Source organism: Corynebacterium sp. KPL1824, assembly GCF_000478095.1.
Taxonomy (GTDB): domain Bacteria; phylum Actinomycetota; class Actinomycetes; order Mycobacteriales; family Mycobacteriaceae; genus Corynebacterium; species Corynebacterium accolens.
Window position 1 is genome coordinate 285,978 of the sequence record NZ_KI515749.1, and the last position, 431,224, is coordinate 717,201.

The window sequence follows — 431,224 nt, forward strand, 5'->3', positions numbered from 1 at the left end:
TGGACTCGGAGTCTAGGGACTTTGTGGACGCGGAGTCTCCCCGCTTTTTGGACGCGGAGTCTCCCCGCTTTTTGGACGGGGAGTCCACGGAGTTTTTGTACTGGTGCTAGCTTGGCTTCTTCCGGCGGCTTGGCCGTGGCCCAGAGAGGTTGGGTTTTAGCTCTGGGGGTTGTCGGTGCCACATGCCGACAACGTGGTTTATGTTGATTTGACCGCCGGGTGGACGCTGATTCAGTTGGATCGGTAGCGGAAATGAAAACAGTTTCTCACCGTCGTGATCAGTAAAAAATTCCACATAGTCATCGGCTACGCTGCTGTAGATGGCTCGATTTTTGAAGCGCAGCCCGACGTAGAGGCCGTGCCCCATAACGCGTACCACCCCGCTTTTGTTGATCCACAGCTTGTCCGGGATAGGCCAGAATGCATTTACACCGGTAGAGCTTGGCATTACGGTTGAGGAATCGGCATGGGGTGTATCTTGCTGGATCGCCTGAGTGTCGTTACTTGGTGCCCTGTCTGAAGCTGCAACTTCAGGCAGGGCATTATCTGTCGCGACCACTGTGTCGGCTGCTAAAGCATCTGCCTGGTTGTCGGGGTGAATCCGGTGATATTGTTTCGCGATTTTTGTCCATAAAACATCTGGGTCAATCGGCTGCGTCGGTGGCTGGGCATGCGAGATAATCTCCCAGGCTTGGGCTGGGGTGATGTGCATCTTGCCCCTGAGAAGTCCTTGGTGGCGACGGCGTGTGTTGTAGAAGTTGCGGTAGTCGACAATCAGCTGTTGGACCTGCGCCAGCGTCGTCGGGGTACGAGCATCCAAAACCTGGTCATGGTTTGGTGCGATCGCTCGTCTTTGCCTTGCGTCGTGGGAGCAAAGCCCGCACTTGATTGAACTCCCAGGCTGGCGAGCCAGCGTTCGGTTTGCGACAGCCGGCCGCGATGGTAGGTGGCAAAGGCATCACCGTTGTCAGAGAGGACTTCTTGGAAAAGTCCGTAAGCATCAATGGCTCCACTTAGCGTGATGCGGGCATCGGTGCCGTTTTCTGGAGTTCCAAAAGCTTGGGAGCCGACGTCGAAGCGGCTGGCATCGTCGACGACTTGGTAGATAGTCACTTGCGTGTGAGGCACATCGAAGAGTCTGTAGGCAAACGCATCGATCTGCCACAGTTCATTGACTTCGCCCCTGGCAAAGTGCCTGTAGGACTTACGCGGTCGTTTACGTGCATTGATGTCAGCGACGCCAGCCTCGTGCAACCATTGTGCGATTAAAGCTCGTGACGGTGGTTGGTCGTAGCCGAGTTCGTCGAGGAAGAAGTAGAAGATTGACCATGGGCCGCAGTCTTGGCCGCGGGCTTTTAACGTACCGCGAGCTTGCAGGACCTGTTGTCGAATCTTGTCATCGTAGACCCGTCGCGGGTTCAGCGGTGCCGTGCTGTCGGGCACGATGCCAGCCCGCCCGCGTTCGGCGATACGTGCTTTGATGTTGTAGTACGTCTGCTTCGATACGCCGATGTTCTTGCAGAACTGCTGGACCGTGATGCCCTCACGGATGGGGTCGAAATCCGCTATCTTCTTGCGGAGAGTAATGGGAATTGCCATCCCCACATTGTCAAGAAGCCAGAGTCCAAAAAGTCACTAGACATCCTGTCCATAAACTTCCTGGACTCCGCGTCAAAAAACTAACTGGACTCCGCGTCCAAAAAGTCAATGGACTCCGAGTCCAAAAAGTCACTAGACATCACAGTACTAGTTTTAAAGCTCGCTAATTGGGGTACGGTGTGGCAACACGCGCGGGCGCTTACCCGCGATGTCGGTTGCGTCCTTTAGTGTGGTGTATCTGTAACTGACGGTGAGGGTCTGATGGATGCATGAGGCGACCACCGTAGTACCTTTCGAATGAGAGTGGGTGTGGGAACCTAACCCGCATGAGGAGGGGCCCGACCCCCGACGTGTCCACTTTCCGGGGGTCGGGCCCACATTCTGGGCGCAGGTATGCGCCAACCTGGCCAATCGTGGGGTCAAAGACGTCTTTATCGTCTGCTGTGACGGGCTGAAAGGCCTGCCAGAGGCAGTTGAGGCAACCTGGCCGAACTCTATGGTGCAAACCTGTATCGTGCACCTGATTCGCGCCGCTAACCGGTGGGTAGCCTACGGGGATCGCCGGGGCGTATCAGCCGCGTTGAAAAAGATTTACACTGCCACGGACGAGCCCACAGCACAGGTTGCTTTAGACGAATTTGAAGCCTCCGAGCTGGGTGAGAAATATCCCCGCTCAGTCAAGGTCTGGCAGGATGCGTGGGCGCGTTTCGTACCGTTTCTGCAGTTCCCACCAGCAGCCAGAAAGGTAATCTATACGACGAACTCCATTGAGTCGTTCAACAATGAGCTGCGTAAAGCTACCCGCAACAGGGTGCAGTTCACCAACGATGAATCAGCGATAAAGACGCTGTGGTTGATGATCTGCAACATCGAAGACAAACGAGCCGCAAAGAGGGCAAAGCAAGGCAAACGAGTCTCAGCGACAGCCGGCAGACTCATGGAAGGAGCCCGAGTTTCCGGCTGGAAACAAGCCATTAACCAAATGGCCGTGGCCTACCCCGACAGCTTCGACAAATACCTATAAACCTACCCCCACACACAAACAACTTGACACCCTCCGAACAAGCAAGCATTGATAGATGCAGGTCTGCACTACATTTTGTCGGTGAAACCCCACCGTGCCTGAGGTGATTGAAACCTGGCGGCGGGAAATCCCTGGTGAAGCCTACGCCCACGGCCAGATCTGGACACAAGCCTCGGCAAGCGATGCGCGCAAACACACAACCCCGAATACGGTGACCCACTTCCAGTACTCCTATGATCGGGCCAGACGCGGCCTGCGCGGAATCAAAGAGCAAGTCGCAAAAGCCAAACGCGCTGTTGACGGCGAAATCGCCATTAAGCGCAACCGCTATTTCGATCTTTCCACCCCGAACAAGAAGGTCAACTACGCTCTCGCTGCCAAACACCGAGCCCTAGCCGGAATTAAAGGCTATGAAACCGACCTGACCGCTCTTCCCGCCCAGGAGGTTATCGGGCATTACCGCAGGCTATTCCACATTGAAAATGTCGTATCGGATGTCGAAATCAGACCTGAAAGCACGCCTAATCTATGCGAGGAAACAAAACTCGATCACAGCACATCTCAATATTGTGATGGCAGCACTAGCCGTGACCCACCTGATGGAGACCCGCAGTGGTCACTTCATCAAACGCCTCGTGAGAACACTCAAGAAATACCGCAGCTTTCAACTCGTCGTTGGCGGCGAAACCATTCACGCCGCCGTACCATTCCCGCCCGACCTCACGGCCACCATCCAAGTAATCACCGGCCGCGAACTTCCGCACAAAATTGGCCTAAGTCAGGTTAGAAGGGAATCAGCACACCGTCTCGTGGGATTCGTGCTCTGGGTGCTCAATCTGGATGGTGGAGTGCTCGATACCGTGTTCGCGCAGGGCCTGCTGGGCGGCATCCAACAGCGGGCCGGTGCCGACGGTGCCGTCGCGCACGATATGCACGGTCGTGAGCACGTTCACGCCGTCCAGGCTCCACAGGTGCAGGTCGTGGATGTCAGCAACGCCCTCGACCTGCCGCAGCGCGGGCTCGATCGCACTGGCGTCGAAGTCCGCCGGGACTTGCTCGAGCAGCACGCTCGTCGAAAGCCGCATGAGCTGCCAGGCGCGCGGCAGCACCATCGCCGCGATCGCTAGGGAGGCGATCACGTCCGCCGCCACAAACCCCGTGGTCAGTACCACGATGCCGGCCACGATTACTGCGACAGAGCCGAGCATATCCACTAACACGTGCAAGAACGCGCCCTCCACGTTGATCGAGGATTTGCGGTGCCGGTGCAGAACCCACGCCGATAGCGCATTCGCCACCAGGCCGATCACCGCGATGATCAGCATCGTTTTTCCCTGCACTTCGGCCGGGCTCTGCAGGCGGCGCACCGCCTCGACGACAATCCACACCGAGATCGCCAGCACCATCACTGCGTTCGCCAGTGCAGCAAGCACCTCCACTCGTCGGTAGCCGTACGTGGCCTGAGCCGATGCTTGTCGGCGCCCAACCAACACCGCTGACACCGCGATGATCAACCCCGCAGCGTCGGAAAGCATGTGCATCGCATCCGCCATCAGCGCCATCGAACCCGCCAACCAGCCGCCGATCAGCTCCGCGAAGAAGACGGTGCCGGTAATGCCTAGCGCAATCAAGAGTGCGCGCAGCGGCGTGCTGGAGTGATCGTGGTCGTGGTGCTCGTGTGCCATGCACTCAGCCTATCCCCGTCGACGCTTATTGACAATTAAATGCAAATGGATGGCGGTAAGCGCAGCCACTGAGGCCAAGTCGGCCTGCTTTAGGTCATTGTGCAGTTGTCCTTTGAATGTGTAGAGAAGCTGAAACATGAACAACCAAAAAGTAGTGGGGTTGGGGTTGCCCGCAAATCGTGGACACGTAGTCAAGCTACCTAGTGGTTAGGCAGCTATTTCTTTTCTGCTGGTGGTTAGGCTGGTGTGGTTTTCGAAATCGACGGGGCTGACCATCCCGAGAGCGGAATGCCGGCGCCGACGGTTGTAGACCACTTCAATCCAGTAGGCAACGGCCTGACGCGCAGCATCGCGGGTGGCCCAGCGCTTCCGGTCGTAGAACTCGGTTTTCAGCGTCGACCAGAACGACTCGGCCATCGCGTTATCGAAGCACACCCCGGTACGCCCTACAGATTGAGCAATGCCCAGGTTGCGGCACACCTCCCAGAGCTTCTCGCTGGTAAATTGCGTCCCCCGGTCAGCGTGAAACACCAGCCCGTCAGGAACGTCACCACGCAGCGTATGTGCCATCCGTAGGGCCTTTTCGACCAGGGAAGTATCTTGCACGCTATCCATAGCCCAGCCCAGCACCCTGCGGGAATGACCATCGCGGACCGCACATAAGTACAACCAGCCCTCGCCAGTGCGCAGGTAAGTAATATCTGACATCCACACCCGGTTAAGTTCACCGGTATCAAACATGCGCTTGACCAGGTCAGGAAGACTTGACTTACGCTTAGATTGAATCGTTGTCACCGGCACAAAAGCACGCGGTGAAATCCCTTCAATGCCCATCAGACGCATCCGCTTGGCCACAGTCTTGCGATTCACACTGATCTGGTAGCGCTCGGCGAGTTCTGCGGTAATCCGCGGGGCACCATAGACCTCATCGGAGTCTTTCCAGATCTGATGAATTTTACGATCAACATCATCGTAAAAAGATATCCGATCATCTTTACCGGATAAGCGTTGCTGCTGCATATGGGCCCATTTGTAGTATCCAGACCGAGACACCTTCAACAAGCGTGCCATGCGCTTGATACTGAAATTCGCCTTCTCCTGCTGCATCAATTCGAACTTTTCTGATCGCGTTGCTGTGCGGCGAAGAAGGCTGTCGCTTTTGACAAAAACTCGTTATCCATCTTGGCTTCTGCCAGCTCACGACGCAGACGAGCATTCTCAGCACGAAGATCCGCCTCGCTTAACCCATCAGAGGACCCTCGGCGTTGACGCTCATTTTTTACCCATCGGCCTAAAAGGCCAGGTGCGACACCAATTTCTTTGGCTACATGAGCAATTGGGCGCTGCGATTCGATTACCAGGTTCGCGGCTTCACGTCGATACTCAGGTGTGTATTTCTGGCGTTGTTGACTCACAATGAACATCCTCTCTTACGGACACAAGATCCGCACTAATCGGGTGTCCACTAAACGAGGGTAACCTCACGCAGATGAGTCCATTCCCACTGGTTATTGAGTGTTCGGCGTTCCTTTGGCACGGGTGTTTTCTCGTTGAGGAATGTTTTGAATACCTGACCGAAGTCGTGCAGACGTAGCGTCCACTCCCGTGCCTGTTCGAGTGTGGTGACACGGGTTAGTTTCAGCGCCAGTGCGTAGATGGTTTTGCCGGCGTCGGTGCGCGGCCGTGAGGTGGTGTAGCGGCGGATGACGCGTTGCGCATGGACGAGACAACGCTGAATCATCGCGTTTGGCCAGCAGGCTTTAATCGCGGTGAGTGCGCCTTGTCCGACGTCGATGACGACGCAGAGCGGCTCGGCGATTTTGCGAAGAAGCTGCGTGTATGCGTGGACAGTTTCGTGTTTGGTCCAGTGCCAAGCAATGACGTGGTGGCGTCGATGAAGATCTGCTCGTAGACGCGCTGCGGGGCACCGTCGTTGGGGACGTCGATGAGCCAAAACGGTTCAATCGGCGATCAAGTGTCCAACGACTCACCCTTTGTTGCCCGGCGAGTTCAGACAACGTCACTGTGGAGGTGACATAGGAGATGAAGGCTTTAAAGTCGCAGGCCTGAGTGAGATCGGTGCGGGTTCGTGTCGTGGAGCTGCCGCAGTTCGGGTCTTTGCACCGCCACCTGGTTGTGCCTTTGGATGTGGTTCCGTTTTTCTTCATTTGCCCAGCACATACCGGGCATCGTGGTCTGTTTTTACTCACCCGGAAAGCACACCAGAGAGTGTCTGATGGTTTGTGTGTGGGTACCTAACCTGCATGAGGAGATGGATCAGAATGACTACTGTGGCGAGACGAGATCCGGCTGATAAGGCCAAGATTGATGCGATTGAAAAGAAGCTGCTTGCTAATCCTGACATCGCGAAGCTGATTGATGACCTAGGCAGGTCGACAATGGATGCCAATGACTTGGTTCGCGGCATGTTGTAGGCCTCGATTACCAGGGGACTCAACGCGGAAATGGATGCCCATTTGGGCTACGAGTCTGGCGACAGGAGCGCTAAAGCTGCTGCTGGGACAGACAATTACCGCAACGGGTCGTATCCAAAGACCGTGGATTCTAACTATGGGCCATTAACCGTTGATGTCCCGAGGGATCGGGCTGGTACATTCTTGCCGACTATGGTTCCTAAAGGTTCTAGGCGCTTGACTGATGTTGATGACATGATCGTCAGCTTGTATGCCGGTGGGATGACAATTAGGGACATCCAGCACCATATGGCAACGGCGATGCGGGTTGATATTTCCCATGAGACGATTTCCGCAGTCACCGATGCTGTCCTCGATGAGGTCATGGTCTGGCAAAACCGCCAGTTAGATGAGTTCTACCCCGTGGTTTTTCTGGATGCGCTGCGCATTAAAGTCCGGGATGGTGGCCGGGTGGTCAATAAGTCCGCGTACATGGCTATCGGCGTGGATCTCGACGGTATCAAGCATATTTTGGGGTTGTGGATTGCCAAAGAAGAAGGCGCTTCATTTTGGGCGCAGGTATGCGCCAACTTTTCTAACCGTGGGGTCAAGGACGTCTTTATCGTCTGCTGTGACGGGCTTAAAGGCCTGCCAGAGGCAGTTGAGGCAACTTGGCCGAACTCTATGGTGCAAACCTGTATCGTGTACCTGATTCGCGCCGCTAACCGGTGGGTAGCCTATGGGGATCGCTGGGGCGTATCGGCCGCGTTGAAAAAGATTTACACTGCCACGGACGAGCCCACAGCACAGGTTGCTTTAGACGAATTTGAAGCCTCCGAGCTGGGTGAGAAATATCCCCGCTCAGTCAAGGTCTGGCAGGATGCATGGGATAGATTCGTGCCATTTTTGCAGTTCCCGCCAGCAGCAAGGAAGGTCATCTATACGACGAATTCCATTGAGTCGTTTAACAACCAGCTGCGTAAAGCTACCCGCAACAGGGTGCAGTTCACCAACGATGAATCAGCGATAAAGACGCTGTGGTTGATGATCTGCAATATCGAAGACAAACGAGCTGCCAAGAGGGCGAAGCAGGGAAAACGAGTCTCAGCGACAGCCGGCAGACTCATGGAAGGAGCCCGAGTTTCCGGCTGGAAACAAGCCATTAACCAAATGGCCGTGGCCTACCCCGACAGCTTCGACAAATACCTATAAACCCAGCCCCACACACAAACAACTTGACACGCTCTGAGCTGACTTACTGGGCAGCTAAGCACGATACTGTCGAGGCGTTCATCCCACCGGGAATGCCCTGGCATAACGGGTTTGTGGAGTTCTTCCACAACCGGCTACGTGACGAGCTGTGAGAGGACGAGATATTCGACTACCCCCGCCCATGCGTCGCGTTGCCTGCGACTGTGGTCACAGCGCTATAATACCTATTATCCTCATTCGAGCCTAGGGTTTATCCCGTCGACTGAGTACGCTAACCAATGGTACCAAACCCAGGAAGGCACTCAAACCGCCCGGTCCTAAAACCGGCCCGGACCATATAGTCACTGAGCCGAGATTAATGGCATAGTACCTGGAGCACATCATGTTCACATTACTGCATCAATAAATCCTGTTTGACACTCCGCGAGTTGCGGCGGGTCAAGAGGTTGACCCGTGAGAATTACCCATTCCGGAAATCCGGCGCTGGGTTCATGCTGCGCGCATGAGCTTTCAGTCGCGGGTGCCAAACATTGAGAGACACGATGCAGGATTATAATACTTCTGATCAAAAATTTTGGACCATCGTACGCAAGAACCATCCTGACTATCTACGGTGGTTCTTCGCTGATACAGCAAGCGCCTTGGGGGCATCCCTCGTAGCTATCCCTATTTCACTTGCGAGCTACTACCTCACTGGGAGCTTAAGTCAAGCGGGAGTGATTGGCGCCGCAAGCTCGGCGGGATCGATGATCATGACGATCCCAGCCGGCATGATCATCGATCGTTTTAACAAGAAGAAGTTACTTTTCTTCTATGGGCTGAGCCAAATTGGCATCTGGTCAACCTTCTCGTTACTGCTTTACTTGGGCAAATTCACTTTCATGCTTTTGTTCTTCTTTAGCCTGTTTGCAGGAATGATTACAGGCACCTTCGGAGGCCTAACCAACGCCATTTTGAGATTCATCATTCCTGAGAATTTGCTTGTTCAAGCGCAAGGCCGTAACCAAACTCGAGACAACATTATCTGGATGGTCGGACTACCTTTAGGCGGCTTTCTCTACGGTCTAGCCCCAGTTATTCCCTTTATCGTACAAACTTTGTGTGGGTTGGGTCCGCTTTATGCTTCAAGAACCATCAGTATGGACCTGGGGAGGTCAAGTAGTGAACAACAGTATTCGTTTCGAGAGTTCTGGTCCGATAGCAAATATTCTTTGACTTGGATTTGGAAATATCCGATGCTCCGAACAATCTTCAGCATCGATATTTTCTCCAACTTCGCCAATTTTTTCCTCATCGCGTCCGTTGACCTATGGCTGGCATACCTCAAAGTTGATGGTTGGATAATCGGCCTCACCTCAGCCATGTTCGCCCTTGGAATGATTGTTGGAGGACTTCTTCAAGACCGCCTCATCAAGCAATTTCCAGGAAGAAACATCATCCGAGTAACGATGTTTTGGGAGCTACTGTGGTATCTGTTCCTTCTTATATTTTCTCAGTATTGGCCACTTATTGCAGTTGCAGCATTTTTCATCGTAGTTCCCTCCATTGCCTGCAACTCATACTCCGGGGGAGTGCTTGCGTTATCAGCACCTCCCGAAAAAATAGAAAAATGCTCGGCAGGAGCGCGTCTGATGATGGGGTTGCTACCAATCATCGCGTCCGCCAGCGCGGGTGCAATTCTCGCCGCAATGGGTTTTCAGGCAAGCATGGCGCTATGTGCTCTGTGCTCGGTTATCTCCTGTTTGATAGCGGCAATTTCAGTCCTGCGCACACTACCTAAGGCATCCGAGTTCAATTTGCTCCCCGTATGCGAGTAAGTCTCAAGGTCATCTACCAAGAGGGTCTCTGATGGTTTGTGTGTGGGTTCCCAACCTGCCTGAGGGGATGGACCAAGATGACTACTGTGGCAGGACGAGAATTAAGCTCATAAGACCAAGATCGATGCGATTGAAAAGAAGCTGCTTGCTCACCCTGAAATCGCAAAACTGATTGATCACCTAGGAACGGTTGCATCTCCTTCCGTCGCACGGTGAGGCCGGGAAAGTGGGTGCACTCTTCTGTGGTCGGCGGGAGAGTGGGGCGGCAATATTGGCCGGGGGTAATAACGGCATTTATAAGACACAGGGCATGCAAACTGTTGATACAGCAACCTCCCAGACTTCTATTGTAGAAAAAGAGAGTCGTTATAAATATGGGTCGTGGTGGAAAACACTGCGTCTCATCACATTGTGAAGGAGAGTGCTAGGTGAGCTCATCATCGCGCATCGTCGGGCTGGATATGGCCCGTTCACTTGCCATTATTGGCATGATTATTTTGCACATGGCCTCGTTGGTATGGAGTACCAAGGTCATTTTGTCGGGTCTTCCGGCCGCCCTATTTGCCATTATCGCCGGAGTGACGATGATGCTCATTGGCAAGAACTATTCCATGCAGACGCTGTTGCGGCTAATCGCTCGCGGCGCCATCATTACGCTTATCGGATTGGCGCTATTGCCAGTCGGTGGGCAAATTCAGGTCGTGCTTATTGCCATGGGTATCACCATGATGGTGGTGTCCTGGGTGCCACCGCTGAATGTGTGGTGGAAGCTGGCACTGTTCTTCGTCGCGGCCATTGCCTCGACCGTGCACTACGCGCCTTTTACCTTGCCGCAGGTCTACCCACTGCTGGCATGGATCGCGTACTTCCTTGCCGGCATGCTGCTGTTCGAGGTCTACATCCGCCCAGGTAGCTACCGCACGGCGCTGCAGTGGATCGTCACCGCCTCCAGTGCTGTGATTGCCGCCGTCGGTACCTACTTCCGCTTCGAGCCGGATATTCCCAGCTGGCTGCGCTTTACCGGCCACACCGGCGTCGCGGGCGAAATCCTGCTCTCCGTTGCAGTGGCCGCCGTAGTGCTGCACCTGTGCCTGCTCATTGGCAGCGCGGTACCCAAGCTCGTCTACCCCTTGGCCGCAATGGGCACGATGTCCCTGACCGTTTATGTCTTGCACGTGCTCTCCGCTTATTACTGGCAAAGCCACATCTCACTGCACAAAACCGCGTGGGCGTGGGCATTTATTGGCCTATTCCTCGTACTCGCCACCATCTGGCGGAAATTCCTGGGCCAAGGCCCCCTTGAAAAGGCCGTCTCCTCCGCCGTTAAACTCGCCGTTCCTGCTGGAAAGAAGGACTAACATGTCGCGTAAAATTGCTACCGCTTTGACCACCGCTGGTATCATCGGGATGTTGGCGGCCCCCGCCAGCGCCCTTGAGCACGGCGAACCCGCCCCCGATAACGCCGAGTCCCAGACCGTCGCCGCGCTCAAGATGGGCCGCATAGGCAACTTCGGCGACTGCACCGGCACGCTCGTGGATAGGCAGTGGGTGCTTACCGCCCGCCACTGCCTGCAGTCCGTCAATAACGAAGGCACCCAGGCCCGCTTGGGAGGCAAGGTCTATGACGCGGATTCGTGGGCGCTATCCCCGCTTTCCGATGCCGGACTGCTCCACCTCACCGAGCCCGTCACCGATATCAAACCGGCCAAGATCTCTACCGATATTCCAGAGACCGGCGACCTTGGCACCCTATATGGTTGGAGTAGCAGCTCCTCCATGGCGCGCAAAGGCCAGCTGCCGATGGCAGAGATGAAGGTCTCCGAAATCCTGGGCGGCGGGCCAAGCGATGACGCCGCACAGAAGCCGGGCGCCGACAAGGAAGCCCCGGAAGGCTACGAGTCCGTGCCCGCTGAAGAAGCCATGCCGGGCCTCAAGATGCCGGGCGGCTCCAAGCCGGATGCAGACGTGAAGGTCCCTGAAGGCTACGAATCCGTGCCGGCCGAAGAGGCCATGCCCGGCCTCAAGATGCCGGGATCTGGTTCGGGATCGGATAAGCCCAAGGTGGTCTCGCCGGGTGCCACCAAGCCGGGCGCCGAGCAGCCGCAGATTGTCAAGCCTGACGGCAACGGTGGGGAAGTAATGCAGCCTGGCCAAGGCGGCATGGCCCCGATGATCAGCAGCCCGATCCTCGACGTCCACTCCACCGGTAATGCTGGTATGCAGGGCGGCGACTCTGGCGGACCGTTCTTCGTGGACGGAAAACTCGCGGGCCTAGCTACCGCGGGTACCTCGAATGCGGACCCGGAACTTCCCTCTCCAAGCGCGGCAATCACCACCCTCGCCGGCACCAAGGAGTGGGCAGAGGGCGTAATGAGCGGCAAGGATAAAGACGCCATCTTGACCGCCGAGAACACGCCCGAGCCAGCCCAAGTTCCGCAAACCAGCGGGGATCACCCGTGGATCTACTTCACCGTAGCCGTAATCGGCCTTATCGGTGCCGCGGCAGCCGCGCGCACCTTCGCCGCCGGCGCAGGCAGCGGTGCCGCCCGCAACAAGCGCCGCTAAAAGATCTCGATGCGCCCGCCCAAGGATTCGGTCTGGCGCAGCTGCGCCACCCACTTCGGCCCGCCGGGGTGCAGGCGCAGCACGGGGCGGGAAGAGATCTTGACCGGGGAGACCGATTCCTTGCGGGCGCCCGACCTGGCATCGATGCGGGTGTGGGCGCGGTAGCCGGCATCGGTAAGCTCGGCGATGGAAGGCTCGGGGGCGGCGAGTTTCTCCCGGGCATCGTGAAGCAGCTCCAGCGCCTCGTCCAAAGCCTCTACGAGGGCGGGGGCATTGGTCTCGCACATTTGCTGCACGAGGTCAGGGCGGGTGCCCGCCACCCGGGTCGCATCCTTAAAGGACCCAGCGGCCAAGGACTGCGCCAAAATGCCGCCATTATCGCCGACCATGGCGAGCGTTTCCGCAAAAACGTGCGGCAGGTGCGAAATGCGGGCGACCGCCGCATCGTGGTTGGCCACGCGAATGGGGACCGCCTCCGCATGCACCATCTGGGTCATGCGCACGACATCGGTGAAAGTCTCAATCCATTTCTTGGGGATTTTTCCCCCGCTCGCCTCACACTCGGCGGCGTAATCGTAGGTAATGCCCCACGCGGCGCGGCGGAAAAGCCCCGTCTGGGAGTGATCCCACCCAGATTTCGAGGTACCCGCCATGGGGTGCCCTCCCACGTAGCGATCCTCCATGCCGCGGTCACAAACCTGCTGGCGCACGGGGGTTTTCACGGAGACTACATCCGTGATGCCGCAGCTAGGGGCGTGTTCCTGAATGGCATCCAAGACGCTGCCCACCGCGGTCATGGGAACGGCGATCACAATGAGCGCCTCTTCAACCTCGGCGCGGTTAAGCACCGCGGGCAAGTCATCATTGACGTCAAACCCCTGCTTGACTGCGGTGCGGGCGGCGGACGTCGAGTGGTTGTATCCAAATACGTCGTGGTTATAGCCCGCGAGATCGCGCAGCAAGGAACCACCGATGAGGCCGAGGCCGATAATGCAGATGGGGCGTTGAACATCTTGAGAACTCACGGTGACAATTGTGGCACAACACGACTAATCTCACGAGGTATGAGCAACGAAAATTACTCTTTCGCGGTTACCGTCGCCCGCAACGAGGGACAATGGGCCGTGCGCAGCTTCGATGATGACTTTGAGGACCCGCAAACCTCCATCACCGCGGTGCGCTCCCTGCGCTCCGAAGGCGCGGCTTTCGCCCTTCTCTGCGTCGAGGACGCCTACTTCATTGCCGTGCGGCCCGTGCCCGGCGGGGTGAAAATGCTAATTTCGGACGCCACCTACGGCGTTGACGATGACTTTGCCGCGGACTTCATGGAGCTCAATGACTATGAGATTCCAGACGTGGACCCGGAAGAGGCCGAACCCTACGGCGAGGGCGACTTCGATATCTTCGCTGACCTGGGCCTATCCGAGGATCAGGTGGGCTATATCATCGACGATGAGGACGATTGGCCCTCCGATATGCTCCTGCGCATTGCCGGCGACCTGGGCTTTGGGGATGAGCTAGAAGACGTCATTGATAACGCCTAAGCCCCTGCAGCGCGCGCAGGAACGCATGCAGCGCGCCCTCGCGGTGGCGCGCCAAACCCCCGCCGGCGACGTGCCGGTTGGGGCGGTGCTTTATGATGCTACCGGCCGCGAGCTCGCCACCGGCGTCAACCGCCGCGAGCAATTGCGCGATCCCACCGCCCACGCCGAGATCGAGGCCATCCGCCAGGCGGTGCGCATCCACGGCGATGGTTGGCGCCTGATCGGCTGCGAGCTCGTGGTCACCTTGGAGCCCTGTGCCATGTGTGCCGGCGCCCTGCAAGCCGCGCGGATAAGCTCACTGGTGTTTGGCGCCTTTGAGCCGAAGACGGGTGCGTGCGGCTCGCTTGTCGATGTCCTGCGTGCCCCCACTGCCCCCTTTACCCCACAGGTTCGCGGCGGCGTGCTTGAAGAGGACTGCGTGGCGTTGCTAGAAAAATTCTTCACCACTTTGCGCGAAAAGTGGGTATAGTGGCTGTCACACTGTAAGCGACTCATTTAAGGAGAGAGAAAATGGGCGATTTGGAAAACAAGAAGGACGACCTCGCAGGCAAGGCAAAGGAAGCTTTCGGCGAGGCAACCGGTAACGAAGACGTAGCCAACGAGGGCAAGGCCGATCAGGTCGCTTCCGAGGCTAAGGACAAGCTGTCCGATGCTGCTGACAGCATCAAGGACAAGGCCAACGACATCATCGGTGGCCTGAAGAAGGACTAATTTTATAGTCCCTTCCTAGCGAAATCGCTGCGCTGGCTTAGTGCCGGCGCGGCGATTTTGTTGCATCGGGGGTCCTCCCGTAATCTGGAACGCGGTGGCGTGTCCGAGCGGCCGAAGGTGATCGCCTCGAAAGCGATTGTTGGGTAACCCCCAACCGCGGGTTCAAATCCCGCCGCCACCGCGCAAGGCCCCGACCTGTTAATGCAGGTCGGGGCCTATTTTTGTTTTCTGCGGCAGGGGAGCTTGGGTCTTTGGGTAATTTAAGCATCCTGCTTTGCGTGTGCGGCCCGCGAGCGGCGGCGCTGCACGGTAGGGAGGAACCATGTTGCAGTAGCTGCGATGACAGCCATGGTGCCCGCGCTCCACATGAGGTACTTCACGGGGGTAAACCACCACGCCAAGGCCGCGATTACTGCGATGATTGCCCACACTGCGGGGACGAGGAGACTGGGCTGTTCGGCCCACGGTTCCCGGGGGAACCGGCTGCGCGCCTCTGTGCGGATGCGGCGCGGGGCCTTTTGGGATAGGGCGAAGGAGCAGGCGACCACAAAGGCCAAGCCGATGCCAGCGATGAGCAGGCTTCCGCTCACGCCGCCAAACATGAATACGCCGACGGAAAGCGCTAAGGAGAAGCGTTCGCCGATTGTGAGAGGGAAGCTCTGAGTGGGATCGACATCGGGGTAGATGCTGGTGAAGATGTCTCGGTGGGGGTAGTTCTGCATTGTTTTCTTATTGGGGGTAGTTATTGACAGCTGAAAGAAAATCGGTCAGGATATGCTTACCTAAGTAAGCGTAGCCTATACATTCTTTTAGCGAGAAACAAGGTTCTCAACATGATTCGTAAACTGTGGAGGTCGGCGTTCGGCGTCATTGTCGCGGCGTTCCTCATGGCGGGATTCGCCCCGCTTCTATCTTCTACTCCGGTTGCCCACGCAGACGAGGCCTGCACATGGAATTGGGGCCTCAAGCAGTCATTCCGCAGCTACATCAAGGGAAATATTGCCCGCGGTGGTTGGGGTGCCAATGGCATTGGTTTTAAGGGGGACGAAACGGGCGATGGTGCGTTCGTCTTTACCGCGGGAAAGCCTGATGTCTCTGGTGGAAACGTCACGATTCCATTCAATGGCACGCTGAGCTTTACCGGCCATGAAGGGGTCCTGGACATGACGATGTCGGACTTCAAGGTCAAGGCGTCTGGTAACCAGGCAAAGATCTCCGTGGACTATGTTTCCTACGAATTGAACCGGCAAGACTATAGCCGCGGTAAACAAATCAAAGGCGATGACGAAGTGATCGCCACCATCAATCTGGATAATCCGGTAAAAGACGGAGCTGAAAAGGTAGATTTGGCCGGCTCAACATCCCTGACCTCCGGTGGCGTCAAACTTTTCACTGGATTCTACAAAGAGGGTGAAGTCCTCGATCCGTCCTCCGGGACCATTGCGCTAGATGGTTCTTGCTCTGGCGGCTCTGGTTCCGGTGGCGGTTCGAAGCGCCCATTGACCTCTATCACGGGTTCCTTCACGGGCTTTAATAAGGAAGCCATGGACATCCTGTCTGAGACCAATGACACGATGAACGGTATTACCACGTTTATGGGCAATACCCAGGCATTCCTTGATGAGCTGGAGTCTTTCAATAACCGTGGTGAGTCGAACTCGAATTCGGGTGGCTCTGCTTCGGGTACGTCGAACTCCACTGGAGGAAACTCGGCTTCTACTAACTCTGCATCGGGAAATTCGTTACCGAGTAACTCCGGTTCGGGCGGAAGCGGCGGTGCTTCAGGAACTGGGAAAGCAGCGGGATCGGGTCCTGCGCACTCTGGATCCGCTAACTCCGGCGCCTTGGGCTCAGGTAATTCGGGCGCGGGTGCATCCGGCGGCGACGGTGCCGTCTGTGAAGCTACTGGTGTCACCCAAGCTACAGCACAGTGGGGCGTAAAGAAGTCCTTCCAGTCCTATATCACCGGCTCTATTGCGCAAGGCCGATGGGATCTATCTGGCGTGGGATATGAAAATGGTCGTTTCCAATTCACGGGTAATTCCGGTGCTGTAAAAGACAATGCAGGCTCCGTGCAATATGGCGGAAGCATCCAGTTCACCGGCCACCACGGCAAGCTGGATCTGAACATTGCCAACCTGGAAATCACCTTCAACGGTAACTCTGGTGAACTTATTGGTGATGTGCGTTCTTCCAATATGGAAGGCGAAAAGAAGGACTTCGGACGCACTGTCATTGGCAGCTTGGACTTTAGTTCCCTCGATATTGGCTCCGATGCTGTATCTGGTGAAGCTGCAGTATCGCTTTCCGAGACCGGTTCTCACGCTTTCGCCGAATTTTATGAGCCGGGCACCCAGATGGATCCGTTGAGCTTCCACGCCACCTTGGGCGGAAGCGCTGATTGCGGCGCCGTATCCGGTGGCGGCGGTGCTAGTTCCGGCTCTGGATCCAGTGGCTCCAGCGGGGGAGGAAACGGAAAGAGCGGCACTGGTTCCAAGGGAGGTGTCAACGCGGGAGCTGTGGACCAGGCGCTTGCTGGTGATTCCTCGCAGGGATACGAGGACGGTTCGAACAAGTTCAAGGTCAAATCCGCGACGTCTCCCAGCGGAAACATGGATAACCCGATCACCTATCTACTGCTGTTCATCGTTGGATTGATCATCGCCGGTGGTTCCACCAGCCGCCTTGTCATGAACAACTCTTAGAAGGATTGCCGTGAAACTCGTTCTTCGTTTCCTCGTACCACTCCTGTGCATCTTTAGTCTTACTGCGTGTGGTGTACAGGGAAGTTACACAGATCAGCTACCGGATCCCGCCGATCTCTCGGATCCCAGGTCTTTTGAAGGCGTGAGCGACGTCAAAGACTTTGACGATATCGAGCCGGTTACTGGCAAGGCGCAGCCGGCGCTTCCGGTAGAGCTTACCGATGCCGATGGCTATGACGTCACCGTCACCGATGCCTCGCGCATCCTTGCGTTAGATATCTATGGTACCTACACCAAGACGCTGAGCGGATTGGGTTTGGCAGATAATATCGTCGGTCGTACAGTCTCTTCCACTGAGCCCAACTTGGCGGATCTCCCAGTGGTGACTGAAGGCGGTCACAACATCAACGTGGAAGCGGTATTGGAGCTCAATCCAACTCTTCTTATCGTGGATCACTCCATTGGCCCGCGTGATGCCATTGATCAAATCCGCGCGGCGGGCATTACCACTGTGGTCATGGAACCTGAGCGCACCATTGATTCCGTAGGTGAGGACATCACCACGCTTGGCGATGCCCTCGGTCTGCCCGACGAAGCACGCGAACTAGCCGATCGATCCAACAAGGAAATCGACGAGGCAAAGGAAGCCATCAAGGAATTAGTTCCTGATGACCCGATGCGTATGGCGTTCCTTTACGCACGCGGAAACGGCGGTGTCTTTTTCATTATGGGCGACGGCACCGGGGCCAAGGATCTTATTGAAGGCATCGGTGGCGTGGATCTGGCTGAGGAAAACAATCTTTCTTATGCAGAACCCGCCAATGCGGAGGCGCTGGCGCGCATCAACCCAGAGGTCATCATCATGATGACCAATGGCCTTGAGTCCACCGGTGGAATTGATGGCTTGTTAGAACGCCCAGGCGTCGCCCAGACCACCGCCGGGCAAAAGAAACGCATCGTTACTATCCCGGACGGCCAATCGTTGGCATTTGGTCCCATGACTGGTCAGACGCTGGTGAAGCTAGCAAAGGCTGTGTATGACCCCGACAATGAGTAAGGATACGGACACCTTTGCGCGCCGACGTACTCAGCGCACCTGGGTATTCATCCTGCTGGGGATCCTCACCGTTCTTGCGGCGCTCATCTCCGTTGTGCTGGGACAATATTATGTACCGCTGTCTGATCTCTTTCCCATTCTGGCAGCCGGGCACGCGCAGGATTCCTTGACCGCAAGCGTGGTGTGGGACATCCGCCTGCCGCGCTTGGTCTTGGGCCTTGTGGTGGGCGCAGCCTTGGGCGTTGCCGGCACGCTGATGCAGGCGGTATTCGCCAATCCCCTGGCAGAACCTTCCATTATCGGCGTTACCTCCGGTGCGGGCGTTGGCGCTGCGGTAGTCATCGTCTTTAATATCGAGTTCTTCGGTACCTTTACCGTTCCCGCCGCAGCCTTCCTGACCGCGCTGCTGGTTACCTTCATTATCTATCAGCTGGCGCGGTACAACGGACGCGTGGCCGTGGTGCACCTGATTCTCACCGGCATCGCCATCAATGCGGTATGCAACGCGATCATTTCCTTCATGGTGTATTTGGCGCCCACCGCCAACCGTGAGGCGATCATTTTCTGGCAGATGGGTTCCCTTAACGGTTCGCAGTGGAAACACGTGTGGGCGGTACTTCCCATCGTAGTGATAGGCCTCGCAGTGGCTCTGCGGTTGGGTAAGCAGCTGGACGTCCTCGCTCTCGGTGAGCGCGCTGCCGCGCACACCGGTGTCAACGTGCCGAGGCTGCGCATCGTGGCGATCGTGGCATCGGCAGTGCTGACCGCCGCGGCCGTTTCCTTCGCCGGCCTCATTGGCTTTGTGGGGCTAATCGTTCCCCACTTGTTGCGCAGCATCGTCGGCCCAGAAAATCGCATCTTGCTGCCTGCTTCTGCTCTGGGTGGTGCTGTCCTCATTGGCTTCGCTGACGTGGCAGCGCGCACGATGATTCCTTTTGCGGATCTTCCCATCGGCATTTTCACCGCACTCGTGGGCGGGCCAACGTTCTTCATCTTGTTACGCCGCATGATGCGCAAAGGAGTGCACTGATGATAAACGTCAAAGACTTATCCGTTCGCATGGGGGAGCACACCCTCGTGGATCAGGTGTCCTTTACCGCCCAAGTGGGCGAAGTTACTGGGCTTATCGGTCCGAACGGTGCCGGCAAATCCACGGTACTTGCCGCCGTGGCCGGAGACATTGATTATTCGGGCGAGATCACTGTGGGCGGGCTATCGCCTAAGGCACCAGCGCGAGAACTCGCGCGGACGCGGGCGGTGATGCTCCAAGACGTCTCGGTATCCTTCGAGTTCCTAGTCCGCGATGTCGTTGCAATGGGACGCCGCCCATGGGAAGGAACTGCCTGCGCAGACCTTGATGATGAATTTATTGACGCTGCTCTCAATGCCGCCGGTGTCGTGCACCTAGCGGGCCGAGACATCAGCACGTTGTCTGGCGGTGAACGTGCCCGCGTAGCCTTTGCGCGCGTGCTCGCCCAAAATACCCCAGTCATCTTGCTTGACGAGCCCACAGCCGCCCTAGACATCCGCCACCAGGAGCAACTATTGGGCTCAGTGAAAGCCCTTGCCCGCGAGGCCGGTGTTGCCGTTCTCGTGGTGCTCCATGACCTCAACGCGGCGGCAGCCTATTGCGATCATGTCGTGTGCCTGTCGTGCGGGGGACTAGCAGCCCAAGGGCGCGTAGACGAGGTATTTACCGGTCGCACTTTGTCTCAGGTATATGACTGGCCTATTTCCGTCGACGGGCTGCGGGTACATCCACAACGTGCCACGCCCGCAATCAACCCACTCTTCTCACATCATTTGGAGGACTTCCATGTTTAAAAGAATCTTGGTCACCGCCCTTGCGGCGACAGCGCTGACCGTGCCGCATGCTTCTGCGGAAGAAACATGCACCATCGAATCCGGCTCCTTAAATTGGGGCATCAAACACTCGTGGCGCAGCTACATCAAAGGCCCTATTGCCCAAGGTGACTGGACTACTACTGGCTCGGTTCAGGAAAACGGCGAGCCTGACAGTAAAGACTTCACCTTTGGATTTGATGTCGATCCTGAAAAATCGACGGTCACGGTAGATGAGCAGGGCAACGTGACCGCTTCTGAAATCAGGACCAAGGACTCTTCGATTACCTTCACCGGCCACCATGATGCGCTGTACTCCAATGTTAAGAGTCCTTTTGTAAAAACAACTGGGGATGAGGTTCGTCTAGGTAGTGGCTACGAAGCCTATTACGTCGAAGGCAAGCATATGACGCAGTACACTAAGGACGATCAAACCGAAGCCAATAAGCGTACTGGAGAAGGAGCATTTGCTCACGGTAAGGGACAATGGAAGAAGGAAGGTAACACGCTCACCCTCTCCACCACTGATACTTTCTACGAGCGGCAACCAGGCACGACAGACAAAAAGGCCGAAGGCGTAGATGTACTCTTCATGGGAATTTATGGGCCTAAATATAGCCCCAAGGTTGATGAAGCTCAGCTGACCCTCAACGTTTCCCCTGATTGTGGTCAGAAGAAGAGTCCAGAGCCAGAGGATCAGCATAACCCGGAGGCCCCAGAAGCTCCGCAGGGCGAGGCGCCATCGAACAGTGAGGAAACGACCCAGAACGAGCCGGCTCCACAGCCACCGGCGACCTCGCAGGACCAGGCACCATCGAAGAGTGAGGAAACGACCCAGAACGAGCCGGCACCGCAGCCACCAGCGACCTCGCAGAGCCAAGCACCTTCGAAGAAGCCAGAAACCCCAAAGCATACAGAGTCTTCAGAGACTAAGAAGCCAGAATCCGATAAACCGGCGAATGAAGCTCCCGAAAAAGGGAAAGATCAGGGGGCCGCAGGTGAAGATTCTACCTTTGGGTCTAAGTTCGCCAAGGTCTGGAACTACATCTTGGGTGTGGTGACTATCGGTAGCATGTTCGCCATCTTGGGGCAGGCCTTTATAAAGTCTGGAGCCCTAGATAGTGTCCGTGCTCTTCTCCATCGATGAAAGTAACGGCCAATCGCTAAAAGCCTAAGCGATGCGCGCGGCATCGGCAGTAAGTCCGGTGTCGCGCTTCTTTTTTGTGGTAGTGCGCCACTCGTGACGCAGACGGTGGGTGGGAGGTAGTCCTTTCGGTTGATTTTTCTTCCCAGTCTTGTAATTAAGGGTTGCCTAACCTTAAATTGAATCTAGAACTTAGGTAAGCGTTACTTTGGAGGAAGTCAGTGACTGTTACTCTCAATAAGCCATTGTCTGCAGCGCTGCGCGAGGCAACTGCGCACGCTCACGAAAATGCAGAAGGCTCTGCGTTTATGCAGCGCCTCATGTCGGGACAGTTGAGCAGGGCGGCTGCAGCCGACCTGACCGGCCAGTTGTGGTTTGTCTATGAGTCGTTGGAGCGTGCCGTCCGCAGCGTGGCGCACACTCCGATCGGCAGCGCGGTGGCCGATCCACGTCTCGAACGGCGCTACGCACTGGAGGCGGACTTGGCGGCTCTGGTTGGTGGTGATTGGCGTGAAAAGATCCGAATCTTGCCAGCTACTGCCGCCTATGTTGCGCGTTTGGAGGAGGTGTCCGGAAGCGCGGTAGAGGTCGTGGCCCATCACTATGTCCGTTACCTCGGGGATGTCTCCGGGGGGCAGGTCATTGCTGCGCGCTTAGGTGCACTCTATGACATTGAATCGGATGCGCTGAACTTCTATGACTTCACTGCCATTGGCAAGATTCCCCCGTATCGCAAGGGGTATCGCGAGCGTCTAGATGGCCTTTCGCTGACCGCAGGGGAACGGGAGGCCTTGCTGTCTGAGGCGCAGCGGGCGTTTGCTTTCAACTCGGGAATTTTCGCAGAACTAGATAAGCGTCACTGATTTACTTTTTCTAATCAATTAACTAAAGTAAGCCTTGCCTAATATTGATAGGTAAGGCTTCACCACTGCTCTCAAGAGGAGAATCTCATGAAAACAACATCTGTTATCGCAGCCGGTGCGGTTGCACTCGGCACCTTTACGGTCCCTATGGCCACCGCAGCTGAGGCTCCGGCTGATGGTTCCACCGAGATCGCCGCTGTGGAATCCGGCCAACTGAATTGGCCGATCAAAGAATCTTTCATTCATCACTTGGGTACCCCGTTTGCTAAAGGTGTCATTACCCCGGCTGAAGGCGCAGAAAAGGTGGGCAAGGATTTCACCTTCCCCGTCGATGTAGCCGAGACCACCCTAGACGCCGATGGCAACGGAACAATTGGTACCAAGGGGTCTGTGCACCTTCAGGGCTATCCAGGGCTGGGGCCTAACGGTTCCTACGGTATGGACTTGATGTTTTCGGATATTAAGGTGGAAGTAAAAGGCCAAGATGCCACCATTACCGCGGACTATAAGCTTACCGGTGCTTCCGGCCCATTTAAGGACCAGCCTGTCGACCAATCCGGGGATGATGCTGCTATCTCTACCTTCAAGCTCTCCGAGCCTTTGGTGCCAGAGACTGGCAAGAGCTACGCCACGACCGATGCCCCGACCTCGTTTACCCAGACTGGCTCTGACATCTTCTTGGGCAAGTACCCGGTGGGGCAGCCACTAGATGATGCCGACACGGATTTCACCGTGGCATTCGAGGGTGCTTCCGCGAGCGATAAGCCGTCTGGCCAGGTGCCCCCAGAAAACAAGCCCTCCGAACAAAATCCTGCGGCCGATGGTTCTTCTCTAGGAAGCTCCTCCCTCGGCAAGCTGGATGGGGCTATTGCTGCCATTCTCGAGCGAGTGAAGAAAATCGGTTCTGCCTTTTCTAATCTGGTTCTTCCCGGCTTGAACCTGGCAAAGTACGTTTAAGTAGGAAGAAATCTTATAACTGGGTACCGTCCCAGCACCTTATCGTGGCCCCCGACCTAGTCTTCGACTATATCGGGGCCACGAATTTTTTGCGCAGGGAGGGGCACCCTGCCGCCTTGGCATCGTCTGTGAATACTGGCTGCAAGCCGGCTAGGTAATAGGGAATACCGGACATGGCCATTACACTAGGGCGAAGTTCAATCAGTCCGACTACGCGAATGCGAAGGTACAACTTCCCGTGGCTAAACTCCTTTACCGGCTAGGGCGCTGGTCTTTCCTTAATAAATGGAAGGTCATCGTTGCGTGGGTGGTGCTGCTTGCCGCCGTTGGTGGTGCCGCCGCCATGCTAATGAAGCCGATGACTAGCGAGTTCGCTATCAAAGGCACCCCGTCCATCGATGCCACTTACAAGACGATGGACCTCTTCCCGGAGGGCGGCAATCCCGCCAACTCGCCGTCGGTGAACTTGGTATTCAAGGCCCCGGAGGGCCAAAAGCTTTCGGATTCCGCCAACGACAAGGCCATCGACGCGGTCATTTCCCACCTCGAGGATAACCTGGAGATGGGCGATACCATGCGCTTTGGCAACCCCCTTGAGGTCTCGCCGCGGCTGCAGGACGAGGTCATCCACCAGTTCACGGAGATGGGGCTGCCGGAATCATCCGCGCGTGCCGATGCCGATAACCTCGCCATGGTCAACGAAGACGAGACCATTGCCTATACCACCTTCAACTTCGATGCCGAATCGCCCTATAGCGTGGAGCAGGCCGATAAGGACATCGTGACGGAAGCGATGGATATTGGCAGGCAGCAGGGGCTTACCGTTGAGGCCGGCGGTGCCGGGTTTGGCGATGAGATTCGGGTCAATTCCACCTCCGAGGTCATCGGCCTGGGCGTGGCCTTCCTCGTGCTCATCTTTACCTTCGGTTCCCTGGTCGCCTCCGGAATGCCGTTGATTTCGGCCGTCATCGGGGTTGGCCTGGGCGCATGCGGCATGATGATTACCACGCACTGGATCGAGCTCAACAACATGACGCCGGTGCTGGCCATCATGATTGGCCTGGCGGTGGGCATCGACTATGCGCTGTTTATCCTGTCCCGCTACCGCGCCGAGCGGGCCCGCATGTCCGCCCCAGAGGCCGCCGGTATGGCGGCAGGAACGGCGGGCTCTTCCGTGGTCTTCGCCGGCACCACCGTCTTTACCGCGCTTTTTGCCCTGCTCATTGCGCGCATCGAATTCCTCACCGCCATGGGGCTTTCCGCCGCGGCCACCGTGGCCATCGCCGTCCTGGTCTCCCTCACGCTCATCCCCGCGATGCTCGGACTTTTGGGGGACAAGGCATTTGCCGGCCGCATCCCCGGCGTGGCCGGCAATTCTTCCCGCAAGGGCAAGGCGCGCCGCGGCCCGACCATGGGCAATCGCTGGGTACGGCTGGTACAAAAGGTGCCCGGCTTGGCGATGGCCCTCGTCGTCCTCTCCCTCGGCGCCATGACCGCCCCCGTGCTCCACATGGATTTGGCGCTGCCTGCCGATACCACCTCAAATCCCGATACCACCCAGCGCAAGGCCGCCGACCTGCTGGCCGAGGGCTTCGGCCCCGGCATCAACGGGCCGTTCCTCGCGGTTGTCGATGCCCACACCATCAACGCCGATTCCGCCGCACTCGCCCCATTGGTGGCGGCCCAGAGCGGAAATGACGACGCCGAAGAAGGCACCGGCGAGGCGCCCGCTGACTCGCCCGGCGATGCAGCCGGCCCTGCACCTGAGCCCGCGCCCAACGAAGCGCCCGACCAGCCAGCCGAGCACCCGGCAGAACACCCCGCGGATCAGCCAGCAGATCAACCCGGCGAACAGCCAGCGGAGCCGGAAATCGCGCCCGTCGCAGAGGTCGAGGACAAGGAAGCAGCTGCTGCGCCGAAGAGCGCCGAGGACAAGGCGGCGCTGGCGTCCTTCCTCTATACCGCGGATCAATTAAAGACGCTCGGCGGGGTAAAGCACGCGCAAATCGTTTCGCTCAGCGATGATCAGCGCGCGGCACAAATCATGGTGACCCCGGAAACCTCGCCGACGGAAGCGGCAACCATTGATGTCGCGCACGCGCTGCGCTCTGCTACCAAGCAGATCGAAGGCACCACCGGCACCGAAGTTGGCCTGACGGGTCTGACCGCCGTGCAGCTGGACATCACCGAGCGCCTGCGCGATGCCATGGCGCCGTACCTCAGCATCGTCGTGGGGCTGGCGATCGTGCTGCTGCTCGTCGTCTTCCGCTCCCTCCTGGTGCCGCTGGTGGCGGGCTTGGGCTTCCTGCTTTCGGTTGGCGGCGCGTTCGGCCTGACGGTGCTGGTATGGCAAGACGGCCTGTGGGGCCTCGTCCCGGGCCCTGGCCCGCTGCTATCGTTCATGCCGATCTTCCTCATCGGCGTGACCTTCGGCCTGGCCATGGATTACCAGGTCTTCCTAGTCACCCGCATGCGCGAGCACATCGCGCGGCATCCGAAGGGCACGTCGGGGCCCTATAATGCCGTCGACGAGGCCACCATCACCGGCTTTACCCAGGGCGCGCGCGTGGTGACGGCCGCGGCCATCATCATGATTTCGGTCTTCGTGGCCTTTATCAATCAGCCGCTGCCGTTCATCCAGATCTTCGGCTTTGCCTTGGCGGCGGGCGTGCTTTTCGATGCCTTCTTTGTCCGCATGACCCTCGTCCCGGCCTCCATGTTCCTCATGGGCCGCGCTACGTGGTGGATGCCCAAGTGGCTGGATAAGATTCTGCCCACCGTAGACATCGAAGGCACCGCGCTTGAGGAAGAATGGGAAGCACAACACGGCCAGAAGGCCAGGGAAGTAGAGGAAGAAAAGGAATGAAGGACTTAAGTTTCGACATCGATAAGCGCCTGCCCGAAGGCCCCGGCAAGCATGGCCGCAGTGGTGTTATCCACACCCCGCACGGCGATATCGCCACCCCGGCGTTTATCCCAGTGGCGACCAAGGCCACGGTAAAGACACTGACGCCGGAGCAGATTCGCGCCACCGGAACGCAGGCAATTTTATCCAATGCCTATCACCTCTACCTCCAGCCGGGCCACGATATCGTGGACGAGGCCGGCGGCGTGGCGAAATTCGAGAACTGGCACGGGCCGACCTACACCGATTCCGGCGGATTCCAAGTGATGTCTTTGGGCGTGGGCTTTAAAAAGGTCATCGCCATGGACCTGGCGGATCTCACCGAAAAGGATATTCGCGCCGCGAAAAGGGAGCGCATGGCCAAGGTGGATGAGGAAGGCGTGGATTTCCGCTCGATTATCGATGGCTCCAAGCACCGCTTTACGCCCGAAAAGTCCATGCAGATTCAGCACGGGCTGGGCGCGGATATCATGTTCGCCTTCGACGAGCTGACCACGCTCATTGATTCGCGCACCTACCAGGAGGAATCCGTCGCCCGCACGCACCGGTGGGCGCAGCGGTGCCTGGAGGAACACGATCGGCTCACCCGCGAGCGCTACCACCGCCCAAAGCAATCGCTGTGGGGCGTGGTGCAGGGAGCGCAATACGAGGACCTGCGCCGCCAGGCCACCCGCGGGCTCTTGGATTTGGATCGCGCCGCGCGAGAGAAGGGCCGGCGCGGATTCGGTGGCTTTGGCATCGGCGGTGCGCTGGAAAAGCAGAACCTCGGCACCATCGTGGGCTGGGTGTGCGATGAACTACCGGACGATAAACCGCGCCACCTGCTCGGCATCTCCGAACCGGATGACATCTTTACCGCGGTCGAAGCCGGCGCCGATACCTTCGATTGCGTCGCGCCGACCCGCCTGGCTCGCCGCGGTGGCGTCTACACGCTTGATGGCCGCCTTAACCTCACCAATGCGCGGTTCAAGCGGGATTTCAAGGGCATCGACGAGGAATTCGGCGGCTACGTGACGGAGAACTACTCGCGCGCCTACCTGCACCACCTGCTCAAGGCGAAGGAATTTTTGGCCGGTACGTTGTGCACCATCCACAACGTGGAATTCATGGTGCGGTTAGTAGATAATATCCGCGCAGCGATCAACGGCGGCTACTACGAGGACTACCGCGATGAGTTCCTAGGCCGCTACTACGCGGCGTCGAAGGCGCGGTAATCCTCGCGCTTTTTCACCAGCTTGATAACCGTGGAGGTAATGGGCAAGAGGACGACCTCAATCAGCGTCTTCCACACAAAGCCCACCACCACGTAGTTGATGAACCCGCTCGTGGTGTCGATGCCGATGACGGGCGCGGCAATGGCGCAAAACAGCAAGGTATCACCAAACTCACCCACCACGGTGGAGGCAATTAGCCGGGAGAAAAGGCCCTTTTCGCCGGTGCGCTTTTTCATCGCGGTTAGCGTCCACGCGTTGAGCAGCTGGCCCACTAGGTAGCCGGCCAGGGAGGCCAAAACGATCCGCGGCACCAAGCCGAGCGTGGCGGCGAAGGCCTCCTGGCCCTCATAGAAATCCGCCGCCGGCAGCCAGATGGCGATATAGAAACACACTACGGCCAGCAGCGCCATCGCAAAGCCGATGTAGATGGCGCGCCGGGTGGACTTGAAGCCATAGCATTCGGACAAAACGTCGCCGACGATATAGGCCAGCGGGAAGAGGAAGAAGGCACCATCGGTTACAAGCGGCCCGAGCTGGACGCCCTTGGTGGCGTTGATATTAGAAATCAAAAACGTCACCACGAAGATCGTGACTAGCCAGGGATAAAGAGTGGAATGGACGGGGATAAAGCGCACTTGAGAGGAGGGGGATTTTTCCATGCCCACTATTGTGCCAAACCGTATGCTGGGATTATGAATTCCGCGACCACCGGGGCGGGCCGCTACGCCCCGAGCCCTTCCGGCGATCTGCACTTTGGCAACCTCCGCACGGCGCTTCTCGCTTGGCTCTACGCGCGCTCGACGGGGCGCAGGTTTGTGGTGCGGGTGGAGGACATCGACAAGCAGCGCTCCTCCCGCGCGGCGGCCGAGCGCCAGCTCGCGGACCTTGCGGCCCTGGGGCTGGAGTGGGATGGCGAGGTCATCTACCAGCAGGATCGCGATGCCGCCTATGCCGCGGCGCTCCAGAAGCTGCCGGTCTACGAGTGCTACTGCTCGCGCAAGGATATCCGCGAAGCCTCCCGCGCTCCGCACGCCATTCCGGGCCAGTACCCGGGCACCTGCCGTGCGCTTTCCGATGCCCAACGTGCCACCAAACGCGCCCAGCTCGCCGCCGATAACCGCCAGCCGGCGCTGCGCCTGCGCGCCGATGTCTCCAGCTTCACCATCCACGACGCCCTGCACGGCGATTTCACCGGCGAAGTTGATGATTTCATCCTGCGCCGCGGCGGGCAGGACGGCGGCTGGGCCTATAACCTGGCGGTGGTTGTGGATGATGCCTACCAGGGCATCGACCAGGTGGTCCGCGGCGACGATCTCTTATCCTCCGCCCCGCGCCAGGCTTATCTTGCTTCCTTATTGGGGATTGCACCGCCGACCTACGTGCACGTGCCGCTGGTTCTGAATGCTGCGGGCAAGCGCCTGGCTAAGCGCGATGGCGCGGTGACGATGCGGGAGATGGGGGAGATGGGGGAGCCGAGGGGCATCGTCAAGCAGCTGGCGCAGTCTTTGGGCTATGAGGCGGAGACCGCCGCCGAGCTCCTCGCGCAATTCCAGCCGGAGGAATTGAGCCGCGAGCCGTATATTTGGCGCGCGTAATACTATCGAGCCCATGGAAGTTTTATTGGTTCTCATCGGGCTCATGCTGCTGACCGTCTTCGTCGTTGCGATCGGCGATAGGGTCGGGCTGCCCTGGCCCGCGCTGCTGACGATTATTACCGCCTGCGCCGTTTTCGTGCCGGGGCTGCCGCAATTCGACATCCCCACCGAGCTCATCCTTCCCATCTTTTTGCCGCCGCTGCTGTGGGCGCTGGCGCGGCGCACGTCCTGGGGCGTGATTCGCGGGCAGTGGGTGACCATCCTGAGCCTGTCCGTGCTGCTTGTCGTCGCCACCACCCTGGCCGTGGGCGCGACCGCCTACGCATTCCTGCCGGGGATTAGCATCGCCGCCGCCATCCTCATCGGCGCGGCCATCGCCCCGCCGGACCCCGTGGCCGTGGACGCGGTGGCCGAGCCCGCCGGCATCCCGCGCCGCATCATCACCACCTTGCAAACGGAGGGGCTATTTAATGATGCCGCCTCCATCGTCGCCTTCCACCTCGCGCTCGCCGCCGTGACCCAGGGCGGGGATATTTCCTTTGGCAGCGGCGTGCTGAGCTTCCTTTATTCGTCCGTCGTCGCGCTTGCCATTGGCTGGCTCATCGGGCGGCTGACGGCGCTGTTTATTACACACGTCCACGATGTGGTCGCGCGCAATGCTTTGACCTGGGTGGTTCCTTTTGCCACCTTCCTCGTGGCCGAGGAGCTGGAGGCCTCTGGTGTTATCGCCGTGGTCATCGCCGCCGTCGAGCTCAACTCGCGCGCTGATATCCAGGCCGAGGACCGGCTTTCCGGCCAGTCTTTCTGGGAGACCATGGAGCTGCTGTTTACCGGTGTCGCCTTTGGCCTTATCGGGCTGACGGTTAATACCGCCATCGCGGAGGTCGGCTCGGATTTGTGGCACTCCGTCATGGTCGGCGTGATCCTTTCGCTGGTGGCCTTCGTGGTGCGTTTTGTGTGGATGTTCTTCTACTACCGCCTCAACGTCTCGCGCGGGCGCCCGCACGTTGCCCCGCTGCGGATGCAGGAGGTGCTGCTGATGACCTGGTCCGGCATGCGCGGCCTGGTGACCTTGGCGCTGGTTTTGTCCATTCCCACCGGCGTCTTCGCCTTCCACCACGAGCTGGCCGTTATCGCCCTGACCGTCCTGCTGGTCACCATGGTGCTGCCCGGCCTGCTGCTGCCGTGGTTGATGCGGCAGCTCGATCTCACCGAGGCTTCGCAGGCCGCCAACGATAAGATGCGCGCCGCGGTGGTTTCGCGGGCGCGCGCCGCCAGCATCGATGCGCTATCGCAATTCCGCCCGGAAGACGATGCCACCGGTGAGGCCGAAACGGTCGATCCGGAGATTTCCGCCAACGTCATCCAGTGGTTTGAGGACCGCCTGGGCGATGGCGAAAACCCCGCCGAGAATAACGACGAGCGCAAGCAGCGCGCCGAGGAGGCCCGCCGCGTCGCGCTGGAGGCCCGCCGCACCGCGCTCAACGCCGCCCAGAGCGAGCTCCTAGCCCTGCGCAAGGATCGGGCCTTCAATCCGGCCATCGTGGATGAGATACTGGAAGAGATCGACCGCATGGTCATCGGCACTAAGCACCGGGAGATTTAGCCCATGGATCCACAACACTATGCCGAGCTCGAGGACGCGATGGACTACCTCTACGATTTCCTCGATGAGGACTTAGCGGACCGCGTGCGCGCCGAGCGCGAGTTCGTTCCGGCGGGCTTAGAAAGCTTGCTTGCCGATGACTCCCTCGACGACTACGTCTGGCTCTGGATCAAGGATTCCGGGCCGAATGGCTTCCGGCAGTACCTGCGCGATGGCGGTTATTCCGAGGCCGAGGTGCGCCAGACCTTTGCCTGGGCGCGCAGCGAGTGGGGCATGAATACCCCACCGCATATCGCGTGGCTTAAAGAGGACGGCTACGAGCCGCCGCGCATCGATTAGGCCAGGCGGTACGGCCCCGCCTTGCGCACCGCCGCATCGATGACCTCCGGATCCACCGTGACGGACTCGGAGTGCTTGATGACGACATCCGCAGTGGCCTCCCCGGTCATCTCGAAGGTGGCTTGGCCCATTCCCGTATCGGCAAAGATGCCGTAGAGCTTTTGCAGGCACTTGCGCACGTCGTTGTCGTTGCGGACGCCTTCGATGGCGATGCGGGTTTCGGTGACGGAAGATTTATCAGTCATAGAAACAGATTCTAATCCTTCGGTGCTAGATGCGGCCGTTGAAGGCCTGGAGCGCGGAATCCTCGCGGGTGCCGCCGCGGCCATCGCCGTAGTCGGCGTAATCACCAATCCAGGCAATCCGCGATACCCACTTCACGGCCTTATACCCGTGGTTCGACTCCACGCGGGCGCGCACTGGGGCGCCCAAGTGCAGATCGATGTCCTGGTCATTGCGAGAGATTGCCAAGATCGACTGATCCTCCATCGCCGTTTCGACATCGAAGGCCGCGTAGAAAGGCTCGCGCGGGCGGTTATCGTACATCTTTTGCGCCAAGCCATAGGACTCGATGAGCACGTAGTTGGCGCCTTCGGGGCGGGGGCAGAGTAGCTCGAGGACATCGGCAAGCTTGGGCCCTCCCCACTTGGAGGTCGCCGACCACCCCTGCATGCAGGTATGCGTGGCGATGTAGGACGTCTGCGGCAGCTCCCGCAACTGCTCAAGGGTGACGGTCTTTTCGGTGCCGTTGACATCATCAGCCACGGTAATGGCGTAATCCTGCCAGCCATTGCGCTTGTACTCGGTCCACTCAGGGGACTCCTTCTCCGTCGGCGGCAGGCCGTTGGTCCAGTGGAAGGAGGAAATGGGCATCGGCGAGTCCTTGGTCTCCTTGGGCTTGCGCGGGTGGAAGTGATTCAGCGAAAGCTTGCGGCCGATTTCGGTGAACGAGACCAAGAAATTATGCGCCCGGGCGCGGTCTGCCAAGGTCCAGTAGGACAGGGCAATCCAGAAGATGATGACCGCCACGATGGTGATGACCACGGTGGTAAAGGCCTGCATGTAGCGCTCGGTGGAGACGTCGCCGAAGACGATGTGGACCATGTTGTGCTCGCGGTGCACGAAGAAGACCAGCACCACGTGGACCAGGATGAACGCGGACATTAAGACCATGCCGATAAAGTGCAGCGACCGCGCGCCCTGGTGCCCGCCCAACATCTTCACGAACCACGGGAAGCGCACGCGGATGGCCGGCGACATGCCCAGACCGGTCACCATCATGAAGGGCGCGACGATGAAGATGACGAAGGCGTAGGCAAGCTGCTGGAGGGCATCGTAGGGCGTGAAGTGCTCGATGCCGGGGGCGCTGAGGCTGATATAGACCTTGAAGGTATCCCAGGCCTCCGGGATGATGTCCCAGGACGTGGGGATGAGGCGCTGCCACAGGCCAGTGGCAAAGAGCAGCACGACATATACCAGGCCATTGAGGACCCACAGCATGACCGAAAGGCCATGCCAGTGGCGGCCGAGGCCCACGTTTTCGCGGCCCGGCAGGGTCACCAGCGGCGACCACGAAAGCTCGTCCATCAAAGAGGTATACACGCCCTCTTCCTTGGGCAGCTTGCGCTTGGTAAATCGCAGCCATTCGGTGCCAGGGGCGCAGTCATTGCGCCACCACAGGCGCGGCATGGAAGAAAGCATTTCCAGCCCAGAGCGCAAGAGCATGCCGATGAGTACAAAGTTGATGAGGTGCGTCGCGCGAAGCCACAAAGGAAAATCGGGGTTTTCGCCGAGAGCCAAGACATAGTCCATGGGGAGAGCGTCCTAGTGAGATAATTTATGGGGAAAGGAACTATCTCTATTTTGACGGGTTTTCACGGATTAAACAAGCAGGCTGTAGATATGTGAAAATCCCGACTCTTTCGAGCCGGGATTTCCAGTGGCGGAGGATGTGGGATTTGAACCCACGAGGGGCGTGAACCCCGCACGCGTTCCAGGCGTGTGACATAGGCCGCTAGTCGAATCCTCCGAGAAGAAACATTAGCAGCCGTGGCAATTAGAATGCCAATCGCCTGGTCAGTACCGATTTTTGGGCAATTATTGGGTTTCGGTAGGGCAGGACCCGGCGCTCACCGAACTGCTGCCGCTTGCCGATGCCCCCACAGCCTTCCGCCTCGCCCCAAGCGATGTCGGGCGGCGGTGTATTTGGCTTATGCGGGCCGTGGGCGTTAAGGTAAAGACAGGATTCCGCGTGGCGTCCATCCTCTGAACTCCCCCAGGGCAGGAATGCAGCAAGGGTCAGGAGGCTCTGACGGGTGCGCGGGGTCCCTTTTTTGTGCAGGGTGCGTTAGTATTGGTGGCTAAACGTCGCACCACACTATGGAAGGTAAGACATACTAATGTCGCTTCTCACTCTGGAATCGTCCGCCTTGGCAGAACTTGCCGCGAAAGTCCGCGAAGAATATGCGGGACTGAAGGCAAAGGGCCTCAAGCTGGATTTGACCCGTGGCAAGCCATCGAAGGCGCAGCTCGATCTCTCCAACGCGCTGTTATCGCTGCCGGGTGAGGGAAACTACACCGATTCTGAAGGCGCTGACCTGCGCAACTACGGCAACCTGAAGGGCGTGAAGAAGCTGCGTGAGCTGTGGGGCGAGTTAATCAATATTGACCCAGAGCTCTTGCTGGCCGGCGATAGCTCCTCGCTCAACATCATGTTCGACCTCATTTCTTGGTCCTATATCTTCGGCACCAATGATTCGCCGCACCCGTGGAGCGAGGAAGAAACCGTCAAGTGGATCTGCCCGGTTCCCGGCTATGACCGGCACTTTGCCATCACGGAGCTCTTCGGCTTTGAGCTGGTGACTGTGCCGATGGAAGACGACGGCCCAGATGTCGAGGCCATCGCTAAGCTCGCCCAGGACCCACAGGTCAAGGGCATGTGGCTCATCCCCATGTTCTCCAACCCCACCGGCGTACTCATCTCGGAGGAAAAGACCCGCCGCCTGGCAGAAATGGACACCGCGGCGCCCGATTTCCGCATCGTGTGGGATAACGCCTATGCAGTACACACGCTGACAGAGGAGTTTCCGGAAGTCTTGCCGGTGCTGGACATCGCCAAGCAGGGCGGGCACCCCAACCGCTTCTGGGCCATGTCCTCGAGCTCCAAGGTCACCTTCGCGGGCTCTGGCGTGAGCTTTTTCGGGTCCTCGGCGGAGAACCTTGATTGGTACCTGGCGAACGCGGGCATCCGCGGTATTGGGCCCAACAAGATTAACCAGTTCGCCCACGCCGAGTTCTTCGGCTCCGCGGACGGCGTGCGCGAGCTGATGCGCCGCCACGCCGAGCTGCTGGCGCCGAAGTTTGCCGCCGCGCGTCGCATCTTGGACGAGCGCCTGGGCGAGTACGGCGTGGCGGAATGGACCGACCCAGCGGGCGGCTACTTCATTTCCATGGACGTCGTCGATGGCACCGCTACCCGCGTGTGGGAACTGGCCAAGGACGCCGGCATCGTGCTCACCAAGGCGGGCGCGGCCTACCCGCACGGCCGCGATGAGAATGACCGCAATATCCGCCTTGCGGTGTCGCTGCCGCCGCAGGAGGAAATCGAGGAAGCCATCGACGGCGTTGCCACCTGCGTGCTCCTGGCGGCCATCGAAAAGGCGGAGGGCTAAAATCAACGCCGACGAATCCGCCGTGTGGCTCAGCGAGGTCATCCCGGCTCCCCTGGAGTTCCGGTACGTCGACGGGCGCAGGCTGGGTTTAGCCACGCTTGCCGATGCCCAATCCCTCGCCCTCACCACCACCTTCAACGACGTCGATACCGGCCTGCGCAGCGATGCCGAAGGCCTAGATGTGCGCTGCGAATTGGTCACGGTGGCGCGCGTGGGCCAGCCCGAAGTCGCCGCCGCCGTGGGGGCTGCGGCCGCGAAGCTAGAGAAGGCGGGCGGCCTCTTGCCCGCGCAGCCCGGCGTCTTGCTGCCGTCGCTTTTAGATCTCCCTGGCGAGCAGACCGTGCACCACGGGCTGCTCATCGCCCCGTACCTCTGGGGCGGGCAGACGCCGCAGTACCGCGAGGATGACCGCCTGACGCTCGTGCTGCAGTTGGTCATGCTGACGGATGCGGAATATGCGTTTGGGGTGGAAGAGGGCGTCGGCAAGCTGCAAGAGGCTGTGGCCGAGCAGGGCATTGACCTGCTGGACTGGTCGCGCGAGGGTTAGCCGGTAAACTGGCTAACCGTGGCTTTATACCGGAAATACCGTCCAGCAACGTTTGCCGAGGTCGTGGGGCAAGAGCAGGTCACCACGCCGCTATCTGCCGCCCTCGACGCGGGGCGCATCAACCACGCCTACCTCTTTTCCGGCCCGCGCGGCTGCGGTAAGACGTCTTCGGCGCGGATTATGGCCCGGTCGCTCAACTGCGAGCACGGGCCCACCTCGACGCCGTGCGGCAAGTGCGATTCGTGCGTGTCGCTCGCGCCCGGCGGTCCGGGCAACCTGGACGTGACGGAGCTCGACGCCGCCTCGCACAATGGCGTGGAGGACATGCGCGAGCTGCGCGACCGCGCCTACTATGCGCCGGCGGAATCGCGCTATCGCATCTTCATCATCGACGAAGCGCATATGATTTCCCCGTCCGGTGCCAATGCGCTGCTCAAGGTGGTTGAAGAGCCGCCGGAGCACGTGATTTTCATCTTTGCGACGACGGAGCCGGAAAAGATCATCGGCACCATTCGCTCCCGGACGCACCACTATCCCTTCCGCTTGCTTACCCCGCCCGCGATGAAGGGGCTGCTGCAAAGGACCGTCGCCTCTGAGGGCGTGCAGGTTGAAGACGCCGTCTATCCCATGGTCATCGAGGCCGGCGGTGGCTCCCCGCGCGATACCTTGTCGCTGTTGGACCAGCTTTTGGCCGGTGCGGGCCCCGATGGCTTGACCTATGACCTCGCGCGCCCGCTGCTGGGGGTTACGGACGTCACGCTTCTCGATGACACCATCGCTACCCTCGCCGAAAACGACAAGGCCGGCCTCTTCGCGCAGATCGACAGCGTCATCGAGGCTGGCCACGACCCGCGCCGCTTCGCCGTGGATCTGCTCGACCGCTTGCGCGACCTGATGATCCTGCAGGCCGTGCCGGACGCCATCGATGCCGGCCTGGTTTCCGCGCCTACCGACCGCGCCGAGGTGCTCACCGCCCAAGCGCAGCGTTTTTCCGGCCCGCAGTTGACTTATCTTGCCTCCACCGTCAATGACCGCATCAGCGATCTGACCGGGGCCACCTCGCCGCGTCTGCTGCTCGAAATCATGTGCGCACACCTGCTCATCGGTACCTCGTCCGGCGCGGCGCCGGGTGCAGCTCTGGGCGCCGCGAGCCAGCCAGGCCAATTGCCTCAGGCCGCCCAACCCAGCGGCGCCCCGCAATCCGCACAGGCAAGCCAGCCCAACCAGGCCGGCCAAGGGGCACAATCGGCGCAGGCAGCGCAAGCAGGACAGCCAGGACAATCGGGCCAGGCGGCACCCTCTGCGGGAAACGGCCCCGCCTTTTCGGGTGCCCAAGACCCGCAGTCGGCAGCGGCCGCCATCATCGCGCGGCGCCGCGCAAAGTCCCAGGCCCAGCAAAACCAGCCTGCTCCGGGCTCCACCGCACCGGCGGAGCCACAGCAACGACAAAACCAGGCCGCCACGGGCCCTACTGGCTCAGAGGTGCCTGCACAACAATCAAATCAAGCGGCCGCTGGCACCGAGGCACAGTCGGGGCAAGCAACATCACCGTCACCATCGTCTCAACCGGAGGCAACGGCGCAGCAATCGCGTGGCGAGCATGAGGGTCCTGCGCAGTCGGCGCAGGCCACCCCGGCTGAGCAGTCTGCGCAGCCAGCACCGGCGGCGCAACATGAACAGCCAGCGCAAACGGAGTCGACAGGGGCTGAGAATCAGGGACGATCTGAGTTGTCCCAAGAACAACCGAGCGCGGAGCATGCGCAATCGGCGCAGGCTGATTGGGCTGGGCGGCCTGAGCAGCAGTCCACGGATTCGCAGTCTAGCGATGTGCCTGAAAAGGACGCTTCGCCTGCTGGAGCAGGCGACGACGTAAAAACTGACGTCGGCGCGGATCCATGGGGCCAGGAGCGCCAGGTTCCGCAGAATGCGCCAGCCCGCGGCAACGGCCAGGCGGAGCCGCTGGAGAAGCCGGTGCCGGCGGCGCCCGCGCAGTCGGAGGGGCAGCAACAAGCCCAGGCAGAACAACCGCAGGCGCAAGGGGCATCGGCAAGCGGCGATGACGGTGACTTGGTGGAGGCAGTGAAGCGGAAATGGGTGGAGCTGAGGGGGAGCGTCGGCAAGCGTAATAAGGTCGCCGAAATCATGCTTGCCGAAGCCCGCGTGCTCGGGTTCCGCGATAATACGCTGACGCTGGGGCATACCACCGGTGCGCTGGCAGAACGCATCAATGCGCCGGCGAATAATTCCGTTATCGTGGACGTGCTGCGGGAGGAATTCCAGCGCGATATTGAGGTCAATTGCGTGGTGGGCACGGACCCGAAGACCGCCGGTTTCGATGCGCCGCGGGCCCCGCAAGCTAAACCCGAATGGAACCCCAACGCGCCCGAACGCGAGCCCAGCGATGACAAGGAGGCGGAGAGTAAGCCCGGGTGGCGCTCGCGCATCGCCAAGGCAAGCGAGGTGGCGAAGCAGCGCGATGAGGAATTCGCGCGCACGCCGCAATTTAGCAACGGGGTGCCGCTGCCGCCTGAGCCGGAGGGCCCCGCGGACGAGCCGCCGCCGGAAGAACCGCCGGCCTATACCCGCGATGACGAAGAACGCGACATGGTCGAAGCCGCGCAGTCCGCAGGCGAAATGGACCACCGCAGCGCCACCGAGGTGGCGATGGAGCTCGTGGAAAAGGAACTAGGCGCTCGCCGTGTCTAGGACTGTGGCACGGTAGACTCGGGCGGTAGCAAAGCTATTGAGAAAGGACGAAAGCTATGGCTGAACAAGATTCCACCCCACAACCCAACGACATGAATGACCTCATCGCGCAGGCCGCGCAGGTGCAGGCCGAGCTGCAGAAGGCGCAGGAAGAAATCCTGGCCACCAACGTTGAGGGCAGCGCGGGCAATGGTCTGGTTAAGGTGACCATGACCGGTGGCGCCGAGCTGGTAGACCTGCAGATTGATAAGTCCGTGGTTGACCCGGAGGACATCGATACGCTGCAGGACCTGGTGATGGGCGCGTTTAAGGATGCCCACGCCGCTGCGGGCAAGCTGGCACAGGAAAAGATTGGTCCCCTCTCGCAGGGCATGGGCGGCCAGGGCGGACCGTCGATGGATGACATGTTCGGCGGCAATTTCTAGCTGGGCGATATTCTAAAAAGGCCGTTGTCCCGATAGTGGGGCCGCGGCCTTGACGTAATTTTGGGAGTTGTGGTGTTTGAAGGACCTCTGCAGGACCTCATTGATGAGTTTTCGCGCCTGCCGGGCATCGGCCCGAAGTCGGCGCAGCGTATCGCGTTTCATGTGTTGCACATGGAACCGGAGGATATCGAGCGCCTGCAAAATGCCTTAGGCGGGGTGCGCGACGGCGTTACTTTCTGCCGCATCTGTTGCAATATTTCGCGCGAGGATGTGTGCCGGATTTGCATCAATTCGCAGCGCGACGCCTCGACCATTTGTGTTGTGGAGGAGCCGAAGGACATCCAGGTCATCGAGCGCACGGGTGAGTACGAGGGCCGCTACCACGTCCTCGGCGGTGCGCTGGACCCGCTGGCCAATGTTGGGCCGAAGGATTTGAATATTTCCACGCTCCTCCAGCGCTTGGGTGGGGTGCTGCCGGATAGGGAGTTGGCGGATTCCACGCCGGAGGCCCCGCTTTACGACGACACCCCCACCATCCACGAGGTCATCCTCGCCACCGATCCAAATACGGAGGGCGAGGCCACCGCGGCGTACCTGGTGCGGTTATTGCGGGACTTTCCCGATTTAAAGATCACCAGATTGGCCTCCGGCATGCCGCTCGGAGGCGATTTGGAGTTCGTGGACGAGCTCACTTTGTCCCGTGCGCTTTCGGGGCGCTTGACCATTTAGGAGTCCGCAGCACCGACCGCGGTGCCGCTCTGTTTCTTGGGGTTTAGGGCACGTCGGTGGTTGGCCCGCGTGGCGCCCGGCCGGTGAAGACTGGGGGAGGCGCATTCGGCTCAGGCGGCGAAGCCGAATGTGACGGTGCAGCGGAACCCGGCGGGTGGGCTGGGCGGTCCGCGTGGCGGGGATGCGGCGGCAGCCAGGCGATGCGCCCGTTGACGCGCGCCATCCGCCCGCGCCCCGGAAGGCCGTTGATGGAATTGTGGTACGGGCACAAGAGGCACATATTCGCCGGATGGGTGTGGCCACCGCGGGCATATTCGAAGATGTGGTGGGCTTGGCATTCGGCGGCGGGGCGCCTGCAAGAGGGCCAGGCGCAGCGCGCGCCTTCGGCCTCGAGCATGCGGCGCTGCTTGGCGGAGGCGTGGCGGGCGCGGTAGAGGTTGACGGGGCCTTCCTCGGGGTGGATGAGGGTGAAAAGCCCGGCGCCGGCGAGCGTGCGGCGGATAAGGTCGGCGCCGGTGATGGTGGCGCCGTTGGTCATGGCGAGGCGGACTTCGGAGCCCTCGCCGCGCATGATCTTCAGGTAATCCGGCAGCTCGATGATGACATTGGTGGTCACGCTGGCCGGCGCGACGGCGCGGGAACCGGTGAGCCAGGCGAGGGGATCGCCCTTCGCGGTGGCCCAGATATCGGCCATTTCGGCGGCGGGGCCGGTAAAGCTCAGCGTGGTTTTCTCGCCGTGCAGGATGCGGCGCCCGCCGTCTTCGCGCTCGGGCGGCGGGGCGATGTCGCGTAGCAGGCGGGTGGCGGCGCGGGACACTTCGGCGGTGGTCCCGGCGGTGGCGCACAGCGTTTCGCGGAAGCGCCAGCGCTCGGTGGGATTCTTCACCCGCCGGGAGCGGCGCGCGATGAGCGCGAGCGTGTCCAGGCTGTGCTGGTTGCGGCGCGCGGCGGCTAGGGCGCGGCGTTGATAGCGCGAGTGGCTGGTGGGAGCGAGGAAAGCCTCGGCGGTGCGGCGCAGCTCGCGCGCTTGGTCCGCAGGCAGGGGCAGGTCAGCGGCAGCGTAGGCCTCTTCAATCAGGTCTACGCCGCGCTTGGTGATGTCCCCCAGCTGCTCCAATAACGTCATACCCCGCAGCCTAGGGTTGGGGACTGGGAGCTACAAGGCGGCCGAGCCCGGCCTGTGGATAACTTGGCTCAAATCGGCCCTTTTGGGTCGTGAGGGCCGAGAATTGGCGAAGTTATCCACAGGTTTAGCGCTGGGAGCGCGGCGGCTCGGCGGCGTTGAAGCGCTCGGTGCGCAGGCGGTCGACCGCGGGGATGTCCAGCGGATCGAGATCGGCGAGCGGGACACCCATGGCTTGGGCGAGGAGCAGATCCGCGAGCTGCGGGTTCCGGGCAAGCGCCGGGCCGTGCATATAGGTGGCGATGACGCTGCCCTGCACGGCGCCTTCGTAGGTGCGCTGGGTGGAGCCATCGGCAAGATCTTCGGTGGCGGCCCGGTCGGCGTTGCCGTTACCGCGGGTGAGGGTTCCCAGCGGTTGGGCGGACGGGCCGAGGATGGTCGCGCCCAAGTGATTTTCGAAGCCGGTGAGCGGCTCGGTGAGATCTGCGGTCACGCCGGCGCCGGTAGGGGCGGAAGAAACCTCGCCGATGGCGCGGTCTTGCATGCCGGCGGTGGTGGCATCGATAAGCCCGACGCCGTCGATAATGCGTCCGGAGGCGCGGAAGGACTCGCCCAGGACCTGCAAGCCGGCGCAGATGGCCAAGATGGGGCGGCCGGACGTGGCGGCGCGGGTCAGCCCGCCATCGGCAATGAGGTGTTCTGCGGCAAGAATCTGCGCGGTGTCTTCGCCGCCGCCGATGGTATAAATATCCAGCGTCTCGGGCACGGGTTCGCCAAGCCGGATGGGGTGAATCTCGGCGTCGAGGCCGCGCATGCGGGCGCGTTGGCGCAGGACGAGGGCGTTGCCGTCATCGCCGTAGGTACCGAGGACATCGGGAAGCACTAGGCCGATATTAAGCATTATTAGCCTCCTTGGACAGGGCCTTTTTCAGATCGCGGAAGGCGGTGTAATTGGCAAGGACCTCGATGCGGCCCTCGGGGCAGGCGGCGAGCGCATCCATGGGATCCGGGATGAGCTCGTGGGTGATATCCGCGTAGACGAGGCGGACGGCAAGGTCGGTGCCGCGCTCGCCGGCGGCCTTGACGCTGAGACCGTTAAAGCCCTCGAATTTTACGTCCCAGAGCCAGGACATGTCGATGCCATCGGCAACCTGCCCGTTCGTGGCGATGACCAGCCCATCGGCGCTGCGGTCCACCATGGACAGGGCCTCTTGCCAGCCGGCGGGGTTCTTGGCCAGCAGCAGGCGAATCTCGCGGCCCTTCCAGTGGATGGTGGAATACCGGCCGGCGACGTCATCGATGCTTTCTGCCGCGGCAATTGCGCGGTCCAAGTCCACGCCGAAGCCCTCGACTGCCGCAGCGATGGCCTGCGCCGCGTTACCGCGATTGGCGCGGCCCGGCAGCGCCAGGTTGAGCGGGCGCTTTGCGGTGGGGGTGATGACGCCATGCTTATCGATGCCCCACGTCGGCTGCGGGCGGCGGAACTCGCGGCCATCGGCAAGCGGCTTGACCGCGTACCAGTCATCCTCGGTGCGCACGACGTGGCCGCCGGTGCGCGGGCAGGTGACGGAATCGCCGAGCCAGCCGGCGCCGGCGGAGACCCAAATGATGTTCTTGGCGTCATAGGCCACCGAGGTCATGAGCACGTCATCGCAATTGGCGATGACCAGCATGTCCGGGTGGGCCTCCACGGCGCCGCGGAGGGCGCGTTCGATCTTGTTGATCTCGCCGACACGGTCGAGCTGATCGCGGGTGAGGTTGAGCAGGACGAGCGCCTGCGGGGTGAGGTTATCGGCGACGTGCGGCACGTGCAGCTCGTCGACCTCGAGGACCAGGTGCGAGGCGTCCTTGCCCGCCATGAGCGCGGAGATGATGCCGGCGTCCATGTTATCGCCGCCGTCGTTGGTGGCGACCTGGTGCTCGGCGCGGACCGCGGCGGCGAGCATACGGGTAGTGGTGGACTTGCCGTTGGTGCCGGTGACCAGCACGGCCGGGCGCCCGCCGCCCAGGTTGGTCATGATGGAGGGATCAATGGCATTGGCGATAAGGCCGCCGATCATTCCGCCGGCGCCCCGGCCGGTGGCGCGGGAAGCGGTGGTGGCCAGCTTCGCGGCGGATGTCGCGGCGGTGGTGCGCAACTTCTTCAAGGCACCCGGGACTGAAAAACTCATGCCCCCTAGGGTAGTCGGGGAAGCGGCCTAGGCGTTGTTCTTGGGCGCCGAGCCGCCAGAATTTCGCCGCCCCCGGCCGCGCCCGCCGCGCCTGCGCCGCCGCTTCTGGCTCTTGCTCTGGTTATTTCCGCCGCTTTTTTGCGGGGGTTGGCGCCGCGCAGTGGTGGTGGGGTCTTCGATGCGGGTGAGGGCATCGAGAAACGCGGCATCAGACATCAGCGGGATGCCCTTGCGCTGGGCGTGCATGGCCTTGCCCACGAGATCCGTGGTGACGTTGCACACGACAAGCGATGCCTCGCGGGTGAGCTTCTCTGAATAGTTCAGCTCCTCGCGCATGAGGGCGGAGATAATCGTATCCGGGTCCTCCAGGATTTCGGGGGCCACGACGATTTCCATGCCGCGGCGCAGTTCCTTGCCGGGCTCGTACTTGCCGGGGTTGTGGTGCTGCACGGGGGCTTCGGCGGCATCGACGCGCACGTGCGAGCGCTGCAGGCCAAAGCGGTCGGCGCGGACATCGTCTGGGGCATAGCTGCGCACCGGGCCGCGTTGTTGGTGCTGGTAGAGCTGGATGAGCAGCTCCGTCTCCTCGCGCGAGGTCTCCTGCTCCGGGCGGCGGGCGCGTTCCACCGTTGCCTTGGGATCGGCAGCCAGGCCATTTTGCTTAGCGACGCCCCTCAGCCGCACATCATTCGACCGCACCCCCTGCGCATACGAGGTGGCCAAGGTGTCGATGATGCGCACCGGGGCGGGCATGTGGCCCACCTTTTGGCGGCGCCGCTTGCCCTTATTGCGCCCGCGGTTGCGCGCGCGGTTTTGGCGGGCGGCGGTCATCATGGCGCGGCGGGCCTCGGCGACGATAAAGCCCCAGGTATAGGGGATATCGTGGACGACGAGGGTGCGGCCATCGATAAGCTTATCCAGCGATTTGAGGATCCTGCTAAAAGCAGGGGCCTGCTCGATATCCGCGACGGTCAGCCCGTGGAGGTGGTGCGGGCCGGCGTCGATATCCGGCTTGAGCACGGCGTGGAAGCGCTGGCCAATATCGCCGGCATTATCGAAGGCCACCGCATCGATGGTGACTATGCGCCCGGTCGAGGGGTGGATGCCCGTGGTCTGCAGCGTGAGGGCCACGTAGGGGTGCTTGGTGACGGTCTCGGCTTTTTCCGGCTGCTTTTGCGCGGCGTTGTCCGCGCTGGATGCGGAGGTTGATCCGGTTGATTCGGTCGGGGCAGACGAAGCGGTTGGGCCGGCTGGAGTTTTCGGCGTTGCAGGACCGCCGGAGGGACGGACGGCGCGACGCGGCCGAGGCCGGCGCGGGCCTGGTTTGGCCATACCTGTGCTGTTGGGGACGCTGGTGCTGGATTCGCTTTGGGAGTTGGGGCCCGGCTTGCGCTGCTGTGCCGCAGCTTTGGTCTCCGGCTGGGCAGGGTTGGTGGAGTCGGCTGCGGAGTGAGGGGACGCCTGGGCGTGGGTCCTAGCCGCATGCTGGGACGCCATGGTCGCCGGCGAAGGAGCCTGCGGCGACCGTGGGGAGGGGCCAGGTGTGTTATTCATCAACCTAAGTCTAGTATCCCGGAATTCCTGTGGCGGGACAGGGCGCGCCGGGCCTTTTCGTTGCCTAATCCGGTTTAGTGGACACTAAACCGCGACGATGAATACGGTCACCAGCGCCACGACGGCGACTAGGGCTATGGCCGTGACCCACCACCCGGTGTGGCGCGTGGGCTCCGGGGTGGCGGTGACGGCGCGAAAGCTGCTGGTTTCGAAGGTCTCGGTCGCCGCCTGCGTGGTCGGGGTGGCCACGGCCACCGAGTCCTCGTTGGAGGCGGGAAGCGGGTCGCCGGCGTAGATGCTCAGCACACGATCGTTGCCGCGCGGGGCGTGGTAGGCGTGGGCGAGGATGGGGGCATCGGCAAGCGGGGGCAGCGAGGGACCCGGGGACAGTGTGGTGAGGAATTTAGGGCCGAAGAAGACGTCGACGGCGTTGGCGGAGGGCACGAGGTTGACCAGCACGTGCATCCGGGCCTGGGCCGGGATGTCGAGATCCGCGGGGAGATCGGTGATATCGATGGGCGGGGCGTAACCCAGCATCGTATAGGGGCCGCCGGGCGGATTATTCGCTGGCAGGCAGAGCCCGGGGCGGGGAAGCAGGAGGGTGACGTGGCCATCGGCATGCGGCTGGGCCGTGGCGGCCGGGGTGAGACCGGCGCGAAAAAGCAGGTCGATCTCGGGGTATTCCGCGCGGTCCGCGGCGCTAATGGTGCCTATCTGTTCTTGGGTTTCCACGCTTAAACCGCCCTCCTGGCCGGGAGCCAGGGTGACGGTAAATTCCTCCGTGCCCTTCACCGATGCGCCGTGAATGGGCAAGGCCTGCACCGCGCCGAGGCCGCGGTGGGGGATGAGGTAGGTAGAAGAAGGCATAGTCGATCTTCTACCATGCTCGGCTGCGTCCGCGTTAGGCCAACGCGCGGTTTACTGCGGAGGTAATCGCGTTGATGGAGGCGCGGGTCGTGGAAGCGGCGATGCCCGCGCCCCAGACCTTGTTCTGGTTGACGTCGGCGGCAATGTAGCAGGCGGCCTCGGCATCATCGCCGGCCGAGCGCGATTGCTGGGAGTAATCGATGACATCGAAGTCGATGCCCAAGGACTCCAGCGCATTGGCGTAGGCGGCGATGGGGCCGTTGCCGGTGCCGGTGACCTCGGATTCCTTGCCGTTGTAGGTCACGGTGGCGGTGACGGTGGCATCGGTATCTTCGGCGGAAATATTGTCGATCTCAAACGATTCCAGCTGCAGCGGGGTGGTGCGGTCCAGGAATTCGGTGGCGAAGATGTCCCACATATTCTTGGAATTGACCTCGCCGCCTTCGGTATCGGTGATTTCCTGCACGACGGTGGAAAACTCCGCCTGCATGGCGCGCGGCATATTGATGCCGTGGTCGGTCTTCATGATGTAGGCGACGCCACCCTTGCCGGACTGGGAGTTGACGCGGATAACGGCCTGGTAATCGCGGCCCACGTCCTTCGGGTCGATGGGCAGGTAAGGAACCTCCCAGATGGCATCGCGCAGCTCTTCCCAGCTGACGTCGGTGGAATTGGCCTCCGGGCGCACCGTTGCGGCCAGCGCGTCCAGGCCCTTATTGATGGCATCCTGGTGCGAGCCAGAGAACGCGGTAAAGACCAGTTCACCGCCGTAGGGGTGGCGCTCGGGAACGCGCAGCTGGTTGCAATATTCCACGGTCTCGCGGATCTTGGGCAGATCGGTGAAGTCGATCTGGGGGTCAACGCCCTGGGTGAGCATGTTCAGGCCCAAGGTCACCAGGTCCACGTTGCCGGTGCGTTCGCCATTGCCAAACAGGCAACCCTCGATGCGGTCGGCGCCGGCCATATAGCCCAGCTCGGCGGCGGCAACGCCCTCGCCGCGGTCATTGTGGGGGTGCAGCGAAATCAAGATGGAATCGCGCCGGGCCAGGTTGCGGTCCATCCACTCGATGGAATCGGCGTAGACATTCGGCGAAATCATCTCCACCGTGGACGGCAGATTGATGATCATCGGGTTCTCGGGGCTCGGATCCATGATGGCGACCACGTCATCGCAGACCTCGCGGGCGAAATCCAGCTCGGTGCCGGTAAAGGACTCAGGGGAGTACTCCCAGCGCCAGTTGGTATCGGGGTAGTCGGCGGCGATGGATTTGATGAGCTCGGCGGCATCGGTAGCCAGCTTCTTGATGGCCGGCTTGTCCTTGCGGAAGACCACGCGGCGCTGCAGCTTCGAGGTGGAGTTATAAAAGTGCACGATGACGTTCTTGGCGCCGGCGCAGGCCTCGAAGGTGCGGCGGATCAGGTGCTCGCGGGCCTGGACTAGGACCTGGATCGTGACGTCCTCTGGAATCTTATCGCCCTCGATGATTTCGCGGACGAAGTTGAAGTCCGTCTGGGAGGCGGACGGGAAGCCCACCTCAATTTCCTTGTAGCCCATCTGCACCAGCAGGTCGAACATGCGGTGCTTGCGCTCGGGGCTCATGGGATCGATCAGCGCTTGGTTGCCATCGCGCAGGTCCACGGCGCACCACTGCGGGGCGTGGGTGATCTTCTTGCTCGGCCAGGTGCGGTCCGGCAGGTCGATGTCCTCGACCTCTACGGCGAAGGGCTGGTAGCGCTCGAACGGCATGGAGGAGCCGCGCTGCTTATTCCAGGCGGGTTGTCCCTCGCGGGGAGGGCCTGCAGGGGTGGTGATTTCGCGGGGTGCGCTGATGAAGGAATCGTTGGGAGACATGGGGTGCGGTGTCCTTAATGTGTTTGGTGTCGGGAAGTGCGACGGCCAGCTGGGCTAAGGATTGCCAGACTCCGCGACGGGGCGCTGGCCGTAGGTTTAGGCCGAAATCCCGCCGCGGCAGATAAGGAGTAGGTCGTTCCGCAATGTCATACCGGTCACACTACAGAGAATCTCACTGTGTGGCAACATATTTCATTCAGCGGGACGCGCGGGCCCGTGGCGTACCATGCTAGTGTGCCTATCGCTCCTACCACCCGCCGCCCCACGGTGACGTCCACGCTGCGCTGCTGGTTTTATGCCGCGCTCGTGGCGGTTGTAGGCACGGCGATTCGCCTCAGCGTGCTCGCGGCGATGGCCGCGGCGCAGGGCGATTCGCTGTGGGGGCTGCTGAATAAATGGGACGCCAACTACTACGTCGAGATCGCCCGCGCGGGCTATGGCGGCGCGGGCGGTGCGCCGGTGGAAGAAACCACCCTCGCCTTCTTTCCCGGCTTCCCGCTGGTGGTGCGGATAGTCAGCAACCTGCTGGGCACGGATGTTGCGGGCACAGCGATAGTCCTCAATCTCTTTTTCACCATTGCCTTGGCGGCGGGTGTTATGGCGCTGGCCCGGCAGATGGGCATGGACACGCGCGGCCAGGTGCTCGGCGCGACGGTGGTCACCAGCGCGCCTATGAGCATCGTTTTTTCCATGCCCTATACGGAGGCGCTCTTCGGCGCGCTCGCGATCTGGTCCGTTGTGATGCTGCATGGTAAGCGTTGGATCGCGGCCGGGGTGCTGACTTTTCTTGCCGCCTTCGTCCGTCTGACTGCGGTGGATCTCATTGTGGTCTTCGCACTCATGGTGCTCTGCAAGGCGCGGCGCACCTGGTGGGCCTGGCTCAGCGTGGCGGTATCGGCGTTGCCCGTGGCCGGCTATATCTGGTGGGCGAATCGCCATTTATCCGGCGCCGGTGGGTATTTTGGTTTGCAGGAAAAACACTGGAATTCCGGATTCGACGGCGGCCGCGCGACGGTGTCCTGGGTGGCGGAGACGCTTTCTAGCGCCACGAATGGTGGCTACCTGCTCAGCGCCGCGGTGATCATCGCCGCCCCCATCTGCCTGCTGGCTGCCTGGGGGCGCCTCCCGCTGCCGGCCTGGCTATTTGCTGCGGTGCTGATGGCCAATGTGCTGCTTTCCGATGGCATCATGCATTCTCGCCCACGCCTCTTACTGCCCGCAGTGGTGGTCATGGTGCCGTGGGTGGGCAAGAAGGGGGCATCGGCAAGCGTGGCCGTAGGCGCCTGGGTGCTCTTCGGCGCCTGGTTTTCGGCCTATATGCTGGCCGTATTCGAGTGGGCCATCTAGCTGCGCTGGCTGACCGGGTTGCGCGACAAAATGATGGTCGCGGCGATCATGACGCCGAGCGCGGCCACCATGACAAGCCAGCCGGCGGTGGAATCGATGAGGAATTTCTCGCCCAAGACCATATAGCCCAAGCCGAAGGCGACGATGGGCTCGAAGATGGTCATGGCCGGCAGCGACTGCGCCAGCGGGCCGGCGTTAAAGGAGTATTGCTGCACGACGGTGCCGGTCAGGGCGAGGCCGATGAGGCCGTAGAACTGCCAGCTGCCCACCAAGACGCTCAAGCCCTCGTGGGTGAAGATGTCCACCACGGCCTTAGAGAGCAGCGCGACGAAGCCATAGATGACGCCGCAGGCAGTGCCCAGGGCAAGCGGGCGCTGCTCGCGGAATTTATGGCCGGCCACGCCCAACGCGACCAGGGTGGCCAGGCCCAATAGCAGCGCGGGCCACCACTGGCTCCACTCGGGCCGGGGATTGCCGGCAACGGGGCGGCCGTAGACCACCATCACGCCGACCGCTACCGTGAGCGCAATGGACCAGAACGTCTCGTGCACGGGCATGGGGCGCTTGGCATACCAGGCCGAAAGCGGCAGGGTAAACATGAGCGAGAGCACCAAAATGGGCTGGACCACCAGCAAGGTACCAAAGCCCAGGGCGACGACTTGGAGGCCGTAGGCGAGTATGGCCGCGCCGGTGCCGACCCACCACAGTGGGTTGGTCATGGCGGAGCGCATGACTGAATCGTCTGCTTCAAGGGCGATGCGGTGGCGAACGACCGTGCCCCAAGCAACCGTAAGCGCGGAGGCGAGCGCGAAGAATACGGCCAGGAAGTTGCTTAACACCCGCTCAACGCTAGTAAAAAAGTGACGGAGATGCATTTTGCTTAGCGATGCCGCCCCCGCTCCGCCGCCTCGCGTACGCACGGGGGTGGGTGTGAATAAAATAAAAGTATTGTTTCGGAATTATGATGAGGTGTAGCGCCTTGCGGGGTAGCATAGGAATTTGACTAGTGTCCGACAGGTATTTCTGTGGCGCGCCTGCGCCCAGGAGTGCCTTTTAAAACGAAAGGTGGCAACCACACCGTGGCCCTGATCGTTCAAAAATACGGCGGCTCCTCCCTCGAATCCGCAGATCGCATCCGCGCGGTAGCGGAGCGGATTGTGGCCACTAAAAAGCAGGGCAATGATGTCGTCGTGGTGTGTTCTGCAATGGGGGATACCACCGATGAACTTCTTGACCTTGCAGCGCAAGTCAATCCCGTTCCCCCGCAGCGCGAAATGGATATGCTCCTTACCGCGGGCGAGCGCATCTCCAATGCGCTAGTGGCCATGGCGGTGGAGTCCCTGGGTGCGAAGGCCCAGTCCTTTACCGGCTCCCAGGCGGGCGTGCTGACGACCGAACGCCATGGCAATGCGCGCATCGTTGACGTTACCCCCGGCCGCCTGACTGAGGCCCTAGAGGATGGACAGATCTGCATCGTGGCCGGCTTCCAGGGCGTGAATAAGGACTCGCGCGATGTGACCACCCTGGGCCGCGGCGGGTCCGATACCACTGCGGTCGCCCTGGCCGCGGCGCTGAAGGCGGATGTGTGCGAGATTTACTCCGATGTCGATGGCGTCTATACCGCCGATCCGCGCATTGTTCCGGATGCGCAAAAGCTAGAAAAGCTCTCTTTTGAAGAGATGCTGGAAATGGCCGCCGTAGGATCCAAGATTCTGGTCCTGCGCAGCGTGGAATACGCTCGCGCTTTCAATGTTCCGTTGCGAGTTCGCTCGTCTTATTCAAATGACCCCGGCACGTTGGTGACCGGCTCGATGGAGGATATCCCCGTGGAAGAAGCAGTACTTACTGGTGTAGCAACTGATAAATCCGAGGCGAAGGTAACCGTGCTGGGCATCCCAGATCGCCCGGGCGAGGCCGCGAAGCTATTCCGCGTCATCGCCGATGCGGAGATCAATATTGACATGGTGCTGCAAAACGTCTCCTCCTTGGAGGACGGCACCACCGATATCACCTTCACCTGCCCGCGCGCCGATGGCCCCCGCGCGATGGAACTATTGAGCAAGCTGCAGTCCGAGGGTGGCTGGTCCAATGTGCTTTACGATGACCAGGTGGGCAAGGTCTCCCTCGTCGGCGCCGGCATGAAGTCCCACCCCGGCGTGACGGCGGACTTTACCGAGGCCCTGCGCGATGTGGGAGTGAACATGGAGCTTATTTCCACCTCCGAAATCCGCATCTCCATGCTGACCCGCGAGGCGGACCTAGAGAAGGCGGCGCGCGCCCTGCACGATAAATTCCAGCTCGGCGGCGAGGAAGAAGCCACCGTCTATGCTGGAACCGGACGCTAAACCAGAACAAATAAAGAGGAAGACAATGACTACCGTTGCAGTCGTCGGCGCTACCGGCCAGGTCGGCCGCGTGATGCGCTCCATTTTGGAAGAACGCAATTTCCCGGCGGATAAGGTGCGCTTTTTCGCCTCCGCCCGCTCGGCCGGCACCGAGCTGGAATTCCGCGGCGAGCAGATCGAAGTGGAGGACTTGGCCGAGGTCACCGAAGAGTCCGTGGCCGATGTCGATATCGCGGTATTTTCCGCGGGCGGTTCCACCTCTGAGAAGTGGGCCCCGGTCTTCGCCGCCGCGGGCGCTACCGTGGTGGATAATTCTTCGGCCTACCGCAAGGACCCAGAGGTCCCGCTCGTGGTATCGGAGGTAAACCCCGAGGAGGCGAAGAACCCGCCGAAGGGCATCATCGCCAACCCGAACTGCACCACCATGGCCGCCATGCCGGTGCTGAAGGTGCTGCACGATGCCGCCGGGCTTAACAAGCTGCACGTATCGTCCTACCAGGCGGTATCCGGATCCGGCCTGGCGGGCGTGCAGACACTCGCCGCGCAGGTCTACAGCGTGGGCGATCACAACGTAAACCTGGTCCACGATGGTTCTGCGCTCGATGATGAGGACCTGGGGCCTTTTGTTGCGCCCATCGCTTATAACGCCCTGCCCTTTGCCGGCAACCTCGTCGATGACGGCAGCAATGAGACCAACGAGGAGCAGAAGCTGCGCAACGAATCCCGCAAGATTCTCGGCCTGCCGGACCTCAAGGTCGCCGGCACCTGCGTGCGCATTCCCGTCTTTACCGGCCACACCCTGACCATCCACGCGGAGTTCGACAAGCCCATCACCCCGGAGCAGGCCACCGAGCTTCTGGGCGATGCCCCAGGCGTGACGCTTGCCGATGTCCCCACCCCCCTCGCCGCCGCCGGCAAGGACGATTCCTTGGTCGGGCGCATCCGCCAGGATCAGACGGTAGATGACAACAAGGGTCTCGTGCTCGTCGTCTCCGGCGATAACCTGCGCAAGGGCGCAGCGCTTAATACCATTCAGATCGCAGAACTGTTGGTATAGGCCCGCAAGGCACCACCGCGCCGGGCAGAGCTGCGAAGCCTTGCCCGGCGCTTTGCAATATGAAAAATCGGCTCCTCGCTTCCCACCGCGGGAAGGAGGAGCCGAATTACGTTTTGCTTCGCTAAGGCTTAGTCCTTAGCCTTCGTCTTTCTTGCCAAAGTCCAAGTCACTATCAACGGAAGGTACTTCCGGCTTCGTGTGCTGGACGTAGGTGACGGAAGGCGCAGGCTCTGAACGGTCGTAGTCGAGCTCATCGTCCTCTTCGAGCTCCTCGTGGATATCCTCGGCGAGGTGATCGATGAATTCTTGCGTGTGCATATTGGAGGCTGCGGCTAGCATGCGCAGCTCGCGCTCGTTCTTCTTGGTAAAGCGCTCGCGCGGGTCCAGCTTGCGGGCGACGAGATCGTGGGCGCGCATGCGGCGATCGGATTCATCGGCAAGCATGCCGCGGTTCTTAATGCGGTTATAAACCATCACGACAATCATCAGCAGGCCAAGGTAACCCAGGATGGGGTAGACGTTGCTGACCAGGGACTGGAAGCCGATGAAGGACAGGATGAAGCCGATGATGCAGGATGCGGCGTATACGGGGTAGAAGCGCTTCGGGTTATTGCGGGTCAGGCGCTTGCCCAGGGCGTAGAACATACCGATGGCTGTGTTAAAGACCATGCCGTAGATGACGAAGGTCATCAAGATGCCGAGAACCGGGTGGATGCCGGTAATCAGCTTCAGCACCGGCATGTCCTCGCCGTTGACGTCCTTGGCCTCGAAGAAGAGGGCGAAGACGAGCAGGGCCAGCAGGATGAGGTAAAGGAAACCACCGATGAGGCCACCGATGCCCACGGCGCGGTTATCTAGGAAGTTACCGCCGATGACGATGGACATGGACACGGCCGTCATGACGTTCAGGCCGGTGTAGTTCAGGGCGGAGAGCCACCAGTTAGGCAGCGAGGTATTGACGTTATCGATGGCCCAGGTATTCAGGGATGCGAAGTCCACATCGGCCGTAAGGATGGTGTAGCCGGTGGCCAGTACCACGAAGACGATGATGAACGGGGTGATGGTACCGATGACGCGGGTGACGCGGTCCACATCCATAAGGCCCACCAGCAGCACGAGGATCAGCATGACGGTGCCGCCGACCCACACGGGGATGCTGGGGAATTGCTGGTTGATATTGGAGCCACCACCGGCGAACATGACGAAGCCGATGGAAAACAGCGTAATCAGCGTGGACCAGTCCAAGATCTTGGCGGTGACTGGTGAAGCGATCTTGTTGTAGACAGCGGTGTGTTCCACCGCCTGGAAATAGGAGCCCAGCTGCAGGATGGACACGCCGGTGACCATCATGAGGGCGGCGGCGAGGGCGATGCCCCACAGGCCCCATTCACCGAAAGCTACGAAGTACTGCATGGCTTCTTGGCCCGAGGCAAAGCCTGCGCCCACCACGACGCCAATAAACGCCATGGAAATTCCGACTGCGCGTTTAATCATGAGGGGAGAAACTCTCTTACTCACACTCGCCGGGCCCGGCTTTGGGAACGCGCGGGCCCGGATCGACGGTCGATTTATCACGTGTGTGTATCTAATAGAATCACATTTCACCCGTTACTTCACAGCTGAAATCGTGTCACTTTAGTATTTTTCTACCCCGACCTCAGGCCGCATGCGCCCGCTGCGCTGCCCTAAGTACCTGCACTTTGATAAGTATTGCGGCGAAAGTATGCGTCTAGGTGGTCGAACATTCGGGGGTATTAATTTGCGCCCTCGATGAGGTCCTTGCGGGCGCGCGCCACGCGGGAGCGGATGGTGCCAACGCGCACCCCGGCGATCTTGGCCGCTTCCTCATAGGTATAGCCCAGTACCTGGGTGAGGATGAGGGCTTCGCGGCGGTCGGCGGGGAGGGCATCGATAAGCGCCCGGGCATCGATCCAATCGCTCCAGGAGCCGGAGTTTTCCGCGGCGGAGCTCATGGCGTCCTCGTATTGCGTGGCGGACTTGCGGGGCCGGGCCATGTCGTGGCGGATATTATCCACCCAGACGCGCCGGGCCAGCGAGAGCAACCAGGTGCGCGCGGAAGAGCGGGCGGCAAAGCGCGGCAAGGCGCCGATGACGCGCAGGTAGGTCTCTTGGGTGAGGTCGTCGGCGATTTCGGGGCCACCCAGGTGGGCGAGCAGGCGCCAGACGTCATCCTGGGTGGCCTTGATGAACTCCGTAAGCGCTGCTCGGTCGCCGCGCCCAGCCCGGAGGGCGAGCTCGGTGACGCGGGCGTCGTCTGCTGCGGAGTGGTGTGTCACCTGAATGAATCTACCAGTAGCACCTGGATTTCTTATCCAAGGTTGCGGTGGCTGGGACACGGGCAAGCAACACGTGCGCGCGCAAGGTAGCGCAGCGCCGTTAAACGTAGTAAACTATGGGTTGTCCGTGATTGATAATTGACCCCAAATTATCGACTGATTGCCAGGAGGCAAAGACATACCATGACTAATTCCACCGCTGATGACATCTTGAACAAGGGACAGCGTCCCGCAGGTAAGGGCACCACGACCCGCCCGTCCGGCCAACCCGTGCCGTCCGAAAACACGTCCGTGACCGCCGGCCCCCAGGGCCCGGTCGCGCTCAACGATATTCACCTCATTGAAAAGCTCGCCCACTTCAACCGCGAGCGCGTGCCTGAGCGTACCCCGCACGCCAAGGGCCACGGCGCCTTCGGTGAGCTGCACATCACCGAAGACGTGTCCGCCTACACCAAGGCCAAGGTCTTCCAGAAGGGCACCGTCACCCCGATGATGGGCCGTTTTTCCACCGTCGCCGGCGAGCAGGGCTCCCCGGATACCTGGCGCGACGTGCACGGCTTTGCCCTGCGCTTCTACACCGAAGACGGCAACTTCGACATTGTGGGCAATAACACCCCGGTATTCTTCCTGCGCGATGGCATGAAGTTCCCGGACTTCATCCACTCCCAAAAGCGCCTGGGTGCTAATGGCCTGCGCGATGCCGATATGCAGTGGGATTTCTGGACCCGCAACCCGGAATCCGCTCACCAGGTGACCTACCTGATGGGTGACCGCGGCACCCCGAAGACCACCCGCCACCAAAATGGCTACGGTTCCCACACCTTCCAATGGGTCAACGAAGACGGCGAGGCCTTCTGGGTCAAGTACCACTTCATCTCCCGCCAGGGCGTAGAGAACTTCACCGATGAAGAGGCCACCGTGGAAGCCGGTAAGAACCCGGATAGCCACCGCGCGGACCTCTACAACGCCATCGAAGAGGGCAACTACCCCATCTGGGACGTCAAGGTGCAGATCATGCCGCTTGCTGAGGCTGAAGACTACCGCTTCAACCCCTTCGATCTGACCAAGGTCTGGTCCAAGAAGGATTACCCATTGCACGATGTGGGCTACTTCGAGCTCAACCGCAACCCGCGCAATTTCTTTGCCCAGATTGAGCAGGTTGCACTCGATCCCTCCAATATCGTGCCGGGCGTTGGCCTGTCCCCGGATAAGATGCTCCAGGCCCGCGTCTTTGCCTATGCTGACCAGCAGCGCTACCGCATCGGGCCGAACTACAAGCAGCTGCCGGTCAACCAGCCGCGCAATGCGGAGAAGGTCAATACCTACGAGCACGAGGGCCCCATGCAGTATTTTTACAATGCTCCAGAGGATCCGGTGTACTCGCCCAACCGCCATGCTAAGGGTGCGGGCGTGCTTGACGATGCCTCCGTAAACAACCGCGAGGACCTCGAGACCACCACTGCGGCAGACTTCTATGTGAACCCGGATCCTCACGGCCAGGACTTGGTCCGCGCACCGTATGTGCGCCACGCGGAAGACGATGACTTTGTGCAGGCCCGCGACCTGTACGAAAACGTCTACGACGACGCCGCCAAGGAGCGCCTGGTCACCAATATCACCAACGCGATGGCCGGCGTCTCCGAAGAAACCGAAGAGCGCGTGTACCAGTACTGGACCAACGTCCACCCGGACTTGGGTCAGCGCGTGCGCGAGGTCTTCGCTGAAAAGAAGTAGCCCGCCGCTGCGCTTGTACTGCTTCTTAGAGGCATAAAACACAGGCCGCCTTCGACCATCTGCTGTCAGTTGGGGCAGTTGGCCGAAGGTGGCTTTTGTGGTTTTTCTACGCTGGGCTAGTTGCAGCGGCGCATATCGTCTGCAACGAATTGAGGCGCGCCCTGGTTAAGCCATTTATCCACGTCATAGCACGGCTCGCTCATCCCCGAGGTGGCTTGGCCAATCGGGCGGATGACCGTCCATGCGCCATCGACAAAGTGGGCCCATACGAGCCAATCTGTTTGGTTTTGACCAAAGTGTGCCCAAGTGCCATCGCAATCGAGCACCACAATATTGCTCATATCGGGGGCTAGGGGAGCAAAGGATGCTGGTGAGCAATCGCCCTTTGCTTGCTTGGCAGTAGTGGTGACCGTGACCTCTTGCGGGATGGGCTGCTGCGCGTGCGTCTGTGCGGGCGAGGTTGCTGGGGCATCGGATGTAGTAGCCGTCGTTGGCTCCGGAGAGCTCGTAGCGCTGGAGCTGGACTGCGCCACGGCATCGGAAAATTGGGGCTCGCTAGGGTTGGCGGAGTTATCGGCATCATCGGCGCAGGACACCAGTGCCATGCTCAGCGGAAACGCGGCCGCGCAGGCTAGCGTGCGGGAGAGAACGGATTTTCGGGGGACAGGCATGTCTTAATAGTAGATTCTCTTTGTTATGCGCGGGGATCGGCGCGCCTGCAGAAAGGGAATGACCTGCAGCGATAGGTTACTAGCATGACCAAAAGCCTTGCCTCGACCGCGTCTACTGCGTCCGCGAGTTCCTCGCGGTGGCGCACGCTCTTATTGCTCGTATTGCTCGCCGTGCCGCTTATCGTTGGTACCGCAGTGGCGACCTGGTCGCAGTGGGAACCGGCGCACGCGTGGTCGAGCGCCGCGCAGCCTTATGGCGCACCGCAGGCGAATTCGGCATCGCCAGAGCTCAAGGAAGCTGCCGAGGCAGCCAGCCGCGCCCAAGCGCAGGCCAGCATCTTGAAATCCGGCGCGGACCGATTGAACAAAGGCACCAGCGAGTTGGATAAGGGCGCGGGCGAGCTAGGAGAGGGCGTCGAAAAGCTCGCTGGCGGTTCGCAAGAGCTGGTGGCGGGGCTGAACCAGCTGCAGTCGGGGACGAATACCCTCGGCGGAGGGGCGACGGAGCTGGCCAATACCGTTGGCGGGGCCGTCGACCAGGTCGTTGGCCTGGGAGCCGTCCAAGGCCAAATCCTGGAGGCCATCGATGGCACGGTGCGCGATTTGGAGGGAAATGATTCCAAGGAAGCGAAGCAAGTGCGCTCGCAACTGGGGGATCTGCGCAAGCAGGTGGAAAACTTCCGCCTCGATGAATCCCTGACCGGGGAGCTGAAGAAGTTGAAGGATGGCTCGCGCGATCTGTCCAACCAGCTGGCGGTAAGCGGCTATGCCTACCACGACGGCATCAACCAGGCCGTGGCTGGTGCGCAGCAGCTCAACCAGTCCATCGTGGAGCTTAATAGCCGCGTGGATGAGGCACTCGATGGGGTGGGCAAGCTTGACGATGGCGCCGGCAAGCTCACCGGCATGGCAGAACAAAACCAATCGAACCTGGGCGAGGTGCAGCGCTCGTTGCCTCCCGCACACGTGGCGGCGGACGAGGATGCGCGCCAGCTGAGCCCGGTCATCGCCTTGCTCATTTCCGCGCTCGTCCTGCTGGCCGGATCCGCCGCCGGTGTGGCGTGGAAACTGGGATTCCGCCCGTGGTTGATGGTCCTCGGCGGCTCGCTGGCAGCGGTGGCCATCGGGGAGATCCTGCTTTACGTCCTGTCCATCGGCATTACTCCCATCGCCGCCGTGGCCGCCGGCGGGGCGCTCTTCCTGGGTGCGCTGTCCTCCGCGCTTATCGTGCGCGGCCTGCTCGAACTGTGCGGCATGACCGTGGGGTCCATCCTCGCTGCGCTCTTTGGCATTGGGCAGACCGCGTTGGTGGGCTGGCTGTGGAAATCCGCGGCCATCGCCGGGGTGGACAAGGTATGGCAGGTAGTGGCCAACCTTTTGCCGCTGAACTGGACGACGGCCGCCGTGACCGTGGCTGGCAACGACGGGGAGGCCGTGGTGATGTGGACGGGCCTTGGCGTCTTGGGCGCTATCACTCTGGTGGGCCTGAGTGCAGTGAAATGGCTCGTTCCTGTCAAAAAGATTCAAAAATCCGGCGCTAAAGTATGAAAATTTATACTTAAATAGACAAAAGCTTGTATAAAGCTGGCAATATTTGCCAGCGCTATGGCTGGAATACGATAAGTGTTATTCTTACTAGTGCTCACACCGCCTACTTAGGGGGTAGGCGAGCGGCTTGCGCCGTTGTGAGTGATAGGGAATAGGGACGACGCGGTGCTGTAGGGGCGCCGCGTCGTTTCCCGTTTTTTACCCAAAGCTATATATCCACGGTGGGTGAGGGTTGTTTTATGCGCCCACCGGCAGGAATGTGCGCTACCACACAGTAATGTTTAACATTAGCCATACGTCTTTTGGCTAATGGCGTGCGCCATACGGGCGCCAGTGACATTTAAAGGAGCGCAATGCAGACCTCCCTCGGGCTGACCCTGATGGGATTGGCCATCATCTTTGTAACGGTGGGCATCCTCATCCGCGGCCGCGTTAATCCCATCATTCCCATGACCTTGGTACCCGTCATCGGCGCTGTGATAGCCGGCTTCGGCATAGAAGATATCGCGGATTTCTTTGGCGAAGGCTTAAGCTCTGTCATCAACGTCGTGGTGATGTTCATTTTCGCCATCATTTTCTTTGGCATCCTGCAGGACGTGGGGCTTTTTACCCCGGTGATCCGCAGCCTCATCAAGGCGACCCGCGGCAATGTCATGGCCGTGACTATAGGCACGGCCGCCATCGGCATCGTGGCGCACCTCGATGGTTCCGGTTCCACGACCTTCCTTATTACGATTCCCGCATTGCTGCCGCTGTACCGGGCGCTGCACATGTCGCGCTATGTCCTCATTACCATCGTGGCCCTGGCCGCCTCGGTGATGAATATGGTCCCGTGGGGCGGGCCGCTGGGGCGCGCCGGTGCGGTGGTTGAGCAAGACCCCAACGATATCTGGCTGCACCTATTGCCCATCCAGGGTGTGGCGGTGGTCCTCATCTTCGCCATCGCAGCCCTATTGGGGTGGCGCGAAAAGCGCCGCTTGGCCAAGCTGCAGGAAAGCGGCGAAATCAAGGGCGCCATCTCCGTGGACGTGAATTCCTTGGCGGATGATTTTTCCGCCAAGCAGGCCGAAGAACAGCAGAAACTCGGGTTCAGGTACCGGAAATCACGGTGGGTTACTATCGCGAATGTCGTCGTCGCCTTGGCCGTGCTTGCCGCCCTGCTTTCGGGCTTGTTGCCACCGGCGCCCGCGTTCCTCATTGCCACCACCATTGCCTTGGTAGTGAACTTCGACGGTGCGATGGAGCAGGGCGATGCCTTGCGGCGCCACGCCCCCAACGCCTTGTCCATGGCCGGAGTGATCATCGCGGCCGCGATGTTCTTGGGCGTGCTCAATGAGACTAAGATGCTGGAAGAAATCGCGCTGAGCCTGGTGAATATCCTGCCGGAAAGTGTGGCGCCGTACCTGCACGTCATCGTGGGATTCTTTGGGGTTCCGCTGGATCTGTTGACCTCCACGGATGCGTATTACTTCTCGGTACTGCCCATTGTCCAGGGCACGGTGGAGTCCTTCGGCGTCAGCGGTATGGGCGCTGCGAGCGCACTTATCATCGGCAACGTGGTGGGAACCTTCGTCTCCCCATTTTCGCCAGCGCTGTGGTTGGCGTTGGGACTGGCGGACGGCCAGATGGGCAAGTACCTCAAGATAGCTTTCCCAATCGCATGGATATTTTCCATCTTTCTCGTTGCCATAGCATTCTTTACCGGAATGCTGACCTAAGAAGCGGTGGTCCTAGAATGCAAGGCGAAGGGTCTTTTGCGAAACCACCCGCCCACCTGCACCATCGGTTTCCGTAGTCGGTTCCGTTGGGAAACGCAGTTTGAAGTGTTCCAGATTTTGTCATCTACTCAAACGGAATAAAACCTAGGAGACTTCAGCCTGAAGAAGAAACCCGCCTTCACAGACGAAGGCGGGTTTGAAGATTTTGTCGGTGGTTATGCTTCATTCATGGGGGCCAACGTACAGAACTCTAATATTGTCAGGTCCCCAGTAGCACCAGTAAATCCTCCATGCTTGGGGAGTGTGATTCTCTACATAAGAGATATAGATGGTCTCACCATTATTGGCCGTCTTACCCTTCATGGTATGCGTGTTAAGGCTTGGGTATGAAGGGCCTGGGGCTTCCAAGAACCCAATTGCTTTCTTGACCTTTTTCCTCTTGTCGGGATACTTGGCTAGCGCTTTCTTAAGGTCTTCTGCGGCGGATAGGGCAAACTGGATCTTGAAGCGTGGCATTTCTTCTTGCTGGTCAGTTAGAGTTCAAAATCCACAAATCGGCCGTCTGCGTAATCTTCCAAGCTATCTCGGAATACGCGAAGGGCATCGGGGTTCGAGTAAAGAAGCTCGATATCTTGGTTCATGTCTTCTTTCGCAACGTGGGTTACGCGACCTGCAGAGTCCGAAAATGCCAGCATCTTCCCGCAATCAGCCGCGTTCTTGTGAAGCGTGTTGCTCATGCTGCGTCCTTTCTGTGTTCAACCCGTCCAGTTTAAATCCGGTTGGGTTTCCCGTTGGTTGTCTCCGTCGGGCTGCTGTCCATGTTCTCATAAAGTGTGACAGCGGTGCACTTGCTTGAGGCTGTGTGCGCTCTGAGCTTGTGGTTCTGGCTCGGGTGTCTAGAATATCGAAAGAAAGGAACCCCAAACAGGGGGTGATCTTATCCCGTCCCTACATTCATCAGGTCTGGGTATCAAGGTCGGTGAACGCAGAAGCCAATGTTATGTTCATCCCACCTTTGAGTATTGTGCCATTTTCTTCATTTGTCCTGTACAAATAGGGTATCGTGGTCGGTTAGTGGGCATCGGAAAATTCAACCAACGCACTGCATACCACATGCCGGTGCCATTCCGATGGATTGAACAAACAGCAGGACCGAATAAGCCACAACAGTTTATTCAGCTCCTATTTAGACAAGCTAACCAAGGCTTACGCTGAAACCCAGACACACTTTTTGCTATTTAACCCGAAAAAGCCCGCAGTTTCCTGCGGGCTGCTGTCGGGATAACAGGATTTGAACCTGCGACCTCTTCGTCCCGAACGAAGCGCGCTACCAACCTGCGCCATATCCCGGTCACTGCTTAAAAGCAGTACTGAGATACTTTAACGCACGGTGAATGAGATCGGCAAAACGGCAGGTCTAGTCCACCTCAGTGATCCGCAGCAGGGTGGCTGAGGGGCGGCAGAATAAACGCACCGGGGCGAATTTGGAGGTGCCCAGGCCATTGGAGACGTGCATCTTCATCGGGCCGAAATCATGCAGGCCTTGGGCGCGCGGGCGGTCGATGCCGCAGTTGGTCACGATGGCGCGCGACCCAGGCAGGCACACCTGCCCACCGTGGGTATGGCCGGAGAGGGAAAGCTGATAGCCATCGGCGGCGAATTTTTCGAGCACGCGCGGCTCGGGGGCGTGGAGGAGCGCGAGCGAGAGATCGGCATCCTCGTGGGGCGGCCCGGCGATTTCGGAATAATCGTCCAAGTCGTGGTGCGGATCGTCCACACCGGCCACGGCGAGGCGAACATTGCCCACCTTGAACTCGTGGCGGGCTTGGTTGCCGTCGTACCAGCCGTGCTCCACGAAGGCCGCGCGCATGCCGCGCCAGGGCAGCTCAACGTAGGAAGGCTCGCGCTTTTTGCCCAGCAGGTACTTGAAGGGGTTCACCGGGCGGGGTGCCCAATAATCATTGGTGCCGAATACGAAGACGCCGGGCCGGGCGAGCAGCGGGCCGAGCGCGCGCAGGGTATCGGGCACGGCCTGCTTATCGGAAAGGTTATCGCCGGTATTGACCACGAGGTCTGGATCCAGCGCATCGAGGGCAGAGACCCAATCGATCTTGGTCTGTTGCCCCGGGATCATGTGCAGGTCAGAAATATGCAGCAGGCGGAACTCTTCTTCGCCGCGCAGGGTGCCTTTGGGCAGGAGCGGAAGAGTATATTCCTTGAGCTCGAATTTGTTGAGCTCGCTAAAGCCCCAAGCAGCAACACCTAGGCCGGCGGCGACGCCGCCAAGAATCCGTTGAAGTTTCACAGCTTCTACACTACCTGCCTTAAATGGACGTATATTGAAAGGCATGAGCGAGCTAAAAGATACTATCCGAGCAGATCTGAAAACGTCGATGAAGGCCAAGGAAAAGCAGCGCACCAGCGCCATTCGCGCGCTGCTCGCGGCAATCCAGGCCGAGGAAACTACCGGCTCCCGCCACGAGCTGGAGGATGAAGACATCCTCAAGGTCATCGCGCGCGAGATTAAAAAGCGCCGCGAGTCCGCGGAGGTCTATGAAGAAAACGGCCGCCCGGAATTGGCAGAGGCTGAGCTTGTCGATGTCCCCTTTTTCGAGGCCTACCAGCCGCGCCAGCTCGATGACGCGGAGCTTAAGGCCTTGGTAGAAGAGGCAATTGCTGAGGTAGAAAAGGAAAACGGTGAAGCACCCACCATGAAGCAGATGGGTGCGGTTATGAAGGTGGCCAACGCAAAAGCCGCCGGCCAGGCCGACGGCAAGCGCCTTTCCGCAGAGGTAAAAGGCCAGCTGAATTAAGCTTTAGCGGCCGAGGAGGCTGCGGATATCGTTGCGGAAGTTATCGATATCTTCTTGGCGGATTCCAAAGTCCTCAGGACTGAGGTTGAAATCGCCGGCACCATGTCCTCCCTCGTTGCTCACACCGGTAGTGTTCGCGCTGCCGGTGTTATTTTGTGCGCCGGTGGCATTCGCACTGCCGACGCCGCTGGAGGGGGATTGGGTGGCAGGGGAGCCATCGGAAAGCTGCAGCGTAATCTCCGCACCTTCCTTCTTGCCGTCCTTGCCGGTAATCGCGCGCACCACGCGGCCGTAGGGGACGTCCCCGCCGACGACGCGGGAGGTCTTTACCACGTAGCCGCGGGCCTCAAGGGCGCTGCGGGCTTGGGACTCGCTTTGCCCGCGTACGCTGTCGAGCAGCTTATCCCCGGTGGTGCCGTCATCGTATTTCTTATTGTAATTGGGCAGCCCGCTCTGGGTAGCCCGCGGCAGCTGCGAAGCCATGGTGAAAAATGTCTGCGCGGGCTCCAAACCACCAAAGAGGTTGCCGGCGCCGGTGCACTGGCGCACGGGTGAGGTACACAGCGGCTGGGTATCGGTGCCGTCGTTATAAATATAAGGAGCGGCGGCGAGCCCGTCGTTGAATCCCAAAAAAGCCGAGGACTGGTTGGACTCGGTGGTGCCGGTCTTGGCGGCGATGGGGGAGCTAAAACCGGCGGCCTGGGCGGCGTCCTTGGCGGTGCCCTGCGTGGCATCTTCAGACAGCGCATTGGACAGGGCGTGGGCCACGTCTTGGTCTACTGCCTGCTCGCACGGGGTGTCCTTGAGGTAGACCTCGTTGCCGTTTTTATCCAGGACCTTGTCAATGGGGTTGGGCTCGCACCACCGGCCATTGGAGGCAATGGTGGCGCCCACATTGGATAGCTCCAGCGGATTGACCGGGGTGGGGCCCAGGGTAAAGGAACCGGAATTGGCGTCCTTCGTGCGCTGGGCAATGGAGGTGTCCTTATCAAAGGTGCCCTTGTCGCCGTAGGAGCGCAGGCCAAGGCGCACCGCCATATCCACGATGGGCGCCACGCCAACCTGCTCGGTGAGCTTGATAAACGGCGTATTGGGCGAGTGCGCCAGCGCCTCGTGCAGCGACATTGTGGCCTTATAATTGCCCGCGTTCTCCACGCAGTAGCGGTTGGCGGGGCAGTTATCGGCGCCGCCGTGGCCAAGGCCTTCGGCCTCGTAGCGGGTGGGCACATCAACCGTATTCTTAATGCCGTAGCCAGCCTCGATGGCAGCCGCGGCGGTAAAGGTCTTAAAGACAGAACCGGCACCATTGCCCACCAAGGAGTTGGGCTGGGGCAGGAGGGTCTCATTATTGTCCTGGTCCAGCCCGTACGCGCGGGAGGAGACCATGGCCAAGACCTTGCGGTCCGACGTGCCCGGCTCGATAACGTCCATGACCTCGGCTACGCCTTGGGCATCCGGGTTGGTATGCGATTGCACCGCGGATAGCGCTGTATCCTGCACCTGCGGATCCAGCGTGGTCTTTACGGTATATCCACCGTGGGCGAGCTGGTCTTGGTCAATGCCCTTTTCCTCGAGGTACTGCAGCACAAAGTCGCAGAAAAAGCCGCGATCACCTGCGCCGATGCAGCCATTGTCTAGGGTATTGGGCTGCTTGCCGACGCCCAATTCCTCCCCCTTATACTCATCCGCATCCGCCTGCTCCAGGTAGCCGTTATCCACCATGGATTGGAGCACGACGTTGCGGCGGTCAAGCACCTCTTCTTCATTGGTATAGGGGTTGAGGCGCTCCGAGGACTGCACCATGCCCGCGAGCATCGCCGCCTGCGGCACCGTGAGATCTGCGGCATGGCTATCAAAATAGGTCCGCGCGGCGGCCTCCACGCCGTAGGCATGGTTACCAAAGGAGACCAGGTTGAGGTAGTTGGTGAGGATTTCCTTCTTATCCAATTCCTCATTCATCTGGGTTGCCATGCGCATTTCGCGCAGCTTGCGGGTGGCGGACTGCTCGGTCGCCGCGGCCCGTTCTTCATCGGTCTGCGCGGAGACCAACAGGAGGTAGTTCTTGACGTACTGCTGGTCAATGGTGGACGCACCCTGGGAGACCCCGCCGGAGGTGAGGTTGGTCCACAGGGCGCGGAAATTGCCTTGGAGATCGACGCCGCCGTGTTCGTAGAAGCGCTCATCCTCAATGGAGACGATGGCGTTTTTCATCGCGTCCGAAATCTCATCGCCACTTACGGGGTGGCGGCGTTGGCTATAGACATAGGCCATATCTTTGCCCGAGGCGTCTTGCACCGTGGTGACGCCGGGGATATTGCCCGCTGTTAGATCTTGCAGGTCCGATTGCATGGTCTGGTTGGTGCGGGCGATCGCCACGCCGGAAATGCCCGCAAAGGGGGCGAGCGCGAGCGCGATGAGCGCGGCTACCAAGACCGTGGACAGGGCTATCTTGGACAAAGATTTGAAGACAGTCACCCCCAATACCCTACGTGGTCTGCCTAGCAATGGGGAAGGTGACCTGCACCCCCTAAAGTGTGACCTCGTAGACAATCTCGCGTTCTAGTGAATAGACTCAGGCCTCGGTACATAGTATTCCGTCTGGGAAGGAGAACACTCACCCATGACCGTTCGAGTGAAGACTGCGGGAATGTCCAATACAGCCCGAAATCCCGAGCGTGGTGAGTGGGTCACTCAAGCAAAGTGCCGCAATGAGGACCCAGACGCATTATTCGTGCGCGGCGCTGAACAGCGCAAAGCCGCCGTCATTTGCCGCCACTGCCCGGTATTAACGGAATGCCGGGCGGATGCCCTTGATAACCGTGTGGAATTTGGCGTGTGGGGCGGGTTGACCGAGCGCCAGCGCCGCGCGCTGCTGCGCAAGAACCCTCACATCACAGACTGGGCCAATTACCTGGCTAAGGGCGGCGAACTCGTCGGCATTTAAGGCGGTCAGAGGGGTAATTGCCCGCCCGCCAGCGGTGACGCTCCGGAATAGGGGCGGCATAAGTCGTATTAAATCGCTAGAATGAAACCCATGACTAAATGGGAATACGCAACCGCACCAGTACTGACCCACGCCACCAAGCAGATCCTTGACTCTTGGGGCGAAGATAGATGGGAATTGGTCTCCATCACCCCTGGCCCGAACCCGGAGAACGTGGTGGCCTACTTCAAGCGCGAGGTGGCAGAGTAAATGAGCTTTTCCGCTCGCTTGAAAGAGCTAGGGGTGGAACTGCCGGGCGTCGCTAAGCCGCTGGCTTCTTATGTGCCAGCGCTGCGCGTGGGCAATCAGGTATGGACTTCTGGCCAGCTTCCCCTGGTGGAAGGCTCCCTGCCGGTGACCGGCAAGGTGGGCGCTGAGGTCACCACGGAACAGGCCCAAGAACAGGCCCGCACCGCCGTGCTCAATGCCTTGGCCGCTGTCGATGCAGAGATCGGGCTGGACAATATCTCCCGCGTGATCAAGCTCGTTGGCTTCGTGGCGTCGGATCCCGGCTACGAGGATCAGCCAGCGGTGGTCAACGGGGCATCGGATTTCATTGGGGAGGTATTCGGCGAAGCTGGCACGCACGCTCGTTCTGCAGTCGGCGTTGCGGCCTTGCCAAAGAACGCCCCGGTGGAGATCGAATTGATCGTAGAGATCGCTGAGTGATCGGATAGGCTGGTAGGCATGGAGCACCCCGCATATAGTCAATTGCGTCCCGTAAGCCAATCCGTTGGCGTAGTTCTTTGTGATAATCCCAGCTATACCGCCCTCGAGGGCACGAATACCTGGATTATTAGTGCCGCTGAAGACTCCCGGTCGATCGTCGTGGACCCGGGGCCGGAGGATGAAGGCCACCTCAACGTTGTGCATCGTCATGCTGGTGAGGTGGCTTTAATTCTGCTTACCCACCGCCACGATGACCACGCCTCTGGCGCGCAGCGGCTCCGGCAGATGACTGGCGCGCCCATTCGCGCCTTCGATCCCAGCTATTGCAATGGCGCGGAGGCGTTACAGAAGGGTGAGATCCTGACTTTGGAGGGCATCACCCCGCAGCTGGAGGTCCTGCACACGCCGGGCCACACCGCGGACTCCACGTCCTTCTTCGTGTGGAGCGGGGAGGTGGAAAATTCCCGGCTAGAGGGCATTATCACCGGCGATACCATCGCGGGGCGCCATACCGTTTTGCTTTCTGAAACCGACGGCGATTTGGCCGATTACCTGCACGCCTTGGACGTGCTGGAATCTCGCGGCAAGGATGTTCCGCTCTTCCCGGGCCATGGGCCGGATTTGGAGGATACCTCGCAGGTGGCGCGCAAATACATTGACCGCCGTCACTACCGCCTGGATCAGATCCGGGAGATCCGCTCCCGGCTGGGCGATGACGTGGATCTGACCACCCTGGTCAATGAAATGTATGACGATGTGGATCCGGTGCTGCGCCATGCCGCAGAGCAGTCCACGCGCACCGCGTTGAAGTACCTCGACGGCACCGATAACTAAAGTGCTGCGCGCCAGGCCGCCTGCTTAAAACACTTATTCCCTCCACCTTCGGTGCTATGCACGGGAGGATGGAGGGAATTTTTTGGTTTAGCGCGCGCGGCGGGCGAGGTGCTCGGTATCGACGATGAGCACGGACTTGCCCTCGAGGCGAATCCAGCCGCGGTGGGCGAAGGTAGCCAGGGCCTTGTTGACGGTCTCGCGGGAAGCGCCGACCAGCTGGGCAATCTCTTCCTGGGTGAGATCGTGGTTGACGCGCAGCGCGCTGCCTTCCTGGACGCCGAAGCGGTTAGCCAGTTGCAGCAGGGTCTTGGCAACGCGGCCGGGCACATCGGTGAAGATGAGGTCCGCAAGGTTGGCGTTGGTGCGGCGCAGGCGGCGGGCCAGCACGCGCAGCAGCTGCTGGGCGATGGCGGGGTGATCGCTAACCCACTTATCCAGCAGCTCGGAGTTCATGGTGGCGGCCTGGACCTCAGTCACGCAGACGGCGGACGAGGTGCGTGGGCCCGGATCGAAGATGGAGAGCTCGCCGAACATATCGGAAGGACCCATCACGGTCAGGAGATTTTCGCGGCCATCCGGGGCGTGGCGGGCGAGCTTAATCTTGCCGGAGGTGATGATATACAAACGGTCTCCGGGCTCGCCTTCATCGAAGATGGTGGTACCGCGCGGGAAGCGCACTGTCTCCATCTGCTCGAGAAGATTCTGCACTGCTACGGGATCAACGCCTTGGAAGATTCCGGCGCGGGAGAGGGTGTCCTGTACGCCTTCCACGTTTTACTCCTTGGATGTCGACTGCGATAAGTCACTAAAGTGCTTGGGCCACATCCTTTTGCGGGCTCCAGGGAGGCACGCTAATGCGGAACAAGCGGGGTCAATTTTTTAGCGTACCCCATTTTACAGTGCAGTTCGTCACTTTTGGGTACTGCCCCTTGTTTCGTTCACATAACAGAAATGGGATCACTTACGCCCCTAGCGTTACAGCCTGCGCGTTTTCTGCTAATCCGCGAAGACAATCGCTTCCAGTTTTTCCATGAGGAGGGCAAAAAGGGCGATGCCAAGCGGAACGAAAATAACAAGTGAAATCATGTATTCCCATCCTACTAAGCTTGGCGGCATGAGTTCATCACTGCCGGCCACCGCGGCCCCGAGCAAGAGAGCGCCCGTCATTAATGAACGATTGGCGCATGAACACCCCGATGCGCGGTGCGAGCTCGATTTTGATTCGCCCCTCCAGCTTTTGGTGGCCACGGTGCTTTCCGCGCAGTGCACTGATGCGCGCGTGAATTCGGTGACCCCTGAGCTGTTTCGCACCTATCCCACCGCGGCCGATTATGCGGCGGCTAGGCGGGAAGATTTGGAGGCGATCCTGCGGCCGTTGGGGTTTCAGCGGGCGAAGGCGGGGCATCTTATGGGCATCGGCGAGCGCCTCGTTTCTGAATTCGACGGTGAGGTGCCACAGACCGTAAAGGAATTGACCTCCCTGCCTGGGGTGGGCCGCAAGACGGCGCTGGTGGTGCTGGGCGATGCCTTCGGGATTCCCGGCCTTACCGTGGATACGCACTTTAGTCGCCTGATGCAGCGCCTGGAGCTGACGGGGGAGAAGACGCCGGTGAAGATAGAAAGGGACATCGCCAAGCTCATTGCAGAGGCCGAGTGGACGATGTTTTCCCACCGCGTCATTTTTCACGGCCGGCGGGTCTGCCATGCCCGGAACCCGGAGTGTGGGAATTGCGTGGTGCGGGATCTGTGCCCGGCTGCATTAAGCTAGCGGTATGAAAAAATACGTCTTCGGCACCGTCATTGCGGCCATTGTCATCGCTGTCCTCGTGGTGGTGGGGGTCATGCAGCTGCGTGGGGATGACACCGGCGCGGGTGAATCGGCGCAGGCCCCTGGCATGGAATCGGGCACGGCGGGCGACCAGGACGTGGCCGAGCGCCCAGATTGCCCCGCGGGGCCCATCGCCGGGGTGGATCTGGAATGCCTGGGCGGCGATGATGCCGGTGAGGGGGACAAGGCGGATGAGGGAATTACCATTGCCAACGTGTGGGCGTGGTGGTGCGAGCCGTGCCGCGCGGAATTGCCCTACTTGGACGAGGTGGCAGAATCCCACCCGGACTGGAAGGTCATTGGGGTGCACGCGGATAAAAACGCCGCCAACGGGGCCGCGTTCCTCAATGACGTGGGGGTAGACCTGCCGAGCTTCCAGGATCCGGATAATAGCTTCGCGGGCACGCTGGGCCTGCCGGGCGTGGTTCCCGTGACCGTGATCCTCCGCGATGGCGAAGTGATCAAACAGGCGGCCCAGCCGTTTACCTCTGCGGACGAGATTGAAAAGACGGTCAAGGAGGCGCTTGCCGGATGAGTAAAGTGTGGCCCGAATACACGCCCGAGTGGATAAAACCCGCGCTGGGCGTCGATACGAGTCAGGTGCAAGAGCTCATTGGTAAGCGGCAGGCCTCGCAGCTCAATGGCTCGGAGGAAGAAGTGCCGATCAAGCGGGAAGCCGCCGTGCTGATGCTACTGAGCGGGAACAGCGTGGAGGATGGCGAAATTTTGCTCACGCACCGCTCGCCGTCCATGCGCTCGCACTCCGGCCAGATTGCCTTCCCGGGCGGCCGGCGGGATCCGGGCGATACGTCGCTGGTTGATACCGCGCTACGGGAGGCATGGGAGGAAACCGACCTGCAGCGCCATACGGTCATGCCCTTAGAGCAGTGGGAGCAGCTGCACATTCGCGCCACGGGCAATCCGGTCAGCCCGATTTTGGCCCATTGGAAGCAACCGGGCGAGGTCTATCCCGCAAGCCCGGCGGAGACCGATGATGTGTTTTTCGTCCCGATTAGGGAGCTCATTGACCCCCGCAACCGCCTGCTGGTGGGATTTAAGCAGTGGCAAGGCCCGGCGTTTTATGCCAATGACTACGTGATTTGGGGCTTTACTGCCGGGGTGCTGGCAGCATTATTGGATCATTCTGGGTGGAGCGTACCGTGGGATAACAATTCGGTCATAGACCTGCGTGACACTCTCAAAAAGTCCCGCAATAATGAGAAGATGTCCTAATTGCCCGCGCGCTTGAGGCGCCGGGAGACGCACGAGATTTCGATAGAGAAAGAACCAAAGCCATGACTGCTGCGCTCATTGTTGACGGCCTGATTGTGCTTGCCGTGTTAGCAGCATTGCTCAGTGGTTGGCGCAATGGTGCGCTCGCCGCGGTGCTCTCCGCCATCGGCGTGGGCGCGGGCCTCGTGGTGGGCATCGCCGTAGCCCCCAGCGTATTGCGCACAGTGGACGAGCCTTCGCTGCGCCTGCTCCTGCTCGTGGGCATCCTGGTTTTGCTGGTGGGTATCGGGCAAATCATCGGTTCCTCCTTGGGCACGAGCGTGCGCGATCGCATGAAGGCGCGCAGCACCCAACGGGTAGATTCGCTATTCGGCGCGGTCTTCCAGTCCTTCATCGCGCTTATCGTCATCTGGATGATTTCCATTCCCGTGGCCACCAATCTGGGCGGTTCTGCGGGGCAGGGTCTGCGCGATTCCCGCATCCTGAGCAACCTCAATGCGGCCGCCCCGCCGCGCCTGGCTTCCCTTCCCAATGGCGTGGCGGCGTTGCTCAATGAATCGGGCCTTCCGCCCCTGGTTTCGCCGTGGGAGAAGTCCATCAGCGGCGAGGACGTCGAGGACCCGGCCCCAGACGTGCAGGACCCGGAGCTGGTGCGCAGCATTCGCCCATCCATCATTCACGTGCTTGGCGATGCCGAAGAGTGCTCCCGCCGCCTCTTGGGTTCCGGTTTTGTGGTGGCCGATGACTATGTGGTGACCAATGCCCACGTGGTGGCCGGCACCCAAACGGTGAGGTTGGATACGAAGCTAGGCCTGAAGGACGCCACGGTGGTCTACTACAACCCAGAGGTCGATATCGCCGTCTTGCGGGCGCCGGACCTGGGCATCCAACCCCTGCCGTGGGCGCAGCAGCCGGCCCAGACCGGCGACGATGCCATCGTCATGGGCTTCCCGCACTCCGGCCCCTTTAATGCGGAAATGGCCCGCGTGCGCGATCGCATCACCATCGCCGGGCCAGATATCTACTCCCAAGGCAGGGTAGAGCGCGATTCTTATACGGTGCGCGGCAATATCCAACAGGGCAATTCCGGCGGCCCCCTGGTCAATACCGCGGGCGAGGTCTTGGGCGTTATCTTCGGCGCCTCAGTAGACGATTCTGAGACCGGATACGCGCTGACCGCAGACGAGGTCATCGGCCACATTGGGGATGTCACCCAATTGCAGCGCCCGGTAGAAACCGGCGAGTGCGTGGCGCACTAGCTTTCGTATTAGATCCGCGTAGGGCAATCCGCCCTACGCGCCCCACGCGCCCTACGCGTCGAGCCAGCGGCGCAGCTCGTCGACGAACTCCTCGGGGGCCTCGAGGAAGGGCAGATTCTTGGCCCCTGGGATCGAGGTGGCGCTAAACCCCGCGCGGGCGCGCAGGGCCGCCCGCTGGATGACGGGGTTCCACAAGCGCTGTTGGGCGTGGATGAAAAGGACGGGGCGCTTGACGGCTAATTCGGACCAGTTCAAGGGCACCACGGCGGTGCGCATCCGGTGATTCCACAGGATCCCGCGGCGCACCTTGCCAATCTGGGAGGCGCGCAGGCGCAGGGCAAGGATGGACTCTAGGGTGGCATCGGCAAGCGCGGGCCCCGTATCCAAACTGAGCTCCTTGCGGTAGGCCCGGGGGCTGAGCAGCAGGGTATTCGCGCGGGTGACCTTGGGCAGGTGGCAGAGGAGGGAACGCAGGATCATCCACCCAAAATCCCAGGGGCGGGCGGCGATGGCGCGGCGGATATCAACCGGGTGCGCGGCCGAGACCGAAACCAAGCCGCGCACGCGATTGGGGCGCTCGGCGGCCAGGCACCACGCTACCGCGCCACCGGTATCGGCGCCGACGATATAGGCATCCTCGTGGCCCAAGGCCTGGATGAGGCCATCCAGATCCCCGACCAAGGTGCGGATATCCTGGCCGGGATCGATGGGCGGCTTATCGGACATGCCAAAGCCGCGCATATCCACCGCGGCGACGTGGTACCCGCACTGGGCGAGGGGCCCTATGACCTCCTGGAAATCGAACCAACCGCCAAAAGCGCCGTGAATAAAAACGACGAGGGGATCGGCGCTATCGCCCGCTATGGCCACGTGCAGGCGGATGCCCCGGGTGTGGACAAACTCGTGTGCAAAGGGTCCTTCCAGCTCAACCGTGGAGGGGGGAAGTGGTGCTAAGGCCATGGAGGGCAAGGCGCCTTTCTATGTGTACAGAAAATCCGCCCCAGGAAAGGCTGAGGCGGATCTAATGGTGCGTGCGGTTTAGGTATACAGGCCGTGAGTATCCTTCCGGTCCAGCGACTTCTGCGCCTTGCCCGGAATCAGGTTCTTGAGTTCCTTGGTGGAATCTATGGTCTTCTGCGGCGCCTTGACCTTCTTGACGTTCTTGACACCGAGCAGGGCGAGGGCGCCGGCAGCCACGATCATCACGAGGAAGACGATCAAGAAGGCAGCCCAGCGCTCTAGCCAGAGCGCGAGGAGCTCAGCGAGGAAGAAGAAAAAGAAGAAGGAGCTGTACAGCGCGATGGTGCCGGCTGCGCCGAAGAAGCCGGCACCGATGCCGCCCTTCTTGGCGGACTGCGCCAGCTCCGTCTTGGCCAGCTCTACCTCAGAGCGCACGAGCTGGGACATCTGCTCGGTGGCATTGGAGACCAACTTGCCGATGGAGGTTTCGGAGGACGATGCATCAACATCGCTCAAAGGAATCGAATTAACCTTTGGTGCGAATTGATCGGTGCCGTCAGTAAATAATCCATCGTTGCTCACGATTAATTCTCCTCGTTTTCATCTAAACCTTGTAACGGCCCCAATGATAATAGATACAGCGCGGTTTTACGGTGCCACGCCAAAAGGTAGGGGCCTTCGGGGCTCGGGGCGTCTAGGGCTATCCTAATGTATATGCCAGAAAATGACCCGTTATCCCCGCTATTTCGCATCTCGGGGGTGAAAGAAGGTGCGGAAAAGGCTGCAGCGGCCATCGCGCGCGCCCACCGCAGGCCGGCCGGGCTGCGCAGGTATGAGGTCATCTCCGCGGAGTCCTTGATGCGCGGGGCGCGCGCCAGCGTGGCCTTGGATGGGCACGCCATCCCCCCGCATCCTGGCCCGGGCGATGTGGAAAGCGGGCCGCTCGCCGGCGCGGTCAGCGCGTATTCCGTGGTAGCCCCTGAGGTGGTAGATTCCACCGTCCGCTCCTTTGCCCGCGCGCCGCTGCAAGTGCTTGCACGCATCGACGTCGCTGCCGGCGGCAACGGGATTCCCAGCGGCGATAGCGCGCGCTTGCAGGGCTTGGCGCGCCTGATTGCGCAGGGGAGCGGCCCGGCATTCCGCGATCTCTTGCCGAGCGTCGTGCACGCAGAAATCGCGGCAGGCGAATTCTTTGGCCCGCGCAGCGGCGTGGTGGCGCGGGTTGCGGCCCGCCTTGCCGCCATACATACCGGCTTCGATCCCCGCGGGTTTGCCGTGCCGGAGGTGTATTTCCATCGCCATTCCACGGCCTACCGCGAGTGTCGCGCAAACTACCGCGACAGCCCCGGTGAGGTGGTGCTTTTTCACCTCTCCGCCTGGGAGGTAGGCGGCAAGGAAGCTGACGCTATTGCCCGCGCGGCCTAACCGTACGCTCGTACCCGGTGGGTGGTGAACATCCATTCGGTGCAGGTCAGCGCCGTGCAGGTAGATAATTTTTCTTAGCTGTTGTGATCGGGTAATGAACGTGTCATAATAAGCGATGCAAGGCCCCGATATACAGTGTGGCCTGCCCCGGCTCGCCCCCCGAGGCCGGGTTACTGACGGCCCGCGCGCACCCCCCGATGCGCGGGCCGTCACCTATATCTACGGTTATCCACAAGACTTTGTTGAAAGTGCAACTAACCGAGCGCTAAGTGGTAGCTTTCTCGCTTTTATCCACAGGCGGGAAGTCACGTCTCTAGTGCTGGTGGCACGGGTGCTTCAGGCTAGGGGCATGAATACAGCACAGTCTCGCTCCACCATCGTCGTTGCCATAGGCGAAGAAGCCTTGCGCGCCGAGGCGGTCCACGCTGCCGCCGCAACCAGCCACGAGGTCATTACGGTGACCGATCCCCGCGATATCCCGCGCAGCCTTCCCGGGGCCTATACGGTCTTGGTTGATGCGCTCATGGCGCGCGTTATCGCCTCTGCCCAAGCCGCACAGGCCACGCCCGCCCCGGTGCTTTTCCTCGCCGCGGACCCAGGGCCCATCGATTATGAGGCAGCGCTTGCCTGCCATGCGGATCGCGCCTTTATTATCCCCGCGGAGATTAAGGACTTGCTGGCGGCAATCGCCCAGGCCGCGCACCCGCCAGAAGATCGCCCCGGTAGCGCCACCATCGCGGTGGTGGGCGCCAGCGGCGGGGTAGGAACCTCCACCTTTGCCGCGGCGCTGGCACGCTCCCACTGCACGGCGGAAGAACAGGCGCGGGCGCTGCTTATCGATGCCACTGCGCACTCCGGCGGCCTCGATCTCCTCCTCGGCGTGGAAGCTTTGCCAGGCGCTCGCTGGCCAGAGCTCAATATTGGCGATGGCAGCATCGATGCCGCCGATCTCTACCGCGCCTTGCCTTCTACCGCCGATGGCATAGCGGTGTTATCCGCAGCGCGCAGTACGGTCAAAGACACCTTCATGCTAGATGCCACGCTCTTGGCGGCGGCGACGTCCGCGGCGCACGCGGGCGAGGGCCTATGCGTTGTGGATTGCACGGCGGACGATATCCCGGCTGCCTGCACGCACGTGGTTTTGGTGGTGGCCGCGGAGGTGCGCTCGGCAGCGGCGGCCGCACAACTCATCCTGCGCCTGGATGAGGCGCGGCGCGACATCGTGGTGGTCCTGCGCCAACGGCAGTGGGCGGCTCTCAGCGCTCCAGAGGTAGAAGACATCATCCACCACCGGGTCAGCGCCCAATTGCCCACCGTGCGCGGGCTCACCCGCAGCATCGAGATCGGTGGGCTACCGGCTCGGCTTCCCGTAGCGCTTGCTAAGACCGCCCGTGCGGTGCGCGAGGAGGTAGGGGCATGAGCGCGGCGATGGATAGTTCGGCCGAAACCATGGAAAAGACCATGGAGAAGATGCAGCGCGTCATTGCCGCCGAGCCGGATCTGGTGCACGACGCCCCTAGCTTGGCCCGGCGAATCCGCGAGGAAGCAGGGGTTATCAGTGACGTCGCCGTGGTGGATCTGCTCCGGCGCCTGCGCCAGGACGCCACCGGCATGGGGCCACTGGATGCCTTATTGTCCCGGCAGGGCGTCACCGATGTCGTGGTCAACGGACCCGAAGACGTCTTTATGGACCGCGGTGAGGGATTAGAGCGCAGCGATATCACCTTTCGCAACGATGGGGAGGTGCGCCAGCTCGCCTCCCGCCTGGCCGGGGCCTCGGGCACGCGGCTTGATGATGCCCAGCCTTTTGCCGATGGCCGCGTCACGCGCCCCGATGGCGTGGTGCTCCGCGTGCATGCACTTTTAAGCCCACCCGCAGTGGGCGGGACGTGCATTAGCCTGCGCGTATTGCGGCAGGCGCAGACCACCTTGCCGCAGTTGGTGGCCAATGGCACCGTGCCGGAAGACATCGGCCAACTGCTTGCCGCGATGGTGGACAAGCGGGTGTCCTTCCTCGTTATTGGCGGAACCGGTTCCGGCAAGACGACGCTGCTCTCGGCGCTTTTAGGGACCGTATCCGAGCGCGAGCGCATCGTGGTCATCGAAGATACGGCGGAGCTATCACCCCACCACCCGCATTGCGTGAGCATCGTCTCGCGCCGGGCAAACGCTGAAGGTAGCGGGGAAATCACCATGGCGCAATTGCTGCGGCAGGCGCTGCGCATGCGCCCGGACCGCATCGTCGTCGGTGAAATTCGCGGCCCAGAGGTAGTCGATCTGCTCGCTGCACTGAATACGGGCCACGATGGCGGAGCGGGTACCTTGCACGCCAATTCCCTCTTTGAGGTACCCGCCCGCATGGAGGCCCTCGGCGCGCTCGGCGGCCTGGACCGCAGCGCCCTGCACTCGCAATTGGCGGCCGCCGTCAGCGTGGTTCTCACCATGGAGCGCACGCCACACGGACGGCGCCTGGCCCATATCGGCGTCTTAGAAGGCAATCCGGTCACCCCGCGCATCATCTGGAGCGCAACCGAGGGGCCCGCGCCCGGCTTTGCGGAATTCTCCGCTTCCCTGTTGGAGGAACAGCGCGAAGAAGAAGGGGGTCAGGCGGATGCTTAGCTTCTTATTGCTCGCCGCAGCCCTCTTGCTGTCTGCGCCCTCGAGCGCGGCCCGCATCGCCGGAAAGGGAAGGCGGATAAAGGCCAGCTCCCTGGTCATATTGGGCGCCGTATTCTGCGGCAGCTTGGTCTTCTTCTCGGTCGGGCGGATAAGCATTGCGGTCGCGGCAGCGATCATCGCTTGGTGCGTGTCGTGGTATATCAAGGACATCATGGCTGCCCGTACGCGTCGGCGCGGCCGCGAGGCCCTGGCCGGATACTTCGGGGTCGTCACCGCTGACCTGCGCGCCGGGGCGACCCTCGCAAGCGCGCTATCGCGCGGGGCGGAGTCCCTGCCCTCGACGACGTCGCGGGATATGAGCGCGGCCTTAGAATCCACCGCTACCGCGGCGGCGCGCGGTGCGCCCCCACACGTGGCGCTCTCAGGAGCCCATGCGGATGCGGAACTTACCCGGTTGGGCCACCTGCTCGAATTATCCACCCAGCACGGCATCGCGGTGGCCAGCCTCTTTGAGCAGGCCCAAAGCCGGATGGATGCGCTGCGCCGCCATCACCAATCCACAGCGGCCGGGCTGCAGGGACCCCAAGCTACGGCCACGGTCTTGGCGTGTCTTCCCATTGCGGGCATCGCCATGGGCGGGGCGATGGGGGCCAATTCGCTGGGCTTCTTGCTCGGCGGGGGATTAGGGGGAATCCTACTGGTCATCGGGGTGGGGCTTGCCTGCGGCGGCTTTGCTTGGTCCCGCGTCATTATCAGGAAGGCGGCACCATGATGGCCTTTATCTGCTTAGCGCTGGCCGTACTCGTTGGGCTGCCGGCCACCAAGGGGCGGCTGGGACCTGCTACGGCACAGAACGCAGCGCAACACACGGCGAAGACCCCGCGCGCCGGCCCAAGAAAGCGCGATGGCGCAACAGTGCGCGGGGGATTGATGAGCAAACTCCAGCCCTCTACCACCGTGGATCCACTCCTCGTGGCCGGGGATATCGAGCTTTTCGCAGCTTGCCTGAGTGCGGGCCTGACGGTGCATGCGGCTGCTACGGCAGTTGCGCGCACGGCAGAGGCCGATACCCAGCACCTGTGGGAGACGGTATCCGCGCTCCTAGGAGTTGGCGTGCCCACGGAATCTGCATGGGACCACATGAAGGGCCATGCGGGATTAGAGGACGTGGCGGGGCTTGTCATCTTATCGGGCCAGTCCGGCGCCACCATAGCCGCCGGATGCACGCGAATCTGTACTTCTTTGCGCGCCGAAGCATCTGCTCACGCTACGGCTAAAGCAGAGCGCGCAGGAGTATTCATTGCCCTCCCGCTGGCGGTGTGCTTCCTGCCAGCATTCATCGTTCTAGGCCTCGCGCCCGTAGTGATCAGCTTGGGCGCACAGCTTTTCTAGATGCACCATTTTTCACTTCTACTCAACCACCACACCTTTTAAGAAAGGACTCTCCATTATGTCTGCACTATTTATTAAGTACTCCCAGCTCACCCGCGCCCTCGTCCGCAACGATGAGGGGATGAGCACCATTGAATACGCCATGGGATCGCTTGCGGCTGCGGCACTTGCCGGCGTGCTGTACATGGTCATTAACGGCGGCGGCGTGGTCGATGCCATCGAGGGAATTATCACCGATGCGCTATCGAATACCCCGAGCTAACCGGGCGCACTAGAACACAAGAAAGGAGGAATCATGCGCACGGTAGTCGATGACGATGGTTCCGTGACCATCGAAGCCGCCCTGGCATTAAGCTCCCTCGTCCTCGTGGCGGCGGGCATCATCGGTGCGATCGCGACGATGGCGTCCTATATCGCGGCGGTGGATATGGCGGGCGCGGCGGCTAGGTCGCACGCCATCGGCGTCGAGTACCAACCGGCCCGCGAGGATGCCCGGGTGAGCGTGCGGGAAAGCGCGGGGCTTATTCGGGCATCGGTAAGCGTCGATGCTCCCATCGGCACCATGAGCGCGGAGGCGGTCTTTCCCGCGGAGGTGGCTGGCAATGACTAGCAGGCTCCGCGGTGAGGACGGGTACGCCACCATCGCCGCCACCGGAATCATCGTCGCCATCATCAGCTTATTGCTGGTCATCGCGGCGGTGGGGTCTCGCGTGACCGCGCGCCACGAAGCGCAGGTAGCCGCGGACCTTGCCGCCGTGGCCGGCGCGTGGGCCTTGGCCACCGGCAAGGATGCGTGTGCGGCCGCAGAAAGCACCGCGCGGGAAAACGGCGCGAGCCTCGAGGAATGCACCGACAACGCACCCGATATCATCGCCGTGGCTGCGGTGCGCGGCCAGAGCGCCACGGCCAAGGCGGGCCCTGTTTAAACCGCGGCCTCCTGCGTCATGGTGACGAGCGCGCCGAGCAGCTTGATGGCACCGTCCTTGCTTAGTGGGTTATTGCCATTGCCGCACTTGGGCGATTGCACGCACGATGGGCACCCGGCCTCGCAGGGGCAGGAGCGCACCGCCTCAAAGGTGGCCGCGATCCACTCGGGGAAGCGGCGGAAGCCCTCTTCGGCAAACCCGGCGCCGCCGGGGTGGCCGTCGTAGACAAAGACGGTGGGAAGCTGCGTATCCGCGTGCAATGCGGTGGATACGCCACCGATATCCCAGCGGTCGCAGGTGGCGATAAGCGGCAACAGCCCAATGGCGGCGTGTTCCGCCGCATGCAGGGTACCGGGAATATCGGCAGCGGTAATGCCCATCGCTGAAAGCGCCAACGGGTCGATGGTATAAGCCACGGCGCGGGTGATAAGCCGCTGTTCGGGGAGATCGAGGGGGATATCGTCGCCGATGGTGCCATCGGCAAGCCGCACCTGGTAGCCGGTGACGCGGTCGGTGACCTCGACCTCCACGTCCGCCACCCACAGGCCCGGGGAATAATTGACCAGGTTATCGGCCTCGCGCACGATGCGAATATCCGTAGTAGAGCGCGGGGTGGTCGAATACTCGGGGGTCTCCGGGCGGGCGAGCGCCACATAATCGGATAGGATGAGCTCCTCGATGACAAAACTTTCGCCCTGGTGCAGGTAGACCGCGCCGGGGTGGACCTGGCTGGTCGCGCGCGCTGCATCGATGGTGCCCAATAGCCGGCCATCTGAGGCATCCACGATCATGACCTCCTCGCCCGCCCCGCCGCGCAGCGATACTGCCGAGTGGGCGGTTTCCGGGGAAAGCTCTTCCGCGCTGGAAGCGGGAATGGGCACGGCAAACCACCCGCGCTCGCGGCGGCGCACGAGGCCCTGCTCCGCAAGCTGGTGGATGACCTCGCTGGCACCCCACTCAGCAATGGTGGCATCATCCAGCGGTTTTTCCACCGCCGCGCAGTAGATATGGCCAAAGAGGATATAGGGGTTCGTGGGGTTAAAGACGCTCGCTTCCACTGGTTTTCCCAGTAGCGCATCGGGGTGGTGCACCAGGTAGGTATCCATGGGGTCATCGCGGGCGACAAGCACCACGAGCGAGCCTTGCCCGCGGCGGCCCGCGCGCCCGGCCTGCTGCCAAAAACTAGCCACCGTGCCCGGAAAACCAGCGGTGACCACGGCATCGAGCCCGCCGACGTCGATGCCCAGTTCCAGGGCGGAGGTGGTGGCGACGCCTAAGAGAGAGGCATCGTCAAGCGCCTGCTCCAACCGGCGGCGGTCCTCGGCCAGGTAGCCGGCGCGGTAGGCGGCGATGCGCTGCGCGAAATCCGGCCGGCCCAAACTGCCGGAAAGGGTCTCGGCGGCTACCATCGCCACGACCTCGGCGGAGCGGCGGGAGCGCACAAAGGTCATGGTCCGGGCACCTTCCGCGATGAAGGTTGCCATCATCTCGGCGGCCTCCGTGATGGCCGCGCGCCGCACGGGGGCGCCGTGCTCGCCCTCTGCGCCCTCCAAGAACCCAGGCTCCCAGAGCGCGACCGTGCGCGCGCCGGTGGGGGCGGAATCCTCAGTAATCGCGTGCGCCGGGCGGCCGGTGAGGCGCTCGGCATGCCGCGCCGGGTCATTCATGGTTGCGGAGGCATAAATGATGGTGGGCTGCGATCCATAATGCCGGCACAGCCGGAGCAGGCGGCGCACCACCAGGGCCACATTGGCGCCGAAAACGCCCCGGTAGGAGTGGCATTCATCGATGACGATGAACTCCAGGTGGCGCAGCACCCGCGCCCACCGCGCGTGCGCGGCCAGCATGGACATGTGCACCATATCGGGATTGGAAAACACCAGGCGCGAATGATCGCGCACGCCCGCCCGCGACTCCTGGGGCGTATCGCCGTCATAGGGCGCGGGTACCACGTTCTTGAGCTCCGGAATCCCGCGGCACAGCTCGAGCGCGGATTGCAGCTGGTCCGATCCCAGGGCCTTGGTGGGGGTGAGGTAGAGCGCGCACGCGGTCTGATCCTCCGCCAGCCGGGTGAGGATGGGCAGCTGGTAGCCCAAGGATTTGCCGGACGAGGTGCCGGTGGAAATTACGGCGTCGCGGCCCTGCCACGCGCATTCGGCGAGCTCGGCTTGGTGCGCATAGAGCTTGCCGATGCCCCCATCCATCACCTCCTCCTTCAACCCCGGCAGCACCCACTCCGGCCAATCGGCGTAGCGCGCCCGCTTTGCCGGGAGCGTGGTGTGAAACGTCAGGGTGGACTCAGAAAGGCGCCGCTGGATGAGTTCTAGGAGCTCTTCACCAATGGGGTTATCACCAGCCGGGTGAGACAATTTTTACCCCCTTGTGAGTTAAATCTATCGCTTTGGCGTGGAACGTGTCACACTGTTGACAGGCCAATGTTGTCTTGGTGCGGTTTTATACTTCACGGTACTGCTCGAGGACCCATTTACCGAATAACTACCGGCGCGGCAATCCGCGCTACCTCTTTAAGAAAAGGAACTCAGTTCACCATGACACAAGGAACCGTTAAGTGGTTTAACTCCGAAAAGGGATACGGCTTCATCGAGCGCGAGGACGGCGGTGGAGACATCTTCGTGCACTACTCCGAGATTCAGGGCAGCGGTTTCCGCACCTTGGAAGAAAACCAGAAGGTCAGCTTCGAGGTTGGATCCGGCCCGAAGGGCGACCAGGCGCAGGCCGTTTCCATCCTCTAAACCCCAGGGGGTTTAGAGCCCCAGGGGGTTAGAGTCGTAGGGCGTTTCGGCGTAGCCGCGGCGGGTATCCCACCACTCCATGATGCTGTTTTGGGCCTTTTGCAGTCCCAAGCCGATGAAGATGGCGGCGATAATGCTGATGACCATCGCAAATAGTGGGGTATCGGAGAACGCCATGCCGCCCACATAACCAATGGCCAAAGCCTGGAATACCCAGAGCATCACGCCAATGGTGTCGAAGAAGAGGAAGACCGGCCAGGGAAAGCGCATTGACCCCAGCAAAATGGTCATAAAGAGCCTGGCTGAGGGGATAAAGCGGGCAATGATAATGGCCGCGCCGCCGCCGCGGCGCACATTGCGTTTTACCCAGGAGAGGGCCTCGTAGGCCTTCGTTCCTTTTTGAATGCGGTTAAGCAGCGGCATGAACCGCGTGCCCAGCAAAAAGCACAGGTTATCGCCCAACATGGCTGCTACCAGCGCCACAAAGAACATGGTGGGCAGGTGCGGAAATCCCTGCGAACCGGACCAAGCGCCGACCATATTCAGCGGGATTTCAGAGGGGAGCACTGGAAAGAAACAGTCCCCGAAAATGAGCAGGCCCACGATGGGATAAACCCACTCCGTGCCCATGATGGCTTCAATCCACATGGTTACTGTGTCAACCATCTAATCCTCCACGGGGTGTGTTGTGGGTGTGCTATCGTCCCCAACAATGCTTTCACAGCTGCTGGACTTTCTAAAAAGGTCAGTATAGACCGGTTCGGTGGGGGTGCGAAGTGCCCCCTACACAGCCTTTTGGTGTTACCGAGTATATGGTGCGAAGAACGGTATAAACCACCTGTGTACGCTAGGGGCGATTGCTGAAAGCGCACAAATTTTAATGTTCGCATCATCGAAAGGGATGAAGTCGAAGTGGCAGAAGCGGCCGAGCCGGGCAAAACTTTAGTGATTGTGGAGTCGGCAACTAAGGCGAAAAAGATCCAGCCGTACCTGGGAGATAACTACATCGTGGAGGCCTCCGTGGGCCATATCCGCGATCTCCCGCGGGGCGCTGCCGACGTGCCGGCGAAGTTCAAGAAGGAATCTTGGGCCCGCTTGGGTGTTAACCCGGAAGATGACTTCGCCCCGCTTTACGTCGTTAGCCCGGATAAGAAGAAAAAGGTCGCTGACCTTAAATCCAAGCTGAAGCAGTGCGATAGCCTCTTGCTGGCAACAGACCCGGACCGCGAGGGCGAGGCCATTGCTTGGCACCTGTTAGAGGTCTTAAAGCCCAAGGTGCCGGTGCGCCGCATGGTCTTTAATGAGATCACCAAGTCCGCCATCTTGGAGGCGGCGGAAAACACCCGCGACTTGGACTATGACCTTATTGATGCCCAAGAAACCCGCCGCATCCTCGACCGCCTCTATGGCTACGAAGTCTCCCCGGTGCTGTGGAAGAAGGTCATGCCGCGCCTTTCGGCCGGGCGCGTGCAGTCGGTGGCCACGCGGGTCATCGTCGAGCGCGAGCGCGAACGTATGGCGTTTATCTCCGCCGATTACTGGGATTTGCTCGCCACCTTGGACGCGGGGGCGGGCAGTGGCGAGGGCCCGTCGGCCTTTGACGCGCGCCTGACCGCGGTCAATGGCAAGCGCGTGGCTGTGGGCCGCGATTTCGACGATCGCGGAAATGTGAAGACCAAGGACGTCATCGTCATCACCCAGCCGCAGGCGGAGGCCCTGGAAAAGGCCCTGCAGGGCGCGGGCATGACAGTAGCCGGGGTAGAGCACAAGCCCTATACCCGCAAGCCTTATGCGCCGTTTATGACTTCGACGCTGCAGCAGGAGGCGGGCCGGCGCCTGCACTTTACCTCTGAACGCACGATGCGCATTGCACAGCGCCTTTACGAAAACGGCCACATTACGTATATGCGTACGGACTCCTCTTCGCTGTCCAAACAGGGCTTGAACGCCGCGCGTAGCTCCGCTACCAGCATTTATGGCGAAGAATACGTCTCGGATTCCCCGCGCGTTTATGACCGCCGCGTCAAAAACTCGCAGGAGGCGCACGAGGCGATCCGCCCCGCCGGCGAGTCCTTTGCCACCCCAGGCCAGCTGTCTAGCCAGCTGGATGCGGAGGAATTTAAGCTTTATGACCTGATTTGGAAGCGCACCGTGGCCTCGCAGATGGCCGATGCCAAGGGCACCTCCATGAAGGTGGCGGTCGCCGGCACCGCGACCACGGATAATGGCGCCTATGATGTCGAGTTCTCTGCAACCGGCCGCACCATTACCTTCCCGGGTTTCTTGAAGGCTTACGGCGCCGACGAGGATACGAGCAAGAAGAGCGAGAACCGCCTGCCGCACCTGGAGCAAGGCCGCGATCTGAAGGCCGAAGAGGTCTCGGCAGAAGGCCACTCCACCAACCCGCCGGCGCGCTATACCGAAGCCAGCCTGGTGAAAAAGATGGAAGACTTGGGCATCGGGCGCCCGTCGACGTATGCCTCTATCATCAAGACCATCCAGGACCGCGGCTACGTGGTCTCGCGCGGCAACGCCCTGGTTCCCTCTTGGGTAGCCTTCGCCGTGGTGGGCCTCTTGGAGGAAAACTTCACCGAGCTGGTGGATTATGACTTCACCTCGTCCATGGAAGATGAGCTGGACTCGATTGCCACCGGCACGGAGGATGGCACGGACTGGCTCAACGGCTTTTACTTTGGCAACGCTGAGGCCAACGAGCACAAGGCGGCCTCCATTGCGCGGCATGGCGGGCTGAAATCGCTTATCGATGTCAACCTCGAGGCCATCGATGCCCGCAAGGTCAACTCGCTCAAGCTCTATACCGATTCGGAGGGCCGCGAGGTCTTCGTGCGCGTCGGCCGCTACGGGCCCTATATCGAGCGCGCGATCGGCACCAACGAGGACGGCAGCGTGGAATACCAGCGCGCCAACCTCTCGGAGACGGTGACCCCGGATGGGCTGAATGAACAGCTGGCGGAAAAGCTCTTTGCTACCTCGCAGGGCGGGCGCCAGCTGGGCGAAAACCCTGAAAACGGCCGCATGGTGGTGGCTAAGGAAGGCCGCTTTGGCCCCTATGTCACCGAGGTCGTGCGCGATGATGAGCGGGAAAAGGCCGAGGCGGAGGCCTTGGAGATCGTCGCGAAGGAGCGCGCCGAAGAGGATAAACAGCGCGCCGAGGAAGGCAAGCGCGCCAAGAATTGGGAGACCAAGACAGCCGCGAAGCAAAAGGAAAAGCGCATCAATGACTACATTGATGAGAAGCTGAAGCCGGGCACGGCCTCGCTTTTTAGCTCGATGGAGCCGCTGACCGTCACGCTGGAACAGGCCCTTGAGCTGCTGTCCCTGCCGCGCGAGGTGGGCGTGGACGACGGGGAGATGATCACCGCCCAAAACGGCCGCTACGGCCCGTACTTGAAGAAGGGCACGGATTCGCGCTCGCTGGCTAAGGAAGAGCAGATCTTTAGCATCACCCTGGATGAGGCCCGCCGCATCTATGCGGAGCCGAAGCGTCGTGGCCGCGCGGCCGCACAGCCGCCGCTGAAGCAGCTCGGCGATAATGACGTTTCGGGCAAGCCTATGACCGTTAAGGATGGCCGCTTCGGCCCGTACGTTACGGACGGCACCACCAATGCGTCCCTGCGCCGCGGCGACGATCCGGAGCAGCTTACCGATGCCCGCGCCAACGAGCTCCTCTCCGAGCGCCGCGCCAAAGAGGCCTCTGGGGAGACGAAGAAGAAGTCCACGAAGAAGTCTTCTAAGAAGAGCACAAAGAAGTCGACCAAGAAATCGACGAAGAAGGCAACAAAGAAGTCCAGCAAGAAGGCCACTAAGAAGGGCACGAAGAAGGCGGCTAAGAAATCCAGCTCGAAGCCTTCGCCCGGCACGAAGAACGTGGTTAAAGCCGGCTCGCGGAAGAAATAAGCGCGGAAATAAGTAAGGTGGCGGGCATGAATGATTTTCTTGCCCGCACCGAGGAAGGCACCGCGGCCTTAACCCGCGCGGTGTCTGAAACTTTTGCCGATGTCACCGACCCAGCCCGGCGCACGCCGCAGGGCTGGCGGCGTTTTGCGTACCTAGCGCTAGGCGAGTCCACGGTGTGGGCCCGCCTCTTTGGCTGGAAGAAGGCCCATGTCGCCACGAGCGCGCCGCTTCTGCCGCTATTGGCAGCGGAGGCGCAGGACCCTACCCTGAGCCCCGCCCTGCTGGCCGGCGCGGTGGGGCAGGCGGAAAAGTCGCGCCGCTTGCAGCACCCCTCTTTCCTTGGGGTAGTCGGCGTAACCGCTAGCCACGCGGCGTATTCGTGGGCGCTTTATCGGCGCGGCGCGCGCAACGATGCCCGCGGGTGGGGCCTGCGCGCCATGGCGTGGGCGGCGGCGCTCCTCGCCACGCGCAAGCAGCCCACCCGGACCGCGGTAGCGGTGGGCGGCGCGGCGGTGCTGACCACCTCGGCGCTGGCGGGCGATCCGCGCCTGCGCACCGATGCGACGAAGGGCTTGAGCCACGGCGCCAATCTCTTGGTAGCGGCGGAGGGCCTGACGGCACTGCGGGCGCGACTGTCTTTTGCTGAGTCTCAGCAGAAGACGCGGATACTGAAGAAAAATAAGAAACAAGCCAAGCCCACGAAGGTGGCCCGGGCGGTGGGCACGGCGGAGGCCGGCGCCTTTGCCTTGGGGCACTTCCTGCTAGTCGATGCCCTGACTAGGTAAGATCCTGACTAGGTAAGGTCCTGACTGGGTACGCTCCGCTCCGGCTGCATGCTCGGCCCATAAGATAGCCGGCGGTGCACCACCTCGAAGGGCCCGCGCAGGCCCAGCGCTTCGAGCACGCAGGCACTAATTACGGTCACCAGCCACACGCCGCAGGCGAGGGCGGCTTGGCCGAAGGCCCCTAAGTCGTGGCCGTAGTCCAGCGTGAAGGGGTGCACGATAAGGAAAAACAGTATCGACTGGCCTACATAACCACTCATGGATCGCTTGCCCAGCGCGACGAAGGGCCACAAGAAGGCGGGCACGGAGGCACCGGTTGCTAGGCGCTCTTGCACGGGCTGCAAGATGAGGGCGAGCCCGGCAAGGATTCCCGGCCCGGTTAGCACGCCGAGGGTGGAATTGGCGCTACTGGCGGCGTTCGCCCAGCGCTCATCAATGACCCCGAGGGTGCCCAAGGACCACAGCGTGCCAATGACCAGCGTTACGGCCGCGGCGATGGCCACCCAGCGCAGGAGTTGGGGGCGGTGAGAGGGGACATCGGCAAGCACGCCCTCGCGCGCCCACACAAAGCCCACCAGCATGACCGGCAGGTACATCAGCACGATGAGCGGGGCGGAGATGATCTGCGCGCCCAGGGTGAGAAGCTGGCTGAGCAGCAGGTCACCGTAGGAATTTACCGTGCCAATGGCATCGACGGGGATATCGAGCCCGCCGTCAATCGCGGAGAAAATAAACGTGGCGATGCCGAGCACCGTCAGCACCCCGAGCGCGATATGAGAAATCTTGCGCAGCGTAGAATTGTGCAGCGTGAGCAGCAGGGCAATGACTATGCCCGCTATGCCGTAGACAAACATGATATCGCCCCAAAACAGCAGCACCATGTGCACCGCGCCCAACAGCGCGAGGAAGCCATAGCGCTTGGCGATGACCCTCCTTGCCTCCCCCAGCGGAAATCCCCGCCGCCACAGGCTCATCGCAATAAGCCCCACGCCGAAGCCCAGCAGGGTCGAAAACATGGGTAGGCCGCGGTTGTGCACGAAGAAAGCGCCGAAGACGACGGCGATTTTATCCAGCACGCTGTCATTGAGGATGCCGCCGAAATACGTGCCCGGGCGATCCTCGGTGATGATCCACGCGGTGGTCATATTCGCTATCGCGATTCCTAAAAGCGCCATTCCGCGCGCCGCGTCGGGCACGATGAGGCGGGTGCTTGCCATTAGATTTCGCACCTTTCTGCCAGGCTGGCGCGGATGGGGCGCGCCAACTGGGTCATGCGGCGGCGCCCGCGCAGCTCGATGGATTTCATGACGGTCCAGCGGGCCTGTTCGGCCTCGTTGGCGGTCTTTAATGTAGCAGCATTGGTCAGGACCTGGCCGGGGGTGTCCTTGGCCATTTCGGTCAGGCGGGCGGCCTCGTTGACGGCATCGCCGATGACAGTGTACTCGAAGCGATCCGCGCCGCCGATGTGCCCTGCCACCACGTGGCCAGAGGCGACGCCGATGCCGGCCTGCAGCTCGAGCCCGCGCAATTCCCCGCGCAGCTCGCGGGCGGCCTGCAGCGCCATCGAAGTCGAGTCGTACACGTTGAGCGGCGCGCCAAAGACGGCGAGGGCGGCATCGCCTTGGAACTTGTTGATGATGCCCTTATTGCGGTGCACTACGGTCACGACGTGCTCGAAGAATTTATTGAGCTCCGTGACCACTTCTTCGGGCGAGTGGTTGACCGCGAAGGTGGTGGAACCGATGACATCGATGAACAGCACCGCGACCTTCCGGTCCTCGCCGCCCAATTCGGGGCGCTCATCAAGGGCGCGCTGGGCCACCTCGGTGCCCACGTAGCGGCCGAAGATATCGCGGACGCGCTGGCGCTCGCGCAGACCGCGCATCATCTCATTAAATCCTGCCTGCAGGACGCCGAGCTCGGATCCATCGTAGATATCGACCTCGGCATCGGACTCGCCGCGGCGCACGCGGTTAATCGCATCCTGCAGCTCCACGATGGGATCGACCACGCTCATGATGGCGAAGCTGGTGCCGATAAACCCAGTAGCCAGCGCGGTGAGTGCCAGCGCCACGATGGCTGGGATGATCTCGCTGGCATCGCCGGAGAAGAGCCCGGTGTGCTGCCCCAGCAGCACCAACACGATGCCGAGCAGCGGCACACCGGAGGTCATCAGCCAGGTGGAAAACAGGCGATATTTGATGGGTGGTTCGACTGTGGAATCTTCAAAGCGGCGGGCGACGGCTTGCGCGGCGACGGGACGCACGAGGCGCTCTGCCTGCAGGTAGGTCAAGATGATGACCACCAGGCCCGCCAGGGTGGTGGAGATGCCCACGACGAGCCCGAGCCGCCCGGATTGCCCGCTGGAGATTGCCACCGTCAAGATGATGCCGATGAGCCAGACCGCGGCCGCGACCAGGGATTGGTACACGGGGATGCGCAGCACGAGGGTGCGCACCATATTTGGATCGTGTGCATCAGGATTGCGCTGCCAGTCCAGCACGGGGCGGAAGAGCAGTAGGGTGGCGGCGATGCCGATGATGACGGCAAAGATGAGGTAGACCGCCGCCACTCCCTTCAGGTTGGGCAGCTCGGCGGCAAAGTCCTCGATTTCCGGCATGGGCAGGAAATAGAGGATGAAGGTCATGATCGCGATGGCGCCGATGAGATTGGCGCCCAAGACCAAGGCAGCGTATACCGGCCATTGGGTTCCCATAAGCCAACGAGCGCCACGCAATAGTCTGTTCATAACTACTTACTGTAGTAAGACCAGTAGGCTAGAGCGAGTGAATACGGGAAGCGTTGCGCAACGATTGGCAGATACCCCAGGTGTGGCCCGCACTATCTTGGGTGCCGCGCGGGCGGCGCGGGGGATGCCGGGGGCAGATCCGCGGGCGATGAGCCATTCCTGGCTCTTTACCGGCCCTCCTGGTTCCGGGCGTTCCTTGGCCGCAATCGATTTCGCGGCCGCGCTCATGTGCACCGATCCAGAGGAGCCGGGCTGCGGAAAATGCGAGGCCTGCCGCGCCGTGCTGGGTACTAAGCAGCACACGGACCTGGTCTTGGTGGATCCGCAGGAGGTCATTATCCCGGTGGATACGGTGCGCGAGGTCATTGGGCGCGCCGCGAGCCTGCCCACGGTTGCCCCGTGGCGCGTCGTGATCTTCAATAACGCGGATCGCCTCAACAATAACGGCGCCAACGCGCTGCTCAAGACGGTGGAGGAGCCGCCGGAGCGCACTGTGATTATCATGTGCGCGCCTTCCGATGCCCCTGAGGACTTCTCCCAAACCCTTCGCTCGCGCTGCCGGCACCTGTACATTCCCTCGCCGTCGGTGGAGAATATCGTTTCCCAGTTGGTGAGCGAAGGCGCCTCGGATCACGATGCCCGCCTCGCCGCCGTGACTTCCCTGCGCCACGTGGGCAGGGCGCGCCACTTGGTGGCGGATCCGACGGTGCAAAAACGCCGGGCAGTGGCCATCAACCTGGCCGAGGACATCTTCCATGAATCCCAGGGCTTTCAGGCGGTGACCTCGCTTCTTAAGCTGGTGGATGCGGATGCGAAGGAATCGCACAAGGAGGAAGAAGAAGCGGAGCTGGCCAAGCTGGAAAATACCTTTGGCGTTGGGGCGAAGGGCAAGGGCGCGGCGAAGGCGCAGCGCGATGCCCGCTCCGCCATCAAGGACTTACAGGAACAGCACAAGAAGCGGGCGAAGCGACGGGTCATCGATAACCTCGATTTGGTGCTCGTCGATCTCTCCGGAATTTACCGCGACGCGCTGATGACAAAGGTGGGCGCGCAGGTGGAGATGACCCACCCGGATTTCGCGGGGCTATCTGGCGAGCTGGCGCAGCGGGTAAGCGAGGCGGGCCTCTTGGAGTGCCAGTCCGCCATTTCTTATTGCCGCGAGCAGCTGACCCAGAACGTGGGCACGCAGATTGCTTTCGACGGCTTGGTGGGCAGGCTGCGGCGGGCCTGCCTCTAGCGCTGGGGCTGTCTAGTACCGGGACTGTCGCTAGTATCGGGCCGGAGTTTAACACCGGCCCGTCAAAAACCAGGCCTGAGCCCCGATTTCTTTTCCGCGCCACCCCTGCGATAGAATCGCCAGTGCTGCTTTAAGCAGCGCGCCGCCTTAGCTCAGTCGGTAGAGCATTTCACTCGTAATGAAAAGGTCGCGAGTTCGATTCTCGCAGGCGGCTCCATTTTTATATGTGCGGGGTTCTTCCTTAATATAAACTCTCCTTCAATAGAAGCAGGCCATATGGCCTCGATGAGGGAAGGAACGAGACACTGCTTATTGCTACCGTCGCAGCAGAAATCCTCTTTTGGGCGTGCCTTATTCTGGGCGGTGTTCTCCGATACATCGTCAAGGCCCCAAGAATTGGACTGGCATTCTTTATCGCTACGCCAATTATTGACATAGTCTTGTTAATTTTCTCATTTTTCACTCTGCATACTGACGGCGAAGCGGGATTCATGCACGGTTTCGCAGCTTTTTATATCGCATTTTCGCTGGTCTTTGGCGGCGACATCATACGCGCAGTTGATCGGAAACTCAGCGGGAAGTCGAAAACCGAGTCTGGGAATCAGTCCGATAATAATGTAAGAAAATCCGTATATGCCAGTGCGGTGACGGCTGCGATCCTTATAGTTAGCATCGCGGTGGTAGGGCTAAACGGCAGCTTCTGGTTGATTTATTGGCTTATTGCCGTGCTCTTTACCCCACCGATGTGGTGGGGCATTGAAAAACTTAGTCGCCGTGCTTAAGCAGGCGCGGAACCACCTTTCCGGTGGCATTGCGTGGCAGCTTGGATAGGAAGTGCACGTCGCGGGGCACAGAGTGCTCGGCGAGCTTATCGTGCACCCAGGCGCGGATGGCATCGGCAGTCAGAGCGCGGCCGGCGGCATCGGCAGTGGGCACTGCCCAGACGGCGATGCGGCTGAAGGTCTCGCTATCCTCCACGCCACCCGCGTGCACTTCATCGATGCCGGGCATGGCCTCGAGTATCTCGGTCACGGACTGGGGGTGGACATTCTCGCCACCCACGATGATCATGTCATCGGCCCGACCCACGACGTGGAGGAAGCCCTGCTTGTCGATGTACCCAAGATCGCCGATCGACAACAACCCATCGACCCGATTGAGCTTGAGCTTGGGGTTGGTATAGCCGGTCATGGCGGTGGAATTGGTGAGGTAGATTTCGCCCACCTCGCCGCGGGGGACGGGGTGACCCTCCTTATCGAGGATGCGCAGTTTGGTGCCATTGGCCACCTTGCCCACTACGTCGGGGTTTTCTGCGACCTGTTCCATCGTGGCCGTTGAGGCAAGCGCCAGCTCCGTGGAACCATAAACATTGCAGAGGATGGGGCCGAAGCGCGCATTGGTGTCCTTGACCACCTGCGGGGTAAGGGCATTGCCGGCAGAGGCGATGAAGTTCAGGCTCGAGGTATCGAAGGCGCCCTCGGGATCGTGATCCACCAAGCGCTTGAAAAAGATGGGGGAGGAGAGCATGCCGTCGAGGCGGTAGCGTTGGACATCATCAAGCACCTGCTCCGGCTCAAAAATGCGGCGGGTGACGATGGTATTGCGTAGCCCCAAGGCAATATTGATGCAGGCCCACCCCCAGGTGTGGAAGATGGAGGCCGTCATCTGCACGCGCTGATCGGCGCGCCACGGGATATTGCCCACGATGGAGGCGAGGACAACCGGCAAGGTCGGCTCGGGACGGACGATGCCCTTGGGGATGCCGGTGGTGCCGGAGGACATCAGCACGATGGGGCCGTGCTTGGGAAAGGCGGGCAGCGCGATATCCAGGGGATTCTTCACGATCTTATCGAGCGTGGGTAGATCGCTTGCCCCCGTATCGTGGGCGATAATGACCGGGATATCGAGGTTGGGATCGACGCGGTCGATGAATTCATCATCGATGACCAGGACATTAATGCCATTTTCTTCGATGCAGCCGGCCAACTGCTCTGGGGAAGAACCGACATTGAGTAGGTAGATCCCGGCACCAGCGTAGCCCTTGGCACCGAGCGGGATGATGATGCCGCGGCCGTTGCGGGCCATGACGCCGAGCCGGATTTCCGGCAGCTCCAGGGACTCTAGGTAGCGGGCGAAATTCTGCGCGTGGGATCGCAGCTGGCGGTAGGTGAGGGTGCCGTCGTCATCGATAAGCGCGAGGCGATCGGGGCAGGTCAAATAGGCCTGCTCGATTTCACGCGCCGTGGTGAAGCGGTAGCGCGCGAGGTTGGGCAGGAGCTTGATCTGCCCGCTCAGCCCGCCTTGCCGGGTAATCAGCCCCGATTTGAAGAGGGCAGGGAAGAACTGGCTGAGCGCGGACGCATGGAAGGAAACATCAGACAATTTCATGAAAGAGATAACTCCGAAAAGGCGAAGATAACAAAAATATAACTACGATCGATATCGTTAGAAGGAAAGATGATGTTGCTTCTAACTCGAAAAATGTTACTGGAGTGACTAATCTACACTTAAGTTACAAGGTTTGAAGAAAAGGTCCCTCAATGAAATCCCTAAAACTCAAGGCATTTTCGGTCGTCGCTTCCGCGATCGCGGTGGTGGGCGTGGCGGTAGCGGCGCCGCAGGCTAGCGCGGCAGAGCGCAATCTCGTTTCCTTCGGCGACTCGGTCATGGCGGATCCGAATGGCGGGGAATACTTGAAGGACCGCTTCAATCCAACGCGGGTAATCGGAGAAAACTGCCCCACCTCCTTCAACTATGCGAAGCGGGCCGGCGCCAAGATGGGCCTGCCGGTCCGCGATTTTTCCTGCTCTGGTGCGGTGTCGATGTCGAACGGCCCGCAGATTTGGCAGCAGGTTGATGCCGCCATCGGATCGGGCGCGCTGACCCCGGATACGGCGCGCGTGCTGATTACCACCGGCTTTAATGACACCTATAACCACCGCGATCTGAATATGGATCAGATTCGCCGGGAATTTACGGATCGCACCGCCCCGCAGATTGAGCGGATCAAGCACGCCGCGCCGAATGCCCGCATCCAGATCGTGGGCTACCCCACCATCGGTTCGGGGCCGCACTACTGCCTCGTCCACGTTGGCCCGACGCCGCTGGATTCGACCTTCCTACCCATGGTTCAAGACTACGAAAACAAGGCGCAGTGGATGCAGGTTGATTTGGCGGCCCGCACCGGCGTGCAGTTTTTGGATATGAAGCCATCGACCCGCAATAACGGCATGTGCGCTAATGCGAATGACCGCATGTGGGCAGGTCTCGTGGACTTTACGGCGGGCGCGGGTAACTTGCCTATCCACATGAACCAGCGTGGTCACGAGCACGCGGCCAATGTGATTGCGGCTTCCTAGCAACTATTTTCATTACCGCGGCCATATTGAAAATGTAGGTATGGTTGTGGACATGACTGTAAAAGCTGTTATTGCCCGCTCTAAGGGCGCGGAAGTTGAGACCGTAAATATCGTCGTTCCCGATCCCGGCCCCAATGACGTCATCGTGCGGGTGCAGGCTTGCGGTGTATGCCACACCGACTTGGCCTACCGCGATGGTGACATCGAGGATGCCTTCCCCTTCCTGCTGGGCCACGAGGCGGCAGGCGTGGTGGAGACCGTAGGTTCTGCGGTTACCCACGTGGAGGAAGGCGATTTCGTCGTCCTGAACTGGCGCGCAGTGTGCGGCGAGTGCCGCGCTTGCAAGAAGGGCGAGCCCAAGTACTGCTTTAATACCCACAACGCGTCCGCTCGCATGACACTCGCGGACGATGATCCGGACGCCGGCACCGAGCTCACGCCTGCGCTGGGCATCGGTTCCTTCGCAGAGAAGACCCTGGTCCACGAGGGCCAGTGCACGAAGGTCGATGACATGGACCCCGCAGCTGCCGGTCTACTGGGCTGCGGCATCATGGCCGGCTTGGGCGCTTCCGTCAATACCGGCGATATCCAGCTGGGCGAGTCCGTAGCCATCTTCGGTTGCGGCGGCGTCGGCGTGGCGGCGATTGCCGGTGCGAAGCTGGCGGGTGCGGCGAAGATCATCGCCGTAGACATCGACGAGTCGAAGCTGGAGACCGCGCGCGAGTTCGGCGCCACCGACACCATTTGCTCGAAGGGCATGTCGGAGCAGGAGGTCATCGATGCGGTGCGCGATCTCACCGGCGGCTTCGGCACGGACGTTTCCATCGACGCGGTGGGCATCCAGCCGACGTGGCGCCAGGCCTTCTACTCCCGCGATCATGCCGGCCGCATGGTGATGGTGGGCGTGCCTAACCTGACCGACCACGTGGACATCCCGGCCATCGACCTTTACGGCCGCGGCGGTTCCATCAAGCCGGCTTGGTACGGCGACTGCTTGCCGGAGCGCGACTTCCCCGCATACGTTGCCCTGCACAAGGCCGGCAACTTCCCGCTGGATAAGTTCGTTTCTGAGCGCATCGCGCTTGACGATGTCGAGTCTGCCTTCCAAACTATGAAGGACGGCAAGGTACTACGTTCGGTGGTGGAATTTTAATGCAGATTGAAAGCACGGTAACTTCTGGCAAGTTCCGCTTGGATGGCGGCGAATGGGACGTGGACAATAACGTCTACGTGCTAGGCGATGCCTCCAGCGTCTACATCGTCGACCCCTCCCACGATCTCGATGCCGTGGCAGAGCTGGTGGGCGACCGCAAGGTCGAGGGCATCATCCTGACCCACGGCCACAACGATCACTGCGAGCTCGCGCCGGAGGCGGCGAAGCGCTTCGATGCGGATGTCTACATGCACCCGGACGATGACATGCTCTGGCGAGAGGCGAATGGCGATGCCCACTACATCGACCTAGCCGATAACGGACAGTTCGACATCAACGGCGAAAAGATCACCGTCTACCACACCCCGGGCCACTCGCCGGGCTGCGTCGTCCTCTACGTCGATGGCACGCTGCTGTCTGGCGATACCCTGTTCAACGGTGGCCCTGGCGCGACGGGGCGCAAGTACTCGGATTTCGATGTCATCATCGAATCCCTGCGCAACGTCGTCTTCAACCTGCCGGAAGATACGAAGGTCTTGCCGGGCCACGGCGATGCCACGACGGTGGGAGCGGAAGCGGCGCGCATCGACGAGTACATCGAGCGCGGCTACTAATAATCGCGCAAGTACTCTCCGTAGCCGGATTTGAGGAGGGGCTGGGCTAGCGCTTCCAGCTCTGCCTGGGAGATGAATCCGGCTTCGCAGGCCGCCACCTCGGGGGAACCGATGATGATGCCCGTCCTCTTCTGCATCACCTCTACGTAGGCGGCGGCCTCGCTCATGGAATCGACGGTGCCGGTATCCAACCACACGCTGCCGCGATGGAGGCGCTGCACACTCAGCGCGCCGCGGCGCAGGTAGGCCTCGTTGATGGAGGTAATCTCGAGCTCCCCGCGATCGCTTGGCGTGATGGACTTAGCGATATCGATGACCGAGTTATCGTAGAAATACAGCCCGACGACGGCATGATTAGACCGCGGTTCCGACGGCTTTTCTTCAATGCTGAGCGCTTGGCCGGCTTGGTCGAATTCGACGACGCCGTAGCGCTGCGGATCCGATACCTCATAGGCGAAGATGATGCCGCCTTCTGGATTGCGGCACTGGCTTAGTTCCCCGCCGAAGCCGTGGAAGATATTATCGCCGAGGACCAGCGCAACGCTGTCATCACCAATGAAATCCTCCCCAATCAAAAAGGCTTGCGCCAATCCTTCTGGGCGGGCCTGCACGGCGTAATCGATCATCAGCCCGAGCTGGGATCCATCCCCGAAGAGCCTTTGAAACGCCCCGGCGTCCTCTGGGGTAGTGATGATGAGGATCTCCCGAATGCCCGCCTGGATGAGCGTGGTCAACGGGTAGTAGATCATCGGCTTGTCATAGATGGGCATGAGCTGCTTAGAGATGCCCTTAGTAATGGGATAAAGCCGCGTTCCGGATCCACCGGCGAGGATTATGCCTTTCATCGCTACTCCTCGCTGGCCTCGGCGGTTTCGGTAGTTTCGGCGGCGCTGGGGTGGCTCGGGTTGCTGGTATCGCCAGTAGCACTGGGTTCGCTCGGATACAACGCGAGATACAAGGCGAGGGCGGCCCGCCAATTCTGCGGGGAAAAGCCCGTGGCCTCGATTTTATCTAGGGCAAGCGTTGATTCTTTGGGCCGTGGTGCTTCGGGACCAGCGATTTCCCGATACTGTTCGGTGCTTACCGGCGTGACCTCTGATGGGTCGTGGCCCAAGCCGATGAATACGGACATCGCCATTTCATCGCGCCCGACGGTATCGCCGGAATTCGAGATATTATAAATCCCGTATTCGGGCTGGGTGCGCAGGAGATGCGCGATGCCCTTGGCCAAATCCTCAGCGAAGGTGGGGCGTCCGCGCTGGTCATGAATGACCTTTGGCTCCTTATCCGCTTCGGCGAGGCGGCGCATGGTGGCGATGAAGTTTGGGCCATCGCCAAATACCCACGAGGTGCGCACAACATAATGCTGCGGTGCGGTTTGCGCGGCGGTTTCGCCAGCGGCCTTCGACGCCCCGTAGGCGGAAAGGGGCGAGGGAATCTCGTCTTCGGTATGCAGATCCTTAGAACCATCGAAAATATAGTCGCTGGATACGTGCACGAAGGTCAGCTGGTTTTCGGCAGCGATGCGGGCGAGCTTGGCCGGCGCTTCGGCGTTGACGGCCCAGGCGGCGGCGCGATCCTCCTCGGCACCATTGACGTCGTTGTAGGCGGCGCAGTTGATGATGGCCTCGTATTGCTTCCACTGGCGCTGCGGGGGATTGGTGATGTCGAACTCCGCATGGGTGCAGAACTCGGCATTCTTGAGAACACGCTTCAGCGCACGGCCGAGCTGGCCATTCGCACCGGTAACGAGGATTTTGCGGGGTGGCATGGGGGTGACGTCGGCAAGCGCAGGCAGGTGCTTATCCTTTTCTGATACCTCACGCGGTTCGAGGGGCCACTCCACGGCGTCGAGGTTGATTCCGGTATAGCGCGCCTCGGGGGACCAGTGCTCGTTGACTAGGTAAGAATAGGAAGTTTCCTCGAGAGCCTGGAAGCCATTGGCAACCCCGCGCGGTACAAATACGGCAGTCTCCGGCCCCACTTCATGGGTGACGATTTCCCCGAAGGTTTCGGATCCGTCGCGGAGATCGCACCACGCGCCAAAGATCTTGCCGTTCGCGACGGAGACGAGCTTGTCCCAGGGCTCGGCGTGCAGCCCGCGCGTGGCACCGGTGCGGTTATAAGAAATATTATTTTGCACCGGCTGGAACGAAGCCAATTCTGGTGCGGCCTCGCTAAGTTTCTCGCGCTGCCAGTTTTCCTTGAACCAACCGCGGTTATCTCCGTGTACGTCCAGCTCGATGATGCGTAGGCCTTCAATGGCGGTGTTGTGTACCTGCATAATTACTGTCCTTGCTCTTTATAGCGGGCTTCTACAGATTCCTTTTGGGAGCGCCACCACGTTTCGTTATCGCGGTACCAGGCGATGGTATTTTCCAAGCCCGCCCGGATATCGGTGAAGCGGGGCCGCCAATCCAATTCGCGGCGCAGCTTGGTAGCGTCCATGGCATAGCGCTGGTCATGGCCGGGGCGGTCCGCCACGTGCTCGTACAGGGCCCGACCTTCCTGGGTATGCCCCATGAGTTCGCAGATTATCTCGATGATGCGCTTATTATCGATGTCCGGCTGGTCAGCGCCGATATTATACGTTTCACCGATCCGCCCCTCTTCGATGATTTTTAGCACCGCCGCGTTGTGATCGTCGACGTGGATCCAGTCACGAACCTGCTCGCCCGTGCCGTAGAGCTTGGGGGTATGCCCGGAGAGGATATTGGTGATTTGGCGCGGGATGAATTTTTCGATGTGTTGGTAAGGCCCGTAATTATTTGAGCAATTAGAAATGGTGGCGCGCAGGCCAAAGGATCGGACCCATGCCCGCACGAGGTGATCGGAGCTCGCCTTGGTGGCCGAATAAGGGCTGGAGGGCGCATAGGCGGTATCCTCCGTGAAGTTGGTATCCGCCCCAATTTCTAAGTCCCCGAAGACCTCATCGGTAGAAACGTGGTGAAAGCGGACATCGTATGTCCGGCACGCCTCTAGAAGGGTATAGGTGCCCACCACATTGGTGTGGATAAACGGGGAGGGATCCCGCAGGGAATTATCATTATGGGACTCGGCGGCGAAGTGCACTACGATATCCGCCTTAGCGACGAGCGGATTCACCACCGTAGCATCCGCGATATCGCCCTCCACTAATTCCACATCGAGCCCCGCAAGGTTATCCCGGTTGCCGGCATAGGTCAGCTTATCTAAGACGGTGATGCGGGTATCTGGGCGAACCTTGGCCATGAGGCGCACGAAATTGGCACCGATGAAGCCGGCGCCGCCAGTAACGAGCATGGTGTGCATGAGTCTCCAGTGTAGGGCAGTCCGTACAAGCGCTGCGCGTGGACAGCCCCAAAACGCTTGTACACGCACTTCTAGGCCGCACGACATGATCGTACGGCCTGAAGGCACGGTAGAGAGTGGGTGGTAGGGCATGCTCACGCTGCGCCGGGAGGCGGCGGAGAAGGTGGTGAGTCCGGAGCCGAAGGCTGCGGCGAATCGCCCGGGGAACTGGGTGGTGAATCCACCGGTTCATGAGGCTGAGCAGGCGGGTCGGCGAGCTTGCGCGCCGGGGCTTGCTCTGCCGCAGGGGAGTCATTGAGCTCCACCGAGGGCGAAAGCCCGCCGGTATGCGCTGAGCGGTAACCTACACGGCCCGTTTCCGGGTCTCTTTCCGCATGCCCCATGCCATTGCGGCCATCGCGGTTATCGTTATTGTCCACGTGGTGCCGGCGGCAGAGCAGGGTGAGGTTCCGGAGGTCTGTAGCTCCCCCGTGGGACCACGCCTGCAGGTGGTGGACATCGCAGTCTTGCCACGGCCGGTTGCAGTCCGGGTGGGTGCACACGATTTCACTGGCGGCGAGCGCTAACTTTTGCCATAGCGAAGCGGTGCGCTTGGTGCGCCCGAGCTCGAGTGGGAAGCCCTTGTCATCAACGGCGCAGAAAAAGTCGTGCTGCGCGGCGCCCAAGCGGAGAAGATCGAGCGGGGATAGGTCGATTCCCACGCTCGTGGTGAAGCGGGTATCGCTGTTCATCGCTTGTAGCTCTTCAAGGGTAGTGGCGACGAAGAAGGAGCCGAGGCCGTCCGACTTCTTTTGGCCTGAGGATAAGTAGCTTCCCAGTGCTGCGGTCAACTGATCCGCCATGCGCTGGGCATAGGTGCGGGTATCGTCTTCGGGACTCAGGCTCTCGCTGCCCTTATTCTTGGCAGGGGCGAAAGCGCTGGCCAGGACGGCGGCGGCAGAGGCATCGAGGTAGCCGGAAATGTGCACGCCACCGTCTGCATCTTGGTTAGAAATGCTGAAGCGGCGCTTGCGGGTGGCCGCGTGCGGATCGCGCTTCCCAGAGGGATCGACGGCGTGCTTATTTGCTTTGCGGATAGCGTGCCGTAGCCAATCGCGCAGGGACTCATAGGAGCGACGCTTGGCTTCCTCTAGAGCCTTATTGCGCAGCTCCCGCGGCCCAGGGACCGCGAACTTATTGAGGTTGCGCAGCTCCCGTTCGATGAGGTTGAGGACGCGTTCCGGGATGGGGTCTTCCTCGAAGAGCTTCTTGCGGCGCTGTTCTTCCGCGCGGCGCTCACGTTCGGCGCGGCGGCGCGCTTCCTCCTCGGCTTTCTTTTGCGCGGCCGCGTCTGCCTCGTCGTCTGCTGGCGGGGGAGTAGGTTCAGGATCCTCGATGGGTACAAAGAGGTTCTTGCCGTTGCGCAGGCGTGCGGCGGCTTCGGACTCCGTGAGGCCAAGGCGGGCGACTAAGTAGTCCTTAGCCTTAGAAGAGCCGACCCGCCTGCCGGCATCATCGCGCTCTGCAATAAAGGCAAAGGCGGCATCGATGGTGGATTTATAGCCCAGCGCCCGCTCTAAGTGTTCGAAATTGGGGTGGAGCAATTCGAAGGAGAGATCGTCCGGATTCTGCATAAGGTTGCGCAGGCGCGTAAGCCCCGCAGCCACATCAGAAATGGCTGTATTGATTTCCGTATGCTTGGCAGTTTCCATGGTTCCTCCTCCTTCCTGTTTCGCTTTCATGTTCTATTCTATGTCAATAAAACACCAGCGCAACCGCAAGAAAGGAATTGGTCAATAGACTGTACATTCCCCAACCAAACGGGCCCAGACGTAACCAAACGCAAGCAACCCCCGCCAAACAGCGCCCGAAAACCACTAATCCGGAAACTTAGGCAACGCTGTTTCATCGAGCCATGCGGCAACGGTGGCATCGAAAAGAGTGGCGTTTGGCGCCGCCTCCCGGAAGGCCGAGAGAAGATCTGCGGGCTCGACCACGGAGTGCTGATGCTGGGTGAGATAGGAGGAGAGGGTGGGGAAGAAGGCATCGCCAAGCAGCCGGTGAATGGCGTGTACCGCGAGGGCCCCGCGCTTGTACACGCGGTCATCGAACATATCGCGCGCGCCGGGATCAGAAACCTTGATGTCTTGGCGCTTGCGCATCAGAACTTGGTAATGCGAGCGCGCCGCCTCGCGCGCGGAGGACGCACCCTTGTGCTCACCCCACAACCACTCGCTGTAGCAGGCAAAACCCTCATTGAGCCAAATATCCGTCCACGCAGAAAGGCCGACGGAATTGCCGAACCACTGGTGGGAAAGCTCGTGCGCGATGAGCCGCTCGAAGGCGTGATCGCCCTTCACATGGTTGGAACCGAAAATGGACAAGCCTTGGGCCTCGAGGGGAATCTCCAGCTCATCCTCGGTAATGATGACCTGATAGGCGGGGAACGGATAAGGCCCGTAGATAGAGGAGAAGAAATCCACCATCTCCTGCTGCCGGGAAAACTCTTCGCGTACGCGCTCGCGCAAGAACGCCGGGGCCCACGCCTGGGTATTAGCCCCCAGCGAATACGAAGAAAACTCGCCTACCTGTACCGTTGCCAGGTATGTGGCCATGGGGTGGCGCGTGCGGTAGTGCCACCGGGTGGTGGAACCGCCGGCCTTGCGGGAGACCAATTCGCCATTGGAAATGACGGTAAAGGGGCTATCGGCGGTGATGATGATGTCATACGTCGCCTTTTCAGAAGGCGTGTCATCGCACGGGAACCAGCTGGGCGCGCCATTGGGCTGGCTGGCCACCAACGAGCCGGATTCGGTTTCCTCCCAGCCAATTTCACCCCATGTGGTGCGGATGGGGCGCGGGCTCCCGCCGTAGCGAATGTGCAGCTCAAACTCGGTTCCGGCAGGGATTTCGGAGGCAAAACGCAGGCGCAGCTTCCCGGAAGATTGGCGGAACTTAGCCACCCGAGGCGCGTGCTTGGCGGTCACGCGCCGCGCCACCATCGCCCCGCCAAGATCTAAGGTTAAGGAGGTCAGTCCCTCCACCGCGCGCACGCTCAAAATGGCCTCGCCCTGCAGCAGGTTAGGCTCCACGCGATAGTTCAAGTCCAGCGTGTAGTGGGTAACTTCAAATCCGAGGTTGAAGTCCACGCCAGTATAAGGATCAGTATGCGCACGCGAAAAGGCGGTAGGAAGCAATGTCATAATTGCACCCTACCGCCCGTTGCGCGCAGCCTAAATTTAGCTATTGAAGCCCCGCTCGAATACTGGCCAGGAATCCTTCAGATCCTGGTTCCAGTGTGGCCACGAGTGGGTTCCGGTATTGCGGAAGTTAAAGGTTGCTGGCACGCCAGCCTGGTCAAGCTTGGCCTTGAAGTTGTGGGTGCAGTAGTTCACCCCGGCCTCGATGGCGCCGCCTTCAACCTGCAGGGTAGCGGAGCCCTGCGCTGCCTGGAGCGGGTTGTAGCCCTTGGACTGGATGTAGGAAAATGTGTCTTCCTCGCTAGCCAGACCAGAGCCAGAGGACACGTACAGCTCGGTGCCGTGCAGCTTCTCGGCATTCATCATGGCGTCGTTATAGCGGTTGGTGGGAGAACCCAGCGGGCCCCACATCTGGTCCACGCTGCCGCCGCCGCGACCAACGGTCAGCTCTACGCCCTGGCGCTCAATGGGGTACGCGGTAGCCGCGCAACCAGCAAAGGAACCAACGGCGTCGTAGAAGCCCTGGTTGTGCTGCGCCAGCAGCAGGGAGGAGGTGGCGGACATGGACATGCCCGCGATGGCGCGGTGGTTATCGGCATTGATGTGCTTCTCGATGGCCCCCGGCAGCTCCTTGGTCAAGAAGGTCTCCCACTTCTGTGGCCCCTGGAGGAAGCCCGAATTCGGCTCAGAGATCCAGTCGGTGTAGTAGGAGAAAGCGCCGGCCTGTGGGACAACGACGTTGACGTCCTTCGAGTGGTAGAAGTCAACGGCATCAGAAAGCTTCAGCCAATCCATGTCCTGTTCCGCGCCGCCTGCACCGTTGAGCAGGTACACGGTCGGGCGGTTTTCATGCTGGGCGCGGACGACGGCCAAAGGAATCTTCCGGCCGTTCATCGCCGGCGAGGTTGCCTCGAGCTTTTCAACGCGCGCATCATCCTTGTACTTCTTGTACCAGGACTTACCCTCGATTTCCGGGGTAGGCTCCAGCGGGGAAATCGTGGACTGTGCGGCATCGCCCGCCACCTGCTGCGGGGTCAGCTCGGCCGCGCCTGCCACGGGGGCATAAGCCAAGCCCGTGCAAACCGCAGCTGCCGCGAGGACAGAATTGAGACGCTTCATGGTGCTTCTTTCCTGTAGGGAGTGGACTCGATAACTATACTTCGGCCGCGAAAAATCGGCATATTGAGGAAGTATATTCAGTGTTTAGCCATATAGATATCGCCATTTATAGTGCCCAATAAATGCCCGCCGGTAAAGACCTAGGCCGATTTGGGGCATGAGCGGGGGTAAGCGGTGCTCTATACGCCTGTACCTTTGTTAATAATAACAAACACTGTGACAATAGAGGTTTGTGTGTCATAATCTCCCAAGAAGTCGCGGCGCAGCTGTAACGCCAGCAGAAATGGCTGCGTTAGTGCTTTTAGTGTGAAAAGCTAAGCAGTGCGATTGTGCACGTGCGCTCCAACAAAAGAAAGAACCTCAATGAACGTTTTCGATACCGTCCTCGTTTCCATCAACGAATTCCTCGGCCCCTTCATCCACTCCGCGTTGGAGGCCTACTCCAAGCTGCTGGTTTCCTTTCACCTGATCTAAACCTGCGAAGCCTCAAGGGTCCTGCGGGGGTGCATCTGCTGCTTGCCGATGCCTCCCTTTGCAGGGCCCTTTCCTTCTTCTCACCGCCGCATGGGGTGGGGTGCCCCCAAGTGTGACCAATTACGCGACAATGAGGAGAAAGTTACGTATCCTGTAGGGCGTGACTAACGAACATTATGACGTAGTAGTACTCGGTGCGGGCCCTGGCGGCTACGTTGCCGCCATCCGCGCAGCTCAGCTTGGAAAGAAAGTCGCTGTTATTGAAAAGCAGTACTGGGGCGGAGTCTGCCTCAACGTAGGCTGTATTCCCTCCAAGTCGCTGCTGAAGAATGCAGAGGTTGCCCACACCTTCAACCACGAGGCGAAGGCTTTTGGCATCTCCGGCGATGTTTCCTTTGATTTCGGTGTGGCCCACAAGCGTTCCCGCAAGGTTTCTTCGGGCATCGTCAAGGGCGTTCACTACCTGATGAAGAAGAACAAGATCACCGAGATTAACGGTCTGGGTTCCTTCAAGCACGATAAGACCATTGAGATTACTGAGGGCGATGACGAAGGTAAGACCGTTACCTTTGATGACTGCATCATCGCTACCGGTTCCGTGGTCAAGTCCCTGCCTGGCGTTGAGCTCGGCGGCAATATCGTCTCCTATGAAGAGCAGATCCTGAACGAGGAAGCACCGAAGTCCATGGTCATCGTGGGCGCCGGCGCCATCGGCATGGAGTTTGCTTATGTGCTGGCCAACTACGGTGTGGACGTTACCATCGTGGAGTTTATGGACCGCGTCCTGCCGAATGAGGACAAGGACGTATCCAAGGAGATTGCTAAGCAGTACAAGAAGCTTGGCGTTAAGCTCCTGACGGGTTACAAGACCACCTCTGTGAAGGACAACGGCGACGATGTCACCGTTGAGGTCGAATCCAAGGATGGTTCCAAGCAGGACACCCTGACCGTGGATCGCGCCATGATCTCCATCGGCTTCGCTCCGCGCGTTGAGGGCTTTGGCCTTGAGAACACCGGCGTTGAGCTGACTGAGCGCGGTGCCATCGACATCGATGACCGCATGCGCACCAACGTTGACCACATTTACGCCATCGGTGACGTCACTGCGAAGCTGCAGCTCGCACACGTGGCAGAGGCACAGGGCGTTGTAGCGGCAGAAACCATTGCTGATGCAGAAACTCAGCTCTTGGGTGACTACAACAACATGCCGCGCGCTACCTTCTGCAACCCGCAGGTCGCTTCCTTTGGCTACACCGAAGAGGCAGCCAAGGAGAAGTTCCCGGATAAGGACATCAAGGTTGCTACCTTCCCGTTCTCCGCAAACGGTAAGGCCGCTGGCCTGAATGAGACCGCCGGCTTTGTCAAGCTTATTGCTGACGGCGAATTCGGCGAGCTCATCGGCGGACACATGGTGGGCTCCAACGTGTCGGAGCTCTTGCCTGAGCTGACCTTGGCACAGCGTTTCGACCTGACCACTGAGGAAATCGGCCGCAACGTACACACCCACCCGACCTTGTCTGAGGCCATGAAGGAAGCCGCCGAGGGCATCAGTGGCCACATGATCAACCTCTAAACAAGCCTCCCCTATACCGCATAACGGCACCGCAGCGTTCTCCAAGAAGGAGGACCGCGGTGCCGTTTCGCTGTGTGTGACTAAAAATTCCAGCTAGTAAGGCGCGACCGCCGAGCGGTGAATATCGATATTGATTGCCTCGTTGATGGGAGGGAAGGCGCGCTGCGAACAGTTTTCCCGGGCGCAGGTCCGGCACCCTGGACCGATGGGGGTGGCGGCGTGGAGATTGGTGAGGTCGAGGCCCTCCGCATAGACCGTGCGATCGGCGTGGCGGGCCTCGCAGCCCAGGCCAATGGCGAAGAGCTTATTGGTATCGCCGTAGCGCCCTTGGTGGTGCTGCACGGCGCGGGAAATCCACAGGTAGTTGCGCCCATCAGGCATCTGCGCCAGCTGACGCGAGATGACCCCCGGGCGGGTGAAGGTCTCATAGACATTCCAGAGCGGGCAGGTGCCGCCATTATTGGAAAAGTGCACGCCGGTGGCGGATTGCCGCTTGGACATATTGCCGGCGCGATCCACGCGCACGAAGGTAAACGGAACGCCGCGCAGATTATCGCGCTGCAGGGTGGAAAGCCGGGAGGCGACCGTCTCGTATCCCACGCCGAAGACTTGGCATAGGTACTCCACGTCGTAGCCGGCGCGCTCGGCCTCGCTGTGCATCATGGCATAGGGCATGAGCGTGGCGGCGGCGAAGTAGCTGGCTAGGCCGCGTTTGGCCAAGCTGCGGGAGGAATCAGAGGTAAAGGGCTCATCGGCCACGAGCGCGGAGATCTGGTCCTGGGCCTCGAGCAGGCCAAGCTCGGCGGCCATGCGGAAGGCGCGTTGGCCCTCGCTCAGGCGCGAGGCGAGCGTGAACTGCCCGCTCTCGCGGTCAAAGCGGTGCAGCGTGCCATCCATCTGCGCCGTCAGCTCGATATCTACGCCGTGTTCCTCGCGCAGCCGGTTCGCCAGCGCCTGCTCGGCATCGCGAATGCCGAATTGGGTGACCCGGAGGTCATCGGCAAGCGCCTCCGCATGATGGTCCAGTCCGTCCAGGTAATTTTGCCGGGCATAAAAGAAGTCGCGCACCTCATCGTGCGGCATGGATAGGGCAGCTGCGCTTTCCGATGTCCGCCTCGTATCCGTGGCCAGCGAGAGCTTATCGCGCACGTTGCGGTAGCGGCGGTGTACATCGACAAGCGTGCGGGCGACGGTGGGGTGGTTATATACCAGCTCCGATAGCTCCTGAAGCTCCACCGGGGAGGGGCAGAGCTCCTTGTCTTGGATGACGTCCTGGATCTCCGCGAGGAGACGGGAGTCATCATCGCGGGAGAAAAACGTGGCGTCGACGCCAAAGACCTCGGTAATGCGCAGCAGCACCGGCACGGTGAGCGGGCGGACATCGTGCTCAATCTGGTTGACGTAACTGGCGGAAAGGCCGAGGGTGCCAGCTAGGGAGGCTTGGCTGAGATCGCGTTCACGGCGAAGCTGGCGAAGGCGAGAGCCCACATACGTCTTACTCATGCGCCAAAGGTTACTAGTAGCGAGCGCGGCTGTGCATCTTTATGGCGAAAATTTTGTGAAGACTCTTCGCTACCTGGACACGCTGTTTGTGGGGTTTCATGCGAAAGTTTGACACATAAAGGGGTGGACTAATCACTTGCGCAACATGGAGTGGCGAAGCTCACAGTTTGGGCTACAAATATGAAACATCTGCATTGCGGAAATGAAGGTACCCAAGGTAACAGCGTTTTCGCATTCTTGTTCTCAGGCTACCCTTACCTAAAAGATCTCACCGCCTCGTCGCGCTTGCGAACCAGGAGCAATTGGCCGCTCGAAAATAACTAGTAACCAGCGGTTAAGCCCAGTTAAGGTAAGTACGACTATGGAGGTGTCATGACTTTAAGAAATCCGGACCGTGAGGCAATCGCTCACGGCCACATCACTAATGAACCAATTCGTCAGCAGCCCGGAACGCCATCGTGGGTACTGAAGCTCATCATGGCCGTTACCGGTTTGCTCTTTGCGCTTTTCGTCGTCGGCCACATGGCCGGCAACCTGAAGCTGTACATGCCGGCACACAACGGTGAGCCCGCCCTGGATGAGTACGGCGAGTTCCTGCGCTCTATGGGTGAACCGCTGCTGCCGCACGGCTCTGCCCTGTGGATCATCCGCATCGTGCTGATCGTGGCAATCCTTGCCCACATCTACGGTGCCTTTACCTTGGCTTCCCGCTCCAAGGCATCCCGCGGCAAGTTCAAGCGCACCAACCTGATGGGTGGCCTGGATTCCTTCGCCACCAAGTCCATGCTGGTAACTGGTATCGTGCTGCTGCTCTTCATCATCTTCCACTTGCTGGACCTCACCATGGGCGTACAGCCGATGGCCCCAGAGGGATTCGTTGAAGGCTCTGTTAAGGCCAATATGATCGAAACCTTTAGCCGTTGGCCGGTCACCATCTTCTACGTGCTGGCAATGTGCTGCCTCTTCCTGCACCTGACCCACGGCATCCGCCTCGCCGCATCTGACCTGGGTATAACCGGTGCAAAATGGCGTCAGACCTTCTTGGTCTTGGCCTACATCATCCCGGCCGTTGTATGCATCGGCAACATCGTTATGCCTTTGTCCGTTGCCCTGGGCTTGGTCAGCTAAAGGAGATAGGAACCCATGACTACTACTGAACTCAAGCGTGAACACCCCAACTTCTCGCACCCAAAGTCCATCGTTGAGGGCGTCTCCGCTGGTAATATCCTGGAATCCCAGGAACCGCACGGCGTGCCGATGAAGGATATGTGGGCTCACCACGTTGACCACATGAACCTGGTCTCCCCACTGAACCGCCGCAAGTTCGAGGTCCTCGTTGTAGGTACCGGCTTGTCCGCGGGTGCTGCTGCGGCAGCCCTTGGTGAATTGGGCTACGGCGTCAAGGTCTTTACCTACCACGACTCCCCGCGCCGCGCGCACTCCATTGCTGCGCAGGGTGGTGTCAACGCCTCCCGCGCCAAGAAGGTGGATAACGACTCCGCGTACCGCCACACCAAGGACACCGTAAAGGGCGGCGACTACCGCTGCCGCGAGTCTGACTGCTGGCGCCTGGCTAACGAGTCCGTTCGTGTTATCGACCACATGAACGCCATCGGCGCCCCGTTCGCCCGTGAATACGGCGGCACCTTGGCCACCCGTTCCTTCGGTGGTGTGCAGGTCTCCCGTACCTACTACACCCGTGGCCAAACAGGTCAGCAGCTGCAGCTGTCCACGACCTCTGCACTGTACCGTCAGATCGGCCTGGGCAATGTGGAGCTTTTTGCCCACAACGATATGCAGGACATCATCACCTACGAGGACAACGGCAAGAAGCGCGCGGGCGGCATCGTCACCCGCAACCTGATTACCGGTGAGCTCAAGGCCTTCACCGGCCACGCCGTCATCCTGGGTACCGGTGGTTACGGCAACGTCTACCACATGTCCACCCTGGCAAAGAACTCCAACGCCAGCGCCATGATGCGCGCTTATGACAAGGGCGCTTACCTGGCTTCCCCGGCGTTCGTGCAGTTCCACCCGACGGGCCTGCCAGTTAACTCCGATTGGCAGTCCAAGACCATTTTGATGTCGGAGTCCCTGCGTAACGACGGCCGCATCTGGTCCCCCAAGGAAGAGGGCGATGACCGCGACCCGAACACCATTCCGGAGGAAGAGCGCGATTACTTCTTGGAGCGCCGCTACCCGGCCTTCGGCAACCTGGTTCCCCGTGACGTTGCCTCCCGTGCAATTTCCCAGCAGATCAACAAGGGCCTGGGCGTTGGACCGCTGAAGAACTCGGTCTACCTTGACTTCCGCGACGCCATCGAGCGTCTGGGTAAGGATAAGATCCGCGAGCGTTACTCCAACCTCATTCAGATGTATGAAGAGGCCATTGGTGAGTCCGCGTACGAGACCCCCATGCGCATCGCTCCTACCTGCCACTTCACCATGGGCGGCCTGTGGACCGACTTCAACGAGATGACCTCTATTGACGGCCTCTTCGCCGCCGGTGAGTGCTCCTGGACCTACCACGGCGCTAACCGCCTGGGCGCTAACTCTCTGCTTTCGGCTTCTGTTGACGGCTGGTTCACCCTACCGTTTACTATCCCGAACTACTTGGCTGACCACCTCAACGAGGACAAGCTGGCCGAGGATTCCGCGGAGGCGCAGGAAGCCGTGCAGAAGTCCCAGGAGCGCATCGATAAGCTGATGCAGGTCCACGGCGATGACCCGCACGGTCCGTCCCACTACCACCGCCAGCTGGGTGACCTTCTGTACTTCGGCTGCGGCGTGTCCCGTAACATCGAGGACCTGAAGGACACCATCGAGAAGATCCGCGCGCTGCGCGATGACTTCTGGAAGAACGTCCGCATCCCTGGTGAGGCGAATGACATGAACCAAGTCCTGGAATACGGCCTGCGCGTTGCCGATTACCTGGACCTGGGTGAGCTCATGTGCATCGACGCCCTCGACCGCGATGAGTCCTGCGGCGCTCACTTCCGCGAAGATCACCTTTCTGAAGAAGGCGAAGCCGAGCGTGACGATGAAAACTGGTGCTTCGTTTCCGCCTGGGAGCCGGGCGCGAACAAGAACGAGTTCATCCGCCACGCAGAACCCCTGTACTTTGACTCGATCCCGCTGATGACAAGGAACTACAAGTAATGAAATTGACACTTGAGATCTGGCGTCAAGCCGGACCCACCCAGGAAGGTAAATTCGAAACCGTCCAGGTGGATGATGCCTCCGAGCAGATGTCCATTCTGGAGCTATTGGACCACGTCAACGAAGGCTATGTTGAGCGCGGCGAAGAACCGTTCGCTTTCGCTTCTGACTGCCGCGAGGGCATCTGCGGTACCTGTGGTTTGACCGTCAACGGTCGCCCACACGGCCCGGGCCAGAACACCCCTGCCTGCCAGCAGCGCCTGTTCAACTTCAACGATGGCGACACCATCCAGCTGGAGCCCTTCCGCTCCGCTGCGTACCCCGTCATTAAGGACATGGTGGTTGACCGCTCCGCACTGGACCACGTGATGGAGCAGGGCGGTTACGTATCCATGGATGCCGGCACCGCACCGGATGCCGATACCATGCACATCAACCACGAGACCGCCGAGTACTCGCTGGACCACGCCGCTTGCATTGGTTGCGGTGCCTGCGTTGCTGCCTGCCCGAACGGTGCGGCACACCTGTTCACCGGCGCCAAGCTGGTTCACTTGTCCATGATGCCGCTGGGTAAGGAAGAGCGCGGCAGCCGTGCCCGCAACATGGTTGCTGATTTGGAATCCAACTTCGGCCACTGCTCCCTCTACGGTGAGTGTGCCGATGTCTGCCCGGCTGGCGTCCCACTGACCGCAGTATCTGCCGTTACCCGCGAACGTGCACGTGCTGCTTTCCGTGGCAAGGACGACTAAGCTAGAGTTATTCCGTAGGAATACTAGGAACGAGAGAAAGACAGAAAGACTCCGCCATGAGCGATAACACCCACGTAGTTGCTGACTACCAGAGCGAAACGTATCCGGAGTTCTCCGGCAAGATTCAGGACAACTACATCGAAGGCTACGACCCAGTATCCTTCGCAGCTCCTCACTCTTCCCTTCTCCGCACCTCCACGTGGGTCGGCATGGGCTTGATCCTGTCTTGCCTGCCAGCAGCCGGCATCCTCATCTGGGGCCTCGGCGTGTGGGACACCCCGCTGGGCACCGCAGGTGAAGGCAACTACGGCCTGACCATCGCCATCGGCGTCATTTCCTTGGTTGTGGTGGCCATCGCAGCCGCCGGCACCATCCACTATGGACGCCGCTACTACCGCCAGTACCGCAAGGAAACCGGCCGAGTTAACTAAGGCGCACGCCTAGTTCAGGCAACGTCTCAGTTTCTGTACTGACTCTACACAACCCCCGCCTCTACCGCATATAAGCTCTGCAGGAGGCGGGGGTTGCTTGTATTTGAAGCAGATAGGGGTTAAGTAGCAAGAGGGGATGCGGACATTTTTAGGAATATTTAGAGTAGCAGCTTGCGTCGGCGTTGATTGATGCTTAATCTGCCGAACTCAAGCTTGATTCTTCGTTCGTTTTAGAAGTCGACATGGTTGCGTCCTTTAGTGTGGTGTAACGCTTGCTGATGGTGGGCCCCGGAAATAGTGGGGCGGTCACCGTCAGTTAACCTTTCGACTCAACTACCACATCTCACCGAAAGGCATATGACGATGACCGCTGCACCACATTCTATCGACCCGGCAACCTACTTGGATGATCTGCTCGCTCAAGCCTCCCCTGACTTGATGCGCCAGATGCTGCAAGGGTTTATCAACCAAATCCTCTCCGCCCAGGCCGACACCGTCTGCGGCGCCGAATACGGCGTTGCCTCCACCGAACGCGTCAACCACCGCAATGGGTACCGCCACCGCGACCTTGACACCCGTGTCGGCACGATCGATGTCGCAGTACCGAAACTGCGCCACGGCGCATTCTTCCCGGACTGGTTGTTAGAACGCCGCACGCGGGGCAGAACGGGCTTTATCGACCGTCATTGCAACCTGCTACCTCAAAGGGGTTTCCACCCGCAGAATGAACGACCTGGTAGCCACGTTGGGTATTGCCAACATGTCGAAATCCCAAGTTTCACGCATGTCAGAAGAACTCGACGAGATGGTCGCCGATTTCAAAAACCGTCCGCTCGATCCCGGCGGCTACGCCTACCTGTCCTGCGACGCGCTGACAATCAAAGTGCGCGAAGGCGGCCGTGTGGTCAAATGCTCAGTGCTGCTTGCCACTGGGGTCAACGCTGACGGGTATCGCGAGATGCTTGGCATGCATGTCGCCACCACGGAATCCAACGCGTCGTGGAAAGGCTTCTTCCAGGACTTAAAAGCCCGCGGACTTACCGGCGTATTCCTTATCACCAGTGATGCCCACGAAGGCATCCAGCACGCCATTTCCGAAGTGCTACCTGATGCGTCGTGGCAGCGCTGCCGCACCCATTTTGCGAAGAACCTTTACGAGAAGGTCCCGAAGACACAGTGGCCTATGGTCTCTGCAATGTTCCAGACGATCTTCCAACAACCTGACGCCACATCCACCTGGTCCCAAGCCCGTGAGGTAGTCGATCTACTAGAGCCGAAGTTCCCGCAAGTTGCGACCTATCTGGAGGAATCACTCGATGAAGTATTAGCGTTTACCGCAGCCCCGAAGTCGGTGTGGTCGAAGGTCTGGTCGAATAACCCCACAGAACGGTTAAACCGGGAGATCCGCCGGCGCACCGATGTTGTGGGCATCTTCTGGAACCGCGAATCCATCATCCGGCTTGTCGGTGCGGTCCTAGCCGAGCAACACGACGATTGGATCCAACAAAAACGCTACATGTCACTGACCGCACTCGAACACACCAGACACCTCATGCACCGCACAGGAGACGCCAATGGTGACCACAACCAGCTAACCACCTGACCTCAAACCCCGAACTTCATACCGAGCCGAAAGCACAAACGGCTACACCACTACACGGGACTTGACCGTTCTTAGATCACATCAGGAAATTGATGCGTTTACTTATGGGGTCGACGCCGCTCCAGGAGAAATAAAAACGAGTATGCATATGGCATGCTTTAAGACAAGGTGTAAATGACAATACCAATAATGGCAATGACTGCCATTATTATAGAAAAAGTAATCAACCTCTTATCGTATGGAAGTTCATAAACTGAAGGGGACACTTCCTTAGCTGCTGTCTTTACGCTCCCCAGCATGAGGGCTGTGAACAATAGAAATGTTAAAAGGTGAGCCCACCAAGGAACGGGATTGCTCCATGTTATGAAAACGTTAGCAGACGTGAAAATCCCTGCCATAAGGAGAGCGAGTGTGATGGGGCGCATGTTATTCCCGAAGGATGTTTTCACTCTGCCGTCGAGAGCAAATGAGGTGAGATTAGCCATGCTTAACATCCTACTGCAGTTGCTGCTGCCCCCGCCGCAATGGTGCAAGGGATTCCTGCGGCTCCAGCGGTTCCCGCTGAAGCGGGAATGCATACAAGGCCTTCAACTGCTGCCCCTACACCCCACTTGACCCATTTATTGTTGGTGCAGGCCCTTTCAGCAATCCCCGAAGATGACACGGGGACGATGGTCCCGTCCTTATCTTGGAAAAGCTTCATGTCTTTAGGTAGTTCTGCATCTACTGAAGCGACTAGATCGCCGTGTTTATTATGTACATTTACGGTTGCCCCGGAGAGTGTTACTTTATCTCCGCTTTGCAGGTGAGGCTTAAGCCCTACGCCGTCCATTGCATCAAATGATCTGCGTCCGTCCTTTGAGTCAAACGTCAAAGCATCTTTTTTCGTCTCTTGTTGTGCATGATTGCCAGTTGCGGCTTCGGCTTGAGCGGCAGTGGCTAGCCCTCCACTCGTCGCCAGCGCAAGCGCGATAGAGGCAAAGATTTTCTTAACGGACATTTTATAAAACCCTTTCCTGGTACGTGAGTGACTAAATTCGTCACCCTATCGATATGTGAAATTAGAGACTTTTTTATTTATTCATCAAACGTTCAAGCGGTCAAGCGAAAGGAGTGAAAATTAACCATATGTTTACAACACCCTCGATAGCTCACCGCATATTAATTAGGAAATCACCCTATAGACAAAGAGGTTACGAGAACGTTAATTGTGCATAAACTCTGAAATGTTGACTTGAAGTGTCCCAGGTTTTGTTCCGTTTGAGTAGATGGGAAAATCTGGAATATGCCGAGAAAATTTGACCAGGATGCGAAGGACCGTGTGGTCCGTCTCGTGGAGGACCGCATCGTGGCGGAAAATATGTCGATGCACCCCGCGTGCCAGGCAGTAGCTCCAAAGCTGGGGGTTTCATGGCACACGGCTCGTCAATGGACTTAAGCCTGCCCGCCGTGCGGGAAACATCTCAGAACCTGTGCCTGAAGATTTGGCTGCCGAAAACGCGAGGCTACGTCGTGAAAATCAAGAGCTACGCGATACTAATGAGTTGTTGAAGGCTGCCTCGGCTTTTTTCGCGTCGGAACTCGACCCGAAACGTTAAGAAATGATCCGGTTCATCGATGAAAACCGGAATCGTTTCACTGCCCGAGTTCATCTGCAAGACGTTGAAAAATAACCGGGCTGGTGGGTTTATCACCTCGCGTGGGTATCGCCAGTCCAAGGCTCGCGGGTTAAGTGCTCGTCGACTTCGTGATGCTGCGTTGGTTGAACGCATTAGTGCTGTTCATCGGGATAATTATGGTGTCTTAGGTGTGCGGAAAATGTGGCATGCTCTTCGCCGTGAAGGAATCGATATCGGTCGTGAACAAACCGCCCGACTGATGCGCCTGGCTGGCGTTTCTGGCAAAGGCAAAGGCGGATCACCGATTACAACCCGAAAAGCTAACGTGCCTGATTTGCGCCCGGACTTGGTCGAGCGTGAATTCAAAGCCCGGGGCCCGAATAAGCTGTGGGTGGCTGACATTACCTATGTACGGACACGAAAAGGATTCGTCTACACCGCGTTTGTCACCGACGTCTACTCCCGGCGGATCGTCGGGTGGGCGCTGTCAGATTCGATGCGGACCGAAGCTTTGCCGCTGCAAGCACTCAACCAAGCGATTGTGAGCGCTGAGGAAACAACAGGTCTCATTCACCATTCGGATCACGGATCGCAGTATGTCAGCGTTGTCTACAACGAGCGACTTACCCGGCACGGCATTACAGCTTCCACCGGAAGTGTTGGTGACTCCTATGATAATGCTCTGGCTGAAAACGTTAACGGCTCCTACAAGAACGAGCTAGTCCATACCCGCAGGTGGGATGACGTTGTAGAGGTAGAAATCGCGACGTTCGAGTGGGTGTCATGGTGGAACGAGACAAGGATCCACCAAAGCCTGGGATACCGAACCCCAGCCGAGGTGGAAACCGAGTTTTGGAAGCAGAACTTGCCACAGGCAATAATGGAAAACAAGGCAAATGCCTAGGAACAAAACTCGGGGCACTTCAGTGTCTCGCTTGATGGTTCCTCATCATTCCCCTGGACTACGGGTTCAAGACGGTGATAATGCCCATGGCGGAGCATCGGTCTCCGATCAGCCTGGAGGTCTGGTCCTATAAAACTCATTCTTCCTTCACTCTTGGTATAGTTTTTCGTAGGGATTGAAGGCCGACAGAAATCACAGCCACCCTCGATTCGAATGTACAAAGATACGTGAGTGACTATGTTAAAAGGAATCACCTACGCATCGCTGGGTATGTTAGCGGTCTCCTCCTCCCTGTGGGCCATGTACATGCAAGACAATGCATTTGTGATTATGAGCCTGCTTTTTGGACCAGTGGTCACTATATGGCAGATTCATCTCTATAAGGTGACGATTCCAAGCGCCGTTAATTTTATTGCGATAACCACTGGGATTGTGTCGGCTTTAGGTTTTGCAGTCCGGGATGATTTTTCAAATTTAACTAAAGCATTCTTAAGCTTTGGCACTGCTGGCGCATTGATCGCCTATGTTGGTTTCGCCGTTGTAGTGATTATTAATTCTCGCCTGAAGTGAAGGCCGTGGGAAGTTTTCAGCTCCTCAATCCCCACCTTTACCCAGCTGCCTAAAGGCTTAGGGGCGATACAAATCCTAATCAAACGATTTTAGCCAAGCCAGCTTTCTTGCCCCTTTGCAATGCCAACTAGTGTTATAGAGCGAAGCTCGAATGCACCTACGAACTCCAAGGAGAATTCATGACGCACCGCTCGGACGCAGAGCTCGATACGGCGAGGGAGCCGGCATCGTCAGGCACCGGTGTGCCGCAGGCCGGCAATCAGGAGGCGCGCCGGGCGGACCTGCGGCGGTGGAAAGCGATTGCGCTGTCGCTGCTTTTGCTGGCGGCGGTGATCTTTTTGGGGTGCTCGTGGTGGCAGGCATCGGAAAGCGGAGCGCCGGTGTGGGTGGGCTACGTGCGTGCGGCGGCGGAGGCTGGCATGGTCGGTGGCCTGGCGGACTGGTTTGCGGTGACTGCACTCTTCCGCCGGCCGATGGGCTTGCCTATCCCGCATACCGCGCTGATTCCAAATAATAAGGACCGCGTGGGCGATGCGTTGAAGGACTTTGTGGAGGAGAATTTCCTGACCGCGGATGCGCTGAGCGCTAAGGTGCGGGATGCGGAGCTGCCGCTGTGGTTGGCGCGCCAGGGGGCAGAACCCGGCAAGGCGGAGGAAGTCTCCGAATGGATTGGTCAGCGCGCCGCCAGCGTGGTGGAGGACCTCGACCCGGCTGAGGCGGAGCAGTTCATCCGCACCCAGGTCATGGACCGCCTGGCGGAGCCGGAGTGGGGGCCGCCATTGGGCCGGTTGCTGGAGGGCTATATCGCGGACGGCAAGGCGCGCCCGCTGGAGGATGACCTCATTGACTGGGCGCACAAGAAGATTCTTGGCATGGAATCGACGGTGGTCACGGCCATCGATGAGCGCATGCCCGGGTGGGCGCCGCGCTTTGCTCGCGAGATGGTGGGGGACAAGGTCTATAACGAGCTCGTCGAGTTCGCTGATGAGGTTCGCCGCGATGGCAACCACGAGGCCCGCCTGGCCATTCGCCGCAACTTGTCCAAGCTGGCTGCGGACTTGCAGTGGGATGCGGATATGCGCGAGCGCATCGACAGCATCAAACAGGAGATGCTCGCCTCTGATCAGGTCCAGCAGGCGCCGGCAGCGATGTGGCGCACGATTTCCACTACGCTAATTGATCAGTTCAATGACCCGGAATCCTTCCTGCGGCAGAAGATGACGGCCAAGGTGAAGGAATTGGCGCATCGGTTGCTCGAGGATTCCGAGTTTTTAGCCCAGGCCAATGATCTTGTGGACAAAGCCGCGCGCTACGCGGTGGAGAAGTTTGCCCCGGAAATCATCGCGATCATCCCGGAGACCATTAAGCGCTGGGATGCGCAGGAGGCCTCGCAAAATATCGAGCTGATGGTGGGCAAGGATCTGCAATTTATTCGCCTTAACGGCACTATCGTCGGCTCTCTGGCAGGCTTGGCCATATATGCTGTTAATCATCTCATTTTCGGCGCCTAATGCGCCGGAATAATTCATCACACGGAGGTTTTCATGACTGAGAAGAAGAAGCTTTTTGATTCCCTGAAGGAAGCTGGCGCGTCCGCGCTGAATACCGCCAAGGACTTCGGTGGCCGCCTGCAGGAAGAGCGCGAGAACCAGGGTGCGCAGGGGGCGGGCGCACAGGACCCACAGGGCGATAAGGACGGCATGCTGGATAAGGCCACCACTACCGCCAAGCAGTGGGGCGCGTCCATCAAGAAGGCCGCGGAAGAAACCCGCGACTCGGAGGCTTTCTCTGAGGCGAAGGACAAGTTCGCGGATGCGTACCAGGAAACCCGCGAGGGCGTGAAGGACGCGTATGGCTATGCCCAGGAGCGCGTGAACGAGAAGAAGAACGCGCCCAAGAACGGTAATTCCGCTGCGGCGGACAAGGACGATAATATTATCGATGGCGAAGTTATCGATACCGACGAACCCACGAATTAATCTGCATGTACGTTTTACTTGACATTGCCTATAAGTTTCCCATCTACTTCTTCCAGGCCCTGACCATTGCTGCCATCATCGGTGCTGTCCTCGCGGCATCTACGCGCGAGGACGCGTTTCGGGCCGGCGACCGCAAAGGTAAATGGGTATGGGTAGGCCTGCTTGCGGGCTCGGCGGTGGCGATGGCTACCGGCCTGCAATTTTTGGCGTGGATTGGCACGGTCATCACCGGCATCTACTGGTTTGACGTGCGCCCGCAGCTCAAGGCCATCATCAACGGCGACTACAGCTACTAAGCATGAAAAATCTCCTGCACGCTTCCGCCGCCGAGGTTAGGGAGCAGGCCACGGGGCAGCATGTTTTGGTCTCGCCGCACCACGTGACGGTGGCGGCTGCAGCAGAGCCGGCGGGCATTACCGCCGTGGCGGGCTATCCCACCGGCCGGCACCACACGCTCATCAAGGCCTCTGAGGCCCGCCTGGCCATCCAGTCCGGCGCGGACGAGGTCTGGGTCAGCGTGGACGCCACGCTTGCCGATGCCACCCCCATCCTCTCCGAGCTCGTAGCCATCCGCGAGGCTTGCCCGGACCCGGCCCGCGTGGGCCTCATCCTGCCGGAGGCGGAACCGGCACGGTCCCTCGCGGAAACCGCTGCCGCCCAGGCCGGTTTTCACAAGATTGTCATAGGAAAAGGCAGCGAGCTGTCCAGCTCGCTGCCCGTCGTAGAATTTCCCGCCGCCTAAGTCGCGCCCTAGGCCGCCACTCCCTAGGTCGGCGCTGTTAGGCGGCCTTCTTCTGCTCGCCGCTCTCGGCGGAGAAGTGGTCCATATCGTTCATCGGGACATCGGTGCCGGTGATGGTCAGCGTGAGCTTGCCATCGCCCACGTCCACGGATTCGACCTGCATGTCATTGGCAACGAGCTGCTCAGACATGCCGTCCTGCAAGGCATCAGAAATGGCGCTGGTGGCTTGCTCTGGCAGGGAGAGGCCAAAGATGGCGGCCTCGGTGGCATTGATCTCCAGCTTGCCGTCACGGGCGGTGGGCTTGAGCGAAAGGCTGGCCAAGCCGCCGCCGAATTTCACCTCCAGCTCGTCGCTTTGGTCATTCGCGGTGATTTCAGTGACCACCATATTTCCAATGGTTTCGCTGCCGGATTGGTCTGAGATTCCTTTTTGGAAGCTGGCCAGCAGATAGTCATCCGGAACGGTAGTGGTGGCGCGGAGGAAGCCGGCTACTGGGTTATCGGTATCCGTCGACATGTCTTCCACGTGGATTTCGGAGGCGGGTTGCCCCTTGATCTGCGATCCTTCGATCTGCAGGGTCGACGGCGTGGTCATATCCATTTGGGAAATCGAGCCGCGCATAAGCCCAAAGAGGAGGGGGCTGCCGCCAAAGCTTACCGAGGGATCCTCCGTGACCTCGATGCCTTCTTCTTTGGCGCTATTTTTAAACTCCTCGGTCATCTGATTACCAATGAACCAGCGCAGGCCAAACTCGGCGATGAGGATTAAAACAAGCAGCGCTACGAGGACGCCTACGACAATTTTCCACGCGAGCGATCCGCCCGATTTCTTTGCAGCCATGACTACCAGTGTGGCGCATGAGGCGGCCGGTGGCAATGTGTGCTGGATATTAGCGGGGCGCGATGCTCTCCCAGCTCACAGTGAGCGTATTATCGCGCAGCCGGCGGCGGGGAGGGTGGAGGTTGAAGGGGGCATCGGCAAGCAGGGCCTGCGCCATGCGCCACCGCACCCGCGGGCCGTGCGGGGCCCACCCGGCGGCGCGATCCCAAGCCCTATCGGCGGCCTGCAGGAGCTCGTGGATGGGCTCGCCGGGCACGTTGCGGTGGATGAGCACCTTGGGCAGGCGCTCGGCCACATCAGAGGGGCGGGCCACGTCGAAAGGATCCCATGCGAGCGTCAGCGTCTTCGGGCCATGCTGATCGAGCAGGATCCACGCCGCGCGTCGCCCCAGCTCATCGCAGGTGCCCTCCACAAAGAACCCGCCAGGTGCCAAGCGCGAGCACACCGTCTGCCAGGCCTCCGCAACCTGGTCCACGTCGTATTGGCGCAGGACATTAAAGGCGCGCACCACCTGCGGCCGGTAGCCCGCGAGCTCAAATCCGCCCAGCTCAAAGCGCACGCCATCGCGCGGCGGCAGCACCCTGTCCGGGTGGATTTCCAGCCCGCGCACATCCACGCGGGGATTGATGCGGCGCAGCCACCGCGCCCACTCCACGGTGGTGGTATGCGAGGCACCGTAACCCACGTCGAGCGCGAGCGGGGTGCGCACGTGGCGCAGCAGGGCCGAGATTTCCGGGTGCGCCATCATCCACCTATCGCAGCGCCTGAGCCGGTTGTAGTTGGTGGTGCCGCGGGTAATAACGCCAAAAGGCCGACCCGCTGCTGCGCTGGCGCGCAGGTTATGAGCGTGGTAGGCCATGGGAATCGGTGGATGCTAAGGCTGGGATGCCTTAGAGGTTTTCAGAAATCCACTGTTCGGTCAGCTTGCCCTCGTTATCAAAGAGCTCTGCGAGGGATTCGCCCACCTTCGGCTCGATGGCTGCGCCCATCATCGGGATCTTGACGGAGATCTCGTTGGTGTAGGTCAGCTTGGTCATCTCGCCCTCGCCGGCCAGGGAAATCTCGCCCTTGAAGTCCACCGGGGTGCCCTTGACGTCAGCGGTGTAATTGACGTCAGCGGCCTGGCCGTTGAGCTCGCCCACGGTGACCACGCGCTTGACCTTGAGGTCCTGCGAGACCATGGCGCGCACAGCCTCTGGCAAGAGGTTGGTCGGCAGGACCTCGTAGAGAGTTGCTACGTTATCGGAGAAATCGTGAACCTGGCCTGCCTCCGGGGAAAGATTTTCCACGATGTACTCCCAGTACCCCTGGGTAAGCAGCGCCTTGTGAACCATGTCGATAGGCTGATTGATGGTTACGGTGTTTTCACTACGAGTTGACATGCTTAACAGACTACCTTGGTATACGTGCTTGATAAATTTTTGACGCAACAACTCACAGCAATCGAAGGCGTAGACGTGGATCCCACGGCGAGCTTTGCCGATCTCACCACCTTGCGCGTGGGGGGAAAGCCACAGGTCACGTTGCGTTGTTCGCTGCCCGAAGCAGCGGTTGCGGCACTGCGGTACCTCGCGAAAGAAAAAGTTCCTTTCATCGTGGTCGGCGGCGGCTCCAACCTGCTGGTTTCTGATGGCGAGGTAGACGTAGTCGCCGTTGTCCTGGACTTTGCCGCGGTGGACATGGATACCCAGACCGGTCTCGTGCGCGCCCAAGCCGGCGCGGTATGGGACGAAGTCGTGGCGGAATCCGTGGCGCAGTCCCTGGGCGGAATCGAGTGCCTGTCCGGCATCCCCGGCACGGTGGGCGCGGTGCCCGTGCAAAACGTGGGCGCCTATGGCGCCGAGATTTCTGAGGTCTTGACCCGCGTGCGCTTGTATAACCTGCGCACTGATGCCGATGAGTGGGTTCCCGTCTCCGATCTCGATCTTGCCTACCGCTACTCCAACCTGAAATTTACCGGCCGCGCGGTGGTACTCGAGGTCGAATTGCAATTGACCACGGACGGGCTCTCTCGCCCCCTGCGCTTTGGGCAGCTTACCGATAACCCCGGCGAGCGCCGCCCCGTCGCCCAAGTCCGCGAGGAGGTCCTCGCCCTGCGCCGCGGCAAGGGCATGGTGCTCGATGCCGCCGACCACGACACCTGGTCCGCCGGCTCCTTCTTCACCAACCCCGTGGTCGAATCCAGCGTCGCCGACGCCATCCAGGACAAGGTGCGCGCCACGCTTGGCGATGCCCCCGCCGACCGCATGCCCCGCCACCCCGTCGCCGCACAGGGCGATACCTCCCCGCATGAGAAGCTCTCGGCCGCTTGGCTTATCGATAACGCCGGCTTTACAAAGGGCTACCCCGGCTCCGGCCCGGCAACGCTATCCACCAAGCACACCCTGGCGCTGACCAATCGCGGAAACGCGACCGCCGCCAATATCGTCGCCCTGGCCCGCACGATCCGCGATGGCGTCCGCGAGGCCTTCGGCGTCGAGCTCGTGCCCGAGCCCGTGTGGCTGGGCCTATCCATGGACGAGGACTAGGCTGCGCCTCTCGGCGCGGCGGGGCCGCAGCCGCTGTGGCCGCGCGGGTTTTAGGCCTGCGCGGACATAAAAACGTCCAAAACAACCGCGTTCTTCTCAAATTCGCCCTCATTTTTGGCGAAACGCGGTTGTTTTGGACGTAAGTGTCGCTTGCAGGCAGCACTGGCAGCGCGGGCAGCACGGGCAGGCAGCGCAAAGCCGCCCCGGCGCTGCGGCCCGGCGCAGTCTTAGGCAGCCATGACCTCGAGCCACTCCGGCTTGGCGTCCAAGAACTTGCGGGCCGCATCCTGTGCGCCCTTCAAGCTGTGGTGCGCGCCCCAACCGCACTGCTCTTCGTTGGCGGCGGGAACCTCGGTGGCGGAAAGGATATCGTTCAGCGCACCCTCAACGGCGCGCAGCAATTCATTCTGCTCCATGCCGTTGGTGATGGCGTAGAAGCCGGTGCGGCAGCCCATGGGAGCAAAGCCGATGAGCTTATCGGTGTAGTTGCGCATAAAGTTGGCCATCATGTGCTCCACGGAGTGCAGTGCCTCCGTGTCCAAGTGCTCCTTATTGGGCTGGCAGAAGCGCAGGTCATACTTGATAATCTCCACGCCGCCGCCCAAATCGGTGCGGTCAGCCACGCGGATATAAGGCGCGCTGACGAGGCGGTGGTCGAGCTCGAAGGACTTGACGTTAATCTTTTCTTGGTTCTGTTCAGTCATACTCCCCAGCCTAATCGCTGCGAGTGTCACTTCACAGAATAGATTCTTAGGCCGCATACGCTGCGTAACTATGAGTGCCTTGGACGATGCCCCCGCAACCGGCAGCAAGCAAGCCCGGAAGCAGACTGCCCAGCAACAAAAGATCGTGCCAAGCACCGTTACCACCCTGGTCACCGTGGAAAGCCCCGCCGCCGATGCCGATCCGTGGGCGCGCGGCAACCGCCTGCGCAAGGACAGCTGGGGCCTGGTAATGCGACGCGTGTGGGCTGATTTCTTCCACGATGCCTTAATGGACCGCGCCGCCGCGATGACCTACCTCACCCTCATGGCCTTCGCGCCCACTGTCCTGGCGGCATATTCCATTGCCACGCTGGTCTTTTCTTCGCGCCGGGGAGAGGTGGAGGCACTGACTGCGCAGTTCATCGATACGTACGTGCCCCGTTCTATGGCGGAGGAAGCCGGCACCATTGTCAGCTCCATTATCGGTTCTACGCGGGAGGACACGTTTGCACTGGTGGTCTCCGTCCTGATTTCACTCTTCGCCGCCTCGGCGTATGTGCGTGCCTTCTCGCGCACCGCCAATACTGTCTACGGCCGGGTGGAGGGACGCGGCACTATCCGCACATGGGCGTTGATGTGGGCCATTACCGTGGTCCTCGTCATTGGCGCGGTGGTGGTCCTGTGTGCCAATTTATTGCGCGATACCGTCGTGGACAGCGTCATCGAGCCTGTAGCACTCCGCCTAGGGCTGCATGGAACCGTGGACTTTTTCGGTGGCATTTTTATGCCGGTGTGGAATTGGCTGCGCTTTCCCATAACTGTCGTGGTGGCGCTGGCGCTTATTGCCGTGTGGTACCACTTTGCTCCGAACGTTCGGCCCAGCCGTTTTCGCTGGATCACCTTGGGCTCGGTGGTAGCGCTAGTGACGAACTTGGTGGTGTGGGGCGCATTTTCCCTCTACATCAAGTACCTGGCCGGGGTGAGCATTTACGGGGCATTCGGAACGGTCATGGCGGTATTTATGACCGTCTGGCTGTCCAATACGATGCTGATTTTGGGCATCAAGATCGATGCGGAGGTCCTGCGTGCCAAGGAGCTGCAACTTGGACTGCACGCAGAGCGCTATATTCAAGCCCCACCGCGCTCCGAATTCGCGGCGCAGCAGCAGGTGCGCGCGAAGAAGAAACTAGAAGAGCGCTCGGGGGCGCATCTTTGCCGATGCCGCCCGCGGCGAGGAATAGCCCCGCACCGGGACGTAGCCCGCGCCGGGAATCCACCGCTGCTGAGGATTAGTGTGAGGACACTGCTGCCACCAAGATGTCCTGCACCTGGCGGCGGCGCAGCTTGCCCAGCTGATCGGTGGGCAATTCCTCGCGCACCACGAAATGGCGCGGGACCTTATAGCGGGCCAAAAGGCCGCGGCAGTGCTCGCGCAGCGCCTCCGCGTCGAAGGCGGCGCCGGGGTGGAGTACCAGGCAGGCGGCGACGTCCTCGGAACCATCGGCACGCGGGATGCCGGCAACCGCAGCTTGGCTTATCGCGGGGTGGCTAAGCAGGGCGTGTTCCACCTCGCTGGGAAAGACGTTAAAACCACCGGTGATGATGACCTCTTTAATCCGGCCCACCAGCCGGAAATGGCCATCGGCCTCGCGCACCCCCATATCGCCGGTGCGCAGCCACTCGCCGTGGAATGCCTCCCGCGTGGCTGCGGGGTTGTCGAGGTAGCCCGCAAAAACCTGGGGCCCGCGGGCAAGGATCTCACCGGGCGTGCCATCGGGTTGGCTGCGGTCCAGGTCACCCGGATCCCCGATGCGCAGGTCGGTATCGGCAAGCGGCTTGCCGATGGTCCCCACGCGCCGACTCTCACCAAGCGGGTTAATGGTCAGCACGGGGGAGGCCTCCGTGAGCCCGTAGCCCTCGACGAGCATGCCGCCGGTGCGGTCTTGCCAGGGCTCGATGATGCGCGCCGGCAGCGATGCCGCCCCGGAAATGGCGTAGCGCACCCCGCCCAGGTCTGCGGCCTGCTCGGCGGCCTGTTCGGCGGCCGCCTCGGAGGCAGATTCCGCCGCCAGTTCATTCATGGCGCGCTCATAAATGGTGGGAACGCCCGGCATCCAGGTCGGCCGGCGCTGTGCCAAGGCGCCGACCACGGCCGCGGGGCGCGGGGCGGGCAGCAGGATGATCTCGGCGGCGCAGCGCACGGCGAGCAAGACGCTCATGGTCAATCCGTAAGAGTGGAACATCGGCAGCGTGGCAAGGAAGCGCTCGTGGCCCGGGCGCAGATCGGCTTGGGCTTCCAATTGGATGCAATTGGCGGCGAGGTTGCCGTGCGTGAGCACCACGCCCTTGGGCTGGCCGGTGGTGCCGGAGGTGTAGAGGATGAGGGCGGCATCGGCAAGCGCGGCCTGACGGTGGGGAACTGGGGCGCCGGAGAGGGGAAGGGGCGCCTCCAAAGACACGGGGATCACCGTGCTGGCCAGGCCATCGACCACGGCGGCAACCTGATCCCACACCAAGGCGATGCGGGCGCCGTGGTGGGCAAAGAGCGGGGCCAGCTCGTGGGCGGTGTACTGCGGGTTATGTTCGACTACGACCGCGCCCAGGCGCAGCACCGCGAAAAAGGCAATGAGGTGCTGCGGGGAGTTGGGCAAGACCAGCGCTACCCGGTCACCGGGGCGGATTCCCATCTCCCGCAGGGCGCCGGCGGCAGCGGCGATGCGGGTATCCAGCTCCGCGTAGCTCAGGGTCTCGCCGCCGAAAAAGGTGGCGGGACGGTGGGGGAAGCTGGCTACGGCGGTGGCGAGGAAATCCGTCAGCGTGGCGTCGTATTCGAGGTCTGACATGGTGGTTAATACTAAGCCTTCTGCTTGAGGAGATCGAGCAGATCCTGTTGCACCATGCGTCGGCGGATCTTGCCCAGCTGGTCCGAGGCCAGCTCCTCAAAGTGGTAGAAGGTGCGCGGAATCTTGTAGCCGGTCAGGCGCTCGCGGCAGAAGGACTTCAGGCCCTCTGGGTCCAGGACGGCGCCATCGCGCAGGATGACGCAGGCGACGACGTCCTCCGAGCCATCCTTGCGCGGGCGGCCCACCACGGCGACCTCCTTGACGTCTGGGTGCTTGCGCACCACTTCTTCTACCTCGGCCGGGTAGACGTTAAAGCCGCCGGTGATGATGATTTCCTTGATGCGGCTGACCAGGCGGACCCAGCCATCCTCATCCATGATGGCCATGTCACCGGTGCGGAACCAGCCGTTGTGGAAGGACTCCGCGGTGGCCTTTTCATTATTGAAGTAGCCCTGGAAGATCTGCGGACCGCGGGCCAGCATCTCGCCCGGCTCGCCATCTGGCTGGGTTTCATCGAGGTTATCCGGGTTGCCAATGCGCACCTCAACATCGGGGAAGGGCAGGCCCACATAGCCCGGGCGTCGATTGCCGTTCATAGGATTGCCGATGAGCACGGGGGAGGTCTCCGTCATGCCGAATCCCTCGACGAGCCGGCCGCCGGTCATGGATTCCCAGCGCTCCATCACATCAACCGGCAGGGTGGCGGCGCCGGAGAAGGCATTGCTGATGCCGGCGAGATCCACGCCCTTGTCCTCGGCGGCGTCCATGATCTTCTCGTACAGCGTGGGCACGCCCGGCAGCCAGGTGGGGGTGTGCTTTTTAATGATGTCCATGATGAGCGGCATCTGCGGGGACGGAATCAGGATGAGCTCGGCTCCGAAGTAGATGCTGAGCACGCACAGCGTGGTCATGCCGTAGGCGTGGAAGAGCGGCAAGGCAGCGAGGAAGCGCTGCTCGGTGGCGTCCATATTCGTCAGCCAGGCCTCGCCCTGCACGCAGTTGGCGATGAGATTGCCGTGCGATAGCAGCGCGCCCTTGGGCTTTCCGGTGGTGCCGGAGGTGTAGAGGATAAGCGCGATATCGTCCTGCGTAACCTGGGCAATCTCGAGGTCCTTGCCGTCGCCGCCGATGGCAGAACCGATAAGCGTGGACCAGGCCACGGTATTCGGGGCCGCACCGGTCAGCTGCTCGCGCTTGGCGGCCAGCGGTGGCAGGGGAATCCGCAGCGCGAGGCGCTTTAGTGGCGGCATCGCCTCGATCATATTGACGGACACGATGGTCTCTAGCGGGGTGGTGGCGCGCAGCTTATTCAGCGTCTGCGCCGTCTTATCCCAGGCGATGACCACGCGCGCGCCGTGGTCCTGGAACAGCCCCTCGAGCTCGTGGGCGGTGTAGAGGGGATTGTGCTCTACCGCGGTGGCTCCCAGCAGCTGGATGGCATAAAACGCCACCACGTGTTGGGGGCAGTTGGGCATGACGATGGCGACCCTATCGCCAGGCCGGATGCCAAAGGCCTTAAGGCCCGCGGCGGCTGCGCGCACCTGGGAGTCTAATTCCGCGTAGTTCTGCGTATTGCCGAAGAAGTAGGTAGCGGACTTATTCGCATTGATGCGGAGGTTATTGACGTAGTAGTCAACGATGGTTTTATCGCCGTAATCAAGCGTGGCGGGGGTCCAGTCACTGTAGTGCTTGACCCAGGCCCGGGATTCGTATGCGGACACGCGCTACCCTTTCGTTTGGTAAAGAAAAATATTACAAAGGGCGAGTATACCCAGAACGTGAGGAAATCCTCTAGTTTTCTTCGAGTGTCAGCAAAAAACGCTTGATATCCAGGCCGCCGGCATAGCCGCCGAGCGTTCCATCGCTGCGCAGCACACGGTGGCAGGGCCGAATAATCGGCAGGGGATTGGCGCCGCAGGCTGTACCGACCGCCCGGGTAGCAGCGGGACGACCCACAGCGGCGGCGAGCTCGCCATAGCTTGAGATCTCGCCGTAGCCAATGGTGTCCAACTGCGCGTGAATTTGGGCGCGAAATTCGGTCGTCGGCGCCGGGTTGAGCGGCAGGTCAAACTCGCGGCGGCACCCAGTGAAATACTCCGCGAGCTGCTCCTGCGCCGCATCTAGGATGTCTGCACCGCGCTTGTCGGTGCCCCCATCGTCCCCGCCGCTCACCTCGCCGCGAACCTTATTGGTTTCGCGGCGACCCAACTGGATCGCGACGAAGTCGACACGGGACAGTCCGTCTGCGTCTGCGGTGAGCAGCAGCGGGCCGATGGGGGTATCGATGGTGCGCAGCATGGTGGTTGTGAACTCTAGGTGTTTTAGGAGTTCTTCTCTGCTTCGAGGCGGTTGATGAGGTCTTCTTGTACCTCACGGCGGCGGATCTTGCCCATTTGGTCCTTGGCCAGTTCCTCAAAGTGGTAGAAGGTGCGCGGGACCTTGTAGCGGGTCAGGCGCTCGCGGCAGTAGTCCTTGAGGCCTTCGGGGTCGAGAGCGGCGCCATCGGCAAGATCGAGGCAGGCCACGACGTCTTCGGAGCCGTCCTCGCGCGGGCGGCCCACCACGGCGGCGTCGTCGACGCTGGGGTGCTCGCGCAGGATTTCTTCGACCTCGCCCGGGTAGACGTTGAAGCCGCCGGTGATGATGATTTCCTTGATGCGGCTGACCAGGCGGATGAAGCCGTCTTCTTCCATGATGCCCATATCACCGGTGTGGAACCAGTCGCCGTGGAAGGCGGCATCGGTGGCTTCCTGGTTATTGAGGTAGCCCTTGAAAATCTGCGGGCCGCGGGCCAGCACCTCGCCCTCAACGCCGTCTGGCTGGGTTTCATCCAGGTTATCGGGATTGGCGATGCGCACCTCGGTATCTGGGAAAGGAATGCCCACGTAGCCGGGGCGGCGGTCGGTGCTCATGGGGTTGCCCACGATAATCGGCGAGCACTCGGTAAGGCCGTAGCCTTCCACGAGCAGGCCGCCGGTGGCGTGCTCCCACTTATTGACGGTCTCAGAAGGCAGGGTGGACGCACCGGAGAAGGCCGCGCGCACGCCCTTGATGGGAACCTCTTGTTCCTCGGCGGCCTTGACGATGCGCTCGTACAAGGTAGGAACGCCCGGGACCCAGGTGGGGGTGTGCTTCTTCATCAACTGCATGATGAGCGGGATCTGCGGCACGGGGAGGATGACCAATTCGCCGCCGATGAGCTGGGCCAAGGTGACGTTCATGGTCAGGCCGTACGCGTGGAAGAAGGGTAGGGCGGCGAGCATGCGCTCAGGCTTATCGCCCAAGCCCGGGACCCATGCCTTGCCCTGCAGCAGGTTGGATACGAGGTTGCCGTGCGAAAGCATCGCGCCCTTGGGCGCACCGGTCGTACCGGAGGTGTACATCACCAGCGCGACGGTGTCCTTATCAATGTCCTCCGGCGTCTTAATATCGCTGCCGTTGCCACCGATGGCATCGCCAATCAGCGCCTCCCACGGCACGGTATTCGGCGCTGGGGCGGAAAGCTGCTCGCGCTTGGCCTTGAGCGGGGGAAGCGGCAGGCGCAGTGCGGCGCGCTGCAGGGTGGGCATGGCGTTGATCATGTTGATGGACACGACCGTTTCCAGGTTGGTGGTAGCCCGCAGCTTCTCCAGGGTGGGCGCGGCCTTGTCCCAGGCGATGGCGATGCGCGCGCCGTGATCCTGGAAAAGTCCCTCCAGCTCGTGGGCGGTATAGAGCGGATTGTGCAGCACAACCTGGGCACCGAGCTTCAAGATGGCATAAAAGGCCGCGATGTACTGCGGGCTATTGGGGGCGACGATGGCTACGCGGTCACCGGGGCGCACGCCGAAGGCCTTAAGGCCTGCTGCGGCGGCGCGCACTTGGCGGTCCAGCTCGGAATAGTTTTGGGTGCGTCCAAAGAAATACGTGGCTGACTTATCGCCATTGACCTCGAGGTTGTTGTCATACAGGTCCAACAGGGTGGTGGTGCCATAGTCGAGGCTATGCGGCGTCCACTCCGGGTAATACTGGAGCCATGCCTTTGATTCGTAAGCGGACAATGCGTGACCTTTCGGTAGCGTAGGTTGTTGGCAGGGGCCAGTATAGCGCCGCTAAGATGGGACAACATGCGCATCGCCATGATTTCTATGCATACCTCCCCCATTGAGCAGCCTGGCTCCGGGGATGCCGGCGGAATGAACGTCTACGTTTTAAATATTGCCTGCCAATTAGCCCAGCTTGGCGTGGAGGTGGACGTCTATACCCGCGCTACCCGCCCCAGCCACAAAGAAATCGTGGACGTGGCCCCCAACCTGCGGGTGATCAACATCGTGGCAGGCCCCTTTGAGGGGCTAGAAAAAGAAGATCTGCCCACCCAGCTCGCGGCCTTTTCCGGTGGAGTGGTGCAATTTGCCAAGTGGCAGGGCAAAAAATATGACCTCATTCATTCCCACTACTGGCTTTCTGGCCAGGTGGGGTGGCTGTTGCGCGATCTTTGGGGCATCCCCCTCGTCCACACCGCCCATACGTTGGCCGCGGTGAAAAACGCTTACCGCACCGCCGAGGACACCGTGGAATCAGAGGCGCGACGCATCTGCGAGCAGCAATTGGTGGATAATGCAGACCTCCTCGTGGTCAATACCGATCAGGAAGCCCGCGACTTGGCGGAGCATTACGATGCCGAGCGCGACATCATCCGCGTGGTCTCCCCGGGTGCGGACGTGGGGCTTTTTACCCCTGGTACCGACCGCAATACGGAGCGCTCCCGCCGCGAGCTGGGCATCCCGCTGCACACCAAGGTCATCGCCTTTGTGGGGCGCCTGCAAAAGTTCAAGGGACCCGAAGTCCTCATCCGCACCGCCGCCGAGCTCTGCCACCGCGAGCCCACCCGCGATTTTCGGGTGCTCATCTGCGGCGGGCCATCCGGGGCCAATGCCTCGCCGGAGGCGTATAGGGAATTGGCGCGGGAGTTGGGCGTTAAAAAGCGCGTGCGCTTTTTAGGCCCGCGCCCGCCTGAGGAGCTGGTGGGGGTGTACCGCGCCGCGGATATCGTGGCGGTGCCCAGCTACAACGAATCCTTTGGATTGGTGGCGCTCGAGGCACAGGCCTCTGGCACGCCGGTCGTCGCCGCGGCCGTGGGTGGGCTGCCCATCGCCGTCGTCGATGGTGAGACCGGGTTGCTGGTGCCGTCCCACGATCCGAAGGAATGGGCGGATTCCTTGACCCAGCTGCTGGACGATGACCCCCGGCGCATCGCCATGGGCGAGGCCGCCGTCGCGCACGCCGCGCGCTTTAGCTGGACCAACACGGCTCGCGAGCTGACGGAGATTTATGCCGAAGCCCAGCAGATTCCGGTGCCTGACTGCCACCAACGCCGCGCGATGGGAGACTAGCCTCACTGACGCGCCGGGCGGTTTCGTGGCATGCTGGAGGCATGACTAACGGAAAACTGATTCTTCTTCGCCACGGCCAATCCACCTGGAATGAATCCAACCAATTTACCGGTTGGGTCGATGTTGACCTGACAGAAAAGGGTGAGGCAGAGGCCAAGCGTGGCGGCGAGCTGCTCGCGCAAGAGGGCATCCTGCCCAACGTTCTGTACACCTCCTTGCTGCGCCGCGCCATCCGCACCGCCAATATCGCGCTGGATGCGGCCGACCGCCACTGGATCCCGGTCATCCGTGACTGGCGCCTTAACGAGCGTCACTACGGTGCGTTGCAGGGCCTGAACAAGGCCGAGACCAAGGAAGAATACGGCGAGGACCAGTTCATGGCATGGCGCCGTTCCTATGACACGCGCCCGCCCGAGCTTGCCGATGACGCCGAGTACTCCCAGGCCAACGACCCCCGCTACGCGGACTTGGACAAGGTCCCACAGACGGAGTGCCTGAAGGACGTTGTCGAGCGCTTCGTGCCCTACTTCGAGGAAGAGATTCTGCCGCGGGCTAAGAAGGGCGAGTCAGTCATGATCGCAGCGCACGGCAACTCCCTGCGCGCGTTGGTCAAGCACCTCGATGGTATTTCCGATGATGACATCGCCGGGCTGAATATCCCGACCGGCATCCCGCTGGTGTACGAGATTGCGGAGGATGGCTCCGTGGTCAACGAGGGCGGCACCTACCTGGACCCAGAGGCCGCCGAGGCCGGGGCCGCTGCCGTCGCCGCGCAGGGTGGCAAGTAACCCACTACTGCATATAAGTCCCCGGGGAGGTGCTCCCTGGGGACTTTCTAATGGTTAGGCTTAATGACGTGGAATTAATTTTTGTCTTTCTCGCGGGCGTGGTTGCCTGCGCGGTGGTGCTGCCATTAATTTCGCGGGTGCGCGAGCGCATGGCACGCCGCCAGCGCGCGAGCGATGCCCAGGCAAACCAGGTCACCACCGTGAGCCAAGGCCTGCATCTTGCGGTCCAAGGCTCGCCCACGGCGCTGACGGTGCTCGATAGGAACCAGGAAATCATCCTGTCCAATCCAGCGGCGCACGAGATGTCCGTGGTCCACGATCGCGCCGTCAACCCAGAGATCTGGAAGACCGCAGAGCAGGTCTTCGAGGATAAGGAAACCCGCACCGTGGACTTGGCCATCCCCAAGCGCCGCACCGGGCACCGCGTCACACAGGTCAAGGCCGTCATCAAGCCGCTGACGCTTAACGATGGCCGCTTCATCATCATCTACGGCACCGATGAGAGCGAAAACGTGCGCATGGAATCCGCGCGCCGTGACTTCGTGGCCAACGTCTCTCATGAGCTGAAAACCCCGGTGGGTGGCATCGCTCTGCTGGCCGAGGCCCTCCTCCAAGACCCCGAGGACCCGGAGCATGTGAAGTACTTCGGTACCAAGGTACAAAAAGAGGCCAACCGCATGGCGGATATGGTCAGCGAGCTCATTTCGCTCTCCAAGCTGCAGGGCGCCGAGGCACTGCCGGAGATGGAACCGCTTTTCGTGGACGATCTCATCGACGAGGCGATTTCGCGCAATCAGCTCGCCGCAGACGCGCGCTCCATCAGGCTGACCCAAGGTCCCTCCGAGGACGTGCAGGTCATGGGTGACCGCTCCCTCTTGGTAACCGCGCTGTCCAACCTCATTTCCAACGCGATCAATTATTCGCCAGAGGAATTGCCGGTCTCCGTCTCACAGAAGGTGGTGGGGGATGACGTCGTGCTGATCCGGGTAACGGACCGCGGCATCGGCATCCCGCCGGAGCATCAAAAGCGCGTCTTCGAGCGCTTTTTCCGCGTTGACCAAGCCCGGTCGCGGCAGACGGGAGGCACTGGCCTAGGATTAGCAATTGTCAAACACGTGGTGGCCAACCACGGGGGCAATATCAAGCTGTGGTCGCGGCCTGGCACGGGCTCTACTTTCACCATCGAGTTGCCCATATATAAGGAAGAGAAGCCAGCGCACGAGGCTGACTTGCAGGATAATGAAGACAGGGATTCCGTCGATGCGGCGGCTCCTGGGCTCCAGCGTGCGGTAGCACGCGTAGCAGCACGTCGAAAGGATAAAGCACAATGACCACTATTCTCATCGTGGAAGATGAAGAGTCGCTGGCCGATCCGCTGGCATTCTTGCTCCGCAAGGAAGGCTTCGAGCCGATTATCGCTCTCGATGGCCCATCCGCGCTGGAGAAATTCGCCGATAATGACATCGACATCATGCTGCTTGACCTCATGCTTCCCGGTATGTCCGGCACCGACGTGTGCAAGCAGCTGCGCGCTACCTCCTCCGTGCCGGTCATCATGGTCACCGCGCGCGACGCGGAAATCGATAAGGTCGTGGGACTCGAGCTGGGTGCGGATGATTACGTCACCAAACCGTATTCCTCCCGCGAGCTCATCGCCCGCATCCGCGCCGTGCTGCGCCGCGGCAACGATCAGGCCTCCAACGCGGACGCCGCAGAGGGCGCCGAGGCAGAAGACGAGCAGATCCTCTCCGGCGGCCGCGTGAAGATGGATGTGGAGCGCCACATCGTCACCGTGGCGGGCGAGCCGGTAGCGATGCCGCTCAAGGAGTTTGACCTGCTGGAATACCTCCTGCGCAACGCCGGGCGCGTGCTGACCCGCGGCCAGCTCATCGATCGCATCTGGGGTGCGGATTACGTGGGCGATACCAAAACGCTCGACGTGCATATCAAGCGCCTGCGTACCAAGATTGAGGAGCACCCCTCCCGCCCGAAGCACCTAGTAACGGTGCGCGGGTTGGGCTATAAATTCGAGCTCTAGTACCAGCCGGCCTTGATGCTGGCCGGGTGCTGGGTAAGCTGCACGCCGTGTTCGGCGGCTTCTGCGCGGGCCCGGCATTGTTGCGCCAAAATATCGTAGCTTTCGCGCCCCATGAGCGCGACGAGCTCGTCCTCGTGCGATTGCCACATCGGCAGCGGATTGGCGTGGCAGGCTCCATCGGTAGAGCAGTACCAATCAAAGTCTTCGCCGCCATTGCCCCAACCGCGGCGGTCATATTCGCCGATGGTGGTGCGCAAAATCTCCTGGCCATCGGGGCGTTCTTCATAATCCTCGTAGCGCCGCAGCGGCAGCTGCCAGCACACCTCCGGCTTGACCACGGTCAGTTCCTCGCCACTATCGACGGCCCATTGGTGCAGTGCGCAGCCGGTTCCCGTTTCCCAGCCGGTGCGGTTGGCAAAGATGCAGGCGCCATCCACGATGGGCGTTTTCAGCGCCGGTTCCGGTGCGCCGTCCTCGCCGTCGAGCTCATCCCATTCCAACCAGGGCTCTAGCTCATCGGTGTTTTCTTGCGCCAAGAACTCATCTACCCCCGCTGGCCGCAGCTGCCAGTAGCGCGCGGGCATGCGGGAGACGGCATCGTAAAGCTGGTCGCGGTCTTGTTCATCGGCCATATATGCACCGTGCACGCAGCAGCCCACATCGGGCTGGCTCTTATCGATGCCCCGGCAGGCCGACGTGCCAAATTGGCAGCTGTAGTGCGATTCCACCCACGTCAGATCGATGGAAAAGACGTGGTAAGGGTCGTTTGGGTTGGTAAATTCGAACCACTCCCGCGGAAAATCTGGGGCCTCTTCGCGCCCGGCTTTAATCGATGCCGCCGCCGGCGAGCTCGCGGGAAAACCTAGGTAAACGGTGTCAGATTTTGGGCGATTCACACCTAACCACGGTAGACCTACTACGCTATTAGTGTGCGATTAGGTGTATTAGACGTTGGAAGTAATACCGTCCACCTCGTTGCGGTCGATGCCGCAATGGGGGGACGGCCTACTCCGATGAGCGATTGGAAGACCCCACTCCGGCTGGTAGAGCAGCTGGATAAGAAGGGAAACATCCACGAAAAGGGCCTGAAAAAGCTCGTGTCCGCCGTGGGTGAGGCAAGTGAGCTGGGTGAGAAACTCGGGTGCGCCGAATTTATCGCCTTCGCGACCTCCGCGGTTCGCTCTGCCCCTAACTCTGAAGCAGTGCTCGATGAGGTGGAAAAGCAGACCGGCGTGCGCCTGCAGATCCTCTCGGGCGTGGAGGAAGCCCAGCTTACCTTCCTCGCTGCTCGCCGTTGGTACGGCTGGTCCGCCGGGCGCATCACCAACTTGGACATCGGCGGTGGCTCCCTAGAGCTATCCACCGGTACCGATGAACACCCTGACCTGGCTTTCTCGCTCGATCTGGGCGCAGGGCGGCTGACCCACAACTGGTTCGATACCGATCCGCCGGAGAAAAAGAAGGTCAGTGCGCTGCGCGATTTCATCGATGCGGAGCTCGAGGATGCCGTCACACAGATGAAGGCGATGGGTCCTGCCGGCCTGGCCGTGGGTACCTCGAAAACCTTCCGTACCCTCTCGCGCCTTACCGGCGCGGCACCCTCGTCTGCAGGGCCATACGTCAAGCGCACATTGACCGCGCCGGGCCTGCGCCAGTTGATTTCATTCATCACGCGCATGACTGCAGCAGACAGAGCGGACCTTGAGGGTGTAAGTTCGAACCGATCGCACCAAATCGTCGCCGGCGCTTTGGTTGCCGAGGCAAGCATGCGAGCTCTGGGAATTGAGAAGTTAGAAATCTGCCCATGGGCGCTGCGCGAAGGTGTTATTTTGCGCCGGACCGACAAGGGATTGGAATAGGAAGAGATCATGGCTGACGAAAAACAGTTGACCGTGGCCGAGCTGCTGGCTCGCAATAAGAAGGACCGCACGGATAAGGACGAGAAGACCTCTCGCCGCCGTCGGCGGAGCCTCGATGAGGGCGGCGTATCCGTTGCCGAGCTCACCGGCAGCCTGAAGAAGGTAAAGTCCACCCCGCCTGAGGCGAAGCACACCAGCGTCTCCATCGACGATGACGCCCCTGTCATCCGCGCGCCAAAGTCCAAGGACGAGCAGTCCGCGGGAAACAAGGCTGCGGAGTCTAAGACCTCGGAGTCCAAGCCTGCAGCGGGCAAGGCCGCTGCAGGTAAGCCAAGCGCGGAGAAGCCAGCCGCGGGCACGCAGGAAGGCTCGAAGCAGGGCGTGGGGCAGTCGGGCATCGGCAAGCCTGCGCAAAGCAAGCCATCCCAGCCCCAATCCGCTTCCCCTAAGCCGGCTGCTGAGAAGCCTTCCGCTGGTACCCCCACCGCGTTCCCGGCGCCGAAGCAGAACGGCAAGCCGAGCGGGCCTACCGCCTCTCCTAAGCCGGCAGCGGGGTCCGCCTCGCAGCCGACGGCCAAGCCTGCCCCCGCGCAGAAGGCTAATGCGCAGAAGACTAACACGCAGGAGGCAAAGAAACCTGCGCAGTCGGAGCCGGAGGCTAAGGCGGGTGCTCAGGACGCCGAGAAGAAGTCTTATCAGCCGTCCGCGGATGATACTGCGGTGATCCAGCGCATCGGCAAGTCGCAGTCCTCTCAGTCCTCGCAGGACAAGCGCAAGGACGCCGCTGACGGCGCCGAATCCAGCACCAAGGAAAAGGCAGGCGCAGCTGCTGGTGCCGCTGCAGCGACCGCAGCGGGAGCGAAGGATGCCAAGGACACGGGAACCAAGGCCAAGGCTGGCGCGCCTGCGCAGAAGTCTGCTGCGGCCGCGAAGAAGTCCGACGATACCGGCGAGCTGCCCCAGGTCCGGGACGAGGAAATCACCGAAGAGCACGAGAAGCTTAACCCCATGTCCATCCTCATCATGGTGGTTGTGGGCATCGTCTTGGCGATCATCATCTTCAAGGGCTTTGAAGTGCTGTGGGATAACTTCCCGCGCATCGTCGTGGCCATCCTGGCGCTCTGCGTCACCGCAATCATGGCTGGTGTCACGCATGCGCTGCGCACCGCCCGCGATGGCTTCTCCATGTTCCTTGCAGGCATTACCGGCCTGATATTGACCTTTGGGCCACTGCTTTTGGTCATGCTCTAAACCGGCCATCCGCTGAGAACCACCCGGCTGCTTCCCTCGTGGAGGTAGCCGGGTGTCGTTATTTTTGGCATGGTGGAGCCTATGACAAAGATTGCAATTTTAGGTGGAGGACAAATCGGTGAGGCTTTGACCTCGGGTCTTGTGGAATCGGACTTTAATGCTTCCGATATCACGGTGACTAACCGCACGGCCTCCCGCGGTGAAGAACTCAAGAGCAACTATGGCGTTAACGTCACGACGGATAACGCCGAGGCGGTGGACGGCGCGGACTATATCTTCGCGTCCGTCAAGCCTTACGCGATCTTGGACCTGCTGGGCGAGATTAACCCAGCCAAGGACGCCGTGGTGGTCTCTATGGCTGCTGGGCTGACGCTGGAGGCCCTGCAGGCCGCTGCGGGCGAGGGCGTGCCGGTTGTGCGCGTTATGCCCAATACGCCGATGCTGGTGCGCCGCGGCATGTGCACCTGCGCCGCCGGCGAGCACGTCACTGAGGCCCAGATGCAGGGCGTGACGGAGCTGCTCGAGGCCGTTGGTGAGGTTGCGGTCATTCCGGAGAAGAATATCGACGCCGCAACCGCCCTGGCTGGTTCCTCGCCGGCGTACTTCTTCCTCGTGGCAGAGGCGCTTGTCGATGCCGGCGTGCAGCTCGGCCTCCCCCGCGATATCGCCGAAAAGCTTGCCGCCCAGGCGGCTGCCGGCGCGGGCGATATGCTGGCCAACTCGGGCCGCTCGGCAACGCAGCTGCGCGCAGGCGTGACCTCGCCGGGCGGCACCACCGCCGCTGCCGTGCGCGAGCTGGAAGAGTCCGGCCTGCGTGGCGCCTTCTACCGCGCCGCCGAGGCCTGCTCCGATAAGGCCAAGGAACTGGGCTAGCGGCCCGCCTAGTGTGGCCAGTTCCCCGTGGTGGGGGTATAGTTACCTCACACCACGCGGGGGCCGTACGGGAGCCATGAGGCGGTTGTTACGCAGCGCTTTTGCCGGTGAACTGAACAACTACTGTGAAAAAATTTGGCACTTGGGTCGCATTAGTCACATGTTTCACGATAGGCTGGGACAAGCACGTGCGTGAAGTCCTGTGGGAGGGGAAGCCTACAGCGCGTAACGAGCTGAAGGGTTAGATAATTATGGCAAATGAAGAAAAAGGAACCTTTCTGACCATCGCGGAGGTCGCTGAAATCATGCGCGTCTCCAAGATGACTGTCTACCGTTTGGTTCACGCAGGCGAAATGCCGGCAGTCCGCGTCGGACGCTCTTTCCGCGTTCACGAGTCCGCCGTCAACGAGTACCTCGAGGCATCCGTTTACGGAGCGTAGGTTCTCGCGCCTTTCAAGCAGCGCCCACTTCTGTTGGCCACTCTTGGCCAGCGGTGGTGGGCGCTGTCTCGTTTTCCCGCGCGACGTCTTGCCGCGGGTTTCCATCGGGGCCACTTTTGGAGACACGCTGGGGACTAGGTAAGATGGATCGCATTCGTGTCGGCACGCCGTGATGGCCCGCATATGTGCGGCCAAGGTGGCAAAGAGTGCACCTTTGCCGTTTCAGGCGCCGGCAGGTTCACAGTACGTACTAAAAGAAAGTGAGGACGCCTGTTATGGGTTCTGTCATCAAGAAGCGCCGCAAGCGCATGTCCAAGAAGAAGCACCGCAAGATGCTGCGCCGCACCCGCGTGCAGCGTCGTAAGTTGGGTAAGTAAACCCAACAGCCTAGGAATCCTCCGCACCGTGCCTTAGCGCGGTGGCGGAGGATTTCTGGTTTTCGGGCCGAGCGTGGATTCTCGGTCGTTCTTCCGCTGCACATCTCCACATACGTTTGCTTGTTTTGAGCTGTAGAATCAATTCAACCCACAAAAGTTGGGCCATGCGATGCTTCATGTGCTTAGCATCTTGATTCAAGGGAGGTTCCCGAGTGGGGTCCTTAGCTGTCTTTGGTACGTATCTTTTAGCCATCGTTTTGATAGGCGATGCCGTGCTTTCTGTGAAGCCACCCAAGTTCATTAGTCGCTGCCTTAGAGGGGTCAATTTTCCTCAAGACTGGTGGTGGGCGCTTATCGGAATTAAGGCGCTGGCCGCGCTTGGCTTGATCGTCGGAGCCGTTTTGAATAACCCGTCGATTACAGCCACTGTCTCAGTCGGCGTACTTGGTTACTTTATTTTCGCCATCATCGCTCATATCAAGGCGAACTTCGTAGGTAAGGAGTTCTGGGTAAATTGTCTCGGGATGACTGCTCTTAGTGCGGTTGTTCTGGTGTTCAACGTCGCGGCGATAGGGTAGCAATAGCCACACCGAGGGGCTTGAGAAAGTAATGCGCTGAGTGCCCGTTGTGTGACGGCAGTGCTGGCTGTATTGCTACTTCCGGAAATAGCGCCAGCTGCCATAGGAGAAGGCGGCCGTGACAAGCGCTGGAAGGCCGTAGGTGCGGATGGCGCGGCGGATGGAGCGGTAGTCGCGGACGATCCAACCGCGCTCTTCTGCGATGTTGCGCAGTTTGCGGTCCGGGTTGATGGCCACGGGGGTGCCCACCATGGTGAGCATGGGCATGTCATTCGCGGAGTCGGAGTAGGCGGTGCACCGGTCCAGATCGAGGCCCTCGATGGTAGCGAGGGCGGCCACGGCGTGCTTCTTGCCCGGGCCGTGGAGGATATCGCCCACTAGGCGGCCGGTGAACTTGCCGTCTTCTACCTCCGCGACGGTGCCGAGGGCGCCGGTAAAGCCAAAGCGACGCGCCAAGACCTGGGCGAGCTGGACTGGGGTAGCGGTTACCAGCCACACCTGTTGGCCGGCGGCCAGGTGCATCTCAGCGAGCTGTGTGGTGCCGGGGTACGCGCGGCGGGCGAGGGAGGCTTCGACGATTTCCTCGCAGAGATCGATGAGCTCATCTACGCTGCGGCCTTTGACAAACTCTAGGGCCTGCGCGCGGCCGGCGGCGACGTCCTTTGCATTCTCCGCACCGGAGAGGCGGAATTTGAGCTGCTTCCAGGCAACCGGGAGTATCTCAGAGATGCGGATGTAGCGCCGGCGGGCGAGCCCAAAGCCGAATTCCACCAAGGAGGAACCCTGAACGAGGGTATTGTCCACGTCGAAAAAGGCGGCGGCACCCACATCGACGGGGACGTCCGGATCCTGGTCCGTGATGCGCGGGGAGCCTGCGGCGTCATAAGAGCCGGAGACGGAGGCGATGCCGGAGGCGAAGTCCTCGAGCTCGAGCCCGAATTCCTCTAAGGCGGCGGCAGCGGCCGCCTCACCTGCGGCGCGTTGTTCTTCCTCGCCCAAGGGGGCCAGCGCCTGGTTTTCTAAAAAGTTGCGCAGATTGCCGCGCGAGGCCGTCCAATTGGCCAAAAAGTCGCGGGGAGATTCGGGGAATCCGGGGGGAGGTATAGCGGACACGAGTGGAATAAACAGCTTTCGCAAACGCGGGGTGGACTAATATGTCCATAGTAAACGTTTCCACCGTCGGCGTCCTTATGAGGAGAATCCCGCCCCTATGTCCCAGCATCTAGTCGAGCTCATGGTGCGCCCCACCTGCGGTTCCTGTAAACGGGTAAAAGAGCAGATTACCCCCGTTATCCAGGCGGCCGGCGCCCAGCTGGAAGTGCGCAACGTGGAAGACAGCCGCGAGCTCGAGATGGAATTCGGTGACCGCGTTCCCGTTGTAGTGATAGACGGAGAAGAATTCGCCTGCTGGGAAGTCGATAACGAAGAGCTGGCTGCCGAGCTGCGCTGACGATTCGGGTTCCACGCCCATGCGGGGTAGTCTTTGGAACCATTGCGGTCAATCAAAAGGTTGAGGAGTGTGGAGCATGAGCGTGCTTGTTGTGGGAATGTCCCACCAATCGGCACCCGTGGCGTTGCTGGAAAAGTTGAGCATGGACGATGTGGTGCAGCATTCCGCCTGCGGGCAGTTGGTTGATGCCGAGTCCCTGACTGAGGCGATGATCATTTCCACGTGCAACCGCCTCGAGGTCTACACGGTGACCAATGCCTTCCACACCGGCGTGCAGGACGTCATCCGGGTGCTCAAGGAAGTCTCCCAGGTCGATGAGGAAGAGCTGCGCAATTACCTTTACGTGCGCTATGCCGATGCCGCCGCGGAACACCTCATGTCCGTTACCTCCGGCTTGGATTCAATGGTGGTGGGCGAGCAGCAGATCATCGGCCAGGTGCGTTCTGCCTACCAGTCCGCCTCCGAGCAGGGCACGGTCGGCCCGCGCATCCACGCCTTGGCGCAGTCCGCGCTGCGGGCCGGCAAGCGCGTGCACTCGGAAACGGAGATCGACAAGGCCGGCGTCTCGATGGTGACTTTCGCCTTTGACCAGGCGCTGCAGCGCCTCGATGCGGAGGATCTGCAGGGCAAGTCCGCGCTCGTGCTCGGCGCCGGGGCGATGGCCTCGCTTGCGGCCACCCATGCAGGCCGGCTGGGCATCGGCGAGCTGGTGATTGCCAACCGCACCCGCGAGCGCGCCGAGCGTCTTGCCGGCCACGCAGAAGAGGCCGGGGTGCGCACCCGCGTGGTGGACTTTCAGGACCGCGCCACCGCGCTTGCCGATGTCGACCTCGCCATCTCCGCCACCGGCGCCGAGGGGTTTACCATCACCGCCGGCGATATCCCGCCCGCGCACCCGCTGATGCTCATTGACCTCTCCCTCCCGCGCGATATCGATGACGAGGCAACGAAAATCGATGACGTGGACTTGGTGAACATCGAGCGCCTCAGCAAGTCCCTGTCCGCGGCCGCCACCGACGTCGCGGCCGGCACAAGCCCGCACGAGCAGGCCCGCACCATCGTGGACGAGGAGCTCGCCGCCTATACCTCCGCGCAGCGCGTGCGCGATGTGGCACCGGCTGTTAGCGCCCTGCACCGCCGCGCGGCGGACCTCGTGGAGTGCGAGGCGGCCCGCTTGCAGCAAAAGCACCCGGAGCTAGAGGGCAAGCAGCTTGCCGATGTCCAAGGCGCCCTCAAGCGCGTCGCCGACAAGCTGCTGCATGAACCGACGGTGCGGGCGAAGAAGCTGGCGGCATCGGATAGCAGCTTTAACAGCGAAAATGCCCTGCAGGAGCTTTTTGGCCTGCAGCTGGAAGGCTCCGGCGTTGCCGTTGCCGTCAATGAATTGCCCACGCTGAATAAGGAGGCGTAAATGTTCCAGATCGGTACCCGTGGCTCCAAGCTCGCCACCACCCAGGCAGGACACGTCCGCGATTGGCTTATCGATGCCGGATTCGATTCCGAACTCCACATCGTCACCACCGCAGGCGATACCAATATGGCCCCGGTCGAGCGCATCGGCGTGGGCGTATTCACCCAGGCGCTGCGCGAGGCGCTGTACCGCGGCGAATGCGATATCGCCGTGCACTCTTTCAAAGACCTGCCCACGGCCGAGGATGACCGCTTCCGCTTGGTTATCCCGCAGCGCCAGGACAGCCGCGAGGTGCTGGTCGCCCGCGATGGCATGACCCTGATGCAGCTGCCGGAGGGCGCGCGGGTGGGAACCTCGGCGCCGCGCCGCATCTCCCAGCTGGCCGCGCTGCGCCCGGACCTGGATATCCGCCCGCTGCGCGGCAATATCGATACCCGCATGTCCAAGGTGACCGACGGCGAACTCGATGCCGTGGTGCTGGCCTATGCCGGCCTGCTGCGCGGCGGCTACGAGGATCGGGCCAGCGATATTTTCGATCCAGAATTATTCATGCCCGCCCCCGCCCAGGGTGCGCTTGCCATCGAGGCCGTCGCCGGCACCGAGGCCGCCGCGGCGCTCGACGCTGTTGTCGATGAACAAGCCACCGCCGCAGCCCTCGCCGAGCGCGCCGTTCTCGCCCGCCTCGAGGCCGGCTGCACCGCGCCCGTGGCCGCCACGTCCCGCTGGAATGGTGATCAGCTCACGGTGCGCGGCGGCGTCTTTGCGCTGGATGGTTCCCGCCAATTGACCGCCACCGCCTCCGGCACCGCGGCGGACGCAGCGGAAGCGGCGGAGTTGGGCGCGCGGGTCTCTGATGAGCTATTCGCCCAAGGCGCGGCCGACCTGCTTGGTCAGTAATTTCTACTTTAAGCGCTAATAATTTAAGGTGTAGATACCATAGATCATTTTTTGCAATGATACCCGGCCCCCTTTAAGGGCATCCCAGGACGTCGCGCCTGGGATTTTGGCCGTTATGACCTTGATACCCACCGACGGCGCGGGGAGAAACACTGCAGGCGATCATGTCCGTGTGCGGTGCCGCGGGCCCAGATCTAGAAAAGAACTTTATGAGCAATGCTGTGTCAGACACCCAGTTGGGCAAGATCGTCTTCGTGGGCGCTGGTCCGGGAAACCCAGACCTGCTGACCGTCCGCGCCCGCGAAGTTCTGGCCAATAACGCTTTCGCCGTGGCCGATCCGCAGGTCATGCAGGGCGTGCGCGATGCCGTCGCCACCGCGCTGCCCGTCCCGCAAGAGCTGTTGGATGCCGCGGAAGAGGAATACGCGCAGATGTGCGCCGATGCCAAGGCCAAGGGCGCGCGCCGCAAGCCGCCCCGCCCGCCGGCACCGACCGCCGCGGTGCTCTATGCACCGGGCGAGGACATCGTCAGCCAGCTGCGCGAGTGCCTTGCCGAGGCCGATGGCGAGGACGTCATCCGCCTCGTGACCGGCAACCCGCTCAACCGCGAATCCATCAAAGCCGAGATCAACGCCGTGGCCTCCGCAGGCCTGGAATTCCAGGTCGTGCCGGGCATGTCCCTGCCCTCAACCGTGCCGTCTTTTGCCGGGCTGGCCCTGGGCTCGACGTACACGGAGGCTGATGTCACCGATGGTGCCGACTGGGACGCGCTCGCCAATGCCACCCAGCCCATCGTCTTGCAGGCCACCAAGGACGACCTCGCGGAGATTTCCACCGAGCTGCAGCAGCGCGGCATGCCGGCGGAAACCGAGGCCTTCGTGACCGTCCACGGCACCACGCGCCTGCAGCGCACGTACGAGACGACGCTGGGGACCATCGCCAAGCTGGACGCGGACCTGTCCGGCCCGCTGGTGGTCACGCTCGGCCGCAGCATCGATGACCGCACCAAGTACTCGTGGTGGGAAAACCGCCCTCTCTACGGCTGGCGTGTGCTGGTGCCGCGCACCAAGGAACAGGCCGGGCCCATGTCCGCGCGCCTAGCCGGCTACGGAGCCATTCCGCAGAACGTACCGACGATTTCCATCGAGCCGCCCCGCAACCCCGCGCAGATGGACCGCGCCATCAAGGGCATTGTCGAGGGCCGCTACAAGTGGATCGTCTTTACCTCCGTCAATGCCGTGACCGCCGTGTGGGATAAGATTTCCCAGCTCGGCCTGGACGCGCGCGATTTCGCCGGCGTGCACCTCGCCGCCGTGGGCACCAAGACCGCCGATGCCATCCGTGCCAAGGGCATGGTGCCGGAGCTTTTGCCGCACAAGAAGAAGCAAAACGCCGAGGGCCTGCTCGAGGTCTTTCCCAATTACGTCGAGGACATCGACGCCGTGAGCCGCGTCCTCCTGCCGCGCACCGATATCGCCGCCGATACGCTTGTCGATGGCCTCCAGGCCCTCCAGTGGGACGTCGATGACGTCGTGGCCTACCGTACCGTGCGCGCCGCCCCGCCCTCGGCAGAAATCCGCGACATGATCAAGACCGGCGGCTTCGACGCCGTGGCCTTTACCTCCGGTTCCACCGTGCGCAACTTGGTGGGCATCGCCGGCAAGCCGCACCAGCGGACGATCATCGCGTGCATCGGGCCATCGGCAAGCGCGGCCGCAGAAGAGCTGGGCCTGCGCGTCGATGTCGTGCCGGATGTTGCGGACGTGCCCGCGCTTGTCGATGCCCTCGCCAGCCACGTCGCCGCCCTCCGCGCTGCCGGTAACCTGCCCGCGCCCCGCAAGAAGCGTCGCGCGCGCAAGAAGACTACTAAGGTCGAGAAGGCGTAAGTTTTTAGTCTCGCTCTAAGGAGTACCCAATGAGCTCTTTTCCTGCCCGCCGCCCCCGCCGACTGCGCTCCACGCCGCAGATGCGCAACCTCGTCGCCGAAACCACGCTGCGCCCATCGGACTTAATTCTGCCGATGTTTATTGCAGACGGCCTCGATGAGCCGAATGAGATTTCCTCCATGCCCGGCGTGTACCAGCACACCTTTGACTCGCTGTGCCGCGCGACCGAAGAGGCCCTCGAGGCCGGCGTTACCTGCGTGGACCTGTTCGGCGTTCCGCTGGAAAAGGACAAGGACGCCACCGGCTCCGTGGCCTGGAACCCAGACGGCATTTTGAACCGCGGCATTTCCGCCCTGCGCGAGGAATTTGGCGATGACCTCATCATCATGGCCGATACCTGCCTCGACGAGTTCACCTCGCACGGGCACTGCGGCGTCCTCGATGACCAGGGCCGCGTGCTTAACGATGAATCCGTCCAGCTCTACCAAAAAATGGCCCGCTCCCAGGCCGAAGCCGGTGCGCAGATCATTTCGCCGTCTGGCATGATGGACGGCCAGGTTGCCGCCATCCGCGCCGATCTGGATGAGGCCGGGCGCGACGACGTCTCCATCATGGCCTACTCCGCGAAGTACGCCTCCGCCTTCTTCGGCCCCTTCCGCGAGGCCGTCGGCTCCTCCCTCGAGGGAGACCGCCGCACCTACCAGCAGGACCCGCGCAACTTCCGCGAATCCCTGCTGGAGGCCGAGCTCGATATCGAAGAAGGCGCCGACTTCGTGATGGTCAAGCCGGGCTTGCCGTATTTGGATGTCTTGTCCGCAATCGCGGAGACTTCCTCCGTGCCCGTCGCCGTGTACCAGGTCTCCGGCGAGTACGCGATGATCAAGGCGGGCGCCGCCAACGGCTGGGTCGATGGCGAGGCCATCATGCTCGAGTCGCTCACCGCCTTCAAGCGCGCCGGTGCCGACCAGATCCTGACGTACTTCGCCACCGAAGCCGCACGCCTGCTCAAGTAAAGGATTCTTGTGACACAGCCTTCTTCTCGTCCGACGCAGCAGCCCGCTTCGTCGCAGCCTGCTTCGCCGGAGCCGGGCGACCCGGGGCCGCAGCCGGGTGACCCGCGGCCACAGCACGGTCAACAGGAGCCGCAGCCGGGCGCTCCAGGGGCACAGCCCGGGGATCCGCGTGGCCAGCAGGGGCAACAACCCGGAACTCCGGGGCCGCAGCGCGATAAGCAGCGTGAGCCTCAACGAGAATCGCGGCCCAAGCCGCAGCCCGGCAAACCGCGCGGCCAGCAGGGGCCGCAGCCGGGCAAACCGCAGAACCAGCGAAACCAGCGTGGCAAGCTGGGGAACCCGAGCCCGAATCAAACTGGCGGCGGCAGGCAGGGCGGCAAGGACGCTCAGGGCGGTTCCAAGCGCCCCGAGACCGTGGTCTACATGTTGTGGCTATGGCTGGGCGTCGTCGTCGGCGAGACCGTCCACCAGATCCTCAACGTGGTGCTGACCCTGCTCAACCACGATGTGCTCATGGCGCAGGCCAAGCAGATGGTCGAAAGCGCCTCGGTTGGCGAGGACGGCGAAGAGGTATCGGATTCCTTTATTGAAATGGCCGCCTATGGATCGGTGGCGCTGTCGGCAGCCATTGCCATCGGCGTGCTGGTGCTGCTGCTGTTTTTGCTGAAGTCGCTGGCAGAGCCATCAAAGCGCGCGGGCACCTCGCGACGCATCTGGTTCGCCTTTTCCATTTACTTCGGTTTCCGCATCCTTCTGACCTTCATGGTCACGCCCGCGGGTGCCGACGTCCCCGACTGGCTCTTCGCTGCCGACGGCATGGTACAGATCTTGGTCGGCGTCGCCGCCGTATTGGGGCTCATCTTCTCCATTAAGCCCGACACCCTTGACTACACCGGCGAGCTCGAGCAAATGCGCGAGCTGGAAAAGGAACTCGAGCAGGCGCGCCGCGATAAAGAGCGTGAGAAGCGCGAAAAGCAGGAGGCCAAGGAGAAGGACGCCAAGCAAAAGGACTCCAAAGATAAAGTCGGCCGCAATCAGTCTCCGCGGAATTCCGCCTCCCAAAACAGGGGCGATGACGACAGGGTCAACCGATGACCAGCATGTTCCCCGGCCACGGCCGGCGCGATGATGACCAGAACGGCGGTTCTGCGGATAAGAATCATCGCCCAGGGCCTCGCGACTATAACCGCCCTGTGCAGCACACCACCCAGGATCAAGACTTGTCCGTGTGGCCGCGCCCGCTCCGGTGGGCGTATTGGGTACTCGTTGTCGCCGCCGTCATCATGCTGGTCAGCGGCATGGTCGGTATCTTCGGCGGAGGCGGCGAGCAGATAGAGCCCGCGGATTCGCACATCGCCGAGTTTGTGCGGTCGAACCGCCTATTTGTCTCAGTATTTAATATCATCGGCGCGATCATTCTGGCGCTGTTTTCCGCGCAACTCGCAAACGGATCGAAGTGGGCGCGTCGCATCATCTCCGTCGTCATCGCGATTGCCCTCTTTTTCAATATCGCGGCCCTGGCTCTTGGTATTGGTGGGCTCGGCCTGCTGATTATCGCCGTGACGCTGCTTATCGCGGTAGTTCTGCTCTTCCGGCCCCAGTCCAATCGGTTTATCGCCCACCGCAGCCTCCACGGGCGGGGCTGACGGGCGCTGATCGCAGGGCTAGCGCTCGCCTCACGCGAGGTTAGTGCGCAGCTGGCCTACGGCTGACGGACGCTGAACGCAGGGCTAGCGCGCAAGCCGAGGCGCCATTGACACGCATGAAGCGCGCGGGCAAAGGCGCGGCAAATTAGCCCCTGCTCCAACTTTTGATTCATAATGAGGGGTATGTCTCGACTTAACCGCGCCCCCATTATCGATGCCGCCCTCGGCCGCACCCCCTCCCGCCCGCCGGTGTGGTTGATGCGACAAGCTGGTCGCTCCCTGCCGGAGTACCGCGCCGCCCGCGAGGGCATCAGCATGCTGGACTCTTGCTTCATGCCGGAACTCCTGGCAGAAATCACCCTGCAGCCGGTGCGCCGCCACGACGTGGACGCGGCCATCCTCTTTTCCGATATCGTGGTCCCACTCAAGGCCGCCGGCGTCAACGTTGACATCGTGCCCGGCCGCGGGCCGGTGATGGAGAAGGCGGTGAGGGAGAAGGGGGACATCGGCAAGCTGCCTATTCTGGAAGCTGACGTGCCTGAAGTCGCCCAAGGCATTGCGGGAATCCTCGACGAGCTGACCGAGACCCAAGCGCTTATCGGTTTCGTCGGCGCGCCATTTACCCTGGCCAGCTACCTCATCGAGGGTGGGCCGTCCAAGAACCACGAGCGCACCAAGGCGCTCATGCACGCCGAGCCCGAGACGTGGCACATGCTCATGCGCCGGCTCGTGCCCACCATCATTAATTTCCTGCGGGTGCAAGTCGATGCCGGCATCGACGCCATGCAGCTTTTCGATTCCTGGGCCGGCTACCTCAACGAGCGCGACTACCGCGAGTTCGTGCTGCCCTATTCGCAGGAAATCCTGGCCAGCGTCGATATTCCGCGCATCCACTTCGGCGTGGGCACCGGGGAGCTGCTACAGGCGATGTCCGAAGCCGGCTCCGAGGTCATGGGCGTGGACTACCGCGTGGCCATGGACACCGCCGCGCAGCGCGTGAATTCGCGCGTGCTGCAGGGCAACCTCGACCCAGCGCTGCTTTTTGCCGGCGACGATGCCGTGCGCCACGCCGTGCGCACCATCCGCGGCGAGGTCGAGCGCGCCCAGCAGCGCGGCGATATCGACACCCATATCTGGAACCTTGGGCACGGGGTGCTTCCCACCACCGACGCGGAGGCCATCACCCGCGCCGTATCCATCATTCACGAGGAGGGCTAAATGCGTATTGCCATCATCGGTGCCGGCCTCGCCGGCCTAACCGCCGCCTACGAACTGCGCGAACACGATGTGGAGGTCTTTGAGGCTGCTGGGCGCATCGGCGGGAAACTGTATTCCGTGCCGTTTAATGACGGCCCCACCGACATGGGCGCCGAGGCTTTCCTCGCCCGTCGGCGCGATGCCGTGGAGTTCTTCCACTCCCTCGGCCTTGCCGGGAGTTTAGTTGACCCGTCAGGTTTGCGCTCGCTGGTCTACAGCGGGGAGCTCAAGGCCCTGCCGCAGGACGGGGTGATGGGCATTCCGTCGCATTCCGCGCCGGTTGCGCACCTGGTTTCGGAAGAGACGGCGCGGCGCATCGATAACGAGCAGCCCTTCGAGTGGACCGTGGGCGGCGACGTCTCGGTCGGTGAGTTGGTGCGTCAACAATACGGCGGCGACCTGGTGGACCGCGTGGTTTCCGCGCTGCTGGGCGGGGTGTACTCGTGCACCGCCGATGACCTAGGCCTGCGCGCCACCATCCCCACGCTTGCCGATGCCCTCGATTCCCTCGCCGCCTCCCGCCCCGTCACCCTTTCTGCGGCCGTGCGCTCCCTTGAGAAAGCCCGCGCGGATAACCCCAGCGGTTCCGGGCCCGTTTTCCAGACCTTCCGCGGGGGCTACGCCGAACTCTATGAGACCCTGGCGGAAAAATCCGGCGCGAAGATTTTCGTTGACACGTTCATTTCTGGCATCTCGCGCGAGGGCGATAAGTTCCGCCTCACCGGCGCGCCGGGCGATACCGCGACCTTCGACCGCGTGTTGGTAGCTACCCCGGCGCCGACCGCCGCGCGCCTTCTACCCAAGGTGGCTCCGGATGCGGCAACGCGGTTGAAGGGGGTGAAGCTGGCGGCATCGGCAGTCGTGGGCCTCAAATTCGAGTCCGATACCGATCCCTCCGGCACCTCGTTGCCACAAAACTCCGGCATCCTCGTCGCCACCGACCAAGATGACGTGCACGCAAAGGCATTCACGTTGTCATCGCGCAAGTGGCCGCACCTGGCAGAGCGCGGCGGGGCGCTGGTGCGCGCCTCGTTCGGCCGGTTCGGCGACGACGCCATCGTCCGCGCCGAAGAAGACGACCTCGTGGACTACGCCCTCGATGACCTGCAGCACCTGACTGGCTTCGACGGCCGCGCGGCTGGCGTTGCCGAAATCTTCACCCAGCGTTGGTTCGGTGGCCTGCCGCGCTTTGATGCCACCCACCTCGACACCGTAGCCGCCGTGCGCGATGCCTTGTCCCAATCCCCAGGCGTCGACGTCACGGGCGCCTGGGCCGGCGGCGTGGGCGTGCCTGCGGTCATCGCGGATGCGCGCGCTGCTGCCGCACGCATCTCTAGCAGCTAGCTCGCGTGGCTGGGACCCGCATCTAGCATCAGAAGCTGGCCTCGGCTGCAACTGGCGCCGGTCGCAGCTAGCGAAGTCGGTGGCTGGCGCTGCCGGTAGTTACGAATCGCCGGCGGTCCCGCACTTGAACCGCGACGCGGTCCGGAGCTGGAGCGAATCTGTTTTGGGCATGCCTAAACAGGCAGCAGGGCTACTGCTGCCTGAACAGGCGCTTGCGGCCGATTCCGCGCGTGCGGAAACCTGACATGCGCGCAGATAATTGGCATGTGCGAGGGCCTGACCCCTCGGCCGGGAATGCCGGTTGGGGCCTGGGCGCTAGGTTCCAGTGCTGGGAACCGGTGTTAGGAACCAGCGCTACGGGGCAGTGCCGAAAGTCCGTGCTGGGGGCCTATGCTAGGCGCTAGCACTAGGTTCCGACGCTGGGGCCGGGCACGGCATCGGCCCAGGGCGGTTGCCACACCACCCGCCCGCGTCTGCGGGCGAGGCGACCACGGCGAGGTGGGGCATTCGGGTCATCGTCGTTGACGCCGTTGTGATATGGGCAGCAGGCCGCAAGGTTGGCCATATTGGTATCGCCGCCGTGCTGCCAGGCTTCCAAGTGGTGGATTTGGCACTTATCCGCGGGATAGTTGCACCGCGGCCACGGGCAGACGGGGTTTTCGGCGGCGGCCATGAGCCGCTGCTTCTCGTTAGCCATGCGCTCGGTGCGGTAGAGGTTTACCGCGCCCTCGAAGGGATGCACAAGGGTGATAAGGCCGCGCTCGGAAAGGGCGCGCGCGACCAATTCGGCGCCGGTAAGCCGCGCACCATTGGTGAGTTGGATGGTGATTTCTTCGCCGTCACCGTCGATGATGCGGTCGAGCTCGTCGAGCGTGATGATCGCATTGGTCGTTACCGTCGGCCGCGGGGCGGCGGCGCCGGAGCCGGAGAAAAGCCCCGCGACGGAATCTAAAGGCGCATCCTCGTCCAAGTTGGATTCTAAGTCAGCGATGAGGGCAGACGGCCCGGTAATCGCGAGCGTCCACGGCGCCTCCTTGCGGCGTCGAATGCGCACGCCGGGACGCGGCGGGGTGGGCGGATTAATCTCGCGCAGCTTCTTGCGCGCGAGTTTTTCCATCTCATCGGTATCCGCAGCGGTGCGACACAGCTCGACGCGCAGCTGCCACGCCTGGCGCTTGGTCTTTGCGCGGGTGGCGTAGCGCTCAATGACCTCCAGCGTCGGCAGCGCGTGGGCGCGTTCGCGGGCGGCGGCTACCGCGCGGCGTTGTTGGCGGGGAAAGGAGGTGGGGGAGAAGAAGGCATCGGCAAGCGTGAGCAGTGTGCGCGCCGTCCGGTTCGGCGCACCGGCCGCGCGCAGCTCGCGGGCGGACATGCCTGTGCACCCGGCGACGATGTCGATGCCGGGCGCCAGGGCCGCGAGGTATGCCTGAAGTGCTGTCATACCCCGCAGCTTAAGGTGATAGCGCAACTAAAGCGCGGCGCGCGGGTGGGGCCTGTGGATAACTCGCCCGAAAAGCGCTAAAAAGCCGCGGTTCGTTGACGCGACATGTGAATAACTAGCCCTTATTGCGGAAAACGAAGATGGATGAGAAGTCCTGGTTCCCGTGGCCCATGTCCTGCATCTCAGCGAAACGCTCGATGGCAGCGGATACGGCGGGCAGGGGCTTATCGGAGGTCTTCTCCATGAGCTTGGCGTCCTTAGCCAGGGCGTCGACGGTGAAATCGCCGGGGTCGGTATTGCGCTCGCCGGTGATGAACGGGCCTTTCATATTGGACATGAACGACAGGCCGGTGATGTCGAGCATCTGCAGGATGACCTCGGAATCGAGCCCCTCGGATTCGCCGAGTTGCAGGGCTTCGAGCAGGCCTTCGGCGGTCACGGCTAGGGCAAGGTTGGCCAGCAGCTTGCCGATGGCCGCCGTCGCCGCCGTTTCCACCCCAATCAGCTTCTCTTCGCCGGCCCAGGCCTCGGCAAGGCCGAGGGCGACCTCGCGGCGGTCATCGTCAGGCGTGCCGACATAAACGCCCAGGTTGCCCTCGCGCGCCGGGCCCAGCGAGCCCACGACGGGGGAGTGGACGTAGGAGTCGACGGCGGCAGCGAACTCGCGGGCATCGTCAGGCGAAACCGTGGTGGTATCGATCCAGGTAACGCCCTCGGGGATGAGCTGCGGCTCGATAACGACCTCGCGGATCTGGTCGGGGCCGAAGAGAGAGGTGATGATGACCTCGGCGCCCTCGATGGCCGCGGCGGGGGTATCGGCGCGCGCCGCGCCCTCATCCACGAGCGGTTGCGCGCGCTCGGCGGTGCGGTTCCACACCGTCAGCTCGTGCTCAGATAGTAGGTGGCGGGCAAGCTCGGTGCCCATGCGTCCGGTTCCTAAAAATGCAATCTTCATACTTCCCCAGTGTGCCATCTCAGCGGGAATGCTGTTTTCTATGACGTATCACGGAACCTCAGGGAACGTTGGAGGGTTGCTGTGAATTCCACCGACATGCACAGTCAAACTTTTGTATGGCGCGCGAGTCGCTAGAATGACAGACATGCCTAATACTTCCCAGTCGCAACAGTGGTTCGAGCGTTCCTCCAAAGTGATCCCGGGCGGGGTGAACTCGCCGGTGCGCGCTTTCGGCTCCGTGGGCGGCCAGGCCCGCGTGATCGAGCGGGGCGAGGAATCGCGCCTGTGGGATGTCGACGGCAATGAGTACATCGACCTCGTGAGCTCTTATGGCCCGATGATTCACGGCAACGCGCACCCGGAAATCGTCGAGGCCGTGCAGCAGGCTGCCACCGGCGGGCTGAGCTTTGGCACGCCGACGGAGGGCGAGGCTCTGCTGGCGGAGGAAATCGTCAAGCGCACCGCGGCTGATAAAGTGCGCATGGTTAACTCCGGCACGGAGGCGACCATGTCGGCGGTGCGTTTGGCCCGCGGTTACACCGGCCGCGCGAAGGTGCTGAAGTTTGAAGGTTGCTACCACGGGCACGTGGATGCGCTGTTGGCATCGGCAGGCTCGGGCGTGGCGACGTTCGGCCTGCCGGACTCGCCGGGCGTGACGGGCGCGACGGCGAAGGACACCATCGTCGTTCCCTATAACGATCTGGATGCGGTGCGTGAGGCTTTCGCGGAGAACGAGGGCCAGATTGCCTGCATCATTGCGGAGGCCTCTGCCGGAAATATGGGCACCGTGGCCCCGAATGAGGGCTTCAACGCGGCGCTGAAGGAAATCGCGCATGCCGATGGCGCCCTGCTCATCCTCGACGAGGTCATGACCGGCTTCCGCACCTCGTACAAGGGCTGGTACGGCGTCGATGGCGTGGCGGCGGACCTGATGACCTTTGGCAAGGTGGTTTCCGGTGGCTTGCCGGCCGCGGCCTTTGGCGGTCGCGCCGAGGTCATGGACTACCTGGCACCGGATGGTCCGGTCTACCAGGCGGGCACCTTGTCCGGTAACCCTGTGGCGATGGCTTCGGGCCTGAAGTCGCTGCAGCTTGCCGATGAATCCCTCTACCCCCGCCTGCAAGAAAAGGCCGACCAGCTTGGCGCGATGATTTCCTCCGCGCTGGAGGCCGAGGGCGTGGCGCACCACATTCAGCGCGCGGCATCCATGTTCTCCATTCGCTTTGCAGAGGGCGAGGGCCGCAACTTCGCGGATATGCAAGCCGCGGAGAACTTCCGCTTTGCCCCGTTCTTCCACGCGTTGCTTGAAAACGGCATCTACGTGGCACCGAGCGCGTTCGAGACCTGGTTCGTCTCTGATGCTCTTGGCGATGCCGACTTCGAGCGCATCGATGCCGCCCTCAAGCCCGCCGCGAAGGCCGCGGCCGCAGCGCGTCCCGCACAATAAGTCCTGCGCAACAAGGCCTACTCAATAAGGAGAGACATGACACGCACCATCGTTCACCTCGTGCGCCATGGCGAGGTACACAACCCGGGCAAGATCCTGTACGGGCGCATCCCGGGCTACCACCTATCCTCGCGCGGGCATTCCATGGCCGCGCGGACGGCGGAAAGCTTCCGCGATCATGATGTGACCTATTTGGCGGCCTCGCCGCTGCAGCGCGCGCAGGAAACGGCGCGGCCGATTGCGCAGGTAACGGGGCTAAATGTGGACGTCGATAAGACGCTCATTGAGTCCGGCAACCAATTCGAGGGCCTGCGCACCAAGGGTTTGCGCTCGGCGCTGTGGAATCCGCGGCACTGGCCCAAGATGGTCAACCCGCTGGAGCCGTCGTGGGGCGAGGCGTATGAGGGCATCGCCGAGCGCATGCTCGGTGCGGTCGACCGCGCGCATACCGCGGCAGAAGGCCACGAGGCCGTGCTGGTGAGCCACCAGCTGCCCATCGTGATGGTGCAGCGCACGGTGCTGGGCCAGCGCCTGCCGCATGCGCCGTGGAATCGCGAGTGCGCGTTGGCCTCGGTAACCTCGCTGCTTTTTGAGGATAACCAGGTCACCGATATCTTCTACTCCTCGCCGGCGCAGGAGATTTAATGGCACGCACACGCACCCGTGCGGCAACGCGCGTTGTGGCAGCCGCGCTTTCTGCAACCGTCCTGACCTTGACCGCCTGTACGCAGGATGCCGAAAACGCCCAAAACGCGGTGGCCACCGGCGGCGAGTTCGAGTTCATCTCCCCGGGCGGGGAGCGGGAAATCCATTACGAGGAAGCCGATAGGAAACCGCTGCGCAGCTTCAGCGGCGCCGATGTCCGCGATACGGATAAGACCATTTCCTTGGATGACTACGAGGGCGAAGTCGTGGTCTTGAACTCTTGGGGCCAGTGGTGCGCGCCGTGCCGCGCCGAGGCCGATGACCTGCAGGCGGTGCACGCCGAGCTGCAAAAACGCGACCTGGGCACGGTCCTAGGCATCAATGTGCGCGACTATAACCCGCAGGTATCCAATGACTTCTTGGACGATAACGGCTTGGAGTACCCCTCCATCTATGACCCGCCGTTTAAGACGGCCGCGGCGCTCGGCGGCGTGCCTACGTCCGTGGTGCCGACCACGATCGTCTTGGATAAACAACACCGCCCGGCTACCGTTTTCTTGCGGTCCATCACCACCGATGACGTGATGGATGTTGTGGATAAGTTAGAAAAGGAATAAATGGATTACGCAGCAAATATCGGCGGCCAGTTTGCCGAAGCTGCCACCTCCGGCCCGTTGATCCTCGGCATCCTCGCCGCGGCTCTGGCGGGTCTTGTCAGCTTTGCCAGCCCCTGCGTCATCCCGCTGGTGCCCGGCTATATCTCTTACCTCGCCAGCGTGGTTGGCGGTGAGGTGAGCTATGACGAGAAGCTGGGGGTGGGCGTCGGCAAGCGCAGGCAATGGGCCGTCGTGCTGGCGGCAGCACTGTTCATTCTGGGCTTTACCGTGGTCTTTGTGCTGGCGACGGTCTCGGTCTTTGGCGCGATTTCCGCGCTCACGCTCAACGCCGATACGCTGATGCGCGTGGGCGGTGGCGTCACCATCTTGATGGGCGTGGTTTTCCTGGGCGCGATTCCGGCGCTGCAGAAAGACACCCGCCTGGCGCCGAAGCGCTGGACAACGTGGCTGGGCGCGCCGCTGTTGGGCGGCGTGTTTGCGCTGGGCTGGACGCCGTGCCTGGGACCCACGCTGGCGGCGATTGTGTCCATTTCCGCCGGCACCGAAGGCGTGACCGCCGCCCGCGGCGCCCTGCTTATCGTGGGCTATTGCCTGGGCCTTGGCCTGCCGTTCCTGCTGGTGGCGCTGGGGTCCGCGAGGGCGATGCGCACCATTTCGTGGGCCCGCAAGCATTCGCGCACCATTCAGATCATTGGCGGCGTGGCGATGATCCTCGTGGGCCTTGCTCTGGTTACCGGCCTGTGGGGCGAGTTTATTTCCTATATCCAGAAATGGACCGTGGACTACGGCGCAACCCTCATTTAGGAGAAACGTGAAATATATCCGCAAAGCCTGGCGCTGGCTTACCAGCATGCGCACTGCGCTGGCCCTGCTTTTCTTGCTGGCGCTCGCCGCCATCCCCGGCTCCCTCTTGCCGCAGCGCGATCTGAACGAGCAGAACGTGCAGGAGTTCATCGAATCCAATGGCACCGTAGCGGAAATCTACGATAAGCTGCAGCTTTTTGATGTCTTTTCCTCCGTCTGGTTCCAAGCCATCTTCTTACTGTTGGCGGTCTCGCTCATTGGCTGTATCATCCCGCGCTCCATCGATCACTACAAGGCGTGGCGCACACAACCCACGCGCGCGCCGAAGTACCTCCACCGCTTGCCGCTGAGCGCCGAGGGGCATTCGGATAAGAGCGAGGAAGAACTCAGCGCGGAGATCCACAAGCGCCTGAAAAGGTGGCGCGTGGCCGAGTACGCCCCGGAGAAGGATCGCGCCGGGGTGCACGCCTTTTCCGCTGAGCGCGGCTACGGCCGCGAGCTGGCCAACCTCATTTTCCACGTCGCGCTGGTGGCGATCCTGGTCACCGTGGCCGCCGGGCGCCTGGTCAACTACGAGGGCCAGGTCATCGTGGTGACGGAGTCCGGCTCGCAGGGCGGCAATACCTCGCTGGAGCAGTCCACGGAGTTTTGTAATACTTCTACCTCGAACTTTGACTCCTTCCGGGCAGGGCCGCTTTTCGATGGCACCGGGCTCCACCCCTTCTGCATGACCGCGCATGACTTCACCGCGAAGTACCTGCCCAATGGCCAGGCGGAGATGTTTACCTCCAATGTCTCTTATGCGGAAGGCGACGATATTTATAAGGATCCTTCCGAATGGAAGGACTACGAGCTCAAGGTCAACCACCCGCTGCGCCTGGCGCAAAACCGCGTCTACTTGCAGGGCCACGGCTATGCGCCGACGGTGACCGTGGAGTGGCCGGATGGTGAAAAGCGCACGCAGACCATCCAATTCCAGCCCACTGACACGACCTTCTTCCTGTCCTCGGGCGTGCTGCGCTTTGACCCGCCTGCGGGCATGTACCCGGATCTTTTCGAGCGCCGCCAAAACCAGCTGGCCATCCAGGGGCTTTTCGCCCCGACGGCCGAGTGGAGCGGTGAGAACGGCAAGCTTTTGCAGTCCTCCCACCCAGGCCTGAATGATCCGGCGCTGGCGGTCGATATCTACCGCGGTGATGCCGGCCTCGATACCGGCACTCCGCAGTCGCTCTTCTCGCTGGATTCAAGCCTCGTGCACTCGGGGCAGCTGCAGAAGATCGACCGCGTGAACCTGAGCCAGGGCGATGACGTCACGCTTGACGATGGCACCAAGATCACCTTCAACGGCGCCAATGAGTTTGCTAATTACCAGGTCTCCTATGACCCATTCCAGAAGTGGGTGCTGGCATCCGCGCTGATCATGTTGGTATCCCTGGTGGCCTCATTGATGATTAAGCGCCGCCGCGTCTATATTCGCCTGCGGCCGGATTCCGCCGACGGCACCACCATCGAGATGGGTGGTCTCGCCCGCACCGACCGCGCCGGCTGGTCCGAGGAATTCCACGAGCTGCACCGCGCGCTCTTGGAGCTTCCGGATCCAGATGAGGTGGAAGAAGACAAACTCTATACTGATGATTGATCCAACTATAGTTGGATCCCGCTGTGTGCATGAGTAAGGTATTCAGCATTATCCCGCACGTGTGAAGGCTAGGTGGACTCCCTTGCAGATCGATCAGAATCTGTCGAACTTCTCGGATCTCGCGGTGCAGACCGCATTCGTGGTGTACTGCGTCGCGCTATTTATGTCGCTGTTGTACTACGGCCGCATTCGCAGCCTCATCGAGGCGCGCCGCGTGGGCCGCTCGGAGGCGTCCAAGGTATTAGTCGGCGCAGGGGCCGAGGCTGGCGCCGCGGCCGGGACCGCCACCGGGGCTGGCACCGGCACAGACGCCGCCACTGGCACGGGCGCAGCAGCTGCCAGCACCGATTACGAGGCTGAGGCGTCGTCTGCGGCCGCCACCTCGAGCGAGGACAAAGTCGCGGAGAAGGAACGCAAGCTGGATAAGCTCGGCGGAATGACCACCTCGCTGATGTGGGTTGGCATTGCTTTGCACGCCGCGGCAATCGTCCTGCGCGGGCTGGCCACGGGCCGTTTCCCGTTTGGCAACCTCTACGAATACGTATTGATGGTGTGCTTCGGCGTGCTGCTGGTGGGAAATATCGCCATGCAGCGCAAGGAATGGCGCACGGTCTGGCCGTGGATCCTTACCCCGGTGCTGGCGCTGATGTTTTACGGTTCCACCAAGCTTTATGCGGATTCCGCACCGGTGGTGCCGGCGCTGCAATCGCACTGGCTGCCCATTCACGTCACGGTGGTGTCCTTGGGCGCGTCCATCGGCATCGTGTCCGGCATCGCCTCGCTTTTGAGCCTGTTGCGCCTGTGGCAGCCAAAGGACGCCGAACGCGGCTTCTTTGGCGCGCTGGCTTATCCGCTGCCGTCCGCGGCAAAGATTGACCGCCTGGCATACCGCTTGGGCGTTATCACCCTGCCCACCTTGGGCCTAGGCATCATCTTGGGCGCCATTTGGGCAGAATCCGCGTGGGGCCGGCCTTGGGGCTGGGACCCGAAGGAAACCGTGTCTTTTGCCACTTGGATCCTCTATGCGGCCTACCTGCACGCCCGTGCGACCCCGGCCTTCCGCAAGGCCGCGCCGTGGATCAACGTCCTAGCGATGGCGGTGATGGTATTCAACCTCTTCTTTATCAATATGGTGGTCTCCGGCCTACACTCCTATGCGGGGCTGAACTAAATGGCCACCAACCATAGCCCGCGCAATAAGCAGGGAAAGCCCGCCGGCGATAACGAGCTCATCCTGGGCTTGGGCGCGCAGATTGCGCAGCGGCGGCGGGAGTTGGGCATCGTCCAGCAGCAGCTTGCCGATGCCGCCCAAGTCTCCCGCTCCACCCTCCACACCATCGAACACGGTGGGGCAGGCGTGCGGTGGGAAAAGGTTACCGCCGTGGCAGAAGCGCTGGGACTTGAGATGCGGTTCGTGCCAAAGGATTAATCCTGGTTGTCGTCCTGGCCCTTTGAATCACCGTTGCCGTCGGCGTCGCGAGTGCGGCGCTGGCGGCGTTTTTCTTCCTCGGCCTCCTGCTTGCGGCGCTGCTTGAAGCGCTCCTTTTCCAGGTTCCACAGGAACTCCTCGTCATCATCGGGGCCCTTGATGGAACGCGGTTGTTCTTCAACCTGGCGGGACTTCCAGGATGATGGCCCAAAGGCCTTCCACACCAGGTAGGCGGCGAGGACAAAAAGCAGTAGGAGGATTAGTCGACCCATGCGGATTATTCTACCTGTACGGCGTACAATCGACCCCCATGACGCACAACCCTGAGCCACCAAAACCGGACCCCGAACTGCGCCGTCGCTCCCGCAAGGCGCTATGGAAATACGGGCTCGCGCGCGTGGTGCTTTTTATCGCGCTCACCGCGGTCATTGAGCTGCTGGCGGTAGCGATTGATTTCCCCATCCCCGTCCTCGTGGCAGCGCTCTTGGCGCTCTTTGTCGCCCTGCCGCTATCGATGCTGATTTTTAAAAATTGGCGCATCGAGGCCACACAGACGTTGGCGGAATACTCCGCGCAACGCAAGGCGCACAAGCGTTGGGTGCAGGCCGAATTGGAAGGCCGCGCGGAGGCCTAGGCGCAGAAGCTTAGCCTTGGACTAGACCAGGGCGACGGCGATGGCCTCGATCACGGCCCAGATGAGCATGGCGCGCCCGGTCAGCCCCAGCACGGGGATGAGCTCGGCTCCGGTGGCGCCGCGGTTGACGGTGCGTACCGCGCGGAGTGCAAACGGGAAGTAGACCAGGCCGGCCAGCGCGAGCCAGCTGCCGAAGGCAACCGCGATGGTGAGCACGAAGGGCAAGAGCAGCAGGCCGGTAAAGAGCAGGCGGGCGTTTTTAGTGCCCAGCCGCACCGCGAGGGTGATCTTGCCGGCCTCGGCATCGGAGGGAATATCGCGGATATTATTGACCAGGTTCACCCCGGAGCTCATGGCGCCGATGCCGATGGCCAGGGCTAGGCCAGTCCAGGAAATGCGGCCGGCTTGGGTAAATTCAGTGCCGAGCACGGCGACGAGGCCGAAGAATATAAAGACGGCGACCTCGCCCAGGCCGCGGTAGCCGTAGGGGTTCTTGCCGCCGGTATAAAACCACGCACCAGCGATGCACAGCGCACCGATGATAATGAGCCACCAGGCACCAGCGGCCAGAGACAGGATGATTCCGGCCAGGCCGGCGACGGCGAAGCAGCCAAAGGCGGCGTATTTCACGTGGCGCGGTTGTGCAAGCCCGCTGCCGGTCAGCCGCTGCGGACCGGTGCGGTCATCATCGGTGCCGCGGATGCCATCGGAATAGTCGTTGGCAAAGTTCACGCCGATGATTAGCGCCCACGCCACGATGAGTGCGAGCAGCGCGCGGCCGATATGCCCGCTATTAATGCCGAAGGCCGCGCCCGTACCTGCGATTACGGGTGCGAAGGCATTGGCCCACGTATGCGGGCGAGCGCCATTGATCCAATCCTGTGCGGTAGCGGAATAATTACCGGCTGATGAAGTCATAGCCACCATTGTGCCACTGCGTAGTGGGCGTACAGCAATCAGGAAGTCAGGGCCGGAGTCGAGGCTGGGGCCTGCGGTGGGGCTATGCGTTAAAGAGGGCGGCGACGGCCTGGCGGTCAACCTTGCCAGGACCGGTGGTGGGAAATTCCGCGAGGCGCTTTAGATCTTTTGGTAGCTGCCAGCGGGGGAGTTCGGCGTCTTCGAGGGCTTCGAAGATATCGCCAAGCTCGGCATTACCGGTATAGGCGGCCACGATGGCCTGGCCTAGACGCGGGTGCGGGATGCCGAGGACGCACGCCTCGTCAACCCCCGGCACCCGGAGGATCTCACGTTCCAAGACCTCTGGGTGCAGCTTCAACCCACCGGAGTCGATGACATTATCGAGGCGTCCGGTGACGGTGAGGATGCCATCTTCGATGACGCCGGCATCGGAAGTGGCAAACCACCCGTTTCCGGGAAATGCCTCGTGGCTTGGGGCATTGCGGTAGCCCCGCGCGATGGTGGGCCCGCCGAGTAAGATGCGGCCGTCCTGGACGCGGGCCGTCGTACCGGGCAGTGGGCAGCCATCGTAGACGCAGCCGCCGGCGGTCTCGGAGGAACCGTAGGTGGTGGTGATAGTGATGCCCTGGTCCGCGGCCGCGGCGTGCAGGCGCGGGTGGATGGCGGCACCGCCCACCAAGATGGCATCGAAACTCTGGAGCGCATCGATGCCCTCCTGCGAGTCCATGGCCTTGGCCAGCTGCAGCGGGGTGAGCGCAGTGTAGGTGCGGTCGCCAGTGCGGGAAAGCTCCGCGGCGGCGCGGGCGAAGGCAGAGATATTAAAGCCCGCGCTGAGATCGAGGCAGAGCGGATCCACCCCGGCCACAAGGGATCGGACGAGGACTTGGATGCCGGCGATATGGTGGGCGGGCATCGCCAAGAGCCATTGCCCAGGGCCACCGAGGACCTGGTGGGTGGCATCGGCGCTGGCCACCAGGTTGGCCGGCGTTAGCTGCGCGCCCTTTGGGGTGCCGGTGGACCCGGAGGTGGAGACCACGAGCGCGATGTCCTCTGCGATGGGCTCGCCGGCGCGTTGGGAATTGCGCAGGAGGGTGGCGCGGGTGGCATCGGCAAGCGGCAGCGGCAAAAAGCAGGACCTACCGGCAATGGCGGATTCGAGGTCCGGCAGGATGGCCGCGGGATCGTGCGGGTCGACGGGCAAGGGGGCGAGGATAGTCACGGCACTAGATCTTAAGGCCACAGCGGGACAAACCCCGGTTGCGGCCGGGGTGAGTCGATGCAGGAATCAGCGGTACGTGTCCTCCTGATCAAAGGGCCGCTCGTTATTGGCCTCGGCCTCTTTAATGCGGCGCAGCATCCACACGCGGGAGCCGAGAACGCCCGCGACGGCGAGGACCGCGAGCAGGATACAGAATGCGATGAGCACGGTGCGGGGCACTCCTTAGTAGTAGTAAGGGAACTCGTCCCAGTTGGGCTCGCGCTTGTCCAAGAAAGACTGCTTGCCCTCGACGGCCTCATCGGTCATATAGGCCAGGCGGGTGGCCTCGCCGGCGAAGACCTGCTGGCCCATCAGGCCATCATCGGTGAGGTTGAACGCGAATTTCAGCATGCGCTGGGCGGTGGGGGACTTCATGTTGATCTCCTGGCCCATGCGGATGGCGGCGTCCTCGAGCTCGCCGTGGTCTGCGACCTCATTGACCGCGCCCATCTCATACATGCGCTGGGCATCGTAGGTGCGGCCCAAAAAGAAGATCTCGCGGGCGAATTTCTGGCCCACCATCTTGGCCAGGTAGGCCGAGCCATAGCCCGCATCGAAGGATCCAACGTCCGCGTCCGTCTGCTTAAAGCGTGCCTCCTGGCGGGAGGCCACGGTCATGTCGCAGACCACGTGCAGCGAGTGCCCACCGCCGGCGGCCCATCCATTGACCACGGCGATAACCACCTTGGGCATGGTGCGGATGAGGCGCTGGACCTCCAGGATGTGCAGGCGGCCGCCTTCGACCTTGGCCCGGGCCTCATCGACGCTGGACTCATCCGCCGTGGCATCATCGTGGGCGTGCTCGGTGGCATAGCGATACCCCGAGCGCCCACGAATGCGCTGGTCACCGCCGGAACAAAACGCCCAACCCCCATCTTTTTGCGATGGGCCATTGCCGGTAAGCAAGATCGTGCCCACATCCGGCGTGCGGCGGGCGTGATCCAAGGTACGGTACAGCTCATCCACGGTGTGCGGCCGGAAGGCATTGCGCACCTCTGGCCTGTCGATGGCGATGCGCACGATGCCATTCTTGCGCCCGTCTGCCGCCAGGCGGTGATAGGTGACGTCCGTGAGATCCCCAAAGCCCTCAACCGGGCGCCACAATTCCTCGCGGAATGGATTATCGGTGCTGTATTTCTTCTGCTCGCTCATAGCGCCCAGCATAGTGGGCGCGAAAAAGTTTAGTCCCCATTCCCAACCCTCACCTCTACGCACTGCCCAGCATGCTGGTAATGATCGATACTCAATAACTGCGAGGGGTTACCCGCAATGTACCCGTGTACCCTGTGCCGGCGCGGTCATCAATACGGTGGGAAGACTCGAACTTCCTCAACCCTTTAACGCCAAAGGGTGCCTAGATGTCCTCGAATTTCCCCTCGAAGGCGGGGGCATACTCGCTGCAAGTGCGTAAAGGCTACCGCCACGCGCGCGGCGTGGCATGACTAAAGCTTCGCTATGAAGTTATCAGTTCCGTATTCCAGTTCAACTGCTGGATGCGGGTATCAAGCTCCCGGTACTGCTTGGACAGGTCATCGACCCGCTTGCGCAGCTCTGCTACCGGCAGCGTGGCCACGAATTTAATCTCCGCGCGGGAGTAGCGGTCTTGGCGCGCGCCCGCGGCCTGGGCGAGGTCGTGGTAGATGCGGCGGGTGCGCACGAGGCCATCGCGAAGCGCAAGTGCCTGCATCAAGTTCTTCTCGCCATCAAAATCGGTGGCCACGTTCGTGGCATTGATGGCCTGCACGAGCTTATCGATGCGCCCGGTAATGCCCTCCAACTCGCGCAAAAGCTCGGCCGGATCCTCGTCCGGGGTATCGCCCTCCTGCACGCGGACGACGGAGAGCAGGCGCTCGCGCAGCTCATTGAGCCGTTCCTGCGCCTGCGCGCGCTCTGCTAATGCTTCTGCCAGTAACATGGTTCCTCCTTCGGGGTAGGTAGGAACCAACGTAGCCGGGGTGGGGGCTGGGGTCAATGGTTTCTAAGGATGAAAGATGCTTTTATCCACTACTTATTAGATCTTTTTGGCTGGGGTTCAGTTCTCATTACCCCTGATAGACTTCGGTTCCCCTGTCCCCTAGGGGCGGTAAGTTTTTAGAGAAACAACCTCCCTGCAAAGCGGCTATGCCTGGAGAACATTGTGGTTGCTCGGCAGGGAATTCCTCACGTTAGCTCACTAGCTGCAGATAGTCGGTAATGAGGTAACGTCCGCGGCGTGCATAGTACTTCTTGTGGGGTGGGTTCCCACCCCTTGGCCCGAATACGACTGTTTCAAAACGTAGTGAAGAAAATCTTGGGCATCGGAGTCGTCAGCAAACCGTATCCTTTCCACAATGAGTGCATCGCTTCCATTTCTTTCAGTGTCCGATAGGCAAACGTCTTGCTGGTGGGTGAACGAAGTATACAATCTCAGTCAGGCTGGGAGGGGTGATTTCCAGCTTTCAAGCTGAGCGATGACGGTGGGAGCGTTGCGCACGAGAGTGGTTTTCCACGACAGGTTACCCTCTTTTTGAAGCCTTCCAATCAGGGCGATGGGATGAACCCCTAAGTGGCCGGCTTGTTCTTTAATCCAGGATGAGTGCACACGATCAGGAACCGCCGGTAAAGGGCTAGAGATCACGAGTTCGCTGGCCAGCTGGTCTGCCTCGGCTTCATTATTGGCACTGTCATCTGATAGGTCATCGAGGATGACCTCGCCATTATCGACAAGGTGACCCAATAATATGTGGGCTGTCTCATGCAGGATGGTAAATAGTATCTTATCGAGCCGTTTCCCTCGTCCCGATATGCCAATCACGGGGTGTCCGTCGATCATCATGGCGCAGCCGTCGAGTTTTGCTCCCGGAAAAGCCTCCACATAAACAAGTTTCACCCCCGCCTCGGCGAACAGAGTCTGGAACTCAGCAAACGCCTGCGGGTCACATGCTCTACTCGACAGCGTCCGGGCGAGGTCTTCTAGTGCCTTACGGGAGTAGGGGACAGCGTCGAGAACGCTGGCAGTTGCTCTAACGCAAGCCGCCCACGCTTCCTGCAAAACGGTGACATTTTCCTCGCGGTTACTACGGCGGGCGGCGAAGCTTATTCCCAAGGGATCTTCAAAGGATTTCTTGCCAAATAAGTTCAGCACCTCGCATGCCTGACTTTGTACGTCGGTGGCGGTGATGTATCCCCGCTTGACGAGCAGAGAGACGGGGGCTAACTCTCGTAACTGTGCGCGGGTTTTCACGGCGTTGAGGTTGTCCTGCGTACGGTCGTCCTGGGACTGCTTCCATAGCAGGTAGGAGTCCTGGACGTTAAGCCAGAATTCCGCGGAGGTGCCCAGGGCGGCGCCGATCTGGGCTGCGGATTCGCGCGTGATCTCCTTTTTTCCGGAAATAATCTCCGAGACAAACTGTGCCGGACGTCCGAGTACCTCGGCAAAGTCGGCCTGGGTCCAGTCGCGTGCGTCCAGCTCGTCAGCGAGGATCTCTCCGGCCGGGAATAGCTCCGCAGCAATTGAAGTATTCATGAGTTCACCTTCTCTCAGTGGTAATCCACCATTTCAATAACGATGACCACGCGGCCATCGCTGTTCGTTGCGAATTTGAGGATGAGCCGAAACTGCTTGTTCAGGCGGATCGAAGAGGTCCCGGCTCGGTCGCCTTTCAGTTGTTCCAGATGTAACGACCGCATGGCCCGCAGGTCGCGTTCATCCACGGCTCCCCTCAGGATTTGGATTTTTCTTGCGATATGCCTTGATGATGTCCGAACCCCATCGTTTGGGGATGTAGGAGGAATCCTCGGCCATTCGTTGAAGTTCGTCGTCCTCGAAGAGGATGCGCACCAAGTCCACCTCGTCCAGTTCACTAGTGCCGCGCCCATCTGACGTGACCCATCCTTCTCTACTTGTATAGGGCTAATCACCCCTCATGTGAAGTATAATATGTCAGATGTGCCGGTTCTGCAAGATGGGGACTAGGTGTGAAAGAGGGTCACCTCGCTGCAGCGAGGTGGCCCACCGGCAGGATAAGCCTTCCAGATCTAAGAAAAGCCGAACCCGAAGGTTCGGCTGGAGCATTCAACGCCGGAAACGAGCCGACGCTTACTGAGGTTCAATTCTCGAGATACAGCTTATCTGGTTATCTACTGGATTTGTTGACGCGATGAAAAATTTCCCCCTTTAGGGGTTAGTATAAAATGAATATACCGGGCTGTATGTGCTGAAGTGTTCTTACTTAGGCATGGGTAAGTAAGGCAGATAGTATGAATCCATGAACATTGATGACGTGCTCGACCGCGCCCACGTAGTCTCCCTCCCGCTGGCCGTGAAGTTTCGCGGCATCACCACGCGGGAGGCGTTGCTGATTGAAGGGCCTGCCGGTTGGGGTGAATTTGCGCCGTTCCTGGAATACGGGCCCGCGGAATCGGCCGCGTGGCTGCGCGCCGGGTTGGAAGCCGCTTACGAGGGTTTTCCTAAGCCCGTCCGCGAATGGGTAGAGGTCAATGCCACCATTCCCGCCGTTCCCGCCAGCGAGGTCCCGGCGATTGTGGATCGATATCCAGGCTGCCGGACGTTCAAGATCAAAGTGGCGGAGAAGGGCCAAACGCTTGCCGATGACATCGCGCGCGTCCACGCCGTCCGCGAACACGTGAGCGCCCGCGGCGTTATCCCGGTGCTGCGCGTGGATGCCAATGGCGGCTGGAGTGTGGCCGAAGCGGTAGAGGCTGCCCAGGCGCTCATGCCGCTGGACTATATGGAACAACCCTGCGCCAGCGCGGAAGAACTGGTGGAAGTGCGCAGGCAGCTCATGCGCAACGGGCTTTTTGTGCGCGTGGCCGCGGATGAATCCATTCGCAAGGTTGAGGATCCGTACCGCGTGGCGGATCTGCAGGCGGCCGATGTAGCGGTGGTCAAACCCGCGCCGCTGGGCGGGGTGCGCCGCGTCCTCGAGGTGGCACAGCACCTGCGCGAACGGCACATGGATATTACGGTGGCCTCGGCGCTGGATACTTCCATTGGCATCAATATGGGCTTGGCAGCGGTGGCGGCGTTGCCGCAAATCTATGATGACGAGGACATCGACGTCACCCCGGCCGCAGCGGGTCTGGCAACGGGCAGCCTTTTCGAAGAAGATGTCACCGCGCCGCGCCAGCTACGCGACGGCCACCTGTGCGCCGAGATCCTCGCCCCAGAACCGGACCGCCTGTCCGATCTAGCCGCGCCGGCCAACCGCCGCGAGTGGTGGTTCGAGCGCCTGCGGGAATCGTGGCAATTCCTGTAGTTGCTCCTAAAGCATAAGAAAAGCGCCTGGCACTTGCCAGGCGCTTTTATCTATCTAAACCTTAGACCAACTCGTGGGTGAGGTTGGCCGGGCGGGTGTAGGTATTAACAACCGGGGACCACTTGATGGCGTCGTCCACGATCTTTTGCAGGGTTTCCTGGTCGGCGTCGCCGTCGATGTCGACCTTAACGTTGACGTCGGAAACGCCTGGGCGCTTGTCCTCGCCCAAGTCACCAACGCCCCAGGTTGGGGAGAGGTCGATGTCGCCGACGATGTCGAGCTCCAGCTTGGTCAGGGTGACGCCGCGGTGCTGAGCGATGGCTTGGATGCCAACGTTGATGCAGGCGCCAAGACCGGCCTGGGCGACCTCGGTGGGGTTGGGCGCGGAGTCATCGCCAAGCAGCGGCAAAGGCTCGCCCACCTTGATGGTGTGGTCGCGCACGGTGGTGTTATTGCGGAAGAAACCGTCAGCCTCAGTGTGGGAGCGGACGTGCTTCTTGGCTCCCTCAGGGTTGTCGATGTTCTTCTGTGCTAGGTCGTTGAGCTTCTCGCCGTCAATGGGCTCGAGAGCGTCGCCTTCTTTGTGGTTCGGTGTGAGATCAGACATTAAATTGCTCCTTGTATCAGATGTTTATTAACTGATGGCGCCATGGTAACGCGAAGACAAATATAAATCTAGAACAAGGGGTCTATTTTGTAGAGAACGCCAGGTCTAGAGTGAATATAAATGTGTGCACCACATTTCCTGACCTGTGAATTTAGAAATTGACACCGTAGTGTGCCTAGCCTAGGTTCGTTCTGAACAAACCACTTGGTCTATCTTAGAAAGAACGCATGGTTCACAATCGGAAGCTGTCGCGACGGCAGATACTGCGCAGCGCAGTGGCAATGGGCGGGGTAGCAGTAGGCTCGCAGGTGCTATCCGCATGTTCCACGCCGCGGCAGGAGGACAAGCCCCAGTCTGGACAATCCGGGCAGGGCGAGGAAACCCTCACCATCGGATTCGTACCCATCGCGTGCGCGTCCCCGCTGGTCGCCGCCGACGGCCTGGGCGCCTTCGCAAAGCAGGGCCTCAACGTTGAGCTGCGTAAATTCGCGGGATGGGCAGACCTCTGGACCGCCTATGCCACCGGCGCCTTAGACGTGGCGCACATGCTCTCGCCCATGCCGCTGGCCATCGATGCCGGTGCCACCAATGCCTCCCGGCCTACCGAGTTGGCCTTTACACAAAACACCAATGGGCAGGCACTGACCTTGTCCACTTCCCACCTGGATACCGTGTCGCGGCCCGCGGACCTCGAGGGCATGGTGCTAGGCATCCCCTTTGAATACTCGGTGCATGCGCTCTTGCTGCGCGATTACCTCGTGGCCGGCGGAGTGGATCCGGTCTCTGATGTGGAACTGCGCCTCCTGCGCCCAGCCGATATGGTGGCACAACTTTCGGTAGGTACTATCGACGGCTTCATTGGCCCAGAGCCCTTCAACCAGCGCGCCCTAACTACCGGCTCAGGCCGCGCCTTTGTTCCCACCCGCCAGATGTGGGAAAACCACCCGTGCTGCTCGGTGGCCGTGGCAAAGGAAGTGGACCGGGGCGTGCGCGACCGCGTAGTCGCGGCGCTGCACGAAGGCGCGCAGTACGTCGATAACCCGCACCACGTCCACGATTCGGCCTCCATGCTGGCCAAGGAGAAGTACCTGAACCAGAAGGAAGAGCTGATCTCGCGGGCGTTGGCCGGAAATTACACCACCTGGGACGGCAAAGAACTGGTGGATCCACAGATGATTAAGTTCGGCGGCAGCACCTCTGCCACCGCAATTACGTGGATGGCCGCCCAAATGGCCCGCTGGGATCTGGGAGGAAAGGCAATGCCGATGGATGATCAAGCGCTCATAGACGTCACAAAATCCGTCTTGCCGCGCGAGGCCGATCTCACTACGGACCCAGTGGAAATCAACGGCCATACCTTCGATCCCCTGCACCCCACCGCCGGATACCAGCGTTAAGGACCCCCACGCTTATGACCACACTGAAAAATCACAGCGCTAGCACCAGCACCGCGCACTCCACTGGCACCCACACCGCAGCGCCCAATTCGCGCCGCACCGCCGGCCGCAAGAAGAAGCGCCGGGAGAGCCTGTGGAAGGCGATGGGCCTGGGTATAGCGCTTTTCATTGCCTTCATCGCTATCTGGCAGGCGGTCGCGGCTGCGGGCTGGCTTTCCGATATCGCCCCCACTCCCGCGCGCACCTGGGACAGGGCCGTGGAGATACTCTCTGATCCCTTCTACCGGGATGGGCCGGCCTCGGTGGGCATCTTTTGGCACATGGTGGCTTCCCTGCGCCGCGTGCTCATCGGCTTTGCCATCGCCATGGTGATAGCCATTCCGCTGGGCTTTTGGCTGGGATCTTCTGCTACCTTCCGCCGCGCGACGGATCCCTTTGTCCAGATCCTGCGCCCCGTGTCCCCGCTGGCGTGGCTGCCACTAGGCCTGGCACTGCTTCGCGATGCCGAAAATACCGCCGTCTTCGTCATCATCCTCTCCGCCTTGTGGCCGACGCTGCTCAATACCATCGAGGCGGTTCGCGGGATTCACCCCACGTATAAGAACCTGGCGGCCACGCTCGGCACGAACCGGATGCAGCAGCTCCTCTATATCGTCGGGCCGGCTGCGCTGCCGGGGATTATCACCGGCATGCGGCAATCGCTATCGACCGCTTGGTTGGTCATCGTGGCCGCGGAAATGCTCGTCGGCGGGCAGGGCGTCGGTTTCTTTGTCTGGAATATGTGGAACCGCCTCGATATTGACGCCATCGTTGTGGTCATCGTGCTTATCGGTGTTATCGGATTGGCCCTGGATTACCTCGTTGCTTCCCTGCAGAAAGTGGTGCGCTATGACTAATGCCCATATCGAATTTGCTGGTATTACCAAAAGCTACGGCCCAACCAAGATCATTGGGGATACCTCAGTTTCCATTGGGGAAGGCGAGTTCGTATCCCTGCTGGGGCCTTCGGGTTCCGGCAAGTCCACCATGCTGAATATGATCGCGGGCCTGGCATTCCCCTCTACCGGCGAGGTGCGCGCGAGAGGAGAGGCCGTGACCGGCCCAGGTCCTGACCGCGGCGTGGTATTTCAAAATCACGCGCTCCTGCCCTGGATGACGGCGCGCGGGAATATCGAATTCGGGCTGCGATCGGCCCGCCCGGAGCTATCGAAGGCAGAGCGCAGCAAGATTGCGCAGGACTTCCTCGACGAGGTCAGCTTGGGCCATGCGGCCGACCGGCGCCCGTCGCGGTTATCCGGAGGCATGCAGCAGCGCGTCGGTTTGGCGCGCGCCTTCGCCATCGGCTCGGATATCTTATTGCTCGATGAACCCTTCGGCGCATTGGATGCGCTTACCCGCCGCCAGCTGCAGTCGCTGTTGCTAAATGTGTGGGAAGAAAACCGCCGCACGGTGGTCATGGTCACCCACGACGTGGATGAGGCGGTATTGCTCTCGGATCGCATCTTGGTGATGTCGCCGGGGCCAGAGGCCACCATCATCGAGGACATTGAAGTGGGGTTGCCCCGCCCGCGCAGCGGCAGCGAAGACTCCGCGGTGGTGGAGCGGAAAAATGAGCTGCGCGAGCGGCTGCTCGGGCTGCTCGAAAACGGCTAGAGCGAGAGGATGTTCCTATATAGGTTGTCAACTTCGTGGGTGGGCTTGCTGGGGGTGTGTTGACTTTAGGTTGCTGCGGCGTTGAGTCTTTTGCCTTCTTTGCGTTTTCGTTCATAGAATTGCCGGGAACGCTCGTGGAATCTGATCGATGCAAAAGACGATTGCCATAGGGCGTTCTTTAATTTTTTGTTGCCAGCCCGATTGGGCGAATTCGGCATAAGGGCCTGACCCCCGAAATGTGGACACGTCGGGGGTAGCTATGCTGCTTTAGTTAGTGTAGCTGAAGTCTCGGCTTCAAAGACATCAGGAGCTACAAGATTGCACCAGGAGTGGCGCCTTCGGGTGTTGTAGCCCATGCACCACCGAAAGACTTCCTGGCGGCAGCTGATTGGACTTTCAAAGAGTTTCCTATCACGCAGTACTTCCCGCTTTAAGGTGGCGTTAAATGATTCTGCCAGGGCATTATCGGCACTCGTTCCAACCGCGCCCATGGACTGGCGTACACCTAACGATGAGCAGTAGTTTCTAAATGCTTGTGTGAAGTGTCCTAGGTTTTGTTCCGTTTGAGTAGATGGGAAAATCTGGAACGTGCCGAGAAAATTTGACCAGGATGCAAAGGATCGTGTGGTCCGTCTCGTGGAAGATCGCATCGTGGCGGAAAATATGTCGATGCACCCCGCGTGCCAGGCAGTAGCTCCAAAGCTGGGGGTTTCATGGCACACGGCTCGTCAATGGACTTAAGCCTGCCCGCCGTGCCGGGAGCATCCCAGAACCTGTGCCTGAAGATTTGGCCGCCGAAAACGCGAGGCTACGTCGTGAAAATCACCAGCTACGCGACACTAATGAGCTACTGAAGGCCGCGTCAGCTTTTTCGCGTCGGAACTCGACCCGAAACGTTAAGAAATGATCCGGTTCATCGATAAGTACCGGAATTATTTCTCTGTCGAGTTCATTTGTAAGACGTTGAAAAATAACCGGGCTGGTGGGTTCATCACCTCGCGTGGTTATCGCCAGTCCAAAGCCCGTGGGCTTAAGTGCTCGTCGCCTTCGCGACGGTTGTTCTAGTTGAACGCATTAGTGCTGTTCATCGGGATAATTACGCTGTCTACGGCGTGCGGAAAATGTGGCACGCGCTTGACCGTGACGGAATCGATATCGGTCGCGAACAAACTGCCCGCTTAATGCGCCTGGCTGGCGTTTCTGGCAAAGGCAAAGGCGGATCACCAATCATAACGCGTAAGCCTCAACGTGCCGGATCTGCGCCCGGACTTGGTCGAGCGTGAATTCAAAGCCCAAGGCCCGAACAAGCTGTGGGTGGCCGACATTACCTACGTGCGCACGAAGAAAGGCTTTGTGTATGCCGCGTTTGTCACCGACGTTTACTCCCGGCGGATCGTTGGGTGGGCGCTGTCAGATTCGATGCGGACCGAAGCTTTGCCGCTGCAAGCACTCAACCAAGCGATTGTGAGCGCGAGGGAAACAACAGGTCTCATTCACCATTCGGATCACGGATCGCAGTATGTCAGCGTTGTCTACAACCAGCGACTTGCCCAACACGGGATCACTGCTTCCACCGGAACTGTCGGCGACTCCTATGACAATGCTCTGGCTGAAAACGTTAACGGCTCCTACAAGAACGAGCTAGTCCATACCCGCAGGTGGAATGATGTTGTCGAGGTAGAAATTGCGACATTCGAGTGGGGTGTCATGGTGGAACGAGACAAGGCTCCACCAAAGCTTGGGATACCGAACCCCGGTCGAGGTCGAAACCGAGTTTTGGAAGCAGAACCCGCCACAGGCAATAATAGAAATCAAGGCAAGTGCCTAGGAACAAAACTCGGGGCACTTCATCGCTGCTCTCCGCCCAACTTTGCAACAACACCTATTAAGTTAACTTTACGGATTTTGAGGGTAAGGTTTTATGATCCAGTCCAATAAACCAGTTGTAGGGGCGGTTATCGTAGCCCTAGCTGTCCTATGGCAAGGAATCGGCACTGCGATAGTCGGAGCCCAAGTAGACCCAGAGCTATCTACTTTTACTACGTTTTCAGCGTTTCTTATCGCGGCGATTATCTCCACAGTGGTCTATTTAGCGTTTTATCGTAGAAAATACCGAGCTACGGAAACACCGCATCCCCCCATGAAAATGACAACTGCAGCAAGCCTCAATCTGTTTACTGCGGGCGCTTTCTGCTTATTCTATGTTTCCACTACTTTGATGCAGCCCACTGCAGCAAGTGTCATCGAAACAGGAGTCGGCCCTTTTATTGTCGCAGTAATAATGACTTGGTCGGCCAGAAGGCTCAGCAGTTCATTGGTGTCAACAACTGCAGTAGTGGTTCTGGCTCTATGTTTTTTCTTCCTAGGAACGGGAAGCAGTTCACCCCAGTCTTATCTGGGTTTCGCTCTAGCTGTAGGCGCAGGAATTTCTGCGGTAGGAGTGCTTTACTCCTCGCGCTGGGCTACTGAACAAGGGAACAGCGTTCTCACGATTGCAGCAGTGAGGTTTCACTTAGCTTGGATTATTAGCGGTCTCGTGGCTTTCTTTTCCGTGGAAGCGGAGATGCTTCGAGGCTCTACCCTGTCAATCGTCCTGCTATCGGTGATGTGCATTACTTTTCCTATCCTGCTCTTGCAGTGGGGAATTACCTTAGCGCCGCCTTTCATCTCGGCACTGATCATCGCGGCCCTTCCGGCCGTGGTGATGGCTACCGAGGTGGCATTGGGCTCTCAAGTCGAACCAATTCAGTTAACTTTGTTGATGCTCATTGTGGCAATAACCATAAGCCAAGCAATGTGGGGAACACGGAAAAATGAAAATATTAGTAGTTGATGATTCTTCAAGTGGCGCCGATCTGGTGGCAACCCTGCGCCAAAAAAAGGGACGTAGAGGTTGCTACTGCTAACCCGCCGTATGCCATCTCAGCTAACGAAGACGGGAGCATTTCCGATCCATGGGCCCTGGCCCTACTCCGGGAATGTAGCCAAGAAAAATTTGACCTTGTTGTGCCGGGAAGCGAATCAGGAGTATCCATAGCTGAGTGGGTTTCAGCTGAGTTAGGACGGTAGAGAGAAGATCTGGCACCGTCGCCATAAGCAAGGAATGATTGAAGTTGCTCACCAATATGGACTGCGTGCCCCAAGGTCTGTTACCCTATCCCCCGCTTCTGCACAAGACAGCCTTTATCTAGACCCGTCCCTGGTCAAGGATTGTGTTGTCAAGCCTGTGGGAAGCGGGGGCAGTGACCATGTCTATTTCTGCAAAACAGAACCCGAGACTCTTCAAGCGATTACTACCATTCAAAATTCTACGACTTTGCTAGGAGAAAAATCACCCTCCGTGGTTCTTCAGGAGTACGTAGACGGACCTCAATATTTTGTGAACACGGTGACAGCCGAAGGGCGTCATATTGTGACCGAAGTTTTCCGATACGGACTTACGGAGGAATCTGGAGCTCCCCACATATATTCAGCTATCACAGTAGGACCGGAGGACAACCACTATTCCGGTGCCGTAGAATATACCTTATCGCTCCTTGACGCTCTGGAAGTAAACTTCGGAGCCTCCCACGTGGAACTGAGGTGGTCTAAGGGGCAGTGGGTACTTATTGAATACAACGGTCGCTGTATGGGCCCCGAAGTACCCGACGAGGTCTATTTCCCGACTCGCGGTTTCAGCCAGATCAGCGTTCTCGCCACGATGCTAGTGGATGGTTTACAAGCTGCCGAACAGGAAGTACTCGCCGGAAATCTTGACGGGTGTGTCGCCTGGCTCATGCCTATCCCGCAGTCAAACGGTGTGCTTCAACAGTGCCACTGGGATCTTGTCCAAACTCGCCCGACCGTTCAGAGAATCTCGCGGCGACCAAAGATCGGCACTTATATCGATAACTCGAATCGCGTAACAACTGGTGCGTTTGGCATGGTTCTTCTTGGCTCTTCTGACCGTGCTGCTGTTGAGACCGATCTTCAATCTCTTGAGTCTTTCGACGCCCATGGTGATCTGTTTACTGTTGCCCCCGGAAAGGATGCGTGATGACGACCCGAATTGCTGTTATCGGCGCAGGGGTCGCTGCTGCAGCGGTCGCACGACGGGTATCTTCTACTTTCCCGCATATTGAACTCACTATCTTTGACGCGACACCTCCTCAGAAGCACCTTGCTTTTGGCCATGTTGATAAACGCTTGCTATGTAACACAAGTACTTCAGTAATGTCGCTGGATGTCGAGGAACCACATGATTTTGCGGAGTTCCTGGGATAGAATAAACAAGAGTCCAGTTCTGTATTCTCTTCAAGAAAAAAGTACGGATCTTACTTGCAACAGGCTCTACCCTCTGAGAGCGGCAGCTGCGATGGCCGTCTTCAGTACGTACTCGATTCGGTCATTTGTGTAGAAGATTCTGCAGCCCCTGTCCTCATTCATACTGCGCGTCACGGGCTCTTTAAAGCCGATTTCGTCATCATCACAGGTGGCCGAAAAACAGCACGGGTCCCTTCATCTTGCCAGTCATACCGTGATACGGTCCCAGTTTTCCCAGCCCCTAGGACCCCAGTTTTTCACACTGGCTAGAAAACCATCCCACTTCCCGCATCGGTATTTTAGGTACTGGCCTCTCTGCCGTGGACGCCGCACGATTAGCGTTATTTGAGGGGGTGGAGGCAGTTATGCTTAGCCCCAGCGGCCAGCTTCCCGGGGTACGTACTTCGCTTCAGTTAAACGCCCCAAAGGAAATGCCAGCAGAGGAGTTCCGTGCACACTCCCGCAGCGTAGAGGATTTTAGACAATACGCCATTCAGCACGCCACCTCCCTCGGCTGGTATCCGGGACGTCTTAGGGAGCCCCTCCCCAGGAATGGCACTGATCGTTTTCTGCTGGACTATGAATTAGCTGAAAATGGTTATTCTGTGTGGGAAAAAATGATCGGTCGCATGGTGGACCTAGCCAATCAGACCTGGTCACCTCTAAAAGTCTCCCTAAGGCAGACTCTCCTCAATGGGATATCAGATTGGATACATCGTTACGTGACCGCCATGCCTGTGCAAGGCGCGAAAAACCTACGAGAAGGTTTTCACGCAGGGAGCCTTGTCCTAGCTCGTGGCCAGGGATCAGGGGAACAAGCTCGAAACGCTGTGGACCTAAAAGATGCTTCGGGTAATTCTCACCGAGTCGAAGCGGTAGTTTGCGCCTGTGGCTATGAGGACCCCGGATGGATCAAATACAACAAAGGAATTTTCCCTGGTCAAATAAAGCCAAACGCTTCTCGCTGGGTCGGTGCCCCTTTAAATAATGGTTGGGGCACTGCGCAGGCCGGTAACAGAGTTCTATTTGCGGGGGAAGCAGCAGCACCGACCACCGCCATTCCAAGCTACGCCCGCACTTCAATCATGCAAGCCAATTTTGCCCTTGATTGGATTAACTCCCACGCATAGGTTGATGCCCCGGGGAGATCGGTCACATCCTCGGGGTGAAAACTGCCTATTAGCAGGCTCCGTGCCTTTCCCGAAAGACAAAGGTGCTGTTGCAAAGTTGGGGCAGTAGGAAGAGCGAGGTGAAATAATCACAGCCATGGGTATCTTCTCCGGTCGTCATTTCCCCGTGACATCATTCTGTGGGCAGTGCGGTGGTACTGCCGCTACGGGGTGAGCTACCGCGATCTGGAGGAAATGATGACCGAGCGGAGCGTGCCGGTCGATCACACCAGGATCTACCGCTGGGTCCAGAAATGCGCGCCTGAGCTGGACAAGCAAACACGGTGGTACCGGCAGGTACCTGACTGGCAAGCTAGTTCCTGGCGGGTGGATGAGACCTATGTCCGGGTCGGCGGCAGGTGGTGCTACCTCTATCGGGCGATCACCGCCGGTGGCCAAACCTTGGACTTTTACCTCTCTCCGAAGCGGAACGTGGCCGCAGCGAAGCGTTTCCTGGCCAAGGCCCTCAGATCCAATGCGTCAGCCGGGTACACCCTATTAATAAAACGGAAGACTCCGTGCTAAACGGAACTTACTGCGCTTTATTGGGTCAAGATCCGGATTCTCATTCCGAAATTATTGCCCCCCACATTGAGTGCTTAATAAGCAACCTCTTAAAAAGTGGAACACAATTACTGGACATTAGGGTACAGCGCGACAAACTGGAAACCGCTAGTAAGAAACGCGCAAAAGCTGCGAGGAGTGTCCGGCTGACTATCGCGGGTGTTTATTCAAGCAGAAGCGGAGATAGGTAGGTGGCTGACTATTCAGAGCGAGATGAAAGAGTTTGGAGTATTGAGGCAGACTATTAATCGCGCGTTAAAGGCAGCGGGGATCTCCCCTAGGGGACGCAGGCGAAAGCCGGACTAAACGTATCAGGACGTTATTCGAGGAGCTTGCTGTAGCGCGGGCGAGCTTTCATCACATGGATTAACAGTTCGTCCCCATCGGAGGCAACAACAACGACGGTTTCCAGCAGTCGAGCATGGGTATCAAAACCGAGGCGGAGTTCCCTCCACTGGCCAGGGTTATCATCAAGAGGCTCTATCCACAGCGGATAGGAAGCTGCATGGATTCCATCGGCTTCTGCGATACCGTGCTTAGTGGCAGATTTGGCTGCTTTCATGCCGCCGTGAGCGTGCTGATTGCTTGACGAACAAGCTCAGATCGGGTGAGATTCTTTTCCGTAGCTAGGCGATCTAGAGCGCAAAGTTCATCGACAGTGAGACGTACAGCAACGACCTGAGCAGGCTCCGCCCCGCGACCGGGGCGTCCGCGTCCGCGCTTTTTCAACACTTCTGGATCGTAGCCTTCTTCCGCTTCGGAAACCCACGTGTCGAGTTGATCTTGAGTGATGTTCACAGGCATGAAAATATCGTATAACGAAAATTGTTTACTGTCGATACATTCCGCATTAACACCCGGCGGGAATCAAACTCCCACAGGAGCGACGTAAGGGGGCAATCCCGGAGCAGGGGTCATGCCATAAGCAATATACGGTTCCCTGCCGCCAGGCAGTTAGATAAAACTCTTTAAGCGCTGTCTTGAAGCGTACTAGAGACAGAAGCCCATTACGTTGTTAGCAGTTCCGCCTGAAGGAGCCCAGGATTCGTACTCCTAGCCCCATGCTGGGGCAGGTTATGTTTAGCTGCGTTCCTTCTGCCTTGGGGCAGTGGAACTAGTCGCTGGCTTCGGTATGGCTTATTTTCGTCCCTGTCTGAAAATGATCCGGGGGGGGTGGTGCCGCCGAAAGCAGTGACATACTCCAGACTGCTAATAGGAACCTGACCCGCACAGAATGTGCGAGGTCTCAAAGTAATGTGGATGCCAGCGTGAAGTATGTCCGACCACCAGCGATGAAATAAGTCCCATACTCATTCAACTCGCTAGGAGGTCTGGCATGACCTACGACTATGTCATCGGCATGGATGTTGGCAAATACTTCCACCACGCTTGTGTCTTAGATATCGACGGCGCCCAGGTGCTATCTAAGCGCATCAACCAAAACGAAAAATCCCTGCGCACACTCTTTTCAAATTTCTACTCTGGTAACAACAAGGTCCTTGTCGTTGTTGACCAGCCAAATAACATTGGTCGACTAACTGTCGCGGTAGCCCAAGACCTTGGAATTGATGTGCGCTACCTTCCTGGTTTGGCTATGCGTCAACTCTCACGCATCCACGCTGGTAATGCCAAAACTGATATCCGGGACGCCTATATCATCGCCCACGCTGCAAAGAACCTTCCGGAATCCCTCCGCAGCGTCGACCGCGTCCAAGAAGCCTTCCTCCAATTGAAGGTCCTCAACGGTATCGACGAAGACCTAGCACGCTCCTACACCAGGCTCATCAACCAGATTCGAAGTGCGCTAGTAGGCTGCTACCCGCAATTCGAACAAGCCCTTCGCGGTCAGATAATCCACCGCAAGTGGGTTCTGCACCTACTTGCACGCTACGGCGGGCCCACCAAGATAAAACGCTTAGGTAAGGCCAAGGCAGCTGCCTTTGCTCGACGATATAAGGCACGCAAACCCGAACCTGTCCTCGATGCCATATTCGCTGCCATCTCTGAGCAAACAGTCACTATTGCAGGTGCACACTATGCCGAAATGGGCGTAGCAATGTCGGCGAAGGACGCGCTTTTAAAGCTCGAGCACCGCCAACAAATCGAGCAGGAAGTCATCAAGCTCATCAACGACATCCCCCACACTCAAATCCTGCTATCCATGCCGGGAATCGGACCAAAGACGGCAGCACAAATTCTCATGACCGCAGGCGACATGTCCGACTTTCCGTCAGTTGGGCGCCTAGCCTCTTACGCTGGTTTATCGCCCCGAACGAATCAATCCGGAACCTCGATCATGTCGAACTCACTGAACCGAGCCGGCAATAAAAAATTAAAGAACGCCCTATGGCAATCAGCTTTTGCATCCATCAGATTCCACGAGCGTTCCCGGCAATTCTATGAACGAAAGCGCCGTGAAGGCAAGCGACATAACGCCGCAGTAGTAGCACTAGCCTGCAGACGACTCAACGTCCTCTACGCCATGATGCGCAACCACGAGTGCTACCACGATCCCGCACCATCACAGGAAGACCTAGCAGCCTAGACACTAAGAGCAAAGATAGCCGACCGGGTAAAATCCCAGTCGGCTAGCTGTCATGCCCGAAAACAACACGGCCAAACAACCCCGGCTGAAAAATCAACCCCGGCTAATCCACCCGCGAGGTTGACAAACTATATAGGAACACCCCCTATTTGACGTGTTAAGTCTGATAAAAATCCGGTTCGCCTACTCGGATGAGTGACGAACCGGAGCGAATGTAATATTCTACTTATTTGAAAACAAAACTCGAAGGCCTTTTCCTTGGAGCTTTGGATTATCTTCCATTCGCTTTTTTAGACCAAGGGCATAGCCAATGCTGCCCCCAGCAAAAACTACAATTGCGATGATCCACAGTGGCATGAGGTTCTCCTTTTAGCAGTGGGTAGATACCCATGTCCAGAATACGGTTTCACCTGCAAATGCTAGTCCAGCAATCGCGGGGTTGACAGCTGCTAGAGCTAGTACTTTGCCCCAAGATGCAGCATGTCCTGCACCGACTAGGCCAACAACGTAAGGGCATACCTGTTCTTTGGAGATGCGCTCTTCCATGGAAGCCTGTAGGCCGGCGATCTGTTCTGGGCTTGCTTCATTAAGACGAGCTCGAAGTGCTTGTGCGCTTTCCTCTGCGGTGATTGTTTTGGCTGAACCGTCAGGGTAAGTAGTAGTCACTTCTCCGGTGTCATTATTGATGGTTGCGGTAACTTCACCGTATTCATCAACTGACAGTGTTTGAGTTGTGAGTCCATGAAGCTCGCCGCCGAGGAAAGCGGGAGTTTCGGCAGGATTTTGACTTACTGCACGTGTTTCTGTGAACGTTTGTGATGGTGGGGCTTGGACTGCCATCGCTGGTGTTTGAGCTGTCGACATAGATACAGCAATAAAAGCTGCCGCTAGGCCTTTCGCTACTTTATGCATTTTATACTCCTTGGGGAAAGATGATGTCGCTGTTTCCAGCACTTTTAGGATAGCGCGCTTTACACCTGGATACATAGATTAATGCCTATGTTAATTATCATAGTTTTGAAATTAATGAGTCAGGCTTGTGAAGAACAAGGTACACCCTATTGTTACGCCGGTTTGGGGCAGAATGTTTGCTGTAAAATAGGGCCACTTCGGCCATTGTTTTACACTTGCATAGTGGGATCTAGACTTTAGATTTGCAGAAAGTAGTGAGTGTGATGTCGGCGAGTAAAGATTCCGGTTCATGTGGGCAGCGGGTGGGCTATATCTATGTCTCGACGGGACCTGACCCCATTTGGTGGACACCTGATTGGGGTTGCCCGCAAATCGTGGACACGTAGTGGAGCTACCTAGCGGTTAGGCAGCGATTTTTTCTTCGTTTCTGGTTTGGGTGATGTGATTTTCGAAATCGACGGGGCTGACCATCCCGAGTGCGGAGTGCCGGCGCCGACGGTTGTAGACTACTTCAATCCAGTAGGCAACGGCCTTGCGTGCGGCATCACGGGTTGGCCAGCGCTTACGGTCGTAGAACTTAAGTTTTCAGCGTCGACCAGAACGACTCGGCCATCGCATTATCGAAACACACTCCGGTACGTCCCACAGACTGAGCAACCCCTAGGCTGCGGCACACCTCCCAGAGCTTCTCACTGGTGAATTGTGTCCCACGGTCGGCGTGAAACACCAGCCCGTCAGCAACGTCACCACGCAGCGTGTGCGCCATCCGCAGGGCCCGTTCGGCCAAACTTGTGTCTTGCACGCTATCCATAGCCCAGCCCAGTACCCTGCGGGAATGGTCGTCGCGGATCACGCACAAATACAACCAGCCTTCACCAGTGCGCTGGTAGGTAATGTCTGACATCCATACTCGATTGAGCTCGCCGGTATCAAACATGCGCTTTACCAGGTCAGGAAGACTCGACTTACGTTTAGATTGAATCGTTGTCGCTGGGACGAAGGCACGCGGTGACATCCCTTCAATTCCCATCAGGCGCATCCGCTTAGCCACAGTCTTGCGGTTAAGAACAATCTGGTAGCGCTCGGCGAGTTCTGCGGTGATTCGCGGGGCACCGTAGACCTCGTTGGAGTCTTTCCAGATCTGGTGAATCTTGCGGTCAACATCATTGTAAAATGCTGCACGATTATCTTCGCCGGATAGTCGTTGCTGCTGTGTATGGGTCCATTTGTAGTATCCAGACCGAGATACCTTCAAAAGGCGTGCCATGCGCTTGATACTGAAATTCGCCTTCTCCTGCTGCATTAATTCGAACTTTTCTGATCGCGTTGCTTTGCGGCGAAGAAGGCTGTCGCTTTTGACAAAAACTCGTTATCCATCTTGGCTTCTGCCAGCTCACGACGCAGACGAGCGTTCTCAGCACGAAGATCAGCCTCGCTTAGCCCATCAGAGGATCCTTAGGCGTTGACGCTCATTTTTCACCCATCGGCCTAAAAGGCCAGGTGCGAAACCAATTTCTTTCGCTACATGAGCAATCGGGCGTTCTGACTCGATTACCAGGTTCGCGGCTTCACGCCGGTACTCCGGCGTGTATTTCTGGCGTTGTTGACTCACAATGAACATCCTCTCTTACGGACACAAAATCCGCACTAATCGGGTGTCCACCACATGGGGGGTCAGGTCCGAACGCAGATAAACATAACCTGCCCCAGCATGGGGCTAGGAGTATGAATCCTGGGCTCCTCCGAACGGAACTGCTAACAGCGTAATGGGCAGGCGGTTGCCTGCCCCTCGCTGCTAGCTACGCTTGCCCCGCGAGGGCTACCTGGGCCGCGTGCACGGCGGCCTTATCGGCTTCCTGGATGAACCACGAATCCGTGCCGGGAATCGGCGGGGCCAGGGTGGTATCTGGGTACTCGGCGTGGGCGGGGATTCCTACGAGGTGTAGGCGCTCATCCACGGTGCCGTCGGCGTTGTGGACCTGGCGGGTATCGGGGTCCTCGGCAGGCGAGCCGGTAGGTACCTCGATGCCATCGCGCGCGGTTTCCGTAAATGCGCGCACACGCCCGGATTCCACGAGGGAGTGCATAAAGGAATCGTGCGGGGTGCGGCGGATATCGGGCTTGTGCACCCAGGCATCGAGAAGCGTCGTGCCCGGAATGCGCTTGCCGCCAGAGGCGCTGGAGCTGATGGTCCATTCGCCGGTGTCGGCATTCGTACCCAAGACGGGATTGCCGCCGACGAAGCTGACAATGCCGGCATCGACAAGCGCCAGCAATTGCTGCGTGCGGAAGGGCGGCGGGCCGGAGCATGTGGTCTGACCCAAGGAAATGGCCTTATCGAACATGTGGTGGCGCGACTCCAGGGTATAGCGGCCCTCGGCGCCCAGGACCTGGGTGGGTTTGCGGGAGAAACCGACCGACCACAAAGCGGCGCGCACCGGGCTATCCGGGCCCTTCTGGGCCTCTGCCAGGTCCTCGCACAGGCTCTGTGCGATGTGCTCGGTGAGCTCTTGTTGGCTGGAAAAGTCCTCCGTGAGCAGGTGCATCCAGCGCAGTAGGCTGAAATCCTTGGTGGTGTGGCGGTGAATGACCTCATCGAGCTGGGCCAGGCCGTTATAGGCCACACCAGCATCTACCGGGGTGGCATCGAGGTCAGTGATGATCTCCTCGCGGGAGGTGCGCAGGCTCTCCGGCTCGACGCGGGCGAGGGTATCGATATAGGCCTGGTAAGCATCGCGGGCGACCGCAGGCCACACCTCGGTGTCATAGTTAATGGAGCGCGCGCCCGTGCGGTGGGATAGCTCGGCGACTACCTTCTTCAAGCGCGGGATTTCCGCGGCCGGCGGCAGGGAGCCTTCATCGGATTGCGGTAGGAAGGGGTACCCGCGCCGGGAAGCAGCCGCAAAGGTGGGCTCGGTGCCGGTGGCCTCATAGCGCATGCCCCAAGGCTTGGAGGAATCCTCGACGAACTTCCCGCCGCGGCCCACGGTAGACAGGATGAGGATATCGAAAAAGCCCATGCCAAGCCCGCGCACGAGGACCTTTTCATTGTCCTTGATGGAGTCAACGCCCTGGTCAATGGGGTTATCTGCGCGGATCCAGCGCAGGCTGGGGTTTTCTTCCAAGGTCTTTAAGATCCACCGCTCGTTTTCGGTATAGCCCTGGTTCTGCCAGCCCGTGACCGCCAAGGTGGAGCCGGCCTCAACGGTGGTGTCGTTATTAAGGTGCAAAATATCCGCGCCATCGCGGGATTCAATATCCACCACGCGGGCGTGGTGTTGCTTGACCTCTACCCATTCCGGTACGTCCTGCAAGACGGAGTGGAAAACCCACAGGATGTAGTGACCGTAGAGAGCGCGCGGCAGATAGGATTCGGGGCGCAATTTCTCCAGCTCTGCACGGCCGAATTCCTCAAGCGCCTGTGGATCGAGCGGGTGGGTAGCGGCGTAATCGCGGGCGCCGGCGGGCACGTTGGCATCGCCAAGCGTCAGGCGGATCCACTCGTAGATGGTGGGGCCTTCAACCACTGGGGCCTCCACGGTGGAGCCGGGTTCAGAAAACAGCGTCATGCCGTGTGCGAAGGTATTCATGCACAGGTACTTGGGCTGGTTGATATCCCAAATCTTGCCGCCGCCGTGCTGGGCATCATCGATGAGATGAAGCGTCAGCTTTTCTGGCGGGTGAGACACAGTATTGAGTTGTGCCACGAGGCGCTCGAGGACGGAAATGCCGCGGGGGCCAAGTCCAATCAGCGCGATGGATGAAGTGTTATCGGTCAACGCGGAGCCCTACCTTCTAGCTTATAGACCAAGCGGAATCGTCATAATAGACAATGAAGTCTATCAGTTGGGGCGCTGGCTAAATATGCACCGCCTGTGGCTCGGTGGCGGCAGGGCGCGCTCGCCAGCCGGAACACTCCGGGCGGGCGTGAAATTAATTCTTGGCAGGCGGAGCGGTAGACAGATCGGTAGGCAATGCGCGGCGGGGGTGGCGGGCCGAAGCGTTGCCTTAGGAAGCTGGTGCGCGGGTAGGATTGTGGTCATGACAATCAAGGTTCGCGATGCCCACTTACACAACCTGCGCAACGTCGATGTGGATATGCCGCGCGGCCAACTCGTGGCGGTGACGGGAGTCTCCGGTTCCGGAAAGTCCTCCCTGGCCTTTGGCACCATCCACGGGGAAGGGCAGCGCCGCTACCTGGAATCGGTGGCGCCGTTTGCGCGCCGGCTCATTAGCTCCGCGGTGGACCCACAGGTAAGCCAGGTGGAGGGCTTGCCGCCCACGGTGGCGCTGCAGCAATCCACCTCTGGCGGCGGGGCGCGCTCCACGGTGGGCACGGTCTCCGCGCTATCTAATAGCGTGCGCTTATTGTACTCGCGCGCCGGGGATAACCCTGAGGGCCTTTACTCTGATGCCTTTTCCCCAAATACCCCAGAGGGCATGTGCCCGCAGTGCCAAGGCGCGGGCGTGGTGCACGAGCCCACCGAGCAATCGATGGTGCCCGATCCCACCTTGTCCATTGAGGAAGGCGCCATTAAGGCCTGGCCCGGTGCGTGGGCGGGCAAGAATTTTCACGATATCCTCATGAACTTGGGCTATGACCTGGATTCGCCCTGGCAAGACCTGCCGCAGGAAGATCGCGACTGGATCCTATTTACAGAAGAACGCCCCGTGGTTACCGTAAAACCGCTGCGCGGCGCGGACCAGATTCAGCGCAATTATGAGGGCACGTGGCGCTCGGTGGCCAGCTACCTCACCAAGACGCTGCAGGAGACCCAATCGGAATCGCTGCGCAAGCGCACGTTGTCCTTCATGGAATCCCGCGAGTGCGATACCTGCCACGGCCGGCGGTTGAACCCGCGGGCGCTCAAGGTGACGTATGCGGGAATGAGCATCGACAAGCTGGGCGCGCTGCCGCTGGACCAGGTCTATGAGGTGCTCAGCGCGCAGGAGCCGGAGGAGAATTCCGCGGAGGATCTACTGCTCAAGCAGGTCCTGCCGGCGCTTACCTCCGCCCTGGAGCTGGGGCTGGCGCACCTGAGCCTGGACCGGCCCACCCAGAGCCTCTCGGCGGGTGAATTGCAGCGCATCCGGCTCGCCGCCCAGCTGCGTTCCGGCCTCTTCGGCGTGGCGTATGTGCTGGACGAGCCGTCTGCTGGCCTGCACCCCGATGAGCGCGGGGCGGTGCTGGACATGTGCCGCCGGTTTATTGACGCCGGCAATTCGGTGCTGCTGGTAGAACACGATATGGATCTGGTGGCCCAGGCGGATTGGCTCGTGGACGTTGGCCCCTACGCCGGCGAGGGCGGCGGCAAGGTGGTCTATTCCGGTCCGGTCGAGGACTACGACGCCGATACCCCCACCGCCCGCGCCTTGGCGCAGCGTGAGCTCGCGCTTGCCGATGCCCCCCGTACCCCCTCCAACCACCTCCGCCTGCGCGGCATTTCCGCGCGCAGCATCGACGAGCTCGATGTGGACTTTGGGCTGGGGCAATTTACCGCTGTGGCTGGTGTTTCGGGCTCCGGTAAATCGACGCTGGTGAGCACCGTGCTGGCAGAAACCCTCAAGGAATCCGCCACCGCCGTGGCGGATGAGGATAAAGATGATGCAGACGAGGGCGGCCACGAGTTCTCGCTTGCCGGGGTAGAGGGCCTGGATAAGGTCTCCCGTCTGGTGCAGATTTCCCAAAAGCCCATTGGCCGCACCCCGCGGTCCACGCTGGCCACCTATACCGGCCTTTTCGATAACGTGCGCAAGCTCTTTGCCTCCACCCCGGAGGCCAAGGAGCGCAAGTGGACGGTCTCGCGCTTTTCCTACAACGTAAAGCAGGGCCAGTGCCCCACCTGTGGTGGCGCCGGAAAAATCGAGGTAGAGCTGGTCTTTTTGCCGGGTTCCTATACCACCTGCCCGCAATGCGGCGGTGCCCGCTTCAACGATGAGACCCTCGAGGTGACCTGGCACGGGCGCAGCATCGCAGAGGTGCTGGAGCTTACCGTGGATGAGGCCGCCGAGTTCTTTGCTGAGGAACCAAAGATCCATCGCGCCATCGCCACGCTGCAGGCCGTGGGCTTGGGCTACCTCCGCTTAGGACAAGGCGCGCCGGAGCTTTCCGGCGGTGAGGCGCAGCGCATCAAGCTCGCCACGGAGCTGCAGCGCTCCCGCAATTCGCGGCGCGGGCACACGGTCTACATGCTGGATGAGCCCACCACCGGCCTGCACCCGGCCGATATTGCCCTGCTCAATGCGGAGTTGCACAAGCTTGTCGATGCCGGGCATACCGTGATCGTCATCGAACACGATCTCAACGTTCTGGCGAGCGCGGACCGCATCATTGAGATGGGCCCTGGCGCCGGTGCAGACGGCGGGCAGATTATCGCCGATGCCACCCCAAGCCAGCTGGCCGCGGAAGATACCGCGACCGGTAGGGCGCTGCGGGCACGTCAGCGCCAGAGCTAGCATCCTCCCTGGTTCAACGCTGGCATCTGGGAGATTCCCTGGGAACTCACAGGAAAATGATGTACATCTGGTAGGCATGACAAATAATGGCTTTGGTGAAAACGGTTCCAATGGCCGAAAAGGCTCTCATAATGATGACCGCGGCACTGACGAGACCCGCCAGTGGTCTGGCCCGGCCGAGGATGCCACGCGCCAGATAGGCCGCGTTCCAGATAGCGCGGCCGGTGATGCCCGCAACCAGCGCCCGCAGCAGTATTTCCCGGGCGCGCAGCAGCCGCAGAATGAGACGCGGCAATTCGATGCAAGCGCCGACTACCAGCAGAATTACCAACAAAACTATCAGCAGCCCGGCGGGCAATATGGCCAGCAGCAGTACGGTCAGCAACAGTATGGCCAGCAACAATACGCCCAGCAGCAGTATGAGCCGGTGCCGTCGGACTATGACCCGGATCAGCGCGGTAGGGGAAAGAAAAACGGCGGGATGGCCGGGGTCTTTGCCGCCATCGCCGTGGTAGCCATCCTGGCAGCGGGCGCCCTGTTCTTCTTGTGGCGCAATGCCGCGAGCGATGCCGATAAGCCCGCGCCAGAACCGGTGACGGAAACCACGACCACGCAGGTGCCCACCACGGTGACCGAAACCGAGGATGCCGGTCCTGGCATTTCTGAGCGCTTGCGCAATCTGCCAAAGCTGCAAGACGAACTCCCAGAAGATATTCCTACCGAGCTGCCACCGGAAATCCAGGACCGCCTGGAAGAAGGCGATGACCTCGACGTGGAGCGCCTCTTGCGGGATCTCTTTGGCAATAGCGGCAACCAGCAGCAAGGCTAGGCAGCAGTAGCGGCGGTGCGGCGGCGCGGCACGGCAGGGTGCGGCGGGATTGCCGTTTGCCGATTCCCAGCCGCTGCGCCGCAGTAGGTAAAATCTGGCAGCATGAATGAATCGATGCAGCTGGCTGAACAGGTGGCCGCCCAATTGGCGCGCCACCTTACCGATGTGGTGCTGTGCCCGGGATCCCGCAACGCACCGCTGTCCCTTGCGCTCTTGGCGCGCGAGGATATCCGGGTGCATACGCGCATTGATGAGCGCGGCGCTGCGTTTACCGCCCTAGGCATGGCGCGCGTGCAGCACCGCCACGTCGGGGTGGTGATGACCTCCGGCACGGCCGTGGCCAATACGCTGCCCGCGATGGTTGAGGCGCACTATTCGCATACCCCGCTCGCCATTATTAGTGCGGACCGCCCAGAGCGGTTGATCGGCACTGGCGCCTCCCAAACCATCGTGCAAGACGGCATCTTTGGCGTCTATGCAGAAACCACCCAGGTCAATGAGCACAAAGATATCGCCTCCCTTGCGGAGCGGTTCGAGTGCGATCTCCAGGTGCACATCAATATCGCCTTTGACGCGCCGCTGGTAGGAGATAGCCTGCCGGAACGAGTCGGCGGCGATGGCACTCGCGCGGCCACCCCACGGTTTTATGACCACGGCGAGGTCGCTGTGGACTTGAGCAAAAATACCCTCGTCATCGCCGGCGATGAGGCCTGGGAGGTCGAGGGCTTAGAAGACGTACCGACCATCGCGGAGCCCTCCGCGCCGGGACCGTTCCACCCCGTGCACCCGGCCGCGGCGCACATTTTCCGCAAGGCGCAGGTCTCTGCGAATGACTACGTGGTCAATACCAAGGTTGAGCAGGTCATCGTGGTGGGCCACCCCACGCTGCACCGCGGCGTGCTCGCGCTGATGAATGACCCGGATATCGACCTGGTGGTGCTCTCGCGCACGGCGGACTTTACCAACCAGCGCGGGGATAACGCGCGCCTTGGCACCACCGTCAAGGTCACCGGGGAGCCAAGCCGCGAGTGGCTCAAGATTTGCGAGGGCGCGACCGACATGGCCAGCGAGGCCGTGCGCGCAACATTGGAGGAAGAAGAGCTCGGGTTTACCGGACTGCACGTAGCGGCGGCGGTAGGCGATACGCTTGCGGTCAATGACGCGGTGGTCCTCGGCGCCTCGAATCCGGTGCGCGATGCCTCCTTCATCGGTATGCCCTTTGACGGCGTGGATACCTACGCCCCGCGCGGGGTGGCCGGCATCGATGGCACAGTGTCCCAAGCCATTGGCGTCGCCCTGGCCACGCAATCGCTGGATCCCACCAATTGGCGCGCCCCACGCGTGATGGCCCTGGTAGGGGATGTGACATTCCTGCACGATGCCAATGGGCTGTTGATCCCGGAGGACCAGCCGCGGCCGGAGAACCTCACCATCGTGGTGGCCAATGACAATGGCGGCGGCATCTTCGAGACCCTGGAGCAAGGCGCGCCCGCGCTTCGCGATGCCTTCGAGCCGGCCTTTGGAACGCCGCATGGGGTGGGCATCGGCAAGCTGGCAGAAGCCTATGGTGCAGACTACCGCCTGGTGACCACCCCGCAGGAGCTGCTGGATACCCTGGCAGAGCTCAAGGAATACTCCACGGGCATTACCATCGTGGAAGCGCAGACCACCCGTGCCACGCGCCGGGCGCTGCAGGATAAGCTCACGCAGAAGGTGGGCCAGTAAGTGTCCCCGCGCTATAGGCCCGCGGTTTTTCGGCGCCGGCTGCACCAGCTCGTGCTGGCCGTCTATGTGGCGCTGATCGTGGGCTCGGTGGGCCTGGTGGTAGGGCCCTTCCTCAATGACCGCGCCATTTCCGCGCAGCCTAGCCGGGCCTTGGCAACGGTCAAGGACGTCGGCGCGCTGCGCACCACCGTGGATTTCCAAGATAGCGACGGGATCTATCATTCCCCGCGGCAAGGCTTGCTCTATCCCACGGACTTGGGTGAGGGCCAGCAGGTATGGGTGCAGTACGCCGAGGACAACCCGGATTTGGTGAAGGTAGAAGGCCGCGAGTGGACCTTGGCGGTCATACCGGCGCTATCCGTGGCGGTGGTGTCTACGCTTGCCGCCGTGGGGCTGTGGCGGCTTATTACCGTGACCACCCGCCGCGCTGAAAATCGCGTTGAAAATCGCGCTGAAAAATAATTTACCCAGATTTTTCATTGGATTCACCAAAGGCCAAGAAAAATAGGCCATTATGGTGGCATGCGAGTTGCAATCGTGGCCGAATCGTTCCTCCCCAATGTCAATGGCGTGACAAACTCGGTGCTGCGCGTTTTGGAGCACCTGCACGAAACCGGACACGACGCGATTGTCATCGCTCCCGGTGCCCGCGAGGGGCAAGAAGAAATCCCCGATTACTTGGGCTTTCCCATCTACCGCGTGCCCACCGTGCGCGTGCCGCTGGTGGATTCGCTGCCGGTGGGCGTGCCGACCACGGCCGTGGATGACGCGTTGCGGAAGTTCAAGCCCGATATTATCCACTTGGCTAGCCCATTCGTGCTGGGTGCGGCGGGCGCATTTTCGGCCCGCCAGCAGCGCATTCCGGCAGTGGCGCTTTACCAAACCGATGTCGCAGGCTTCGCCACCAAGTACCATGCCTCCGCCTTGGCCTACGCCGTGTGGGAGTGGCTGCGCACGATCCACAACTCTTGCCAGATGACCTTGGCGCCATCCTCGCTGACCATCCGGGATTTGGAAAAGCACCACATCAAGCACGTGCGCCACTGGGGCCGCGGCGTCAATGCCGAGCTTTTCCATCCCCAAAAGCGCTCTGCTAGCCTGCGCCGCAGCTGGGACCGGAGCGGAAAGAAAAACATCGTCGGCTTCGTCGGCCGCTTAGCCGCGGAAAAGGGCGTGCACCGGTTGTCCGCCCTCAATGGCCGCGAGGATATTCAGCTGGTTATTGTTGGTGACGGCCCAGAGCGCCCTCTGCTGGAGGCACAGCTTCCTAGTGCCGTGTTTACCGGCGCGCTCAGCGGTGAGGAGCTGGCGCAGGCCTATGCCTCGCTCGATGTTTTTGTGCACGCCGGCGAATTTGAAACCTTCTGCCAGTCCATCCAGGAGGCCCAGGCCTCTGGCGTGCCCACCATCGGCCCGCGGGCAGGCGGGCCCGTGGATCTTATCCAGGAAGGTTATAACGGCCTGCTCTTAGACGTGGATAGCTTTGTCGAGGACCTGCCCAATGCCGTCGATGCGCTTTTAAACCCAGAGATCCATGCGGAGTTGCGGGATAATGCTCGCGCCTCCATTTCCTCTAAGACGTGGACCGCGCTGTGCGAGCAGCTGGTGGGCTATTACGAAGAGGTGCTGGAAGATACCCGCCGGGTGCCGCTGACCATTTTGGGGCAGCGCCCGGAGCTGCCGCGGTGGGCGGCTCGTGTCCTCGGCGCACGCGTAGCCTAGACTAGGCATTTGTGTCTAAGGCAGATCTGGATAAAAAGCCCTTCGACGTCGCGCGCATGTTTGACGCCGTCGGCGAAAAATACGACCTCACCAATACCGTCTTGTCCTTTGGGCAGGACAAGCGCTGGCGCAAGCGTACCCGCGAGCGCCTTAACCTGCAGCCGGGGGAAAAGGTCCTCGACCTCGCGGCCGGGACCGCGGTGTCTACAGAAGAGCTGTCCAAATCCGGTGCGTGGTGCGTAGCCTGCGACTTTTCGCGCGGCATGCTCGCCGCCGGAAGCGAGCGCGACGTGCCCAAGGTGGCCGGCGATGGCATGAAACTGCCCTTTGCGGATAATACGTTTGACGCCGTCACCATTTCCTATGGCCTGCGCAATATCCACGATTACGAGCTGGGGCTGCGGGAAATGGCGCGCGTGACCAAACCGGGCGGGCGCCTGGCGGTGGCGGAATTTTCCACCCCCATCGTCCCGGTATTTGGCACCGTGTACAAGGAATACCTCATGCGCCTGCTGCCCCCAGTAGCGCGCGTGGTTTCCTCCAACCCGGATGCCTATATTTACCTCGCGGAATCCATCCGCGCTTGGCCTGGACAAGAGGAGCTGGCGGCGGCCATCAACCGCAATGGCTGGGCCAACGCGGGCTGGCAAAACCTCACCCTGGGCATCGTCGCCTTGCACTCGGCAACGAAGCCGCTTGCCGATGCCCCACAGTAAACCTCTTGCAGCCCTCCTAGACCGCCGCGGTGGAGGCCCACAGGGGCGTATCGCGCCGGACGGCCCCTACGGTGCGGCCGGCCGTGCGCCACAGGCGGGCGATAAGGTCGCGGTCCTCCTCCGTGATGAGGTTGCCCATGAGGCGGGCCGCCGCGGGCATCAGCAAGCGGCCCACCGGCCCGCGCAGCGCCAATGGCCCCGCCACGGGCAGGAATTGCGGGTAGGTCAACAGGCGGGCGGCCGTGCGCGCGAGCAGGAAGGATTCGCCGTAGTGCTCGCGCAGGGTGGCCGGCCACGCGAGGGTGAAATCCTTCGGGCCGAGCATGGCTACTGCGAGCGCTGCCGTCTCGAGGCCGTAGTCGATGCCCTCGCCGTTTAAGGGGTTGACGCAGGCGGCGGCATCGCCAATGAGCATCCAGTTGGCCCCCGCTACATCAGAGACCGCCCCACCCATGGGCAGCAGGGCAGAGGTGACGTGTTCGATGTCCCCAAGGCCCCACTCCGCGCGCTGCTGGGCGGCGTAGAACTCTAGCAACTTTTTGGTATTAATCTTGGCCGGCCGCTGCGCGGTCGATAGCGCGCCGACGCCGATATTGACCTGCCCTAGCTCTGCACCCAACGGGAAAATCCACCCGTAGCCGGGCTGGACTGCATCATCTTCATCTTTTAATTCCACGTGCGAGTGCATCCACGGCTCGGTTGCTTGAGGGGAGGCGGCATAGGAGCGCGCGGCGATGCCATAGACCTCGTCTCGGTGCCAGGTGCGGCCCAATTGCTTGCCAAAGGTAGAACGCACGCCATCGGCCACGATGAGCCATTTCGGCCGAATAATCTGCTCGCCGATGCGAAACGAGGTCACCCGGTTGCCCTCCATCACCGGGGCGCTTGCGGGGGTACCGGATATAAGCGTGGCACCTGCGGCGGTGGCAGCCTCTACCAGCTGCGCATCGAGCCTAAAGCGCGGCAGGGCAGTGCCCACCTGGGAAGGATAGGTTTGCGGCCACGGGGCGGTGACGTCTCCGCCGTAGCCGTGCAGCTTGAGCCCGCGGTTGCGGTAGGAGGCGTTAACGGTGATGCCAAGCTTGTCTAGCTGGTGCATTGCCCGTGGGGTGAGCCCATCGCCGCAGGTTTTATCGCGGGGGAAGGTGGCTGAATCAATGAGGACAGTCTCATAGCCTGCGCGGGCGGCGTGGATAGCCGCAGCACTTCCTGCGGGTCCTGCACCGATGATGGCGACTTCGACAGGGCGGGGGGAATCGATCTGTTCCGACATAGGGACTATCATTGCACTAGTTCAACCCCTCAAGTGTGTTAAGGGGGCTGGTTTGGACTACGGTAGATAAACGATTATCTCTGGCTTTTAATTGCAAGGAACGCTATTTAATGACTCACGGCCACTCGCATGCCACTCACGTGGATCTTGGTGATCCACAGCTTAATGAACGCATTGGCGCGGGCATGGAAGCAGTAGAAGAAAAGCTGCGCAGTGAAACTGACCGCGGCCAGGACTTCTTGAAGGACAAGGTAAGCCATCTGTCCAAGGCAGGTGGCAAGCGCTTTCGTCCGATGATGGCACTGCTTGCCTCTGAGTACGGCGCCAAACCGGGCTGTGAAGAGGTTATTAAGTCCGCCACCGTTGTGGAGATGGTGCACGTTGCCACCCTGTACCACGATGATGTGATGGATGAGGCGGACCGCCGCCGCGGCGTGGAATCCGCCAACTCTCGGTGGAATAACTCCGTAGCCATCCTTGCCGGCGATGCCCTCCTCGCACACGCCTCCCGCCTGATGAGCCAACTAGATACCCATACCGTAGGCCACTTCGCGGATACCTTTGAAGAGCTGGTGACCGGCCAGATGCGCGAGACCATCGGTGCCGGCGAAGCCAACCCCGTGGACCACTACATGGCCGTTATTCAGGAAAAGACCGCGGTGCTTATCGCCTCTGCCGGTTACCTCGGCGCGTACCACTCCGGCGCCTCGGCCGACCACGCTGCGGCCCTGTACCGCATTGGCGGTGCCATCGGCATGATCTTCCAGATCGTGGACGATGTCATCGATATCTTCTCCGATCCGAAAGACTCCGGAAAGACCCCGGGCACCGACCTGCGAGAGGGCGTGTTTACCCTCCCGGTCCTCTACGCCTTGGAGGAAGACGGCGAGGTGGGCGACCAGCTGCGTGAGCTGCTGACAGGCCCCCTAGAAACCGATGCTGAGGTCGAGCGTGCTATCGAGCTCCTGCGCCAGTCTGGCGGCCGTCAGAGGGCGCTAGAGGACATTAACGCCTACCTGCGCACCGTAGAAGAACAGCTTTCCGTACTGCCGGAAAATTCCGCTAGCCAAGCGCTGCGCCAGCTCGCGGATTACACCGTCCGCCGCGTGGGCTAGCTGCTTGTCGATGCCCCCTCCTACACACCCCATTTCTCCCTGCTGCGCTGGCGATTTGGAGGTAGGTGGGTGCTTCATAGTAAAGTACATACACGCACCACAGAGTGCATGCCAGGTTGCCCGAGCGGCCAAAGGGAGCGGACTGTAAATCCGCCGGCATTGCCTTCAGAAGTTCGAATCTTCTACCTGGCACAACATGGAGCCCCACAAGCTGAAGCTTGCGGGGCTTCGTGGCATATGCGACAAAAAGTGTGTCTTGGGGCTTAAAGGTGGGTTAAGGGTCAAAATGTGTGTCTGGCTCGGCGTGTCGCTTGGGCTAGATTTGGCCTTTTTGGATGCCGATTGAATGGGTGTAGTTGGTGTCGATAGCGTTGTCGTAGAGGGTTGGTCGTCCTGTTTCGTGGTCGGCTTGGTTCTCGTTGTGGGTCAGGGTTGGTACTTTGGCGAGTTGGTCCTGGCCCCAGTTGGACTGCCTGGCGATTTCTACGGGATCGTCGGGCAGTTCTGTTTTTAGATACAGCCATCACGCTTGCCGACGTTTTCTCGGCTCCGCTCACTACCATTGAGAACGGTGGGCACTTCCCGGGGAGTGACGGCTACCTCGAATTTCCGCAGTTGTGGCAGCACATTATGCAGTGGCTGCGCAGCCTATGAGCCCTCTGTCATGGCTTTAAGTGCGGCAACGTGCTGTGCATAGGCTCCTGTTCCAGTCTGAGTCAACGCGACCCAGACGGCGTCTTTCGCGCGCGTGGAGCCATATTCGCGGGTGCGGCTGATATAGCCGCTGTCCTCAAGATGTTTCAACTGCTTGGACAGCGTATCGGCGGGAAGCTCGGTGAGTTCTGCAAGCACGGCGTATTTCATCTGCCTGCCGTCGGTTGCGCCTGAATGGAACAGCGCGGCACAAATTTTAAGCCGATTGATGGGGTGGATGACCGGATCCAGCTTTGCTGGGCGTGGTGAAGAATCCTTAGACATTGACACCCTTTACAGCGGCGTTGCGGTTCTCATACAACATCCACGCGGTAGCTGCAGTGACTACCGCTCCGGAGAACACTATCCAGGGCCATGAATCCGGCGTCGGTGTTGTAGACATGATCATTGCACCGGGTAGCAATACTCGTGACCAGGTTGCGTGATCGTTGCTCGGACCCATATTTGGATCGAGGCGCACGAATGGGTTTGCAATCTTATCCTTGAGGAGATAGCCCAGAACGAACGTCGGTACAAGAACCGCGAGGCCGTACCACCATGACAGCTTGGTTAGCGCGAGACCGCCGCCGACGCCAAGCGCCACTATCGCCACCGCCCACCAGCTCTGTTTCCACGTGGTGCGCTTTTGAACGTCGTGAATGATCTTAAGGTCGTCGCTCATCGTTCTTCTCCCTAACGCCAACTTCCCTGGTTTGCAACTAAGGCAAGTGTAACACTCGCTGTGCATGCAAGTCTAATGCTTGCCAAGTATGCAAGTGAAGGACTGTGCATAGTGGGAATGTAGCTACGCTCGGGGGTCTAACGGGACTGGTGGTCTGCTACTGTGACATCTGGCCGACTTTTATTGACTGAGGCTCCGCAGGCCTTACATCGCCATCGGGTAGTGCCTTTGCTGGTTGTTCCATTGCGTTTGGTATCACCGCCGCAGTAGCAGCGTGGTCGGTTCTTTGGCATTGAGTCACCACACCACCGCCTACTACCACAGACTGGCAGCCACACTGGGGATTTACCGTGTTGAGGCCAGATATATGCTCCCAAAGCATATATTTCACGCTAACCTACAGGTCAGAACCTAAAAATCCCCGATCCCAGACACACTTTCTAACCCTTAACTCTTAAAGGTCAAAAGGGGATATTCCAGTTATGTCTTGCGCAGGACGATCGCAGACCTTATCATCCACCTGAGTTCATTCGTATTCCAGAATTCAGAAAGAGGTTTTTCCTTGAAGTTCGGAACTAAGCTTGCTGCTTCTATCGCACTAGCTTCTGTACTCGCACCAGCGCCAGTCGCTACATCCGCAGAAACTCCTCAGAACGAGGTTCAGCAGTCAACCAACATAGGGACGGGAAATGATGTCCTTAAGGAAAGGATTGCTAAGGCCCAGGAGGAGCAACAGGCACTTCTCGTAATCAATGACGCTAATGAGAGTGGATACTCCGCTGAAATAGTAAACGGCAATGTTCATAAAGAAGCAGACGCAGTAGTTGTAGAAAGCCCGAATGGCAAAGAAGAAGCTCTGCCCACTTCAAAGACTCTCACCACTGGAGAGAAAGTAGACATCGAATACTCGGTAGAGGGCAACCAGATCGCTGCAAAGTATTCAACGAATGTTGATCCAGAGTTGGTCGACGCAACCCTCATTCAGACTCGGTCTGCTGCTGGGTGTGCGGGGACCATCCTCGTGGGGATCGGAGGGACTACAGCAGCTGCAGTCGGGGTCGCCTCTGCACCGCTCACAGGCCCTATTGGGCCTACGCTGGCTGCAGCTACCATGGCAAGCGCATCTGGTTCTATCATAACAGCCGCTGACCAGTGCGGATAAATATAGGAAACACGAAAAAGTAAGGGGATAAAAATGGGCCTTGGACGTAGAATGCTGATCATTGCGTTGAGTACAAACGTTGCAATGATGTGCTTTGTGAGTGCTGTTCTAGAGATAGTTCTGCCGAATGATATACCGCAGTGGATCATCTTTGGAAATATTGTTGTATTCGTGGCATGTGTCTACTACACATACAAAGCAGTGACGGTATGGCCGGATAAAGATAAAGAGGAAATGGCCACGGGTAGGTGATTCCCAAATTTTGAAGCGTCCTGGGTTGAGTTCCGCTCCGTTTACGACCCTGTGTTGATGGGCTGAGTGAGATAGTATTCGGTTTCTACTTCTTGTGGGGTGGCGTAGTCCAAGGCCTTATGAATCCGCTGGGCCTGACCCCCGATGTGTCTACTTTCCGGGGGTCAGGCCCTAGTTTAGATTTCCCGTCTACTCAGAGGAAAAACCTGGGACACTTCAAACTTCAGTCTGGAATGATTACTGTCCGTCCTTGCTGCCCAGCCTTGGTAACCTCTACGGGTAGGCCATATAGGTGCTCAATTAGTTCTGAGGTGATTATGTCCACGGGATTTCCGTGGGCGACTAACTGCCCGCTTTGCATCGCTACTATATGGTCGGCGAAACGTATCGCTTGCTGGAGGTCATGTACTACGGCGATGACTGTTTTGTGCTCGTTTTTGCTGAGGTTTCTCACCAGAGTGAGCAAGTCATGCTGATAGCCCAAATCCAAAAAGGTTGTGGGCTCATCTAGTAGGAGCACTGGGGTGTCTTGGGCTAGCGCCATAGCCAACCAAGCGCGTTGGCGTTGACCGCCGGATAATTCATTCATCCGCCGGTCAGCCAGCGAATCCAGTTCCACCGTCGATATTGCTTGGGATACCTTGTCGAAGTCTTGGCCGCTGCGTTGCCCCAACGCTCCCAAGTGTGCGAACCTACCACGCGCTACCAGTTCCGTCACGGTGAGATGCTCAGGGGCTATTGCATCTTGGGCCATGAGCGCGATGCGCCGCGATAATTCCTTGCGGCCAAAAGAATCAATCTCTTTGTTTTCTAAGGAAATAGTGCCTGCCTCTGTGGGCAATACTCGCGCCATAGCGCGCAGAAGGGTGGATTTGCCACAGCCATTGGGACCAATAATGCACGTAAACTTTCCGCGCGGGAAATCCACGCTTACGTTGTTTACGGCGGTGAAGTCACCGTAAGTGATGGTAGCGCCCTGTACTGCTACCGCGATGTCTCCATCGCTGTCTGAATCTGGGAAAGCCATTATGGGAAAAGTCCTTTCAAAATTACCTGCGGTAGGTGCGGTGCGCGAAGAGCATGAGGATGATCAGGTATGTGCCGCCCAAGGTGACGGTTACGACGCCAACCGGAAGCATGGTGGGATGGAAAAGCTGTTGCCCTATGATGTCGCAGACCAATAGCAAGGTGGCGCCGATAAGTGCACCAGCAGGGAGGCTGACTCGTTGGCCGCCGGTAAGGAACCTTGTCAGGTGTGGTGCCGCTAAGGCTACGAAAGAAATCGGACCGGCCAGCGCGGTGCACAGTGCTGTTAAAAGGGCAGAGAGAAACACTAGAACAAGGCGGGTGCGGGTTACATTTAGGCCGAGGGAGTAGGCGGTGTCATCGGCAAGCTCTAGGGCCTCGCAGCGCGACCTCAACGTGAAAGCTAGCACGATGATTAGTGCCAGCACGATGGCCGCTGGGCCGACGAAAATCCATTCAATGCCGTTGAGCGAACCAGCAGCCCACGTGGCCGCAGCCATAGCCGTGTCCAAATCTGCACTCAAGATGAGGTAACGGTTGACCGCGGAGAGCGTAAGGGAGACTCCAATACCGACCAGGATGAGTCGCATGCCGCTGACCTGCCTGCGCAGGGCCAGGACGACGATGATCAGCGCGGTAATCCCGCCCCCAATCACCGCCCCTAATGCGACGTTAATAAAACTGCTAAACCCTAAGTAGCTCACCACGATCACCCCGGTATAGGCACCGGTGTTAAAACCAATGATGTCGGGCGAACCCAGTGGGTTGCGGGTTACGGTCTGAAAAAGTGTGCCGGCGATAGCGAGGCCAGCCCCTACCACGATGGCAGCGGTGACTCTGGGCAAGCGCCATTCGTAGATTACGGTGGTGCCGAAGCCGGAGTCGGGGTGAATGAGCGCCTGCCAAGCCGACACGCGATCTAGTCCTGCGCCAGGGTACGTCAGCGCTACGACGGCAGCGAGAAGGACTGCGGCGATGCCCACAAAAAGCACGATTGTTTCGCGGCGGCGGTATCGCGCAGCGATGGTGCGTACCGAGGTGGTAGCGGTCCTCGTGGCATTTAGGTCTGTGGTCTTCATAGAACCACCTGCTTGCGTTGTGCAAGGAAAATGAGGAAAGGAGCACCGATTATCGCGACGGTTACTCCGGCGGGTAACTCGCCGGGCAAGATAAGCCGCCCAATAATGTCGGCGAAGAGAAGCAGATTTGGACCGATTAACCCACTAATCCAAATCTGATCGCGCTCATTGGTGATGCCTACTTGGCGAACCAAATGGGGGATAAGCATGCCGACAAATGCTAAGACACCGACTGCGGCAGTGGTCGTTGCGGCGAGCAAAGACACAACAAAGAGGGCCAATGCGCGGGTTTGGGCTACGTTGATGCCAAGTGCTTCTGCAGCGTGTTCACCCAGCGGTAGGACGGTCAGGCGGGGCGCTAGGAAAACCAACATCACTGCGGCGACGGCCAATCCACACCCCATGAGATAAAGCGGGGTGGTAGAAGCAATATCCATGCTGCCCACCATCCATGCCTTTATTCGGGCAAAGGCTTGCGGATCTAGGAGCGACATGCCCTCAGAAAGGCCTTCGAACACAGCGCTTAACGCCACGCCGGCAAGCACGATACGGAGCGGATCAATGGCGCCAGAGATGTCTCGGCCTAGGCGCGCAACTAACAGCATCGTGCCACCCGCACCGATCAAGGCGGCGGCGGTAAAAGCTAGGGGTGAAGATAGCCCGAATACGCTAAGCGCGAGCGCGGCCGCGAAGGCAGCGCCGGCGTTCATGCCGAATACTCCGGTATCTGCCAGCGGGTTTCGGGTGATGATCTGGAGAATGCAGCCGGCGACCGCGAGCCCAGTGCCCGCAAGGATGGCGGCGACGGTGCGTGGGATTCGTCGCTCGTAGAGGATGTCTCCAGCCGTGCCGCTGCCGGGGCCACCGCGGAGGCCTGCGACTATTTCAGAGGGGCTAAAAGACTGCGCGCCGATGAATAGGCTGAGCACAATCAGAAGCACCATTAGCAGAAGTGCAAGTGCAAGGAATACGCCGACCCGCCACCTGCGGCGACGAGCATTCGGTACACCCATTGGGGGGAGCGTTGATTTGGTATGCGTCATATTATTTTCAACAAATAAGTAAGTTAGCTTAGGCTAACCATTATGTCAGAAGTATTGTTCAACAAAAAACGCCTGCTATCAAGCATGGCTGCCGCCGTCGCCATTGCCTTGTCACTGTCTGCCTGCAGTGCCGCCGAAAATGACGAATCCAAGGGTGGTCCGGGCAATGAAAGCGTCTCCCATAGTGGTGAGCGCTTTGGTACCGCAGATGAAGAAACCGCCAAGTTGGGAACTGACGCTGAGCCGGGCCAATTCCCGCGCACCATCAAGCACGCCAATGGTGAAACTGAGGTTAAAGAGAAGCCAGAGCGCGTAGTGGTGCTGGATATGGGTGAGCTCGACTCTGTGCTGTCCTTGGGGATTAAGCCGGTAGGCATGGTTACCTCTAAGGGTGCGAATCCAGTGCCGGATTACTTGGCTGACAAGGTGAAAGACGTACCTTCGGTTGGCACCATTCAAGAGGTGAACGTCGAAAAAATCGCGGAGCTAAAGCCTGATCTCATTGTGGGCAGCCAGCTGCGCGTGGACGATCTGTACGGACAGCTTTCCGATATCGCGCCGACCGTGTTGGCTATCCGCCCAGGATATCCATGGAAGGAAGACTTCCGGCTGATCGGTGATGCGCTCGGTGAAGAGGAGAAGACTGTCGATATCCTCAATGACTATGCGGATACCTTGGCTAAAGTCAAGGAGAAGATGCCGAAGGACACGACGGTCTCCATGCTTCGATTCATGCCAGACAAGATCCGCCTGTACGCCAATAAGTCCCTTATCGGTGTCATTCTGCGCGATGCAGGACTGGCTCGCCCAGAAAACCAGGACATTGATGAGCTGGCAGCGGAGATTTCTCCAGAGTCCATTTCTGAAGCAGACGGAGATTACCTGTTTTACTCCAGCTATGGTGATCCATCGGCCACTGGTGAGGATAAAATTGTCGAATCCGAACAATTTAAGAATCTATCAGCGGTGAAGGATGGCAAGGCCTTCCGTGTCAGCGATGACCTCTGGTTCTTGGGCCTTGGCCCAACGGGTGCGAAAAAGATCGCGGAAGAACTAGTCGAATACTTGGATGTTAAGTAATTGACCTGATGGCACCAGGGCTCGCCCAGGTTGGGCGTTTCCCGCGTAGGGAAAGAAGAGCCCTTGTGCTCTAGACCGCCTTATAAAGCCGTATGGGCCAGCAGATTCGCACTATGGTGGCTGGCCCATAAAACTGTCTTCAGTAAGCGGGCGGATTAGAGCCCGAAGTAACCGCGCAGATCGGCCGCGATGGCATCGAGGCGACCGGCGTCGGGGGACTCCAGGTAGCACTTGAGCTTGGGCTCGGTGCCGGAGGGGCGAACGATAACGCGGTCATCGTTATCGGTAAAGAACTTCGAGCCTTGGGCAAACTTTTCCACCTTGGACACCGGGGAGCCGGCGAGCTCGGTCGGTGGGGTGGTAGAGACCTTGTCCATTGTTTGGGTAATCAGGCTCAAGTCCTCGACGCGGAAAGTCAGCGGCTGGGTGTGCAGGGCGCCAACCGTGGCGTAGATAGCATCCAAGCGGTCCAGGAGGCTGCTTCCAGTGGCCTTGCATTCAGCAGCGAGGCTGGCGAGCACCACGGAGGTGGAGATGCCGTCCTTATCGCGCACTGCGTTGGGATCGGGGCAAAAGCCAATGGCCTCTTCGTAGCCGAAGGATAGCTCAGGGGTGCGGGCGATCCACTTGAAACCGGTAAGCGTTTCCTCGTGGCCGAGACCGTAGTGCGCGGCGATGCGCCCGAGCAGGCGGGACGAGACTAGGGAATTGGCGAAGTTGCCGGTAGCGCCGCGGCGAGCAAGGTAATCGCCCAGGAGGGCGCCGGTTTCATCGCCGCTAAGTTGGCGCCAGGAGTTCTTCGCCGTGGGTACGGCGGTGGCGCAGCGGTCAGCGTCGGGGTCATAAGCGATAAGGATATCGGCATCGATCTCCTCAGCATGTTTAATGCCAAGGTCTAAGGCGCCGGGTTCTTCCGGATTGGGGAAGGACACCGTAGGGAAGTCAGGGTCGGGTACGGCCTGCTCGGGCACCAGCGAGACGCGGAAGCCACAGCGGGAAAGCAAATCTTTGCCGAGCTCGGCACCTACGCCGTGCATGGCGGTCAGCGCGATAGTGATATCGGTATTGTCACCGACCAACGCGGCGGTGCGGTCGAGGTACTCCGCGCGGGTATCGACGTCCTCGATGTGATCGGAGGTGAGCGGGACCTCGTCGGCGTAGGGGGCCTTAGCAATGGCGGCGGCGATTTCCTTATCGGCTGGGGAAATAAGTTGCACGCCCTCGCCCGGGCCGGTGGCAACGCGGCCACCCAGGTAGACCTTGTAGCCATTATCGGCAGGCGGATTGTGGGAGGCGGTGACCATAATGCCGGCATCCGCGCCCAGGGAACGCACCGTGAAGGCGGTCAGCGGGGTCGGATTCTGCGCAGGCAGGACCAGGGCCTTGCCACCGGCGGCGGAGATAACCTGCGCGGCATCGCGCTGGAACTGCGCGGAGCCGTGGCGGGCATCGCAGCCGACGACAACGACCGGGGTATCGACCTGCTGCTTGAGCCAGGTGATAAGCCCATAAGTGGTGCGGATGACCACGGCGCGGTTCATGCGGGATTCGCCCGCGCCCACGGCAGCGCGCAGGCCCGCGGTACCAAAGTTCAGGGGACCCGCGAAGGCGGCGGCGAGTTCTTCGGAGTTATTTTCTTCAATCCAAGTCAGCACTTGGCGGGCGGTGTCCGCATCCGGATCGTGTTCGGCCCAGGTGCGGGCGTACTCGATATCGAAGGTCTTATCCACAGACATGGCTTAAAGCTCCTCGAGGATCTTGGCGGAGGAGGATAGCCCCAGACGGCTGGCGCCGGCCTCGATCATGGCGAGGGCATCCTCGGCGGTGCGGATGCCGCCAGAGGCCTTCACACCCAGCTTGTCGCCCACGGTCTCGCGCATGAGCTTGACCGCGTGGGTGGAGGCACCGCCGGCGGGGTGGAAGCCGGTGGAGGTCTTGACAAAGTCCGCCTGAGCGGCAGCGGCGGCCTGGCAGGCGAGGACAATGGCGGCATCGGCAAGCGCGGCAGACTCGATGATGACCTTGAGTACCGTGCCTGGGATGGCATCGCGCACGGCCTGGATTTCTGCCTGCAGCTCCTCAGCGCGGCCCTCGATGGCCAGCGGGATATTGATGACCATGTCTACTTCCTCGGCGCCATCGGCAACCGCGCGGGCTGCCTCAGCGGCCTTGATTTCCGGCTTGACGGCGCCGGAAGGAAAGCCCACGACAGTGGCGACATGGAGGGACTCTGGGGTCTCGAGCGGCAGGGCGGAAGGGGAGACGCAGACGGCGTAGGTGCCAAGCTCGGTGGCCTCTTTTACCAGGGCGCGGAATTGCTCCGGGGTGGCCTCCGGCTTGAGCAGGGTGTGGTCGATATAGGAAGCAACGTCAGTGCGAGAAGTCATGATTTTCTCCTTTAGGAAATAGAAGCGGATTCTTTACGGGCCATCTTGAGGTCAGAGACCACATAGAGGCCGGAGCCGATGGCGGCGATGAAGGTGAGGACCAACAGCGTGGTGGTGTAGCTGGTGGATTCCTGCAGCTTGGCGGTATAGGCAATGCCCAGGGGCACGGCGATATTGATGGTGAGGTTGTAGAAACCAATGGCGATGCCAGACTTGGCTGCGCTGATATTGCGCAGGGCGGTGTTGACCAGTGGGGCGTACATCAGCGCAAAGCCGCTGGCAAAGGCCACGATGGCGATGATGAGCACGGAAACGTGAACCTGCGCGAAGAACGCGGCGAACAAGAGCGCGCCGGCAACCATGCCAAAGGCGGTGTAAATGGTGGCGCGAGAGGACATGACCTTGCCAATCTTGCCGGAGAAGATGCCGACGAGGATGGCGCAGATATAGCCCGGAACCATCAACAGCGAGGCCTGATCCAAGCTCATGCCGTGCATGTCATGGGCTGCGAAGGGCAGCAGGAAGATAAAGCCCAGCTGCGTGGAATAGACAAAGAGCACCATGATGATGGTCCACACGTAGCGGCCATTGGTGAAGAACTCCGGGGTGACCACGGGGTTCTTTGCGTTCTTGATGTGCACGATGAATGCGGCAACGCCCACGATGGCAAAGATGAGCCAGTACCAGGTGTAATCCTGCATGAACAAGATAAGCGCGCTGGCAAAGAGGGCTACGTAGAACAGGCCTAGCGCATCCAGATGGCTTTCCACGGCCTCATCTTCCGGCACATTCTTAATGATGGGCGGAATGGTCAGCAGGAGGATGAGCGGGATGAGGAACATCGCCGTCCAGGACACGTGGGTGGAGATGAATCCGGAGGTTAGCGCGCCAATGAGCAGGCCGGCCTGGAAGGCGGCGGTGGAAAAGCCGAGGTAGGTCTTTTGATCATCCTCGCTCAAGTGCTTGGTCACGTAGATGACATAGAGTGTTTCAGCGGCGGCCAAACCGGTGGTTTGAATCAGGCGGCCGGTTAATACCATGGCCCACGAACCGGAGAAGACGAAGGCCAGGATGGACCCTACAGCCACAAAAACGATGCCGGTAAGCATCAATTTCCGGATAGAGATGGAGTCTGCCAAGGCGGCGTAGACAACGGCACCGATACCAATGATGACGCCGGCCAGGGAGGCCTGCAGCGACGCGGTCTTATCGGAGATCTCCAGCGCTTCTGCGATGGGCATGGTCATCGTCTTGAAACCATTGTCAATGATAAGGGAGAAGACGAAGACGAAGAGCAGGATGGGGACGGCGGCCTTGGGATTTACCTGGGTGCGCTCACCCGGGGTGGCCTTAACTTTGTTCAGCATGGCGGTGGGTCCTTATTAATCCAGCGCGTTGAGCGGCAGAGCAAGCTCCACCATGGTGCGGAAGGCGGTCTGGCGGTCTTCAGCGGAAAGCTGCTTGCCGGTGACGATGTTGTCGGAGACGGTAAACAGGCCCAAGGCGTCGACGCCGGCCTCGGCGGCGGTGGCATAGAGCGCTGCGGATTCCATCTCCACGCCGAGCACGCCCATGTGTGCCCAGCGGTCATTGACGGTCTGGTCCATGTTGTAGAAGATGTCCGAGCTCAGGATATTGCCCACGTGGATGTGCTGGTCCTGCTTCTCGGATTCATCGACCAACGCTTTAAGCAGCTTCCACGATGCGGTGGGGGCGTAGGTACCTGGCAGGTCATACTGAGACAGGAAGTTGGAATCGGTGGAGGCAGAGGAAGCAACGATGACATCGTGCAATTCGATGTCCTCTTGCATCGCGCCGATGGAGCCGACGCGGATGAGCTTTTTCGCACCGAACTTGTGGATGAGCTCCCAGGAGTAAATGCCGATGGACGGGATGCCCATGCCGGTGCCCATGACGGATACTGGCTTTCCGTTATAGGTGCCGGTAAAGCCCAGCATATTGCGGATTTCGTTGAATTGGACGGTGTCTTCGAGGAAGTTATCAGCAATGAACTTCGCGCGCAGTGGGTCACCGGGCAGCAGGATGGTCTCTGCGATTGGGGCGCCGTGCGGGTTGATGTGCGGGGTGGAAATGTCGGTGGCGGACATTGACGTGCTCCTCCATGTGAACTTCGGGTGTGTACATGGGTTAGTCTAGTCCGCCCGGAACCAATGTCAATGGGATGGTTAACAAATGTTCCTTAAGTGTGACGCGTTTTATGCTAATTAAGCTCCAATAGCCTGTGAGCTGTGGATTGATCGGTCACGAGGTGGGTGGCCAAGCCCATCTTAAGGGCTACGTTGATGGCGCGGGTTTTGGTGTGTCCGCCGGCCACGAGTACGCGAGTGGGGCGTTGGGTTAAATCGTCCAAGCCGATGCCGACGGTGCGCGCATCCACGGCGGGGGAGGCGATGGCGCCCTCGGCGGTATAAAAGCGGGAACAGACATCGCCTACGGCATTGGTGAGAAGTTCCTCACTTTCTTCCTCGGTGAGATAGCCCAGGTTCAGCGCCAGGGACTCCTTTTTGATGGCCCCCGCGGTAAATACCGCCACGTCCACCGACGCCCCCATATCGAGGATTGTGGAAATGTGCCGGTCGCGGACGACCCACTCCTTGGCCTCGACGGAATCAAAGATGACCGGGAGGGGGAGTAGGTGCGCCTCGGCATTAAAGGCCTGGGTAAACGCCTGCATGGTGTGCAGATCCTTGGTGGAGCGCTCCGAGTGGGAGTGTCCACCTTTGAGCTGGACGATGTCCACGCCCTCTAGCGGACGCTTGCGTAAATGGGAGGCCACCGCGGACATGGTCTCGCCCCAGGAAAGGCCTACCGAGGTGTGATCGGTAATGAGCTCTTCCAGTAGGGCGGCGCCGGCGCTGCCTAAATCCGCAAGCAGGGAGCCGCCAGGAGGGGTGGCGGTGACGCGGGCATCGGCAAGCGAAAAGCGCTCGCAGAGCGCAGAAACCAGCTTATCGGACTGCTCGCGGGGATCGGTAATACTCACGGTGACAAAGCCGCGCTCGGCGGCGTGGGTGAGCAATTTGGAGACCGTCGGCCGGGAAATTCCCAGGTGCGCCGCCACCTCCGCCTGCGAAAAACCGGAGTTGTAGTAGAGCTTCGCGGCGTCGAGAGAAAGACAGTCCTTATGATCCAGCATGTCTTTCATTCAAGCACACCGGGCGGGCAGGACCACCATCGTCTAAGCCGCAGAAATTTCCTCACTTATGGGCGCTGACGTGGCGATTTGTGCAAAGTGGAGGTGGCAGGTTACATTATTGAAGTCCGCAACGGAGAGCACAACGAAATATTGACGTGCTTGATGCTGGGATATGCCCCCTTAGCTCAGTCGGCAGAGCGTTTCCATGGTAAGGAAAAGGTCGACAGTTCGATTCTGTCAGGGGGCTCCATTCATGTCTGGAGGAAATATCTTCCTGCAGGATGAAGGTGTTCACCATGGCGGTGTAGCTCAGTGGTAGAGCAAGCGACTCATAATCGCTGTGTCGCGAGTTCAATTCTCGCCATCGCTACCGGGAAAGAAAAGCGCCACTACGGCGCTTTTTTACTACCGTGCCTATGGCCTTAATGGAGCACTGGTTTCCGTGCGGAATTAGGGATCTGGTAAGGTCATCGGCGCGTGACGTTCTAGCGTCACGGAGAACAAAATAGGGGCGTGGCGCAATTGGTAGCGCAACGGTCTCCAAAACCGTAGGTTGCAGGTTCGAGTCCTGTCGCCCCTGCAAGAATCCCCGTCACCAGGTTTTCCAGGTGGCGGGGATATTTTTGTCACAGATGTGGCGTACCCGCCTGGCGTGCTTTCCTGCCCGTGCAGCTTTTGCTAGGGTTGACAAAGTTATGTCTGGGCGGAGATTCATGCCTAGAAAAAGAATTCATTTCCCAAGGAGGGTTAGCTGTGAGCGATGAGCAGCAGCCGAACGGCTCGGCGGCCCCGCGTCCCACCGGTAAGCGCCAGCTTTCTGGTGCGGCTTCCACGACCTCCACGGACTCGGCGAAGAAGAACGTCGTCCGCGTTGAGGATAAAAACCGCACCGACAGCCCGGGTGGCGGCATCGCCGCATTCCCCGGCGAGGTTGTCTCTGAAATGAAGAAGGTGGTCTGGCCCACTCGTGGGGAGATGCTGCAGTACACCCTCATTACGTTCGCCTTCTTGATTGTCATGACCGCGCTGGTTTGGGGCGTTGATACCCTGGCTGGCCTCGGAGTTGAGAAGATTCTGACTAATTAGCTAGAATGACCCCATAATCTTTTATCCCGCTGTTTCCGCACTCCGGAACGGCGGGATACTTTTTGCCCACACGCGCCGCGGGTAGGCTGGTTCTACAACACGCGCCGATGACATTTTGGAGTACCACTCATGAGCGACGAGAATAACGTCGAAAACCCAGGAACCTCCCTAGAGGAGGCCATGCAGTCCAACGTGCAGGAGCAGGCTGCAGAGCACGCCAGCGCAGTCGAGGACGCCCAAGAGGAGGCCGCAGCGCCGGCTGAGGATGGCACCAACAACGCAGACGCTGCGCTTGCCGATGCCCCCGCGGCAGAAGCCGAGTCCGCCGCGGAGTCCGCAGAGGCTGCCCCAGCGGAGTCCGCCGAAACCGAGGAAGAGGCCGAGGACGCCGCTTACCGCAAGCGCCTGCGCGACTTCACCCGCGAGCTGAAGAAGCAGCCGGGCCAGTGGTACATCATCCAGTGCTACTCCGGCTACGAGAACAAGGTGCGCACGAACCTCGACATGCGTGCCCAGACCCTTGAGGTGGAAGACTCCATCTTTGAGGTCGTCGTCCCCATCGAGCAGATCATGGAAAACAAGGACGGCAAGAAGAAGATTGTTAAGCGCAAGCTGCTGCCGGGCTACGTCCTGGTGCGCGCTGAGCTTAACGATGCCGCTTGGTCCGTCATCCGCGAAACCCCCGGCGTGACCTCCTTCGTGGGCAATGAAGGCAACGCGACGCCGGTCAAGACCCGCGACGTGGCCAAGTTCCTCATGCCGAATGAAGCGCCCGCCACCAAGGGCGAGGCCGCCCCGAATGAGCAAGAGGGCGAGCAGGTCGTCGAAATGCCAGAGAAGGAAGTGGCCAAGAAATACGCCCACGACTTCGAGGTGGGCGAGGCCGTTACCATCCTGTCCGGCCCGCTGGCTGCCGTATCTGCCACCATTTCCGAAATCGACCCGGAAACCGGCAAAATGCAGGGCTTGGTCTCCATCTTCGGCCGCGAAACCCCAGTGGAGTTGTCGCCGACGGAAATCGAGCGCATTTCTTAAAAAATGATTTTGTGCAGGGCGCACGGTGTTCTAGACTGGAACGCCGTGCGCCTTTTGCGTGCGCACACGTAAATCGTTTCATCCTCCGGTGGCCCACTGAGGTGAGCATCCGGACGGGCCGCGTTATTCATCGTGACGCAGGTCCGGTACCACAGGAAAGAGGTAATTCGATGGCTCCAAAGAAGAAGGTATCTGGCTTCATCAAGCTGCAGATCGAGGCTGGCGCCGCTAACCCGGCACCGCCAGTTGGCCCGGCACTCGGTGCCCACGGCGTCAACATCATGGAATTCTGCAAGGCTTATAACGCCGCTACCGAGAACCAGCGTGGCAACGTGGTCCCTGTTGAGATCACCGTCTACGAAGACCGCTCCTTCGACTTCAAGCTGAAGACCCCGCCGGCAGCCAAGCTGCTGCTGAAGGCCGCAGGCGTTCAGAAGGGCTCTGGTGTCCCGCACACCGATAAGGTCGGCTCCGTCACCTGGGATCAGTGCAAGGAAATTGCACAGACCAAGTTCGAGGACCTCAACGCCCGCGACATCGAGGCCGGCGCACACATCATCGCTGGTACCGCCCGCTCCATGGGCCTTAACATCGATGGCGCACCGGAGAAGTAAAAACTTTATGTGGTAGGGCCAGCTTCGGCCCGTCAAATACCACGCCAATCCAGAAAAGGAATTGTTAAATGAGCACCAAGTCTAAGGCTTTTAAGGCCGCTGCGGAACTGGTAGATAAGTCCCGCCTGTACCGTCCGATCGAGGCCGCAAAGCTGGCCAAGGAGACCTCCTCAAAGAACTTCGACGCCACCGTTGACGTCGTCTTCCGCCTGGGCGTTGACCCACGCAAGGCTGACCAGCTGGTGCGCGGTACTGTCTCCCTGCCTAACGGCACCGGTAAGGACGTTCGCGTCGCCGTCTTCGCTGAGGGCGAGAAGGCAACCGCAGCTCAGGAAGCTGGCGCTGACATCGTTGGTACCTCCGAGCTGATCGAGCAGATCAATGAGGGCAACCTGGACTTCGACGTTGCCATCGCTACCCCGGACCAGATGGCCAAGGTTGGCCGCGTCGCCCGCGTCTTGGGCCCACGTGGTCTCATGCCTAACCCGAAGACCGGCACTGTGACCAACGACGTTGCTAAGGCAATTAGCGAGGTCAAAGGCGGTAAGATCTCCTTCCGTGTGGACAAGGCTGCAAACTTGCACGCCATCCTTGGTAAGGCTTCCTTCGATGCTGAGAAGCTCGCTGAGAACTACGGCGCCCTCATGGATGAAATCCAGCGCCTGAAGCCAGCTTCCGCAAAGGGCATCTACATCAAGCGCGCCACCATCTCTACCACCTCCGGCCCAGGTATTCCTGTGGACGGCTCCGTGCAGAAGGGCTACACCGACTAAGACGGTGATAGCGCATAGCGCGTGAATGAAGACCCCGAGGATTTTCCTTGGGGTCTTTTTGCATCGAACATCAGGCCCTGCGGTGTGAACGAAAAGCCAAGGTACTGGGCGTTAGTTTGCGTCTTTGATCTCGGCGTAGGCATCTAGCGCCGCTTGGCGCGACTGCCTGAGGTCCACGATGGGCGGGGCGGATAGCGTGGGCGCCCACTGGCGGATATACGCGCCATCCGGGTCGAAGCGCTGAGCCTGGGTTTCCGGGTTGAAGATGCGGAAGAAGGGTGCGGCATCGTCGCCGCAGCCGGCCACCCATTGCCAGTTAAACGGATTGGAGGCGGCATCGGCATCCACCAGGGTGTCCCAAAACCATTCCTCGCCTAGGCGCCAATGGATGCCCAGGTTCTTGGTAAGAAACGAACCCACCACCATGCGCACGCGGTTGTGCATGTAGCCGGTGTGCCAGAGCTCGCGCATACCGGCATCGACAAGCGGGATGCCCGTCGTACCCTCCTGCCAATCCTTTAGCCGCGGGTCATTCCAGGACCAGTCGAAGCGGTTGAATTTTTGCCGCACGTTGCGGGTGGCCAGATCGGGCAGGTGGTAGAGCCGGTGCCAGGCAAAGTCGCGCCACAGCAACTCGGACTGAAATTTCTCCGCGTCGGGCTCCTCGGCGGCGGCCACCCAGACCTCGCGCGGGGATACCTCGCCAAAGCGCAAGTGCGGCGAGAGCAGGGACGTGGCGTTGCGCGCGGGTATATCGCGCTCCTCGGCGTAGTGAGCTAAGTCGAGCTGGGCTAGGCGTTCGCGCGCACCGGCCTCTCCGGGAGTCCAATACTGGGCGAGCGACGCAGCCCACTGCGGTTCATCGGCGCTGGGGTTGGGCCAACTGCTGCTTGCCGATGCCCCCATCTCCCGCCCCGCCAGCAATTCCGGTACTGGCAGCGGTTCCTCATCAGCAAGCTGGGACCGCGCGGCGGCCGCGAAGGGAGTAAAGACTTTATAAGGGTTGCCCTGGGCGTTGGTGATCTCCCATGGCTCCACGAGGGTGAAACCGGGGCAGGAGATGGCGTTAATTCCGGCATCGGCAAGCGTTGCTTTGACCCTCGCGTCTACCTCGCGCAGCGGGCCGTGGTAGCGGCGGTTCCAGGTGACGGTATCGGCGCCAACCTCGTGGGCGATGCGGGGAATGACGGTGCGGGCATCGCCGGTAGCGCGCAGAAGCTTCACCCCACGGGAGGCAAGCTCCTGCGCTAGGGCATGGAGCGAACGCTCCCGCCACCAGTGAGTGGCGCCACCGAGCGGCCGGGTGCTGGGGTAGGCGGGCTCATCGAGGACAACGGCCACTAACTCTGGCTTTGAACCGTTTTTATCGGTGGCGGCCTCCGCGGCGCGGGTAAGGGCCTGGTTATCGGATAAGCGCAGGTCATCGCGAAACCACATGAGGGAAGTCATACTAGATAGCCTACGCGGCTGGCCAATTTGGGAATACGAGGAAAGCGCGGTAGTATCCCTTGTGAAGTTTGAACGGCCTTGTGGCCGAGTCAAAGTTCACCGAAGACCGTTGGTCATCCACTAAGGATTGAAAGTTCTCCACCCTGGAGGCGGCCCACGCAGGAGACACTTTGCGCATTCCGCGGCATTTCTCATGTCGTACGCCCTGTGCTCTTGCATGGGGCTTTTCTTTTTGGAAGGCCCCAGCGGAAAATAAAAGAGATGTTTTGGAAGGAGGCGAGAGACAATGGCAAACCCAAAGAACACTGCAGACTTGGCAGAGCTGAAGGAGAAGCTGGCCGATTCTAGCTCCGTCGTTTTGACTGAGTACCGCGGCCTGACCGTATCCCAGCTGCAGGAGCTGCGTAACAACCTGGGCTTTGACGTTGACTACTCCGTCGCCAAGAACACCCTCTTCAAGATCGCTGCCAACGAAGCTGGCATCGAAGGTCTTGATGATTTGCTGACTGGCCCGACCGCAATTGCGTTCATCAAGGGCGAGGCAGTAGATGCTGCGAAGATCATCACCAAGTTTGCTGATGACAACAAGGCACTCGTCATCAAGGGTGGCTACATGGACGGCGACGCATTGTCTGCGGAGCAGGTTCAGGCCATCGCCAAGCTGGACAACCGCGAGACCACCCTCGCAAAGCTGGCTGGCGCTATGAAGGGTTCTATGGCGAAGGCAGCCGCTGTCTTCAACGCTCCTGCAACCAAGGCGGTTCGCACCGTTGTTGCTCTGCAGGACAAGAAGGAAGCAGAAGCTTAAGTCGTCACAACAGACGCACACATAAAACACCGTGCCTGTTACCCCATCACCGGGGAACAAGCACACAACACAGAAAGGACTTGCCATCATGGCTAAGCTCACCAAGGACGAGCTCATTGAAGCTTTCAAGGAAATGACCCTCATCGAACTGTCTGAGTTCGTTAAGGAATTCGAGGACGTCTTCGACGTTGAGGCTGCTGCACCGGTTGCCGCTGCTGCACCGGGCGCTCCGGCTGAGGGCGGCGCTTCCGCTGCTGAGGAGCAGACCGAGTTCGACGTCGTTCTGACCGACGCTGGCGCTAAGAAGATCGGCGTTATTAAGGCTGTCCGCGAGCTCGTCTCCGGCCTGGGCCTGAAGGAAGCTAAGGAAATGGTTGAGGGCGCACCTAAGGCCATCATCGAAGGCGCTTCCAAGGACGACGCTGAGGCTGCTAAGACCAAGCTGGAAGAGGCTGGCGCTTCCGTCGAGCTCAAGTAATTTTACTGAGCTTCACGCTTTCGAAGCCCCCCACTCTTACCGCGCTAAATGCGGTGGGAGATGGGGGTTTCTCCCGTTTTGCGGGTCCCTTGAGTTTAGTGGGGGAGCCCAAAATAAACGAGAACACCGAGGGGACATTGGAAAGGGATCGAAAGGAACTCACCGCTTGATTTTGCCGGTGACAACGATTCAATCCCAGTGTAATTCCAGGATTCCGGACTTGATCGTCTGGCTGCGGCCTACCGGATTGAAGTGGTCTACAATCACCGGGGCCGACGCTGAAACACTGGGTACGGTCTATCCCTTCGACTTCGAAACCTACTTCGGCCCAACCGTTAATAATAAAGAATTAGCTGCCCAACCAATAGATAGCTCTACGATGTACCCGCGATTTGCAGGAAACCTGTAGTTTAGCCGATGTACCCGTAGTTCGTATTTGAAACTGATTCGGTACGTACGACCCTAATATACGCACTTGGTATAAAATGCGGAAGAGCTTCTAATAGTTATCTATAAGTGAACCTAAATATATTTATATCGGAAGACTATTTATCAATGCTCTTGTCTTGGCGATCCGAAAATGCTATACAGTCTTATATTCAGCAGCGCAATGCTGAGATGTCGTGTTTCCTTTTATGAGAATCCATTCGAGGTATCTTGGAATGGAAGTTCAGTAATCAGGTATTTAGATAAAATACAAAGTAACTGGATAGTGAGGGAGCCGGTCAGCTGGTCTTAGCGGGATTTATAAGAGCGGGTTTCAAATGAAGGTTCAGATTAAAGGTAGACCCGAATTTTGGATATCGCTGAATGTGATATGTGATGCTTTCGCAACCTCACTTTTCACTGCTGGTATCGGGTATTATACCGCAGAAATATCGTTCCTAAGTGCAAGTGACAGTATGCGCGCTGTAGGACTAGGGATATCACTGGGAACGATTACGTCGTTAGTGATGGCAAGAATGGCAGACCTGTTCGGTGCCGTGAGGCTGTTGGCCGGAGTCCAAGTTTTGCAAATTCTGTGTTACGCCTATTTAGGCTTCGCTCCAAAAAATGCAGGAAGCATCTTTGGGTGTATCCTCCTCCTTTTCTTCCTTGGGAGGCTTGTCTCTCCTCTGCGCGGGACGCTTCCCCCTTTGTACCTCAGTAGGGAAAAGTTACTTGAATTTAAGGCGAAGCTGCGGACCATGACTCTAACAGTCGTCTTCCTGGGGGCTATAACAGTTTCCCTTGGGGCTCTGGCGCAGCTTCGGATGGAATTTCTGATAGCTTGCAGTGGCATTGTCGCGTACAGCCTCTGTGCTGCTTCGACTTTTAGGCTCTCGGAAGTCCCAGATACCGAAAGGGAAACGAAAAAGCTAAGTTCGATGTGGAAAGCACTTTCGTTTAACGATTGGAAGTTGTGGTTAGCTCTCCTCGTATCGTTTTCTGTCGTCGCTGTAAGTAGTTCAATTGCTCCCTATGCTATTAGTCTATGGGGAAATAAAGCGTCTTGGCTTCTTGGCTTCTCCTCAATTATGGGAATCTTAATAAATAACGCGATCCATAAAATGATTTCCAATACCGATGGAGTGTTTAATAAGTTGACGAATAGGGCTCGTATTGCCATAGCGATCGGAATCGGCATAGTTGCTTTCTCGATCTTGTCAACCGCTATTTTGTTCTCCATAGCACTGATTCCATTTTTCCTCGTCATGGTGATTGTTATCGTTCTAGTTCACACAGGGCAGACGATTGCGACTGTAGTTGCTTGGGATACGCAATATAACGCAGGATCGGACGACAATAGAGCGTTGATAGTAGCAATATTTTCCCTATCATCCTCTTTTGGTGCCGGGTTAGCGCAGTTATTTGCGGCTAATATATACGGTGTAATCAACCGGTAGTCATCGTATTGCTCCCGCAGGGCAAACTTGAACTTTTGCTTTGTCGTACCCTTTCCGGACAACTAAAATTGGGTTTGCAGCGGAGCCTTTGTCTCCGTCGGAAAACGTAGCCCAACGGAGTACTTCAATGGACGGACCCACCCATCGTTGTGTATGGGTAGGCCCTCCACAAGAGCTCGAGATAACGAACTCCTGTTGAAGTGGACAGAAGATTCTGGAAATGGAAGTTAAGACAGGGTCTCGATACGAAACTTAGGGCGCTTCGCATCGGCAGGATGTGCTCTAGAATTGTGATGGCTAGTGACTTTTTGGACGTTTGCGGCGGTGGAATAGCCGGATGGCTATTCCATTGCATAAGCGTAGAAAGGTCGCAGATTTCGATCCCGTTCGTGACGGCAAGACGGTCACACAGTTTTGCAAAGAATTGGGAATCTCGCGGCAGACGTACCACAACATCAAAAACCGCATAGCGCAGAAGGGTCGAGCAGGCATTGTGCCGGATTCGACTGCCCCGAAGAATCCTATTAAGAAATTCCACGAGACCGACAAAATCGCAGTCGTCCACGCCAGGCAACAGTTGATGGAGCAAGGCTTGGATTATGGGCCCTGGTCGATCTACTACTTCTTGTTCGACACCGTAGGTCCAGATTTCACACCGTCGCGTTCTACAATCGCCTCGTGGCTCCATGAGCTGGGATTCGTTGATGCCAACGCCCGCAAACGGCCACGCAGCTCCTATAAGCGCTTCGCCCGCGATCTCGTCGGTGAACTCTGGCAGATCGATGCACTGGTCTATCGCCTCTTTGACCACGCCCACACACATGTCACGATTTACCAGATCATCGATGATGCCAGCAGATTCGATGTCGGAACCACAGCGTTCGCTCTGCCAGAAAACGGTACTGATGCGCGCGCTGTGCTGGCCGCAGCGTTCGCCACCTTCGGCAAACCTCAAGCGTTACACCACACTAGTGGACGTAACCCTGCTGTATCAGCAGCGTCATCACCACACGGTAATCCGTCATGACGGACTCCTTCCAGTATGCGCCGCACCCGAGTGGTGCGGCTACCGGAAGTATCACCCTAAGCGTTGTGAGCTGCTACCGGATACCTACTAAAGCGCTACCAGATAGTCACGACATTGCTACCAAATAGCCGGTCGCAACGCTTCGGGGAGGTTGGATGAGCCAGAAAGATGTGAAGCGTCGTTGCAGAGTTCGCGTTGAAACACCGCAGGTTTTAGCGGTCTCTGCCAGGCTGCGGCCTGAGGTGAGCCAACTGATGAAAAGGCGGAACCATTTTGCTTGAACTGCGTCGTCATTGGTGCGGGTGAAGGTGGCTTTGCAGATGCGGCATCGCCAGCGTTGACGCCCAGTACTCGTCGTTCCGTGTTTGGTGCAGGCCCCGCTACAGACGGGGCATCGAGGATGATTCTTACTCATCCATTCATCGTGAACCTCGGCGCCTAGCACATCAGCATGCCCCCGGCGGTATTTCAGGTCCGAGGCTGCGTTATCCCTCCGGATAAGTGAAATAATCCTAATACCAGCACGCCAGACCGGCTAAACATATAACTTCACCAACACATCCTGTCGTTTAGGCCCCCGAAGGAGCTGTTGGCGTTGACTTTATCGACTACCACTGAAGCACGCACTCATGTTGATGTTGTTCCCGTTCCGCATCCCGGAGAAATTCTTCTCCTAGAATTCCTCAAACCCTGCGGAATTACCCAGTATCGCCTGGCCAACGACATTGGCACTACCCGCTCTCAAGTCTGCAAAATCACCCGCGGTGCGCTCGGTATCAGCGCCGATATGGCCTTGCGCTGGTCGGCCTACTTTGGGAATTCCGCGGAGTTCTGGCTCGGACTCAAGAGGAATACGATCTGTGGAAAACTCGCCAGACCAGTGATGTCAGCGCCATCATTCCGTGGAATCACAAAGAAGAAGCCGAGTCTCATTCATAGGAACAGTTGACTTGCGCTCATGAGTGGCTAGGGGAATTCCCTTTCTCCCTCGCGTCTGCTTGCGCAAGGGCGCGATCGGCTCGGCGCACAAAGATAAGGGCGGGCCCGATAGCGAGGAGCCCGGCGAGCGCATTGGCCCACAAACCAGTGGTCAAGGTCCAGCGATGAGACAATGCGGCCAGCGGGGTCGACCACACACTAGAGAGTGAAACGACGGTGCTCATTTGGATATTGGTGACTCGGCCAAAAGTTTCTTCTGCCAGAAGCCTGTGGAGTGCGGCATAGGTTACCGCGCCGGCGGCTGGGGCTGTAAGAACAGACAGCCCTAAGGGGATGATCATCAACAGGCTGGGGCTGAGCAGGGCACCACAGGCGATTGATGCAGCAACCCAGGCGCATGTGCCTACCTGAAGGGTGGCGAAGGAGAACTTCTTCTGCAACCAACCCGTCGACAAAGCCCCCACAATCCCGATGAGGCCTATGGACGTGCGGGCTAGTCCCGTTACCCATCCAGGGTTATTCCCCTCCTCCAGTATGAGGACCGCCATGAACAGCGAGCCGTTAATTGCGCAGTTCGACAGTGTTTGCATGGCAATGAGCCCGCGAAGTAGTGGCGCGCGAGCCACGATGGCTAAGCCTTCCTTCGTCGTGCGTAGGAGCTTGTTCTCTGCCTTCTTTGTGGGGTCTAGGCGAGCCCTGATGAAGAGGAAGAAGACAATGGTGAGGATATTTGCCAGACCGACAAACACGAAGGGCAGTGCCACATTGACTTCTAGAAGCGCGCCGCCCACAGTGGGGCCGATGAGTCCCGCAAATTGCAGACGTGCTTGGATGAGCCCTTGTTTGGAGGCGAGCTGTTCTTCCTCAACGAGCTGGGGCAGGCAAGGGTCGGAGCAAGCTTGACCTATCCGGTAAAAGAACATCATGCTCCCGAGAAGCGCACCGAAGACCATGGGGGAGAAACCTCCGGATAGGATGAGACCCGCTAACGCGAGGTTGAGTACCCCGGCTAGAGCGTTGGTCACAATGATGAGTGGCTTGCGGCGCCACATATCCGCAAGAGAGCCGCCGATGATTCCGCCTGCCAGTGCAGCTATTCCGGTGATGGTTCCATACAGTCCAGCAAGGGTAAGGCTATCGCTCAAGCGTAGAGTGACTACCGGAATAGCAAGCCCGGCTCCTACCCCGGCTATCTGAGCCACGAGGTCAGACCACAGGAATAGTCTAAAATCACTTGGGTTGGTGCGATCAACTTCATTTATATTCAATGCTCCTCCTATAACAAAGCCATCTCAGTCGTCCCTAGGCCCAACTGCAATTAGCATGCCCCAGAGGAAAGATCGCCAATCTAGTCCCGCGTTGTCAGCGATGATGTCTTCCCGAAAGAGAGAAATGCCCCGAGAGAGGTGGTCAGTGGCTGTAGCAACCATTTGAATAACTTGGCTAAGGTGCCCAATTTCTAGCCAGAGCGTTCGAATCGAGTTTAGACTTTCGTATTTCCAGGATATGACTCGAGGATTACCAACAGTAATAAAATGTATTGGGGCATCCACGACATGCGATTGTTTCCCAACCGCGGTCTTCCATTCCTTATAGGGCTCTAGATGATTGAGAAACAGTAAGGAATGGTTTTTCGGGTGGTATAAATAATAACCATCGTCGATTGAATCGCATCTACTAACGCGGACAATGAGCTCGGTTGAGCACAATCCTCCGGCAGATGGGGCCGAACGAAAATGGATGTTTCCGGACTTCTGTTCGTTTGTTGTTGGGCGCTTTGAAAAGCTTGCGGAATCGTAAAGGATTGATGCTAGTGACCTAAGGCTAATTGATTTTAGCTCTGTATTCGTAAAACGTGCAGATTTTCGAGAATTCAAAACAGATTTGAAGCTTCTGGTGTAGCTTATTGTCTCGCCGTGCGGAAGGTTCAATTCTTGCTTGGCGAAAATCGGATTCTCCCATAGATGATGCGGTGGGCCGGTGAGCGCGAGTTTTTCCCTTAAATGCTGGTGATGCTCATCTAGTTGAGCGATTGTCTCGTCGGAACGGACTCCGCTGGCAAATGCGTAGTCGCGCGCGAGCGGAGGAGTATCGGGCCACATATCTAGAACCGTGCATTCGGTATTGGGGGGTTCATTAGAAAAATGCTGTAGTACCCCTAAGTTCTGGAGTTCCGGAAATGAATCTTCGCTAGACACGACCGTTACTCCACTAATAGTTTGACTATCTAATAAGCGGAAGAGTTCCTCCCTTGCCTTCTGGTTTAAGATTGTCTGAGTTTGCTCTAGAGGGTTGTCCCAAACGAGATACGGTCCCTTGAACCGAAAATGGCCCACTGTCGCTATTCTAAGCATCGTTTAAAGTCCTTTGTAAATATCTAGCAATGGCGTTGGAGACGAGATTCGTGCCAGCTCGGTCTTCGTAGAATAGCCAATCGAAGCAAACGTTACATTCAAGAAATATTGGGTCACCTCCTTGTATTAGGAGGTCGATGGCACATAAATTACAACCGGATAGTTGGGAGTATTCAATTAGAATATCTTTTAATCTTTGGGTAGATTTATATAGAGATACGCTCACGCCGTTGTTCTCTTGCCACAGGTCGTCTGCATTGTCATATCCTGATACTCGGAAAACGATAACTTCTTGGTCGATTACGTAGCAGCGGAGCTCATACTCTGAGTTCATATACTTCTGGAATAGGAGAGGTACCGGCTCATCACGAGTTGATTGATCTAGCTTCAAACGTTTAGGCATAGCTCCAAGAAGTGTTCCCGGAGTCGGTTCTACCCAGTGGGGGCCAATCGGTTTGGCAATTGAAAAGGGAAACGCCGCTTCATATCCAATTGACGTTTGAGGGGTAGTAAGCCCAATAGAATTGGCGAGCTGAATTTGTGCAAGCCGTGACCGAGCGTTACAAAATTGGTTTACGCTAAATAAAGCAATCTCTTCAAGCGTTTGTATGTAGGATATTGCCTGATCTTTGATATAAATTATTTCCTCTTTAACGCAAAATACATTTTTTATAGATTCGCGTGAAAAATGGCGGATCCAAGCTACTGCCACCGTGGTGTTGCCATGTTCCGTAACCAGTCTTCCGAAGTTATCTATTGGTATTAGCTCTTTACTGAGTTCGCCGTCGCTGTCAATTCGTACGATTCCAATGTTTTGGCTGGCGAGAATCAGCGACAGGAGGTCACATTCTCGGTCATCTTGGCGGGTTATGAAGACTACACTTTTTGATGGAAGCGATTCGGGGTGATTGTGGCGGAATTCTCGCTGAAAATCGTTGCTTGGGCCTTGAAGTCTTATGGTGATATTTTTGTCTATAAGGATCGTCATAGATATATGGCGGGGTCCTGTGGGTGCATGCTTGAGGGGCTTGCATCCACAGGGGGTAGCTAAAAGTCCTTTTTTACGTCGTGATTTGCTGCCTTGATTTTGTAATCATTAACAAAGGCGTCCAGCTTGTGATTGAGTCGTGGTGTGGGGTGTTCTGTCTGGTTTAGAATCTCCCGTGCTGTCTGAGCGCTGAGACGCGGTGCTACTTCTGTGTGGTGCAAGGTAAAACCTCCCGGTAGTGTGATGTGCATTACTTGCGGTAATTAGAATCTACATGAGCACTTTTGGGTCCGGGTATCCTACAAAAGTTCTATATCTCGTTTCAGGAAGTGTGTTTTGAACAAACGAGTCGGTAGGATGAGCCACCATGCTGCCCAAGTCCCGCATCTTCTCCGTCCTCCTGCTCGGCCTCGGCGTTGCGCTGGTGGCCGCCGGAGTAGCGGCGCCGACGTTTTTGGATTTCTCGCCGCGGCTGCCGTTGGAACTCAAAAACACCACGTGGACTCTTAAGGATGAGTCCGCGGATTCCCAAGTGGTCAATAAGAATGGAACGTCGCCCTATTCCGGGCCGATGACTTACCAGATCAATGCGGGCATCCAAGAGCCTTCGGATGAAGGTACTGCGACGCTGCGCATAGGGGAGACGCGCCTGCGCGGCGATGGCCAAGGACTCGATGATTTAAGCCAAGCGCAGGTGTGGACCTATCCCATTGACCGCCTGAGCGGTGAGGCAAAGGCAGAGGCCAGCCTGAGCCATACCTTGGCCAGCCCTGAGGAGAAGGTTGCTGTCGATGGGTACTGGCTAAAATTCCCGGCGGATGCGGAAAAGACGAATTACCCAGTCTTTGACCCCACATTGCGCAAGGCAGTGGACGCGGTCTTTGAAGAAGAAACTGAAATAGATGGCCGTACGGTGTATCGGTATCACCAGGAAATCGAGCCAACAAACGTAGCGCAGCTTTATGCCGCCGATGGCAATACCACCTCTTTCCCCAAGGAAGATGGGGGACACGAACCTGGTTATTTGATGCACTCGGGCAGTACGGATTTCTACGTCGACCAAGCTACCGGCCTGGTGGTGGGCATGGACATGGATATCGATGACTACTACGCGGACCGAGAGGGCGTAGGCCGCGAGCGAGCATTCGTCTTTAATGGTTCCACCTCAGAGGAGTCCCGCGCGGCGCTACTTGATGAAGCGAAATCGTTCCCACGCAACCGCGTGGCGGAGATTGCGCGGTGGGCGGCACTGGGTATCGGTATCGTGTTCACCTTTATTGGAGTCATTGGGGCGCTGGGAATTTACGACCGTAAAAACAAGCATGTGCGCCGACGCGGAAAGAAAAGCGCCAGCGAAATGACTAGCGAAAGTGTCAGCTAAGAGTATTAAGCGCGGTTCGGGTTGCGGTGGAATGAGTTTTTAGTGGTACGGTGCTTGTGGTTGCCCCACTAGATCTGGCGCAACATTGTTGCCGCGTTGGCGCAGCGGCGAGCGAGAGCTTGCCCCCTAGCGCGGAAAGAAAAAGCCTTAAGAGTGGTGTGTCTTTACATACCTGAGTTTTTCCTATACACTAATTCGTTGCGCTGGAATCTGGAGCTTCGGTGCACATTTAGCCTTTCGGGTTGGTGATGGCAAAACCGACTTGACAAGGTGATTTTGTGCATTCTGAACCCAGACACTCCACAGCAGACCGAATGCTAAAATTACCAGCGGTTTTGCTGCTCGTCGGCCAGGGCGAGTAGCAATCCGCGTGAGGTGCTGGAAGGACCCATCTTGGCAGTCTCCCGCCAGACCAAGTCAGTGGCCAATATCCCCGGAGCCCCGAAGCGATACTCGTTTGCAAAAATTAGCGAGCCTATCGCCCTGCCGGGCCTCCTTGACGTACAACTCGATTCCTTTGCTTGGCTCGTCGGCTCGCCGGAATGGCGCGAGCGTGAGCAGGCTGAGCGCGGCGATAACGCACGCGTGACGAGTGGCCTTGAGGATATCCTCGAAGAGCTCTCGCCGATTCAGGACTACTCGGGCAATATGTCCCTGTCCTTGTCGGAGCCTCGCTTCGAGCCGGTGAAAAACACCGTCGACGAGTGTAAAGAAAAGGACATCAACTACTCCGCGCCGCTGTACGTGACCGCAGAGTTCATTAATAACGACACCCAAGAGATTAAGTCGCAGACCGTCTTCATCGGTGACTTCCCGATCATGACGGATATGGGTACCTTCATCGTGAACGGTACCGAGCGCGTCATCGTCTCCCAGCTGGTGCGTTCCCCGGGCGTGTACTTCGATCGTTCCATCGATAAGTCCACCGAACGCCCGCTGCACTCCGTGAAGATTATTCCTTCCCGCGGTGCTTGGCTGGAGTTCGACGTGGACAAGCGCGATACCGTCGGCGTGCGCATTGACCGCAAGCGCCGCCAGCCGGTAACCGTCCTGTTGAAGGCGCTGGGTTGGAGCGAGGAGCAGATCAGGGAGCGCTTCAGCTTCTCTGAGCTCATGATGTCCACCCTGGAATCTGACGGTGTATCCAATACCGATGAAGCGTTGCTGGAGATCTACCGCAAGCAGCGCCCGGGCGAGCAGCCTACCCGTGAGCTGGCGCAGTCCTTGTTGGATAACTCCTTCTTCCGCGCTAAGCGCTATGACCTTGCCAAGGTTGGCCGTTACAAGGCCAACCGCAAGCTGGGCCTTGGCGGCGACCACGACGGTCTGATGACTCTGACCGAAGAAGACATCGCCGTCACCCTGGAGTACCTGGTACGCCTGCACGTGGGCGAGCGTGAGATGAAGGCGCCAAACGGCGAGATGATCTCGCTGAACACCGACGATATCGACCACTTTGGTAACCGTCGTCTGCGCACCGTGGGCGAGCTCATCCAGAACCAGGTCCGCGTGGGCCTGTCCCGCATGGAGCGCGTCGTGCGCGAACGCATGACCACCCAGGACGCTGAGTCCATCACGCCGACGTCCTTGATTAACGTGCGTCCGGTCTCTGCTGCTATCCGCGAGTTCTTTGGTACCTCCCAGCTCTCGCAGTTCATGGACCACAACAACTCCCTGTCCGGCCTGACCCACAAGCGCCGTCTGTCCGCACTGGGCCCAGGCGGTCTGTCCCGTGAGCGCGCCGGCATTGAGGTGCGAGACGTCCACGCTTCGCACTACGGCCGCATGTGCCCGATTGAGACCCCCGAGGGTCCGAACATTGGTCTGATTGGTGCGCTGGCGTCCTACGCCCGCGTGAACCCCTTCGGCTTCATCGAGACCCCGTACCGCAAGGTCGTTGACGGCAAGGTTACGGACCAGGTGGAGTACCTCACCGCTGATGAGGAGGACCGCTTCGCCATTGCTCAGGCTGAGGTCGAGCAGGACGAGGAAGGCCGCCTGATCGGCGAGCGCATCGAGGTCCGCCTGAAGGAGGGCGACATCGGAGTGACCGATGCCTCCGGTGTGGACTACGTTGACGTTTCCCCGCGTCAGATGGTCTCCGTTGGTACCGCCATGATTCCGTTCTTGGAGCACGACGATGCTAACCGTGCCTTGATGGGTGCGAACATGCAGAAGCAGGCGGTCCCGCTGGTTCGCTCCGAGGCCCCACTGGTGGGTACCGGTATGGAGCAGCGCGCTGCTTATGACGCCGGCGACGTCGTCATCACGCCAAAGGCCGGTGTAGTAGAAAACGTCACCGCTGACGTCATCACCATCATGGACGATGAGGGCCAGCGCGATACCTACATCCTGCGCAAGTTCGAGCGCACCAACCAGGGCACCAACTACAACCAGACCCCGCTGGTTTCCATGGGTCAGCGCGTAGAGGCCGGCCAGGTTTTGGCCGATGGCCCAGGTACCCACAACGGTGAGATGTCGCTCGGCCGCAACCTGCTGGTTGCATTCATGCCGTGGGAAGGCCACAACTACGAGGACGCCATCATCCTCAACCAACGCATCGTGGAAGAGGACATCCTGACCTCAGTCCACATTGAGGAGCACGAGATCGATGCTCGTGACACCAAGCTGGGCGCTGAGGAAATCACCCGCGAGATTCCAAACGTCTCCGAGGACGTCTTGAGCGACCTCGATGAGCGCGGCATCATCCGCATCGGTGCTGACGTCCGTGCCGGCGATATCCTGGTGGGTAAGGTCACCCCGAAGGGTGAGACCGAGCTGACTCCGGAAGAGCGCCTGCTGCGCGCCATCTTCGGTGAGAAGGCCCGCGAGGTGCGCGATACCTCCATGAAGGTTCCGCACGGTGAGGTGGGCAAGGTCATTGGTGTTGCTCGCTTCTCCCGCGATGACGATGACGACCTGGCACCTGGCGTCAACGAGATGATCCGCGTCTACGTTGCGCAAAAGCGCAAGATCCAGGACGGCGATAAGATGGCCGGCCGCCACGGCAACAAGGGTGTTGTGGGCAAGATTCTGCCGCCAGAGGATATGCCGTTCATGGAGGACGGCACTCCGGTGGACATCCTGCTGAACACTCACGGTGTGCCGCGTCGTATGAACATCGGCCAGGTTCTTGAGCTGCACTTGGGCTGGTTGGCTCACGCTGGTTGGAAGGTCGATACCGAGGATCCGGCTAACGCCGAGCTTCTCAAGACCTTGCCGGAAGAGCTTTACGATGTCCCAGCGGATTCCCTGACCGCCACCCCGGTCTTCGACGGTGCTACCAACCACGAGATCGAGCGCCTGTTGGCATCGTCCCGCCCGAACCGCGACGGCGACGTACTGGTCAACGAGCACGGTAAGGCCACGCTTTTCGATGGCCGGTCCGGCGAGCCGTACAAGTACCCCATCTCCGTGGGCTACATGTACATGCTCAAGCTGCACCACTTGGTCGATGAGAAGATTCACGCCCGTTCCACTGGTCCTTACTCCATGATTACCCAGCAGCCACTGGGCGGTAAGGCTCAGTTCGGTGGCCAGCGCTTCGGCGAGATGGAGGTGTGGGCAATGCAGGCTTACGGCGCTGCCTACACCCTGCAGGAGCTGCTGACCATCAAGTCCGATGACGTGGTAGGCCGCGTGAAGGTCTACGAGGCCATCGTGAAGGGCGACAATATTCCAGATCCGGGCATCCCTGAGTCCTTCAAGGTGTTGCTCAAGGAGCTGCAGTCCCTGTGCTTGAACGTGGAGGTTCTTTCCACTGACGGCACCCCGATGGAGCTGTCTGGCTCTGATGACGATGACATGGATAGCCCATCGCTTGGCATTAACTTGTCCCGCGATGAGGGTTCTTCCGCTGACATCGCCTAAATAGATTCTCGGTCCACTGCGGAATGCACGGTTCCGGTGTTTAACACCGGGGCCGCCGCGGGCGGGCAATAAAGATTAATTCATTAAAAGCCATCAATTCCTCACATGACGAGGATGAAAGGGAGACATTACGTGTTTGACGTAAATCTCTTCGACGAGCTCCGCATCGGTCTGGCCACTGCTGACGATATCCGTCGCTGGTCTAAGGGCGAGGTTAAAAAGCCCGAGACCATTAACTACCGCACGCTAAAGCCGGAAAAGGACGGCCTGTTCTGCGAGCGCATTTTCGGACCTACCCGTGACTGGGAGTGTGCTTGTGGTAAGTACAAGCGCGTCCGCTACAAGGGCATCATCTGTGAGCGTTGCGGCGTTGAGGTCACCAAGTCCAAGGTGCGTCGTGAGCGCATGGGCCACATCGAGCTGGCCGCTCCGGTAACCCACATCTGGTACTTCAAGGGCGTTCCTTCCCGCTTGGGCTACCTGCTGGACCTGGCACCGAAGGACCTTGAGCGCATCATCTACTTCGCTGCCAACATCATCACCTCCGTTGATGAAGAGGCTCGCCACAACGATCAGTCCACTCTGGAAGCAGAAATGCTCCTGGAGAAGAAGGACGTTGAGGACGAGACCGAGTCCGAGATCGCAGAGCGCGCTTCCAAGCTCGAGTCCGACTTGGCGGAGCTGGAGGCAGCCGGAGCGCGTGCCGATGCCCGCAAGAAGGTACAAAACGCTGCTGATAAGGAAATGCAGCACATCCGCGAGCGCGGCGAGCGGGAAGTCGCACGCCTGGATGAAATCTGGAACACCTTCTTGAAGCTTGCTCCGAAGCAGATGGTCATCGATGAGACCATCTACGAAGAGCTGGTTGACCGCTACGAGGATTACTTCACCGGCGGCATGGGTGCAGAAGCCATCCAGACCTTGGTCCGCAATTTCGACCTCGAGGCAGAGGCTGAGGAGCTGCGCGAGATCATCAACAACGGCAAGGGCCAGAAGAAGATGCGCGCGCTTAAGCGCCTCAAGGTCGTTGCCGCATTCCTTAACTCCGGCAACGACCCGGCAGGCATGGTGCTGGACGCTATTCCGGTTATTCCGCCTGAGTTGCGCCCGATGGTGCAGCTGGACGGTGGCCGCTTCGCTACCTCGGACCTGAATGACCTGTACCGCCGCGTTATTAACCGCAATAACCGCCTGAAGCGCATGATCGACCTGGGCGCACCAGAGATCATCGTGAATAACGAGAAGCGCATGCTGCAGGAGTCTGTGGACGCGCTCTTCGATAACGGCCGCCGTGGCCGTCCGGTTACCGGCCCGGGCAACCGCCCGTTGAAGTCCCTGTCTGACTTGCTCAAGGGCAAGCAGGGCCGTTTCCGCCAGAACTTGCTGGGTAAGCGCGTGGACTACTCCGGTCGTTCCGTTATTATCGTGGGCCCGCAGCTGAAGCTGCACGAGTGTGGTCTTCCGAAGCTGATGGCACTCGAGCTGTTCAAGCCCTTCGTGATGAAGCGCTTGGTCGAAAACGACTACGCCCAGAACATCAAGTCTGCTAAGCGCATGGTGGAGCGCCAGCGCCCAGAGGTGTGGGACGTGCTGGAGCAGGCCATTTCTGAGCACCCAGTGATGCTCAACCGTGCACCTACTCTGCACCGCCTGGGTATCCAGGCCTTCGAGCCGAAGCTGGTTGAGGGTAAGGCTATTCAGCTGCACCCACTGGCCTGTGAGGCCTTCAACGCCGACTTCGACGGTGACCAGATGGCAGTTCACCTGCCGCTATCCGCCGAGGCACAGGCAGAGGCTCGCGTGCTGATGCTGGCTTCCAACAACATTCTGTCCCCGGCATCCGGTAAGCCACTGGCTATGCCGCGTCTGGATATGGTGACCGGTCTGTACTACCTCACCATGGACAAGGCAGAGGACGAGATTGGTGGCAACGGTCGTTACCGCGAGGCTGGCGAGGACCACCCGGCAACCGGCGTGTATTCGTCCTACGCCGAGGCCCTCATGGCCTACGACCGCGGCACGGTTGGCCTGCAGGCACCGATCAAGGTCCGCATCGATCACCTGCGCCCACCAGAGGACATCGAGGCAGAACTCTTCCCCGATGGCTGGTCCAAGGGCCAGGCATGGTTGGGTTACACCACCATCGGCCGCATTATGTTCAACGAGCTGCTGCCGTGGAACTACCCGTACCTTGAGGGCATCATGGTCCGCAAGGGCGGCGGCACCGACGGCAAGGTCCTCATTGGTGACGTGGTCAATGACTTGGCCACCAAGTACCCAATGATCACCGTGGCCCAGGTTCTGGACAACATGAAGGACGCTGGCTTCTACTGGGCAACCCGTTCCGGTGTGACCATTACGATGTCTGACGTGCTCGTGCTGCCGAATAAGACCGAGATCCTCGAGTCTTATGAGAAGGAAGCAGAGCGCATTGAGCGTAAGTACTGGGAGCAGGGTGCACTCACGGAGCGCGAGCGTTATGACCGCCTGGTAGAGCTGTGGAAGGACGCTACCGATACCGTCGGTGAGGCCGTTGAGAGCATCTACCCGGATTACAACCCAATTCCGATGATTGTGAAGTCGGGTGCTGCCGGTAACATGCGTCAGATCTGGACGCTGGCCGGTATGAAGGGCATGGTTGTGAACTCGCACGGTGATTACATCACCCGTCCGATTAAGACCTCCTTCCGCGAAGGCCTGTCCGTGCTGGAGTACTTCAACAACTCCCACGGTTCCCGTAAGGGTCTGGCCGATACCGCACTGCGTACCGCTGACTCCGGTTACCTCACCCGTCGTCTGGTGGACGTCGCCCAGGACGTCATCGTCCGCGAAGAGGACTGTGGCACCCGCCAGGGCGTGCGCGTTCCTATCGGCGAGGTCTCCGGCGACAAGGTCGTCCTCTCCGAGCTGTGGGAGACCTCCGCTTCCGGTCGCGTGCTTGCTACGGACGTCAAGGACGAGAACGGCGAGGTCGTTGCAGAGGCCGGTGCAGACCTGACCGAGGAGCTCACGCAGAAGCTTCTCGATGCCAAGGTCACCGACGTCAAGGTCCGCTCCGTGCTGACCTGCCAGACCCCGGCCGGTGTCTGTGCGAAGTGCTACGGCAAGTCCATGGCGTCCGGCCAATTGGTCGACATCGGCGAGGCCGTCGGCATCGTGGCTGCACAGTCCATTGGTGAGCCTGGTACCCAGCTGACCATGCGTACCTTCCACCAGGGTGGTGTCGGTGGCGACATTACCGGTGGTCTGCCGCGTGTGCAGGAGCTCTTCGAGGCTCGTAACCCGAAGAACCGCGCACCGATTGCTTCCGTGGACGGCACCGTGTCCCTGTCCGATGAGGGCAACTTCTGGACCATGACCATCACCCCGGATGACGGTTCTGATGACGTGGTTTACGAGAAGCTCTCCAAGCGCCAGGGCCTGGCCCAGGTGCGTCGCCCGATGGAGTCCAACCCGGATGCGATGATCGAGCGTTCCTTGAGGGACGGCGACCACGTTGAGACCGGTGACCGCTTGATGCGTGGTGCGGCTGACCCGCACGACGTGCTCGAGGTTCTGGGTCGTCGCGGTGTGGAGCAGCACCTCATCAACGAGGTGCAGGCCGTGTACCGCACCCAGGGTGTGGCCATCCACGACAAGCACATCGAGATCATCATCCGCCAGATGCTGCGCCGCGGTACCGTCATCGACGCCGGTACCACGGAGCTGCTGCCGGGCAACCTGATCGACCTTTCTGAGGCCAAGCAGATGAACGCTGCACAGGTTGCAGAAGGCGGCGAGCCGGCGCAGCTGCGCTCGGAGATCATGGGTATTACTAAGGCCTCCTTGGCTACCGAGTCTTGGCTGTCCGCTGCTTCGTTCCAGGAGACCACGCGTGTGCTTACCGATGCCGCTATTAACAAGCGCTCCGATAAGCTCATCGGCCTCAAGGAAAACGTCATCATCGGTAAGCTGATCCCGGCCGGTACCGGTATCTCCCGTTACCGCAATATCTCCGTCAAGCCGACCGAGGCTGCGCGCAACGCCGCTTACTCGATTCCGACTTACGGCGATTCCATCTACGGTGATGACGGCTTCGGTGAATTCACCGGCGCTTCCGTTCCGCTGGATGAGGACTTCACCTTCTAAGTCCTAGAGCGCGTGCCCCTCGGCACCGCGTCCAGTCAGAGCCCCCGCTTCCGTGCACACGGTAAGCGGGGGCTCTTTCAGGATATTTCTCTATTAACGCAGATGGCCTATAAATATTTTGATTTTCAAATATGGGATTTAAATTGGGATACAATTTAACGTCACTTTGAACGAGGATCGTTTTTCAGAATTTCTGGAAGGGGATCGCTCGCCGAAAAATATTGAAGAACGTTAGGATCCAAGCAATTAAGTAATTCAAAAATTTCCTTCCGGTAGATGCTGCAATCGATATCGATCAGTGACTCTTGGCGGCTAATTCTATTTCTAAGCAAAACGGCGTGATGCATGATAAAACTAGCTCGATCAGGGGAAATACTCTTAGGGCCCGATGACAGCGCCCGGCTAGTTATCTCTTTGTACACGGACTTGAGATTCGTATAGGTGGTCTCGTTAGGGTAATACTTGCGGGTGCCATCGGGGCGAATTGTCGGTTCTCGGTAGAAGAAAGCTTCCTTCCATTGAGTTAAGGTGACTTGGGCAATAATGTCATCGCGGTTAATGGGTTGACCTTTTCGCGGATGAGTTCCTTCGACGAGCCCAGTTCCGTTGTCGCGAATCCCTTTAGCATTCCTGGCTTTTCCTAGGGCTCTGTTTGCAATTTGTTGGCTGACTTTGGAGAGAGGGAAGGATACATTGCAAGTGGGATGTTCAATCCAATTTTTATTGCTTTGAGGCTCCTGCTCATCGCTCCATTCATCGATCGCTTTGCAAATCTTGTTTCTGAGGACAATCTCAAAAACGGATAATAAGTTCCAAAGCGCCGCAGATAGTTGAAGGTCCCACCTATAAAGCGTGAGGGCTCGACCAGCATGATTTCCCATTTGGGTTAAATATTTTTCAGTGCGCTGTTCCCCCAACGTCTGTAGTACATGCTGTTCATGTCTGGATCCGTGCATTGCTTCGTCTTCCTCGGCATCGCGGATTAGGTGATCTTGTCATAATGTGCTTTTTGGTCTATTCTCGGAATGGAGAGAGTGATATAGCCACCTAGGACTTAATTCACTCCAGTAGGAAGGGCCACGTCCGAACACCGGTTACAAACCGAAGCATCGGACGGGGCCCTTTCGTTTTGAGAGCGTCTGATGGATTGTGTATAGGCTTCCCGTTACTGGGAGCCCAATTCGGCCGCCGAATTGGTTGTGGGGACCCGTATGCGTGCCTGCTAGTATGAGTAAAGCCTGTGGCCCAGATAAGTAAAAATGTGGGCCTTGGACTACTTGATTTAAACCATTACACGGGAGCTTTCAGAATCTGTGGGCCCGCGGGCGCACAGGCCGCACAGGCACAGAGGTGAAGGCTGAGATACTGCGATATGACGCGGTGAACCGTTGAACCTGATCCGGGTAATTCCGGCGAGAGGGAGGAAATAATGACTACTAATGCAGCTGCGTCCGCAGCGCCAAAGCGCAACCTGAACTGGCGCGTGGTGGACATCGTGGTGGCATCCGTCTTGGGTGTTGCCTGTGGCTTCGTATTCTTGGGCTGGAATGCCGTGGGCTATGCCTGGTACGAGGCCATGGATGCGCTCACGCCGGGCCTTGGTGGCTTGGCCACCGGTATCTGGCTGCTCGGCGGCATCCTGGGTGGATTGGTCATCCGCAAGCCGGGTGCGGCAGTTTACGTGGAGGTCCTTGCCGCCACGGTGTCGGCCGTCTTGGGTTCGCAGTGGGGCATTAGCACCCTGTACTCGGGCCTGGCACAGGGCATTGGCGTGGAGATCATCTTCGCCATCTTCATGTACCGCCAGTTCAACCTTGGCGTGACCATCCTGGCCGGTATGGCAGCAGGCTGGGGCGCCTTTGTTCTAGAGCTGTTTACCTCCGGTAACCTCGCCAAGTCCTTCGAGTTCAATATGATCTACTTGGTTACCCTGACCATTTCCGGTGCCATCTTGGCCGGCGCCCTGGGCTTCTACCTAGTGAAGGCATTGGCTAAGACTGGTGCCCTTGACCGCTTTGCAGTAGGCCGCGAACAGCGCGTTTAGGGCCTAGACTGCCGTGACTGATTTTTCACGCTTAGCAGGAAACGCCACAAAAATCGCGGCCCGCGGCTACGGCTGGACCCACGCTGGGCGTTCCCAACCGGCGCTGCAGGACATAGACCTTGTCATCGAACCCGGTGAGAAGGTCTTGCTGTGCGGGGATTCCGGCTCCGGAAAGTCCACGCTTTTGGCGGCGATCGCCGGCGTCTTGGGCTCTGACGAAGAAGGCACGCGCACCGGCGAGATCACCTTGGAGGATTCTGCGGGCACGGTCGAAGAACCGGGCCGGACCATTCCGGTGGGTTTGGTTCTGCAGGATCCGGATTCGCAGGTTATCTCCGCGCGCGTGGGCGATGATATCGCCTTTGGCTGCGAGAACCTGGCATATCCGCGCGAGGAGATCTGGCGCAGGGTGTGCCAAGCCCAAGAGTTGGTTGGCCCCTATGTGGATCTGGATTTTCCCACCGAGCACCTTTCCGGCGGGCAGAAGCAACGCCTGGCGCTCGCCGGGGTCATCGCCATGGGCGCGGGCGTGGTCCTATTGGATGAGCCCACCGCCAACCTGGATCCGGAAGGGGCGGGGGACGTGGTGCGGGCCGTCGGCAAGCTGGTAGAGCACACGGGTGCCACCTTGGTGGTGGTCGAGCACCAGCATGCGGCGTGGGAAAGCGTGCTGGACCGCGCGGTAGAACTGAAGGATGGACGCATTATTTCCGATGGTCCCTTTGCTGATGCCGCCGGCAAGCGCCAGGTCACCGGTCTTCCGCAGGCAAGGTCGCTAAAAAGCGATGCGCTCGATGAGTCCAACGCCGCGCTGTGGAGCAAGGATTTGGTAACCCGCTATGGGCCGCCGCGATCCATCTCCCTGCCGGCGGGGGCTTCGACCGTCATTACCGGCCGCAATGGCGTGGGAAAATCGACGTGGCTGATGACTATGGCGGGGTTACTTCCTGCCGAGTCCGGGGAAATCGGGGTCGCTGACTTCATCCGCCGCGGCGTGAAGGGCCCGCCTTCCCGGTGGAAATCCCGCGAGTTGGCTGACCGCATTGGTTTCGTCTTCCAAAATCCAGAACACCAATTTGTCGCCCGCACCGTGGAAGAGGAATTGCGGGTCGCGCCCAAGGTCATGCGCGTTGATCCCCCAGAGAAACGCATCGCGCAGCTGGTGGAATCGCTGCGCTTGGGGCACTTGCTCAAGGCCAACCCGTTTACGCTATCCGGCGGCGAAAAGCGCCGGCTTTCTGTAGCAACGGCGCTGGTGACCGCCCCGGAGGTGCTGCTCTTGGACGAGCCAACCTTTGGCCAGGATCCCGGCACCTTTGTGGAGTTGGTGGGGCTGTTGCGCCAATTGGCCGATGACGGCACGACCATTGCCTCCATTACCCATGACCCGCTCTTTATAGAGGCCTTGGGCGATCACCAGGTGGAGGTGCGCGGTGCCTAATCTCTTGCGCAACGTCAACCCGCTAACTCGTATCTTCCTGATGTTTGTGTGGGTTACGCCGCTGCTCGCCTCCATCGACTGGGTATCGGCGGCGCTATCGCTAAGCCTAACGCTCATTTTGGCACCGCTGTGCGGCGTGTCCTGGCTGCGGTTGTGGAAGGCCGGCTGGTTCTTATTCCTCATCGCCCCGCTGTCGGGCATTTCCATGCTGCTCTATGGCGCGCCCGGGGGAGAGGAGTACTTCAGTTGGTGGCTTATTACGGTGACGGAAAATTCGCTCACCCTGGCCATCGCGATCACGCTGCGCGTGCTCGCGGTCGCGCTACCCACGGTGGTGCTCGCGCGCGATATCGATCCCACCGAGCTTGGCGATGCCCTCTCGCAGATCCTCCGCCTTCCCTCCCGCTTCGTCATTGGTGCTGTGGCCGGCGTGCGCATGATGACGCTGCTGAAATCCGATTGGCAATCGCTCGGCATGGCGCGCAGGGCCCGCGGGCTTACGGATGAAGGTCGATTCAAGCACTTGCTTACGATGTCCTTTGGCCTATTGGTCATTGCCCTGCGCCGCGGCGGCAAGCTTGCGACGGCGATGGAAGCGCGCGGATTTGGGCGCACCCCACCCGGAGGAGGGGAGCGGACCTGGGCCCGAGAATCCAGGTTGCACGCCCGCGATGGGTGGGTGATGGCCTGCGGCCTCGCCCTTGCTTGTGTACCGGTGGTAACTTCGGTACTTACTGGGGCCTGGAGATTCTTTGGCCTTTAATCCGCGAAAGCAGTGATTCAAGCACTATGGACATTGATGCCGAACAAGAGCGCCTCTTGGAGGACATCGTTAAGCTAGCAGCCTCGCGAAAGCGTGCGTTTAAACCCATCACGGTGCTTATCGATGGCCCCTCTGGCTCCGGCAAAACCTGGACCGCCGCCACCTTGGCAGATCGCACCAATTGGCGGGTGGTTCACCTCGATGAATTCTATCCCGGCTGGCATGGCTTGGAGAAGGGCTCCGAGATGGTGGGCGAGCAAGTCTTGCGCACCATGAATCCCGGCTATTGGCGCTGGGATTGGGAAGCCAATTGCCCCGGTGACTGGGCCAGCCTCGACGTGCGGGATGATCTCATCGTTGAGGGCGTTGGCTCCGTGACCGCGGACAACATTGCGGCCGCGAAAAAGCGCGGCGCGGTAGTAACCGTGCGCATCGATGGCCCCCGCGAGCAGCGCTATGAGCGCGCGATTGCGCGCGAGCCGGCCTACGAAAAGTGGTTTGCCACTTGGGAAGAACAGGAAAAATCCTACTTTTCTGACAAGGCTGCAGAGCCAGACCTGACGTGGGAGTGGGAGTAGTCCCTCCGCGCCGCCGGCAGGATAGACTACCGGTTTTGTGTTCATGGCGCTGGCTTTGCTAGTCTTAGCGCTAGTTCACTATGTACTGCGCGCCCTGTGTGAATATGGCGCGCAAAGAACATGGTGAAAAGTCTGATCCTTAACAAGGCGCCCGCCTTGGGAAGAGTTCTGGACATGCGGAAGCGCCCCGGGAAAGAGCGCCTATTTTTGCATGTTTGGTTCCCTTCTTAAGAAGTGGTGCAATTCGACAGAAAGACTGTTTAATGCCAACTATTCAACAGCTGGTCCGCAAGGGCCGCCAGACCAAGCGCAAAGAGGTCTCTACCGCTGCGCTGAAGGGTTCCCCGCAGCGTCGTGGCGTGTGCACCCGCGTGTACACCACCACCCCGAAGAAGCCGAACTCTGCTCTTCGTAAGGTTGCTCGTGTGCGCCTTACCAGCGGCATCGAGGTTTCGGCCTACATCCCAGGTGAGGGCCACAACCTGCAGGAGCACTCCATGGTCCTCGTTCGCGGCGGCCGTGTGAAGGACCTTCCAGGTGTTCGTTACAAGATCATCCGTGGCTCCCTGGATGCCCAGGGTGTCAAGGACCGTAAGCAGGCTCGTTCCCGTTACGGCGCAAAGAAGGGACAGTAATAAACAATGCGTAAGAATGCTGCTCCGAAGCGTCCTGTAGTAAAGGACCCGGTATACAACTCCGAGCAGGTAAGCATGCTCGTCAACAAGATCCTCCAGGATGGCAAGAAGTCCACCGCAGAGCGCATCGTCTACGGCGCACTTGAGGCTTGCCGTGAGAAGACCGGCACCGATCCGGTTGGCACCCTGGAAAAGGCGCTGGGCAACATCCGCCCGGACCTCGAGGTTCGTTCCCGCCGCGTGGGTGGCGCTACCTACCAGGTGCCGGTTGAGGTCCGTCCGGACCGCGCCAACACCTTGGCACTGCGCTGGATGGTGACCTTCACCCGTCAGCGCCGCGAGAACTCCATGATCGAGCGTCTCGCCAACGAGATCCTGGATGCCTCCAACGGCCTCGGTGCTTCCGTCAAGCGTCGTGAGGATACCCACAAGATGGCTGAGGCTAACCGCGCCTTCGCTCACTACCGCTGGTAATTTTTCAGCACCTTCATCAATGGCCTAAGCAACGAGAAACGAGTTTCGCGCTGATTTCCGGGTTCCCGGCGGCGACACAAAACTTCATATCTCTTGCTTGGGCCATTTTGGTGGCACAGGGTGTGATTTAGTCCAGCACAGCTGGGCTAGTCCAGCGCATTCGCTTTGTGTCCAGTACACTGAAGCGATGGAAGTCTAGGAGCCGCTGGGCACCTAGCACGGCCACACAATGGCAAACTTTTCAAGAACTTATCCATGCAGGCGTCTTAGCCAGGTTTCTGGTCACGGCGTCGACGACTATTAAGTTGGGGTATAAACGTGGCACAAGAAGTGCTCAAGGATCTGAACAAGGTCCGCAACATTGGCATCATGGCCCACATCGATGCTGGTAAGACGACCACCACCGAGCGTATTCTCTTCTACACCGGTATCAACCGTAAGGTGGGCGAGACCCACGACGGTGCATCCACCACTGACTGGATGGCACAGGAAAAGGAACGCGGCATCACCATTACCTCGGCTGCCGTGACCTGTTTCTGGAACAACAACCAGATCAACATCATTGACACCCCGGGTCACGTTGACTTCACCGTTGAGGTTGAGCGCTCCCTGCGTGTCCTCGATGGCGCCGTCGCCGTCTTCGACGGTAAGGAAGGTGTGGAGCCACAGTCCGAGCAGGTGTGGCGCCAGGCCGCTAAGTACGACGTTCCGCGTATCTGCTTCGTCAACAAGATGGACAAGCTGGGCGCAGACTTCTACTACACCGTTGACACCATCGTTGAGCGCCTGGGCGCTAAGCCGCTCGTTATGCAGCTGCCTATCGGCGCTGAGGATGACTTCGACGGCGTTGTTGACCTGCTGAACATGCAGGCCATCACCTGGCGCGGCAAGGTCGAGACCGGTGCAGAGCCAACCTACGAGGAGATCCCCGAGGACCTCAAGGAAAAGGCTGAGCAGTACCGCGAGCAGCTGGTTGAGGCCGTTGCAGAGTCTGATGAAGAACTCATGGAGAAGTACTTCGGCGGCGAAGAGCTCTCCATCGACGAGCTGAAGGCCGGCATCCGTAAGCTGACCATCAACTCTGAGATTTACCCGGTCTACTGTGGTACCGCTTACCGCAACAAGGGTGTCCAGCCACTGCTGGATGCTGTTGTGGACTTCCTGCCTAACCCGCTGGACGTGGGCGAGGTTATCGGCCACGCTGTGGGCGATGAGGACCAGCAGCTTACCCGTAAGCCTTCCGTTGAGTCTTCCTTCTCCGCACTGTCCTTCAAGATTGCAGCTCACCCGTTCTTCGGTCAGCTCAACTTCGTGCGCGTGTACTCCGGCCAGGTCACCCCTGGTACCGAGGTCATGAACTCCACCAAGGGCAAGAAGGAGCGCATCGGTAAGCTCTTCCAGATGCACGCCAACAAGGAGAACCCGGTGGAGCAGGCTGACGCCGGCAACATCTACGCCGTTGTTGGTCTGAAGGAAACCACCACCGGTGACACCCTGTGTGACAAGAATGACCAGATCATTCTTGAGTCCATGGACTTCCCGGACCCGGTTATCAAGGTCTCCATCGAGCCGAAGACCAAGGCCGACCAGGAGAAGCTGGGTAACGCCATCCAGAAGCTCGCTGCCGAGGACCCAACCTTCACCGTTGAGCTGGATGATGAGACTGGCCAGACCGTCATCGGCGGTATGGGCGAGCTACACCTCGACGTGCTGGTTGACCGCATGAAGCGCGAGTTCAAGGTCGAGGCAAACATCGGTAACCCACAGGTTGCTTACCGCGAGACCATTCGCCGCAAGGTGGAGTCCATCGACTACACCCACAAGAAGCAGACTGGTGGTTCCGGTCAGTTCGCAAAGGTTATCTGCACCATCGAGCCGTACAACCCGGACCCAGAGACCTTGGAAGAGGGCGAGTCCGCAACCTACGCTTTCGAGAACGCCGTGACCGGTGGCCGCGTGCCGAAGGAATACATCCCTTCCGTCGATGCTGGTATCCAGGACGCAATGCAGTACGGCTACCTGGCTGGCTTCCCGATGGTCAACATCAAGGCAACGCTGGAAGACGGCGCTTACCACGACGTTGACTCCTCTGAGATGGCCTTCAAGCTGGCCGGCTCCCAGGTATTCAAGGAAGCTATGGCCAAGGCAAAGCCGGTTCTGCTGGAGCCAATGATGGCCGTTGAGGTTGTTACCCCTGAGGAGTACATGGGTACCGTTAACGGTGACATCTCCTCCCGTCGTGGCCAGGTCTTCGCCATGGAAGACCGCTCTGGCGCCAAGGTCGTCAAGGCCAAGGTTCCGCTGTCTGAAATGTTCGGCTACATCGGTGACCTGCGTTCTTCCACCGCAGGCCGCGCTAACTTCACCATGGTCTTCGACTCCTACGCTGAGGTTCCTTCCTCCGTGGCTCAGGAGATCATCGAAGAGCGCACCGGCGGCGCTAACTAATAGAGACGCCCCGCCCGTTCAGCGGTGGCTAAGGGCTGGTAGTCTCTGCCAGTAGATGCCAGCCTCACCGCTAAATGTGGCAACTGGGCCAGGGTAGCGGCGGGCTGAGTTTGCAGCTAAAACCATTGGTTGTGAATTGAGCCGGCCGTTACCCTCCCAGGATCCTTTATTTGAGACTCTTGTTGAGGGAAATGGCCGCGAAGATTCGCGGGGTTACCTCCTATAATGGCGGTTTGAAAAAACCGCGGGATAAATCTAGGATCGTGTAACTGGCACGTAAAGAAAGCGTCATTAGCGCTTTGTCCCAGATATTGGGTCAGGTGCCAATGACAACTGTCAACCACGTGGCTGCGAAGGTCGTAGCCACCATATAGTCCAGGAGGACATACAGTGGCAAAGGAGAAGTTCGAGCGTACGAAGCCGCATGTGAACATCGGCACCATCGGACACGTCGACCACGGCAAGACCACCACCACCGCAGCGATCACCAAGGTTCTGGCTGACCAGTACCCTGAGGAGAACCAGGCATTCGCGTTCGACATGATCGACAAGGCTCCTGAGGAGAAGGAGCGCGGTATTACCATTAACATCTCCCACGTGGAGTACTCCACCCCGAAGCGTCACTACGCACACGTTGACGCCCCGGGCCACGCCGACTACATCAAGAACATGATTACCGGCGCAGCTCAGATGGACGGCGCTATCCTGGTTGTTGCTGCAACCGATGGCCCGATGCCGCAGACCCGCGAGCACGTTCTGCTTGCTCGCCAGGTTGGCGTTCCTTACATCCTCGTTGCACTGAACAAGTGCGACATGGTTGATGATGAGGAAATCATCGAGCTCGTGGAGATGGAGATCTCCGAGCTGCTCGCAGAGCAGGACTACGATGAGGAAGCTCCTATCGTTCACATCTCCGCTCTGAAGGCACTCGAGGGTGACGAGAAGTGGGTACAGTCCATCGTTGACCTGATGGATGCCTGCGACAACTCCATCCCTGATCCGGAGCGCGCTACCGATCAGCCGTTCTTGATGCCTATCGAGGACATCTTCACCATTACCGGCCGCGGTACCGTTGTTACCGGCCGTGTTGAGCGTGGTCGTCTGAACGTCAACGAGGACGTTGAGATCATCGGTATCCAGGAGAAGTCCCAGAACACCACCGTTACCGGTATCGAGATGTTCCGCAAGATGATGGACTACACCGAGGCTGGCGACAACTGTGGTCTGCTTCTGCGTGGTACCAAGCGTGAGGACGTTGAGCGTGGCCAGGTTGTTATCAAGCCGGGCGCTTACACCCCTCACACCAAGTTCGAGGGTTCCGTCTACGTCCTGAAGAAGGAAGAGGGCGGCCGCCACACCCCGTTCATGAACAACTACCGTCCTCAGTTCTACTTCCGCACCACCGACGTTACCGGTGTTGTGAACCTGCCTGAGGGCACCGAGATGGTTATGCCTGGCGACAACGTTGAGATGTCCGTTGAGCTCATCCAGCCTGTTGCTATGGACGAGGGTCTGCGCTTCGCTATCCGCGAGGGCTCCCGCACCGTCGGCGCTGGCCGCGTTACCAAGGTTCTCGACTAATCGAGGCTTCGTAACCGCTCAGTAGAGCTTTAAGAGTCCGCTGCACCGCATGCCGGTGTGGCGGACTTTTTTGATTCCTACACGCCTTGAATTGGAAAGGTCTTCGTCCACCGGCCGCCGGTGCATTAGCGGCTGTCTGCTGCACTCCGTGGTAACTGTAGAGCCAGCCGGAGGCATAGTATCGCTGTTGGAGGCCTGAAGGCAGCGATATGGTTATGCCAGGGTAGAGGCTATCTCAGAGGTTCCTAGGCGCTTGGGCCAACGGCTTGGCTGGCACCCTTCGGCAGGAGGCGCTTAAGGATGGTTCTAAGGGTAATCCGGGGTCGTGGGGCTCTTAAGCTGGCGTACGGACTGCGCTAACGCCTAATGGTCCGGCGGCGCGATGTTGTCCCGCTCGCACGCACGGAGGAGCGAGGCTATTGCCTTTGAGTTGGGCCTGGATTGGGATACCGGGGCCAAACACACCCAAAGACGAAGGAAGGCCTCCCACACCTGCTGGCAGGTAGTGGAAGGCCTTTACTCGTTAAGGGAGGTAGGTACTACTTCTCCCAGCCGATGTTTTCCTTAGGAATGATAGCGAATCCGAGGGCACCCATGTTGGCGAGGCCCTTCTTCAAGCCAACCATCTGCGGACCGTTAGCATACGGAAGCAGTCCGTATTCTTCGAAGGCTTCGGATTCGAGTTCGTTGACCCGCTTTACCTGCTCATCGCGGGTTGGTAGCTTCTGCATCTCGTCGATCTTTTTGTCGAATTCCTCGCTACCGGTGCCGGACTTGTTGAGGGTGGAAGTGCTCCCGTAGAACTGACCGAAATAGGCGGGACCAAATGGGTCGCTAGAACCGAAGCCGGAGAGCAAGAGGTCGAAGTCGCGCTCGCTGATGATCTTGGAGAAGTCAGAGCTTGGGCGCTCCTCAATCTTCAGCTCAATGCCAGCGTCTTTCAGCATCTTTTGGACGGCGGTAGCGGTGGACTTGGAGACCTCGTCATCGCCGATAAGCACGTATCGCAGAGACAGCTTGTCGCCGTCCTTGGCGTAGTAGCCGTCATCGCCCTCAGAGTAGCCGGCGCCTTCCAGCAGGCTCTTTGCCTCTTCAACGTCGTACTCGAGAACCTCGGAAAGGTTATCTTGGTAACCATCCTGAATCGGGAAGAGGGTCAAGGAGCCAGGCAATTCTTCTTCATAGCCAAGCCCGTTGTAGCGGATTTCAGCAAGCTGTGCGCGGTCGATGGCCGAAAAGACAGCATGGCGCACGTCCTTATCCGCAAGTTGAGGTGCCTTGGAGTTTAGGGTGAACAGGACGCTGGCCGGGCGGGTAGCTGCGCGGACATCGATGGAATCGCCCATATCTGCGGCGATAGTGAGGTTATTCTTACTTCCCACGCCGGCTACGTCAATTTCGCCGGCCTGGAAGGCATTGATGGTTGCCTGGTCCTCCATCACGCGGTAGCTGACCTTATCCAGCTTCGGCTTATCGCCCCACCATTTTTCGTTGGGGACAAAGGACACGGTGCCGCCGCGGAAGTCGACGTTGTCAACCTTGAATGGGCCCGCGCCGTACTGTGGGTTGAGCTTGCCTAGGTATTCTTCATTGAACTTTTCGGCGGTATCGATCGCTGGGTGCAAAATGCTGTTGAATAGTCCTTGCCACCATGGGTATGGACCCTCGAAGGTGACCACGGCTTCTTTGTCATTCTCGCCCTTCTCCACGGATTCGATCAGCTCGTAACCGTCTGTGGAGTTGACCTGCACATCAGTGTTCTTGCCGTTGTTGAAGCGCCAGGTGTTCTCGAAAGCGGTCCAGTCAATGGGGGTGCCATCGTTGAAGGTTGCGTCATCGTTGATGTCGTAGGTCACGACGGTTTTATCGCCTTCAGTGGATTCTTCTACCGAATCCAAGTACGCGGGATTTGGGGTGTAGTGACCCTCGCCGTCATAGAGCGCCATCTGCGGGTTGTACCAGCCCCATACGGTGCGGGTATCCGTGGTCATATTGGCGTGGAAGTCATTTTGCTGTTCGGTAAGCTCGCCTAGGGAAAGGCTCAGCTCGCCGCCGTCCTTAATCTCATCGCGTTCTTTTTCGTTGTAGTCCCCAGATGGCTTGACGTCGATCTCGAGGCCACCGACAGCCTTGTTGGAGGAGTCGCCACCGCCAGAACCCGAGCAGGCGGTGAGTGCGAGTGCCGTGGCGGAAAGAGTAGCAACCGTTGCTATGCGGAAGCGACCGAACTTTTTCATTGGGGATTACTCCTTGCGTGAGATGAAGGCGAAGTTGGCATAGACGGCCGATTAAGTAACCATCTGTTGCAACTATGTGAAGTACTTTACAATATTCAAATTTGTGTCCGCAATCACTTTGGGAAAAGGATGCGGGGCTAGGGGGTAGCTAGGCCCGGGATTTTTCCCTGCGTGCGCGGGCAACCTTGGGATCTGGATTCGGGATGGCATCCAGAAGTTTCTTGGTGTAGTCGTCTTGGGGGTTATCGAAAATCTCATCCGTTGAACCGGACTCAACAAACTTGCCCTTGTACATGACCGCAACGCGGTCCGAGAGGTGGCGCACAACGGAAAGGTCGTGGGCAACGAAGAGATAGGACAGGCCCAGCTTTCGCTTCAGGTCCTCGAGCAGGTTAATGACACCCGCCTGGATGGAGACGTCCAAGGCGGAGACTGGCTCATCCAGCACGAGAACCGAAGGACGCGTGGCTAGGGCGCGCGCCAACCCGATTCGCTGGCGCTGGCCGCCAGAGAAGTGGCTAGGGAAGCGGTCCAGCTGCGAGGAATCGAGGCCGACCAGGTTCATGAGCTCATTCACGCGGGCATCGACGTCGCCGTCATAGCCTAAGGAATTGAGCGGTTCCGCAATTACCTCGCGAACGGTCAGGCGAGGATTTAGCGAGCTCATCGGATCCTGGAAGACGATCTGAATGTCTTTGCGGGCCTCGCGGCGCTCTGAGCCGCTCATTCCATTGGCGTCCTTGCCGTTGAGGACTACTGCGCCATTTTCTGGGTCCAGGTCCATGATCTCCAGCAGGGTGGTTGTCTTACCGCAGCCGGACTCGCCGACGATGGCCAGGCACTCGCCTTCGCGGATATCGAAGGTAATGCCGTCGACGGCCTTGACGGTGCCCACCTTGCGCTTAATTAACGCGCCCTTGGTCAGCGGGAACTGCTTGCGCAGTTCGTTCACAGCGAGGGTAGTCTTGCGGTCCTCGCGGGGAACGTCGGCCAAGACGTCATCGGAAAGCAGTGGCGGCTTGAACATCAGCTCGCCGTCAATTTTGCGGTCGTGGATCTCCGGCGCGCGCAGGCAGGCGCTGCGGTGGGAGGTGGACTCGTCCTTGAGCGGAAGCAGGTCTGGCTCGCCGGAAAGGCAAGCCTCTTGCGCGACGGGGCAGCGCGGGGCGAATTGGCAACGATCCTTTAGATCCACCAAGACCGGCGGGTTGCCCTCGATGGGGGTGAGGGGCTCCGAGGCCGAGGCATCGGGGCGCGGGGTGGAACCAAGCAGGCCCACGGTATAGGGCATGCGCGGGTTGGAGAAGATGGTATCGACATCGCCGTGTTCTACCGGCTGGCCGGCGTACATGACCATGACGTCATCGGCGGTTTCTGCCACCACACCCATATCGTGGGTGATCATGATGGTGGCGGCGCCGGTTTCGCGCTGGGCCAGCCGGATGACGTCCAGGATCTGGGCCTGGATGGTGACGTCGAGGGCCGTCGTCGGCTCATCGGCAATGAGTACGCGCGGGTTATTCGCAATCGCAATGGCGATGACCACGCGCTGGCGCATACCGCCGGAAAACTCGTGCGGGAAGGACTTCAGGCGCAGGTGTGGCTCGGGAATGCCCACCAGATCTAAGAGCTCGGTGGCTTGCTTCAGCGCTTCTTTCTTGCCGATGTCCTGGTGCGCCTGGATAGCCTCCACCAGCTGCGAACCAATATCGAAGACCGGGGTCAGCGCGGAGAGCGGATCCTGGAAGATCATGCCGATGCCATTGCCGCGGATGCCTGACATTTCCTTATCAGAAAGCCCGAGGAGCTCGCGGCCATCGAATTTTACGGAGCCTTCAACCTTGGCGTATTCCGGCAGCAGGCCCATGATGGACATGGAGGTTACGGACTTACCGGAGCCGGATTCGCCGACGATGCCCAGGGTGCGGCCGGGGTGTAGGTCAAAGCTGACACCGCGCACCGCAGAGACGGTACCTGCTTCAGAAGGGAAGCTGACGCGTAAGTCATTGACGGACAAGATAGGCGAAGTCATAGTTTACCTCCGGAATTGGAGTTGGGATCGAGTGCGTCGCGCAGACCATCGCCAATAAATGCCATGGAGACGGTCAGCAGCGTCAAGGTAGCGGCGGGGAAGTAGAACTGCCATGGGGCGGATTGCAGGGAGGCGGTGCCGCCCTGCAGCAAGGTACCGAGGGAGACATCGGGAAGCTTCACGCCCAAGCCCAGGAAGGACAGGGCGGTCTCAGAGCCCACGGTGCCCACCACGCCGAAGACGAACTGGATGATAAGCAGCGAACCAATATTGGGAATGACGTGGCGGATGATGGTGCGCATCTTGGATACGCCCATGTAGCTTGCGGCGCGGACATAGTCTTGCTCGCGGACGGTAAGGGCCAAGGACCAAATCACACGGGCCTGGTACATCCAGCCGAAGGCGATAAGGACGACCATCAAAAGCTTCCAGTCACCGCCGGAGTCTGCCACCACGAGGGCGATGAGCAGGAAGGTCGGGATGGACAGCAGGAAGTGGATAACGGCGAGGACGGCCTTTTCCGCGATTCCGCCCCACAGGGCTGCGGCACAGCCGATGAATGCGGAGATGACCAACGTGGCAAAGGACACCACGATGGCGATGGTCAGGGACCTGCCAAGACCGTGGATGGTTTGGGCATAAAGGTCATTGCCGGAATCGTTGGTACCGAACCAGTGCTCGGGGCTCGGCGGCTCAGACAGGGCGAGGAAGTCCGGTTCCGTGTAGTCCCACTGGGCAAAGAAATTGCCAAAAAGGGCGGCGAAGATGAGAAAGCCCAGGATGAAAACGCCGACGGTGGCCAGCTTGTTGCGGAAGAAGCGGCGGACGTACAGCTTGTACCGGGAAGTACCGCGGGGAACCTCCGGCAGCGTGGCCATGCGCTCGGCTTCCTCATTGCTTAAAGGATCCTCGGAGACGACCTCGGTGCGCGTAGAAACCTCGCCACGGGGCTGTTTCTTGGACATCTTTGGTTCTTTGGGATTTGTCATTTAGCTCACCCTTACTCGTGGATCCAAGGCGACAACAACGAGGTCTGCCAAGACGGCGGACACGGCCGTCATTGCGGCACCGAATGCCGCCACGGCTACCGCGCCATTGATGTCGTTCTTACTGATGGTCTGGATGAAGTACTGGCCCATACCGTTCCAGCCGAAGATGCGCTCCGTCATCACGGCACCGGTGAAGATGCCGGGCACAGAGAAGGCGACGGACGTTGCCACCGGAATGATGGAGGTGCGCAGCGCGTGCTTGCGGATGGCCTGCTGGCGGGTAAGTCCCTTTGCACGTGCGGTGCGGACATAATCCGCATCGAGGTTATCGAGCAGCAGCGTGCGCTGAGTCATGTGGTAGCTGGCGTAGCTGATGATCACCAGGGAAATCGTGGGCAAGATGAGGTGCTGCGCGGAGTCCAAGAGCTTGGGGAAGAATCCCTCGACCCCCAAGGACTTAGAGCCGACGACGTAGAAAATCTTCTTGCCGGTCAAATCGTTGATCTCCAGGGCAGCCCAGACGACGGCGATGGAGGCAACAACCACGTGGGTATTCATCGCAATGATGGAAATTCCCTGCCACACGCGGTCACCGGTCTTGTACTGGCGGGAGGCGGTGTATACACCAACGGCCACACCGATGACGATGGACAGGATGGTGGCCAGCAAGAGCAGCTGTGCGGATACCCAGATGCGGTAGCTGATCTCTTCGTTAACCATCTCACCGACCGGAGATTGTCCCCAGTCCCACTTCGTGAGGATATTGGTCAGCCAAGTCCACCAGCGCTCCAGGAGCGGGGTTTCTGGGCTGAGGTTATAAGGCTCGAGGAGGTTATTGATTTCCTCATCTGAAAGTGGTGGACGGCGCTCGGTGTAGTTCGAACGCGGGTCCAAAAACGAGGCCGCCAAGAAATAAGCCAAGTTAGTGGCTAAAAAGATCATGAGTAACCAGCCCAAGATCTTTTTGATCAAATACTTTTTCATGGGGAAATTCTCCGTGCGCGGTTAAGCAGGAAACAGTGCGAATAAATATGAAGCCAACGATGGAGTCGTTGTATGTGACCAATCTAATAAGATATAAGCGAGCGCACAATTCACGTAGCCCCGTGATGTACATCGCCAATCAAACGACAGGTATTTTTTCAGTGTAGACGCTTAGGGCCTTAAAAAGAAAAATGGGATTCAGCTGCAGATTTAAAAACCTGAATTGTTCAACAGTTATAGGGAATGCTTACCTGAAAATAAGTGAAAACGGGGGTAACCAATCAGCCAAGGCGGGCTGCTGCCCCGTGGCTGTAATAGGGCGGAACGGCTCGGTAGGCTAGACCCTTATGGAAGATCCCACTCGCATTGACCCGACCTTGGCAGCGCTGCGCAAGGCATGGGAGGGCCAGCCCGATCTGAGCCTGCCGACGCTCTTTGCCTTATTGGCCAACCGGGGCATCGGCTGGGGCGTGAGCGACGCGGAGTTAGTCACCGAACTCGAGCGGCAGGCCGAGGTGCACCCGCCGCTATTGCCCTTGGAGGGCGGCCGCGTGGGCACTGGTGTGTGGCTCGTGCTTAGCGATGCCCCCACCTCCCGCATCACCGCCGATTCCTCCCGCATCATCGTGCGCCGCCCGAATGCTCAGCCGGTGGTGTGGGAATACAGCGCCATTAGGTCAACGGGGCCTGGCCGGCCCTTCGTGGTTACGGATACTGAGGGCTTTGAACACCGCCTTGGGATCGTCTCCAGCATCATGCGCCTGGATGAGCCGCTGCCGGAACTTAGTGGCCTGAGCCGCTACGAGTTGGGTGACTTTGTCTATGTCCTCCGCGTGGGCGACGCTATCGCTGTCCTAGACCACGGACTGCATCTCTTTCACAAGGAAAACCGGCGGGTGGTTGCCCATAATTATGCGTGGAAGAGGATAGAAAAATGCCGCCCTGGCGAGGAGTTGGAGTTACTCCTCGAGGGCGGCGATTATGCGCGATTGGGCAAGGTAGTTGAGGTTCTTGTTGCAGAGACCCCAAACCCCTTATTCAGCTAAATCCTTCATCGGCTTGACCTTGGTGAAGTGCAGCTTATAGCTGGTATCTAGGTCAGCGTCGGGGAAAGCCTCCCGGAAGTCGCGCTCATTCGTTTCTACAGCGTTGGTCAGCCGCTCCAGCGGCGTGTCTGGGTTGGCAACCACCGTGTACTGCAGCGTTGGGCGGGCGCGGTCGTATGCAACCAAGCGCTCGACCCGGTCCACACCATCGAGCGAGTCCAGATCCTTGGCCACCGCGGTGGCGATGGCGTTCATGGATGCAGAGATTGCGCCATCTTCATTGGAAGCTGCGGATTCCACATTATTAAAGCGGCGGTGGCGCAGGTTCACGACGATGAGCCACAAACCAATGAGGAGCAATAGGGCAGAGGCGCCGGCCAAGACCCAGACCCACCAACTATTGTCGCCCAAAGTGCGCCACGTATCGTGGTCTACCCACTCGGCCAGGTATTCAGCAAATTCCACATTGAAGTTAATGAGAATCGGCCACACACCGAGCGCGATGAGGATGATTCCGAGCAGTCCGAGGAGGATTCGGTCAAAGGTAGCAAGCTTTTTAGACATGATTATCCATCTCCGGAATCTTCTCTACGGCTACGGTGACCTTGGGTGGGTGTGCAAGCACTTCCAAAGCGCGGCTAACAGCCGTTTCCACGCGCCCAGGCAATTCGGTATCTTGCTCATCGCCATTGACGGTAACCTTCGCGCTCTTGGTATCCGCGGAAGTCTGCGCGGACGCGACTCCCGGAACGCGGCGCGCTGCAGCAGAGCTCAAGCGCGCGACATCAACGGGACGCATCCACATGGAAGCGGACTCGGAAGCGACCTGGATGTGGGTGTTGCGGCGCGTTTTTACCGCAGCGATCACAAAGATGAGACCAACGACGATAGAGCCTACCCCAGCCCAGATCATCCACGTCTCTAATTGCTCGGTGGCAATAAGATTGAGGACCGGCTGGACCCACGATTGGGCATTGGCGTCTGCGCCGACGAGCCAGGTTTCGCGTACGCCCACAATGCCAATGGCCAGCAGGACGAAACCTAAAATGACGGTCCACGTACGCACGGCAGGAGACGCCTTGGGCTGTTGCCCGAAATGCTCAGGCATATTCATCTCAGCCATTATTGCCTCCTTGCTCGTGGAATGGGGTGATGGAAATGGCACGCAGCGGCTCAGGCCGTGGCGCATAGACATGCAGCGGGCGCTGGCTCGTTGGGGTTACCTTGATGCGCTTGAGCGGTTCCTGGCGCGGGGTCTGAACCTTGCGCAGCGGGGCGGGCCTCGCGGTCCGCACGCGCTGCTCGCTCCGGGAATTATCGATCTCGATCTTGCGCAGTGGTCGTGGGCGAGGTGACTGCACCTTGCGCAGGGGAGCCGGCCGCGCAACGCGAACGCGCTTGTACTGTTGCGCATTGTCGATGTCGATCTTGCGCAAAGGCTGTGGACGAGGGACAGAGACCTTTGCCTTCTTGGCGAAGGGACGTACCTGTCCGCTCGGGAGCAACCGAGCAGGGCGCGGGGCGCGAACACTGCGTACCCGCTCTGGGCGCGGTTCGATGATGCGGCGCGGTTCGTGATCTTCTGGAGCACTGATGTCTAGCAGCTGGTGATCCGGAAGATCAGCGGAAATGCTTCGCACCGGCGCCTCCCGCGGCGTGTCAACAGAGCGCACCGGAGTATCGCCAGGCGGCGCCGATACTCCGCGGACGGCAACTTCCTTCCCAGAAGAAATCTCGCGGATATCCGCTTCTGGTGGAACGGCAATACCGCGGACAGTCGCCTCTTGCGGGGTATCGACGGTGCGAACCGCGGCTTCTTCCGGGGTCTCGATGCCTCGCACCTCGACCGAGTCCTGGGTGACAGGCTGGGTCACGGTAGACGGGGTGACCTCCGGCGTAAAAGCCGAAGCAGCAGGGCGCTGCGCTACCTGTTCTGCGGTAACGCGAGTATCCGGAACCGATTCACCAACGGTGACATTAACGCGGGTGGTGGTATAGCCGGTGTGGGCAGCAATGGCCTCTGAAATGGCGGCACGCGTACTTTCCGCGACTGCGGTAACCGGCGATGGCCACACCACAGCGATGGTCGCGCTTACTGCGGCGACCTCACGCTCTGGGTCCATCTGTACCGAAACCCGTGGATAACCGCGTCCGCCAATGCCAGCAAGCTTGGCATCTAAATCCTTTGTGCCAGGCACGCTAGCAATTGCGGCGGTCACGATTCGTTCCATGGTCCGCAGCGAGAAACGCGTGTGGCCCTTAGTGGAACCTTCTGACATTAGCCTTGGCCTTTCTCCTTGCCAATGAGGCCATTCCACACAGCGCTGAGGTCGATGCGGCCATCAAAATGGGAGCCCAAGAGGCCACCGATGGCAGCAAGCAGCACGGCGAGCAGCATCCAACCCCAACCTAAGTACAAAAAGAAGGCGAGTAGCAGGCCGATAACAATGCCCAATGTGGTGTAATTTTTCATATCTAATCCTTCGAGGGAGCAGCGGATAAGCCATCTACGGCGTCAGAAAACTCAACGTCGACGCGATCTAGTTCCGTACATGCCTTGCGGGCGGTCGAGCGGATTTCTTCCGCCAGACGGTACAGATCAGGTTGCGCACTGATATCAACGCGGACGTTGATTTGCAGGTGGCGATCGTCGCGGGGATCGGGCCGGCGCATGCCGGAAACCCTTTCGCCCGGGAAGAGTAGGTTCACCGAGCCGTAGCGTCCGCCGTCAAGGCCCGCGACACCGTTGAGCTTTTGCACCGCTTCCGCAATTGCGTGAGCGTGGCTTACCTCGAGCTCAAATTGTGCTCGGGGTTCAGGCATTGTTCTTATGCCTGGCCCTGGTTCAGTGCAGCCTGCTCTTCAGACTCGGAGTCTTCCTTCGGCAGCTTGACGTTGTGAACAACAACGTCAACGCGCTCTACAGTCAGGCCGGTCATGCGCTCGACAGCGTTCATGATGTTGCGGCGGATTGCCTCAGCCAGCTCGTGGATGGCAACGCCGTACTCAGCGGTGATGGCGATCTCGATCTTTGCGGAGCCGTTTTCTACCTCTACGTCAACACCCTGGCGTACGTCCTCGGATGCACCGAAGGACTCGCGGATGGTGCCCATCATGCGAGCGCCGCCGCCACCGAGGGAGTCAACGCCGGAAACCTCGCGGGCTGCAATGCCGGCGATCTTGGAAACAACGACGTCATCAATGGTGGTGGTGCCGTACTGAGTCTCCAAGTTGTTGTTTACCTCGCGCTCTTCAGAAGCGGCAACGTTGTTCTCAGAGTGCTTTGCAGGAGTGTTGTTCTCAGACATGGTCTTTAAGGCCTTTCCTTAAATATTGACTTGCATGGTCGCAATATGAAATTGAAGGACCAAGAACCAACGGTTCAAAATCCCTCTTTGAGCGTACCTACCGCCTAACCGGACGTGGGGTCTGTGACAACAATATTTACCAAAACGTGATTATTGGCACTATTGCCGGGGTGGTTTGAAAAACACCAGCCCATCGTGCTTAAATACTTAGGTTGCTTTAACAGGGCAGCGCGAACCGGTAACGGACCGTCTTTAACACGGTGCATATCGGGGAGACGCTGAGCTGGTAAAGCGAACATGACACCTTCGTTGTCATCGTGGTTCAGGGCTTTCCTGAAACACAGACTGGAAGGTCATCCGATCGGGCTAGGTCCGCGCTAGAGCAGAGACACCCCGAGACGATGGACCGGAGAAGGGGCATGGCAAATAAACAGCGGCAGTTAGCGAATAGGACACCCTCCACGTGTAATGCGTGAAAACCGTCCTCTTCACAATACTTTGACTACGGGTCTTGTACCCCGTCAGGAGCACTGCAGACTGGCATTTGCCATGTGCTGTATCTCTTGGTTGTCATGACAGTCAGACCACTGGCGTTGTGTCAGGCCCCAGGCCCGGACAACGTTATAGAGAAATCGAGAAGCAATTTCCCACCGCTTCACGCCCCGGAAACGCCGGGAATGTGAAAGTGGGGAAGCGAGGAAGAGGATAAGCGTGGCGGGACAAAAGATCCGCATTCGGCTGAAGGCCTATGACCACGAGGCAATCGACGCTTCTGCAAAGAAGATCGTCGAGACCGTTACCCGTACGGGTGCTCGTGTAGTTGGCCCAGTGCCGCTCCCAACCGAGAAGAACGTGTACGCAGTTATTCGTTCTCCGCACAAGTACAAGGACTCTCGCGAGCACTTCGAGATGCGCACGCACAAGCGCCTGATCGATATTCTCGACCCGACCCCGAAGACCGTTGATGCTTTGATGCGCATCGATCTTCCGGCAAGCGTCGACGTGAACATCCAGTAAGCGACTTTGGTGGAGAACTAATAATGAGTGAAAACGAGATCAAGGGCATTCTGGGCAAGAAGCTCGGCATGACCCAGGTCTTCGATGACGAGAACCGCGTTGTTCCGGTCACCGTCGTTGAAGCAGGGCCATGCGTTGTCACCCAGATTCGCACCCCCGAAACCGATGGCTACAGCGCCATCCAGATCGCCTTTGGCGAGATTGACCCACGCAAGGCAAACAAGCCTGAGTCTGGTCACTTCAAAAAGGCTGGCGTAACCCCGCGTCGTCACGTTGCGGAAATCCGCATGGACGACACCTCCGCATACGAGGTTGGCCAAGAGGTCAAGGTAGACATCTTCGAAGGCATCACTTTCGTTGACGTCACCGGCCAGACCAAGGGCCACGGCTACGCTGGTGCTATGAAGCGCCACGGCTTCCAGGGTCAGGGCGCAGCTCACGGTAACCAGGCCGCTCACCGCCGCGTTGGTGGTATCGGTGGCGCTGCTACCCCAGGCCGCGTCTTCAAGGGCAAGCGCATGGCTGGCCGCATGGGCCACGACCGCGTGACGACCCAAAACCTGAAGATTCAGAAAGTCGATGTCGAGTCCAACCTGCTGCTCATCAAGGGTGCTATCCCTGGTGCGCGCGGCGGCCTCGTCACCGTTAAGACCGCAGTGAAGGGCGGTGCACACGCATGAGCAACCTCAAGCTAGACGTCCACACCTCTGAAGGTAAGACCAATGGCTCCGTGGACCTGCCGGCTGAAATCTTTGACACCGAGGCATCCGTTGCTTTGATGCACCAGGTTGTCAACGCACAGCTTGCTGCTGCTCGTCAGGGCACCCACGCCACCAAGACCCGCGGCGACGTCCGCGGTGGTGGCCGTAAGCCTTTCCGCCAGAAGGGCACCGGTCGTGCGCGCCAGGGTTCCATCCGTGCGCCGCACTACACCGGCGGTGGCACCGTCCACGGCCCGCAGCCACGTAGCTACGCACAGCGCACCCCTAAGAAGATGATCAAGGCTGCTCTCTTCGGTGCGTTGTCTGACCGTGCTCGCAACGAGCGCATCCATGTCATCGAAGAGTTGGTTCCAGGCCAGAAGCCGTCCACCAAGGCGGCCAAGGCTTTCCTCGAGTCCCTGACCGAGCGCGACAACGTGCTGCTGGTTATCGGCCGCGAGGACATCAACGCCCGTCGTAGCGCTAATAACCTGCCGAACGTTCAGATCCTGGACGCCGGTCAGCTCAACACCTACGACGTTCTCTACTCCGATGACGTTGTGTTCTCCGTTGAGGCGCTACACACCTTCATCACTCGCGCTACCGGCGCGGATAAGGAGGAGAACTAATGGCTAAGATTTCTAACCCGCGCGATGTCATCATCGCCCCGGTTGTATCTGAGAAGTCCTACGGTCTGATGGAGCAGAACGTTTACACGTTCTTCGTCTCCCCAGACTCCAACAAGTCCCAGATTAAAGATGCCGTCGAGCAGATCTTTGACGTGAAGGTCGACTCCGTGAATACCGTAAACCGTGCAGGTAAGCGCAAGCGCACCCGCACCGGCTTCGGTCAGCGTAAGTCCACCAAGCGCGCATACGTGACGCTCCGTGAAGGCAGCGACTCCATCGACGTCTTCGGCGCAGGCGCTTAAGCGCCACCGGAGAGCCGAAAGGAAAAGGAAGAATTATGGCTATTCGTAAGTACAAGCCGACAACTCCGGGTCGCCGCGCATCCTCCGTATCTGAGTTCGACGAGATCACTCGTTCGACTCCGGAGAAGTCCCTGCTGCGCCCGCTGAGCAAAACCGGTGGTCGTAATAACTACGGCCGCATCACCACCCGCCACATCGGCGGTGGCCACAAGCGCCGTTACCGTCTGATCGACTTCCGTCGTAACGACAAGGACGGCATTCCGGCAAAGGTCGCTCACATCGAGTACGACCCGAACCGCACCGCAAACATTGCATTGCTGCACTACGTAGATGGCGAGAAGCGCTACATCATCGCGCCGAAGGGCCTGAAGCAGGGTGCTGTTGTCGAGTCCGGCCCGAACGCAGATATCAAGGTGGGCAACAACCTGCCGCTGCGCAACATCCCGACCGGTTCGACCATCCACGCTGTTGAGCTCAAGCCGGGCGCTGGCGCAAAGCTGGCCCGTTCTGCTGGTGCTTCCATCCAGCTGCTGGGTAAGGAAGGCAAGTACGCCGTTCTGCGTATGCCGTCTTCTGAAATCCGTCGCGTGGACATCCGTTGCCGCGCAACGGTTGGTGAAGTTGGCAACGCCGAGCAGATGAACATCCGCTGGGGCAAGGCCGGCCGCATGCGTTGGAAAGGCGTTCGCCCGACCGTCCGTGGTGTCGTTATGAACCCGGTTGACCACCCACACGGTGGTGGTGAGGGTAAGACCTCCGGTGGTCGCCACCCAGTGTCCCCATGGGGTCACAAGGAGGGTCGCACCCGCAACCCGAACCGTTACTCCAACAACATGATCGTGCGCCGTCGTCGCCCGAACAAGAAGCGCTAAGAGGAGGTAAACAATGCCACGCAGCCTTAAGAAAGGCCCGTTCGTCGATGAGCACCTCCTCAACAAGGTGGATGCTCAAAACGATGCAGGCACCAAGCAGGTCATCAAGACCTGGTCTCGCCGCTCGACCATTCTCCCCGATTTCATCGGACACACCTTCGCCGTCCACGACGGCCGCAAGCATGTGCCGGTCTTCATCGAGGACTCCATGGTCGGCCACAAGTTGGGCGAGTTTGCACCAACCAAGACCTTTAAGGGTCACGTCAAGGATGACAAGAAGGGACGTCGATAAGCGATGAGTGAGACCATCACCTCCGCATCCGCCACGGCCCGCTACGTCCGCGTTACCCCGATGAAGGCACGTCGTGTGCTCGATCTGGTCCGCGGCAAGTCCGTAAGCGAAGCTTTGGCAATCCTGAAGTACGCACCGCAGGGTGCTTCCAAGCCAGTTGCAAAGGTCGTTGCTTCCGCAGCCGCAAACGCTGAGAACAACTTCGGCCTCGACCCACGCACCCTGGTCATCTCCGAGGCATACGCCAACGAGGGTCCGACCATGCGTCGTTTCCAGCCGCGTGCACAGGGTCGTGCATTCATGATTCGTAAGCGCACCAGCCACATCACCGTGGTTGTCGAAAGCCAGCAGGAAGGGGCCAAGTAATGGGCCAGAAGATCCATCCTCACGGCCTACGTTTGGGCATCACCTCCGACTGGAAGACCCACTGGTTCGCGGATAAGGACTACGCGAACTACGTAGCCGAAGACATCAAGATTCGTAACTACCTCAACAAGGGCCTCGAGCGCGCCGGCATCGCCGACATCGTTATCGAGCGCACCCGTGACCGCGTCCGCGTGGACATTCACACCGCCCGTCCGGGCATCGTGATTGGCCGCCGCGGTGCTGAGGCTGACCGCATCCGCCGCGAGTTGGAAAAGCTCACCGGCAAGATGGTTGCCCTCAACATCCTCGAGGTCAAGCAGGTAGACGCAAACGCAACCCTCGTTGCTCACTCCATCGCGGAGCAGCTGGTTAACCGCGTCGCATTCCGTCGTGCAATGCGCAAGGCTATCCAGTCCGCTATGCGCCAGCCACAGGTTAAGGGCATCAAGATCCTGCTGTCTGGTCGCCTGGGCGGTGCAGAAATGTCCCGCGTTGAGCGCTACCACGAGGGCCGCGTTCCGCTGCACACTCTTCGCGCCGAGATCGACTACGGCACCGCAGAGGCCCACACCACCTTCGGCCGCATCGGCATCAAGGTGTGGATCTACAAGGGTGACGTCGTCGGTGGCGTACGCGAGTCCGAACTGAACGCTCCGGCACAGGGCCGTGGCCGCGGTGACCGCAACGGTCGCTCCCGCCGCGGTGGCCAGCGCCGCCAGCGTGCACAGCAGAAGCAGGAGGGCTAATCCATGCTTATTCCTAAGCGTGTTAAGTACCGCCGTCAGCACCGCCCGAGCCGTCGTGGCGTGTCCAAGGGCGGAAACCGCATTAACTTCGGCGATTACGCAATCCAGGCACTGGAGCCTGCGTACATCACCAACCGTCAGATTGAGGCCGCACGTATTGCCATCAACCGCCACGTTAAGCGTGGTGGCAAGGTGTGGATCAACATCTTCCCGGACCGTCCGTTGACCCAGAAGCCGCTCGGTGTTCGTATGGGTTCCGGTAAGGGCCCGGTTGAGAAGTGGGTGGCTAACGTGAAGCCTGGCCGCGTACTTTTCGAGATGAGCTACCCAACTGAGGCTGTTGCAATCGAGGCTCTGCGCCGCGCTGGCCAGAAGCTTCCTTGCAAGGTCCGCATCATCAAGAAGGAGGACCAGTTCTAATGGCAACCGGTACCCCCGCCCACGAGTTCCGTGAGCTCGACAACGCAGAGCTGGAAACCCGTCTGAAGGATGCGAAGGAAGAACTGTTCAACCTTCGTTTCCAGAAGGCCACCGGCCAGCTGACCAACAACCGCCGCATCGGCACGGTTAAGCGCGACATTGCCCGCATCTACACCGTTCTGCGCGAGCGCGAGCTGGGCCTGTCTGTCGCTCCGGGAGCTGAGGCTTAATCATGAGTGAGGCTAACGTGACTGAATCCAAGAAGGGACCAACTCCGAAGAAGGAGAAGGTCAAGGGTGCTCCTAAGGTCCGCACCGGCTACGTCGTCTCGGACAAGATGTCCAAGACCATCGTCGTCGAGATCGAAGACCGCAAGCAGCACGCTCTGTACGGCAAGATCATGCGCTCTAACAAGAAGGTTAAGGCGCACGATGAGGAAGAAATCGCAGGCGTAGGCGATCTCGTACGTATCGCTGAGACCCGCCCGCTGTCCAAGGACAAGCACTTCCGTCTCGTAAAGATCATCGAGAAGGCTAAGTAAACCCTAGCCAGCGCAGCCCCTGTACCGGACCACATGGTTCGGCGCAGGGGCCTCTCGCGGTTTTAGGGCTCTTAAGGACGGGCCCTTCCATAAAACCAATAGGGCACCCAGGTGACGCCGTCGGTGGGCAAGCCCCAGCCTTTCACCGCGAGGCCGCGGACCTTCTTTGCCAAATCTCCCTCGCCGGAGACCCACACGTACCCTGGCACCGAGTCACCGGCATAATCTGCTTCCAGCGCGGCAACGACGGAATCCGCCTCCTGGTGCGGCTCGGTGCGAAGGACGCGCAGGCTGCGCACGCTGGGCTCCCACCTAGCCGCGAGCCCGGGTTCTACTTCGTCATCGCTAGTGACCACCGCTACAACGTCGGTGGAAGCGAGCTTCGCCGGGTCATGTTCCTCTTGAAAGGCAAGGATGTGCCGCAGGGCAGGCAGGGCAGAGGCATCGGCGACCAATAGCTGCGCAGCCTCTGTCGGCCGCCACATCTCGTTGCAGGTAAAGAACCCCGCCGTATCGCCGGGTTGCGCGCGCAGAATCCACCGCGAGCCGGGGCCGGAATCGCCGTGGGTGACTACATCGACATCGACAGTCGCGTCCTCAGGGTGCAGCGCGCGTATGGTGTACCAGCGCAGGTCTGGACGCGTTTCCTCGTCCATATCGGCCACCGCCGCGCGGATATTGACGCCATCGACGGGGAAGGGCGCAAATTCCTGCCCGGCTTGCGGCATGACGAGGCCAAAGTATTCATCGGGGCCGGCGAGCTCATACGTCCGGAACGCCTCAGCGTGAAATGTCAGGCGGTGCAGCCGCGGCCGGATCTGCTCATTAGCGGTGAGGGTAACGGGGATCAATTCGTGTTCAGGCATCGTGGACGATTGTAAGGAAGAATTCATGCGTCCAACATACCTGTGCACAGTTAAGCCTTGCCTAATTCTTTCGGGGGGGGTAGGATATGCCACGTCATTTACCTCCTTTACCGAAAGGGTTAGCCTCATGAAGATTTTCGGACGCCGCACCATGGGTGTTGTGGCACTGCTGTCCGCCGGAGCCGTGGCCTTAGTCGGCTGCTCGCGCGGTGAGGGCGACGAAAGCACGCAGTCGTCCACCGAAGCCGCCAGCGAGGAGCGCGTGGCTAGCCTGGGCTTGGGCGATGCCGATACGCTGCTCGCCCTGGGTATTACTCCCGTGACGGTGGCGCCATGGGGCGCTGAGGGTGACGGCGATCCTTCCGGTGTTGGCCCTTGGTCAAAGAAGCTGCTTGGCGATGCCAAACCTGAGACCATCTACAACACCGCAACCGGTTTCACCGCGGAGACCTTCGAGCAGATCACCGCTGCCGATCCCACCAAGATCATTGCGGTGAACCAGGCGGTGGATGCTCGCGCGAAGGAATCCCTGGAAGAAATCGCGCCGACTACCGTCAAGCCTGATGGGTATGAAGACTGGCAGATTCCCTGGGAAAAGCAGGTAGAGGCCATTGCGGACGCTGTGGATAAGGAAGACGACGGCGAAAAGCTCATCAAGGACACCGAAAAGGCCTTCGAGGAATTCCGCCGCGAGCACACCGAATTGCAGGGCAAGTCCGCGGCCATCGTCATGCCTTATGACGGAAAGATTGGCCTGTACACAGATGAGGATGGGCGCGGACAGTTCATCGAGGATCTTGGCATGGAGATCCCCGATGAGTTGAAGGGCGATGGCAGCAGCTTCTTCGTTGACATTGCCCCGGAAAACTACGCAAAGCTCAACCAGGTTGAGCACCTCTTTGTCCTGGATTACAACGGCTCCGCGGATGTCTTGAAGAAGGATAAGACCTTCCAGGGCCTCGATATTGTCAAGGATGGGCGCGTGCGCTACCTGGACATGGATACCGGCAACGCCATGAGCATGCCGAACCCAGTGACCATCCCCTGGGCAATAGATAAGTTTGAAGAGAAGCTGTAATTGTCAGCAACCACGAAGGACAGCCAGACTATCCAGACGGGTTCCACAGCGCAAAACCCCACAGCCACACCGGTGATGGCGCGGGGAAAGGGGCGCAAGACGTTCCTTGTCTCCCTTATCCTCGCCAGCCTGGCGCTGGCGGTGGCGTCCTTGGCGCTGGGTTCCCGTTCCATTCCGCCTGATGAGGTCATCGCCGCGCTGCGCGGGGCAGGCGAGCAGGATATCCGCGATATCGTGTGGAACCTGCGCATGCCGCGCACCTTCTTGGCCTATTTCGCCGGCGCTGCCCTTGCCGTCGCCGGTGTCTTGGCGCAATCTTGGACCAGGAACCCGCTGGCGGACCCCGGATTTATCGGTATTACCGCAGGCGCCTCGTTCTTCGTTGCCCTAGGTACGGCCATTGGCATTGCTACCACCACCGGCATGCGCACCACCCTCGCGCTCGTCGGCGCGGGCATTACCACGCTGCTGGTTTTGGCCGTCTCGCGGCGGTTCCAGGATCCGCTAACGCTCATTCTCGTCGGCGCCGGCGTCTCAGCAGCCCTGGGATCGGGCGCGGTGATCATCGGCCTGTATTCCACGGACGTCCTCGATAGCATGCGGCGCTGGACCATCGGCTCAACCTTCGGGCGCGGCCCAGAAGACGTCGCCATCGCGGGTATTGGCCTGCTCATCGGCCTGGTATGCGCGGCGATGGCGGCCAGGCCGCTTGACCTTTTGGCCATGGGGGAGGAGTCCTCGCTTGCCTTGGGCGGGTCTCCAACCACTGCGCGGGTGGGCGCAGCACTGAGCGTCGTGGTGCTGGCCGGCAGCGCCACGGCGGCGACGGGCCCCATTGCCTTCGTCGGCTTTGCCATCCCCCACATCGTGCGGCGGGTGGTTGGCCCCAGCGTGGCCACGATGCTCTTGCCCTCCGCGCTTCTGGGCGGTTGCGCCGTGCTTGCCGCCGATATCATCGGGCGGCTTATCGTGGGTAACTCGGAGCTAGAGATGTCTATCGTGCTTGCCATCGTGGGCGCGCCCTTCCTCATTTGGGGCGCCCACCGTGGCGTGGGCAGAGCGTGGGGCGATAACGCATGACAACAATAAGCAGTATCCTGCAAGCGCAGCAGCGTCGCAGGCACGTCCGCGTGCTCGCCTCTACACTCGTATTTGGCCTTATTGCGCTTGCCGCCTACCTGGTATTGCTGGGGCAAGGCCCGCTGGAATTGAGCCCGCGGCAGGTCCTCGATGTGCTCACCGGCGGCGGCAGCGAGAGCCACATCAGGGTGGTGTGGGACTTGCGCCTGCCTGTTGCCATCGCCACCGTCATCGTCGGCGCCGCCCTCGGTGTGGCCGGTTCGTGGACGCAGACCATGGCGCGCAACCCACTGGCATCGCCGGATATTTTGGGCGTGACCGGCGGTGCATCGGTCCTGGTGGTGCTGGGCACTGTGCATTCGCGCCCCAGTTTCGCGGACGGCATCCCGGACTTCTGGTGGCGGGCATGCTTGGCGATGATCGGCGCCCTCCTCGTCGTCATCCTCCTCGCCGTCTTGGGTGGCATCGGCACGAGCAATCGCATCGTCATCGTCGGCATCGCCTTATCGCTGATGTTTCAGGCCATCGTGGCGTATTTGATGCGCAGCGCCCAGATCCAGCGCGCGGCCGAGGCACAAACGTGGCTGGCGGGCTCGACCGGGTTTGTGCGCATGGAGGTCATCGTTCCCTTACTCGTGGCGTTAGCGCCGTTTATTGCCATAGGCATCTGGTGCGCGCGGGAGCTGCCGCTGCTTGCCCATGATGATTCCTCCGCGACCACCCTGGGCGTCAATATCTCCCGCCAGCGCGCCCTGCTGCTCATCGCGGCAACCGGCATCTGCGCCGTGGTGGTTTCGGTGGTCGGACCCATCGGGTTTATCGCCCTGCTGGCACCGCACCTGGCGCGGATGGTGGCGCGCACGCCTACGCCCTCGCCGGTGGCATCGGCAGCCGCGGGCGCGGCTCTGCTGACCGTGTGCGCCGTCATTGCCGGCGCGATTCCGGTCAACGCCCCGGTGGGTGCGGTTTCCTCGGTCATCGGCGGCTGCGCCCTGGTGGTATTGGTGTGGAATGCGGCCCGGCGCAGTTAAAAGCCGTGGCGCGGCACAGCGAAGTTCAGTCCAGCCCGCCACCCAAATAGTGCTACACACTCGTACGTGGATGAAGGAAAAGATATGACGGATAATCAGCCCACGAGCCCGAAGCGCCGGTGCAGCCTCCAAGCCACCGGCATCCATGCGGGATATAAGGACGGCGAGGATATCCTCTCCGGCGTCGACCTGCATGCCCGCGCCGGTGAGGTCACCACGCTCATCGGGCCCAATGGCTGCGGCAAGTCCACGCTGCTCAAGACGCTGTCTAAAATCCTGGCCCCGCGGCAGGGTAGCGTCATGGTCGGGGAGGCTGACCTGCATGCGATGAACGCGAAGGAAGCCGCGCAGCAGGTGGCGCTGCTGCCGCAGCACCCCGTGGCCCCCGATGGATTGCGGGTAGGCGAGTTGGTCGCGCGCGGGCGCCACCCCTATCAGGGCAGGATGCGCGGTCTTTCTCCTTCGGACCGGGAGATCATCGCCCAGGCCTGCGAAGCCACGGAGATTGTGGACTTCCTCGACCGCGATATTGCCTCCCTATCGGGCGGGCAGCGCCAGCGCGTGTGGCTGGCTTTGGCGCTGGCGCAGGATACGCCGGTGCTGCTTCTCGATGAACCCACCACCTTCCTCGACCCCGCCCACGCCATGAGCATGCTGGAGCTGGCTCGCGCACAGGCGCGCGCCGGCAAAACGGTGGTTGTGGTCCTGCACGATCTTATGCTCGCGGGCCACTATTCCGATTCCATGGTGGTGATGAAGGCCGGCGATATCATCGCGCGCGGTGCACCCAAGCAGGCGCTGGCTCCAAAGGTATTGGCGCAGGCCTATGGCATCGAGGCGGAGGCCTGGGACGACCTGCTTGGCGATGCCCCCATTATCGTCCCCCGCCGCGTCCTCCCCAGCGACAACTAAGCGCTCCCCGCGCTAAGCGCCAGGAGCGCTTGGTTCGGCTACTGCCGCGCCAACCGGCGGATATCCAAAACCGAAATGGCGATGATGAAGAGGTTGAGCACGCAGCCCACGCTCAGCAGGAAATTGCCGATGCGGTAGGTTCCTGTGCCGACTGCCGCCATGTTGCCGTAGATGTAGATCCAGATTCCCCAGCCCACTAGCAGCACGATGCCGGCGATGCCGGAGAGCAGCTTGAGGCTGCGTGGGGAGGCGGGGGCGAAGAACTTAAAGGCGGCATCAATAAGCGCGGCCGCTGCAAGGACGATGCTTAATCCACCCGAGAGCCACAGCGGGAGCAGGGCTGCGGTACCAATGACAACGGGGAGGATGAATGCGAGGAACACTAAGAGGAATAGGCCCAGGTGTATCCACAGCGTGCGTTTGGTGTAGCTCATAAGGCTGACTCTACTTCCTTGCGCAGTGGGGGATTGGCGCCGGTGCGGGAGACGGTGATGCCGGCTGCGGTGGCAGCAAAGTGGAGGATATCGCGCCACTCTTCGGTGCTTAGTGCTGCGGCCTTGTTTGCATCGAGGCTGCGATCATCGAGTTGCGTCAGTAGGGCTGCCATGATGGTGTCGCCGGCGCCGATGGTATCGGTGACCTCTACCGCGGCTGCAGGAACGTCGAGAGAAGTATCCCCAGCCCTGACGCTAATTCCGTCGCCGCCGCGGGTGGTGGCCACGATGGGGACCTGGTGGGTGAACTCCTCGCCTAAAAAGTCCACCTCTTCATCCGATAGCTTCAACACCGAGACGTGTGTCAGCAAATCCGCCAAGAATTTCTTATGCGCCTCGGTGGCATAAAAAGGCCGGATATTGGGATCTAGGGCCACGAGCGTTCCCTGCGCGGCGAAGTCCCTGAGCAGCTGCGCATAGCGGGAAGCGCCCGGTTCCAAGGCCAGGGAGACGGTACCGAAGCAGGCGATATCTGCCGGAGCTAGTTTGGGCTCAACGAAGCGATCTGCGGTGCCTTCCACATAAAAGTTATAGGAGGCCGTGCCGTTTTCCGCGATGGTGGTCACCGCCAAGGTGGTCGGTTCTTCGCCGCGCTGCACGTGGGCGGTTTCGACGCCTTCTTCTTCAAGGCGCCGGAATAATTCCTGGCCAAACCCATCGGTAGAAATCCGCGATTGAAATTCCACGTCCGCGCCCAAGCGCGCCGCGGCGATGGCCACGTTGAAGGGGCCGCCGCCCAGCGCCGGGGTGAGGTCATTCAAGCGGCCGGGGGATACCGGAACCAGGTCCACGAGGCCTTCGCCGCACACATGAATAGTCATAGTTCCATAGTATCGGGGACATGAACCACCGACCGAACTTTCACCTTGCGCCACCACTGGGCCGCCTCAACGACCCCAATGGCCTTTTTGTGGATGGCGATATTCTGCACGCGTATTACCAGCATGACCCTGCCTTTCCGCACAAGCCCAGCCGGACCGGCTGGGGTCACGCCACCACCACGGTATCCGCGCCCACACCGTGGCGGCATTATCCCGATGCTCTTTATCCTGACCTGCCCTATGACAAGGATGGGTGCTACTCCGGTGGGGCCGTTGTTGACGGCACGGACGTGTGGCTTTTTTATACCGGGAACCTGAAAGAAGACGGGCGCCGCATCCCATCACAGAACCGCGTGCGGGTCATGGACCCCTCTGGGCCGGAAGGCGGGATTTATGTCCGCGATACCGCCAACCCGCTCATCGCTGATTCTCCGGAGGGGTATACCGGCCACTTCCGCGATCCCCATATTTCCCGCGCCGGGAAGGGATGGCGCATGGTCATTGGTGCGCAAACGGAAGACGAACGCGGAATCATCGTGCTGTATTATTCGCAGGATTTAAGGCAGTGGGAGTTCCAGGGTGAGCTTGTTTTTGATGATCCCGCGCAGCTTCCGGGTGGCTATATGTGGGAGTGTCCCAACTTGCTGACCTTTGGGGATAAACACGTGTTGATCTTCTGTCCGCAGGAGGAAACCGACCGGTGCGGCTACGTCGTCGGCACCTTGGACGGGCTTAATTTCCACGTTGAGCGCGGCTTTACCCTGCTGGATTACGGCACGCAGTTTTATGCGCCGCAGGCAACCGAGGAAAATATCCTGTTGGGCTGGATGGGCATGCCCGCTCATGATGAGACTCCAACGCAGGGGTGGGTGCATACCTTGACTATTCCGCGGCGGCTGTGGCTGGAGGATAACTATCTGTGCCAAGAACCGCTGTGGTCTGCGCTGCCGGAAACCCGCGGCAGGGACGGCTTTGGCTCGACCATCGATATAACGGGGGAGGGAGCTTATGCGCTTGTCGATGCCACCGGGAAGGAAGCATTCCGCGTGGTGCAAGGCGGTGGCACCATCTCTTTCAACGGCGGTGAGCCGATCACATGCCCCGATGGAGAAATGCGGCTCATCGCCGATGGCTGCGCCGTAGAAGTCTTTGCCGGCGGCGGTCGCATCGCCGCGGCATTCGCCGTTTTTGGGGATGCTCCCTGGCAGGCATGGGAGCCGCTGGACTAAGACCTTGCGGAACTAGGATCGACAGCTTTTTGTTTTGTGGACATTTCGGCCCAAACAGACTTAAATGGGAAGTAGTCAATCACATTCGGTCATTTAATGTGACCTAAATAACAAAGGTTGGTCCATGGAGCATCAAGAGGTCGCCGCCCGCACTCTCAAGGCATTAGGCGGCGAAGAAAATATTATTGCCCTTGCCCACTGCGCCACGCGCTTGCGCATGGTGTTGGATGATTCGGACAAGGTTGATACCGCAGCGCTAGACAACGATCCGGATCTGAAGGGCACCTTCGAAGCCGGTGGCATGTTCCAGGTCATCGTGGGCCCGGGCGATGTCAATATCGTCTTTCAGGAAATGACCAAATCCATTTCCAAGGACGTCGCCGTGTCCACCGATCGCTTGAAGGATATTGCCGCGGAATCCGGCAACTGGTTTTCCCGCGCGGTCAAGGTCTTGGCCGATATCTTTGTTCCGCTAATCCCTATCCTGCTCGGCGGCGGTTTGTTGATGGCATTAAATAATGTGCTGACCGCGCCGGGACTATTTGGGGATCAATCCGTCATCGAAATGTATCCTTCGTGGGAAGGGTTTGCCGGACTGGTCAACCTCTTGGCATCCGCTCCCTTTGCCTTCTTGCCCATCCTCGTGGGCTTTACTGCTACTAAGCGCTTTGGCGGCAATGAATTCCTCGGCGCGGGTATGGCCATGGCGATGGTCATGCCGGATTTGGTTAGCGGCTATAACGTTGCCGAGGCTATTGAAAATGGCGAGATGCCCTACTGGGATATCTTTGGCATCGACGTTGCCCAAGCTGGCTACCAGGGCTCGATCTTGCCCATTCTGGTCATCGCCTGGATCCTGGCGACGATTGAAAAGTTCCTGCACAAGCACCTCAAGGGCACCGTGGACTTCATGCTCACACCCCTGCTTACCCTGCTGGTGACGGGCTTTATTACCTTTATGGGGCTGGGCCCAATCTTGCGCACCGCCGGTGAGTGGTTGGGTATGGGGCTGGCCAACTTGTATGACTTTGCCGGTCCCGTGGCGGGCTTCCTTTTCGGTCTGGTTTATTCGCCGATCGTCATTACCGGCCTACACCAATCCTTCCCGCCCATTGAGACGATGCTGTGGAATGAGGGCGGTTCCTTCATCTTCCCCATTGCCTCGATGGCCAATATTGCCCAGGGTGGTGTGGCCTTGGCCGTGTACTTCTTGGCGCGCTCCGAAAAGCTCAAGGGCTTGGCCGGTGCCTCCGGTATCTCGGCGCTGTTTGGTATTACTGAGCCCGCGATCTTCGGCGTTAACCTGCGGCTGCGGTGGCCGTTTTATATCGGTATGGCGGCATCAGCCATCGCCTCTACGTTCATCGCCATTTTCGGCGTGCTTGCGGATGCCCTCGGCGCCGCCGGCTTCATCGGTTTCGTCTCCGTTCCCCGCTTTGTCCCAACCTTCTTGCTGTGTGGTGTCATCTCCTTCGCCGTAGCCTTCATCGGGGCCTACCTGTACGGGCAGGTGCTCATCCACCGCAACGGCACCATTGATCCTGATGAGGTCAACCCTCCCGCTGCGCAGGCTTTGGCCGCCGAGGCTGCTGAGGAGTCTGCTGCCGCTGGCTCCGCCGCCGCAGATGCCGCGACAATATTTTCTCCGCTAGAGGGAAATGCCCTGCCCCTATCCAAAGTTAAGGACCCCATGTTCGCCGGGGGCAAGCTGGGTAAAGGTGTTGCCATCGAACCGACGGTGGGCAAGCTCGTCGCGCCTGCAGATGGCACCATCACCGTGACCTTTCCTTCCCACCACGCCTACGCCCTGCGCGTGGACGACCCAGCGGTGGGGCCGATTGACATCCTTATGCACATTGGCTTCGATACAGTAAACCTCAAGGGCGAACACTTCACCTCGCATGTCAATAAGGGCGATACCGTCAAGCAAGGCGAGGTTCTGGCTGAATTCGATATCGAGGCCATCAAGGAAGCAGGCCTGCCGGTAACGACGCCGATCGTTGTGTCCAATGCCAAGAAGACCGGTCCCGTTATTCCCACCGCGGCCTTCCGCGAGGGTGAACTCATTGGCTCTGGGACGGACCTATTTACCGTTGACCCGAAGGCTCAGCAGGGGACATCGAAACCTTCTACAAAGGAAGCTACGTCTTAAGGGACGGACAAGACAAAGGCTGGGGATAAACCCCAGCCTTTTTACTTGTTTGTGTGTCTTAGGCCCCGTTGCGAGCCCGGCGGGCGAGCGCATTGCCCAAGCCCTGGATTGCTTGTACCACCACGATGAGGATGATCACGGTGAGGATAATGGCTACGGTATCGAATTGCTGATAACCATACGAGACCGCCAAGTCACCGACGCCGCCGCCACCGATGGTTCCGGCCATCGCAGTGGCAGAAATCAACGTGATGGTGGAGGTGGTCAGCGCCAAGATGATCGAGGCCTTAGCCTCTGGCAGCAAGAAATAACGGATGGTTTGCCACAGGGAAGCGCCCATGGATTCCGCAGCTTCGAGGATGCCATCGCCAACTTCCAACACCGATTGCTCGATGAGGCGGGCCATAAACGGCGCGATGAAGATGGTTAGCGGCACCAGCGCCGCGGTCATGCCAATGGAAGTGCCGACGATAAGGCGCGTGAACGGGACGATCGCCACCATCAAGATGATAAACGGCAAGGAGCGCACCGTATTGACGAGGAAGTCAGTGATCCTAAACAGCACGCGGTTGGGGTACATGCCCTGTGGATTAGCAAGTACCAGGATGATTCCCAGGGCAACTCCGCCGATCGTTCCTAAAAAGAGGGAAATGCCCACCATATAAAGGGTTTGCCAGCCGGCCTCTAGGTATTGATCGATAGAAACCTTGGTATCGAAGATCTCAGTTAAATCCATTAGTTCACTACCTCTGCGTTGAGTTGGCCCTGCTGCTGTATCCACTGCACGGCATCGTTAAGCGCAGCTTCATCCTTATTGACGAGCCCGAGCACCAGCGTGCCAACCGTGCCATCGCGCAGGGCCACGTCGGAGGCGTGGATAAGATCCGTGTCGATGCCCCGTTGCACCAAGCCGTTGACAAGGCCTTTTGCCGCGCCGCTGTGGTGGGTGACGCGCAGGACGCGGTCATAGTGGGAGGCATTGACCGTGTCTTGCACCGACGCTGGAAGGTGCTGCGGGAGTACGGTCTCCACGAGCCGCTGCGTCAGGGGTTGCTGCGGGGCAGAAAAGACGCCGCTTACGGCACCATTTTCGATGACATGGCCGTCCTCCATGACCACAACGGTGTCCGCGATGCGGGAGATAACACCCATCTCATGCGTGATGATGACGACGGTGATATCCAATTCCTGGTTCACGCGGACGATGAGATCCAGAATCTGGTCAGTCGTTAGCGGGTCGAGGGCTGACGTCGGTTCATCGCACAGCAGAATCTTTGGGTTGGTGATTAAGGCGCGGGCGATCCCGACGCGTTGGCGCTGACCACCGGAAAGCTGCTTTGGCAGCGATTGGGCGCGCCCTTCAAGCCCCACCATTTCTAGCACCTCGGTGACGCGCTGCTGGATTTCCTTCTTCGGGGTCTTGGCCAGGATGAGCGGCATCGCCACGTTCTGAGCCACCGTCTGCGTATCGAGTAGGTTGAAGTGCTGGAATACCATCGACACTTCTCCGCGCAGCTCGCGCAGTTGTTTCTTGGACAGCGCATTAAGGTCACGGCCTAGAACATTGACCGTTCCAGCGGTGGGCTTTTCCAGTCCGTTAATGGTGCGCAGCAAGGTGGACTTGCCGGCACCGCTCGTGCCGACGACCCCGAAGATGGATCCCTTTTCGATGTCCAAGTTGACACCTTCCAGGGCCGTCACCGAGGCCGACTTGGTGCGAAAGGTCTTGCCTAAGTCGCGAAATTCAACATCAAGCATGGAGAAAGTTCCGTATTACTTCTTGAGCGAGTCTGGGACGAACCAGTAGTTTTCCTCGTTCACGCTATCGACGTGGTCGAGGAACTCCTGGGACTTATAGGCCTCAATAACTGCCTTAGCCCAGTCGGCGTCCTTCTTGTCTTCCGTGGTGACGGCCTGGAGGATGAGGTCATCGCTGAGGTCTTCTTCCCCAAGGGCCAGGGAAGGATCGACCTTGGAGGAATAAGCAATGGAGCCTGGGATAATACCCCAGTCAACATCGTCCATGGAGCGCGGAATGGTAGCAGAGTCCATCGGCTGAATCTTGAGGTCGTGCGGATTGTCCTCAATATCATTGACCGTCAAGAGGTTCTGGTCAGCATCGTCCTTCATGGTGAGCCAGCCAAGCTTGACCAAAAGGCGGAATGCTCGAGTCTGGTTCGAACCGTCCTGAGGGATGGCAACGGTGTGGCCCTTATCCACATCATCAATGGACTTATGGGACTTGGAGTAAATCTTGGTCTTAACGGTGGGGATATCGGTGAGGTTGGTCAGCTCGGACCCAGTCTCTTGGTTGTAGACGTTCATGTACGCCGTGTGCTGGTCTACGTTGAGATCAATCTGCCCCTCGGATAGAGCGACATCTGCCTGTCGCAGCTCGGAGAAGTCCGTGTAATCGACCTTAAAGCCTTCATCTTCAAGGATTGGCTCAATTCCGTCCTTGAAAAGCTCGGAATATGGCCCTGGGGAAGTACCGACCTGAATCGTATCCGTATCGCCGTCGTCTTCATTATCGCTAGCGCAAGCGCCCAGGGTGAGTGCGGTTGCGGCAGCGGTTACCGATGCGCCAATTTTTGTAAATAGAGAGCGTGACATGAGGAACCTTTAAATAGTAGACGTAAAAGTGGACGCCTAATAGACTACCCGGTTCAACTATATAGACCAAGTTGTACGGAGTGAAATCTCTGTGTTTCGAGGGTTGGTCTGGCCGCTGGGGGTTGGCATTTCCGCAGGTGGCCCGGGAAAAATATAGACCGTGCATAAATAATCGGGGGAATTTAATAGGATTTACTATGCAAAATTGTACAGGCCGGTCTAGTTGTGTGTCAGGGCGCAAAAGCTTTGCGATGCTCCTTTTAGGAGCGGAGAGGGCGTGGGGAGGGGCTAATGAGGGTAGGGAAGGGCTATCGGGTTCTAGGGCATTGAGCCCGGCAGCCGTGAATCCCTCATTTGCCTTCCCCTTGGAATTTTTAACGCGCATAGAAAAAGGCTGTGCCGGCCGGGAATTGTTCCCGACCGGCACAGCCAGTCCTTTTTACGGTTTTACCGTGTAGGGGTGTTTCTTAAAGTGCTACACCTCTATGGGGTGATTGGCGGAGTCAAAGCGCTGCGTTTGCACTGTTTTGGAAGTAGCTAAGCCATGTGGTTCAATGTATAGGTTGCGAGAGCTGGTCGGTCCGTAGCGGTGCGTTTCCGAATCGCCGGTCCGAGACCCATCGACGCTTTTACGTGTTCGTTGTAAAGGCTCGAGCACAGCAAGTTTGTAGACCGCGTGTGGCAAGGACGGAAATCTTGTCGCACATCAATCCAGGTCAGGAGACCCATAGTGATTCAGCAAGAATCGCGTCTGCGCGTCGCCGACAACTCTGGTGCACGTGAGCTTTTGTGCATCCGCGTTCTCGGTGGCTCCGTCCGACGCTTCGCTGGCATCGGCGACATTATCGTCGCAACCGTCAAGGACGCTGTTCCAGGCGGCAGCGTTAAAGAAGGCGATGTAGTTAAGGCAGTTATCGTCCGCGCGAAGAAGGAAACCCGTCGTCCGGACGGTTCCTACATCCGCTTTGATGAGAATGCTGCAGTTATTCTGAAGGGCGATAGCGAACCTCGCGGTACCCGTATCTTCGGCCCGGTTGCTCGTGAACTTCGTGACAAGCGTTTCATGAAGATCGTTTCTCTAGCACCGGAGGTGATCTAATCTTATGAAGATCCATAAGGGAGATATGGTGATTGTCATTTCGGGCCCAGATAAGGGCGCGAAGGGCAAGGTCATCGAGGCATACCCGAAGCGCGAAAAGGTCCTCGTTGAGGGCGTTAACCGCATCAAGAAGCACGTCGCAAACTCCGCTACCGAGCGTGGCGCCGAGTCCGGCGGAATCGTTACCCAAGAAGCTCCGATCCACGTGTCCAACGTTGCGATCGTTGACTCCGAGGGCAACCCGACCCGCGTGGGCTACCGTTTCGACGAGAACGGCAAAAAGGTCCGTATCGCGCGTAGCAACGGGAAGGACATCTAAAAATGAGCGAGAACTACACCCCGCGTCTGAAGACTCGCTACCGCGAGGAAATCCGCAAGAACCTGAACGAAGAGTTCAACTACGACAACGTCATGCAGATCCCTGGCGTCACCAAGGTCGTCGTCAACATGGGTGTTGGCGAAGCTGCTCGTGACTCCAAGGTCATCAATGGCGCTCTCGAGGACCTGACCGCTATCACCGGTCAGAAGCCACAGCTGCGTCGCGCAAAGAAGTCCATCGCGAATTTCAAGCTGCGTGAAGGCATGCCGATCGGCGCACGCGTTACCCTGCGCGGCGACCGCATGTGGGAATTCCTGGACCGTCTGCTGACCATCGCGCTGCCACGTATTCGTGACTTCCGCGGTCTGTCTGACCAGCAGTTCGACGGCCACGGTAACTACACCTTCGGTCTGTCCGAGCAGTCCATGTTCTACGAAATCGACATCGACAAGATCGATCGTCCCCGTGGTATGGACATCACCGTCGTTACCACCGCTACCAACGACGAAGAAGGCCGTAAGCTCCTGCGCGAGCTCGGCTTCCCGTTCAAGTAAATAGAGCGCCAAAAATCCCAACTCCCTACAAGGAGTTGGGATTTTCTAGTTTTAATGTCAGCCTTGCATTCTAGGGGTCGTTGCAGCGATGATGGTTACTTTGGTGTGATACTACCGGTTTGTGTCAGGGCGTTGGTCATGACTTCGGCTGGGGTGCGCCAGTTGAGTGCTTTGCGTGGTTTGTGGTTGTGAATGTTGGCGATCATCTCCAGGTCCTCGGCGCTGTAGATGGACAGGTCGCTGTTTTTGGGAAGGTTTCTCCTGAGCCTGCCGTTGGTGTATTCGTTGCTGCCTAGTTCCCACGGCGATCCTGGATGGCAAAAATAGATGGGAATGTCAGCGGTCATGGTAAAAGCTTTATGGCCAGCCATTTCACTTCCTAGGTCGGGTTGGGCCCTCCTTATTAAGATTTAAAAACAAAAGGAACGTCGAAGCTATCATTAGCCCAAGGGAGAATGTGTAATTTGAATCATTCAATAATCCACCAAAAATCGATAGTATAAACCCGACGAAAAATACCCCAGCTTCCGATCTTGGGTAAAAATCTCTACGTATAGAGGTGTTGTACAGAGCCAAGAATATTACCGCCACAGCAATAGGGAAGACCCTTAATTCTCCCCAGAAAAAGCCTGCTAGAGAAGTGGATACAAGAATGATGAAAGGAGTTAAAGCAGATTTCGATATACGGCTAAACAAAGCTAATCACATTTCTTACGGGGAACCTTCGCCCGTCCATTGGTCATAAATTGCTCAGGGTACCATGTTGATTCACGTGGACCCAATTTCTCTTAGCGGTCAATTTATTCCATTATGTAGTCGGGCTATCACTGCATACAGGCTCAATTTCTACTGACTTTCCCAAGAACCCGTAAACAGTTAGATAAATTTAATTTGCATAGTGTTTCTTCGATAATAGGGAATGAGCCAGAAAGGTAGGTAGGCACCCAGCATAATCCATTGAACTATTTTTAACATGCTGAATATAACCGTTCAGTTTAGTTTCCGCCCCATTCGGGCAGAGGTTAAAAGCTTGGTGCGTAAATAACCACGTCAAAACGCAAAATGAGCCCGGCCCGAACTGGTAAGCGACCATGCTCGGGGCCGATCTCTGCGTCAGAAGTAGATGCTTCTTGGGGTCTAAGGTCGTGGAGCAGTTCCCCGGTGAGAGTTCGTTGCAGTGGGGCGGTGCAACGAACCCCGGAGCTTAAGGGCTACTGACTGTCCTTAGACCGCTTTTTCACCAACACTATGCCGCCGACAATAAAGAGTGCGGCGAGCACGAGTACCCAACCGATATTGGCACCCGTGGAGGCTAGTGCACCGTTGTGGGAGCTGGAGGAGCCTCCGCCGGATCCGGAGCCCGGACCAGAGCCACCGCCTGCTGCACCCTTAGCGGTTGTGGACTTGCTGGAGCCCTCCGACTTCCCAGTGCTATTTCCCTTGGCACCTGCATTCGATCCGGACGAGGTAGAAGCCTTGGACTTTTCGGAGCCCGGCTTATTAGTGCCGGTGCTATTCGAGCCGTTATCTGGCTTGGTAGCGCCTGGCTGCTTATCCTTCGAGGAGTCTGCGGGCTTGCCCTCTTCCTCATCGCTTTCTTTGTCAGCGCCTTTTCCGCCGGGCTGGGTGGTTGAATCGCCTACGAGGAAGGTCACGGTGTGCCAGTCGGTGAGTTTGTCACCGTTGTTGTTGACGGTGCGCATGTCCATCTCGTAGCGGCCTGGTTCGGTAAAGATCCAGTGCGCGTGGACATGAAAAGGACCATCCTCAACGCCCTTAATCGTATGGGTACCGTTGCTATCGGCTAAGGTCCGTTCCGGTGTGTTCAGGGAGGCAGTGTGGCCGGCCCACCATTGTCCGTCCGTAGGCGCTGACTTAGGACGAACCTCGATAGCAGCGTCACGGTAGTCTTGCCCGACCTTGATCGTGTCCCATCCCGGCCACACAGCATTGTGATCCTGTTGTAATGGCAGGTGGTAAATCGTTGAGCCAGTCTTTACCATTCCGGTAAAGGACAGCGTCTTAGCCAGAGAGTCAGCGACCGGCACGCGTTGCGCATCGTGAATGCGCAACGCTACGTCTTCAGGCGCGTTGTGGCGGTTGTCTTCGTTGACATAGAAGCCAAGTTTATTGTCCACAACCTTTGGCCCGAAGTCGATGTGGCCCTTGGTGATCTCGCGCTTTTTGGAAGGCTCTTCGCTGGGAGCGGGGTCCGTTGACTCTGGGGTTGGTTCCTTCGATGGGGCGTTGTTGTCGGTTGTGCCGTCGGTGCTGCCATTGGAGCCGCCTTCGGTCGCATTGTCATTGCCCTTGGTTGGTGGGGTAGCAGATGATGAATCCTCGGTAGCTACCTTGAAGCGCAGAACGGCCTTCTTCGCGGTTTTGCCGTCTTTTTCGGCGACCGTGACACCGACTTCATACGTACCGGGCTTGTTGAATGCCCAGTTGAGGTGCATGTGGTCAGGGCCTTCGGTGGTATAGGAATGCGTACCATCGCTGCCGGCAAGGCGCTGGTCTAGGCCGGTTTGATCAGCCAGATATGCCAACCATTCGCCGTCCTTCGGGGCTTTGACGGGGGTGAAAGTAAAGGTGTAGTCCTTCTTGGTGTCCTGGTACGCATCTTCGGTGCTTATCCCAGGCCACACCACGCCGGTGCGCTGTGTCTCTGGCAGGACGTAGGCTGCGCTGCCTTTCTTTCCAAAGTGCGGGATGTCCTTGTTCAAGGTGGTCTTGACCTGCTTGGGAACGGTGAAAAAGACATCGGAAGGCTTACGCCAGATTGCACCAATATGGTACAGATTCGTCTCGTCCTTGATGCCTAGGTGCAGCTCACCGTCCTCGTGGATTGGGGCGATATCGACGTGGCCTCGGTGCAGATTGAGCTCCTTGTTGGGGGTGTCCTTATCCTTCGGGCCCTGCGGTTTGGGTTTGGGGACATTGGGGACAGAAGGCTTCGGGGTCGTGGAAGGTGCTTCAGGGGAAGACTCTTCGGTTGGGGTGGAACCCTCTGACTCTTCTGCTTCTTCCGAACCTTGCGGCTTCTTTGGTGTGTTGGAGTCTTCTGGATTCTCCGAGCCTTCTGGTTTCTGCGTGTCCGCGGAATCGGGAGCATCTGCGAACGAGACGGTGGTCTCAGCTATCGGCTTATAAGCCTCTTTGTGAGTATGGCTAAATAGCGTGGCGCCGCCGGCATCGGAACGCGAATCAGGAACGATGCGTAGCATGAGCTGGTAGCCGGGCTGCTTACAGCTATCGATGAGTTGCCTGCTCGTCCTTTGTCCTGGCCCGGAAGTAAAGCCGATTTCGCAATCTGCAATATGCTTTTCCGGTAGGTTGGTCATCGGTTCGCCATTTACCTTGTAGAAGCCGCCGGTAACGCGCACCGTGGTGCGGTCATCTTCGGGCTCTACGGTGATGTCGATATTGCGGTCACCATCGCCGTATACCTCGCTGGTGGACACGGTGATATCTGGGCTCTCGATCTTAAGGGGCTCTGTCTCAAACGGCTCTATCTCTTCCATTTCGGGAGTAGGAAGCTCGCCGCTTTTCGTTGTAAAAGCTTCGTCATCTTTAGCGGCCCTTTCCTTGACGGTGACGGCGCTGGTCCAGAACTCCACGGGTTCGGATACCCAGCGTGGGCTTGGGGCGTCATCGTCTGGGATAAAGATGGCTTGGAAGTCGGATTTTTCTTCACCGATCATTTCATCCCACGATGCCTTACCGCCTTCTACCTTGCGCTCGGCAAGGTAGTGGCCATTGATGGTGAAGACGGCGCGGCCGGTGTCTTTGGCATTTCCCGTATCGAGTGACAGCGTGGTGAGGATGCCTTCCTTCGCGCCCTTGGTATCGGCTGTGGAGGGAGCCATCTTGAACATAGGGGCATCGGACTCGGAATCTTCGGCTGCGGAGCCTTCAGACTTGGCGTCGTTAAAGGCAGCATCAAGATCGGTAATCGTGCGCTCGGCGGGGTTGGTCCCGCCTACCTGCCAGACTAAGGTTTGTGGCTCGGAGTGGATGAAGGTGCCATCCTTCTTTCGCGCAGAAGCGCGGTAGGTGACCTCGTAGTGGCCGGGACGGGTAAACGTCGTAGCGTTATGCGTATGCGTTCCCGCGTTAACCCATGTGGTACGGAATCCCGGATCGTGGGAGGACCAGAGTCGGTTGAGGGGGTAGTCCTCTCCGTTGTACCTAAATAGCTCCATGCGGCCGGGGCCCTTAAAGTCCACGATCTCCATGTTGAAGGACTTATCGCGGAATTGATCGGTAGGTAGATCTGCAGCGGCGCCGAACCCAGCCCAGATGGGCATGGTGTTTTTCGGGAAGCCGACCGCGGGGCCGCCGTAGTACATGAGCTGGTTTGTCTTGGCCTTAAGAAATTCAAAGCGTGGGTCATCGGGCAGGCGCCAGGCATAGGCTCCTAGGCCGCCGTCGACGCGGCCGTGGCTCACCCAGTTGATCGTGTCCTCGATGGGGACTAGGCCCGCACTATTGGACATGAGCTTGAAGTTCCCGTCCTGCCACACCGCGTGCGGGGAATCCACGTGTGTTTGGGTGCGGACAATCGGGGCATCGCCAGCGAGGGCGAGGGGAGCGTGGAATAACGCGAGCGCCAAGGCCACCACTATGGTGGCAAAGCGCGCAAATGAGGTGCGCAAAGGCATAAGGTTCTCCCAAGGTTAAAGGCAGTGAACTTTTATGTAGATTCAAACGAATATTACACTATTGCAAACCGTTATCGGTACATATAGTGAGGTGAGGGAAAATATACCTGTGCGCTGGGAAAAGGGGGGATATGAAAAGTCCCTACTTCCGGCGGTGGAAGTAGGGACTGCGGGGAGTAGGCGGCGGAGGAGTGGCCGGCGATTAAGCCTTCTTGTCCTTCGCGGTGTGGGTGGTGCCCTCGTATTGCCATCCCACAACGGCATTGCGCACGGCGGCCTCGAGGGGGTTGGCGGGCTGGATGCAACTAATCGTCAGCAGCCTGCCTGGCATCGCGTCCTCGCCCCATACGCTGGAGTCACCGGCCAGGCCCTGTTTATCGGGGTCGTGGAGATCGGTTGCGGTGTAGATGAGCCAGTTCTGGTCGGAATTCTTGGTGCGGACGTAGAGCTTATCGCCGATGCTGACCTTGTGCTCGTTGGCGGCGCCATCGTAAAGCTTATTGAATACGGCAGGCACACCCGCGCCGGTGTGGCCGGCGATGACGACGATATCCTCGGCATTGGTTCCCGGCAGGGAATACGGGCGATCATCGGCGGTATAGGTGCAGGCCTTATCCATGGTGTCAGGGTTGATGGCGCCATCGAGCACGCGGCAATTGTCATCGTCGAACTTCGCATGGACATCGATGGCGGGAATGAACATCTCTACCGCGGCGGATGGCTCGATGACGGGGGCTTGTTCCGCAGTGACCTCGTTGGTCTCCAGGCCTTCCGGCGGGCTGATGCTGCGATTGATGGAGCTGATGACCAGCAGCGTGACCACGATGCCGGCGGCGATGCGCAGGACCCAGGACGACTTCCACGCATCTTTGACGCGATCCCATCCGGAAGGCTTCTTCCGGTGCCTGGGCAGGGAGGTCTCCTTGAGGCGGCGGTTGGGGTAGCGGCGCTGAATGCGTCGCGCGTGGTTTTCGGCCTTGCGCCAATCGCGATCGTCGGAACGGTGCCTGCCGGAGCGTCTAGGCTGGGCTCCTATGGCGTCGCTGCTCGATGGCCGGGGGCGCGTGCTGCGGGTCCTGCGGGAATAAGACGTAGCGGCAGTGTTGCTTTCTGATGCCGCCGAGTGGCGCGATCGCGCCGCAGAACGTTGGGGCCTCTCCCTCCGTGGCCGGTCTTGGTGGTCCATGCGACCTTCGAGGAAAAATAGGGACATTAGGGACGATAGGGGTGGGTGTGAACCAAGTTTATAGTAATAATTTCTGTTTAGTTTTATTGACGCGGTGAATGCATAACGCGCTACGATAATCCGTGATTCTCTTGTCCGTATAAGTACAGCTAAATAAGGAAAATAAAAAACGGTGTCTCTCAACGAAGCTGCCAAGGCCGGATCCCTGAAAAAGGCCGCCCTACTCGATCAATCATTTTCACGATTTTCTGTCCGCGCAATCCTCGCCGGTGTGTATCTGTGCATCGGCACCGTATTTGCCGGCGTCGTTGGCCAAGCGGTGGAAGGGCTTGCCCCGGGCCTGGGGTCCGTGACCTTTGCCCTGTTCTTCGGCCTAGGCCTCTTCGCCATCGTTATCCTCGGTGCGGAGCTGGCCACGGGCAATATGATGTACATGGTCTACGGGGCGATACAGAAGCACTTGTCCTGGGGTAAGGCTTTCTACGTACTGCTTATTACCACGATCTTTAACCTTGTCGGCGCCATCATCTTTGCCGCCGTCATGGGGATGTCCGCCAAGCTCGCGAATATGGATCCCTCGCACCTGTTGGTCACCATCTCTGAAGGCAAGCTGACCAAATCCCCGCAGGGAATGCTTGTAGAGGGCATGGCCGCGAACTTCGTGGTCAATATGGGCATCGTTGGCGCGGTCTTTGCCAAGGAAATCGTGTCGAAGTTCATCGTCATCGTCCCGATTATCGGCATTTTCGTGGGCCTAGGCCTGGAGCACGTGATTGCCAATTTCTGCCTCTTTGCGCTCACCTTCTTCGGCAGCGATCCGCTGCCGGCAGCGATGACCGTTGGCAATGTTGCTCTCAACTGGACGCTGGTGTGGATTGGCAATTTCATCGGCGGCGGCCTGCTCATCGGCGGGGTCTACGCCTGGCTCAATAATGGGCCAGAGGACTACCGCGACTAGGCCAGCGTGCCCGAATAAAGATTAAAGCGATCGGCGCGGGCAAAGCCCACCAGCGCCATGCCGGTCTCGCGGGCGGTCTCTACGGCCAGGGAAGAGGCGGCGCTGACGGCAACGAGCATGCCAAAACCTGCCATGGCGGCTTTTTGTACCAGCTCGAAACTGGCGCGGGAGCTCATGACCAAAATGAGGTCATCGGCGGGGAGACGCTCTTCCATGAGCAGGTGGCCAATGACCTTATCGGCGGCGTTGTGCCTGCCGATGTCCTCCCGGATGACCACCGGCTCACCCTCGATGGTAAACGCGCCGGCGGCGTGGATTCCGCCGGTCTTGCGGAATTCCTTTTGGGCGGCGCGCAGCTTCTCCGGTAGCTGAACCACCAGCTGTGGGTCCACGGGGATCTGGGGGATGGGGTAGCGAGACTTCTTCGTCAGCGCCTCGATAGACGAGGTACCGCATACGCCGCAGGCGGATGTTGTCGTGGTCAAGCGGAGATCGCTCAAGTTTAATGGCGTATTCTTCACCAAGTCTATGTCCAGCAGGTTATAGGTATTCATGCCCTGGACCGTGGAACCGGCGCAGTAGCGGGCAGTGGTGACATCGGAAAGCGCGGCAATATGCCCCTCGGAGTGGAGGAAACCGTGCGCCAGCTCAATATCGTGGCCCGGGGTGCGCATGGTGGTGGTGATGGTCTGCCCACCCACGCGAATCTCAAGCGGCTCCTCACCGGCGACGGTATCGGCGCGGGTATCTACCTGCGCGTGCTCGCCCAGGCGCACCTTCGTGACGGCAAAGGTGGCATTCTTGCGTCCAGCCATTACTTCAGCGCCTCCTTGAGGGTTTCGATATTTACCTTGGCTTCTGCCGTGCTTGCCGATGCCAACCCCACCACGAACGCCGTCAACGGTGCTGCCGGCCGCGATTGGGTATGGGCCACGTCCTTGGTTAAATCCAGCAGTTCCCGGGTTAGCGCCGTGGCCTCATGGGGCTCGAGGTTTAATAGCCGTGCGGCTTCTTCGAGCCACTGGTGGGCGGTGCGGATCGGATCTTCGTTCTCGGTACTCATCTCAACTACTCCTCAATAATGTGGCGCTGCATCCGACTGTAATGAATGCAGGGGATTTATTTGGAAAACCGCAGGATATGGCGTAAAGTGTTCCGGCGTGCCTGCGCTGCAGCCGGTGCACGCGCAAAGCCCTGCGGGTTTTGCGTGCTGAACTGGCAAAACGCAGAGCCGAACAAGAATTGAACATCAACTTTGTTGTAGGCCCCTCGCCGTTTATAGCGGACCGTTGTCTGAATCAAAGGGTGGCGAGCGCCTTGCGGTATTGACCGTGAGGAGCGTGAGTAGCCCGAAATCACACGGAAAACGCTTTGGTGAGCACGGGAACCGCAACGAGAAAGGTACACGGTCACTCATATGACTATGACTGATCCTATTGCCGACATGCTGTCGCGCGTGCGTAACGCAAGTAACGCACACCACGACGTCGTGTCGATGCCTACCTCCAAGTTGAAGGCAAATATTGCTGACATCTTGAAGCAGGAAGGCTACATCGCTGACTACACCGTTGAGGGCCACACCCTGTCCCTCGAGCTGAAGTACAACAACCGCGAGCGTTCCCTGTCTGGTCTGCGTCGCGTGTCTAAGCCGGGTCTGCGTGTGTATGCAAAGTCCACCGAACTGCCACAGGTCTTGGGCGGCCTGGGCGTGGCTATCATTTCCACGTCCCACGGTGTGCTGACTGACCGTCAGGCTGAGGAGAAGGGCGTAGGCGGAGAAGTTCTCGCCTACGTCTGGTAAAGGGAGGTTTGACACATGTCTCGAGTCGGTCTAGCACCGATCGCCGTACCAAACGGCGTCGAAATCAACATCAACGGCCAAGACGTTGAGGTCAAGGGCCCTAAGGGTACCCAGAGCGTAAACGTTCCGGATCCGATCACCATCAACGTGGAAGACGGCATCTTGACCGTTTCCCGCCCTGATGATCACCGCAAGCACCGTGCTCTGCACGGCCTGTCCCGCTCGCTGCTCAACAGCGCCGTCATCGGCGTGACCGAGGGCTTCACCATCAAGATGGAAATCTTTGGTGTCGGCTACCGTGTGCAGCAAAAGGGCCAGGACCTGGAATTCAGCCTGGGCTATTCCCACCCGATCCTCATCAAGGCTCCGGAGGGAATCACCTTCGCAGTGGACGGCAACACCAAGCTGTCCATTACCGGTATTGACAAGCAACTAGTCGGACAGATCGCCGCTAATATCCGTCGCCTGCGTAAGGACGATCCTTATAAGGGCAAGGGTATTCGCTACGAAGGCGAGCAGATCCGTCGCAAGGTCGGAAAGACGGGTAAGTAAGCAATGGCAAACACTGAAAACACGAAGCGCACTCCAGTCGGCAAGGACATTTCTTCTCGTCGTCGCGAAGCACGCGCACGCCGCCACTTCCGTATCCGTAAGACCCTGCGTGGCACCCCTGAGTCCCCGCGCTTGGTCCTGCACCGCTCTTCGCGCCACATGCACGTCCAGGTCATCGATGACCTGGCAGGCCACACCCTGGCCTCCGCATCCTCCATGGAAGCGGACATCCGTGCACTCGAGGGCGATAAGAAGGCAAAGGCTGCCAAGGTGGGCGAACTGATTGCTGAGCGCGCCAAGGCCGCTGGCATTGAGCAGGTCGTCTTTGACCGCGCAGGCTACAAGTACCACGGCCGCGTCGCTGCGCTGGCAGACGCCGCACGTGAAGGTGGTCTGAAGTTCTAATGATCATCGTCAACGGAAACATCAACGGAAGGATCGCGTAATGTCGGACCGTGAACAGCGTGACGGCGGACGCTCCGCCGAGAACAACAAGAACAACCGCGGCGGCAACGGCCGTCGCAACGATCGTCGTAACCAGCAGGACAACGAGCGCGATAAGTACATCGAGCGCGTTGTGACCATCAACCGCGTCTCCAAGACCGTTAAGGGTGGCCGCAACATGTCCTTCACCGCTCTCGTCGTCGTTGGTGACGGCCAGGGCCAGGTAGGCGTTGGCTACGGCAAGGCTAAGGAAGTTCCGGCTGCAATCCAGAAGGGTGCAGAAGAGGCTCGCAAGAACTTCTTCCGCGTACCTATGGTTGCCGGCACCATCACCCACCCGGTAGAGGGTCGCGACGCAGCGGGCATCGTCATGATGAAGCCTGCCGCTCCTGGTACTGGTGTCATCGCCGGCGGTGCTGCTCGTCCGGTGCTCGAATGCGCTGGCGTGCAGGACATTCTGTCGAAGTCCCTGGGCTCCGACAATGCACTCAACGTCGTCCGCGCAACCGTGGACGGCCTCAAGCAGCTGGTCCGCCCCGAAGAGGTTGCCGCACGCCGCGGCAAGTCCATCGAAGAGGTCACCCCGGCCCGTATGCTGCGCAAGCGCGCAGGTCAGGAGGCATAAACAATGGCTCTGAAGATTACACAGGTAAAGGGCCTGGTGGGCACCAAGCCGAACCACCGCAAGAACATTGAGGCTCTGGGCCTCAAGCGCATCGGTCAGTCCGTTGTCAAGCAGGACACCCCGATCATCCGCGGTATGGTTCACAAGGTTCGCCACCTGGTCACCGTCGAAGAAGTGGCAGGGGAGTAAACCATGGCTGATATCATCAAGCTGCACGACCTGCGCCCAACCGCAGGAGCAAACAAGCCCAAGACCCGCGTTGGCCGCGGTGAGGCATCCAAGGGTAAGACCGCTGGTCGCGGTACCAAGGGTACCGGCGCTCGTAAGCAGGTTCCCGCTGCTTTCGAGGGTGGACAGATGCCCATCCACATGCGTCTGCCTAAGCTCAAGGGATTCAAGAACCCGAACCACGTTGAGTACCAGGTTGTTAACGTGGCTGACTTGGCCGAGAAGTTTGCCGATGGCGGCGACATCACCGTCGCTGACATCGCAGCTGCTGGCCTCGTCCGCGCTAACCAGCCGGTCAAGGTTCTGGGCAGCGGCGACATCAACGTTAAGTTGAACGTCACCGCAGACAAGTTCTCCAAGTCCGCCGTAGAAAAGATTGAGGCTGCTGGCGGTTCCGCCAACACCAAGTAATCTGGACTAGAGACTAACTGCACCCCCTTTCCTCGCACCTTGTGTGCGGGGCGAGGGGGTGCAGTCGATCTATGCGGACGTATGCATAGCAGTGGTAGTGTTATCACCGTAAACACTCATCCCTACTAGCTAGGAGTTTGCTATGTCGTCCATTTCTTCATTCTTTGCCGCTGTCATCTCCGCCGTGCTGGCGCTCGCCGGCTCCACCGGCCCCGTCGACGCCAACCCGCAGCTGTCCCAGCCAGATAACACTGAGACCGCGCAGGTGGCCCAGGAGCAGTAATCGCGCTGATTTAAGCCTCTGGCCCTGTCAGGGATTGGGCCCGTAGCTACAAAAAGGGTGGAACGCTTTTACGAGCGTTCCACCCTTATCTGGTTTTGGGAGCCGTCCTAGGCCTCGTCCACGGTCTTTTCAAAAAGTCCTGGGAAGCGGTCATCGGGGTCCGTTACGGCCTTGATAGCATCGGGCAGCTTCCCGCCATAGAGCTCCTCGAACCGCTCGCGGGAGTAGAAGGCCTCGGAGTACAGCGACTTGTGGCCGCCCAAGTCATTGACCTTTTCTTCAATGACGCGGTTGAAGGCCCCATTGCCAGGAGCGCTGGGATCGACGTGATCGCCGTCCACACCGGACCAGAAGCCGACGTTGACCCACGTCTTGCCGGGGCGCAGCGGGTACAGCGGCCAGGGGTCCTGGGACTCGGCGGCGATATCGCCGGTGCCCACGAGTTCGCCCACGCCATCGCGCAGCCGGATGGGGCACAGCCATACCGGCTGGATATCGGAGGCCTGGAAGAACCAGTGGAGGAACTCTGGGAGGTTTTCCGGGGTGACCTCAATATCCTGGACCACGCGCTCGGCGCGCGGCTTGCCGTGTGGCTTTTTGATGAAATTGTACTCCAACTCGTACTTCCGGTCCAGGCGCACGAGCTTCCAGTAGAAGGAGCTGCGGCGCAGCTCGCGCGGCCAGACCTTGCGCACCTTGGGGTTCTGGGCGCCAAAGGCACGCGAGCACCAGAACCAGTCAGTATCCCAGCGCCAGATATAGTCGCGGATGGTAAGGCGGTCTCGCCGAATGCCCTGGGCGTGCTGCAGGCTGCGGTAGTAGATCTTATCCCGCGTGTAATCGGAGGTAGGGCCTTCTTCATCGGTAAAGCGCGCGAAGACCAGGTAAGCCTCGTCCTCAGAAAAGACCACACCGTCTAGGCCATCGACGGTTTCACCCTCGTGGGTGTGGTGAACGGAGACATCGGCAAGCACGCGGCTTGCCTCCTCCACCGTGTGGAAACGCTGCTCGCGCAGCTCCACGTAGGGCGGCACGGGCTCGAGCTCGATCTTCAGGCGCACCGCGTAGCCCAGAGAACCGTAGGAATTGGGGAAGAGGCGGAAGAGATCGACGTTCTGCTCGCGCGAGCAGGTAAGGATCTCGCCGGTGCCGGTGAGGATATCCATCTCGATGACGGACTCGTGCGGCAGGCCGTTGCGAAAGCTCGTGGATTCCACGCCCATGCCGGTGACCGCGCCGCCCAGGGTGATGGTTTTTAGCTGCGGAACGACGAACGGCATGAGGCCGTGCGGCAGGGTGGCATCAACCAAGTCCTCGTAGGTGCACATGCCCTGCACATCGGCGGTGCGGGCGAGGGGATCGACCTCGATAACCCCGCCCAAGCCGGAGACGTCGAGGCCTATCTGATTCTCGCTGCGGCCGCGGAAGAGGTTAGAGGTCTTTTTGGCCAGGCGCACGCGCTTTCCGGCGGGGACCTCGCGGAAGCTGCGCAGCAAGGTGTCTACGCCGGCGCGGTGGGCCTGCCAGCCCACGGGCTCGATATGCACGGCATCGACCGGGCGCGGCTGCAGGGCAGAAACGCGCTCGCGTAAGTGATCCAAAAGGGTCATATGGGCTCCTTTTAAAAGCGGCTGTCTTCCCACCAACGGCGCTCGGGCACGCCGGCGCGGGAGCCGGCCTCGCCGAGCTTGATGCCCAAGAAGTGGTAGAGGTTAATGATATTGCGCTCGAAGCCCCACTCCGAGCCGGCCATGTAGATGCCGTAGAGGCGCGCGGTGGGCAGGCCGACCAAATCGCAGGCCTCTTCCCAGTTCTCCTTCAAGTTCTCACACCACTCGTGCAGGGTGCGCATGTAATCAAAGCGCAGGGATTCGGTGTGGAAGACCTCGAAGCCATTGTCCTGCATGGCCTTGGTGACGTTGCCGGAACCGGTGAGCTCGCCATCGGGGAAGATATAGCGGTCGATGAACCCGCCCTTGGGCGTCTTGTGGTTATCCGGGTAGGTGATGTTGTGGTTCAACATCAGCCCGCCGACCTTGAGCTTGCTGTACATGAACTTGAAGAAGTCATCGTAGTTCTGCACGCCGATGTGCTCGATGATGCCGATGGCGGAGATGGCATCAAAGCCTTCTTCGGTGACATCGCGGTAGTCCATGAAGCGGACCTCAGCCAGATCCTGTAGGCCTTCTTCCTCGATCTTCTTTTGGCCCCACTCGGCTTGCTCCTGCGACAAGGTCACGCCGATGGACTTCACGCCGCGGCGGGCGGCGTAGCGCACCATGCCTCCCCAGCCACAGCCTACATCCAGGTGGGTGTCGCCTTCTTTCAGGCGCAGCTTGTCAAAGATGAGGCGGTACTTGTTTTCCTGCGCTTCCTCCAAGGTGGCATCCGGGGTGGGGAAGTAGGCGCAGGTATAGGTCATGGAATCGCCCAAGAAGAGCTCGTAGAAGTCATTGCCCACGTCATAGTGATCAGAAATGACGTCGGCATCGCGCTCCTTGGAGTGCTTGGACAGGCCATCGTGCAGCTTGCGGCGCAGCCAGGAGGCACGTTCTACCTCAGGCACCGGCTGGATGTGGAAGGCGCCCATGGAAGCCAGCGAACGAATCACGCGGGCCAAGTCTTTAGCGCCGGGCTTTTCGAACTTGTCATACATGGCATGCAGGGCATTGAAGATGCCGTACGGGTGGGCGGGGTGCTCGCCTTCTACAGAGATGCCGTCGGTGACGTAGGCGCGGGCGAATCCGACATCGCCTGGGTGGGTGGCGATATAAGCAAGTCCGCCGAGGCTATTGATGGTGACCTTGTAATCAGCATCGGCAGGGCCGGTGGCAGAGCCATCAAAGGCCTCCCAGCGGAAGGGGTTGGGACTAGGGATAAAGACGTCGATGATCTCAGCAACGGTCATCGGCGTGAATTTTTTGCTCATTCAGACTTCTTTCGCAACGTTGGGTTCACACCAATAACGACCTTGGCGTTTAGGGACCGCCAGGCCGGAAAACTACGGGTAAAAAATTGCGCAGGGCAATAATTAACATGGTAAACCCCCAGCGGAATAAGCGCGAAAGAATAGGCAATCATTGTCACATAATGCGGGTTAGATGTGGCGCGCAGATATAAGGCTGGTAGGGTTATGGGGTCAAAAGTGTTCCACCGTTCCTTTGGGACTCCTTGTCTTTACTTCTTAACGCCAAGTGAGGAAGATGTGGAGCCCTGCGGGAGCCATAGAGTGTCCACCTCCGTGTGTTGCTGCGTGAGGAATCCATAGATTCGCGCGTGACAGCGGTAGGCCAGGAGGATTTTGTAGTGTCCGCCATTTTGCAGGCTTTTAAGGATGCCGACCTACGCAAGAAGATCATCTTCACCATCGTGATGATCATTGCGTACCGCATCGGTGCACAGATCCCGTCGCCGGGTGTAGATTACGCGTCAATTGCAGGGCGCCTGCGTCAGCTGACAGAGGAATCCGGAGACCTCTACTCCGTGATTAACCTGTTTTCTGGCGGCGCCCTATTGCAGCTGTCGATCTTCGCCATCGGCATCATGCCCTACATTACGGCGTCCATTATCGTGCAGCTGCTGACCGTGGTCATCCCGCGCTTTGAGCAGCTGAAGAAGGAAGGCCAGTCTGGGCAGGCGAAAATGACCCAGTACACCCGCTACCTCACGCTCGCCTTGGCGCTGCTGCAATCCTCCGGCATCGTCGCGCTGGCGGACCGCGAGCAGTTGCTGGGCCAAGGCGTGCCGGTCTTGGCGGAAGACCGCAACTTCTTCACCCTGATCCTGCTTGTGGTGACGATGACCTCCGGCGCCGTCCTCGTGATGTGGATGGGCGAGCTGATTACGGAAAAGGGCATTGGCAACGGAATGTCCCTGCTCATTTTCGCCGGTATTGCGACGCGCCTGCCTACCGATGGCATGAATATCCTGCAAAACAACGGCGGTATGGTCTTCGCCATGGTGCTGGCTGGCCTTATTGTTCTGGTCGTCGGTATTACCTTCATCGAGCAGGGCCAGCGCCGCATTCCGGTGCAATACGCCAAGCGCATGGTGGGCCGGCGTCAGTACGGTGGCTCTTCCACTTACCTGCCGCTGAAGGTCAACCAGGCCGGCGTTATCCCGGTCATCTTCGCTTCCTCGCTTATCTACATGCCGGTGCTGATCACGCAGATCGTCAACTCCAGCTCCGTACACACCCCGGATAACTGGTGGCAGCGCAACGTTATTGCGCACCTACAGGCGCCGTCGTCCTGGCAGTACATCGTCTTGTACTTCCTGCTGACCATCTTCTTCGCGTACTTCTACGTCTCGGTGCAGTACGACCCCGCTGAGCAAGCCGATAACATGAAGAAGTACGGTGGCTTCATCCCAGGCATCCGCCCGGGCCGCCCCACCGCGGAGTACCTCGGCTTTGTCATGAACCGCCTCCTGAGCGTCGGTGCCCTGTACTTGGCGTTGATCGCCATCCTGCCGAATATCCTGCTGGACCTTGGCGTTGGCCACTCTTCGGCCACCGGCACCTCCGCCTTTGGCGGTACGGCCATCTTGATTATGGTCTCCGTCGCCTTGACCACGGTCAAGCAAATTGAATCTCAACTTCTCCAATCCAACTACGAAGGACTACTGAAATAATGCGTCTTGTACTTCTCGGCCCTCCCGGTGCTGGCAAAGGCACCCAAGCAGCAATCCTGAGCGAAAAGCTCGGCGTTCCACACATCTCCACCGGTGACCTCTTCCGCGCCAATATTGGCGAGGGCACCCCGCTGGGCGTTGAGGCGAAGTCCTATATCGACGCCGGCAAGCTCGTGCCTACCGATGTCACCGCGCGCATGGTAGAAGAGCGCCTCAGCCAAGACGACGCCAAGAACGGCTTCCTCTTGGACGGCTTCCCGCGCACCACCGAGCAGGCAGACATCTTGGAAGAGCTGTTGTCCAAGAAGGGCGAAAAGCTCGACGGCGTATTGAACTTCGAGGTTTCTGAGGACGTTGTTGTCAAGCGCATGATGGCCCGCGGCCGCGCCGATGACAACGAGGAAACCATCCGCACCCGCCTGGGCGTCTACCGCGATGAGACCTTCCCGCTCATCGAGCACTACGGCGATACCATCATCCCCATCAAGGCAGAAGGCTCCGTCGAAGAGATCAACGCCCGTGCCATGGAAGCGCTGGGCAAGTAATGGCTTTTCGGCGCCGCACCAAGCGCATTCCCGCCCGCACCCCGGGCGAGCTGGATGCCATGCAGGCGGCTGGCGAGATCGTCGGCAAGGCGCTGCAGGCAGTTCGCGCCGCGGCGGCGCCAGGAGTGAGCACGCTGGAGCTCGATGCGGTGGCGGAACAGACCATCCGCGCCGCCGGTGCCACCCCTACCTTCAAGGGCTACGAGGGATTTCCGGGCTCCATTTGTTCCTCCGTTAACGATGTCATCGTGCACGGGATTCCGGATGCGAAGACCGTGCTTGCCGATGGCGACCTCCTCTCCATCGACTGCGGCGCCACCCTCGATGGCTGGGTAGGAGATAGCGCGTGGTCCTTTCCCATCGGTGAACTGGACCCGGACGTTGCGGCATTGAACGCGGCGACCGAGTGGGTGCTCATGGAAGGACTGCAGGCGATGGTCCCGGGCAACCGCCTGACCGACGTGTCCCACGCCTTGGAGCAGGCAACTTACCGCGCCGAAGATAAGTTTGGCGTATCCCTCTATATTGTGGATGGTTACGGCGGCCACGGAATTGGCCGGACCATGCACGAAGAGCCCTACTTGGAAAATGAGGGAAAGCCTGGCCGCGGGCCCCTCATCCAGGAGGGCTCTGTGCTAGCCATCGAACCCATGCTCACCTTGGGTACCGTCGATAGCGCGGTGCTAGAAGATGACTGGACGGTGGTCACGCTCGACGGTTCCGTTGCCGCACATTGGGAGCACACGGTAGCCGCGACGGCGGACGGCCCGCGTATCCTCACCAGGCGCTACTAATAAATTCCCAGTACATATTCCCTGAAAAATCGCCGCTTAAACTAGGCGTAAATCCCCTGAAAGGTTTATACTCACCACTATGTCTAAATTCAGCCTCCGCAAGTTAAGTGCCACCGTTGCTGCACCAGCAGTGGCTGGCGTCATGGCATTGAGCACGATTGCCGGCGCCCCTGCAGCCTCTGCTCAGCAACTCCCTTCCCTCGATCAGCTCACTGCCCAGGCCCAGCAGCAGCTTGATAACTTCCACGGCCAGACCCGCGACCAGGCATGGCAGACCCGCAATGACATCCTGGACCAGGCTGAGAAGTACACCCCGGAACTGGTGCCTAACGTGCAGTCCGCAGTCGATAGCGCCCTGGAATTCCTCTTTCCGGGCCTAGTGGCTCAGAAGAACGAGGAAGCACGCCAGGCTCGCGAGGCTGCTGAGCGCGCACACGCACAGCAGATTGCGGAAGAAAAGGCGAAGGCTGAAGAGGCGGCGCGCCGTGCGGAGGAGCAGCGCCGCGCTAACCAATTCGACCGCGGCTCCTGCCCGGCAGATGCCAAGATTTGTGTCGACCTTGACGGCCGCCGCACCTGGCTGCAGGAAGGTGGCGACGTGTCCTACATTTCCCCATCCATGTCCGCCGGCATGGTGGGCGAGGAAACCCCGCGCGGTACCTTCCACGTCAACCGCAAGGTGAAGGACGAAATCTCCCGCGAGTTCAATAACGCGCCGATGCCGTACTCCATCTACTTCACCAATAACGGCCACGCTTTCCACCTGGATAACACCAACGTTGATTCCAACGGTTGCGTCCACCTGCCTTACGATGCAGCGGTTCGCTACTGGAACGATGTCCAGATTGGTGACAAGGTCTACATCTACTAATTCGGTGTAGCTCACCGCGTTAACGCGCCTCGCCCTCGCGCTTGGTTCCGGAATTTGGAACTGAACGCGAGGGTATTTTTAGTTTTCCGCTGCCGGTTGGGGATTTATGAAAGTGCGCGCGGTTTGGAAATCGTGTCGCTGCAGCGTATGCTGGTTTGACGGTGTATAGCGCCAGTAGGTTTGGTTGGCTTGCACCACCGCAGTAGACAACAAACATGCAGGTGACAGGTACTTGTCTGTCGCCAGAAAAGTAGAGGTTATGGCTAAGGAAGGCGCAATTGAGGTAGAGGGTCGCATCGTCGAGCCTTTGCCAAACGCAATGTTCCGTGTCGAGCTCGACAATGGGCACAAGGTTCTTGCACACATTTCCGGTAAGATGCGTCAGCACTACATCCGCATCCTCCCGGAGGATCGCGTCGTCGTAGAGCTGTCTCCTTATGACCTGACCCGCGGACGCATCGTCTACCGCTACAAGTAAACACAGTCAGCCTCCTCACCCAAGGGCGAAGCATGGCTTTGTCCTGTACACCTCAGGCTACGGTGGCCTGAGCCCGCACTGGTAAGCAACCCAAGGATTCCCGGCACGGTCCGGGCGAAGCGTTGCATGGAGCGGGACGGATGGGGAGAAAACCGCCGTAACAACCCGAAAGGACACGCCTTATGGCACGTCTAGCTGGTGTTGACCTCCCACGCAATAAGCGTATGGAGGTCGCTCTCACCTACATCTACGGCATCGGTCCAACCCGTGCCAAGGAATTGCTAGAAAAGACTGGCATTTCTCCTGACCTGCGCACCGACAACCTGGAAGATGAACAGGTTTCGGCACTGCGTGACGCAATTGAAGGCTCCTGGAAGGTAGAGGGTGACCTCCGCCGCCAGGTTCAGGCTGATATTCGTCGCAAGATTGAAATCGGAAGCTACAAGGGTCTGCGCCACCGTCGCGGTCTGCCGGTACGCGGTCAGCGTACGAAGACCAACGCGCGTACTCGTAAGGGCCCGAAGAAGACGATCGCAGGAAAGAAGAAGTAGTTCATGCCTCCAAAGACTCGTTCCGGCGCACGCCGTTCCGGCCGTCGCGTCGTCAAGAAGAATGTGGCTCTGGGCCACGCATACATCAAGTCCACCTTCAACAACACCATCGTCTCGATCACCGATCAGACCGGTGCTGTTATCTCCTGGGCATCCTCCGGCCACGTTGGCTTCAAGGGTTCCCGTAAGTCCACTCCGTTCGCCGCGCAGATGGCCGCTGAAAGCGCCGCACGCAAGGCAATGGACCACGGCATGAAGAAGGTTGACGTATTCGTCAAGGGTCCGGGCTCCGGCCGCGAGACCGCCATCCGTTCCCTGCAGGCTGCAGGCCTCGAGGTTTCCTCGATCACGGATGCAACTCCACAGCCGCACAACGGCTGCCGTCCGACCAAGCGTCGCAAGGTTTAAGGGAAGGAAAGAGGTAAGAAAATGGCTCGTTACACTGGCCCCGCTACCCGCGTATCCCGCCGTCTTCGCGTCGACTTGGTCGGCGGAGACATGGCATTCGAGCGCCGCCCGTACCCTCCGGGACAGGCTGGCCGCAACCGCATCAAGGAATCTGAGTACCTGCTGCAGCTCCAGGAGAAGCAGAAGGCAAAGTACACCTACGGTGTGCTGGAGCGTCAGTTCCGCCGCTACTACACCGAGGCTAACCGCCTCCCAGGCAAGACCGGTGACAACCTGGTCATCCTGCTGGAGACCCGCCTCGACAACGTGGTTTACCGCGCAGGTCTGGCACGTACCCGCCGCCAGGCTCGCCAGCTCGTTTCCCACGGTCACTTCACCGTGAACGGCAAGAACATCAACATCCCGTCCTACCGGGTTACGCAGTACGACATCATCGATGTCCGCCCGCGTTCCCAGAAGATGGAATGGTTCGAAGACGCTCAGGACGCTCTTATCGATGCCAACGTACCGGCATGGTTGCAGGTCGTTCCTGATACGCTGCGCATCCTCGTGCACCAGTTGCCCGAGCGCGCTCAGATCGACATTCCGCTGCAAGAGCAGCTCATCGTCGAGCTTTACTCGAAGTAAACTGTTATACCGCACGGCCCTGCAAGGCCACGCGGTCCATCAGGAATCTTCAACCTCAAGATTTTTACCCCCCTCTACCGGCGTCAAATAGCGGTCGCCGAAAAGGAGAATTGCAATGCTCATTTCCCAGCGTCCTCAGCTCACCGAGGAATTCATCGACTCGTCTCGTTCCAAGTTCGTCATCGAACCGCTCGAGCCGGGCTTTGGCTACACCCTCGGTAACTCGCTGCGTCGCACCCTGTTGTCGTCCATCCCGGGCGCAGCGGTAACCTCCATCAAGATTGATGGTGTGCTCCACGAGTTCACCACCATCAACGGTGTGAAGGAAGACGTTTCTGAGATCATCTTGAACATCAAGAGCATGGTCCTATCCTCCGACTCCGATGAGCCGGTGGTTATGTACCTGAGCAAGGAAGGCCCTGGTGATGTCACCGCGGGCGATATCCAGCCGCCGGCTGGCGTGGAGATCCACAACCCGGATCTGCACATCGCTTCGCTAAATGACACCGCTAAGCTGGACATTGAGCTCGTCGTCGAGCGCGGCCGTGGCTACGTCCCGGCTGCCGCAACTTCTGGGGAAATCGGCCGTATTCCAATCGACCAGATCTACTCCCCAGTGCTGAAGGTCTCCTACAAGGTCGAAGCTACTCGTGTTGAGCAGCGCACCGACTTTGACAAGCTGACTATCGACGTCGAAACCAAGAACTCGATTTCTGCCCGCGACGCCCTGGCTTCTGCCGGTGGCACCTTGGTCGAACTGTTCGGCCTGGCACGCGAGCTGAACAACGCAGCCGAAGGCATCGAGATTGGTCCCTCCCCGCAGGAGACCGAGTACATCGCCGCCTACGGCATGCCTATCGAGGACTTGAACTTCTCCGTTCGCTCCTATAACTGCCTGAAGCGTCAGGAGATCCACACCGTCGGCGAGCTTGCAGAATGCACTGAGTCCGACCTGCTGGATATCCGTAACTTCGGTCAGAAGTCGATTAATGAGGTAAAGATCAAGCTGGCTAACTTGGGCCTTGCTCTGAAGGACACCCCTGAGGACTTCGACCCAACCCAGCTCGAGGGCTACGACGCAGAAACCGGTGACTTCAAGGACCCGGCTGCGGACGATTCCGAGTAAAGAATCACCCTGAACTGCGGCACTCGTTGCCGCGCGCTCAACTTTTACCGCACACGAGGAGTAAACAATGCCTACCCCGAAGAAGGGTGCCCGTCTCGGTGGCTCCGCCAAGCAGCAAGCTCACATGCTGAGCAACTTGGCAGCTAGCCTGATCGAGCACGGCGCCATCAAGACCACCGATGCCAAGGCGAAGGTTCTTCGCCCGTACGTCGAAAAGATCATCACCAAGGCTAAGTCCGGCACCATTGCTGACCGCCGCGCAGTGCTGAAGCTCATCCCGCGCAAGGATGTTGTTTCCCACCTGTTCGACGAGGTTGCACCGAAGTTTGAGAACCGTGAGGGTGGCTACACCCGCACCATCAAGCTGGACAACCGCACCGGTGACAACGCCCCGATGTCCCAGATCTCCCTCGTTCTTGAGGAGACCGTGACCTCCGAGGCTAACCGCGCTACCCGCGCTGCCGCTTCCAAGGCCGCTGAGGCTGAAGAGGCTCAGGCAGACGAGGCTGCGGAGACCGAGGCTCCGGCCGAGGACACCGCAGCTGAGAACACCTCTGCAGAGGAGTCCGAGGAGAAGTAATCTCTCCTGGCTGCTGAATTCACTCCGGCCCTAACGCCGCGCGTGGATTGCAGTTCCTACTCGCAGAAGTAGCGCATAATCGCCGCCTTCCCATTCTCTTTACGAAGAGACAGGGGAGGCGGCTTTTGTCGTTTTGAACTTGGATCTTTATGTTCCTGGTCCCCGCCGTCGTGTGGCGCCATTGCGCGACTCCATCGTGCGGCTGCGCCATGCAGCAGGCCACCCAACGTCCAATGCACTACGACACTTATGTCTAACCTCCAACGCTCAACCTCCTATGTGCATCCTCCACTGCGATAACTGAGCAAACAGGGCCCTCAGATATTGCATTGTCTGCTCAAAACGAACAGGGGAGGTTGCACGTTTCGGGAACCCGCCGCCGCCTCCGGTAGCATTAGGTCCACCATGACTGAAGCAGCACCGATCGCACATGAGGGACCAGCAGAAGGATTCGTTCGGATCCGGTTAGATCTGGCCTATGACGGCACCGATTTTCACGGATGGGCCAGGCAAAAGGGCGGACTGCGCACCGTCCAAGGCGTGCTCGAGGAGCAGCTAGCAATGATCGCTCGGACGGAGGTACCGCTGACGGTAGCTGGGCGTACGGATGCGGGCGTCCATGCTCGCGGGCAGGTGGCGCACGTGGATGTGCCGCAGGAGATGCTGGAGCAACGGTCCGTAGCAAATGATCCCGGGAAGTTGGTGCGCAGGCTTGCCAAGTTGTTGCCGGAAGACGTCCGGGTGCACGGCTGCGATTTCGCGCCAGAAGGTTTTGATGCCCGATTTTCTGCGCTGCGCAGGCATTATGTGTACCGGATAACCACCAGCCCGCGGGGTGCGCTGCCGACGCGGGCGCGCGATACGGCCGAATGGTTCAAACCGGTAGACATCGGGGCCATGCAAGACGCGGCCAATGCGCTGGTGGGTCTGCACGATTTTGCGGCCTTTTGTAAGGCCAAGCCGAATGCCACCACCATTCGCGAATTACAGGAATTTAGCTGGCAGGATGTCTCGACGCCGGAGGAACCGCAGCTCTTTGAGGCCCGGGTGACCGCGGACGCCTTCTGCTGGTCGATGGTGCGCTCTTTGGTTGGCTGTTGCTTAAGCGTTGGGGAAGGCCGCAGGGACGTCGACTTTGCCGCGGCGTTGCTGCAGGAAACCAAGCGCTCCTCTCGCATCCCAGTGGCACCGGCGAAGGGCCTGTCTTTAGTGCAGGTGGATTACCCGGAGGCGGGCGAAATGTCCGCGCGGGCGGATATAACGAGGGAAAAGCGCACGACCTTGTGAAAACACGCTGCCAAGTGGCAGGGGTGAGGAGCCTGCGCTAGCCTGAGGTCTGGGTTTATTTAGACTTTTCGGGGAATTTTCGGGGGGAAATTCATGGCACGTCCATTGCCAACGACCAAGGCCCAAGTCTCGGGCCATAAATTTTTACGCCGGCGTGTGGAACACGGGCTCGTATTGGGCGATACCCGTATGATCCACGATCCGCTGGCTCGCCGCCGCAAGGCGATGATGTTCGGCGGAGTAGGAGTGGCCTTTTTAGCGGTCGGCTCGGGCCTTTTGGCTTGGCTGCAGCCGAGCCCGCAGCCAGGGGATGCGCCCATCGTGCGCTCGGAGCAAGGCCAGCTCTTCGTGGACGTCAACGATACGTACCACCCCGTCTATAACCTGTCGTCCGCGCGGATCATCGCCGGCGAGGCGGCCGAGGCGCAGACCATTGGGGACGAGCATTTGCGCGAGGCCTCGTTGGGCACGCCGGTGGGGATTTCGGATGCTCCCGGCTATTTGGCCGCACCGGGCGAGACCCCGCAGCGCTCGTGGGCGGCGTGCCTTGCCGGCCACGATGAGCAGCCCGCGGATAATCCCACCAGCATCGATGGCCAACAGGTGGCTCAAGAAGAGGTCATCGTGGTGGCGGATCCGCCGCAGGAGGGTTTTGGGGAGGAGCGCGCCGCGCTCGCAGAAACGGATGGTGTGCAGTGGCTGCTCACCGCGGACGGGCGCGTGCGCTTGCCCGATGCGCAGAGCACGGAGGGCCGGGTCATCCGCCGCGGGATTGGCATCGACGGGAGCACCCATTCCTGGCCCGTTCCCGCGGAGTTGCTCAATGCCTTTGCGGAGCAGCCGCCGTTGACGTTTCCCGATCCGCTGCCGGACATCATGGACACCGGGCAGGGTCAGTGGGCCCGGACGGACGACGGCGTCGCCGAGCTCTCCGCCACCCAGGCAGACATGTTGGTTAGCTACGGCGCGACGCGCAAAGAAGCCTCACCACAAGAGGTAGGCGCGCTTGCCGATGCCCCCTTAAACTTCCGCCTGCCCGCCACCACCTTCGACTTCGTTGGCCCAGATGAGGGCTGGATGTGCGCTGATAGCGATGGTGGGGCAGCGCTGGTGACTGAGAACCCCGGGACGGTAGCGCTCGCCGGAGAGGGTATAGCGGATCGTTTTGGCGGGCTATCGGCAGGAGGAGTTGGTGTGGATACCGGGCATGGCTACCACGTTGTCTCGCCTACGGGGCAGCGCCATGCGGTGGACAATAAGGAACTCTTAGAGGCCCTCGGCACCGGTATTGGGGCGGAGGTTCCGTGGGAAATCATCCGGCTTTTGCCAGAGGCTTCGCGCTTGGACCGGGACGAAGCCCTGCAGGTCAGCCCCTAGGCCGACTTGGGTCGGCGTAGCCCGCGGGCAACCGCCAGGCCCGTCAGCAGCAGGACTAACCCGCCGAGCACCCACCCGGTGCGGCTCGCCGCTGGGGAGTGTTCGTCTTTGGCGGGTTGGATAGTCAGATCGCGCGCGGGTGCGGCATATTCGCCATCGATATGGGTAAGGGCGGCGAGCGGATCGATGAAACCGTTGCCGGGCTCGCCGGCGGAAAGCAGCCGTTGACGTATATCGGCGGCGCTGGCGTCTGGGTAGCGCTCGGCTAATAGGGCGGCGGTGCCGCTGACTACCGGTGCCGCGAACGAGGTGCCGTGAAACTGTGCCAGGGAATCCTGTTGGTTCTTCCCGTCTGCCCAGCCACCGGCGGGATTAAGCGCTAAAGGGACGAAGCCGTGGGCGGCTAATTGTGGGCCATCGGCAGGCGTGAGGGAGTACTCGGCGAGTGCGTGGGCATCCTCTTGGGCGCTAACGGATAAAACGGTCGGTGAATCAGCGGGAAAGACGTGATCGCCTTCTTCGCAGGTGCCGGAGGAAATATTGCCGGAGGCTGCGATGACTACCGCGCCGGCATCTTCTGCGTGGCCGAGCGCCTCATCCAAGCGGGAGCTATCGATGCGCCGCGCGGTCTTCTCTGGAACGCAGGACACCACGGAAATATTGATCACCCGGGCGTTGTCCTCCACGGCATGATCGATGGCGCGGGCCAATGTGTCGAGCGAGCCGGTGGTGCTGTCCTCGTCGGACTCGCCGGCCGTGCCATCGTATTGGCGATAATGCGCGCTGGTTTGGCGGATGGCGCGGATCTCAGCGCGTGGGGCGATGCCAATATCGTGCCCGGAGATGATGCCGGCGACGACGGTGCCGTGCAGGTCGCAATCTCGGTGCGGATCCGGTTCTTCCGGAGTGACCAGGTCCGCGCCTGCGGTGAGATTCGGCAGCTGATCGTGGTGGGCAACGCCGGTATCGATGACGGCTACCTTTATGCCCTCGCCCGTGGCAAAGGAATGCAGCTGGGAACGGTAGGCGCGCTGGTCTGCGGAAGGTTCTGGCGCTAGGGGAGATGGATGCGCGGTGGCGCATTCCCGGTCCGGTTCCCGTGCGCCCGCGATGGGCGCGGTGGGAGCTCCTGTGATGAAATCGCCGGTTCCGGCGAGGACACATGCGGTAAGGGCGCAAGCAGCAAGCCTTGAACTGCCGTTGAACCCAGGTAGTGCGGAAAAACGACGCGAGCGGGTGTGGCCCATTATCCCAGCCCCCTGATGAGTTCGAAGATCCCGGCGAGGTGCGCGGCAAGCGGCAGGCAGGCGGCGATGGTGAGGGACTCAATGCGTTCGAACCAGGCGATGGTCGTTGGGTCCACCTCGCTCATTTTGGCCGTCCACAGTGGTGCGCTTAGCATCGCGGTAAGCAGGAGGGCCGCAACCACCGTTGGCGCCCAAGCGCCAGCAAGCCCATCTGCGGCAATCGCATGCACGGCGCACAGGCAGGCGGTAAGACAGGCAATCATGGCAACCAGCATGAGCGCCCAGCTGGCAAGCACGCGCCCGTGACGCGCGGCGTGCATGACCACCGTTCCAGCAACAGAGACGCAGAGCGCTTGGACGAAGCCGAGCCCGGTTAATCCGGTGCCGAAAAGCACGGCGATGCGAGACCCGATGGTAGCGGCGGATCCCGCCTCGTCCACGGTCCCGTCCGTGGCCACGAGGGCGCCGGTGCCAGTGAAACTGAGCGCGATAAGGGCCGGGATGAGGCAGAGCGCGATTGCGCAGCAGATGCCCTCGTAGGCGTACCCGGCGCGGGTGGCGCGATCGTCCACATCGGGCTGAAGCTCATCCGAGACGGCGAGGTCTTGGCCTGCGGTGGGCAATTGCGGCACCTTCAGCCCCGCGGTGGCGATGGTCAGCGCGGGGGCGGTGGCAAGCACAATGACGCCTGCGATAACGGTGCCTGCGGCCGCCGCGGTACCGTGGCTCGTGCCGATGCCCGAATTTCCACTGAGCCCAGGAAGCAGGTAGCTCACGGACGCAATGAGCACTAGCCCGGCGATGGTGAGCGCGCCGGAGGTAATGCGTACCGTGCTTAACCGGGTGAGGTGGCAGGCCAATAACGCCGCGAGCAGGGTGGCGCTGGTGGTGAGGGCGGCATAGGGGGCATCGGCAAGCGCGGGCGAAATAAGTGCCCAACCGCTCGCCGCCCCTGCCGCCAGGGTGAGCATGACAAGCGATAGCGCCCGCGTCCACAGGGCGAGCACGAAGGCCGCGATGGCGAGCCCGGCGCAGGCCACCGCTGGGAGCGAGAGTACCCAAGTGACGGCGAAGGCCGCGGCGAGCCCGGCCCACGCCCAGACGATGGGAATGGCGGAGGTGGTGTCGTCGCGGCTCTGGGCGGCGAGGGATTCGGCGGCGTCGCGGATTACGGGCGCGGGCCGCTCCTCGCGCGGGGCGAGCACCAGGATGGAGCCTTCCGCTAGCGGCGTGGCGGCAAGCGGTGCGGTGAGGTCGATGGTGCGCCCAGAGGCCGTGCTGGCGCGCCACGGCGAGGTGATCGCGGGTGCATCGACAAGGTCAGTAAGTTCTGCCATGAGCTCGCCGAGGCTGGAGCTTAATGGCAATGCCACGTCTGCTTCCTTGTGGAAGGAATCTGCGTGGATGCGGATGGTAAGGCGCATGTGATGCGCCGTTGGAGCGGTCATAATTCCCCCGAATTGTCTCATGATTGTGGGCATCCCCCTTGCCCAATGCCACATATTGTGGCTTACTGGTGGCGTCGTGTCCACCGCAGCGCGGGGAATCTTGGCAGGGGGCCAAGAGCGCTAAGCGTGTGGATCGGGGGAGGATTTTACCCATGCTTGGGATCGGGGAAACTCACATCGTGGAGCCATTGTCCATGCCGCTTCGGGACGCGCCACCGCCGCTTCCCACCGGCACCGTCGAGGCAGAGGAAGTGCCGGAAGCGGTGCGCCCGCAGCCGGTGCCGCTGGTGCGCCTGCTGCTGCCTATCGTGATGATCGCCGCGATGTTGGGCATGGTGGCGCTGATGGTGTTGGGCGCGGGCGATTCGCGGCATATCAGCCCGGTATCCCTGATGTTTCCGCTGATGATGCTGGCCAGTATGGCCATGATGTTTGGGTCGCACAATAGCGGGCAGGACCCGGATGAAACCCGGCGGACCTACTTGCGCCACATTAAGGCGCTGCGGGAAAAGGCGCTGGATAATGCCGGTGCGCAGCGTGCGCACGAGCTGTACCGGCATCCGGATCCGGCGGGGCTGGAACCGCTGGTGGGATCGCGGCGCATGTGGGAGCGTGGGCCTGATGATCCGGATGCCTTGGAGGTGCGCGTGGGCACTGGGCCCACCACGTTGTGCACGCCCATCAACGTGCCTGATTCTGGTGCGACCGAGGACCTGGACCCGGTCTGTGCGGTGAGCATGCGCCAGGCCATCAAGGCGGTGGGCACCGTGCCGGATCTCCCGGTGGTGATCCAATTGCAGGCCTTTAGGTTTTTATCCTTTACCGGCGATAATGCCCGCGATACGGTGCGTGCCCTCGTCATGCAGCTAGCCCTGGCGCACGGTCCCGAGACCATCGGGGTTGAGGCCATCGGCGGCGAGTGGGAGTGGCTAAAATGGCTGCCGCATACCCGGGAGCCGGATAAGGCGCGGTTTCGCATTGTGCTTGTCGATGCCCTCCTGACCACCGGCACCGAAGACTTCTTCCACGGCGATTCTTATACCACCGTCATTGAGGTAGGCGGCGCCCCGTCGTCTGCGTTGAGCCTGCGCGCGGAACAAGAAGGCCTGTGCCTCGTCGCGGCGGATACCCTGCAGGCGGTCACGGCCGCGGGCGTGGAAGAACTAGGCACACCCGATAGTTTGGGCACTGCCGCGGCCACGATTATGGCCCGCCGGATGGCGGTCTTTCGCCGCCCCGATAGCACCTCTGGGCGCCGGGGCAATGATTTGCTGGGGCTGCTCGGCTACAGCGGTGTGGATGAGTTGGCCGCCAGCGGCATGTGGCACGGGCGCGATGGTGCCTCGCGGCTCATGGTGCCCATCGGCATCGATTCCATCGGGCAGCCGGTGACCGTGGATCTCAAAGAATCCGCGCATGGCGGAATGGGGCCGCACGGCCTGTGCATCGGGGCGACGGGCAGCGGTAAATCTGAGCTCCTGCGCACCCTGGTGACCGCACTTGCCGCCACGCATAGCCCGGATGAACTCAATCTCGTGTTGGTAGATTTCAAGGGTGGTGCGACCTTCCTAGGCTGTGATCGCCTGCCGCATACTTCTGCGGTCATTACCAACCTTGAAGAAGAATCCACCCTGGTAGAGCGCATGTACGATGCCATTTCCGGGGAGATGAACCGCCGCCAAGAACTCCTGCGCACCGCCGGCAACTTTGCCAATGTGGGCGAGTACAACGCTTCTGCGGATGCCGTGCGTGACTACGGTCCCTTGCCGGCGCTGGTCATCGTCGTCGACGAATTTTCCGAGCTCTTGGGCCAGCACCCGGACTTCGCCGAGCTCTTCGTTGCCGTGGGGCGCTTGGGGCGCAGCCTCCACGTGCACCTTCTTTTGGCTTCCCAAAGGCTCGAGGAAGGGCGCTTGCGGGGGCTGGACTCCCACTTGTCCTACAGAATCGGCCTGAAAACCTTTTCCTCCGCCGAATCCCGCCAGGTCCTTGGCGTGACCGATGCCTACCACCTTCCCGGCCAACCCGGCGCCGGTTACCTGAAATCCGATGCCGAGGATCTCACCCGCTTTCAGGCTTCCTACGTATCAGGGCCGCTCGCGCGCCGGGCTGCACCTGGCGCGGGGATGCACGCGGCCGCGGACTTGGACGGTAATCCTTCCGGCCCGCCGTGCCGGGTGGAACTTTTTACGGGATGGGCGCAGGACGATGCCGCTGCACAGAATTCTCCTGCTGTGGTGATGGATGAATCCACATCGGTTCTTACTGAGGTGGTTCGCGCCGCCGGCGAGGAGGCCGCCGCGCGCGGCCAGGAGGCCCACCGCATCTGGCTACCTCCGCTGCCACCGGTCATTGAACTATCGTCCCTCGATATGGAGGGCGCGGAGTCCACCGCAGCGGAACTATCCGCGCCGATCGGGATTATCGATAGGCCGTACTACCAGCGCCAAGACCAACTAGTCATCGACTTTCACCAGCACGGCGGCCACCTTGCACTGTGCGGGGGACCGCAATCCGGCAAGTCCGGTGCGCTGCGCACGATAGTCTCCTCCTTGGCGCTTAACCGGCGGCCGGAAGATATCCGCTTTTATGTCATCGACTTGGGCGGCGGGCAGTTAGCGGCCCTAGACCGGTTACCGCACGTTGCCGGGGTAGCCGGGCGCGATGAAGGCGAAAAGATCCGCCGCATCGTCGATGAGGTTGCCGGGTTTATCCGCCGGCCGGAACCGCGCGAGACCTTCTTGATTATCGATGGCTGGCACCACATCGGTCCATCCAATGCGGAGTTTGAGGATTTAGCCGAATCCATTACGGATATCGTCGCTGATGGCGCCTCCGCCAACGTCCACGTTGTCATCGCGACCTCCCGGTGGACCACGATGCGCCCGGCGATTAGGGATCTCATCGCCCACCGCCTCGAGCTGCGCTTGGGTGAGGCACTCGATTCGCTTATTGACCGCAAGCTGCAGCAAAAACTGCCCAGCGCGCCGGGCAGGGGGCTGACACAGGCCGGCGAAAATATGCTGCTCGCCCACACCTCGAATCAAGATATTGCCCATATCTGCCGCGTGCATGCAAACGCCGTTCCCGCCCCGCGCTTGAAGATGCTGCCGGCGGTCCTGACCCCAGAGGCGCTCGCCGCCCATGGCGAAGCACCTACTGGCGGCATCCCGTGGGGCATCGGCGGGCGCGACCTTTCCACCTTGGCGTGGAATCCGGAGCGCGAGCCGCACCTAGTTGCCATCGGCGCCCAAGGCTGCGGCAAGTCCAATTTCTTGGCACAGATAATGCGCGGGATTAGTAGCCTTCCGCGGGAGGCGGCGCGATTGGTGGTCATCGATCAGCGCCGCGCTCACCTGGGCACGCTGGATCAGGACATGGTGGCGGCCTATGCCGCAACGCAATCAAGCGCGCAGGAGGCAATCGTTAATACCGTGCGCACGCTGGAACAACGCTTGCCGGGGCCGGATATCACCCCAGAGCAACTCGCCGCCCGCGATTGGTGGGAGGGCCCGGATATTTACGTGGTGATCGATGATGCGGACTTGGTCAGCGATATAGCCTTGGCACCCTTACTCGATCTTCTGCCTCATGCGCGGGACATCGGCTTGCACATGGTCATCGCCCGAAAATCCGGCGGCATCGGCCGGGCACTGTTCGGCCAATTCTTTTCCGCGGTGCGCGATCTGCAACCCGCATTCCTGCTTTTCGATGCCGACCGCGACGAAGGCACCATCTTCGGGCTCAAGCCCAGCCACCAGCCGCCCGGGCGCGGGCAGTGGAGCATCCGCGGCGAAAGCCTGGGAATCGCCCAGGTGGTTTACGGGGAAGGAGAAGAATAAATGTCTACAGAAACGCCTATCTCCGCAGCAACGGCAACGATTACGGTGACCGTTATGGATGCGGCCACCATCTTTGAAGGCCCAGAAACCGTGTACCGCTACGATCTTGCTGGGACCGGCATCGTAGAAGGCAAGGCACTCGGCCACGTCATGGACCAGATCGCGAAGATCGCTGGATCCGCTTGGCCGGACGTGGACGTATCCGTCATCGCGGATCCCTCTGGCACCGCCGTCTCCCGCGAAGCCGTCACCATTCTTACCCGCCAACTCGATGTAGCCGGCGCCCGCGTGCGACAGCAGGAAGCAACACCCGCACCGGAATCAACTCCAGCACGAGAGGCTGAATCGGCTGCGGGCGAGGCAGGGGCACCGTTGGCAGTAGCGGCGGCATCGGCACTTGCGGATGCCCCAGAATCCGCGCCCACCGCCCAGATGGATATTTCCACGGGCCGCACGGAAACAACGGCTGACCCGGGAACTGGTGCGCGAGCAGAAAAAGGGCAGGGGACAGGCACGCGGTGGGCCGATAAGCTGCGCGGCTGGATAGGTGCCATCGATATGTTTCATGTCGCCATCGTCGTGGTGATCCTCGCCGTCGTCGGCGCCTCGTGGTGGGCCATGGGGGCGAATGCGTCCGATAATGAGGACGGCGGCGAGGCCGGCACCGCCGCTGGAAGTGCCACCGCTGCGAGCGCCGCCGACTCCGTGCCAAAGGAAGAATCCGGTGGTGGCAGCGATGGCAACGCGGACGCGGCTGGCGACGCGGGCGGTGACGGCGAGCTCAACCCAGGCGAAAAGCGCCTTGATATCGAAGGGCTCTCCGTCGTCCTTCCCACCGGATTTCAGGCCACTGTGGAGGAAGGCCTAGTGACCGCCACAGGAGAAGACCCTGATTTAAGGATTCTCTTAGCGGCGGACTCGCTTTTTAACGTGCCGGCCAAGGCGCTCTTTGGTGAAATCAAAGCGCAGGTAGACAAGGATCCGGAACTGCGCGATGTATCCGAGGACGCAGGGCGTTTGCACTATATAGAAGACCCCGGCGATGGCTCCGTAGTGGAATGGACCATCTGGGAAGATACCGGGCACCACATGTCGGTGGGGTGTCATACCCGCCATAGTGCCAATGCCGTGCAAAAAGCCGCCTGCCGGATGGCCACCGAATCCCTGAGCAAGAAATAAACAGAAAAGTTTTTAACACCCCGGGAACCAAATGGGTCTGAGCGCAGTCCAATAACGGTGAGAAAGCACAGAAGCTTTTTCGGGGGAAATCACACTCAACATCTCTTCCCGCCCTAAGGAGGGGCGCACTGTTATGTCTCAGACTTTTAAGACACAAGCCGATGTCATGGTCTCTACCGCCGGCCGCGTCGATAACACCAATGACGAGGTCCAAGGCGAGCTCACCCGCCTGCAGGGTGTAGTTGATTCTGTCCGCGGCAGCTGGGCCGGCCAGGCGCAGGTTTCATTCGATAACTTGATGCAGCGCTATAACACCTCCGCGCAGCAACTGCGCGAGGCATTGACCTCGATTTCTGAAAACATCCGCAGCAATGCCCACAACTTTGACAACGTCGAAGCCGAAAACACCCAGGCCTTCTCCAATGTTGGCGGCGGCCTCGCCCTGTAACCCAGCCACCTCCACCAGCAACTTCGAAAGGAAGCATTTTTCCCATGTCCGAAATTAAGTACCAATTCGGCGCCATCTCTTCTGCCGCAGCCGATATCAACGCCACCTCCGGCCGCATCAACAGCACCTTGGCCGACCTCAAATCCCGCCTCCAACCCATGGTGAGCACCTGGGAAGGTGAGTCCGCAGTGGCTTATAACCAGGCACAGGCCAAGTGGGATAAGGCGGCACAAGAACTCAATACCGTGCTGGCAACCATCTCCAAGACCGTGTCCCAGGGCAATGACGCCATGAGCGATGTCAACCGCCGCGCCGCCGCTAGCTGGGGTTAACGCACCCTTGGCGGCATCTATCTAACCTGTTTCTTTAAAGCGCAATAGGGGAGTCGGGCGGTGCCCGTGCCCGTATCCATCTGGCAGGAGGCGAACGCAGCCGCCGTCTCCTTACCGCGCTACTTGCACAAACCGCCACATAGAACCTCTTTTACCGGTACCTCTTCTTCCTGGAAAGGTGCCGGTTTTGGCGTTTTGGTCTTTTACTCCGGTAGCGGCTAAAGTTGTAGCCCTATGTGTTCGCTCGTCGGCAAGCAGCTGGCGAAGCGCTTCCCGCAGGTCTCCACCGGCCGCTGTTGGGAAGCGAATGGATGCTTAGCGCTGGCCGGCAGTTCCGAGACAGACTTTCAAGGAGTCATTTTGTCTACTTTCCACCCAAAGAGCGGTGACATCACCCGCAAGTGGTACGTCATCGATGCTACTGACGTGGTGCTGGGCAAGCTTGCTTCCACCGTGGCAGACCTGCTGCGCGGCAAGCACAAGCCACAGTTCGCACCCAACGTTGACACCGGTGACCACGTCATCATCATCAACGCTGACAAGATTCACGTTTCTTCCACCAAGCGCGACCGCGAAATGCGCTACCGCCACTCCGGTTACCCGGGCGGTCTGAAGTCCATGACCCTGGGTCAGTCTTTGGACGCCAACCCGGTCCGCGTTATCGAAGAATCTGTTGCCGGCATGATGCCGCACAACAAGCTCTCCCGCGCTTCCATCAAGAAGCTGCACGTCTTCGCAGGCGATGAGCACCCGTACGCCGGTCAGAAGCCGGAAACCTTCGAGTTTAAGCAGGTGGCACAGTAATGGCTGAGCAGAACATCGACAACAATGTAGCCGAGGCTGCTGACATCGCTGCAGCAAGCGCCGCTACCGAAGAGTTCACCAACACCATCGGTGATTCGTTGGCTAGCGCCAACCCTGAGACCGAGGCAGAGGTTGAGGCCGCTGCTCCGGTTCACGAGGGTCCAATTCAGACCGTCGGTCGCCGTAAGCGCGCCGTCGCTCGCGTTCGCCTCGTTGCTGGCTCCGGCCAGATCGTGGTTAACGGCCGCGAGTTCGCTGAGTACTTCCCGAACAAGCTGCACCAGCAGGACATCCTCACCCCGCTGACCCTGCTGGACCGCGAGAACCAGTTTGACCTGAAGGTCACCGTTAACGGTGGTGGCCCAACCGGTCAGTCCGGTGCCCTGCGCCTGGCTATCGCTCGTGCACTCAACATCTACAACCCGGCTGATCGCTCCACCCTGAAGAAGGCTGGTTTGCTCACCCGTGACGCTCGTGCAGTTGAGCGTAAGAAGGCTGGTCTGCACAAGGCACGTCGCGCACCGCAGTACTCCAAGCGTTAATCTCGCTTCTACTGCGCGCGCAAGCGCCATACATTGCCGCTGCTTCCCATTCTGGGAGGCGGCGGCTTTGTCGTTTTATCGCTCTTGGCGGTGTCCCTTTCGGTTGGGACGGCCAAACCCCGCCTGGCCGGCCTCTTGAGGCTTAGCCTTGCGCGAGACAAAGGCGCTCAGCTCGGGTCGCGATGAAGCGCTCGCACGCCGCAGCGCGCCACGGACTGTAGGGACAGAGAAAAGCCCGCCTCTCATCGCGGTGAGCGCTAATGCGCAGCGCGATGGAGGCGGGCTAGGGACCTAGAGCCTAGAGAAGAAGGCCGGTTAGGCAGGGAGATTATTCATCGTCTTCTGCGGCCTTGTCCTCGGTTTTCTTCTGTGCAAAGTTCTTGAGCTCGGCGCGGCGCTCTTCGCGGAGGGCTGCCTGCTCTGCAAGGTATTCATCCGATGCGTTGATGGTGTACCACTCGTGGAGGTACGGGTCATCGTTTTCAATTTCAGCCCCGGCACCGTGGTTTTCTGGAACGGCAGAAGAGCTGAATACGAAGTCGCCATTGTGTTCTTGGAGGCCCAAGTGGGTGCCGCGCTCAATGGCGGCATGGGCATATTTCCTGCGCAGTATTGCAGGATCGCGTGCCAAGTCCTTGCCCCAGGCCACCATGATGCCGATGAGGATGAAGGTAAACGGCAGCGAACTGGAGACCATGATGGATTGCAGGCCGCTCAGGGCATCCTTGCCGGCGATGAGCAGCAGGGACAAGGAAATGCCACCCAGGGCAACGCCCCAAATAACGGAAATCGATGTCGAGGGGATTGGTCGACCTGATTGGGACATGGAGCCCATGACGTTGGTAGCGGAGTCAGCGGCTGTATTGAAGAAGACGACCACAGCGAGGAGGACGATGACCGTGGTGATGCTGGATAGCGGCAGCGATCTCATGAGATCGAACATCACATTCTCGCCGGAACCTTCAATCTCGATTCCGTCTCCATCCAGGTGGGTCTTGATTGCGGTGGCACCAAAGATGACGTACCAGAAAAGCGACAGGGTGGTGGGCACGAGCATGATGACGAAGACGAATTCGCGAATGGTGCGCCCGCGGGAAATCTTCGCAATGAACATGCCGACGAAGGGCGACCAGGAAATCCACCACGCCCAGTAGAGCATGGTCCATGCGGTGACGAATTCCTTCTCCGGCTCACCCTGGGAGGCGGAGAGGGACATCATGTCTTCGAAGTGCTTGAAGAACTGCAGCAGGGAGGCGGGAAGCAGGTCCAGAATATAGAGCGTCGGCCCAGTGATGAGCACGAAGACCGCGAGTCCGATGACCAGGCCCATGTTGATATTGGACAGGATGCGGATGCCGCGCTTGATGCCGGACATTGCGGAAAGAATGAAAAGGATGGTGAGGATCGTAATGATCACCACCATGATTCCGTTGCCTTCGAGGGGCTTGCCGGTAAGGATAGAGGTACCCGTACGGATCTGCAGGGCACCGATACCCAGCGAGGTCGCCGTGCCGAAGAGGGTGACCAACACTGCGAAGATATCGACGATCTTTCCAAATACCCGGTTATTCGAATCCGTAATGAGGGGTTCAAATAGCGAGGAAATGAGCGGGATGCGGCCGCGTCGATAAGCAGCATAGGCAAGCGCGCCGCCCACCAGCGCGAAGATCATCCACGGCAACGTAGCGTGGTGCAGAACCGCCTGGGCAAAGGCAGGAAGGATGGCTTCTTGGCTGCCGGATTCGACACCGGAGAGATACGGCGGTGGAGTCAAGAATAGGGCAAGTGGCTCCATCGGGCCGTAGAAGACCAAGCCGATTCCCATACCGGCGGCAAAGAGCATGGCGATCCAGGCGTTCCGGGAGAAATCAGGCTTGGAATCATCGGCGCCGAGCTTAATTTTGCCGGTTGGGGCGATGGCGATTGTCAGCAGGAATGCCGTGGTGGCAATCATGATGATCGTAAAAAGCCATCCAAAGTTTTGGACGACCCATGCCCGCATGGTGCTTCCTGTGTTGGCCAGGTTATCTGGTGCGATGATGGCCCACAGGATAATGCCAACTGTTGATGCCAGCGCCACCGCAAAGACCGTTTTATTGGTCTTGAAATCGGCGCGGGTGTTTTCGACACTTACTCCGGGAATGAGGGCTGGATGAATAGCGCGTTCCCCAGAAGCGGCTTTCGCAATGGCTGATCGTGCCTTTTGCGAGGTAGTTTCAGGTGACTTGTCACCTGAAGATCTAGGTTCGTTCATCGTTGATCCTCTCTAGGGCAAAAGAGTGAAGTATAACCTAGCTAATAATTTCATATAAAAGCCAAAAAGTACGACTTTAAGCAAATTTTGCTTTTCATCACAAGGACATTTTTCGTGATGTTGGTTACCCAACTGGCCTGCTTGCCGATGCCCCAAACATGCGACCCGCGGGACTAACAAGGCATAATTGTCTGCATGACTCGACTATTTGGAACCGATGGAGTTCGCGGCCTCGCGAATAAAAAGCTGACTCCCATTTTGGCCTTGACGCTGGGACAAGCGGCTGCAGAGGTCTTTACTGCGCAGCGCGAATCTTATGAGCGCCGCCCCTTGGCAATCATCGGCCGTGACCCCCGCGTATCGGGCGAAATGCTCGATGCCGCTATCGCCGCCGGCTTGGCGTCGCGCGGCGTGGACGTTGTGCGCGTGGGGGTGCTTCCTACCCCAGCCATCGCCTTTTTGACGGATGATTACGGAGCGGATCTCGGCGTGATGATCTCTGCCTCCCATAATCCGATGCCAGATAATGGCATTAAGTTCTTCTCCGCAGGCGGCAAAAAGCTGCCGGATAGCGTGGAAGATAAGATTCAGGCCGCGATGGATAACCTCGTTGAGGAGGGCCCGACGGGCACCAAGCTGGGCCGCATTATCTCGGAGGCGCCCGATGGCCGTGAGCGCTATCTAGCGCACCTGAAGGAGGTCGTCTCCACTGACTTGAGCGGCATCAAGGTGGTCGTGGATACGGCCAATGGCGCGGCCTCAAAGGTTGCTCCGAGTGCCTATGAAGCAGCAGGCGCTGAGGTCATCCCGATCTACCACCGGCCCAATGCCTTTAATATCAACGAAAATTGTGGTTCCACCCATATCGAAAAAGCCCAGGCAGCGGTGCTCGAGCATGGTGCCGATTTGGGTCTTGCCCACGATGGCGATGCGGACCGCTGCCTCGCCGTCGATGCCGAAGGCAACGTCGTCGATGGCGATCAGATCATGGCCTTGCTCGCGGTAGGGATGAAGGAAGACAATGACCTGCGCTTTAACACGCTCGTGGCCACGGTCATGTCCAATTTGGGCCTGACGCTTGCCATGGAGGAGCAAGGCATTGAGGTCCGCCACGCGGCGGTGGGCGATCGCTATGTGCTCGAAGAGCTCCACCGCGGCGATTTCTCCCTGGGCGGCGAGCAATCCGGGCACGTCGTGCTTCCCGATGACTCCACTACCGGCGATGGCACCCTCACCGGCCTTTCCATCATGGCGCGTATGGCCAAGTCCGGAAAGAGCCTGAAGGAATTGGCCTCCGTGATGACCGTATTGCCGCAGGTGCTCATCAACGTTCCGGTATCCAATAAGGCGGCGATCATGGATTCTGCCGAGGTCAAGCAGGCCATCGTCGAGGCAGAAGAAGAGCTCGGGGAAACCGGCCGCGTCCTGCTCCGACCCTCTGGCACCGAAGAGCTGTTCCGCGTCATGGTGGAAGCTGCAGAAGAGGAACATGCCCGCAAGGTGGCGGGTAGGCTTTCTGCCGTCGTCGCCTCGGTATAGGCAGGAAAATAAGAAGTACCGGGAACCATTTGGTATAAACCCCAGTCCAATGAAGGTGAGCACACTTACCGCATATGGATTTGGGGATTATACCGATGTCTGAGGTTTTTCTTCGCCCCGCAGAGGCGATGTCCGCACTACAACAAGCTATAAGCGCCAACGATGAACAGCGCCAAGCCCACCGGGCCGATGTTCCAGACTTTCCCGTTGCCGCGGCTGGGCGGAATTTTTCCGGCCACGGGGAGCGCATACGCAGCATCCTCGCGCGCATTCATGACAATGGAACGTGGCGCTTAGACAATATCTCTGCCACGGGTCAGGCAGCGCACGATCAGATGCGCGCATTCGCCACGTACGATGCCGACTTTAGCCGCTCCTTTGCAGGAGAAAGCGGAAAGGCAGTGGACTAATGAGTACGCTGACTAAGTCGCTTTTAGGGGATTATTCCGCCGCCATTTCGCAGTTCCAATTGGCCTGCCTGGGAAATTACTCCGGCCCCAGCATGCCCTTGGGGCTTCTGAGTGAGCTCATCAGCGCGGTAGATGGAATCGCCCCACAAAACATTCTGCGCCATACCATTTCCGCGGTGGGCGGCAATCTCCCGCACAGTGGTGGAAAGGGGCTTGCGGATTTTCTGCGCACGGATGATTCCGAAGTCGCCCATGGCACCTTGCGCGAGCACCTGACCGGCATTCAAAAAGACTTTGATATCCACCGCGATGAAGGCAAGCAGCTTACTGACTCTGCCAAGCAATGCTCGGGCGCTATTTCCGATGTCGTCGATACCTCCGATACCGCACTCACCGAGCTGATTTCTGCGGTAATCCCACTGCTCAATATCTTGTCCATGGTGGCTACCAGGCACCCGCTGGCCAAGTTCATTATTCCCATCGTTTCCACCATTGGTTCGAAAATTATCGATGACACCAATGACTCCATCGCTAGCACGTGCCGGGACCGCGATGATGCCATTGAATCCTGCTATGACGAGTTTGAGTCGCGCTGCGAATGCGTCTGTGAGCGGCCTCTTCCTGAGGAATGCCCCGAGCCGGCAGAGGCCGAGGAGGATTCCTGCCCACCGCCAGTGGAAAAGTGCCCAGATACGCCAGCTCCCACGCACCCGATGCCCGATGGCGGGGGCGACACCACTTCCAACCCGCCACAGCCAGCGCAGCCGACGCAACCCGCATCTACCGCTGAGTGCCCGCCCAAGCCGGAACCGATGCCAGAGCCGACCCCGGAGCCAAGGCCAGACCCGAAGCCAGACCCGAAGCCGGCACCGCAACCGCAACCCGCGCCCGAGCCGAAACCAGCTCCCGAGCCGCAACCGGAGCCGAAACCAGGACCGGCTCCGAAGCCGGCTCCTGAACCCGCACCTGAGCAGCACCCTTCCGGGTGCCAGTGCCAACAGTGCCGCGGTTTCGTAAACGAGCCGCCTCGACAGAACGAATCCACGACCACTCCGGCGCACGCAGATCCGAATCCTGAGCCGGAACCCAAACCACAAGACTGCCCACCGGAACAGCAACAACCCGCACCGCAGCCTGAACAGGACCCAGTACCTGAGCCTGTACCGGAAGATTCTGAGTGCGAAGAGGAACCAACAACACCGGCTGGTGTAGAAGAAGATGCGGCCTGTGACATCGAGTCCTCCTGCAGCGGAAGCTTGGGAATCGTCGGTGCAGGAATCGCTTTGGTAGGTGTAGGCCTCATCATTGAAGGCGCTGCGGAGTGCCTGGAAAATATCGCCGATGCAGATTGCCCAGAGCCTGAACCGGAACCTGCGCCTGAGCCGGAACCCGAGCCCGCACCGGAGCCTGAACCAGAACCTTGCCCTGAGCAAGAACCAGAACCGGAACCGGAGCCGGAACCGTGCCCAGAACCTGAGCCTCAACCCGAGCCCGCGCCTGAACCCTGCCCGGAAGACGGAACAATTGAGCCACCTCCGGAGCTTTCCCAAGTGGAAGAGCCGGCCCCGCCTCCAGAAAAGGTACAGCACCTGCAGGCAGCGGAAGCCGCTGGAGCTGGAGCACCTGCGCCAGAGCCGCAGCCTCAACCTGAGCCTGCACCAGCACCGGCACCGGAACCTGCGCAGCCACAGGCCCCAGCCCCGCAACCAGCCCCGGCCCCCGAGCCTGCACCAGAGCCAAGCTCAGATGAACCATCCGTGACTGCACGAAAGGCAGGGCAGTGGTAATGAATAACGATTTCGCAGAATTCGCGCAGGGATTTCGCGAGCGCACGGCACGCCGCATGCTGGAATTTGAAAAAAGCCTGGCTAAGGCCCAAGACGAGCTAGAAAAGTCCACAGCCAAGGCCGTGCAGCAGGCCAAAAATGAGCAGCGCGGGGGAAGGGACGGTGATGCGGTGGGGCATCGGCAAGCAGCTGCTGGGACGTGGCGCCGAAATAGTGCTGCCCCAACGCGTGTCAATAACGCATCGGGGCAGGTGAAATCTGTGCTGCGACGTGGATAGGTCTATTTCAGCGGGTTAGCTTTTAGTCATCGCGGGAAATGCCGGCGCGTTCGGCCAGTTCATCGCCGGTCAAGCTTTCTACCTTCTTCGCGCTCGCCTCAGGATCCGCAAAGCCGTCATAGGCGGACTCGCCGGCAAGGGTAGAGAGCAAGAAGCCGGTGACGAGGCCGCGGGCGATTTCGGTGGGGCCGGATTGGAAGGCGCCGGAACCGATGGCCAATTTGCGGAAGCGATCTTCGCTAAAGCCGGCCTGCGTGCCCTTATCGATGGCCCGGTAGGCCACCTGGCCGCGCCAGTTATAGGCCAGCTTGGCGGGGTTTCCGGCATTGAAAATATCATCGCGGCTAGAGCCAATAACCAGGCCCGGCGTATCGAGGCTGCGGGCAGCCTCAACGGCGGAAGGGGCGGTCACGGCAGGATAAATAGCCGCGACGGCCTTGACCTTCGGGTTATCAACCGCGCTCAAAACCGCGGTGCCGCCGCCCATGCCGTGGCCAATCATGCCGAGCTTGCCCGGCGATACGGTGATATTGCCGGTTCCGAGCTTTACCCCAGCGGCGATCTGCAACGCAGATTCCATGTCTGCAGACAGGTTGCGGTGATCGGGGAACATGCCGGTCTCAGAATTGGGGGCGACCACGACGATGCCCCAGCTGGCGAGGTGGCGCAGCGTGGCGTGGTAATCCTTGATTTTGTGCATCCAATCGTGGCCAAAGGCGACGGCGGGCAGGCCTTGGCCTTCCGCAGGGGTATAAACCTTGCCGGTAATACCCGCATAATCGAGGTCGCCAACCAGCACGCGGTTGCGGCCACGCTTCGATAACGTTCCTAAGTGTTTATTCAAATTCGCAGACACGCATTCTAGGATAGATGAAGATCACCCCGTGCTGGTGGCAAGGGGTGGCGAGTGGCACATGCGGGGGATTCGCGGAGGCCAAAAGGGGTGCGCGGTGCCGAAGTTATATGGGTTGCCTTACTTGCGCGGCGGCGAGAAGGCGGGCGAAAATGTGCACTAGGTAACATTCTCTATGCTTCTCTGGGAAGGCAGGTCGCCGCATATGACTACCGGCACCCTTAAGATCGACCAATTATTTCCGCAGGATGGGCCGAAGGTAAAGACCGGCATCATCGACCGGGTGGCCTATGCCTCCGATGCCTCGCACTACCTCTACACCCCGAAGGCCGTGATTGAAGCGCGCTCGGCAGAACACGTGGCCGCCATATTCAAAGCGGGGCGGCAGCAGGGCATCCCGGTGACCTTGCGCTCGGGCGGTACCTCCTTGGCCGGCCAGGCCTCCGGCGAGGGCTACCTGGTGGATGTGCGCAAGCATTTCCGGGGCATAGAAATCCTCGATGACGGCAAGCGGGTGCGCGTGCAGCCAGGGGCGACCGTGCGCCAGGTCAATGCGCGTTTGGGGCTGCGCAACCGCAAGCTCGGCCCGGACCCGGCCAGCGAAGCGGCCTGCACCATCGGCGGCGTGGTGGCGAATAATTCCTCCGGAATGGCCTGCGGCACCGAGTTCAATACCTATAACACCTTGGAATCGCTGACCTTTGTCTTGCCTTCTGGCACGGTGATCAATACTGCGGACGCGGATGCGGACCGGCAATTCCAGGCGCAGGAACCCGAGCTGGTGGATACGCTGATCCGCCTGCAGCGCCGCGTGCGCGATAACCAGGAATCAGTAGATATCATCCGCCGCCACTTCCAGCTGAAAAATACGATGGGCTACGGGCTTAATTCCTTCCTGGATTTTGATAGTCCAGTCAAGCTTTTTGAGCACCTGTTGGTGGGCTCCGAAGGAACGCTCGCATTTATCGCGGAAGCGGTCTTTCGCACCGTGTCCATCTCTGCCCTCACGACGACCACCGTGGCGGTCTTTAATAATCTCTCCGCCGCTACGAAGGCGTTGCCTTCCCTGGTGGAGACCGGTGCCGCCACCCTGGAGTTGATGGATTCTGCCTCCATTCGCGTGGGCCAAGGCTTTGATAAGGTCCCGCAGGCCATTACCGGCTTCGATGTGGATTCACAGGCCGCGCTGCTCATTGAGTACCAATCCGATGACAAAGAAGAGCTGCGGGAAAAAGAACACAAGGGCTCGTCCCTTTTGCGCGAATTGGACCTGCAATCGCCAGCGGAGTTTTCCGCCGATATTCCCACCCGCACCGCCGCGTGGAACTTCCGCAAGGGCCTGTATGCCCAGGTAGCAGAAGCAAGGCCCTCCGGAACCACGGCGCTCTTGGAAGACGTTGTGGTGCCGGTGGGCGATTTGGCCGATACCTGTTCCTCCTTGCAGGAGCTTTTTACCCGCTATTCTTACGACGATGCGGTCATTTTCGGCCACGCGAAAGACGGCAATATCCACTTCCTTCTAACGGACCGCTTCGAAGGCGATAGCGCCATTGGCCGGTACAACAACTTCAATGAGGAAATGGTGGACTTGGTGCTGTCGGCAGAGGGAAACCTCAAGGCTGAACACGGCACCGGCCGCGCCATGGCCCCGTATGTGCGCCGCCAGTACGGCGATGAGCTCTACGAGGTCATGCAGCTGCTCAAGCGCGCCTGCGATCCCGCCGGGACCATGAACCCGGGTGTGATTCTGGACGATGACCCCGATGCACACATTACAAATATCAAGCTCAACCCCACGGTGGAAGAGGAAATCGACCCGTGCGTTGAGTGCGGCTATTGCGAGCCGGTCTGCCCGTCGAGGGATCTCACCTTGACCCCGCGCCAGCGCATCGTGGTGCGCCGTGCCCGCCAGCGGGCGCAAGAAAGTGGCGATACACACTTGGTTGCAGAACTCGATGAGGCCTATGAGTACATGGGCATCGATACGTGCGCCGTGGATTCCATGTGTTTAACCGCCTGCCCAGTGGGCATTGATACCGGTAAATTCATCAAGAAGCTGCGCCACGAGAATGCCGGGGCCGCAGAAGAAAAGGTTTGGTCTACTGCCGCCAAGAATTGGCAGGTCACCAGCCGTGGTGCAGCAACGGCGCTAACCGGCGCGCACATGTTGCCGGCGCAGTTGGTCACGAAGGTCACCGATATGGCCCGCTCGCTCATCGGCCCCGATACCGTGCCGGGATACCAGCCGGAGCTAGGCAAGGGTGGCAAGTCTCGCGAACGCCTGGCTGGGCGCGTGGGCGATCGTTACGCTCAGACCTCGGGAATCTACCTTCCGGCCTGCGTAAATTCCATGTTCGCTCCGCAGGGCGAGGGTATGGGCGCAACGCAAGCCTTCATTACCGTGTTGGAGCGGGCGGGGATCGCGCTGGAGATCCCCAAGGGTATCGAGAAGCTCTGCTGCGGAACGCCATGGTCCTCAAAGGGCATGCGCAAGGGCCACGACATTATGGAGCAGCGCGTGCGCGAGACCGTCATGGAGGCCACAGATAACGCCCGCCTGCCCGTGATCGTGGATGCGTCCAGCTGTACCGCGGGCTTTCAGGAGATGCTGGAATCCATTGGCATTACCGTCATCGATGCGCTGAGCTTTACCGCCGATACGCTGCTACCGCGCCTCGAGACCACCCAGCCGGTGGATTCTATGACGATTCACCCAACCTGTTCGGCGTTCCAGCTCGGCATGATGGGAGATGTTGAAAAGGTCGCCCGCGCCGCAGCCACGGAGGTGCACGTACCCACCGCCTGGAATTGTTGCGGTTATGCCGGCGACCGCGGCATGCTCCACCCAGAGCTTACGGAGTCCGCCACCCGCGCCGAGGCCGCCCAGGTCACGGAGCTGGGGGCGCAGTATCACGCTTCGACCAACCGCACGTGTGAGCTGGGCATGACCCGCGCCACCGGCGAGGATTACCACCACGTCCTAGAGATGCTGGAGCGCGCCACCCGCTAGCGGTCCGGTAGGGAAGGGGCGCGGCTGCTTGCAGATGCCCCTTTTTCTCCCGCGCCCTCAGCCAGCCGCAGCGCGGGAGGGCTGCTCACCGAGGGTGCGAAAACTAGCGGTGGGCAGGCCAGTTTTCAGTAACTATAAACGGCCCGAATTAGTATGCGGCCATAAATAACAGGCCCTAGTCCAACCCCCGGTTCGTGTTGACCAATGAGGTAGGATTCCTTTTTATGTGTGGAATTGTTGGATATGTTGGTCACGCTAGCGGTGACCGCGAATACTTCGCTCTGGATGTAGTCGTGGAAGGTCTGCACAGACTGGAATACCGCGGCTATGACTCCGCTGGTGTGGCGATGTACGCCGATGGGGAGATTAGCTGGCGGAAGAAGGCGGGCAAGGTTGCTGCCTTGGATGATGAGATCGCAGCTCGTCCGTTGAAGGATTCCGTTTTGGGAATCGGGCACACCCGTTGGGCCACCCACGGTGGTCCGACCGATCTCAATGCACACCCGCACGTCGTTGACGGTGGCAAGCTGGCCGTGGTGCACAACGGCATCATCGAAAACTTCGCGGAGCTGCGCACCGAGCTCTTGAACAAGGGCTACAACTTCGTTTCTGAAACCGATACTGAAGTTGCCGCGGCCTTGCTTGGCGATGTTTTCCACAACGACGCCGCCGGTGACCTCACCAAGGCAATGCAGCTGACCGCCCAGCGCCTCGACGGTGCGTTTACCCTGCTGGCCATTCACGCTGACCAGCCGGATCGCATCGTTGCCGCCCGCCGCGATTCGCCCCTGGTCATCGGCTTGGGCGAAGGCGAGAACTTCTTGGGCTCTGACGTCTCGGGCTTTATTGACTACACCAAGTCCGCAGTGGAAATGGACAATGACCAGGTGGTCACCATCACTGCTGACGATGTGGTCATTACTGACTACGACGGCAACCCCACCGAGGGCAAGTCCTTTGAGATCAAGTGGGATGCGGCCGCCGCTGAAAAGGGTGGCTTTGATTCCTTTATGGAAAAGGAAATCCACGATCAGCCTGCCGCCGTGCGCGATACCCTGTTGGGCCGCTTTGATGAGCAGGGCCAGCTGACCTTGGATGACTTGCGCATCGATGAGTCAGTCTTGAAGTCCATCGATAAGATCATCGTGATCGCCTGCGGCACGGCGGCCTATGCTGGCCATGTGGCGCGCTACGCCATCGAGCACTGGTGCCGCATTCCCACCGAGGTCGAGCTCGCCCACGAGTTCCGCTACCGCGATCCGATCGTCAACGAGAAGACCTTGGTCGTGGCCTTGTCCCAGTCCGGCGAGACCATGGATACCCTGATGGCCGTGCGCCACGCCCGCCAGCAGGGCGCGAAGGTCATCGCCATCTGCAATACGCAGGGCTCGTCCATTCCGCGTGAATCCGATGCGGCGCTCTACACTCACGCGGGTCCCGAAATCGCTGTGGCCTCCACCAAGGCTTTCTTGGCGCAGATTACCGCGACCTACCTGCTGGGCCTGTACCTCGCACAGCTGCGCGGGAATATGTTCTCCGATGAAATTCAGGGGGTTCTGGCCGAGCTGCGCAATATGCCGGACAAGGTGCAAAGCGTCATCGATGAAGAACAGCAGGTAGCCGGCCTGGCCAACTCCATGAAGGATGCAGAATCCGTGCTCTTCCTGGGCCGCCACGTAGGCTTTCCGGTCGCCCTCGAAGGCGCGCTGAAGCTCAAGGAGATCGCCTACCTGCACGCGGAGGGCTTTGCCGCAGGCGAGCTCAAGCACGGCCCGATCGCGTTGATTGAGGAGGGCCAGCCGGTCTTCGTTATCGTGCCGTCCCCGCGCGGGCGCGATTCGCTGCACTCCAAGGTGGTATCCAATATCCAGGAAATCCGCGCCCGCGGTGCCATTACCATCGTGATCGCCGAAGAAGGCGATACCGCGGTAGAGGATTACGCTAACCACGTTATCCGCGTGCCAAAGGCGCCGACGTTGATGCAGCCGCTCCTCGCAACGGTGCCCCTGCAGATCTTTGCCGCGCACGTGGCAAAGTCCAAGGGCTATGACGTTGACCAGCCGCGCAACCTGGCCAAGTCCGTGACCGTGGAATAATCTTCCGGCGGTTCTGACCCCTTTCTCGTCCTTTTTGCACAGGTGGGAGAGGGGTCTTGTGCATATCTGCAGTAAATTCAGCGCGCGGGTGGAAAGTGGCACAATAGTGGCATGCTGAAAACCACAATTGACCTTGCTGCCATCGCGCATAATGTGCGGCTGATTAAGGAGAAGATCGGCCCAGACGTCAAGCTGATGTGCGTGGTGAAGGCGGATGCTTACGGGCACGGGGTAGAAAGGGTCGTGCCCGTGATGCTGGAAGCGGGGGCGGATTCTATTGGCGTCGCCACGCTGACAGAAGCCGTGCAGCTGCGGCGTATGGGTGTGGATTCGCCCATTGCGGCGTGGATCTGGCAGTCGGATCAGGTGCTTGAAGAGGCCCTAGCCTATGGCATCCAGATTGCGGTCAATTCCCCGGCGCAGGCGCAGAAGCTGGTAGAAGCAGAGATTCCCGCCGAAATCTATATCAAGGTTGAAACCGGAATGCACCGCTCCGGGGTGGATAAGGCGGACTGGGACGAGGTCTTTGCGCTGCTGCGGGATGCCCCGCATATCACCGTCCTAGGCCTCATGTCCCACTTTGCCTGCGCGGACGATCCAGACAACGCGCATAATGACGCCCAGGAAGAAGAGTTTCGGCGCGCCCTGAATGCGGCGCGCGCGGCCGGTTTGGAGTGCCCGGTCAATCATTTGGCCAATTCCCCGGCCACGCTCTCGCGCCCGTCGGCGCACTTTGAGCAGGTGCGGGTCGGTGTCGCGTGCTACGGGCTGGAGCCTATTACGGGTCGGGATCATGGTCTGCGGCCGGCAATGACCTGGTCCGGAAATGTCTTCGGGGTCAAGCCAATTGATAAGAATGAGGCCACCAGCTACGGGCGTACTTGGAGCGCGGATAAGCCAGGTTTCCTGGCCACGGTGGATTGTGGCTATGCCGATGGCCTCCCGCGCGCGTTTCAGGGCCATCTCCAGGTTGGCATCGGTGGCCGGCTCTATCCTCAGGTAGGCCGCGTTTGCATGGACCAAATAGTGGTGGATCTAGGAGATAACCCGCACGGTATTGCCCCCGGTGATGAGGTGACCATCTTTGGACAGGGTGGCATGTCTGCCACCGAGCTTGCTGATGCCGTGGGCACCATCAACTATGAAGTGGTGTGCCGACCCACCGGCCGCACCGAACGCGAATATATAGGAGGGGCCGATGCGCAGTAATTTTCCGGAGTCTGGAACCCGCGATCTGGCAACGGTGGAACAGACCCACGCCTGCGGCAAGGAACTGGGCGCAGCGCTGGAAGCTGGCGATGTCGTCATCTTGGATGGCCCATTGGGCGCGGGCAAGACCACCTTCACCCAAGGCATAGCCCAGGGCATGCAGGTCAAGGGCCGGATTACCTCGCCCACGTTTGTCATTGCCCGCGTGCACCGCTCCCGGGTTGGGGGACCGGACTTGGTGCACGTGGATGCGTACCGCCTCTTGGATGAGGGCGGGGCCAATTCCGGCGATCCCCTGGGGGAGCTGGATGCCTTGGACTTGGATACCGAGCTTGCCGATGCCGTCGTCGTCGCCGAATGGGGCGGCGGCCTTATCGAGCAGATTGCGGATTCCTACCTCTTTGTGAGCATCGACCGCGAACCGGCGGAGTTCGCCGGCGCCGATGAGGACGTGCGCCGCGTCAGCTGGTCGTGGCGCCACAATGATTAGCTGGGCCTCATTAATTTGAAGGTATAAGTGATGGATATCTTAGGGCGTCAAGTTGCTTTAGGTATTTAAGGTGCGGGATCCTTGAAGGGTGTTAGATCTCCTAGCCTCCAGTCCTTTGCTCGCCCTTTTTGCCATCATGGCCATCGGTTTGGCCATCGGCAAAATCAAATTCTTTGGCATCTCTTTGGGCGCCGCGGCCGCGATGTTCGTGGCGCTTGGGCTGTCTACCGCCAATCCGGATATCCAGATTCCACCGCTGGTGTATCAATTCGGCTTGGCCATTTTTGTTTATGCCATCGGCCTTAATTTCGGGCCGTCGTTCGTTCGCGAATTTGCTACCCGCGGCTGGAAGCTGACCGTCTTTATGATCGGCATGTTGGTCCTGCTCGTGGGTGTAGGCTTCGGGCTCATTCGCGTCTTCGACCTCGATACGGATGTCGCCGCGGGTATGTTTGCCGGTTCGCTATCGTCCACCCCAGGTATGGCAGCGGTGGTGGATATGCTGGGCAATTCCACCCCGGTCGTCGGTTATTCGCTGGCTTATCCGGGCGCGGTCATCGGCGCGATCCTGGTCGCCGCCATCGGCGCGAAAATACTGAAGGTGGACCATGAGGCAGACGCCAAGGAAGAGGGAATGATTCCCGCCCCGCTGGTGGCCAAAGGCGTGCGGCTGACCAAAGACTTCCCGGATACGGCCGGGCACCTGTATCAAGTAACCGGACACAGCGTAGTGGCCACCCGCGAGATCTCCGATATGGAACACCACCGGCTGGCGCAGCCGGATATGCCCCTGCGCAAGGGCGAAGCATTCCTTATTAATGGCTCCGAAAAAGACGTTGCCGGTGCCATCGAGGTGCTCGGTGAGGAATACCCCGTGGAGCTCACCCCAGAGGCGGGCCTGGAATTTAAGCGGATAACCGTGTCTAATCCGCAGGTTGCGGGCAAACGCATCCGCGATATCGATGCGCTCGAGCACGGTTTTATCATCGCGCGCGTGCGCAAGGGCGATAGCGATGCGGTGCCGCACCCGGATATGGTGCTGAATTACTCCGACCGCGTGCGCGTGGTCTGCAGCTCGCACCACGTGCGCGAAGTGCGAAAGTACTTGGGCGATTCCGAAACGGCGCTCGGCAATGCTGATCTATTGTCCATGTCCATCGGCTTGACCTTGGGAATGCTTCTGGGCCTTATTCCCATTCCTATGCCGGGCGGATCGACCCTGCAGCTGGGCTTCGGTGGCGGTCCCGTCGTGGTCGGCCTATTCCTCGGCTACCTGAATCGCACCGGCCCCATCAATTGGCAGATGCCCTTCCACACCAGGGAAACCCTCTCGAACCTGGGGCTGACGCTCTTCCTGGCGGGCGTGGGGACATCGGCAGGCGCATCGTTCCGCGATGCCCTGACGGATCCGTCCTCGCTGACCATCATCGGCGTCGGCTTTATCATTACCTTGGTATCGGCCATCCTCATCGGGGTCATCGGCATGCTGGTGCTGCGCTTGAAGTGGGACGAGGCCATGGGCTGTGCGGCCGGCATGACCACGAACCCGGCAGTATTTGCCTATATCCGGGGCCAAACCGGCACGGAGCTCGCTGGGCGCGGCTGGGCAACGGTGTACCCGACCACCATCATTGGCAAGATTATCGCCGCTCAGGTGCTGCTATTGTTATTGCTTTAGCCCCGTATGTCCCGCGCTAATTATTCACCCACTGGGTAAGCCGCCTACACTGGCAGGCACTACCCCGTGGGTGAGTGTTTGTTAGCCGCCGAGTAGCCTCGGTAATAGAACTGACAATCACTTCACCATATGTACATATAGGACCCCTTGACCCGAGGAGCGTTACTCACCCCATGACTAAATTTGCTCGCAACCTGACCACGACCATTATCGCGCTGTTTATCATTGTGATGATGGTGCTCGTTGCCGGGGCCACCCTGCGTGATGAGGATTCCTTGGAGGGCAACCTCACCAACACCTTGCAGCATGCCCCGCGGAACCTCGAGGTAATGTCGCTTATTCCTTCGGATGTCTACGGCGCCGACTACAATGCCTTCGGCTTCATCTGCTCGGGCATGGCAGAAGACAAGGTCAAGGAAGCCGCCCCGAACCCTGATGACATCACCTTCGAGGACGGCGTTGTTCCTGAGGGCAAGAGCTACGTCATGGCGCTGGGCCACAACGTTGATCCCTATGTAGAGGAATTGGATTCCTCCGAGGTGGAGGTCTGCGAGATGATCAACGCCCAGGTTAAAGCCATGGAGCAGCAGGGCCACGGCCTAGACGGCGGGGTTCCGCTGGTCCAGGGCTCCCAGCCGCTGACCTTCCAGAGTGAAGACGGCGTGTGGAAGCTGGTCGGCTAATGCGCGTCCTGGCCATCGATACGGCGACGACCGCCCTGGTCACCGGGGTAGTCGACACCGAGTCAGGGCAGATTACGCAGCGCATTCTGGCCGATGCGCGCGCACATAATGAGCGGCTCATGCCCACCATCCTCGAGGTGATGAGCGAGGCCGGGCTGGAGCTCGGCAACCTCGATGCCATCGTCGCGGGCATGGGCCCTGGCCCCTTTACCGGCTTGCGCGTTGGCATGGCCACGGCGCAGGCGCTTGCCGATGCCCTCTCCATCCCCCTCCACGGCGTCTGCACCCACGATGCCATCGCCCACGCCGCGTTAGCGGCTGCCGATGCAGCCGAGGAAAAGAACGCGGCGCTAGTTGCCACCGATGCCCGTCGCAAGGAGATTTATTGGGCCACCTACCGCGCGGGGCAACGCCTGGTCGGCCCAGACGTATCGAAGCCGGGGGAGCTTTCCGTGCAGGATATCGCGCAGGTGGTCATCCCGGAGAAGCTGGCCGACCAGCTACCGGAAGAACTCGCCACGCTGCCGCGTAGCGAGGGCGCACCCACCGCCGAGGGCTTGGTGGCCGTCGCGCGGCTCGACGCAGAACCGGCGCCATTCGTGCCCATGTACCTGCGCCGCCCCGATGCGGTTCCGCCCAAAAAGCAGCAGCTTTCCGCGGCCATTCCAGAGGTGCGCCTGTGAACCTGTGCGAGCTCACCCCCTCCGATGCGCCGCGCTGCGCCGAACTGGAAAAGGTGTTATTTCCCGGTGAAACCCCGTGGACGGAAGCGGTATTTGAGCAAGAAATGGCCCAGCCCTTCAACTTCTACCTCGGGGTGGAAGGCGCCCTCGATCCCACAGCGCCAGAGGAGGGCGAGGATCCGGTCTTATTGGGCTATGCCGGCATCGGCATGATGGGCCCAGCCGCAGATCCAGAGTTTGAAATCCACACCATCGGCGTCGATCCAAAGGCCCAGCGCCGCGGCATCGCGCGCATGATGATGGACAATATTTGCTATATCGCGGACTTAAAAAGCGCGCCCATCTTCTTAGAGGTGCGGGTGGGAAACGATCCCGCCATCGAGCTATACCGGCGCTATGGCTTTAGCATCGAGGGAATCCGCCGCAATTATTACCAGCCCTCCGGCGCGGATGCGCACGTCATGGTGCGCCCCAGCCAGTCGCCACAAGCAAGCCAGCGCGAAGCAAAGGAGCAGTAATGAAGGTCATGGGCATCGAGTCCTCCTGTGATGAGACCGGGGTGGGCATCGTCGAGCTCGACCAGGACGGCCACATGGAGATCCTCGCCAATGCCGTTGCTTCGTCGATGCAGCAGCACGCGCGCTTTGGCGGCGTCGTGCCCGAAATTGCCTCCCGCGCGCACCTGGAGGCCATGCCGCAGGTGATGCGGGCGGCGTTGGATGAGGCGGGCATCGATAAGCCAGATGCCATTGCCGCCACCGTGGGCCCGGGCCTGGCCGGCGCCCTGCTCGTCGGCGCTTCCGCTGCCAAGGCCTATGCCGCCGCGTGGGGCGTGCCTTTTTATGGCGTCAACCACCTCGGCGGCCACGTAGCCGTGGCCAACCTCGAGGGCGAGAGCCTGCCGCACTCGGTCGCGCTGCTGGTCTCCGGCGGGCACACGCAGTTGCTCGAGGTCGAGGCCGTGGGAAAGCCCATGCGCGAATTGGGCTCCACGCTTGACGATGCCGCCGGTGAAGCCTACGACAAAGTCTCCCGCCTCCTAGGGCTGGGGTACCCGGGTGGACCGGTCATCGATAAGCTGGCTAGCCGCGGAAAACCCACCATTGATTTCCCGCGCGGCATGTCGCGCGCCGAAGATCTGCGCGGCGAGCACCGGCATGATTTCTCGTTCTCGGGGCTAAAGACCTCCGTTGCGCGCTATGTGGAGCGCGCCGAAAAGGCCGGCGAGACCATCTCCGTGGAGGATGTATGCGCCTCGTTCCAAGAAGCTGTGGCCGATGTGCTCACCGCCAAGGCCATTCGCGCCTGCGAGGATACCGGGGCGAAGGTGCTCCTGCTCGGTGGCGGCGTCGTGGCCAATTCCCGGCTGCGGGAGCTGGCCGCCGAGCGCTGCAAGGCCGCTGGTGTGGAGCTGCGCGTGCCGCGGTTTAATCTGTGCACCGATAACGGCGTGATGATTGCTGCCCTCGGCGCCCAGCTCATTCATGAGGGTGCTGAGCCGTCGGGCCTGGGTATCGGCACCGATACGCAACTGGACGTGGAAGAACCACAGTTAACCTAAAGTTCTTTTTCCTCGCACTGCGGGGTGGGGGAGTCGGCGGTAACGTTTAACGCGTTCACGCCCTCTCCGCTTTAAAGGAGCTTTCTCTCATGACCGTTGGTTTCCTCGTCAACCCCGATCTCACGCGCCGAAAAATCGAGTTCGAATTAGAACACGCCAACCAGTTCTTGGGCGGCACCACCGAGGATCGCGTCTCCGTCGTATTCCAAGATGACGGCACGACCTACGCCGCGCTCTATAACCCAGAAGCCAAGCAGGAAGGCGCCGAGCCCAACCCGGTTGCATCCCTAGCGCGCAATGCCGCCGACACGGGAAACTCCGCCTTTTTGCAAGACCCCATCCGCGCTATCAGCGGCCCGGTCATCTTCGTGGATGCAGAGGGCGAGGAGGACTCCATCGATGAGGTCATCGCTTCCGTCGAGCACGGCATCCGCGCGGTGAAAAACTACCGCGAGGATTTCCCTGACGAGTACACACTCTGGCGCGCGGCGGTCATCAACTCCACGAAGAGCGCGTAAGCACCCATCCTTTAGCGTTCGGTGTGGCGCAGCCACATCAGCACGGCCTTGACGCGGCGATTGGCGTCTTCGGGCCGAAACCCGAGCTTGAGAAAAACATTGGAGACGTGCTTGCTTACCGCTCCAGCGGTTAATACCAGCTTGTCTTCGATTTCTTGGTTGCTCAATCCCTGCGCCATCAGCCCCAAAACCTCGCGTTCGCGGGCGGTTAATTGGCTCAGCCCCGTGCGCCGCGCGGAGAGCAAGGCGGTAACCACTTCTGGGTCGACGACGGTGCCACCGCCTGCCACTTCTTCCAGGGTGCGCACAAATTCGTCCACATCGGATACGCGCTCCTTGAGCAGGTAGCCGAATCCGCCGTGTTCTAAGAGCCGGTCCAAGTAGCTTGCCGCCACGTATTGGCTGAGTACCACCACCGGTTGCGACGGGTCTGCTGCTCGCACATCGTGCACGGCGCGCAGCCCATCATCGCTCATGGTGGGCGGCATGCGGACATCGCTAATGATCAGATCGAAGTCATCGCTGCCTGCGCAGGCGCGCAATTCTTCCGCATCGTTGACGGCGGTCACGCTGTGACCCAGTGCCGCCAAAAGCTGTTCTAGCCCGGCGCGCAAGAGGGCAGAATCTTCTGCCAATAAGAGTTTCATCGGGCCTCCTTTAGCGGTAGTGACATGGTCAATGTTGCTCCTTGTCCTTCTTCATGCGCGGGGGAGAAGTCGACGCTGCCGCCGAGCGCCGCGGCCCGCTCGCGCAGTCCGGCTAGGCCAGTGCCCCCAGTCGTTCCCGCGGGCTTTCCGGTGTTCGTGCCGGCGGTCGCGTCGGCGCTCGTGCCAACAGTCGCGTCGGCGCTGGTATCAGCACCGACACGGGAGTGCGCGGGGTCGGACGCGCTAGGGCCTACTCCTGTAGAGAAGCCACCGGAGCCGTTATCGCGGATGCTGAGGTGAAGATCGTCGCCAAAAGAGATGGACACGGTGGCGGCGGTGGCCGCGCCGTGGGTGGACGCGTTGGTCAGCGCCTCTGCTACCGCGTGGTAGGCCAGTAGCGCCGTCGTTTCCCCAATCGATCGTTCCGCGCCTTCGACGTGCAGTTCCGCGTCGAGCCCGCTGTGGGCCAAGAGCTCATCGAGGGCGGGGATGAGGCCGTCATCGAAAAGCACCTGTGGCGCAATGCCGCGCACGGTAGCGCGCAGGGCGGATAGGGCTTGGGTGGCGTTATGTTCGGCATCGGCAAGCGCCTGCTGGGCCTCGGGCGGGGACTGGAGTTTGGCCGCTGCCAGGTTGAGCTTGAGCGCGGTCAGGTACTGCTGGGGGCCATCGTGGAGCTCGCGCTCGATGCGGCGGCGCTCGCCCGAAAAGGCATCAATAAGCGTGGCGCGCGAGGCCGCCAATTCCTGCGCAGAGGGGCTCAGTGCGAGACGGGTGAGGGAAATGGAGGCCTTGACCAGCAGGCGGTTGAGCGCTACCAGCAGGACGAGGAGCACGGCTGCTGCCAACCAGCACACGACAAAGATCAGTGGGCGATTGTCGGTGGACCATTCGCCGATGTTGAATTCAGCCTGCGGAATAAACGGTGCGACCACCAATACGCCCGCGATAAAACCGACAAAGACCCAGTTGGCAAAGCAGGCCGCGCAAATGAGCAGCTGCAGGATGAGGTGATAAAACTGCTGCCAATCAAACCACCGGTTGGCCCGCCGTGGGGAAATATTTTCACCCATCCACGTCGCGCCGTAGCGGCCGATAGACTCCGCGGCGCGTGCGACCAGTGGAATCCACGGCAGCATGAGCACCGAAATCACCAGTCCCGGAAGAGCAAGTATTCCGAGGACGAGGCTCCACCCGTTGGCCTTGACAGTTCGCATATTCGTTCAGCCTAGCCGCCGCGCCGGGGTGGTGGCAGTAGAGCTAGCCCCACCATTTTTCGGGCAGCCTTCCCCATCGCGCGTGCGGGGCACGGCCGGTGGAATGGAGGGCATGTTGAAAGCACAGAATCTGAGCAAGCGCTACGGCAGCCATACCGCACTCGCCGAGGTGGACCTAAGCATCGAGCCGGGGGAATTTGTCGCGATTATGGGGCCATCCGGCAGCGGCAAGACAACGCTGTTGAACCTGCTATCCGGGCTGGATAAGCCCAGCTCCGGTACGGTCAACGCTCCGGGGCGCAAGGAGCGCGCCTTCGTCTTCCAGGACTATAATCTGCTGGAATCGCTGAATGCGCAGCGCAATGCCACGTTGACCGCGCGCTTTTCCGGCCGGCGCTGCAGCCGCGACGAGGTGCAGAAAACCTTCGCGTCTTTGGGGCTTGACGGACTGGAGCGCCGCCTGCCCGGGCAGCTTTCCGGCGGTCAGCAGCAGCGCGTCGCCGTCGCCCGCGCCTTGCTGGCCGGTGCGCCGTATATCTTCGCCGATGAGCCTACGGGCGCGCTTGACGATGCCACCGCCCAACTCGTCCTCACCCACCTCCGCACCGCCGCACGGGGCGGGGCCGCGGTGGTCATGGTGACCCACTCGCACCTCGCCGCGGAGGCCGCCGATCGCATTATTGAGCTCCAGGAGGCCAATCATGCTGGTGTGGCTTAAGGATTTACAAAGCAATTGGCTTTCGTGGCTTGCCGTTGCTTTGACCATGGTGGTCTCATCGGCTTCCTGCGCGCTGGCGGTATCGATGCTGGTGGCCACCTCGGACGCGGACGATGATCCCACGGGGCCTCTCGGCGGCACCGTGCTGGGCATGGCGGTCTGCACAGTGGTGTTGATCACGCTGTCGCAGATGCGGCTGATTATTGAAGAACGCGAACCCGTGTACCGCTCGTGGCGCATGATTGGAATGCCTGGGTGGATGATCAATAGCTTCATCGTGGGGCAGGTGATTGCCGTGAGTGCTATCGCTGCGCTGATAGGGACCTTCGCGGCACCCCTGTTTGTTGACCCCATGGCCGCGGCCTTTCGCAGTGACGGGATCCCCATGCCGGAGTTGGCCATAACTCCGCTAGTCATCCGCATCGCTGTATCCATCTGCGTGGCATCGGCGGTCTGCGGTGCCCTAGTGCCACTGCGCCGGGTCTTTCGCCCGCGGGTGGAACCGCGCCGCGTGTGGGTGATGCTGCGCTGCCTTGTGGCTGCCGGTTTGGTGGGCGGTGCCGTGTACGGCTGCCTGCAGATAGAGGAGCCGGCCGATAGCATCGCCGCTTCCATGGGGCTGGTCATCCTGGTGGCATTCATGACGCCATGGCTCATGCCCGCCGTGGACCAATGGACGCGACTATGCGGCATCGCCGGGGCCAATGTGCGGGTGCGCCGCCGCTTTTCCGTGCCCCATATCGTCCCGTGGGTGCTGTTTGGTGGCTTGATTGTCGCGGTCGGCTCGGGGATAAGGATGTTCAAAAGTAGTATGGGCGACTTAGACACCTTGTCGTCGGGGCAGGTCTTCGCGGCGTTTCTTGGCCCAGTCGTGGCCCCAAGCATCGTTGGTGCGGTGTTGACTTCACTCATTATGCGCTCGCGCATCGCCAGCGATGTTCGCGGCCTGCGGTTGGCCGGTGCCTCGCCAGCAGCGTGGGTGCGGGTGCAGGTGGGCGAGGCATTTTGCCTGACTGTTACTGCTGCGGTCCTAGTCATCGCCTTGAGCGTCGCGGTGGTCGCGGTGCTCAACGAGCTGTTGTATCCCGATTCTTATTCTGGGATGAGCGCGCTGCGGGAGGGCCTTGCCGGAGTGTGGTGGGCGCCGTTTGGCGCGATTTTTGGTGCAATGTTCCTAGCGCTGTGTGCGGTCAAGCTCATTCTCGCGGGATTCCTGCGCTCAACCGCCCAGATCCGCATAAACTGATGGATGAATCGCCGATATTCTGATGGGTAGAACGCGCTCAAACTGATGGGTGAAACTCTGATATTCTGATGGGTGAAACGCACTCAAACTGATGGATGGGTTTAAAATGACTGGTCAAGAAGGCTATGTTTATCTTTCGCGAGTAGAGGATTCGCGGCTTCATGGAGCCCTGCAGCGATCCGGTGGAGTGTTGATAGAAGGCCCAAAGGGCTGTGGGAAATCCGCGACCGCTCGGCAAATTGCGGGCAGTCTTGTCCAGGTGGATACGGATTTAAACCTCGACATGCAGCTCAGCACCGTCCCGGATTTGGCGTTGGAGGGGGATACGCCGCGAGTTTTTGATGAGTGGCAAGAAAAACCGCAGTTGTGGAACTTGGTGCGGCATGAGATTGACCGTCGGCAAGCGCCTGGGCAGTTCATTCTTACTGGTTCGACTGCGCCAATGGAGGAACAATCCAGGCACTCGGGTGCGGGGCGTATCGCCAGGCTGCGGATGAAGACCTTCAGTTTTTATGAGTCGGGGCATTCTAATGGCGCAGTATCATTAGCCGAATTGGTAGCTCAGGAACCCCCGCAGTCGAATGGGGAAACGGTCGTGAATGTTGCAGGGATTATCGAGCGCATGGCGCACGGAGGCTGGCCCGCAAACCGGAATTATTCCGTTGAGGCGGCGCAGGAGAATCTGCGCAGTTATATCGATACTGTGGCCCACGTGGATATCAATGCCGCCGATGGTGTGCGAAGGGACCCGGTAAAAGTAACGACACTTATTCGTTCGCTTGCCCGTGGGGTAGCCACAGAACAGTCCATTTCTTCTATTGCTACCGATATTGGTGCGCAAAGGGCTACGGTCAGCGAGTACCTTGCTGCGTTGCAGCGCATCTTCATCGCGGAAGAACAATTGGCATGGTCCTCCCATCTTCGCTCGCGGGCTAGCCTGCGAACGGCACCGAAGAGGCATCTGGCGGATCCGGCGTTGGCCGCTGCTGCCGTGGACGCGTCCCCAGACAAGTTGCTGCGCAACCTTGCCTTTGCCGGGCAGCTTTTTGAATCCCAAGTAGTCCATGACTTAGCGGTGTTAAGTGGAAAGCGCATTTTTCATGCCCGTGACGCATCTGGGCTGGAAGTAGATGCGGTATTTGAGCTGGCGGGCAGGACCGTTTTCGTAGAAATTAAATTGGGGCAAAGCCAAGAGATCATTGAGAAGGCAGCAAGCAATTTGCAGGCGTTTGCAGAACGCTTTGAATGGGAGGTCCCGCCCGTCTTGATGATCGTGACGGGAGGAAACCTGAGCTTTCGGCATCCGAGCGGAGTACACGTGGTGTCCCTGACGCACTTGGCGCCGTAGCGCAGCCCGGCAACGGGGGTCGCGTCGTTGTTGAGGGTTAGCAGTCACGAGGGTAGAGTGCTAATCAGGTTGTTTGACCCACAGTTGTTCACCCGCGACGACGGCTGTGCTGGACATCCACAACCGGCACGCGCGCGCCATTGAGCGCGCAAACGAACAATACGGAGGAAACATCATGGCAACTATTAAGCCGCTTGAGGACCGCGTCCTCGTACAGATCGTAGAAGCAGAATCCACCACCGCATCTGGCCTGGTTATCCCGGATTCCGCAAAGGAAAAGCCGCAGGAAGCTACCGTTATTGCCGTCGGCCCGGGCCGTTGGGAAGACGAAGATGACCGCATCCCAATGGACGTTAAGGAAGGCGACACCGTTGTCTTCTCCCGCTACGGCGGCACCGAGTTGAAGTACGACGGTGAAGAGTACCTGCTGCTGAGCCAGCGCGACATCCTCGCCATCATCGAGAAGTAGGAAATACTTATGGCAAAGCTTATTGCATTCGACCAAGAAGCCCGCGAGGGAATTCAGCGCGGCGTCGATACGCTGGCTGATGCCGTCAAGGTCACCCTCGGCCCCCGCGGCCGCAACGTCGTGCTGTCCAAGGCCTTCGGTGGCCCGACCGTCACCAACGACGGCGTGACCATCGCCCGCGATATCGACGTCGAGGAGCCCTTCGAGAACCTCGGCGCCCAGCTGGTCAAGTCCGTTGCGGTCAAGACCAACGACATCGCCGGCGATGGCACCACCACCGCTACCTTGCTGGCCCAGGCGCTCATTTTTGAGGGCTTGCGCAACGTTGCGGCCGGCGCTAATCCGGTAGAGCTTAACCGCGGCATCTCCGCGGCGGCGGAAAAGGCCGTCGAGGAGCTCAAGGCACGCGCCACCCCGGTCAACTCCGCCTCTGAAATTGCGCAGGTAGCCACCGTGTCCTCCCGCGATCCGGAGGTCGGCGAGATGGTTGCCGGCGCCATGGAAAAGGTGGGCAAGGATGGTGTGGTCACCGTCGAAGAGTCCCAGACCATGGACTCCACCGTGGATGTCACCGAAGGTATTTCCTTTGACAAGGGCTACCTTTCCCCGTACTTCGCTACGGAGGAAGAGACTAACCACGCCGTGCTTGACGATGCCGCCATTTTGCTCGTCCGCAACAAGATTTCTTCCCTGCCGGACTTCTTGCCGCTATTGGAAAAGATCGCGGAAACCAACCGTCCGACCCTCATCATCGCGGAAGACGTTGAGGGCGAGCCGCTGCAGGCGCTGGTGGTCAACTCCATCCGCAAGGTCCTGAAGGTCGCCGCTGTGAAGGCGCCGTACTTTGGCGAGCGCCGCAAGGGCTTCATGGATGACTTGGCCGTGGTTACCGGCGCTACCGTGGTGGACCCTGAGGTAGGCGTTAACCTCAACGAGGTTGGCCTCGAGGTGCTCGGTTCCGCGCGCCGCGTGACCATTACCAAGGAAGACACCGTGCTTGTCGATGGCGGCGGCAGTGCCGCAGCCCTCGATGATCGCCGTGAACAGATCCGCGGCGAAATCGCCCGCACCGATTCCACCTGGGATAAGGAAAAGCTCGAGGAGCGCTTGGCTAAGCTCTCCGGCGGCGTCGCCGTTATCCGCGTCGGTGCCGCAACCGAGACCGAGGTCAACGAGCGCAAGCTGCGCGTCGAGGACGCCATCAACGCCGCTCGCGCGGCCGTAGAAGAAGGCGTCATCGCCGGCGGCGGTTCCGTGCTGGTACAGATCTCCAAGGAACTCGAGTCCTTTGCCCAGGACTTTGAGGGCGAGGCTAAGGTCGGCGTGCTCGCCGTCGCCCGCGCTCTGACCCGACCGGCATTCTGGATCGCAGAAAACGCAGGCCTCGATGGCTCTGTCATCGTCTCCCGCGTATCTGAGATGGCCAACGGTGAAGGCTTTAACGCCAACTCCCTGGAGTACGGCAACCTCATCGATAACGGCATCATCGATCCCGTGAAGGTCACCCACTCCGCAGTGGTCAATGCCACCTCCGTTGCCCGCATGGTTCTTACCACCGAGGCATCCGTCGTGGAAAAGCCGCAGGAAGAAGACAACGCTGAGGCCGGTCACGGCCACGGCCATCACCACCACTAATTCCTGCGCTATAGCCCAGAGCCCGCCGCAGCCTCCCCGTCTTATTGGGTCGGCTTGCGGCGGGCTTCTGGCTTATACGTAAAGCACGCGGAAACCATAACCCGTGCGATGCCCCGGTAGGCCTTTTTAGCCGCCAGTGGCAGAAGGAGAGAGGATAGTTCACAAAAGCCGCCAAGCTTTGGGTTCCTCCTCAGCCGGCGGCCGCCTCGTCTTTAGTGGCACGCCCCAGGACTTAGCGGGCTCGAAGGAGTCCCTCACGGGGCGTTATTTGCAGCAGGCGCTGGCCAAGCAGGGCTAGTCCGGAACCCCGGACTCCCGCCCGCCGCGAGCGAGGTGTGTGGGCTTTACGCGCTAACTTAAATTGTGGCTTAAGCGTTGACCGTTGCGCGGCGACGCTTGCGCAGCGCCACCACGCGCTCAGACTCGCTCATTCCGCCCCAGACGCCATACGGTTCGGCCGAACGCAGGGCGTGCTCGCGGCAGAGCTCGATAACCGGGCAGGAATTGCAGATGGCCTTGGCGCGGTTTTCGCGCTGGGCACGGGCGCGGCCACGCTCTCCGTCTGGATGGTAAAACACGTCCGAGTTTTCACCGCGGCACGCACCTTGCAACTGCCAATCCCATACATCTGCAGTAGGTCCGAGAAGAGACTTGGACTGAGACACGTTTCTTAAGCTCCTTATAACAGGACGAGAATTCTTACGCTGGCGGCCGGTGGAGAGTCATCCGCGAACCGCAACGATTTGTAGTGTGTCGCGTCTTGGTAAACAAAGGGTTACTAGTATTTAACTTCTAGGTATTGTATCTATTTATGGGACTCGTTAGCGCCCATTTACCTGCAATAATGACTAAGGTTAACGAATTATGAATTTTCCTCTTTCTATTGTGCAGGGGGCATAAACCCGCCTTCAATGCGGGTACAACCGCTGGGCGCGGGTTTCTTGGTGGGGTTTTCCTTGCTGGGGCATCGCCAAGCAAGGGCAGTGCCGAGGCGGAGGTGTGCAACGCAATAGTCCCTTTGCACTCCCTGCCCCAGAGGAAATATGGTTGAATATCGATTTAATAGTCTGCAGAGGGTGCACTCGTGAGCGATAAGGATAAAGAGCTAGCGGAACTCGTCCCGCTGGCCGCTGGTGGTAGCCGCCGCGCACTGCAATCTATCCTGCAAATTATTCATCCGCAGGTGCTGCGTTATTGCCGCGCGCGCATCGGTGGCGGGCGCCAGCCCACCGCGGAAGACGTGACCCAAGAAATCTGCCTCGCCGTCGCCACCTCTATCGATTCCTATGAAGACAAGGGCCGGCCGTTTATGGCCTATGTCTACGGCATCGCTTTTAATAAGGTCACCGATGCCCACCGCGCCATGGGCCGCGACCGCTCTACACCCACCGAAGAGCTTCCAGAAAGCACCGCGAACGAGGCGACTCCCGAGGAATGGGCGCTGGAAAATGACGGTAGTAACAGAATGCGCGCCTTGCTCGATACCTTAAGTGACAAGGCAAAAAACATCGTTATTTTGCGCGTGTTCGTTGGTCTTTCGGCAGAAGAAACCGCCGATATCGTGGGGTCTACCCCGGGTGCGGTTCGCGTCGCACAGCACCGAGCTCTCGCACAATTGCGAAAGGCTCTTGGGTAACAACTAGCTACCGAGGGCTAAAGCCACAACCCCCGCTCTAGTCGCACGCGTACACCTTAAGAAAGGAAGGAGGGACAGAAACCATCATGGCCTCCAAACATTCTAAAAAGAATAACGATGACCTGACGGAGCAGCTCCAGCCCTTGGTAGATGATGATGCATTCCTCACCGAGCTGTCGCAGGGTAAAGATCCCTCCAATGGCAGCGATGAGCTCGCTGGGCTGCTGTTGGGGCTGAAGGGGGACATCGATAAGCAGATGCCGCCAGCCCCGCGCGTGGATGGGGTAGAGGAAGAACCGGAAGTCGTAAGCCTCAATAAGGTGCGGTCTCGCCGGCGCAATCGCCCCGTGATGCATGGGCTTATCGGCGCGGCCGCCGCCACCGTGATCCTCGCCGGTGCGGGCGGGGTCATGGTTAATTCCGGCGCCTTTGATCATCCAGATGAAACCCGCAACGTGGAGCTGGCCGGGACCTTAGATGAGATGGAATCCCGCGCGGCAGAGGGAGATATCGAAGGCGCGCGCGAGCTCATGAAGGAAGCCCGCGCCAAGCTCGAAGAGGCCGAAGGCAAGGAAGAAAACGCCATCGCCGCCAAGGAAGAGGCCGAAAAGAAGCGCTCTGCCCGTCCGAAGCACACGACCGTGACGGAAACCGCCACCGAGACCGTGCCGGGGCAGCAGCCGCAGGACAAGCCCGAACCGGCGCCGAAGACCGTGACGGAAACGCAGTACCAGACCTCAACCGTGGTGGTAACGGAGCAAGCACCGGAGAACTCGCAGCCGGAGACGCGCGAGCCCGAAGAAAGCCCCACCACAACCATTCAGTTGGGGCCAGGCTCCGAGTAACAGGCTTCGAGTAACGAGGGCAGGGCTAAAGCCCTCGCACTAAAGCCCTAGCGGTTTTCCAAGCCGTCCAAGTAACCCAGCGCGTAGTCCCACGGCACGTAGCGGCGCGGGTCCGGCTCTGCTCCAGGCTCGTGCACTGGGGCAAGCTCGCCTGCCAGCGTGGCGCGCATATTGGCGGCCATAATGTCCCACTCGTAGAAGTGGTTTTCCTGGCAGTCTTCACACAGGAAGAAGATGCCATCGATCCCGCGCGGGCCGAGCACACTTGCGAATTTCTCTACCAGGGCGAGATCGTGGATGAGGGCGAGGCGGTCTTCATCGGAAAGCGGCATGACCTGCTCGTCCTCCTCCAAGAAGGAGGCGGGGTCATTCGGATCGTCTGCAAAAGGATCGCGGGGCATATTGGCGAAGAAGTTCACGCCTGCGAGCCTATTGAACTTGCCCGCTTAAGGCAATTAACCCCTAGCCTGAATGGTGTCATTGGCCGGGCACGCACTACAGTTGGGGTAGCCGCTGAACCTGTTTAAGGAGATACCTCGATGAGCGATTACCCTATTCACACTGGTGGAGATGACCCGAACAAGGTAGCCCTGCGCGGCTTGACCTTTGATGACGTGCTTCTTTTGCCCGCCGAGTCCAATATCGTGCCCTCCGAGGTCGATACCGGCGCGCAATTTACCCGCAATATTCGCCTAGGCGTGCCGCTGGCATCCGCAGCGATGGATACCGTGACCGAGGCCCGCATGGCCATCGCCATGGCGCGCCAGGGCGGCATCGGTGTGCTGCACCGCAACCTGTCTGCGGAAGCGCAAGCTGAGCAGGTAGAAATCGTCAAACGCTCCGAGTCCGGCATGGTTACGGACCCGGTCACCGCCCGCCCCGAGATGACCATTGGCGAGGTCGACGCCCTGTGCGCCCGCTTCCGCATTTCCGGCCTGCCGGTCGTGGATAAGGACGGCACCCTGCTGGGCATTTGCACCAACCGCGATATGCGTTTTGAGCCGGATTTTGACCGCAAGGTCAGCGATGTCATGACCGCGATGCCGCTCGTCGTCGCGCGCGAGGGCGTGTCCAAGGACGAGGCCCTGGAGCTTCTGTCGGCCAATAAGGTAGAAAAGCTGCCGATCGTTGATGCCGATAACAAGCTCATTGGCCTTATTACCGTCAAGGACTTCGTAAAATCCGAGCAGTACCCCAACGCCTCCAAGGATGCCTCCGGCCGCCTGTTGGTTGCCGCGGGCATTGGCACCGGTGAGGAGTCCTATCAGCGCGCCGCCGCGCTTGTCGATGCCGGCGTTGACGCCCTCGTCGTCGACTCCGCCCACGCCCACAACAACCGCGTGCTCGAGATGGTCTCCCGCGTGAAGAAGGACTTCGGCGACAAGGTCGATGTCATCGGCGGCAACCTCGCCACCCGCGAGGCCGCCCAGGCGATGATCGACGCCGGCGCGGACGCCATCAAGGTCGGCATCGGCCCGGGCTCCATCTGCACCACCCGCGTCGTCGCCGGCGTCGGCGCGCCGCAGATCACCGCGCTGATGGAGGCCGCAGCCGTCGCCGCTCCCGCGGGCGTGCCGGTCATCGGCGATGGCGGCATGCAGTACTCCGGTGACATCGCCAAGGCGTTGGCCGCCGGTGCCGATACCGTCATGCTGGGCTCCATGTTTGCCGGCACCACTGAGGCGCCCGGTGACATCGTGGTCTACCAGGGCAAGCAGTACAAGCGCTACCGCGGCATGGGCTCCATGGGCGCTATGCAGGGCCGCGGGCTCTCCGGCGAAAAGCGTTCCTACTCCAAGGACCGCTACTTCCAGGCCGACGTACGCAGCGAGGACAAGCTGGTGCCAGAAGGCGTGGAGGGTCGCGTGCCCTTCCGCGGTGAGATCGATGCCATCGTGCACCAAATCATCGGCGGCCTGCGCGCGGCCATGGGCTACACCGGCTCGGCCACCCTAGATGAGCTCAAGACCAAGCGATTTGTCCAGATCACCGCCGCGGGACTGAAGGAATCCCACCCGCACCACCTGCAGCAAATCGCCGAAGCCCCGAACTACCGCTAGGACAATCATGCGTGAATACGCCGAAATCGGCATCGGCCGCGAGTCCCGCCGCACCTTTGATTTAGACCAGGTCTCCATCGTTCCCCAGCGCCGCACGCGCTCGTCCAAGGACGTGGATACCACCTGGAATATCGATGCCTATACCTTCGATACCCCCTTCGTTTCGCACCCCACCGATGCGCTCGCCACGCCCGAGTTCGTCATCGAGATGGGCAAGCAGGGCGGGCTCGGTGTCATCAACGCCGAAGGCCTGTGGGGCCGCCACGAGGACCTTGAGGGTGCCTTGGCGCGCATCTATTCCCAACCGGGCGATAACTCCACCATTCAGGAGTTGCACGCCGCCCCGCTTGACGATGCCCTCCTTGCCTCCCGCATCGCCCAAGTGCGCGAGTCCGGCGTGACCGTCGCCGTGCGCGTTTCGCCCCAAAATGCCCGCGAGATGGCGCCCAAGGCCATCGCGGCTGGGGCCGAGTTACTGTTTATCCAGGGCACGCTGCTGTCCGCGGAGCACGTCGCCACGGGCGGCGAGCCGCTGAACCTGAAGGAATTTATCGGCTCGCTCGAAGTACCCGTCATCGCCGGTGGCGTGGCGGACTACACCACGGCGCTGCACCTGATGCGCACCGGGGCGGCCGGCGTCATCGTGGGCGCGGGCGTGACGACCAACGCGGAAACCGTCGGCATCGATACCGCCATGGCCACCGCCATTGCCGATGCCGCCGCCGCCCGCCGCGACTACCTCGACGAGACCGAAGGCCGCTACGTGCACATCATTGCGGATGCGGAATTCGATAACTCCGGGACCATCGCCAAGGCCTTCGCCTGCGGCGCCGATAGCGTCGCGCTCGGCCCCCTTCTTGCCCAGGCCCGAGAGGCAGGCGGTAGGGGATGGTACTGGCCGGCTACCGCAGGCCACCCGCGGTTCCCGCGCGGCTACGCGCAGTTCGCGGGCGTCGATACCGACCTCGATGTGGATTTCCTCACCGCAGGCGATGCCGCACCCGCGGCTGCGCCGAGCCTGGAAACCGTGCTGCACGGCCCATCCAGCGAACCATTCGGCCGCACCAACCTCGTGGGTGCGCTGCGGCGTGCCCTCGCAAAGTGCGGGTACACCGATTTGAAGTCCTTCCAGAAGGTCGAACTCGCGGTTCGCTACTAAGTAGCGCGCGGCGCGCCTCGCACGGTGCGGGCTCGCGCTGCTGCGCCCCGAGTCCCACCGCGCGCCGAATCGCTGCGCCCGGCGCCGCCGCGCCCACGGCTTCCTGGCGCACCCTGTGTTACTTGCGTCCATGGGCCCTCGCGCACCCCGATTCGCTTGCGCGGCCCGCGCCACCACGGCGCGAAAGCCGCCGCAATGCCCTACATGAGCAAGCGCTTCCTGGGCCGCGGGGCCTATGGGTTAGACTATGGGGCGTGACTAAGCCAAATACTACCCCGCGCCCAGTCCTCGTCGTGGACTTTGGCGCTCAGTACGCGCAGCTCATTGCCCGCCGCGTGCGCGAGGCCAAAATCTATTCCGAGGTTGTTTCCAACTCTGCCTCCATCGAGGAGATTAAAGCTAAAGACCCCGCCGCGCTCATTTTGTCCGGTGGCCCGTCTTCCGTCTATGCCGATGGCGCCCCAGCGCTCAAACCGGAACTGCTGGATCTCGGCGTCCCGGTCTTCGGTATTTGCTACGGCTTTCAAGCCATGAACCACATCCTCGGCGGTACCGTATCGTCTACCGGTGAGCGTGAATACGGCCGCACCGACATCGACGTCAAGGGCGGCATCCTGCACGAGGGCCTCGAGCCCACGCATAAGGTGTGGATGTCGCACGGCGATGCCGTCTCCGCGGCCCCCGAAGGCTTTGCGGTAACGGCTACCTCCGCTGGCGCGCCCGTGGCCGCCATGGAGTGCCCGGCCAAGCAGATGGCCGGTGTGCAATACCACCCAGAGGTGCTGCACTCGCCGCACGGCCAAGAAGTGCTCACCCGCTTCCTCACGGAGATCGCCGGTCTGGAGCAGAACTGGACCGCCGATAATATCGCCGAGCAGCTCATCGCGGATATTCGCGCTCAAGTAGGCGAGGAGGGCCGCGCGATTTGCGGCCTGTCCGGCGGCGTGGACTCTGCGGTCGCTGCAGCCTTGGTGCAGCGCGCCATCGGCGATCGCCTGACCTGCGTCTTCGTCGACCACGGCCTGCTGCGCGCGGGCGAGCGCGAGCAGGTCGAAACTGACTTCGTGGCCTCGACCGGCGCCAAGCTGGTTACCGCCGACGAGCGTTCGGCTTTCCTGCAGAAGCTCGCTGGCGTGAGCGACCCCGAGGAAAAGCGCAAGGCCATCGGTGCGGAGTTCATCCGCTCCTTCGAGCGCGCCGTGGCCGGCGTGCTTGACGATGCCCCCGCCGGCTCCACCGTCGACTACCTCGTCCAAGGCACCTTGTACCCGGACGTCGTCGAATCTGGCGGCGGCGACGGCACCGCCAATATTAAGTCGCACCACAACGTCGGCGGCCTCCCGGATGACGTCGAGTTCGAGCTCGTCGAGCCGCTGCGCCTGCTCTTTAAGGACGAGGTGCGCGCGGTGGGCCGCGAGTTGGGCCTGCCGGAAGAGATCGTCGGCCGACAGCCCTTCCCGGGTCCCGGCCTGGGCATCCGCATCATCGGCGAGGTCACCGAGGACCGCCTCGAGACCCTGCGCCAGGCGGATCTGATTGCCCGCACCGAGCTGACCAATGCCGGATTGGACGAGCAGATTTGGCAGTGCCCGGTCGTGCTGCTTGCCGATGTCCGCTCCGTCGGCGTCCAAGGCGATGGCCGCACCTACGGCCACCCCATCGTGCTGCGCCCGGTATCTTCCGAGGACGCCATGACCGCGGACTGGACCCGCTTGCCCTATGACGTGCTAGAGAGGATCTCTACCCGCATTACCAACGAGGTTAAGGACGTCAACCGCGTGGTCTTGGATTGCACCTCCAAGCCACCGGGAACCATCGAGTGGGAGTAAAACCCACAAAACGGCATGCGTATAAGGCGCTCAGTGCTTGAGCGCCTTTTCGCATACCTGCGGCTAGTTGCGGGGTGTTACAGGTGGCCGCCAGACGATGCGACCGCCCACCCTTTCTAGCCGCCCGCGCCGAGGCGGGGCATTGGGATCGTCGTCGTTGATGCCGTTGTGGTAAGCGCAGCACACGACGAGGTTGTTCATATTGGTCTCCCCGCCGCGGCTCCAGGCCGTGAGGTGGTGGACCTGGGATAAATCGGCCGGCTGATTGCATCCGGGCCAGGCGCAGCGCGGATTTTCCGCGGCCGCCATCATCCTCTGTTTATCGGTGGCCACGCGCGCCGTGCGGTAGAGGTTGACCGGCCCTTCTACAGGATGCACGAGGGTGACATAGCCCGTTTCGCCATCACCGCTGCCGTTGCCGCTGGGGCCGGGGGCGGAATAGCCGGCATCGTTAAGCACGCGGCGCAGGTACTCGGTACCGGACATGGTCGCACCGTTGGTGAGATCGAGTTGCACGTCGTCGCCGTGGCCGTCGCGGATGCGAATGAATTTCTCCAGCGGCACGATGGCGTTGGTGACCACCGTGGAGCGCGCGGCGCTACCGGCGCCGAAGAAGATATCTTCCACCGCCTGCAGCGGCTTTTTATCAGCGGCCGTGATCGCGCCCTGCAGATCCGCAATGAAGCGGGAGGTGCCAGTAATGGCGAGCGTCCAGTAGTCATTGGGGCGCCGGTAGGTGCGCACGCCGGGGCTGACCGTGGACTTTTTCATCTCGCGCACCCGGCGCCGGGCGTGTTTGATAATGGCGCTCATCTCCGCGGACATCGCACAGCACTCCGCGCGCAGCTCCCACGCCTGCTTCTTGCTGGGCGCGCGGTTGACCACGCGCTCGATGCCGGCGAGGAGGGCAATGGGGTGGGCGTTGGTGCGGGCATCGGCAATGGCGCGGCGCTGCATCCGGCTAAAGGCGGTGCGGCCGTAGTAGCTTTCGCATAAAAGGAGCAGGTCGGCGGCGATGGCATCGGGGGCGCCGCGCTCCATAAGCTCAGACCCAGAGAGCCCGCGGCACGCGGCGATGATATCCATGCCGGGCGCGAGGGCGGTGAGGTAGGTCTCGAGTGCGTTCATGCCGCCTACGCTAGGGCGGTGTTAGCCCGCGCTCAATCGCTAGGGCAACCGCAAAGGCGCAATTTGTGGATAACCCGGATCCGTAGCGTGAAAACCAGGGGAAATCCTGTGGATAAGTCCCCGCAGTGTCGCATGGATTAGACAAAGGCCAGTCGGCGCGTGCCATCCACGTGGGGGAAGGCGATAAAACTGATGCATGAGACCGCAACCCACACCAGCGCCGAGCCCCACGCGGGCAGGCCGAGGATGGGCGCGAGCATAATAAGGAGCCATAAAATCATCAGCGGTACTAGCTGCGCGATGGTGGGGATGAGATCGGCATCGTGCCGGTCGGCATAGGAGCGCATCTCGCGGCGGTAGGGGTGGGCAAAGACCAAGACGAAGGCCGCCACGAGGCAGACCGCGGCCCCAGATAGGGTGGCGAAGAAATGGGTGCGGGTGGTCAGCAGCGCGACGGTGGCACCGAGCAGGATGGAGGATCCGAGGCGCACCCACGGCGGGGTGGGGATGGGGGTTGGATTCTCGCGCATAGCACCGTAGGCCTCGTTCAGGTTCATGCGCTTAAGACTACCATTCGAACATACAGTTGCATGTGTCCGGTGGAGGGTTCATACTGTCTGGGTGAGTCAAACGAACGTTCGCCTGGAAAAAGCGGTGGCGGGACTGGATAGGTCCGACCGCGTTGCGGTGCTGCGCGCCCGCATGCAGGCGATGGAGCAGGAGGATGAAGACGAGCTGGTAGATACCGTTCCCCAGCTGGCGCGGCTACTTCCCGCAGGTGGGCTCGCCCGGCGGAAGGTGGTTTCGTGTGTGGAATGTCCCGCGCTCGTGGTGGAGCTTATCTGCCATCTTACGGCCCGCGGGGGCCATGTGGGGATAGTGGGGTGGCCGGATCTTTCTCTCGCACAGGTTGCCGAAATGGGGAGTCTCAATAACGTGGTCACCGTCCCCGATCCGGGCCTGGAGGCATGGGCGGTAACCAGCGTGCTTACAGAAGGTATGGACCTTATTATCCACCATGGCCCGTCCAGCGAATTGAGTCCAGCCAAGGCACGGCCGGTGTGGGCGAAGATCCGCGGTGGGCAGGCCGCGGTGCTGACCGTGGGCGCGCGGCTGCCGGGCACCGCGGTGCGCATTGGGGCGGAGGTGAGTACGTATCGGGGCATCGGCAAGGGCAGCGGGCGCATCCGCGGCGTGGATATTGATCTTGCGGTGGACTCGAAAAAGGGCACGGCGCGCGGGAGCCTCACCATGGGCGAAGCCCGCAGGTTGGAGGCCGTATGAGGGTGGCCGCGGTGTGGTTTCCGGATTGGCCCATCCAGGCGGTTGGGCAGGCGGGGCCGGTGCTGATCGCGCGCAATCATGCGGTGCTGGTGTGCGATAGCGCGGCGCGCCGGGCGGGCATTCGGCGTGGGATGCGCCTGCGACAGGCCCAGGCGATTTGCCCTGAGGTAAAGGTGGTGGAGGCGAACCCGGATAGGGACGGCGCGGCCTTCGCGGAGATTGCGGCGGGCTTGGACGCCGTGGCCTCGTCCGTGGAGGTGCTGCGGCCCGGCCTGGCCATCGTGGACGCGGGGGCGGCGCTGCGCTATCACGGGCCGGAGGCGCTGGAGATGCTTGCCGATGCCACCGCGCACGCCGGTTTTGATTCCACCCTCGGCGTGGCAGACGAGATCGCCACGGCCATCATCGCGGCTCGGCACCGCGGGGTAGGCGCGGTGGTGCCGGAGGGCGGGTCCCGGGATTTCTTGACCGCCCAGCCCGTGGGCGTCTTAGCCGAGGAGGCTGCGCTGGGGTTTTCTGCGGAATTTGTGGCCCAGCTGCAGAAATTGGGCGTGCGCCGGTTAGGTGATGTGGCGGCGCTGCCATTTAAGCAGGTGGTTACCCGGTTTGGGCAGCAGGGCAAACGCGCGCACGAGGTGGCGCACGCGCGGGCGGACCGGCGGGTGTCCCCGGAAATGGCGCGGCCCGATCTGTCCGTGAGCAGCGAGCAATCCATCGAGCGCGTGGATGCGGCGGCATTCGTGGCCAGGCAATTGGCCGCGCAGTTGCACGCGCGGTTGGCGGAGGCGGAAGTGGTGTGCGTGCGCCTGCGCGTGGTGGCGGAGCTGGCCACTGGTGAAACCGTGGCCCGGGTATGGCGCACGCACGAGGCGTTGACGGAGCAAGCGACCGCGGACCGGGTGCGCTGGCAGCTGGATGGGTGGCTTACGGCGGCGCGGTCGAGCGGCAAGGACGGCGCCGCGATCGTGCGGCTGGTGCTCGAGCCGGTGGAGGTGGCTAGGCCGCAGGCCGCTGGGCTCTGGGGCGGGGATACCTCCCAGGAACAGGTCAAGCGGGTGATTTCGCGCGTGCAATCGCAGCTGGGCATAGACCGCGTCTTGCAGCCGCGGGCCGCCGGTGGCCGTGGGGTGACCGAGCGCATCGAGTACGTGCCCTATGGGGAGCAGCGCGATGCCACACCGCAAGGCAGCTGGCCAGGCAGGATTCCCGCACCGCTTCCCGCACGCCTAGGCGGCGGGCCGAACCACCCGGCCGCGCGCATTCGGCTTATCGATGCCGCCGCGCGGGACGTCATCGTCACCGCTGAGGCCCTCCTATCCTCTGTGCCCGTGGCGCTCGGGTGGGGCGCGCACCGCTACCGCGTCATCGGCTGGGCTGGCCCGTGGCCGGTGGATACGCAGTGGTGGACCGAAAAACCACAGCATGCGGCGCGGCTACAAATTGTGGGCCAGGCTGAGCGGGAACAACGCCAGCGCGCCTGGCTTTTAGTGTGGGCAGAGGGGCGTTGGCGCGTGGAAGCGACGTATTAGGAGCGAATATCTACCACGAGGCGCGTGGGATTTTCTAGCACCTGCACGGAATAAGGCTTGCGCTGGTTCATGCCGATGACAAACTGGCTGCGGCCCTCGTAGGTGCGGCCGTTGACCACTTGGGTAATAACGCCGCCGGCAGGTGCCTCGACGATGCCAATGCGCGGCTCGTCAATGCCGGCCTCAAACGGATAGACCACGCCATCGATATTGACATTGAGCGCGGTATCACCGGCATAGTTAATGGGTTGGCCGGAGCCTTGCTGCTTGGGATTATCGGCGTAATCCACGAACCAGCCTGGGGAACCCTCGCCCTCGAGCTCGAAGACGGCGCGCTCAAAACCATCGTGCTGGCCCACGCGCACCTTGGTCACCACGAGCTGCGAAGGGGCCTCTGGGCGCAGCGTTTTCATGCTCATATCCGCCTCACCCAGCGGGTTGATGTGCGAGTTTCCCACAGAGGCCGCCATGGTGGTGTCATCCGCTGATTCGGTGCTGCAGCCGGTGAGGAAGGCTGCGGCGGCAAGCAGGAGCGAGAGGCGGGCTTTATACATGACCACTAGAGTATAATTTCCAGTAATTGCTGCCTAGCGTTGGGGGCAGATCTTGACCGAATTGTTGCCAAATATGTGAGCTGAGTTGCAGACGGGTTAGGCTAGGGAATATGACCGATTTCTGTTCAGATTACCAGGTTGAACCGCTGCCCGGCACGGCGAAAAAAGAGTCCGTATTTGTCCTCTTTGAGTGGCCCGGCGGCTGGTCGCGCGATGTGCTTGATGGCGATACTTTTGGCCCGGAGCTTACGGCCCAGCTGAAGAAGAAGCTCAAGGGTCAGGCCGGGCTGCAATTGATTCGCCGCCCTGGCCGCGATGGCCGCCAGATCGGCACCATGCACCGGTGCTACCTGGTGTGGGCCGAGCAGGGCGTGATGGAATTGGTCCTTATGACCGGTCCGGAAAAGATCCTGGATTTGGATCTCACCGCGCCGGGCCGCAACGGGGGAGGATCCCTCGATACGCCCCTGGTTTTGGTGTGCACCCACGCTAAGCGCGATAAGTGCTGCGCCGTGAAGGGCCGGCCGCTCGCCGCGGAGCTGGTGGAGGATTACCCGGATATGGTGTGGGAGACCTCGCACACGAAGGGGCACCGCTTCGCGCCCTCGGTCATGCTCATGCCGTGGGCTTATTCCTTTGGCCGGATGAATAAAGAAGCCGCCGCGCAGATGATTGCGGCGGCGGCGCAAGGAAAGTATTTCTACCCGGTCAATCGCGGGCGCGGCATCTTCGGCCCGCGCGGCCAGGTGGCGGAGTTGGCGGTAGCGCGCGAGCTTATCGATGCCTCCGAGGACCTCTACTACGGTCAGCTCCACGCAGAAGACGAAAAGCAGGGCCCCGTGGTCACGCATGCCGATGGCCGGCGGTGGAGCGTGACGCTCGAGCAGCGCGCCGTGGAAGGAGTGGTCTCGTCCTGCGGCGACGCGCCCAAGACCGGCAAGGCGCTTGTGGCCACGGGCGTGGAGCTTATTAGCGGCGCATAACCTTGGAGGAGAGCCAATTGCCAAAGAACTGCGCGGCCTGCACCAGCACGATGATGATAAGCGTGGCCACGACGGTGACTTCCCACTCGAAGGCGCGGTAGCCGTAGACGATGGCAAAGTCACCCAGTCCGCCGCCGCCGACGTAGCCGGCCATGGCGGACATATCCACGATGGCGATAAACAAGAAGGTATAGCCCAGAATCAGCGGGCCGAGGGCCTCCGGGATAATCACGGAGGTAATGATCTTCCACGGTGAAGCGCCCATGGCGCGGGCGGCCTCGATAACGCCGGGGTCGATGGCCACGAGGTTTTGTTCCACCACGCGCGCCACGGAGAACGTGGCGGCGATGACCATCACGAAGGTGGCCGGCTCGCGGCCGATGGACCCGCCCATCACGGCGACGGTGAGCGGCTGCGCAAACGCCAGCAAAATAATAAACGGGATGGGGCGAACGAAGTTCACCAGCAGGTTGACCACCAGGTAGACGGCCTTATTTTGCAGGATGCCGCCCGGGCGGGCGGTGTAGAGCAAAATACCGAGCCCCAGGCCCAGAATGCCGGCGACGACGAGGGTGGTCGAGACCATGATGAGGGTGTCGACGATGGCATCGACAAGCGATCCGCCCAAGCGGTCCCAGTCGGCGGCAGCGAGATAGTTGACGTTCATCGTTCAATCTCCTCAATTTGAGTGGTGGCAGATAGGGCGCGGTAGAACTCTTCGATGGCTGCGTCGTCGCCGCTCAAGCGCACGGTGAGCTTGCCAAACGAGTGCTGCTGCAAGGTGGTAATACCGCCGTGGACGACGGCGATGGATACGCCCGCATCCTTCAGCTTGGCCGCGGCGCCGAAGAAGCCGGATTCCTCGGTCAGGTTGATGGTAAATAGGCGGCCTTCGTGGGCGAGCAGGTCATCGGTTTCCACCACGTCGGGCTCATTGCGCAGCGAGGTGGCGACGAACTTGGCGGCCACGGCGGTCTGGGGATTGGAAAAGACCTGGTAGACGCTGCCTTGTTCGACAACGTGGCCATTTTCCATCACCGCAACCTTATCCGCGATGGAGCGCACGACCTCCATTTCGTGGGTGATGACCACGATGGTGATGCCGAGCTCCTTATTCACCCGGCGCAGCAGGTCGAGGACTTCCTGCGTGGTGGTGGGGTCGAGGGCGGACGTGGCTTCGTCGGCAAGCAGCAGCGACGGATTCGTGGCCAGGGCGCGAGCGATGCCCACGCGCTGTTTTTGGCCGCCGGAAAGCTGCTCAGGGTAGCTTTTCCCCTTATCTCCCAGGCCAACGAAATCCAGCAGCTCCTGCACGCGCTGTTGGCGCTCGCGCTTGCCGATGCCCTGCAGCTGCAACGGGTACTCAATATTGCCCGCCGCAGTGCGGGAGTTCATGAGGTTAAACTGCTGGAAGATCATGCCGATATTGCGGCGGATGCCGCGCAGCTTCTTTTCGGACATGCCGACGATATTTTGGCCATCGAGTAGCAATTCGCCGGAGGTGGGCGTATCCAGGCCGTTGATCATGCGGACCAGGGTGGATTTGCCGGCGCCGGAGTAGCCGATGATGCCGATGATCTCGCCGGAATCGACGGTCAAGGAGACATCGTCAAGAGCTTTGACCTCGGCCTTTTTCTGCTGGAAGACCTTGGTGATATTGCGGAACTCGATGCGAGTGCCGTTCTGGGTGGAATCTGCCACGGGTTGCGTCCTTAGTGAGGAAGTGCCAAACCCCGCCGGGGTGAAAACCGGCGGGGTAGAAGGCAAGGGTGATTAGTCCAAATCTGCTTCGAGCTTGTCCAGGATTTCCTGGAGTTCTTCTGGGGTGCGCTCGACCTCGACGGAGGTACCTGCGGAGTCCTCGTCGACGCCCTTTTGTACCGCATCGGAGTGCCAGAGCTCGGCGAGCTTCTTGATGTCCTCGTTATCGGCGTCTTCCTCGCGAACGGCGAAGACGTTGATATAAGGCTCTGCCTCTTCGGAGTTCGGATCATCCTGGAAGACGGCGGTGGCCGGGTCGATGCCGGCGCGCTCCAGGAAGGAGTTATTGATAATCGCCGGGGTGCCCTCGCCGTGTGCGGATGGGGTCTGGGCTGCATCGACCGGCACGACCTTGACCTTGGACTTCTTCTCATCGATGTCCAGCGGGGTCGGGGTGATAAGCCCGTCCTTCTTCAAGGTGATAAGGCCAGCCTGGACCAGCACGTTGATGGCGCGGCCCTGGTTGGTGGAGTCATTCGGAATGGCAACTTCTTCGCCCTCGATGCCGTCGAGGGAGTCGTGGCCCTTCCAGAACAGCGCCAGCGGCACGATTTCGGTGGCGACGATGGGCACCAGGTTGGTGCCGTTGCCGTGGTTGTACTCAGCCAGGAACTTCAGGTGCTGGAAGTTATTGGTATCCAGCTCGCCCTGGTTTAGGGCCTGGTTCGGGGTGTTGTAATCCGAGAAGGACTTGATGTCGATGTCGTAGCCGGCGTCCTTGGCTTCTTGCTCAAAGGCAACCCAGGCCTGCTTTGCATCATCGGTGGTACCAACGGTGATGGTCTTGTCATCATCTGCGTCGGAGGAGCAGGCCACGAGGCTGGTGGCGGCGACGGTAACGGCGGCGGTAGCGGCCGCTGCGCGACGAATCTGCATGAGGTCCCCTTACATGTAGGAGTTGAAATAAATTGACCGTTTAGCAATCTAGCAATAAGCGAACCGCTTTGTCTATTGAACGCGTCTCATCGCGCCGGGTTGTATAGAACACCAATTCGATATTACCCTGTGAAGGGTGAAATTTAATGGTGGAAAGGCGCTGCCGTGGTCGCGTTTAGAAAGGATACTATCCGGCAAGGACACTGCCGCGCCCGTCGCCGTACATCACCTCGGTGGCGGCGATGAGTCTGTCCAGCGTGGGCACTCCGCCGTGCCCTTTGCGGAGCTGCACGCGGTAAGCTCCTATAGCTTTCTCGACGGTGCCGCCGAGCCGGAAGAGCTGGTCGACCGCGCCCTAGAGCTTGGCCTCGAGGGGTTGGCCGTTGTGGATCGGGATGGCTTCTACGGCCTGATGAAATTCGCGGAAGCCGCAGCTAAGACGGGCCTTCCGGCCATTTATGGCGCGGAGCTTTCCCTGATCGAGGCCCCAGTGACCGTGCTGGCGCGCACGCCGGAGGGCTATAGCCGCCTCTCGCGCCTTATCGCCCGCGCACGGATGGATGCCGGCGAAAAGGGTGACGTTTCCTACCCGCCCCTAGATGCCGTGGCGCGCGAGCTAGAGGAGGAGTGCTTTTTCCTGCTGGGGTGGGAGGCGATACAAAAAATCGACCACGTTCTCGAAAGAATAAAAATAGACAGCATAGTTCTCGAATATGCGTGCACAATGTCTCCCGAAGACGCGGATCACCATAGTTTCCTGGATAAATACAATAACCTGCGAGCCATCGCAACCGCCCGCCCAGCCGCCGCCACTCGCGAACAAGTAAGGCTGGCCGCCGCCAAGCGGGCCTTGGCCCACCGCCAATCCCTGGAAGAAGCCGCACCGGAGGCCCATCCGATGGGGGCGGGTTGGCTGCGCTCCGGCGAGCAGATGGCCCAGTTACTTCCAAGTCGCCCCGAGCTTATCGCCGAAACCGTGCGCCTTGCCCGCGAATGTTCCTTTACCTGGGATGCCCTTGCACCCAACCTGCCGGACTTTGTCGTGCCGGAGGGGCATACCGAGATGAGCTGGCTCGAACACGAGGTGTGGCGGCGCGGTAAAAAGCGCTACGCCTCGCGCCCGCCCGAAATACAGGCCAAGGCGAAAAAGCAGATGCGGCACGAGCTGGGCATCATCAAGCAGCTGGGCTTTCCGGGCTACTTCCTCATCGTCTGCGACCTGGTGGATTTTTGCCGCCAGGAAAATATCCTCTGCCAGGGGCGCGGCTCGGCAGCCAATTCCGCCGTCTGTTTCGCGCTGGGCATTACCAACGCCGAGCCCATTTCCGCGCAGCTGCTCTTCGAGCGCTTCTTGTCGCCGGATCGCGATGGCCCGCCCGATATCGACATCGACATCGAATCCGGCCGGCGCGAGGAGGTCATCCAGTACGTCTATCGCACCCACGGTCGCGACCGCGCAGCACAGGTTGCCAACGTCATTACCTACCGCCGCAAGGGGGCTACCCGCGACGCCGCACGCGCGCTGGGCTACCCGCAGGGCTCGGCCGATGCGTGGTCGAAGGGCATAGCCGAGCCGCCTGCCGATGTCTCCTTACTCGCCGAGCAATTCCTCGACCAACCGCGCCACCTCGGCATCCACTCCGGCGGCATGGTCTTATGTGACCGGCCGATCGCGGACGTGGTGCCGATGGAATGGGCCCGCATGGAAAACCGCTCCGTGCTGCAGTGGGATAAGGACGATTGCGCCGCCGCCGGGCTGGTGAAATTCGACCTGCTGGGTCTCGGCATGCTGGAGGCGCTGCACCACATGATCGATGCCGTGCGCGCCACCACCGGCCGTGAGGTGCGCCTGTGGGAGCTCGACCTGGCCGAGCCCGCTGTCTATGACATGCTCTGCCGCGCCGATGCTGTCGGCGTCTTCCAGGTGGAGTCCCGCGCGCAGCTGGCCACGCTGCCGCGGCTCAAACCGCGCTGCTTCTTCGACCTCGTGGTGGAGGTCGCGCTCATCCGCCCCGGCCCCATCCAAGGCGGTTCCGTGCACCCCTACCTGCGCCGGCGCGATGGCCTCGAGCCCGTGACCTATGACCACCCGGTGCTGGAGAAATCGCTGGGCAAGACCTTGGGCATCCCGCTTTTTCAAGAGCAGCTGATGCAGATTGCGGTGGATGCCGCCGGTTTTACCGGCGCCGAGGCCGATGACCTGCGCCGCGCCATGGGCTCGAAGCGCTCACCGGCCAAGATGGCCGCGCTGCGCAGCCGCTTTTTCGAGGGCCTGCGCGCCACCAACGGCATCGACGGTGAGGTCGCGGAGAAGCTCTGGGCCAAGATCACCGCCTTTGCCGCCTACGGTTTCCCGGAATCGCACTCGCAGTCCTTCGCCTCGCTGGTGTATTTTTCCGCGTGGTTCAAGCATCACTACCCGGCGGAGTTCTGCGTGGGCTTGTTGCGCGCGCAGCCCATGGGCTTTTATTCGCCGCAGTCGCTCATTCAGGACGCCCGGCGCCACGGCGTGCGCGTGCTGCCAGTGAGCATCAACGACTCCGGCGCGCAGGCCAGGGCGCTGCCCACCGGTGAAATCCGGTTGGGCCTCAACCTCATCAAGGGTCTGGGGGATAAGGCCGCCGAGCGCGTGGAGGCCGCCGCGCCCTTTAGTAGCGTCTCCGATCTGTCGCGCCGCGCGGATCTCAGCGTGGAGCAGGTGGAGGCGCTGGCCACGGCGGGGGCGCTGGAGTGCTTGGGGTTGGAACGCCGCCAAGCGCTTTGGCAGGCTGGCGTCGCCGCCACCGAGCGCGAGGGCATGTTGCCTGGCACGTCCGCGCTCGCCTCGCCGCACCTGCCCGGCATGTCGGCCTTCGAGCTGATGGCTACCGATGTCGCCGCCACCGGCGTCACCCACGATAAGCAGCCTATGGAGTTAGTCAGGGCCGCGCTTGGCGATGTCCTGCCTTCCTCCCACCTTCCCCACGTCCCCGATGGCACCCGCGTGCGCATCGCCGGCATCATTACGCACCGCCAGCGCCCGCGCACCGCCTCCGGCCTGACCTTTTTGGGCGTGGAGGACGAAACCGGCCTGATGAATGTGATGGTCTCGCCCGGGCTGTGGTCCCGCCAGAAGGTGCTCGCCCGTACCGCCCGCGCGCTTATCATCCGCGGCATCGTGCAAAATGCCACCGGCGCGGTAAGCGTGGTTGCAGACAAGCTCGAGCCGCTGGATTTTGGCGATTTCCTCTCGCGCGGCTCCCGCGATTTCCGCTAGTTTTCTCCGCATCGAAGCCCAAAAGCGGTGGCTAGGCCGAGAAAACATCGCCGGCTAGTACTAAGCGCTTGCGGTGAGCTAGTTAGCCATTAGGAATTCTTCCTATAGATTTCCGTGGACATAGGTCAAAGTACTGCATAACAACCCCAACACTATGACAAGGTTTCCTACTCTACTTCGAAGATATCGCCCGGCTGGCAGTTTAACGCCGCACACAGTGCCGCAAGGGTGTTAAAGCGCACGGCCTTGGCGCGATTATTCTTCAGGACGGACAGGTTAACTGGCGTGATTCCTACCTCTTTGGCCAGCGCCGCTCCGGTAATACCGCGCTCCTCCATTATCCGGTCGAGGTGGCAGATCACCTGGGGTTCTTGCTGCTCAGACAAGGCCTTCAACTTCCTCTTCGAGCTTGCTGCCGCGCTTGATGGCAACTGAGAAGAGCTGGAGGGAGCAGACAAAAAGGTAGGGCAGCGCAAGCTCGCCTAATGAGGAACCGCTCTGGTTGGCCCACCAGTCAATGTCGAGCTGCGAGGAAGCCCAGTTATTGCCCATACCTTCGAGTGGGAAGCGTCCGATAAACCAGACGAGAATCCCAAAGGTCATTCCATTAAGGAAGCGGACATTTTTCGTATTGAAAACCTGCCCACGAAGCATTGGTTTGACCAAGCGGTAGGCGAAGAACGCGATAATCAAGATTCCTGCAATCTTGACGACGAGCCCCGCAGTGAGCATCCAGAATGGCCCGCCGTCGAGGTTGTGCTTGCTTAGGCCTTCCGGGATGGCCGCGCTCAGCGCGGTGGAAAAGCGTCCGGTGACAAGGTCGCGCAGGTAGGTGGGGCCGAGGATGATAATGGTGAGGAGGGCGATGCTGGCCGCCGCGTTAATTTCGCGACGCTCGGCTTTGGAGGTGGGGTGGTCATGACAATCCTTTCCGTCGATCCCTTATCGACTTTCGATGTTGTCGTAATTCGATAATATCGATTAACGATAAGTTGCGCAAGGGTGTGGCCTTCATTGCTACTGTCAATGATTATGAGCGAAGAAATGAACCCCGTTTCGCCGCGCTTGGTGAAGGTGCGCTACATCCGCCACCTGGGCTGGACGGTTACCTTCGCCGCGGCGGCCGCAGCGGCAGGGTACTGGTGGACCCCGTGGTTCTACTGGGCGGCGGGGCTCTTCGCCGTCCTCTTTTTCTGGCTGCTCTGGCTCATCCCGGCCCAGGTGCGCCGCATGGGCTGGTGCGAAACAGACGATGAGCTGCTCATTACGCGCGGTAAGCTGTGGCATTCTTTCACCGTCGTGCCCTACGGCCGCATCCAGTTCGTGGACGTGACCGCCGGCCCCCTCGAGCGCGCCTTCGGGCTCAAGGAGCTGCAGCTGCACACCGCCTCCGCTACGACGGACGCCACCATTAAGGGCTTGGAAGCCCCGCTTGCCGATGCCCTCCGCACCCGCCTCGCCGACCACGCCCGCGAACGGATGAGCGGCCTATGAGCGCTCAACCGAGCTACCAACGCGTCCACCGCTTGACCCCGCTGCTGCGCCTGTGGTCGGTCATCCTGGCCGTCATCGCGGCTTTTGCCTTAAACGTCAATATGGAGGCGCTGCGCGGAATCTTTGCCTTCGTTACCGGCGAACACAGCGCGGCAGACCTGCGCGATATTGGCCTCGCGCTGGCCGGGTTCATCGCAGTGTGCGCGGTGGTCTGGCTCGTCTCCGGCGTGTGGTGGCGCCAGATGGGATACCAGCTGGGCGAGGAGGAACTCACCTTGCGCCGCGGGGTAATTTCGAAGCAGCAGCGCACGGCACGCTATGACCGCACGCAGGCTGTAGACGTCGTCGAGCCCGTTATCGCCCGTCTCTTCCGGCTCGCGGCCGTGCGCGTGGAAACGGCCGGCGGGCAGTCGTCCGCCATCGAAATCGCCTTCCTGACAAAGCGCGATGCCGAGGCCCTGCGCGCCGAAATCCTCTCCCGCGTCCACGGCGAGCCACGAGAGCGGCCGGCTGAAGAACGGCCGGCTGAAGAAGAAGACAATGTCCTTATCCCCGAAATCCCCATCGCGCGTTCCCTGGCCGCGGCCGCTTTGCATGTATCCACGATTATTCTCATTACAGCCCTCTTATTCCTCGTGGTCACGCCGATGTCCCTGACCATCACGCTGCCCATCCTTGTGGCCACCGTCCCGCGCGCCTGGAACGTGATTGACTCCTCGTGGCGCTATACCGCCACCCTTGATGATGGCGTGCTCAATATCACCTACGGCCTTGCCGATCGCCGCCGCCAAAACATCCGCCTCGAGCGCATCCACGCCGTCCAGGTCACCCAGCCGTTCTTGTGGCGGCCCTTCGACTGGTACGAAACGCGCGTGTTGGTCGCCGGCTACGGTGGCACGGCGAGCGGCGAGGGATCGGGATCGACGCGGATCGTGCCCGTCGGCAAGCGCGAGCAAGCCCGGCAATTCCTGCCCGCCGATGCCGCCCCGACCTACGCCTCGCCCGCGCGCGCCAAATGGGTCTCTCCCATCGATTACCGGCAGCAAACCGTCGCGCTGGCCGGCGACTACGTCATCGTGCGCGCCGGCCGCTTCAACCGCCGCGTCCAAGCCATCGAGCTGCGCCACATCCAGGAACTCACCCTGCGCCGCGGCCCGATTTCCCAGCTATTCGGCCTAGCCACGGTGGAGCTCGACCTCGTGCAGGGGCCCGTGAAGATGGCGGCGCGCAACCTCGCGTTTGCCGATGCCCACGCGCTGCTTAACCGCCTGCGCTCCCGCGACCTGCCAGAACTTACACCGCTCCCTTAAACCCCAGCTGGCGCCAGGCCTCAAAGACCGCGGTTGATGCGGAGTTGGAGAGGTTCATCGAGCGCCTAGCCGGGACCATCGGAATGCGCACCTGATCGGTGATGCGCGGATGGTTGACGTGTTCATCCGGCAGGCCGGTCGGCTCCGTGCCGAAGAGCAGCACGTCGCCGTCCTGGTACTCCACGTCTGTAAACCACTTATCCGTATGCGTGGTAAACGCGAAAACGCGCGCGCCGGGCAGCGCCTCCATGCACGCGTCGAAATCCTTATGAATCTGCACATCCGCCAGGTCGTGATAGTCCAGCCCGGCGCGCTTTAGGTGCTTATCGTCAAAGTTAAACCCCAGCGGCTCAATCAGGTGTAGGCTCGCGCCCGTCACCGCCGCGGTGCGAATGGCATTGCCGGTATTGGTGGGAATGACGGGATTATCAAAGACGATGTGCAGCTGGCTCATGCCTTCAGTCTAGGATGGGGGCTATGAGCGCTACCAAACTAGATGGCACCTTGTACCGTGACGAGATTTTTGCGGACCTCGCCGAGCGCGTGGCCGCCCTGAAAGACAAGGGGATAACCCCTGGCCTGGCTACCGTTCTGGTGGGCGAGGACCCAGGCTCCCAGTCCTATGTAAAGATGAAGCACCGCGATTGCGAAAAGCTGGGCATTAATTCCATTCGCAAGGACCTGCCGGCGGATATTTCGCAGGAGGAGCTCGAGGCGGTCATCGATGAGCTCAATGCCGATGACGCCTGTACCGGCTACATCGTCCAGCTCCCGCTGCCCAAGCACTTGGATGAGAACGCCATTCTCGAGCGCATCGATCCCGAAAAAGACGCCGATGGCCTCCACCCGGTCAATCTGGGCAAGCTCGTGCTTAACGAGGAAGCCCCGCTGCCGTGCACCCCGAATGGCTGCCTGCACCTGCTGCGCCGCTTCGGCGTGGAGCTGAACGGCGCTAAGACCGTCGTCGTCGGCCGCGGCGTGACCGTCGGTCGCCCCATTGGCCTGATGCTGACCCGCCGCAGCGAGAACTCCACCGTCACCCTGTGTCACACCGGAACGAAGGATCTTGCCGCCGAAACCCGCAATGCCGATATCGTCATCGCCGCCGCCGGCCAGCCACACATGCTCACCGCGGACATGATTAAGGAAGGCGCCGCGCTTCTCGATGTCGGCGTTTCCCGCGTCGACGGCAAGCTCACCGGCGATATCGCCCCAGACTGCTGGGACAAGGCCGGGCATGTCTCGCCGAACCCAGGCGGCGTCGGACCGCTCACGCGCGCCTTTTTGGTACGCAACATCGTTGAGCGCGCGGAAAAGCTGGCGTGAATTTAGACAATCCCCATGACGCGCACCTTGCCCCGTCCCCGCTGCCCGCCTCCGTGCAGTGGGTGGCCATCGGGCTCTTCATCGCCGGGGTGGCCTTGTCCGGCGGTTATGCCATTTTCGAGTATTGGCGCAGGGCCACCTTCTTGCTTGGGCTTGCGCTGCTGTGGCTGACGGTGGTGCGACTGACGTGCGATTCGAGCCGTGTCGGCGTGCTGGCGGTGCGATCGCGCCGCTTCGATGCCACGTTTACAGGCGTCATCGGCGCGCTGATCGCCTTTCTTGCCTACTCCGTGGACGCGCTGGGCAGCTAGTTATCCACAGGTGATTGTTTCAGTATCACCAATCTGCGGCGTGTCGCGTGGTTATCCACAGCCGGCGCGCACTAGGCCTCGCGCCCTCTGCTGCCCGCGGTTTAGGCTCGGAGCCATGATTTCGGATTACCTCGCAGCAATCAACTCCCCGATGGCGCTCATCGGGGAGTGTACTGGGCTATCCGAAGCCGAATTAGTAGAGCGCGGCTTTAGCGATAAAGAAGCCGCGGAATTCGCGCGCCTAGCGGATACGTATTTCGGCGCGACATCGTTTAGCGCCAAGCAACGCGCCGCCCGCACCACCGCGCTCCCGCTCGATGCTCTGAAAATCATTGAGGTGCACGCGCAGAAGCTGAAAACCCAGCGCGCGGCGTGGGCCCTGCGCGAGGAGTTATGCCGGCTCAACGTCTCTACCAGTGAGATTGAAAAGCGCGCCCGCCGCCTCGTCAAAGAGGAACGTTCCCAGAAACGCACAGAAGGCGTGCGGCTTACCCGCCGCACCAACGACCTGTGGACGCTGACCATTACCGCGGAATCTGAGCTGGTGGCAGAGATTAATAACCACGTCTCTACGGTGGACGATGCGCGCCGGGTATTCGCAGAGGGTGCGGTATCCTCCACTATCACCACCAACGTGGTCCTCACCCTGGATGACATGGTGAAGGTTACCCACGGCGAGGACGTCACCCTGCAGCTAACCAACGGCGCCACCATCACCGGGGCGCAGCTAGCGGAGCGCGCGCTTGCCGATGCCGGCCTCATCACCCTCATCCACCCCGTCACCGGCCCCGTGAACCTGTACCACACGCGCCGTCTGGCCACCTGGAAGCAGCGACAGATGGCGATGGCGGAAAATCCTGTGTGCCCGTGGCCTGATTGCCATATCCCTGCCGATGAATGCCAGGTTCACCACCTGCAACCGTGGCTGCTCGGCGGCGAGACCAATGCTGAGAACCTGACCATCGCCTGCAAGTATCACAATGCCGTCAACGACGATGACCCCAATGCCCCGCCGCGGCGCGGGCGCCTAGAGCGCCGCCCACATGAAGGTATCGTGTGGCGCCCGCCCTGGGCCCGATAAAAAACATCGCCGAAGCCAGCGCAGTTAAACCCTGCGCCGCTTCGGCGATCCTTTTGTATGCCTTCTGTAAGGAGTCCAGGCTAGCCACTCACCGCGCCCCGTTCCAGACCCCGCCACTGCCTGCCTCGCGCCGCGTCCCGTTCGTGGGTCGGACCACCCGCGACCGTAAGTCATGCGGTATTGCGCGCCGCGCCGGTGTGGAGGCGGGGCTGGCTAGATGGCGTAGTCGATGGTGCTGTCCACGTCCAGCGGGTGCGGTTGGGACAGGGTGAGGAAGTTGCGCAGGATGCGGTCCATCTGGCGCGATTCCGTGAGGAATGCATCGTGGCCAACGGGTGAGACTACCTTCGCCATGGCTAGCAGGTTGCCCAGGTTGCGCGAGAGGTGTTCCTGCTGGTGATACGGATAAAGGATGTCCGTGTCGACGCCCACGACCATGGTCGGCACCTGTGAAGAACCGAGCGCGCGGTTCAGGCCGCCGCGGCCGCGGCCGATGTCGTGGCGGTTGAGGGCCTCGGTAAGCGTGACGTAGGAACCGGCATCGAAGTGATCCGCCAGCTTCGAGCCCTGGTAATCCAGGTACGAGTTCACGGCGAAGCGCTGGTCGTGCCGGCGGTAAGGCCCCAGCGGCTCTTCGCCGGTTTGGGCCTGAACACCAAAGCGTTCATCGATTTCCTGCTCGCCGCGATACGTCAAGTGCGCGATGCGCCGCGCTGCCGCCAGGCCCTCGCGGGGGCGCTGAGAGGAGGAATAATAGTCGCCGCCGTGCCAGAAGGGATCGCGTTCAATCGCGGAAATCTGCGCCGACTGGATGCCGATCTGCCATGCGGAGGCGCGCGCGGAGACGGCGATAACGCACGCAGCATCGACGGCATTGGGATACATGAGCGTCCATTCCAAGGCGCGCGCGCCACCCATGGAACCACCGATAATCGCATGCACATGCGTTATTCCAAGCTCTTCCAACGCCTTTTTCTCTGCGGCGACCAAATCGCGAATGGAAAGCGCCGGGAACCGCGATCCCCAATTGCGGCCATCCGCATGCGGGGAAGAGGGGCCGGTAGAGCCATTGCAGCCGCCGAGTGCGTTCATGGCGATAACGCACCACTTCGTCGTATCCAGCGCTTTGCCGGGGCCAATGAGATCGCACCACCATTCGGCCACATCGGCATTGCCGGTCAGCGCGTGTTCCACCAGGATGACGTTATTCCCGCCGTGCGGATCGCCGAGGAAATGGCCGAAGCGGTGGTAGGCGATGTGGGCATCGGAAAGCGTGGCGCCTGCTTCGGTGCGAAAATCGCCGATACTTATACAGCTCATGCCAGTGCGTTAAATCCCAATTCGAGGTCAGCAATGATGTCGTCGATATCTTCAATGCCCACGGACAATCGGATGGTGGACTGCGCAATACCCGCCGCGGCTAGGGCGGCGTCGTCGGACTGCGAGTGCGTGGTGGTTGCCGGGTGAACGGCGAGCGAGCGAGTATCGCCGATATTGGCGAGGTTGGAGTGGAGTTTCAGGGCATCGATAAACACCCATGCTTCCTCGCGCCCGCCCTCAATATCGAAGGACAGCACAGAGCCGGTGTAGGAATAGCCCAGCTTCTCCTTGACCTTCTTATACGGCGAGGAATCCAGGCCGGCGTAGTTGACCTTCGTCACCTTGGCGTGGCCTTCCAGGTACTCGGCCACGGCCTGGGCGTTGGCATTGTGCTTGTCGATGCGCAGCCCTACCGTCTCAATGCCATTGAGCGTCAGCCATGCATTGAACGGGGAAATGGCGGCGCCGGTATCGCGCAGCAGGCCGGCGCGGGCCTTGAGCGCGAAGGCGGGGGCGCCGAGGTCGGCGTACTTCAGGCCGTGGTAGGCCTCGTCCGGGGTGACGAAGTAGGGGAATACTGGCTTGCCGTCGCGCTCGACGGTCCAGTCGAAGGAGCCGCCGTCGATAATCGCGCCGCCCACGGCAGAACCGTTGCCGGTGTAGAACTTCGTGGTCGAGACCACGACGATGTCCGCGCCCAAGTCGAGCGGGCGGGCCAGCGCCGCGGTGGCGATGGTGTTATCCACGATGAGCGGGACCTGGTTAGTGTGGGCGACCTCGGCGATGGCCGGGATGTCGAGGACATCGGCTACCGGGTTGCCAAAGGTCTCGCCGTAAAAGGCCTTGGTATTGGGCTGCACGGCGTCCTGCCAGGATTGGGGATCATCCGGGTTTTCTACGAGGGTGACGTCGATGCCAAGCCGCTTGAGGGTGACGGTAAAAAGCGTGGAGGTGCCGCCGTAGAGGCGCGGGGAGGTAACGATGTGATCGCCTGCCGAGGCGAGGTTGAAAATGGCCGCGGTCTCTGCGGCCTGGCCGGAGGCAAAGGCTACGGCGGCCACGCCGTCTTCAAGGGAGGCCAGGCGCTCTTCCAGCGCATCCTGCGTTGGGTTGGTCAGGCGGGTGTAGATGGGGCCTGCATCGGAGAGGTTAAAGCGGTTCGCCGCGTGCTCGGAGTCATTAAAGACGTACGAGGTGGTTTGGTAAATCGGCACGTTGCGGGAGTTGTGCGCACCGTCGAGGTTTTGGCCTGCATGAACGGAGCGAGTGGCAAAGGACCAGTCTGCGTTGGAGTTATCGTATTTCGTCGTCATGCCACGCAAGACTAGACCAAGCGGTATGTAACGTACAGCACCCTGTCGCGAAACCGCAGGGTAGTCAGAGAATAAAAATAGACTAAGCGGTAAATTTTTCGCCTGGGTTTAATCGCTTATAGCCCTGCACACCGGCCTTGGTGAGCATGGTGTCGAAGGCGGTGCGGCCGACATCGGAAAGCACGGCGTCATGGATGGGGATCGTGACCGCGGCGCCGACGCGCTGGGCATAATCGGCGGCCTCCGCGGCCTTTACCCAGGGTCCAGCGATGGGCAGGAGCAACACGTCGGCCGGGTGATCGATGTACTGATCGCCCGGGTGGAGCAGGCCGCCCAAGTAGTAGCCCACGTTGGCTGGGCGCGGGATATTCGGGTGGATCGGCGCGTGTTGGCCGCCGAGTACCTCGATGTCGAGGCCGGCGACGGTGATGGTCTCGCCCGGTGTAACCGCGGTACCGCGCCCCAGTTGTTCGCAGGCTTCGGCAGGTGCCCAGAGTGGGGCATCGGGAAGCCGGTCTGGGTCTAGGTGATCCGCATGCGCGTGGGTAATGAGCACCGCATCGGCATCGGGGATAGTCGGCGTCATTGTTCCGGGATCGATAAGGATGCGCCCGCCTGGTGCCTCGACGGCGACGCAGGCGTGGCCAAGCAGACTAAATTCCATACGCCCCAGCTTAACCGAAGGTAAACGAGTAAAGCTTTAGTCCTTCGCTGACCTCGAGCTCGATGGTCTCCGACATTTCCTCTCCCTTGACCAGGTCAATCGTGCCATCCTCGTGGATGGGGAATTCCTCGGTATCGCCGTTTCCGCGGTGCAGGGTAACGGTGCCTTTCCCGGAGACCACCAACTGTACCCATGCGGCGTGATAGTTCAGGCGACGCCGGGCGTTGTCGCCCGCAGTAATGGGCTGGTCCTCCAGCGTCCACGTCCCACCCAGCGAATACTGGCCCGGTTTCGGCTCGCCGAGCTCAAAATCGTGAGTTCCGGGGCGGTAACCGTTGTTGTCGAAATAACGAGCCCGATCCGTGCCCAGGTAGGTTTCCGGATTGCGCTCCGAGGCCCCTGTGTAATCGCTTCCTTCCAACGGCTCGGGTAGCGCAACGCCGGGGTCGCGCTCGAGCAAAAGCTCACGAATGTGGCGCTCGGTGGCGACGTAATCGCCCTCGCCGTGGTGGGTTTCGCGCACAGTACCGTTGCTGTCTACCAAGTAGTGCGCCGGCCAGTAGTGGTTGTCGAATGCCTTCCACGTGGCGAAGTCGTTATCTTGGGCGACCGGATAATTGATGCCTTGCTCCTTGGCGGCCTTGCGGACGTTGGCGGCCTCGCGCTCGAAGGCGTACTCGGGCGCGTGGATTCCCACGACCTCGAGTCCAAAGTCCTTGTAGTGGTCGTAGATTTTGGTGATGTGCTCGTTGTTGCGCTGGCAGTTGATGCAGGCATAGGCCCAGAAGTCGATGAGCGTTACCTTCCCATTTGCGCGGGGATCTACGGGTTCGTCGGTATTAAACCACCCGGTCAGGCCCTGGAACTCGGGTACGGGTGTGCCCTCCGCGCTTGCCGATGTCTCCCCCTTCCACTCCACACTCGGCAGCTTCTTTTGCAGCCACGTCGGCACGCCTGCGGCAATGGCAATCGCCATGGCGATGACCAAGATGCCGGCGGTGATGCGGAGGGGGCGTTGGTGGCTTCGGAAAGCGTCAACGCGTTTGCCGGCCTCGTTGCCGCCAAGGGCGAAGGCAAGAAGAGGGATGGCGACGCCAGCCGCGAAGGACAGGCAGAGCACAAGGATATGGGCGTCGATCTGGCCGGTAGCCCCGGCGACGGAAATCGTCGCGAGGACCGGCCCGGCGCAGGGGACGAAGATGATGCCCATGGCCAGGCCTACGGCAAATCCTCCCTTATCGCGCGCCTTGGCTTGCAGCCCGTCGGCGTGTGGCAGTTTCTGGAAGGGCCATTCGAGTATTTCTTGGACCTTGGGGAAAATCATGCCGAGGCCCACGAGGATGAGTAAGACGACGCCCACCTTCCACACGATGTCGGCGGGCAGATGCAGGGCGTTGAGTACCGTAGTGGCGAAAAGCGTCACGAGGGTGAAGCTGGTGACCAGCCCACCTACTACCTGCCAAGGCCGCCGGCGCGAGCCGCCGCTGACCGCGACGACGAGGGGTAGAACCGGCAGGATACACGGGGAAATTCCCGTGATGAGGCCACCGGTAAACCCGATAAACAGTGTCTCTAGCATTCGTTGTGTCCTCCGAAATGTCGGTGCAGTGATATATCAACCAATTCGGAGTCGGGGCGAGAATGGATTGCTGGAAAGTTTTCCAATCCGTTTCCGCTTACCGCTCCGAATGGGTGGATAGAGGGCCGGAAAAGCCGGCCCGCGACTACAAGGAGAACCTTCATGAAGAAGATCATTTCCGCCGCAGCTGCCCTTGCTATCGCCGCCGGTAGCCTGGCTGCCTGCAATAACGATGACTCGAAGTCTGGGGAGACCTCGTCTGAGATGATGACCCCGTCGTCCGAGATTATGGCGCCTGAATCGGACAGCATGGACAAGGACTCCATGAAAAGCGACGAGATGATGGCGCCGTCGTCTGAGATGGCGCACTAATTCGCCGTTATGCCCGCCCGACTGCTGGAGGTAAACTCACACCCTGTGTCTACGCTCACTCCCGACGATCACGCGCGATTAAACCGCCTCTTGACGGCGTCCGCCGCGGGGGATAAGCGTGCCTTCAGCCAGTTCTACGACGCCCTCGCGCCGACCATTTACAGCGTGTGCCTGCACGTTCTGCGCAATCAGGCGTTGGCGGAGGAAGTGGCCCAGGACGTCTTCGTAGAGGTGTGGACCAAGGCCGTGCACTTCGATCCGGAGAAGGGGACGGCGCGTTCGTGGGCGGGGCGGATTGCGCATGGGCGGGCCGTCGATAAGCTGCGCAGCCACGTTGCCAGCGTGGAGCGGGATGACCGGGAAGCCGCGCTTGCCGATGCCGCCTTTCACCTAGACATCGAAGATGAAGCCCTCAGCAATGTGGAATCGCAGCGTTTGCGCGCGGCCGTCGACAAGATTGGCGAGCCGCACCGCACGGCCGTGATGCTTGCATTCTTTGCTGGATTAACCCGCGCCGAATTGGCAGAATCAACAAATGTACCGATTGGTACGGCGAAGACGCGCGTGCGCGATGGCGTGCAGAAACTAAAACTTATACTCGGGAAGGAGGGGAAATGAGCAACACTCACGAGTTTTCTGAAGCGGAGTTTGATGATTTCCTCGATTCCCTTCCTGAGATCGATCCGCCGGCCGAGATGAAGGACAAGGTATTTTCCTCCCTCGATGCGGAGGCCGAGGTGGTGGAGCTGCCGCGCCGGCGCTGGCGGGCTTTTGTCGCGGTTCCCGCGGCCGCGGCCGTTGTGATTGCCGGTGTGGTGTTGTGGATTCCCCGCCAGGGTGGAGAAGACGCTGGTGAGGACAATACCGTGGTGGCAGAATCGCCTGGCGAGGAGTCCATGCACCACATCATGGAGGCCGACGACCTGATTCAAGGAAAGGCCGATGCCTCAGGCGCGCGGTTGGATATCGTGTCCTCGGCCTCGATGGGCAAATCCGGCGCGATGGTCGATGGCCAGCCCGAGCTGAAGGAAGGCATGGGCGCGCAGGTGTGGGCGATTTCCGAGGATAAAACGATGACCTCGGCCGGCGTCATCGGCCAAGACCCGCACGACGGTGTGTGGATGCCTTTTGAGAGTAATGCCGTCAAGGTCATGGTGACGGAGGAACCCGCCGCAGGCAGTGCGGAACCTACGGGTCGCACGCTCGTCGAGGTGCGTCTGAGCTAACGATCCTCGCTTGCGGATTCCTTTTTTGGCTTGCGCTGAAACAGGTACCAGATTCCGAGGATCGCGCCGAAGAGCAGGAGTGATGATGCGATGAAAACCATCGCGATCACCATTGTGCGGTGCGGATCGTTTAAGAAAATCATGCAGACGATGGCGGCGAGGAAAATCGCAGCGAAAAAAGTGATGAGCCAATTGCGCTTGGTGTGCTCTGCGAATGTCATGCATTAATTGTTACGGAAAAACCGGGGGTAAACAAGCTGGGTGGGAATTTTGGGGGCGGAATCCGGCTATATGGTGCACCGATTTTCCCAATAGTGCCCGGGTGAGGGCCGGCCGATGAGGGTGAATGGGGGTAGGTGCTTGTTGTTCGACTATTTAACACCGCTTTGTCCGTTCATAATGATGTATGTCGAACTCTCTAGAACTGTGAAAAGGATGCATTATGGCCACCACTACTGGGGCTGAGGATCGGTCAAAGCCGGTACTCAAGGTGAGCAATGTGTGGGTGCAAGGGATTGCTCTCGTCATGATCTTTGGCTTTTTGGTCATGGGATTTTTGGCGTACCGCACCTATGACGCATCGATGCCGTTGCCGGAAAAGATTGTCTCCGAATCCACCGGCGAAACGGTCCTCACCAAGGACGAGATCACTAACGGCCAGGCGCTGTACCAGGCCCGCGGCCTGCAGCAATACGGTTCCGTGCTGGGGCACGGCGCCTACCTGGGCCCTGACTATACGGCGGAGTACCTGCGCCGCGCCCTCGACCATGCCCGCGAGGAAAATGACGCGAACGGTATCCCCGATTTCGTTGATTCCTCCGCCACTCCCGAAGAGGCCGTGGTAGAAGAATTCCGCACCAACCGCTATGCCGAAGAAACGGGCGTGCTGGAGTGGACCGATAACCAGATTTCGGCATTCGAGGCCAATAAGGACTACTACGCCCAGTACTTTGGCCCCGATTCCCACAACAGTGGCTTGCCGTCGGACTTTATTACCGATGAGCAAGACATCAATAACCTCGTTGGTTTCTTCGGCTGGACCGCGTGGGCTTCGGCGGCAGAGCGTCCGGGCCATGACTATTCCTATACCAATAACTGGCCAGCGGAATCGCGCGTGGACAACGGTCCGACCGCGGACCTCGTGGTGTGGTCGGTGCTCTCGCTCATCGCGCTTATCGGCGGTACCGGCCTGATCTTTGCGATTTACGGCCGGTGGTCCAAGTCCATCGGTTGGCATTCGGAAGAAGCACCGAACCTGGACTTTAAGCAGCCGGGCGAGGTTGGGCTGACCAAGTCGCAGAAGGTGGTGGCCTGGTTCGTCCTGGTCATTGCGTTGCTGTTCTTGATCCAGGCGCTACTGGGTGCGGCCAGCCAGCACTACCGCACGGAACTAACCGGCTTCTTTGGCATCCCGCTGCAAGAAATCTTGCCGTATAACGTCTCGCGCACCTGGCACGTGCAGCTCTCCCTCCTGTGGACCGCCGGCGGGCTCTTGGCGGCCGGTATTTTCCTGGCCTCGTTCGTGGGCAAGAAGGAACCGAAGAAGCAGGATTGGCTCGTATGGTTCCTGCTCGGTGCCATCGCGGTCGTGGTCTTTGGGTCCATGGCCTTTGAATGGCTTTCTACCATGGGCTACATCGAAGAGGGCACGCTATTTTCCCAGCAATGGGAATACCTGGACCTGCCGCGCTTCTTCCAGGTACTGCTTACCATCGGCATGTTCGTGTGGATTGGCATCATCTACCGCCAGCTGCGCGGCCGCCTGAAAAACGAGCACAAGTCCAATATGCCGTGGCTCTTCTTCTTTGCCGGCCTGGCCATCCCAGCGTTCTACGCAGTGGGCAACCTGGCGGGATCGGAAACCCACATCTCCGTCGCAGAGTTCTGGCGCTTCTGGGTGGTTCACCTGTGGGTGGAAGACTTCCTCGAGCTATTTACCACCGTCATGGTGGCCTACGTCTTCGTCCTGCTCGGCGTGGTTCGCGAAAAGATCGCCCTGGGCATCATCTTCTTGGACGTCATCCTCTATTCCACCGGTGGCGTGCTGGGCACGATGCACCACCTGTACTTCTCGGGCACCCCGGTCGAGCACATGGCCCTGGGCGCATTCTTCTCGGCCGCAGAGGTCGTGCCGCTGACCCTGTTGACCGTTGAGGCATGGACCTTCATGCAGCTGGGCTCCCGCCAACGCGCCTCGGGCGAGCGCCCCTTCCCGCACCGCTGGGCAGTCATGTTCCTGGTCTCCGTCGGTTTCTGGAACTTCTTGGGCGCGGGTATCTTCGGCTTCCTGGTCAACCTGCCCATCGTGTCCTACTACGAAATCGGCACGGCGCTTACCGCAAACCACGCCCACGGCGCGATGATGGGCGTCTACGGCTTCCTGGCCGTGGGTCTGTCGGTCTTTGCGCTGCGCTACCTCATCCCCAAGGATAAGTGGTCCGATAAGGCCATGGGCTGGGCCTTCTGGCTGCAAAACCTGGGCCTGCTCTGGATGGTGGTCATTTCGCTCCTGCCGCTGGGCATCATGCAGCTCTACGAATCCGTCGGATCGGGCTACGTGGAAGCGCGGTCGCTGGGCTATATCACCCAGCCCGGCAACTTCATCATGGAATGGCTGCGCCTGCCTGGCGATGTCATGTTCCTCCTCGGCGTCCTGCCCTTCCTCTGGATGGCGCTGCGTGGCGTGCTCTACAAGAAGGAGATCCCAACGGTGGAGGAGCACCCAACCAACCCGCTGTTTAGCATCATCACCCCGGACGAGGACGACCACGCAGGCGAGGTCCCCGTGGGTTCCTCGGTGGGGCTGGTTTCGGGCGGCAAGGGGCGCGTCGACAAGCGCAGCTCCACGGGCCGGCGCTACGGGTACATCGATGAGCGCGGTGCCTTCGTTGAGGAAGAAGATCCCGATGCCGAGCGCGGCGATTCAGCCACCGCCCCGCGCCAGGAATTTGAATCGCGCACCAAGTGGGGCGGTACCTACCGCTCGGACAAGAAGGACGACTAATGCCGGGTGCATTTACCGTATTATCCGCGTGCTACGGGCTCTTCCTGCTCGCTGTGGCCTGGGTATTCGACCTGCTCGCGCAGCAAACCGCCAACCGCACCATGTCCAACCAATCCGGTACGTTCCGGTACTTGGAAGACCACGATGCTTGGCGATGCCCCGAAGATCACTGGCTCTGGCCCTCCAGTTTCGACCCGGAAAACCGCGTCATGCGCTACCGTGCGAACCCGACCGTGTGCAATACCTGCCCGGTCAAGCAACAGTGCACGGTCTCGCACCACGGCCGGGAGGTCACCCGCCAGTTGGACCCGTGGCCGCACTCGGATTCGGGGCGCTTCCACCGCGGCATCGCGCTGGCGGTGGCGGCGATGGGCTACCTGCTGCCGTTGGCCTCGCTGATTAGCTACCATTCGCCCTCGGAGGTGGCGTTGACGCTGGCCACGGTGCTCATCATTACCGGATTCGGCGTGTACCCGCTGGCCCGCCACCTGTGGAATACGCCCTCGAACGCGCCGCAGCTTGTGGTGCCGGAGATGGATAACCGCGAGGCGGAATTGGCGGCGCAGGTCGATCGCTATGGTTCGAAGTACGGAAAATCCACGCGCTACCGCTCGGTGCGTCAAGAACTGGAAGGGGAAGTCTAAGTGTCCGCTCCCGTATTCTGGCCGATCGTCATCGGCATCATTATCGCTCTCATCGGGGTGTTTTTGTCCTACTCGCTCAAGGTGATTAAGCAGTATGAGCGGGGCGTGACCTTCCGCTTTGGCCACCTGCGGCCGATGCTGGAGCCGGGGCTGCATTTCTTGCTACCGGGCATCGATAAGCTGGAGCGCGTGGATTTGCGCGTGGTGACGCTGACGATTCCGCCGCAGGAAATCATCACCAAGGACAACGTGTCCGTGCGCGTGAATGCGGTGGTCATGTTCGAGGTTACCGATTCGAGCAAGGCGGTCCTCGAGGTAGAAAACTACGCCGTGGCGACCTCGCAGATTGCGCAGACCACCCTGCGTTCGCTCTTGGGGCGGGCGAGCCTCGATGATTTGCTGGCCCACCGCGAGGAGCTCAACGAGGACCTAGCGGCGATCATCAACGGCCAAACCGAACGGTGGGGAGTGCTCACCCGCATCGTGGAGATCAAGGACGTAGAGATCCCAGAGATGATGCAGCGCGCCCTAGCGCGCGAGGCTGAGGCGGAGCGCGAGCGCCGCGCCAAGGTCATTTCGGCCCACGGTGAGCTGCAGTCCTCCCGCGAGCTGCGCGAGGCAGCCGAGGAGCTGGGCAAGGCCCCGGCGGCGCTGCAGCTGCGCTACCTACAAACGGTCCTAGAACTCGGCGCGGACCAAAACTCCACCATCGTCTTCCCGCTGCCCATAGACATCATGGGTGGCTTCATGGAAAACCTGGGCACCTTTAATAAGGGATTTAAGGAATTCAGCGAGAACTTCTCGCAGGCGGTAAATACGGAAAAGCCTGCGGACTAGGCGCTTAAGAATGCGGCCCCTGCCCAGCGGAGGGGCCGTTTTTCTGTGCCTCTCGAAGTTGCGCGATGGCCTGCGAATTCTGCTTAATATCATTGGAATTGCGCGCGACCTGCACGATTAAATAAATGACACCGGCTATAAGTCCGATGTAGATAGCTAGCGGGATGAGCATGAGCAGAAGTTCGAGCGGGCCAAGCGTCATTCTTACGTCTTTCTGTGCGAGGGCATTTAAATTCAGGCTAACATTCTCGTTGGGCTGCGGCGACTGCGTCCAGACTGCGGCGCAGGTCGTCATCGCTTAAGTGGCCAAAGCCTAAAACCACGCCGTCTTCGGCGTCTACGCCGCCCCAGTATTCGCGCAGCGGGGTCAGCTTAATGCCGCGGGCGGCGGCGCGCAGGACGATGGCCGGGTCGCACAGCAAAACCGCATGTAGACCGCCATTGATGGGCAGTAGGCGCGCGGCGGGGAGAGAGCCCAGGGCATCGGCCACGAGGTCGCGGCGGCGCTTATAGGTCCGGCGCATGCGGCCGGTGTGGCGCCGCAGCGCCCCGCTGGCCAGGTAATGGGCGAGCGCGGCCTGCGGGATGGTGCCGACCGGCTGACCAAAGATATCGCGCTGCTTGTCGATGCCCCCGCGCAGCCCATCCGGGACCACCACATAGCCACAGGCGATGGACGGCGAAATCACGGTGGAAAAGGTTCCGAGCAACACGGTGCGTTCTGGGGCGAGCGCGGCGAGCGCGGGCAGCGGCTGTCCTACGTAGCGCAGCTCGGAATCGAAATCATCCTCGATGAGTAAAGCGCCGTTCTGGCGGGCCCAGGCCACGAGTTCGGCGCGGCGTTCGGCCGGCAGCGACGCGCCATACGGGTACTGGTGGCTTGGGGTGACAATCAGCGCGTCGAGATCGGTGTCGGGAACGGTAACGCCATCGGCATCGGTGGGCACGTTCACCAACTCATGACCGAGTGCCTGCGGGATGCGCCGCAGGCTGGGATAACCGGGCGATTCGACGCCGACGCGCAGCGCCGTACCGAGCGTGCGCAGCACTAAGGCCAGGCCATCGCGGGCACCGGCGGTAACGACGATGCGGCGCGGATCCACCCGCAGCCCGCGCATGTAGCGCAGGTGGTTGGCGATGTGGTGGGGGAGCGGGGTGGCATCGGAAAGCGGCTGGGCGGCGGCATCGCGCCAGGCTGCGCGCCATTCGGGGGTGATGATGCCGGCGGTATCGGGCAGACCGGGCGTGAGTTCCAAAAGATCGGGCGCGGGAGCGGACTGCGGTGCGGGCTCGGGGCGCGGCGGCGGGCTGTGGGGCAGGCGGGGGTTGATGACGGTGCCTGAACCAACCTCCGCGCTGAGGTAGCCCTCGGCGGTAAGCTGCTCATACGCAGTAACGACGCTGCCGCGGGAGACGCCGAGCTGGGTGGCCAGCGCGCGGGTGGAGGGGACGGGCTCGCCGGGCAGCAGGGCGCCGGAGGTGACATCGGCGCGCACGGCGGCGGCGATTTGTACCGGCAGGGCGCGCGTATCGGCGGGGTCGAGGCGCAGGGGCATGAAAACAGTATAAGTGGTACAACCCAACACGCGGGAAATGGTTCTTTACTTGTACCACTTGGGCAGGGCAGTATAGAGCGCATGACCGAAAACATTGCGACCACGCGCGTGAAACGTGGACTAGCTGACATGCTCAAGGGCGGCGTCATCATGGACGTCGTCACCCCGGAACAGGCGCGCATCGCCGAGGATGCGGGCGCGAGCGCCGTCATGGCACTTGAGCGCGTGCCTGCCGATATCCGCGCCCAGGGCGGCGTGGCCCGCATGTCCGATCCGGAGCTTATCGAGGGCATCATCGACGCCGTATCCATCCCCGTGATGGCGAAGGCGCGCATCGGCCACTTCGTCGAGGCACAGATTCTGGGCGAGCTCGGCGTGGACTTCATCGATGAGTCCGAGGTGCTCAGCCCAGCCGATTACGTCAACCACATCAATAAGTGGGACTTCGACGTGCCGTTCGTGTGCGGCGCGACCAACTTGGGCGAGGCCCTGCGCCGCATCACCGAGGGTGCGGCCATGATTCGATCCAAGGGCGAGGCCGGCACTGGCGATGTCTCCGAGGCCGTCAAGCACCTGCGCACCATTCGTGCGGAAATCGCCCGCCTGCAGCACCTCGACCGCGACGAGCTGTACGTCGCCGCCAAGGAACTCCAGGCACCGTATGACCTGGTTGCGGAGGTTGCGGAGACCGGCAAGCTGCCGGTCGTCCTCTTCGTTGCCGGCGGCGTAGCTACGCCTGCCGATGCCGCCCTCGTCCGCCAGATGGGCGCCGAAGGCGTCTTCGTGGGCTCCGGCATCTTCAAATCCGGTAACCCGGCAGCGCGCGCGGAGGCCATCGTGAAGGCCGCCACGCTTTACGATGACCCCGCCGAGCTCGCCAAGCTCTCCCGCGGCCTGGGTGAGGCCATGGTCGGCATCAATGTCGGCGATGTGCCGGCACCGCACCGCCTGGCCGAGCGCGGCTGGTAATCGCGTGGTCATGCCACAAGAAGCTAGCGCCACGATCGGGGTGCTCGCGCTGCAGGGAGGCGTGGAAGAGCACCTGCGCATCCTCGAAGGCCTGGGGGCGGACACGCGCCGGGTGCGCGTGCCGCGCGACCTTGAAGGCCTGGATGGGCTGGTGATTCCGGGCGGGGAGTCGAGTGTCATCGACAAGCTCGCCCGCACCTTCGGCGTGGCCGATCCACTGCGGGCGGCTGTAGCCGCGGGCCTTCCCGTGCTCGCTACCTGCGCCGGGTTGATTTATTGCGCCCGCGATCTGGATAACCCCTCGCCGGGCCAGCAGACCCTGGGGCTGCTCGATATCACCGTGCGGCGCAATGCCTTTGGCAACCAGCGTTTTTCCGCCGAACGGACCCTGCCGGTCCTGGTCGGGGAAGAAACGCTGCCCATCGAGGCGAGCTTCATCCGCGCCCCGCTGGTCACCCGCGTGGGCGAGGGCGTGGAGGTCATCGCGACCGTGCCGCGCGACGGCGCGGAGGAGGCGGTCGTCGGCGTGCGCCACGGCGCCGTCACCGCTTTGAGCTTTCACCCGGAAGAAAACGATGAGGCGCGCGTGCACGCCGCCTGGCTGGACAGTATCCGCTAGACGCCGGAGAGGCCGCGGCGCTTGAGCAGCGGCGCGACGTCCTTTTCGCGCCCGCGGAAGTCGCGGTAGGCCGCGCCGAAATCGCGGGAGGCGCCCCGAGAGAGGATGAGGTCCCGGAACTTTTGTCCTGCGGCGCGCAGATCGCTTTGCTCCTTGAACCACTCGAAGCCATCGGCATCGAGCGCCTCCGCCCACAGGTAGGAGTAGTAGCCCGCGGAGTAGCCGCCGGCGAAGATGTGGTTGAAGTACGTTGAGCGGTAGCGCGGGGCGATGTGCGGGTTATCCAGCCCCACCGCGCGCAGGGCCTCCTCCTCGAATGCGTCCACGGCCTCCGGGGTGGCCTCCAGCGCTGCGGCGTCCTTGGCGCTGAGCGAATGCCACGCCAAATCGATAATGGAGGCCGCCAAGTACTCCGAGGTGGCAAAGCCCTGGCCAAACTCGGAGGCGGCGGTCACGGCATCGAGCAGCTCATCGGAGATCGGTTCGCCGGTGTCGACGTGGCGCGCGTACTGCTTGACCAGCGACTTATCCAGCGCCCAGTTCTCATTGATTTGCGAGGGGAATTCCACCCAGTCGCGCGGGACGTTGGTGCCGGCGAAGGTGGGGTAGTGGACATCGGAAAGCAGCCCGTGCAAGGCGTGGCCGAATTCGTGGAAGAGGGTGTGTACCTCGTCCAGGCTCAGCAGGGGCTGGGAACCATCGGCGGGCTTGGTAATGCCCAGCACGTTGACGATGACCGGCTTGCGCTCCAGCAGGCCTGACTGGCCCACGAACTGGCTCATCCACGCGCCACCGCGCTTGGTGGGGCGGCCGAAGTAATCCGTGAGCAGCAGGCCGATTCCCTTATCGCCGTGCTCGCCCTTATCTTCGTGCTCGACGTTATCTCTGTGTTCGACACTCTTGTCGAACACCTCCCAGACGCGCACGCCCTCGGCATAGCCCTCCAGGTCCTCGCGCGGGGCAACGGTAATGCCGTACAGGCGCTCGGCAGCAGCGAATACGCCCTGGGTAAGGACCTTGTCCAGGGGGAAGTACTGGCGCAGTTCCTCCTCGTCGAGCGAGAAATCGCGGGCGCGGACCTTGGATTCCCAGTAGGGCCAGTCGGCGGCGTGGAAGTCTTGCTCGTTGAGCGTGGCTTCCTCGGCTAGCAGCTTGTGCTCGCCGGCGGCATTGGCCGCGGCGGCGGGAGCGAGGTCTGCGAGCATGTCGCGCGCGGCGTCGGCGCTGCCAGCGGTTTCTTCCGCGATCACGTAATCGGCGTGGGAGGCATAGCCCAGCAGCTCGGCGCGCTCGGCGCGCAGCTGGACGGCCTCGATAAGCCCTGGAATGTTGTTCTCGGAGCCCCTGCTTGCCGATGCCGCATAGAGCTTCTTCCGCGCCCCCTCCCGAGCCAGGCGGGACTGCTCCGATTGCACGGTAGGCAGCTCGAGGGGGATGACGTAGCCTTCGCGGCCTAGGGCCTTGGCATCCGCCTTGGCTGAGGCGATGCGTTCCGGCGGCAGGCCCTCGAGCTCTTCCTCCGTGAACTCGACGGCGCGCTCGCGCGTGGAGGCCATGAGATTGCGGCCGAATTCCTCCGATAGGGCGGACAGGCGCTGGTTGATATCGGAGAGGCGGGCCTTGCCGGCGGCATCGAGATCCGCTCCCTGGCGCGCAAAGGTGCGTAGCAGGTGTTCGTGCAGGCGCGCGCCCTCCTCATCGCCGGCGGGTGGGGTGGAGTCCTTGATGCGCTGGTAGAGCTTTTCGTCCTGGTACATCGCATCGTAGTGGGCGGACAGGCGCGGATAGATATCGGCGGCGATTTCTTCCATCTCATCAGTGACGTCCGTGCCCGACAGGTTGCCAAAGACCGACATCACGCGGTCGAGATCCTGGCCGGAACGCTCGAGGGCTTCCACGGTGTTTTCCCAGGTGGGGGCAGCGGGATTTTCAGTAATGGCGGAGATCTCGGCATCGTGGAGCGCGAGCGCTTCGTCGAAGGCGGGGCGGTAGTGCTCGACCTTAATCTCCGCAAACGGCGGGAGTTGGTAGGGCAACGATGAAGGGTGGAGTAATGGATTAGTCATAAATGACCAATGTACCCATTTACTCCACCCTGTGTGATGGCTTTCACTAAGATTGCTAGCCCACCGGTACTAGCTCCGCGTCTTCATCCTTCTTCTTTGGCGCGGTAGCCTTGCGCTTTCCGGTATTCATCACGATGATGTCTAGTACGAGGAATGCTGCAAGGGTAATGCCCAAAAGCGGCATAAATGCACCGACGGTGGCGGCAAAGAGCGCACCCAGGCCGGTGGTGGCCCAGGAGAAGTTCCGCTTGGAGCCAGGGGCGAATTGCGGCCGGCGCTTCCACCACATGTAGTAGCCCAGAACCACCATGGCGGCGATGGCGAGGCCGAGTGCGAACAGGGCAATCTGCAGCGGCAGGCCAAACATGATGCCCATGTGCAGGTAGATGCCCCAGCTGCTGAGCTTGCTAAATAGCGGCAGCTCAGAGAATGGAAGGCGGTCGATGACCTCGCCGGTGGAACCGTTGACGGAGACCTCATCGGAGGTATAGCGCCACTCGACCCAGCGCTCACTGACCTTCCACCCCGAGTCGGTGTCTTCCGGCGCGTACAGGCGCAGCGGACCCGTTAGTCCTTCCGCGCGGCCGGTGGCATAGACGCGCTCTGCCTGCTCGGCGATGACCTCCGGCTCCGGAGTCTCGCCCGCAGCCTCCGCATCCCCACCATGAGCGCCGTGGGCACCGTGACCTTCGTGCCCGGCGTGGGCATCGTGTGCGGCATCGGCGGAGGAATCGGTGGTGAGCGCGGTTTCTACCGGCGTGGCCTTCCAGTTCATCTTCTCCACCACGGAATTGACGTTCTCGCCGGCGAGCTGGGACCAGGTGATGCCGGTGGCAGACAGGCCAATGAGCCCGATGAAAATCCATGCGCCCATAGTGGAGTGCAGGCGGGTGGCCTTCCAGCGCTTGGAGCGCTGCGGCTGCTTCTTCAGCGGCGCGGCAGCCTTCTTGGGCCGGCGGCGAATCCACCACATGTAGAGCCCGCCGCAGGCCAAGACCCACAGCCAAGACGCGGCTAGCTCGGAATAGAGCTCGCCCGGCTGGCCCAGGTAGAAGCTTTCATGCAGCGAGGAGATCCAGCGGCGCAGCGGCATCTCGCCCAAGCCGGAGTAGGTGGGGTAGTCACCGATGACCTCGCCATCGGCCGGATTAATAAAAACGGTGCGCTGCAGGCTCTCGTCGATGCCCGGATCCGCCACCAGCACGCGCGTGGAGTCCGTCGCCGATTCCGCCGGCCATACCTGGGATACCGGCATATCCGGGTGCTCCTTTTGGGCAGCGCTGATTTGGTCCTCCAGGCTTACCGGGTTATTTACTTCCTCGACGGTCATGACGTCGCGGTAAGCAAACTTTTCCAGGGTCGGCGCCAGTGCATAGAGGCAGCCGGTCAAAGCCGCGATAAGGATGAAGGGGCCGACGAACATGCCGCCGTAAAAGTGTATGCGTTGGATGAAGGAACGCAGAGTCGTCCGACTCATAAAATAGTTCTCTTTCGTGCTTAGTGGTCAGTTGCATGGGTGCTGATATCAACTGCACTAATAGTCGGAACTTAGGCAACCCTGGTTCCCGGAAGGTGAAAAAATTTTTTCAGTTGTGTGAAATTGAAGGAGCGAAAACGACGACACTGCGCGCCCCAGTGAAGGGAACGCGCGGTGAAAATTAGCTGGTGAAGAAGCTTTTACTTTCTCAGGCCATCGATGAAGTTGTTCCTGGTTTCCTCGGCTAGCCGCTTGTGCTCGCCTGCCGCGTAAAGAGTTTTTGCGGAACCCAATCCTTATGCTGCTCAGCTAGTACGGCGCCGACGAGGCGGAGGTCAGGTCCGTTGGATCGATATGATGGTCGCCCTATTGTGCACGGCCGTGAGGCTTACCACGAGCTCCACACCACGCTAGCGGGCGCAACCGTTTTGGCTTGAGAAGCAAGAAACGAGCAAGAAAAAGTTTGCGCAGGTAAATGGGTAAATTTGATGATAAAAGCGGCTGTTTTGGCTGGGTTTTCGGCGAACGAAGCAAGAAAAGACCGCCTCGAACTCCGAGGAGTAATCGAGGCGGTCTGTGGCTAGAAACCTAACTCGGCTTTACTTCTTCAGGCCGTCGATGATCTCGTTGAACTGTGCGACGGGGCGCATGACAGCGGAGGTCTTCTCGTCGTTTGGCCAGTAGTAGCCGCCGAGGTCAGCGGGATCGCCTTGGGCATCGATAAGAGCCTGGGAGATCTCGTCCGCTTTGCCGGAAAGCTCGGAAGCAACGTCCTTGAAGGCTGCCGCGAGATCGGCGTACTCGGTTTGGTTAGCCAGCTCCTCGGCCCAGAAGGTGGCCAGGAAGAAGTGGGAACCGCGGTTGTCGTTCTCGCCCACCTTGCGGGATGGGGACTTGCCCTCGTTCAGCAGGCGCTCGGTGGCCTTGTCCAGGGTGGTGGCCAGCACGCCGGCCTTCTCGTTGCCGTTGGTCTGGTTCTCGTGGCGGAAGGACTCGGCCAACGCCAGGAACTCACCGAGGGAGTCCCAGCGCAGGTGGTTTTCTTCCTGCACCTGCTGGACGTGCTTCGGGGCGGAGCCGCCGGCACCGGTCTCGAAGAGGCCGCCGCCCGCCATCAGCGGAACCACGGACAGCATCTTTGCGGAGGTACCCAGCTCGAGGATGGGGAAGAGGTCCGTGTTGTAGTCACGCAGCACGTTACCGGTCACGGAGATGGTGTCCTCGCCGCGGCGGATGCGCTCGATGGAGGTCTTGGTAGCGGTGACCGGATCCTGGATCTCGATGTCCAGGTCCTCGGTGTCGTGGTCCTTGAGGTACTTTTCCACCAAGGACTGGATATTGCGGTCGTGGCCGCGCTCTGGGTCGAGCCAGAAGATGGTCTTCATGCCGGACAGGCGGGCGCGGTTGACGGCGAGCTTGACCCAGTCCTGGATCGGCTCGTCCTTGGTCTGGCAGGCACGCCAGATATCGCCGGCCTCGACGTCGTGCTCGATGAGCACCTCGCCCTTGGAGTTGCGGACCTCAACGGTGCCGTCCGCGGGAACCTTGAAGGTCTTGTTGTGGGAGCCGTACTCCTCGGCCTTCTTGGCCATCAGGCCGACGTTTGGCACGGTACCCATGGTGGTGGGGTCGAAGGCGCCGTTTTCCTTGCAGTCCTCGATGACGGCCTGGTACACGCCGGCGTAGGAAGAGTCCGGGATAACGGCCAGGGTGTCCTGCTCCTCGTCGTTCTTATTCCACATGTGGCCGGAGGTGCGGATCATTGCCGGCATGGAGGCGTCAATGATGACATCGGAAGGCACGTGCAGGTTGGTGATGCCCTTGTGGGAGTTGACCATGGCGAGATCGGGGCCATCGGCAAGCGCGGATTCGAAGGCAGCCTTGATCTCCTCGCCATTGTCGAGCTTGTCTAGGCCCTCCAGGATGGAGCCCAAGCCGTTCTCGCCGTTCAGGCCGGCGGAGATGAGCTCGTCGCCGTACTTATCAAAGACATCGGCGAAGTAGGTGCGCACGACGTGGCCGAAGAGGATGGGGTCAGAGACCTTCATCATGGTGGCCTTCAGGTGGGTGGAAAAGAGCACGCCCTCTTCCTTGGCGCGCTTGACCTGCTGCAGCAGGAACTCATCCAGGGCCTTGGCGGACATGAAGGTGCCGTCGATGACCTCGTCCTTAAGAACCGGCAGTTCCGGCAGCAGGGTCTGCTCGCCGTCGGCGGTCTTCAGCACGATGGACAGGGTATCTTCCTCGGGGATGATGACGGACTTCTCATTGTGGCGGAAGTCGTTATCGTCCATGGTGGCGACGTTGGTCTTGGAATCCTTGGACCACTCGCCCATGCGGTGGGGGTGCTTCTTAACAAAGTTCTTTACGGCCTCCGGCGCGCGGCGGTCGGAGTTACCTTCACGCAGGACGGGGTTAACGGCGGAGCCCTTGACAGAATCGTAGCGGGCCGCGATGTCCTTTTCCTCGTCAGTGGAGGGGTTATCCGGGTAATCAGGCAAGTCGTAGCCGGCGGCCTGCAGCTCGGCGATGGCCTTCTTCAGCTGCACCAGGGAAGCCGAGATATTCGGCAGCTTGATGATATTAGCCTCTGGGGTCTTGGCCATCTTGCCCAGCTCAGCCAGGGCGTCTTCCACCTTTTGGTCCTCGGTGAGGCGCTCCGGGAACTGCGCGGCGATGCGGGCAGCTAGGGAAATATCGCGGGTTTCTACGTCAATGCCCGCGGTGGAAGCGAAGGCCTCCACGATGGGCTTGAGGGAGTAGGTCGCCAGAAGCGGCGCCTCATCGGTACGGGTCCACGTAATCTTAGCCATGATTCTCCTATTAAATGTGGGAAAATTTCTTCAGGTGACCAGATTACCGATTTTGTCCGCTCCATGTGGAGCGCTCGGTACATTCTGGGGCTGGGTGGCATCGGTCACGGGGCCATGCGCTGGGTAAATCTCTTCACCTGTCCACGCCCTGAACATGCTTTATGCCCAGGTGGGGTGTATCGTCGCCCCTCGTGAAAATTATCGATCAGTTAAGCCCGCGCAGCGCCCATGAACATCGCATTCACCGTCGGCCTCTGCCCCGCCAGACGGAGATTTCTACCGCGCGCCGCACCATCGTCATGGTGGCGATGGCCCTTGGTGCGTTTGCTATCGGTACTACCGAGTTCGTCTCGATGGGCCTGCTGCCGCTGATCGCGGAGGACTTCGGGGTTTCTGAGGATACCGCCTCCACGCTGATTACCACCTACGCACTCGGCGTAGTGGTCGGTGCGCCCCTGATTGCGGCCTTTACCGGCAAGCTCCCGCGCCGCCGCCTCATCCTCTTGCTCATCGGCTTTTTGGTGGTGGGCAACCTGCTCTCGGTCCTCGCGCCGAATTACTGGGTGCTCATGGTGGCCCGCTTCATCGCCGGCATGCCCCACGGCGCGTACTTCTCCGTGGCTAACCTGTCCGCGGCATCGATGGCCCCTCCCGGCGGGCGGGGCAAGGCCATGGCGTTTGTGGGCATGGGCCTTGCCATCGCCACGGTCATCGGCGTGCCCGCGGCACAGGCCCTGGGTTCCGCGCTGGGGTGGCACGCGGCATACCTGGTGGTCGTGGTCATCGGCCTTATTACCGCCGTAGCCCTGTTTTTCCTCATGCCGCACATGACGGAGATGAAACAGACCGATATCCGCACCGAGTTCGGCGCCTTTAAAAACAGCCAGGTGTGGCTCACCGTCATCATGGGCGTGGTGGGTTTCGGCGGCATGTTCTCCGTCTATACCTATATTTCCTGGACCATGACCGAGGTCGCGGGCCTGAGCGATAGCCTGATTTGGGTCGTGCTCATGGCCTACGGCATTGGCATGACGATTGGCAATGCCTTTGGTGGCTGGTTGGCAGACCGCAACCTCGAATTTGGCATCATTTTCGCCTTAGCCAGCCTGATCATCATCCTCACGGCCTTCTACTTCCTTTCCAGCCACGCCATCGCCGCCACCATTTGCTTTGGCATGGTGGCGTTTATGGGTTCCACGTTGGTGCCGTCGCTGCAGCTACGCCTGGTCCACGTGGCGGGCGATGCTCAGACCTTATCCGCAGCGCTCAACCAATCCGCGCTCAATATCGCGAACGCGGCCGGTGCGACCATCGGCGGCATCGTCGTAGGCGCGGGCCTGGGCTACTCTGCTCCGGCGCTGGCGGGCGCCGGCTTGGCGGCCGCGGGTTGCGTTGTGTGGGCGATAACAATGTGGGATAAAAAACGCCTTGCCAATCGTGGCTAGAACTACCACCGCACACGCCTATATTCTGGAGCACCATGAGCCTTACCATCGCTAGCGTCAACGTCAACGGAATCCGCGCCGCCTGCAAGCAGCGCAATGAGAATAACCCCGGCATGAATGCCTGGTTGGAACAGACCCCGGCCGATATCGTGCTGATGCAAGAGGTCCGCGCCACCCCGGACCAAGCCAGAAAAGCCCTGGCACCCGCCCTGGAGGCGGGCTGGCACCTAGAGCTTGCCGATGCCGCCGCCAAGGGCCGCGCCGGAGTAGGCATCCTTTCCCGCACGCCGCTTGCCGATGTCGAAATCGGTTTCGGCTCCTTCACCGATGCCGGCCGCTGGATTGCCGCCACCACCCGCGATATCCGCGTGGCCTCGCTGTACTTGCCTTCCGGCGATACCGATTCGCCAAAGTTGGATGAAAAGTACCGTTTCTTGGATGAATTCGATGCCGTGCTGGCAGAAAACGCCGATAAGGACATGGTCATCGGCGGTGACTGGAATATCTGCCACCGCGCCCAGGATTTGAAGAATAATAAGGCCAACGAGAAGAAGGCCGGCCACCTGCCAGAAGAGCGCGCCTTTCTGGACCACGTCTTCGGCAGCTTCCCGGATGAGGCGCCGCAGGAGAAAAAGAACCTGGGGGAGTGGCTCGGAGTCGTGGACTACGCGGGCACCACGCCGTGGGAGCCGGCCACCGCGCCGCAGTGGTTCGACGTGGCGCGCCGCCTCCACCCAGAGGCCGACGGTCCCTATACCTGGTGGACCTACCGCGGCCAGGCCTTCAATAACGATGCGGGCTGGCGCATTGACTACCAGGCCGCTACCCAGCCGTTGCTCGATCGCGCGCAGCGCACCTGGGTGGATAAGGCCCCGACCGTGGAGCAGCGTTGGTCCGATCACTCGCCGCTGCTGGTGGAATACGCCTGATGTCGCCGCTTTTTAGCGTCCTGTACGTCATCGGCATTACCGCCGAGTCCATGACCGCTGCGCTATCGGCCGGCCGGCAAAAACTCGACCTGTTCGGTGTGACGATGATCGCCTCCATCACGGCGCTAGGCGGCGGCACTGTCCGCGATATCGTGCTGGCGGATCCGCCGCTGACCTGGGTGGAACACCCCATCTATCTGGGCATCGTCATCGCCGCTGCCATCGTCACGGTGGGCATGTCCTTCCTCATGCACTATTTCCGCCACCTCTTCCTCATCCTCGATGCCTTGGGGCTGGCGGTCTTTTCCGTGCTGGGCACCCAGATTGCCGCCCACTTGGGCTACGGCTTCATCATCGCCTCGGTATCCGCGGTTATCTCCGGCGTCTTCGGCGGCGTGCTGCGCGATCTGCTCTCAGACCGCATTCCGCTGGTATTTTCCGGCGAGTTTTATGCGGCCATCTCGATCCTCGCGGCCGGGCTGTACATGATCCTCTTGCGCGCCGGGCTATCGGAGGAACCCACAGCGATCATCACCGCCCTAGTCTGCTTTAGCGCGCGCCTTGCGGCTATCTACTTTAAGAAGGGCCTGCCCGTCTTCGAGTACCGCGACGGCGAGCAACAGATGGATCCGCGCCTGCGGCTATCGGCGCGCATCGTGCGCGATGGTGCCCGCCGGGCCAAGCGGAAGGCGGGCGCGGCCACCCGCTACGCCAGCCCGATTACCCGGCCGCTGATTCGTAACAAGCGCACCGCAAGCGATTTTTCCTCCCCGCTCAGCCTCGAGGAGCTAAATAGCAACCGGATCGCGCGGCCGACCGCTCACGCATCGATTACCCGCCCCAGTGGGAAGCACTCGCCTGGGGCGAGGGGAGTGGATGTGCAGCAGCAATGGACCTTCAACAAGGAGGATGTGGGCAGGCAAAGGACCCCCAAGCACAAGCAGTAGTGCTAGTATAAACACGTTAAAAATTTCGAAATCTGCAACGGAGAAAGTTCATGGCTCGCGCAATTATTCCTTTTGTCCTTGGCGCCGTAATCCTCGCCCTGAGCATCTGGTGGTGGACCGCTGTCGGACCGTCCTTCGCCTTCCTTGGCCCCATCGTCCTCATGGGCGTCGGCGGTGCCTTCATGGTGACCGGTTTCGCCGTCTTCATGGACATCGTCAGTCCCACCTCCCGCAAGGTCTAAGGGCGCGGTCTGGCGATGAGGGCTATCGATCTGCTTACGGACATGGCGCAACGCCCGCTCGATGCGCTCGCCGCATTGCCGGATCTGACTAACGAGACCGCCAATGCGCACTTTGGTGATCACCCGAATTCGATCACGTGGCTGCTATGGCACACCGGCCGCATGGCAGACCTGCAGCTAGCGCAACTGACTGGGGAAGAAGAGCTGTGGCAGCGCTACGACCTCGACCTGCCGGATGCCATGGGCTATGGCCAATCGGCGGAGGAAGCGCGTGCGGTGACCACGCAGGACATCGGCAAGCTCTGCAGCTATACCCAGGAAGCATTGGAGCAGGTCAAGGCGTATGTGACCTCGCTGGAGGATGACAACCTCGATGACGTGATCGATACCTCGTGGACCCCGCACGTTACCCGCGGTGTCCGGCTGGTCTCGATTTTTGATGACGCCGCGCAACATCTTGGGGCGGCCAATCAACAAGCAAAAATGACGGAGTAACATTACCTGACATGACTGATTCCACTGCATCTAATTCTGCGTCCCGCGTACTTTCCGGCATTCAGCCCACCGCTGATTCCTATCACTTGGGAAATTACTTGGGAGCGCTGAAGCAGTGGATCGACCTGCAGGAAGGCTACGATGCCTTTTACTTCATCCCGGATCTGCACGCGATTACCGTGGAGCAGAATCCGGAGGAGCTGCGCAACCGCACCATGGCGGGGGCTGCACAGCTCATCGCGCTGGGCATCGACCCGGAAAAATCCACCCTCTTCGTCCAGTCCCACGTGCCCGCCCATGCGGAGCTGACCTGGGTATTCCAGTGCCTGACCGGCTTCGGCGAGGCCTCCCGCATGACGCAGTTCAAGGATAAATCCGCCAAGCGCGGCGCCGATCGCACCTCGGTGGGTCTTTTTACCTACCCCATCCTGATGGCGGCCGATATCCTGCTGTACTCGCCGGATTACGTGCCGGTGGGCGAGGACCAGCGCCAGCACCTGGAGCTCACCCGCAATCTGGCCGAGCGCTTCAACAATAAGTACGGCGAGACCTTCCACGTGCCGGAGCCGTTCATTCCAGGGGGCGCGGCAAAGATCTATGACCTGCAGGATCCGACGTCCAAGATGTCTAAGTCCGGCCCCAACCCCAAGGGCCTGGTCAACCTGCTTGATGCCCCGAAGACCTCTGCCAAGCGCATTAAGTCCGCCGTCACCGATGACCTGGGCTCGGTTGCCTTCGACCGGGAAAACCAGCCGGGCGTATCGAACTTGCTGGTCATCCAGTCCGCGCTGACCGGCGAGTCCATCGACTCCTTGGTCGAAAAGTACGCCGGCCAGGGCTACGGGCACCTGAAGGTGGATACCGCGGAGGCGCTCGAGGCCTTTACCACCCCGCTCAAGCAGCGCTACGACGAGCTCATGGCGGATCGCGGCGAGCTGGAGCGCATCTTGGAGCGCGGTGCCCAGACCGCACAGGAAGTAGCGCAGCCGCTTGTCGATGCCGTCTATGAAAAAGTCGGCTTCCTTCCTCGCCCGCGCAGGTAGTAGGTACCCCTTAACCCACCCCACCGAGGGACAAGTGGGTGTTTGCCAGCTACGCTATACGAGGATAAACGCTGTGCGAACAAGAAGGGAAGCACGTGTCCACCACCACGCAATCCTCCTCTAAAAAGACGGACCACTACGGCATCGAGCGCGCGAACGCCGATGATCCGGGGGCGATAGATAAGGTCCGGCGTAAATCGCCCATGGTTGACCACCTCATGCGCATGCAAGAGCGCTATGCCGCAGAGGGCGGAAACCAATTTTCCGCTGGCATTACCTATTACTCGGTCCTGTCCATTTTCCCGTTGGCGATGCTGCTGGTGGCCACCATCGCCGCTGTCCTTGCTAACCGCGAGGACCTGCTCAATGACTTGCAGTCCTATATCACGGACTCCATTGACGGGAACCTCAGCGAGTCGGTCAATGAGATCTTGGATAAGGCCATTGACCAGCGCGGTGCCATGTTCGGTATCGGTGGTTTGACCACCCTGTGGTCCGGACTGGGCTGGATGAACCATCTGCGCATCGGCATTTCTGCCATGTGGGGCATCGATGCCAACGACGGTGGCTCCTTCCTGAAGAAGAAGTTCTCGGATCTTCTGGGCCTTATCGGCCTGATCGTCGCCTTCGTCGTGGCCTTCAGCGTGACCGCGGCGGGTTCCTCTGGGCTTACGCAGAAGGTATTTGACCTCTTAGGCATCGATTCCTTCCCTGGCATGGGCTACGTGTTCTTCTTTAGTGGCCTGCTGCTGGGTCTTATCGCCAACTTCATCGTTATGTGGTGGCTGATTATGATCCTGCCGCGCACGAAGGTGCCTAAGAAGTCCGGCTTTATCGGCGCCGCCATTGGTGCGGTGGCATTCGAGGCCATTAAGCAGCTGTCCACGGTGATTATGTCCTCTGCCACCGGCAGCCCGGCCGGTGCGGTCTTTGGCCCGGTCATCGTCCTGATGATCGTCATGTACTTGGTGTGGCGCGTGGTGCTGTATATTTCCGCATGGACCGCGACGACCGCAGAATCCCTGAAGTACGCGCACCCGCCGGTTCCAGAACCCGCCGTTATCCGCGTGCGCAATGAGGTGCGCGAGGGTGCACCGGCAGGCGCGGTCTTCGGCGTGGGCGCTGCTCTGGGCGCTGCGGCCGTGGGAGTGGCGAAGCTTTTCCGCCGGAAATAATTATCCTCCCTACGGGTGAGGACCGCCGCGCGCCTTACCTTTAAGATAGGACACTATGAACGCCGATGATATTGCCCCAGACCTCTACGAACAGTGGGACCTCGACCGCAATGGTGGCGAGGATGAGCTTTCCGTTTTATTGGAAGCAAAAGACATCAAGCTCGGGCAGCAGGGATATAACCAGGATGAGCCGCGGCGCGTCCAGCTGCGCATAGCGGCCAGCATCCTGGGTTCGGCGAAGAAGAGGGCCGAATACGATGAAGCATTGCGCACCGGCCTTCGCCCGACGTGGGGCGAGCTCGGCACGCTGAGCTCGGTGGGGCAGTGGTCGCCGGCGCCGCGCCCGCAACCGAGCTTCCACGATCAACCGCAGGGCCCGGCGCAGGCACCCGGTTTTGCCCAGCCCAGCCCGTATAGCTCCCCGTACGCGCGCGATCCATTCGCCCAGCATGCTTCGCCGCAGCAGCAGATGGTGCCATCGCCCGCTGCCGCGCCGGCGCCAGTCCAGCACCAAGCGCAGAAACGGCCGTCCCAAGAAACGCGCATCGGCATGGGCATCTTGGACTTTTTCTTGGCCGGCGGCATCAGCGGCGCGGTTGGCGCGGGCGTCGACGAGCTCGCGGATGTGGAAGCGTTGTCCTTCGTCGCTGCCTGCATCGTGATGGTGGTTTACGTCCTGGGCAGCGAGGTATGGATGGGCGCTAGCCCGGCAAAGATTCTTGCCGGCTATACCGTGCGGGACGTGGATACGAAGGAAAAGCTCAGCCTTAGCCAGTCCGCCAAGCGCCAGTGGTGGCGCCTTATCAACGTGATACCTGGCATTGGGCAATTAGTGGGCATGCTGGGCGCAGTGGTGCACGCGACCACCATCAACGAGGAAAACAATCTGCGCGGTTCCCACGACGATCTCGCAAACGCCGAAGTGGTTAAGAGGAAGCCGCGCAAGTAGATCGCTGACATGGCGTATCCCAGGGCTGGTGCCTACGATGGTGCGCATGCATGATGCACCTTTGATTAGCCCCGAAAACAAGGATTCCGCCGAGAACGTGGTGGAACAACTGCCCAAGGTATCCCTGTGGGAACCAGTCCGCTCGCAGGCCGGCACCGCGGAGGAATTGAATGCGGATATCCGCGAGCAGTGTGCCCAGCTTGCCGATGACCACGTGGTCTACGCAGAATTGCAGCTCAACCCCGCGGCTTATTCTTTTGATACGTCCGCAATCGTGCGGGAGGTGGCCGCGGAACGCTTCGGCGATCTTGAGGTACGGTTTGTCCTCGAGGCAGCAGAGCCAGCGGATAATGCGGGGGACTCTGCGGGTATTGCGGGCTATACCCTGCCGGAAGGTAGCGCTGCCGCCGCAGCGGAATTACGCGCGAAGTACCTGCCTACCCAAATCGCGGTGGGTGAGGATTTCGCCGCCACCGAAAGCGCGGCGCAGGCCGGAGTGAACCGCCTACTTCGCCCAGTGAATATGATCGATGATTTCACCGCCGATGTTGATGGAATTCGCCCAGGCAAGGCCTCCGGATGGATCCGCGACCGACACATTCCGCTGGTATTTTCGCCCGTGGACGATGTTGAGGAACTCACGGATCACCCGCTGCCGCTGTTACAGCAGCTTGGTTTTACCTGCTCGGTCTCCTCCGGCGATTCCACGCTGAGCAGGCAATTTCTCGCCTTGAGCGAGACCTTTGGGTACGGCTTGGAGGAGTTTTTCGATCTCACCGTGAAGGCGATTGAAAATATTTTCGACACCGAAGAGACAAGGCAGCGTATCCTTGAGACCGTTGTCCTTCCGGCCTACGAGGACCTCTCCGATCCGGAACTTGCCGGCCCCGATGCTGAGGAGTCGCTCCAAGATTCCGGGTTCTCAATGAACCTGAATGACAACGCTTCCGAAGGGTAATAGAGAGTTAATCTACATAAAGGAGGAAGAGATGCCTTCCGCACTATTCGTTGTTACCGCCGCTGATAAGTGGACGCTCGCAGATGGCAGCGCCCGTCCTACCGGTTACTGGGCCGAGGAGCTCATCGCTCCGCACCGCGTGTTTAAGAACGCTGGTTGGGATATCGACTTTGCTACGCCGAACGCAAAGGCACCAGTAGTAGACGAGTACAGCCTCGAGGTATTGTCTGAGGGCGACCGCGCCGAGCAGGAGAACTACCTCGCAGAAATCGGCCCGGACCTGGAAGACCCACTGAACCTGGCCGATGTTAAGGAAGCCGACTACGACCTCGTCTTTTACCCCGGCGGCCACGGCCCGATGGAGGACTTGGCTTATGATCAAGACTCCGCCAAGCTGCTGCAGGAACGCATTGAGTCCGGTCGCGCCCTGTCCCTGGTTTGCCACGCACCGGCCGCATTGCTCGCGCTGGACAATGACAACTGGCCACTCAAGGGTTACACCATGACTGGCTTTACCAACGCCGAAGAGGGCGAGGAGACCATCGCCGCTGCCAAGTGGGTTGTTGAGACCCGCCTGCGCGAGCTCGGCGCTGATTTCAAGCAGACCGATCCGATGCAGCCTTATGTTGAGGTTGACCGCAACCTGTACACCGGTCAGAACCCAGCATCGTCTGAGCCTTTGGCACAGCGCATCCTGCGCGACTTTTAATGCGGGTGCTGAAAGCTCTCGTTGCAGGCAGCGCGGTTGTAGGGGCGGCGGCATATTTTAAGAGTCGTCGTCCTTATCTGCGCAGCGTTGCACCTGAGCTTCGCAGCCCATTACTGTACCTGCCGCTGCACCTGCTCTCGGGCGATCGATTTGCTCGAACGAGCAGGCTATTTGCCAATATGGATGTGGCACGCCCGAAGTGCCGCCCGGTGGATATCGAAGAGCTATCTTGTTCTTTTGAAGACCAAGCATTCCGCGCCCGCGTTATTACTCCACGCGGAGATGGAACGTCAGCCGAGCCACGTCCCGTCGTGATGTGGATTCATGGCGGAGGTCACCTGCTCGGTGGTCCGGCGATGCATGATCCCCAAACTTCGCTCTTCGCATCGGAGCTGGGGGCCATCGTCATCGCACCGCGCTATCACAAATCCACGCAGGAACCTTTTCCTGCGGATCTGGAAGAGTGCTATGCCGCTTTGCGCTGGATGCAGGAAAACGGCGAGCTGCTAGGCGCGGATACTTCGCGCATTGCGGTCGCTGGCGATAGCGCCGGCGGCGGCTTGGCCGCTGGTCTCGCCCAACGCACGGTGGATGAAGGTCATTCCATTCGAGCGCTTGGATTGGTCTATCCAATGCTTGATCACCGCACCATTGCTAAAGAGGGGGCGGTGGGGCAGTTTATTTGTCCACCGAACTTAAATCGCGGCGCTTGGGATATGTACTTAGGCAAGGACCATTTACGAACCCCGCTGCCACCGTATGCATCGCCGGCGACGCGTTCGGATCACTCGGGGATGCCGCCCACGTGGATCGGCGTGGGAGACATCGACCTTTTTCATGATGAATCCGTAGCCTTTGCTACCGCACTGCAGAATGCCGGAGTCGAGACCACACTTGATGTGTATGCAGGTGCCTATCACGGCTTCGATCAGGTACGCCCGCGCGCGCCCCAATCGCGCAGAATGCTGGCAGATCTTATCGATCACCTCGGCTCTCACCTTTAGCCGCACTGTATTCGGAATGAGATGTGGGTGAAAATGCAGCAACCGCCCCAGTCCACGCTCCACTATGAGGAGTGGTTGGACTGGGGCGGTCTTCGGCTAGCGGCGGCTCCCGGCAGCTGAGGTAGCTAGAGCCGGTAGACCGCAGGGCAGAGTAAAAGCTTAAAAGCGGGAGAAGCGCTTAATCAGCATGTTCTCGAGGCCCTTCCAGGACTCGGCGTGTTCGTTATACGGCTTCGACGGGACGTAGCCGGCGTGCTCGGTGGAACCGAGCATGTAGCCCAGGTAGTCCTGCAGGCGCGGATTGGCCAGCATATAGGAGTTGATGGAATCGTCCCCGGCCCAGTCCGCGGCATCGGCGCAGACCTCGTAGCAGCGGGCCAGCTGGTCGGAGTCTACCGCTTCTGGACCCTTTTCAATATCGCGCACGAGGCCGTTAAAGGAATATTGGTTATCCGGGTGGACTTGGACCTCCAATTCGCCGGCGTTGGCGGCGGTGACGACGTCCTCCCAGGTAGATACGCGCGCCAAGTCGTGGTCATCATTATCGATGAGCCATCGCACCAGCGTCTTGGAGGAATCGAAGGTAAAGATTTCGCCCCACTTGCCCAAGAAGATGGGCTTGCCGTCCAGGTAGGTGCGTAGCGTGTAGACGGATTTGGACTGCGCGGTGATCTTAATCGGGTCGATTCCGGCGGCGGCCCAGGGGGACTCGTCATAAGGATCGGCAGCCTCTGCTGCGGCCTTGCGCTTTTCTTCGGCTTCCTTGGCTGCGGCTTCGGCGGCACTCGCGGCCTCGGAGATGCGGGTTTCGGCATCGGAGATAGCGGCGGCGTCGAATTCATCGCTAGGAACCACGCGGACGTGCTTATCCAGATCCGCGATGACCTTCTTCCAATTGGTCAAGATGACCCGCCCGACGCCGGTCCACTCATTCAGTCCCTGCTCGCCCGAGTAGTGATCGGCGCCGCGGGAGACGTTGCGCAGGATGGAGTGGGTGGCGAAGAAGATGGTGGTCTGTTCGGCAGCGGCGACATCGGCAAGCGCGGATGCCACCTCGAGATCACGCGCCACGGTGGAGACATTGGCGTGGCTGGGGCGGCCGGCGAGGGCTTCTGGCATGCCGATGAGATCGTATTCATCGCGCTTGGCCGGGGTGACGCGGTGCGCCGGGCGGGCGGAAAATTGCTCCCACTGCGGGTGATCCAGCAGGTCATGCTTGGCATCGGACTCTAGGTAGCACAGCAGCTCAGCGGGGGAGTCAAAGACCAAGACGGAGTCATCGTCGCCCAAAAAGGCTTGCCACTCGGAGCCATTTTCGCGCCACTTGGGCGCCCAGAGGGTATAAAAATCGCCCTCAGTCAAGGAGAGCTTAATAGGCACAATCGCACGGGTACTCATGAGCTTTTAGTCTACCCAACGCCCCAGCTGCCGCGCGGAATTGGCGGGCGCTTGTCAAGCAGTCGGGCGCCAAAAGCCCTTAAATTGCATGCCCATATTATTCGTCCGCAGCGGGTTGGTCTGCACGGGGTCACCGGCCTCCACAATCTCGCCATTACCGGAATACATCGCCACATGGCCATCCCAGACCACCAGATCGCCGGGCTGGAGTTGATCGGCGCTGACCTGCTTGCCGATGGCCTGCTGGTCCGCCGTGCGCGGTATATCCACTCCCGCTTGGGAATAGGCCCACTGGGTAAGCCCTGAGCAGTCAAAGCCACCGTTGCCGGTTCCGCCCCAGGTATAGGGCTGACCCACCTGGCTCTTGGCCGCGGCCACGGCCGCGCGGCCTGCCTCTGAGCCGGCTTCTGCGCCCGCTGATGGGGGCGGCGCGGGTGCAGCGCCTAGCTCCGCCGGAGAAGCCACCGCGGTATGCGTCGCCGCGGCGGCCGTGGCCTGCTGGGGCTGGCCAACGGCTGATTCCACCGGACGCTGGGAGATGGGCAACAGGGCCGCGGCGGTGGTGGTGAGCTCGTCTTTCAGGCGGTTGACCCGGGCCATCGCCAAGCCAATGTGCTCGTCTATCACGGTGCGAAGGGACGCAAGCGCTGCGGCGCGGGAGGCGGGGTCGAGGGATAATAATCCCATCGCGGCTGGGGTAGCGGCGCGGATGAGCTGCGTGCCGATGCCGAAGATATCGCCGGTGGCCGCCGTAATAAGGCCGCGGGCCTGGTTCAGTACTGCGGAGACGGTCTCGTTATCGCCGGTGAGGAGGTTCGCGGCGGCGATAAGCTGCGAGGCATCACCGTGCGCGATATCCGCCAGCGGCTGGGCGGCGGAGAGATCTGGGACGCGGGGAAGTTGGACATCGGGAAGCGGCGAAGGCTGCAGCGCGGCGATATTTTTAATGGCGGTAGCAAGCACTTAGATCGCCGCCCCGAGTAAGTCGCGCAACGCCGCATCGGAGTCTTCCGCCTCCCGCGACATCTGGAAGGAAGACTGCGCGATGTGCCCCATATCGTGGCGCAGCATGGTCATCCGCGCCCCAATATTGTCTAAGGCGGCATGAACGGCCTCATTGAACCCGGTAAAGGCCGAATCTTCGGGCAATGCCGGGTGGGGTGGATTGTCTCCCTGCGCGTTTGCATGCAGGTCACGGGCTAAATGGCGGGCGTGGGCGGTATCTATCTGAAATGGTCTCATGCCCTATTGGACTGGCCAATGGCCCAAGTGGTTCCCAAAAAGTTTAAAGTAGTGGGCATGGATATCCACGTCGTAGACCACCCGCTTGCCGCTTCCCGCCTGACCCTGATGCGCGATGCGCGCAGTGATAACTCCGCTTTTCGCGCTGCGCTCAAGGACCTGGGAACCATGCTCGTATATGAAGCCTCCCGCGATTTGGCGGTAGAAAACTTCGATTGCGAAACCCCGGTTGCCACAGCACAAGGCACCCGCCTGCAGGATCCACCCATCATCGTGCCCATTATTCGCGCCGGGCTCGGCATGGTGGATCCCGCCCTGTCGATGATTCCAGATGCCCAGGTCGGCTTCATTGGCATGGCGCGCGATGAAGAAACCCACGAACCCGTGCCGTACTTGGAGGCGCTGCCGCAAGACCTGACCGGGCGTACCGTCTTCGTCGTTGATCCCATGCTGGCCACCGGCGGCTCCCTGCTGCACGCCCTGCGCCTCTTGGCCGCCCGCGGCGCTACCGATATCACCGCCATCTGCATGGTCTCGGCCCAAAATGGCGTGGATGCGCTGGAGAAATCGGGCCTTCCCGTCCGCCTCGTCACTGCCGCCATTGACCCTGAACTCAATGCGGATGCCTATATCGTGCCGGGGCTTGGCGATGCCGGCGATCGCCTCTACGGCCCGCGTAATATCGATCTTTAAGCTAGTATTTCTCCCTGAAAGCCCGAAGGTGGCTTTCAAAGGGGGAAAATGATCGTGAGTTTTATTCAACTAATGTGGTCGAGCTACGGCTACGGATTTTCGCAACAACTGCGCCGCGTGCGCGAGCGGCGCGGGGTATCCCAGCAAGTGCTTGCGGATATTTCGGGGGTATCGCGCAGCCAGATTTCCAACCTGGAACGCAATGAAAATGGCCTACACACCATGGCGGACCCGCAATTATCCACGGTGTACAAGCTGGCGCTGGCTTTAGAAATCCCGCCGGCTGTCCTCTTGCCGGCCGGTGGGGACGTGGTGGAGGGCCACTTAGCAGACTCCGCCGTGCTCGGGGTTGAAGACGTGGCGCCCTTTCCGCAGGACTACATCAACCAGCGGCGCTTTAGTGATGCGCGGGGCTAACCACCCTGACTTACTGAACCGCATGGTCTAGTTGTAGACTGCCTCCAAGAGATAGTCCAGCAACAGGGAGGCGTGCGCGTGATCTCGGAGTTTATTAACGAGTGGTTCGATGCTCACCGTGCGGAGGTCATCGCGTGGCGGCGCCATATCCACCGCAATCCGGAAACGGCGAACCAAGAGGTGGAAACCACCAATTACATCGCGAATATCCTTGCGGATTACGGGCTTGAGCCGCAGCGCTTCCCGCACACCGGCCTCATGGTGGACATCGGCCCAGACACGGAGCTTGGCCGCTTGGCCTTCCGTGCCGATATCGATGCCCTGCCCATCACGGAGGTAACAGGGCTGGAGTTTACTTCCGAGAAGCCCGGGACCATGCACGCGTGCGGCCACGATGTGCATACCACCGTGGCGCTCGGCTTGGCGTGCGCGCTGGCGGATTTCCAGCGGGTTAATGAGCTGGAGCTGGGCATTCGCGTCATTTTCCAGCCGGCGGAGGAAGTGTGGGTCGGCGGGGCCACCGACGTTATTTCTTGGGGCGCGTTGGAAGGCGTGCATTCCATCTTCGCCATCCACGCCGAGCCGAAGCTGCGCGTGGGGCGCATCGGAATCCGCGCCGGGGCCATTACCTCGGCAACGGACGTGGTCGAGCTCAAGATTAAGGGCCCGGGCGGTCATACCTCGCGCCCGCACCTATCCGCGGATGTGGTCTATGCGCTGGGCAAGGTTATTACTGAGCTGCCGGCGCTGTTGTCGCGCCGCGTCGATCCGCGCACCGGCACGGTTTTGGTCTTTGGCCAGGTCAATTCCGGCTACGCCCCTAACGCAATCCCGGAAACCGGCATGCTGACCGGCACGATGCGCACCGCCGATATCACCATCTGGCGCCAGATGCAGGAGCTCTTCGCGGAGCTAGTGGATCAGATCCTCGCGCCGGTGGGGGTAGAACACGAATTGTCCTATAATCGCGGCGTGCCGCCGGTGCTTAACGATGACGTCGCTACCGCCATGCTCGCTTCTGCCGCACAATCCATCGACCCGCAAGCCGTGGTCCAGGCCCCGCAGTCTTCCGGCGGCGAGGACTTTTCCTGGTATTTGGAAAAGGTGCCCGGTTCCATGGCGCGCCTTGGTTGCTGGTCCGGGGAGGGGGAGCAGCACGATCTGCACATGGGCGACCTCATCGTGGATGAGCGGGCAATTGGTGTGGGCATTAAGCTTTTCGGGGCTGTGGTCGAGCAATTTATGGGGGAGAATGCGCAGGCGGACTAACGCGCTGGGGTTACCTACGGGTTAGACTCGTAGGCGACTTTAAAAGTGGAGCCTATAAAGGAGCAATTGCGTGTTGAACCAGACCAAGCGAATTGTCATCATCGGCGGTGGCCCGGCGGGCTATGAGGCAGCGCTGGCTGGCGCCAAGTACGGCGCGGAAATCACCATCATCGAAGACCAAGGCATGGGCGGCAATAGCGTGGTCTTGGACTGTGTTCCCTCCAAGTCCTTCATCGCCGGCGCCAATATTAAAACGGACTTGCGCCGCGCGGATGACATGGAGCTGAACGAGGGCATCGGCAAGGCGCAGCTTTCCATCAGTGCGCTGAACCAGCGCGTGCAGGACTTGGCGGCTAAGCAATCCGGTGATATCCGCAATACCATGGATTCCCTGGGCGCCCGCGTTATCGATGGCCGCGCGCACTTCCCGGAGGATCAGCAGGCCGATGCCTTTGGTGGGCACAAGGTCACCGCGGTCTTCAATGAGGATGGACACGAGGAGACGCTGGATGCGGACCTCGTCTTGGTGGCTACCGGCGCCACCCCACGCATTTTGCCCGGCGCCCAGCCGGATGGCGAGCGCATCCTGACCTGGCAGCAGGTATATAACCTTACCGAGCTGCCGGAGCACCTCATTGTGGTGGGGTCCGGTGTCACCGGTGCCGAGTTTGTCTCCGCCTTCGCTGAGCTGGGCGTCAAAGTTACGATGGTGGCCTCGCGCGATCGCATCTTGCCGCATGATGATGCCGATGCCGCCGACGTCCTCGAAACCGTGCTGAGCGAGCGCGGCGTGGAGCTTGAAAAGAACTGCCGCGTGGAAACCGTTAACCGCACCGAGGACGGCAACGTGCTGGTGACCACGCAGGACGGGCGCGAGATTCACGGCTCGCACGTCATCATGTCCATTGGTTCCATCCCGAATACCAAGGATCTGAAGCTGGAAAACGTGGGCGTGGAAACCGCGAAGTCTGGTCACATCCAGGTAGACCGCGTCTCGCGCACCAATATTGCCGGCATTTACGCAGCCGGTGACTGCTCCGATCTTTTCCCGCTTGCCTCCGTGGCCGCGATGCAGGGCCGTGTGGCGATGTACCACGCGCTTGGTGAAGGCGTCTCGCCGCTGCGCCTGAAGACCGTGGCTAACGCGGTCTTTACCCGCCCGGAGATCGCCGCGGTCGGCTTTACCCAGGCTGAGATCGAGGCCGGTGAGGTCGCCGCCCGCGCCATTACCATGCCGCTGAATACCAACCCGCGTGCGAAGATGCGCTCGCTGCAGCACGGTTTTGTCAAGCTATTCTGCCGCGCAACGTCCGGCCGCGTGATCGGTGGCGTCATCGTCGCGCCGACCGCCTCCGAGCTCATCCTGCCCATCGCTATGGCAGTGACCAACCAGCTCACGGTGAACCAGCTGGCCGATTCCTTTGCGGTCTACCCATCGCTATCTGGCACCATCACCGAGGCCGCCCGCCGCTTGGTGGCCCATGATGACCTGGAGTAAACCTCGTTCCTAGAACGTGGAGTAAGCATGCTCCGCAGTGCGGTTAAGCTCGATTTTGATCGGCCTATCTGCCTCCGGCAGGGCGCGCTGCGGACAGAATTCGCGGGGGCAGGCGGTACAGCCTGGGCCAATCGGGGTGGCGGCGGAACTGTCCAGGTTCAGGGCATCGGCATAGACGATGCGATCCGCCTGGGTGATATCGCAGCCTAGGCCTACCGCGAATTCCTTGCGCGGGGTGCCCCACGACTTGGCGGTTCCCTGCACGAAACGCCCGATCCACAGGTAAGCGTGGCCATCCGGCATGGCGGCGACCTGGCGGGTAATGCGGTTCGGGGTTTCAAAGGCGCGGTGGACTACCCACAGGGGGCAGGATCCACCAGAGCGCGCGAAGTGAAAGGCGGTAGAGGACTGCCGCTTGGAAATATTGCCCGCGCGGTCGGTGCGGATGAAGGAAAAGGGCACGCCCTTAAGCCCTGGGCGCTGGAGCGTGGCGAGGCGCTGCGCGGTTGTTTCAAACCCAGTCCCAAAGTAGTTGCACAGCAGGTCGATATCGTAGCGGGTATCTTCTGCCATCGTGAGAAAGCGCTGGTAGGGCATGGTGACAGCCGCCGCGAAGTACTGCGCAAGGCCCAGGGTGGCTAAGTCTTGGGATTCGCCTTCGGGCAGTTCAGATACGAGGTTGTCACAGATATCGCCGTAGGCCAGCAGGCAGTATTGCAGGGCCATTTCAAAGACCAATTGCGCCTCAGATAACCCATCGCGCAGCGAGAGCTCGCGCGTATCTGGGTCGAAGCTGCGCCGAGGGCCGGGACGGGAAAAGCGCACCGTAACCCCCAGATCCTCATGCATGCGGGAGGCGAGCCGGCCGCGGCGCAGGACGCGATCGCCCAACTGGCCAGCGAGTTCTTCTGCGAGCACATCGAGCTCGTGGATGTAATTATGCGCGTCATAAAAGAAATCCCGCACCACTTCAAAGGGGGAGGGGTCCGCAGCGGGCGCGCGGGAAGCAACATCAACAAACCGGGGCATCAACTCGGGAAAGCGAGAGGCGAGATCCGAGAGCGTTTCTTCAGAGGCATCGGGGAAGATGTGGCGGAGCTCGGTAATCGTATGGATATCGCGGTCTTCGGCGAAGTAGCTGGGATCCACGGTAAAGCGCTGGGCTAGCTGCATTAACACGGTGACGGTCAGCGGGCGCTGGTCGTTTTCTAGCTGGTTGAGGTAGCTCGTGGATAACCCCAACTTCTTCGCCATCGCCACCTGGGTGAGCCCGCGCTGCTTGCGCAAAGCGTGAATCCGTGCCCCCGCATAGTGCTTGGTCATGCGTCCCCGTCCTTCCTTTAAGTCCCCTGCGCTGTGAAAATCACAAGTTTTGCAGATTTCACAAAAGAAGTCCGCTAATTTCCACAAACATTACCTATAGCGTGCACCACATGCAAGCATTTACTGTGATGTGCAACGCATTCTTGATGAAGGAGGACGCAACTAGTGAAAAACCATGAGGTACGCACTCATAAATCCGCCGAGGACTTCCCGTACGAGGAGCACCTGGCGTACAAGGTGGCCGAGGTGGCCGCGGACCCCGTAGAGGTCCCGGAAGAAACCACCGAGATGATCATCAACCGCATCATCGATAACGCCGCCGTAGCTATGGCCTCCGTTGCCCGTGGCCCCGTCACATCCGCGCGAGTTATGGCAGAAGCCCACCCCGTGGACAAGGGCGGTTCCACCATCTTTGGCATCGATGGCACCTATTCCGCGGAGTGGGCCGCACTGGCCAATGGCACCGCGGTCCGCGAGTTGGACTACCACGACACCTTCCTTGCCGCCGAGTATTCCCACCCCGGCGACAATATTCCACCGCTTCTTGCCGCAGCGCAGCACAAGGGTCTGAGCGGCCGCGACCTTATCCGCGGCATTGCGACCGGCTATGAAATCCAGGTCAACCTGGTCAAAGGCATGTGCCTGCACGAGCACAAGATCGACCACGTGGCGCACTTGGGGCCATCGGTAGCCGCAGGGCTTGGCACCATGTTGGGCCTGGATAGGGACACGATTTACCAGGCCGTCGGCCAGGCGCTGCACACCACCACGGCAACCCGCCAGTCCCGCAAGGGCCTGATTTCTTCGTGGAAGGCCTACGCGCCGGCCTTCGCGGGCAAGATGGCCATCGAGGCCGTCGACCGCACCATGCGCGGCGAGGGTGCCCCGGCACCGATCTGGGAGGGCGAGGACGGGTTCATCGCCTGGATGCTGCATTCACCAGAGCGCACCTACACCGTGCCCCTGCCAGAAAACGGTGAGGCCAAGACCGCCATCCTGGATACCTACACCAAGGAACACTCCGCGGAATACCAGGCGCAGGCTCCCATCGACATGGCCTTTGCGCTGAAAAAGACGCTGGAGGATAAGGGCCTGAAGACGGCGGATATCGAGTCCATCGTGCTGCACACCTCCCATCACACCCATTACGTCATCGGCACCGGCGCGAACGATCCGCAGAAGATGGATCCTTCCGCCTCCCGCGAAACCCTGGACCACTCTGTGATGTACATCTTCGCGGTCGCGCTAGAAGATGGCGTCTGGGACCACGAAACCTCCTATTCCCCTGAGCGCTCCAACCGCCCGGAGACCATCGAGCTGTGGCAGAAGATCTCCACCGTTGAGGATCCCGAGTGGACGCGCCGCTATCACTCCAACGACCTTGAGGAAAAAGCCTTCGGCGGCAAGGCCGTTATCACCTTCAAGGACGGCACCGTCATCGAAGACGAGCGCGCCGTAGCTGACGCCCACCCGCTGGGCGCCCGCCCCTTCGCCCGCGAGCAGTACATTGCCAAGTTCAAAAAGCTTGCCGATGGCGTCGTCGACGAAGCCGAGCAAGAGCGCTTCCTCACCGCAGTGCAAGACCTAGAAAACCTCACCGATCTAACCGAACTCAACGTGCGGGTCAGCGATGAGCACCTTGCCACCGCGCCCGAGAAACCGGAGGGAATCTTCTAATGGCTGGACTATTTGGTTCTACAATCAGCAACGCAGAAAAGCGCGCGAATTTCCGCAAATCCATCGAATCCGGATCGATCACCACGCTTCCGGGCGCGTTTAACCCGCTGACCGCCCGCCTTATCCAGGACATCGGCGGCTTCGACGGCGTCTACGTATCCGGCGCGGTGCTGGCCAATGATTTGGGCCTGCCCGATATCGGCCTGACCACCTTGACCGAGGTAGCCCAGCGCGCCGGGCAGATTGCGCGCGCTACGGACTTGCCCGTGCTTGTCGATGCCGATACCGGCTTCGGCGAACCTATGTCCGCTGCCCGCACCGTCGCCGCCCTCGAAGATGCCGGGCTGGCCGGCTGCCACCTGGAAGACCAAGTCAACCCGAAGCGCTGCGGGCACCTCGACGGCAAGGAAGTGGTGGACAAGGAAGTCATGGTTCGCCGCATCAGCGCGGCCGTCAACGAGCGCCGCGATCCTAATTTCATCATCTGCGCGCGTACCGATGCCGCCGGTGTCAATGGCATCGATGACGCCATCGACCGCGCTAAGGCCTATGCCGAAGCCGGTGCGGATCTGATTTTCACCGAGGCGCTGTATTCCCCCGAGGACTTTGAAAAGTTCCGCGCCGCCGTGGATACGCCGCTGTTGGCGAATATGACGGAGTTTGGCAAGACCGAGCTGCAATCAGCAAAGACCCTCGACGGCCTGGGATACAACGCCGTGATCTGGCCGGTCTCCAGCTTCCGCGTGGCCATGGGCGCTACCGAAGAATTCCTGCGCGACTTGCAAGATACCGGCATCCAGACCGAGTGGTTAGAGCGCATGCAGCACCGCTCCCGCCTGTACGAACTGGTCCGCTACCAGGAATACAACGAGTTTGACCAGTCCGTATTCACCTATTCCAAAGACAACTACCAACCCACTTTTGAAAGCTAAGGAGCCAGTGACCATGTCCGATAAGAAAAACGAAACCCCAGAAATCCGCAAGGGCCTTTACGGTGTCGTTGTCGATGAAACCGCCATTTCCAAGGTCGTTCCTGAGACCAACTCTTTGACCTACCGCGGCTACCCGGTCCAAGAACTGGCCCGCTACTGCTCCTTCGAAGAGGTCGCTTACCTCTTGTGGAATGGCAAGCTGCCCGGGCAAGAATCCCTCATCCGCTTCTCCGCGCGTGAGAAGGCATTGCGTCACCTGGACCGCCACCTCATTGACTTGATCATGTCCATGCCGCAAAGCTGCCATCCCATGGATGTACTCCGCACAGCCATTTCCTTCATCGGTGCCCAGGACGCGGAGGAATACACCAAGGACTCCGAGCACGTGCGCCGTACCGCGCTCGAACTCATGGCGAAGATCCCCACCATCATCGCGCTCGATATCCGTCGCCGCCGCGGTGAGGGCTACATCGAGCCGTCCCGCAAGAAGGGCTTTGCCGAAAACTTCCTGTGGATGGTTTTCGGCGATGAAGAAGGCTCCCCAGCGGTCAACCGCGCCGATATCGAGGCCTTTGATAAGTCCCTCATCCTTTATGCCGAGCACTCCTTCAATGCCTCCACCTTCTCGGCACGCGTGGTTACCTCCACGATGTCTGATACCTACTCCGCCATCGTCGCCGCCATCGGCGCTCTCAAGGGTCCACTGCACGGTGGTGCCAACGAGGCAGTTATGAAGAACTTCCTCGAGGTGGACGATCCTGCCAAGGTAGAGGAGTGGACCAAGAACAAGCTGGCCAATAAGGACCTGGTCATGGGCTTTGGGCACCGCGTGTACAAGAACGGCGACTCCCGCGTTCCCACCATGGAAGCCGCATTCAAGGAGCTGGCCGAGCAGCACGACCAGACCAAGTGGATCGAGATGTACGACATCATGGCCAAGACCATGGAAGAAAACACCTCGATCAAGATCAAGCCGAACTTGGACTTCCCGGCCGGCCCTGCCTACCACATCCTCGGGTTCGACATTCAGTTCTTCACCCCGATCTTCGTCATGGCCCGCATTACCGGCTGGACCGCGCACATCGTGGAACAAAACGAGAACAACTCGCTGATTCGCCCGCTGTCCGCCTACGCCGGCGAAGACCAGCGCTCCGTTCCGCCGAAGTCCTTCTAATCGCTCGGCCCCGCGCGCTTGCGGCCCGCGGTGGGCCGTTGAGTAGGCCGTTAAGTGGACCGCATTTGCTCCCCACGTTCGCGTGGGGAGCATTTGTGCATCCTGCTGCGTTAAATGTGTATCCATCGGCGTTAAATGTGCATCCTCCTACGATATAACTGAGCAAACCGCGCCCTCAGATGTTGCATTTTCGCCTCAGGTATTGCAGAGGAGGATGCACATGTAGCGGCTGCGGTACCGACTGCTGCGGCGGTTGTGGATTCGGCGGTGGCTGTGGCCACGACTGCGACTGCGGCGGCTGTTGTAGCGGCTGTGGCTGCGAAAAATTTGCCGCCTGAAAATTTGCAGACTTTGCAGAATTGCTAGGCCTGTTAATACTGGTTGGCTGGCAGAAATTGCTTACGTGGGGTTTAAGTTGCAGGTGAGTGTAGAAAATCCCGTTTTTAAAAAGGGATGATAAAAACTATTCTTATCTCTAAACTGAGAGACGGATCACCCCAGTGGGGACGTTGCAACGCGGCGTCTTCCAAGTTGAAAGGAACACCCAAGTGGCCAATTCCGCCCTTCCATCGTTCGACAAGATTTTGGTAGCCAACCGCGGTGAAATCGCCGTGCGTGCCTTCCGCGCTGCCTTTGAAACGGGGGCGAAGACCGTCGCCGTCTATCCTCGTGAAGATCGCAACTCCTTCCACCGCGCGTTTGCGGATGAAGCAGTGCGCATTGGTGACGAGGGGCAGCCCGTCAAGGCGTACCTCGATATCGAGGAAATCATCCGCGCTGCCAAGAAGTCTGAGGCGGATGCGATCTATCCGGGCTACGGCTTCTTGTCTGAGCGCGCCGATTTGGCCCGCGCCTGCGAGGACAATGGCATTAAGTTCATTGGCCCCACCCCGAGCACGCTAGATCTCACCGGTGATAAATCCGCCGCGGTTAACGCCGCGAAGGAAGCAGGGCTGCCGACGCTGCAGGACTCGCAGCCGACCACGGACATCGATAAGCTGGTAGCAGACGCCGGTGACTTCAGCTTCCCGGTCTTTGTCAAGGCCGTCTCTGGTGGTGGCGGGCGCGGTATGCGCTACGTGGAATCGGAATCTGAGCTGCGTGAACGGGCGGCAGAAGCTTCGCGCGAGGCGGAGGCGGCCTTTGGCGATGGCAGCGTGTACCTCGAGACCGCGGTGATTAATCCGCAGCACATTGAGGTGCAGGTACTCGCGGATTCCCAGGGCAATGTCATCCACCTTTTTGAGCGCGACTGCTCCGTGCAGCGCCGCCACCAGAAGGTCGTGGAAATCGCTCCGGCGCCATCGCTGGATCCGGAGCTGCGCGATCGCATCTGCCAGGATGCCGTGAACTTCTGCGAGCACATTAACTATGAGGGCGCCGGCACAGTGGAGTTTCTCGTGGACGAGCGCGGCAACCACGTATTTATTGAGATGAACCCCCGCGTGCAGGTGGAGCACACCGTGACCGAGGAGGTTACCGGTGTGGACATCGTCAAGGCGCAGATGAATATCGCCGCAGGTGCTTCCTTGGAAGACATCAACCTGTCGCAAGAAAATATCACCATTACCGGCTCCGCCCTGCAGTGCCGCATTACTACCGAAGACCCAAATAACGGCTTCCGCCCGGATACGGGTACGTTGACCGCGTACCGCTCGCCGGGCGGCGCTGGTGTGCGCCTGGACGGTGCAACCTCAGTGGGCGCTGAAGTATCGCCCAACTTCGACTCCCTGTTGGTGAAGATGACCTGCCGCGGCACCACCTTCGAGCAGGCCGTCCACCGTGCCCGCCGAGCGCTGAATGAGTTCCATGTGTCCGGAGTGGCGACCAATATCGGTTTCCTGCGCGCGTTGCTCAATGAGTCCGACTTCGTCAATACCCGCGTCGATACCGGATTCATTACCGAGCACCCAGATCTGCTCAAGGCCCCACCAGCTATAGATGAGTCCGGCCGTATCTTGGAGTACATCGCGGATGTCACTGTGAATAAGCCCAATGGCGATAGGCCGACCGCGCTGCGCCCCTTTGATAAGCTGCCGAAGTTTAATGGGGAAGAACCGCTCCCGCGCGGTTCCCGCGATGACCTCTTGGAGCTGGGGCCACAGAAGTACGCGGAAAAGATTCGCGCTCAAGAGCCTTTGATGGTCACGGATACGACGTTCCGCGATGCCCACCAGTCCCTGCTTGCCACCCGCGTGCGCAGCACCGCGTTGGTTTCCGCGGCAGAGGCCGTGGCGCGCTTGACCCCAGACCTCTTCTCCGTGGAGGCGTGGGGCGGTGCTACCTACGACGTGGCCATGCGCTTCCTCCACGAGGATCCTTGGGTGCGCCTGGATCTGCTGCGCGAGGCGATGCCGAACCAGAACATCCAGATGCTCCTGCGCGGGCGCAATACCGTTGGCTATACCCCGTACCCGGATTCGGTGTGCCGCGCCTTCGTGCAGGAAGCGGCTAAGTCCGGCGTGGATGTCTTCCGCATTTTCGATGCGCTGAACGATGTCTCCCAGATGCGCCCTGCCATCGATGCCGTGCTCGAGACGAATACCACCGTGGCCGAGGTGGCCATGGCGTATTCCGGTGACCTTTCTTCGCCGAAGGAAGACCTCTACACCTTGGATTACTACTTGAAGCTCGCCGAGCAGATTGTAGAATCCGGCGCGCACATCCTGGCCGTTAAGGACATGGCGGGCCTGTTGCGCCCGGAGGCAGCACACACCCTGGTCACGGCGCTGCGCAAGGAATTCGACCTGCCGGTCCACGTCCACACGCACGATACCGCCGGTGGCCAGATCGCTACCTACTTCGCGGCGGCGCGCGCCGGTGCCGATATCGTCGATGGCGCCTCGGCGCCGCTGGCCGGCACCACGTCGCAGCCTTCGCTGTCCGCGCTCATCGCTGCGTTCTCCAACTCCAAACGCGATACCGGAATTGACCTGCAAGCGGTCTCGGATTTGGAGCCGTATTGGGAGGCCGTGCGTCAGCTATACGCCCCGTTCGAGAACGGCATTCCTGGCCCGACCGGCCGTGTGTACAAGCACGAGATTCCGGGTGGTCAGCTGTCGAACCTGCGCGCGCAGGCCGTCGCATTGGGCCTGGCGGATCGCTTCGAGGTCATCGAGGATAACTACGCCGCCGTCAACGAGATGCTAGGCCGCCCCACCAAGGTCACCCCGTCCTCCAAGGTGGTGGGTGATTTGGCGCTCCATCTCGTGGGCACCGGCGTTTCTCCGGAAGACTTTGCGGCGAACCCGACGAAGTACGATATCCCGGATTCCGTGGATCAATTCCTCCGCGGCCAGCTGGGTACCCCTCCGGGTGGCTGGCCGGAGCTGCGCGATAAGGTCCTCGATGGCCGCGCCGAAACCGGTGCGCAGATTAACGATGTCCCGGCAGAGGAGCAGCCGCACCTGGAGTCGGATAACTCGGATGAGCGCCGCGCCAGCCTGAACCGCCTGCTCTTCCCCAAGCAGTTCGAGGAATTCAACGAGTTCCGCCGCAAGTATGGCAATACCGAGGCGCTGACGGATACGACCTTCTTCTACGGCCTGACCGAAGGCGAAGAAAAGGTGGTGCACTTCTTCCCAGAAGATTCCACCGATCGCTCCAACCTTAAGCAGATCGTGGTGCGCCTCGATGCCGTGGGTGAGCCGGACGAGAAGGGCATGCGCAATGTTGTGCTCAACGTCAACGGCCAAATCCGCCCGATGAAGGTGCGCGATGAAAACGCCGAATCCACCGTGGCCACGGTGGAGAAGGCGGACCCGTCCAATGACGGCCACGTAGCGGCCCCGTTCGCCGGCGTGGTGAGCCCCACGGCAGAGCCAGGCGACGAGGTCAAGGCCGGCGACCAAGTCGCGGTCATCGAAGCGATGAAGATGGAAGCCTCCATTTCCGCCACCAAGGATGGTGTGGTGGACCGCGTGGCCATTGGCCAGGCCACCAAGGTGGAAGGCGGCGACCTCATTGCCGTAATCAACTAGTCTGCACACTCAAGCGCCCCGCTTCCCTCGATTTATCTCGAGGCAGCGGGGCGCTTTGGTGTCTAGCTGTGCTAAAAATCAACGATTTCGTCCATCCAAATGACCGCAACCGTCGACGAAATCTTTGCTCTAGATGGACGAAATCGTTGATTCGCGAGGATGGCGGAGGCTCGCCTTAACCAAGGATGACGGGCAATGCTAACGAGCCGACCAAGATGAGTACCACGAGGCCGAAAAAGACTTTGGCCTGCCACCGGGCATAATTAAATGACATTCCCGTACCGAAGCGCTTATCTACCAGTACCGCCGGATCATCCGGGTTGTAATATATTACTCCCCATTTATAGAGGTGGTCATTGTCCGGTGATTCTTTGTCTTCATCAGCGAAGTGAATACCGCGCAATTGTTCGGATAACCGGGATTGCTTGTAGAGAAGAAATACAACTAGACCGATGCTGCCACCAATGGTGAGAATCAGCATTGTGGTGATCGCGGCGCCGTTGAAGCGTTGATAATGCGGGATAGGGCCGGTTACCTGCATCAGCGCCATCCCGGCGCTGATGAGCAGGGTGAGGACTCCCATGCCGGTGTTCGTCAGGGCGAGGTTTGCTTCGTTACGCAGCCGCGCTTTAATGCTGCGCTCAGAGCGTGGGGACACCTCACTATGCGCGATAAAAGAGCAGATAATGGCAAATAGGCCCAGCAATGCTAAAGCGACGAATGAGGAGAAAAATACGCTCCCAATTGATTTGTCGCTCCAATTGTCGGCCTCCATGGATTCATTCCAGTGCACGGGAACGGGGTCCGGAATGGCGGACCAGTGGGAAGCGACGATGATGGCACCGGCCGCGATGCACAGCAGGGAAGAGAGCATGGTTACCCACGGAAAGGTCGGGGTAGGGATGCCGCGAAATTCGGGCGCATCAATGGCTGTGGTGGAAACACGGGCAGCGATGCTGGTTTCAACCTCGTCGAACCAGCCGCCCGCCTTTTTAGCCGCGATGATACGGCGGCGTTGGGACGCATAAGCCCACATGCCACCGAGCGCCACCACGAGGGAAGGTAGTGCGGCTAATAACGGCAGTTTCCAGGCAAAGAGGGACATGGCCGTTGCCACGATGCCGCAGCTCCACGTGCGTATCTTGAATCCGGCGAGGGCGGAGGTAACCGCAGGATCAGAAAGATAAGCCTTGGGCACGCGCACTCCGAGCGGTGTGCCAGGTGAGGCCAGGGAGGGGGCTGTGGCCATGATCCAGGTGATAACCAGGGTGGTGGCGGCCATTATGAGTGTGAAAATCATGGTGATACTTCCAGGTCATTAAGGGTGGAACTGAGTCGAGCGTGGAGCTCATCTGGGCTAAAGCCTTGGGCGCGGGCGAGTGCGACTATGCGGCTTAATTGCTCTTCCAGTTGTTTTTCTTGCGCGGTGGTGCGAGCACCAGGCCTGACGATGGAGCCGGAGCGTCCGGCGGTTTTTACAAGGTCCTCGGAAACCAAGAGGTCGTATGCCTTCTTCACGGTGGCAGGGTTAATGCCTATATCCTTGGCAACGCGGCGGACGGGATCTAGCTTGTCGCCATCGGAAAGCTGTCCGCGAGCGATAGCCAAAACGATTTCATCGTGAATCTGTTGAAAAACTGGGACGTCAGATTCGGGGTGAAGGGTAATGAACATCTGTCACCTCCAATCTTTTTCTGTATTACTTGCTGTAACACAAGCTGTATTATTTTATGTGGTACAGAAAAGAGGGCAAAAAGAATCCCAGGTACCTGCGACTTAATGCAGTGACGTACCTGGGTTGCGGGGCAGGGAGACTAGAGAAAAAGGGCCCCAGCGATGGCAGCAATACCGTAGCTCCCGCGCATGAAGTAACCGAAGACCTCGGGAGAGAAGGAGGCGCCGAAGCCGCCGGTATCGATGATATTCATGGTGGTAACGCGTGCGGGACGGGAGCGCTTAAAAGCGGTGTAACTAAGCCCCAAACAACATGCTGCGAGCGTGAACAGGGACAGCTTCCACACGGTGGCGATGAAGGCGGTGCCGACAACGGCAGCACCTGCGGTGGCAGCCAGTGGCAGTCCCCAGTCGGGCCACGCACCATCGACGATGCGGCCGAAGGAGGCGGCGCGGCCAGTAGCGGCGCCGACAATGGTCCAAGCGGCAGCAAATCCAATAAGAGCAAGGCCGCCGAGCTGAGGTGCTAGCGCTAGGGTCAGTCCCATGACGGCGACCGCACCGAGGGGGATGTACCACCGGCGAAACAGGCGCCGAGCAAAGAGGAGACTGAGCGAAGCCGTGGCATGTGAGCGCGGGCGCAGGCGAGCGGATTGGGAGGCGATAGCATCGGCAGAAACCTCAGAATCCAGTAGCCCAAAGGAGGACGAGCCGATGGCACGGGTACGGCCCGCGCGGAGGAGCGAGGCGAGTTCGAAGGATCGCCAGCCGATGGCAAACCGCAGCAGGGGGAGGGTTATCGCCGCATAGAGTGGAAGATGCAGCGATGCACACAGGGCAAGACCTAGGAGGCTCACGCCGGCGAGCTGGGCAATAGACAGCTTATCGACGCCTCCCATGCGCCCCCGCGGCCTATCCGCATAGACCCAACGCCCGAGCGAAAGGCTGCGCAGCGGATAGAGCGCCTCGAGGAGGATGATGAGGGCGAGCGAGCCGAGCCCGGCACCAATGGTCGCGGTTGCGGGCAGAGCAGCGGCCGTGCGCTGTGCTAGCGAGGGCAGAAGCGCTGCAGCATTGTGCCAGGCGTAGACGCTGACGCTCGCGATAAGTGCCGCGATGAAGGCGTAATAGATGGCTGAGGAAGCTGTGGAGAGAAGTTTCATGAAATCTTCACTACTTCGTCGCAGGCAGCGAAGATGGCCGGAGAATGGGAAGCGAGCACCACACAGCGGCCATTGGCTGCCAGGTGGCGTAGCTCCTCGGCCAAGAAGGCGGTCCAGGTGTGGTCGAGGTGGCGCTCGGGTTCGTCGATAAGCAAGGCTTTGGCCGGCTGATAAAGCTGGGCTGCGAGGTAGACCCGCTGGCGCTGGCCAGAAGAAAGGCTGCTGACAGCGGAGTTCCGGATGGCGTCGTCGATGGCCCAGAGCTCATGGACCTCGGCAAAGTTTACGCCGGAGCGGCGGGATAGCAAGCTAAAGTGCTCACCCACGGTGAGATCGGGGAGGAAGACTGGGTCCCCGACGGAGATGACGGAACCGGCCGCCGCAGCGCTACCGGGCGCGGCACCGTCGATGAAAACGGTGCCATTTAGTGGGGCAATCTCGCCGCTCAACGTCTGCAGCAGCGTAGATTTACCCGCACCATTCGGGCCTTTTAGGCCGTATACGCGACCGGCATTAAAGCTGCGATTGAGGTGCCCCAAGGCGGCGGAATGTCCGTAGTCTGCATCTATTGTCAACATCGTTGCCAGGTTAGCAGACAGGTGGCTGGCCCTAGGGGGCGGTAGCTTTGATGCGATTCAATTGTTTCAGGAAGTAATCTTGGATTAAAACCTTGGGTATGATTGTGCGTTCCTGTTCTATTGATGGGCTTGGCTCCTTGTGCCTGGCATGTAAGTCACAAGAGCCTGTCTAGAGGTTTTAGGGTGCCGTAATCTCTCATGGCGAATCGGATCACAGGTTTCTCTTTCTCGTCGAGCCCAGTATTTGATTCGGGATAGATTGCCACACACAAACCATTAGACACTCCCACTGCCGAGGTTCTTTTAGGCCGGTGGGGCAAAATGAGCGCGAACGCCGAGGATCCTCCGATGGGCTAAGCTAGCCCGATCTTCGCGCTGAGAATGCTCGTCTGCGCCGTGAGCTGACACAAACTCCGTACGGTTCAAGGTGTATAAAGCTAGAGGACGCAACCAATTAATTGTGTCGCTGCATACCTAGTTCGCGGAAACGTCTAAAAGCAACCGCGTTTGGCCATTTTCGGCCCTGATTTTTGTGGAAACGCGGTTGCTTTTGGGAAATTTTGGCGTGATTAGTTATCGAATCTGGCCGGGCGGGTTAGAGAACCATTGGTGCAACGATGACGCCGACGATGGCGGCATTGAGCATATTGGTAAGGAAGCCACCGAAGAGTGCGCGCGGGCCAAGTTTTGCTACTTCACCGCGGCGCTCAGGGATGAGGCCACCGATGGAGCCAATCTGGATGCCGATGGACGACAGGTTGGCGAAGCCAGCGAGGGCGAAGGAGGAGATCAAGACGGCCTTATCGCTGAGCTCATCGACGCTTTCACCGAATGCGGTGTAGCCAACGAACTCGTTGAGGATGGTCTTTTGGCCGATGAAGTTACCCACCTCGAGGGCCTTGTTCCAAGGCGTACCGATAAGCCAGGCCACGGGGGCGAAGATGATGCCGAAGAGGCCTTCGAGCGACCAGTTATCCTGGCCGAAGAGGGAACCGATGCCGCCGAGGATGGAAGAAAGCATCACGATCGAGGCGATGAAGGCGATGAGCAGGCAGGCAACCGAGATGGCAATCTTGCCGCCGGCCATGGCACCGCTACTGATGGCGTCGATGATGTTTTTGGATTCGGTATCGCGGACGTCTTTAACGGTGGCGTCGAGGTTCGTCTCTTCGGTCTCTGGCATGAGGCCCTTGGCGACGAGCAGGGATCCCGGTGCATTCATGAGCGATGCGGCGAGCAAGTACTCCAGGGGCGCACCCAGGAGCGAATAGCCGATCAACGTGGATCCGGCCACGGAGGCAAAGCCGCCGACCATACAGGTATAAAGCTCGGATCGGGTGAGCTTGGGCAGGTAGGGCTTAATGACCAGCGGGGCCTCGGATTGGCCGAGGAAGATGACGGTGGTGGCCCAAACCGATTCCACCTTGGAGGTACCCATGAGCCACTTGATGGCGGATCCGACGTATTCCACGAAGTACTGGATAACCCGGAGGTAGTACAGGGCGGCGATGATGGCGCCCAAGAAGATGATGACAGGCAGCACATTGAGGGCGAAGACGAAGTCATCACCGAAGAGCCCGCCGAAGACGAATTGGGTACCCTCGTTGGTAAATTCCGTGAGCTTAGTTAGCCCATTGGCGATGCCCTTGAGGGCTTTGAATCCAGGTTCCCACGCGAGGACCAAGAAGCAGAAGACCACCTGCAGGACAAGGCCCACGCCAATGGTGCGCCACTTGATATTTTTACGCGAGCTCGACAGGACGTAGATCACTGCAAGAATGGCAATGATGCCGAGCAATCCTTGTAAGCGTTCCATATTTTCTGACCGTTCTTTGAAGGGACTTTTTAATTAGAGTGACTCTGGGCCAAAGGAGTGGGGGAGGATCTCGGCAAAGTCGTGGCTCCGGGGCTTTCCATCGACGGAGACGATGACGCGCTCGCAGTTGAACTCCCGCAGGACCTGGCGGCAGGCACCGCAAGGGTAGCAAGGCGCGGACTTTAAGCCGACGATAGCAACCGCTTTAATCTGTGGGATGCTGGGCAAGTGGCCATCGGTGGCCGTTACGTCTGCGGTGGTGACCATGTGCGCGGCGGCATTGCGTTCGGCGCAAATGCCTAGCGGACTGGAGGCGTTTTCGACGTTGGAGCCGGTGACAATGCGGCCATCGGCAAGCAGCAAAGCCGCACCGACTGGGAAAGAGGAATAGGGAGCCCAGGCGTGGTGGGCTGCTTCTTCAGCGAGGCTGAGCAATTCGGCATCGGTAGGAGGTGAATCCGGGGTGGCGTTCATTGCGGTATGGGCTTTCTTTCTACGGGATGAAGAGAGACTGCGTTAATTCTCCATTAGAACAAAAAGAAAAATACTCATTGACATCTGTTCTATAGGGAATAATAATTGGCCGTGGTGGAGTGTACAACCACTATATATAGTGCAGTAAATCACATTATGTGCTTGTATGTTTCGGTTTCCAAATCATTACAGGAGGAGTCGTCATGGCCGAGAAATTCGATGCGGTAGATGTTATTCGCACCAAGCGCGATAAGGGAGTGTTTAGCCCGGAGGAAATCGACTGGGTCATCGATGCCTATACTCGCGGGGTCGTGGGCGATGAGCAGATGGCCGCACTCAACATGGCGATCTTCCTCAACGGCATGAATCGCGAGGAAATCTCGCAGTGGACCAAGGCGATGATTGCCTCCGGTGAGACGATGAGCTTTGAGTCCTTGTCCAAGAAGACCGCGGACAAGCACTCCACCGGTGGCGTTGGCGATAAGATTACGCTGCCGCTCGCACCCCTCGTTGCCGCCTTTGGCGTCGCGGTCCCGCAGCTTTCTGGCCGCGGCTTGGGCCACACCGGTGGCACCCTGGACAAGCTGGAGGCCATCCCGGGCTGGCAGGCGGATATTTCCAATGAGCGATTGATGGAAATCCTGGAGGATCCGGGCTGCATCATTTGCGCGGCAGGCTCTGGCCTCGCGCCCGCGGATAAGAAGATCTATGCCCTGCGCGATATCACCTCCACCGTTGAAGCGATTCCGCTTATTGCTTCCTCCATCATGTCGAAGAAAATCGCGGAAGGTACCTCGTCTTTGGTCCTCGACGTCAAGGTGGGCTCTGGCGCCTTTATGAAGGATGAGACCTTGGCCCGCGAGCTGGCGCAGACCATGGTGGACTTGGGCAATGATGCCGGCACCGCCACCACGGCACTGCTAACGGATATGTCCACCCCGTTGGGCCGCAAGGTGGGCAACGCGCTCGAGGTTGAAGAATCCGTCGAGGTTCTAGCCGGCGGTGGGCCAAGCGATGTCGTCGAGCTGACCCTGGCACTTGCGCGCGAGATGCTGGAAGCAGCCGGCGTGCACGATGCCGACGTGGAAAAGGCGCTCAAGGATGGCCGCGCCATGGATAAGTGGAAGCAAATGATTAAGGCGCAGGGCGGCGACCCAGACGCCAAGCTTCCAGTGGCTACGCATACCCACGATGTCATTGCTGAATCCGACGGTTACCTCACCGAGCTTGATGCCTTGTCCGTCGGCGTGAGCTCCTGGCGCCTGGGCGCAGGCCGCGCCCGGAAGGAAGACCCGGTACAGGCAACCGCGGGCATCGAATTGCACGCGGTGAAGGGCGAAAAGGTATCCAAGGGCCAGAAGCTTTTCACCCTGCACACGGAGACTCCAGAGCGATTCGAGCGCTCCCTTGAGACCTTGCAGCAGGGCTTTAAGATTACCGACGCCCCGCTGGATAAGGAGCGCCAGATCATCCTGGACCGCATTGGCTAAATCAGGAGTAATGGAAGAGCAATCGACCCGATGATGATGACCGCTATGACGGCGAGGAAGACCTTAGCCTGCCACGTGGCGTAGTTGAAGGACACTCCGACGCCCAGGCGCTTGTCCACCAGCACCGCTGGGTCATCGGGGTTGTAATACAGGATCCCCCACTTATAATGCTCGTCATTATCGGGGGATTCTTTGTCTCCATCCGGAAGTTTCACCCCGCGCAGCTGATCCTCGAGCTGCGATTGGGCGCGCAGTATCATTGCCACGATGGCTATGGTGCCGCTAATGGTCATCACCACCATGGTGATAAAGGAGAGGCCAGCTAGGTCCTGATAGCTCGGTACCGGGCCGGTTATCTGTATAAACGCCAGCCCGAGGGACATGAGAAGCAGCAGGACGCCCATCGCTTCGTTGGAGGCTGCAAGGTTTGCCTGATTCCGCAGCCGCGCCTTGATGGAGCGCTCCGAGCGTGGACGAACCGCGGTGCGTTGGATAAGCCAGCAGATGCCGGCGAAAAGCAACCACATTCCCAGCGCGATAAACGTGATGAAAAAGACGCTGCCGATGGACTTGTCGCTCCAGCTATCGGGCTCCATAGAATCATCCCAGTGCACCGGTACTGGATCGGGGATATCGGTCCAATGGGCGGCGACGATGAGCGCGCCGGCGACGATGGCAAGCAAGGAACCCAACATGGTCAGCCAGGGAAAAGACGGCGTAGGTACATCAATATCCTGCACAGCGTCGGCGTCCCGCTCCGCTACCTGGGCGCTGACCGCGGTTTCTACCCCGTCGAACCAGCCGCCGTCCTTCTTGGCCGCGATGATATAGCGGCGCTGGGAGAGGTAAGCCCACATGCTGCCGATAATGACCAGCAGGGAAGACAGGGCCGCCACCCACGAATGGTTAACGTAGAACAGCGAGATAACCGTCGCGGCGATGCCCACAACCCACGTCCGAGTCTTAAATCCAGAAATAGCACCGACCACAACGGGATCCGAAAGGTGGCTTTGGGGAACGCGAACGCCGAGCGGGGCGCCTGGCGCCGCAAGCGCCGGGATTGTGGTCATTATCCACGTTATGACCAGCGTGGTCGCGGCCATGAGGACGGTAAGAATCATGCGAGCTCCTTCAGTGTGGAATCGAGATAGCCGTGGAGCTCCTCAGCGGAAAAGCCCTGGGCGCGGGCGAGGGTTGCCACGCGGCGCAGGCGTTGCCGAACCTGCTGTTCTTGCGCCGCGGTGTGCGCGCCGGGCCGGACGATCGATCCGGAGCGACCCGCGGTTTCGACGAGGCCATCAGCAACGAGCAAGTCGTAGGCGTGTTTTACGGTGGCCGGGTTGATACCAATATCCGCGGCGACCTGGCGCACGGGATCGAGCTTGTCGCCGGCAAAAAGCTGCCCGCGGGCGATGGCCAGCACGATTTCATCGTGAATCTGCTGGAAGACCGGCGCATCCGCGTCAGGGTTGAGCGTGATGAGCATGAGCTACCTCCTTCCAATAAGTTTTGTGCAACTAATAGTAGCACAGTCTGTATTAGTGGAGGTAATACAAAGCGGAGACTGGGGCCTAGATATGCACCTGCGAAGTGAGGCTGAGCTCTTTGCAGAAACCGTCATCGTGGCTGACCAGCAGGTACGCACCCTCGTAGGACTCGAGGATCTGCACGAGCCACTTTATGGTGGTGATATCCAAATTATTGGTGGGCTCATCAAGCAAGAGGAATTGAGGGCTGGGCTCGGCCAATAGGACTCGGGCAAATTCCGCGCGGAAGCGTTCGCCGCCGGAAAGCTGGCCGGTGCGGCGGTGCACCTGGTCATCGCGAAATAGTAGCTGTGCCAATTGATCGCGGATGACTTGTGGGTGAGCCGTGGGATTGGCCTCTGTTACCATTTCTAAGATTGTGCGATCTTCTGGCAGGGTGATTTTCTGCCGCAAGTATCCACAGTCCAAGCTGTACTCAACGCCGCCCCGCGCAACCTCATTAAGGAACGTGGTTTTCCCGCTGCCGTTTGGTCCCATAAGGCGTACATGCTCAGGGCCGGTTATATCCACGATGCTACTGGTGAGCACGCGGGTGCCGTTAGGCAGCTGCGTGCCTGGGAGGTCAAGGTGTACGTGTTCGTCCGGGCGGATCTTATGTTGCGCAGCTTGATAGGCAGCAAATGCTTCCTTTACCGAACCCGATGCCTGAGCCGACCGCTTAGCCGCGGTATTTTGGGCGCGATTCTTGTCATTTCCCATCGCCATCCCGGGCTTTCGGCGGTTGTGCGAGAAGGCCTTCCCGCGGCGATTGTCCCTGGAAATTCGCACCTGCATCGCCTCGCGCTCGCGCACCTGCTTGCGGTGTTCGGCCTTGGCCTCGCGCGTTTCTGCTTCAGCAGCGCGCTGTTCGGTTTCTATCGTCTCCCGGTAAGCGTGATAATTTCCGGAAAATAACCGCAAACTTCCCGCGTAGAGTTCTGCAATGTGCTCGACATGGGAGAGCAGGTCTAGGTCATGGGAGATGACAAGAATGGGCGTAGAAGCGCTGGAAATAAGCTCGGTGACCTTGGATTTTCCTGCTGCGTCCAAGTTATTGGTCGGCTCATCGAGGATGACAAAGTCTGGATGATTAAAAAGGCGGCGTTTAATGCGATGGTGACCGCTTCGCCTCCAGACAGCGTACCGATGGTGCGATCTAGCGGGTAGGGAACCCCTGCGTTATGGAGGCACGCATGAATCCTGTCTTCGATATCCCAGTCGTTACCAATGGTTTTCAGCAGATCCTCGGAGTAATTTCCCGCTTCAAGTGCGTGGAGCGCGGCAATCTTTTCCGCCGCGCCGAATACTTCGGCGATGGTTAAGGAATCACGCAAGCCAAGATCTTGGTCTAGGTACGTGACCTCTGGTGCCCAGAACGTGCCCGAGGACGGCGCGATCTGGTGGGACAGGACCTTAGCAAGGGTTGACTTTCCGGAGCCATTATCGCCAATCATCCCCGTAACCGAGTCAGGGATCGTTCCGGAAAGCTGTGAAAAGCAGGGCGTGCCGTCTGGCCACGACAGGCTGAGTTGGGAAAAAGAAATCGGCATGAAGAATCCACCTTTAAAGAACGAGTGTGCAAGGGACGTCGTACTAGGCGGAAATCTTCATAGCCCTCAACAATAGCAGCTGTGGTGCAGAACACAAGGGTACTAGCTAAAATTCATCTCTTGCTGGAACCGGAGGCCTGCAAGAAATGGGTGCCAGATTAAAATCGGCGGAAGAACTTACCCTGGGTGAGCTCCTCGAACCCCGGTAGTGGCGTGGCGGACGCGATGCCGGGGGCGGTTTGCTCGGCCGCGAGGTCTGTAGCATTGGCAACGAGCAGGTCGTGGGCGCGGGAAGCCTCGTCGTCGGTGCCATTCGTGGCGACGATGAGCTCTGGGATGTCCTCGGGATCGAAGGGGGTGAGCCAGGTGGCATCGTCAAGCGGGTCAGCGCCCGAGTCCCCAAGGAAGGCTGGGCCCTTGGTGGCGGCGGGGTAGTAGCGCAGGAGCGCGGCCCCCACGGGCTCTACAGTTGGGTCCTCATTGGCAGCAAGGGGCAAGGCGATGACGCCGCCATCAACGATGGGGGACCAGTCCGCGATATAGGAGGGGAAGAGGCTCGCAAGGTAGTCGCGGTCCTCTTCCTTGGCCAAGCGAACACCAAGAGAAGAATCAGTCATTCTTCCAGGTTAGCTGGCACGGTTACTTAATTTCCAGCAGCTGCGCGCCCTTGGTAGTGGACGCGCCGGCCTCGACCGCCAGCCCAGTCACGGTGCCGGACTTGTGGGCCTTGACGGGGTTCTCCATCTTCATTGCCTCAAGGACCAGGACGATATCGCCCTCTTCTACCTCTTGGCCCTCTTCCACGTTGACCTTGATAACCGTGCCCTGCATCGGTGCGGTCACGGCATCGCCGGATACCGCGGCCTTGGCACCGGCACCCTTGCGCTTTTTCCGCTTGCGCGCGCCGGTAATGCCAAAGGTGGCGGGCAATGCTACCTCGATGCGGCGGCCGTCGATTTCTACGGTGTGGACCTGGGAGGCCTCGGGCGCGCCGGCTTCCGCATCGGTGGAATCATCGTGCGGCGTCAGCTGGTTATCCCAAGCCTCCTCGATCCACTTGGTGTAGACATCGAAGGAACCATTTTCCGCGGTAAAGGCGGGATTCGTGACGATGGCCCTGTCAAAGGGCAACACGGTGGGCAGGCCTTCAACCTGATATTCAGCCAGGGCGCGGGCGGAGCGCCGCAGGGCGGTTTCGCGGTCCGGACCCCAAACAATGAGCTTGGCCAGCATGGAATCGAATTGCCCGCCGATGACGGAGCCCTCGACGACGCCCGAATCCACGCGCACACCCGGGCCGGCTGGCTCGGAGTACTTGACGATGGTCCCGGGAGCCGGCATGAAACCGGCCGCGGCGTCTTCGCCGTTGATGCGGAATTCAAAGGCGTGCCCGCGCGGTGTCGGGTCTTCGCTCAGCGAAAGCCTTTCGCCCTGGGCAATCCGGAACTGCTCGCGCACGAGGTCCAGCCCGGTGGTTTCCTCCGAAACGGGGTGCTCCACCTGCAGGCGGGTATTGACCTCGAGGAAGGAAATCAGGCCATCGGCGCCAACCAAATACTCCACGGTGCCGGCGCCGCAGTAGTCAGCTTCGCGGCAAATGCGCTTGGCGGACTCGTGGATGGAGGCGCGCTGCTCGTCGCTCAGGAAAGGCGCCGGCGCCTCCTCTACGAGTTTTTGGAAGCGGCGCTGCAGGGAGCAATCGCGCGTGCCGACGACCACCACATTGCCGTGCTTATCCGCCAAAACCTGGGCCTCCACGTGGCGGGCCTTATCGAGGTAGCGCTCGACAAAGCACTCGCCGCGGCCAAAGGCGGTGGTGGCCTCGCGGGTAGCGGATTCAAAAAGCTCCGGAATCTCTTCGGCGGTGTGCGCCACCTTCAGGCCACGGCCGCCGCCACCAAACGCCGCCTTGATGGCCACGGGCAAGCCGTGCTCATCCGCGAAGGCCTTGACCTCATCCGCGTTGGCTACCGGGTCCTTGGTGCCGGGGGCCATGGGGGCTTCGGCGCGCTCGGCGATGTGGCGGGCGGTGACCTTATCGCCCAAAGCGCGGATGGATTGGGGAGGCGGGCCGATCCAGGTCAGGCCGGCATCGATAACGGCCTGAGCAAAATCGGCATTTTCGGACAAGAAACCATAGCCGGGGTGGATGGCATCCGCGCCGGACTTAGCGGCAGCGTCCAGAATCTTGTCAAAGACAAGATAAGAATCAGCAGAGGTGGAACCGCCGAGGGCAAAGGCTTCATCGGCAAGCGTGACGAAGGGCGCCTGCGCATCCGGTTCGGCATAAACGGCGACTGAGGAGATCCCGGCATCGCGAGCAGCACGAATGACGCGCACGGCGATCTCACCTCGGTTCGCTACGAGAACCTTGGAGATCTTCTTGGTTTCTACTGCCACGGCAGTAACCTCCTGAATACACTTCGTTTACTACGGGATCTATTGTTGCACACCAAAATATTAATTCGTCCGTTTGGCAATAATTGTTACGTTTAAACAAAAATAAACCCACATCGTCACGATGTGGGTAATTAATGACCGGACGAAAATCTACTTTTCAATCGGCATATTGACCATGTTGCCCCACTCAGACCATGATCCATCGTAGACCTGCGCCTTTTTAAAGCCCAAAAGGTAGGTCAGCACGAACCACGTAAACGCGGCCTGCGCGCCCACGTGGGAATACAAAATGGTGGGGGTATCCGGCTCCAGCATGCCGTAGTTGACCTTGAGGTCATCGACGTTGCGGAAACAGGAGTTGGGGTAGGTTGCGCGATCCCACTCCAAATTGATCGCACCCGGAATGTGGCCGTGGCACATGGTCGTGCCATACGGCGAGTTTCCATTCGGGTCGAACTCCGTCGCCTCACCCGCGAATTCCTCCGGCGGGCGGGTATCAACCAGGGAACCAGTTGCCTCGCGGACATCGGAAACAAAGGCGCGCAGGACGGAATCGTCCCGGGTTACCTCCGGATAATCGGACTCGGGGAATTCCGGGACCATGAAGGAGGTATCGCGCTCTTCTGACATCCACGCATCGCGCCCGCCATCGAGGAGGCGGACGTCCTTGTGTCCAAAGAGGGTAAATACCCACAGCGCGTAGGCCGCCCACCAATTGGACTTATCGCCGTACAGGACAACGGTATCGTCCTCGTGGATGCCCTTTTCCCGCATCAAGCGGGTAAATTCCTCGCCATCGATAAAGTCGCGCGTGAGCGTGCTTATTAGCTCGGTGCGGAAATTAATCCGCGTGGCTGTGGGAATGTGCCCGATATCGTACAAAAGGGAGTCTTCATCGACCTCGATGACGCGCAGCCCTTTAACGCCCAGGCGCGCAGACAGCCACGGAGCGGAGACAAGCCGCTCTGGGTGCGCATATTGCTGGAATGGGGGATAGGGGTCTACTTCTGCCACTGCCCGCCTGCCTTTCTAATAAAACGGGATGATTCGCTCCCACCACTCTAACCCGATGAATGCCAAATTGATCACTTGGGAGGCCGTAGTGTGGTATTCCATACAATAAAACAGCCAAGTGGGGGCGGGAAAGCATTAAACATAATAGTGCTTTTACTTGGAGCCGCGATTCTACAAGTTTTCCCGCTGCATTACTTAAGGAGCGCACCCAGCAGCTCTCGAAGATTAATCGGGGCAGCGAATTTTAATCATGTTTACACCGCGCCACGCGCTGAAAAGGTCTATAGTCAGATCGTTCTGTTTCTCCCTAGACCTAGGAATATGGGCTGCGATTATGGCTGATCATAGCGACAACACCACTAACGACAACGAGGAATTCTCGAAGGGCTTCGTTGCCCGTGATTTCTCTGAGGGTCCGCGCAATGACACTACCGAGGATTTCGGTGCTTTTGCGGACAATGACGCGCGAGCTTTCGGTTCCCATGGCACCCCGCAGGCTGGCCAGGAACAAGGCTCGCAAAGCAGCCAAGAGCAGCACCCGCAATCGGGCCAGGAACAGGCGGCTTATCAGCACCCCGAGTACTCGCAGCAACCGGGTCCAGCGCAACCGGGGCCCGCGCAGCCGCCGCATTCCTATCCAGAACAGGGCAATTCTTGGCAGGGACAGCAGGCGTGGAACGCGCCGAATGGGCAGCAGCCAGGATTTACTGCGTATCCGAATAACAGCGGGCAGTTCCCGCCACAGGCTCCGCGCACGAAGACGCCAACCGATGGCTTCTTCTCCGGCCTCTTGGACTTCAGCTTCGATAAATTCATCACCGTAGGCTATGCTTCGGCGATTTATGTCATCGGCATGATCATCCTTGGCTGCACGTGGTTGTTGGGCCTACTTTTAGGATTCGTTTTCTTTGGTCCGTTCGGGATTATCACCGCCATCTTGGTTACGCTTATCTGCTTTGGCGAGCTCATTGGCTTGAGGCTCTTTTTAGAGTTCGCAGTCGCAAATATCCGGACGACGCAATATACCCGCGAAATCCTGCACCGGCTGAACTAGGCATGAGCTACAAGAAAAGCACATTCTCCTCTGGGATTGAACAGGGAGAATGTGCTTTTTATATTGGCCTAATAAGCCGCAGTGTGGGCTTAGTCGAGCAGCTGGGCAACGCTATCGGGGTCGGCATCGGAAAGCATCTGGCGGATGCGGTCGTACTCATCGTCCTCGCCGATGGCCTTGGCGGCGCGTCCGAGGGCGGCAATGGCGCGCAGGACACCCTGGTTGGGCTCGTGGGAGAAGGGGACTGGGCCCCAGCCCTTCCAGCCGTTGCCGCGCAGGCGGTCCAAGCTGCGGTGGTAGCCGGTGCGGGCATAGGCATAAGCGGTGATGTACTCGTTGGGGTCCGCGCCCTCGAGCTTGGCGAGCTCCTGCTCCGCGAGCATGGCCCATAGCAACGGGGAATCTGGGTGGTCTACGATGCCGGCCGCAGGCGCGGCCGCGTCCTTAGCGCCGGGATCGGCGGGCAACTTAATAGGTTCTGGGGCAAGCATGTCTTTCATTTCCATAAGACACACTCTAGCGATGCTCGTGCGGGCCTACCAGAAATCAGAAACGCTGAGCCCAAAAGAGTAGAGCGCGCGGCGCACCACCGGTAGGGACAGCCCAATGACAGAGGAGGGATCGCCGTCGATACTATCGATAAACCAGCCACCCATGGCCTCCAAAGTAAACGCTCCCGCGCACTCCAAGGGCTCGCCAGTGCGGGCGTAGGCCTCAATATCGGTGGCAGAAGCCTCTGCGAAGCGGATGGTAGTGGTGGAGGTTTCCACGTGGCGCTGCGCGCCAAAAATCAGGCAATGGCCGGTAAGCAGCTGCGCGGTGCGGCCTGCCTGGTGGTGCCAACGCTCGATGGTGGCGTCGACGGTGTGCGGTTTGCCCTGCAGTTGGCCATCCAATAGCAGCATGGAATCGCCGCCGATGACCGGCTCGTCGGGGTACCGGGAAGCAACCTTCTCGGCTTTGGCGGTGGCCAGCGCTGCCACGGTATCGGCAGGCGAGTGCCCCGCCAACTGGGCTTCTAGGGCGCGCTCGTCAATATCGGCGGGCTCGAGCACCGGTTCCACCCCGGCCCCGCGCAGGATGGCGGCGCGCGAGGGCGACTGCGAGGCCAAAATGAGGCGCATTAGTAATACCGCACGGTGTGGAAGGCAGATGGATTAAAAACGCGCTGCGCGCCGTAGTGGTCGAAGCGCTCACCGGGCCTGCCCCAGTGGTTGCGATCCCCAAAGGCACCGGAGTGGTCCTTTTTCATCTGCTTGAGCACCGTCGATAGCGCGGCGCGCTCTTCTTCCGTGGGGTTTCCCTTCAGGACTTTGATTTCGGTTTCAGACATTTTTTCCTAAACAGTTCCGTGCTTCTTGGGTACCTGGGCCACGACCTTGCGCTCTAGCAGGCGCAGGCCTTCAACCAGGTAGTGGCGGGTGGCGGAAGGCTCGATGACATTATCGGCCAGGCCGCGCTCGGCGGCGGCGTAGGGGTGCAAGAAGAGCTCGTCCATCTCTTCCTGCTTATCCTTATCGCCGTAGATGGCCAGCGAGGTCTCGGCCGCCTCGGCGACGGCGATTTCCGCGGTCGGCCAGGCATAGACCAAATCCGCGCCCAGATCCTTGGACCCCATAAACGCGTAGGCCGGGCCAATGGCCTTGCGGGTGACCACCGTAAGCTTGCCGACGCTCGCCTCCGCCTGCGCATACGCAAACCCCGCTGCCCGGCGCAGGAGACCGGCCTTTTCTTCCGCCGGGGTGGCAACGAAACCGGGCGAGTCCACGAACTCGATGATCGGGGTATTAAAGGCATCGCACAGGCGCACAAAGCGCGCCGCCTTTTCCGTCGCGGCCGAATCCAACGCGCCGCCAAGTGAAAGCGGTTGGTTGGCAACGATGCCCACGGCGCGGCCATCCACGAAGGCAAAGCCGGTAATGATATTGGGCGCAGCCTCGGCCGAAAGCTCAAAGAAGGAGCCCTTATCGACGACCGCGTTGACCACCTCGCGCATGTCATAGGCATCCTCTGCTGAATCCGGGATGACGGTATCCAGATCGAACTCGGCGACCTCGCGCGTATCGATGCGCGTTGCCTCGGCGCGGTTATTGGCCGGCAGGTAAGCCAGTACGTCGCGGACCAAGGCGAGGGCTGCCTGCTCGCTCGGGGCGCTGAGCTGCGCGGTGCCGGACTTCGCGTGGACTGCGGCACCACCAAAGGTTTCCGGTTCCGCGTCGGCCACCTCGCCGGCTGCCTGGTGCAGGCTGGTGCCGTGGGTGACAATGAGGACATCGGCAAGCGTGGGGGCGAAAGCCGCAATGCCGCTGGTATCCCCCGCCACCACGGAGATCTGTGGAATAAGGCCGGAAGCCTCGGTTGCGCGGGCGAGGATGCGGGCGTAGCCGGCCAGCGTGACGATGCCCTCTTGCACGCGCGGGCCGGTGGAATCATAGATGCCGACGATGGGCACGCCGGTCTTCAGCGCAAGGTCATAGACCTTGGTGAGCTTTTCCGCATAAACCTCACCCATCGTGCCGTCAAAGACGGTGGCATCCTGGCTGAAGATGCACACGCGGCGCCCGTCGATGGTGCCGTAACCGGTGACGATGCCATCGGTGTACGGGCGATCGTGCTCGCGGCCAAAGTCGGTGGAGCGGTGGCGGGCCAGTGCATCGGTTTCTACAAAGGACCCCTCATCGAGCAGCTGATTCACGCGGGTGCGGGCGGCTGGCTCGCCTTCCCCCAACGGCGCGCGGGACTCGGCGAGCTTGTTGTCCAGGTCCTCAATCTTGCCAGCGGTGGTCTTCAGGTCAGTCATAGGCGTTGAGTTTACTAGTGGAAGGCTAAAGATGCGGAACTTGTCTGGTTTCGCGCATCACTACAGGCTCGGTGGCGGTGGGCTGTCGGTGCGGTATAGGCGCGGCATCGGTGGGGCTGGGCCTTTAGGACGCATTAGATCCCCTTTATTGGGGGATGGGGCGCGTGGCAATCTCTGGCATTTCTTACCAGTAAGACGGTATTTTCCCACCGCACGGCGGGTGAGAAGGCATGGGTGAAAAATTCTGTAACTGTTGAGGACTTATAACAGCGGGCTTAATATTAGCTGCGTCTTCACGAATAATTTCTTGTATATTTCACAACCACAAGGATGGTCTTCAGGTGATTTCAAAGAGACTGAGATTCATCGCCCCACTTGCCATCGCGGCGCTGATTGCCCCGGCGGCACAGGCGCGCGATATTCCTCCAATGCCACAGGCATATCCCATTACCAATCTTTACAAAAGCTGCAGTGCCGCCGGAGATAACGCCGAGCGCGAATGGCGTTTTGCTGAAACCGGGCGTCGCTATTTAAGCGATGGCACCCTGCAATTTAAAAACAGCACCGACCAGGAAGTGCCGTATACCGCAGAGGTAGAAACCGGCACCAACCACGAGATTGATGCCAATTCCAAGGCCAAACTGCCCTCTGGCTGGGATACCACCGCTAAATCCGATATCGGCCTAAAGCTGGCCAACGGCTGGCGAGACAAGGAAACCTTTGGCCCCGTCAAGCTCAAGCCGGGCGAATCCTTCCGCGTGGAGTACGGCGTGGTGGAAAAGGACTTTATTTCCATGTTCGTCGGCTGCAATGATGACCGCCTCGAAAACATCCCAGGCGCCAATGTCATCCGCGGTAAAGGCCCAGCAGAGCGCTATGCCTTTGCTTATATCATCAAGGCCGATGGCTCCGTATCGGATTTGGCCATGGAAATTCCTTCCCGCTCCGGCAGCACGAATTCCAAGCCCATCGAAGGAAACTACACCGCGGTCTCCGGTCCCAGCTTGGAAAAGATTGCTGACCCAGACAAAGACGAGATCGTGCAGCCGGCCGCCGAACCCCAACGCGATCCCGCCTGGCCCAAGGAAGGCGATACCTGCGAGGCCAAAGATAAGTCCTGGTACCCGCTGGATATCACCGCAGTGCAGCCCACCTTCCGCAAGCCCGGTTATTCCACCGACTTCCTCAACTGGTCGCACGGGGACTATGAATTTGCGCCAGTGACCGACTTCGTCGTCGGTGCCCAGCACGATCCGTATACCAATTGGCGGGGCAATAGGGGCGATATCCCACAGGGCTGGCTCGAATCCGTCGGTGCCGTCAAGCGCGCCTATATGCCGGTTGGTACCGAGCTCAAGCACGTACACCTTGAGCCCGGGGAACGCGTGCGCGTGGAGTACGGCACCACCATGACCCGCATCAACTACCGCGAGGTGCACTGCGGAAAATCCGGCAAGTACGACCTCACCTCAGACTATAAGCAGACCACCGCCCCGAGCGGTTTCTGGGCCGAGGCCACCATCACCTCCAAAGACGGCAGCACCCGCACCGTAGACGTCACCCCTGACGAATACCGCGATCTGCCCGTACCCACCCAAACCATCTACTAACTACCTTTTAGGAGCACACCTCATGCGCATGTCCAAGATTGCGTCCACCACCGCGGCTTTGGCCGTTGCCACCGGCGTATTCGCTGCCCCAGCCGCTAACGCATTGCCACAGCGCGACCTGGGCCCAGCAAACCCCACTACCATTGGCGAGCGCTGCGCCACCCCCGGCGATACCGGCCAAACCGTTGACATCAAGCGCACCTATTTCGACGGCTCCGCCGGTACCTGGACTATCTCCAACTACAACGACGAGCCGCTTCCAGTGACCCGTTCCATCAAGGAAACCAAGACCAAGGAGTGGAACGTTTCTGCTGGTGTGGACTTCAAGCTGCTGGATCTGATCAACTTCACTTTCTCCTCCAGCTACACCTCGAGCCAGTCCTATGAGGTTGGCGAGCAGATCGGCCCATACGATATCGCGCCGGGCAAGACCGCTGTGCTGAAGGCCGGATGGGTAGTTTCTGATTTTGAGGGCCAAAAGACCGTGTGCGGTTCCGACCACACCTGGCAGGCCAACGGCGATACCTTTACCGCAACCCTGCCCAAGGAACGCCACGTCGCGGTCTCCACCCGCGATAACAACGATTGGGGTTAAACCGTGAAGGCGAAGTCCATCGCTAGTGCGATCGCAGCGCTGAGCCTGGTGGCCGTCCCCGTCGCCCACGCCTCTGACTTCGGCGGAGACTTTGAGCTGCCCCAGCGCTGGAACGATGACTTTAAGCCCGGCACGCATTGCGCAACGCCGGGGGAGAACTCCACCTATGTCACCGCGAAGCGCCGCTGGTTCAAGCAAACCGATGCCGCCAGTGTGGCAAACCACAACGCTGAGCCGCTGCCGGTTAAACACACCGTATCCAAAGCGCGAACGGAAACCGTTCAAGTGTCTGGCTCCGTGCGCGGTGAAGGCGATCTGGCCAAGATCCTGACCAAGACCTACGGCTTCAACTACGTCAGCGAACAGCACTGGAAGATTAACCAGGTAGTTGGGCCATATACCTTGCCGGCAAATTCCCAAGGCAAGTTGGTGTGGGGCTTTACCATGCTGGATACCGACGGCCAGGATGTGCGCTGCAATCAAGATCAAGTATGGGAAACGGTGGGCAAACCATACTCGGCCACCGTTCCAGAGTCCCGTTATTCCGAGCTGCGCTTAGAAGACGCCCCGGACTGGAGTTAAGTCATAAGGAAATGAGCCCAGCCGCACCCTGTGAATGGGGTGTGGAGCTGGGCTCTTTGCGTGGCAGCTCAGCGCGCACTACCCGTGGCGCGCACAACCCGTAGCGCGCACCGCCCGCTTTGTAGAAGTGCATCCTCCAAAGTGCACATTCCAAAGTGCAGGGTCCCCTGCAACAGTTGAGGAAGGTGTGCGATATCTGAGGATCGGGTTTGCTCAGTTATCGCAGTGGAGGATGCACAAAGTTAAGCCGGCAACCACGCGTACCCGTAAGGCCCGACCTCGACGGGGCCTAGGTCAACGGAGCGGTCGCTGAAATTGTGCAGGCACAAAAGGTCGCCGCGCTGGTAACCCAGCACGCTTTCTTTTCCGGTTTCCACCGGCTCGCAGGGTGCCGTGCCCAGCTCGGGGTGCGCGTGGCGCTCCGTGATCATGGTGCGCACGCTGTGCAGCAGGGAAGTGGCATCATTGAGCTGCGATTCCACGGACGTGCCGCCGACGATGGGCAGCCGCGCCGGGGTGCGGGCGCTAAAGCCCGCGGTTTCGCTATCGTCCCACTGCATAGGGGTGCGAACGGCATAGCGGTCCGGCAAAGAGGTGTCATCGAGCATGCCAATTTCATCGCCATAATAAATAAAGGGCGCGCCCGGCAGGGTCATCAGCAGCGAAAACATCAGCTCTACCTTGCGGCGGTCCCCGCCCATGAGCGGCATGAGCCGCCTGGCGATGCCCACATGCGCCCGCATCCCTTCTTCTGGCAGGTAGGTCTGATACATCAGCTCGCGGACGTCATCGTCGACCATTTCCAAGGTCAATTCATCGTGGTTGCGCAGGAAGGTACCCCACTGGCAGCCCTCGGGCAGCGGCGGTAGCTGGTCGAGGATGTCGTAGACGGGGGTGGCATCGCCAAGCGCGAGCGCCTGGTACAGCCGCGGCATGACCGGGAAGTTGAAGACCATGTGGAAGCGATTGCCGGAGCCGTAGTACTCCATCGTCTCCTTGGGTGGCTGGTTGGCCTCCGCAATGAGGACGGCCTCAGGATAGTGAGTATCCATAAAGGCGCGAATCTTTTCCACGAACTCCACCGTCTCCGGCAGGGATTCGCCGCCGAGCTCATCGCGCTCAAAGAGGTACGCGATGGCATCGAGTCGCAGGCCATCAAGGCCCTTGTCCATCCAGAAGGACAAGATATTAAAGACCTCATCCTGCACGTCCGGGTTATCGTAATTGAGATCCGGCTGGTGGGAGTAAAAGCGGTGGAAATAATACTGCTGGCGCTCCTCATCCCAGGTCCAGTTGGAGGTCTCGACGTCCGTGAAGATGACGCGGATTTCGGGGTAGCGCTCGGGGTCATCGCCCCAGACGTAGAAATCCCCAAACGGGCCATCCGGGTCGGAGCGCGAAGCCTGGAACCACGGGTGATCGGAGCTGGTGTGGTTGAGCGCCAAGTCCGTCATGATGCGCATATCGCGGCGGTGCAATTCCTCGACCAGTTCCTCGAAATCCGCCATCGTGCCGTAATCAGGGTGGATGGAATAATAATCGGCGATATCGTAGCCGTCATCGCGCAGCGGCGAGGCATAAAACGGCGAGAGCCAGAGGCAGTCCACGCCCAACCACTGGAGGTAATCCAGCTTGTCGATGACCCCGCGCAGCGTACCGATGCCCTTATTCTCGGCCTCGTTATTGCCGGAGTCCTTAAAGGAGCCCACGAGGGCTTGATAGAAGACGGCGTTGTGGTACCAGCTCATTGCAGATCCTTTCTTTTTGCCCGCCAGGCAAGGTAGGTCAGTGCGCACAGCGCGCCGGCCACTAGGCCGGGCCATACGGCGGGAGAGTCTTCAAATAGGTTCACTACGGCTTGGATAACCGCAAGGCACGCGAAGAAGCCGAGGAATCCGAGGAGCGAATCCCACAGCAGGGACCGGCGCATTAGGCCTTGACACCTCCTGCGGTAAGCCCGGCGACGATGCGGTGCTGGAAAATGAGCACCATGATGATAAGCGGAATGGTCACCAATGCACCAGCCGCCATGGTTGCGGCATAAGGGTACTCGAAGGCCGAGGGGCCCGAGAAACGGGCGATGGCCACCGTGACCGGCTCGGTGCCCGTCGTGGACAGCTGTTTGGCCAACATGAATTCATTCCACGTGGTGATAAAGGCAATGATCGCGGTGGTAAAGAGCGCCGGGGCGGCCAGCGGCAGGAGGATGAGCCGGAAGGCCTGGGCGCGCGACGCGCCATCCACGCGGGCGGCCTCCTCGAGCTCCCACGGCAGCTGCCGGAAGAAGCTGAGCAGGGTATAGACAGTCAGGGGCAGGGCGAAGGAGATATTCGGGATGATCATCGCGCGGTAGGTGCCGATCCACTCTAGGCGGCCAAAGAGCTGGAAGAGTGGGGTAACCAGCGCGATGGCGGGGAACATGGAGGCTGCCAGGATGATGCCGGTGACAATACCCTTGCCGGGAAAGTCATAGCGGGAGAGCGCATACGCGGTAAATACGCCGACCAAGACGGCTACCGCGGTGGTTGCGAGCGAGATGAACAGCGAATTGCCCAGCGCGCCGAGGAAATCATTGCCCTTATCCGTCGCGAGGGCATCGCGGAAATTATCGAGCGTGATATGCGTTGGCCAGGGCGTGGTATCAAAGGTGAATTCCTGGCTGCGCAGGGCGGTGACCACCATCCAATAAAAGGGGGCAAGGCCCCAGAACATGATGAAGATAATGCCCGCGTAGTGTCCGAATTTACGCATTATTTTGCACCCTTTCTACCGGAGACATCCGCGCCGAGGAAGCGGATGAGGATGAAGGCGACGAAGAAGATGAGCAAGAAGATAAGGGTGGACAGCGCCGAGGCGGAATTGAAGTTACCTTGGCGCATATCTTCCACCACCAGCTGGGAAATGGTGGCGGTAGGGGAGTTAGACGAGCTCGAAATCATGATGACGGGAAGGTCATACATACGCAGCGCATCCAGGGTGCGGAAGAGCACGGCCACCATCAGGGCTGGGCGCACCAACGGCAGGGTGATGCGGAAGAAGGTTTGGATGCGGTTGGCGCCATCGACGCGGGCGGCATCGTAGACATCCTTGGGGATCATCTGCAGGCCAGCCAGGATGAGCAGCGCCATAAACGGTGCGGTTTTCCACACGTCTGCAATGATGACGGCAAAGCGCGCATAAAACGGGTCCGTGGTCCAGGCGATATTCGCGCCCAGTAAGGAATTGACTATGCCGTCCGGGGCGAACATGAACTGCCACAGTTTGGCGGTCACGGCGGTAGGAATGGCCCAAGGGATAAGCACGGCGGCGCGCACTAAGCCGCGGCCGCGGTACTCGCCGTTCATGATGATGGCCATGAACATGCCGAGGATGGTCTCCAGGGCGACCGTGACCACGGTGAAAAACAGCGTGATTTTTACGGCCGGCCAGAAGTCGGTGGCGATAACACCGGGCGGGCACGTCGTGATTTCCCCCGCACCGGAAACACAACGGTTATTGATCCAGTACAGGTAATTGTCTAGGCCGGCGAAACCGCCTTCTTCAAAGATGCCCGTTTGTGGATTAAGCTGCCGGTTGCCCTGGAAAGACAGGATGACCGCGCGCACGATGGGATAGCCGATGATAATGCCCAGCACGATAAGCGCCGGGGCGATCAGCGCGGCCGGCCGCCCGAAATTGGCAAACCTGCTGGAGCTAGGGCTGCGCTTGGGTTTCTTCGATGATGGGTGCGTCTGTTGCGTCGGCGAAGTGGTGACCACGGTTATTCGCCTTTCTGGTTCAGATAATTTCTGGTGCGCTAGATTCTATCCCCAACTAGGGTGGGAAAACCACAAAGGGTGAGGCTATGGCGTATGCGCCTTCCTCACCCATTTGTGCACTAGCGGTTCGCTATGTATTTCTCGGTTTTCAGCGTGCTCCCTGCTCGTGGGATACGAGGGGCAAGGAGCGTATCTTTAACCCTGCGAAGCAGAGTCGATAGCCGCCTTCATATCGGAGGTGGCATCCTCGACGGACTTGCCATCGGTCAGCGCTGCATAAGCGTTGTCCTGAATGGCCTTAGAGATGGCGGAGTAGAACGGCGATACCGGGCGTGGTGCGGCATTTTCCAGGGATTCCTTCAGCGCTGGCAGGTAGGGGAATTCCTCCTGCAGCTGCGGGTCATCGTAGATGGAGGAAAGAACCGGCGGGAAGGACTGCTCAGCAAAGGACTTCTGGTTTTCCTCATTGATGATGAAGTTCATGAAGTCCAGGGCGGTGCCCTTGTTCTTGGAATTGATATTGATGCCGTTGTTGTAGCCGCCCAAGGTGGACACGCCAACGCCGTCCTTGCCCAGCGGTGCCTGGACCTCAACGTCGATGCCGGCATCTACGGCATTGGTGTACATGTAGGGCCAGTTTACTGCGAAGGCGGTCTTGCCCTCGGTGAAGGCCATGTTGGTCTCTTCCTCGGTGGCGGCGGTGGAGTCCTTGGAGATGATTTCGTCTTCATACGCATCCACCATGGCCTGCAGGCCTTCCTGGGCTTCCTTGGAATCGACGGTGGCATTGCCGTCATCGTCAAGCACCGAGCCGCCCCAGCCCTCCATGAAGCCGGCGGTGTTCAGAGCCAAGCCCTCGTACTGCTTGAGCTGGGTGGTCAGGCACTTCTTGCCATCTTCCAGGGCCTTGCAGGCGGATTCGAGGTCAGCGAATTTCTCCGGGGTAGCGTCCGCGAGCTCAGTATTGCGGAAGAGGAGCTGGCCATTGGTGTTTTGCGGTAGCGCATACAGCACGTCATTGTAGGTTGCCGATTCCACGGTGGCCGGCAAGAGCTCCGAAGTATCGGTCTCGAAGTCACCGTTGAGCGGCTGGAGCCACTGGTTGGCGGCGAATTCCGCGGTCCAGACCACGTCGAGGGCCATGACATCGTAGTCATCGTTACCGGCCTGGAGGGACTGCACGAGGGTCTCGCGCTGGGCATCTGCCTCGCCCGCGAGCTCCTTGAGCGTGACCTTTTCATCCGGATTTTCTTCATTCCACTTATCGATTATGGGAGTGATCTTATCCGTGTCGTTCTTGCCCATGGCAAAGGTGATGGGGCCGTGGGAATCAGCGCCGGAACCGGAACCGGATGCGGAGCCATCCGCGTTATCTGCACCATCATCAGACGTGGAGCAGCCGGCTAGTGCCAGTACCGCCGTGGTGGCGACTGTGGTGCGAATGAAGTACTTCTTCATGGGGAGATTCACCTTTCAGAAAGCTTGGGTGTTCCTTAAAAATAATTTACAAACACCGCGCGCAGAATAGATTTTGATTATTCACCTCTATACGGGGGTGCTTTAGGAGGCGGCGATGCGCTGCCCGGTTTCCGGATCGAAGCGGTGTGCCGCGCTTTCATCAAAGGTCAATACAACTTCCTCGCCGCGCTGTGGCGGGGTGCCTTCACAGCGCGCAACGAAACGCTCGCCACCCACCGTGGCGTAAACGAAGGATTCGGAACCCAATTCTTCAACCAGGTCGACCACGCCGCGCAGGCCCTCAGCACCCTCATTGAGGTGCATGTTTTCCGGGCGTACGCCCAGGCGCTCGCCGTTGTGGTCAAAGATATTCATCGCAGGCGAACCGATAAAGCCGGCCACGAACTCGTTGGCCGGTTCCGCATAAAGCTCGCGCGGCGGGGCAACCTGCTGCAATACACCATCTTTGAGCACGGCTACCCGGTGCCCCAGCGTCATGGCCTCGACCTGGTCGTGGGTGACATAGACCGTGGTGGTCCCAAGCCGTTGCTGCAGGCTCGCAAGCTCGGTACGAGTCTGCACGCGCAGCTTTGCATCCAGGTTAGATAGCGGCTCATCCATGAGGAAGGCCTTAGGATTGCGCACGATGGCACGGCCCATGGCCACGCGCTGGCGCTGACCGCCCGATAGGTCCTTGGGCTTGCGCTTGAGGAACTCGCTCAACCCCAGCATATCTGCTGCATCCTGGACTTTTTGCTTGATTTCGGCCTTCGGGAGCTTGGCCAGTTTGAGCGAAAAGCCCATGTTTTCTTCCACCGAAAGGTGCGGGTAGAGCGCGTAATTTTGAAAAACCATCGCGATATCGCGATCGCCCGGTTCAAGGCCCGTGACATCCGCATTATCGATGAGAATCCGGCCACTAGACGTTGGCTCAAGGCCCGCCAGCGCGCGCAGCGTCGTGGACTTGCCGCAGCCAGACGGACCCACCAAAACGAGGAACTCGCCGTCCGCGATTTCTAGGTCCAATTCCTTCACGGTGGGCGCCGCCGCGCCGGGGTAGGTGATATTTACCTTTTCAAAAGTGACCTTTGCCATGCGCAACACACTAGCACCACCGGCGGGCGGTATCTTGGAATCTATGACTGCACTTGATAAGCACCGCATTCGCACCGCCCTGGCAGAGGACTTCACCACCATCGATTTTGTGGATCAGACCGGTTCCACCAATACCGATCTGATGCAGGCCACCAATGTTGCCGATGGCACCGTGCTGCTTGCCGATGAGCAGCTGTCCGGCAAAGGCCGCCTCGGCCGGGCATGGACGGCGCCGGCCGGCTCCCAAGTGATCTTTTCCGTGCTGCTCTTGCCCGATTCCCTCGACTACTTAGGCACCTTGCCGTTGGCCGCAGGCCTAGCCGTGACCGATTCCATCGAGGGCTCCGTGCTCAAGTGGCCGAATGATGTGCATATTGATGGCAATAAGCTTTGCGGCATCCTTGCTGAGGCCGGTCCAGTGGGCCAAGCCTTCAAGTCCGCACCGAAGACCGAGGTCAATAAGACTGAACTCAATAAGACTGAGTTGAACAAGGCTGAGGTCAATAAAGCCGAGCTAAATAAGGCCGTCGGCGGGCAGGAGCCCTCCGCGCGCGTGGTCGTGGGCATGGGCATTAATGTCACGCTCACCCGCGAGGAATTGCCCATCGAAAAGGCGACCTCGCTGGCGCTTGAAGGCCGCGATACCGACCGCACCGAGCTGGCCATTACCGTGCTGAAAAACCTGCGCCGGCGCATTACGCAGTGGGAGAACCAGGATCCGCAGCTGATGCAGGATTACCGCGCGGTGTGCTCATCCATTGACCAAGAGGTGCGGCTGGAGACCCCGACTGGCGATGTCATCGGCCGCGTCGAGGGCATCGGCGATGACGGCCGCATTAACGTCGCGGGCGAGTACTACTCCGCCGGCGACGTGACGCATCTGCGTCCGGCGCGATAAGCGCCGCACGATAGGCATCGCGCGGCAGGCGCTGCGGAATCCGCGCAGTCCGAGAAGCACTGCCTCGCACTGGTACTATCCATGGCTATGGGATTGATGAAGATGGGCCAAGGCGAGGTAAAGCGCGCGGACGTATCCGCGCCGTTTCGCGCGCTCGTTTTCCCATTCTTGGAGCTCATCCTCATCACCGGCGTGCTGTGGATTGCCATCGGCTGGTGTGATGCCGAGGGGGTAGAACCAATACTGCGCAATGGGCTCGTCGTTTTGTGGGCTGGGCTGAGCACGTGGCGCTTCCTTATTCCTTTATATAAGGCCCGCCGCAAGCGGTTCATCGTTACCAATCGCCGCGTCATCGTGCGAGAGGGCCGCCACATCGATTCGATTCCGCTGGAAGATATTCGCGGCGCCCGCAAGCGCCGCGGCGGTATCTCCATTGCGCTCAACGGCTGGGACAGGGCCATGTATTTTCCCACCGTGGCCAAGTCAAAGCAGGTGGCGGAGATTATTAATGATCGCCCCTGGTTTTAACCTCGGTGGAGTGCAATTGCTTATCAAGATCCTCCGGCGCGAGGTTTGCGCGGCCGAATTCTTGGGTCAGCGGCAGGCGTAGTTCTAGATCGGAACCGGGGCAGAGCTCGATTGTCGCCTCATCCACGGTGTAATCCAGCACGTGTCCGCCGGACTTACGCGCGGCGTCGATAAAGTGCACGTGGCAGCCGGGCACCGAAATTCCGCGCTCATATACGGGAGTGCGGAAGCCGCCGATGACGCCTTCGACATCGCTAAAGTGCATTTCTTTATCGCCGCCGACCGCCTTGGTCATTGGGGGATAGGGCTTGGTTTGTTTGACCACGGTGCGCGTTGAGACTTCAGAAAACCTGCCCGTGATGCGGACGGCGTACATGTAGTTGGCGGAAGGCTCCACCTCGTCGATGAAGGCGGAAAGCTCGTTGCGGCGCAGGCCCCGTGGGGCATCGACAAGAATGCGCGGCACAAAGTTGGTGGCCACGGCATAGGGGGTTTGCTGGTCCAGGTCCGCAACCCGCGCGGAGCCATCGCCGCGCAGCTGGTAGCAGGTCCCGTCCAGGATGATCATTTCACCATCGAGGCCGTTAAAGGTACCGATGCCAAAATTGCCCTTTCCTAGCAGCTCAGAGATGGTCATCTCGCCGTCATAAATGCCATCAAGGAGGGCGCTCATGAGGGAGTTCTGGAAGATCGAATGACGGGTAAACATGGTATCCAAGCTAATATTGTGGGCGTGAGTGTCTCAAAACCTATTGTAACTGTCTGTGGCGATGGTCAGCTGGCGCGCATGATGCAGCCTGCCGCCGCTGAACTCGATATTCATCTGCGGATTCTTGCTGGTAGCCCGGATTCTTCGACCGCGCAGGTTACCCCGGACATCGTGGTGGGCGATTACCACAAGTACGAGGATCTGCTCGCGGCAGCCCGCGGCGCGGATGCGGTTACCTTTGAGCATGAGCACGTGCCCAATGAGCATTCCGCCGCGCTTATTGATGCCTCCTTTAACGTCCAGCCCCAGCCCAGCGCCCTGCGCTATGCCCAGGACAAGCTGGACATGCGCGAAAAGCTTTCCGCTCTTGGGGCGCCCGTTCCGCGGTTTAGTGCCATCGAATCAGTCGCCGATGCCCGCGCTTTTTTCGATGCCGTAGACGGGCGCGTCTGCCTCAAGGCCCGCCGCGGTGGCTATGACGGCAAGGGCGTGTGGTTCCCTTCGGATGCTGATCTCGATGACCTCGTTGCCGAGCTATTAGATGCCGGCACGCCGCTCATGGCCGAAGAGAAAGTGGATCTGACCCGCGAGCTATCCATCTTGGTAGCGCGCCGCCCATCCGGTGAGGCCAAGGTCTGGCCCATTACCCAGTCCCGCCAGGCCAACGGCATCTGTGCCGAGGCCATCGCGCCCGCGCCCGATCTCTCGCCTAAGCTGGCCGAACGCGCCTCTGCGCTGGGTCTAAGCATTGCCGAATCCCTTGGCGTGACCGGCGTGCTGGCCGTGGAGCTTTTCGCCTTCAACGGTGAAGGTGGCGAAGATATCTCCATTAATGAATTGGCCATGCGCCCGCACAATACCGGCCACTGGACCCAGGATGGCTGCGTGACCTCGCAGTTTGAACAGCACCTGCGCGCCGTACTCGACCTGCCCTTGGGTGCGGTGGACGCCCTCGCCCCGGTGACCGTTATGGCCAATGTGCTCGGCGCGGATGAAAATCCCAAGATGCCTATGCCGCAGCGCGTGCGCGAGGTCATGGAACGCTACCCACACGCCAAGATTCACCTGTACGGCAAGGACCACCGCGCTGGCCGTAAGATCGGCCACGTCAATGTCGCTGGTACTTCTCTTGAGGAGACCCGCGATGCTGCTGGCCAAGCTGCGCACTTTCTCATGCACGCGACCTGGGCTTAACCAATTCTAGAAAGGACATTATGGAACCGCAGGTAGGAATCATCATGGGCTCAGACTCGGATTGGCCCACCGTCGAACCGGCTGCGCAGGTCCTCGCGGACTTCGGCATCCCCTTTGAGGTTGGCGTGGTCAGCGCTCACCGTACCCCAGAAAAGATGCTGGTCTATGCCAAGGGCGCGCACTCCCGCGGCCTGAAGACCATCATTGCTTGCGCCGGCGGTGCTGCCCACCTGCCGGGCATGGTTGCTGCGGCCACGCCGCTGCCCGTCATCGGCATTCCGCGCGCACTTAAAGATCTCGATGGCCTAGATTCCCTTCTTTCCATCGTGCAGATGCCCAGCGGCGTACCCGTTGCCACGGTGTCCATCGGAGGGTCGAAGAATGCTGGCTTGCTAGCCGCCCGCATCTTGAGTGCCGGCGACCCCGCATTGCAAGACAAGATGGTTGCCTACCAAGAACAGATGGCGGACGAGGTTGAGCAAAAGGATAAGAACCTGCGCTCGAAGCTGCTAGGGGAGTAGTCACTAGCACGCCGTGTCCAAAACAACCGCGTTTCTCCAATTTTGGGCCCGATTTTTATAAGAACGCGGTTGTTTTGGACATTTTTGTATGATTGCGTAGGTTTCCTGGCTCCTAGGGCGTTCATCGGGCGGCGCTGCGTTCAAAACAACCGCGTTTCTTCATTTTTCGGCCTGATTTTTAGAGGAACGCGGTTATTATGGACGCCTCAGGGCTGAGGTCGGTGGCACGTGGCCCTGCGAGTCCGCGCTGCCCCACTTACACTTCCACTCGGGGCGTAAGTGCTCCGAGGGGGAGTAGATGAAGGAACTTTTAGTATCGGGGTTGAATCAAAGGCAACTGAGGTCCGGTCTGGCCAGCGGCAAGATAATTAAAAATCGCCGTGGGCTGTATACGTGGCGGAAACCTACGCCATTCGAGCTTGCTCGCATCGTGCATGAAAAATGGCCTGGAATAATGCTCGCGGGGAAATCTGCGGTTGAGCTCTATTCCAAGAAGGAACTGACCTTTCCGCTGCATTGTGCCTACGAGCACCCGCTAGCCAACTCCACTTGGTTAAAAGTGCAGCGTACGCGTCAGACAACGACCTTTAGCCATGAAGGCGTTCTGAAGCGTCCTGGGTTTAGTTCCTACCTCAGCTAAGGAAGGATTGAACTATGCCTAGAAAGTATTCCGTCGAGTTCAAGGAGAAGGCGGTCCATC

411 protein-coding genes, 8 tRNA genes, 1 other RNA gene, 12 pseudogenes and 1 riboswitch (1 of these 433 running past the window's edge) are annotated in these 431,224 nt (G+C 60.2%); of the genes and pseudogenes, 266 read left to right on the top strand and 166 right to left on the bottom strand.

Going from position 1 to position 431,224, the window contains the following annotated elements; translation table 11 throughout:
• Window positions 1–110 carry the 3' portion of a hypothetical protein gene (locus HMPREF1267_RS13100; RefSeq protein ID WP_023028138.1) on the top strand. Its footprint begins 40 nt before the window's first position, so only the last 110 of its 150 coding nucleotides appear in the window; the start codon falls outside the window, past its left edge; its stop codon occupies window positions 108–110.
• Here HMPREF1267_RS13100 and HMPREF1267_RS13290 read toward each other — a convergent pair.
• Together HMPREF1267_RS13290 and HMPREF1267_RS13295 are read right to left on the bottom strand one after the other, a co-directional pair.
• Window positions 107–820, bottom strand: a complete 714-nt coding sequence (locus tag HMPREF1267_RS13290) for a hypothetical protein (protein WP_232215089.1) — start codon at window positions 818–820, stop codon at window positions 107–109. The genes HMPREF1267_RS13100 and HMPREF1267_RS13290 overlap by 4 nt on opposite strands.
• Window positions 775–1,599: a DDE-type integrase/transposase/recombinase gene (locus HMPREF1267_RS13295; protein WP_023028124.1), complete on the bottom strand. Its 825-nt coding sequence runs from the start codon at window positions 1,597–1,599 to the stop codon at window positions 775–777. Before HMPREF1267_RS13295 ends, HMPREF1267_RS13290 begins: the two co-directional genes overlap by 46 nt.
• Before the next feature lie 370 nt (window positions 1,600–1,969).
• Here HMPREF1267_RS13295 and HMPREF1267_RS01290 point away from each other — a divergent pair.
• Both HMPREF1267_RS01290 and HMPREF1267_RS13105 read left to right on the top strand, forming a co-directional pair.
• Window positions 1,970–2,623 (top strand): annotated as a pseudogene (locus HMPREF1267_RS01290) (IS256 family transposase); the annotation flags it as partial.
• Window positions 2,624–2,726: 103 nt separating this feature from the next.
• On the top strand, window positions 2,727–3,410 hold the full coding sequence (locus HMPREF1267_RS13105) for a hypothetical protein (RefSeq protein WP_198011734.1): 684 nt from the start codon (window positions 2,727–2,729) through the stop codon (window positions 3,408–3,410).
• Between the two features lie 7 nt (window positions 3,411–3,417).
• On the opposite strand, the gene HMPREF1267_RS01300 is transcribed toward HMPREF1267_RS13105, so the two are convergent.
• The 3 genes and pseudogenes from HMPREF1267_RS01300 to HMPREF1267_RS12545 all read right to left on the bottom strand — a co-directional run.
• Window positions 3,418–4,308, bottom strand: a complete 891-nt coding sequence (locus HMPREF1267_RS01300) for a cation diffusion facilitator family transporter (RefSeq protein WP_023016542.1) — start codon at window positions 4,306–4,308, stop codon at window positions 3,418–3,420.
• Between the two features lie 207 nt (window positions 4,309–4,515).
• Window positions 4,516–5,732 (bottom strand): IS3 family transposase gene (locus tag HMPREF1267_RS01305; RefSeq protein WP_156906104.1). Its coding sequence is split into 2 segments (ribosomal slippage): window positions 4,516–5,471 and window positions 5,471–5,732, totalling 1,218 coding nucleotides; the frame shifts between segments, so codons are not numbered across the junction.
• 59 nt (window positions 5,733–5,791) lie between these two features.
• Window positions 5,792–6,476 (bottom strand): annotated as a pseudogene (locus HMPREF1267_RS12545) (IS256 family transposase); the annotation flags it as partial.
• Window positions 6,477–6,590: 114 nt separating this feature from the next.
• On the opposite strand from HMPREF1267_RS12545, the gene HMPREF1267_RS13535 reads away from it, so the two are divergent.
• The 5 genes and pseudogenes from HMPREF1267_RS13535 to HMPREF1267_RS01340 all read left to right on the top strand — a co-directional run bounded on the left by HMPREF1267_RS13535 (window position 6,591) and on the right by HMPREF1267_RS01340 (window position 12,316).
• A complete protein-coding gene (locus tag HMPREF1267_RS13535; RefSeq protein WP_023016544.1) occupies window positions 6,591–6,743 on the top strand; it encodes a hypothetical protein in 153 nt (50 codons plus the stop codon).
• Window positions 6,744–7,934 (top strand): annotated as a pseudogene (locus HMPREF1267_RS01325) (IS256 family transposase); the annotation flags it as partial.
• A gap of 542 nt (window positions 7,935–8,476) precedes the next feature.
• On the top strand, window positions 8,477–9,751 hold the full coding sequence (locus tag HMPREF1267_RS01330; RefSeq protein ID WP_023028143.1) for an MFS transporter: 1,275 nt from the start codon (window positions 8,477–8,479) through the stop codon (window positions 9,749–9,751).
• A gap of 428 nt (window positions 9,752–10,179) precedes the next feature.
• The gene (locus HMPREF1267_RS01335) at window positions 10,180–11,109 is read left to right on the top strand and encodes a DUF418 domain-containing protein (protein ID WP_023028144.1); all 930 of its coding nucleotides are present in this window, start codon (window positions 10,180–10,182) and stop codon (window positions 11,107–11,109) included.
• Window position 11,110: 1 nt separating this feature from the next.
• A complete protein-coding gene (locus HMPREF1267_RS01340; RefSeq protein ID WP_005276411.1) occupies window positions 11,111–12,316 on the top strand; it encodes a trypsin-like serine protease in 1,206 nt (401 codons plus the stop codon).
• Here HMPREF1267_RS01340 and HMPREF1267_RS01345 read toward each other — a convergent pair.
• Window positions 12,313–13,341 (bottom strand): prephenate dehydrogenase, encoded by a 1,029-nt coding sequence (locus tag HMPREF1267_RS01345; RefSeq protein WP_005276414.1) that lies wholly within the window; start codon window positions 13,339–13,341, stop codon window positions 12,313–12,315. The genes HMPREF1267_RS01340 and HMPREF1267_RS01345 overlap by 4 nt on opposite strands.
• A gap of 39 nt (window positions 13,342–13,380) precedes the next feature.
• Between HMPREF1267_RS01345 and HMPREF1267_RS01350 the strand changes: the two genes are divergently transcribed.
• The 4 genes from HMPREF1267_RS01350 to HMPREF1267_RS01365 all read left to right on the top strand — a co-directional run bounded on the left by HMPREF1267_RS01350 (window position 13,381) and on the right by HMPREF1267_RS01365 (window position 14,752).
• Entirely contained in the window at window positions 13,381–13,860 is a 480-nt protein-coding gene (locus HMPREF1267_RS01350; protein WP_005276415.1) for a tRNA adenosine deaminase-associated protein, read from the top strand.
• Window positions 13,847–14,329 (top strand): nucleoside deaminase, encoded by a 483-nt coding sequence (locus HMPREF1267_RS01355; RefSeq protein ID WP_255343669.1) that lies wholly within the window; start codon window positions 13,847–13,849, stop codon window positions 14,327–14,329. The genes HMPREF1267_RS01350 and HMPREF1267_RS01355 overlap by 14 nt, the downstream gene beginning before the upstream one ends.
• 41 nt (window positions 14,330–14,370) lie before the next feature.
• The gene (locus tag HMPREF1267_RS01360; protein ID WP_005276418.1) at window positions 14,371–14,571 is read left to right on the top strand and encodes a CsbD family protein; all 201 of its coding nucleotides are present in this window, start codon (window positions 14,371–14,373) and stop codon (window positions 14,569–14,571) included.
• Between the two features lie 93 nt (window positions 14,572–14,664).
• Window positions 14,665–14,752 (top strand) — tRNA-Ser (locus HMPREF1267_RS01365).
• Window positions 14,753–14,831: 79 nt separating this feature from the next.
• On the opposite strand, the gene HMPREF1267_RS01370 is transcribed toward HMPREF1267_RS01365, so the two are convergent.
• Complete coding sequence (locus tag HMPREF1267_RS01370; RefSeq protein WP_005276419.1) at window positions 14,832–15,293, bottom strand: hypothetical protein; 462 nt, start codon at window positions 15,291–15,293, stop codon at window positions 14,832–14,834.
• A 111-nt stretch (window positions 15,294–15,404) separates the two neighbouring features.
• Here HMPREF1267_RS01370 and HMPREF1267_RS01375 point away from each other — a divergent pair, with 111 nt between their 5' ends.
• The 9 genes from HMPREF1267_RS01375 to tgt all read left to right on the top strand — a co-directional run bounded on the left by HMPREF1267_RS01375 (window position 15,405) and on the right by tgt (window position 27,258).
• Window positions 15,405–17,276, top strand: a complete 1,872-nt coding sequence (locus tag HMPREF1267_RS01375; RefSeq protein WP_005280752.1) for an HtaA domain-containing protein — start codon at window positions 15,405–15,407, stop codon at window positions 17,274–17,276.
• A gap of 10 nt (window positions 17,277–17,286) precedes the next feature.
• Entirely contained in the window at window positions 17,287–18,333 is a 1,047-nt protein-coding gene (locus HMPREF1267_RS01380; protein ID WP_005280755.1) for a hemin ABC transporter substrate-binding protein, read from the top strand.
• Entirely contained in the window at window positions 18,314–19,363 is a 1,050-nt protein-coding gene (locus HMPREF1267_RS01385) for an iron ABC transporter permease (protein ID WP_023016553.1), read from the top strand. The genes HMPREF1267_RS01380 and HMPREF1267_RS01385 overlap by 20 nt, the downstream gene beginning before the upstream one ends.
• On the top strand, window positions 19,363–20,157 hold the full coding sequence (locus tag HMPREF1267_RS01390) for a heme ABC transporter ATP-binding protein (protein ID WP_005280763.1): 795 nt from the start codon (window positions 19,363–19,365) through the stop codon (window positions 20,155–20,157). Before HMPREF1267_RS01385 ends, HMPREF1267_RS01390 begins: the two co-directional genes overlap by 1 nt.
• Window positions 20,150–21,322 (top strand): HtaA domain-containing protein, encoded by a 1,173-nt coding sequence (locus HMPREF1267_RS01395; RefSeq protein WP_023028145.1) that lies wholly within the window; start codon window positions 20,150–20,152, stop codon window positions 21,320–21,322. The genes HMPREF1267_RS01390 and HMPREF1267_RS01395 overlap by 8 nt, the downstream gene beginning before the upstream one ends.
• A 218-nt stretch (window positions 21,323–21,540) precedes the next feature.
• Window positions 21,541–22,182 carry a heme oxygenase (biliverdin-producing) gene (locus HMPREF1267_RS01400; protein ID WP_023028146.1) on the top strand — a complete coding sequence of 214 codons (642 nt, stop codon included), beginning with the start codon at window positions 21,541–21,543 and terminating at the stop codon, window positions 22,180–22,182.
• A gap of 87 nt (window positions 22,183–22,269) precedes the next feature.
• The gene (locus tag HMPREF1267_RS01405) at window positions 22,270–23,139 is read left to right on the top strand and encodes an HtaA domain-containing protein (RefSeq protein ID WP_005276427.1); all 870 of its coding nucleotides are present in this window, start codon (window positions 22,270–22,272) and stop codon (window positions 23,137–23,139) included.
• Window positions 23,140–23,377: 238 nt separating this feature from the next.
• Window positions 23,378–26,005: an MMPL family transporter gene (locus tag HMPREF1267_RS01410; protein WP_023028147.1), complete on the top strand. Its 2,628-nt coding sequence runs from the start codon at window positions 23,378–23,380 to the stop codon at window positions 26,003–26,005.
• Entirely contained in the window at window positions 26,002–27,258 is a 1,257-nt protein-coding gene (tgt, locus tag HMPREF1267_RS01415; RefSeq protein WP_023016559.1) for a tRNA guanosine(34) transglycosylase Tgt, read from the top strand. Before HMPREF1267_RS01410 ends, tgt begins: the two co-directional genes overlap by 4 nt.
• On the opposite strand, the gene HMPREF1267_RS01420 is transcribed toward tgt, so the two are convergent.
• Window positions 27,234–27,917 carry a queuosine precursor transporter gene (locus HMPREF1267_RS01420; protein WP_023028148.1) on the bottom strand — a complete coding sequence of 228 codons (684 nt, stop codon included), beginning with the start codon at window positions 27,915–27,917 and terminating at the stop codon, window positions 27,234–27,236. The two genes, tgt and HMPREF1267_RS01420, sit on opposite strands and share 25 nt — an antisense overlap.
• A 33-nt stretch (window positions 27,918–27,950) precedes the next feature.
• On the opposite strand from HMPREF1267_RS01420, the gene gluQRS reads away from it, so the two are divergent.
• From gluQRS to HMPREF1267_RS01435, 3 genes are read left to right on the top strand one after another with little or no spacing between them, the layout of a single operon-like run.
• On the top strand, window positions 27,951–28,853 hold the full coding sequence (gluQRS, locus tag HMPREF1267_RS01425; protein WP_023016561.1) for a tRNA glutamyl-Q(34) synthetase GluQRS: 903 nt from the start codon (window positions 27,951–27,953) through the stop codon (window positions 28,851–28,853).
• Window positions 28,854–28,866: 13 nt separating this feature from the next.
• Window positions 28,867–30,459 (top strand): sodium:proton antiporter, encoded by a 1,593-nt coding sequence (locus tag HMPREF1267_RS01430; protein ID WP_023016562.1) that lies wholly within the window; start codon window positions 28,867–28,869, stop codon window positions 30,457–30,459.
• Between the two features lie 3 nt (window positions 30,460–30,462).
• Complete coding sequence (locus tag HMPREF1267_RS01435; protein ID WP_005276440.1) at window positions 30,463–30,798, top strand: hypothetical protein; 336 nt, start codon at window positions 30,463–30,465, stop codon at window positions 30,796–30,798.
• Here HMPREF1267_RS01435 and HMPREF1267_RS01440 read toward each other — a convergent pair.
• From HMPREF1267_RS01440 to HMPREF1267_RS01450, 3 genes are all read right to left on the bottom strand, one after another.
• Window positions 30,795–31,043: a hypothetical protein gene (locus HMPREF1267_RS01440; protein WP_005276443.1), complete on the bottom strand. Its 249-nt coding sequence runs from the start codon at window positions 31,041–31,043 to the stop codon at window positions 30,795–30,797. The two genes, HMPREF1267_RS01435 and HMPREF1267_RS01440, sit on opposite strands and share 4 nt — an antisense overlap.
• Before the next feature lie 25 nt (window positions 31,044–31,068).
• The gene (locus tag HMPREF1267_RS01445) at window positions 31,069–32,610 is read right to left on the bottom strand and encodes a molybdopterin-dependent oxidoreductase (RefSeq protein ID WP_023028149.1); all 1,542 of its coding nucleotides are present in this window, start codon (window positions 32,608–32,610) and stop codon (window positions 31,069–31,071) included.
• Window positions 32,611–32,738: 128 nt separating this feature from the next.
• Window positions 32,739–32,827, bottom strand: a tRNA-Ser gene (locus tag HMPREF1267_RS01450).
• A 209-nt stretch (window positions 32,828–33,036) separates the two neighbouring features.
• Between HMPREF1267_RS01450 and ffs the strand changes: the two genes are divergently transcribed.
• The 6 genes from ffs (at window position 33,037) to HMPREF1267_RS01475 (ending at window position 38,876) form a co-directional block, all read left to right on the top strand.
• An RNA gene (gene ffs, locus HMPREF1267_RS12555) (signal recognition particle sRNA small type) lies at window positions 33,037–33,133 on the top strand.
• Between the two features lie 64 nt (window positions 33,134–33,197).
• Window positions 33,198–34,469 (top strand): aminotransferase class I/II-fold pyridoxal phosphate-dependent enzyme, encoded by a 1,272-nt coding sequence (locus tag HMPREF1267_RS01455; protein WP_023028150.1) that lies wholly within the window; start codon window positions 33,198–33,200, stop codon window positions 34,467–34,469.
• A 22-nt stretch (window positions 34,470–34,491) separates the two neighbouring features.
• The gene (locus HMPREF1267_RS01460) at window positions 34,492–35,016 is read left to right on the top strand and encodes a suppressor of fused domain protein (RefSeq protein ID WP_023028151.1); all 525 of its coding nucleotides are present in this window, start codon (window positions 34,492–34,494) and stop codon (window positions 35,014–35,016) included.
• 18 nt (window positions 35,017–35,034) lie between these two features.
• Window positions 35,035–37,722 carry a DNA polymerase III subunit gamma and tau gene (locus tag HMPREF1267_RS01465; RefSeq protein WP_034666775.1) on the top strand — a complete coding sequence of 896 codons (2,688 nt, stop codon included), beginning with the start codon at window positions 35,035–35,037 and terminating at the stop codon, window positions 37,720–37,722.
• Between the two features lie 56 nt (window positions 37,723–37,778).
• Window positions 37,779–38,147, top strand: coding sequence for a YbaB/EbfC family nucleoid-associated protein (locus tag HMPREF1267_RS01470; RefSeq protein ID WP_005276451.1), 369 nt, complete (start codon window positions 37,779–37,781; stop codon window positions 38,145–38,147).
• A gap of 72 nt (window positions 38,148–38,219) precedes the next feature.
• Entirely contained in the window at window positions 38,220–38,876 is a 657-nt protein-coding gene (locus HMPREF1267_RS01475; RefSeq protein ID WP_023016568.1) for a recombination mediator RecR, read from the top strand.
• A gap of 43 nt (window positions 38,877–38,919) precedes the next feature.
• Here HMPREF1267_RS01475 and HMPREF1267_RS01480 read toward each other — a convergent pair whose 3' ends face one another.
• The 6 genes from HMPREF1267_RS01480 to leuA form a co-directional block, all read right to left on the bottom strand.
• Window positions 38,920–40,002 carry an HNH endonuclease signature motif containing protein gene (locus tag HMPREF1267_RS01480; protein ID WP_023028153.1) on the bottom strand — a complete coding sequence of 361 codons (1,083 nt, stop codon included), beginning with the start codon at window positions 40,000–40,002 and terminating at the stop codon, window positions 38,920–38,922.
• Window positions 40,003–40,126: 124 nt separating this feature from the next.
• On the bottom strand, window positions 40,127–40,900 hold the full coding sequence (locus HMPREF1267_RS01485; RefSeq protein ID WP_023028154.1) for a type 1 glutamine amidotransferase: 774 nt from the start codon (window positions 40,898–40,900) through the stop codon (window positions 40,127–40,129).
• Window positions 40,893–42,170, bottom strand: a complete 1,278-nt coding sequence (locus tag HMPREF1267_RS01490) for a MurT ligase domain-containing protein (protein WP_023028155.1) — start codon at window positions 42,168–42,170, stop codon at window positions 40,893–40,895. The genes HMPREF1267_RS01485 and HMPREF1267_RS01490 overlap by 8 nt, the downstream gene beginning before the upstream one ends.
• Before the next feature lie 27 nt (window positions 42,171–42,197).
• The gene (locus tag HMPREF1267_RS01495; RefSeq protein WP_369707692.1) at window positions 42,198–43,502 is read right to left on the bottom strand and encodes an exonuclease domain-containing protein; all 1,305 of its coding nucleotides are present in this window, start codon (window positions 43,500–43,502) and stop codon (window positions 42,198–42,200) included.
• 306 nt (window positions 43,503–43,808) lie between these two features.
• Window positions 43,809–44,591, bottom strand: a complete 783-nt coding sequence (locus tag HMPREF1267_RS01500) for a hypothetical protein (RefSeq protein ID WP_023028157.1) — start codon at window positions 44,589–44,591, stop codon at window positions 43,809–43,811.
• A gap of 34 nt (window positions 44,592–44,625) precedes the next feature.
• Window positions 44,626–46,443, bottom strand: coding sequence for a 2-isopropylmalate synthase (gene leuA, locus HMPREF1267_RS01505; protein WP_023028158.1), 1,818 nt, complete (start codon window positions 46,441–46,443; stop codon window positions 44,626–44,628).
• Between the two features lie 234 nt (window positions 46,444–46,677).
• On the opposite strand from leuA, the gene HMPREF1267_RS01510 reads away from it, so the two are divergent.
• Entirely contained in the window at window positions 46,678–47,790 is a 1,113-nt protein-coding gene (locus HMPREF1267_RS01510) for a mannosyltransferase family protein (RefSeq protein WP_232215090.1), read from the top strand.
• Here HMPREF1267_RS01510 and HMPREF1267_RS01515 read toward each other — a convergent pair.
• The gene (locus HMPREF1267_RS01515) at window positions 47,787–48,629 is read right to left on the bottom strand and encodes a DMT family transporter (protein ID WP_034666781.1); all 843 of its coding nucleotides are present in this window, start codon (window positions 48,627–48,629) and stop codon (window positions 47,787–47,789) included. The two genes, HMPREF1267_RS01510 and HMPREF1267_RS01515, sit on opposite strands and share 4 nt — an antisense overlap.
• A 240-nt stretch (window positions 48,630–48,869) precedes the next feature.
• Between HMPREF1267_RS01515 and HMPREF1267_RS01520 the strand changes: the two genes are divergently transcribed.
• Both HMPREF1267_RS01520 and HMPREF1267_RS01525 read left to right on the top strand, forming a co-directional pair.
• Window positions 48,870–50,135, top strand: coding sequence for an aspartate kinase (locus HMPREF1267_RS01520; protein ID WP_023016575.1), 1,266 nt, complete (start codon window positions 48,870–48,872; stop codon window positions 50,133–50,135).
• Between the two features lie 25 nt (window positions 50,136–50,160).
• Window positions 50,161–51,192, top strand: coding sequence for an aspartate-semialdehyde dehydrogenase (locus tag HMPREF1267_RS01525; RefSeq protein WP_023028161.1), 1,032 nt, complete (start codon window positions 50,161–50,163; stop codon window positions 51,190–51,192).
• Window positions 51,193–51,327: 135 nt separating this feature from the next.
• On the opposite strand, the gene HMPREF1267_RS01530 is transcribed toward HMPREF1267_RS01525, so the two are convergent.
• Together HMPREF1267_RS01530 and HMPREF1267_RS01535 are read right to left on the bottom strand one after the other, a co-directional pair.
• Window positions 51,328–52,686: a membrane protein gene (locus tag HMPREF1267_RS01530; RefSeq protein ID WP_034666783.1), complete on the bottom strand. Its 1,359-nt coding sequence runs from the start codon at window positions 52,684–52,686 to the stop codon at window positions 51,328–51,330.
• Window positions 52,687–52,946: 260 nt separating this feature from the next.
• Window positions 52,947–53,489 (bottom strand): RNA polymerase sigma factor, encoded by a 543-nt coding sequence (locus HMPREF1267_RS01535; protein ID WP_005276476.1) that lies wholly within the window; start codon window positions 53,487–53,489, stop codon window positions 52,947–52,949.
• A gap of 183 nt (window positions 53,490–53,672) precedes the next feature.
• Here HMPREF1267_RS01535 and HMPREF1267_RS01540 point away from each other — a divergent pair, with 183 nt between their 5' ends.
• Complete coding sequence (locus tag HMPREF1267_RS01540) at window positions 53,673–55,223, top strand: catalase (protein ID WP_023028163.1); 1,551 nt, start codon at window positions 53,673–53,675, stop codon at window positions 55,221–55,223.
• A gap of 116 nt (window positions 55,224–55,339) precedes the next feature.
• Here HMPREF1267_RS01540 and HMPREF1267_RS01545 read toward each other — a convergent pair whose 3' ends face one another.
• Window positions 55,340–55,894: a hypothetical protein gene (locus HMPREF1267_RS01545; RefSeq protein WP_023028164.1), complete on the bottom strand. Its 555-nt coding sequence runs from the start codon at window positions 55,892–55,894 to the stop codon at window positions 55,340–55,342.
• A gap of 84 nt (window positions 55,895–55,978) precedes the next feature.
• Between HMPREF1267_RS01545 and HMPREF1267_RS01550 the strand changes: the two genes are divergently transcribed.
• Both HMPREF1267_RS01550 and HMPREF1267_RS01555 read left to right on the top strand, forming a co-directional pair.
• Window positions 55,979–57,442 carry a hypothetical protein gene (locus HMPREF1267_RS01550; protein ID WP_023028165.1) on the top strand — a complete coding sequence of 488 codons (1,464 nt, stop codon included), beginning with the start codon at window positions 55,979–55,981 and terminating at the stop codon, window positions 57,440–57,442.
• A 353-nt stretch (window positions 57,443–57,795) separates the two neighbouring features.
• Window positions 57,796–59,160, top strand: a complete 1,365-nt coding sequence (locus HMPREF1267_RS01555; RefSeq protein ID WP_023028166.1) for a CitMHS family transporter — start codon at window positions 57,796–57,798, stop codon at window positions 59,158–59,160.
• A gap of 533 nt (window positions 59,161–59,693) precedes the next feature.
• Here the strand turns inward: HMPREF1267_RS01555 and HMPREF1267_RS01565 are convergent.
• The 3 genes from HMPREF1267_RS01565 to HMPREF1267_RS01575 form a co-directional block, all read right to left on the bottom strand.
• Window positions 59,694–59,897 (bottom strand): hypothetical protein, encoded by a 204-nt coding sequence (locus HMPREF1267_RS01565; RefSeq protein ID WP_023028168.1) that lies wholly within the window; start codon window positions 59,895–59,897, stop codon window positions 59,694–59,696.
• 539 nt (window positions 59,898–60,436) lie between these two features.
• Window positions 60,437–60,510: transfer RNA gene (locus HMPREF1267_RS01570), tRNA-Pro, on the bottom strand.
• A 67-nt stretch (window positions 60,511–60,577) separates the two neighbouring features.
• The gene (locus tag HMPREF1267_RS01575) at window positions 60,578–61,465 is read right to left on the bottom strand and encodes a metallophosphoesterase (protein WP_023028169.1); all 888 of its coding nucleotides are present in this window, start codon (window positions 61,463–61,465) and stop codon (window positions 60,578–60,580) included.
• Window positions 61,466–61,508: 43 nt separating this feature from the next.
• Between HMPREF1267_RS01575 and HMPREF1267_RS01580 the strand changes: the two genes are divergently transcribed.
• Window positions 61,509–61,973, top strand: a complete 465-nt coding sequence (locus tag HMPREF1267_RS01580) for a GatB/YqeY domain-containing protein (RefSeq protein WP_005276488.1) — start codon at window positions 61,509–61,511, stop codon at window positions 61,971–61,973.
• Window positions 61,974–61,976: 3 nt separating this feature from the next.
• Here the strand turns inward: HMPREF1267_RS01580 and HMPREF1267_RS01585 are convergent, their stop codons facing one another.
• Window positions 61,977–64,448, bottom strand: a complete 2,472-nt coding sequence (locus HMPREF1267_RS01585; protein WP_023028170.1) for a transglycosylase domain-containing protein — start codon at window positions 64,446–64,448, stop codon at window positions 61,977–61,979.
• Window positions 64,449–64,593: 145 nt separating this feature from the next.
• On the opposite strand from HMPREF1267_RS01585, the gene HMPREF1267_RS01590 reads away from it, so the two are divergent.
• From HMPREF1267_RS01590 to HMPREF1267_RS01600, 4 genes are all read left to right on the top strand, one after another.
• Window positions 64,594–64,917 (top strand): WhiB family transcriptional regulator, encoded by a 324-nt coding sequence (locus HMPREF1267_RS01590; protein ID WP_005276491.1) that lies wholly within the window; start codon window positions 64,594–64,596, stop codon window positions 64,915–64,917.
• Between the two features lie 90 nt (window positions 64,918–65,007).
• A complete protein-coding gene (locus tag HMPREF1267_RS13110; protein WP_198011986.1) occupies window positions 65,008–65,166 on the top strand; it encodes a hypothetical protein in 159 nt (52 codons plus the stop codon).
• Window positions 65,167–65,625 carry a RidA family protein gene (locus HMPREF1267_RS01595; protein ID WP_005276493.1) on the top strand — a complete coding sequence of 153 codons (459 nt, stop codon included), beginning with the start codon at window positions 65,167–65,169 and terminating at the stop codon, window positions 65,623–65,625.
• Window positions 65,626–65,643: 18 nt separating this feature from the next.
• On the top strand, window positions 65,644–66,459 hold the full coding sequence (locus tag HMPREF1267_RS01600) for an MBL fold metallo-hydrolase (protein WP_023028172.1): 816 nt from the start codon (window positions 65,644–65,646) through the stop codon (window positions 66,457–66,459).
• A gap of 87 nt (window positions 66,460–66,546) precedes the next feature.
• On the opposite strand, the gene glxR is transcribed toward HMPREF1267_RS01600, so the two are convergent.
• Complete coding sequence (glxR, locus tag HMPREF1267_RS01605; RefSeq protein ID WP_005276495.1) at window positions 66,547–67,230, bottom strand: CRP-like cAMP-activated global transcriptional regulator GlxR; 684 nt, start codon at window positions 67,228–67,230, stop codon at window positions 66,547–66,549.
• Window positions 67,231–67,573: 343 nt separating this feature from the next.
• On the opposite strand from glxR, the gene nth reads away from it, so the two are divergent.
• The 4 genes from nth (at window position 67,574) to HMPREF1267_RS01625 (ending at window position 70,779) form a co-directional block, all read left to right on the top strand.
• A complete protein-coding gene (gene nth, locus HMPREF1267_RS01610; RefSeq protein WP_034653352.1) occupies window positions 67,574–68,227 on the top strand; it encodes an endonuclease III in 654 nt (217 codons plus the stop codon).
• A 4-nt stretch (window positions 68,228–68,231) separates the two neighbouring features.
• Window positions 68,232–68,822, top strand: coding sequence for a TlpA disulfide reductase family protein (locus HMPREF1267_RS01615; RefSeq protein ID WP_005276498.1), 591 nt, complete (start codon window positions 68,232–68,234; stop codon window positions 68,820–68,822).
• Window positions 68,819–69,520: a CoA pyrophosphatase gene (locus HMPREF1267_RS01620; RefSeq protein ID WP_023028173.1), complete on the top strand. Its 702-nt coding sequence runs from the start codon at window positions 68,819–68,821 to the stop codon at window positions 69,518–69,520. Before HMPREF1267_RS01615 ends, HMPREF1267_RS01620 begins: the two co-directional genes overlap by 4 nt.
• A 62-nt stretch (window positions 69,521–69,582) precedes the next feature.
• Window positions 69,583–70,779, top strand: coding sequence for a MarP family serine protease (locus HMPREF1267_RS01625; protein WP_023028174.1), 1,197 nt, complete (start codon window positions 69,583–69,585; stop codon window positions 70,777–70,779).
• 51 nt (window positions 70,780–70,830) lie between these two features.
• Here HMPREF1267_RS01625 and HMPREF1267_RS01630 read toward each other — a convergent pair whose 3' ends face one another.
• Both HMPREF1267_RS01630 and HMPREF1267_RS01635 read right to left on the bottom strand, forming a co-directional pair.
• Entirely contained in the window at window positions 70,831–71,739 is a 909-nt protein-coding gene (locus HMPREF1267_RS01630) for an alpha/beta fold hydrolase (RefSeq protein ID WP_005276501.1), read from the bottom strand.
• A gap of 78 nt (window positions 71,740–71,817) precedes the next feature.
• Window positions 71,818–72,321: a phage holin family protein gene (locus HMPREF1267_RS01635; RefSeq protein ID WP_023028175.1), complete on the bottom strand. Its 504-nt coding sequence runs from the start codon at window positions 72,319–72,321 to the stop codon at window positions 71,818–71,820.
• A 126-nt stretch (window positions 72,322–72,447) separates the two neighbouring features.
• Here HMPREF1267_RS01635 and HMPREF1267_RS01640 point away from each other — a divergent pair, with 126 nt between their 5' ends.
• The 8 genes from HMPREF1267_RS01640 (at window position 72,448) to HMPREF1267_RS01675 (ending at window position 78,101) form a co-directional block, all read left to right on the top strand.
• Window positions 72,448–73,164 carry a hypothetical protein gene (locus tag HMPREF1267_RS01640; RefSeq protein ID WP_023028176.1) on the top strand — a complete coding sequence of 239 codons (717 nt, stop codon included), beginning with the start codon at window positions 72,448–72,450 and terminating at the stop codon, window positions 73,162–73,164.
• Window positions 73,165–73,513: 349 nt separating this feature from the next.
• A complete protein-coding gene (gene ssd, locus HMPREF1267_RS01645; protein WP_034666785.1) occupies window positions 73,514–74,584 on the top strand; it encodes a septum site-determining protein Ssd in 1,071 nt (356 codons plus the stop codon).
• Window positions 74,581–75,783, top strand: a complete 1,203-nt coding sequence (locus HMPREF1267_RS01650) for a TadA family conjugal transfer-associated ATPase (protein ID WP_023028178.1) — start codon at window positions 74,581–74,583, stop codon at window positions 75,781–75,783. Before ssd ends, HMPREF1267_RS01650 begins: the two co-directional genes overlap by 4 nt.
• Window positions 75,776–76,555 (top strand): type II secretion system F family protein, encoded by a 780-nt coding sequence (locus HMPREF1267_RS01655; RefSeq protein ID WP_023028179.1) that lies wholly within the window; start codon window positions 75,776–75,778, stop codon window positions 76,553–76,555. The genes HMPREF1267_RS01650 and HMPREF1267_RS01655 overlap by 8 nt, the downstream gene beginning before the upstream one ends.
• Window positions 76,552–77,175, top strand: coding sequence for a type II secretion system F family protein (locus HMPREF1267_RS01660; protein ID WP_005276512.1), 624 nt, complete (start codon window positions 76,552–76,554; stop codon window positions 77,173–77,175). The genes HMPREF1267_RS01655 and HMPREF1267_RS01660 overlap by 4 nt, the downstream gene beginning before the upstream one ends.
• A gap of 58 nt (window positions 77,176–77,233) precedes the next feature.
• A complete protein-coding gene (locus HMPREF1267_RS01665) occupies window positions 77,234–77,437 on the top strand; it encodes a DUF4244 domain-containing protein (RefSeq protein ID WP_005276515.1) in 204 nt (67 codons plus the stop codon).
• A 33-nt stretch (window positions 77,438–77,470) separates the two neighbouring features.
• Entirely contained in the window at window positions 77,471–77,785 is a 315-nt protein-coding gene (locus HMPREF1267_RS01670; RefSeq protein ID WP_005276517.1) for a hypothetical protein, read from the top strand.
• A complete protein-coding gene (locus tag HMPREF1267_RS01675; RefSeq protein WP_023028180.1) occupies window positions 77,778–78,101 on the top strand; it encodes an Rv3654c family TadE-like protein in 324 nt (107 codons plus the stop codon). The genes HMPREF1267_RS01670 and HMPREF1267_RS01675 overlap by 8 nt, the downstream gene beginning before the upstream one ends.
• Here HMPREF1267_RS01675 and HMPREF1267_RS01680 read toward each other — a convergent pair.
• Window positions 78,098–80,470: a DEAD/DEAH box helicase gene (locus tag HMPREF1267_RS01680; protein WP_023028181.1), complete on the bottom strand. Its 2,373-nt coding sequence runs from the start codon at window positions 80,468–80,470 to the stop codon at window positions 78,098–78,100. The genes HMPREF1267_RS01675 and HMPREF1267_RS01680 overlap by 4 nt on opposite strands.
• A gap of 180 nt (window positions 80,471–80,650) precedes the next feature.
• Between HMPREF1267_RS01680 and HMPREF1267_RS01685 the strand changes: the two genes are divergently transcribed.
• Window positions 80,651–80,854: a cold-shock protein gene (locus HMPREF1267_RS01685; RefSeq protein ID WP_005276524.1), complete on the top strand. Its 204-nt coding sequence runs from the start codon at window positions 80,651–80,653 to the stop codon at window positions 80,852–80,854.
• 12 nt (window positions 80,855–80,866) lie between these two features.
• On the opposite strand, the gene HMPREF1267_RS01690 is transcribed toward HMPREF1267_RS01685, so the two are convergent.
• Complete coding sequence (locus HMPREF1267_RS01690) at window positions 80,867–81,520, bottom strand: DedA family protein (RefSeq protein ID WP_023028182.1); 654 nt, start codon at window positions 81,518–81,520, stop codon at window positions 80,867–80,869.
• 246 nt (window positions 81,521–81,766) lie between these two features.
• Here HMPREF1267_RS01690 and topA point away from each other — a divergent pair, with 246 nt between their 5' ends.
• Window positions 81,767–84,772 carry a type I DNA topoisomerase gene (topA, locus tag HMPREF1267_RS01695; protein WP_023028183.1) on the top strand — a complete coding sequence of 1,002 codons (3,006 nt, stop codon included), beginning with the start codon at window positions 81,767–81,769 and terminating at the stop codon, window positions 84,770–84,772.
• 26 nt (window positions 84,773–84,798) lie between these two features.
• A complete protein-coding gene (locus HMPREF1267_RS12325) occupies window positions 84,799–85,557 on the top strand; it encodes a hypothetical protein (RefSeq protein WP_023028184.1) in 759 nt (252 codons plus the stop codon).
• 8 nt (window positions 85,558–85,565) lie between these two features.
• Here the strand turns inward: HMPREF1267_RS12325 and HMPREF1267_RS01705 are convergent, their stop codons facing one another.
• Window positions 85,566–86,774 carry a DUF418 domain-containing protein gene (locus tag HMPREF1267_RS01705; RefSeq protein WP_023028185.1) on the bottom strand — a complete coding sequence of 403 codons (1,209 nt, stop codon included), beginning with the start codon at window positions 86,772–86,774 and terminating at the stop codon, window positions 85,566–85,568.
• A complete protein-coding gene (locus HMPREF1267_RS01710; protein WP_034666788.1) occupies window positions 86,774–88,306 on the bottom strand; it encodes an adenylate/guanylate cyclase domain-containing protein in 1,533 nt (510 codons plus the stop codon). Before HMPREF1267_RS01710 ends, HMPREF1267_RS01705 begins: the two co-directional genes overlap by 1 nt.
• Before the next feature lie 37 nt (window positions 88,307–88,343).
• On the opposite strand from HMPREF1267_RS01710, the gene HMPREF1267_RS01715 reads away from it, so the two are divergent.
• From HMPREF1267_RS01715 to HMPREF1267_RS01725, 3 genes are all read left to right on the top strand, one after another.
• Complete coding sequence (locus HMPREF1267_RS01715) at window positions 88,344–89,543, top strand: DNA polymerase III subunit delta' (protein WP_023028186.1); 1,200 nt, start codon at window positions 88,344–88,346, stop codon at window positions 89,541–89,543.
• Window positions 89,544–89,684: 141 nt separating this feature from the next.
• Window positions 89,685–89,760 (top strand) — tRNA-Thr (locus tag HMPREF1267_RS01720).
• 223 nt (window positions 89,761–89,983) lie between these two features.
• The gene (locus HMPREF1267_RS01725; protein ID WP_005276537.1) at window positions 89,984–90,325 is read left to right on the top strand and encodes a hypothetical protein; all 342 of its coding nucleotides are present in this window, start codon (window positions 89,984–89,986) and stop codon (window positions 90,323–90,325) included.
• On the opposite strand, the gene HMPREF1267_RS01730 is transcribed toward HMPREF1267_RS01725, so the two are convergent.
• Window positions 90,309–91,931, bottom strand: coding sequence for an AMP-binding protein (locus HMPREF1267_RS01730; RefSeq protein WP_023028188.1), 1,623 nt, complete (start codon window positions 91,929–91,931; stop codon window positions 90,309–90,311). The genes HMPREF1267_RS01725 and HMPREF1267_RS01730 overlap by 17 nt on opposite strands.
• Before the next feature lie 152 nt (window positions 91,932–92,083).
• On the opposite strand from HMPREF1267_RS01730, the gene HMPREF1267_RS01735 reads away from it, so the two are divergent.
• The 3 genes from HMPREF1267_RS01735 to HMPREF1267_RS01745 are packed head-to-tail and all read left to right on the top strand — an operon-like array spanning window position 92,084 to window position 94,669.
• On the top strand, window positions 92,084–92,902 hold the full coding sequence (locus tag HMPREF1267_RS01735; RefSeq protein WP_005276540.1) for a GDSL-type esterase/lipase family protein: 819 nt from the start codon (window positions 92,084–92,086) through the stop codon (window positions 92,900–92,902).
• A gap of 52 nt (window positions 92,903–92,954) precedes the next feature.
• Window positions 92,955–94,055: an S-(hydroxymethyl)mycothiol dehydrogenase gene (locus tag HMPREF1267_RS01740; protein WP_023028189.1), complete on the top strand. Its 1,101-nt coding sequence runs from the start codon at window positions 92,955–92,957 to the stop codon at window positions 94,053–94,055.
• On the top strand, window positions 94,055–94,669 hold the full coding sequence (locus tag HMPREF1267_RS01745; RefSeq protein WP_005276546.1) for an MBL fold metallo-hydrolase: 615 nt from the start codon (window positions 94,055–94,057) through the stop codon (window positions 94,667–94,669). Before HMPREF1267_RS01740 ends, HMPREF1267_RS01745 begins: the two co-directional genes overlap by 1 nt.
• Here the strand turns inward: HMPREF1267_RS01745 and rfbA are convergent.
• From rfbA to HMPREF1267_RS01775, 6 genes are all read right to left on the bottom strand, one after another.
• Window positions 94,666–95,514 carry a glucose-1-phosphate thymidylyltransferase RfbA gene (gene rfbA, locus HMPREF1267_RS01750; protein ID WP_023028190.1) on the bottom strand — a complete coding sequence of 283 codons (849 nt, stop codon included), beginning with the start codon at window positions 95,512–95,514 and terminating at the stop codon, window positions 94,666–94,668. The two genes, HMPREF1267_RS01745 and rfbA, sit on opposite strands and share 4 nt — an antisense overlap.
• Before the next feature lie 2 nt (window positions 95,515–95,516).
• Entirely contained in the window at window positions 95,517–96,953 is a 1,437-nt protein-coding gene (gene rfbD, locus HMPREF1267_RS01755) for a dTDP-4-dehydrorhamnose reductase (protein ID WP_023028191.1), read from the bottom strand.
• Window positions 96,954–96,955: 2 nt separating this feature from the next.
• On the bottom strand, window positions 96,956–97,960 hold the full coding sequence (gene rfbB / locus HMPREF1267_RS01760) for a dTDP-glucose 4,6-dehydratase (RefSeq protein WP_023016612.1): 1,005 nt from the start codon (window positions 97,958–97,960) through the stop codon (window positions 96,956–96,958).
• Window positions 97,961–98,094: 134 nt separating this feature from the next.
• On the bottom strand, window positions 98,095–99,651 hold the full coding sequence (locus HMPREF1267_RS01765; RefSeq protein WP_023028192.1) for an HNH endonuclease signature motif containing protein: 1,557 nt from the start codon (window positions 99,649–99,651) through the stop codon (window positions 98,095–98,097).
• Window positions 99,652–99,816: 165 nt separating this feature from the next.
• Window positions 99,817–101,142 carry a M1 family metallopeptidase gene (locus tag HMPREF1267_RS01770; protein ID WP_023028193.1) on the bottom strand — a complete coding sequence of 442 codons (1,326 nt, stop codon included), beginning with the start codon at window positions 101,140–101,142 and terminating at the stop codon, window positions 99,817–99,819.
• A 36-nt stretch (window positions 101,143–101,178) separates the two neighbouring features.
• Window positions 101,179–102,258, bottom strand: coding sequence for an alpha/beta hydrolase family protein (locus HMPREF1267_RS01775; protein WP_005276560.1), 1,080 nt, complete (start codon window positions 102,256–102,258; stop codon window positions 101,179–101,181).
• Between the two features lie 634 nt (window positions 102,259–102,892).
• Between HMPREF1267_RS01775 and lpdA the strand changes: the two genes are divergently transcribed.
• A complete protein-coding gene (lpdA, locus tag HMPREF1267_RS01780) occupies window positions 102,893–104,305 on the top strand; it encodes a dihydrolipoyl dehydrogenase (protein WP_023028194.1) in 1,413 nt (470 codons plus the stop codon).
• Window positions 104,306–104,398: 93 nt separating this feature from the next.
• Here the strand turns inward: lpdA and ramB are convergent, their stop codons facing one another.
• Window positions 104,399–105,808, bottom strand: coding sequence for an acetate metabolism transcriptional regulator RamB (gene ramB, locus HMPREF1267_RS01785; RefSeq protein WP_023028195.1), 1,410 nt, complete (start codon window positions 105,806–105,808; stop codon window positions 104,399–104,401).
• Window positions 105,809–106,180: 372 nt separating this feature from the next.
• Between ramB and HMPREF1267_RS01790 the strand changes: the two genes are divergently transcribed.
• The 5 genes and pseudogenes from HMPREF1267_RS01790 (at window position 106,181) to HMPREF1267_RS01810 (ending at window position 111,750) form a co-directional block, all read left to right on the top strand.
• Complete coding sequence (locus HMPREF1267_RS01790; RefSeq protein WP_023016617.1) at window positions 106,181–106,936, top strand: succinate dehydrogenase cytochrome b subunit; 756 nt, start codon at window positions 106,181–106,183, stop codon at window positions 106,934–106,936.
• A gap of 15 nt (window positions 106,937–106,951) precedes the next feature.
• Window positions 106,952–108,967: a fumarate reductase/succinate dehydrogenase flavoprotein subunit gene (locus tag HMPREF1267_RS01795; RefSeq protein WP_023028196.1), complete on the top strand. Its 2,016-nt coding sequence runs from the start codon at window positions 106,952–106,954 to the stop codon at window positions 108,965–108,967.
• Window positions 108,967–109,716: a succinate dehydrogenase/fumarate reductase iron-sulfur subunit gene (locus HMPREF1267_RS01800; protein ID WP_005276565.1), complete on the top strand. Its 750-nt coding sequence runs from the start codon at window positions 108,967–108,969 to the stop codon at window positions 109,714–109,716. The genes HMPREF1267_RS01795 and HMPREF1267_RS01800 overlap by 1 nt, the downstream gene beginning before the upstream one ends.
• 56 nt (window positions 109,717–109,772) lie before the next feature.
• Window positions 109,773–110,147 carry a hypothetical protein gene (locus HMPREF1267_RS01805; protein ID WP_005276566.1) on the top strand — a complete coding sequence of 125 codons (375 nt, stop codon included), beginning with the start codon at window positions 109,773–109,775 and terminating at the stop codon, window positions 110,145–110,147.
• A gap of 363 nt (window positions 110,148–110,510) precedes the next feature.
• Window positions 110,511–111,750 (top strand): annotated as a pseudogene (locus HMPREF1267_RS01810) (IS256 family transposase).
• A 158-nt stretch (window positions 111,751–111,908) separates the two neighbouring features.
• On the opposite strand, the gene HMPREF1267_RS01815 reads toward HMPREF1267_RS01810, so the two are convergent.
• Together HMPREF1267_RS01815 and HMPREF1267_RS01820 are read right to left on the bottom strand one after the other, a co-directional pair.
• The gene (locus HMPREF1267_RS01815; RefSeq protein ID WP_023016632.1) at window positions 111,909–112,235 is read right to left on the bottom strand and encodes a hypothetical protein; all 327 of its coding nucleotides are present in this window, start codon (window positions 112,233–112,235) and stop codon (window positions 111,909–111,911) included.
• Between the two features lie 2 nt (window positions 112,236–112,237).
• Window positions 112,238–112,750, bottom strand: coding sequence for a hypothetical protein (locus HMPREF1267_RS01820; RefSeq protein WP_023016631.1), 513 nt, complete (start codon window positions 112,748–112,750; stop codon window positions 112,238–112,240).
• A 239-nt stretch (window positions 112,751–112,989) separates the two neighbouring features.
• Here HMPREF1267_RS01820 and HMPREF1267_RS13540 point away from each other — a divergent pair.
• The 7 genes and pseudogenes from HMPREF1267_RS13540 to HMPREF1267_RS01855 all read left to right on the top strand — a co-directional run bounded on the left by HMPREF1267_RS13540 (window position 112,990) and on the right by HMPREF1267_RS01855 (window position 117,564).
• A pseudogene (locus HMPREF1267_RS13540) lies at window positions 112,990–113,188 on the top strand (hypothetical protein).
• 179 nt (window positions 113,189–113,367) lie between these two features.
• Entirely contained in the window at window positions 113,368–114,273 is a 906-nt protein-coding gene (locus tag HMPREF1267_RS12940; RefSeq protein ID WP_369707680.1) for an IS3 family transposase, read from the top strand.
• Between the two features lie 237 nt (window positions 114,274–114,510).
• Window positions 114,511–114,843 (top strand): hypothetical protein, encoded by a 333-nt coding sequence (locus HMPREF1267_RS01835; protein ID WP_005276599.1) that lies wholly within the window; start codon window positions 114,511–114,513, stop codon window positions 114,841–114,843.
• A 179-nt stretch (window positions 114,844–115,022) separates the two neighbouring features.
• Complete coding sequence (locus tag HMPREF1267_RS01840; protein ID WP_005276600.1) at window positions 115,023–116,354, top strand: DUF445 domain-containing protein; 1,332 nt, start codon at window positions 115,023–115,025, stop codon at window positions 116,352–116,354.
• A gap of 33 nt (window positions 116,355–116,387) precedes the next feature.
• Entirely contained in the window at window positions 116,388–116,822 is a 435-nt protein-coding gene (locus tag HMPREF1267_RS01845; RefSeq protein WP_005276602.1) for a CGLAU_01105 family protein, read from the top strand.
• A 5-nt stretch (window positions 116,823–116,827) separates the two neighbouring features.
• Window positions 116,828–117,118, top strand: a complete 291-nt coding sequence (locus HMPREF1267_RS01850) for a DUF2516 family protein (protein ID WP_005276604.1) — start codon at window positions 116,828–116,830, stop codon at window positions 117,116–117,118.
• Window positions 117,119–117,120: 2 nt separating this feature from the next.
• Window positions 117,121–117,564: a hypothetical protein gene (locus HMPREF1267_RS01855; RefSeq protein WP_005276605.1), complete on the top strand. Its 444-nt coding sequence runs from the start codon at window positions 117,121–117,123 to the stop codon at window positions 117,562–117,564.
• 37 nt (window positions 117,565–117,601) lie between these two features.
• Here HMPREF1267_RS01855 and HMPREF1267_RS01860 read toward each other — a convergent pair whose 3' ends face one another.
• Genes HMPREF1267_RS01860 through HMPREF1267_RS01870 form a run of 3 tightly spaced genes read right to left on the bottom strand, consistent with a single transcriptional unit; the run spans window position 117,602 to window position 119,787 of the window.
• Entirely contained in the window at window positions 117,602–118,405 is an 804-nt protein-coding gene (locus HMPREF1267_RS01860) for a DUF2993 domain-containing protein (protein WP_023016634.1), read from the bottom strand.
• 49 nt (window positions 118,406–118,454) lie between these two features.
• Window positions 118,455–119,264: a hypothetical protein gene (locus tag HMPREF1267_RS01865; RefSeq protein ID WP_023016635.1), complete on the bottom strand. Its 810-nt coding sequence runs from the start codon at window positions 119,262–119,264 to the stop codon at window positions 118,455–118,457.
• Between the two features lie 31 nt (window positions 119,265–119,295).
• Window positions 119,296–119,787, bottom strand: a complete 492-nt coding sequence (locus HMPREF1267_RS01870; protein WP_023016636.1) for a DUF2505 domain-containing protein — start codon at window positions 119,785–119,787, stop codon at window positions 119,296–119,298.
• A 24-nt stretch (window positions 119,788–119,811) separates the two neighbouring features.
• On the opposite strand from HMPREF1267_RS01870, the gene HMPREF1267_RS01875 reads away from it, so the two are divergent.
• Window positions 119,812–120,933 carry a UDP-N-acetylmuramate dehydrogenase gene (locus HMPREF1267_RS01875; RefSeq protein WP_023028199.1) on the top strand — a complete coding sequence of 374 codons (1,122 nt, stop codon included), beginning with the start codon at window positions 119,812–119,814 and terminating at the stop codon, window positions 120,931–120,933.
• Between the two features lie 227 nt (window positions 120,934–121,160).
• Here HMPREF1267_RS01875 and HMPREF1267_RS01880 read toward each other — a convergent pair whose 3' ends face one another.
• On the bottom strand, window positions 121,161–121,637 hold the full coding sequence (locus HMPREF1267_RS01880) for an S-ribosylhomocysteine lyase (RefSeq protein ID WP_023028200.1): 477 nt from the start codon (window positions 121,635–121,637) through the stop codon (window positions 121,161–121,163).
• Window positions 121,638–121,962: 325 nt separating this feature from the next.
• Between HMPREF1267_RS01880 and HMPREF1267_RS13300 the strand changes: the two are divergent.
• Window positions 121,963–122,658 (top strand): annotated as a pseudogene (locus HMPREF1267_RS13300) (YihY/virulence factor BrkB family protein); the annotation flags it as partial.
• Between the two features lie 268 nt (window positions 122,659–122,926).
• Here the strand turns inward: HMPREF1267_RS13300 and HMPREF1267_RS01895 are convergent.
• The 4 genes from HMPREF1267_RS01895 to HMPREF1267_RS01910 form a co-directional block, all read right to left on the bottom strand.
• Window positions 122,927–124,480, bottom strand: coding sequence for an AMP-binding protein (locus HMPREF1267_RS01895; protein WP_023028203.1), 1,554 nt, complete (start codon window positions 124,478–124,480; stop codon window positions 122,927–122,929).
• An 11-nt stretch (window positions 124,481–124,491) separates the two neighbouring features.
• Window positions 124,492–126,201, bottom strand: coding sequence for a long-chain-fatty-acid--CoA ligase (locus HMPREF1267_RS01900; RefSeq protein WP_005276620.1), 1,710 nt, complete (start codon window positions 126,199–126,201; stop codon window positions 124,492–124,494).
• 70 nt (window positions 126,202–126,271) lie between these two features.
• On the bottom strand, window positions 126,272–126,778 hold the full coding sequence (locus HMPREF1267_RS01905; protein ID WP_023028204.1) for a methylated-DNA--[protein]-cysteine S-methyltransferase: 507 nt from the start codon (window positions 126,776–126,778) through the stop codon (window positions 126,272–126,274).
• A 23-nt stretch (window positions 126,779–126,801) separates the two neighbouring features.
• Window positions 126,802–128,520, bottom strand: a complete 1,719-nt coding sequence (locus HMPREF1267_RS01910; protein WP_023028205.1) for a long-chain-fatty-acid--CoA ligase — start codon at window positions 128,518–128,520, stop codon at window positions 126,802–126,804.
• Window positions 128,521–128,586: 66 nt separating this feature from the next.
• Between HMPREF1267_RS01910 and mshA the strand changes: the two genes are divergently transcribed.
• From mshA to HMPREF1267_RS01930, 4 genes are all read left to right on the top strand, one after another.
• Window positions 128,587–129,852 carry a D-inositol-3-phosphate glycosyltransferase gene (mshA, locus tag HMPREF1267_RS01915; RefSeq protein ID WP_023028206.1) on the top strand — a complete coding sequence of 422 codons (1,266 nt, stop codon included), beginning with the start codon at window positions 128,587–128,589 and terminating at the stop codon, window positions 129,850–129,852.
• A 41-nt stretch (window positions 129,853–129,893) separates the two neighbouring features.
• Window positions 129,894–130,640: a phosphoglyceromutase gene (locus tag HMPREF1267_RS01920; RefSeq protein WP_005276632.1), complete on the top strand. Its 747-nt coding sequence runs from the start codon at window positions 129,894–129,896 to the stop codon at window positions 130,638–130,640.
• 68 nt (window positions 130,641–130,708) lie between these two features.
• A complete protein-coding gene (locus HMPREF1267_RS01925; protein WP_369707681.1) occupies window positions 130,709–131,971 on the top strand; it encodes a sensor histidine kinase in 1,263 nt (420 codons plus the stop codon).
• Window positions 131,968–132,678, top strand: coding sequence for a response regulator transcription factor (locus tag HMPREF1267_RS01930; protein ID WP_023028208.1), 711 nt, complete (start codon window positions 131,968–131,970; stop codon window positions 132,676–132,678). The genes HMPREF1267_RS01925 and HMPREF1267_RS01930 overlap by 4 nt, the downstream gene beginning before the upstream one ends.
• Here the strand turns inward: HMPREF1267_RS01930 and HMPREF1267_RS01935 are convergent.
• The gene (locus tag HMPREF1267_RS01935) at window positions 132,675–133,574 is read right to left on the bottom strand and encodes a hypothetical protein (RefSeq protein WP_023028209.1); all 900 of its coding nucleotides are present in this window, start codon (window positions 133,572–133,574) and stop codon (window positions 132,675–132,677) included. The genes HMPREF1267_RS01930 and HMPREF1267_RS01935 overlap by 4 nt on opposite strands.
• A 33-nt stretch (window positions 133,575–133,607) precedes the next feature.
• On the opposite strand from HMPREF1267_RS01935, the gene HMPREF1267_RS01940 reads away from it, so the two are divergent.
• The 6 genes from HMPREF1267_RS01940 to HMPREF1267_RS01960 all read left to right on the top strand — a co-directional run bounded on the left by HMPREF1267_RS01940 (window position 133,608) and on the right by HMPREF1267_RS01960 (window position 138,056).
• Window positions 133,608–134,537: a Ppx/GppA phosphatase family protein gene (locus HMPREF1267_RS01940; protein ID WP_172596695.1), complete on the top strand. Its 930-nt coding sequence runs from the start codon at window positions 133,608–133,610 to the stop codon at window positions 134,535–134,537.
• A 9-nt stretch (window positions 134,538–134,546) separates the two neighbouring features.
• On the top strand, window positions 134,547–135,788 hold the full coding sequence (locus HMPREF1267_RS01945; protein ID WP_023028211.1) for a hypothetical protein: 1,242 nt from the start codon (window positions 134,547–134,549) through the stop codon (window positions 135,786–135,788).
• 81 nt (window positions 135,789–135,869) lie between these two features.
• The gene (proC, locus tag HMPREF1267_RS01950; RefSeq protein WP_023028212.1) at window positions 135,870–136,661 is read left to right on the top strand and encodes a pyrroline-5-carboxylate reductase; all 792 of its coding nucleotides are present in this window, start codon (window positions 135,870–135,872) and stop codon (window positions 136,659–136,661) included.
• Window positions 136,662–136,912: 251 nt separating this feature from the next.
• A complete protein-coding gene (locus tag HMPREF1267_RS01955) occupies window positions 136,913–137,101 on the top strand; it encodes a helix-turn-helix domain-containing protein (RefSeq protein WP_005276651.1) in 189 nt (62 codons plus the stop codon).
• A gap of 275 nt (window positions 137,102–137,376) precedes the next feature.
• On the top strand, window positions 137,377–137,478 hold the full coding sequence (locus HMPREF1267_RS12570) for a 30S ribosomal protein bS22 (RefSeq protein ID WP_003855542.1): 102 nt from the start codon (window positions 137,377–137,379) through the stop codon (window positions 137,476–137,478).
• Between the two features lie 212 nt (window positions 137,479–137,690).
• Window positions 137,691–138,056 (top strand): DoxX family protein, encoded by a 366-nt coding sequence (locus HMPREF1267_RS01960; RefSeq protein ID WP_023028213.1) that lies wholly within the window; start codon window positions 137,691–137,693, stop codon window positions 138,054–138,056.
• A gap of 75 nt (window positions 138,057–138,131) precedes the next feature.
• On the opposite strand, the gene HMPREF1267_RS01965 is transcribed toward HMPREF1267_RS01960, so the two are convergent.
• Window positions 138,132–139,169 carry an HAD family phosphatase gene (locus HMPREF1267_RS01965; RefSeq protein ID WP_023028214.1) on the bottom strand — a complete coding sequence of 346 codons (1,038 nt, stop codon included), beginning with the start codon at window positions 139,167–139,169 and terminating at the stop codon, window positions 138,132–138,134.
• 97 nt (window positions 139,170–139,266) lie between these two features.
• Here HMPREF1267_RS01965 and HMPREF1267_RS01970 point away from each other — a divergent pair, with 97 nt between their 5' ends.
• The 9 genes from HMPREF1267_RS01970 (at window position 139,267) to HMPREF1267_RS02010 (ending at window position 148,960) form a co-directional block, all read left to right on the top strand.
• A complete protein-coding gene (locus tag HMPREF1267_RS01970; protein WP_005276722.1) occupies window positions 139,267–139,506 on the top strand; it encodes a glutaredoxin family protein in 240 nt (79 codons plus the stop codon).
• Window positions 139,507–139,582: 76 nt separating this feature from the next.
• Entirely contained in the window at window positions 139,583–140,917 is a 1,335-nt protein-coding gene (locus HMPREF1267_RS01975) for a glutamyl-tRNA reductase (protein WP_023028215.1), read from the top strand.
• Window positions 140,918–141,814: a hydroxymethylbilane synthase gene (hemC, locus tag HMPREF1267_RS01980; RefSeq protein ID WP_023016653.1), complete on the top strand. Its 897-nt coding sequence runs from the start codon at window positions 140,918–140,920 to the stop codon at window positions 141,812–141,814.
• Window positions 141,815–142,023: 209 nt separating this feature from the next.
• Entirely contained in the window at window positions 142,024–143,700 is a 1,677-nt protein-coding gene (locus HMPREF1267_RS01985) for a uroporphyrinogen-III synthase (protein WP_232215091.1), read from the top strand.
• A 29-nt stretch (window positions 143,701–143,729) separates the two neighbouring features.
• Window positions 143,730–144,713: a porphobilinogen synthase gene (hemB, locus tag HMPREF1267_RS01990; RefSeq protein ID WP_023028217.1), complete on the top strand. Its 984-nt coding sequence runs from the start codon at window positions 143,730–143,732 to the stop codon at window positions 144,711–144,713.
• Between the two features lie 9 nt (window positions 144,714–144,722).
• A complete protein-coding gene (locus HMPREF1267_RS01995) occupies window positions 144,723–145,808 on the top strand; it encodes a hypothetical protein (RefSeq protein ID WP_023028218.1) in 1,086 nt (361 codons plus the stop codon).
• Window positions 145,805–146,359 (top strand): hypothetical protein, encoded by a 555-nt coding sequence (locus HMPREF1267_RS02000; protein ID WP_023028219.1) that lies wholly within the window; start codon window positions 145,805–145,807, stop codon window positions 146,357–146,359. The genes HMPREF1267_RS01995 and HMPREF1267_RS02000 overlap by 4 nt, the downstream gene beginning before the upstream one ends.
• Before the next feature lie 183 nt (window positions 146,360–146,542).
• Window positions 146,543–147,577, top strand: a complete 1,035-nt coding sequence (gene hemE, locus HMPREF1267_RS02005; RefSeq protein WP_023028220.1) for a uroporphyrinogen decarboxylase — start codon at window positions 146,543–146,545, stop codon at window positions 147,575–147,577.
• Window positions 147,578–148,960 (top strand): protoporphyrinogen oxidase, encoded by a 1,383-nt coding sequence (locus tag HMPREF1267_RS02010; RefSeq protein WP_023028221.1) that lies wholly within the window; start codon window positions 147,578–147,580, stop codon window positions 148,958–148,960.
• Between the two features lie 406 nt (window positions 148,961–149,366).
• On the opposite strand, the gene HMPREF1267_RS02015 is transcribed toward HMPREF1267_RS02010, so the two are convergent.
• Together HMPREF1267_RS02015 and HMPREF1267_RS02020 are read right to left on the bottom strand one after the other, a co-directional pair.
• Window positions 149,367–150,401 (bottom strand): HNH endonuclease signature motif containing protein, encoded by a 1,035-nt coding sequence (locus HMPREF1267_RS02015; RefSeq protein ID WP_023028222.1) that lies wholly within the window; start codon window positions 150,399–150,401, stop codon window positions 149,367–149,369.
• 115 nt (window positions 150,402–150,516) lie between these two features.
• The gene (locus tag HMPREF1267_RS02020) at window positions 150,517–151,356 is read right to left on the bottom strand and encodes an NAD(P)-dependent oxidoreductase (protein ID WP_034666802.1); all 840 of its coding nucleotides are present in this window, start codon (window positions 151,354–151,356) and stop codon (window positions 150,517–150,519) included.
• Window positions 151,357–151,492: 136 nt separating this feature from the next.
• Between HMPREF1267_RS02020 and hemL the strand changes: the two genes are divergently transcribed.
• The 7 genes from hemL to HMPREF1267_RS02055 all read left to right on the top strand — a co-directional run bounded on the left by hemL (window position 151,493) and on the right by HMPREF1267_RS02055 (window position 157,937).
• Window positions 151,493–152,803, top strand: a complete 1,311-nt coding sequence (gene hemL, locus HMPREF1267_RS02025) for a glutamate-1-semialdehyde 2,1-aminomutase (RefSeq protein ID WP_023028224.1) — start codon at window positions 151,493–151,495, stop codon at window positions 152,801–152,803.
• Between the two features lie 36 nt (window positions 152,804–152,839).
• Window positions 152,840–153,448: a histidine phosphatase family protein gene (locus tag HMPREF1267_RS02030; RefSeq protein WP_023028225.1), complete on the top strand. Its 609-nt coding sequence runs from the start codon at window positions 152,840–152,842 to the stop codon at window positions 153,446–153,448.
• Window positions 153,448–154,065, top strand: a complete 618-nt coding sequence (locus HMPREF1267_RS02035; protein WP_023028226.1) for a TlpA disulfide reductase family protein — start codon at window positions 153,448–153,450, stop codon at window positions 154,063–154,065. Before HMPREF1267_RS02030 ends, HMPREF1267_RS02035 begins: the two co-directional genes overlap by 1 nt.
• Window positions 154,066–154,869, top strand: a complete 804-nt coding sequence (locus HMPREF1267_RS02040; protein ID WP_005276753.1) for a cytochrome c biogenesis CcdA family protein — start codon at window positions 154,066–154,068, stop codon at window positions 154,867–154,869.
• Window positions 154,870–154,876: 7 nt separating this feature from the next.
• Complete coding sequence (locus HMPREF1267_RS02045) at window positions 154,877–156,508, top strand: cytochrome c biogenesis protein ResB (RefSeq protein ID WP_023028227.1); 1,632 nt, start codon at window positions 154,877–154,879, stop codon at window positions 156,506–156,508.
• Window positions 156,509–156,590: 82 nt separating this feature from the next.
• A complete protein-coding gene (gene ccsB / locus HMPREF1267_RS02050) occupies window positions 156,591–157,679 on the top strand; it encodes a c-type cytochrome biogenesis protein CcsB (protein ID WP_023028228.1) in 1,089 nt (362 codons plus the stop codon).
• Entirely contained in the window at window positions 157,680–157,937 is a 258-nt protein-coding gene (locus HMPREF1267_RS02055; protein WP_023016668.1) for a helix-turn-helix domain-containing protein, read from the top strand. It begins immediately after the preceding gene.
• Here HMPREF1267_RS02055 and HMPREF1267_RS02060 read toward each other — a convergent pair.
• On the bottom strand, window positions 157,934–158,209 hold the full coding sequence (locus HMPREF1267_RS02060) for a hypothetical protein (RefSeq protein ID WP_005276761.1): 276 nt from the start codon (window positions 158,207–158,209) through the stop codon (window positions 157,934–157,936). The genes HMPREF1267_RS02055 and HMPREF1267_RS02060 overlap by 4 nt on opposite strands.
• Window positions 158,210–158,247: 38 nt before the next feature.
• On the opposite strand from HMPREF1267_RS02060, the gene HMPREF1267_RS02065 reads away from it, so the two are divergent.
• The gene (locus HMPREF1267_RS02065) at window positions 158,248–158,571 is read left to right on the top strand and encodes a DUF4229 domain-containing protein (RefSeq protein WP_023025118.1); all 324 of its coding nucleotides are present in this window, start codon (window positions 158,248–158,250) and stop codon (window positions 158,569–158,571) included.
• 21 nt (window positions 158,572–158,592) lie between these two features.
• Here HMPREF1267_RS02065 and HMPREF1267_RS02070 read toward each other — a convergent pair whose 3' ends face one another.
• The 7 genes from HMPREF1267_RS02070 to HMPREF1267_RS13305 form a co-directional block, all read right to left on the bottom strand.
• Window positions 158,593–159,498: a 1,4-dihydroxy-2-naphthoate polyprenyltransferase gene (locus HMPREF1267_RS02070; RefSeq protein WP_023028229.1), complete on the bottom strand. Its 906-nt coding sequence runs from the start codon at window positions 159,496–159,498 to the stop codon at window positions 158,593–158,595.
• A gap of 73 nt (window positions 159,499–159,571) precedes the next feature.
• Window positions 159,572–160,708 (bottom strand): o-succinylbenzoate--CoA ligase, encoded by a 1,137-nt coding sequence (gene menE, locus HMPREF1267_RS02075; RefSeq protein ID WP_034666806.1) that lies wholly within the window; start codon window positions 160,706–160,708, stop codon window positions 159,572–159,574.
• A gap of 66 nt (window positions 160,709–160,774) precedes the next feature.
• Window positions 160,775–160,915 (bottom strand): hypothetical protein, encoded by a 141-nt coding sequence (locus HMPREF1267_RS13115; protein ID WP_023028231.1) that lies wholly within the window; start codon window positions 160,913–160,915, stop codon window positions 160,775–160,777.
• A gap of 15 nt (window positions 160,916–160,930) precedes the next feature.
• Entirely contained in the window at window positions 160,931–161,899 is a 969-nt protein-coding gene (locus tag HMPREF1267_RS02080; RefSeq protein ID WP_034658040.1) for a 1,4-dihydroxy-2-naphthoyl-CoA synthase, read from the bottom strand.
• A gap of 301 nt (window positions 161,900–162,200) precedes the next feature.
• On the bottom strand, window positions 162,201–162,662 hold the full coding sequence (locus tag HMPREF1267_RS02085; RefSeq protein ID WP_023028233.1) for a DIP1984 family protein: 462 nt from the start codon (window positions 162,660–162,662) through the stop codon (window positions 162,201–162,203).
• A gap of 495 nt (window positions 162,663–163,157) precedes the next feature.
• The gene (locus HMPREF1267_RS02090; protein WP_023028234.1) at window positions 163,158–164,252 is read right to left on the bottom strand and encodes a HigA family addiction module antitoxin; all 1,095 of its coding nucleotides are present in this window, start codon (window positions 164,250–164,252) and stop codon (window positions 163,158–163,160) included.
• 14 nt (window positions 164,253–164,266) lie between these two features.
• Window positions 164,267–164,440: a type II toxin-antitoxin system RelE/ParE family toxin gene (locus HMPREF1267_RS13305; protein ID WP_023028235.1), complete on the bottom strand. Its 174-nt coding sequence runs from the start codon at window positions 164,438–164,440 to the stop codon at window positions 164,267–164,269.
• 554 nt (window positions 164,441–164,994) lie between these two features.
• On the opposite strand from HMPREF1267_RS13305, the gene HMPREF1267_RS02100 reads away from it, so the two are divergent.
• A complete protein-coding gene (locus HMPREF1267_RS02100; RefSeq protein WP_023028236.1) occupies window positions 164,995–166,005 on the top strand; it encodes an o-succinylbenzoate synthase in 1,011 nt (336 codons plus the stop codon).
• Window positions 166,006–166,066: 61 nt separating this feature from the next.
• Here HMPREF1267_RS02100 and HMPREF1267_RS02105 read toward each other — a convergent pair whose 3' ends face one another.
• Complete coding sequence (locus tag HMPREF1267_RS02105) at window positions 166,067–166,612, bottom strand: OsmC family protein (protein ID WP_023028237.1); 546 nt, start codon at window positions 166,610–166,612, stop codon at window positions 166,067–166,069.
• 227 nt (window positions 166,613–166,839) lie between these two features.
• On the opposite strand from HMPREF1267_RS02105, the gene HMPREF1267_RS02110 reads away from it, so the two are divergent.
• Genes HMPREF1267_RS02110 through HMPREF1267_RS02120 form a run of 3 tightly spaced genes read left to right on the top strand, consistent with a single transcriptional unit; the run spans window position 166,840 to window position 169,662 of the window.
• Window positions 166,840–168,009: an ABC transporter substrate-binding protein gene (locus tag HMPREF1267_RS02110; protein WP_023028238.1), complete on the top strand. Its 1,170-nt coding sequence runs from the start codon at window positions 166,840–166,842 to the stop codon at window positions 168,007–168,009.
• Window positions 168,010–168,023: 14 nt separating this feature from the next.
• Entirely contained in the window at window positions 168,024–168,905 is an 882-nt protein-coding gene (locus HMPREF1267_RS02115; protein ID WP_005276778.1) for an ABC transporter permease, read from the top strand.
• Window positions 168,898–169,662: an ABC transporter ATP-binding protein gene (locus tag HMPREF1267_RS02120; RefSeq protein ID WP_023028239.1), complete on the top strand. Its 765-nt coding sequence runs from the start codon at window positions 168,898–168,900 to the stop codon at window positions 169,660–169,662. Before HMPREF1267_RS02115 ends, HMPREF1267_RS02120 begins: the two co-directional genes overlap by 8 nt.
• Window positions 169,663–169,736: 74 nt before the next feature.
• Here HMPREF1267_RS02120 and HMPREF1267_RS12575 read toward each other — a convergent pair.
• Window positions 169,737–169,892, bottom strand: a pseudogene (locus HMPREF1267_RS12575) (IS110 family transposase); the annotation flags it as partial.
• A 27-nt stretch (window positions 169,893–169,919) separates the two neighbouring features.
• Window positions 169,920–170,201: pseudogene (locus HMPREF1267_RS13120) on the bottom strand (integrase core domain-containing protein); the annotation flags it as partial.
• A gap of 582 nt (window positions 170,202–170,783) precedes the next feature.
• On the opposite strand from HMPREF1267_RS13120, the gene HMPREF1267_RS13545 reads away from it, so the two are divergent.
• From HMPREF1267_RS13545 to HMPREF1267_RS02145, 7 genes and pseudogenes are all read left to right on the top strand, one after another.
• The gene (locus tag HMPREF1267_RS13545) at window positions 170,784–170,945 is read left to right on the top strand and encodes a hypothetical protein (protein WP_284643649.1); all 162 of its coding nucleotides are present in this window, start codon (window positions 170,784–170,786) and stop codon (window positions 170,943–170,945) included.
• Window positions 170,911–171,600, top strand: a complete 690-nt coding sequence (locus HMPREF1267_RS13550; RefSeq protein ID WP_023028240.1) for an IS3 family transposase — start codon at window positions 170,911–170,913, stop codon at window positions 171,598–171,600. Before HMPREF1267_RS13545 ends, HMPREF1267_RS13550 begins: the two co-directional genes overlap by 35 nt.
• Window positions 171,584–172,495 (top strand): hypothetical protein, encoded by a 912-nt coding sequence (locus tag HMPREF1267_RS13310; protein ID WP_023016684.1) that lies wholly within the window; start codon window positions 171,584–171,586, stop codon window positions 172,493–172,495. Before HMPREF1267_RS13550 ends, HMPREF1267_RS13310 begins: the two co-directional genes overlap by 17 nt.
• 270 nt (window positions 172,496–172,765) lie before the next feature.
• Complete coding sequence (locus HMPREF1267_RS02135; RefSeq protein ID WP_023016685.1) at window positions 172,766–173,698, top strand: ATP-grasp domain-containing protein; 933 nt, start codon at window positions 172,766–172,768, stop codon at window positions 173,696–173,698.
• Complete coding sequence (locus HMPREF1267_RS12600; protein WP_084519512.1) at window positions 173,698–173,925, top strand: FAD/NAD(P)-binding protein; 228 nt, start codon at window positions 173,698–173,700, stop codon at window positions 173,923–173,925. Before HMPREF1267_RS02135 ends, HMPREF1267_RS12600 begins: the two co-directional genes overlap by 1 nt.
• 404 nt (window positions 173,926–174,329) lie before the next feature.
• A complete protein-coding gene (locus tag HMPREF1267_RS02140) occupies window positions 174,330–175,094 on the top strand; it encodes a hypothetical protein (RefSeq protein ID WP_023016686.1) in 765 nt (254 codons plus the stop codon).
• 136 nt (window positions 175,095–175,230) lie between these two features.
• A pseudogene (locus tag HMPREF1267_RS02145) lies at window positions 175,231–175,622 on the top strand (IS6 family transposase); the annotation flags it as partial.
• A gap of 394 nt (window positions 175,623–176,016) precedes the next feature.
• Here the strand turns inward: HMPREF1267_RS02145 and HMPREF1267_RS02150 are convergent.
• Window positions 176,017–176,259 (bottom strand): hypothetical protein, encoded by a 243-nt coding sequence (locus tag HMPREF1267_RS02150; protein WP_023016688.1) that lies wholly within the window; start codon window positions 176,257–176,259, stop codon window positions 176,017–176,019.
• On the bottom strand, window positions 176,256–176,501 hold the full coding sequence (locus HMPREF1267_RS12605) for a CopG family transcriptional regulator (RefSeq protein WP_023018175.1): 246 nt from the start codon (window positions 176,499–176,501) through the stop codon (window positions 176,256–176,258). Before HMPREF1267_RS12605 ends, HMPREF1267_RS02150 begins: the two co-directional genes overlap by 4 nt.
• A 532-nt stretch (window positions 176,502–177,033) precedes the next feature.
• Between HMPREF1267_RS12605 and HMPREF1267_RS02155 the strand changes: the two genes are divergently transcribed.
• A complete protein-coding gene (locus tag HMPREF1267_RS02155; protein ID WP_023016689.1) occupies window positions 177,034–178,242 on the top strand; it encodes an IS110 family transposase in 1,209 nt (402 codons plus the stop codon).
• A gap of 222 nt (window positions 178,243–178,464) precedes the next feature.
• On the opposite strand, the gene HMPREF1267_RS13460 is transcribed toward HMPREF1267_RS02155, so the two are convergent.
• From HMPREF1267_RS13460 to HMPREF1267_RS02165, 4 genes and pseudogenes are all read right to left on the bottom strand, one after another.
• Window positions 178,465–178,599, bottom strand: coding sequence for a hypothetical protein (locus HMPREF1267_RS13460; RefSeq protein WP_023016690.1), 135 nt, complete (start codon window positions 178,597–178,599; stop codon window positions 178,465–178,467).
• Window positions 178,600–178,611: 12 nt separating this feature from the next.
• A complete protein-coding gene (locus tag HMPREF1267_RS12955; RefSeq protein ID WP_023028242.1) occupies window positions 178,612–179,229 on the bottom strand; it encodes a hypothetical protein in 618 nt (205 codons plus the stop codon).
• Between the two features lie 327 nt (window positions 179,230–179,556).
• Window positions 179,557–180,775 (bottom strand): annotated as a pseudogene (locus HMPREF1267_RS12610) (IS3 family transposase).
• 178 nt (window positions 180,776–180,953) lie between these two features.
• Entirely contained in the window at window positions 180,954–182,933 is a 1,980-nt protein-coding gene (locus HMPREF1267_RS02165; protein WP_023028244.1) for an FAD/NAD(P)-binding domain-containing protein, read from the bottom strand.
• A 262-nt stretch (window positions 182,934–183,195) separates the two neighbouring features.
• Here HMPREF1267_RS02165 and HMPREF1267_RS02170 point away from each other — a divergent pair, with 262 nt between their 5' ends.
• The 6 genes from HMPREF1267_RS02170 (at window position 183,196) to HMPREF1267_RS02195 (ending at window position 190,602) form a co-directional block, all read left to right on the top strand.
• Window positions 183,196–185,610, top strand: coding sequence for an excinuclease ABC subunit UvrA (locus tag HMPREF1267_RS02170; RefSeq protein WP_023028245.1), 2,415 nt, complete (start codon window positions 183,196–183,198; stop codon window positions 185,608–185,610).
• Between the two features lie 76 nt (window positions 185,611–185,686).
• A complete protein-coding gene (locus tag HMPREF1267_RS02175) occupies window positions 185,687–186,439 on the top strand; it encodes a hypothetical protein (RefSeq protein ID WP_023028246.1) in 753 nt (250 codons plus the stop codon).
• 102 nt (window positions 186,440–186,541) lie between these two features.
• The gene (gene menD / locus HMPREF1267_RS02180) at window positions 186,542–188,164 is read left to right on the top strand and encodes a 2-succinyl-5-enolpyruvyl-6-hydroxy-3-cyclohexene-1-carboxylic-acid synthase (protein ID WP_023028247.1); all 1,623 of its coding nucleotides are present in this window, start codon (window positions 186,542–186,544) and stop codon (window positions 188,162–188,164) included.
• The gene (locus HMPREF1267_RS02185) at window positions 188,165–188,626 is read left to right on the top strand and encodes a DUF3592 domain-containing protein (protein ID WP_023028248.1); all 462 of its coding nucleotides are present in this window, start codon (window positions 188,165–188,167) and stop codon (window positions 188,624–188,626) included.
• 60 nt (window positions 188,627–188,686) lie between these two features.
• Window positions 188,687–189,886 (top strand): glycosyltransferase family 1 protein, encoded by a 1,200-nt coding sequence (locus HMPREF1267_RS02190; RefSeq protein WP_023028249.1) that lies wholly within the window; start codon window positions 188,687–188,689, stop codon window positions 189,884–189,886.
• Between the two features lie 11 nt (window positions 189,887–189,897).
• Window positions 189,898–190,602 carry a demethylmenaquinone methyltransferase gene (locus HMPREF1267_RS02195; RefSeq protein ID WP_023016699.1) on the top strand — a complete coding sequence of 235 codons (705 nt, stop codon included), beginning with the start codon at window positions 189,898–189,900 and terminating at the stop codon, window positions 190,600–190,602.
• A gap of 16 nt (window positions 190,603–190,618) precedes the next feature.
• On the opposite strand, the gene HMPREF1267_RS02200 is transcribed toward HMPREF1267_RS02195, so the two are convergent.
• A complete protein-coding gene (locus HMPREF1267_RS02200; RefSeq protein WP_023028250.1) occupies window positions 190,619–191,887 on the bottom strand; it encodes a geranylgeranyl reductase family protein in 1,269 nt (422 codons plus the stop codon).
• A gap of 98 nt (window positions 191,888–191,985) precedes the next feature.
• Between HMPREF1267_RS02200 and HMPREF1267_RS02205 the strand changes: the two genes are divergently transcribed.
• The gene (locus HMPREF1267_RS02205) at window positions 191,986–192,990 is read left to right on the top strand and encodes a polyprenyl synthetase family protein (RefSeq protein WP_005281118.1); all 1,005 of its coding nucleotides are present in this window, start codon (window positions 191,986–191,988) and stop codon (window positions 192,988–192,990) included.
• A 110-nt stretch (window positions 192,991–193,100) separates the two neighbouring features.
• Window positions 193,101–193,182: transfer RNA gene (locus HMPREF1267_RS02210), tRNA-Tyr, on the top strand.
• Window positions 193,183–193,306: 124 nt separating this feature from the next.
• Here the strand turns inward: HMPREF1267_RS02210 and HMPREF1267_RS12615 are convergent.
• The 3 genes and pseudogenes from HMPREF1267_RS12615 to HMPREF1267_RS02220 all read right to left on the bottom strand — a co-directional run.
• A pseudogene (locus HMPREF1267_RS12615) lies at window positions 193,307–193,513 on the bottom strand (IS256 family transposase); the annotation flags it as partial.
• A gap of 125 nt (window positions 193,514–193,638) precedes the next feature.
• Entirely contained in the window at window positions 193,639–193,968 is a 330-nt protein-coding gene (locus HMPREF1267_RS02215) for a transcriptional regulator (protein ID WP_005276819.1), read from the bottom strand.
• On the bottom strand, window positions 193,961–194,365 hold the full coding sequence (locus HMPREF1267_RS02220) for a hypothetical protein (RefSeq protein WP_005276821.1): 405 nt from the start codon (window positions 194,363–194,365) through the stop codon (window positions 193,961–193,963). Before HMPREF1267_RS02220 ends, HMPREF1267_RS02215 begins: the two co-directional genes overlap by 8 nt.
• Window positions 194,366–194,927: 562 nt before the next feature.
• Here HMPREF1267_RS02220 and HMPREF1267_RS02225 point away from each other — a divergent pair.
• Window positions 194,928–195,527, top strand: a complete 600-nt coding sequence (locus tag HMPREF1267_RS02225; protein ID WP_232215092.1) for a hypothetical protein — start codon at window positions 194,928–194,930, stop codon at window positions 195,525–195,527.
• Between the two features lie 475 nt (window positions 195,528–196,002).
• On the opposite strand, the gene HMPREF1267_RS02235 is transcribed toward HMPREF1267_RS02225, so the two are convergent.
• From HMPREF1267_RS02235 to HMPREF1267_RS02245, 3 genes are read right to left on the bottom strand one after another with little or no spacing between them, the layout of a single operon-like run.
• Window positions 196,003–196,806, bottom strand: coding sequence for an ABC transporter ATP-binding protein (locus HMPREF1267_RS02235; RefSeq protein WP_023028253.1), 804 nt, complete (start codon window positions 196,804–196,806; stop codon window positions 196,003–196,005).
• Between the two features lie 22 nt (window positions 196,807–196,828).
• Window positions 196,829–197,884, bottom strand: a complete 1,056-nt coding sequence (locus HMPREF1267_RS02240; RefSeq protein WP_023028254.1) for an iron chelate uptake ABC transporter family permease subunit — start codon at window positions 197,882–197,884, stop codon at window positions 196,829–196,831.
• Window positions 197,881–198,828: an iron ABC transporter permease gene (locus HMPREF1267_RS02245; RefSeq protein ID WP_084539217.1), complete on the bottom strand. Its 948-nt coding sequence runs from the start codon at window positions 198,826–198,828 to the stop codon at window positions 197,881–197,883. Before HMPREF1267_RS02245 ends, HMPREF1267_RS02240 begins: the two co-directional genes overlap by 4 nt.
• A 141-nt stretch (window positions 198,829–198,969) precedes the next feature.
• Between HMPREF1267_RS02245 and HMPREF1267_RS02250 the strand changes: the two genes are divergently transcribed.
• Window positions 198,970–200,007 (top strand): ABC transporter substrate-binding protein, encoded by a 1,038-nt coding sequence (locus tag HMPREF1267_RS02250; protein WP_023028256.1) that lies wholly within the window; start codon window positions 198,970–198,972, stop codon window positions 200,005–200,007.
• A gap of 155 nt (window positions 200,008–200,162) precedes the next feature.
• Here the strand turns inward: HMPREF1267_RS02250 and HMPREF1267_RS02255 are convergent, their stop codons facing one another.
• The 5 genes from HMPREF1267_RS02255 to HMPREF1267_RS02275 all read right to left on the bottom strand — a co-directional run bounded on the left by HMPREF1267_RS02255 (window position 200,163) and on the right by HMPREF1267_RS02275 (window position 205,551).
• Complete coding sequence (locus HMPREF1267_RS02255; RefSeq protein ID WP_023028257.1) at window positions 200,163–201,743, bottom strand: phospho-sugar mutase; 1,581 nt, start codon at window positions 201,741–201,743, stop codon at window positions 200,163–200,165.
• A 3-nt stretch (window positions 201,744–201,746) separates the two neighbouring features.
• A complete protein-coding gene (gene deoC / locus HMPREF1267_RS02260) occupies window positions 201,747–202,394 on the bottom strand; it encodes a deoxyribose-phosphate aldolase (RefSeq protein WP_023028258.1) in 648 nt (215 codons plus the stop codon).
• Between the two features lie 11 nt (window positions 202,395–202,405).
• Window positions 202,406–203,761, bottom strand: coding sequence for an MFS transporter (locus tag HMPREF1267_RS02265; protein ID WP_023028259.1), 1,356 nt, complete (start codon window positions 203,759–203,761; stop codon window positions 202,406–202,408).
• 15 nt (window positions 203,762–203,776) lie between these two features.
• On the bottom strand, window positions 203,777–204,502 hold the full coding sequence (gene deoD / locus HMPREF1267_RS02270) for a purine-nucleoside phosphorylase (RefSeq protein ID WP_023028260.1): 726 nt from the start codon (window positions 204,500–204,502) through the stop codon (window positions 203,777–203,779).
• Window positions 204,503–204,615: 113 nt separating this feature from the next.
• Window positions 204,616–205,551, bottom strand: a complete 936-nt coding sequence (locus HMPREF1267_RS02275) for a sugar-binding transcriptional regulator (RefSeq protein WP_034666978.1) — start codon at window positions 205,549–205,551, stop codon at window positions 204,616–204,618.
• A gap of 174 nt (window positions 205,552–205,725) precedes the next feature.
• Here HMPREF1267_RS02275 and HMPREF1267_RS02280 point away from each other — a divergent pair.
• The 7 genes from HMPREF1267_RS02280 to rplA all read left to right on the top strand — a co-directional run bounded on the left by HMPREF1267_RS02280 (window position 205,726) and on the right by rplA (window position 209,059).
• Window positions 205,726–205,801: transfer RNA gene (locus HMPREF1267_RS02280), tRNA-Thr, on the top strand.
• Between the two features lie 48 nt (window positions 205,802–205,849).
• Window positions 205,850–205,921: transfer RNA gene (locus tag HMPREF1267_RS02285), tRNA-Met, on the top strand.
• Window positions 205,922–206,058: 137 nt separating this feature from the next.
• Window positions 206,059–206,131: transfer RNA gene (locus tag HMPREF1267_RS02290), tRNA-Trp, on the top strand.
• A 173-nt stretch (window positions 206,132–206,304) separates the two neighbouring features.
• Window positions 206,305–206,637 carry a preprotein translocase subunit SecE gene (secE, locus tag HMPREF1267_RS02295; RefSeq protein WP_023016713.1) on the top strand — a complete coding sequence of 111 codons (333 nt, stop codon included), beginning with the start codon at window positions 206,305–206,307 and terminating at the stop codon, window positions 206,635–206,637.
• Between the two features lie 129 nt (window positions 206,638–206,766).
• Window positions 206,767–207,672 (top strand): transcription termination/antitermination protein NusG, encoded by a 906-nt coding sequence (nusG, locus tag HMPREF1267_RS02300; protein WP_005276843.1) that lies wholly within the window; start codon window positions 206,767–206,769, stop codon window positions 207,670–207,672.
• A gap of 170 nt (window positions 207,673–207,842) precedes the next feature.
• Window positions 207,843–208,286, top strand: coding sequence for a 50S ribosomal protein L11 (gene rplK, locus HMPREF1267_RS02305; RefSeq protein ID WP_005276845.1), 444 nt, complete (start codon window positions 207,843–207,845; stop codon window positions 208,284–208,286).
• A 68-nt stretch (window positions 208,287–208,354) separates the two neighbouring features.
• Window positions 208,355–209,059, top strand: a complete 705-nt coding sequence (rplA, locus tag HMPREF1267_RS02310; RefSeq protein ID WP_005276847.1) for a 50S ribosomal protein L1 — start codon at window positions 208,355–208,357, stop codon at window positions 209,057–209,059.
• Between the two features lie 111 nt (window positions 209,060–209,170).
• On the opposite strand, the gene HMPREF1267_RS02315 is transcribed toward rplA, so the two are convergent.
• Entirely contained in the window at window positions 209,171–210,508 is a 1,338-nt protein-coding gene (locus HMPREF1267_RS02315) for a deoxyribodipyrimidine photo-lyase (protein WP_023028262.1), read from the bottom strand.
• 286 nt (window positions 210,509–210,794) lie between these two features.
• Here HMPREF1267_RS02315 and rplJ point away from each other — a divergent pair, with 286 nt between their 5' ends.
• The 5 genes from rplJ to HMPREF1267_RS12625 all read left to right on the top strand — a co-directional run bounded on the left by rplJ (window position 210,795) and on the right by HMPREF1267_RS12625 (window position 215,656).
• A complete protein-coding gene (rplJ, locus tag HMPREF1267_RS02320) occupies window positions 210,795–211,316 on the top strand; it encodes a 50S ribosomal protein L10 (RefSeq protein WP_005276854.1) in 522 nt (173 codons plus the stop codon).
• Between the two features lie 88 nt (window positions 211,317–211,404).
• Window positions 211,405–211,794, top strand: a complete 390-nt coding sequence (gene rplL, locus HMPREF1267_RS02325) for a 50S ribosomal protein L7/L12 (RefSeq protein ID WP_005276856.1) — start codon at window positions 211,405–211,407, stop codon at window positions 211,792–211,794.
• A 764-nt stretch (window positions 211,795–212,558) separates the two neighbouring features.
• On the top strand, window positions 212,559–213,680 hold the full coding sequence (locus HMPREF1267_RS02330) for a hypothetical protein (RefSeq protein WP_023028264.1): 1,122 nt from the start codon (window positions 212,559–212,561) through the stop codon (window positions 213,678–213,680).
• 337 nt (window positions 213,681–214,017) lie between these two features.
• Window positions 214,018–214,707 carry a helix-turn-helix domain-containing protein gene (locus HMPREF1267_RS02335; RefSeq protein ID WP_023028265.1) on the top strand — a complete coding sequence of 230 codons (690 nt, stop codon included), beginning with the start codon at window positions 214,018–214,020 and terminating at the stop codon, window positions 214,705–214,707.
• 595 nt (window positions 214,708–215,302) lie between these two features.
• Window positions 215,303–215,656 carry a HigA family addiction module antitoxin gene (locus HMPREF1267_RS12625; protein WP_232215093.1) on the top strand — a complete coding sequence of 118 codons (354 nt, stop codon included), beginning with the start codon at window positions 215,303–215,305 and terminating at the stop codon, window positions 215,654–215,656.
• A 7-nt stretch (window positions 215,657–215,663) separates the two neighbouring features.
• Here the strand turns inward: HMPREF1267_RS12625 and HMPREF1267_RS02340 are convergent, their stop codons facing one another.
• From HMPREF1267_RS02340 to HMPREF1267_RS02350, 3 genes are all read right to left on the bottom strand, one after another.
• Window positions 215,664–216,848, bottom strand: coding sequence for an MFS transporter (locus HMPREF1267_RS02340; protein WP_255343673.1), 1,185 nt, complete (start codon window positions 216,846–216,848; stop codon window positions 215,664–215,666).
• A 90-nt stretch (window positions 216,849–216,938) separates the two neighbouring features.
• Window positions 216,939–217,844 (bottom strand): SagB/ThcOx family dehydrogenase, encoded by a 906-nt coding sequence (locus HMPREF1267_RS02345; RefSeq protein ID WP_232215094.1) that lies wholly within the window; start codon window positions 217,842–217,844, stop codon window positions 216,939–216,941.
• 148 nt (window positions 217,845–217,992) lie between these two features.
• On the bottom strand, window positions 217,993–218,988 hold the full coding sequence (locus HMPREF1267_RS02350) for a RimK family alpha-L-glutamate ligase (protein WP_023028268.1): 996 nt from the start codon (window positions 218,986–218,988) through the stop codon (window positions 217,993–217,995).
• Window positions 218,989–219,355: 367 nt separating this feature from the next.
• Here HMPREF1267_RS02350 and HMPREF1267_RS02355 point away from each other — a divergent pair, with 367 nt between their 5' ends.
• The 3 genes from HMPREF1267_RS02355 (at window position 219,356) to HMPREF1267_RS02365 (ending at window position 228,367) form a co-directional block, all read left to right on the top strand.
• Window positions 219,356–220,369, top strand: coding sequence for a DUF3068 domain-containing protein (locus HMPREF1267_RS02355; RefSeq protein WP_023028269.1), 1,014 nt, complete (start codon window positions 219,356–219,358; stop codon window positions 220,367–220,369).
• A 375-nt stretch (window positions 220,370–220,744) separates the two neighbouring features.
• Window positions 220,745–224,239 (top strand): DNA-directed RNA polymerase subunit beta, encoded by a 3,495-nt coding sequence (locus HMPREF1267_RS02360; RefSeq protein ID WP_023016723.1) that lies wholly within the window; start codon window positions 220,745–220,747, stop codon window positions 224,237–224,239.
• A 132-nt stretch (window positions 224,240–224,371) separates the two neighbouring features.
• Window positions 224,372–228,367: a DNA-directed RNA polymerase subunit beta' gene (locus tag HMPREF1267_RS02365; protein WP_023028270.1), complete on the top strand. Its 3,996-nt coding sequence runs from the start codon at window positions 224,372–224,374 to the stop codon at window positions 228,365–228,367.
• A 161-nt stretch (window positions 228,368–228,528) separates the two neighbouring features.
• On the opposite strand, the gene HMPREF1267_RS02370 is transcribed toward HMPREF1267_RS02365, so the two are convergent.
• On the bottom strand, window positions 228,529–229,284 hold the full coding sequence (locus HMPREF1267_RS02370; RefSeq protein ID WP_232215095.1) for a hypothetical protein: 756 nt from the start codon (window positions 229,282–229,284) through the stop codon (window positions 228,529–228,531).
• Between the two features lie 367 nt (window positions 229,285–229,651).
• Window positions 229,652–229,807, top strand: a riboswitch (TPP riboswitch).
• Between HMPREF1267_RS02370 and HMPREF1267_RS02375 the strand changes: the two genes are divergently transcribed.
• The 8 genes from HMPREF1267_RS02375 to tuf all read left to right on the top strand — a co-directional run bounded on the left by HMPREF1267_RS02375 (window position 229,797) and on the right by tuf (window position 238,331).
• The gene (locus tag HMPREF1267_RS02375; RefSeq protein ID WP_023016726.1) at window positions 229,797–230,411 is read left to right on the top strand and encodes an ECF transporter S component; all 615 of its coding nucleotides are present in this window, start codon (window positions 229,797–229,799) and stop codon (window positions 230,409–230,411) included. (Overlaps the previous riboswitch by 11 nt.)
• Window positions 230,412–230,424: 13 nt before the next feature.
• The gene (locus HMPREF1267_RS02380) at window positions 230,425–231,852 is read left to right on the top strand and encodes an ABC transporter ATP-binding protein (protein WP_023028272.1); all 1,428 of its coding nucleotides are present in this window, start codon (window positions 230,425–230,427) and stop codon (window positions 231,850–231,852) included.
• Entirely contained in the window at window positions 231,845–232,615 is a 771-nt protein-coding gene (locus tag HMPREF1267_RS02385) for an energy-coupling factor transporter transmembrane protein EcfT (protein WP_005281190.1), read from the top strand. Before HMPREF1267_RS02380 ends, HMPREF1267_RS02385 begins: the two co-directional genes overlap by 8 nt.
• 26 nt (window positions 232,616–232,641) lie before the next feature.
• A complete protein-coding gene (locus HMPREF1267_RS02390; protein WP_005276877.1) occupies window positions 232,642–233,193 on the top strand; it encodes a hypothetical protein in 552 nt (183 codons plus the stop codon).
• Between the two features lie 263 nt (window positions 233,194–233,456).
• The gene (rpsL, locus tag HMPREF1267_RS02395) at window positions 233,457–233,828 is read left to right on the top strand and encodes a 30S ribosomal protein S12 (protein WP_005276879.1); all 372 of its coding nucleotides are present in this window, start codon (window positions 233,457–233,459) and stop codon (window positions 233,826–233,828) included.
• Between the two features lie 6 nt (window positions 233,829–233,834).
• The gene (gene rpsG, locus HMPREF1267_RS02400; RefSeq protein WP_005276881.1) at window positions 233,835–234,302 is read left to right on the top strand and encodes a 30S ribosomal protein S7; all 468 of its coding nucleotides are present in this window, start codon (window positions 233,835–233,837) and stop codon (window positions 234,300–234,302) included.
• A 318-nt stretch (window positions 234,303–234,620) separates the two neighbouring features.
• A complete protein-coding gene (gene fusA / locus HMPREF1267_RS02405) occupies window positions 234,621–236,750 on the top strand; it encodes an elongation factor G (protein ID WP_023016729.1) in 2,130 nt (709 codons plus the stop codon).
• 390 nt (window positions 236,751–237,140) lie between these two features.
• A complete protein-coding gene (gene tuf, locus HMPREF1267_RS02410) occupies window positions 237,141–238,331 on the top strand; it encodes an elongation factor Tu (RefSeq protein WP_005276884.1) in 1,191 nt (396 codons plus the stop codon).
• 539 nt (window positions 238,332–238,870) lie between these two features.
• Here tuf and HMPREF1267_RS02415 read toward each other — a convergent pair.
• From HMPREF1267_RS02415 to HMPREF1267_RS02430, 4 genes are all read right to left on the bottom strand, one after another.
• Window positions 238,871–240,568: an ABC transporter family substrate-binding protein gene (locus HMPREF1267_RS02415; protein ID WP_023028273.1), complete on the bottom strand. Its 1,698-nt coding sequence runs from the start codon at window positions 240,566–240,568 to the stop codon at window positions 238,871–238,873.
• A 148-nt stretch (window positions 240,569–240,716) separates the two neighbouring features.
• A complete protein-coding gene (locus HMPREF1267_RS02420) occupies window positions 240,717–242,600 on the bottom strand; it encodes an ABC transporter ATP-binding protein (RefSeq protein WP_023028274.1) in 1,884 nt (627 codons plus the stop codon).
• Window positions 242,597–243,589, bottom strand: coding sequence for an ABC transporter permease (locus HMPREF1267_RS02425; protein WP_023028275.1), 993 nt, complete (start codon window positions 243,587–243,589; stop codon window positions 242,597–242,599). The genes HMPREF1267_RS02420 and HMPREF1267_RS02425 overlap by 4 nt, the downstream gene beginning before the upstream one ends.
• Window positions 243,590–244,573: an ABC transporter permease gene (locus HMPREF1267_RS02430; RefSeq protein WP_023028276.1), complete on the bottom strand. Its 984-nt coding sequence runs from the start codon at window positions 244,571–244,573 to the stop codon at window positions 243,590–243,592.
• A 347-nt stretch (window positions 244,574–244,920) separates the two neighbouring features.
• Between HMPREF1267_RS02430 and HMPREF1267_RS02435 the strand changes: the two genes are divergently transcribed.
• The gene (locus HMPREF1267_RS02435) at window positions 244,921–245,619 is read left to right on the top strand and encodes a hypothetical protein (protein WP_023028277.1); all 699 of its coding nucleotides are present in this window, start codon (window positions 244,921–244,923) and stop codon (window positions 245,617–245,619) included.
• Here HMPREF1267_RS02435 and amaP read toward each other — a convergent pair.
• From amaP to HMPREF1267_RS02465, 6 genes are read right to left on the bottom strand one after another with little or no spacing between them, the layout of a single operon-like run.
• Window positions 245,608–246,183 carry an alkaline shock response membrane anchor protein AmaP gene (gene amaP / locus HMPREF1267_RS02440; RefSeq protein WP_023028278.1) on the bottom strand — a complete coding sequence of 192 codons (576 nt, stop codon included), beginning with the start codon at window positions 246,181–246,183 and terminating at the stop codon, window positions 245,608–245,610. The genes HMPREF1267_RS02435 and amaP overlap by 12 nt on opposite strands.
• Window positions 246,176–246,742, bottom strand: a complete 567-nt coding sequence (locus HMPREF1267_RS02445) for a DUF6286 domain-containing protein (protein ID WP_023028279.1) — start codon at window positions 246,740–246,742, stop codon at window positions 246,176–246,178. Before HMPREF1267_RS02445 ends, amaP begins: the two co-directional genes overlap by 8 nt.
• On the bottom strand, window positions 246,735–247,898 hold the full coding sequence (locus tag HMPREF1267_RS02450) for an Asp23/Gls24 family envelope stress response protein (RefSeq protein WP_023028280.1): 1,164 nt from the start codon (window positions 247,896–247,898) through the stop codon (window positions 246,735–246,737). The genes HMPREF1267_RS02445 and HMPREF1267_RS02450 overlap by 8 nt, the downstream gene beginning before the upstream one ends.
• A complete protein-coding gene (locus tag HMPREF1267_RS02455; protein ID WP_005276895.1) occupies window positions 247,898–248,092 on the bottom strand; it encodes a hypothetical protein in 195 nt (64 codons plus the stop codon). The genes HMPREF1267_RS02450 and HMPREF1267_RS02455 overlap by 1 nt, the downstream gene beginning before the upstream one ends.
• A 2-nt stretch (window positions 248,093–248,094) precedes the next feature.
• The gene (locus HMPREF1267_RS02460; RefSeq protein ID WP_005276897.1) at window positions 248,095–248,442 is read right to left on the bottom strand and encodes a hypothetical protein; all 348 of its coding nucleotides are present in this window, start codon (window positions 248,440–248,442) and stop codon (window positions 248,095–248,097) included.
• A gap of 5 nt (window positions 248,443–248,447) precedes the next feature.
• Window positions 248,448–248,927: an Asp23/Gls24 family envelope stress response protein gene (locus tag HMPREF1267_RS02465; protein ID WP_005276899.1), complete on the bottom strand. Its 480-nt coding sequence runs from the start codon at window positions 248,925–248,927 to the stop codon at window positions 248,448–248,450.
• A gap of 711 nt (window positions 248,928–249,638) precedes the next feature.
• Here HMPREF1267_RS02465 and rpsJ point away from each other — a divergent pair.
• Genes rpsJ through rpsQ form a run of 11 tightly spaced genes read left to right on the top strand, consistent with a single transcriptional unit; the run spans window position 249,639 to window position 254,813 of the window.
• Entirely contained in the window at window positions 249,639–249,944 is a 306-nt protein-coding gene (gene rpsJ / locus HMPREF1267_RS02470) for a 30S ribosomal protein S10 (RefSeq protein WP_003848085.1), read from the top strand.
• A gap of 23 nt (window positions 249,945–249,967) precedes the next feature.
• Window positions 249,968–250,624, top strand: coding sequence for a 50S ribosomal protein L3 (gene rplC / locus HMPREF1267_RS02475; RefSeq protein WP_005276932.1), 657 nt, complete (start codon window positions 249,968–249,970; stop codon window positions 250,622–250,624).
• Window positions 250,621–251,274: a 50S ribosomal protein L4 gene (rplD, locus tag HMPREF1267_RS02480; RefSeq protein ID WP_005281229.1), complete on the top strand. Its 654-nt coding sequence runs from the start codon at window positions 250,621–250,623 to the stop codon at window positions 251,272–251,274. Before rplC ends, rplD begins: the two co-directional genes overlap by 4 nt.
• Complete coding sequence (gene rplW, locus HMPREF1267_RS02485; protein WP_005276934.1) at window positions 251,274–251,576, top strand: 50S ribosomal protein L23; 303 nt, start codon at window positions 251,274–251,276, stop codon at window positions 251,574–251,576. Before rplD ends, rplW begins: the two co-directional genes overlap by 1 nt.
• Before the next feature lie 35 nt (window positions 251,577–251,611).
• The gene (gene rplB / locus HMPREF1267_RS02490; RefSeq protein WP_005276935.1) at window positions 251,612–252,448 is read left to right on the top strand and encodes a 50S ribosomal protein L2; all 837 of its coding nucleotides are present in this window, start codon (window positions 251,612–251,614) and stop codon (window positions 252,446–252,448) included.
• Window positions 252,449–252,461: 13 nt separating this feature from the next.
• A complete protein-coding gene (gene rpsS / locus HMPREF1267_RS02495) occupies window positions 252,462–252,740 on the top strand; it encodes a 30S ribosomal protein S19 (protein ID WP_005276936.1) in 279 nt (92 codons plus the stop codon).
• A 3-nt stretch (window positions 252,741–252,743) separates the two neighbouring features.
• Window positions 252,744–253,106 carry a 50S ribosomal protein L22 gene (gene rplV, locus HMPREF1267_RS02500; RefSeq protein ID WP_005276938.1) on the top strand — a complete coding sequence of 121 codons (363 nt, stop codon included), beginning with the start codon at window positions 252,744–252,746 and terminating at the stop codon, window positions 253,104–253,106.
• A complete protein-coding gene (gene rpsC / locus HMPREF1267_RS02505; RefSeq protein WP_005276941.1) occupies window positions 253,106–253,852 on the top strand; it encodes a 30S ribosomal protein S3 in 747 nt (248 codons plus the stop codon). Before rplV ends, rpsC begins: the two co-directional genes overlap by 1 nt.
• A 3-nt stretch (window positions 253,853–253,855) precedes the next feature.
• The gene (rplP, locus tag HMPREF1267_RS02510; protein ID WP_005276943.1) at window positions 253,856–254,272 is read left to right on the top strand and encodes a 50S ribosomal protein L16; all 417 of its coding nucleotides are present in this window, start codon (window positions 253,856–253,858) and stop codon (window positions 254,270–254,272) included.
• On the top strand, window positions 254,272–254,502 hold the full coding sequence (gene rpmC, locus HMPREF1267_RS02515) for a 50S ribosomal protein L29 (RefSeq protein ID WP_005276944.1): 231 nt from the start codon (window positions 254,272–254,274) through the stop codon (window positions 254,500–254,502). Before rplP ends, rpmC begins: the two co-directional genes overlap by 1 nt.
• Window positions 254,503–254,504: 2 nt before the next feature.
• A complete protein-coding gene (rpsQ, locus tag HMPREF1267_RS02520; RefSeq protein ID WP_005276946.1) occupies window positions 254,505–254,813 on the top strand; it encodes a 30S ribosomal protein S17 in 309 nt (102 codons plus the stop codon).
• 71 nt (window positions 254,814–254,884) lie between these two features.
• Here rpsQ and HMPREF1267_RS02525 read toward each other — a convergent pair whose 3' ends face one another.
• Window positions 254,885–255,706 carry a siderophore-interacting protein gene (locus HMPREF1267_RS02525; protein WP_084539219.1) on the bottom strand — a complete coding sequence of 274 codons (822 nt, stop codon included), beginning with the start codon at window positions 255,704–255,706 and terminating at the stop codon, window positions 254,885–254,887.
• Window positions 255,707–255,806: 100 nt separating this feature from the next.
• On the opposite strand from HMPREF1267_RS02525, the gene HMPREF1267_RS02530 reads away from it, so the two are divergent.
• The 4 genes from HMPREF1267_RS02530 (at window position 255,807) to HMPREF1267_RS02545 (ending at window position 259,780) form a co-directional block, all read left to right on the top strand.
• Window positions 255,807–256,757 (top strand): ABC transporter substrate-binding protein, encoded by a 951-nt coding sequence (locus tag HMPREF1267_RS02530; RefSeq protein WP_023028282.1) that lies wholly within the window; start codon window positions 255,807–255,809, stop codon window positions 256,755–256,757.
• Window positions 256,758–256,832: 75 nt separating this feature from the next.
• Window positions 256,833–257,837, top strand: coding sequence for an iron ABC transporter permease (locus tag HMPREF1267_RS02535; RefSeq protein WP_034666815.1), 1,005 nt, complete (start codon window positions 256,833–256,835; stop codon window positions 257,835–257,837).
• Complete coding sequence (locus tag HMPREF1267_RS02540; RefSeq protein WP_023028284.1) at window positions 257,834–258,868, top strand: iron chelate uptake ABC transporter family permease subunit; 1,035 nt, start codon at window positions 257,834–257,836, stop codon at window positions 258,866–258,868. Before HMPREF1267_RS02535 ends, HMPREF1267_RS02540 begins: the two co-directional genes overlap by 4 nt.
• Before the next feature lie 84 nt (window positions 258,869–258,952).
• Window positions 258,953–259,780: an ABC transporter ATP-binding protein gene (locus HMPREF1267_RS02545; protein WP_023028285.1), complete on the top strand. Its 828-nt coding sequence runs from the start codon at window positions 258,953–258,955 to the stop codon at window positions 259,778–259,780.
• Between the two features lie 38 nt (window positions 259,781–259,818).
• Here the strand turns inward: HMPREF1267_RS02545 and HMPREF1267_RS02550 are convergent, their stop codons facing one another.
• Both HMPREF1267_RS02550 and HMPREF1267_RS02555 read right to left on the bottom strand, forming a co-directional pair.
• On the bottom strand, window positions 259,819–260,214 hold the full coding sequence (locus HMPREF1267_RS02550; protein WP_023028286.1) for a hypothetical protein: 396 nt from the start codon (window positions 260,212–260,214) through the stop codon (window positions 259,819–259,821).
• The gene (locus HMPREF1267_RS02555; protein ID WP_023028287.1) at window positions 260,211–261,095 is read right to left on the bottom strand and encodes a carbohydrate kinase; all 885 of its coding nucleotides are present in this window, start codon (window positions 261,093–261,095) and stop codon (window positions 260,211–260,213) included. The genes HMPREF1267_RS02550 and HMPREF1267_RS02555 overlap by 4 nt, the downstream gene beginning before the upstream one ends.
• A 20-nt stretch (window positions 261,096–261,115) precedes the next feature.
• Between HMPREF1267_RS02555 and HMPREF1267_RS02560 the strand changes: the two genes are divergently transcribed.
• Window positions 261,116–262,324, top strand: coding sequence for a glycoside hydrolase family 32 protein (locus HMPREF1267_RS02560; RefSeq protein WP_023028288.1), 1,209 nt, complete (start codon window positions 261,116–261,118; stop codon window positions 262,322–262,324).
• Window positions 262,325–262,448: 124 nt separating this feature from the next.
• Window positions 262,449–264,476 carry a sucrose-specific PTS transporter subunit IIBC gene (locus tag HMPREF1267_RS02565; RefSeq protein ID WP_023028289.1) on the top strand — a complete coding sequence of 676 codons (2,028 nt, stop codon included), beginning with the start codon at window positions 262,449–262,451 and terminating at the stop codon, window positions 264,474–264,476.
• Between the two features lie 58 nt (window positions 264,477–264,534).
• Here HMPREF1267_RS02565 and HMPREF1267_RS02570 read toward each other — a convergent pair whose 3' ends face one another.
• The 3 genes from HMPREF1267_RS02570 to HMPREF1267_RS02580 are packed head-to-tail and all read right to left on the bottom strand — an operon-like array spanning window position 264,535 to window position 267,089.
• Entirely contained in the window at window positions 264,535–265,212 is a 678-nt protein-coding gene (locus HMPREF1267_RS02570; RefSeq protein WP_005281257.1) for a methionine ABC transporter permease, read from the bottom strand.
• Window positions 265,212–266,234 (bottom strand): methionine ABC transporter ATP-binding protein, encoded by a 1,023-nt coding sequence (locus HMPREF1267_RS02575; protein WP_023028290.1) that lies wholly within the window; start codon window positions 266,232–266,234, stop codon window positions 265,212–265,214. The genes HMPREF1267_RS02570 and HMPREF1267_RS02575 overlap by 1 nt, the downstream gene beginning before the upstream one ends.
• A 15-nt stretch (window positions 266,235–266,249) precedes the next feature.
• Complete coding sequence (locus HMPREF1267_RS02580; RefSeq protein WP_023028291.1) at window positions 266,250–267,089, bottom strand: MetQ/NlpA family ABC transporter substrate-binding protein; 840 nt, start codon at window positions 267,087–267,089, stop codon at window positions 266,250–266,252.
• Window positions 267,090–267,819: 730 nt separating this feature from the next.
• On the opposite strand from HMPREF1267_RS02580, the gene rplN reads away from it, so the two are divergent.
• The 3 genes from rplN to rplE are packed head-to-tail and all read left to right on the top strand — an operon-like array spanning window position 267,820 to window position 269,061.
• Window positions 267,820–268,188: a 50S ribosomal protein L14 gene (gene rplN, locus HMPREF1267_RS02585; protein WP_005276965.1), complete on the top strand. Its 369-nt coding sequence runs from the start codon at window positions 267,820–267,822 to the stop codon at window positions 268,186–268,188.
• Window positions 268,189–268,192: 4 nt separating this feature from the next.
• The gene (rplX, locus tag HMPREF1267_RS02590) at window positions 268,193–268,507 is read left to right on the top strand and encodes a 50S ribosomal protein L24 (RefSeq protein WP_005276967.1); all 315 of its coding nucleotides are present in this window, start codon (window positions 268,193–268,195) and stop codon (window positions 268,505–268,507) included.
• A gap of 2 nt (window positions 268,508–268,509) precedes the next feature.
• Entirely contained in the window at window positions 268,510–269,061 is a 552-nt protein-coding gene (gene rplE, locus HMPREF1267_RS02595; protein ID WP_005281269.1) for a 50S ribosomal protein L5, read from the top strand.
• A 95-nt stretch (window positions 269,062–269,156) separates the two neighbouring features.
• On the opposite strand, the gene HMPREF1267_RS02600 is transcribed toward rplE, so the two are convergent.
• The 3 genes from HMPREF1267_RS02600 to HMPREF1267_RS02610 form a co-directional block, all read right to left on the bottom strand.
• On the bottom strand, window positions 269,157–269,432 hold the full coding sequence (locus HMPREF1267_RS02600) for an IS30 family transposase (protein WP_005281271.1): 276 nt from the start codon (window positions 269,430–269,432) through the stop codon (window positions 269,157–269,159).
• 840 nt (window positions 269,433–270,272) lie between these two features.
• A complete protein-coding gene (locus tag HMPREF1267_RS02605) occupies window positions 270,273–273,722 on the bottom strand; it encodes a choice-of-anchor M domain-containing protein (protein WP_023028293.1) in 3,450 nt (1,149 codons plus the stop codon).
• Between the two features lie 202 nt (window positions 273,723–273,924).
• Entirely contained in the window at window positions 273,925–274,908 is a 984-nt protein-coding gene (locus tag HMPREF1267_RS02610) for a hypothetical protein (protein ID WP_232215096.1), read from the bottom strand.
• Window positions 274,909–275,080: 172 nt separating this feature from the next.
• Here HMPREF1267_RS02610 and HMPREF1267_RS02615 point away from each other — a divergent pair, with 172 nt between their 5' ends.
• Window positions 275,081–275,866, top strand: coding sequence for a formate/nitrite transporter family protein (locus HMPREF1267_RS02615; protein ID WP_023028295.1), 786 nt, complete (start codon window positions 275,081–275,083; stop codon window positions 275,864–275,866).
• Here the strand turns inward: HMPREF1267_RS02615 and fdhD are convergent.
• Window positions 275,863–276,681, bottom strand: coding sequence for a formate dehydrogenase accessory sulfurtransferase FdhD (gene fdhD / locus HMPREF1267_RS02620; RefSeq protein ID WP_023028296.1), 819 nt, complete (start codon window positions 276,679–276,681; stop codon window positions 275,863–275,865). The two genes, HMPREF1267_RS02615 and fdhD, sit on opposite strands and share 4 nt — an antisense overlap.
• Window positions 276,681–276,929 carry a DUF6457 domain-containing protein gene (locus tag HMPREF1267_RS02625; RefSeq protein ID WP_005276987.1) on the bottom strand — a complete coding sequence of 83 codons (249 nt, stop codon included), beginning with the start codon at window positions 276,927–276,929 and terminating at the stop codon, window positions 276,681–276,683. Before HMPREF1267_RS02625 ends, fdhD begins: the two co-directional genes overlap by 1 nt.
• A gap of 354 nt (window positions 276,930–277,283) precedes the next feature.
• Here HMPREF1267_RS02625 and rpsH point away from each other — a divergent pair, with 354 nt between their 5' ends.
• The 7 genes from rpsH to HMPREF1267_RS13125 all read left to right on the top strand — a co-directional run bounded on the left by rpsH (window position 277,284) and on the right by HMPREF1267_RS13125 (window position 280,210).
• Window positions 277,284–277,667 carry a 30S ribosomal protein S8 gene (gene rpsH / locus HMPREF1267_RS02630; protein ID WP_005276990.1) on the top strand — a complete coding sequence of 128 codons (384 nt, stop codon included), beginning with the start codon at window positions 277,284–277,286 and terminating at the stop codon, window positions 277,665–277,667.
• A gap of 15 nt (window positions 277,668–277,682) precedes the next feature.
• On the top strand, window positions 277,683–278,219 hold the full coding sequence (gene rplF / locus HMPREF1267_RS02635; RefSeq protein ID WP_005276991.1) for a 50S ribosomal protein L6: 537 nt from the start codon (window positions 277,683–277,685) through the stop codon (window positions 278,217–278,219).
• Window positions 278,220–278,222: 3 nt separating this feature from the next.
• Window positions 278,223–278,624, top strand: a complete 402-nt coding sequence (gene rplR, locus HMPREF1267_RS02640) for a 50S ribosomal protein L18 (RefSeq protein ID WP_023016753.1) — start codon at window positions 278,223–278,225, stop codon at window positions 278,622–278,624.
• 40 nt (window positions 278,625–278,664) lie between these two features.
• Entirely contained in the window at window positions 278,665–279,288 is a 624-nt protein-coding gene (rpsE, locus tag HMPREF1267_RS02645) for a 30S ribosomal protein S5 (RefSeq protein ID WP_005276995.1), read from the top strand.
• 3 nt (window positions 279,289–279,291) lie between these two features.
• The gene (gene rpmD / locus HMPREF1267_RS02650; RefSeq protein WP_005276997.1) at window positions 279,292–279,477 is read left to right on the top strand and encodes a 50S ribosomal protein L30; all 186 of its coding nucleotides are present in this window, start codon (window positions 279,292–279,294) and stop codon (window positions 279,475–279,477) included.
• Between the two features lie 3 nt (window positions 279,478–279,480).
• The gene (rplO, locus tag HMPREF1267_RS02655; RefSeq protein ID WP_005277000.1) at window positions 279,481–279,927 is read left to right on the top strand and encodes a 50S ribosomal protein L15; all 447 of its coding nucleotides are present in this window, start codon (window positions 279,481–279,483) and stop codon (window positions 279,925–279,927) included.
• 142 nt (window positions 279,928–280,069) lie between these two features.
• Complete coding sequence (locus HMPREF1267_RS13125; protein ID WP_005281295.1) at window positions 280,070–280,210, top strand: hypothetical protein; 141 nt, start codon at window positions 280,070–280,072, stop codon at window positions 280,208–280,210.
• A 107-nt stretch (window positions 280,211–280,317) separates the two neighbouring features.
• Here the strand turns inward: HMPREF1267_RS13125 and HMPREF1267_RS02660 are convergent, their stop codons facing one another.
• Together HMPREF1267_RS02660 and HMPREF1267_RS02665 are read right to left on the bottom strand one after the other, a co-directional pair.
• Window positions 280,318–281,820, bottom strand: a complete 1,503-nt coding sequence (locus HMPREF1267_RS02660) for an FAD-binding oxidoreductase (RefSeq protein WP_023016754.1) — start codon at window positions 281,818–281,820, stop codon at window positions 280,318–280,320.
• An 11-nt stretch (window positions 281,821–281,831) separates the two neighbouring features.
• The gene (locus HMPREF1267_RS02665) at window positions 281,832–283,139 is read right to left on the bottom strand and encodes a class I SAM-dependent methyltransferase (RefSeq protein ID WP_005281300.1); all 1,308 of its coding nucleotides are present in this window, start codon (window positions 283,137–283,139) and stop codon (window positions 281,832–281,834) included.
• 377 nt (window positions 283,140–283,516) lie between these two features.
• Here HMPREF1267_RS02665 and secY point away from each other — a divergent pair, with 377 nt between their 5' ends.
• The 12 genes from secY (at window position 283,517) to eccB (ending at window position 293,486) form a co-directional block, all read left to right on the top strand.
• Window positions 283,517–284,842, top strand: a complete 1,326-nt coding sequence (gene secY / locus HMPREF1267_RS02670) for a preprotein translocase subunit SecY (RefSeq protein ID WP_023028297.1) — start codon at window positions 283,517–283,519, stop codon at window positions 284,840–284,842.
• A complete protein-coding gene (locus HMPREF1267_RS02675; RefSeq protein ID WP_023028298.1) occupies window positions 284,842–285,387 on the top strand; it encodes an adenylate kinase in 546 nt (181 codons plus the stop codon). Before secY ends, HMPREF1267_RS02675 begins: the two co-directional genes overlap by 1 nt.
• The gene (gene map / locus HMPREF1267_RS02680) at window positions 285,387–286,181 is read left to right on the top strand and encodes a type I methionyl aminopeptidase (protein WP_023028299.1); all 795 of its coding nucleotides are present in this window, start codon (window positions 285,387–285,389) and stop codon (window positions 286,179–286,181) included. The genes HMPREF1267_RS02675 and map overlap by 1 nt, the downstream gene beginning before the upstream one ends.
• 79 nt (window positions 286,182–286,260) lie before the next feature.
• Window positions 286,261–287,052, top strand: a complete 792-nt coding sequence (locus tag HMPREF1267_RS02685; RefSeq protein ID WP_005281304.1) for a L,D-transpeptidase — start codon at window positions 286,261–286,263, stop codon at window positions 287,050–287,052.
• A gap of 259 nt (window positions 287,053–287,311) precedes the next feature.
• Window positions 287,312–287,530: a translation initiation factor IF-1 gene (gene infA / locus HMPREF1267_RS02690; protein WP_003854422.1), complete on the top strand. Its 219-nt coding sequence runs from the start codon at window positions 287,312–287,314 to the stop codon at window positions 287,528–287,530.
• 182 nt (window positions 287,531–287,712) lie between these two features.
• Window positions 287,713–288,081, top strand: a complete 369-nt coding sequence (gene rpsM / locus HMPREF1267_RS02695; RefSeq protein ID WP_005281309.1) for a 30S ribosomal protein S13 — start codon at window positions 287,713–287,715, stop codon at window positions 288,079–288,081.
• 3 nt (window positions 288,082–288,084) lie between these two features.
• Window positions 288,085–288,489 carry a 30S ribosomal protein S11 gene (gene rpsK, locus HMPREF1267_RS02700; protein ID WP_005277076.1) on the top strand — a complete coding sequence of 135 codons (405 nt, stop codon included), beginning with the start codon at window positions 288,085–288,087 and terminating at the stop codon, window positions 288,487–288,489.
• Window positions 288,490–288,510: 21 nt separating this feature from the next.
• Window positions 288,511–289,116 carry a 30S ribosomal protein S4 gene (rpsD, locus tag HMPREF1267_RS02705; protein WP_023016758.1) on the top strand — a complete coding sequence of 202 codons (606 nt, stop codon included), beginning with the start codon at window positions 288,511–288,513 and terminating at the stop codon, window positions 289,114–289,116.
• A 115-nt stretch (window positions 289,117–289,231) separates the two neighbouring features.
• On the top strand, window positions 289,232–290,242 hold the full coding sequence (locus tag HMPREF1267_RS02710; protein WP_005277080.1) for a DNA-directed RNA polymerase subunit alpha: 1,011 nt from the start codon (window positions 289,232–289,234) through the stop codon (window positions 290,240–290,242).
• A gap of 67 nt (window positions 290,243–290,309) precedes the next feature.
• On the top strand, window positions 290,310–290,822 hold the full coding sequence (rplQ, locus tag HMPREF1267_RS02715) for a 50S ribosomal protein L17 (protein WP_005277082.1): 513 nt from the start codon (window positions 290,310–290,312) through the stop codon (window positions 290,820–290,822).
• Window positions 290,823–291,227: 405 nt separating this feature from the next.
• Window positions 291,228–292,109, top strand: a complete 882-nt coding sequence (truA, locus tag HMPREF1267_RS02720) for a tRNA pseudouridine(38-40) synthase TruA (RefSeq protein ID WP_005277084.1) — start codon at window positions 291,228–291,230, stop codon at window positions 292,107–292,109.
• Between the two features lie 93 nt (window positions 292,110–292,202).
• Window positions 292,203–293,486, top strand: a complete 1,284-nt coding sequence (gene eccB / locus HMPREF1267_RS02725; protein WP_023028300.1) for a type VII secretion protein EccB — start codon at window positions 292,203–292,205, stop codon at window positions 293,484–293,486.
• On the opposite strand, the gene HMPREF1267_RS02730 is transcribed toward eccB, so the two are convergent.
• Window positions 293,483–294,733 carry a S8 family serine peptidase gene (locus HMPREF1267_RS02730; RefSeq protein ID WP_005277104.1) on the bottom strand — a complete coding sequence of 417 codons (1,251 nt, stop codon included), beginning with the start codon at window positions 294,731–294,733 and terminating at the stop codon, window positions 293,483–293,485. The genes eccB and HMPREF1267_RS02730 overlap by 4 nt on opposite strands.
• Window positions 294,733–296,181 (bottom strand): membrane protein, encoded by a 1,449-nt coding sequence (locus HMPREF1267_RS02735; RefSeq protein WP_034666820.1) that lies wholly within the window; start codon window positions 296,179–296,181, stop codon window positions 294,733–294,735. Before HMPREF1267_RS02735 ends, HMPREF1267_RS02730 begins: the two co-directional genes overlap by 1 nt.
• 152 nt (window positions 296,182–296,333) lie before the next feature.
• Here HMPREF1267_RS02735 and HMPREF1267_RS02740 point away from each other — a divergent pair, with 152 nt between their 5' ends.
• The 6 genes from HMPREF1267_RS02740 to rpsI all read left to right on the top strand — a co-directional run bounded on the left by HMPREF1267_RS02740 (window position 296,334) and on the right by rpsI (window position 303,328).
• On the top strand, window positions 296,334–300,023 hold the full coding sequence (locus HMPREF1267_RS02740; protein ID WP_023028302.1) for a type VII secretion protein EccC: 3,690 nt from the start codon (window positions 296,334–296,336) through the stop codon (window positions 300,021–300,023).
• On the top strand, window positions 300,024–301,202 hold the full coding sequence (locus HMPREF1267_RS02745; RefSeq protein WP_023028303.1) for a type VII secretion-associated protein: 1,179 nt from the start codon (window positions 300,024–300,026) through the stop codon (window positions 301,200–301,202).
• A gap of 133 nt (window positions 301,203–301,335) precedes the next feature.
• Window positions 301,336–301,650, top strand: coding sequence for a WXG100 family type VII secretion target (locus HMPREF1267_RS02750; RefSeq protein WP_005277114.1), 315 nt, complete (start codon window positions 301,336–301,338; stop codon window positions 301,648–301,650).
• Window positions 301,651–301,694: 44 nt separating this feature from the next.
• Window positions 301,695–301,982 (top strand): WXG100 family type VII secretion target, encoded by a 288-nt coding sequence (locus HMPREF1267_RS02755; protein WP_005277116.1) that lies wholly within the window; start codon window positions 301,695–301,697, stop codon window positions 301,980–301,982.
• A 360-nt stretch (window positions 301,983–302,342) separates the two neighbouring features.
• Window positions 302,343–302,786 carry a 50S ribosomal protein L13 gene (rplM, locus tag HMPREF1267_RS02760; protein WP_034653789.1) on the top strand — a complete coding sequence of 148 codons (444 nt, stop codon included), beginning with the start codon at window positions 302,343–302,345 and terminating at the stop codon, window positions 302,784–302,786.
• A complete protein-coding gene (gene rpsI, locus HMPREF1267_RS02765; protein WP_005281349.1) occupies window positions 302,786–303,328 on the top strand; it encodes a 30S ribosomal protein S9 in 543 nt (180 codons plus the stop codon). Before rplM ends, rpsI begins: the two co-directional genes overlap by 1 nt.
• Before the next feature lie 328 nt (window positions 303,329–303,656).
• Here rpsI and HMPREF1267_RS02770 read toward each other — a convergent pair whose 3' ends face one another.
• Complete coding sequence (locus tag HMPREF1267_RS02770) at window positions 303,657–305,582, bottom strand: BCCT family transporter (protein WP_023028305.1); 1,926 nt, start codon at window positions 305,580–305,582, stop codon at window positions 303,657–303,659.
• A 195-nt stretch (window positions 305,583–305,777) separates the two neighbouring features.
• Here HMPREF1267_RS02770 and glmM point away from each other — a divergent pair, with 195 nt between their 5' ends.
• The 4 genes from glmM (at window position 305,778) to HMPREF1267_RS02790 (ending at window position 309,596) form a co-directional block, all read left to right on the top strand.
• On the top strand, window positions 305,778–307,121 hold the full coding sequence (gene glmM, locus HMPREF1267_RS02775) for a phosphoglucosamine mutase (protein WP_005277129.1): 1,344 nt from the start codon (window positions 305,778–305,780) through the stop codon (window positions 307,119–307,121).
• Between the two features lie 95 nt (window positions 307,122–307,216).
• The gene (locus HMPREF1267_RS02780) at window positions 307,217–307,531 is read left to right on the top strand and encodes a hypothetical protein (protein ID WP_034666823.1); all 315 of its coding nucleotides are present in this window, start codon (window positions 307,217–307,219) and stop codon (window positions 307,529–307,531) included.
• On the top strand, window positions 307,531–309,318 hold the full coding sequence (locus tag HMPREF1267_RS02785) for a hypothetical protein (protein WP_023028307.1): 1,788 nt from the start codon (window positions 307,531–307,533) through the stop codon (window positions 309,316–309,318). Before HMPREF1267_RS02780 ends, HMPREF1267_RS02785 begins: the two co-directional genes overlap by 1 nt.
• Window positions 309,318–309,596 (top strand): hypothetical protein, encoded by a 279-nt coding sequence (locus HMPREF1267_RS02790; protein WP_023016768.1) that lies wholly within the window; start codon window positions 309,318–309,320, stop codon window positions 309,594–309,596. Before HMPREF1267_RS02785 ends, HMPREF1267_RS02790 begins: the two co-directional genes overlap by 1 nt.
• Before the next feature lie 22 nt (window positions 309,597–309,618).
• On the opposite strand, the gene HMPREF1267_RS02795 is transcribed toward HMPREF1267_RS02790, so the two are convergent.
• A complete protein-coding gene (locus HMPREF1267_RS02795; RefSeq protein ID WP_023028308.1) occupies window positions 309,619–310,452 on the bottom strand; it encodes a dienelactone hydrolase family protein in 834 nt (277 codons plus the stop codon).
• A 202-nt stretch (window positions 310,453–310,654) separates the two neighbouring features.
• Here HMPREF1267_RS02795 and HMPREF1267_RS02800 point away from each other — a divergent pair, with 202 nt between their 5' ends.
• From HMPREF1267_RS02800 to HMPREF1267_RS02845, 10 genes are all read left to right on the top strand, one after another.
• On the top strand, window positions 310,655–313,459 hold the full coding sequence (locus HMPREF1267_RS02800; protein WP_023028309.1) for an FAD-binding and (Fe-S)-binding domain-containing protein: 2,805 nt from the start codon (window positions 310,655–310,657) through the stop codon (window positions 313,457–313,459).
• 224 nt (window positions 313,460–313,683) lie between these two features.
• A complete protein-coding gene (glmS, locus tag HMPREF1267_RS02805) occupies window positions 313,684–315,555 on the top strand; it encodes a glutamine--fructose-6-phosphate transaminase (isomerizing) (protein ID WP_005277153.1) in 1,872 nt (623 codons plus the stop codon).
• 111 nt (window positions 315,556–315,666) lie between these two features.
• Window positions 315,667–316,764 (top strand): alanine racemase, encoded by a 1,098-nt coding sequence (gene alr, locus HMPREF1267_RS02810; protein ID WP_023028310.1) that lies wholly within the window; start codon window positions 315,667–315,669, stop codon window positions 316,762–316,764.
• Window positions 316,754–317,254 carry a tRNA (adenosine(37)-N6)-threonylcarbamoyltransferase complex ATPase subunit type 1 TsaE gene (tsaE, locus tag HMPREF1267_RS02815; RefSeq protein WP_005281371.1) on the top strand — a complete coding sequence of 167 codons (501 nt, stop codon included), beginning with the start codon at window positions 316,754–316,756 and terminating at the stop codon, window positions 317,252–317,254. The genes alr and tsaE overlap by 11 nt, the downstream gene beginning before the upstream one ends.
• A gap of 88 nt (window positions 317,255–317,342) precedes the next feature.
• Window positions 317,343–318,932 carry an aspartate:alanine exchanger family transporter gene (locus tag HMPREF1267_RS02820; RefSeq protein WP_023028311.1) on the top strand — a complete coding sequence of 530 codons (1,590 nt, stop codon included), beginning with the start codon at window positions 317,343–317,345 and terminating at the stop codon, window positions 318,930–318,932.
• 173 nt (window positions 318,933–319,105) lie between these two features.
• The gene (locus tag HMPREF1267_RS02825; RefSeq protein ID WP_023028312.1) at window positions 319,106–319,615 is read left to right on the top strand and encodes a hypothetical protein; all 510 of its coding nucleotides are present in this window, start codon (window positions 319,106–319,108) and stop codon (window positions 319,613–319,615) included.
• Window positions 319,615–320,298: a tRNA (adenosine(37)-N6)-threonylcarbamoyltransferase complex dimerization subunit type 1 TsaB gene (gene tsaB, locus HMPREF1267_RS02830; RefSeq protein WP_023028313.1), complete on the top strand. Its 684-nt coding sequence runs from the start codon at window positions 319,615–319,617 to the stop codon at window positions 320,296–320,298. Before HMPREF1267_RS02825 ends, tsaB begins: the two co-directional genes overlap by 1 nt.
• Entirely contained in the window at window positions 320,295–320,816 is a 522-nt protein-coding gene (gene rimI, locus HMPREF1267_RS02835) for a ribosomal protein S18-alanine N-acetyltransferase (protein ID WP_023028314.1), read from the top strand. The genes tsaB and rimI overlap by 4 nt, the downstream gene beginning before the upstream one ends.
• Window positions 320,816–321,859 (top strand): tRNA (adenosine(37)-N6)-threonylcarbamoyltransferase complex transferase subunit TsaD, encoded by a 1,044-nt coding sequence (gene tsaD, locus HMPREF1267_RS02840; protein ID WP_023028315.1) that lies wholly within the window; start codon window positions 320,816–320,818, stop codon window positions 321,857–321,859. The genes rimI and tsaD overlap by 1 nt, the downstream gene beginning before the upstream one ends.
• An 89-nt stretch (window positions 321,860–321,948) precedes the next feature.
• Window positions 321,949–322,377, top strand: a complete 429-nt coding sequence (locus tag HMPREF1267_RS02845) for a hypothetical protein (protein ID WP_005277173.1) — start codon at window positions 321,949–321,951, stop codon at window positions 322,375–322,377.
• Window positions 322,378–322,388: 11 nt separating this feature from the next.
• Here the strand turns inward: HMPREF1267_RS02845 and HMPREF1267_RS02850 are convergent, their stop codons facing one another.
• Window positions 322,389–323,024: a response regulator transcription factor gene (locus HMPREF1267_RS02850; protein WP_023028316.1), complete on the bottom strand. Its 636-nt coding sequence runs from the start codon at window positions 323,022–323,024 to the stop codon at window positions 322,389–322,391.
• The gene (locus tag HMPREF1267_RS02855; RefSeq protein WP_023028317.1) at window positions 323,021–324,241 is read right to left on the bottom strand and encodes a sensor histidine kinase; all 1,221 of its coding nucleotides are present in this window, start codon (window positions 324,239–324,241) and stop codon (window positions 323,021–323,023) included. Before HMPREF1267_RS02855 ends, HMPREF1267_RS02850 begins: the two co-directional genes overlap by 4 nt.
• 112 nt (window positions 324,242–324,353) lie before the next feature.
• Here HMPREF1267_RS02855 and HMPREF1267_RS02860 point away from each other — a divergent pair, with 112 nt between their 5' ends.
• From HMPREF1267_RS02860 to groL, 5 genes are all read left to right on the top strand, one after another.
• Window positions 324,354–324,959, top strand: coding sequence for an ABC transporter ATP-binding protein (locus HMPREF1267_RS02860; RefSeq protein WP_023028318.1), 606 nt, complete (start codon window positions 324,354–324,356; stop codon window positions 324,957–324,959).
• The gene (locus HMPREF1267_RS02865; protein ID WP_023028319.1) at window positions 324,943–326,205 is read left to right on the top strand and encodes an FtsX-like permease family protein; all 1,263 of its coding nucleotides are present in this window, start codon (window positions 324,943–324,945) and stop codon (window positions 326,203–326,205) included. Before HMPREF1267_RS02860 ends, HMPREF1267_RS02865 begins: the two co-directional genes overlap by 17 nt.
• A gap of 106 nt (window positions 326,206–326,311) precedes the next feature.
• Entirely contained in the window at window positions 326,312–327,553 is a 1,242-nt protein-coding gene (locus tag HMPREF1267_RS02870; RefSeq protein WP_023028320.1) for an ATP-binding protein, read from the top strand.
• Window positions 327,554–327,728: 175 nt separating this feature from the next.
• Window positions 327,729–328,022 carry a co-chaperone GroES gene (groES, locus tag HMPREF1267_RS02875; protein ID WP_023028321.1) on the top strand — a complete coding sequence of 98 codons (294 nt, stop codon included), beginning with the start codon at window positions 327,729–327,731 and terminating at the stop codon, window positions 328,020–328,022.
• A 9-nt stretch (window positions 328,023–328,031) separates the two neighbouring features.
• Entirely contained in the window at window positions 328,032–329,657 is a 1,626-nt protein-coding gene (groL, locus tag HMPREF1267_RS02880; RefSeq protein WP_023028322.1) for a chaperonin GroEL, read from the top strand.
• 368 nt (window positions 329,658–330,025) lie between these two features.
• Here the strand turns inward: groL and HMPREF1267_RS02885 are convergent, their stop codons facing one another.
• Window positions 330,026–330,322: a WhiB family transcriptional regulator gene (locus tag HMPREF1267_RS02885; RefSeq protein WP_023016784.1), complete on the bottom strand. Its 297-nt coding sequence runs from the start codon at window positions 330,320–330,322 to the stop codon at window positions 330,026–330,028.
• 419 nt (window positions 330,323–330,741) lie between these two features.
• Between HMPREF1267_RS02885 and HMPREF1267_RS02890 the strand changes: the two genes are divergently transcribed.
• Together HMPREF1267_RS02890 and HMPREF1267_RS02895 are read left to right on the top strand one after the other, a co-directional pair.
• Window positions 330,742–331,293: a sigma-70 family RNA polymerase sigma factor gene (locus tag HMPREF1267_RS02890; protein WP_023028323.1), complete on the top strand. Its 552-nt coding sequence runs from the start codon at window positions 330,742–330,744 to the stop codon at window positions 331,291–331,293.
• A gap of 86 nt (window positions 331,294–331,379) precedes the next feature.
• A complete protein-coding gene (locus HMPREF1267_RS02895; RefSeq protein WP_023028324.1) occupies window positions 331,380–332,138 on the top strand; it encodes a hypothetical protein in 759 nt (252 codons plus the stop codon).
• Between the two features lie 47 nt (window positions 332,139–332,185).
• Here the strand turns inward: HMPREF1267_RS02895 and HMPREF1267_RS02900 are convergent, their stop codons facing one another.
• Complete coding sequence (locus tag HMPREF1267_RS02900; RefSeq protein WP_023028325.1) at window positions 332,186–332,557, bottom strand: DUF5319 domain-containing protein; 372 nt, start codon at window positions 332,555–332,557, stop codon at window positions 332,186–332,188.
• Between the two features lie 120 nt (window positions 332,558–332,677).
• Between HMPREF1267_RS02900 and guaB the strand changes: the two genes are divergently transcribed.
• The 3 genes from guaB to guaA all read left to right on the top strand — a co-directional run bounded on the left by guaB (window position 332,678) and on the right by guaA (window position 337,186).
• On the top strand, window positions 332,678–334,198 hold the full coding sequence (gene guaB, locus HMPREF1267_RS02905; protein WP_023028326.1) for an IMP dehydrogenase: 1,521 nt from the start codon (window positions 332,678–332,680) through the stop codon (window positions 334,196–334,198).
• Window positions 334,199–334,205: 7 nt separating this feature from the next.
• A complete protein-coding gene (locus tag HMPREF1267_RS02910) occupies window positions 334,206–335,357 on the top strand; it encodes a GuaB3 family IMP dehydrogenase-related protein (RefSeq protein WP_023028327.1) in 1,152 nt (383 codons plus the stop codon).
• A 254-nt stretch (window positions 335,358–335,611) separates the two neighbouring features.
• The gene (gene guaA, locus HMPREF1267_RS02915; protein ID WP_023028328.1) at window positions 335,612–337,186 is read left to right on the top strand and encodes a glutamine-hydrolyzing GMP synthase; all 1,575 of its coding nucleotides are present in this window, start codon (window positions 335,612–335,614) and stop codon (window positions 337,184–337,186) included.
• Window positions 337,187–337,249: 63 nt separating this feature from the next.
• Here guaA and HMPREF1267_RS02920 read toward each other — a convergent pair whose 3' ends face one another.
• Window positions 337,250–338,314 carry an HNH endonuclease signature motif containing protein gene (locus tag HMPREF1267_RS02920; RefSeq protein ID WP_023028329.1) on the bottom strand — a complete coding sequence of 355 codons (1,065 nt, stop codon included), beginning with the start codon at window positions 338,312–338,314 and terminating at the stop codon, window positions 337,250–337,252.
• A 137-nt stretch (window positions 338,315–338,451) separates the two neighbouring features.
• Window positions 338,452–338,871 (bottom strand): hypothetical protein, encoded by a 420-nt coding sequence (locus tag HMPREF1267_RS02925; protein WP_005277210.1) that lies wholly within the window; start codon window positions 338,869–338,871, stop codon window positions 338,452–338,454.
• Between the two features lie 97 nt (window positions 338,872–338,968).
• Between HMPREF1267_RS02925 and HMPREF1267_RS02930 the strand changes: the two genes are divergently transcribed.
• Together HMPREF1267_RS02930 and HMPREF1267_RS02935 are read left to right on the top strand one after the other, a co-directional pair.
• Complete coding sequence (locus HMPREF1267_RS02930; RefSeq protein ID WP_034653455.1) at window positions 338,969–339,598, top strand: hypothetical protein; 630 nt, start codon at window positions 338,969–338,971, stop codon at window positions 339,596–339,598.
• Window positions 339,595–341,127, top strand: a complete 1,533-nt coding sequence (locus tag HMPREF1267_RS02935) for a DNA polymerase Y family protein (RefSeq protein ID WP_023028330.1) — start codon at window positions 339,595–339,597, stop codon at window positions 341,125–341,127. The genes HMPREF1267_RS02930 and HMPREF1267_RS02935 overlap by 4 nt, the downstream gene beginning before the upstream one ends.
• Here the strand turns inward: HMPREF1267_RS02935 and HMPREF1267_RS02940 are convergent.
• Window positions 341,124–341,681 carry a hypothetical protein gene (locus HMPREF1267_RS02940; protein WP_023028331.1) on the bottom strand — a complete coding sequence of 186 codons (558 nt, stop codon included), beginning with the start codon at window positions 341,679–341,681 and terminating at the stop codon, window positions 341,124–341,126. The genes HMPREF1267_RS02935 and HMPREF1267_RS02940 overlap by 4 nt on opposite strands.
• 110 nt (window positions 341,682–341,791) lie before the next feature.
• Here HMPREF1267_RS02940 and HMPREF1267_RS02945 point away from each other — a divergent pair, with 110 nt between their 5' ends.
• Window positions 341,792–342,664, top strand: coding sequence for a sucrase ferredoxin (locus tag HMPREF1267_RS02945; RefSeq protein ID WP_023028332.1), 873 nt, complete (start codon window positions 341,792–341,794; stop codon window positions 342,662–342,664).
• Here the strand turns inward: HMPREF1267_RS02945 and HMPREF1267_RS02950 are convergent.
• The 3 genes from HMPREF1267_RS02950 to HMPREF1267_RS02960 form a co-directional block, all read right to left on the bottom strand.
• Window positions 342,651–343,331, bottom strand: coding sequence for a methionine ABC transporter permease (locus HMPREF1267_RS02950; RefSeq protein WP_005277229.1), 681 nt, complete (start codon window positions 343,329–343,331; stop codon window positions 342,651–342,653). The two genes, HMPREF1267_RS02945 and HMPREF1267_RS02950, sit on opposite strands and share 14 nt — an antisense overlap.
• Window positions 343,328–344,365, bottom strand: coding sequence for a methionine ABC transporter ATP-binding protein (locus HMPREF1267_RS02955; RefSeq protein ID WP_023025305.1), 1,038 nt, complete (start codon window positions 344,363–344,365; stop codon window positions 343,328–343,330). Before HMPREF1267_RS02955 ends, HMPREF1267_RS02950 begins: the two co-directional genes overlap by 4 nt.
• A 72-nt stretch (window positions 344,366–344,437) precedes the next feature.
• Complete coding sequence (locus HMPREF1267_RS02960; protein ID WP_023016795.1) at window positions 344,438–345,301, bottom strand: MetQ/NlpA family ABC transporter substrate-binding protein; 864 nt, start codon at window positions 345,299–345,301, stop codon at window positions 344,438–344,440.
• Window positions 345,302–345,437: 136 nt separating this feature from the next.
• Here HMPREF1267_RS02960 and HMPREF1267_RS02965 point away from each other — a divergent pair, with 136 nt between their 5' ends.
• Window positions 345,438–348,557: an error-prone DNA polymerase gene (locus tag HMPREF1267_RS02965; protein WP_023028333.1), complete on the top strand. Its 3,120-nt coding sequence runs from the start codon at window positions 345,438–345,440 to the stop codon at window positions 348,555–348,557.
• Window positions 348,558–348,724: 167 nt separating this feature from the next.
• On the opposite strand, the gene HMPREF1267_RS02970 is transcribed toward HMPREF1267_RS02965, so the two are convergent.
• Together HMPREF1267_RS02970 and HMPREF1267_RS13315 are read right to left on the bottom strand one after the other, a co-directional pair.
• Window positions 348,725–348,952 (bottom strand): helix-turn-helix transcriptional regulator, encoded by a 228-nt coding sequence (locus tag HMPREF1267_RS02970; protein WP_034657925.1) that lies wholly within the window; start codon window positions 348,950–348,952, stop codon window positions 348,725–348,727.
• Window positions 348,936–349,289, bottom strand: a complete 354-nt coding sequence (locus HMPREF1267_RS13315) for a hypothetical protein (protein ID WP_023028335.1) — start codon at window positions 349,287–349,289, stop codon at window positions 348,936–348,938. The genes HMPREF1267_RS02970 and HMPREF1267_RS13315 overlap by 17 nt, the downstream gene beginning before the upstream one ends.
• A 300-nt stretch (window positions 349,290–349,589) precedes the next feature.
• On the opposite strand from HMPREF1267_RS13315, the gene HMPREF1267_RS02980 reads away from it, so the two are divergent.
• Both HMPREF1267_RS02980 and HMPREF1267_RS02985 read left to right on the top strand, forming a co-directional pair.
• Window positions 349,590–350,051, top strand: coding sequence for a PH domain-containing protein (locus HMPREF1267_RS02980; RefSeq protein WP_084539231.1), 462 nt, complete (start codon window positions 349,590–349,592; stop codon window positions 350,049–350,051).
• Window positions 350,048–351,361 carry a PH domain-containing protein gene (locus HMPREF1267_RS02985; protein ID WP_023028337.1) on the top strand — a complete coding sequence of 438 codons (1,314 nt, stop codon included), beginning with the start codon at window positions 350,048–350,050 and terminating at the stop codon, window positions 351,359–351,361. Before HMPREF1267_RS02980 ends, HMPREF1267_RS02985 begins: the two co-directional genes overlap by 4 nt.
• Here the strand turns inward: HMPREF1267_RS02985 and HMPREF1267_RS02990 are convergent.
• Window positions 351,345–351,815, bottom strand: a complete 471-nt coding sequence (locus HMPREF1267_RS02990; RefSeq protein WP_005277253.1) for a tRNA (cytidine(34)-2'-O)-methyltransferase — start codon at window positions 351,813–351,815, stop codon at window positions 351,345–351,347. The genes HMPREF1267_RS02985 and HMPREF1267_RS02990 overlap by 17 nt on opposite strands.
• Window positions 351,816–351,838: 23 nt before the next feature.
• On the opposite strand from HMPREF1267_RS02990, the gene HMPREF1267_RS02995 reads away from it, so the two are divergent.
• The 3 genes from HMPREF1267_RS02995 (at window position 351,839) to HMPREF1267_RS03005 (ending at window position 354,079) form a co-directional block, all read left to right on the top strand.
• Entirely contained in the window at window positions 351,839–352,687 is an 849-nt protein-coding gene (locus tag HMPREF1267_RS02995; RefSeq protein ID WP_023028338.1) for a bifunctional methylenetetrahydrofolate dehydrogenase/methenyltetrahydrofolate cyclohydrolase, read from the top strand.
• Window positions 352,684–352,998: a DUF3017 domain-containing protein gene (locus HMPREF1267_RS03000; protein WP_023028339.1), complete on the top strand. Its 315-nt coding sequence runs from the start codon at window positions 352,684–352,686 to the stop codon at window positions 352,996–352,998. The genes HMPREF1267_RS02995 and HMPREF1267_RS03000 overlap by 4 nt, the downstream gene beginning before the upstream one ends.
• Before the next feature lie 115 nt (window positions 352,999–353,113).
• Window positions 353,114–354,079, top strand: coding sequence for an HNH endonuclease signature motif containing protein (locus tag HMPREF1267_RS03005; RefSeq protein WP_023028340.1), 966 nt, complete (start codon window positions 353,114–353,116; stop codon window positions 354,077–354,079).
• A 213-nt stretch (window positions 354,080–354,292) separates the two neighbouring features.
• On the opposite strand, the gene HMPREF1267_RS03010 is transcribed toward HMPREF1267_RS03005, so the two are convergent.
• The 4 genes from HMPREF1267_RS03010 to HMPREF1267_RS03025 form a co-directional block, all read right to left on the bottom strand.
• Window positions 354,293–355,399 (bottom strand): homoserine O-acetyltransferase, encoded by a 1,107-nt coding sequence (locus tag HMPREF1267_RS03010; RefSeq protein ID WP_023028341.1) that lies wholly within the window; start codon window positions 355,397–355,399, stop codon window positions 354,293–354,295.
• A complete protein-coding gene (locus HMPREF1267_RS03015; protein ID WP_023028342.1) occupies window positions 355,396–356,712 on the bottom strand; it encodes an O-acetylhomoserine/O-acetylserine sulfhydrylase in 1,317 nt (438 codons plus the stop codon). Before HMPREF1267_RS03015 ends, HMPREF1267_RS03010 begins: the two co-directional genes overlap by 4 nt.
• An 82-nt stretch (window positions 356,713–356,794) precedes the next feature.
• Window positions 356,795–357,376, bottom strand: coding sequence for an MBL fold metallo-hydrolase (locus HMPREF1267_RS03020; RefSeq protein ID WP_023028343.1), 582 nt, complete (start codon window positions 357,374–357,376; stop codon window positions 356,795–356,797).
• A gap of 10 nt (window positions 357,377–357,386) precedes the next feature.
• Window positions 357,387–358,955: a cytochrome c biogenesis protein CcdA gene (locus tag HMPREF1267_RS03025; protein ID WP_023028344.1), complete on the bottom strand. Its 1,569-nt coding sequence runs from the start codon at window positions 358,953–358,955 to the stop codon at window positions 357,387–357,389.
• A gap of 162 nt (window positions 358,956–359,117) precedes the next feature.
• On the opposite strand from HMPREF1267_RS03025, the gene HMPREF1267_RS03030 reads away from it, so the two are divergent.
• Genes HMPREF1267_RS03030 through HMPREF1267_RS03040 form a run of 3 tightly spaced genes read left to right on the top strand, consistent with a single transcriptional unit; the run spans window position 359,118 to window position 360,553 of the window.
• Window positions 359,118–359,327 (top strand): hypothetical protein, encoded by a 210-nt coding sequence (locus HMPREF1267_RS03030; RefSeq protein ID WP_023028345.1) that lies wholly within the window; start codon window positions 359,118–359,120, stop codon window positions 359,325–359,327.
• A 9-nt stretch (window positions 359,328–359,336) separates the two neighbouring features.
• On the top strand, window positions 359,337–359,945 hold the full coding sequence (locus HMPREF1267_RS03035; protein ID WP_034666826.1) for a sigma-70 family RNA polymerase sigma factor: 609 nt from the start codon (window positions 359,337–359,339) through the stop codon (window positions 359,943–359,945).
• A complete protein-coding gene (locus HMPREF1267_RS03040) occupies window positions 359,942–360,553 on the top strand; it encodes an anti-sigma factor (protein WP_023028347.1) in 612 nt (203 codons plus the stop codon). Before HMPREF1267_RS03035 ends, HMPREF1267_RS03040 begins: the two co-directional genes overlap by 4 nt.
• On the opposite strand, the gene HMPREF1267_RS03045 is transcribed toward HMPREF1267_RS03040, so the two are convergent.
• Window positions 360,550–360,774 (bottom strand): hypothetical protein, encoded by a 225-nt coding sequence (locus HMPREF1267_RS03045; protein ID WP_023028348.1) that lies wholly within the window; start codon window positions 360,772–360,774, stop codon window positions 360,550–360,552. The two genes, HMPREF1267_RS03040 and HMPREF1267_RS03045, sit on opposite strands and share 4 nt — an antisense overlap.
• Window positions 360,775–360,995: 221 nt before the next feature.
• Here HMPREF1267_RS03045 and HMPREF1267_RS03050 point away from each other — a divergent pair, with 221 nt between their 5' ends.
• Genes HMPREF1267_RS03050 through HMPREF1267_RS03060 form a run of 3 tightly spaced genes read left to right on the top strand, consistent with a single transcriptional unit; the run spans window position 360,996 to window position 365,038 of the window.
• Window positions 360,996–363,557, top strand: coding sequence for a nitric-oxide reductase large subunit (locus HMPREF1267_RS03050; RefSeq protein WP_023028349.1), 2,562 nt, complete (start codon window positions 360,996–360,998; stop codon window positions 363,555–363,557).
• Window positions 363,557–364,201 (top strand): hypothetical protein, encoded by a 645-nt coding sequence (locus HMPREF1267_RS03055; protein WP_023016813.1) that lies wholly within the window; start codon window positions 363,557–363,559, stop codon window positions 364,199–364,201. Before HMPREF1267_RS03050 ends, HMPREF1267_RS03055 begins: the two co-directional genes overlap by 1 nt.
• Complete coding sequence (locus HMPREF1267_RS03060) at window positions 364,202–365,038, top strand: SPFH domain-containing protein (RefSeq protein ID WP_023028350.1); 837 nt, start codon at window positions 364,202–364,204, stop codon at window positions 365,036–365,038.
• A 4-nt stretch (window positions 365,039–365,042) separates the two neighbouring features.
• Here HMPREF1267_RS03060 and HMPREF1267_RS03065 read toward each other — a convergent pair whose 3' ends face one another.
• Both HMPREF1267_RS03065 and HMPREF1267_RS03070 read right to left on the bottom strand, forming a co-directional pair.
• The gene (locus HMPREF1267_RS03065) at window positions 365,043–365,240 is read right to left on the bottom strand and encodes a hypothetical protein (RefSeq protein ID WP_023016815.1); all 198 of its coding nucleotides are present in this window, start codon (window positions 365,238–365,240) and stop codon (window positions 365,043–365,045) included.
• Window positions 365,241–365,277: 37 nt separating this feature from the next.
• The gene (locus HMPREF1267_RS03070; RefSeq protein WP_023028352.1) at window positions 365,278–366,594 is read right to left on the bottom strand and encodes a PLP-dependent aminotransferase family protein; all 1,317 of its coding nucleotides are present in this window, start codon (window positions 366,592–366,594) and stop codon (window positions 365,278–365,280) included.
• Window positions 366,595–366,675: 81 nt separating this feature from the next.
• Between HMPREF1267_RS03070 and pdxS the strand changes: the two genes are divergently transcribed.
• Both pdxS and pdxT read left to right on the top strand, forming a co-directional pair.
• A complete protein-coding gene (gene pdxS, locus HMPREF1267_RS03075) occupies window positions 366,676–367,563 on the top strand; it encodes a pyridoxal 5'-phosphate synthase lyase subunit PdxS (protein WP_023016817.1) in 888 nt (295 codons plus the stop codon).
• 10 nt (window positions 367,564–367,573) lie between these two features.
• On the top strand, window positions 367,574–368,182 hold the full coding sequence (gene pdxT / locus HMPREF1267_RS03080) for a pyridoxal 5'-phosphate synthase glutaminase subunit PdxT (protein ID WP_034653793.1): 609 nt from the start codon (window positions 367,574–367,576) through the stop codon (window positions 368,180–368,182).
• Here the strand turns inward: pdxT and HMPREF1267_RS03085 are convergent.
• The 3 genes from HMPREF1267_RS03085 to HMPREF1267_RS03095 form a co-directional block, all read right to left on the bottom strand.
• A complete protein-coding gene (locus HMPREF1267_RS03085; RefSeq protein ID WP_023028353.1) occupies window positions 368,179–370,248 on the bottom strand; it encodes a M3 family metallopeptidase in 2,070 nt (689 codons plus the stop codon). The genes pdxT and HMPREF1267_RS03085 overlap by 4 nt on opposite strands.
• 55 nt (window positions 370,249–370,303) lie before the next feature.
• Window positions 370,304–371,725 (bottom strand): PepSY domain-containing protein, encoded by a 1,422-nt coding sequence (locus tag HMPREF1267_RS03090; RefSeq protein ID WP_023028354.1) that lies wholly within the window; start codon window positions 371,723–371,725, stop codon window positions 370,304–370,306.
• Between the two features lie 599 nt (window positions 371,726–372,324).
• Window positions 372,325–374,538 (bottom strand): NADP-dependent isocitrate dehydrogenase, encoded by a 2,214-nt coding sequence (locus HMPREF1267_RS03095; RefSeq protein ID WP_023028355.1) that lies wholly within the window; start codon window positions 374,536–374,538, stop codon window positions 372,325–372,327.
• Between the two features lie 191 nt (window positions 374,539–374,729).
• Between HMPREF1267_RS03095 and HMPREF1267_RS03100 the strand changes: the two genes are divergently transcribed.
• The 11 genes from HMPREF1267_RS03100 (at window position 374,730) to HMPREF1267_RS03150 (ending at window position 384,434) form a co-directional block, all read left to right on the top strand.
• Window positions 374,730–375,983 carry an MFS transporter gene (locus tag HMPREF1267_RS03100; RefSeq protein WP_042403997.1) on the top strand — a complete coding sequence of 418 codons (1,254 nt, stop codon included), beginning with the start codon at window positions 374,730–374,732 and terminating at the stop codon, window positions 375,981–375,983.
• A 35-nt stretch (window positions 375,984–376,018) separates the two neighbouring features.
• Window positions 376,019–376,912: an exodeoxyribonuclease III gene (locus HMPREF1267_RS03105; protein ID WP_023016823.1), complete on the top strand. Its 894-nt coding sequence runs from the start codon at window positions 376,019–376,021 to the stop codon at window positions 376,910–376,912.
• Window positions 376,912–377,859, top strand: coding sequence for a trimeric intracellular cation channel family protein (locus tag HMPREF1267_RS03110; RefSeq protein WP_023028356.1), 948 nt, complete (start codon window positions 376,912–376,914; stop codon window positions 377,857–377,859). Before HMPREF1267_RS03105 ends, HMPREF1267_RS03110 begins: the two co-directional genes overlap by 1 nt.
• A 50-nt stretch (window positions 377,860–377,909) precedes the next feature.
• Window positions 377,910–378,101 (top strand): hypothetical protein, encoded by a 192-nt coding sequence (locus HMPREF1267_RS03115; RefSeq protein WP_005277318.1) that lies wholly within the window; start codon window positions 377,910–377,912, stop codon window positions 378,099–378,101.
• 15 nt (window positions 378,102–378,116) lie between these two features.
• The gene (locus HMPREF1267_RS03120; RefSeq protein WP_023028357.1) at window positions 378,117–378,596 is read left to right on the top strand and encodes a DinB family protein; all 480 of its coding nucleotides are present in this window, start codon (window positions 378,117–378,119) and stop codon (window positions 378,594–378,596) included.
• An 11-nt stretch (window positions 378,597–378,607) separates the two neighbouring features.
• Window positions 378,608–379,639 (top strand): tryptophan--tRNA ligase, encoded by a 1,032-nt coding sequence (gene trpS / locus HMPREF1267_RS03125; protein ID WP_023028358.1) that lies wholly within the window; start codon window positions 378,608–378,610, stop codon window positions 379,637–379,639.
• Window positions 379,640–379,734: 95 nt separating this feature from the next.
• Complete coding sequence (locus tag HMPREF1267_RS03130; protein WP_023028359.1) at window positions 379,735–380,814, top strand: YhjD/YihY/BrkB family envelope integrity protein; 1,080 nt, start codon at window positions 379,735–379,737, stop codon at window positions 380,812–380,814.
• Window positions 380,815–380,869: 55 nt separating this feature from the next.
• On the top strand, window positions 380,870–381,763 hold the full coding sequence (locus tag HMPREF1267_RS03135; protein WP_023028360.1) for an RDD family protein: 894 nt from the start codon (window positions 380,870–380,872) through the stop codon (window positions 381,761–381,763).
• Window positions 381,764–381,800: 37 nt separating this feature from the next.
• Window positions 381,801–382,721: a hypothetical protein gene (locus HMPREF1267_RS03140; RefSeq protein ID WP_023028361.1), complete on the top strand. Its 921-nt coding sequence runs from the start codon at window positions 381,801–381,803 to the stop codon at window positions 382,719–382,721.
• 31 nt (window positions 382,722–382,752) lie between these two features.
• Window positions 382,753–383,430 carry a type 1 glutamine amidotransferase domain-containing protein gene (locus HMPREF1267_RS03145; RefSeq protein ID WP_023025374.1) on the top strand — a complete coding sequence of 226 codons (678 nt, stop codon included), beginning with the start codon at window positions 382,753–382,755 and terminating at the stop codon, window positions 383,428–383,430.
• Between the two features lie 179 nt (window positions 383,431–383,609).
• Window positions 383,610–384,434 carry an alpha/beta hydrolase fold domain-containing protein gene (locus HMPREF1267_RS03150; RefSeq protein WP_232215097.1) on the top strand — a complete coding sequence of 275 codons (825 nt, stop codon included), beginning with the start codon at window positions 383,610–383,612 and terminating at the stop codon, window positions 384,432–384,434.
• Between the two features lie 159 nt (window positions 384,435–384,593).
• On the opposite strand, the gene HMPREF1267_RS03155 is transcribed toward HMPREF1267_RS03150, so the two are convergent.
• From HMPREF1267_RS03155 to HMPREF1267_RS03165, 3 genes are read right to left on the bottom strand one after another with little or no spacing between them, the layout of a single operon-like run.
• The gene (locus HMPREF1267_RS03155) at window positions 384,594–385,832 is read right to left on the bottom strand and encodes a hypothetical protein (RefSeq protein ID WP_005277344.1); all 1,239 of its coding nucleotides are present in this window, start codon (window positions 385,830–385,832) and stop codon (window positions 384,594–384,596) included.
• Between the two features lie 54 nt (window positions 385,833–385,886).
• Window positions 385,887–386,795, bottom strand: coding sequence for a C40 family peptidase (locus tag HMPREF1267_RS03160; protein ID WP_023028363.1), 909 nt, complete (start codon window positions 386,793–386,795; stop codon window positions 385,887–385,889).
• A complete protein-coding gene (locus HMPREF1267_RS03165) occupies window positions 386,796–387,074 on the bottom strand; it encodes a hypothetical protein (protein WP_005277346.1) in 279 nt (92 codons plus the stop codon). It lies immediately after the preceding gene.
• A 57-nt stretch (window positions 387,075–387,131) separates the two neighbouring features.
• On the opposite strand from HMPREF1267_RS03165, the gene upp reads away from it, so the two are divergent.
• From upp to HMPREF1267_RS03185, 4 genes are all read left to right on the top strand, one after another.
• Entirely contained in the window at window positions 387,132–387,767 is a 636-nt protein-coding gene (gene upp / locus HMPREF1267_RS03170; RefSeq protein WP_034666990.1) for a uracil phosphoribosyltransferase, read from the top strand.
• 48 nt (window positions 387,768–387,815) lie between these two features.
• Window positions 387,816–388,184, top strand: a complete 369-nt coding sequence (locus tag HMPREF1267_RS03175) for a helix-turn-helix domain-containing protein (protein ID WP_023028365.1) — start codon at window positions 387,816–387,818, stop codon at window positions 388,182–388,184.
• Between the two features lie 78 nt (window positions 388,185–388,262).
• Window positions 388,263–389,453, top strand: coding sequence for a M20 family metallopeptidase (locus HMPREF1267_RS03180; protein ID WP_005277354.1), 1,191 nt, complete (start codon window positions 388,263–388,265; stop codon window positions 389,451–389,453).
• Window positions 389,454–389,523: 70 nt separating this feature from the next.
• Window positions 389,524–390,951, top strand: coding sequence for an NAD(P)H-quinone dehydrogenase (locus HMPREF1267_RS03185; RefSeq protein ID WP_005277356.1), 1,428 nt, complete (start codon window positions 389,524–389,526; stop codon window positions 390,949–390,951).
• 9 nt (window positions 390,952–390,960) lie between these two features.
• Here the strand turns inward: HMPREF1267_RS03185 and HMPREF1267_RS03190 are convergent, their stop codons facing one another.
• Window positions 390,961–392,274 carry a short-chain fatty acyl-CoA regulator family protein gene (locus tag HMPREF1267_RS03190; protein WP_023016835.1) on the bottom strand — a complete coding sequence of 438 codons (1,314 nt, stop codon included), beginning with the start codon at window positions 392,272–392,274 and terminating at the stop codon, window positions 390,961–390,963.
• A 165-nt stretch (window positions 392,275–392,439) separates the two neighbouring features.
• On the opposite strand from HMPREF1267_RS03190, the gene prpD reads away from it, so the two are divergent.
• The 4 genes from prpD (at window position 392,440) to HMPREF1267_RS03210 (ending at window position 400,037) form a co-directional block, all read left to right on the top strand.
• Window positions 392,440–393,951 (top strand): 2-methylcitrate dehydratase PrpD, encoded by a 1,512-nt coding sequence (gene prpD / locus HMPREF1267_RS03195; protein ID WP_005277360.1) that lies wholly within the window; start codon window positions 392,440–392,442, stop codon window positions 393,949–393,951.
• Complete coding sequence (prpB, locus tag HMPREF1267_RS03200; RefSeq protein ID WP_023028366.1) at window positions 393,951–394,883, top strand: methylisocitrate lyase; 933 nt, start codon at window positions 393,951–393,953, stop codon at window positions 394,881–394,883. The genes prpD and prpB overlap by 1 nt, the downstream gene beginning before the upstream one ends.
• 13 nt (window positions 394,884–394,896) lie before the next feature.
• Window positions 394,897–396,057 (top strand): bifunctional 2-methylcitrate synthase/citrate synthase, encoded by a 1,161-nt coding sequence (locus tag HMPREF1267_RS03205; RefSeq protein ID WP_023028367.1) that lies wholly within the window; start codon window positions 394,897–394,899, stop codon window positions 396,055–396,057.
• 548 nt (window positions 396,058–396,605) lie between these two features.
• Window positions 396,606–400,037, top strand: a complete 3,432-nt coding sequence (locus HMPREF1267_RS03210; RefSeq protein ID WP_034666827.1) for a pyruvate carboxylase — start codon at window positions 396,606–396,608, stop codon at window positions 400,035–400,037.
• 253 nt (window positions 400,038–400,290) lie between these two features.
• Here the strand turns inward: HMPREF1267_RS03210 and HMPREF1267_RS03215 are convergent.
• The 6 genes and pseudogenes from HMPREF1267_RS03215 to HMPREF1267_RS03240 all read right to left on the bottom strand — a co-directional run.
• Window positions 400,291–401,337 (bottom strand): annotated as a pseudogene (locus HMPREF1267_RS03215) (DUF1648 domain-containing protein); the annotation flags it as partial.
• The gene (locus tag HMPREF1267_RS03220; RefSeq protein WP_023025400.1) at window positions 401,334–401,711 is read right to left on the bottom strand and encodes a GntR family transcriptional regulator; all 378 of its coding nucleotides are present in this window, start codon (window positions 401,709–401,711) and stop codon (window positions 401,334–401,336) included. The pseudogene HMPREF1267_RS03215 and the gene HMPREF1267_RS03220, both read right to left, overlap by 4 nt.
• A 140-nt stretch (window positions 401,712–401,851) precedes the next feature.
• Window positions 401,852–402,874: a hypothetical protein gene (locus HMPREF1267_RS03225; protein ID WP_023028369.1), complete on the bottom strand. Its 1,023-nt coding sequence runs from the start codon at window positions 402,872–402,874 to the stop codon at window positions 401,852–401,854.
• The gene (locus tag HMPREF1267_RS03230) at window positions 402,871–403,452 is read right to left on the bottom strand and encodes an ATP-binding cassette domain-containing protein (RefSeq protein WP_005281569.1); all 582 of its coding nucleotides are present in this window, start codon (window positions 403,450–403,452) and stop codon (window positions 402,871–402,873) included. Before HMPREF1267_RS03230 ends, HMPREF1267_RS03225 begins: the two co-directional genes overlap by 4 nt.
• A gap of 595 nt (window positions 403,453–404,047) precedes the next feature.
• Window positions 404,048–405,268: a NupC/NupG family nucleoside CNT transporter gene (locus tag HMPREF1267_RS03235; protein WP_023028370.1), complete on the bottom strand. Its 1,221-nt coding sequence runs from the start codon at window positions 405,266–405,268 to the stop codon at window positions 404,048–404,050.
• A 33-nt stretch (window positions 405,269–405,301) separates the two neighbouring features.
• Window positions 405,302–405,742 carry a cytidine deaminase gene (locus HMPREF1267_RS03240; RefSeq protein ID WP_005277368.1) on the bottom strand — a complete coding sequence of 147 codons (441 nt, stop codon included), beginning with the start codon at window positions 405,740–405,742 and terminating at the stop codon, window positions 405,302–405,304.
• A gap of 203 nt (window positions 405,743–405,945) precedes the next feature.
• Between HMPREF1267_RS03240 and HMPREF1267_RS03245 the strand changes: the two genes are divergently transcribed.
• A complete protein-coding gene (locus HMPREF1267_RS03245) occupies window positions 405,946–407,232 on the top strand; it encodes a thymidine phosphorylase (protein ID WP_023028371.1) in 1,287 nt (428 codons plus the stop codon).
• On the opposite strand, the gene HMPREF1267_RS03250 is transcribed toward HMPREF1267_RS03245, so the two are convergent.
• From HMPREF1267_RS03250 to HMPREF1267_RS03275, 7 genes are all read right to left on the bottom strand, one after another.
• Complete coding sequence (locus HMPREF1267_RS03250) at window positions 407,229–408,353, bottom strand: DUF1648 domain-containing protein (RefSeq protein ID WP_023028372.1); 1,125 nt, start codon at window positions 408,351–408,353, stop codon at window positions 407,229–407,231. The genes HMPREF1267_RS03245 and HMPREF1267_RS03250 overlap by 4 nt on opposite strands.
• The gene (locus tag HMPREF1267_RS03255) at window positions 408,350–408,718 is read right to left on the bottom strand and encodes a GntR family transcriptional regulator (RefSeq protein WP_023028373.1); all 369 of its coding nucleotides are present in this window, start codon (window positions 408,716–408,718) and stop codon (window positions 408,350–408,352) included. Before HMPREF1267_RS03255 ends, HMPREF1267_RS03250 begins: the two co-directional genes overlap by 4 nt.
• Window positions 408,719–408,803: 85 nt before the next feature.
• Entirely contained in the window at window positions 408,804–409,808 is a 1,005-nt protein-coding gene (locus HMPREF1267_RS03260) for an ATP-binding cassette domain-containing protein (protein WP_023028374.1), read from the bottom strand.
• Window positions 409,727–410,308, bottom strand: a complete 582-nt coding sequence (locus tag HMPREF1267_RS13320) for an ATP-binding cassette domain-containing protein (RefSeq protein ID WP_232215098.1) — start codon at window positions 410,306–410,308, stop codon at window positions 409,727–409,729. The genes HMPREF1267_RS03260 and HMPREF1267_RS13320 overlap by 82 nt, the downstream gene beginning before the upstream one ends.
• Window positions 410,309–410,466: 158 nt before the next feature.
• Window positions 410,467–410,925 (bottom strand): hypothetical protein, encoded by a 459-nt coding sequence (locus HMPREF1267_RS03265; RefSeq protein ID WP_005281589.1) that lies wholly within the window; start codon window positions 410,923–410,925, stop codon window positions 410,467–410,469.
• Between the two features lie 22 nt (window positions 410,926–410,947).
• The gene (locus HMPREF1267_RS03270; protein WP_023028376.1) at window positions 410,948–412,708 is read right to left on the bottom strand and encodes an acetyl/propionyl/methylcrotonyl-CoA carboxylase subunit alpha; all 1,761 of its coding nucleotides are present in this window, start codon (window positions 412,706–412,708) and stop codon (window positions 410,948–410,950) included.
• A 150-nt stretch (window positions 412,709–412,858) separates the two neighbouring features.
• The gene (locus tag HMPREF1267_RS03275) at window positions 412,859–413,722 is read right to left on the bottom strand and encodes a sulfurtransferase (RefSeq protein WP_023028377.1); all 864 of its coding nucleotides are present in this window, start codon (window positions 413,720–413,722) and stop codon (window positions 412,859–412,861) included.
• A gap of 334 nt (window positions 413,723–414,056) precedes the next feature.
• Between HMPREF1267_RS03275 and HMPREF1267_RS03280 the strand changes: the two genes are divergently transcribed.
• Entirely contained in the window at window positions 414,057–414,776 is a 720-nt protein-coding gene (locus tag HMPREF1267_RS03280; RefSeq protein ID WP_005281597.1) for a DUF4282 domain-containing protein, read from the top strand.
• Window positions 414,777–414,865: 89 nt separating this feature from the next.
• Here HMPREF1267_RS03280 and HMPREF1267_RS03285 read toward each other — a convergent pair whose 3' ends face one another.
• Genes HMPREF1267_RS03285 through HMPREF1267_RS03300 form a run of 4 tightly spaced genes read right to left on the bottom strand, consistent with a single transcriptional unit; the run spans window position 414,866 to window position 417,576 of the window.
• Window positions 414,866–415,282 (bottom strand): DUF3151 domain-containing protein, encoded by a 417-nt coding sequence (locus HMPREF1267_RS03285; protein ID WP_005281598.1) that lies wholly within the window; start codon window positions 415,280–415,282, stop codon window positions 414,866–414,868.
• Window positions 415,283–415,312: 30 nt separating this feature from the next.
• Window positions 415,313–415,900 (bottom strand): nucleoside triphosphate pyrophosphatase, encoded by a 588-nt coding sequence (locus HMPREF1267_RS03290; protein WP_005277383.1) that lies wholly within the window; start codon window positions 415,898–415,900, stop codon window positions 415,313–415,315.
• Complete coding sequence (locus HMPREF1267_RS03295; protein ID WP_005281605.1) at window positions 415,900–416,109, bottom strand: acyl-CoA carboxylase subunit epsilon; 210 nt, start codon at window positions 416,107–416,109, stop codon at window positions 415,900–415,902. Before HMPREF1267_RS03295 ends, HMPREF1267_RS03290 begins: the two co-directional genes overlap by 1 nt.
• A gap of 6 nt (window positions 416,110–416,115) precedes the next feature.
• Window positions 416,116–417,576: an acyl-CoA carboxylase subunit beta gene (locus HMPREF1267_RS03300; RefSeq protein WP_023028378.1), complete on the bottom strand. Its 1,461-nt coding sequence runs from the start codon at window positions 417,574–417,576 to the stop codon at window positions 416,116–416,118.
• Between the two features lie 341 nt (window positions 417,577–417,917).
• Here HMPREF1267_RS03300 and HMPREF1267_RS03305 point away from each other — a divergent pair, with 341 nt between their 5' ends.
• The 3 genes from HMPREF1267_RS03305 to HMPREF1267_RS03315 are packed head-to-tail and all read left to right on the top strand — an operon-like array spanning window position 417,918 to window position 420,363.
• Window positions 417,918–419,186: a hypothetical protein gene (locus HMPREF1267_RS03305; RefSeq protein ID WP_005277390.1), complete on the top strand. Its 1,269-nt coding sequence runs from the start codon at window positions 417,918–417,920 to the stop codon at window positions 419,184–419,186.
• Window positions 419,187–419,208: 22 nt separating this feature from the next.
• Window positions 419,209–419,781, top strand: a complete 573-nt coding sequence (locus HMPREF1267_RS03310) for a hypothetical protein (protein WP_023028379.1) — start codon at window positions 419,209–419,211, stop codon at window positions 419,779–419,781.
• A gap of 3 nt (window positions 419,782–419,784) precedes the next feature.
• On the top strand, window positions 419,785–420,363 hold the full coding sequence (locus tag HMPREF1267_RS03315; RefSeq protein ID WP_005277394.1) for a hypothetical protein: 579 nt from the start codon (window positions 419,785–419,787) through the stop codon (window positions 420,361–420,363).
• A 242-nt stretch (window positions 420,364–420,605) separates the two neighbouring features.
• On the opposite strand, the gene treS is transcribed toward HMPREF1267_RS03315, so the two are convergent.
• The 6 genes from treS to HMPREF1267_RS03345 all read right to left on the bottom strand — a co-directional run bounded on the left by treS (window position 420,606) and on the right by HMPREF1267_RS03345 (window position 426,674).
• Entirely contained in the window at window positions 420,606–422,111 is a 1,506-nt protein-coding gene (gene treS, locus HMPREF1267_RS03320; protein WP_023028380.1) for a maltose alpha-D-glucosyltransferase, read from the bottom strand.
• Window positions 422,108–422,293 carry a hypothetical protein gene (locus HMPREF1267_RS03325; protein ID WP_023028381.1) on the bottom strand — a complete coding sequence of 62 codons (186 nt, stop codon included), beginning with the start codon at window positions 422,291–422,293 and terminating at the stop codon, window positions 422,108–422,110. Before HMPREF1267_RS03325 ends, treS begins: the two co-directional genes overlap by 4 nt.
• A complete protein-coding gene (locus HMPREF1267_RS03330; RefSeq protein ID WP_023016855.1) occupies window positions 422,293–423,114 on the bottom strand; it encodes a carbohydrate ABC transporter permease in 822 nt (273 codons plus the stop codon). The genes HMPREF1267_RS03325 and HMPREF1267_RS03330 overlap by 1 nt, the downstream gene beginning before the upstream one ends.
• A complete protein-coding gene (locus HMPREF1267_RS03335) occupies window positions 423,114–424,121 on the bottom strand; it encodes a carbohydrate ABC transporter permease (RefSeq protein ID WP_023028382.1) in 1,008 nt (335 codons plus the stop codon). Before HMPREF1267_RS03335 ends, HMPREF1267_RS03330 begins: the two co-directional genes overlap by 1 nt.
• Window positions 424,122–424,316: 195 nt before the next feature.
• Window positions 424,317–425,579, bottom strand: a complete 1,263-nt coding sequence (locus HMPREF1267_RS03340; RefSeq protein WP_023016856.1) for an ABC transporter substrate-binding protein — start codon at window positions 425,577–425,579, stop codon at window positions 424,317–424,319.
• 102 nt (window positions 425,580–425,681) lie between these two features.
• Window positions 425,682–426,674 (bottom strand): ABC transporter ATP-binding protein, encoded by a 993-nt coding sequence (locus tag HMPREF1267_RS03345; RefSeq protein ID WP_023028383.1) that lies wholly within the window; start codon window positions 426,672–426,674, stop codon window positions 425,682–425,684.
• Window positions 426,675–426,717: 43 nt separating this feature from the next.
• On the opposite strand from HMPREF1267_RS03345, the gene HMPREF1267_RS03350 reads away from it, so the two are divergent.
• Together HMPREF1267_RS03350 and HMPREF1267_RS03355 are read left to right on the top strand one after the other, a co-directional pair.
• Entirely contained in the window at window positions 426,718–427,572 is an 855-nt protein-coding gene (locus HMPREF1267_RS03350; protein ID WP_023028384.1) for a biotin--[acetyl-CoA-carboxylase] ligase, read from the top strand.
• Window positions 427,573–427,659: 87 nt separating this feature from the next.
• Window positions 427,660–428,100, top strand: coding sequence for a membrane protein (locus HMPREF1267_RS03355; RefSeq protein WP_034653800.1), 441 nt, complete (start codon window positions 427,660–427,662; stop codon window positions 428,098–428,100).
• On the opposite strand, the gene budA is transcribed toward HMPREF1267_RS03355, so the two are convergent.
• Complete coding sequence (budA, locus tag HMPREF1267_RS03360) at window positions 428,078–428,809, bottom strand: acetolactate decarboxylase (RefSeq protein ID WP_023028385.1); 732 nt, start codon at window positions 428,807–428,809, stop codon at window positions 428,078–428,080. The genes HMPREF1267_RS03355 and budA overlap by 23 nt on opposite strands.
• On the opposite strand from budA, the gene HMPREF1267_RS03365 reads away from it, so the two are divergent.
• The 3 genes from HMPREF1267_RS03365 to HMPREF1267_RS03375 all read left to right on the top strand — a co-directional run bounded on the left by HMPREF1267_RS03365 (window position 428,795) and on the right by HMPREF1267_RS03375 (window position 431,164).
• Window positions 428,795–430,003 carry a 5-(carboxyamino)imidazole ribonucleotide synthase gene (locus tag HMPREF1267_RS03365; RefSeq protein WP_051141747.1) on the top strand — a complete coding sequence of 403 codons (1,209 nt, stop codon included), beginning with the start codon at window positions 428,795–428,797 and terminating at the stop codon, window positions 430,001–430,003. The two genes, budA and HMPREF1267_RS03365, sit on opposite strands and share 15 nt — an antisense overlap.
• A 20-nt stretch (window positions 430,004–430,023) precedes the next feature.
• Window positions 430,024–430,524, top strand: coding sequence for a 5-(carboxyamino)imidazole ribonucleotide mutase (gene purE / locus HMPREF1267_RS03370; protein WP_034666828.1), 501 nt, complete (start codon window positions 430,024–430,026; stop codon window positions 430,522–430,524).
• A 298-nt stretch (window positions 430,525–430,822) separates the two neighbouring features.
• The gene (locus HMPREF1267_RS03375) at window positions 430,823–431,164 is read left to right on the top strand and encodes a hypothetical protein (protein WP_023028388.1); all 342 of its coding nucleotides are present in this window, start codon (window positions 430,823–430,825) and stop codon (window positions 431,162–431,164) included.
• The last annotated feature ends 60 nt before the right edge of the window (window positions 431,165–431,224 follow it).

Excerpts from the sequence above, each read along its gene's own strand:
- rplD (WP_005281229.1), top strand. The coding sequence starts at position 250,621 with ATGAGCAACCTCAAGCTAGACGTCCACACCTCTGAAGGTAAGACCAAT.
- HMPREF1267_RS03355 (WP_034653800.1), top strand. The coding sequence starts at position 427,660 with ATGGGATTGATGAAGATGGGCCAAGGCGAGGTAAAGCGCGCGGACGTA.
- rpsE (WP_005276995.1), top strand. The coding sequence starts at position 278,665 with ATGTCGGACCGTGAACAGCGTGACGGCGGACGCTCCGCCGAGAACAAC.
- rplR (WP_023016753.1), top strand. The coding sequence starts at position 278,223 with ATGGCAAACACTGAAAACACGAAGCGCACTCCAGTCGGCAAGGACATT.
- HMPREF1267_RS01690 (WP_023028182.1), bottom strand. The coding sequence starts at position 81,520 with ATGGTTGACACAGTAACCATGTGGATTGAAGCCATCATGGGCACGGAG.
- rplL (WP_005276856.1), top strand. The coding sequence starts at position 211,405 with ATGGCTAAGCTCACCAAGGACGAGCTCATTGAAGCTTTCAAGGAAATG.
- HMPREF1267_RS01805 (WP_005276566.1), top strand. The coding sequence starts at position 109,773 with ATGAGCGATAACACCCACGTAGTTGCTGACTACCAGAGCGAAACGTAT.
- HMPREF1267_RS03280 (WP_005281597.1), top strand. The coding sequence starts at position 414,057 with ATGGCTGATCATAGCGACAACACCACTAACGACAACGAGGAATTCTCG.
- HMPREF1267_RS03165 (WP_005277346.1), bottom strand. The coding sequence starts at position 387,074 with ATGAGACCATTTCAGATAGATACCGCCCACGCCCGCCATTTAGCCCGT.
- nth (WP_034653352.1), top strand. The coding sequence starts at position 67,574 with ATGAGTTCATCACTGCCGGCCACCGCGGCCCCGAGCAAGAGAGCGCCC.
- HMPREF1267_RS02675 (WP_023028298.1), top strand. The coding sequence starts at position 284,842 with ATGCGTCTTGTACTTCTCGGCCCTCCCGGTGCTGGCAAAGGCACCCAA.
- HMPREF1267_RS02425 (WP_023028275.1), bottom strand. The coding sequence starts at position 243,589 with ATGACAAATCCCAAAGAACCAAAGATGTCCAAGAAACAGCCCCGTGGC.
- HMPREF1267_RS01740 (WP_023028189.1), top strand. The coding sequence starts at position 92,955 with ATGACTGTAAAAGCTGTTATTGCCCGCTCTAAGGGCGCGGAAGTTGAG.
- HMPREF1267_RS13320 (WP_232215098.1), bottom strand. The coding sequence starts at position 410,308 with ATGCCGATTTCTTTTTCCCAACTCAGCCTGTCGTGGCCAGACGGCACG.
- HMPREF1267_RS01500 (WP_023028157.1), bottom strand. The coding sequence starts at position 44,591 with ATGCCTTCTTCTACCTACCTCATCCCCCACCGCGGCCTCGGCGCGGTG.
- HMPREF1267_RS03310 (WP_023028379.1), top strand. The coding sequence starts at position 419,209 with ATGCGCATGTCCAAGATTGCGTCCACCACCGCGGCTTTGGCCGTTGCC.
- HMPREF1267_RS01855 (WP_005276605.1), top strand. The coding sequence starts at position 117,121 with ATGAAAAATCTCCTGCACGCTTCCGCCGCCGAGGTTAGGGAGCAGGCC.
- HMPREF1267_RS01390 (WP_005280763.1), top strand. The coding sequence starts at position 19,363 with ATGATAAACGTCAAAGACTTATCCGTTCGCATGGGGGAGCACACCCTC.
- HMPREF1267_RS13110 (WP_198011986.1), top strand. The coding sequence starts at position 65,008 with ATGACTAAATGGGAATACGCAACCGCACCAGTACTGACCCACGCCACC.
- HMPREF1267_RS02910 (WP_023028327.1), top strand. The coding sequence starts at position 334,206 with ATGCGTGAATACGCCGAAATCGGCATCGGCCGCGAGTCCCGCCGCACC.
- HMPREF1267_RS01685 (WP_005276524.1), top strand. The coding sequence starts at position 80,651 with ATGACACAAGGAACCGTTAAGTGGTTTAACTCCGAAAAGGGATACGGC.
- HMPREF1267_RS02960 (WP_023016795.1), bottom strand. The coding sequence starts at position 345,301 with ATGCAGATTCGTCGCGCAGCGGCCGCTACCGCCGCCGTTACCGTCGCC.
- rpsH (WP_005276990.1), top strand. The coding sequence starts at position 277,284 with ATGACTATGACTGATCCTATTGCCGACATGCTGTCGCGCGTGCGTAAC.
- HMPREF1267_RS13535 (WP_023016544.1), top strand. The coding sequence starts at position 6,591 with ATGACTACTGTGGCGAGACGAGATCCGGCTGATAAGGCCAAGATTGAT.
- HMPREF1267_RS03220 (WP_023025400.1), bottom strand. The coding sequence starts at position 401,711 with ATGTTCATTACCCTTCACCCCGAATCTGACGTCCCAGTTTTTCAACAG.
- HMPREF1267_RS02215 (WP_005276819.1), bottom strand. The coding sequence starts at position 193,968 with ATGTCTAAGGATTCTTCACCACGCCCAGCAAAGCTGGATCCGGTCATC.
- HMPREF1267_RS02445 (WP_023028279.1), bottom strand. The coding sequence starts at position 246,742 with ATGGCTGAGATGAATATGCCTGAGCATTTCGGGCAACAGCCCAAGGCG.
- pdxT (WP_034653793.1), top strand. The coding sequence starts at position 367,574 with ATGCCACAAGAAGCTAGCGCCACGATCGGGGTGCTCGCGCTGCAGGGA.
- HMPREF1267_RS02580 (WP_023028291.1), bottom strand. The coding sequence starts at position 267,089 with ATGTCACGCTCTCTATTTACAAAAATTGGCGCATCGGTAACCGCTGCC.
- rplA (WP_005276847.1), top strand. The coding sequence starts at position 208,355 with ATGAGCACCAAGTCTAAGGCTTTTAAGGCCGCTGCGGAACTGGTAGAT.
- HMPREF1267_RS01375 (WP_005280752.1), top strand. The coding sequence starts at position 15,405 with ATGATTCGTAAACTGTGGAGGTCGGCGTTCGGCGTCATTGTCGCGGCG.
- HMPREF1267_RS03115 (WP_005277318.1), top strand. The coding sequence starts at position 377,910 with ATGGCTCGCGCAATTATTCCTTTTGTCCTTGGCGCCGTAATCCTCGCC.
- HMPREF1267_RS03055 (WP_023016813.1), top strand. The coding sequence starts at position 363,557 with ATGCCGGGTGCATTTACCGTATTATCCGCGTGCTACGGGCTCTTCCTG.
- HMPREF1267_RS01820 (WP_023016631.1), bottom strand. The coding sequence starts at position 112,750 with ATGTCCGTTAAGAAAATCTTTGCCTCTATCGCGCTTGCGCTGGCGACG.
- rpsK (WP_005277076.1), top strand. The coding sequence starts at position 288,085 with ATGCCTCCAAAGACTCGTTCCGGCGCACGCCGTTCCGGCCGTCGCGTC.
- alr (WP_023028310.1), top strand. The coding sequence starts at position 315,667 with ATGCTGAAAACCACAATTGACCTTGCTGCCATCGCGCATAATGTGCGG.
- HMPREF1267_RS01775 (WP_005276560.1), bottom strand. The coding sequence starts at position 102,258 with ATGAAGCGTCTCAATTCTGTCCTCGCGGCAGCTGCGGTTTGCACGGGC.
- HMPREF1267_RS02435 (WP_023028277.1), top strand. The coding sequence starts at position 244,921 with ATGGAAGATCCCACTCGCATTGACCCGACCTTGGCAGCGCTGCGCAAG.
- glmM (WP_005277129.1), top strand. The coding sequence starts at position 305,778 with ATGACTCGACTATTTGGAACCGATGGAGTTCGCGGCCTCGCGAATAAA.
- purE (WP_034666828.1), top strand. The coding sequence starts at position 430,024 with ATGGAACCGCAGGTAGGAATCATCATGGGCTCAGACTCGGATTGGCCC.
- HMPREF1267_RS02985 (WP_023028337.1), top strand. The coding sequence starts at position 350,048 with ATGAGCGCTCAACCGAGCTACCAACGCGTCCACCGCTTGACCCCGCTG.
- trpS (WP_023028358.1), top strand. The coding sequence starts at position 378,608 with ATGACTGATTCCACTGCATCTAATTCTGCGTCCCGCGTACTTTCCGGC.
- HMPREF1267_RS02265 (WP_023028259.1), bottom strand. The coding sequence starts at position 203,761 with ATGCTGAACAAAGTTAAGGCCACCCCGGGTGAGCGCACCCAGGTAAAT.
- HMPREF1267_RS01730 (WP_023028188.1), bottom strand. The coding sequence starts at position 91,931 with ATGAAATTGTCTGATGTTTCCTTCCATGCGTCCGCGCTCAGCCAGTTC.
- rplC (WP_005276932.1), top strand. The coding sequence starts at position 249,968 with ATGAGTGAAAACGAGATCAAGGGCATTCTGGGCAAGAAGCTCGGCATG.
- HMPREF1267_RS03050 (WP_023028349.1), top strand. The coding sequence starts at position 360,996 with ATGGCCACCACTACTGGGGCTGAGGATCGGTCAAAGCCGGTACTCAAG.
- HMPREF1267_RS12605 (WP_023018175.1), bottom strand. The coding sequence starts at position 176,501 with ATGCCTGTGAACATCACTCAAGATCAACTCGACACGTGGGTTTCCGAA.
- hemB (WP_023028217.1), top strand. The coding sequence starts at position 143,730 with ATGAGCTCTTTTCCTGCCCGCCGCCCCCGCCGACTGCGCTCCACGCCG.
- HMPREF1267_RS02140 (WP_023016686.1), top strand. The coding sequence starts at position 174,330 with ATGCTTAGCCCCAGCGGCCAGCTTCCCGGGGTACGTACTTCGCTTCAG.
- amaP (WP_023028278.1), bottom strand. The coding sequence starts at position 246,183 with ATGTCTAAAAAGCTTGCTACCTTTGACCGAATCCTCCTCGGACTGCTC.
- HMPREF1267_RS02790 (WP_023016768.1), top strand. The coding sequence starts at position 309,318 with ATGAATAACGATTTCGCAGAATTCGCGCAGGGATTTCGCGAGCGCACG.
- HMPREF1267_RS02100 (WP_023028236.1), top strand. The coding sequence starts at position 164,995 with ATGAACATTGATGACGTGCTCGACCGCGCCCACGTAGTCTCCCTCCCG.
- rpsG (WP_005276881.1), top strand. The coding sequence starts at position 233,835 with ATGCGTAAGAATGCTGCTCCGAAGCGTCCTGTAGTAAAGGACCCGGTA.
- leuA (WP_023028158.1), bottom strand. The coding sequence starts at position 46,443 with ATGTCTCCCAACGATTCCTTCATCAGCGCACCCCGCGAAATCACCACC.
- HMPREF1267_RS03090 (WP_023028354.1), bottom strand. The coding sequence starts at position 371,725 with ATGAGTCGGACGACTCTGCGTTCCTTCATCCAACGCATACACTTTTAC.
- HMPREF1267_RS12940 (WP_369707680.1), top strand. The coding sequence starts at position 113,368 with ATGAAAACCGGAATCGTTTCACTGCCCGAGTTCATCTGCAAGACGTTG.
- HMPREF1267_RS02250 (WP_023028256.1), top strand. The coding sequence starts at position 198,970 with ATGTCAGAAGTATTGTTCAACAAAAAACGCCTGCTATCAAGCATGGCT.
- HMPREF1267_RS01770 (WP_023028193.1), bottom strand. The coding sequence starts at position 101,142 with ATGACATTGCTTCCTACCGCCTTTTCGCGTGCGCATACTGATCCTTAT.
- HMPREF1267_RS02390 (WP_005276877.1), top strand. The coding sequence starts at position 232,642 with ATGGACATTGATGCCGAACAAGAGCGCCTCTTGGAGGACATCGTTAAG.
- HMPREF1267_RS02860 (WP_023028318.1), top strand. The coding sequence starts at position 324,354 with ATGTTGAAAGCACAGAATCTGAGCAAGCGCTACGGCAGCCATACCGCA.
- HMPREF1267_RS02430 (WP_023028276.1), bottom strand. The coding sequence starts at position 244,573 with ATGAAAAAGTATTTGATCAAAAAGATCTTGGGCTGGTTACTCATGATC.
- HMPREF1267_RS01930 (WP_023028208.1), top strand. The coding sequence starts at position 131,968 with ATGACCACTATTCTCATCGTGGAAGATGAAGAGTCGCTGGCCGATCCG.
- HMPREF1267_RS03175 (WP_023028365.1), top strand. The coding sequence starts at position 387,816 with ATGATCGTGAGTTTTATTCAACTAATGTGGTCGAGCTACGGCTACGGA.
- HMPREF1267_RS01660 (WP_005276512.1), top strand. The coding sequence starts at position 76,552 with ATGATGGCCTTTATCTGCTTAGCGCTGGCCGTACTCGTTGGGCTGCCG.
- HMPREF1267_RS02375 (WP_023016726.1), top strand. The coding sequence starts at position 229,797 with ATGACTACTAATGCAGCTGCGTCCGCAGCGCCAAAGCGCAACCTGAAC.
- rpsC (WP_005276941.1), top strand. The coding sequence starts at position 253,106 with ATGGGCCAGAAGATCCATCCTCACGGCCTACGTTTGGGCATCACCTCC.
- HMPREF1267_RS02990 (WP_005277253.1), bottom strand. The coding sequence starts at position 351,815 with ATGAGCCAGCTGCACATCGTCTTTGATAATCCCGTCATTCCCACCAAT.
- HMPREF1267_RS03300 (WP_023028378.1), bottom strand. The coding sequence starts at position 417,576 with ATGACTGACCTGAAGACCACCGCTGGCAAGATTGAGGACCTGGACAAC.
- HMPREF1267_RS01870 (WP_023016636.1), bottom strand. The coding sequence starts at position 119,787 with ATGTCAACTCGTAGTGAAAACACCGTAACCATCAATCAGCCTATCGAC.
- tsaE (WP_005281371.1), top strand. The coding sequence starts at position 316,754 with ATGCGCAGTAATTTTCCGGAGTCTGGAACCCGCGATCTGGCAACGGTG.
- HMPREF1267_RS03375 (WP_023028388.1), top strand. The coding sequence starts at position 430,823 with ATGAAGGAACTTTTAGTATCGGGGTTGAATCAAAGGCAACTGAGGTCC.
- HMPREF1267_RS02355 (WP_023028269.1), top strand. The coding sequence starts at position 219,356 with ATGCTGCCCAAGTCCCGCATCTTCTCCGTCCTCCTGCTCGGCCTCGGC.
- HMPREF1267_RS01970 (WP_005276722.1), top strand. The coding sequence starts at position 139,267 with ATGTCCCAGCATCTAGTCGAGCTCATGGTGCGCCCCACCTGCGGTTCC.
- HMPREF1267_RS03365 (WP_051141747.1), top strand. The coding sequence starts at position 428,795 with ATGACGGGTAAACATGGTATCCAAGCTAATATTGTGGGCGTGAGTGTC.
- HMPREF1267_RS03005 (WP_023028340.1), top strand. The coding sequence starts at position 353,114 with ATGATTTCGGATTACCTCGCAGCAATCAACTCCCCGATGGCGCTCATC.
- HMPREF1267_RS01530 (WP_034666783.1), bottom strand. The coding sequence starts at position 52,686 with ATGATTAAACGCGCAGTCGGAATTTCCATGGCGTTTATTGGCGTCGTG.
- HMPREF1267_RS01495 (WP_369707692.1), bottom strand. The coding sequence starts at position 43,502 with ATGGCCAAACCAGGCCCGCGCCGGCCTCGGCCGCGTCGCGCCGTCCGT.
- proC (WP_023028212.1), top strand. The coding sequence starts at position 135,870 with ATGACAAAGATTGCAATTTTAGGTGGAGGACAAATCGGTGAGGCTTTG.
- HMPREF1267_RS03120 (WP_023028357.1), top strand. The coding sequence starts at position 378,117 with ATGAGGGCTATCGATCTGCTTACGGACATGGCGCAACGCCCGCTCGAT.
- rfbB (WP_023016612.1), bottom strand. The coding sequence starts at position 97,960 with ATGCACACCATGCTCGTTACTGGCGGCGCCGGCTTCATCGGTGCCAAT.
- treS (WP_023028380.1), bottom strand. The coding sequence starts at position 422,111 with ATGAGCTGGTACCACAACGCCGTCTTCTATCAAGCCCTCGTGGGCTCC.
- HMPREF1267_RS01550 (WP_023028165.1), top strand. The coding sequence starts at position 55,979 with ATGACCAAAAGCCTTGCCTCGACCGCGTCTACTGCGTCCGCGAGTTCC.
- HMPREF1267_RS03230 (WP_005281569.1), bottom strand. The coding sequence starts at position 403,452 with ATGTTGACAATAGATGCAGACTACGGACATTCCGCCGCCTTGGGGCAC.
- HMPREF1267_RS02220 (WP_005276821.1), bottom strand. The coding sequence starts at position 194,365 with ATGAGCGACGACCTTAAGATCATTCACGACGTTCAAAAGCGCACCACG.
- HMPREF1267_RS03070 (WP_023028352.1), bottom strand. The coding sequence starts at position 366,594 with ATGCCCCTGCGCCTCGACCCCGCCGATACGCGCGCCCTGCCGGTACAA.
- HMPREF1267_RS02085 (WP_023028233.1), bottom strand. The coding sequence starts at position 162,662 with ATGTTACTGGCAGAAGCATTAGCAGAGCGCGCGCAGGCGCAGGAACGG.
- HMPREF1267_RS02535 (WP_034666815.1), top strand. The coding sequence starts at position 256,833 with ATGGCGCGGGGAAAGGGGCGCAAGACGTTCCTTGTCTCCCTTATCCTC.
- HMPREF1267_RS02135 (WP_023016685.1), top strand. The coding sequence starts at position 172,766 with ATGATTGAAGTTGCTCACCAATATGGACTGCGTGCCCCAAGGTCTGTT.
- map (WP_023028299.1), top strand. The coding sequence starts at position 285,387 with ATGGCTTTTCGGCGCCGCACCAAGCGCATTCCCGCCCGCACCCCGGGC.
- HMPREF1267_RS01600 (WP_023028172.1), top strand. The coding sequence starts at position 65,644 with ATGGAGCACCCCGCATATAGTCAATTGCGTCCCGTAAGCCAATCCGTT.
- rpsI (WP_005281349.1), top strand. The coding sequence starts at position 302,786 with ATGGCTGAGCAGAACATCGACAACAATGTAGCCGAGGCTGCTGACATC.
- HMPREF1267_RS03325 (WP_023028381.1), bottom strand. The coding sequence starts at position 422,293 with ATGCGCCGGTCCCTGCTGTGGGATTCGCTCCTCGGATTCCTCGGCTTC.
- HMPREF1267_RS02200 (WP_023028250.1), bottom strand. The coding sequence starts at position 191,887 with ATGATAGTCCCTATGTCGGAACAGATCGATTCCCCCCGCCCTGTCGAA.
- HMPREF1267_RS13310 (WP_023016684.1), top strand. The coding sequence starts at position 171,584 with ATGATCCAGTCCAATAAACCAGTTGTAGGGGCGGTTATCGTAGCCCTA.
- HMPREF1267_RS01480 (WP_023028153.1), bottom strand. The coding sequence starts at position 40,002 with ATGACGTTATTGGAGCAGCTGGGGGACATCACCAAGCGCGGCGTAGAC.
- HMPREF1267_RS02710 (WP_005277080.1), top strand. The coding sequence starts at position 289,232 with ATGCTCATTTCCCAGCGTCCTCAGCTCACCGAGGAATTCATCGACTCG.
- HMPREF1267_RS02450 (WP_023028280.1), bottom strand. The coding sequence starts at position 247,898 with ATGTCAGAAGGTTCCACTAAGGGCCACACGCGTTTCTCGCTGCGGACC.
- HMPREF1267_RS02330 (WP_023028264.1), top strand. The coding sequence starts at position 212,559 with ATGAAGGTTCAGATTAAAGGTAGACCCGAATTTTGGATATCGCTGAAT.
- rpmC (WP_005276944.1), top strand. The coding sequence starts at position 254,272 with ATGGCAACCGGTACCCCCGCCCACGAGTTCCGTGAGCTCGACAACGCA.
- HMPREF1267_RS02730 (WP_005277104.1), bottom strand. The coding sequence starts at position 294,733 with ATGGGCCACACCCGCTCGCGTCGTTTTTCCGCACTACCTGGGTTCAAC.
- HMPREF1267_RS02170 (WP_023028245.1), top strand. The coding sequence starts at position 183,196 with ATGACAATCAAGGTTCGCGATGCCCACTTACACAACCTGCGCAACGTC.
- HMPREF1267_RS02780 (WP_034666823.1), top strand. The coding sequence starts at position 307,217 with ATGTCTGAGGTTTTTCTTCGCCCCGCAGAGGCGATGTCCGCACTACAA.
- HMPREF1267_RS13315 (WP_023028335.1), bottom strand. The coding sequence starts at position 349,289 with ATGCTCACTGCGGGGCTCGTCGTCAAGATTGCAGGAATCTTGATTATC.
- HMPREF1267_RS03010 (WP_023028341.1), bottom strand. The coding sequence starts at position 355,399 with ATGAGCTGTATAAGTATCGGCGATTTTCGCACCGAAGCAGGCGCCACG.
- HMPREF1267_RS01795 (WP_023028196.1), top strand. The coding sequence starts at position 106,952 with ATGACTACTACTGAACTCAAGCGTGAACACCCCAACTTCTCGCACCCA.
- guaB (WP_023028326.1), top strand. The coding sequence starts at position 332,678 with ATGAGCGATTACCCTATTCACACTGGTGGAGATGACCCGAACAAGGTA.
- tsaB (WP_023028313.1), top strand. The coding sequence starts at position 319,615 with ATGCGCGTCCTGGCCATCGATACGGCGACGACCGCCCTGGTCACCGGG.
- HMPREF1267_RS03035 (WP_034666826.1), top strand. The coding sequence starts at position 359,337 with ATGCCCGCCCGACTGCTGGAGGTAAACTCACACCCTGTGTCTACGCTC.
- HMPREF1267_RS02920 (WP_023028329.1), bottom strand. The coding sequence starts at position 338,314 with ATGAACGCACTCGAGACCTACCTCACCGCCCTCGCGCCCGGCATGGAT.
- rfbA (WP_023028190.1), bottom strand. The coding sequence starts at position 95,514 with ATGAAAGGCATAATCCTCGCCGGTGGATCCGGAACGCGGCTTTATCCC.
- HMPREF1267_RS02190 (WP_023028249.1), top strand. The coding sequence starts at position 188,687 with ATGCGAGTTGCAATCGTGGCCGAATCGTTCCTCCCCAATGTCAATGGC.
- HMPREF1267_RS02800 (WP_023028309.1), top strand. The coding sequence starts at position 310,655 with ATGACTACCGGCACCCTTAAGATCGACCAATTATTTCCGCAGGATGGG.
- HMPREF1267_RS03155 (WP_005277344.1), bottom strand. The coding sequence starts at position 385,832 with ATGAGTACCCGTGCGATTGTGCCTATTAAGCTCTCCTTGACTGAGGGC.
- HMPREF1267_RS02065 (WP_023025118.1), top strand. The coding sequence starts at position 158,248 with ATGACGCACAACCCTGAGCCACCAAAACCGGACCCCGAACTGCGCCGT.
- HMPREF1267_RS02465 (WP_005276899.1), bottom strand. The coding sequence starts at position 248,927 with ATGTCTGAGAACAACACTCCTGCAAAGCACTCTGAGAACAACGTTGCC.
- tgt (WP_023016559.1), top strand. The coding sequence starts at position 26,002 with ATGAAGGACTTAAGTTTCGACATCGATAAGCGCCTGCCCGAAGGCCCC.
- HMPREF1267_RS01405 (WP_005276427.1), top strand. The coding sequence starts at position 22,270 with ATGAAAACAACATCTGTTATCGCAGCCGGTGCGGTTGCACTCGGCACC.
- HMPREF1267_RS01430 (WP_023016562.1), top strand. The coding sequence starts at position 28,867 with ATGGAAGTTTTATTGGTTCTCATCGGGCTCATGCTGCTGACCGTCTTC.
- HMPREF1267_RS02945 (WP_023028332.1), top strand. The coding sequence starts at position 341,792 with ATGACCGATTTCTGTTCAGATTACCAGGTTGAACCGCTGCCCGGCACG.
- HMPREF1267_RS02015 (WP_023028222.1), bottom strand. The coding sequence starts at position 150,401 with ATGACAGCACTTCAGGCATACCTCGCGGCCCTGGCGCCCGGCATCGAC.
- HMPREF1267_RS02610 (WP_232215096.1), bottom strand. The coding sequence starts at position 274,908 with ATGGACCACCAAGACCGGCCACGGAGGGAGAGGCCCCAACGTTCTGCG.
- HMPREF1267_RS02150 (WP_023016688.1), bottom strand. The coding sequence starts at position 176,259 with ATGAAAGCAGCCAAATCTGCCACTAAGCACGGTATCGCAGAAGCCGAT.
- HMPREF1267_RS03105 (WP_023016823.1), top strand. The coding sequence starts at position 376,019 with ATGAGCCTTACCATCGCTAGCGTCAACGTCAACGGAATCCGCGCCGCC.
- HMPREF1267_RS01340 (WP_005276411.1), top strand. The coding sequence starts at position 11,111 with ATGTCGCGTAAAATTGCTACCGCTTTGACCACCGCTGGTATCATCGGG.
- HMPREF1267_RS01545 (WP_023028164.1), bottom strand. The coding sequence starts at position 55,894 with ATGCCTGTCCCCCGAAAATCCGTTCTCTCCCGCACGCTAGCCTGCGCG.
- HMPREF1267_RS02980 (WP_084539231.1), top strand. The coding sequence starts at position 349,590 with ATGAGCGAAGAAATGAACCCCGTTTCGCCGCGCTTGGTGAAGGTGCGC.
- rpsM (WP_005281309.1), top strand. The coding sequence starts at position 287,713 with ATGGCACGTCTAGCTGGTGTTGACCTCCCACGCAATAAGCGTATGGAG.
- HMPREF1267_RS02420 (WP_023028274.1), bottom strand. The coding sequence starts at position 242,600 with ATGACTTCGCCTATCTTGTCCGTCAATGACTTACGCGTCAGCTTCCCT.
- tsaD (WP_023028315.1), top strand. The coding sequence starts at position 320,816 with ATGAAGGTCATGGGCATCGAGTCCTCCTGTGATGAGACCGGGGTGGGC.
- pdxS (WP_023016817.1), top strand. The coding sequence starts at position 366,676 with ATGACCGAAAACATTGCGACCACGCGCGTGAAACGTGGACTAGCTGAC.
- HMPREF1267_RS03140 (WP_023028361.1), top strand. The coding sequence starts at position 381,801 with ATGGTGCGCATGCATGATGCACCTTTGATTAGCCCCGAAAACAAGGAT.
- rpsD (WP_023016758.1), top strand. The coding sequence starts at position 288,511 with ATGGCTCGTTACACTGGCCCCGCTACCCGCGTATCCCGCCGTCTTCGC.
- rplF (WP_005276991.1), top strand. The coding sequence starts at position 277,683 with ATGTCTCGAGTCGGTCTAGCACCGATCGCCGTACCAAACGGCGTCGAA.
- HMPREF1267_RS03235 (WP_023028370.1), bottom strand. The coding sequence starts at position 405,268 with ATGGAACGCTTACAAGGATTGCTCGGCATCATTGCCATTCTTGCAGTG.
- HMPREF1267_RS02030 (WP_023028225.1), top strand. The coding sequence starts at position 152,840 with ATGACACGCACCATCGTTCACCTCGTGCGCCATGGCGAGGTACACAAC.
- HMPREF1267_RS12325 (WP_023028184.1), top strand. The coding sequence starts at position 84,799 with ATGAATGATTTTCTTGCCCGCACCGAGGAAGGCACCGCGGCCTTAACC.
- HMPREF1267_RS01595 (WP_005276493.1), top strand. The coding sequence starts at position 65,167 with ATGAGCTTTTCCGCTCGCTTGAAAGAGCTAGGGGTGGAACTGCCGGGC.
- HMPREF1267_RS03240 (WP_005277368.1), bottom strand. The coding sequence starts at position 405,742 with ATGAACGCCACCCCGGATTCACCTCCTACCGATGCCGAATTGCTCAGC.
- HMPREF1267_RS02560 (WP_023028288.1), top strand. The coding sequence starts at position 261,116 with ATGAACCACCGACCGAACTTTCACCTTGCGCCACCACTGGGCCGCCTC.
- HMPREF1267_RS02020 (WP_034666802.1), bottom strand. The coding sequence starts at position 151,356 with ATGAAGATTGCATTTTTAGGAACCGGACGCATGGGCACCGAGCTTGCC.
- HMPREF1267_RS01540 (WP_023028163.1), top strand. The coding sequence starts at position 53,673 with ATGACTAATTCCACCGCTGATGACATCTTGAACAAGGGACAGCGTCCC.
- deoC (WP_023028258.1), bottom strand. The coding sequence starts at position 202,394 with ATGACTTCTCGCACTGACGTTGCTTCCTATATCGACCACACCCTGCTC.
- rpmD (WP_005276997.1), top strand. The coding sequence starts at position 279,292 with ATGGCTCTGAAGATTACACAGGTAAAGGGCCTGGTGGGCACCAAGCCG.
- hemC (WP_023016653.1), top strand. The coding sequence starts at position 140,918 with ATGTTCCAGATCGGTACCCGTGGCTCCAAGCTCGCCACCACCCAGGCA.
- HMPREF1267_RS02530 (WP_023028282.1), top strand. The coding sequence starts at position 255,807 with ATGAAGATTTTCGGACGCCGCACCATGGGTGTTGTGGCACTGCTGTCC.
- HMPREF1267_RS02685 (WP_005281304.1), top strand. The coding sequence starts at position 286,261 with ATGTCTAAATTCAGCCTCCGCAAGTTAAGTGCCACCGTTGCTGCACCA.
- rplW (WP_005276934.1), top strand. The coding sequence starts at position 251,274 with ATGGCTAAGATTTCTAACCCGCGCGATGTCATCATCGCCCCGGTTGTA.
- HMPREF1267_RS01435 (WP_005276440.1), top strand. The coding sequence starts at position 30,463 with ATGGATCCACAACACTATGCCGAGCTCGAGGACGCGATGGACTACCTC.
- HMPREF1267_RS03340 (WP_023016856.1), bottom strand. The coding sequence starts at position 425,579 with ATGAAGAAGTACTTCATTCGCACCACAGTCGCCACCACGGCGGTACTG.
- HMPREF1267_RS01765 (WP_023028192.1), bottom strand. The coding sequence starts at position 99,651 with ATGGAAACTGCCAAGCATACGGAAATCAATACAGCCATTTCTGATGTG.
- HMPREF1267_RS02935 (WP_023028330.1), top strand. The coding sequence starts at position 339,595 with ATGAGGGTGGCCGCGGTGTGGTTTCCGGATTGGCCCATCCAGGCGGTT.
- HMPREF1267_RS01895 (WP_023028203.1), bottom strand. The coding sequence starts at position 124,480 with ATGTCAGACCTCGAATACGACGCCACGCTGACGGATTTCCTCGCCACC.
- HMPREF1267_RS02825 (WP_023028312.1), top strand. The coding sequence starts at position 319,106 with ATGACTAAATTTGCTCGCAACCTGACCACGACCATTATCGCGCTGTTT.
- HMPREF1267_RS01330 (WP_023028143.1), top strand. The coding sequence starts at position 8,477 with ATGCAGGATTATAATACTTCTGATCAAAAATTTTGGACCATCGTACGC.
- HMPREF1267_RS02240 (WP_023028254.1), bottom strand. The coding sequence starts at position 197,884 with ATGAAGACCACAGACCTAAATGCCACGAGGACCGCTACCACCTCGGTA.
- HMPREF1267_RS01470 (WP_005276451.1), top strand. The coding sequence starts at position 37,779 with ATGGCTGAACAAGATTCCACCCCACAACCCAACGACATGAATGACCTC.
- HMPREF1267_RS03110 (WP_023028356.1), top strand. The coding sequence starts at position 376,912 with ATGTCGCCGCTTTTTAGCGTCCTGTACGTCATCGGCATTACCGCCGAG.
- HMPREF1267_RS01615 (WP_005276498.1), top strand. The coding sequence starts at position 68,232 with ATGAAAAAATACGTCTTCGGCACCGTCATTGCGGCCATTGTCATCGCT.
- HMPREF1267_RS02105 (WP_023028237.1), bottom strand. The coding sequence starts at position 166,612 with ATGTCTGATCTCACACCGAACCACAAAGAAGGCGACGCTCTCGAGCCC.
- HMPREF1267_RS02415 (WP_023028273.1), bottom strand. The coding sequence starts at position 240,568 with ATGAAAAAGTTCGGTCGCTTCCGCATAGCAACGGTTGCTACTCTTTCC.
- HMPREF1267_RS02175 (WP_023028246.1), top strand. The coding sequence starts at position 185,687 with ATGACAAATAATGGCTTTGGTGAAAACGGTTCCAATGGCCGAAAAGGC.
- HMPREF1267_RS12570 (WP_003855542.1), top strand. The coding sequence starts at position 137,377 with ATGGGTTCTGTCATCAAGAAGCGCCGCAAGCGCATGTCCAAGAAGAAG.
- HMPREF1267_RS03150 (WP_232215097.1), top strand. The coding sequence starts at position 383,610 with ATGGATGTGGCACGCCCGAAGTGCCGCCCGGTGGATATCGAAGAGCTA.
- HMPREF1267_RS01360 (WP_005276418.1), top strand. The coding sequence starts at position 14,371 with ATGGGCGATTTGGAAAACAAGAAGGACGACCTCGCAGGCAAGGCAAAG.
- HMPREF1267_RS01445 (WP_023028149.1), bottom strand. The coding sequence starts at position 32,610 with ATGGACTATGTCTTGGCTCTCGGCGAAAACCCCGATTTTCCTTTGTGG.
- HMPREF1267_RS02665 (WP_005281300.1), bottom strand. The coding sequence starts at position 283,139 with ATGAGCAAAAAATTCACGCCGATGACCGTTGCTGAGATCATCGACGTC.
- HMPREF1267_RS02070 (WP_023028229.1), bottom strand. The coding sequence starts at position 159,498 with ATGGTGGCTATGACTTCATCAGCCGGTAATTATTCCGCTACCGCACAG.
- HMPREF1267_RS02110 (WP_023028238.1), top strand. The coding sequence starts at position 166,840 with ATGGTTCACAATCGGAAGCTGTCGCGACGGCAGATACTGCGCAGCGCA.
- HMPREF1267_RS02755 (WP_005277116.1), top strand. The coding sequence starts at position 301,695 with ATGTCCGAAATTAAGTACCAATTCGGCGCCATCTCTTCTGCCGCAGCC.
- HMPREF1267_RS02845 (WP_005277173.1), top strand. The coding sequence starts at position 321,949 with ATGACCGTTGGTTTCCTCGTCAACCCCGATCTCACGCGCCGAAAAATC.
- HMPREF1267_RS01555 (WP_023028166.1), top strand. The coding sequence starts at position 57,796 with ATGCAGACCTCCCTCGGGCTGACCCTGATGGGATTGGCCATCATCTTT.
- eccB (WP_023028300.1), top strand. The coding sequence starts at position 292,203 with ATGGCACGTCCATTGCCAACGACCAAGGCCCAAGTCTCGGGCCATAAA.
- HMPREF1267_RS03085 (WP_023028353.1), bottom strand. The coding sequence starts at position 370,248 with ATGACTAATCCATTACTCCACCCTTCATCGTTGCCCTACCAACTCCCG.
- rpsL (WP_005276879.1), top strand. The coding sequence starts at position 233,457 with ATGCCAACTATTCAACAGCTGGTCCGCAAGGGCCGCCAGACCAAGCGC.
- rplO (WP_005277000.1), top strand. The coding sequence starts at position 279,481 with ATGGCTGATATCATCAAGCTGCACGACCTGCGCCCAACCGCAGGAGCA.
- HMPREF1267_RS01590 (WP_005276491.1), top strand. The coding sequence starts at position 64,594 with ATGACCGTTCGAGTGAAGACTGCGGGAATGTCCAATACAGCCCGAAAT.
- HMPREF1267_RS02540 (WP_023028284.1), top strand. The coding sequence starts at position 257,834 with ATGACAACAATAAGCAGTATCCTGCAAGCGCAGCAGCGTCGCAGGCAC.
- HMPREF1267_RS01640 (WP_023028176.1), top strand. The coding sequence starts at position 72,448 with ATGTATATGCCAGAAAATGACCCGTTATCCCCGCTATTTCGCATCTCG.
- ssd (WP_034666785.1), top strand. The coding sequence starts at position 73,514 with ATGAATACAGCACAGTCTCGCTCCACCATCGTCGTTGCCATAGGCGAA.
- HMPREF1267_RS02855 (WP_023028317.1), bottom strand. The coding sequence starts at position 324,241 with ATGCGAACTGTCAAGGCCAACGGGTGGAGCCTCGTCCTCGGAATACTT.
- HMPREF1267_RS02550 (WP_023028286.1), bottom strand. The coding sequence starts at position 260,214 with ATGAGCTACACCAAACGCACGCTGTGGATACACCTGGGCCTATTCCTC.
- glmS (WP_005277153.1), top strand. The coding sequence starts at position 313,684 with ATGTGTGGAATTGTTGGATATGTTGGTCACGCTAGCGGTGACCGCGAA.
- nusG (WP_005276843.1), top strand. The coding sequence starts at position 206,767 with ATGAGCGACGAGAATAACGTCGAAAACCCAGGAACCTCCCTAGAGGAG.
- HMPREF1267_RS01815 (WP_023016632.1), bottom strand. The coding sequence starts at position 112,235 with ATGGCTAATCTCACCTCATTTGCTCTCGACGGCAGAGTGAAAACATCC.
- HMPREF1267_RS01525 (WP_023028161.1), top strand. The coding sequence starts at position 50,161 with ATGACTACCGTTGCAGTCGTCGGCGCTACCGGCCAGGTCGGCCGCGTG.
- HMPREF1267_RS01920 (WP_005276632.1), top strand. The coding sequence starts at position 129,894 with ATGACTAACGGAAAACTGATTCTTCTTCGCCACGGCCAATCCACCTGG.
- HMPREF1267_RS02570 (WP_005281257.1), bottom strand. The coding sequence starts at position 265,212 with ATGGATTTAACTGAGATCTTCGATACCAAGGTTTCTATCGATCAATAC.
- HMPREF1267_RS02455 (WP_005276895.1), bottom strand. The coding sequence starts at position 248,092 with ATGAAAAATTACACCACATTGGGCATTGTTATCGGCCTGCTACTCGCC.
- HMPREF1267_RS02605 (WP_023028293.1), bottom strand. The coding sequence starts at position 273,722 with ATGCCTTTGCGCACCTCATTTGCGCGCTTTGCCACCATAGTGGTGGCC.
- HMPREF1267_RS03095 (WP_023028355.1), bottom strand. The coding sequence starts at position 374,538 with ATGGCTAAGATTACGTGGACCCGTACCGATGAGGCGCCGCTTCTGGCG.
- HMPREF1267_RS02080 (WP_034658040.1), bottom strand. The coding sequence starts at position 161,899 with ATGAGCGAGCAGAAGAAATACAGCACCGATAATCCATTCCGCGAGGAA.
- HMPREF1267_RS02035 (WP_023028226.1), top strand. The coding sequence starts at position 153,448 with ATGGCACGCACACGCACCCGTGCGGCAACGCGCGTTGTGGCAGCCGCG.
- HMPREF1267_RS02950 (WP_005277229.1), bottom strand. The coding sequence starts at position 343,331 with ATGAACGTCAACTATCTCGCTGCCGCCGACTGGGACCGCTTGGGCGGA.
- HMPREF1267_RS01675 (WP_023028180.1), top strand. The coding sequence starts at position 77,778 with ATGACTAGCAGGCTCCGCGGTGAGGACGGGTACGCCACCATCGCCGCC.
- HMPREF1267_RS02055 (WP_023016668.1), top strand. The coding sequence starts at position 157,680 with ATGGCCACCAACCATAGCCCGCGCAATAAGCAGGGAAAGCCCGCCGGC.
- HMPREF1267_RS03290 (WP_005277383.1), bottom strand. The coding sequence starts at position 415,900 with ATGCGCCTCATTTTGGCCTCGCAGTCGCCCTCGCGCGCCGCCATCCTG.
- HMPREF1267_RS01485 (WP_023028154.1), bottom strand. The coding sequence starts at position 40,900 with ATGCTTAATATCGGCCTAGTGCTTCCCGATGTCCTCGGTACCTACGGC.
- HMPREF1267_RS02865 (WP_023028319.1), top strand. The coding sequence starts at position 324,943 with ATGCTGGTGTGGCTTAAGGATTTACAAAGCAATTGGCTTTCGTGGCTT.
- HMPREF1267_RS03225 (WP_023028369.1), bottom strand. The coding sequence starts at position 402,874 with ATGAAACTTCTCTCCACAGCTTCCTCAGCCATCTATTACGCCTTCATC.
- menD (WP_023028247.1), top strand. The coding sequence starts at position 186,542 with ATGAATGAATCGATGCAGCTGGCTGAACAGGTGGCCGCCCAATTGGCG.
- HMPREF1267_RS02870 (WP_023028320.1), top strand. The coding sequence starts at position 326,312 with ATGACTGGTCAAGAAGGCTATGTTTATCTTTCGCGAGTAGAGGATTCG.
- truA (WP_005277084.1), top strand. The coding sequence starts at position 291,228 with ATGACTGAAGCAGCACCGATCGCACATGAGGGACCAGCAGAAGGATTC.
- rpsQ (WP_005276946.1), top strand. The coding sequence starts at position 254,505 with ATGAGTGAGGCTAACGTGACTGAATCCAAGAAGGGACCAACTCCGAAG.
- HMPREF1267_RS01955 (WP_005276651.1), top strand. The coding sequence starts at position 136,913 with ATGGCAAATGAAGAAAAAGGAACCTTTCTGACCATCGCGGAGGTCGCT.
- HMPREF1267_RS02040 (WP_005276753.1), top strand. The coding sequence starts at position 154,066 with ATGGATTACGCAGCAAATATCGGCGGCCAGTTTGCCGAAGCTGCCACC.
- HMPREF1267_RS01385 (WP_023016553.1), top strand. The coding sequence starts at position 18,314 with ATGACCCCGACAATGAGTAAGGATACGGACACCTTTGCGCGCCGACGT.
- HMPREF1267_RS13545 (WP_284643649.1), top strand. The coding sequence starts at position 170,784 with ATGTGGCACGCGCTTGACCGTGACGGAATCGATATCGGTCGCGAACAA.
- infA (WP_003854422.1), top strand. The coding sequence starts at position 287,312 with ATGGCTAAGGAAGGCGCAATTGAGGTAGAGGGTCGCATCGTCGAGCCT.
- HMPREF1267_RS02060 (WP_005276761.1), bottom strand. The coding sequence starts at position 158,209 with ATGGGTCGACTAATCCTCCTACTGCTTTTTGTCCTCGCCGCCTACCTG.
- HMPREF1267_RS13125 (WP_005281295.1), top strand. The coding sequence starts at position 280,070 with ATGTCGTCCATTTCTTCATTCTTTGCCGCTGTCATCTCCGCCGTGCTG.
- HMPREF1267_RS02315 (WP_023028262.1), bottom strand. The coding sequence starts at position 210,508 with ATGACTTCCCTCATGTGGTTTCGCGATGACCTGCGCTTATCCGATAAC.
- rplV (WP_005276938.1), top strand. The coding sequence starts at position 252,744 with ATGAGTGAGACCATCACCTCCGCATCCGCCACGGCCCGCTACGTCCGC.
- HMPREF1267_RS01945 (WP_023028211.1), top strand. The coding sequence starts at position 134,547 with ATGGCTGACGAAAAACAGTTGACCGTGGCCGAGCTGCTGGCTCGCAAT.
- HMPREF1267_RS02565 (WP_023028289.1), top strand. The coding sequence starts at position 262,449 with ATGGAGCATCAAGAGGTCGCCGCCCGCACTCTCAAGGCATTAGGCGGC.
- HMPREF1267_RS01840 (WP_005276600.1), top strand. The coding sequence starts at position 115,023 with ATGACGCACCGCTCGGACGCAGAGCTCGATACGGCGAGGGAGCCGGCA.
- HMPREF1267_RS02575 (WP_023028290.1), bottom strand. The coding sequence starts at position 266,234 with ATGCTTGATGTTGAATTTCGCGACTTAGGCAAGACCTTTCGCACCAAG.
- HMPREF1267_RS01985 (WP_232215091.1), top strand. The coding sequence starts at position 142,024 with ATGAGCAATGCTGTGTCAGACACCCAGTTGGGCAAGATCGTCTTCGTG.
- HMPREF1267_RS13295 (WP_023028124.1), bottom strand. The coding sequence starts at position 1,599 with ATGGCAATTCCCATTACTCTCCGCAAGAAGATAGCGGATTTCGACCCC.
- HMPREF1267_RS02770 (WP_023028305.1), bottom strand. The coding sequence starts at position 305,582 with ATGAACGAACCTAGATCTTCAGGTGACAAGTCACCTGAAACTACCTCG.
- HMPREF1267_RS01905 (WP_023028204.1), bottom strand. The coding sequence starts at position 126,778 with ATGCTGCGCACCATCGATACCCCCATCGGCCCGCTGCTGCTCACCGCA.
- HMPREF1267_RS03065 (WP_023016815.1), bottom strand. The coding sequence starts at position 365,240 with ATGACGCTTGGCCCGCTCGAACTTCTGCTCATGCTCATCCCGCTAGCT.
- HMPREF1267_RS01395 (WP_023028145.1), top strand. The coding sequence starts at position 20,150 with ATGTTTAAAAGAATCTTGGTCACCGCCCTTGCGGCGACAGCGCTGACC.
- HMPREF1267_RS01420 (WP_023028148.1), bottom strand. The coding sequence starts at position 27,917 with ATGGAAAAATCCCCCTCCTCTCAAGTGCGCTTTATCCCCGTCCATTCC.
- rplQ (WP_005277082.1), top strand. The coding sequence starts at position 290,310 with ATGCCTACCCCGAAGAAGGGTGCCCGTCTCGGTGGCTCCGCCAAGCAG.
- groES (WP_023028321.1), top strand. The coding sequence starts at position 327,729 with ATGGCAACTATTAAGCCGCTTGAGGACCGCGTCCTCGTACAGATCGTA.
- HMPREF1267_RS01630 (WP_005276501.1), bottom strand. The coding sequence starts at position 71,739 with ATGGCCTTAGCACCACTTCCCCCCTCCACGGTTGAGCTGGAAGGACCC.
- HMPREF1267_RS03245 (WP_023028371.1), top strand. The coding sequence starts at position 405,946 with ATGGCCGAGAAATTCGATGCGGTAGATGTTATTCGCACCAAGCGCGAT.
- HMPREF1267_RS13460 (WP_023016690.1), bottom strand. The coding sequence starts at position 178,599 with ATGCCACTGTGGATCATCGCAATTGTAGTTTTTGCTGGGGGCAGCATT.
- HMPREF1267_RS02000 (WP_023028219.1), top strand. The coding sequence starts at position 145,805 with ATGACCAGCATGTTCCCCGGCCACGGCCGGCGCGATGATGACCAGAAC.
- HMPREF1267_RS02090 (WP_023028234.1), bottom strand. The coding sequence starts at position 164,252 with ATGAATACTTCAATTGCTGCGGAGCTATTCCCGGCCGGAGAGATCCTC.
- HMPREF1267_RS02525 (WP_084539219.1), bottom strand. The coding sequence starts at position 255,706 with ATGAATTCTTCCTTACAATCGTCCACGATGCCTGAACACGAATTGATC.
- HMPREF1267_RS03330 (WP_023016855.1), bottom strand. The coding sequence starts at position 423,114 with ATGCGTAAATTCGGACACTACGCGGGCATTATCTTCATCATGTTCTGG.
- HMPREF1267_RS02235 (WP_023028253.1), bottom strand. The coding sequence starts at position 196,806 with ATGGCTTTCCCAGATTCAGACAGCGATGGAGACATCGCGGTAGCAGTA.
- HMPREF1267_RS03295 (WP_005281605.1), bottom strand. The coding sequence starts at position 416,109 with ATGTCTGAAACCGAAATCAAAGTCCTGAAGGGAAACCCCACGGAAGAA.
- HMPREF1267_RS03345 (WP_023028383.1), bottom strand. The coding sequence starts at position 426,674 with ATGGCAAAGGTCACTTTTGAAAAGGTAAATATCACCTACCCCGGCGCG.
- prpB (WP_023028366.1), top strand. The coding sequence starts at position 393,951 with ATGGCTGGACTATTTGGTTCTACAATCAGCAACGCAGAAAAGCGCGCG.
- HMPREF1267_RS02155 (WP_023016689.1), top strand. The coding sequence starts at position 177,034 with ATGACCTACGACTATGTCATCGGCATGGATGTTGGCAAATACTTCCAC.
- HMPREF1267_RS03265 (WP_005281589.1), bottom strand. The coding sequence starts at position 410,925 with ATGACTGATTCTTCTCTTGGTGTTCGCTTGGCCAAGGAAGAGGACCGC.
- HMPREF1267_RS01865 (WP_023016635.1), bottom strand. The coding sequence starts at position 119,264 with ATGGCCTACCACGCTCATAACCTGCGCGCCAGCGCAGCAGCGGGTCGG.
- HMPREF1267_RS02750 (WP_005277114.1), top strand. The coding sequence starts at position 301,336 with ATGTCTCAGACTTTTAAGACACAAGCCGATGTCATGGTCTCTACCGCC.
- HMPREF1267_RS02545 (WP_023028285.1), top strand. The coding sequence starts at position 258,953 with ATGACGGATAATCAGCCCACGAGCCCGAAGCGCCGGTGCAGCCTCCAA.
- HMPREF1267_RS01440 (WP_005276443.1), bottom strand. The coding sequence starts at position 31,043 with ATGACTGATAAATCTTCCGTCACCGAAACCCGCATCGCCATCGAAGGC.
- HMPREF1267_RS02660 (WP_023016754.1), bottom strand. The coding sequence starts at position 281,820 with ATGACCCTTTTGGATCACTTACGCGAGCGCGTTTCTGCCCTGCAGCCG.
- HMPREF1267_RS03255 (WP_023028373.1), bottom strand. The coding sequence starts at position 408,718 with ATGCTCATCACGCTCAACCCTGACGCGGATGCGCCGGTCTTCCAGCAG.
- mshA (WP_023028206.1), top strand. The coding sequence starts at position 128,587 with ATGCGCATCGCCATGATTTCTATGCATACCTCCCCCATTGAGCAGCCT.
- HMPREF1267_RS01455 (WP_023028150.1), top strand. The coding sequence starts at position 33,198 with ATGTCGCTTCTCACTCTGGAATCGTCCGCCTTGGCAGAACTTGCCGCG.
- HMPREF1267_RS02850 (WP_023028316.1), bottom strand. The coding sequence starts at position 323,024 with ATGAAACTCTTATTGGCAGAAGATTCTGCCCTCTTGCGCGCCGGGCTA.
- HMPREF1267_RS01705 (WP_023028185.1), bottom strand. The coding sequence starts at position 86,774 with ATGGCAAGCACCCGCCTCATCGTGCCCGACGCGGCGCGCGGAATGGCG.
- HMPREF1267_RS03020 (WP_023028343.1), bottom strand. The coding sequence starts at position 357,376 with ATGGAATTTAGTCTGCTTGGCCACGCCTGCGTCGCCGTCGAGGCACCA.
- HMPREF1267_RS03145 (WP_023025374.1), top strand. The coding sequence starts at position 382,753 with ATGCCTTCCGCACTATTCGTTGTTACCGCCGCTGATAAGTGGACGCTC.
- budA (WP_023028385.1), bottom strand. The coding sequence starts at position 428,809 with ATGTTTACCCGTCATTCGATCTTCCAGAACTCCCTCATGAGCGCCCTC.
- HMPREF1267_RS02995 (WP_023028338.1), top strand. The coding sequence starts at position 351,839 with ATGAGCGCTACCAAACTAGATGGCACCTTGTACCGTGACGAGATTTTT.
- HMPREF1267_RS12955 (WP_023028242.1), bottom strand. The coding sequence starts at position 179,229 with ATGTATCCAGGTGTAAAGCGCGCTATCCTAAAAGTGCTGGAAACAGCG.
- upp (WP_034666990.1), top strand. The coding sequence starts at position 387,132 with ATGGATATCCACGTCGTAGACCACCCGCTTGCCGCTTCCCGCCTGACC.
- HMPREF1267_RS01975 (WP_023028215.1), top strand. The coding sequence starts at position 139,583 with ATGAGCGTGCTTGTTGTGGGAATGTCCCACCAATCGGCACCCGTGGCG.
- HMPREF1267_RS02205 (WP_005281118.1), top strand. The coding sequence starts at position 191,986 with ATGACTCACGGCCACTCGCATGCCACTCACGTGGATCTTGGTGATCCA.
- HMPREF1267_RS02010 (WP_023028221.1), top strand. The coding sequence starts at position 147,578 with ATGCGTATTGCCATCATCGGTGCCGGCCTCGCCGGCCTAACCGCCGCC.
- gluQRS (WP_023016561.1), top strand. The coding sequence starts at position 27,951 with ATGAATTCCGCGACCACCGGGGCGGGCCGCTACGCCCCGAGCCCTTCC.
- HMPREF1267_RS02740 (WP_023028302.1), top strand. The coding sequence starts at position 296,334 with ATGCTTGGGATCGGGGAAACTCACATCGTGGAGCCATTGTCCATGCCG.
- HMPREF1267_RS01845 (WP_005276602.1), top strand. The coding sequence starts at position 116,388 with ATGACTGAGAAGAAGAAGCTTTTTGATTCCCTGAAGGAAGCTGGCGCG.
- rplP (WP_005276943.1), top strand. The coding sequence starts at position 253,856 with ATGCTTATTCCTAAGCGTGTTAAGTACCGCCGTCAGCACCGCCCGAGC.
- rplE (WP_005281269.1), top strand. The coding sequence starts at position 268,510 with ATGAGCGAGAACTACACCCCGCGTCTGAAGACTCGCTACCGCGAGGAA.
- HMPREF1267_RS01745 (WP_005276546.1), top strand. The coding sequence starts at position 94,055 with ATGCAGATTGAAAGCACGGTAACTTCTGGCAAGTTCCGCTTGGATGGC.
- HMPREF1267_RS12600 (WP_084519512.1), top strand. The coding sequence starts at position 173,698 with ATGACGACCCGAATTGCTGTTATCGGCGCAGGGGTCGCTGCTGCAGCG.
- HMPREF1267_RS01850 (WP_005276604.1), top strand. The coding sequence starts at position 116,828 with ATGTACGTTTTACTTGACATTGCCTATAAGTTTCCCATCTACTTCTTC.
- HMPREF1267_RS01620 (WP_023028173.1), top strand. The coding sequence starts at position 68,819 with ATGAGTAAAGTGTGGCCCGAATACACGCCCGAGTGGATAAAACCCGCG.
- ramB (WP_023028195.1), bottom strand. The coding sequence starts at position 105,808 with ATGAGTAAGACGTATGTGGGCTCTCGCCTTCGCCAGCTTCGCCGTGAA.
- HMPREF1267_RS03040 (WP_023028347.1), top strand. The coding sequence starts at position 359,942 with ATGAGCAACACTCACGAGTTTTCTGAAGCGGAGTTTGATGATTTCCTC.
- rplB (WP_005276935.1), top strand. The coding sequence starts at position 251,612 with ATGGCTATTCGTAAGTACAAGCCGACAACTCCGGGTCGCCGCGCATCC.
- HMPREF1267_RS02600 (WP_005281271.1), bottom strand. The coding sequence starts at position 269,432 with ATGGCTGGCCATAAAGCTTTTACCATGACCGCTGACATTCCCATCTAT.
- HMPREF1267_RS03015 (WP_023028342.1), bottom strand. The coding sequence starts at position 356,712 with ATGACGACGAAATACGATAACTCCAACGCAGACTGGTCCTTTGCCACT.
- rfbD (WP_023028191.1), bottom strand. The coding sequence starts at position 96,953 with ATGCAGGTACACAACACCGCCATTGAAGGCCTACGCATCATCGAGCTG.
- HMPREF1267_RS02120 (WP_023028239.1), top strand. The coding sequence starts at position 168,898 with ATGACTAATGCCCATATCGAATTTGCTGGTATTACCAAAAGCTACGGC.
- HMPREF1267_RS01670 (WP_005276517.1), top strand. The coding sequence starts at position 77,471 with ATGCGCACGGTAGTCGATGACGATGGTTCCGTGACCATCGAAGCCGCC.
- HMPREF1267_RS02785 (WP_023028307.1), top strand. The coding sequence starts at position 307,531 with ATGAGTACGCTGACTAAGTCGCTTTTAGGGGATTATTCCGCCGCCATT.
- HMPREF1267_RS02275 (WP_034666978.1), bottom strand. The coding sequence starts at position 205,551 with ATGCTGGATCATAAGGACTGTCTTTCTCTCGACGCCGCGAAGCTCTAC.
- rpsS (WP_005276936.1), top strand. The coding sequence starts at position 252,462 with ATGCCACGCAGCCTTAAGAAAGGCCCGTTCGTCGATGAGCACCTCCTC.
- HMPREF1267_RS03190 (WP_023016835.1), bottom strand. The coding sequence starts at position 392,274 with ATGACCAAGCACTATGCGGGGGCACGGATTCACGCTTTGCGCAAGCAG.
- HMPREF1267_RS03350 (WP_023028384.1), top strand. The coding sequence starts at position 426,718 with ATGACTGCACTTGATAAGCACCGCATTCGCACCGCCCTGGCAGAGGAC.
- HMPREF1267_RS02460 (WP_005276897.1), bottom strand. The coding sequence starts at position 248,442 with ATGCCTGAACCCCGAGCACAATTTGAGCTCGAGGTAAGCCACGCTCAC.
- HMPREF1267_RS01300 (WP_023016542.1), bottom strand. The coding sequence starts at position 4,308 with ATGGCACACGAGCACCACGACCACGATCACTCCAGCACGCCGCTGCGC.
- HMPREF1267_RS01860 (WP_023016634.1), bottom strand. The coding sequence starts at position 118,405 with ATGGCTGCAAAGAAATCGGGCGGATCGCTCGCGTGGAAAATTGTCGTA.
- HMPREF1267_RS01735 (WP_005276540.1), top strand. The coding sequence starts at position 92,084 with ATGAAATCCCTAAAACTCAAGGCATTTTCGGTCGTCGCTTCCGCGATC.
- HMPREF1267_RS03025 (WP_023028344.1), bottom strand. The coding sequence starts at position 358,955 with ATGCTAGAGACACTGTTTATCGGGTTTACCGGTGGCCTCATCACGGGA.
- fdhD (WP_023028296.1), bottom strand. The coding sequence starts at position 276,681 with ATGGCTGGACGCAAGAATGCCACCTTTGCCGTCACGAAGGTGCGCCTG.
- HMPREF1267_RS01665 (WP_005276515.1), top strand. The coding sequence starts at position 77,234 with ATGTCTGCACTATTTATTAAGTACTCCCAGCTCACCCGCGCCCTCGTC.
- rplX (WP_005276967.1), top strand. The coding sequence starts at position 268,193 with ATGAAGATCCATAAGGGAGATATGGTGATTGTCATTTCGGGCCCAGAT.
- HMPREF1267_RS02625 (WP_005276987.1), bottom strand. The coding sequence starts at position 276,929 with ATGAGTACCGAGAACGAAGATCCGATCCGCACCGCCCACCAGTGGCTC.
- HMPREF1267_RS02895 (WP_023028324.1), top strand. The coding sequence starts at position 331,380 with ATGGCCTCCAAACATTCTAAAAAGAATAACGATGACCTGACGGAGCAG.
- HMPREF1267_RS02940 (WP_023028331.1), bottom strand. The coding sequence starts at position 341,681 with ATGTATAAAGCCCGCCTCTCGCTCCTGCTTGCCGCCGCAGCCTTCCTC.
- HMPREF1267_RS03250 (WP_023028372.1), bottom strand. The coding sequence starts at position 408,353 with ATGATTCTTACCGTCCTCATGGCCGCGACCACGCTGGTCATAACGTGG.
- HMPREF1267_RS02335 (WP_023028265.1), top strand. The coding sequence starts at position 214,018 with ATGGCTATTCCATTGCATAAGCGTAGAAAGGTCGCAGATTTCGATCCC.
- HMPREF1267_RS02925 (WP_005277210.1), bottom strand. The coding sequence starts at position 338,871 with ATGAACCTGAACGAGGCCTACGGTGCTATGCGCGAGAATCCAACCCCC.
- HMPREF1267_RS01350 (WP_005276415.1), top strand. The coding sequence starts at position 13,381 with ATGAGCAACGAAAATTACTCTTTCGCGGTTACCGTCGCCCGCAACGAG.
- HMPREF1267_RS01625 (WP_023028174.1), top strand. The coding sequence starts at position 69,583 with ATGACTGCTGCGCTCATTGTTGACGGCCTGATTGTGCTTGCCGTGTTA.
- HMPREF1267_RS01655 (WP_023028179.1), top strand. The coding sequence starts at position 75,776 with ATGCTTAGCTTCTTATTGCTCGCCGCAGCCCTCTTGCTGTCTGCGCCC.
- HMPREF1267_RS02735 (WP_034666820.1), bottom strand. The coding sequence starts at position 296,181 with ATGACCGCTCCAACGGCGCATCACATGCGCCTTACCATCCGCATCCAC.
- rplK (WP_005276845.1), top strand. The coding sequence starts at position 207,843 with ATGGCTCCAAAGAAGAAGGTATCTGGCTTCATCAAGCTGCAGATCGAG.
- HMPREF1267_RS01790 (WP_023016617.1), top strand. The coding sequence starts at position 106,181 with ATGACTTTAAGAAATCCGGACCGTGAGGCAATCGCTCACGGCCACATC.
- HMPREF1267_RS01880 (WP_023028200.1), bottom strand. The coding sequence starts at position 121,637 with ATGACTGAACAGAACCAAGAAAAGATTAACGTCAAGTCCTTCGAGCTC.
- rplJ (WP_005276854.1), top strand. The coding sequence starts at position 210,795 with ATGGCAAACCCAAAGAACACTGCAGACTTGGCAGAGCTGAAGGAGAAG.
- HMPREF1267_RS01490 (WP_023028155.1), bottom strand. The coding sequence starts at position 42,170 with ATGAGTTTTTCAGTCCCGGGTGCCTTGAAGAAGTTGCGCACCACCGCC.
- HMPREF1267_RS03205 (WP_023028367.1), top strand. The coding sequence starts at position 394,897 with ATGTCCGATAAGAAAAACGAAACCCCAGAAATCCGCAAGGGCCTTTAC.
- HMPREF1267_RS02555 (WP_023028287.1), bottom strand. The coding sequence starts at position 261,095 with ATGACTATTCATGTGTGCGGCGAAGGCCTCGTGGACCTGGTTCCGGTA.
- hemE (WP_023028220.1), top strand. The coding sequence starts at position 146,543 with ATGTCTCGACTTAACCGCGCCCCCATTATCGATGCCGCCCTCGGCCGC.
- HMPREF1267_RS01370 (WP_005276419.1), bottom strand. The coding sequence starts at position 15,293 with ATGCAGAACTACCCCCACCGAGACATCTTCACCAGCATCTACCCCGAT.
- HMPREF1267_RS01580 (WP_005276488.1), top strand. The coding sequence starts at position 61,509 with ATGAGCGAGCTAAAAGATACTATCCGAGCAGATCTGAAAACGTCGATG.
- HMPREF1267_RS03285 (WP_005281598.1), bottom strand. The coding sequence starts at position 415,282 with ATGGAAATGAAAGACATGCTTGCCCCAGAACCTATTAAGTTGCCCGCC.
- HMPREF1267_RS03045 (WP_023028348.1), bottom strand. The coding sequence starts at position 360,774 with ATGACATTCGCAGAGCACACCAAGCGCAATTGGCTCATCACTTTTTTC.
- HMPREF1267_RS02745 (WP_023028303.1), top strand. The coding sequence starts at position 300,024 with ATGTCTACAGAAACGCCTATCTCCGCAGCAACGGCAACGATTACGGTG.
- HMPREF1267_RS02115 (WP_005276778.1), top strand. The coding sequence starts at position 168,024 with ATGACCACACTGAAAAATCACAGCGCTAGCACCAGCACCGCGCACTCC.
- HMPREF1267_RS01710 (WP_034666788.1), bottom strand. The coding sequence starts at position 88,306 with ATGAACAGACTATTGCGTGGCGCTCGTTGGCTTATGGGAACCCAATGG.
- HMPREF1267_RS01800 (WP_005276565.1), top strand. The coding sequence starts at position 108,967 with ATGAAATTGACACTTGAGATCTGGCGTCAAGCCGGACCCACCCAGGAA.
- HMPREF1267_RS03030 (WP_023028345.1), top strand. The coding sequence starts at position 359,118 with ATGAAGAAGATCATTTCCGCCGCAGCTGCCCTTGCTATCGCCGCCGGT.
- HMPREF1267_RS02245 (WP_084539217.1), bottom strand. The coding sequence starts at position 198,828 with ATGGTGCTTCTGATTGTGCTCAGCCTATTCATCGGCGCGCAGTCTTTT.
- HMPREF1267_RS01835 (WP_005276599.1), top strand. The coding sequence starts at position 114,511 with ATGTTAAAAGGAATCACCTACGCATCGCTGGGTATGTTAGCGGTCTCC.
- groL (WP_023028322.1), top strand. The coding sequence starts at position 328,032 with ATGGCAAAGCTTATTGCATTCGACCAAGAAGCCCGCGAGGGAATTCAG.
- HMPREF1267_RS02350 (WP_023028268.1), bottom strand. The coding sequence starts at position 218,988 with ATGACGATCCTTATAGACAAAAATATCACCATAAGACTTCAAGGCCCA.
- HMPREF1267_RS01565 (WP_023028168.1), bottom strand. The coding sequence starts at position 59,897 with ATGAGCAACACGCTTCACAAGAACGCGGCTGATTGCGGGAAGATGCTG.
- hemL (WP_023028224.1), top strand. The coding sequence starts at position 151,493 with ATGACAGACATGCCTAATACTTCCCAGTCGCAACAGTGGTTCGAGCGT.
- deoD (WP_023028260.1), bottom strand. The coding sequence starts at position 204,502 with ATGTCCGCCACCGACATTTCCACCCCGCACATCAACCCGCACGGCGCC.
- HMPREF1267_RS01650 (WP_023028178.1), top strand. The coding sequence starts at position 74,581 with ATGAGCGCGGCGATGGATAGTTCGGCCGAAACCATGGAAAAGACCATG.
- HMPREF1267_RS02255 (WP_023028257.1), bottom strand. The coding sequence starts at position 201,743 with ATGTCTGTGGATAAGACCTTCGATATCGAGTACGCCCGCACCTGGGCC.
- HMPREF1267_RS03135 (WP_023028360.1), top strand. The coding sequence starts at position 380,870 with ATGAACGCCGATGATATTGCCCCAGACCTCTACGAACAGTGGGACCTC.